This window comes from Rhodococcus sp. 14-1411-2a, from assembly GCF_002259485.1.
Classification (GTDB): Bacteria; Actinomycetota; Actinomycetes; order Mycobacteriales; family Mycobacteriaceae; genus Rhodococcoides.
Map to the genome: position 1 here is coordinate 335,534 of NZ_NPGA01000015.1, position 330,467 is coordinate 666,000.

Here is a 330,467-nt window from a genome sequence, read left to right on the forward strand (position 1 = left end):
CAATTCTCGGGGTGCCGCGGTGATGTCCAGTGAAGCGGCGACATGGGAGCGCAAGTCCGCCAATGTCACCGGGGCGCGGGCCACTACCGCGACCACCACTTTCTGGCCCAGGCGCTCGTCGGGCAGTCCCACGACGGCGCATTCGAGCACCGCGGGGTGGGTGGCCAGCGCAGCCTCGACGACCTGCGGCACGACGGTCAATCCTCCGGTCGAGATTGCCTCGTCGAGTCGCCCCGAGATGCTCAGAACGCCGTCGACGATGGTTCCGGCGTCGTCGGTGCGGAACCATCCCGGTTCGGCGAAGGCCGGGTGGTCGGGCAGTCCGCGGTATCCCGAGGCCAAGGTTTTTCCACCCAACACGACCCTGCCGTCGTCGATGCGAACCACCGTGTTGCGCAGTGCAACTCCGTCGTACACGCAGCCGCCGGCCGTTTCGCTCATTCCGTAGGTCCGCACCGATCGGATTCCCGCGTCGTGTGCCTTCTGTCGCAACGGAATCGGTGTTGCCGCCCCGCCCAACAACACAGCATCGAGCGAGGCCAACGCAGCCACAGCCTCGGGGATCTCGAATGCCTTCACCAACTGCCCTGGAACCAGCGACGTGTAGCGCAGGGGCCCCGACATCCGGCCGATCGCGTCGATCAGAGCGGTGGGATCGAAACCTCTCGACACGTCCATGATGACGGGCGAGGTTCCGGCGAGCACACTGCGCAGCAGCACCTGCATTCCGGCGATGTGGTGTGCGGGCAACGCCAGCAGCCACGACCCCGGTCCGCCGAGTCGCTCCTCGGTGGCCGTTGCCGACGCCACCAGCGCAGCGGCCGACAGCATCGCTCCCTTGGGAATGCCCGTCGTTCCGGAGGTCGCGACGACCAGCGCGACGCCGTCGTCGATGGGTGTTCCCGGTGCCAAGGCGTCGTGCAGGCGCTCGGTCTCACGCGGATCGTCGGTCGGCACGGGAAGCAGGGCAGGGCCGTCGCCGGCGAGCATGCGGCTCAGCCGCGGCATGATGTTCGCCGCTGCCGGTCCCGACGGAATGGATACGCTCTCGAGCACGGACTCGAGGCTAGTCGCCGGGCTCGAACCAGGACGGGCGCACCTGTCGGCCCGGCGGTTGTCACCCGACGTCGAGTTGCTGTGGAACAGTGGAACATCGTGAAGGGATCGGGCATGGACGACGCGGTGTGGGCAGCTCTGTCGTACTTCGATTCCGTCGATCCCGCGCTCGCCGCCGATGCGCGCCTGGGGTGGGACGGTCTGGTCGAGGTGTCTCCGCCCGCGGGCCCGACGCAACATTCCGTGCAGACCTACCTGTGGGTGTATCTGCGCCACGCGGCCGAGGGGCCCGATCGTGCGGTCGACATCGCCCGTGCGCTCGGCGACCTACTCGACCGCCTCGGACGCGTCGGATACGCGGAGATCGCTCGGAGCACCGTCACCGAGGAGCTCGTGCGAATCTCCGACGATGCCGTGTGGTTGCAGCACTACCGCGCCGCCACCGAACAATCGGGTATCGGTGCCGTCGATACCGATCTCGTCACCTGGCAGGACGCTCCGACCGGCGTCGAGCGGGCCATCGTCGAGAAGATCGGCGAGACGTTGGAAGTCGCGACCATCGCCGGTGAGTTCGAGCCGTCCAAGCCCGGTGGGCGACCGCTCGGCACCAACGCGCAGGCCATGCGCCGACGCGGCGTCACCGATGCTGTGCTGACGTCCGATCGAGGTAAGGACGACTCCGAGGCCGTCCTGCTCGAGCAGCTTCTCGACCACCGGATCGACCTGTGGAGCAACTACAGCGCACCGAGGGCCGAGCTGTATCTGGGGCTGCGCGAGACGCTGCACGAGGCCGCCCAGCCCGTGTACGGCTGCGTGCGCAGGCTGGAGAGCTTCATCGGATGCATCGGCGACGGCGTCGGATTGACCGACGCCGGGTATCTGCCGGACGAGCTGGTGGCGACCATTGCGACCACGGTGTTTCCTCCGGCCGAACGTCCCCTGCACATCGGCCGCGAACTCGACACGGAGAAAGTACTGACTGTCCGACGCCTCCTGATGAGGGTGCGTCTGCTGCGTCGTTCCGCCGGGCGGTTGGTACCGACGGCACGTACACGGCAGCTCAGCTCCGACGGGCTCTGGCGCGTGCTCACCGCAGGCATCGTCGGCACCGAATATCACCCGGACACGATTGCCGCCGAGGTGGTTCTGGCACGGATGATCGTCGGTCACGAGGTGACCGACGTGGACGCGACAGCAGACGACCTCGCGCGTCTGCTGCGCGCCGAAGGGTGGACCCATTCCGGTGAGGAGCCCGCTGCCGAGCACGCCGAGCCGCTGGCGCGGACCCTGATTGCCGAACTGGGTGCCCTCGGGGCGTTCGAGCCGACGGAACCGGGCGCGTCGGGACCGGGTGTTTCGGGACCGGAGCCGTCCGGTTCGGTGGCGACCGAGGAAGGCAAGCGACTCGCCGCAGCGGTGCTGCGGCATCGGCTGCTGCACACGCGCTATCCGTCGTTGTGACCGCTCCAGGTTGGGCTATCGGTCGAAACTGCAGATCCGGCACGGTTAAACTCGCCTGGATCCGGTTCCAGAACGGGCCCGGCTGGTCGTTGCGAGGTGATGCCGGTGGACGGTGAGGTCGCGGACCCCGCGCGCTCCCAGTCTCGCCGGCAGAGCGACTCCGCCCGTCGCTACCTCGATTTCGAGGCGACGACGCCTGCTCTGCGATCGACGGTCGAATTCGCCGCACGCAGCGTCGGATTCGCCATCGCACAGCTCAACGTGCTCGACGAAGACACTCAGTACACGCTGGTCAACATCGGTGGACCGCCGGTGTCCACCGTCGTGCGAGCCGACACCCTGTGCGACGACGTGGTGCGTTCCGGCGAACCTTCAGTCGTGGCGCACGGTCGCGTGCACGCCACCACTCGGCAGCGCGCCATTCTCGACGAGAACGGCATCGCGTCGTACGCGTCGGTTCCGCTGCGCGGGCGAGAGGGCCTGGTCATCGGCACCCTCTGCCTGCTCGATCGCACGCCCCGTCCGCTCTCCGGTGAGCAGATGCAGGAACTCGAACAGTTCGCGTCGGTGCTCGAGGAGCAGCTCGATCTGCATCGCCGCGTCGGATCCGGCGTCATCCGGCTGGGCAGCGACAACGACATCGCCGACTCCATCGCCGACGGTCACATCGTGCCCTGGTTCCAATCGATCGTGGACTTGCGCACCGAGGAGATCGTCGGCTTCGAGGCATTGGCGCGGTGGCACCACCCCACCAGGGGGATGGTGGTGCCGGCGGATTTCGTACCGTTCGCCGAGGCCAGCGAACTGATCATCGACGTCGACCTCAGCGTGCTCACTCAGGCCGCTGCCGAAATGAAGAAGTGGCACGTCCATCGTCCGGACCTGCGACTGACCGTCAACATTTCCGGACGCCACCTCGCCCATCCCGACGGCGTCAGTCAGCTGCAGCGTGCCATCGCGTCCTCCGGGGTGTCGCCGTCGTCGATCTCGCTCGAGCTCACCGAGACCACTGCCGTGACGCCGGGGCCGCTGCTGCGCAGGCATATCGACGACGTGCACCGGCTCGGCTTCCGGGTGTTGCTCGACGATTTCGGCTCGGGCTGGTCTTCGCTCGAACGACTGGTGACGCTGCAGCCCGACGGCATCAAGATAGACGGGCACCTGACGAGGTTCGTCGACACCGTGGCCGGACGCGCCATGATCAGGTCGTTGGCCGGAGTGGCGAAGGATCTCGATCTGACGATGATCGTCGAAGGCATCGAAAGTCGCGAACAAGCCGACGCGGCCCTCGAACTCGGTTGCACGTTGGCGCAGGGATATCTGTGGTCGCGGCCGCAGTCGGCAACGGCAGTGCTTCGCACGATCGCCGACGGCGTGAAAGACCGCTAGCGGTTGTCCTTACGCAACGGGTGATCCTGTGGAATCTGCACCAGCACGATGGGAATCCCGTCCGGATCCTCGATCCACATCTCGACCAGACCCCACGGCTCGGTTCGCGCCTCACGGACGATCTCGATGCCGCCTGCGGTCAATTCCTCTGTAGCAGAACCGATATCGCGTACCTGCAGCCACAGGGCACCGGAGAACGACCCCGATTCGTCACCGCGATGGTGCGCTGCGACCTCGATCAGTCCTTGCCCCGCGAAGAACACCGTCCCACCGGGGTATTCGCGACACACCGCCAACGAGAGACCGTCACGGTAGAACTCGAGAGTCCTCTCGTAGTCGACCGGCCGAAGAATTGTCCGAGAAGCGAGGATGTCCACCCCGCATGGATACCACGGTCACCCGAGGTGGTTCCGCAGGCTCGACTCTCACAGTTCGGTCGTCGCGATTCGGTTACCGCCGGCAGCCTTCGCCTCGTACATCATCGAATCCGCCATCCGCGTTGCCCGTGTCACGACGTCGATGTTCTGATCCCACACCGGTGAACCCGCGTGCACGATCGCAGCCCCCACACTGACCGTCACCGCGATGGGATCCTCGGGATCGCGAAGCGCTCGGCGTACTCCGTGGACCAGTGCATCGATGTGCAGTCGTGACGTCGACACGACGGCGAGATACTCCTCGCCGCCGGTGCGCGCGATCACGCCGTAGTCGCCCAGGTGTGCTCGCAGGCGCTCGGCGACCCGCACGATGACCGCGTCGCCTTCCTCGTGCCCGTACATGTCGTTGACGGATTTGAAGCGGTCGATGTCGATCATCACCGCCGCGGAGCACTGATCCTTCTCTCGGCCCAGTGGCCACACCTCGTCGATGGCCGCGTCGAGACCACGACGATTGCGCAGACCGGTGAGCGGATCGAGCAACGAATTGCGGGCATCGTCGGTCAACATGGTGATGAGCAGATGCGACACCAGCGGAACGCCTGCGATCGCGAGCAGTACGACGTGCGTCCGGAAGATCAGTGAGGCGGTGTCGATCTCCCCACCGGAGTGCGTGGCCGCCGCGGCGACGAGGGTGCACGCCACCGCGAACACCAGGTGCGCGAGCAGCCAGCGTGGACTGAGGCAGAACGTGCAGAACGTCCCGATCACCGCGAACAGCGTGCAGGTCAGGAGCGCGTCCGCGAGTGGGTTGATCGCTATCGCCGACGCCGTTCCGAGGTCGGCGAAGACTGCGAACGCCACCACCCCGACTCGGCCGGGAAACGGTCTGGTGATCCACGCCGCGCTGACGGCCACGACCATGACCACCAGACATACTTTCCAGGTGACGGCGACCGGGCTGCGTGAAGTGTCCTCCGAGAACAGTGACACCGCCGCCAGCACGCCGAAGTTGAGCGTCAGGAATGCCATCACCCACCGGACGATCTTTCCGGCGGGCCGGGAGTTCTGGAAGTCCGCCATCCAGCGGTAGTCGTAGGGCTGGGTGAACCAGGCGCGTAGAGCGCCCACAGCACTGTGGTGGTTTCGGCGGTGCGACGTCGAAATCACCAGTGGGTCAGAAGTATCGGGGGAAAGGAGACCAGTCGGGCTCGCGCTTTTCCAGGAAGGAGTCGCGCCCTTCCACTGCCTCGTCGGTCATGTAGGCCAGGCGGGTCGCTTCACCGGCGAACAGTTGCTGACCCACCAGGCCGTCGTCCTGCAAATTGAAGGCGTACTTCAGCATTCGTTGTGCCTGAGGTGATTTCGCGTTGATCTTCGCAGCCCACTCGATTGCCGTGTTCTCTAGCTCTGCGTGATCGACCACCTTGTTCACTGCGCCCATACGGTGCATCTCCTCGGCCGAGTACGTCTCGCCGAGAAAGAATATCTCCCGGGCGAACTTCTGACCGACCATCTTGGCCAAATACGCACTGCCGTAACCACCGTCGAAGCTGCCGACGTCCGCGTCGGTCTGCTTGAACCGGGCATGCTCGCGGCTCGCGAGGGTCAGATCGCACACCACGTGCAGGCTGTGGCCGCCGCCCGCTGCCCAGCCGTTGACCAAGCAGATGACCACCTTGGGCATGAAGCGGATGAGGCGCTGCACCTCGAGGATGTGCAGGCGCCCGGCGCGGGCCTTGTCGACGGTGTCGGCGGTCTCTCCGTCTGCGTACTGGTAGCCGCTGCGTCCGCGAATGCGCTGGTCACCGCCGGAGCAGAAGGCCCATCCGCCGTCCTTGCTGCTCGGCCCGTTGCCGGTGAGTAGAACGGTCCCCACATCGGAGCTCACCCGAGCATGTTCGAGCGCTCGGTAGAGCTCGTCGACGGTGTGCGGCCGAAACGCGTTGCGAATCTCGGGACGATCGAACGCGACCCGGACGGTCGCGTCGGACACGTGCCGGTGATACGTGATGTCGGTCAGGTCCTCGAAGCCGGGAACGGGACGCCACAGTGCTGGGGTGAAGGTCACGGGCGTCAGCTTAGTGCGGGCCGACGCCGGATCAGGGCTGGGTCCGTGCCGACCGGTCGGTGCAGCTAGCGTGCAGTCATGACCGACCCGATCGAACTGGACCGCGATTACGACCACCACGGAGGCTTCCCGCGTTTCGTGCCTGCGAAGGTGGGCCCGGAGTACGGGCAGCTGCTCGAAGCGCTGCGCACGGTGCAGGACCTCGCGGTATCGACCTCGTTGCCGGCCGAGGTCACCCAGGCGGCGGCAGACAAAGCCCGTGAACTGATCGAGCTGCTGACCCCGCACGTGGTGGCCGAGGGCCGCCAGACCGCCGGGCGCGTTCCGCGTCTGCCGGGTCGAGGCTCGCTGCTGTTGATGCCGTGGATCATCGAGAAGATCGACGCCGACGGCGTCCGCAGTCGGGGCATGTTCCGTCGTTTCCATCTCGGGGGAAACTCCGCAGCGCACGGCGGCACCCTGCCGCTGCTGTTCGACGACCTCTTCGGCCTCATCCAGCACGCCTACGGCAGGCCCATCAGCCGGACGGCGTATCTGCACATCAATTACCGCAAGGTGACGCCGCTCGATACCGAGCTGGTCGTCGAGGGTGCGGTGGATCGGGTCGAGGGACGCAAGACGTTCATCAACGCTCGGCTGACCGATCTGGACGGCAACCTGCTGGCCGACTGCGAGGCGTTGATGGTGCAGTTGCTCCCGGGGCAGCAATGATTCCCCCGATCGGCGATGTGCTCGACGGTGCACACGTGCTCTCGCTGCCGATGCGCACCAAGTTCCGTGGCATCACCATCCGTGAGGTGATGTTGATGCGCGGGCCCGCCGGTTGGGGTGAATTCTCACCGTTTCCCGAGTACGACGACGCGGAATCGGCCCCGTGGTTGGCGTCGGCGATCGAAGCCGCGTGGGACGGCCCGCCGAGTCCGCTGCGCCGACGCATCCCGGTGAACGCAACGGTCCCGGCGGTAGCGGCTTCGGACGTGGCATCGGTGCTGAGCCGGTTCCCCGGGGCCGAGACAGCGAAGGTCAAGGTGGCCGAGAAGGGGCAGACCCTCGCCGACGACGTCGCCCGGGTGCGCGCGGTGCGCGAGTTGGTTCCGCGGGTACGGGTCGACGCCAACGGGGGTTGGAGCGTCGACGAGGCGGTTGCGGCTCTCGCCGCCCTGACCGCCGACGGTCCACTCGAGTACGCCGAGCAACCTTGCGCGTCGGTGCCGGAGTTGGTCGAAGTGAGGCGTCGGGTGCGCGGGGTGCGGATCGCTGCCGACGAGAGCATTCGCCGGGCCGAGGATCCGATGAAGGTCGTCCGCGCAGGCGGAGCCGACGTCGCGGTGCTCAAGGTCGCTCCGCTCGGTGGAATGCGGGCGCTGCTCGAGCTCGCAGGCGAACTGGGGGAGTACGGCGTGCCGGTGGTGGTGTCGAGTGCGCTCGATTCGGCCGTCGGTATCTCGGCCGGTTTGGCCGCAGCTGCTGCGCTGCCACATCTCGAATTCGCCTGCGGTCTGGGGACGGGCGCACTGTTCGTTCGAGACGTCGCAGCCGCACCCGAGGTGATCGACGGAACGTATCCGGTCGGCAGCCTCGAACCCGACGCCGAGGCCCTGATCGAGCTCGATGCGGACGCTGATCGCACGCAGTGGTGGATCGATCGAGTTCGGCGCTGCCACGCGCTTCTGCGGTAGTCTTGCGCCCGGTCCGCGTGGGGCCGCTGACACATCTGGGAGGAACTTCGAAGTGGTTGCTGCACTCAAGGATTCACTGCTCGACGAGTCCAAGGCCGACGCGCTGCGCGCCGATGTCCTGGCTCTGATCGACGCCGAGGTCGCAGACAAGAAGGGTGCGAGCGGGCTCGCGGTCAAGGGGGGATACGGCGCGGTGAAGAAGGTCGGGCCGTCGTACATCGACAACGCGGTCTCGGCTCTGTGGCCCGATTTCGTCGACAAGCTCGACCCGTTCTGGCAGTCTTACAACGCTGCCCCGCAGGGCACGTTCGGTCAGTACCTGGCCGCCAACGGCGACGCCGCATCCGACGCACTGCTCTCGGTCACCGATGCCCGCATCGAGGAAACCGACAAGTCCGTCGTGAAGAAGTTCTACGGCAGCCTGCGTGGCTCGGCGAAGAAGAACGTCACCGAGGCACTGCCTCGGGTGGGTAACCTGGTCGCCAAGCACGCCTGAGCGGCTTCGCCGCATGTGAGTGGAAACTCGTAGCCTGCTACGAGTTTCCGTTCACATGCGCGTAGCGCTCAATCGCTCCCAATCGGCTTCCGTCTGATCCGCGTACAGCTGCGCGAAGCGGCACAGCGCAACCTCGAGGGCATCGGAATCGCCGGTGTAACCCGAGATCATCGACGCGCCACTGGTGCGCGCATGTCCTTTGGCCAGCAGTCGGCCCACCACCCGTGCGTAGTCGACCAGAGCGGGCGCATCGATCGACGACAGGTCGATCGTTCCCTTCATGTTGCGGAATTGGCGCACGTAGTACTGCCGTCCGGCGATGGTCGTCCAGCCCAGCAGCGGATCGCTGACGGTCTGCAGATCCTGCTGATACTCCACGACCCGCTGGCCCTGGTGATCGTGCCAGGCCGATTCGCCGTGCACGTACGGCGCGAGCACCGAGCGTCTGGCCTGCTTGAGCTGCAGGAACACCACGTCGTCCTCGCTGGTGCCCTCCAACAACGCCACGTACGCCCGCAGGCCGACGCTGCCGACGCCGACGACGCGGTGCGCCACGTCGATCAACGTGTATCCACCGAGCACTCGACGCCAGTGCGGGGTGAGGGTGAGCAGGTACTCGTCCAATCCGACGGCGAGGAGTTCCTCGTCCCGCGCCGAGATGCGGGTGGTGATCGGCGGCTCCTCGACGATTCTTCGCTTGCCCTCGTGCTTTTCGGTGAAGCGCGGCAGAACGCGGTCACTGGTGCGTCGACGCGCTTTCTTGGTGGCGCGTTTGATCTCCTTGCGCAGCGAACCCTCGGTGGCGTCGCGCTGCAGTTTCTCGGCCGTCAGGCGCTGGAACGAACGCGACATCAGTGGCTCGTCGGCAAGTCTGGCCACCTCGATTCGGTACGCGGACACGCAGGCGGTGACGGCGTCGTGGCACTGGTCCTCGGTGCGGCCGTTCTGCCGCCCGGCCACCCAGATGCTCGCGGCGAGGCGTCGTAGATCCCATTCCCAGGCTCCCGGGTGGGCCTCGTCGAAGTCGTTGAGGTCGATGACGAGGTCGCGTTCGGGGGAGGCGTAGAAGCCGAAGTTGCCCAGGTGCGCGTCGCCGCTGATGACCGGGTTGATGCCGGTCGACGGCAGCATCGCCACGTCCCGGGCCATGACGATGGCCGTGCCGCGCAGGAATCCGTAAGGGGATTCGACCATCCGCTCGAGGCGCGTCGGGATCAACCATTCGATGCGGCCCTGGTGCGAGTATTCGATCTGCTTGACCGGGTCGGGTCGATCCGCCGGTGGGGTCCAGTCACCCAGGGAGGCGATCGGTACCTTCTCGCGGAGGCGTCGACCCAGTTCGTAGCGTTCGGCGCGGGGGAGAGGACGGGCACGCAGCGAGGCGAACGATGCGCTGTCGACATCTACCGAGTCGGTGACGACCGTGTGACCTTTTCCCAAGCCGGACATGTGAGATGACACTAATCCGTCCTCGGCCGTGCGGACGACATCGGTGGACCTGAGTGCGTATGGGGTCGCGTCGATTCACTCGGGCCGCCCTCGCCGATAGTGCTGGACGACCTTCGCTCCCATCGGCACTGCGAACAGCATCATGAACACTCGGATCACCTGGGCGGCCACGACGAACGTCACGTTCGCACCGGTCGATGCCGCGATGGCCAACACTGCGTACACCCCACCCGGGGTGGTGGCGAGGTAGCCCTCGTATCCGCTGGTGCCCGTCGCCGAGGCCAACCACAGCCCCAACATCGCGCACCCGACGGTGACGGCGATGATGAGCAGCAACGCGGACGGCAGCACCCGCGAGATGGACTTCAGGCTCGCGACGGTGAACCGCAGACCGGCTTGCCACCCGATCACGATGTACGCCGCCCACAGCAGCAACGTGGGAACAGTGGCGTCGAACGAGAACCCGAGAAGGTCGGCGCACGTGGCGACGATCAGCGGGCCCAACAGTGCCGGAGCGGGAAATCGGAGTGCCAGTGCGAGCAGCACTCCCACCCCGCCGCAGACCAGAACGAAGGCCAGGTCCACGTACAGCGGAGCTCCGGAATCGGCGAGCATCGTCGACTGACCGGGTTGTGCGCGGAACACCAGTGTCGCCACCAGCGGCAGGGTGGTGGTGACGAGAACGACCCGCAGGTACTGCACCACCGCCACGACGCGTTCGTCGCCGCCGAGTTCCTGGGCGATGGCCACCAGCCCCGACGCGCCGCCCGCGACCAGTGCCAGCGCACCGGTCAGCGAATCGATGTCCTTGCGCAGTCCCAGCAGCGCGCCCGCAGCGATGGACAACACGAGCGTTCCGACGCATGCCAGCAGAACCGGCAACCAGGCGTCGCCCAGTGAGCTGAGGGTGTCTCGCTGCACCAACGTTCCGATCTCGACACCCAACACCGCCTGAGCCACCATGCCGAGTCGGCGCGGCAGCGGGGCGCGTTCGGTTCCCGTGGTCGGTGCCCAGCCGGCGAGCGCGAAGATCACCGCCACCAGCAGCGCGACGAACAGAGCTGCCGACGGAATCCCCAGAGCATCCGCGCCGACGGTCAGGCCGACCGTGACGAGAATCAGCAGCGACCAGCGAATCAAGAAGGGCGCTCGATCTCACGAACCTCGGGCGGCAACCCCCACTCGGTACGGCCGAGGCGGCTGAGCGGGGCGATGGCGTCGAACTCGGGCAGTCCGTCCTCGGCCAGATATTCGGGACGCACCGACAGGGCGACGACGGTGCCCATGACGACGAAGCAGTTTCCTACCTCGACGACGCGATGCAGTCTCGCCTCGATGGCGATCGGAGCGGCCGCCACGCGCGGTGGTGTGACGACGGTGCTGGGCTCGCTCTCGATCCCGAGCTCCTCGAATTCGCTGACGCCGTGATCGAAGCTCGCCGAGCTGCCGTTGACCTGATCCACCAACGGAGCCGTCGCCAGATTGACGACGAACTCGCCGGTGGCCTCGATGTTGCGCAGACTGTCCTTGCGGCTCACCGAGGTGAACTGCACGACCGGCGGTTCCACCGAGGACACCGTGAAGAAGCTGTACGGCGCGAGGTTCGCCACACCGTCGGCCGAGACGGTGGAGATCCATGCGATCGGCCTGGGGACCACCGACGCGGTCAGGAGCTGGTAGAAGCGGCGGGGGGAGACCTCATCGGGCCGGAAGACTGTACGCACACGTCAATACTGTCAAAGCCCGGTTGCGGCGGCTGACCGACACATCTGACACTCTGGATTCTGTGAATCCGTCCACCGCACAGGCCACCGCAGTCGTCGACGAACTGGCGCGCAGCGGGATCCGAGACGTCGTGTTGTGTCCCGGCTCGCGGAACGCCCCGCTGGCGTTCGCGTTGCAGGAGGCGGATGTCGCCGGTCGCCTGCGGTTGCACATGCGGATCGACGAGCGAACCGCGGGCTTTCTGGCCATCGGCCTGAGTCTGGGCAGTGGTCAGCCCGTTCCTGTGGTGATGACGTCGGGAACCGCGGTCGCCAATCTGGGGCCTGCGGTTCTCGAAGCGAACTATGCGCGCATCCCGCTGATCGTCATCAGCGCGAACCGCCCGTACGAGATGCTCGGCACCGGCGCGAATCAGACCATCGAGCAGCTCGGTCTGTTCGGATCTCAGGTACGCGCGACGATCAGCCTCGGACTCGCCGAGGAAGGCCCCAAGCAGAACAGTCAGTGGCGCAGCGCCGTCTCCCGCGTCATCGCCGCAGCGCGCGGCGCACGCTCCGGCAACGCCGGTCCGGTGCACTTCGACATCCCGTTGCGTGAGCCTCTGGTGCCTGCGATCGGCGACCCCGGCGCGCGTCCGAAGGGTCGGCCCGACGGGTTGCCGTGGACCTCGACCACCCAGGCGACACTCGACGTCCCCGTCGAACTGGATCTGACAATCGACACCGTGGTCGTGTCCGGCCATGGCGGTGCCGTGCGTCCGGAGCTGGCCGGGTTGCCGACCGTCGCCGAGCCGACCGCACCCCTGCACGGAATCCCGTTGCATCCCTTGGCTCTTGCGCAGTTGAAGCCGCGCCAGGCCGTCATCACCGGGCGGCCGACCCTGCACAGGCAGGTCTCGGCTCTGCTGGCCGATCCGGCCGTGGACGTCATCGCGCTCACCACCGGTCCGCGCTGGCCCGACGTCTCGGGCAACGTGTTGGCCACCGGTACCCGAGCAGTCACCACCGGTGCGCCCGACCCCGCCTGGATCACCCGCTGCGCCGCGCTCTCCGAGAGAGCCGAACTGGCTGTGCATCAACAACTTCGAGAGCACCCCAAGCCGACGGGACTGCATGTGGCCGACGTGGTCATGTCTGCGCTGCAGCCCGGAGATCAACTGGTGCTCGGAGCGTCCAACCCCGTGCGCGACGCGGCCCTGGTGGCGACTCCGAACCCGGACGTGAAGGTTCTCTCCAACCGCGGCGTGGCCGGTATCGACGGCACCGTCTCGACGGCTATCGGTGCCGCGATGGCCGGAAAGCGGCGCACCGTGGCACTTCTCGGCGATCTGACATTTCTGCACGACGCAGCGGGCTTGCTGATCGGCACCGGAGAACCGCGTCCCGAAGACCTGACGATCGTCGTCGCCAACGACGACGGCGGCGGCATCTTCGAGCTCCTCGAACAGGGCGATCCGCAGTACGCGGGGGTGTTCGAGAGAGTGTTCGGTACGCCCCATGGCATGGACCTCGGCGCGCTGTGCGGTGCCTACCGCGTGGAGCACCACCTGGTCGACTTGGCCGATCTGGCAACCGAACTCACCGGACATGCCACGGGAATCAGGGTGCTGGAAGTGACGACCGAACGATCGGGACTGCGAGATCTACACGCGGCGATTCGGGCGCGGCTCTAGAAGTCGTTCTTGCCCTGCCGGAACTTCGCTGTGAAGGAGGACCCCGTGACGGGTGCTTTCGAGGTACTGGTGGACGATGATCGCACTCAGCTCGAGGCGTTCGTCGAGGACTACCGGAGGGCGCTCGATGCGACAGTCGATGGTCTCACCGAGGAGCAGGCGCGCGAACGGTTGGTTCCCTCTGCCACAACGCTTCTGGGATTGCTTAAGCATGTGACATGGATGCAGCGAGTGTGGTTCGAGGAATGCATCGGAGGTGGGTCCCGGGCTGCACTCGGCCTGGTTCGCAGTCCCGCGGAGTCTTTCGTCCTGGAGGACGGCGACACCATCGCCGGCGTCGTCTCGGCGCACAGACAGGCGTGCGCAACTGCCCGAACCGTCGTAGCCCCATTGGCGCTCGATGCCATCGTGACGGGCCATCACACCGGGCCTCGTACCGTGCACTGGGTATATCTGCAGGTGCTCCGGGAATTGGCGCATCACTGCGGCCATGCCGACATCCTTCGGGAACAGATCCTCGCGTGAAACCAGAACTCGGTCGACCGAACGAAGGAGCGGACGAGTGAGTAGAACCCTTGACAGTTACGAATCGGCGACTGATGTGTACGTTCAGCGAACGAGACGCGATTCGACGCGCGCGTGGCAGCCGTTCATCGACGAGTTCGTTGCACAGGTCGATGCCGGCCTGGTGCTCGAACTCGGAAGTGGACCCGGTTGGCACGCAGCCGAGCTCGAGCGCCGTGGTCTTCGGGTCGAGCGGAGCGACGGGGCTGCGGCCTTCGTCGACATGATGGAGAGGGACGGCTACTCGGCTCGCACGCTCGACATCATTGCCGACGATTTCGGTGGGATGTACGACGGAATCTTTGCCAACGCTGTGCTCCTGCATCTGAATTCGCTTCAGTTCGATGCCGTTGTCGCAAAGGCAGCCGCGGCATTGCGTCCCGGCGGGATGCTTGCTTTCACTCTCGAGGAAGGTGACGGCGAGGAATGGAGTAACGAGAAGCTCGATCTTCCGCGCTACTTCAAGTACTGGCGGGAACCGGACGTTCGCACACGCCTCGATCCGAGTGTGTGGGAGTCGGTATCGATTGCATCCGAGATGTCCCGCGGTGGGCAGCAGTGGCTGATGGTTCTCGCCGAGCGAGGGCGAGCGGTGTCCTGAGACAAATAAATCGAGCGATGTATCCATCGTCGAGTCGATCTGCTCCAGTAGCAGTGTGACTGTATCGCTGGATTCGCTGTCCGTTCGCGTTGCCATTGAGGCGGATGCGGCTGAACTGCTTGTCTTGCAACGCTGTTGCTGGGTTCAGGGAGCGTTTCCCATCGACACCCTCGATACCCCACCGCTTCGCGAGACCCTCGACGAGGTGACGTCGTGGATCGACGAATCGAACGTATCGATCGTGCGTGACGGCCATCGGTTTGTCGGTGCTGTTCGGGTTCGGTCGATCGACCACACCTGGGAAATTGGCGTTCGAGTTGTTCACCGGCGCGCGCAGCAACAAAAACATCGAGTTGTACCGACGAGCCGGCTACCGGATCGTCGACATCGATGAGACCCCGCTGGACACATCCGCGGCGCGATTGTCATGCGAAAACCCCTGTCCGGACCGTGGTATCGGAGGTCACGCACCTCACCGAAGTTCAGGAAGAGCCTCGGTGAGGTGCGCGCGCCCTGTTGTGGTCAGCTGTACGGCCATCCCGCTGCGGCGGACAAGCCAACGGTTCCGTAGGCACGATTCGAGAATTGCGGCACCGAGCGTCCCTGCGAGATGAAATCGTCGTATGCCGAGAATTGCTGCCGCAACGGATGCTCCACTCGGGATTGCGACCCCGGGGTTTCTCCGCTTCCGAGCCCCGGAGTGGAGCGAAATGTGCACGCTGGGAGCGCCCCTGACCCCGGGCCGCGCGATGGCAGTTCTCCTTGCTGGAGCTACGTGTCGCTAACCCTGTTGCTCTGCAACCCATTCGAGGGTCTGGCCGGTTTCCTGGTCGATCATGTCCTTGATCATCTTGTTGATCAGGTCCTCGATCTTGCCGCCCACGATGGGGATCTTCACGGTCGAGTCACCCTTGACGATCAGTTTCGCGCCGGTCCCATTGGGGCGCAACGACAGGGTGCCGTTCACCTTCGCGGGCAAACCGGTGGTGCCGCCGATCAGTGTCCCCTCGGCTCGGTCGCCCTCGAGCGGCCCCCAGTGATCGGTGCGCGAGACGATCAGCTTTCCCTTGATCACTTTCGTGACGAAGCCGGGGAGTTCGGACGTGCCGACCTCTTCGGAGATGTCGACGGTCAGGCCACCGTCGTCGTGCTTGGTCAGCTCGTACCCGTCGGTCTTCTTCGCTTTGGCGAACCGCGCCATCCACTGGTCCTCGCTGGTGAGTGCTGCGTGCACGTCAGCGGGGGGATTGGACGATTCGACGGTGAACTCGAAGCTGCGCGACATGAGTCCAGACGCTACCCGAGCCGAGTCCCGTCGGCTGCGAAGTAACCTGATCGCTGTGACCGATACCGACAGAGGCAGCCGAACGCTGCACAGGGCCCGGCTGGTCGTGCTGGTGGTCGCCGTCGCGATTTCTGTCCTCGCCGTGTTGCTCGTCATCGGAGCCTGGCGCAACGACGTCACCATCGATTCCGACAAGGGCACCGCCACCGCCGAGGTGCTGTCCGCGGGCAAGCTGCGCTCGGCCGTCAGCTTCATCACCCCCGACGGTGTGACGCACAACCCCCCTCTCGGCGTGCTGTACCCCACCAATCTCGTCGCGGGCCAACGCATCGAGGTCGAGTACTACAAGGCCGACCCGGACGTCGAGTTGGTTCGCGTCGCGGGCCGCGACGCTACCGTCGCGATCGTTCCGGCCGGATCCGTCATCGTCGTCACGTGGCTGATTGCCGGCCCGGTGCTGTTCTGGTTACGTCGCAAGGAGGCCGAGAATGCGTAACGCCAAGCAGTGGGTCATCGCTGCGCTCGCCGCAGTCGCCGGGTTCGCATTGGTGAACTTCGGAAACATTGCGTCCTCGATCGTGGTGATGGTGCTCGCAGCGGTGTTCGTTCTCGTCCTGACGACGCCGGTGCTGTATCCGCGATCTCTGTCCGACGACGCGTCGCGCAATCAGGCAACGGAGAAATCGGTGCCGTTGATCTACTGGCGTCCGGGATGCATCTTCTGCTTGCGGTTGCGGGTCGCGCTGCTGCTGCGCGGAAAGAAGGCCGTGTGGGCGAGCATCCGCCAGGACCCCGCTGCGGCCGCGCGAGTGCGATCGGTGAACGACGGCAACGAGACGGTTCCCACGGTGTTCGCGGGCTCCGAACATCGCACCAACCCGGATCCGTCTTGGGTGCTCGCGCAATTCGTGTGACGTTGGCCCACACGTAACGTTGTCCATACCTGGCCGACGGCGGGGCCGCCCACACTGAGGATCGTGCGAGTAGCCATCGTTGCGGAATCGTTCTTGCCCAACATGAACGGCGTCACCCACTCGGTGATCCGTGTCCTCGAACACCTCGACAAGACGGGGCACGACGCCATCGTCATCGCCCCGGACAATCCGTCCGGTCCCAGAGCCGCGACGTGGCACGACAACGTTCCGGTGCACCGGGTGCCGTCCGTCATGGTCCCCAAAGTGAGCTCGCTACCCGTCGGCGTCCCCGGGCTCGGCATGGTCTCGGCGATGCGCGCCTTCGCTCCCGACGTCGTACATCTGGCGTCACCGTTCTTGCTCGGAGCGGGCGGGCTGGCCGCCGCCAACCGTCTGGACCTGCCCGCGGTCGCCGTTTATCAGACCGACGTCGCCGGTTTCGCCGCCAGCTACGGCCTCGGCCTCACCTCGAAGGCCGCGTGGCGCTGGACCAGGAGACTGCACAGAGGCGCGGCCCGCACTCTGGCCCCGTCCACCTCGGCCGTCGACGCGTTGGAGTTGCACGGCATTCCGCGCGTCCACCGGTGGGCCAGGGGAGTCGACGCCGTCCGGTTCGTACCCTCGGCCAAGTCGCAGACACTCAGAAGCCAGTGGGGAGCAGGCGAGAAGCTGATCGTCGGCTTCGTCGGCAGGCTCGCCCCGGAGAAGCACGTCGAGCGGCTCGCCGTACTGGCCGCAGACCCGTCGATCCAGCTGGTGATCGTCGGCGGCGGACCCGACACAGCGGCACTGCAGACCCTGATGCCCGGAGCGATCTTCACCGGCCAACTCGGCGGCGACGAACTCGCTCGGGCCTACGCCAGTTTCGACATCTTCGTACACCCCGGCGAACACGAAACCTTCTGCCAGGCAGTGCAAGAGGCCCTCGCCAGCGGCGTCCCGGTCATCGGGCCCGACGCGGGAGGCCCGCGCGATCTGGTCTCGCACTGCCGCAACGGATATCTGCTGCCGGTCGACAAGTTCACCGAACTGCTGCCCAGTGCCGTCGGAGCGCTCGCCGAACCCACCACCCGCGCCCGCTTCGGCGACGCAGCCCGCAAATCGGTACTGCACCGCACCTGGCCTGCCATCTGCGACGAGCTGATCTCGCACTACTACGACGTGCAAGGCATCACAGCGCCGCGGGTGCAGAAGATCGCTTGAGTAGTCTGGACTTCGTGGCCCAGACATCACGCGCAACCCTGGCAAAAGAGCCCCACGAGGTGGCGTCGATGTTCGACGGCGTCGCCCGTCGATACGACATCACCAACACGGTTCTGTCGTTCGGACAGGACCGGAGTTGGCGCAAACTGACTCGGCGCGCCCTCGATCTCAAACCTGGCGAGCGGGTACTCGACCTCGCCGCAGGCACCGGCGTCTCGACCGTCGAACTCGGGCTCAGCGGAGCCTGGTGTGTGGCCACCGATTTCTCCAAGGGCATGCTGCAGGCAGGACTGCAGCGAGGCGTTCCGATGGTCGCAGGCGACGCGATGGCGCTGCCCTACGCCGACGCCAGCTTCGATGCCGCCACCATCTCCTTCGGCCTCCGCAACGTCTCCGATTTCGACGCGGGCCTGCGCGAGATCGCCCGCGTCACCAAGCCCGGTGGCAGGCTCGTCGTCTCGGAGTTCTCCACGCCGGTGTTCGGACCGTTCCGCACGGTGTACATGGAGTACCTGATGAAGGCGTTGCCGAAAGTCGCTCGCGCCGTGAGCAGTAACCCCGATGCCTACGTCTACCTGGCCGAGTCCATCCGCGCGTGGCCGACGCAGGAGCAACTGGCACAGCGGATCGCCGATGCAGGCTGGACCGACGTGCAGTGGCGCAACCTCACCGGTGGAATCGTGGCTCTGCACAAGGCAACTCGGCCCTGACGCGATTCACGTAAAAGGCGGCCGGGAATCGATTTTCAGTGATCCGGTTCCCGATGCCCGCCACGTGCGGGCGACGAGGTCGCTGTCCGCTTCGGTGATGAGGTTACCCATGCAGCGGACGGCGACTTTCATCAGTGCCCGTGAGCGCATGCCCACCGGTCCCGCTGCGGGTAGGAATCTCGGCACCGTCAACAGTCCGGCGAGGCGTCGAGCGATGGAGAAGGCCTGCCCGTAGTGCTCGCGCAGCAGGGTCGGCCAGGCGTCGGTGAGGTCGGGGTGATCGAGCAGGTCGACGACCATGCGGCCGCCTTCGAGTCCGTAGTCGATGCCCTCGCCGTTGAGTGGGTTCACGCAGGCTGCGGCGTCGCCGATGATGGCCCAGTTGGTGCCTGCGATTCCCGAGACCGCGCCGCCCATCGGCAGCAGCGCCGACGCCACCGAGCGCAACTCCCCGCTGAGGTCCCATTCATCGCGGCGCTGGTGGGTGTAGAGGTCGAGCAGTGGCCGCAGCGCTCCGGGTGCCGGCCTCTTGGCGGTGGCCAGGGTGCCGACGCCGATGTTGATGGTTCCGTCGCCCAGCGGGAAGACCCAGCCGTAGCCGGGTTGCAGAGTGCCTGCCGCGTCACGTAATTCGAGGTGCGAGCTGATCCATTCGTCGTTGCTTCGGCCCGAGTCGATGTAGGCGCGAGCGGCGACGCCGAATGCGGTGTCGCGATGCCATTGCCGCCCGAGTTGTTTGCCCAGGTTCGAGCGGACACCGTCGGCGACGATCAGTGTGCGACAGGAGATCTCGTGTGCGCCGGCGGCGGTCTGCAGGGTTACCGAGCGGACCGAGTTGCCGTCTCGGGTGACGGCAACAGCCTTCGCTCCCTCGGCCATCACGGCCCCGGATTCGACTGCGGCGACGCGAATCCTGTCGTCCAATTCGGTTCGGGGAACTGCACTTCCGACGGTGGGAAGGGACTTGCTCGGCCACTCGAGTTCCAGTTCCTGCCCGAATCCGCTCAGTCGCAGTCCTCGGTTGCGCGCTTTGCCGCGCACCCACTCACCCAGACCCAGCTGATCGAGCTCGGCGACGGCACGTGGCGTCAACCCGTCGCCGCACGTCTTGTCGCGGGGGAACACTGCCGCGTCGGCCAGGACGACGTCGCGGCCGGATCGCGCGGCCCATGCCGCAGCGGACGATCCTGCGGGGCCCGCGCCCACGACCAAAATGTCGGTCGCGGTGGGTGGGGCGGGATGGGGAGAGGTCACGGGTTCCAGTATCCCGATTTCTACCAACGGGTGCGGCGAGGGCCTCCGGTCGACGCCGTGTGAAGCGTCACCTGTGGTCGGTGACACCGTCCCACCGGTGTGCACGCTAGGTTCACTACGGTAGAAGGCGAGCAGTGGCGCTTCGCCGCTGCCGCCGGCATGTCGACGACAGGACAGGGACCAACATCGTGAGTACAGACGACGCTGCCGTAGCAACGGTCGTTGCCGGAGTCGACCTGGGTGACCCGGAGCTCGCGCGAACCGTCGCCGACGGCCTCGCACGCGTCGAAGAACTGATGATCAGCGAGCTCTCCGACGGTGAGGAGTTCCTCACCGAGGCCGCTCTGCACCTGGCCAAGGCCGGCGGAAAGCGCTTCCGACCCCTGTTCACCGTGCTGACCGGTCAGCTGGGACCGTCGCCGACCGATCCGGCGATCGTCACCGCGGCCACGGTCGTCGAGCTGGTTCATCTGGCGACGCTCTATCACGACGACGTCATGGACGAGGCGTCGATGCGTCGAGGTGCCGAGAGCGCGAACTCACGCTGGGGCAACAGTGTGGCGATCCTCGCAGGCGACTACTTGTTCGCGCATGCGTCTCGTCTGGTGTCCACCCTCGGACCCGACGCCGTCCGCATCATCGCCGAGACCTTCGCAGAACTCGTCACCGGTCAGATGCGCGAAACCATCGGGGCCAAGAGCACCGACGATCCCGTCGCGCACTACCTGAAGGTCGTGTGGGAGAAGACCGGATCGCTCATCGCCTCGTGCGGACGCTTCGGCGGAACGTTCAGCGGCGGCGACGCCGAACATGTGGGACGCCTCGAGCGCCTCGGTGACGCCGTCGGTACCGCCTTCCAGATCTCCGACGACATCATCGACATCTCCTCGGCCACCGAGCAGTCCGGAAAGACTCCCGGCACCGACCTGCGGGAGGGCGTACACACTCTGCCGGTGCTCTTCGCGCTGCGCGAGGAAGGTACCGACGGCGATCGGCTGCGCGAGATCCTCGCCGGTCCGGTCACCGAAGACGCGCTGGTCACCGAGGCTCTGGAGCTGCTGCAGCGCTCACCCGGCATGGTCTCGGCAAAGAAGACACTCGGTGAATATGCCGCGCGGGCACACGCAGAACTCGCCCTGTTGCCGCAGGGTCCGGCCAACGATGCCCTCGGCCGCCTGGTGAACTACACCGTCGAGCGCGTCGGGTAGTCGGCTCGGACTTCGGGCCGGGAACTGCCGGTCCAGGTGTTTTCGTTGAATCGGGTAGGAAGACCCGGTACGAGGAGGCATCTTCAGTCATGAACGGTTACGCGAACGGTGCGAAGACTTTCGGCCTGTTGGTCGGGATGTCGGCGCTCATCGTGTTCATCGGTTCGCTGTTCGGTAACGCGACCATTCTCATCGGCTCCATCGTGTTGGCAGTCGGCGTCAACGGCTACGCGTACTTCAACAGCGCGAAGATGGCCCTGCGGTCGATGCATGCGGTGCCGGTGACCGAGCTCGAGCAGCCGGCGATGTATCGCATTGTGCGTGAGCTGGCGACGGCCGCTCATCAGCCGATGCCTGCGCTGTACGTCAGTCCCACCAACAACCCCAACGCGTTCGCCACCGGCCGCAACCCCCGCAACGCTGCGGTGTGCTGCACCGAGGGCATTCTGCGGATCCTGGACGAGCGGGAACTGCGCGCGGTGCTCGGGCACGAGCTCTCGCACGTCTACAACCGCGACATCCTGATCTCGTCGGTGGCCGGTGCGATGGCGTCGGTCATCTCGGGTCTGGCGAACCTCGCCTTCTTCGCCAACATTTTCGGCGGACGCGGCAACGGGGGCCCGAACCCGCTTGCGTTGCTGCTGGTGTCGATGCTGGGGCCCGTTGCGGCCAGCCTGGTTCGCCTTGCGGTCTCTCGTTCGCGTGAGTACCAGGCCGACCAGTCCGGGGCCGAGCTGACCGGTGACCCGTTGGCGTTGGCGTCGGCGCTCCGCAAGCTCGAGCAGGGAGTGCAGCTGGCACCGCTGCCGCCCGAGCCGCGGTTGGCGGCGGAGTCGCATCTGATGATCGCGAATCCGTTCCGCATGGGCGACAAGGCCGGGCAGCTGTTCGCCACCCACCCGCCGATGGCCGACCGCATCGAGCGACTCGAGCGGATGGCCGGCCACCGGCCGTACTGAGCGGCTGCGCCGCATGTGAGCAGAAACTCGTAGCCCACTACGAGGTTCCGTGCACATGCGGCGCAGGAGTGGAGCCTGCGGAACGACCCGGGTGAGCAGGAGTGGAGCCTGCGGAACGACCCGGGTGAGCAGGAGTGGAGCCTGCGGAACGACCCAGGTGAGAAGCCGCTCTACCGGTAGTTGACGAACTGCAGCGCGATGCCGAAGTCCTCGTTCTTGAGCAGCTGCTGGATGGCCTGCAGGTCGTCGCGCTTCTTGCTGCTCACGCGCAGTTCGTCGCCCTGGATCTGCGCCTTGACGCCCTTGGGGCCGTCGTCGCGGATCTTCTTGGAGATCTTCTTGGCGTTCTCGGTCGTGATGCCCTGCACCAGCTTGCCGGTGACCTTGTAGACCTTGCCGGACGCGGCCGGATCGTTGGTCTCGAAGGCCTTGAGGGAGACGTCCCGTCGGATCAACTTTTCCTTGAACACGTCGAGGGCGGCCTTGACCTTCTCCTCGGATTCGGACGTGATGACGATCGTCTCGGACTCGCCGCTACCGGACCATTCGATGCTGGTGTCGGATCCGCGGAAGTCGAAGCGGGTCGCCAGCTCCTTCGCGGCCTGTCCGACGGCGTTGTCCACTTCCTGTCGGTCGACCTTGCTCACTACGTCGAAGGACGAATCAGCCACTTCTCACACTCTCCAGTCGAATCGAAAATTTGGTTTGGCGGTGGTGTCGGTCCACATCCCGCAGGGACTTTATCGGCCCGCTACCGACCGTATCCACCCGGTTTGCGTTCCGGGGGGACGTTCGTTGTATTCTTCTCACCGCGCCGAAGAGCAGTACGGGCTTCGATCGCATCACGGCAGATTGCCCGAGCGGCCAATGGGAGCGGACTGTAAATCCGTCGGCTTATGCCTACGTAGGTTCGAATCCTACATCTGCCACACCTGGAACCCCGGCGAGGATTTCTTTCGCTGGGGTTTCCATGTGAAGAGGGACATGAACGGCTCGCTGACCACGCAATTTGGTAGTCGGCGCTCCGAATGTGTAACCTCTTGAAGGCTTCAGCGCACGGCTCGATGTGCCCTGGAGTGGAGCCTGCGGAACGACTGTTCCGTAGCCACCCGCCCCCTTAGCTCAGTCGGTAGAGCGTTTCCATGGTAAGGAAAAGGTCAACGGTTCGATTCCGTTAGGGGGCTCGCTGGATTGGATGGCTCGACGTCGCGTTCCCCGCGTGGGATGGTGGACGGTGAGCACCTGAGGCGGTGTAGCTCAGTTGGTAGAGCAAACGACTCATAATCGTTGCGTCGCCGGTTCAAGTCCGGTCACCGCTACACAGTAGGCAAGCACGACCAGTAGCACTCATGAACAGTCCTGATTGACCCTGATCAGATTTACCCGAAAGTAGGCGTCCAGTGGCCTCCTCCACCGATGTGCGGCCCAAGATCACCTTGGCCTGCGAGGTTTGCAAGCACCGCAACTACATCACCAAGAAGAACCGTCGGAACGACCCCGACCGCATCGAGCTGAAGAAGTTCTGCTCCAACTGCGGAACGCACCGGGCGCACCGCGAATCCCGCTAGTCTGCTCGGCTCGCTGGTTCGCAGTCCCGATTTTTCTTCGGCGCCCGGCGTTAGGTCGCATTTTCTTCCCTAACGGCTCTTGCGTCCAGGGTAGAAAAGGTCTCCACCGTGTCACAAGCTCCACATGACGTACCGGCCATGGATGCATCCGCTCACGCGGCGTCCATGGTCGGTTGTCATTTCCGCGTCGACGACTTCTACGAGGTCGGCCGCGAGAAGGTTCGTGAGTATGCGCGTGCCGTCCAGGATTTCCATCCCGCGCACCACGACGAGGACGCAGCGAAGGGCCTCGGTTACGACGGTCTCCTCGCGCCCTTGACCTTCGTTTCCCTGCTCGGGATCATGTCGCAGACCCGCATGTTGCAAGAGGTCATCACGGGTTACGACCCGAGTCAGATCCTGCAGACCGATCAAAAACTGGAGTTCCATCGCCCGATCCAGGTCGGCGATCGAATTTTCTGCGACGTGTATCTCGAGTCGTTCCGGCAGATGGGTGGCAGCGACATCATGACCACCAAGAACATCATCACCGATCAGAACGGCGACCTCGTGCAAACCACGTGGACGACGATCGTCGCGCGAACCGGCGGGGAGATCGACGAGAACATCGCCCATGCGGTGAAGGAAGTGATCAGGCATGGCGCTTCGTAACTTCGACGACGTATCGGTCGGGGACGAACTGCCTGAGCGAGTGGTGTCCCTGACCCGCGGCGACCTGGTCAACTACGCAGGCGTGTCCGGCGATCCCAACCCGATCCACTGGAGTGACGAGGTCGTCGCGCTGGCCGGATTGGACGACGTCATCGCGCACGGGATGCTGACGATGGGCCTCGGTGCCGGTTTCGTCACGTCGTGGCTCGGCGACCCGGGTGCGGTCACCGAGTACAACGTGCGCTTCACCAGTGCGGTGTTGGTCCCGGCCGATGCCCCGGCGTCGGTGGAGTTCACCGGCAAGGTCAAGTCCGTGGACGCCGACGAGCGAACCGCGATCGTCGCCATCGTCGCGAAGTCCGCAGGCAAGAAGATTTTCGGGCGAGCGACCGCAACGGTGCGCTTGGCCTGAGCATGGTCGATCCGGCGGAGGTCGTTCACCGCCGGGACGACGGGATTTATCTGTTCCGAAGGGTGTGCAGTACACTGAGATTTCTGGGGTAATTCGGCGCTCCGCGCTGCCCGCGTCCTCCCTCTGGAGAGCGCGAAGGCTGTGTGTGGGAGCCGAATGGACACCAGAGCGGCCGAGAAGCTTCGGCCGAAGGGGCGTAGCTCAATTGGTAGAGCAACGGTCTCCAAAACCGTAGGTTGCAGGTTCAAGTCCTGTCGCCCCTGCCCAAGGTGTCAGCAACTGAGAGGAACGACGTGAGCGAGGAGCGCGGTAAGCGCGACGGTCGATCAGAGGAGGAGTTCGAGAACTCCTCGGCTTCGGGCGACGTCGCACCTGGCTCCGAGGGCCGTCCTTCCGATGCTGACACCACTGCCGGTGAATCCGCTGCAGACGCCGTGGTGCCCACCGGCAAGCGATCCACCAGCAGGTCCCGCGGTAGCGCTTCGGGCGTGTCGATGTCCAAGGCTCCGGCCGCATCCACCGCGCCGGCCAAGACCAAGACCGGCAGGACTCGTTCGGGCAAGGTCAAAGCCGACAAGCGGCCGAACGTGTTCATGCGTCTGCTGCAGTTCTTCCGTGAGGTCGTCGCCGAGCTTCGCAAGGTCATCTGGCCGAACAAGAAGCAGATGGTCACCTACACCAGCGTCGTGCTCGTCTTCCTGACGTTCATGGTCGCGTACATCAGTGGCCTCGACCTGCTCTTCATCCAGGGCGTCGGCTGGCTGTTCGGCTGACCGATCGCAGCTGCGTGAACTACCGACGATCGAACCGAGCAGGAAACTAGAGAAAGGGTGCTGACGTGAGCACGCCGCACAACGACGCCACCGAAGTGGCCGCATTCGACGCCGATGTCGAGGCGACCAAGCAGGGCCTCGAAGCGGAGCAGGCCGCTCAGGACCGCGAAACCGACGAAGCCATCAAGGCCGACGTTGCCGCCGCTGCCGGTGAGGACGTTCCCGCCGAAGACGGCGAGGCAGCCGACGCCGACGTGACAGCCGAGCCCGAGGATCCCGTCGCCGAGATGAAGGCGGCTCTGCGCCGCGCTCCCGGTGACTGGTACGTCATTCACTCGTACGCCGGCTACGAGAACAAGGTCAAGGCCAACCTCGAGACTCGCGTGCAGAACCTCGACGTCGGCGACTACATCTTCCAGGTGGAAGTTCCCACCGAAGAGGTCACCGAGATCAAGAACGGCCAGCGCAAGCAGGTCAACCGCAAGGTTCTGCCCGGTTACATCCTCGTGCGCATGGAACTCAACGACGAGTCATGGGGAGCGGTTCGCAACACTCCCGGCGTCACCGGTTTCGTCGGTGCCACCTCGCGGCCGTCACCGTTGACCATCAACGAGGTCGTCAAGTTCCTCATGCCGCAGGAAGGTGCCAAGAAGGACGCGAAAGCGACCGCAGGCGCAGCCGAGGAGGGCGGCGACACCACGTCGAAGCCGACCATCGAGGTCGACTTCGAGGTCGGCGAGTCGGTCACCGTCATGGATGGCCCGTTCGCCACCCTCCCCGCGAGCATCAGCGAGGTCAACGCAGAGCAGCAGAAGCTCAAGGTGTTGGTATCGATCTTCGGCCGTGAAACACCGGTCGAGCTCGGCTTCACTCAGGTCTCCAAGATCTAGAAGCCGACCACAGACTTGCAGTAGCAACCGCAAGAAACCCGAGCGAATACAAGGAAAAAGAAATGCCCCCGAAGAAGAAGAAGCTAGCCGGGATCATCAAGCTTCAGATCCAGGCCGGTGCCGCCAACCCGGCACCGCCCGTCGGCCCCGCACTGGGCCAGCACGGCGTCAACATCATGGAGTTCTGCAAGGCGTACAACGCCGCGACCGAGTCGCAGCGCGGCAACGTCGTGCCGGTCGAGATCTCGGTCTACGAAGACCGTACGTTCGACTTCAAGCTGAAGACTCCTCCCGCCGCCAAGCTGCTGCTCAAGGCCGCAGGCGTGGCGAAGGGCTCCGGCGAGCCGCACAAGACCAAGGTCGCCAAGGTGACCATGGATCAGGTGCGCGAGATCGCCAAGACCAAGCAGGAAGACCTCAACGCCAACGACATCGATCAGGCCGCGAAGATCATCGCCGGCACTGCTCGCTCGATGGGCATCACCGTCGAAGGCTGATTTACCTGCCCAGCAGGAGCGAAGCCTGCGGAGCGACCGTTCCAGCAGGAGCGGAGCCTGCGGAGCGACCAAAGACACAGAACGTGGGAGAGCCGGCCAGGCTCGTCAACCACACTGAACTCGAACGAAGGACAGTAAGACATGGCAAAGCGCAGCAAGGCCTACCTCGAGCAGGCCGCGAAGATCGACCAGGACAACCTCTACTCGCCTCTCGAAGCCGCGAAGCTGGCCAAGGAGACCGCGTCGAGCAAGTTCGACCCCACCGTCGAGGTCGCAGTGCGACTCGGCGTCGACCCCCGCAAGGCCGACCAGATGGTGCGCGGCACCGTCAACCTTCCCCACGGCACCGGCAAGACCGCTCGGGTTATTGTTTTCGCCGCTGGTGAGAAGGCTGCAGAGGCCGAGGCAGCAGGAGCCGACGTCGTCGGTGCAGAAGATCTGATCGAGCGCATCCAGGGCGGATTCCTGGACTTCGACGCAGCGATCGCCACCCCCGATCAGATGGCCAAGGTCGGCCGCATCGCCCGTGTCCTCGGACCGCGTGGCCTGATGCCGAACCCGAAGACGGGCACGGTCACCAACGACGTGACCAAGGCCGTCAACGACATCAAGGGCGGCAAGATCAACTTCCGCGTCGACAAGCAGGCCAACCTGCACTTCGTCATCGGCAAGGCCTCGTTCGACGAGACCAAGCTGGTGGAGAACTACGGCGCAGCACTGGACGAGATCCTGCGTGCGAAGCCGTCGTCGGCCAAGGGCCGTTACGTCAAGAAGGTCACCGTCTCGACCACCACCGGACCCGGCGTCCAGGTCGACCCGAACCGCACGCGCAACCTCCTCGAGGACGACGCGAACGCGTAAATCAGCTCAGCACTACGACGAAGGCCGGCCCCGATACATCGGGTGCCGGCCTTCGTCGTTCGTGGAGGTGCCTACGCAGCCCGCGCCCGAGCGAAGTTCGCCAGGATGATGCCCGCGATGCGGTCGATCAGTGCGGCGGGCAGGTCGTGGGCCATACCGTCGATCAGCGTCAGTTCGGCGTCGGGGACAGCGCGGGCGATGGCCTTCCCACCCGACGGCCGGACCAGTTTGTCGGCGGTGCCGTGGATTACCGTGGTGGGAGCGGTGATCTTCTTCGCGTAGGGCCGCAGACTGCCGGTGCCGGTGATGGCGGCCATCTGCCGCACGACACCGGACGGGTTGTAGTTCCGCTCGTACATCACCTGCGCGATCTCCAGTTGCTCCTCGGGCGGAGTGCGATAACCGGGGGAACCGATCGCGGCGAGCGTCTTCGCCGAATGCGCGATGATCTCGTCCTTGGTGGCGTCCTTCCCGACGCCACCGATGAGCGGCAGCAGGGCGCGTGGATCGGGCGGTGGCAGGAACGGTTCGTTGGTGCTCGAGAAGAGGATCCCGACCGACTTCGTTCGTTCGGGATAGCGTCCGGCGAAGACCTGGGTGATCATTCCGCCCATGGAGGCACCGACGACGTGCACCGAGTCGATGTCGAGGTGGTCGAGCACGCCGACGGCGTCGGCCGCCATGTCCGTGATCGTGTAGGGCACGTCCGAGGACATCCCGAACTCGTGCCGGATCAGGCGAAGAATCTGGGAACCCCGCACTTTCTGCCCCGTCATCTTGGTGGACAACCCGATGTCGCGATTGTCGATTCGGATCACCCGGTAGCCGGCGTCGACGAGACGGGTGCAGAAGTCCATGGGCCACAACGTCAATTGCGCGGACAGGCCCATGATGAGCAACACTGCGGGGTCGTCGATCGACCCCATGTCCTCGTACGCGATCTCGACGGAGTTCGTCGGCGCGACACCTTGTTCGATTCTCATGTTCTCGTTCCTACCAGCCGGGCTCACCGAGTACCGGAACCACCAGGTAACTCGGATTCTGCGGATCGATGTCGATGTCCTGTCTGCGCAATCGCGTACGCACCAGATCCGGCAGGATCGGAATGAACCGCGGTGTGTCGGTGGCGAATACACTCACGCGCAGGCGGTGGCCGGATGCGATGACGGCCTCGGTGGTGAGGATGTCGATGTCGAGTGCGATGGGTTCGCCGATGGGGACCGGGAGCAGCGCTGCTTCGGTGAGTGGATGGTAGGGGCGGGTGTAATCGCCGTTCGGGGCGAACAGTGATCGCTCGTCGTCGACGGCTCGGCGGGAGGCGAGCAGTGCGCCGTTGCTCAGCACGATCGATCGACCGCTCGGGGCGACGTCGCAGATCATGATGGCCCACATCGCTTCCGGTGCACGGCAGACGACGCGCAGGTGCAGGTTCATGGGGCCGGACAGTACGGTGTCCGACTCGGCGGGTGCGGTGGTGAAGGTGACTGCGGCCCCCTCGGCGAATCGATTGTCGTAGGTGAAGCCGCCGCCCAGGACTGCCGTCACGCCGGCGAGAACCTGTGTGGTGTCACGAGATACGACGGCTCGCAGTGACGGGCGAACGGTCAGGACGTCGGATTCGGCGGCCGGCTCGCCGGTGAGGCTGCCGTCGCCGACGGCATGAGGGGCGGTGCCGGACGCCGCTGCCGACAGGTACAGCCTGCGTGGTTGTGCCCGGGGAGCCGGAAAGTGCCCGTGCGCAGTCCAATTGCCGCCCTGCTGACGCAGGGTGACGGGGCCGTAGTTCTCGATTCCGTTGTCCACGTCGCGCAGCCATTTGTCGAACCAGGCGCGCTCGAGTACGTCGAGCCGAGGCGGAAATCCTGGTTCGCCGAAGCCGATTCCCGGGTTGCCGTGGTAGCCGTCGCCGACGAGCAGTTGCTTGAATCCGCGTTCGAGGGGCAGCCGGTTGTAGATGTCCGGTGCGGAGCCGCCGAAGATGTCGTGCCAGCAGCCGTACAGAAACGTCGGTGCCGCGATGTCTTCGATGACGGCATCGATGGTGTCGTAGTACTCGTTGTCGTAGATTCGCGGATCTCCGCCTGTGACAAAGCCTTTGGCCAGGTCGAACAGATTCGTGGCCGGGGATCGAGCGCGATCGCGGAGCCAGGCGAGCGTGTCGATTCCGCCGACCGCAGGCGCCCACTTGAGCCCGTTGACGGCCGCGAGCCACAGTGGAATGAACGCCGAGGTGGCACCTCCGGTGGCGAAGATCTCGCGCACGATGTCCACCGAGCCCTCGACTGCGAAGATCGCGTCGAGCCCGGCGGGCCGCTTTGCTGCGGCCTGCAGGGAGTTGATCGCGGAGTACGAGATTCCGGCCATCCCGATCCGGCCGTTGCACCAGTACTGGCGTCGGGCCCAGTCGATCACCTCGAGCGAGTCGAGCTGTTCCCGGGGACCCTGCACGTCCCAGGTGCCCGAGGAGCTGCCGGTGCCGCGGACGTCGACGATCATCTGCACGTACCCGCTGCGGACGAGATGACGGTTGACCGAAAGCAGGTCGGCAGCCCCGCCCGCCACCACTCGGGTGATCTCGGTGATGCCGTCGAATCTGCTTCCGGTCAGGTCGAATGCGGACGAGAAAGCTCTGATGGCACGGCCCAGAACCGGGGTCTCGAGGACGGTGTCGATGCTCTTGATCAACAGCTTGTTGTAGGGCGTGAGGTTCAGGACGGTGGGAAACGTGCCTTCCACCGCCTGTCCCGACGCGTCCGCGGGGCGAAAGACGTATGCGCGCAACGCGGTTCCGTCGCTCATCGGAATGCGCACGTTCGTCGTGATGGACACCCGAGGGTAGCGCGGTTGTTCGCGCACGATTGCCGCCCACGCCGCTGCCGCGTCGCCGCCGCTCGGATCGCGTGCGGGTTGCAGGAGGGGGTGGGGGTGTACTGCCGTCATGGGAAACGATTAGACCGTCGAAGGGCCTCGTTTGTCTCGCGGAACGCGCATCGCCGGTGATGTCACCGACCGGCACAGGGCGATTTGCCGACTTCGATTGGGAACACTCTCAACGCCGGTTGAGCGCCGCTGTGGGGGTTCCCAGACTTTCCCGGTCACCCGGTTATGAGCCCGCGTCATTGCTAACGTCTGCCCGTCCGAGTGATGTGGGACACCGACCGTTGCAGGGGAGCGCGAATGCACGTAGAGGCACTGTTCGGAGACGGATCGTTGCGTCCGATCTGGCCGCACGCAGATGCACTGATCACCAACGAATGCCCTGCGCTTCGTTTCGCCGGGAAGTATGCCGACGTCGTCGCGCTGAGCAACGGTGATCCGACGGCGCTGCGCCCGTTCATCGACGAGGACACTCGCCGCCGTGTGGCAGATATGGCAGCACCGCGTACCGACACCGCGTTGGTGTTCGGGGCCAACGGCTTTCTCGGTGCTCACCTGATCGGCCGCCTCACTCGTGATTCCGCCGTCGAGGTCGTCTATGCGATGGTGCGCCCCACCGAGGAGGAAACGGCTCTCGAGCGCCTGCAGCGCACGTTCGACCAGTACGAGATCGCGGTGGACGCAGACAAGATCCGCATCGTCGAGGGCACTCCCACGAAATTCCGGTTCGGTCTCGACAAGACCGCCTACTACGACCTGGCTGCCGGAGTGGGACAGATCTTCAACTGTGCCAGTTCCACCGATTACACCGAGAGCTACGCCGAGCTGCGCGACGACTGGTTCGTCAGCGTGCTGCGCATCCTCGAATTCAGCATCACCTCCACCCGCAAGCATCTGACGTACGTGGGCAGTATCGGTGCCCACCTCTATCAGAAGCCCGAGGATTTCCGTCGTCCCGATTCGTGGTGGTACTCCGGGTACGCGCAGATGAAGTGGGTCAACGCAACGCTGCTCGGGTGGCTGTCGATGTCGGACACCTACTCCGTCACCCTGTGCGAGGCGCCCTACATCCTCGGAAGCACCGAACTCGGTCGTGATCCGGGTCGGGTCTACAGCTTCTGGCGCATCATCGAACTGGCGATCGCGGCCGGTGCCATCTGGGACGGCCCGGGGATGAACTACGTTCCGGTCGACGTGATGTGCGACGTCATGGCGAGCAACTCGTTGCGCAGCCATCCGCTGACGAGGCTGTTGCCGAGTAATCCCACCGGCTACGGTCACGATCTGTACGCCGATCTTCTCGGCCTCGATCTGGTGAGCTGGGACGAGTTCAAGGAGCGCGTCAGTGCGCGCATCTCGCCGCGGTTCGCCGAGACGATGCTGGCAGACAACATCGATCAGCTCATGCGGCTGGTGCACAAGCCCGAGGCGATCCTGCCCGTCGACCACGACGTCTCCTGGTGCGATCATCGCCGACTCTTCGAGCTCTACTTCGAGAAAGCACAGCTCAAGACGCTCACGCCCGCCGCCGTCAACTGACGTGTCGGACGGACTCGAACCCACCTCGGTGCGCCTGCGGGACGTACCGGTCGGCCGCGAGGTGACCAACGGCGTTCTCTCGCTGGGCTTCTACGTGGTGTGCGGGCTGATCGGGCTGCTGCCCGGCTCGCTGAGGAACCGGGCCGCCGACGCCTTCGTGACCTGGTCGGAGAGCGTCGACGAACAGCGGCACAACTGATGTGGTGGGTTCGAGGGGTACTCGTCCTCGGTGTGGTGCTGGCAGCTCCGTTCGCTCTGTTCGTGTACTGGCGGACCCGGTTTTTCTTCCGTGATCCGCACCGCGAACCGCCCGCCGATCCGCGGGCGGTGCTCGCGCCGGCCGACGGCTTCGTCACGTACGTCAAACGGGTGGAGGCCGGCAGTACCGCGTTCGCCGTGAAGAAGGGGCGGACGATCGTTCTCGACGAGATCGCCGGAGTCGCGTCCACCGCCAGCGGCTACCTGATCGGGATCTACATGTCCGAATACTCGGTGCACCGCAATCGAATTCCCGTCTCGGGCACCATCGGTATGCGTCGCCACCGGTCCGCGGCACCGTTCAACAAGTCGATGGCCAGGGTGGGCGCGAATCTGTTGACCCGACGCACCCCCTACGACGAGGGCTGCGACTACCTGCTCACCAACGAGCGGCTCACCATCTCGATCGAGCACGAGTCCGGTGCCGTGGTGACGGTGACGCAGATAGCCGATCTCTGGGTGGACCGCATCGTCGCGCACGTCGCCGTCGGCGACAGCGTCGAACGCGGCGAGCAATACGGGATGATCCGCTTCGGTTCTCAGTGCGACGTGTTCGTGCCGGACGCACTCGTCGACGAGATCACCGTCCGGCCAGGTAATTACGTGTTCGCCGGGGAGACGACGGTGGCCCGTTCGCCGATCCTCGTGGACGGCAGTCAACAGAGCGAAGAGGAACGATGATCACGATCGAAGAGGTCGACGGCAAAGCAGGCTGGCGCGAGTTCGAGGCCGTCTCGGACCTGGTCTACCAGGGCGATCCGTACCGCCTTCCCGACGAGTCGATGGACCTGCGTCGAGTGCTCATCGCACCGCCGTCCTCGGTCGCCGCCACCCGTATCACCAAGGCATTCCTGGCCCGCGAGAACGGAATTGCCGTCGGTCGCGTCGTGGCCATCCACGATCTGTCGTTCACCGAGTACACGGGGGAGTCGATCGGCTTCTTCGGCTTCTACGAGGCCGTCGACGATCACGATGTCGCGACAGCACTGCTCGACGCTGCCGCGCAATGGCTTTCGGCGCGCGGGCTCGCGACGATTTCCGGGCCGTTCGGACCCTCGATGTTCTACAGCGCCGGCATCGTCGTCGACGAGATCCCGGCGCTGCCGCTGGTGGGGATGCCACACAATCCGCTCTACTACGCGGCCCACTTCGAGAAGTGGGGTCTGATGGCGGTCAAGGACTTCTACAGTTACCTCTTCGACGACCCGTGCATCATCTACAACGACCCCAAGTACGCGCGGCACATGCAGATCTTCGAGAAGATCAAGGCGCGGTCGGAGGTGACGTTCCGGTCGATGAAGTATCGGACGCTACGCCGCGACGCGCGCATCGTGCGAGACCTCTACAACAAGACGTTCGTCAACTTCTGGGGCTTCTCGCCGCTGTCCTACACGGAGCTGTTCGAGTTGCTGAAGATGATGCTCCCGGTCATCGACCGCAGGCTCACGCTGCTGGCCGAACTCGACGGCAAGCCCGTCGGCTTCCTGATGGGCATCCCGGACGTCAATCAGGCCGCCGCCAAGGCGTCGCACCTGAAGTCGCGCTGGGCGCGAGACCTGGTGACGCTGTGGCACGTCAAGCGTCCGGGCCGGACGGAGATCATCGACGGCGTACGGGTGGACATGCTGTTCGTCGATCCCGATTGCCCCGACCGGGCCGTGTCCTCCCTGCTGATCATGGAGATGTCGGTGCGCATGCGCGATCTCGGTTTCACGCGCGTCGAAGCCGCTCCCGTTCTCGACGACAGTCCGTGGATGAGGGGGTCGGTCCTGTCCAGGACGAAACTCGCTCCGCACCGCACGTACCGCATCTTCAGCCGGGAGTTGACGTAGATGACCGACACGATTTCGCGCATCGACCCGCAGGTGACCAGTGGAAACATCGGCGACCGGTGGGGCCGACTCGTCGCGCGTCGGCGCTGGGTGGTGCTGGCGATCTGGACGCTGCTCGCGGTCGGATCGGCGATTCTGTATCCGGCGCTGCAGAATTCGCTGGTCGGAGCCAACTTCTCGGTACCGGGCACCGAATCGAGCCGCGCCGACGACCTGATCGAGCGTCACTTCGAGTCGTTCGGCTCCGAACAACTTGTCGTCACGTTCACCTCCGAGTCGGTGAACACGTCGGACCCGGCGTTCCGTGAGCGAGTGGGGGAGGTGGTCTCCTCGCTGCGGCAGTCCCCCGATGTGCTGCGGGTCGTCGACCCCTACGAGACCGCGGGCTTCGTCCCGACGATCTCGCAGGACGGCACGTCGGCGCTCGCGTTCGTCGGTATCGGCGGAGAGGCCAGCGATCGGATCGCGGTGGCCGAACGCGTGCAGGAGATGATCGGCGCGGCGTCCGGCGACGGCGTCGAGGTGGCGGTGACGGGGTATTCCCCGATGACGGTCGATCTCACCCGCGTCGAATCCGAGGACGCCGTGCGGGCCGAGAGCATCGGTCTGCCCATCGCCTTCGTGGTGCTGGTTCTCGCGCTGGGGTCCCTGGTCGCGGGCATCGTGCCGTTGGTCTCCACCGGAATCGGCGTGCTGGCGGCGTTCGGAATGTTCGCGCTGTTGTCCAACTTCATGACGTTCGACGTTCTCGTCACCACCGTGGCGGCGATGTTCGGCCTGGGTCTGGGAATCGATTACGCACTGTTCATCGTCAGTCGATTCCGGGAAGAGATCGGGCGAGCCGGACCACCCGACGATCCGCACCGGACCGAGCGCGCGGTGGGGGCGGCCATGGGTACGGCCGGGCACACCATCGTCATTTCCGGTCTGGTCGTGTTGATCGCACTCGGAGCCCTCGCCATCGTCGATGTTCCTGCCGTCCGCAGCATCTCGTTGGTCGTCGCGCTGACCATCGCGACCGTCGTCGTGGTCGCGTGGACCCTGCTGCCGGCGATTCTCGCCGTACTGGGAACGCGCATCGGCGCGTGGTCGCTGCCCGACAGATTCCAACCTCCGTCGGTCGACGAGCACGAGGCCGCAGTTCCTACCTGGTGGTCACGGTGGGCGCAGCATGTCATCGAACGACCGTGGCGCTACACGGTCGCGTCGGCCGCGGTGCTCGTCGTGTGCCTGATTCCCATCGGTTCCATCTCGTACGGTGTCGACCTCGGGGCCGAGGCGCTGAGCGCGGAACCGTCCGGACGGGCCAACACGGTCCTGACCGAGAAGTTCGCGCCCGGGACCATCTCGCCCATCAACATCGTGTTCACGGGTGAGGACGACAGTCCGTTGGGACCGCAGCAGCTGGCCACCGTCGACGCGTTCGCTGCCTCCGTGCGCGACGACGATCGCGTCGCCTACGCGCTGGCTCAGCCGGAGGGCGGGCGATCGTTGCTGATCGTGGTTCCGTCGGTGCCGATCGACTCGACCGAGGCCGCCGATCTCGTGGGATCCCTTCGAGCGCAGGCGGTTGCCGCCGGCGACACGGACGGCACGAGCGTCTCCGTCGGTGGCACCACCGCACTGGTGGTCGACGCCTCCGACGAGATCTCCGGCAAATTCGCCGGGGTCGTGGCCGCGGTCCTGGCCTTCTCGCTCTTCTACCTGGCCGTCGTCTTCCGCAGTGTGGTGATTCCGCTCAAGGCCGTCGCCATGAACCTGCTGGTCACGGGCGCAGCGTTGGGTGCGACCGTCGCCGTCTTCCAATGGGGTTGGGGGTCGAGCATTCTCGGCTTCGAGAGCCCGGGCTACATCCAGGTGTACCTACCGGTGACGGTGTTCGCCGTGGTCTTCGGCCTGTCGATGGACTACGAGGTGTTCCTCATCGGCCGCATGCGTGAGATGTTCGTGCGGGGAGCTAGCAACGACGTGGCCGTGGTCGACGGCATCGAGCACACTGCCAGGCCCATCACGGCCGCCGCGGCGATCATGATCGCCGTGTTCGCCAGCTTCCTCACCGCCGACGTGCTCGAGCTCAAACAGTTCGGCTTCGCTCTCGCCATCGCCGTACTGTTCGACGCGGTGCTGGTGCGCATGATGATGGTGCCGGCGATGATGAAGCTCTTCGGCGAGCGCAACTGGTGGCCCGGCTCGAAACGCTACGAGGCCGTCGGCAGCTGAGCACGCGCCAGGACGGCACCACCGGACGTGCGGATCTCGATGTCGGTCACGTCCTGACGCAGCACCGCGGCGTTCATTCGGCACTCGATGGTGATGTCACTACCGAGGAACGTGCCGGACGGACGCTCGACACCCGATCGGTCGACGAGAACCACCTCGTACGGGCCACGATCGGAGATGCCGTCCATCTCCAGGACGGTCTCGGTGCCCCACGTGTGGGCGACCAGACCTCCTTCTATGTCCACACTCGGCACCTCGGTGGTGAAGGCGACCTGCTCGTACGCGCCGAGGGTTCCGGGTGGACCGGTGATCGCGGCGGGTGGATTCGTGGGGTCCTGGCGGTAGGCGTCGACTCCGAGCACCACCCCACTGCCGACCACCACCCCCACGATTGCGGCCGCAACGGCCAGCCCTGCCGATCTGCGCTGCCCCCCGAACCGCTGCCTTCCCAACCGCTGCCCACCGAACCGCTGTGTCCGCCGATCTTGCTGCGGCGACCTTTCGGAGCTGCCTGTCGCACCGAGGATTCGCTCGCGAAGGTCGGGTGACGTCCAAGATTCGAGCCACGCGTCGGTAGGGCCGCGGCTCCCGAGAGTCATGGTCAGCGAGCGCAATTCGGCGATCTCGTCGTCGATCGTGGGATCGGATGCAGCGAGCCGACGCAGTTCGGCGGCTTCGGCGTCGTCGAGATCGTCACCGACGGCAGCGGCGATCAACTCGGCTCGGCGATCGGGTGCTGCGCTCATGTCTCCTCCTTTCCGTCGAGATGTTGTCGTAGGGCTCGCAGTGCGTAGAAGGTGCGGGTGCGCAGTGTTCGCACGGCGACCCCGGTCGATTTCGACAGCTCCGCGTAGGAGCTGCCGCCCAGGTGCACTGCGACGACGACCTGCCGATGCTCGGGGGAGAGCAGGGCGAGTGCGGCGATGATGCGGAGCCGCTCGTCGACGTCGGGGCTGGTGTCACGCGTGACCCCGTCCGACTCCCGCCCGACGTCGTCGATCCGGTCCGAGGCCGGCATCGGCATCCTCGTCAGCGACCGCTGAGCATCGACGATCACGTTGCGTTCGATGGCGAACAGCCACGTTCGCAGGGACCCGCGCCCGGGCTCGAATCGGGACCGCGCTCGCCACGCCCGAAGGAAGGTCTCCTGAACACAATCCTCGGCCAGAGTTCTGTCGCGGAGAGCGTTGACGGCGAACCCGAGCATGGCCGACGCGTGCTCGTCGTACGCGGCAGCGACGTCGAAGTCCAGTTCGATCACGCTCCCGATGCTCATGACAGTGGATACGTCGGTGGACCCTCGGACGTTCATGGCGAGGGCGGAAAACATTTCTTTACCGAGCTTTGAACATTTTGGCATCGGCGCTCGTACACCTTGCACGGGCTCGCCTGCCCGATACTCCCACGGAAGGCACACGAGATGACCAGACGCTCGATCCCCCGCCCGGCAACGTCGATCCGATCCACCGCCACAGCGCTCGTCGGTGGTACCGCCACCGCTGCGGCGATGATGCTGTTCGCCGCCGCCCCGGCCGGTGCCGATACGCCTGTCGCCGAACCGGATTCCTTCACCAGCGCATTCACGGCCATGGCCACTCCCGACCAGGTGCTCAACGGAGAGGGCGTCGCCACTCCGGGTCAGCCCGGTGCGATGGGTACCTTCACTCTGCGCATCAACTCCGACCTCGACATCATCTGCTACGACATCGCGCTCGAAGGCGTGACCGGCGACTACATGAGCCCGGCCAAGACCGCCACGCACATCCACCAGGCTGCGGCGGGCGCAGCAGGTCCTCCGCGTCTGGCATTCCCGAACCCCACCCCGATCGGCGATGGCCCGCGCACCAGCAGCGGCTGCATGCAGGGACCGTTCACCACCGGCCTGACGCCTGCCGGTGCCGACGCGGACAGCGGGACCGGATTCACCCTGGATCAGATCGAAGCCGACCCGGCAGCCTTCGCCGCCGACACCCACACCGTCGACTTCTCGGCCGGAGCGGTGCGCGGCCAGCTCAGCCAGATTCCGGTCGGGTCCGTTGCGACCGGTGGCGGCGGGTCGGCGCTCGCGGCGTCCGATTCGGCGTCGAGTTCGGTGCTGCCGGTCGTCGGTGCGGTGGCACTGGGCGCGATGGTCGTCGCGGGCGTGACGGTCGCTGCTCGACGCGAGGTGCGGAGCTGAGATATCCGGTTCTGATCGCGGTCGCTGCCGCGGCGGTGGTGGTGGGCTGTTCCTCGCCCCCTCCATCGCCGCCGGCGGCGACCACGCCGGTGTCCTCGCAGCCGTCGTCGAGCACCACCGCGCCTGCACCCGCCATGCCAGTACCCGCAGTGGATTCGGTGAGACCGGCCCCGACGCGGGTGAGTGCCGTGGACATCGCGCTCGACGAGCCGTTGATCGGCCTGGGGCTCACCGAATCGGGTGAGATGCAGGTGCCCACCGACTACGACGACGTCGGGTGGTTCACCGGAGGTGGCCGACCCGGCGCGATCGGCAGTCCGACGGTGATAGCCGGGCACGTCGACTCGACGACCGGTCCCGCGGTGTTCGATCGCCTGTCGGAACTCGGAATCGGCGATGTCGTTGCGGTGGACGACGAGGCGGGTGGCCGAGCCGAGTACCGCATCGACGAGATCGGTGATTACGGCAAAGCCGAGTTCCCGACGGCGTCGGTCTTCGGGGCTGTGCCTGCCGACGAGATCCGGCTCATCACCTGTTCGGGTGACTTCGACGCAGCCGTGGGCAGCTACGAGCGCAACCTCGTTCTCTACGGAGTGCGCATATGACAGTGCAACGCATATGGCAGTGCGAACACCGAACGTTTTGGAGTTGACCCCGAACGTGTTGTAGCCTGGTCGACGGTTCGGATCACGAATGCTCGCACTCGTGCCCTGACCGCCCAATCAAGTTCTACCCAAGACCGTTGGTCACCGCCTTCTCGAAGGATTCGCTTCCGGGAGTTGCGCGGTTGAAGGTCCGAGACAGCTTCGGACGGCCCACGCAGGAGAACGAGGTAGGGAACCTGTATGCAGCCCTGGTGGCTGCCCGCTCGTTCACGCCCCGTGTGCTTCTTGCGCCGGGGCGTTCGTCGTTTTCCGGCCCTCTCGCGATCGACACAACTTCCCACGAGAGGAGGCGAAGTATGGCAAAGCCCGAAAAGGTCTCAGCAGTATCGGAGATCACCGAACAGTTCAAAGGTTCGACGGCTGCCGTCGTCACGGAATACCGTGGCCTGTCGGTGTCCGGTCTGACTCAGCTCCGGCGTGCGCTCGGCGAAGGTGCCACGTACTCCGTCGCCAAGAACACCCTGGTCAAGCGCGCAGCAGCCGAGGCCGGCATCACCGGCCTCGACGACTTGTTCGTCGGACCGACCGCCATTGCATTCATCAAGGGCGAGCCGGTCGACGCAGCGAAGGCCATCAAGGCCTTCGCGAAGGACAACAAGGCCTTGATCGTCAAGGGCGGCTACATGGACGGCGCAACGCTGTCCGTGGACGAGATCAACAAGATCGCAGACCTCGAGTCGCGCGAAATCCTGTTGGCCAAGCTCGCCGGCGCCATGAAGGGCAACTTGTCGAAGGCTGCAGGCCTGTTCAACGCTCCCGCATCGCAGTTCGCGCGTCTTGCGTTCGCGTTGCAGGAGAAGAAGGCTGCCGGCGAACCCGCCGCAGCCGAGGCACCTGCAGAAACAGAAGCACCGGCGGAAGCTCCCGCCGAAAGCTGATCCGCTGGTATTGGCGAACAGCTCAGCTCCACACCACCAACACCAAGTCGCGGATCAGCGACCAGGTACTTACAGGAAGGACCCGCCACCATGGCGAAGCTCAGCACCGAAGAATTGCTCGACCAGTTCAAGGAGCTCACCCTCCTCGAGCTCAGCGAGTTCGTGAAGGCATTCGAGGAGACCTTCGAGGTCACCGCAGCCGCTCCCGTCGCCGTTGCTGCTGCAGGCGGCGGCGCTGCCCCCGCCGAGGCTGCTGAAGAGCAGGACGAGTTCGACGTCGTCCTCGAGTCGGCCGGCGACAAGAAGATCCAGGTCATCAAGGTCGTCCGTGAGGTCGTCTCCGGCCTCGGCCTGAAGGAAGCCAAGGACCTCGTCGAGAGCGCTCCGAAGGCAATCCTGGAGAAGGTCGCCAAGGATGCAGCCGAGGCTGCCAAGGAGAAGCTGGAAGCTGCCGGCGCAAAGATCTCCGTCAAGTAAGACCGCTTCGTTGCAGTCGCACGTCACGCTCTGACATCGAGAGCGAGTCGAGGGACCGTTTCCACTCCGGTGGGGACGGTCCCTTTTCTGTGTTTCCGGTGGCACCGGTCGAGGTGCCGTTGTGATCGGTCACGGACTCCGCGAGATCGCGTGACACTCGCTCTGCGTCCCTGTTTACTCGACCTCGCCGAAGTCCGAAGCTTTCCGAAGGGTTTCGGCTGTGATCGCTTGTGGCTTGTCACAGCAAAGCACGGCAGGGACTTGTCACAGTTCTGGCGAGTCGCCGACCGTGTCGCGTGAGATGGGCCACACTGATGCAAGCTCTACAGCCTGACTCGGGGAAGTTCTTACTGGGCGGTAAGCTCCTGTGTCGGAGCGGACACGTGCATGGGTTACAGTGACGCAACCCACATCTGGGTCGATGTGTACGAATTGTGGAGGTCAGCGTGGGAGTCGAGGTTTCGGTCGAGGGATTGACCAAGTCTTTCGGTGTACAGAAGATCTGGCAGGACGTGACGTTGACCCTGCCGAAGGGTGAAGTCAGTGCTCTCCTCGGTCCGTCCGGAACCGGTAAGTCGGTCTTCCTGAAGTCTCTGATCGGCCTCCTCCGGCCCGAGCAGGGCAAGATCTTCATCGACGGAACCGACATCCTGCAGTGCTCCTCACGTGAGCTCTACGAGATCCGCAAGCTCTTCGGCGTGCTGTTCCAGGACGGCGCACTGTTCGGCTCGATGAACCTCTACGACAACGTCGCGTTCCCGCTCCGCGAGCACACCAAGAAGTCCGAGTCCGACATCCGCAAGATCGTCATGGAGAAGTTGGAACTGACGGGTCTGCTCGGTGCCGAGGACAAGCTCCCCGGTGAGATCTCCGGCGGTATGCGCAAGCGCGCCGGCCTCGCCCGCGCTCTGGTTCTCGACCCCGAGATCATCCTCGTCGACGAGCCCGACTCCGGCCTCGATCCCGTTCGTACCACGTACATTTCGCAGACCCTGATCGACATCAACGCCGAGATCGACGCGACGATCCTGATCGTCTCGCACAACATCAACCTCGCTCGGACGGTGCCCGACAACATCGGCATGCTCTTCCGTCGCCAACTGGTCATGTTCGGCCCGCGTGAGGTGCTGCTCACCAGCGACGAGCCGGTGGTCAAGCAGTTCCTCAACGGAACCATGATCGGTCCGATCGGTATGTCGGAGGAGAAGGACGAGGCGCAGATGGCGCAGGAGCAGGCCATGGTCGACGCCGGGCACCACGCCGGTGGCGTCGACGACGTGGAAGGCATCGTCCCGCAGATGAAGGCCACCCCGGGTACTCCGGTCCGCCAGGCCGTCGGACGCAGGCAGGAACGCGTCCGCCAGATCATGCACACCCTGCCGCACAGTGCGCAGGTCGCGATCCAGGAAAGCCTCGACACCACCGATCCCGGTCAGCGGAACCCCGTGTACGCAGACCAGCAGCAGGGCTACGACCAGCAGGGTTATGGCCAGCAGGGTTACGACCAGCAGGGCTACGGCCAGCAGGGCTACGGCCAGCAGGGCTACGGCCAGCAGGGTTACGACCAGCAGGGATACAGCGAGCAAGGTCATGAACAGCAGGGCTACCAAGCTCCGACTCAAGGTCGGGGTCAATAGCAGACATGGGGGGATCGAAGAAGTCCGCGTTCGCTCCGGCGAATGCCGCTCTGACTCAAGCCGGAAATATCGTCGAGCTGTTCGTCGAGGTCGTTCGGAACACCTTTCGTAGGCCGTTCCAGTTCCGCGAATTCATCGAGCAGGCCTGGTTCATCGCCAGCGTCACGATTCTGCCGACAGCGCTCGTCGCGATTCCGTTCGGTGCGGTCGTGTCGCTGCAGACCGGATCGCTCATCAAGCAGCTCGGTGCCGAGTCGTTCACCGGCGCGGCCAGCGTGCTCGCGGTCATTCAGCAGGGCAGTCCGATCGTGACCGCGTTGCTGGTGGCCGGTGCCGCAGGTTCCGCCGTCACGGCCGACCTCGGCTCGCGCACCATTCGCGAGGAGATCGACGCCATGCGGGTGCTGGGCATCGACCCGGTACATCGTCTGGTCGTTCCGCGAGTGCTCGCGATGATTCTCGTCGCACTGTTGCTCAACGGCCTGGTCTCGGTCGTCGGCATCGCCGGCGGTTACTTCTTCAACGTGATCCTCCAGGGCGGCACCCCCGGTGCGTACCTGGCGTCCTTCGGAGCGCTGGCGCAGCTTCCCGATCTGTATGTCGCAGAAGCGAAAGCGGCGATCTTCGGGCTCATCGCGGGCATCATCGCCTCCTACAAGGGGCTCAATCCCAATCCCGGACCCAAGGGCGTCGGCGAGGCAGTGAACCAGACGGTTGTCATCACGTTCCTGCTGCTCTTCTTCGCCAACCTCATTCTGACCCTGGTGTACCTCCAGGTCGTCCCAGCGAAGGGAGCGTAACCGCGATGACGATCGCAAGAGGTCGCGGTGACCGCACACTGATGCGTGTCAAGCGCGTCGGCAATGCCCCGCTCAACGTGCTCGACCGTGCAGGCGAGCAGATGTCGTTCTACCTGCGGGCCATCGGGTGGATTCCCAAGACCGCGGTGCATTACAAGAAGGAGGTGCTTCGCCTGCTGGCGGAGGTCACCTTCGGCAGCGGTGCGCTCGCCGTCATCGGCGGAACCATCGGCGTGATCGTGATGATGTCCGGCTTCACCGGCATCGTCGTCGGCCTGCAGGGCTACGCAGCACTCGAGCAGCTCGGTAGCTCGGTACTGACCGGCTTCCTTTCTGCGTACGTCAACACTCGTGAGATCGCGCCGATCGTCGCAGGACTTGCGCTCTCGGCCACCGTCGGCTGTGGCTTCACCGCCCAGCTCGGTGCCATGCGGATCTCGGAGGAGATCGACGCCCTCGAGGTGATGGCAGTACCGAGCGTGCCGTTCCTGGTGACCACCCGCATGATCGCCGGCTTCGTGGCCGTCATCCCGCTCTACATCGTCGGACTGCTGGCGTCGTACGTCGCGTCCCGTGGGATCAGCACCATCTTCAACGGGCAGTCCACGGGGTCCTACGACCACTACTTCAACCTCTTCCTACCTCCGGAAGACGTGTTGTATTCGTTCCTGAAGGTGCTGATATTCGCCTTCGTCCTGATCATGATCCACTGCTATTACGGCTACCACGCCTCGGGCGGTCCTGCCGGTGTCGGTGTGGCCGTGGGCCGTGCCGTTCGTACCGCGATCGTCACGATCGCAGTGCTGGACTTCTTCTTGAGCCTCGCCATCTGGGGCACGACCACCACAGTGAGGGTTGCGGGATGATCGACTCGCCGTCGCGACTGAAGCGAGTACTGCTCGGTTTGGCGTTCTTCCTGGTGCTCATCCTGTTTCTGGGATGGAGCATCACGTCCTACAACAAGACGTTCAAGTCGGTGGTCAACGTCAGCCTCGAAACCGACTCGGTCGGAAATGCTCTGCCGATGAACGCCGATGTGAAGGTGCGCGGAATGATCGTCGGAGAGGTGCGCTCGGCGTCCACCGTCGACGGAGTCGTCACCTCGCAGCTGGCCATCGATCCGGACAAGGCTCCACTGATTCCGTCCAATGCGACGGCGCGGTTGCTGCCCAAGACTCTGTTCGGCGAGCGTTACGTGTCGCTGATCCTGCCCGAGAACGATTCCGCGTCGCCGATCACCGACGGCACGGTCCTGCAGCAGGACACCAGCGGGAACGCCATCGAGGTCGGGCAGTTGCTCGACGGCCTGCTCCCTCTGCTGCAGGCGATCCCGCCGCAGGACCTGGCGAACACCCTCGGGTCGTTGGCACAGGGACTCAGTGGACGTGGTGAGCAGCTCGGCCAGACCATCGACAACCTGACCAATGTCGTGTCGGGGCTGAACACGGAGCTGCCGAACATCCAGCAGACCCTGGTCGGGCTGGCGGATTTCTCGGAGACCTACGCCGACGCTGCGCCCGAACTGATTTCGGCGCTGGACAACCTGCGGACGACGGGCAACACCGTGGTCGAGCGGCAGTCCAGCCTCGAAACGCTGTACGGCTCGCTGACCTCGGCGTCCTACACCACCGCGGACTTCCTGCAGACCAACTCCGAGAACCTCATCGGATTGGCCGCGAACTCCCGTGAAGCTCTCGAGCTGCTGGCCGAGTTCTCCCCGACGTTCGGTTGCACGTTCACCCAGTTCGCCGAAGGTGCCAGGCGCGGCAAGATCGTGCTCGGCGAGGGCGACGAGTACCCCGGCATCAACGTGTCCGCATCGTTCGTCAACCCGAAGGGCCGTTACTTGCCTAACCAGGACGAGCCGCGCTTGTTCGACGATCGCGGAGCCACCTGCTTCGAGCCAGCAGCACCGGGAGAGTTCTTCCCGCAGTACCCGGGAGGTTCGATCAACGACGGCTCCTACCAGGTGCCGACCCGCAACCCGGGACCGCAGGTGATCGAAGGGCAGGGGCCGCCCAAGTCGGCTCAGAGCTCCATAGTTCCCGCGGTCGCCGCATCCGCGCAGCCTGCGAGCTACGAGGGCTCGGACTTCGAGCGTGACACTCTCGCCGTGATCTACGGACAGGCGAGTGGTGTTGCACCGGACAGTGTTCCGTCGTGGGCAGCCGCTATCGGCGCACCGGCGATGAGAGGAGTGGAGGTGACCGTGCCATGAGAGGCCTTCTCGCGCCGATCATCAAACTGATCGTGTTCGCCGTGATCACGATCATTGCTACGGCCACCCTTGCCTTCACCATCGCCAACAGCAGTGGCGGCGGCGGTACCAAGTTCTCGGCAGTCTTCACCGACGTCACCTCACTCAACGAGGGCGACGAGGTTCGCATCGCAGGCGTTCGCGTCGGCCAGGTCGACTCGATCGAGATCGCCAACGAGCGCGAAGCGAAAGTGGACTTCACGCTGAGCAGCCGCGATTGGCTGCCCGCCAGTTCGACGGCAACCATCAGGTTCAGGAACCTGGTGGGCCAGCGCTACATCGCCATCGAGCAGGGCTCGGGTGACCAGGGCCGCAAGATCACCGAAGGTGCCACCATTCCGTTGGAACGGACCAAGCCTGCGGTGAATCTGACCACGCTGTTCGACGGCTTCCGGCCGCTGTTCACCACCCTGAGCTCCGACGACGTCAACAAGCTGTCGTACCAGATCATCCAGGTGTTCCAGGGAGAGTCGGGCACGATCAACGAACTGGTCACCAACACGGCGACCCTGACGAACACCGTCGCCGACAAGGACCAGGTCATCGGCCAGGTCATCACCAATCTCAACAACGTGCTGGCGACGGTCAACCAGAACGACGGTCAGCTGGACAGCTTGATCGTCAACACCCAGCAGCTGGTCTCGGGTCTGTCGGCCGACCGTGAGGTCGTCGGCTCGGCCGTCACCTCGCTCGCGGGTCTGACCAACGCCACCGCCGACCTGCTCGAGCCGACTCGGCCGTCGATCCAGGGATCGGTCACGGCATTGAACACGCTGGCCGAGACCATCAACCGTCGAAGCGCCGACGTGGACGCGGTCCTGGGGAATCTGCCCGTGAAGCTCGACAAGCTGATTCGCACGGCCCAGCAAGGATCGTGGTTCACGTTCTACCTGTGCGGTATCGACATCGTCGCCGGACCGGGTACTTCGCCGAACCTGAATCTGCCCACCGGGCTTCCGACCGTCAACCAGCCGCTGTACACGAACTCGGCAGAGCGTTGCAAAGCTGGGGGGATCCAACAATGAAATCTCGTCGTAGTCCGGCCACCATCGGTGCTCTGGGCATTGCCATCATCCTGCTCGCCACGATGTCGGTCTTCTTTCTCGACCGTCTCCCGATCATCGGTGCCGGCTCGGTGTACACCGCCGAGTTCAGCGAGGCCGCAGGTCTCAAGGCCTCCAACGAGGTTCGTATCGCCGGAGTGAAGGTCGGCAAGGTGACCGACGTGCGTCTCGAAGGCGACCGGGTGCTCGTGGACTTCACGGTGCAGGACGCCTGGGTCGGCAGCGAGTCACGGGCCGCCATCGCGATCAAGACGCTGTTGGGACAGAAGTACCTGGCGCTCGACCCGAGCGGCCCGGAGACGCTGAGCCCCAAGGACCCGATCCCGCTCGAGCGCACCACGTCCCCGTACGACGTCATCGACGCGTTCTCCGACGCGGCGTCGACCATCAACGACATCGACACCGATCAGCTCGCGACGAGTATGCGGACCCTGTCCGAGGCGTTCTCGGAGACGCCTGCGAACATCCGCGCCTCGCTCGACGGCGTCACCCGGTTGTCGCAGACCGTGGCCAGCCGTGACGAGGAGCTCAAGAAGCTGTTCGAGGCCACCGGTGAGACGTCGAAGGTGTTGGCCGACCGCAACGAGCAGTTCAACAAGCTGATCACCGACGCAGGTCCGCTTCTCGAAGAGCTGAACAACCGCCAGCAGGCAATTTCGCAGCTGCTCACCGGCACTCAGCGTGTCTCGCAGGAGCTGACCGGCCTGGTTCGCGACAACGAGGCGACCATCAACCCGATGCTGCAGCAGCTCAACGGCGTCATCGAAATCCTGCAGCGCAACAACGACAATCTCGACCGTGCGCTGAAGCTGTACGAACCGTTCATCCGGCTGTACACGAACGTGACCGGCAACGGTCGATGGCTCGATATCACGCTGGCCAACCTCACACCTCCCGGAGTTCCGTTGATACCTGGCTACCGCCAGCCCTCACTCGACAAGTTGCCGGGGGAATGATGACAGACACGCAGACAGCACCGAGAAACAAGAACAAGCTCGCGCTGATCGCCGTCGTCGTGATCGTGGCGCTGATCGTGGCCGTGGCCGGTTGGTGGTTGTTCACCAGGGCCGGCACGACCAAGATCACCGCGTACTTCGACAAGTCGATCGGCATCTACTCCGGCTCCGAGGTACGAGTGCTGGGCGTCAAGGTCGGCACGGTCGACTCCGTCACGCCACTCGGTGACGACGTCGAGGTCGTCCTTCGCGTCGACCGCGGGGTCGACATCCCGGCCGACGCCAAGGCCGTGCAGGTCAGTCCGTCGCTCGTCGCCGATCGTTACGTCCAGCTCTCACCCGTCTACACCGGCGGAGACACCATGGCGGACGGCACGACGATCGGTCGCGATCGCACCGCCACACCCGTCGAGGTCGACGAGCTGTACAAGTCCATCAACGACCTGTCGACCGCCCTCGGTCCCGACGGTGCGAACAAGGACGGCGCTCTCACCGACCTCGTCAACACCGGTGCCGCGAACCTCGACGGCAACGGTGAAGCCCTGGGCGACAGCATCACCCAGCTGTCTGCCGCCGGCCGCACTCTGAGCGACTCGCGCACCGACGTCTTCGACACGATCAAGAATCTGCAGACGTTCGTCAGCGCTCTGGCCGTCAACGATCAGCAGGTCCGCAACTTCAACACCCAGTTGGCCGACCTGACCGGTTTCCTGTCGGGTCAGCGAGAGGATCTGGGAGCTGCGCTCCAGCAGCTGTCGGTTTCGCTCGGCGACGTGGCGACGTTCGTCGCGGACAACCGGACCGAACTGACCGATGCCGCAAACGGTCTCGTGGTTCCGACTCAGACGCTCGCCGACAACCGCGAGCAGCTGGTGCAAACACTCACGTTGCTGCCGCTGGCCATCAGCAACCTGGTGAACGCCTACGACGCCGAGTCCGGCACGCTCGCCTCGCGCGCCAATCTCCAGAACGAGACCCAGGATCCGCTGGGCACCGTGTGCAAGCTCCTCGACCTCGGCGCGCTCGTTCCCGGCGATCCGCGCTTCGAGGCACTCGGTGCGCAGATTCAGCCGATCATCGATCAGTGCGCCAACATCACCACGATGATCCAGGCACCGATCACCGACCAGAACCGCATCGTGCTGCCGTTCGGTGTTCTCACCAACGACATCGAGCAGAACGTGTCCGTGCCGGGCACCGTGCCGGGCGTCGTCTCGCCGAGGCTCGGAAACAGCACGATGCCCGGACTGGAGCAGTCGTACATCGGAGGTGGGGGACAGTGAGAACCTCTGTGAAAGGGAATCGAGCCCGCGTGAAGCGTTCCTTGGTCGTCGGAGCAGGCGTGTGCGTGGTGGCGCTGTCGGCCGGAGCGTGCTCGTCGGCCGGCATCTACGCCGTACCGCTTCCCGGTGGTGCCGATGTCGGTGACAATCCTTTCAACCTGACGGTGCAGTTCGACGACGTACTCGACCTCGTCCCGCAGTCGACCGTCAAGGTCGACGGTGTGGCTGTCGGCCGGGTGGCTTCCATCTCCGTCCCGAACGAGGGGTGGACGGCCGATGTCGACGTCATCCTCAACTCGGACGTGGATCTGCCTGCCAATGCGATCGCATCGGTGCAGCAGACCAACCTGCTCGGTGAGAAGTTCGTGCAGCTCTCGGCACCTCCCGCGGACGAGTCCGCAGCGCGGCTGCAGGACGGCGACACCATCCCGCTGGATCGAACCCGCCACGCGACCGACATCGAGCAGGTACTCGGTGCGCTCTCGCTGCTGCTCAACGGTGGCGGCGTGGGGCAGCTCTCGCCGATCGTCAAGGAACTGAGCACGGCATTCGACGGTCGCGAAGGCAGGACCAAAGAGCTTCTGCAGCAGGCGAACACGCTGATCGACGGCCTCAACCAGCAGCGTGACGACATCACCCGCGCCATCGATGGTCTCGACACTCTCAGCGGCCGCGTCAACACGCAGACCGACAAGATCGACGCCGTGCTGAAGGATCTGCCGATCGCCACCGAGGTGCTCGAGCAGCAGCGCCCGCAGCTGACCGAGATGCTCGGAGCTCTCGATCGTCTCGGAGCCGTCGGCACCGACGTGATCGACCGTTCCAAGGACGATCTGATCGCAGACCTGCGGGCACTGCGCCCGACGCTCCAGGCGCTGGCCGATTCGGCGGACGACGTGGTGACATCGCTTGCGGTGATTCCCACGCTGCCGTTCGCCGACGGAACCGAGAAGATCATCGAAGGCAACTCCGCCAACCTGTTCCTCTCTCTCGACCTGTCGATCGGAACTGCGCTGCGTAACTTCGGCGTCGGTGAAGGCGATCCGGTCTACGTCCAGCCCAAGTACGGCAACACACTGCCGGTGGTCGATCCGTCGAATCCGTACTACAACGGAAACGGACCTCGGCCGGGTTGGCCGACGATCTCGTTGCTGCCGTTGCCTCCGATCATCCCGTCACCGGTTCCGGGCCCGGGTGCCCCGGCGAACGAGCAGGCTGCCGCGGCCGCCGCGCCCGCACCGGCCGATCCGTTGGCACCGTTGAACGATCTGCTCGAGCGATTCGGAGTTGGACAGTGAGATCGAGACTGGTTCGCATTCAATTGGTCCTCTTCGTCGTGGTCGCCGTATTGGGCTTGGTCTATGTCGGTGCCAAGTACGTGCGCCTGGACAACATGCTCGGCTTCGGGCAGTACCAGGTCGATCTGAATCTCGCTGATTCCGGTGGCATCTTCTCCAATGCCGAGGTCACCTACCGAGGTGTTCCGGTGGGAACCGTCGGGGATCTGGAACTGACGCAGGACGGCGTCCGGGTCGCGCTCATGCTCGACAACGGTGGGCCGGACATCCCGGCCGGCACGAAGGCCGTCGTCGCCAACCGGTCTGCGATCGGTGAGCAGTACGTCGACTTGCAGCCCGACACCGACCAGGGTCCGTTCCTGGTCGACGGTTCGCAGATCGCACAGGCCGACACCACCACTCCCGTGCCGGTGGAGGACGTACTCGCCAACACGAACACGTTGGTCCGGTCGGTACCGCTGGACACGCTGACGCGGGTCGTCAACGAACTCGGCGTCGCGTTCGACGGTAAGGGCGCAGATCTGGCGTCTCTCGTCGATTCGCTCGGGAACATCTCCGAAGCAGGCAACGAGGCGCTGCCGGAGACGCTCGCGCTGGTGCGTGACGCGGTGCCGGTGCTGAACACGCAGTCCGAGCAGTCGGATCTGATTCGACAGTTCAGCACCAGCCTGGACGAGGTGACGGCTCAGTTGAAGTCCAGCGATCCGGACATTCGCCGCCTGATCGATACCGGTACGGCGGCAGGCGATCAGGTCGGCGGTCTCATCACCGATGCCGGTCCGGCTCTGACCACCGACATCAACAACCTGGCCTTGGTTGCTGCTCAGGCCGAACCGCGATATGTGGCGCTCCGTCCGTTCCTGACGTTCCTGCCTGCCCTCGGTGCCGGCATCTCGACGATCGTCCCGAACGACGGCACCATCCATCAGGGTCTGCTGCTCGAGGTCAACAACCCGCCGCCCTGCACGGTGGGCTACGAGGGTTCGCAGGCCATCCTCGACGAGGAGAAGCGCAAGAACCCGAACTTCGATCCGACTCGGGAGAACTACCCGTTGAACCTCGACGCGAACTGCGCGACACCGCAGGGCAGCGTCACGGGTGTGCGGTCCGCGAACCGCATCGTGTTCGCCGATCCGGACGTGCCGCAGCCGTGGGACCTCAAGCCCAAGGTCGATCCGGAGAAGCTCAACCTCAACCCCATCGCCACCCAGTTGGCACCGCTGATCGGCGTCACGCCGAAGTAGTGGAATCGGTGGAACTGCTGCTCAGCACTGCCGTCGGGCCGAGAGTGGTTCGGCCGGATATTACCGAGTAGTAGGGTGGAAAGTGTGAACTCGAGCACCGAAGCCCTGAAGTCCCCAGCGACTCCAGGGCGCACCAAGACCGCGAAAATCCTGTTGGCCGTCGTCACGGTGATCGCCGTTGCCGCTCTCGCGGCGGCAGTGTTCTTCGGTTACGGCTGGGGCAATGCGTTACTGAGCCAGAAGCCCACCGCGGACACCAGGGACGCGGCGCTGACCGGAGCTCAGCAGGCCGCCGTCAACCTGAACACGGTCGACGCAGCAGCCATCGACCAGTCGTTCGACAACATGAAGTCGTCGATCACCGGCGACCTGATGCTCAACGACCTCGAGCAGACTCGCTCGGGCATCACCGATCAGGTTCGCCAGTCCGGTGCCAAGAGCGAGGCCGAGGTGTTGCACGGCACGCTCACCGAGCTGAGCACGGACGAGAACACCGCCACCGCCCTTGTCGTCATTGCGACGACGACCACCTGGCCCGATCGCGTCGAGCGCAGCAAGCTGACGATGCGTCTGGCCATGGAAGAGGTCGACGGGGTGTGGAAGACCAACAAGGTCGACCCCATCGGTTCACGGATCTCGCTCGACAACCCGAACACCAATCCCGTTGTTCCGACCGAACCGGGCGGCCCCGCCGACCCGAATGCGGTCGATCCGAATGCGGCCGATCCCAGTGCGGAAGCGACGCCGGCTCCCCAGCCCGACGCCGGCGGCAACTGAGAGACCCGGCATTGGTGTTTTCCGTCTGTACCGAAGTGAGTTTCGAAGGAGTTCTGTAGTGCCTCCCCAGCGTCGCAAGATCGTTCCACCCACCACCACCAGCAAAGTTCGCCGGAAGGTGGCCGGGACCGGGAAGCCGACTGCTGCCAACTCCGCCACGGACTCGACCGGTGCCGAGGCGTCTGCTGCGACCGAGACTTCGGCGATCACCACGACACCGCCGACCGAGCCCGTATCGGACAAGCCCGCAGCCGACAAGCCCGCAGCCGACAAGCCCGCACTCGACGAGCCAGCTGTCGAGAAGTCGGAAACCGACAAGCCCGCTGCCCACAAGCCTGTGCTCGACAAGTCGGCAACCGACAAGCCCGCTGCCGATAAGCCTGTGCTCGACAAGGCAGCAACCGACAAGTCTGTGACCGCTGAGCCCGCAGCCGATTCCGCGTCGACCGACTCTGCCGCCGGGTCGGCGTCGGGGATCGGCTACAAGCACGTCATCGTCGTTGCGGTCATCGCCGTTGTGCTCGGTGCGTTCGCTGCCGTCGCCGCGTTCAAGCCGTTCGCCACGATCGACAACGCAGCCTGGGTGGATTCCGCGGCGACGCAGGAAGTCACCTCGGCCGCGACCGACGCGCTGCAAACCCTGTACACGTACAAGGCCGCCACGATCGACGCCGATTTCGATGCCGCTCGTGCGGTGCTCAATCAGTCGATGCTCGACGAGTTCAACTCCACCGCGGAAACCACCAAATCGGCCGTGGTACAGACGGATACGGGAACCGAAGCCATGGTCACCGATATCGGCGTCTCGCGGCTGGAGGACGGCATGGCGGAACTGATCGCCAACGTGAACATCAGTGCCACGCAGAACGGTGTCGCATCGGGTAGTGCCGAGGGCCCGTTGACGGTGAACATGGAGAAGGTCGACGGCACCTGGAAGCTGTCGGCAATCGACGATCAGTAGGCGCGCCACAACAGCACTCGATCCGGCCCCGTTCGACGCAGAATTCCTGCTCGGACGGGGCTTTTTCGTGCGCTTTTCGGCGGTCTGTCACCGGCTGGCCACCGAGTTACCATCGCGATTGCGTCCTGGCTTGGGACGAGCCCTGGTTGTTCGAGACAACCAATAGACGCTCGACAGCCAGGGGTGGATCCGATGAAAACGGAGCATGCTGGTCATGACTGACACAACCATCGATTATTCCGTGCTGGAATCCAGGTCCGGTCGTTCGGGCTTTGCCGAGCACGTCAATCCCGAACTGTATCGGCTGTTGTCTGCGCTGAACTTGGATCGCGAGTACGTGCGGGGCGACGGGACGGTTCTGTTCGACGCCGCGGGTCGTCGCTATCTGGACTTCGCGGGCGCATATGGGGCGCTGCCCTTCGGCCACGGCCCCACTCCGATCTGGCAGGCGATCAACGATGTTCGCTGCAGCGGGGAGGCGATCTTCGTGCAGCCGTCGGTGCTGACGGCAGCGGGTGAATTGGCAGATCGGTTGGGGCGCATCGCACCCGACGGGTTGACGCGGACGACGTTCGTCAACAGTGGTACCGAGGCCACCGAGGTGGCGCTCAAGATCGCACGAGCGCACACCGGTCGGCTGGGTGTACTGACCACCGGGAACAGTTTTCACGGCAAGACTCTGGGCGCTTTGTCTGCGACGGGAAACATCAAGTATCAGAGCGGTTTCGGTGCACCGGTCGAGGGATTCGATCACATCGAGTTCGGTGATTCGGACGCGCTCGACGCGACCCTGGCGGCGGCACCCGGGCACTATGCGGTGTTTCTGGTGGAGCCGATTCAGGGTGAGGGCGGGGTGGTGTGTCCACCCGACGGGTACCTGCGTCGCGTGCGGGAGATCTGTGATCGGCACGGGGTGCTGATGGCTCTCGACGAGGTGCAGACCGGGCTCGGCCGGACCGGCAGGATGTTCGCCGCCGAGCACGAGGGTGTGGTTCCGGACATTCTCACCGTGGCCAAGGCGCTCGGGGGAGGGATCGTGCCGGTGGGTGCGGTGTTGTGTGCGCCGAGGTTGGTGGACGAGAGTTTCGCGCTCCGTCACACGTCGACCTTCGCGGGGAACGCGTTGGCCGCGCGGGTCGGTATCGCGGTTCTCGACGAGTTGACTCGAGACGACTGCGCTCTGGTGCAGAACGTGGCCGTTCTCGGGCGGCAGCTGAAGAACGATCTCTCCGTGCTGGCCGAGAAATATCCGTCGGTGGTCACCGCAGTGCGCGGTCGCGGACTGTTGCTGGGCCTGGAACTCACCGCGGACGTGAACTTCGTCGGGCGACAGTCGTTGCTGGGGTCGATTGCCGATCAACACAATCTGGCCGTGGTGATCTGCTCGTACTTGCTCGATGTCGAGGGGATACGTGTGGCTCCGACTCTGTTCGGTACCAGAGTGATTCGGATCGAACCACCGTTGACGGTGTCGGCGGTGCAGTGCTCGCGGCTGGTCGCGGCGTTGGATCGGGCATTGGGTTATGCGGCGGTGGGGGACCTGGACGGATTGTTCGGGCATCTGCTGGGCCGCCCGACCGTCGCCACTCCGCCCGCGCTCGAGGCGTTGCGCCCGGGTCGGACGCCCGATATCGCTGTGCGACCGGCCGATCGACGCTTCGCGTTCATCGCGCATCCACTCGATCTCGGATTCTTCGCTGCGTTCGATCCGGCGCTGGAGGTGTTCGACCACGGCGAGCGGCAGGACCTGCTCGAGCGGTTCGCGGCATCGACGTCCGAGCTCGAACCTGCGTCGTTCGTCATCGGCAGCGGCCGAGTCGTCGGGGGTGAGGAGGCGACGGCGCACGGCGATCTGATCGGGCTGCCGTACACCTCCGAGCAGTTGCTGCACCTGCCGACCGAGCAGGCTCTGCGGGTGGTCGGCAGTGCCGTCGAACTGGCGATCTCACGCGGTGCGACGGTGGTCGGGTTGGGCGGTTATTCGTCGGTGATCACCGGGAACGGGTTGGGCCTCGGCGCGACGACGCGACCGATCACCACCGGCAACACGTTCACCGCTGCGGCGAGTCTGCGGGCTGTTCGACGCGTGTGCCGTGAACGCGGTATCGATGTCGCGCGGGCTCGGGTGACGATTCTCGGTGCCGCCGGCGCGATCGGGCGAACCATCGGCATGCAGCTGGCCGGTGAGGTCGGCAGCATCGTGCTGGTCGGTAGGCGGGGGGAGAGTTCGGTCATCGCGCCCAAGCTGTGGGCGGCCGCGCAGGAGATGGTGGCGAGCGCTCGGGCCGGTGCGGGTTCGGGAGATCTGGCCGCTTCCGCGCACGCGGTCGACGGTGATCTGGACGATCTGATCAGGTCGCGGCACGTCGAATTCTTCACCGATCCTGTTGCTGCGGTGAAGGATTCGTTGATCGTCATCGCTGCGACGTCGGCGCCGCATGCGCTGATCGATCCGACGGATCTGATGGAGGGTGCCATCGTCTGCGATGTTGCGCAGCCGCCGAACATCGGCCGGGACGTGCGCAGTGAGCGGCCCGACGTGACGGTGTTCGACGGCGGCATCGTGCGGGTGCCGTCGGGCTCGGATTTCGGGTTGACCTACGGGTTGGCTCCGGGGCTGACGTACGCCTGCATGGCCGAGACGATGCTGATCGCGTTGTCCGGTGAGTTCGGACTGCGCAGTATCGGCACCACCCTCGACGGAGACAGCGTGGAGCGGTTGGGTGAGCTGGCGGACGTCCACGGTTTCGCGCTCGCCGAGGCCACGCGGTGGCGCGAGGGCGACCGGTAGACGGCAGGGGGCGGGGCGCGTCGGTTCCCCGCCGGGCGGCCCGCCCCCCGACTGCGTCGATGGACCATTGCATACGTCTCGGCGGTGCAATGGTCCATCGACGCGACTGGTTCGAGTGCGGTATCACGAACAACGGATCGGGCCGAACCTCTTGACGAAGGGGGCGGCACGGTTCACTCTTGTCGTCAGGAGCACCCCCAGTGGGTTCTGAAGCGCAGTGGTTTGATGAGCGCAGTGGTTTTGGGCGTTCGGCAGGCGACACGCTTTCGTCGAGTCGGCGCGTGAATGGACCCCGGGTGCTACTTTTGATGCCCCCGTTGCGCTGTGCGCACATTTGGGGTACCTTTGGACGTTGCGCTGGCTGCCTCCTGTCCACCTCTCGATCACTGTTACCCGAAAGCACGTTTTCGGGCCGCTGTGATGGGGATTCGGTCTGGTTGCACCAGCCGAAATTCGCCCCACATATAGCAAACAGATACAGCGGCGGTCGCACTGCACGAGCGACCCGCGTGAGGTGCTGGAAGGACGCATCTTGGCAGTCTCTAGCCAGACCAAGGCAGTTGTCGGAACACCGGGAGCCCCGAGGAGGGTTTCGTTCGCGAACATTCGCGAGCCGTTGGAGGTACCCGGTCTCCTCGATGTACAGACGGATTCGTTCGAATGGCTGGTAGGTGCGCAGAGTTGGCGTGACCGTGCCGCCGCCCGCGGAGACAGCAGTGTCGCCGGTGGACTCGAGGACATCCTGACCGAGCTCTCTCCGATCGAGGACTTCTCGGGCTCGATGTCTCTCTCCTTCTCCGACCCACGATTCGACGAGGTCAAGGCCTCGACCGATGAGTGCAAGGACAAGGACATGACGTACGCGGCTCCGCTGTTCGTCACGGCCGAGTTCATCAACAACAACACCGGTGAGATCAAGAGCCAGACGGTCTTCATGGGTGATTTCCCGATGATGACCGACAAGGGCACCTTCATCATCAACGGCACCGAGCGTGTCGTCGTCTCGCAGCTGGTGCGTTCGCCGGGCGTCTACTTCGATCACTCGATCGACAAGACCACCGAGAAGGACCTGCACAGCGTCAAGGTCATCCCCGGTCGCGGTGCATGGCTCGAGTTCGACGTCGACAAGCGCGATACCGTCGGTGTCCGCATCGACCGCAAGCGTCGCCAGCCCGTCACGGTGCTGCTGAAGGCTCTCGGCTGGTCCACCGAGCAGATCACGGAGCGCTTCGGCTTCTCCGAGATCCTCATGGCCACGCTGGAGAAGGACAACACCGCCGGTACCGACGAGGCGCTCCTCGACATCTACCGCAAGCTGCGTCCGGGCGAGCCGCCGACCAAGGAGTCGGCGCAGACCCTGCTGGAGAACCTGTTCTTCAAGGACAAGCGCTACGACCTCGCTCGCGTGGGTCGTTACAAGATCAACAAGAAGCTCGGCCTCAACTCGGGTCAGCCCATCGTGGCGTCGACCCTCACCGAGGAAGACATCGTCGCGACCATCGAGTACCTGGTGCGTTTGCACGCAGGTGAGACCTCGATGACCGCACCCGACGGCGTCGAGGTTCCGGTCGAGGTCGACGACATCGACCACTTCGGTAATCGTCGTCTGCGTACCGTCGGAGAGCTCATCCAGAACCAGATCCGCGTGGGCCTGTCCCGCATGGAGCGCGTCGTGCGCGAACGTATGACGACTCAGGACGTCGAGGCGATCACGCCGCAGACCCTGATCAACATCCGTCCCGTCGTCGCTGCGATCAAGGAGTTCTTCGGAACGTCCCAGCTCTCGCAGTTCATGGACCAGAACAACCCGCTGTCGGGTCTGACGCACAAGCGTCGCCTGTCGGCACTAGGACCCGGCGGTCTCTCTCGTGAGCGCGCCGGCCTCGAGGTCCGCGACGTGCACCCCTCGCACTACGGCCGCATGTGCCCCATCGAGACCCCGGAAGGCCCGAACATCGGCCTGATCGGATCGCTCTCGGTGTACGCACGCGTCAACCCGTTCGGGTTCATCGAGACCCCGTACCGCAAGGTCGTCGACGGCAAGGTCACCGACGATGTCGATTACCTGACCGCCGACGAGGAGGATCGCCACACGCTCGCGCAGGCGAACTCTCCGGTCGACGACTCGGGTCACTTCATCGAGGACAAGATTCTCGTCCGTCGTAAGGGTGGAGAGGTCGAGTTCGTCTCGTCCGACGACATCGACTACATGGACGTCTCGCCGCGCCAGATGGTGTCCGTCGCAACCGCGATGATCCCGTTCCTCGAGCACGACGATGCCAACCGTGCCCTGATGGGCGCGAACATGCAGCGTCAGGCCGTCCCGCTGGTTCGCAGCGAGTCGCCGATCGTCGGAACCGGCATGGAGCTGCGTGCAGCTGTCGACGCCGGTGACGTCGTCATCACCGAGAAGACCGGTGTCGTCGAAGAGGTCTCCGCCGATTACGTCACGGTCATGGCCGACGACGGAACCCGCAAGACCTACCGGATGCGTAAGTTCGCGCGCTCCAACCAGGGCACCTGCGCCAACCAGCGTCCGATCGTGGACGAGGGACAGCGCGTCGAGACCGGCCAGGTCCTCGCCGACGGCCCCTGCACCGAGAACGGTGAGATGGCACTCGGCAAGAACTTGCTGCTGGCGATCATGCCGTGGGAGGGCCACAACTACGAGGACGCGATCATCCTGTCTCAGCGCCTCGTGGAAGAGGACGTTCTCACCTCGATCCACATCGAGGAGCACGAGATCGATGCTCGCGACACCAAGCTCGGTGCCGAGGAGATCACTCGCGACATCCCGAACGTCTCCGACGAGGTCCTCGCAGACCTCGACGAGCGCGGCATCATCCGTATCGGTGCCGAGGTTCGTGACGGCGACGTGTTGGTCGGAAAGGTCACGCCGAAGGGCGAGACCGAGCTGACCCCCGAGGAGCGCCTGCTGCGCGCCATCTTCGGTGAGAAGGCTCGCGAAGTTCGCGACACCTCGCTCAAGGTTCCGCACGGCGAGAACGGAAAGGTCATCGGCATCCGCGTCTTCTCGCGCGACGACGACGACGATCTGCCTCCCGGCGTCAACGAGCTGGTCCGCGTCTACGTGGCTCAGAAGCGCAAGATCCAGGACGGCGACAAGCTCGCCGGCCGTCACGGCAACAAGGGCGTCATCGGCAAGATCCTCCCGCAGGAGGACATGCCGTTCCTGCCCGACGGCACCCCGATCGACATCATCCTCAACACCCACGGTGTTCCGCGTCGTATGAACATCGGTCAGGTCCTCGAAACCCACCTGGGTTGGATCGGCAAGACCGGTTGGAACGTGCAGATCGCCGCGGACGGCACGAAGCCCGATTGGGCCGAGCGTCTGCCCGAGGAGATGTTGGCGGCTCCGGCCGACAGCAACATCGCCACCCCGGTGTTCGACGGTGCCAAGGAGAATCAGCTCGCCGGCCTGCTGGAGAGCACGATTCCCAACCGCGACGGTGAGCAGATGGTCGGATCCGACGGAAAGGCCACGTTGTTCGACGGCCGCTCCGGCGAGCCGTTCCCGTACCCGGTGTCGGTGGGCTACATGTACATCATCAAGCTGCACCACTTGGTCGACGACAAGATCCACGCTCGTTCGACCGGGCCGTACTCGATGATCACGCAGCAGCCCCTCGGTGGTAAGGCTCAGTTCGGTGGACAGCGCTTCGGTGAGATGGAGTGCTGGGCCATGCAGGCCTACGGTGCCGCGTACACGCTGCAGGAGCTTCTCACCATCAAGTCGGACGACGTTGTCGGCCGCGTGAAGGTGTACGAGGCAATCGTCAAGGGCGAGAACATCCCCGAGCCCGGTATCCCCGAGTCCTTCAAGGTGCTCCTCAAGGAGCTCCAGTCGCTGTGCCTCAACGTGGAGGTGCTGTCCTCGGACGGCGCAGCCATCACGATGGCCGACGGTGACGACGAAGACCTCGAGCGTGCCGCAGCCAACCTGGGAATCAATCTCTCCCGCAACGAAGCTGCCACGGTCGACGACCTCGCTCAGTAGTTCTGTGGTCTGCCGGATCCGCCCAGTGCGGATCCGGCAGGCGTTTCTCTCATTTGCTCTTCCAGCACAACACCCATAACGGGGAAAGGAAGTTACGTGCTCGACGTCAACTTCTTCGATGAACTTCGCATTGGCCTTGCCACTGCGGACGACATCCGTCAGTGGTCCTACGGCGAGGTCAAGAAGCCGGAGACCATCAACTACCGCACGCTCAAGCCCGAGAAGGACGGCCTCTTCTGCGAGAAGATCTTCGGCCCCACTCGGGACTGGGAGTGCTACTGCGGCAAGTACAAGCGCGTCCGCTTCAAGGGCATCATCTGTGAGCGTTGTGGCGTCGAGGTCACTCGCGCCAAGGTGCGTCGTGAGCGCATGGGCCACATCGAACTGGCTGCTCCGGTCACGCACATCTGGTACTTCAAGGGTGTGCCGTCGCGTCTGGGCTACCTGCTCGACCTGGCTCCGAAGGATCTCGAGAAGATCATCTACTTCGCTGCCTACGTCATCACCACGGTCGACGACGAGCTCCGTCACAACGAGCTCTCGACGCTCGAGGCCGAGATGGAGGTCGAGAAGAAGGCCGTCGCAGACCAGCGCGACGCCGATCTCGAGGCTCGTGCGCAGAAGCTCGAAGCCGACATCGCCGAGCTCGAAGCCGAGGGTGCCAAGTCCGACGTGCGCCGCAAGGTCAAGGACGGCGGCGAGCGCGAGATGCGTCAGCTCCGTGACCGCGCGCAGCGTGAGCTCGATCGTCTCGAAGAGATCTGGACCACGTTCACCAAGCTCGCTCCCAAGCAGCTCATCGTCGATGAGCTCGTCTACCGCGAGCTCATCGACCGGTACGGCGAGTACTTCACCGGTGCCATGGGTGCCGAGTCGATCCAGAAGCTCATGCAGACCTTCGACATCGACGCCGAGGCGGAGTCTCTTCGCGAGACCATCCGCAGTGGCAAGGGTCAGAAGAAGCTGCGCGCGCTCAAGCGTCTGAAGGTCGTCGCTGCGTTCCAGGCCGGCCGTAACTCCCCGATGGGCATGGTCCTGGACGCTGTCCCGGTCATCCCGCCGGAGCTTCGTCCGATGGTGCAGCTCGACGGTGGACGTTTCGCGACGTCCGACCTCAACGATCTGTACCGCCGCGTCATCAACCGCAACAACCGCCTCAAGCGTCTGATCGATCTCGGTGCTCCCGAGATCATCGTCAACAACGAGAAGCGGATGCTGCAGGAGTCGGTCGACGCCCTGTTCGACAACGGCCGTCGTGGACGTCCGGTCACCGGACCGGGTAACCGTCCGCTCAAGTCGCTGTCCGACTTGCTCAAGGGCAAGCAGGGTCGTTTCCGTCAGAACCTCCTCGGCAAGCGCGTCGACTACTCGGGCCGTTCGGTCATCGTCGTCGGCCCGCAGCTCAAGCTGCACCAGTGTGGTCTGCCGAAGCTGATGGCTCTCGAGCTGTTCAAGCCGTTCGTGATGAAGCGTCTGGTGGATCTGAACCACGCGCAGAACATCAAGTCGGCCAAGCGCATGGTCGAGCGTCAGCGTCCGCAGGTGTGGGACGTTCTCGAAGAGGTCATCGCCGAGCACCCCGTGCTGCTGAACCGTGCACCCACCCTGCACCGGTTGGGCATCCAGGCGTTCGAGCCGCAGCTCGTCGAGGGCAAGGCCATCCAGCTGCACCCGCTCGTGTGTGAGGCGTTCAACGCCGACTTCGACGGTGACCAGATGGCTGTCCACCTCCCGCTGTCCGCCGAGGCTCAGGCCGAGGCGCGCGTGCTGATGCTGTCGTCGAACAACATCCTTTCGCCGGCATCGGGCCGTCCGCTCGCCATGCCGCGTCTGGACATGGTGACGGGTCTGTACCACCTGACGCGTCTGGATGCCGGTGCTGTCGGCGAGCGCGCCGACGCCAAGACCGACACGGCCGAGTTCGGGGCGTACTCCTCCCCGGCCGAGGCTCAGATGGCCGTCGATCGTGGATCGCTCACGGTGCAGTCGCAGATTCGGGTTCGTCTCACCACGCAGCGCCCGCCGCGTGACATCGAGAACGAGCTGTTCCCGAACGGCTGGAACCGCGGCGATGCATGGACCGCGCAGACCACTTTGGGACGCGTGCTCTTCAACGAGCTGCTTCCGGCGGACTACCCGTTCGTCAACGAGCAGATGCCGAAGAAGCGTCAGTCGACCATCATCAACGATCTCGCCGAGCGTTACCCGATGATCGTCGTCGCGCAGACCGTCGACAAGCTCAAGGACGCCGGCTTCTACTGGGCCACGCGTTCGGGTGTCACCATCTCGATCTCCGACGTCCTCGTGCCGCCGGAGAAGCCGCAGATCATGGAGACCTTCGAGGCTCAGGCCGATCAGATCGAGAAGAAGTACCAGCGCGGCGCACTCGACAAGGTCGAGCGCAACTCCGCACTGGTCAAGATCTGGCAGGACGCGACCGAGCAGGTCGGTAAGGCCATGGAGGCGCACTTCCCCGACGACAACCCGATCCCGATGATCGTGAAGTCCGGCGCAGCCGGAAACATGACTCAGGTTCGCTCGCTCGCCGGCATGAAGGGCTTGGTGACGAACCCGAAGGGTGAGTTCATCCCGCGTCCGATCAAGTCTTCCTTCAAGGAAGGCCTGACGGTTCTCGAGTACTTCATCAACACGCACGGCGCTCGTAAGGGTCTGGCCGACACGGCGCTTCGTACCGCCGACTCGGGCTACCTGACGCGTCGTCTGGTCGACGTCTCGCAGGATGTCATCGTTCGGGAAACCGACTGTGGCACCGAGCGCGGCATCGTCACGACGATCGCCGAGAAGACCGCCGACGGCAAGATGATCCGCGACGCTCACGTCGAGACCAGCACGTACGCCCGCACCTTGGCGAACGACGCTGTCGACGAGAACGGCACGGTCATCGTCGCTCGCGGACACGATCTCGGTGACCCGGCCATCGACGCGCTGCTCGCTGCGGGCATCACGTCGGTCAAGGTTCGCTCGGTGCTCACCTGCACCACCGGTACTGGCGTCTGCGCCACCTGCTACGGCCGCTCGATGGCCACCGGCAAGCTGGTCGACATCGGTGAGGCCGTCGGTATCGTTGCCGCACAGTCCATCGGTGAGCCCGGAACCCAGCTGACCATGCGTACCTTCCACCAGGGTGGTGTCGCCGGAGATGACATCACCGGTGGTCTGCCTCGCGTGCAGGAGCTGTTCGAGGCACGTGTGCCGAAGGGCAAGGCTCCGATCGCGGACGTGTCGGGACGCATCCAGCTCGAGGACGGCGATCGTTTCTACAAGATCACCATCGTCCCGGACGACGGCGGCGAAGAAGTTGTCTACGACAAGCTCTCGAAGCGTCAGCGTCTGCGCGTCTTCAAGCACGACGACGGCACCGAGCGCCTTCTGGCGGACGGTGACCACGTCGAGGTCGGCCAGCAGCTCATGGAAGGTGCTGCCGATCCGCACGAGGTGCTGCGCGTGATGGGTCCTCGCCAGGTTCAGATCCACCTCGTCAACGAGGTCCAGGAGGTGTACCGGTCGCAGGGTGTGTCGATTCACGACAAGCACATCGAGACGATCGTTCGCCAGATGCTCCGTCGCGTGACGATCATCGACAGCGGCTCCACCGAATTCCTGCCCGGTTCACTCACCGAGCGCAGCGAATTCGAGTCGAGCAACCGTCGTGTCGTCTCCGAGGGTGGCGAGCCCGCAGCCGGACGTCCGGTCCTGATGGGTATCACCAAGGCGTCGCTGGCCACCGACTCGTGGTTGTCGGCTGCGTCCTTCCAGGAGACCACTCGTGTGCTCACCGATGCGGCGATCAACTGCCGCAGCGACAAGCTCATAGGTCTCAAGGAGAACGTCATCATCGGTAAGCTCATCCCGGCTGGTACCGGCATCAACCGGTACCGGAACATCACGGTGCAGCCGACCGAAGAGGCGCGTGCCGCCGCATACGCGGTGCCGTCGTACGACGATCAGTACTACAGCCCGGACGGCTTCGGCCAGGGAACCGGCGCTGCAGTGCCGCTCGACGACTACGGTTTCTCCAACGAATACCGCTAGAGCGACTTCGTCGCACGTGCACGGCTGAGTTTTGGGTCGCTTCGCAGGGTCCGCTCCTGCCTCGTAGCCCACTACGAGTTTTCGTTCACGACGACAGAGCCAGCAGACAAAGCCCCGCATCGACTTCGGTCGATGCGGGGCTTTGTTGTATATCTGGGGTGCGCGGTGAGTTTTCGATGCGCCTCGAGTCGGTACCGGCATGACCAACCAAACCCCCAGCACCATCGTGAACATCGGCGTGGCCATGTTCACCGTCGCAGACCAGGATGCCGCTCTCGAGTTCTATTCACGCGTGCTCGGTTTCGAGCTGCGCGACGATACGCGTTTCGGCCCCGAGGGCGAGTATCGGTGGGTCGAGGTGGCCCCGCCCGGTTCGACGGCACGTCTGGCCTTGAATCCGCCGATGGGTGACTCGCCCGGCGGGTCCTCGATCGGTGTGGAAACCCCCGACGTCGAGGCGGAACATGCGCGGCTGGCCGCGATCGGCGGTGTCGACATGGACGCAATGTCCGGGACGGAGGACGGTGCGCCGCCCATGTTCGTGCTGCGTGATCCCGACGGCAACATGGTGTGGGTGGTTCAGGCCTGAATCGCACACCGGGCGGGTGGACCACCACGATCTACGGCGGCTACTGCGACGGCACTGTTGTCATGGATGTTGCTGCATATCCTGTCTCACCGCTGCCCGTCCTGCCGCCGATGTTCGGCAGTAGCTGACCGACTGAGAACGCGTTCGTCGAATCATCAGTGATGGCAGACGGCTTCGAGGTCGATGCCGTTGAGATCGCGGACGAATGATCCGTAGTACGTGGCGTGGTATTCCGGCTGCAGCCCTGGAGGCCTGAGCTCGATCGCTCCTGCCGAGAGTGCCGCGGCGTGGAAGGCATCGACGGTGGCGCGATCCGGGGCGCTGAAGGCGAGATGGGTGTGCGGTCCGATGGCCGAACCCGGTGCGTCGACGATCCAGAAGAAGGGCTTCACCTGCGCCCAGCCGAACGCGATCATGGCGAGTTGGTTCGCCTCGGGGGTGTGCGGTACCCGCATGATCTCGCTGATCCCCAGTGGTTTCAATACAGCGCCGTAGAACTCGGCGCTGGCGTCGAGATCGGCGACGCCGATGTTGAGGTGGTCGATTTGGGATCCTGTGCGGTCGGTGTTCGTCATGCGTTCGAGTTTTGCCGTGATTGCGGACGACTCAGGTCCTGAATCGAATGGAAATTTCGTGTTCATGTGCCCTTTCGATCGACGACGCGCACAGTTCGTTCGGGCGCGACAGCCTCGAAGGATGGTGAGACGGGGTAACGAGATACGGTTCGGTTCGGACATCTCCATGCGAGCGGGGGCCACACGTCGACAGTTTCTGACGTGGAGTGCGCTGGTGGGGGCGTTGGCGTTCACTCCGGGACTCGCGGGAACCACGGCGCAGGCCCAGTCCGTGGTGACGCCCGATTACCCGTTCCGCCTCGGCGTGGCATCCGGCGATCCACTGCCCGATTCGGTGGTGCTGTGGACCAGACTCGCTACCGATCCCTTTGCGCCACTGGGCGGAATGACGCCTGGCGTCGTGCCGGTGCGGTGGCAGATCGCCGCGGACGAACGATTCGTGAACATCACCCGCGAGGGCGTCGAGCTTGCCACCGAGTTCGACGGCTGGTCGATTCACGTCGACGTCCGAGGGCTGGAGCCTGCTCGCGAATACTTCTATCGGTTCCTTGTCGGACCGCACTCCAGCTCGGTCGGCCGCACCAAAACCGCACCGGCGCTGGGCCAACCGTTGAGCAGGCTCGATTTCGCGTGGGCGTCGTGCCAGAAATGGGAGGACGGCTACTTCGGCGCGTACCAGGACCTGGCGGCGTCGAATCTCGATGTGGTGTTCTTTCTGGGCGACTACATCTACGAGTACGCGATCAAGGACGAGGGTGCTCGCAAGGGTGAGCCGCGTACCGAGTCGGCTGCCCGAGAGACCATGGTACTCAACGACTATCGAGACCGGTATGCGTTGTACAAGGCGGACGAGAACCTCGCCGCGGCCCATGCGTCGGCACCGTTCGTCTCGACGTTCGACGATCACGAGGTGGACAACAACTGGGCCTCGCAGATCAGTCAGGACGACGACGATCCGCGAGAGTTCCTGTTGCGCAGAGCCGATGCGTTCAAGGCGTGGTGGGAGAACACTCCGGTTCGGTCGAACCTGAAGCCCGTCGGCCCGGACATGACGGTCTATCGCCGGTTCTCGTTCGGCGATCTGGTGGACTTCTCGGTACTGGACACGCGGCAGTACCGCAGCGATCAGGCGCACGGGGACGGCGAGCATGCGCAGGACGCGGAGACGGCCGATCCGTCGCGCACCATAACCGGTGCAGCGCAGGAGAAGTGGATTCTCGACGGGTTCGCATCGCCGTCGACGTGGAACTTCCTGGCGCATCAGACGGTCATCTCGGACTTGGCTCGTGGGCTCGGTAGCGATCGCAAGGTCGGGATGGATCCGTGGAGCGGATACGAGGCGTCTCGGCACCGAATTCTGGACGGAGCCAGGGATCGTGGCGCGAAGAACGTCGCGTCGATCGTCGGCGACATTCATCGCACGATCGTCTCCGAACTGCGACGCGACTACCAGGATCAGGTGTCGCCGATCCAAGGTGTGGAGATCGCGGCCACGTCGATCGCGTCGGGCAAGGACGGTGCCGATGTCGACGCCGCCGGGGCGGCCATCGCCGAGGCCTCACCGCACGTCAAGTACGGCAATGCTCGCCGCGGCTATCTCCGCAGCACGCTGACGAACACCGAATGGCATTCGGAAGTGAGGGTTCTCGATGCGGTGTCGACGCCGGGCAGGCCGGTTCGCACCGCCGCAACCGTCACCGTCCCCGAAGGCCGCCCCGAGATTCAGTTGGGTTGACGCCGACGGTCACTGACGAATGGCGAACATCGGCATCGCAAGACCGAGCAGCATCACGGTGAACAGGAACCATGCCGCGCCCTGCCAGATCGGCCACGTGCCACCGGCTCGGTAGGACTTGTATCCCAACGTCAGAGCTCCGATCCCGCCGAGGAAGCACACCGCAGGCACCGACGCGGCCAACACAGGACTGGTGCGGTCGACGATCAGGAACACCGCGGTCAGGGCCGCCGCCACCGCCACGACGCCGGAGCAGTATCCCGCAGCCTTACGGCGGGCACCGGGGTCGTTCCAGCGCTTTTCGACGTCGCGGTCGGCGATGGTGCGTTCGGTCGGGTCGTTGACGGGCATACCTGTGGGCTACCCGTTCGGCGCGGGTCTACCCACTTCGGACGGTCAGCGACCGTCGGCGATGATCTGCGCGACGTTGCGTTCGGCCAACGCGGTGATGGTGAGCGACGGGTTGGCGGCTCCGGTGCTACCGGGGATCAAAGCACCGTCGACGACGTAGAGCCCGGGGTGACCCTTCACCCGCCCGTAGTTGTCGGTGGCGTCGCCCAGTACCGCGCCGCCGAGTGGGTGGGCGGTGAAGGTGTCGTCGACATCGCGGGTGAACGGTTCGGCTGCGACGACGGTACCGCCGGCCTGAGCCATCCGATTCTGCACTGCGCGCAGGGCTTCCACGGTGTCGCGGCTGCCCCCCTTCGGCCAGTTGAGGGTCAATGTGTCTGTGGCGGAATCGAATCCGAAGTTTCCACGCAGGGGGTCGATGGTCATGCCGAGGGAGCCGATGAAACCGAGATTCACCGGAACGCCCGGCACGTACCAGTTCTCGACGGTCAGTGGCAGTCCTGAGTCGTCGACGATGCGGGATGCGCACGGCGCACCCTGCGGCCCGGCCGACATCGGCCCCAGTGACCGCGTCATCGACGCGTCGCCGTTGGTGCCCCATCCGGTGCCGACGAATTCGTTGAGGTTCGCCAGCGCACCGGTGGTGCGGGCGCGCATCAGCAGCTCGGTGGTGCCGATGGACCCCGCTCCGAGGACGAGGGTGTCGCAGGTGAGTGTGCGTGTCTCGAGTACGGTGCCGAACGGGTCGAGGCGTTCGATCTCGACGCGGTAGCGCCCGCCGGATTCTGTGCCGATCGCCGCGACGCGATGGCTGTGACATACCGTCGCGTTGCCGGTGGCCTCGGCCTGGGGGATGTAGTTCTGGGTCAGGTCGTGCTTGGCACCGTTGGAGTTGCCGAAGGTGCTCGCGCCGACGGTCGCGGACGGCCTCGAGCGGCCGCCGATCTCGTCGCGGACGACGTTCCAGTTCCAGTTGCCGTCCACTGCCTGCGGGGTGAAGCCGGCCCGCCTGGCGTGGTCGTCCCAGGTGCGTGAGTGTGCGAAGTTCGGGCTGTTGTAGACGTCCTCGGGCATCGCCGACGGCCGGAGCATCGAGCGCGCCTTGGGGTACCAGGTGGCGGCCATCTCGTCGTAGTTCAGTCGTCGGCCGAAGGAGAGGTCGAAGAACTTCTTGTCGGGGGCGATGGTGACGCCGGTGTAGACGATCGAGCCGCCGCCGACGGCAGCGCCGCGCCAGACGGAGAGGTTCTCGTAGCGGGTGGTGTCGAGGACGCCGCCGAACAGGTCGACCGGCCCGACGGGCATGCCGGTGATGTTGGTGAACGAGCTCTGCTGCCACAGTCCGCGTCCGTCGGCGGTCATATCGGCGGTGAAGATCTCGCGCCACGGATCACGTGGCCAGCGCAGTCCGCGTTCGAGGACGGTGACCTGGGTGCCGGCCTGCGCCATGCGGAGGGCGGCGGCGCTGGCACCGAAGCCGGAGCCGATGACGATCACGGGTGAGTGGTCCGGTGGGCGCGGGGGGTCGGCGAACAGCTCGGGAACCAGTGCTCGGATGCCTTCGGCACCGATCGGCAGCGCGCCTGCTGTGGCGGAGCCCGGCATTGCGGCCGAGTTCAGGACCGGAGCGGCGGCAGCGCCGAGCATTCCGGCAGCGGCCAACCGCAGCAGTTGCCTTCGGTTCACGGAAAGTCCCCCTACTTGACTCACGGACAGCGTTGTCGATTCTGTCGTGTTTGCGGCGAGAAAGCGAACAGTTCGGTCGGTCTCGAGGATGCTTCCCAGCTCGGCCTCAGGTTTGCCTGTAAGACTTCCGCTCATGGTTTCGGCATCGTTGGCCCTGTTACTGCTCTTCGCAGCGGTACTCGGCATCGTGGCGCACCTCGTCGACGCGCGGGGGCAGGCGATGCTCGTTGCCGCGTCTTTGGCACATGTCCTCATGCTCGCCGCGGTGCCCGGCACTGCACTCGCGGCCGTGGCGTTCGGGTGGTGGGGGCTGGCTGCGGGGGCGGCTGTACTGACGGGTGCCATCGCAACGCAGCTGCCGCTGCAGAGGCACCGTCCACTACACAGACACCGCTCCCGGACGACGACCGAGGCACCGACTCTGACGGTCCTGCACGCCAACATCTGGCTGGGACAGGCCGATCTCGACGCGTTGGTTGCGCTGGTCGAGCAACACCGCCCGGACGTGCTCACTCTCGTAGAACTGACGCCCGAGGCCGAGGCCCGTCTTCGCCCGAGACTGTCCGGCTCGTTGCCGCACGCGTACGTCAGCGCCGCCCCCGGCGGCGAAGGTACCGGCATCTACAGCCGCTTCCCGCTCGTCGACGAGCAGCGGCACGACGGTTTTGTCACCGAATTGCTCTCTGCACGGGTGGAGATGCCGGGTCGGCCGCTGGTGTTCGCGGTTCACCCGGTGCCGCCGTGGCCGCGGGAGCCGTCCGAGTGGGTTCGCGAGCTCGCGCTGCTGCGTCAACTACTGGCCAAGATCCCCGTCGACGACGGTCCCGTGGTGGTGGCCGGCGACTTCAACGCGACGCAGGATCATCGGCGGTACCGAGATCTACAGGACGGCCGGTTCGTCGATGCCGCGGTGGCCACCGGGGCCGGGATGCTCAGGACGTATCCGGCGCACACCTGGTACCCACCCGTCATCGCCATCGACCATGTTCTGGTGGCGGACATGGCGGTTCGATCGGTCGAGCCGGTGACGATCACCGGTTCCGACCACCGCGGCATCCTGGCTCGGCTGCAGTTTCGGCACTAGGTTCAGGGCTGCGCGGTTCAAGGCTGTGCGGGCAACTGCTGCACCGACCACTTGTTTCCGTCGGGGTCGGCGAAGTAGACGAACGTGCCCCAGCCCTCGTCCTCGGGTGGATCGATGGTCAGACCCGCCGACGTGAGGTGCTCGTAGGCCTCCTGGACGTCGTCCACGACCATCAGAATCCCCGCTCCCTTGCCCGGTTCGGCGTCGGTGATGCCCTCACCGATCGCGATGGAGCACGCCGATCCCGGGGGAGTGAGCTGGACGTACCGGATCCCGTCCCAGGGGCGCGCATCGTGGTCGGCATTGAAGCCGATCGAGACGTAGAAGCCCTTGGCGCGATCGACGTCGGTGACTGCCAGGGTGACAAGTTCGAGCTTCATGGTGAGGTTCATGAACCGATGATGAGCGCTATTGCGGACATCATCGGTCCGCTATGAACGAACACTTCGAGAAATATGCCCGACGCCTCGTCGGTTGACATATCCGTGTTCCTCTCACTGCTCGACAGATCCCGCACTCGGTCCGGAATGGACGACGCCTCGGCGCTGCGGCATACCGTCGAACGAGCGGTGCATGCGGAGAAGATCGGGCTGCACCGGTTCTGGGTGGCCGAGCATCACGGCGTTCCCGGTATCGCGTCGGGCGCGCCCGCGGTACTTGCTGCGGGGGTGGCGTCGCGCACCTCGCGCATTCGCGTCGGATCCGGCGGGGTGATGCTGCCCAATCATCAGCCCCTGATCGTGGCCGAGCAGTTCCTGATGTTGGAGTCCCTCTTTCCGGGCCGAATCGACCTCGGAGTCGGCCGCTCCCTCGGATTCACCGAACCGGTCCGCGCAGCATTGCGCCGAGACCGTGACGCGCCCGACACGTTCGAGTCCGACATCGCCGAATTGCGTTCGTATCTGGACGGTTCGGCACCGGTGACGGCCCGCCCTGCCACCGCTGCTCCACCGGTGTTCGTCCTCGCCACCGGAGCCGGTCTCGAGGTGGCCGCTCGCGCCGGGCTTCCGGTGGTCGTCGGTGGACCGGTGCTGCAGAAGGATCATCCGTTGGCGTTGTATCGCAAGCACTTTAGGCCCACGCCCTCGAATCCCGAACCGTACGTGATCATCTCGCTCGACGTGACGATCGCAGCCGACGCCGAGGATGCACGTAGGTTGGCCGTGCCGGAGGCATGGGCGATGGCCAGGTCCAGGCGCGAGGGCGAGTTCCCAGCTCTGGAACGAGCGTCTGCGATCGACGAATCGCAGTGGACGCCGCAGACACGGAACCGAATCGAGGCGTCGTTGGCGTCGAGCATCCTCGGCACGATCGGGCAGGTCCGTTCTCGGTTGGAGGAGGTTGTCGAGCGCACCGGCGCGAACGAGATCATGGCCTCGACGTCCACATACGATCGCGCCGAATTGTTCGACGCCGATGCCGCGTTCGCTCAGCTCGCAGGGGTGGCGGGCTGAACCGGTGCTGTCGCAGCCAGGGCCGCCACGAGGTCGCGCTGGATATCGGTGGCGGGCACGGTCGCGTCGACGACGGCCGAGACCGGGAGCCGCAGCCTGCGGTCGGCTTCGGTGCGGAAGACCAGGCCGGTCTTGGGGGTGCTGTCGGCGGTGCTGGCGTACAGGATGGACCAGCATTGCGGGTTCTTGAGGAGCTCGGCGCTGGCGGTGTGATCGGACGCCACGGGTGGGCCGAAGCTCAATGGCAGCCCGCTGCGCTTCATCTCGCGTTCGATCACCCGGTGCAACAGGATTTGCTCGCTCCGTTTGGGAAGTAGCAGGGGGTAGCCGGCGAGCTGGCTCAGGCTCGGGTTGTCTTCACCCGCCAGAGGATGACCCTCGGGGAGGACGACGACGAGGTCCTCGGTCCACAGTTCGGTCACGTGCAGACCGGAGCGTTCGACGCTGCCGCGGATCAGCGCCACCTGGCAGTCGCCGGATGTCACCGCTTCGATCTGTTCTGCGAATCGTTTCAGCACGAAGTCGATCTCGGCGTCGGGATGGCGCTCGCGGACCGCGACGATGGCGGAGATGGCGTTCGCTGCGAACGTCATGTTTCCGGTCAGGCGCAGCTGGTTCCGCTTGCGCGTCGTCAGTGCCAGGGCGGCCTGCTCGAGCTCCACCATGTGCCGGGCAATGGAGACCAATTGTGCTCCGACAACGGTCAATCGAACGGTACGAGAGGTCCGCTCGAACAGCGGCTCACCGATTTCTCGTTCGAGCTTGGAGATCTGCAGACTGATCGCCGATTGCGAGACGTAGCAGCGTTCGGCAGCGCGTGAGAAGTTCAGTTCCTCGCCGACCGCGAGGAAGTACTTCAGCTGCCGCAGTTCCATGTAGACATCCAATCATGAGTTCTACTCATAGATGCTATTTCAACTTCCGCGTTGATAGAGCATCGCGGTCGGAGTTTCATGGAGGTAGTTCTTCGTAGAGGAAAAGACTCGAGCCGAAAAGGAAAGTGCTGTGCAAACGTACGACGTCGTCATCGTGGGATCGGGATTCGGAGCATTGGCTGCCGCCAAGTCTCTGGGCAAGGCCGGTGTGACGTTCTCGCTGATCTCCAGCACCACCGAACACCTCTTTCAGCCGCTGCTCTACCAGGCCGCCACCGGAATGCTCTCGACCGGCGAGATCGCCCCTCCGATCAGGCGCATCCTCTCTCAGTACGAGTCGGCCGACGTGCGTCTCGGACGCGTCGTCGATGTCGATCCCGATGCTCACCAGGTCACCTATATCGGTGCCGGGCAGAGCCACACCATCGGCTTCGGTCGATTGATCGTCGCCACGGGTGCCACGCAGGCGTACTTCGGCCGCGACGAGTTCAAGGACCGCACGTTCGCGCTCAAGACCGTCGACGACGCGATCGCTCTGCGTGAGCAGATTCTCAGCTGCTACGAGACTGCGCACCTGACAACCGATTCGGCTGCTCGCAAGGAATTGCTGAGCTTCGTCGTTGTCGGTGCAGGCGCGACGGGTGTCGAGCTGGCCGGTCAGATCAGGGATCTCGCGCACCGCTATTTCGCCGGATCGTTCCCGGATATCGAACCCGACGACGTCACCGTCACCCTCGTCGACGGAGTCAAGGAAGTTCTGCCCGCATTCGGCGGCAAGCTCAGCGCGTACGCCCGTACGAAGCTCGAGAAGTCCGGCGTCGACGTCGTCACCGGGGCCATGGTCACCGACATCGCCGACGACGTCGTCACGGTGCAGGATGTCGACACCAAGACCTCGCGTACCTACCCGGCCAAGACTGTCATCTGGTCGGCAGGCGTTCAGGCCAGCGACCTCGCGGCCACGATCGCCGAGCGCACCGGGTGCGAGACCGACCGTGCCGGACGCCTTCTCGTGCACGACGATCTGACGGTCGGCTCGGCGAAGGACATCTACGCGATCGGCGACGTGACGTCGCTGCACAAGCTCCCCGGACAGTCGCCGGTCGCGATGCAGCAGGGCAGGCACGTGGCGAAGATGATCATCGGAAAGGTCGACGCGGGAACACCGTTCGAGTACACCGACAAGGGCAGTATGTCGATCGTCGGCCGGTTCAGTGCGGTGGCGCGACTGTTCGGCAAGGTCGACATGTCGGGCCCGATCGCCTGGCTCATGTGGCTCGCGGTGCACCTGATGTACCTGGTCGGCTTCCGGAACCGCTACGTCGCGGTGGTGTCGTGGATGACCTCGTACATCGGCGACAAGCGACCGCACTTCCAATACACCGACCACTCTGCCTCGCTGGTCGAGCGCGCCGATGAGACTGCCGATGACGAGGAGCGAAAGGCGGCCTAGCTCTACCGGCTGCTCACGAGGCCGTTGCGGTAGGCCCAGATCACCACGTGCACTCGGGTTTTCACGTCGAGTTTGCGGCAGATGTTACCGATGTGGGTCTTCACCGTGCTCTGTTCGAGTTGCAGTTCCCGCGCGATCTCGTTGTTGCCCAGGCCCTGCGCCAGTAGTTGCACCACTTCCATTTCTCGCAGGCTCAGGTCGTGTTGCGGCGGAACGGAGTTGGGCCGACTCGGCGCGCCGCGGCGGGCGAACTCGGTCATCAGGCGCGGGGTCAGTCGAGGAGAGAGCACCGCTCCGCCGCAGGCGACGGTGACCACCGCGTCGGCGAGTTCGTCGGGATCGGTGTCCTTGAGCAGGAAGCCCGACGCCCCGGCATCGAGGGCAGCGAACACGTACTCGTCGAGGTCGAACGTGGTGACGACGATGACGCGAACGTTGTCGAACTGCGCCAGTATCTCGCGCGTTGCGGTCAGCCCGTCACCGTTCGGCATCCTGATGTCCATCAGCACGACGTCCGGTTTCAGGGTCGATACCTGTTGCACGGCATGTCTTCCCGAGTGCGCGTGCCCGACCACTTCGATGTCGGGATGGCCCGCCAGGAACAGCTCGAATCCCTGCCGAACCACGGGTTGATCGTCCGCGATCAGAACGGTGATCATGCCGGCACCTCCTGCGCCCGAGAGATCTTTCCGCCGACGGGCAGTCGAGCGTGCACGGTCCACGTCGTTCGGTCGTCGGAAAATCCGGCGTCGAGGGTCCCGCCGAGTAGAGCGGCCCGCTCCCGCATACCCGGAATGCCGAATCCCTGTCCTGTGGACTCGCGCTGCTCTGTCTCGTCCGACGGCATCGTGTTGGTGACGGTCACCTCGACGGTCGACGAACCCACGGTCACCTGCACGCGCACAACGCAGTTCGGCGCATGGACTCGGGCATTGGACAACGCTTCCTGAACGACGCGGTAGCACGTCAGTTGCACGGCGCTGTCGGTATCTTCTTTGTCTGCCACGATGCTCGTCTCGACGCGCTCGAAAGAGATTCGAGACTGTTCGATCAGTTCGGCGATGTCGGAGATCATCGGTTGCGGTGCAGTGTCGGTGTCGAAGCTGAGGTCGGTGTCGAAGCTGTAGGCCGTGTCGCTCGGTCGCAGGATGCCGACGATCTGGCGCAGGCTGTCGAGGGTGCGCTGGCCGTGTCCGATTGCGCCGGTGAGTAGTTCGCGTGCCTGCTCGGGGTTGCTCGGGATGAGGGTCTTCGATGCTTTGGCTTGGATGAGCATGCCGGTCAGGTGGTGAGCCGCAACGTCGTGGAGTTCGCGCGCCATGGCTTTTCTCTCGTTGTCCAGCGCCGCGTCGAGCTGCTGTCGGTGTTCGATCTCGGCTCGGCGGAGGGCAGCCTCGTTCTCGAGCTCCTGGGCTCTGTTCCGTGCGATGTACTTACCCAGAGCGATGAGCACCGTGTAGTTGACGGCGAGGTTCACGACCTGCTCGGCCACCACCCCGATCGTGCCACCGGGTCCGGCTGCGGCATCGGGAAAGGACAGTCGGGTGTCGACGCTGACGACGGTCTCGAGGATGAGGCCGACGGCGAGGGGAGCGAACAGGCGTGGCCCGGTCACTCGAATTGCCAACGCGGCGATCGCAAACCAGTACAGCGGGGTGAATCCGAGGGTGCGGTCCGGCAGAACCAGAATCAGCGCGACGCTGATCGCAACCACCGACAGGTACGACACGACGGGAAACGATCGGCGCACACACGTCGCGGCGGTCATCGCCAGCAGGGCAGCGATACCCACTGCGATCAGGGTCGGGCTGCGGACGAGTTCGTCTCTGGTGTCACCGACCATGCCGGTGGAGAGTTGGAATCCGGCGTAGACGAGCGTGGCCAGGAACATTTCGAGCGGCAGCACCACTGGATTTCGCGGTCGCCAGGCGGGTCGAAACCTGCGCAGTGTCTTGGAACCAGCCAGTGTCCTGGAACCTCCCACCATCAGAGTCGACTCCTTTCTCCTGCCGCATCTTTCGAGCTCGAGTTGTGCTTGCCGGCCACCCACAGCGGTCCGGTGACGAACCAGAAGAACGTGATGACTCCGAGTGGCTGGATCACGGTCTTCAGTGCCGCTGCCTGCTCCGAGTCTGCCACGGTGTACGCGAGGCCGTACGTGATCACCAGTGCGATAGTCGCGGCGACCAACCACTTCACGAATCCGCGGATCTCGTTGCGGTAGGCCTGCGGACCGGTCTTCGGGGCCTTGACCGGTGCGGGTCCACCGGCAAATCGGTGTGCGAAGCGTACGTCGAGCCAGGCGACAGTGGAGTGCGCGAACACGACGGTCCATCCGAGGTAGATGCCGGCGAGGCGGTGTGCGAATTCGACGTCTCCGCCGCGGTGCAGATCGAGCGCCACCGCCCCAATCAACACGAGGTCGAGGGCCGGGAGCAGGGCGAGCGTGATGGTGCTGGCGCGTCGCATGCGTGCCAGGTAGCGCAGGCACAGGCCGCCGATCACCAGAGCCCAGAAGCCGATCTCGCAGATCGCGATAGTGAGCAGAATCGGATTGTCCATGGACCCGATCTCACCGCAGCCGACGTGCACGCGATACCCCCGCGGAGGCGTCGTCGCTGGTGGTTCGGCCGAAGGTACGACGCTGCGCTCCACCGAAAGTCGTAGCTCGACCGAAGGCCGATAGCTCCACCTGAAGTCGTGGAGCGTCGAGTCTTGTGAACGGCAGGCTAGGCTTCTCGCCGTGATAGACCTCGGCGCGTTGCACCTCGGAGCGCTCGGGCGTCAACCGAAGATTTTCTGGGTCTTCGTCGCTGTCGCTGTGGTCGCGGCAGGAGTCATCGTCGTGGAGTCACGCGCGTCCGGTCCTGCGGACGTCGAGTTGCCGGATACGCCTGCGTCGAGCGGGTTCAGCGCGTCGAACTACGACCAGGGTGAGTCGTCGACCACGATTCCGGGGTGTGATGCCGTCGTCGTTCCCGAGTCCGGGGAATTCTCAGGGGCGTACTTCCGCCTCGAGGGAGGACGCTACGACGACCCCCGTTATCCATGGTTCTCCGGGCGCAAAGCTACTGCGCTGTCCGATGCGCTTGTTTCTGCGTTGCCGGCCGAGACCGCCGTCGAGTTCGCAACACCCGGTACGTTCGCGTTCGGTGCCGAATCCGCGTTTCGATTCGGTCCTGTCCAAGGTCCCACGTCCGAAAGCTCTGTCGGCGATGGTCCGACGGATGATCTGTCGATGTTCGCGAGCGCCACTGCCGCCGGGTTGCTGATTCGCAACGGCAGGGGTGCCGACGTGACGGTGACGATCTCGAAGTCGACTGCCGGTGTACCGCCCTGTGTCGGTGGCAGTCTCGATCGCAGGCAGGTCGCAGCCGACGGTACGGTCGTGGACACGAAAGAGTCCACCGGCGAAGACGGTGGTAGAACAGCGGTGGTCAGGACGGCGACTGCATACGCATCCGATGGAACGACGTTGCAGGCCAACGCAAGCCAGTTCGTGTCTTCGGACGAAGCAGTGTCCATGAGCGACCTGATCTCCCTGGTGTCGTCGAGCGAGCTGCGAATCGGTGCAGCGGTGCCGGACGGAACCCGACCCCCTCCTCTGCCGTGTGACACGCGAGTTGGGTCGCAGGATGGACCAGCGGTGACTCGCGCCGACGCAGACCGTATCGGTCGCGCTCTGGACCAGGCTCGAATCCGCGCGCTTCGGGCCGTGATCGTGCTCGAGCAGCCGCTGGCACCGATGCAACGGAGTTCGTTGTCCCACGACTCGTTGTGTGCAGCCGGAACAATTCTGACGCCGGGATCGGAAGGCGTTGTGACCGTGGCGATCACGGGTGGACAGCCGCTCCCGGAAATTCCCGACGTATATGACCCGACGGCTGATCGCTCGGTCGACACCGTGCGCCTGCCCGACGAATCGATGTCCGAGAGATCGAAGCGCGGCGTCAGGACCGTGACTGTGACCCGGCCGTCGGGCACTCGTGTCCGTATCTCGTCGACATCGGCGGGCGAGCTCGTCACGGTCGGCAATCTCGAGTCCATCGCGACGGCACCGGGCCTGGACCTGTGAGCACCCGATGGCCGGTGTGGACAGCGGGAGCCGTGGCGTTGGCGACTGTCGCTGCTGCGGTGATCGTTGTCGCGCAGGACGACGACCCGGCAATCGCGACTGCCCCCTCATGGACGACCACAGCTCCGCCGACGGTTCCGCGTGCGCCGGAAGTCCAGTGGTCCAGATCTGCAGAGGCCGTCTACGGCCGCGAATTCGCGCAGTTTCGTGATCCTGGTGCAGGCGGACGGCTCAATCCCAGCGCAGCGAGATTCATCGATGCGGGCGGGGTGTATGTCGCGTCGGTGGGTCTGCCGGATCCTGCTACCGGGAATTTCGACGCTCCCGCGATGGTGGGCCTCGACGCAACGGATGGATCCACACTATGGCGGCGAGACGATCTCCGGGTGGACTCCTGTGCCGACCGGCCGTTGTCGGGATACCTCGTCTGCCTCTCCAGCACCGAGTCGGAGAATCCGGAATCGACGATCGTCACGGTGGACACCACGACCGGTGCTGGTCGTTCTGTTCGTGTGCCGCAACGTGTGTTCGCTGTGGGAACCGACGGGTTCTCGCTCTACTCGATCAGTTCCACTGTCACGCAAGCAGGTTACGAGGGAACACCGCAGCTCGCCAAGGGTTCTGTGGACGATGTCGGGCGCGATTGGGTCACCGAATTTCCCGGCGAGGCCATTTACGCGGGTATGCCGGGGCCGGTCATCACCATCGACGGAAACTACGGCCTGGGCCGGTTCGGTTCGACGGCAATAGGATTCGACTCGGTCACTGGAACGATCACGTGGTACCGGGGTTATCCCGACAGTTGCGTGTCGCAACCTTTTCGGGTGCAACCGGCACTGGTGATCATGACCGAGGCGGTGTGTACGCAGTCCCAGACGTACGCCGGTACCGTCGCGCTCGCCTCGGATGGTCGAACTGTCGCCAGAGCTCCGCTGCCGGTGTATCCCTTTCTCGAGATCGACGATCCAACGGACCTGTCGCTGCCGATGGTCGTCGGTGACAGTGCGTTCGATCGGACGACCGGAGAGTTTCTGTGGTCGAGCCCGCTGTTGGCGTCGACCAATGGCGTAGCTGTCGTCGGGGATGTGGTGATCGCACGTGCTCCCGGAACAGCTCATGTGACGGCATTGGATCTGAGAACCGGTTCGGTTCGGTGGGAGAACGATCCCGATGACTACTACCCGATCACGGCGTACGCCGACGGTCTCGCGTACTCCACCGTCGGCGGGACCGTGGAATCGATCGCGTTGGATGACGGTACGACACGTCGGCGGTTGGAGATCGAGCCGACGCCGGACCCCTATGCAACGAATCGGTACCTGGCATCGTGGGTGATCGAATCCGCCGACCGTCTGGTGTATTCGTCCACAGCCACGATTGCCGTCGTCGACCGCGGGTAGCTGCTGTCGGTGCGCCTACAGTGGAAGTACGCAAACGGGACATACGAAACAGGGAGTCCGCCATGGCAGGCAAGAAGATCGACAGAGTGCATGCACAGTCCGCGCTGGAGACGGTTCGAGAGAATCCCGGCATCGCGTTGATCGCCGCTGCGCCCGCGTTGGTGGTGCTGGCGCTGGTGTGGTGGCTGCTCGGGTTCCCGGCAGCGCTGATCCTGTTGATTGCAGCAGGCGGTGCCGGCTACCTGTACCTCAGGAACCGCTGATTACCTACAAGCACTGACTATCGGGAAGCACTGACTACTGATCGGCGCGAGGGATGCAGAACTCGGTGATCGTGGCCGAGCTTGCTGCGAGCTCTGCCCACGACTTCTCGGTGGTGAGCACGGCGATTGCCGAGGTGGGGAAGCGGTGACGAACCTCGCGGGCCACGTCGGTGTCGTCGTCTGCCGCCAATTCGAGTGCGGTCCAGGGAATTCCGGGTTCGTGTCCGACGACCAGCAGCGTCGAGACGGTCACGTCGTCGAAGTACGTGTCCGCAAGGCGGATTTCGTCGATGATCTCGTCCGCGGATCCGCCGTAGATGTCTCGCTCGAATCGGGTGGGAGCGTCGCCCATGCCGGTAGCGGCCAGCGTTTCGCGGGTGCGCAGGGCCGTCGAGCACAGCACTGCATCGACGCGGCCGACGTGTTCGGTGATCCAGGCTCCGGCGAGTGCCGCCTCGCGTTGGCCGCGCGGTGCCAAGGGTCGTTCGTGATCCGGCACTCCGTCGGGGTAGCCGGATTTTCCGTGCCGCATGAGCACGAGGGTCCTAGTGGTCGCCATGCCGTCCACCGTAAACGGTCAGGGCGGCGGGATCGGCCAGAACGTTCACCGGTTCCGGGAAGACGAACTTGCGCATCGCCCACCATCGGAATGCGGTTGCCAGCAACGTGCCGATGATGGAGCCGCTGACGAAGTCGGCGATGTTCTCGGTGAGGAAGGACACGTTCGGCGACCGCAGATCCAGCACGTAACTCGACACCCAGAGCGGTAGCTGGTTGATTGCCAGGCCGGTTCCGGCGACGGCGAAGAACAGCGCTGCCTCGTGGTGACGACGTCGTCCGCCACGCGCTGTGAACGACCATTCCCGGTTGAGGATGTACGACACGATCGTCGCGATCAGCACGGCCAGAACGTTCGCTGTCACCGGCTTGTCCTGCAGGATCGTCCACTTCAGGCCGAAGAACAGTACGACGGTGACGACGAAGGTGATCGCTCCGACGATGAGGAACTTGAGGGCCTCGGCGTGCTTGACGAGGGGCTCGAGCCAGCGTTCGGGAACGCGGTCGGTGAGGCGGTCGGACACATGCATCCGATCGACGTTACCTCGAGTAACGGATCCGGCCCGACGACGAACGATAGGCTCGCATCGATATGACTGGTGCCAGGCTGTCCGTTCTCGTCGTCTTCTTCGTCAACGGCGCGGTGTTCGCGAACTGGGCTCCCCGCATTCCGGAGATTCAGAACTCACTGTCGATCGACGTCGCAACGCTCGGCCTCGCCTTGACCGGTGTCGGGCTCGGCGGGCTGGCGGCAGCCCCCGTCGCCGCTGCCTCGGTCCGACGGTTCGGCAGTCGGTGGACCATTCTCGCCTCGGGGCTGCTGTTGTGCGCGGCCTTCGTCCTGCCCGCGGTCGCAGTGTCGTGGTGGACGCTGCTGGCGGCGCTCGTACTGCTCGGCGGCGCCGATGCTGTGATGGACATTTCGATGAACGCGCAGGGTGTCCTCGTGGAGGAACGAGCGGGGAAGTCGCTGCTGAGCGGCTTCCATGCCGCCTGGAGCGTCGGTGCCGTCGTCGGGGGAGTGACCGGCGCGGCCGCGGCCGGCATTCGGATGCCGGTGGTGGCGCACTTCGGCGTGGTCGCGGTGGTGCTGATGCTCGTTCTCGTTGCCGTCGGACGGGGTCTGGTGGGTCCGGAATCGGTGGCGCTCGACGATCACGAGGACCCGGCATCCGGCCCCGTTCTCGTGCGTCCGACCGCAGCACTGGCCCTACTGGGGGCCGTGGTGTTGCTCGCCGGGCTGATGGAGGACTTTCCGCAGTCGTGGAGCGCGGTCTACATGACGACCGAAGAGGGCGCGGGCCCGGGCTCGGCCGGCATGGCGTTCGTTGCGTTCTCGGCCGCGATGCTGATCGGTCGGTTGGTCGGAGACCGGATCGTCGACCGGTTCGGCCCGTCGACGGTGCTGAGCGGAGGCGCGTCACTGGTGGCCGTGGCTTTCCTCGTCATCCTGGGCCTGTCGGTTCTGGCCGCGGATCTACCGGTCCTGGTCATCGGGGCGTTCGCAGTTGCTGGCCTGGGCGCGAGCCCACTGTTTCCCATTGTCTTCAGCCTGGCCGGGCGGCTTCCCGGTGTGTCCTCGGCGGCGGCCATCTCGATCGTGTCGCTGGTGTCCCGGATCGGATTTCTCGTGGCACCCATGGCCGTCGGTCGCGTCGTGGATGCGTCGGGCTTCGGATCGGTGTTGGGTGCCATTGCCGCGGCGGGCGTCGTCGTCGCGGTGATCGGGTGGTACTACGGCCGCAGATTCCCTGTCGACTCGACTCAGGACCGCGGCTCCAGGTAAGTGCGCAACAACCGACGTACCTCCTCGGTCGCGAGTTGCTCGGGATACGTCACCGCCTGCAGCGTCAGGCCGTCGACGTAGGTATGCAGTTCGGCCGCTGCGTGTTCGTCCGCTGCGCGGTCGAAGGTGAATGCGGGAGAGTTCGGGCGGTCGAGATCGTGCAGGTGCGCCCACGCGAGCCGGCACAGGTACCGGCTGCCGAACCACCCGGCCGTCTTGAGTGCGGCGAGTCGCTCGTCGAATCTGGCACGCACGATCGCTTCCAACCACACCGACGCCTCGGCGCGGCGGTCCTCGTCGAGGGGTAGCAACTCCTCGAGGACGCGGATCGCTCGCGTCGGTCCGTCACCATCGGTCGGGTGCGCCTCCAACCGATGTACGACGCGTTGCGTCATGGCCTCGGCCGCGAACAGCACCAGTTCTCCTTGGTCGGAGAAGTAGTACCGCAGTGATCCGGGGGAGACGCCTGCCTCGGCGGCGACGCTGCGAACCGTCGCCCCGTCCATTCCCGATCGCTCGATGACGCGCCACACGGCGGCGACGATCTCCGCCCGGCGTGCGTCGTGGTCGACGATCTTCGGCATCGGTCTGTTCTAGCACGAGGACATCTTTTCCACACGGCTGTGTTGAAATCCTGTTACGGTACAGCTGTGTTAATTCAGTTGGTGGGGCTCGCGCTGATGGACAGCATCGGCGTCGGGACTCTTGCGGTTCCGCTGTGGATGATGCTGCGGCCGTCGTTCCGGGTGCGTGTGGTTCTGCTGCATCTGGGTGTGCTGGGGCTGGTCTACTTCGGGGTCGGTATCTCCTTGTGGGCGGCCGCCGATGGCCTGAGTGTGGCGATTCCTGGTGATGCGTGGACTCGATTGGCGGTGGGTCTTGCGGTTCTGGTCATGGGTCTGGTCTGTGACCGCCGGCGGCGAGACTCGGGCAGCGCGTGGTGGACGCGACCTCCGAGAAATGTCAGCGCGGTAGTCGTTCTCGCCGTCGCTGTGGCAGCGGTGGAGGTGGCGACGATGCTGCCCTACTTCGCGGCGATCGACACGGTGGTCGAGTCCGGCCTGAGGTGGGGGTTCTCGGTGCTCTTGCTCGTGGCGTACGTGCTCGTGACGCTCTCACCCGCTCTCATCCTGCTCATCGCCAGAGTGTTTGCGCAGGAACGGGTTTCGTTACTCACGCCAACTCTGCTCCGGCGCGTGGATCGCTGGAGTGGGGACGTGTCGGCGACGGTGTTGCTCGTGGTGGGCGCGCTACTGGCCGCGGATGCGGCAATCGAACTGAACCTGGTCTGACCTGATTGTGGTCCGAAGCGATGGAAGGGAAGCGATGAACGCGAGAGATGTGCGCAGCATCGTCATGATTGTCGTCGGAGCTGTGCTGGCGCTGTTCTTCTGGGACCTTCGGTTCTTCTGGTTCCAGGGCGGGCCGATCGGCTGTGTTCTGGTGGTACTCGCGATGGTCGACATTCGGGAATCGCGCCGCGGCACCCCGAAGAAGGGATTGCTTGCGGAACTGCGAGACGACATCGTCGGCGGTGAGGATTCGAGCGACACACCCGAGCCTGGCCCTCGGTCGTGAGGGGCACCCCCCGGCTCGTATCGCCAGGACGGTACTGAATTCTCGGCCCGGGCGTGATAGACAAGCTGTTCGGCGGTGCTGTATCGAGCGGAATGGTGGTGGCCTGGTGACGACCGGTGTCGACGCGGGGCTTGCCGAGCGCTCGCCTCGGCGTGGTCTGACCGCTGCCGGTACCGCCGTGATCGTCCTGGGTTTGGTGGCCGGTTGGGTCGTCGTCTACTTGGTCGGCCTGATGGGTGCGCTGTGGCGTTTCCGTGAGCCCGACGCGCCGGCCCCGATTCTGTCGATAGGGGATCAGTGGGCCGATCTCGCTGTCGGCGCGACGCAGGTGGTGGTGGGTGCCGTCGCGATCGCCATCGTCTGGTTCGTTCGGCGTCGGAAGCTGCCTGCGGTGTGGCCGGCCCGCAGTGGGACCGCGTTCGAAGCTGCGCTCACGTGGTGTGCCGCGATCGGTGCCGCTTCTGCTTCGCTGCTCGTGTTGTCGCGGCTGGACATCGTCCGATTCAGCTTCTCGATCCCGGCCTCGGTCGAGTCCGATTGGCTCGCAGTGGTTTCCGCTCTCGTCGTGGGTCTACGGGAGGAGCCGATCCTGGTGGCGTTGCCGGTGTTGTTGCTCGTCGGCCGGGTCCCGATCTGGGCGATCATGGCGTTGTCGGGCACGATGCGGGGCCTCCTCTATCTGTACTTCGGCGGAGGCGGTTTTCTGTGGGCTCTGTGCTGGGGTGCCGCGGCGGTCTGGGTGTTCTACCGCTACCGGCGGCTGTGGGTGTTGATCGCCATCCACGGATTGGTGATGAACATCCAGGTGTTCGATCGCGTGATTCCGTCCGAGAACGCGGCGACAGTTCTGCAGTGGGTCAACATTCTGATTCTGTTCTCGGCGCTGCTGTGGTGGATCACCCCGCGTGCGCTGGAAGCTTTCCTGCCGAACACGGTGGCCGTTCGGTACGGCGATTCGACCGTCGAGACGACTCCGATGGTGGCCGAGGTGGTACTGAACCCCGAGAAGCTCGATCCCGACGAGTCCAGACGAGAACCGCCGGTCAAGCCCTGACCACGCGGGCTTCGAGGCACTCCCAGAGCGGGTCGAACTTCTCGGTGCCGTCCAGCTCGAACCGATGCTTGCGGTAGAACGCCACCGCACGATGGTTGGCCGCTGCCACCCACAGATAGGTGGATGCCTCCCGGTCGATCACGGTCGTCATGAGTTCTGTTGCGACGCCGGTGCCGTGGAGCTCGGGCACAACGTTCAGTGACCACAGTTCGGTCGGTGCCGGCGGATTGTCGTCGCGTGGTGGGCCGCCGGTGGCGAAACCGACGATGCGTGAATCACTGGTGTCGACGGCGCATCGGGTGCGCACACCGCGGCTCGACTCCTCGTCGCGGCGGGCGATGATCTGCTCCCATCGTTCGATGCGATCGCGAGGGCGTATCGCATCGAGCTTAGCGCTGTTCATCATTCCCGCGTACGTCGCCTTCCAGATCGCCACGTGCGCTGTACCCAGCTGCTCCTCGTCGCCCGGGCGGATGTCCCGGATGGTGTAGCTGGCCACCGTTGCAGTTATACCGATTCGACTCGAATTGTTCTCGGATTTTCTTGTCGTACCCCTCTCGTAGCATCGAATGCATGTTCGATACCGGGGGGTGGGGAGCGGCGGAGACGCCGCCGGTCGACGACTGCATTGCGGGGTTCCTCGACGTCATCGCGCTCAACCGTGTCAACGAGAATCTCGCTCGGGCAGCGACCGTGCTCGCGTACTGCGACGTGCTCGAGATGCGCCTCGAGGCAGCCGAAGCTGCCGGCGGAGATCCGGGTGAGACGGTCCGCGGTGCCCTGTGCGATCTGGCCGTGACGATGACGGGAACGCGCCGCGATGCGTCCGTGGTGCACGACGTCGCGGAGCGTTTGCATCGAATGCCGTTGACTGCCTTGCGTTTCGTCACCGGCAGCTTCGACTGGTCGACGGTGGTGACGATCACCTCGGTGCTGCATCGTGCCAGTGACGAGACGATCGCGAAGATCGAATACGAGGTGTGTGCAGCGGGTGGCCGGATGCGTCCGCAGGCGCTGCGCAATCGGATCTGGCGGTTGTGGATGAAGGCCGATCCGGTCGGTGCCGCAGCTGCCCGGGAGACCGCGAAGTCCGAGGAGGTCGGCGTGCGGATCGATCGCACCGGTCCGGGCGGGATCGCGTCGCTCATTGCGAAGATCACCGATCTCGAAGCGGCAGAGGCGGATGCGCTCATCACCGAGATCGTCGGGACGGTCTGTAAGCGCGACCCACGATCGACGGGGACGCTGCGGGCCGCGGGTCTGATGGCGTTGCTGCACGGCGAGCATTCACTGGCGTGTCAGTGCGATCGCGGCGACGACTGCCCGGTGGCAGGCGCTGTCGACGATATTCCTCCTCGGCGCGGGCATCTCCTTCAGATCGTGGTGGCTGTGGAGACATTGCTGGGCCTGTCCTCGGAGCCTGCGACCCTCCCCGACGGGACGCCCATCGACCCCGAAGTGGCGCGCATCGTTGCCACCGATGCCAAATGGCAGGCACTGCTGACCGAGCTGGTCGAGATGCTGAAGCCCGAACAGAGAAACACGGGCGACGACGGATCGAACGATGACGGCCCTGATAGTGGTCCAGGCGATGGCGGCCCTGACGACGGCGGTCCTGACGATGGCGGTCCGGATGGCGGTGGCCCGGACGATGGCGGCCCGGATGGCGGTGGCCCGGACGACGGTGGTCCAGATGACGGCGGCCCAGGCGACGGCGGTTCAGACGGTGGCGGTCCTTCGCGCTCCGGCCGCGGGCAGTCGCCCCGTGACTGCGGCCCAACTTTCGGTGATTCCGACCCCGACCAAACCGGCTCCCGCAGCGGCGATCGGTCGGGTTTGCAGTCGAGTTCGTTTGGACCGTTCTCGACTGCGGCACCATCGTTGCTGCGTCGGGTGGTCGGCATGGGTCGGGTACGAGGTGCCGCCCAGCTTCCGTCTGTGCGCCTCGAGGGTGCCCACTGCCTCCCACCTGCACTCCCGCTACCGGGGGAGGAGTCTGTCCGCGATGGGCTCGTCGCACGGTGGCTTGCATGGATTGCCGAACGGCCCGAGCGTGCTCGCGGCATCTTTCCCGACGGTCATGGCGGCGAGTCCGCTCCGTCGCGGTCTGCGGTGACGTATCGGCCCGGTGCCCGCGTCGCGGCATTCGTTCGGGCTGCCTATCGCACGTGCACTTTCCCGAACTGCGACGTGCCGGCGGCCCGGTGTCAGATCGATCATCTGGTTCCGTTCGATCACGACGATCCCGCGCGGGGTGGCTGGACGATCGTGACCAATCTTCAGCCGGTGTGCGTGTTTCATCATCAGGCCAAGACCTCGGGGGCGTGGTCGGCGGTGATGCTCGCAGGCGGCGCGATTCTGTGGTCGAACTCGCTCGGTCTACGCAGAGTCACGTTGCCGGAGTTGTCGATCGCGACTCCCCGCGCATCCCGCCGACGGCGAAGGGCCTCGTCCAGGCCGGGAGCGAGCCCTATCGAACCCACCCGCTGGGAGCTCGAATACAGCGGGTGTACACCGCCGACTCTGAACGACTGTCGTTCTGCGACAACGGATATCGACCGAAAGAAGTTGGCGGAGAAGCGGCGGGCCTACCTGGAACACTGTTGCGTCGTCCATGCACGCGTTCGATACGACCGCGCCCGATACGACCCTCCGCCCTTCTGAACAACACCCGTGCCGGTATGGCGCAGGCCGCTGGCCTGCTACCTTGAACGCCGTTCAAGTTTCTTGGGCAGGTCACCGCCCCACTCCACGAGGAGCCACCGTGTCAGATGTCGACAGCAGTACCCGCCAGCCGAGCCGTAAGGTCAGCCGAATGAACGTCTCCGCCCGCGACATGGCGCAGATCGCAGTGTTCGCAGCACTCATCGCCGCGCTCGGCCTGCCGGGATCGATCACGGTCGGGTTCTCGGGCGTCCCCATCACCCTGCAGACCCTCGGCATCATCCTGTCGGGCGCGATCCTCGGACCCCGGAAGGGCACGGCCGCGGTCCTGGTGTTCCTCGCCCTGACGATGATCGGCCTGCCGCTGCTGGCCGGAGGACGCACCGGTCTCGCCGCCATGGCGGGGCCTACCGTCGGCTACCTCATCGGCTGGATACCGGCAGCGTTGCTGATCGGCTGGCTCACCGCCCGCATTCTCCCCAAGTACTCGATCGCGCTCGGCCTGGCGATCAACGCGGTCGGTGGCATCCTCGTCGTCTATGTATTCGGCATCGCCGGTCTGATCCTGCGCACCGACGTCGGAGTCTGGGCCGCGATCACCTCCAACGGACCGTTCCTGCCCGGCGACATCGCGAAGGTCGTCGTCGCCACCGTCGTCGCCAAGAGCGTCCACCGCGCGTACCCGGGCCTGATCAAGGCGTGACTCTCACGCTGGGAGGTCGAGGTCGAGGCCGCGACAACGACACCGCCATCTCCTGGGCGGGTCGCACACTCACCTACGCCGAACTCGACGCAGCCGTCGAGCAGTGGCCTCACCTCCCGGTGCACGACGCTCGATTTCACGACGCATCAGCACTGGAGCTGCCGGACGCGTTGATCTGTGTTTTCGCGGCAGCCAGGCAGGGCAGTGCGGTCCGAGTCGAGGATCCGGCCGCCCGTCCCGAGCGCCCTGCGCACATCGATCCCGACGCGTTCCTGCTGGTGGCAACCTCGGGCTCCACCGGCCGGCCGAAACCGCTCGCTCGCACGGCCGCGTCGTGGGTAGACAGCTTCCCCGAGTTCACCGACATTTCCGATATCCGCCCGACCGACACCGTGCTCATCACCGGACCGCTGCACGCCACGATGCACCTGTTCGCCGCGGTGCACGCACTGTGGTTGGGGGCGTGCGTCACCGACGATCCCGCGCATGCCACGGCTGTCCATGCGGTGCCTGCGGTACTCCGTGACGTCCTCCGCCGGATGCCTCGTGCGCGGATTGCCGTCGCTGCCGGCGCCGGCCTCGATGACGCTGCCGCGAAAGCGATCTCGGCGCAGGGCGTCAGGCTGGTCGAGTACTACGGCTCGGCGGAGTTGTCTCTGGTGGCGGCGAGAGTGGTGGGCGAACAATCGTCTCTGAGGCTGCTCCGGGATGTCGACGCACGCACCGAGGACGGGTACCTGTTCGTTCGATCGCCGTACGCCGCGCCGGGTGCGCGCGATTGGTTCGGCGTCGGTGATCTGGCCGAACTGAACGGCTCCGAACTCCTCGTCCACGGCCGCGGAGATGCAGCGATCAACGTGGGCGGAACCACCGTCATCGCCGAGGACGTGGAAAACATTCTGACCGGGCTCGACGGCGTCCGAGCAGCGGCAGCGATCGGCACACCGCACGCGGTTCTCGGCGAAACGGTCTCAGCCGTCATCGAACTCGACGGAACCCGCGACCTCGACCTGGTGCGCGCCGACGCTCGCGCAATCATGGCGAAGGAGGCGATGCCGCGACGCTGGACGGTGGTGCAGCAGTTGCCCCGCACCGCGAGCGGCAAGATCGCCCGAAGGGCCCTGCTGTGAATGTGTCTGCTTCGTACAGCCCCGTCATCGTTGCGGCCAAACGTTCTGCGATCGGTATCGCCGGGCACGGCTTCGCCGATGTCACCGCCCCGAACCTCGCTGCGCCGGTACTGAAAGCTGTTGCAGCAGAGATCAGTCCGCTCGATACCCCGATCGACGACGTGATTCTCGGCAACTGCCTCGGTCCCGGCGGTGATGTTGCACGGGTCTCGGCGCTGCTCGCGGGCCTCGGTGTCGGTGTTCCCGGAGTCACCGTCGATCGGCAGTGCGGATCCGGGCTCGACGCCGTGGCGCAGGCCGCGTCGCGCATCCGCAGCGGCGACGAGACGTTGATACTGGCCGGTGGCGTCGAATCTGCCAGCACCAGTCCGTGGCGGTTCTGGCCACCGGTCGACGGCGAAGAGCCTGTCCGCTACACCCGAGCGCCGTTCGTTCCGCCCGGCTTCGAGGACCCCGACATGGGTGTGGCAGCGGACGACCTCGCGCGAATCCGCGGTATCGGGCGCGAACGCCAAGATGCTTACGCTGCACGGTCGTTCGCGCGCGCGGCGGCCTGCGACTTCTCGGCCGAGATCGTCACCGTGAACGAGGTCGCAACCGACGAGCGCATCCGCCCCAACATGACCGCCCAGCGACTCGGCAGACTGCGCCCCACATTCACCCCAGCCGGCACGTTCACCCCAGCCGGCACGGTGACCGCGGGCAATTCGTGCGGAATATCCGACGGCGCAGCGGTTCTGGCCGTCACCACCGCCGAGCGGGCAGCCGGGATGCCGGCGTTGCGCATCCTCGGCAGTGCCGTCGCCGGGTCCGACCCGGCTCTTCCCGGGCTGGGTCCGGTGCCGGCGATCGAGAAGCTGCTCGCCCGCACCGGGGTGGGCCTCTCCGACATCGAAACCATCGAAATCACCGAGGCTTTTGCGTCGGTCGTGCTCGCGGTCTCGGATGAATTGGGTCTCGACGAGGACCGCATCTGCCCACAAGGTGGAGCCATCGCGATGGGCCATCCGTGGGGAGCTTCGGGCGCAATTCTGCTGGTACGGTTGGCCTCTCGAATGTTGCAACCCGGGGGTCCGGCGCTGGGACTGGCGGCCTGCGCCATCGGCGGCGGGCAAGGAATAGCGATGCTGGTGGAACGAGCGACATGAGCAGGGTCATATGAGCACAATCAAGTTCGAGAACATTTCGCACTCGTTCGGAGAACGGAAGGTGCTGCACGGCATCGACCTCGAGTTCGACGAGCGCCGTATCGGCATCATCGGCTCCAACGGTTCCGGCAAGTCGACGCTCGCGCGGATGATCAACGGTCTGATCAAACCCGATACGGGCCGCGTCACGGTCGACGGTATCGACGCCGCCAAGAAGGGTGCGCAGGTACGCAAGAAGGTCGGGTTCGTGTTCACCGATCCCGATTCGCAGATCGTGATGCCCACTGTCGCCGAGGATCTCGCGTTCTCGCTGCGCAGGTCCGGGCTGACCAAACAGCAGGTGGCCGAGCGGGTGGAGGAGATTCTCGTCCGCTTCCGTCTCGATCAGCACCGCGACCATCCGGCGCATCTGCTCTCCGGTGGACAGAAGCAACTGCTGGCGATCGGTGCCGTCCTCATCCGACGACCGGAGGTGGTCGTTGCGGACGAACCGACCACGCTGCTGGATCTGCGCAACGGACGCGTCGTCGCGCAGGCTCTGGATTCGATGGATCAGCAGGTCATCGTCGTGACCCACCAACTGGCCCTGCTGGACAGCTTCGAGCGCGTCTTCGTCATCGACGACGGCCGCATCGCGTTCGACGGAACCCCCGCCGCCGCGGTCCCGGCCTATCGGGAGCTGATCGGATGATCGGTCTCTACCGCCCCGGCACCTCGCTGCTGCACCGGATGAGCCCGGGATCGAAGCTGCTGGCGTTGATCTTCGCGATCCTGGGAACGGTGATCTTCGCGCGCACTCCGCTCGAGGTCGCAGCGGTGGCGCTGCTGGTCGCGGCGTTGTTCGCGGTGGCTCGCATTCCAGCGAAAGTCGCACTGGCGCAACTGCGTCCGGTGCTGTGGATGCTGCTGATCATCGGTGTCTTCCAGGTGATCATCACGACCTGGCAGCGCGCCGTCGTGGTGTGTGGGGTACTGGTGATCTCCGTTGCTCTGGCAGCTCTCGTCACCCTCACCACCCGCGTGACCGACATGCTCGATACCGTCACCCGAGCGCTCGGCCCCGTCCGCCGCTTCGGCGTCGACCCGGATCGCATCGGACTGCTCCTGGCTCTGGCCATCCGCTGCATCCCGCTGCTCGCCTCCATCGTCCAAGAGGTGTCGCAGGCCCGTAAGGCACGCGGACTGCAGTGGTCGATGACGGCGCTGGCGACGCCGGTCCTGGTGCGGGCCCTGCGCACCGCCGACGCCATGGGAGACGCCCTCGTCGCGCGCGGTGTAGATGACGATGGTGTCGATGTCGATGTCGATGACGATGACGATGTCGATGACGATGACGATGACGATGACGATGACGATGACGATGACGATGACGACGAACCGCACGATGACGAGTGAACTCCTCGCCGCCCGGATAGCGCGGCATTCCGACCGCCCCGAGGCAGCCGTGGTCGATGCGACCGGGGAGGTCACCTACCGCGAATTCTGGGACCGGGTGACACGCACGGCGACCGCAGTGGCAGGGATGCGTCGCATCGCGGTACTGCCGACGTCGGACATCGGGTCGTTGGTGGTCGTCGTCGCGGCGATGCATGCCGGCGTGAGTGTCGTTCTGCTGCATCGGCATTTGTTGGCTCAGGAATTCGCCGATGTCGTGGCGGTCTGCGAGCCCTCGCTGATTGTCGCGCACCCGCGTCAGCACGCGAGAGTGCACGGTTGGGGTGCAGTCGACGTGTTCGCACCCGAGGACATACCAGCCAGCCCGCCCGCCGCCGTCCCCACCCCCACACCGAATTCCGAGTTGCTCGTGGGCGTCACCTCGGGAACCACCGGTCCGCCCAAGCTGTTCGTGCGCAATCAAGCGTCGTGGGCGGCGACGCTGGATCGCTCCGATGCCTTGTTCGATCTCGGTCCGGGAGATCGGGTGTCCGCACCGGGCACTCTCGATCACACGCACTTTCTCTACGGCGCACTGCACGGGCTCACCCGCGGGGCGACGGTCGACCTACGGGAGCCCACGGTGGCCCTCGAAGATGCTGCAACACATCTGTATTCGGTCCCGACCATTGCTTGGGACATCGCTCGCTCGGGAGTGCGATCGGACAGTGTCCGTGAAGTGCTCTCGTCCGCGGCGCGATGGGCGGAACCGGGGAGGACCGCTCTGGCGGCGGTACTTCCGAACGCGGCGCTGACGCATTTCTACGGGGCGTCGGAGCTGAGTTTCGTTTCCTACGACCGAAGCGAAATCGAAGGCACCGAGGTCAGCGGGCAGCTGTTCGACGGAGTCGAGGTCGAGATCCGGGACGAGCTGCTTCATGTCCGCAGCGACATGCTGTTCGACGGCTACCTGAGCCGATTGGGAGGCCACACCACTCTGACGAACGGGCCGGTCGACGGGTGGATGACGGTCGGCGATCGCGGCAGTGTCGAAGACGGCCGACTGACCTTGTACGGCCGCGGCAGCGAGACGATCGTCCGGGCCGGTCTCACGGTGGAGTTGACCCCGATCGAGGCGGCCCTGCTCGCAGTTCCCGGTGTGCTCGAGGCCGGGGTGGTCGGGTTGCCCAACGACAGAACCGGTGAGGAATCTGCTGCCGGAGTTGTTGTGGGGCAGACCGATTCGATATCCGTGGCTCGGATTCGCCGCCACCTGCGCACCGTGCTGCCGGGGCCGAGCCTGCCCGTGGTGATCGCCGTCGTGGACGCTCTTCCGTGTACGCCGCGCGGCAAGCTCGACCGTCAGGCTCTGGCGGCAACCTTGGCCACAGTGCGGACCGTGGGCTCGCCCGATGCTCCGGTGACGACGAACCAGACGGTCAACGCGCCGCCGTCGTAGCGATGGCGCAGAGTGACGCGTTCACCCGCCAGTACCGGGCTCAGGTATTCGATGACGGCGCGGTGCGGCGACGCGGCCAGCTCGGGCACGTCGACCAGCAACTCCTCGATCGCGTGCCAGTAGACCGCATTGTTGAGGTGGTCGAACGGATCGATATCGGTTGCGCGCAAGGGGAACTGCACATCCGTGGGCGATTCGGCCGGCACCGGCTCGGTCAGCCATGCCTTCCATCGCAACCGGTGTTGATCGGTGGTTCGCGCCAGCATTTCCAGGGCACCGTCGCTGATGCGGGTCGGCATTCCGGTGTCCTTGCTGATGTTGATCCAGAAGCCCTCGGTCTCGATGCGTCCACCCTTCGGTGTCGTCAGTGCCACGCGCATGTTCGACCACCGCGTCGACATCGACGAACACCAGCGCCGCATGTGCACTCGGTCCGGGAAATGGATCGGCTCGAAGACGTCGATGACGGTGCGCCGCACGATCCACATGGGATCCGTCTTGCCCAGGGGAGTGGCGTCGAGGTTGTCGGTACCGATGTCCTGCAGGTAGCGGGCAACGCCGTCGAACCGTAGTCGGTTGTTCGGATCGATGTCGCCGGTTCGCACCGGCCAGTCGGTCTCGAAACCCTCACCGGGCGGCGGCTCCGGTGCCAGTTCGTCGTCGAATCCTGCCGGTTCCACACGTGCATTGGTCACGTCCGCACTGTACGCGCGCGCCTACACGATGTGACGGGCGCGCATACCGTCGAACACCGGTGCCACGCGCACCACGTCGCCGGTGGTGGGAGCGTGGACCATCTGGCCGTTGCCCATGTAGATCGCCACGTGGCCCGGCCCGGCCGGCCCGAAGTTACCGAACAGCAGATCGCCCGGTTGCGCCATTGCCATCGGAATCTCGGTGCCCACGTTCCACTGAGTCTCCGAGGTTCGGGGCAGCGTCACCTTTCCGCCCGAGGCCTTGTAGAGGGCATACGACGTCAGGCCCGAGCAGTCGAATCCGCCGCCGGACGGTCCGTTGATGTTGCCGCCGCCCCACACGTACGGCAGCCCCAGGTAGTCCATCGCCAACTGCACCGATCGTCCGCCGATTCCGGTGAGGTCGAGTCCGGCGAACGGGGTCAGGATGGCGGCGAACTGCGTTTCGGTCGCCCGGATACGAGAGACGTACGGCTTGGTCTGCGTCTCGTAATCGAATGTGCCAGAGGGCATACCGCCCGATCGCAGCACCGCTCCCGCGCCGGCGTTGTATCCGGCCAGGGTCAGATCCAAGGTGTCACCGGACACCTTGCCCTCGCGCTTCCACCCGTCGACCTGCCCGTAGATATCGCACAGCAGTGTGCCCGACGCCATCACCGAATCACCGATGCTGTTGACGTCGGTGACACCGTTGCCGTCGTAGTCCTTGCCGTACGTCGCCCAGGTTCCTGGCATGAACTGCCCCGGCCCCTGCGCGCCGGTGCTCGAGACCGGAGCAGTGGGGCCGTGCCGAAACCCGTTCTCGGCGGCATACAGTGCCGCGATGGTCGTCGCTTTGACGCCGCCGCAGATGTTGCCCGCCTTCTGCAGCCACGGCACGAAGGCGGTGATGGCTCCCACGGCACCCAAACCGATCGCGCCCACATTGATGCCGGTGAACGTAGCGGGTTGACCGGGAAACAGTGCACGTCTGATGGCCTCGGCCGACGCCATGAACGCGGTCTGGGTGGCGATGTCGGCGGCGGTGTACGTACGGCCGGCGAATTGAACGGCACCGGCTCCGAGCGCCGCTGCGGTGGTGGACAGCGCATTCGACGACCCAGCGCCCGAGGAGAACACACTGAACGGCAGTGGCGCGCTGGGTACTGCCGCAGCGAGAGCGGCAGGAGCGGCGCTAACAACATCTGTCGCCGCCGCAGCAGGATCGGTGGCAGTGGCAGGATCGGTAGCACTGGCAGGGTCAGCGATATCGGCTGCTTCTGTGTCCACTGCTTCGATGTCTTCCACCGTCGGCAGGTCGGGGAGCATCGGTTCGGCGGCGGTGTGCAGGCCCTCGGCGGCGTCGGAGAGGGTGCGGTCGGCGATGTCGGCGGCCGGTTCGGGCATGGTGCCCAGTAGTTCGGTCCACTGATCGCTCATCGTCTTCGCCTGATCTTCGGCGTTGGCGGCAATGTCTGCCGCCTGGTCCTGCACCGCCTGATCGGGAATCGGAGCCGGGGCGTCGGTTCCGGCGACTACACCGGCGGCGGACACGATGACGGCAACGATGACTGCGAATGGATCGCCTGCCATGTATCGACTCCTGCTACTCGAACGATCTTCCCCGAGCCAGGAGCTGTGATCAGTCTCACTCGGGTGCTGCACCCATCATGCACGGTGCAGACGTTCGACTCATGAGATTCGCAAAAGGAAATGCAGGGTTGTCAGAGCAGTATTTTCAAACCAAAGTTGCCCAGTAGTCCGAGAACTGGATTCCGATGAGCGCGACGACGATTGCGTACCACACCGCGAGCAGCGTCCAGCGCCATTCGAGGAAGAGGCGTCCGACGGTGCCGCCGCTGTTCGGGCCGGAGCCGACCAATCGGCTCAGAGCCAGCAAGAACAACGGCATCGTCACCGCCCACACCACCATGCAGTAGGGGCACAGGGTGTTGATCTCGTACAGACTCTCGAAGATCAGCCAGTGCACGAAGACCTCGCCGAGCAGCAGGCCTGCACTCAGTCCGAGCCAGAACCAGTGCGGTAGTTCGACGCGGCCGAGCCAGAGCACCCCGGCGACGAGGGCAATGGAGAAGGCGACGATGCCGAGGATGGGGTTCGGAAAACCGAACAGCGCAGCCTGTTTCGTCACCATCACCGAGCCGCACGAGAGCACCGGATTCAGGCTGCACGACGGGACGTACGACGCGTCCTCGAGCAGTTTGAATCGCTCGATCGTCAGCGTCATCGCGGCGAGTAACCCGAGCGCGCTGAAGACGGTGAATACAGCAGCGCCTGCGCGTGTCCTCATGGCGACCGGTTGCCGCTCAGTTACCGGCAGCGGCGGCGAGGATGTTCTCCGGCGTCGGGTTGGAGACGTCGGTGCCGTTGACGCGCACGTTCGGCGTTCCGTTGATGCCTTCGCCGAGGACCGACTGTGTCTGGGTGGTGACCCAATCGGTGTAGCTGCCGTCGGTGATGCACGACGCGACGGCGGGGGAGTCGGCCCCTGCAGAGGCGGCGATCGCGACGAGCTCGTCGTTGGTCAGTCCGGTTCCGCCCTCGGCCGGCTGCTGCTCGAACATTGCGGTGTGCCAGTTCATCCAGTTGTCGCGGTCGTTCTCGGCGACGCAGATCGCGGCGCTTGCCGCGCGGGTGGAGTACATGGTTCCGTTCGAGAACCGGTCGAGAATGGAGATGGGGCGGTAGTCGACGGCGACATTGCCCGCGTCGGCCAGCTGCTGCAACGTCGATCCGCTGATGGACTCGAAGTTCTTGCACGCGGGGCACTGGAAGTCCTCGACGACGCTGACGACGGTGGTGGCGTCGGGGTTGCCGAAGCGGATGGCACCGTCGTCCGTCACCGACGTGGGAGTGAGTTGAGCCCCGGTCGATTCGCCGGAGCCTGCGGCGGAAGATGCATCCCCCGACGTCGAATCCTTGTTGACGATGAAGAGGGCAATCGCCGCCACGAGCGCGATCAGAACGACTGCGACGACGATCTGGATCAGAGTCCGACGATTCTTGTCGCCGTTCTGCATGGCCTTGATGTCTTTCGAGACGTTCTTGCTCGTGTTCACGGCGACCAGTTTATGCAGTACAACCTGAGTGTCAGATGAGAGCAGCCAGTCTTTCGATGGCGAAGCGGTATCCGTCGATCCCGAGTCCGGCGATGACGCCGCTGGCGATGGGGGAGACGAAGGAGTGGTGCCGGAACTCCTCACGGGCGTGCACGTTGGAGATGTGCACCTCGATGACCGGCACCTCGGGGATGACGAGGGCGTCGCGCAGCGCCACCGAGGTGTGCGTCAGTCCGCCCGGGTTGATGACGATGCCCGACGCCACCCCGCGGGCCTCGTGGATCCAGTCGATGAGTTGGCCCTCGTGGTTGGACTGCTCTGCCTTGACGGTGAGTCCGTGCTCGGCGGCGGTCTTCTCGCACAGGGCGACGACGTCGGCGAGAGTGGCGTGGCCGTACACCTCCGGCTGCCTGGTGCCGAGCATGTTCAGATTCGGACCGTTGAGCACCAACAGCTGCTTGGCCACGACGTCGCTCCATTTCTTGCTTCGGGTACTACTGCCTGCTTCGGGTACTACTGCCCGCTCCGAGTACTACCGGCTACGACTATTCCACAGCGTGGTTGACACAATCGTCCGGTGAGTACTGGCAAGGCAGTCTGGGTGGTGTGGGGCGTCGGCGTCTTCGCCTACATCGTCGGAGTGCTGCATCGAACGTCGTTCGGCGTCGCCGGGCTGAGTGCGGCGGATCGGTTCTCGGTGTCGCCGTCGCTGCTGTCGTCGTTCGTGGTGCTGCAGGTGATCGTCTACGCGGGGATGCAGATCCCGGCCGGGGTGCTGCTGGATCGCATCGGTTCGCGCAAGATGATCGCCGCGGGCGCGCTGATCATGGCGTCGGCACAGATCACGTTGGCGCTGACGGAGTCGCTTCCGGTCGCGGTGGTCGCGCGCGCGTTCGTCGGCGTGGGCGACGCTCTCACCTTCATCTCGGTGCTGCGGTTGGTGCCGGTGTGGTTCACGCCGCGGCGAGTGCCGATCGTCTCGCAGCTGACCGGTCTGCTCGGCCAGCTCGGCCAGGTGCTCTCGGCGGTCCCGTTCCTGATTCTGTTGAACGGACCCGGTTGGACGTTCGCGTTCGGTAGCGCAGCGGCACTCGGTCTCCTTGCTCTCGTACTGGTTCTCGCGCTCGTCAGGGATCGCCCCGACGTCGGAGCTGCCCCAGTGTTCGAGCCGACGACGCTGAAACAGACCCTCGCCTCCATCGCCGAGGTGTGGCGACGCCCCGGCACTCGGCTCGGCTTCTTCTCGCACATGGGTACCCAGTTCTCCATCACCGTGTTCGCGTTGCTGTGGGGTGTTCCGTATCTGACGTCGGCGCAGGGCTTGTCGGCGTCGACGGCCGGAGCGTTGCTGACGGTGTCGGTGGCATCGGCGGTGGCGTCGGGCATCGTGGTTGGTGTTCTCACCGGGCGCTATCCGATGCGACGGTCGTGGCTGGTGCTGGCGATCATGATCAGCAACGCGACCATGTGGGCGATCGTGTTGGCGTTGCCCGGGCCCGCTCCGCTGTGGTTGTTGGTGTTGCTCGTGGTGGTGATCTCGGTGGGTGGCCCCGGTTCGGTGATCGGGTTCGACCTCGCGCGAACGTTCAATCCGAGCGCCAATCTGGGCACGGCGCAGGGGATGGTGAACATCGGTGGCTTCCTGGCGTCGCTGTTGGTGATCGCGGCGATCGGCTGGATTCTCGACGCGATGGGCGGCTACACCTTCGACAGCTTCCGGATCGCATTGCTCGTGCAGTTCCCGGTGTGGATCATCGCGATCACCGGAGTTCTGCTCACGCGCCGCAAGACCCGTCGAGTTCTCGCGGCCGAGGGAATTCATCCGCACACGATGCGTGAGGTGCGGGACCGGATCCGGCGCAAATAACTCTTTGCACCGACGGCGTTCTGCGCGCATGCTGGTGTCCCAATATCGTTGTAGGACACAAGCAAATGCTACGTAAAGGTGCGTCAAAGAGATGGTAACCGAGCCTGAAGTGACCCCCGCGTCCGGCGAGTATTCGCATCGCGAGATCATGACGATCCTGTCGGGCCTGATGATGGGCATGTTCCTCGCGGCGCTCGATCAGACCATCGTCTCGACGTCCGTCCGCACCATCGCCGACGACCTCAACGGGTTCTCGGTGCTGGCCTGGGTCACCACGGCCTACCTCATCACCTCGACGGTCTCGACCCCGTTGTACGGCAAACTCTCCGACCTCTACGGGCGCAAGCCGTTCTTCATGACGGCCATCTCGATCTTCGTCGTCGGATCGATGCTGTGCGGCATCGCGACGTCGATGTACGAGCTCGCCGCCTTCCGCGCCATCCAGGGCCTCGGTGCAGGCGGTCTGATGTCGATGGCGCTGGCGATCATCGGCGATATCGTGCCTCCGCGCGAACGTGCCAAGTACCAGGGCTACTTCCTGGCCGTGTTCGGCACGTCCAGCGTGCTCGGACCGGTCATCGGTGGCCTGCTCGCCGGGCAGTCGTCGATTCTCGGAATCACCGGCTGGCGTTGGGTTTTCTACATCAACGTCCCCCTCGGCATCATCGCGCTCGTGGTGGTGTGGCGAGTGCTCAATCTGCCGGTGTACCGCCGCGAGGCGCGCGTCGACTGGTGGGGGGCAGTGCTTCTCAGCGTCGGCCTGGTCCCGCTGCTCATCATCGCCGAGCAAGGTCGCGTGTGGGGATGGAGCTCGCCGCGGGCCCTGCTGTGCTTCGGAATCGGCATCGTGGGCGTCATCGCGTTCGTGCTCGCCGAGATCAAGATGGGCGACGACGCCCTGATCCCCATGCGGTTCTTCCGAAACCCGTTGTTCTCGTTGTGTATTGCTGTCAGCGTCATCGCCGGCGCAGCGATGTTCGGTGGCATCTCGCTACTGCCGCAGTACCTGCAGGTGGTCAAGGGATCCTCGCCGACGCTGGCCGGTTACCAGACTCTGCCCCTCGTCGGTGCCTTGATGGTCGCGTCGATCGTCTCGGGTCGCATGATCTCGAAGACGGGGCGGTACAAAATCTTTCCGATCGTCGGTACTGCACTGATGGCCATCGCGATGTTCGTCTTCCACTACGTGCACGCCGATACCCCGCTGTGGCAGACGATGGTCGTCATGGGTGTCTTCGGCCTCGGTCTCGGGTCGATGATGCAGCCGTTGACCCTGGCCATCCAGAATGCGATGCCGCCCAAGGACATGGGTGTATCCACCTCTGCCGCAACGTTCTTCCGGCAGATCGGTGCGACGGTCGGTGTGGCGGTGTTTCTGTCGATGCTGTTCACACAGCTGACCCCCAAGACGGGTGACGCGCTGATTGCCGCGAGTTCGACGCCGGCATTCCAGCAGGCAGTACAGAGCGCCGCCACCAGTTCCGATCCGCTCGAATCGGGTTTCGCTCGAGCCATCGCCTCGGGTGACGCCTCCGTCGCAGGCAGTGCACTGCAGGACAGCTCGTTCATTCAGAAGCTCGAACCGGCTCTGGCCGAGCCGTTCCGCATCGGGTTCTCCGACGCCATGGATTACGTGTTCCTGGCCGTGTCGATTCTGATGGTCCTCGGATTCGTACTGGTGCTCTTCCTCAAGGAGGTTCCGCTGCGCACGATGTCCGGCCTGGCCGCTGCGCAGCAGGAACGAGACGAAGAACGAGCGAACGAGGCAGGCACCGGACTGCTCTGATGGCGTGAAGGCCGATGCCGTGATCCTGGGACAAGGTACGGCTCGGTCCGGTGCGGGCCCCGGGAGCGTCGATCCGCTCAGGTCGAAGGTGCGGTGATGCCTCGGAACAGCACGTCGAGACCCAACTCGAGTTCGAGGGCACCGTCGTACTCGGTGATCAGAGGTGGCAGCGTCGACAGCAGGGGAAATGTGTCGATGGGGAGTCGGCGCAGAGCGAGGCTGAGGCGGTCGCCGGTCTCGTCCGGGTTGGCGGTCGTTTCCTGGGTCTCGCTCAGTAGATGGCCGCGTAGGAAGGAGATCATCAGCCGATAGCTCGTCAGGGCCTCGGGCAGCGTGAATCCCGCGGTGGTCAGCAGAATCAGAATGTTCTCGAGTGAGGCCAGTGACCGGGGCGTGCCCAATCCCAGTGGAGTCGCCTGAGGGCAGGTGGTCAGCAGCACCGCCGCGTGTGGGTGTTGGAGGGCGAGCTCACGGTAGTGCCGCGCAAAAATTCTGAGCTGACGCTGCCAATCGGGGTCTGCGCCGTCGACGCAGACGAGTGTGCCCAGTACCGAATCTGCGATGGCGTCGAGCAACGCCTGTTTGGTGGGCAGGTATCGGTAGAAGGTCATCGGATCGCGATCGATCGATGCCGCGAGGCTCCGGATCGTCAGGCTGTCGAGGCCGGTTCGATCGACGATGCTCAGGGCGGCGGACACCACGTACTCGCGGTCGATCTTGATATTGGAGTGTGGGCCCGGTCGGTTCGTCGTGGACATCGGTAGGCAACCTCTCGAAAGCAGTGAACCGACCGGTAAGTAGGGGGCAAACAAACTTGTTGTTCGACAACACTTTTCGCTTGACTCATTATCCTACACATGGTGTGCTGTAGCTCTACACCGTAGAGATACGGGGAAACTCTTAGTTGCGGAGTGGGCACGAGCCTCCGCTGATCGCATAGTTGTGTCACCTTGCCGAACTCCGTCGGCCGGTGACGTCATCGAATACGGAACCGCGATACCTCCACGCACTCGGATCGGTCCGGGGCGGCCGTTGAGCGTCGGGACATCAATTGCTGCGCAATCGAACTCGTCGGGGGATCGATTGCGCGGTTCACGAAGTCCGGCAACAAGTCCGATTCGCCCAACCAGCAGAACGGTATGCAATCCATGCCCGCTTCACAGCACACGTGCACGTCGACCCCCATCAGGCGCAGGGGCAGAACCCTCGTTCCGCTTGCCGGTTCGGTCGCTTTGGCCACCAGCGCTCTCATGCTGATCAACGTCCCCGCAGCCGAGGCTCAACCCACCACCGTCGAACTCGGCACCGCGGAGAGTTATGCCGTTCTGGCCGGCTCCAAGATCACGAACACCGGCCCGTCGAGGATCGGCGGCAACGTCGGAGTGAGCCCAGGCGTCGGTGTCGAACCGTTCATCACCGGATTCCCACCGGGAGAGCTCACCAGTGGAGTTATCAACGACCGCAATTCGGTTGCAGCGCAGGCGAAAGCGGATCTGAGTACCGGATACGACGACGCCGCCGGTCGACCGGGAGCAACCTCGACCGGAGTCGAACTCGGCGGACAGACATTGTTGGCCGGGTTGTACGGTTCGGGCACGTTCGGCCTGACCGGAACCCTCACACTCGACGCGCAGGGCAACTCCAACGCCGTGTTCATCTTCCAGGCGGCATCGACGCTGATCACGGCATCCGACAGCAGTGTCTCGCTGATCAACGGGGCCAACCCGTGCAACGTGTTCTGGCAGGTCGGAAGCTCGGCCACACTCGGCACCGGTACCGATTTCGTGGGCACGATCATGGCACGGGCGTCGATCACGGCGACCACGAATGCCGATGTGCAGGGACGGCTACTGGCTCTGGACGGAGCTGTCACCCTCGACTCGAACACGATCACCAACCCGGGTTGCGGAACCACCGAGCCGCCCGTGACCACCACACCTCCGATAACGACCACGCCTCCGGTGACCACAACGCCTCCGGTGACCACGACATCTCCGGAGACCACCACGCCGCCCGTGACCACGACATCTCCGGAGACCACCACGCCGCCCGTGACCACGACATCTCCGGGTGATGGTGGCGGTACGCCGGGTGATGGTGGCGGTACGCCGCCGATCGTCATCGAGGTGCCCCCGATTCCGGGTGTGCCGCCGGTGATCACCATCCCGCCGATCCCGGGTGTCCCGAACGTGCCGAATCAGCCGAACGTGCCGAATCAGCCGAACGTGCCGAATCAGCCGAACGTGCCGAATCAGCCGAACGTGCCGAACCAGCCGAACGTGCCCAACCAGCCGAACGTGCCCAACCAGCCGATCACACCGGGTGGCCCGGATCAGCCGGGCACGTACAACCCCGGTGGCCAGATCACACAGATCCCGAACGGTGGTGTCGACACCGGTGACGGCAGTACCGTGAACCGTTCGACTGCAACGTCGTTCGCTCCGATGTGGACATTGCTGGCGGTACTCGCGGTCGGTGCTTTCTCTGCCTTGGCTCTGACTCGTCGTCGGAACTGATCGGTGAGACCTACCGTCGAGGTATCGGTACCTCCGGCCGAATCCGCCCGCACCACGACCCGTCATCGGGTCGTGGTGCGGGCGGTGGCAGCGGCGTTCCTGGTGCTGCTGTCGCTGGTTGCCGGCTGCGCAACGCCCTCGGATGCCGGCCCCGCGCAGAACGAGTCGATGCCCTCGGCTTCTGCTCCCGCCGTCGTCACGCCGTCGGGTGAGGTCGGCGCCGGATCGTCGTCGGCGCCCGGGTCCCCGCCTGCGCGCCTCGAGATCGGTGCGATCGGCGTCGACTCCGATGTGATGGGTCTGGGTCTGCGTCCGGACGGCTCGATGGAGGTACCCGCGGGCGGTTTCCCCGCCGGTTGGTACACCGGGTCGCCGGTTCCGGGGCAACTGGGACCGTCGATCGTTGCGGGGCATGTGGATTGGGGCGGCAGCCCCGGTGTCTTCTACCGGCTGCGCGATCTCGAACTGGGCGACGATGTCACCGTTGTCAGCCAGGACGGCAGCACGGTCCGGTTCGTCGTCAGCGCGGTGGAGCAGTATCCGAAGGATGCGTTTCCCACCGACAAGGTCTACGGAGACATCGACCACCCAGGCTTGCGCTTGATCACCTGTGGCGGCCAATTCGACTCGGATATCTCCAGTTACGACGACAACATCGTCGTGTACGCCGATCGCGTCTGAGCGAGCTCTCTCGCTCACAGCAAGTTCGCAGGCTGCTCCCAGCCCGGCCGACGGTCCATCGCACATTCTCGTAGTCGACAACTTCGACGAACAGGATCTGCGATGACTGCCCAACTCGACCGACCGGCCGCGATGCCTCCGTCGCACGCCCGCCAGCCGTCCTGGCAGACCACGTGGTGGTATCGCCGCCGGCACCTGCTCGGTCTGCTGATACTGCTCGCGGCCACGGCAACGCTGTACCTGTGGAACCTGACGGCAAGTGGATACGCGAACACGTTCTACGCCGCCGCGGTGCAGGCCGGTACCAAGGACTGGACGGCGTGGTTCTTCGGATCCCTCGACTCCGAGAACTTCATCACCGTGGACAAGCCGCCGGCCTCGCTGTGGGTCATGGGTCTGTCGGCTCGACTGTTCGGGTTCTCGAGCTTCAGTTTGCTTCTGCCGCAGGCATTGATGGGTGTCGCCTCGGTGGCGACGGTGTATGCCGCGGTCAAGCGTGTCGCGAACCCCACGGCCGGGTTGCTCGCCGGCTTCACCCTGGCATCGGTGCCGGCGGCGGCCTTGATGTTCAACTTCGACAATCCCGACGCGCTGCTGGTGTTGCTCATGACACTCGGCGGCTACTTCGTCGTGCGATCTCTGCAGACAGCTGCCGGACGACGGGCCGCGATGTGGCTCGCTTTTGCCGGAGTGGCGCTGGGGTTCGCGTTCCTCACGAAGATGCTGCAGGGGCTGCTGGTGTTGCCGGCGTTCGGTCTCACGTATCTCGTTGCAGGACAGGCTCAGTTGCGGGCCAGATTGCTGCACCTGGTCGGGGCCTCGGCGGCTCTCGTGGTCGCCGCCGGGTGGTGGGTGGTGACGGTCCAGCTCTGGCCGGAAAGTGCCCGACCGTACATCGGTGGGTCCACCGACAACACCGTCATGGATCTGGTGCTCGGGTACAACGGGCTCGGCCGCATCTTCGGCAACAGCGGCGGAGGTGGCATGGAGACTCCGGCGGGAATGAGTGCCGGGGCAGCCGGGTCCAGCTTCGGAGGCTCGACCGGTCTGGACCGACTGTTCGGCAGCGAGATGGGAATCCAGATCTCCTGGCTGATCCCGGCGGCCCTGGTGGCGCTGGTCTTCGGGCTGATCGCACGTGGCCGAGCGCCGCGAACCGACCTCCTGCGTGCGTCCCTGATTCTGTGGGGCGGGTGGTTCCTGGTGACGGCGTTGATCTTCAGCTACATGTCCGGAACGATCCACCCGTACTACACCGTCGCGCTCGCCCCTGCACTCGCGGGCATGATCGGAACCGGCGGCTACGCACTGTGGCTCAGGCGTGAATCGATTTGGGGCAGAGCCGGTATGGCATCGATGATGATCGCAGCCGGGATCTGGAGTTGGGTGCTGTTGCATCGCAACGCGGACTGGCTGCCGGCACTGAAGTGGATCCTGTTGGTGGGAACCATCGTTGCGGCCGTGATGATCTTGGCGGCCGGGCGATACCGAAAGCTCACTGCGGCAGCGCTGATCCTCGGAGCCGTAGCAGGTCTCGGCGGCGGCGCGTCGTATGCCATCGCTACGACGACGAACGCGCACAGTGGTTCCGTCCCCACCGCAGGTCCGACCGGTGCAGTCAGCGACGGCGGTCCCGGCGGAATGCCCAGCGGTGGAATGCCGAGTGGTGGAATGCCGAGTGGTGGAATGCCGAGTGGTGGAATGCCGACGGGAGCGATGCCGGGTGATGCTGCTCCGAATGACGCTGTGCCGAATGACGCTGTGCCGAATGATGCTGTGCCGAATGATGCTGTGCTGGGCGGTGATGTGGCCATGCCTGCCGATGCGGCCGATCTTCCGGCCGGCTTCGCCACCGGTGACGTCGGCACAGGCGGCATGCCCAGCATGGGTGGCATGGGCGGTGAGACCAACGAGGAGTTGACGGCTCTGCTCGAATCCACGACCACGAGGTGGTCCGCTGCGGTGAACGGTTCGATGTCCGCAGCCGGATACGAGTTGTCGTCCGATACGGCCGTCATGGCCATCGGCGGGTGGAGTGGTGATCCTGCGCCGTCGCTCGACGAGTTCATCGAGTACGTCTCCAACCACGAGGTGACGTACTACGTGTCCGGAGGAATGGGTGGCGGTATGGCTCGTGGAGGAATGGGCGGCGACTCGGAGAGTACGTCCTCACAGATCCAGGAGTGGGTCGAGGCGAACTTCACGGCGACCACGGTCGGCAGCGCGACGGTGTACGACCTGAGTACCTACGCAGGCTGATACCCACGAACGACTACGCACTGTTGTTCCGCCGCAGACGTATTCGACTGCGGCGGAACACCTGTGTGCACGCCCGGGCCGGTCAGAAGGGCGGTGGCTCGTCGTCGGGTGCCGAGGCGGGCATCGGGGTCCGTTGTGGATTCGTCGGCCTCCGAGCCGACGAATCGCGCTGAGGTGCCGACCCTCGCGGCTTCGAGTGGATCTTCGCTAGGTGGCTGAAGTCCGCAAGTTGTGTCGTGCCGGGAACCGTGATCGCGGTGGTGCCGGCATTCGAGACCCAGAACTCGATGCCGTCGGCGAGCATCACCGGAGTCCACAGACCCATGGTCTTGAGGCTGTGGTGGTAGCGGCACAGGCAGTGCAGGTTGGTGTCGATGGTCCAGCCACCGGACTCGGGATCGCGATGGAAGTACGGGACGATGTGGTCGATCTCGCACTGCTGGGCCGGGACATCGCAACCCGGATGTCGGCAGGTGCGATCGCGATACCGAATACGTTCCGCCAGTGCGACAGTCGGGCGATAGATGAGGGCTCCGGGTGGCGGCAGCTCGAGACCGCCGTGCCCGTCCGGGTGCAGGGCGAGCCCAAGAGCTGGATCCGATGCGATCGCTGCTTCGAGTTCGGCAACGAAAGTGTAAGTACCGCGATACGGAGTGGCGACACAGCTGTTCCGTGGTGGTTGTGCGGACTTCGGCGCCCGCGGGTGCCGAGGAACAATGCCGCCGACACGGCGACGACCACGCCCCAGCGGATGAAACACCAGATGTGAGGTGCTGCCCTTGGACCTGCTGTTTCTCGACTTGCCTACCTTGGATCCTCTGGGCTTCTTCTGGCTGTTTTTCGATCTGCTGTTGTTCGTCCTGCTGCCGCCGCTGTCGGCTCTGCTCTCGGCACCCTTGTCACCAGTGCCTGCGCCACTGTCGGTATCGGTATCGAGGTCGATGAGTGACTCCAGGTCTTCGCCGTAACCGAGTTTCTCCGCCAGATCGCGGGCTTCGGTGAGCAGGATCTGCCAGTGTGCGTTGTCGGCGAGTTCACGGGCGTACTCGGCATCGATGGGGCCGTGGCCGGCCAGGTGAGCGGGATTGGACAGCAAACCGGCGAGCGTGGCGAGGTCGACGGTGATCACCGTCAGTGGGGCGCGTCGATCAGGACGCACAGTATCGGCCGTGCACGGATTGTCGTCATCGGGCTCGCACATGCAGACCATCGACGACTCCTGCTGCAGCAGAGCAACATACGCTGCGGCACGCTTCTGCCCCTTGTTTCGCGGATCTCGACGGCAGACGGTAGCGGCCATCTCGTTGATCAACTGCCAGGCAGCTGCGGCGTCGGCGGCGGTGAGGTCGGCCTTCAGCGTCGACAGCACATCTTTGTCGGTGTACGTGACGTTCGTGTGCCGTTCCAAGTCCTTACGCAGAGCGGCGGCCTGCTCGGGCGCGATGCGATACATGATGGACCAGATTTCCGTCGCCAGGGGACCAGGTGACAGACGTCGGGCAGCGTGCAGAACCTCTCCTTGGACGGCCGTCGCCGCGTCCTGCGTCAGGTTGTGGGTACAGCGGTAGATCGCGCGGACGCGAGCAAGATCGAGTTCGCCGGCCTCGAACGCGGCCGCGACGGTAGGAAGCCGAAGCCGAAGGTCCATTCCTACCTCGGCATACGTGTTCGCGACAGTCTTCGAGCAACCGAGAACGCGTGCGACTTCGGACGCCGCATAGTTGCCCGCGTCCTGAATGACATCACCGACGAGGACGTTCTGATGGATGCACGAGTCCCAGATAGCCGCGGCGAGAGCGACCTTGCGAGCGCACGCCTGATTCTCCAGAATCGCAACGTCGCGAATTTCGCCCAGCACTGTGCCGTCGATGTACGGCTTCGATCGCGGCCCGAGATAGGCCGCGAATCGACTGCGCGTCGAACTGGATGTATTCACTGTGTAGTCGCCCCCCGGCACGTGTTCCGACTAGAAGTAGAACGTACGTTCGATGGTACGTCGGAATGCGAAGTTCGTCAACACCAATTCTGTTGCGCGGAAGAAGGATTGATGGAAGCGGCCTATACACCCAGACACCGACAAGAATATTCGACTCCGACGCCGCGTAAGGCTCCAGGATGATCACGAGCCAGAACTACCCCGCCTTCGAGGTGAGCCCGGTATCGATTCCCCGGACTGATGCCGTCGCACCCGAGCCCCTGTGCGGCCTGTAGGGCATGCCGATGTTCGTCACCGTCCCCACCGCGAATCTCGCTGAATCGACCGAAATTCTGAACCGGAGCTCTCGGTTTCTTCGACCTCTTCGCGCTGGCCAGTGGCATCGATCCCCACCCAACTCACCATGGAACGAGTATGAATCGCTCCAGTACCACCTGAGTGTCGTCGTCGACGGTGAAATCGGGATCGCCCAGTTCCGCGCGAACCTCGGGCGAGTGCCAGAATCTTTCGTGCCCGGCGCGCCAGTGCGCCACATCGATGTATCCCTCACCCTCGTCGAGGGCATGTTGGAGCGAAACATCCTTCAGCGCAACGATATCGACACCAGTGGTTTCGACGACTCCCACCACGACTCCGGCTGAATCCACCACCGCGCCGCGTTCGCCGACTCTCGGCAGCTCCTCGTCGGCGTACTGCACCAACAGGCTTGCTGTGCTGGTCTTCTCGCCGGAGAGAACGGCCGCGACCAGGGCATTCCGCAGGGGGCCGGGATAGGCGAATTCCACAATCGGTAGATCGGTCACTCGCCCATCATATTTCGAGGTCTACCCACACCAGCCGGTGGTCCGACGGGTGCTCGGTGCCCGAGGGCCAGTGGACGGCGGAGTCGATCACCGTCAGATCGTCCGACGGCAGCACGTAGTCGACGCGCAGGTCACCGGGCGTAGGGTCGGCGAAATCTGCTGTGTCCGTGCCATGTTCGGCCGAGGCGGGTGCCGGATCCTGCACCCGCGGAAGGTCGAGAACCTGCGCGATGGCACCGGCCACCGAATCTCCGTCGACCGGGTCGCTGTTCTGATCGCCCAACATGACGAACGACGCTCCGTCCTCCAGCCCGCCGCGCACACCGTTGTCGTCGTGCAGGTAGTCCGCACCCGAGATGTAATCGGCACTGAGCCTGATCTCGTCGTGATTGCGCTTGCCATTACGGTCTTCGGGCCCGTCGAAGGACGGGGGAGTGGGGTGGGACGCCAACACATGTAGCGTCTTTCCGTTCACGTCGATCGGCACGTCCCAATGAGACTTGCTGGACAGCCGAAGCGCGTCGAACACCTCTCCGTAGTAGTCGCGCGGCAGCAGCGAATCCGGCATGTCCTTCCACAGGAAGTTCTGGAACGTACGTACCGAATCGGTGGCGATCGGGAACTTCGAGTACACGACCATCCCGTACTGCCCGGGAAACTGCCCGAACCCCAACGCATCACCCGGGCCGCCCAGCTGGCCGTCTTTATCCAGATCGAGTCCCGAGTCGACGCCCGTATTCACCGGCGCAGTGAAGGAGTGCGGATACTGTCCGTCGAGATAGTTGTCGTTGAACAGCCTCACCGCATCGTCACCCGAGTAGTCGAACTCGTTGACCAGCAACACATCCGGTGAGTTCGCGGAGATCACATCGGCAACCGCGCGAGCCTGTGCGTCCTCACCCTGCAGATCGGTCACCAGCTGCCCGGCCACCGGCCGATTGAGGCTGGCATTGAACGTTGCCACGCGTACCGGCGTCGTAACGGCTTCGCGTCGGTCTGCATCAGGGTCGGATGAGGAGCAACCAGAGGCCATGACGGCGAGGGTAACGGTGACGGCCACAAGTCTCGACATTCTCACGCTCGCCACCGTAGGGATAGCAAGCGAACACGAGGTTACAAATTAACAAGCAGGCGTGCTTGCTTTTTTCAGGACCTCCTGTGAAGCTGGGCTCATGGCAGACCTCGACTCTCTCGTCGACGACCTACGCGCCGAGGGCAACGACCTCGATGCACTCGTGGCCGAGCTGACCCCGGAGCAGTGGGCAGCACCGACACCGGCCGCGGGGTGGACCGTCGCGCACCAGATAGCGCACCTCTCCTGGACCGATCACGTCGCGGAGCGGACCACGTCGGGAGCATCCGGCGATGTCGAGGCCAAGGAGGAGTTCGCTCTCACTCTGAAGAAGGCATGGGAGAACCCCACCGGCTTCGTCGACGAGGCGGCCGAGGAGGAGTCGCGTGATCCCGAACTACTGAGCACCTGGCGTACTCGACGCCGTGCCATGAACGAAGCGCTCACACAGGTTCCGACGGGGACCAAGATCGACTGGTTCGGACCCCCGATGAGTGCGGCGTCCATGGCCACGGCGCGTCTGATGGAGACCTGGGCGCACGGTCAGGATGTCGCCGACGCGGTGGGCGTCACCCGCGTCGCCACCGACCGAATCCGCGGCGTCGCACACATAGGCGTTCGCACAAGGGATTTCGCCTACGCGATCAACCAGCAAACGCCTCCCGCCGAACCGTTCCGCATCGAGCTCACCGCGCCCTCGGGAGAGCTCTGGACCTGGGGACCCGAGGATGCCGCCCAACGGGTGAGCGGTCCGGCACTCGACTTCTGCCTTCTCGTCACCCAGCGCGCTCACCGCGACGACCTCGGTATTGCGGCCGAGGGAGCCGACGCCGCGCACTGGCTCACCATCGCCCAAGCCTTCGCAGGCCCTCCGGGGGTCGGACGGACACAGTCAGGACGAGAGCAAGCATGACCGTACGAATCGGCAACTGTTCGGGCTTCTATGGAGACCGCCTCTCGGCCATGCGAGAGATGCTCGAGGGCGGCGAACTCGATTACCTCACGGGTGATTACCTGGCCGAGCTGACGATGCTCATTCTCGGTCGCGATCGAATGAAGGACGCGACCCGTGGCTACGCCAAGACCTTTCTGCGGCAGGCCGAGGATTGCCTGGGGTTGGCACTGGACAAAGGTGTCAAGATCGTCGCCAACGCAGGCGGACTCAACCCCCGGGGCCTGGCCGAGGCACTGGAGAAGCTGGACTCCGGCGCGAAGATCGCGTACGTCGACGGTGACGACCTCCTCGGCCGAGCCACCGAACTCGGTCTCGGCAACCCGCTGACCGCAAATGCCTACCTCGGCGCATGGGGCATCGTCGAATGCCTGAACTCCGGTGCCGACGTCGTGGTCACCGGGCGCGTCACCGACGCCAGCGTGATCGTCGGACCGGCCGCAGCCCACTTCGGTTGGGCACCGACCGATTACGACGCGTTGGCCGGGGCCGTGATCGCCGGACATGTCATCGAATGCGGAACGCAGGCGACGGGTGGCAACTACTCGTTCTTCACCGAAATCGCAGACATGTCCCGTCCCGGATTCCCCATCGCCGAGATCGAGTCCGACGGTTCGTCCGTCATCACCAAGCACGAGGGCACCGGCGGTGCCGTCAGCGTCGGCACCGTGACCGCTCAGCTGCTGTACGAGATCACCGGCGGGCGGTACGCGAACCCCGACGTCACCGCGCGGATCGATTCGGCGATCCTGGCGCAGGAGTCCAGCGATCGGGTGTCCATCACCGGCGTGACCGGCGAAGCACCGCCGCCCACCTACAAGGTCTCGCTCAACGCACTCGGCGGGTTCCGCAACGAATTCACGATGGTGCTCACCGGCCTCGATATCGAAGCCAAAGCAGCACTGGCACAACGGCAATTCGAGTCCTGGCTCCCGGCTCGCCCCACCGAGCTCGACTGGACTCTGGTGCGCACCGACAAGCCCGACGCCGAGACCGAGGAGACGGCCAGCGCCCTGCTGCGCTGCGTCGCGCGCGACAGCAACCCCGACGTCGTGGGACGTCAGTTCTCCGCCGTAGCAGTCGAACTGGCACTGGCCAGCTATCCCGGATTCTCGGTCACCGCCCCACCCGGAAACGGTGCGCCCTACGGAGTGTTCACCGCAGGCTTCGTCGACGCAGCCGAGGTGCCGCACGTCGCGCACCTGGCCGATGGCACCGAGTCCACCATCGCTCCGTCGACCGAGACGCAGGTACTGGAGCCCGTGGAAGGACCGGAGCTGCCTGCACCCAGAGCAGCCGAGGCGACCATTCGCCTTCCACTCGGAACCATCGCAGCGGCTCGAAGCGGCGACAAGGGCGGCAACGCCAACGTCGGGGTCTGGGTCCGCACCGACGACGAATTCTCCTGGCTGGTTCACGCATTGACGGTCGAGACTCTGAAGCAGATGCTGCCCGAGGCCGAGCCGCTCACCGTCACGCGTCATGTACTGCCCAATCTGCGGGCCGTGAACTTCGTCATCGAGGGAATCCTCGGCCAAGGCGTCGCCTCGCAGGCCAGGTTCGATCCACAGGCCAAGGGGCTCGGTGAATGGCTGCGGTCGCGGCACATCGACATCCCCGAAACACTCGCGTACAAGGGAGCACTCGAATGAGTATCTGGACGACGCCGGAGCGTCAGCAGCTGCGCAAGACCGTCCGCAGTTTCGTGGAGCAGGACATCGCCCCGCACATGAATCAGTGGGAGACCGACGGCGAGATTCCGCGTGAGCTGCACAAGAAGGCAGCCGCTCTCGGACTGATCGGAGCAGGCTTTCCCGAGGAGGTCGGCGGAGATGGTGGGGATCTGGCCGACGCCGTCGTGATCTGCGAGGAGATGCACCAGGCCGGTGCGTCGGGTGGACTGTTCGCATCGCTGTTCACCAGTGGAATTGCGTTGCCGCACTTGGTGGCTGCGGGCGACGCCGACCAGATCGAGAAGTGGGTGCGGCCCACGCTGGCGGGGGAGAAGATCGGCTCGCTCGCCATCACCGAACCGGGTGGCGGTTCCGACGTCGGGCACCTCAGGACGAAGGCCGTCAAGGATGGCGATCACTACGTCGTCAACGGCTCGAAGACGTACATTACCTCGGGGTGCCGAGCAGATTTCATCGTCACCGCGGTGCGGACCGGAGGCGAGGGCGCAGCGGGCGTCTCGCTGCTCGTCATCGAGAAGGGCACGCCAGGGTTCGAGGTCACCAGCAAGCTCGACAAGATGGGCTGGCGCGCATCCGATACCGCCGAGCTGTCGTTCGTCGACGCCCGCGTCCCGGTCGCCAATCTCGTCGGTGCCGAGAACAGCGGCTTCGCGCAGATCGCGCAGGCGTTTCTCACCGAGCGAATCGCCCTCGCCGCGCAGGCCTACGCCAGCGCGCAGCGGTGCCTGGATCTGACGCTGCAGTGGGTCCGCGATCGGGAGACCTTCGGAAAGCCGCTCATCGCACGGCAATCCGTACAGAACACCGTCACCGAGATGGCGCGCAAGATCGACATCGCCCGCGTCTACACCCGCTCCCTCGTCGAGCGGTCCCTGCAGGAGAACCAAGACTTCATCGCCGAAGTCTGCTTCGCGAAGAACACCGCCGTCGAGTCCGGGGAGTGGGTCGCCAATCAAGCGGTGCAGCTCTTCGGCGGGCTCGGCTACATGCGCGAGAGCGAAGTCGAGCGGCAGTACCGCGACATGCGCATCCTCGGCATCGGCGGCGGGACCACCGAGATCCTCACCGGGCTGGCTGCAAAACGATTGGGGTACCAGGCATGAGCGTGCTCAAGTCCACCCTCGACACCGCATCGGAGCAGTACGCGGGGAGCGTCGAGGCCATGAACACCAAACTCGGCGAGATCGAAGCCGAGCACTCGAAGGCTCTGCTCGGTGGCGGTCAGAAATACGTGGAGCGACACAAGAAGCGCGGCAAGCTTCTCGCCCGTGAACGCATCGAACTGCTGATCGACGAGGACTCGGCCTTCCTCGAACTGTGCCCACTCGCGGCCTGGGGCAGCGACTTTCCCGTCGGAGCCAGCACCGTCATGGGTATCGGCGTGGTGTGCGGCGTCGAATGCCTCATCGTCGCCAACGACCCGACGGTCCGCGGCGGGGCGAGCAACCCGTGGACGCTGAAGAAGGGGTTCCGCGGCAACGACATCGCCACGCAGAACCGGCTTCCGGTCATCTCCTTGGTCGAGTCCGGTGGAGCCGATCTACCGACTCAGAAGGAGGTGTTCATCCCCGGCGGTCGCATGTTCCGTGATCTGACGCAGCTCTCGGCGGCGGGCATCCCCACGATCGCGCTGGTGTTCGGTAACTCCACCGCAGGCGGCGCGTATATCCCCGGCATGTCCGATCACGTCGTCATGGTCAAGGAACGCTCCAAGGTCTTCCTCGCCGGACCACCGCTGGTCAAGATGGCGACCGGCGAGGACTCGGACGACGAATCGCTCGGCGGTGCCGAGATGCACGCCCGAAAGTCCGGCCTCGCAGACTATTTCGCCGTCGACGAGCAGGACGCCATCCGCATCGGGCGCAGCATCGTTTCCCGTTTGAACTGGAAGAAGAAGGGCCCCGAGCCGCGCGCCGAGGTCATCGAGCCGTTGGCCGACCCCGAAGACCTCCTCGGCATCGTCCCCACGGATCTGAAGATCCCGTTCGACCCACGCGAGGTCATCGCCCGCATCGTCGACGGTTCGGATTTCGACGAGTTCAAGCCCATGTACGGCGGTTCGCTCGTCACCGGCTGGGCCGAGCTGCACGGATATCCGATCGGCATTCTGGCCAATGCCCGCGGTGTGTTGTTCAGCGAGGAATCGCAGAAGGCGACGCAGTTCATTCAGCTCGCCAATCGGTCGAACACCCCACTCCTGTTCCTGCACAACACCACTGGATACATGGTCGGAAAGGAGTACGAGGAGGGCGGCATGATCAAACACGGATCGATGATGATCAACGCCGTCTCCAACTCGAAAGTTCCGCATATCTCCATCCTGCTCGGCGCGTCCTACGGAGCCGGTCACTACGGCATGTGTGGCCGCGCATTCGATCCGCGATTCCTCTTCGCCTGGCCGTCCAGCAAATCCGCCGTCATGGGCGGCGCGCAGCTCGCCGGTGTCATCTCCATCGTCGGACGCGCCGCCGCCGAAGCTCGCGGACAAGCCTTCGACGCCGAAGCCGATGCCGGAATGCGCGCGATGATCGAAGGCCAGATCGAGGCCGAGTCGATGCCGATGTTCCTCTCCGGACGCCTCTACGACGACGGCGTCATCGACCCCCGTGATACCCGCACGGTGGTGGGAATGTGCCTGTCGGCCATCGCCACCGCCCCGATCGAAGGCACCGCCAACTTCGGTGTCTTCCGGATGTGAAGCCATGACCGTATCGTCCGTTCTCGTAGCCAACCGCGGCGAAATCGCCCGACGCGTGTTCGCCACCTGTCGCGCCGAGGGCATCGACACCGTCGCGGTGTTCTCCGACGCCGACGCGAACTCCCCGCACGTGCGCGAGGCCGACTCGGCAGTGCGGCTCCCCGGAAACAGTTCGGCCGAGACGTACCTGCGCGGCGAGCTCGTCATCGCCGCAGCGGCGGCCGCCGGAGCCGACGCGGTGCATCCGGGATACGGATTCCTCTCCGAGAACGCCGATTTCGCGCAACAGGTGCAGAACGCCGGCCTGACGTGGATCGGGCCGCCCGTCAAGGCCATCGAATTGATGGGCTCGAAGGTCGAGTCCAAGAAGATGATGGCCGACGCCGGCGTGCCGGTGCTGACCCAGCTCGATCCCGAGTCGGTCACCGAGAACGAGCTTCCGGTGCTGATCAAGGCGTCCGCAGGTGGCGGTGGGCGCGGCATGCGCATCGTGCGCAATCTCGAGAACCTGGATTCGGAGCTCGAAGCCGCCGGGCGCGAGGCACTCTCGGCATTCGGTGATGGAACGGTATTCGTCGAGCGGTACATCGAGACCGGTCGGCACATCGAAGTGCAGGTCATGGCCGACAGATTCGGCACGGTGTGGACGGTGGGGGAGCGCGAATGCTCGATCCAACGCAGACATCAGAAGGTCGTCGAGGAGGCACCGTCGCCGCTCGTCGAACGCATCGACGGCATGCGCGAGAAGCTCTTCCATGCGGCGACGCTGGCCACCGAGGCCATCGGCTACGAGGGTGCGGGCACCGTCGAATTCCTCGCCGACGAGAAGGGCAATTTCTTCTTCCTCGAGATGAACACCCGTCTGCAGGTGGAGCACCCGGTCACCGAATGCACGACGGGACTCGACCTGGTGGCGCTGCAGATCAGGGTCGCCGCGGGGGAGCGGTTGCCCGCCGAGCAGCCCGAGACACGTGGACACTCCATCGAAGTTCGCCTCTACGCGGAGGATCCGGCCCAGGACTGGCAGCCGCAGAGCGGTGCCGTGCACCGATTCGAGATCCCCGGTGCGCAGTTCGAGGTTCTCGCGAAGGCCGGCATCAGGGTCGATTCCGGCGTCGAGACCGGCAGTGTGGTGGGAACTCATTACGACCCGATGCTCGCGAAGGTCATCTCGTTCGCGCCGACGCGGGATCAGGCTGCGAATCTACTGGCGAAAGCGTTGCACAAGGCCACCGTTCACGGCCTGAAGACCAACCGCGATCTACTGGTCAACATCCTGCGGCATCCGGCGTTCCTGGCCGGGGATACCGACACGGCTTTCTTCGACACGCACGGGCTCGAGGTACTGGCTCAGCCGATCGCACACGGCCTCGCCGAGGAACTCTCGGCTCTCGCGGCTGCGTTGGCCGACGCAGCGAGCAACGTCGCGCAGGCGCGGGTGAACCGGGGACTGCCCGGCGGTTGGCGCAATCTCCGGTCTCAACCGCAGCGCAAGACGTACAACGACATCACCGTCGAATACTCGATCGGTCGCAGCGGACTCACCGCCTCGGTGGACGGCGTCGAACTCGAGGGCGTCGAACTGATAGAGCACACTCCGACGCGGGTGACGCTCGACGACAACGGAATTCGTCGTATCTTCCAGGTGAGCAGCTACGGTTCGGACGTCTTCGTCGATTCCGCGCTCGGTCCGGTCAGGTTGATCAAGGCCCCGCGGTTCACCGACCCCACCGACGAGGTCGCGGCCGGTTCGCTGCTCGCACCGATGCCCGGCAGTGTCATCAGAATCGCTGCAGCGCAGGGCGATACCGTCACCGCCGGTCAGCCCATCCTGTGGCTGGAGGCGATGAAGATGGAACACACGGTCACCGCGCCTGCCGACGGTGTGCTCACCGAATTGAACGTTGTGGAAGGCCAGCAAGTCGAAGTCGGCGCTGTTCTCGCCGTTGTCACCGAAGAAGCCGTCACCGAAGAGGGAGTGGAGCAATCATGAGTTTCATCGAAACCGAAGAGCAGAAGGGTCTGCGCAACGCAGTCTCGTCACTCGGCAAGCGCTACAACTACATCGACTACGTCCTGCCGAAGGCGCGCAAGGGTGAGCCGCTGACCGAACTGTGGAACGAGGCGGGCAAGCTCGGCTTCCTCGGCGTCAACCTTCCCGAGGAGTACGGCGGCGGTGGCGCGGGCATCTACGAACTCGCGCTCGTGCAGGAGGAGTTGGCCGCGCACGGTGCCGGTCTGCTGCTGGTCGTCGTCAGCCCGGCCATCTGCGGCACTATCATCGGCAAGTACGGCACGGCCGACCAGAAGCAGGAGTGGCTCACCGCGCTCGCCGACGGGTCCAAGATCATGGTCTTCGGCATCACCGAACCCGACGCCGGCTCCAATTCGCACCAGATCACCACCACGGCGCGTCGTGACGGTGACGAGTGGATTCTCAAGGGCAACAAGATCTACATCTCCGGCGTGGATCAGGCCGATGCGGTTTTGATCGTCGCACGCACCGAGGATTCGAAGACCGGCAAGCTCAAGCCGGCGCTGTTCATCGTGCCCACGGACGCTCCGGGACTGCAGAAGACGCAGATGGAGATGGACATCGTCGAGCCCGATCATCAGTTCGTGCTGTTCCTCGACGACGTCAGGCTCCCCGCCGAAGCGCTCGTCGGTGAGGCCGACGCCGCCCTGATGCAGCTGTTCGCCGGCCTGAACCCCGAGCGCATTCTCGGTGCCGCGATGGCCGTCGGGATGGGTCGCTACGCCATCGACGCCGCCGTCAAGTACGCCAACGAGCGGACGGTCTGGAAGACGCCGATCGGAGCGCATCAGGGTCTCGCGCACCCGTTGGCGCAGTGCAAGATCGAACTCGAGCTCGCGAAGCTGATGATGCAGAAGGCAGCAGTGCTCTACGATTCCGGCGACGACTTCGGTGCGGCCGAGGCGGCGAACATGGCGAAATATGCTGCGGCCGAAGCCAGCATCAAGGCGCTCGATCAGGCGATCCAGACCCACGGCGGTGCCGGCTTGAGCAGCGAGTACGGCTTGGCTGCGATGCTCGGGGCTGCTCGCATCGCCCGCGTCGCACCGGTGAGTCGGGAGATGATCCTGAACTTCGTGAGCCAGCACTCGCTCGGACTGCCGAGAAGCTACTGATGGCCGTTCTCGTCGAGTCGGGCAAGGACACAGCGTATTTGACGTTGGATTCGCCGGAGAACCGGAATGCGCTGTCCTCGGTGATGGTCGAGGAGCTGACAGCGGGACTCACCGCTGCGGCGCTCGACGACGACGTCAGAACGATCGTGCTCGGTCACACCGGCACCACGTTCTGTGCCGGAGCAGACCTCCGCGAAGCCGGGGCATCACCGGAACTTCGCACCCGGCAGATGCTGGATCTGATGCGGCTGATCATCGACACCCCGAAACCCGTCGTCGCGAAGATCGACGGACATGTGCGGGCAGGCGGGATGGGGCTCGTCGCGGCCTGCGACGTCGCGGTCGCCGGACCCGAGAGCTCGTTCGCGTTGACGGAGGTTCGGCTGGGCCTGGCCGCGTCGGTCATCTCGGTGGCCGTGCTGCCGCGGCTGACGTCTCGCGCGGCGAGTCGCTATTTCCTCACCGGGGAGACGTTCGACGGGGCGACGGCCGAGGCGATCGGTCTGGTCACCGTGGCCGACGCCGTCCCCGCAGCCGTGGTGGCCGACTACATGATCGTGTTCAGGAAGTGTTCGCCGCAGGGCCTGGCCGAGTCGAAGCGCCTCACCACGGCCGCGATCAGGCGCGAGATGGACGAGCGTGGGACGGCCGTCGCCGAGCAATCGGCCAGGTTGTTTGCATCCGACGAGGCCCGAGAGGGGATGATGTCCTTTCTGGAGAAGAGGCCCCCGTCCTGGGCGGCCGAGAAGTAGAGCGGCCGAGAAGTCGGGTCGGTAGTAGGGAGTATGGCGATGGTGATGGCGCGCGAACCCAAGCAGGACCGCAGCCGGGTGACGCGTCAGCGACTGCTCGAGGCGACGATCGATTCGCTCGCCGAGCAGGGCTGGGTGGCAACGACGGTCGGCGTGGTCGCCGAACGTGCAGGCGTCTCCCGCGGCGCGACCCAGCATCATTTCCCGACGCGTGAGGACCTGATCACCGGAGCGCTCGAGTACATGTTCGACACTCGGATGGACAGCGCTCGCCGCGAGGCCCAGGAGATTCCGGCGGGCCCCGGCCGGACGACACTGGTGGTGGAGCGGCTCGTCGAGTACTACACCGGGCCGATGTTCAAAGCGGCACTGCAGGTCTGGACCGCGGCCTCGGCCGACCCCGAGTTGCGCGATCGGATCGTTCCTCTCGAAGAACGGTTCGGTCGTCGGGCCCACAAGATGGCCGTCGAGAACCTCGGGGTCGACGACAACGATCCCGTCACCCACCGTCTCGTTCAGGCAACCCTCGACCTCGCCCGCGGTCTGGGTCTGGCCGATGTTCTGACCGACGACGCACGACGACGTGCCGAGGTCGTGCGCTCGTGGGCAGAGGTGTTGGATGCGTCGTTGAACGCGCGGCTGTCCGCCGCGGGAGCGGTAGCGCAGTAGAGAGCCGCACGATCTGCAGTTCCGATCGACGTGTGCTTGAGTCTGGCGGGTGACTTCCGAAATCGCACGCGTGCACCGCGGCCATATCTTTCACGTCGCCGGCTCGCCCACGGTGCTCGACGCCGTCGCCGCGCTGGTGTCGATTCCCGACGGTGCCCTCGTGGTCGGCGACGACGGCAAGATCGAGTTCTGTGGTGAGTTCGATTCGCTCCCAACCGAATTCGCGCAGCATACGGTTGCCGACCATCGGCCCGCGTTCCTGCTGCCGGGATTCGTCGACACCCACATTCACTTCCCGCAGACCTACGCCGGAGATTCCTACGGCGGCGGGCAACTGCTCGAGTGGCTGAACACGTGCATCTTTCCGTCCGAGTCCCGCTTCGCCGATCCCGAGTTCGCTGCCGCTGCGGCCAGAGACTTCTGCGCCGCGCGGATCCGGGCCGGAACCACGCAGGCAATGGTGTTCGGATCGGCGTTCCCGCATGCGCAGGATTCGCTGTTCGCCGAAACACTCGAGCACGGGCTACGCATCGTCAGCGGCCGAGGGGTCCAGACCACCGGCCCGGCGTCGGCGCAGGCATTGATCACCGGTGAGGACGAGGCCATCCGACTGGTGTCCGAGGAGATCGAGAAGTGGCACGCCGCCGACACCGGCGATGTCGACACGGCGATGCTGCACGTGGCCGTCGTACCGCGGTTCTCGCTCTCGGTGACGACGCAGACGCTGAAGAACCTCGGCGAGCTCTACGATTCCGTGCGCGCCCGAGGCGTCTACTTCCACACACACCTGAACGAGAACAACCGGCCGGGGACCGGCGAGATCGACGCCACCAAGAACGCCTACGGGGTGGAGACGTACCTCGACACCTACGACGGCAAGTTTCTGCCGGGCTCGCAGGTCGGTGGGAAGAGCTTTCTGGGCCCGCGCACCGTCCTGGCCCACGCGGTGCACTGTCAGGACGTCGAACTCGCGCGAATGGCAGAGACCGGCACGTCCATCGCGCACTGTCCCACCTCGCAGCAGTTCCTGGGCTCGGGCACGATGCCGTGGAAGCGAACCGTCGCCGCGGGGGTGAACATCGCCATCGGATCGGACTTCGGCGGCGGTGACGAGTGGCTGTTGCCGCAGGTCCTCGCCGACGCGTTCAAGGTGCACATCTCCGAGGCCGGTGACGCAGGACTGTCCCTGCATCCCGCCGAATTGCTGTTCACCGGAACCCTCGCCGGGGCACGAGCGCTGGACATGGAGAGCCGAATCGGCAACTTCGACGCGGGCAAGGAAGCCGATTTCGTCGTGGTCGATCCGTCCGCATGGCCCCAGCTCGCGGCGGCGATCGACCACGGCGTCCGCGCCGACGATGCCGAGCTCGCCCGAGACCAGACCCTGTTCGCGCTGCTGATGTCGATGCGCGAGCCCGCGATCGTCGGCGTCTACGTCCAGGGCCGGAAGCTCGCCGCTTCGCGGTAACGTATGGCGACTCGCTTCCAAAGGATCAGGAGACGCACAGGTATGGCTCGTCGGACTCGATTCGGTCTCCTCGCAGCCGCATTCGCGGCTGTGGGCACCATGGCCCTCGCGCCGGTCGCACAGGCGCAACCGCCTGCCGATGCGCCGCCTGCACCCACCGAGAACGCACCTGCACCCCAGCCCGGACCGGTTCCCGTCCCCGTTCTGCAGATTCCCAACCTCGGAGTCACCGTCGGCGGACTCATCGTTCCGGATCAGTGGATCGGCACGATCGAGGTCGCCGGTACCGAGACTCCGGGACTGACCCACATCTGGGGCCGTGCCGCCGATCCGCGGATCTGCACGTCGTACCAGAACTTCGCCAGCCTGCAGGTCGACTTCGTCAACATCGCCAACGGACGCACCGGGTCGGTCAACGCACCGATCTGCCGGCAGGGAAACGGCGTGTTCGAGCCCGCGGGGCCGGTCGTCGCCGATACCGGCAGCGGGCCGGTCTTGTTCACCGCGCACGTCCTTGCCTCCGGAATCGTGTTCGACATTCCCGGCGTCGGCGGATTCTCGGCCCCGTAGCAGATGACGAGACGGTTCGCGATGGTCGTGACGGCAACAGCCGTGCTGATCGCCGGGTGCGGCGGTGCGGAGGAGGACGCTGCATCGACGCAAGAGACTGCTCCGACGACCACGGTGTACGAGCCGGGTCCCTTCTTCGGTGAATGCGGATCGATCACCGACGCCGAGGTGCAGTCCGCGTTCGGAGCGGGCCCGTTCGCGCAGATCACCCGCAATTCCGTCGGATGCCAGTGGGAGACCACGGGGTTCGGCGGACCGGGAGTCAGCTTCTCCTGGTACCGCGGCAGCCCTATCGGACGCGAACGCGCCGGTTCCGAGCTGATCGGCCGTCCGGCGAAAGACATCGAGATCGACGGCAACCCGGGGTTCGAGGCCGAGCAGGACACCCTGTGCGAAATAGGCGTGCAGTTCGGCGACGACTTCTTTCACTGGTCGATCACGTACTCCCTCGGACCTGCCGCGCGCCCGCCGTGCGACGTCGGAAACGAACTCGCGACTCTGACCGTGGAGCGCAAGCAATGACGCGCAAACGAGTGGTCGCGGCGGCGTCGACCCTGTTGCTCGTCGCCGGGTGCGCCCAGACCGTCCAGGGAACTGCGAGACCGGCGAGCTTCGCAGGCTCCGGTGGCCAAGAATTCACCGAATTGTTGACCGAGTGCGATGCCGTCTCCGACGACCAGATCGCCGAGACCACCGGAGCCGACGCCATCGAACGCGGCTTCTTCGGGGCCATCTGTCGGTGGGATCTCGTCGGCTCCGCGGGCACGGTGAAAGTGACGTTCAACTGGTTCGAATCCGGCACTCTGGCCGCCGAGCGGGCGGCCGAGGAAAAGATGATGTACACCGTCACCGACACAACGGTGCAGGGCCACAAGGCAATCCAGGCTCAGCGTCCGAACGATCCCGATTCGTGCGGAGTCTCGGCCGGGGCGGATCGGGACGGCATCTTCGGGTGGTGGGTGCAGTACCAGCCCGGTGCCGCTCATCCCGATCCGTGCCAGGCCGCGGCGAAGCTGGCCGACCTCACACTCAACCTGAGCAGATAGGTCGCGTATCAGGGCGAAGGGTGTTTTGACCCGAGGCCGCGCCGCCGGGTATCGTTATGGGTCGTGTCCGGCCTGGCCGGACCGTTTGTGTGCCTATGCGAGGTACAGCCGTGCGCACGTTCGCTCTGAGAGCGCGCAACCGGCTGGACGTGTGGGGGTATGCGACACACCCGACCGCGGGGTGCAAGAGACCCGCGGTAGCAGTACTGGAGCAGCAGCAGTACCGGGTGAGGAGCAGTGTTCTCTTGCTCCAACTGCTAGATCCCTGTTTATCGACACGAAGAAAGCCGGTTCATGCCAACGATCAACCAGCTGGTCCGTAAGGGACGCACCGACAAGGTCGCGAAACTGAAGACCGCTGCCCTCAAGGGCAGTCCACAGCGCCGTGGCGTGTGCACTCGCGTGTACACGACCACCCCCAAGAAGCCGAACTCCGCTCTCCGTAAGGTCGCGCGTGTTCGCCTGACCTCCTCGGTCGAGGTCACCGCATACATCCCCGGTGAGGGTCACAACCTGCAGGAGCACTCGATGGTGCTCGTTCGCGGTGGTCGTGTGAAGGACCTCCCGGGTGTGCGTTACAAGATCATCCGCGGCTCGCTCGACACCCAGGGTGTCAAGAACCGCAAGCAGGCTCGTAGCCGCTACGGAGCCAAGAAGGAGAAGAGCTGATATGCCACGCAAGGGCCCAGCACCCAAGCGGCCGCTGATCAACGACCCGGTCTACGGATCGCCGTTGGTCACGCAGCTCGTCAACAAGATTCTCCTCGACGGCAAGAAGTCGACCGCCGAGCGCATCGTCTACCAGGCGCTCGAGCAGGCTCGCGAGAAGACCGGCACCGACCCCGTCGTCACGCTCAAGCGTGCACTCGACAACGTCAAGCCGGCCCTCGAGGTTCGCAGCCGTCGCGTCGGTGGTGCCACCTACCAGGTGCCCGTCGAGGTTCGTCCCGGCCGCTCCACCACGCTGGCACTGCGCTGGCTGGTCACGTTCTCGCGCGCTCGTCGTGAGAAGACCATGGTCGAGCGGCTGGCAAACGAGTTGCTCGACGCCAGCAACGGCCTCGGTGCCGCTGTGAAGCGTCGCGAAGACACTCACAAGATGGCCGAAGCCAACAAGGCGTTCGCCCACTACCGCTGGTGATCTCCTCGCTCGGGCGGTATTCGGAACTATCCGATACCGCCGGAGCGTTGATCAGCTCAGGCAATACCTCTTCCAACACCAAGGCGGGTTAACTCGTGGCACAGGACGTGCTGACCGACCTCAACAAGGTCCGCAACATCGGCATCATGGCCCACATCGATGCCGGCAAGACCACCACTACCGAACGCATCCTCTTCTACACCGGTATCTCCTACAAGATCGGTGAAGTTCACGATGGCGCAGCCACCATGGACTGGATGGAGCAGGAGCAGGAGCGTGGCATCACGATCACCTCTGCTGCCACGACGTGCTTCTGGAACGACAACCAGATCAACATCATCGACACCCCCGGTCACGTCGACTTCACCGTCGAGGTGGAGCGCTCGCTCCGCGTCCTCGACGGCGCTGTCGCAGTGTTCGACGGCAAAGAAGGTGTCGAGCCGCAGTCCGAGCAGGTCTGGCGTCAGGCCGACAAGTACGACGTGCCGCGCATCTGCTTCGTCAACAAGATGGACAAGCTCGGCGCGGACTTCTACTACACCGTGCAGACCATCATCGATCGTCTCGGTGCCAAGCCGCTGGTCATCCAGCTGCCCATCGGCGCAGAGAACGATTTCGAGGGCGTCATCGACCTCGTGCAGATGAAGGCTCTCGTGTGGAGTGGCGAGACCAAGCTCGGCGAGAAGTACGAGATCCAGGAGATCCCGGAAAACCTCAAGGAGCGCGCGGACGAGTACCGCACCATGCTGCTCGAGACCGTGGCCGAATCCGACGAAGCGCTTCTGGAGAAGCACTTCGGCGGCGAAGAGCTCACGATCGACGAGATCAAGGGCGCCATCCGCAAGATGACGGTCAACAGCGAGCTGTACCCGATCCTGTGTGGATCCGCGTTCAAGAACAAGGGCGTCCAGCCCATGCTCGACGCGGTCATCGACTACCTCCCGTCTCCCCTCGACGTTGCCGAGACCATCGGACACGCCGTCGGCGACGAGGAGAAGGAGATCACTCGCAAGCCGTCCGCAGACGAGCCGTTCGCGGCTCTCGCGTTCAAGATCGCGACCCACCCCTTCTTCGGCAAGCTGACCTACGTCCGGGTGTACTCGGGCAAGGTCGACTCCGGCGCTCAGGTCATCAACTCGACCAAGGGCAAGAAGGAGCGTCTGGGCAAGCTGTTCCAGATGCACTCCAACAAGGAGAACGCGATCGCGACCGCATCTGCCGGTCACATCTACGCGGTCATCGGCCTCAAGGACACCACGACGGGTGACACGCTCTGCGATCCGCAGAACCAGATCATCCTCGAGTCCATGAGCTTCCCGGACCCGGTCATCCAGGTCTCGATCGAGCCGAAGACCAAGTCCGACCAGGAGAAGCTGGGAACAGCAATCCAGAAGCTCGCCGAAGAGGATCCCACCTTCTCGGTGAAGCTGGACGAGGACACCGGCCAGACCGTCATCGGCGGCATGGGCGAGCTGCACCTCGACATCCTCGTCGACCGTATGCGTCGCGAGTTCAAGGTCGAGGCCAACGTCGGCAAGCCGCAGGTCGCGTACCGCGAGACCATCCGCAAGACGGTCGAGAAGCACGACTACACCCACAAGAAGCAGACCGGTGGCTCCGGCCAGTTCGCGAAGGTCATCATCAAGCTCGAGCCTTTCGAGGGCGAAGACGGTGCGACCTACGAATTCGAGAACAAGGTCTCCGGTGGTCGTGTGCCCAGGGAGTACATCCCCTCGGTCGACGCCGGTGCGCAGGACGCCATGCAGTACGGTGTTCTCGCCGGATACCCCCTGGTCAACGTCAAGGTCACACTGCTCGACGGTGCGTACCACGACGTCGACTCGTCGGAAATGGCCTTCAAGGTCGCCGGCTCACAAGCGTTCAAGGAAGCCGCCCGCAAGGCCAGCCCCGTCATTCTCGAACCCGTCATGGCCGTCGAGGTCATCACGCCCGAGGATTACATGGGTGAGGTCATCGGCGACCTGAACTCCCGCCGTGGTCAGATCCAGGCCATGGAGGAACGCAGCGGTGCCCGTATCGTCAAGGCACTGGTTCCGCTGTCGGAGATGTTCGGCTACATCGGAGACCTTCGGTCGAAGACACAGGGCCGCGCTAACTACTCCATGGTCTTCGATTCGTACGCAGAAGTTCCCGCGAACGTAGCGAAGGAAATCATCGCGAAGGTCAACGGAGAGTAATTCTCTCTTCGTTTGCTGGACCACGCTCGACCTGTAATAAGTAAGAACACATACGCGTGCCGGCCCCGTCGGGGCCCGCACAGATCAGTCCAGGAGGACACACAGTGGCGAAGGCGAAGTTCGATCGGACGAAGCCGCACGTCAACATCGGCACCATCGGTCACGTTGACCACGGTAAGACGACGCTGACGGCTGCAATCACCAAGGTTCTGCACGACAAGTTCCCGGACCTGAACGAGGCCTCGGCTTTCGATCAGATCGACAAGGCTCCGGAGGAGAAGGCTCGTGGTATCACGATCAACATCTCCCACGTCGAGTACCAGACCGAGAAGCGCCACTACGCGCACGTCGATGCACCGGGTCACGCCGACTACATCAAGAACATGATCACCGGCGCGGCACAGATGGACGGCGCAATCCTGGTCGTTGCAGCAACCGACGGCCCGATGCCGCAGACGCGCGAGCACGTGCTGCTCGCCCGCCAGGTCGGTGTTCCGTACATCCTGGTCGCACTGAACAAGGCCGACATGGTCGACGACGACGAGATCATCGAGCTCGTCGAGATGGAGGTCCGCGAGCTCCTCGCTTCGCAGGAGTTCGACGAGGACGCACCGGTCATCAAGGTCTCCGCACTCAAGGCACTCGAGGGTGACGAGAAGTGGGGCGAGTCGGTCATGGAGCTCATGCAGGCCGTCGACGATTCGGTTCCGGACCCCGTCCGTGAGACCGACAAGCCGTTCCTCATGCCCGTCGAGGACGTCTTCACCATCACCGGTCGTGGCACCGTGGTCACCGGACGTATCGAGCGCGGCTCGGTCAACGTCAACGAAGAGGTCGAGATCGTCGGCATCCGCCCCGGCTCGACCAAGACCACCGTCACCGGAATCGAAATGTTCCGCAAGCTGCTCGACTCGGGTCAGGCAGGCGACAACGTCGGCCTCCTCGTTCGTGGCATCAAGCGCGAAGACGTCGAGCGTGGACAGGTCATCATCAAGCCCGGCACCACGACTCCCCACACGGAGTTCGAGGGCAACGCCTACATCCTCTCGAAGGACGAGGGCGGCCGCCACACGCCGTTCTTCAACAACTACCGCCCGCAGTTCTACTTCCGTACCACGGACGTTACGGGCGTCGTGACCCTTCCCGAGGGCACCGAGATGGTCATGCCCGGTGACAACACCGAGATGTCCGTCACTCTGATCCAGCCGGTCGCCATGGATGTCGGCCTCCGTTTCGCGATCCGTGAGGGCGGTCGTACCGTCGGAGCCGGTCGCGTCACGAAGATCGTCAAGTGATCTAGTTTCACCAGCTGTACCTGAAGCGGCACTCACCCTCACAGGTGGGTGCCGCTTTTGCGTGCGCCCTCCCGTGAGCGTCCACCTCCCCCTCCCAGTTGGGATCAATGTGGCTTTCAGTCACTCTGACTGCAACAAAGGGACATTCATCCCGGACCGGGGCAGGCGGGCGCCCGAAAAATGGGACGCATCGGGCGCGGCTGTCCCGTAACGTCGCTGCGGTGCTACTGACCGTGACTGCAAATGCCACAACCGATTTCCCGGACTCCTCCGACATCGGGTATTTGCTGCACAAGCACCCCGATCGTGTGCAGAGCTGGAACCTGCCCATGGGCACCACCACTGTGCTGTATCCGGAAGTCTCGGCCGAGCGCACCACCGTCGCAGTTCTGGTGAATGACGGCGCAGCGTCCGGGCTCGCGGTGGCATTGTCGCGACTGTTCAAGCAAACGCTGGCCGGCGTGTGTACCGGAAGACCTGAATTGCTCTCTGCTGCAATCGATCTGACGATCTCGATGCCTGCCGCGCCGTCTCGTGGTGCGACCGACCTGGCGTCACGGATGTTCGGTCCCCTCGGTTGGAAAGTGGACGCGACGCCCATCCCGCTCGATCCGACTCAGCCGCACTGGGGTAACTCCGAGTACGTCGATCTGGTCTTGACCGGAACATTCACGCTGTCGTCTGCCCTGCGGCACCTGTACGTCCTGCTTCCGGTCCTCGACGACGGGAAGCACTACTGGGTGGGCGAGGACGAGGCCGACAAACTCGTTCGAGCAGCAGGGGATTGGCTGGGGGATCACCCGGAGTCTTCGCTCATCGCCTCGCGCTACCTGGCGCACCGTCGCGAACTGGTGGCCTCGGCGCTCGACCGACTCGTGCCCGACGCTCCGCAGGGCGACGCAGCCCCGCGAGATCCGACGCTGGCCGAGCATCGGGTGCGTGCCGTGTTGGCGGCACTGACGGGTGCAGGCGCGAAGTCGGTGATCGACCTCGGTTGCGGTGAGGGTCGTCTGCTGCGAGAGCTGCTCGCGGACAACAGTTTCGATCGCATTCTCGGTGCCGACGTGAGTGATCGTGCACTCGCCAAGGCTCAGCGCAGGCTGCGTCTGGACGACATGTCCGATCGGCAGCGCGCTCGGATCGAACTGGTGCAGTCGTCGGCCACGTACCGCGACGTTCGGCTGCACGGATTCGACGCGATGGTGCTCATGGAGGTCATCGAACACGTCGATCTCGATCGGCTTCCGGCGTTGGTGCGTTCGGTATTTCTTCAGGCGCGTCCACGAACGGTTCTCGTCACCACACCCAACTCCGAGTACAACGTGCTGTATCCCGGCCTCGAACCGGGAACCTTCCGTCACGTCGATCACCGATTCGAATTCACCCGAGCGCAGTTCGAGCACTGGGGTTCGTCGGTAGCACGTGAACACGCCTACGACGTACGCATCGAGGGAATCGGCCCCGTCGACGATATGTACGGCACCCCGACACAGATGGCCGTCTTCACCCGAGAGGAGCAGGCCCGATGAGTACCTTCGACATTCCGGATCGATCCCTCGTCGTACTCGTCGGCATCAGCGGGTCCGGCAAGTCGTCCTTCGCCGCGCAGCACTTCGGTCCGTACGAGACGGTGTCCAGTGATGCCTGCCGGGGCATGGTGAGCAACGACCCCAACCTGCAGAGCGCGACCAAGGATGCGTTCGCGCTGCTGGAATTCCTAGTGGCAACCAGGCTCCGGGCCGGTCTGCTCACCGTCGTGGACGCCACGAACGTGCAACCCGCGGCGCGAAAGACGTTGATCGCGTTGGCCCGCGAACACGACGTGCTACCGGTCGCCGTCGTGCTCGATGTGCCCGAATCGGTGTGTGCACAGCGCAACGCCGAGCGCACCGACAGGACGTTCGGTCGAGATGTGCTGCGCCGCCAGCAGTCCCAGTTGCAACGCTCGCTTCGGGGACTGTCCAAGGAAGGCTTTCGTTCGGTCCACGTACTCGACGGTGTCGAAGCGGTGGCGTCGGCGACGTTCGTTCGCACTCCGCTGCGCAGCGATCGACGTGAGCTGACCGGACCGTTCGACGTCATCGGCGACATCCACGGCTGCCTTGCGGAGCTCGAAAGCCTGCTCGGCGTGCTGGGTTACACGATCGAGCGCGACGACGCCGGTCGCGCGGTCGGCGCGACGCCACCGCCCGGTCGGACTGCCGTGTTCGTCGGCGATTACGTCGATCGCGGACCGGACTCGGTGGGAGTGCTGCGACTGGTGATGGGAATGGTCGGTACCGGAGCAGCATTGGCGGTTCCGGGTAACCACGAGAACAAGCTCGTCAAGGCACTCCACGGCCGGAAGGTGACCACGTCGCACGGTCTCGCCGAGACCCTCCAACAGCTCGACGCCGAGTCGGCAGAGTTTCGCCGGCAGGTGCTCGAGTTCTGCGACGGCCTCGTCGCGCACCTCGTGCTCGACGGCGGCAAGCTCGTCGTCGCGCACGCCGGGTTGATCGAGAAGTACCACAACCGGGCGTCGGGCAGGGTTCGAAGTTTTGCCCTGTACGGCGACACCACCGGCGAGACCGACGAGTTCGGCCTTCCGGTGCGGTACCCGTGGGTGCAGGACTATCGGGGCTCGGCGGCGGTTCTCTACGGGCACACCCCGGTTCCGGAAGTGGAGTGGGAGAACAACACTGCGTGTCTCGATACGGGATGCGTCTTCGGCGGGAAGCTCACGGCGCTGCGTTACCCGGAGCGCGAGGTGGTGTCGGTTCCGGCCGAGAAGGTCTGGTACGAGCCTGCCCGCCCGATGGGCGCGTTCACGCGGGATGCGGCGTCGCTCGATCTGTCCGACGTGATCGGCCCGACGGGCGTCGAGACGTCGCTGCGTGGGCGCGTATCGGTTCGGCCGGAGAATGCCGCGGGCGCACTGGAAGTGATGAGTCGGTTCGCCCTCGCTCCGCAGTGGCTGCACTATCTGCCGCCGACGATGGCACCGAGTGGAACATCCGAGCGCGAGGGCTATCTCGAATATCCGACGCAGGCATTCGACGCGTATCGCTCGCTCGGTGCGTCGACGGTGATCTGCGAGGAGAAGCACATGGGCTCGCGGGTGGTCGTGGTGGTGTGTCGAGATGCAGACACCGCTCGGGAGAAGTTCGATGCGCCGCAGGGATCGCTCGGCACCGCGTACACGCGGACGGGTCGTCCGGTGTTCGACGAGTCACTGACCGGCGAGCTCATCTCCGGGGTGTCCGACGCGATCGAGAAGGCCGGTGTGTGGGACGAATTGGATTCGAGCTGGCTGATTCTCGACTGCGAACTGATGCCGTGGTCCGCCAAAGCGGAGGGCCTGATCAAAACCGAGTACGCCGCGGTCGCTGCGGTGTCTCGGGCGAATCTCGTGGCCGAGGCGGCGGTGCTGGCATCGGCCGGTTCGCGTGGTCTGGATGTGCAGGAGTTGCTGGAACGGAACACCGTTCGGCAGGTCAACCTGGGCGAGTTCACCGGTGCGTATCGGCGGTACATCTGGCCGACGGACGGACTGGACGGGGTTCGGATTGCGCCGTTTCAGGTGCTGGCGTCGAACGTCGGGACGTATGCCGATCGTCCGCACGCCTGGCACCTCGATGTTGCCGACCGATTGGTGGCAGCAGCTCCCGATATGTTCGCCACCACCCGTCGAATCGAGGTCGATCTGTCCATGCCGGATTCGGTTGCGGCAGGGGAGAAGTGGTGGGAGGAGTTGACGGCGCAGGGCGGCGAGGGCATGGTCGTCAAACCGTCAGCGAACGCTCCTCGCGGAAAGATGCAGCCCGGCATGAAGGTTCGTGGCCGCGAGTATCTGCGGCTGATCTACGGTGCCGACTACACCGACCCGGATCGACTGACTGCCCTGCGCAACCGAAACGTGGGACACAAGCAGTCGATGGCCCTCCGCGAATATGCGCTGGGAATGGAAGCGCTGGATCGCTCGGTGCGCGGTGAGCCGCTCTATTCCATCCACCAGGCCGTGTTCGCCGTCCTGGCACTGGAATCCGAGCCGGTCGACCCGCGGTTGTAAGTGCCATGGGCAGTGGTGCGGTTATGTGCCCCAGCCGGCACATAACCGCACCACTGCCGCAGGCACTAGCCCCTCGGCGACGAGAAGGGACTGACGCCTGCGCTGATCGGTGCCGCAATTGCTGCAACGACGGCTATGGACGCCCAGAACGTCGGTGAGTCCAGCATCAGACCGCCTGCGAGACCACACACGGCGACGACGCCGCCGCATCCCACCAGCAGTCCCGACCCGACGGTGACGTGAGCGAGGTGGTCTCGCGTCGGATCACGTCGGGCTCCGAGCCACACCATCGTTCCCGAGGTGACGAGGGCCAGAGGGGCGAAGAAGAAGAGGGAGCTGCCACCGAGCTTCGACGAGACACTGGCGATCAACAGCACGGATCCGAATGCCACCGGGGCGGCGAGGGGCATCCCGCCGGACCATCGCTCGAACTTGTTTCGGGTGGGAGCTGTCATGGCAATCGTTCCTTTCCTGGGGAGAAGGGCATGTCAGAGTAGGTACTCCGCGAATATTCCGCCGCCGCAGGACAATGCTGCGATCAGGCCGACTCGCCTCAGGACGAACTTGGCAGCCTTGTCCCACGAGTTCACCTGGCTTTCGATCGCTTCCCAAGCACCGACTGCGCCGAAGAAGTCGATTCCGAGGCAGGCACCGACTACTCGCTTTATTTCATCGGTGACTCCACGGGCCTGAGGTCCCGTGGGAGTCGGCTGTCGATCGAGGACGTTGCCGGTCTCGTCGACGATCGTCACAGTCGCGTCATCGCTGATCTGAAAGCCGGCTGTGCCGGCGGGGAGTGGATTGCGGCCCTGTTCTGCCAGCGAAGCATTGAGCGAGGCAACTTCTTCTGCGCTCACGGGGACGAATTCCTCGACGGTGGCGGACACCGCGGGTGGCGCGGGTTGAGCAAGAGCAACAGCGGCTCCGCTCATCGACGTCACGGCGATCATCGAGCCGGCGATCAGGGCGATGGATGCGGTGCGAGTCCGAGCAGAAATGCGGTTCATGATGTCTCCCGTTCGTGAGTAAGGGGCGATTCGGCGACGTGATGGTGGCTGTCGTTCGGACCGAGCCGGGTGCAGTGCCACAACGGATATGGGGCCACAACGGATACGGGCCGGTTGCGTACTCGATGGGATCGGCCTGGAACGAGAGCGCACGCTCGTCCGGCGATCTGTAGTTGTGCGGACCATCCCGAGAGACACAAGGTAGGTCGCGGGTTACGCCTCGTTGACCGAGTCTTTGCGTAACACACCGAACTTTAAACCCGTTGGTGCCGAAGCGCCAGCGCTGCGCGCGATCAGATACAGGCCTCGGTCACCGTCACCGTCACCAGCGCGAGCCGAGGTTCTTCGTCGTCAGGGAGAATCGGCAGAGCGCACGCGGTCACCGAGTGGGTGGTGTAGCCGCCGTTTCGGTCTCTGAATCTGACGGTGATGCTCGATTCGTCTCCTGCGCCGCCGGCCCGGGACACTGATTTCGCGAGTGCGTCGACTGCTCCGTCGTCGTCCTGGTGCACTCGCGGTCGCGGGTCGGTCGGGTCGAGATTCCATGCGATGGACGGTGGCGGCGGGCCGTGCCAGTACAAGGTCTCCAGGGTGCACAGATCGACTATTGCGGTGTGGCGTCGTGCGATGACCGAGGCGCCCGCTACGAGCCCGCTCATCGTCTCCTGGACTCCGGTAGGGGATGGGTGGCTCATGACGAACGGACCGCGGTCGATTGCGATGCCGCGCAGGTGACGAGCTTCGCCTTCGACGGTAGTGTGCGCCAGCACGCGAATTCGATGTAGCTCGTCCGTGGTCCAACGCTGGGTTGCGTCGAGATCCACGGTGTCGCCGACTGTGCTGGATACCAGCATCGCGAGGACGTCGGTGGCTCGCAATCCGAAATCCAACGTTGCCATCGCTTCTGCTACCGACAAGTGCGCCACATCGGAATTCAGCGCCGGGGAGTCCTTGGAGTGGGCAGTGCCGCGAGTCAGATTCCAGCGAAAGGCCCAAGCATTCGACGGCGGAGAGTCGCACGTGCCCGGATGCAGTCTGGCCCACACCGCCTGGACCGTACCGTCGTCCCCGAGAATCGGACGAGCCGAGACGTACCTGCCCGGCTCGCATTCGATGTCCACATCCCTGCCCGATTCTGCACAACGAGCAACCGCATCACGTGCGTGAGTCGAGTCGGACGACCTCCTCAGGAACGCCGCCATGGGAACCTTGCTCTTCTGCGTCGTCCCTACCGCCACCACGCACGCCACCGAATCCGGTTCGAGAAGAATCAACAGCCAGTCGCCGTTCCTACGCCCCATCGAGGCGGACTCCCTTCCACTCGAGTCGAGCTCCGCGGATCTTTCCTGCTTCGGGCCGTGTATCGACACCGTACCGGTGAATCCGACAGAAGGGACAGGTGGCCGGGCCTGTCGCAACGCTGCGCGGCCGCGCTACCGTCGCTTGTCGACGTGCAGTTGAATGCGAGTGGCGACGTGTGCACCGGCGAGTGATTCGGCCACGAAGGCGGCACGGGCTTCGGCTCGGGCGGTGAAGGCCACGACATCGAAATCGGCTGCAGCATGGACCGATACGGTGATGGTGGGCATTCCCCGATCGTCGATCGCCGTACCGCGGGCGCGTCGAACACCGGGGAACTCGGCCAGCTCCGCGGCGACGCCCGACGCGATGGCGCTCAGGTCCACGTGCGCCGAGAAATGGGGCTTCTCGATGACGCTTGCCGTTCCGGTCGTGCGCGGAGAGAAGTTGCCGATCAACAGAAGCAGTGCCAGGACAACGGCGATGCAGCCGACCACGGCCAGGGTCGGCACCCACCAGCCCTGTTCCGGTAGGGCGGCGATTCGCGCACGATCGAAGCGAGAGAGCATCTCTCGTGCCCAGGGGACGTCGTAATGCCAGGCCAGCGCGAAGCCACCTCCCGCGATCAACCCGGCCCCGGCCGCGATGGCGAGGAGTCGGTCGACCCCGGCAACGAAGGTCTTCATCACGACACCCTCGTCGGTGCTGCCACCGACTGCTTCACCGTCAGCCGGCGCTCGCCCGCAGCAACGGACAGCACAGGAGCGAGTGCCTCGCGCACGCCGACGTCGATACGGTCGGCATCGTACGCAGCGTCACGCTCTACCCGAACTTCGATCTTCTTCCGGGTGACGACGGTGTGCGCGTCCACGACTCCGCGGGTCGACTGTGCTGCAGCACTGCACAATCGAGCGATGTCGGTCGGCGTGGCCCACACGGTCGACGCCGACTCGCCCAGGCCGGAATGCGTCTTCGTTCGGGGCTTGACCCCGATGAACACGACGAACAACCCGACGACGGCGGCTCCGATCGCGGCGGCGATCATCCAACTCTGCCAGTGCAATCGGGAGATCCAGGACACCGCGTCGGCGATCCACGGGCTACCACCGAGGTTGCCGTGTGCGATCAGGAATTCCCGGCCGGCGACAAAGGCCACACCGAGGAGGGCGAACCCGAACAACAGTGCCAACGGCATCGCGGCCGGGCCGGCAGTGGGTGGTCGAGGTGAGATGGGCTGCGATGCTTCGGTATTCGAGGTGGGCGAGGGGCCGGTGTCCAGTGTGGTGTCCGATACCAGGACGTTCACTCGATGCACGTGCAGGCCCGTCATCGTCGCCAACGCGGCCTCGACGGTGGCGTGCACGGATTCGGTCACCTCGGTGATCTGCGACGGCCAGGTCACCCCGATGTAGAGGTTGACGGCAATCGTGTCCTCGCCGAGGGTGACGTCGGCGCGGGGGAGTTCTCGCCCGGTCAGTCGCGACAAGCCGCCGGTGGTGCGCGTGACCCGAGGATCCTTCGATGCCGCCGCGATGGCGGTCCGCGACATGGCCCGATCCTTGATCTCGACGCTGCCACGCATCTCGCGGCCGTCGTCGACCTCGTCGGATCCAGCCTGCGTCATGTTCAGAGAATCCTTTGCGCCCGTCGCGGCTCGCCGTGGTGCGGCACGCGCTCCACAACTGTAGTGACGACCGGTGGCGGATGACGTCACGAGAGTAATTGTTCCTGGCATACTGCGATCGTGTCGGAAATTGTGCGGGTGACCGCGTCGGATATCGCGTCGGCCGAGGAGCTGCTGGAGCCGGTCATGCGCCGGACCCCCGTGGTGGCCTCGCGAATTCTGTCGGACCTGACCGGCCACGAGGTGCGGCTCAAGTGCGAGAACCTGCAGCGCACCGGATCGTTCAAGCCGCGCGGGGCGTACAACCGCATCGCCCGGCTCGACGCCGAGCAGCGTGCCCGCGGTGTCGTCGCGGCCAGCGCGGGCAACCACGCTCAGGGTGTCGCGTGGGCCGCCTCGCAGGTGGGGATCGACTCGACGGTGTTCATGCCGGTAGGCGTGTCGCTACCGAAGCTCGTCGCCACCAAGGCCTACGGCGCGACTGTTCATCTGGTTGGTAACACGGTGGACGAGGCGCTGAAGTCGGCGAGGGAATTCGCCGAACGCACCGGTGCCACTCTCATTCATCCGTTCGACCACCTCGACATCGTCGCGGGGCAGGCGACGTTGGGTACCGAACTGCTGCAGCAGATGCCGGACGTCGGCACCATCGTGATCCCCACCGGCGGCGGGGGACTGTTGGCCGGTGTCGCCGCGGCGGTCAAGCTGACCAAGCCCGGTATCAGGATCGTCGGCGTGCAGGCCGAGGGTGCTGCCGCGTGGCCTGCATCGCTGAAGGCGGGGCATCCGATCGCGTTGACGTCGATGTCGACGATGGCCGACGGCATCGCGATCGGCCTGCCCGGATCGGTGCCGTTCGATCACGTGCAGGGATGGGTCGACGACGTGGTGACCGTCAGCGAGGATGCGCTGTCGCGGGCGTTGGTGCTGTGCATCGAACGCGCGAAACTGATCGTGGAACCGGCCGGGGCGGCAGCGGTGGCAGCGCTGATGACGCATTCCGCGGACGAGCTCGGATTGACCGGTTCGGTGTGCGCCGTCCTCTCCGGCGGAAACATCGATCCGCTGCTGCTCACCCACGTCATCACTCATGGTCTCCGAGCGGGTGGACGCTATCTCGCTGTACGCGTGACCATTTCGGACAAGCCGGGCGGACTCACCGGGGTGCTCGGCGTGGTGCGCGACGCCGGTGCCAGCGTTGTCGACGTCGTCCACTCCCGTACGGGCGGACGCCTGGGGCTCGAAGAGGTCGACGTGATGTTGACCGTCGAGACCCGCGGACCGGACCACCGCGGCTCGGTGCTCGATGCCCTCGGTGCGGCCGGATACGCCGTGCACGTGGAGAACTGACCTGCTGGTCGACACAACCGATTCAACGCCGCAGACTTCGACGGATCACCTGGCCGATATACGAACCTGCACGACGCACGTGGAAAAGCGCCGGGGTCCAATGACTTCGGCGTATTGCTGTGTTCACGGCCCGCTGCAGTTCTGTGTCGGTGACACCGGCATCGTGCATCGCGGCGAGTGAGGTTCTCAGGTAGCCGCGATCGCGGCTTCTCATGTGCATTCGAGCCACAGCGCGCACATCCATGGTTTCGGGGAAAGTCGTGCACCGTGCACCCGCGGCCGCCAGCCCGATCTGTGTGCGAACGCATTTGGCACACCGGCCGCAATTGAATTTCCCGTCGAGGTTCTCCCAGCAGACCCGCAAATGGTTCATCGCGGTCCGGTTCTCGCCGATTCGACGAATTTTGCCCAGACGGTGCAGATCGAGTTCATGATGCTCGAAGGCGACCGAGCTACTCGACCACAACGGGTCGAGGTCGGGATGAGAGCCCCACGGTGCGAGTTCCTCGCGGCAGTTCGAGGACGGGATGATGACGGTGCTCAGGTACTGCGACAACGCCAGGCCGACGTGCGCCAACGCGGCACCGTGGAAGTCGTATCCCCAATCGAGAGGCAGTCGGTCGGCGAAGGCCGACCTGATCGTGGTCTTCACCTCGATCAACGGCTTTCCCAATTCCGCCGCCGACTCTCGGGCTCCGGCCAAGGCTCTGGCCGCCAAACTTTCGTCGCCGATACCGATATCGAAACCGTGCACGAAGATCAGGTGGGTGATGCGGTCGGATTCCATGATTGCCGAGTAGAAGCTGTCGACGCCCCCGCTGAAGAAGCAACCCACTCCCGTCGCGCCGGTGGCGACGCCGCCGGGTTCCGCCGCCATCGATACCTCTCGAAAACGCTTGGGATACCAGTCCAGGAAGATCTTCTGAGCCTCGGACGCACCTCGAAGTGCGGTCGAATCCACGGGGCCGTCGAAAGATAAATCCCACCCTTTGCGCATACCGGCGGTCAGGAGCGGAGGAAGCCAGGGAGTGGAGGAATGGTCCAGCGAGTAATTCGACTCGGTTCTCACTCGCACTTCGACACCCGATGGTGTCGTTATTCGCGCGGCAATGGAATCAGCACCGGTGTCGTCGACATGCACCGTCATCGGGCTGATCATCGGGCTGAGTGTGCCACAGCGAAGGTTGTCCGGGCCGGATTCGTATCGTCGGGCCCGCTCGGGCCCGACTGGTACCTTGATCAGCGACTTGGACCAGGACATCGGTGGGAGATATTTGCATGGCTCGGCTCGTCGCGATCGTCTCCGCAGTCCTGGGAATTCTGCTGACGATCGCGATACCGCTGTTGCCGATCGAGCAGCAGCAGTCCTCCCTGACGTGGCCGCAGTCGAACACGATCGCCAGTGTCGAGGCTCCACTCGTCGGATACACCCCGATCAGCGTCGACGCGACGGTCCCGTGTGCTGCCGCGAATCTGTTGCCCGACGGCGGGCTGTTGCTGTCCACCTCGCCCGAGGGATCGCCCGACGCCTATCGCTACGGTCTCGTCGCCGAGGTCACGGGTGGTGAGGCATCGCAACTGAAAGTGACGTTGCGTGATTCCGTCCTCCTCGAGGAGCCGATCGCGGAGCTGAACTCTTCGACTGCTGGCGACTGCGCATTGACGATCACCTCGAACGGCACGGCGACCACCGTCGGGCTGACCGGTGGCGACACCGTGACGCGCGAGGGCGATGTTCGGCCGCAGCTGGTCGGAGTGTTCACCGATCTTCGCGGCACCGTGGACGATCTGACCCTCACAGCGCAGCTCGACAGTCGATTCTCGTCCACACCCAGTGCGCTGAAGTGGTTCGCGATGATCGTCGGGGTCCTCGTCACGGGCATCTCGCTGGTGGCACTGCACCGCCTCGACCTGTCCGACGGCCGACGTGCCCGACGGTTCCTGCCGCGTCGCTGGTGGACGTTCGAAGCTGCCGATGCGGTGGTGATCGGGACGTTGCTGGTGTGGCATCTGATCGGCGCGAACACCTCCGACGACGGTTACCAGCTGGGCATGGCGCGTACGGCCGATCACGCCGGGTACATGGCCAACTACTTCCGTTACTTCGGTGTGCCCGAGACACCGTTCGGAACGCCGCTGTACGACATGTTCGGAATCATGTCGCACGTCTCGACGGCCAGTGTCTGGATGCGCCTGCCGACGCTGATCTGCGCGGTCGTGGCGTGGCTCGTCATCAGCCGCGAGGTGATTCCGCGGTTCGGGGCTGCTGCTCGCGCCTCGAAGACTGCCCTGTGGACGGGCGGGCTGGTGCTGCTCGCGTTCTGGCTGCCGTACAACAACGGCCTGCGCCCGGAGCCGTTCGTGGCACTCGGAGTACTGCTGACATGGTGTTCGGTGGAGCGCTCGATCGCGACCCGCAGGTTGCTGCCCGCGGCCGCGGCGATACTCATCGCGGCGTTGACGGTCACCCACGGACCCTCCGGTTTCATCTGCTTCGCACCGCTGATCGCCGGAGCCAGGCCGGTGCTGCAGATCGTCGTCGCTCGGGCCCGGCAGTTCGGTAGCACGGCCTTGGGCGCGGCGACGTTGCTCGCCCCGCTGGTCGCGTCGGGCACGGTGGTTCTGGTGTTCGCATTCGGCAACCAGACCGTGGCCGGCATGCTCGAGATGCAGCGGGTGCACAACGCGGCCGGGCCGAGTCAGGCCTGGTTCGACGAGTACCTGCGCTACCAGTGGCTGATGAACATGGACATCGACGGCTCGCTCGCGCGCCGCTTCGGAGTGTTCGTGATGATCGTCTCGCTGATCGCGGTCGTCGTCGCCATGCTGCGCAAGGGCGGCAAGATCCCCGGTACCGCAACGGGACCGGCGCGGCGGATCGTCGGCATCACCGTCGGGGCTATGGCCTTGATGATGATCACCCCCACCAAGTGGACCCACCACTTCGGGGTCTTCGCCGGACTCGCCGCATCGGTTGCGGTGCTCGCAGCCGTGGCGACCGGCGCGGCGGTACTGCGATCGCGGCGCAACCGACTGCTGTTCGCCGCGTCGGTCTCGTTCGTGATGGCCGTCGCGTTCACCGGAACCAACGGGTACTGGTACGTCTCGGCCTGGGGAGTTCCGTTCTGGGACAAGCCGATCCTCGTTGCCGGTCTCGGCATTTCGACCATGTTCCTCGGCCTGACCCTGCTGCTGTTGCTCGCAGCCGTCTGGTTCCATCTCCGCGCGCCGTACGTGCGCACCGACAAACCGATGGCGCGATGGTGGTCGGTGCCGCCGATCGCTGTCGGGGCAGCACTGATGGTGCTGGTGGCCGTCGCGTCGATGGCCAAGGGTGCTGTGGCGCAGTGGCCGTCGTACTCGGTCGCGAAATCGAATCTCTCGGCGCTTGCCGGCGACACGTGCGGCCTCGCCAACGACGTGTTGCTCGAGACGAACCCCAATGCCGATGTGCTGCAACCGGTCACCGGGGATGCCTTCGCTGCGCTCGGCGAAGAGAACGACGGGTTCACCCCCGACGGTGTGGCGGGCGACCTCACCGCAGACAAGGAGTCCTCGGCGTCGGGCACCTCGAACACCGTCGACACCGACGAGCAGCAGCAGCCGACGTCGACCACCGGGGCCGGAACCGGCGGTAGCGCACTGCCGTTCGGATTGGATCCGGCCACCGTGCCGGTGCTCGGGTCGTTCGGGTCCGATGACAACGCCACGCTGACGACCGGGTGGTATGCACTGCCTGCCGATCCCGGCGACCTGATCTCGATCGCCGCTGCCGGACGCATCCGCTCGGTGGACTCCGACGGCATCGTCACGTACGGGCAGAGCCTCGAACTCGAGTACGGAGTCGACGGGCAGGCGCAGGGGCGGGTGACCCCCATCGATATCGGCCCGACGCCGTCGTGGCGCAACCTGCGTGTGCCGATGGATCGGATTCCGACCGGTGCCAACACGATTCGGCTCGTGGTTGCCGACAACGATCGAGATTCCGACCAGTGGTTGGCGATCACCCCGCCGCGGGTTCCGCGAACCCAGACGTTGAACGAGGTCGTCGGCCGCGACGCTCCGGTGATGCTGGACTGGGAGGTCGGCTTCAACTTCCCCTGCCAGCATCCGTTCGATCACCGCCTCGGGGTTGCCGAAGTTCCGCAGTACCGGGTGCTGCCGGACCGCAGCGGTGCCGTCATCACCAACGCGTGGCAGGACCACTTCGGCGGTGGGCCGCTCGGGTGGATCGACATCGTCGCCTCCGCCCGCACCATCCCGTCGTATCTCGACGGCGACTGGGACCGCGACTGGGGGTCGATCGAGCAGTACATCCCGTACGACGAAACGGCGCAGGCGGCGCAGATCACAGCAGAAGAGGTCCGGCGTTCGGGTCTGTGGACGCCCGGTCCGATCAAGACCGGTTAATCTCTACGCGTTCGGAAGTCCTTACACCGACCAGTAGAGAAACGGGGAGAGGGCCATGGCGAACGCTATAGAAGTAGAGGACCTCGTACTGCGGTACGGCAAGAACGTCGCGCTCGACGGGATCGATTTCACCGTTCCCGAGGGCACGGTACTGGGTGTGCTCGGCCCCAACGGTGCGGGAAAGACCACGGCAGTCCGTATTCTCGCCACCTTGCTGCAAGCGACATCCGGCTCGGCCCGAATCTTCGGGCTCGACGTGGCGACGCAGGCCAACGAGGTGCGCAGCACGATCGGGCTGACCGGTCAGTTCGCGGCCGTGGACGAGTACCTGACCGGGTACGAGAATCTCGAGATGGTCGGCCGACTGTTCGGCCTACGCAAGGCCGAGGCCAAGAAGCGGGCCGACGAACTGCTCGCGCGATTCGATCTGGAGTACGCACGCGACCGGACGGCCAAGCAGTACTCGGGAGGTATGCGTCGGCGACTCGACATCGCGGCCAGCCTGATCGGTCGACCACGGGTGGTGTTCCTCGACGAGCCGACCACCGGGCTCGATCCACGTAGTCGAATCACCATGTGGGAGTTCATCGCAGATCTCGTTCGCGACGGCACGACCATTCTGCTGACCACTCAGTACTTGGAGGAGGCCGACCGGTTGGCCGATTCGATCATCGTGCTGAACAAGGGCAAGATCATCGCGCGTGGCACGGCCGACGAGCTCAAGGCCCAAACCGGCGGCGAGCGAGTCGAATTCGTGTTGACCGATCGGTCCCAGGCCGAGCGAGCGATGCAGATCCTCGCTCCGATCGGCGTCGAGCCACCCACCCTCGACGATCAGGTGGGCCGGATCGTCATGCCCGTCAACGGGGGATCGAAGGACCTGTCCACGGCGCTGGCCCAGCTGGAGGACAACGGAATCGGAGTGGTCGACGTCGGTCTTCGGCGGCCGAACCTCGACGATGTGTTCCTGAGTCTGACCGGTCAGACCACCGGCGAACCCGAGACGGCGGAGGAAGAGAAATGAGCAACGTTCTTCTGGATTCCGCGATCATCACCAAGCGAAATCTGATCAAGCTCAAGCGAGTTCCCGACCTGCTGTTCTTCGCGACGCTCTCGCCGATCATGTTCGTCCTGCTGTTCGCGTACGTCTTCGGCAGTGCGATCGACGTCCCCGGAATCGACTACAAGAGCTTCCTGATGGGCGGCATCTTCGTACAGACGATGATCTTCGGTGCCTCGCTCACCGGGTCGTCGCTGGCCGAGGATCTGCAGAAGGGCGTGATGGATCGGTTCCGGTCGTTGCCGATGGCACGATCGGCAGTGGTGATCGGGCGGACCGCAGCAGATGTGGGCAACAACCTCGTCACCATCACGATCATGTCGCTCACCGGACTCCTCGTGGGGTGGCGCATCACGTCCTCGTTCTTCGATGCTCTGCTGGGGTACGTGCTGCTGCTGTTGTTCGCGTACTCGATCTCGTGGGTGATGGCACTGGTTGGTCTGATCGTGCGGTCGCCCGAGATCTTCAACAACGCGTCGTTCATCGTGATCTTCCCGTTGACGTTCATCGCCAACACCTTCGTCCCGATCGACAATTTCCCCACCGTGCTCAAGACCATCGCGGAGTGGAATCCGATCTCGTCGGTGACGTTGGCGGTGCGAGAGCAGTTCGGCAACACCAACCCGATGGCACCGCCGCCGGAGGTGTGGCCACTGCAGAACCCCGTGCTCTACACCCTGATCTGGGTCGTGTTGATGCTCGTGGTGTTCGTGCCGCTGTCGGTGCGCAAGTACCAGAAGACGATGACCGCCTGACATCCACGCAGAAAAGCACCCCCGGTCGCTCGGCGACCGGGGGTGCTTTCATGTCTTCTCGTGAGCAGGCCTAGGTGTGGTACGGCTCCGCGCTGACGAGGGTGACCTTCATGGTCTTGCCGTTGGGCAGCGTGTACTCACGGGTGTCGCCGACCTTGGCGTCGATGAGCGACCCGCCCAGAGGGGACGCGGGGGAGTACACCTCGAGCTTGTTGTCGCGGGCACCCTCTTCGCGGGTGGCGATCAGGAACGTCTCGGTATCGGACTCGTCGCCGTCGTAGTAGACCTTGACGACCGAGCCGGGCAGTGCGACGCCGGACTGGGTGGGTGCCTCGCCGACCTTCGCGTTGTTGAGCAGTTCCTGCAACTGGCGGATACGTGCTTCCTGCTGGCCCTGCTCTTCGCGCGCAGCGTGGTAGCCGCCGTTCTCCTTCAGATCGCCCTCTTCGCGACGCTCGTTGATCTCGGCGGCGATGACGGGGCGATTGGAAATGAGCTGGTCGAGTTCGCTCTTGAGCCTGTCGTGTGATTCCTGGGTAAGCCAGGTCACCTGGGTCTCGGTCATCTCGATCACTCCCTCGTAGTCGGAATCTCGAGCTCGGATTCCGGTTTCTGAGCAGGTAGGGCACGCAACGAACAGGGGACTCCAATGGTTGGATCCCCTTGGTCGGCCCACATCCTGGAGCCGTCGTCATCGTTCGCAGGTGAACCCTGCCCGCAATGCAGCAATACACGGCACCTTCTGCGGTGGCCGTGTATGACCCGACCTTACCACGAACAGGCAGTTCGCCTATCGGGCTCGTAAATATTCGGGAACATCGAGGGTGCAGCCGTAGACGTCGCCGACGGCAGGGGCGGCCGACGTCGTCACCTCGGTGGTCATCTCCACGGTGGTGGACGCCGACTCCGGTGGGATGTACACCTCGCGCCTGCCGGTCTCGGAGCCGTCGCGCGAGCGAGCGCGGACGATGCAGACAGCGGGCTGCTCGGGATCTTGCCGGGTGACGCTGAACCTGATCGACATCGTGTCCTCGTCGACGATGTCGAACGAGAGCTGACTGCCCTCGATCGGTTTGACCGAGAACTTGCTGTACGCGTAGTAGGCCACGCCCAGCCCGACCAGCAGGACCAGAGCCACCAGTGCGATCTTCGTCGCACGTTTGGGGGCCTGTCGAATACCGCTCGGGCCTGAACCCGACGGGTATCTACCTGCGGGAAGTGCGTTGGTCATGGCCGCTCTCGGGATCGATTCGGGGGTGCCGCTGGGGGCCTGTCGGCGTCAGATGGAACTATAGGGGCAGGCAAGAATCAGGCGAATCCGAGGTGAGGAAGAACGTGTCCGGACTGCGGCTCATGGCAGTGCATGCCCATCCCGACGACGAATCCAGCAAAGGCGCTGCGACAACGGCTCGCTACGCGGCCGAAGGACACGATGTTCTGGTCGTCACCCTGACCGGTGGCGAGCGGGGAGACATCCTCAATCCGGCGATGGACATTCCGGGCGTGCACGAGCGTATCCACGAGGTTCGGCGTGAGGAGATGGCCGAGGCCGCCCGAGTGCTGGGCGTGCAGCAGACGTGGCTCGGGTTCGAGGACTCCGGGTTGCCCGAGGGCGATCCGCTCCCGCCGCTTCCCGACGGCTGTTTCGCGTTGGTCCCGTTGGAGGTCTCGACCGAGGCGCTGGTGAAGGTGGTTCGCGAGTTCAAGCCGCACGTCATCACCACGTACGACGAACGCGGCGGGTACCCGCACCCGGACCACATCCGGTGCCACGAGGTCTCGATGGCGGCATGGGAGGCAGCGGGCGATCCCGAACGCTTCCCCGACGCCGGTGAGCCCTGGACTCCGCTCAAGCTGTACTACTCGCACGGCTTCATTCGTAAGCGCATGCAGCTGTTCCACGACTGGTTCATCGACCGCGGTGAGGAGAGCCCGTTCGTGGACTGGCTGAAGCGGTGGGACGGCCAGCGCGACGAGATCATCGGCCGCATCACCACTCAGGTCACCGTCGGTGACTGGTTCGAGCAGCGCGACGACGCCCTACGCGCACACGCGACGCAGATCGATCCCAACGGCTCGTTCTTCGCCGTGCCGCTGGACGTGCAGCGCAAGCTGTGGCCCACCGAAGAGTTCGAGCTGGCCCGCACTCGGGTCACGACGTCGCTGCCCGAGACGGACCTGTTCGCCGGAATAGAAGAGACCGACAAATGATCGTTTCGATCCTCGCCCAGCAGCCGACCGGTCCCGAATTCGGTAAGTCCTCGCCCATCGGTCTGGTGATCCTGGTCGCGCTGTTGGTCGGAACGGCACTGCTGATCTGGTCCATGAACAAGAAGATCAAGCGTCTGCCCGCCACCTTCGAGCAGGAGGATCCGACGTTGGATCAGGCTCTCGACGAGGGCACCGATCGCGGCGGGTTGGCAGATCCGTTTCCGCCGGATCAGAACCGAACCAAACCCGTCGTCTCCGACGAGCCCTGATGCTCGACGCCAATGCCCTGGGTGAGTCCACCAGCCCGTATCTGAAGCAACATGCGGACAACCCGGTGCACTGGCAGCAGTGGGGACCGCAGGCACTGCAGTCCGCTCGCGATCGCGATGTTCCGATCCTGCTGTCGATCGGATACTCGGCGTGCCACTGGTGCCATGTCATGGCACACGAGTCGTTCGAGGACGAGGCGACCGCGTCGCTGATGAACGAGCATTTCGTGTGCATCAAGGTCGATCGCGAGGAACGACCCGACCTGGACGCGGTGTACATGAACGCCACCGTCGCGATGACCGGCCAGGGCGGGTGGCCGATGACGTGTTTCCTGACCCCCGACACCGAACCGTTCTACTGCGGTACCTACTTCCCGCCGGCTCCGCGTCAGGGAATGCCGTCGTTCCAGCAGTTGCTCACCGCGATCGCCGACACCTGGTCGACGCGGCGACAGGAGGTGTTCGACGCCTCCGCCGACATCGTCACCGAACTTCGCAAACACAGCGCAGGCGTGCCCGCAGGCGGTCGCCCGATCGACGCCGATGCATTGGCGGCCTCGGTCTCCGCGATCTGCGCCGACGAGGACACCCTCTACGGCGGCTTCGGCCGAGCACCGAAGTTCCCGCCCGGCGCGCTGCTCGAAGGGCTGCTTCGGCACTACGAACGCACCGGCGACACCGAGGTTCTCGGCGTCGTGCGCCGAACCGCGTCGGCCATGGCCCGCGGGGGTATCTACGACCAGCTGGGCGGGGGATTCGCGCGCTACTCCGTCGATGCCGAGTGGATCGTCCCGCACTTCGAGAAGATGCTCTACGACAACGCCCTGCTGTTGCGGTTCTACGCGCACGCAGCGCGAGTCGACGACGATGCGCTCGCCCGGCGGGTGGCGTCGGACACCGCGGAGTTCATGCTGCGTGAATTACGCACGGCCAACGGCTGTTTCGCGTCGGCACTCGATGCCGACACCGAGGGCATCGAGGGTCTGACGTATGCGTGGACTCCGGAGCAACTGACCGAGACACTCGGCTTCGAGGACGGTGTGTGGGCAGCAGGGCTGTTCGCGGTGAACTCGGCAGGCACGTTCGAGGCCGGCATGTCGGTCTTGCAGCTGCCCGCCGAACCCGAGGACTACGACCGGTTCGCCCGAGTGCGCAGCACGTTGTTCGCCGCTCGCGCGACTCGGCCGCAACCGGGCCGCGACGACAAGGTCGTCACCGCGTGGAACGGGTTGGCGATCACGGCGTTGGTCGAGGCCGGGACCGGGTTGGGACAACCGCGATGGGTCGACGCGGCAGTCGAGTGCGGCGAGCAACTGTTCGCCGGCCACGTCGAGTCGGGCCGAGTCCGCCGCGCCTCACTCGGCAGTGCAGTCGGTGAGGCCACCGGTGTGCTCGAGGACTACGCGGCTCTCGCCGTCGCGGCGGCAGCGTTGTTCCAGGCCACCGGAGACACGGTCTGGACCGAGCGCATGACGTCGATCGTCGATGCCGCGATCGACCACTTCGCCGACCCGGACGACGTCGGCGCGTGGTTCGACACCGCCGACGATGCCGAGACTCTCGTGACCCGGCCTCGTGACCCGATCGACGGGGCCACCCCGTCGGGCGCGTCGACGATGGCCGAGGCGCTGCTCACCGCAGCGGCGTTGGTCGATCACACGTCCTCGGCGCGATACGGCGAACTGGCGGCTGCGTCGCTGGCGCGATCGGCCTCGATTCTCGAACGAGCACCCAGGTCCGGTGGCCACTGGCTGGCGGTCGCGGAAGCGTCCGTTCGCGGTCCCATTCAGGTCGCGGTGTCGACGGCACCGGGCGGCGACCTGCTCTCGGTCGTCCGGGCTCTGGCTCCCGGCGGTTCCGTGGTGGTCGCAGGCGTGACGGATTCGTCGGTGCTGCTGACCGACCGTCCACCGGTCGACGGCCTCGAAACGGCGTACGTGTGTCGTGGCTTCGTGTGCGACCGTCCTGTGACCTCTGCCGAAGAATTGCCGTTCGCGCTGCGGAGTTGACCACGCTCGTCGATGCTTCGACGGAGCAACAGTACTGTTGCCGGGAGTTTCCTCGGCCTGGGGCGGTCGAGCGTCTACCAATGGATCGACGGTGTCATGAGCGAAGGTGTCATGAATGAGGGTGTGCTGCGTGCGGACACCGTGCACGAGGCGGTGACCGACGACCAGCGCGCTGCTGTCGCCCAGTTCGTGGCCGCCGTTCCGATGGCGGCCATGGTGCACTCGATGCACTACGAGGTGGTCGGGGCCAACACCCTGTGCGAGGGCGTGCTCGGGTGCGCCGTGGACGACATGATCGGCCGACCCGTTGCAGATTTCGTGCCGCTCGGGGATCGCGCGTCGGCGACGCGTATCGCGGTCCAACTCGAGCACCGCTACCCCGAGGCAGGCCCCACCGACCACGGTCGACCGATCGGAGCCTTGCGTCGAGTGCGGCGCGTCGACGGGGAGGTCGTCTCCTGCTGGATGCACGTCGGAATCTCGACGATCGCCGGGCGACGGTTCATCGTCGCTTTGCTGGACCTGGTCAATCCCGTCGTCGACGACACCGTTCACTGGCGCGATCGCGCCGAGCGCGACGAGCTGACCGGATTGCTACGACGAGGTCCTCTGCTCGCCCACGTCGACGAATGGATCGCCGAGGATCTGCCGGTTGCCCTGGCCTTCGTCGACGTCGATCGGTTGAAATCGATCAACGACGCGCACGGTCATCCGGCAGGTGACGCCGTGCTCGAGGCAGCGGGCCGTCGACTGCACCAGTGGTCGCCGCGCGGGAGCGTCGTCGGCCGATACGCAGGAGACGAATTCGTGTTCGCGGTGACGTTCGACGGGTCGACGGGCCTCGACACCGCCGAAGTCACCGAATCGGTGCGGTCGGCGATCTGCGGCGAGCCGGTGCCGTTCGGATCGAATCTGCTCGGGGTATCGGTGAGCGTGGGCGTCGCAGTGCGTGAGCCGGGGGAGCCGAGAGACCGGCTGATTCAGCGCGCCGACGCACTGATGTATCGAGACAAGGCATCCCGAACCACCTGAGGTCGATCAGAACAGTACGAGCCAGACGGCAACCAGGTGGCAGGTTGCCGCCAATACCGTTGCCGCGTGGAAGAACTCGTGATGGCCGAAGGTCGTCGGCCATGGATTCGGCCACTTGGTGGCGTACAGCACGGCTCCGATGCTGTAGAAGACTCCGCCCACGAGCAGCAAGACGAACGGCGCGTAGCCGACATGGTCGATAAGCGTGGGTGCGACCGGGACGATCGCCCAGCCGAGGAGCAGGTACAGCGGTACCCCGACCCAGCGGGGAGCGGTGGGCCACAACATCTTCAGGGCCACCCCGGCGAGAGCCCCGGCCCATACGACGACGAGCAACGTGCGTCCGGTCGAGCCGGGGAGACCGAGCACGGCGAACGGGGTGTAGCTCCCCGCGATGAACAGGAAGATCATCGAATGGTCGGCGCGCTTCATCCAGATCTGCGACGCCGTGGTCTTCCAGTGCACGCGGTGGTAAGTGGCACTGACCCCGAACACGCCGCAGACGGTGATGGAATACACGCTCACGGCCACACCCGCACTGACCGAGACCATGCTGAACGCGAGCGTGACGAGAGTGATCGCGCACACCACCGCCACGCCGAACGCGTACAGGTGAATCCAGCCGCGCATACGCGGTTTGACGGGTATCTCGTCGAGTCCGAACATCGTCATGTCGATTGCCTCCCGTGTCGCCGCCTTGAACCTACGCAACCGTAGGTTCTGACGCTACTGTACCGGCGACCGCCTCGCAGACGTCGGCGTAAGGTGATCCTTCGTGGTGATGAGAGCAGCGGTGACGGGGCAGTGGTGACGAAGCAGTGGTGATCATTCCGCAGAAGGTCCGCGGCGTTCTCTACAACGTGTACGAGCGGCGTCTGCTGAGCCAGCTCGAAGGCGTGCAGCACCCGCGGCACGTTGCGGTGATGTGCGACGGCAATCGCCGCTGGGCTCGCGAGAACGGGTTCACCGACGTCGCGCACGGGCACCGCATGGGCGCACTGAAGATCGCCGAGATGCTCGGCTGGTGTGACGCAGCCGGAATCGAGATGGCGACCATCTACCTGCTCTCCACCGAGAATCTCCGCCGCGACGCCGACGAACTGGATTCTCTCCTCGACATCATCACCGACGTCGTCGAGGAGATCTGCGGACCCGAGATGAACTGGGGCGTCAAACTCGTCGGCACCCTCGATCTGCTGCCCGCGTCGACCGCGCGTCGACTCAAGGAAGCGGCTGCGCTCACCGAGGGACGGTCGGGAACACACGTCAACGTTGCCGTCGGATACGGCGGTCGGCAGGAAATCGCCGACGCCGTGCAGTCCCTGGTGACCGAGAAGATCGCCGAGGGCGTCAGCGGCGACGAACTGGTGGCCTCCATCAACGTCGACGAGATCGGTAGCCATCTCTACACCTCCGGCCAACCCGATCCGGACCTCGTCATCCGCACCTCGGGCGAACAGCGACTCTCCGGCTTCCTGCTGTGGCAGAGCGCCTACTCGGAAATCTGGTTCACCGAGGCCTACTGGCCCGAATTCCGACGCGTCGACTTCCTGCGGGCGCTGCGTGACTTCGCGGCCAGACACCGTCGGTTCGGTATCTGAGCTCTACAACTTACGAAGCCGCAGCCGGTTGATCGCATGGTCGTTGTCCTTGCGCAGCACCATGGTCGCTCGCGGTCGCGTCGGCAGGATGTTCTCCACCAGATTCGGCAGGTTGATCGAATGCCACAGATCCTCGGCCGCGATCTGCGCGTGGTCGTCGGACAGGCCTGCGTAGTGGTGGAAGTGCGAGGACGGGTCGGTGAACGACGTCTTGCGCAACGCGAGAAAGCGTTTGACGTACCAGCTCTCGATGTCCTCTATTCGCGCGTCGACGTAGATCGAGAAGTCGAACAGATCCGAGACCATCAACCGTGGTCCGGTCTGTAATACGTTGAGCCCCTCCACGATCAGGATGTCGGGCTGCCGGACCATGTGGTACTGGCCCTTGACGATGTCGTACGAGACGTGCGAATAGACCGGTGCGCCCACCTCTTCGGTCCCTGACTTGACCTCGGTGACGAATCTGAGCAGCTTGCGCCGGTCGTAGCTCTCGGGAAATCCTTTGCGGTGCAGTATGCCTCGACGCATCAGTTCGGCCGTCGGGTACAGGAATCCGTCGGTGGTGACCAGATCGACCCGCGGATGGTGGTCCCACCTGGCCAGGAGCGCCTGCAGCACACGGGCCGTCGTCGACTTTCCGACGGCGACGCTCCCCGCGACACCGATGACGAACGGGACCTGACGGTCGGGGTGCTTCTCGCCGAGGAACGTCGCGGTCGCGGCGAACAGCCGTTGCCTGGCCGCGACCTGGAGGTGAATCAGTCGTGCCAGCGGTAGGTAGACCTCGGCCACCTCGTCGAGATCGATCTGTTCGCCCAGACCACGCAGACCGACGAGTTCTTCCTCGGTCAGTACCAACGGCGTGGATTGACGCAGCGTGCGCCACTGCACACGGTCGAACTCGACGTACGGACTGGACTCGCTCACGCACGACTCCGACCAAAATCGTTCCGCAGGCTCCACTCTTGCCACATCGGAGCTGCAGAGGGTTCGGCTGAGCTCCTGTCGAGCGCGAGTCGCATGGTTCCAGATTGTGCTCGGTGCCGGTCGATCGCGCACGGGCGGGGTCGTTCGCCGTACTAGGGTTCGGTTATGGATGCTTCTACCCTGGTTCGCGAATACCTGTTGCTGGGCCTGAGTTTCGACCGGCTCGAAGACGGATTCGTCGACGCGTACACCGGCGATCCCGAGTTGCGTCGTATCACCGAGAACGCCCCGGCCCCCGAGCCGCGTGAGCTGATCCGTCGAGCACAGACACTGCGCGCCGAGCTCGGCAACGTCGATCTGACACCCGAGCGCACGACGTTCCTCGACGTCCACCTGCGGGCACTCGAATGCTCGGCGCGCAAGTTCGCAGGCGAGGACATCGGCTTCGTCGACGAGGTCCACGCCTACTTCGACGTCCGAATCTCCGCCGGTGATCAGGACCAGTACCTGCAGGCACACCGCAAGATGGACGAGGTTCTCGCCGGTCCCGGGTCGCTCGGCGAACGGTTGATCGCGCATCGCCGTGCCGACGTCATTCCGGCCGACCGACTGCAGGACTGCGTCGAGGCGTTCTCGTCCGCGCTGCGCGACCGCGTCCGCGCCGAATACACGCTGCCCGACACCGAGAAGGTCACCTACGAGGTCGTCGGCGACAAGCCGTGGTCCGGATTCAACTACTACCTCGGCGATTTCCAGTCCACCGTCGCCATCAACTCCGACATCGAGCAGCAGATGGCCAATCTGCCGCACCTGATCGCGCACGAGTCCTACCCGGGTCACCACACCGAACACTGCCGCAAGGAGACCGGACTGGTCGGTGCGGGCCAACTCGAGCAGACACTGTTCGTGGTGAACACCCCGCAGTGCCTGATGGCCGAGGGGTTGGCCGATCACGCGCTCGGTGCCGTCGTCGGCGAAGGCTGGGGCCTGTGGGCTCAGGAGATCTACGCCGATCTGGGGCTGCGATTCGACGGCGAGAAGGCCGAGCGTCTCGCGGCCGCGTCGAGCCGGCTGTTGGGGGTGCGGCAGGACGCCGCGTTGCTGCTGCACGATCAGCACAAGAGCGAGGACGACGTGGCCGCCTACCTGGAGCGATGGTCGTTGGCATCGCCGCAGCGCGCCCGGCACAGCCTGCGGTTTCTGTCCTCCCCGCTCTGGCGGGCGTACATCAGCACCTACGTCGAGGGTTACAAGCTGCTCGCCGGCTGGCTGGACCGAGGTGAGACGGCCAGTGAGCGCGCGCAACTGTTCGGCAGGCTGCTCGACGAGCCACTGACACCCGGTGCACTGCGCGTCTCGTAAACTGGCCTGGCCCCCTTTATTCTGCTGTCCCTTGGAGACTCCTGTTATGACTGACGTCAACAACCTGTCACTGGCCGAACTCGATCCCGAGGTCGCCGAAGCGATGGCCGGTGAGCTGGGGCGTCAGCGCGACACGCTGGAGATGATCGCCTCGGAGAACTTCGTTCCCCGCGCGGTGCTGCAGGCCCAGGGCAGCGTCCTGACCAACAAGTACGCCGAGGGCTACCCCGGCCGCCGTTACTACGGCGGCTGCGAGCACGTCGACATCGTCGAGGATCTCGCGCGCAACCGCGCCAAGGAACTCTTCGGTGCCGAGTTCGCGAACGTGCAGCCGCACGCCGGAGCGCAGGCCAACGCCGCGGTCCTGATGGCACTGATCAACCCGGGCGACAAGATCATGGGCCTCGACCTCGCGCACGGCGGCCACCTCACCCACGGCATGAAGCTCAACTTCTCGGGCAAGCTCTACGAGGTCGAGTCCTACGGGGTGTCGAAGGAAGACCACCGGATCGACATGGACGAGGTCCGCAAGCAGGCCATCGCCGCCAAGCCTCAGGTGCTCATCGCCGGCTGGTCGGCCTACCCGCGCCACCAGGACTTCGCCGCGTTCCGCTCCATCGCCGACGAAGTGGGCGCACTGCTCTGGGTCGACATGGCGCACTTCGCCGGACTCGTCGCCGCAGGCGTGCACCCCTCACCCGTGCCGTACGCGGACGTCGTCTCCTCCACCGTGCACAAGACCCTCGGCGGACCCCGCTCCGGCATCATCCTGGCCAAGAAGGAATGGGCCAAGAAGCTCAACTCCGCAGTGTTCCCCGGCCAGCAGGGCGGCCCGCTGATGCATGCCATCGCCGCCAAGGCCGTTGCGTTCAAGATCGCTGCGACGCCCGAGTTCAAGGAACGCCAGGAGCGCACCCTCCTCGGTGCATCGCTGCTCGCCGAGCGTCTCACCGGTGCCGACGTCGCAGACAAGGGTGTATCGGTCCTCACCGGCGGCACCGACGTGCACCTCGCACTGGTGGACCTGCGCAACTCGGAAATGGACGGCCAGCAGGCCGAGGATCTCCTGCACGAGGTCGGCATCACCGTCAACCGCAACGCAGTGCCCTTCGACCCGCGCCCGCCGATGGTCACCTCCGGTCTGCGCATCGGCACCGGCGCACTGGCAACTCGCGGATTCGGCGAAGCCGAGTTCACCGAGGTCGCAGACATCATCGCCACCGCCCTGGCCACCGGTGAAGCCAGCGATTCCCTCAAGGAGCGCGTCGTGAAGTTGGCACAGAGCAAGCCACTCTACGAGGGCCTCGAAGACTGGGGACTGCTCGGCTGACGCTGGGCTCTTCTGCAGATTCGCCCACCCGGTCCGCGTGCACCCTCGTTCGCGTCAATGGACCATTGCAGTGCTCAGACGTCTGCAGTGGTCCATCCACGCCGGACGCTGATCTGCGTGAATGGACCGTTGCACCGCCCAGACGTATGCAGTGGTCCATTCACCCAACCTCGGTGGATCAATGTGGCTTTCAGTCGATCCGAGTGCAAGGAAGTCGCATTGATTCACCCCGGGGGAGGGCACTTTCGGCACCGGTCGGCCGGCGACCTGGGGCGATGTCGACGTAACGCGTTGTTCACCGACACGCCAGACTTCCAGCGAGCCGATACCCGATTTCGGCGGTACCGTCGGCAGTAACAGGCAGCGGGGAAGCTACCTGTGCGGGAGGTTCTGATACGTGACTGAGCTAGTGAGCGCGAGAGGGCCGGTACCCGGTCCTCGTGTCACCTGACACATCGGACCCGACCGGCCGAGCGACAGAGTTTGCGCGGTGCCGCGCAGACGTAGGAGCCCCACGTGACCACTTCACGCTCCGTTTCCGCCCCTCTTCGGACATTCGTGCTCGACACCTCGGTCCTGCTGTCGGACCCCTGGGCAGTCATCCGATTCGCCGAGCACAATGTGGTACTCCCGCTGATCGTCATCAGCGAGTTGGAGGGCAAACGCCACCATCACGAACTGGGATGGTTCGCGCGGGAATCCTTGCGCATGCTCGACGACCTGCGCGTAGAATTCGGTCGACTCGACCAGCCGGTTCCCATCGGAACCTCCGGTGGCACACTGCAAGTCGAGCTCAATCACACCGATCCTTCGGTTCTTCCCGTCGGATTCCGCACCGACTCCAACGATTCTCGTATCCTCGCCTGCGCCCTGAATCTGGCGGCCGAGGGCAAGGACGTGGTGTTGGTCAGCAAAGACATTCCGTTGCGCGTCAAGGCCGGTGCTGTCGGTCTCCCCGCCGACGAATACCACGCTCACGACGTCGTTCCCTCCGGTTGGACCGGCATGACCGAGCTCGACGTACCGTCCGATGCGGTCGACACGCTGTTCAACGACGGTGTCATCGACCTGGCGGAGGCGCGAGACCTGCCGTGCCACAACGGAGTTCGACTGCTTGCCGGACGGCAGAGTGCGCTGGGGCGCGTCACGCCGGACAAGCAGATCCAACTCGTTCGCGGTGAGCGTGAGGCGTTCGGTCTGCACGGTCGTTCGGCGGAACAGCGCGTGGCGCTGGATCTTCTGCTCGACGAGAGCATCGGCATCGTCTCGCTCGGCGGAAAGGCAGGCACCGGTAAGTCCGCTCTGGCGCTGACCGCCGGACTCGAGGCCGTTCTCGAACGTCGCTCGCATCGGAAAGTCGTTGTCTTCCGGCCTCTCTACGCCGTCGGCGGCCAGGAGCTCGGCTACCTCCCCGGTAGCGAGAGCGAGAAGATGGGCCCCTGGGGGCAGGCGGTCTTCGACACCCTCGAAGGGCTCGCGAGCCCGGAGGTGATGGAGGAGGTCATCGCCCGCGGAATGCTGGAAGTGTTGCCGCTGACGCACATTCGTGGTCGATCGCTGCACGACTCCTTCGTCATCGTCGACGAGGCACAGTCACTCGAGCGCAACGTGCTGCTGACGGTTCTGTCCCGGCTGGGTTCGGGCTCACGCGTCGTACTCACCCACGACGTCGCTCAGCGAGACAACCTCCGCGTCGGACGTCACGACGGCGTTGCCGCAGTGATCGAAAAGCTCAAGGGACACCCACTTTTCGCGCACATCACCCTCACCCGCAGCGAGCGTTCACCGATCGCTGCACTGGTGACGGAAATGCTCGAAGAGTTCGGCCCGTCGGGAGCCTGACCCCCCTCGTGAGCGTGGAGCCTGCGGGTCGTTCCGCAGGCTCCACTCCTGCCTCGTAGCCCACTACGAGGTTCCGCTCACCTGGGTCACCGGCCCACGACGACCCGGAAGATGCCTCGCACAACACCTTTCAGGAAGTCGACGGTGTCGAAGTAGTCCCGCCACACGGCTATTCTGCCGTCGCGCATCTCGAAGGTTCCGCACACCCAGAACTCGATTCGGAGTCGCCGCCAGATCAGGACGTCGGTGCGCTCGGTGAGCACGACATTCCCGTCGGCCGCGATGTTGTGCACGATCACGTCGAAGCCGAACGCAGGTCTGGCCAGCATCGCCATGAACTTGCCCACGTTCGCGCGGCCGCGCACCTTGGGCAACCCGACGTTGTGCCAGACGATGCGGTTGTCGAGCAGAGACATCGCGCGATCGGTGTCTCGACTTCGCAACGCGTCGAACAGATCCAGCACGGTCTCGGTTGCCTGCTGTGTCTCGGTCATTTCGTGAACCGCCCCAATCCATCGCCGTCGAAGAACTCGAGCGTCAGCGTATTCGCGTCGAACGTCGCTTGGGAAATGGTTCCGTCGGGCGCGTTCTCGCCGGTCGGCTCGAACGTGAACGTGTCACCGTCCCAGGGCGACAACTCGTACGACGTCGAGTTCGGTCCGAGGGACAACAGCAGCTCACCGTTGACCTCCGCCACCGTCGCCGGCCCCCAGTAACTGTTCTGGTACACCCCGGTGTACGACGCGAGAGGTTGTGGCGCTGTGGGATTCGCGGGAGCGGTCTTGCCCGCGAGCTCGCCTTCCGGTTCGCTCATGCCGGCGAACGCATTCTTGTACAGCGTTCGCCAGTCCTCCCGCACCTCACCGAACTGAACGAGGTCTGCGAACTCGGCGGTCACCGTTTCGGCGATACCGAGGGGCGCGGCGTTGGTCAGTACGACGATGGCGACGTCGAGCGACGGAATCCACAGGAAGTTGGTGCCTGCCCCGAGCGCGAACGCTCCCGAGTGGCTCACCGTCGTGCGGCCGGCCGCACTGGTGGAGACGTTGAATCCGTACCCGTAGTAGCCGGAGCGTGAGTCCGGCGTCGCCGACGGGCTCGACATGATCTGCGCACTGACGGCGGGCAGGAGGGCGTCGGGATCGACGATCTCTCGTCCGTCGTGAGTACCGTCGGTCACGAGCATCCTCAGCCACTTCGCGAGATCGTTCACCGAAGAGTTGACGCCACCGGCCGGGGTCTGTGCATCGGGTTCTCGCTGATACTTCGCCTGATACTCGCCGTCGACGAGAACGTGAGGTACGGCCCGGTCGGCCCGCGCGATGTAGTCCGCGAACGACGAGCTGGTCGAGGTCATGCCGAGCGGGCCGTAGATCGTGTCGTGGCTGAGAGTGTCCCAGTCCTCGCCCGACGCCGCAGCGACGGCCTCGGCCGCGGCCGTGATTCCGAAGTTGGTGTAGTGGTACGTCGACCGGAACGGGTCGAGGGGCACCTCCCTGAGGCGTTCGAGAACCTGGCGCCGGTCGTAGCCGAGGTCCTCGAGCAGATCACCGGCATGCTCGGGAAGCCCGCTTCGGTGGGCGTAGAAGTCTCCGACCGTGATGTTCTCCGTCACCCAGGGATCGTCGAGCGCGAACCACGGCAGCTGCGAGACCACCGGCGTAGACCAGTCGACCACGCCCGCTCCCACCTGGGACGCGATGACCGTCGCACCGACCGATTTCGACAGCGAGGCCAACTGGAACACCGAGTCGCCGTCGACGGGGTCGTTCTCACCCACCTCGCGAACGCCGAAGCCCTTCGAGTAGACGACGTCCGAGCCGTGCACGACGGCAATGGCCATACCGGGAATGTTCGACGACGCCATCAACTCCTCGGCGATGCCGTCGAGCTTGCCGACCGCCTCGTCGACGCGGCCGGTCGGAACATCGACGCCTGCAACCTGACCGGGGGAGAGGTCGCTGGGCGGCGCGGGCTCCGATGTCGGCGGGCTTTCTGCGGCGGGTGTGTCGTTCGAGCACCCGACCAGCACGACCATCGAGCACACGACAGCAAGACACAGAAAATTTCGCCCCGACCGCATCATGAGGAGTCCTCACGTCGATGACTGGATGCACCTGAGAATAGACCCGCAACGACCTGGCGTTAGGAGAATTCACAATGGTCAGGGGCACGGCGTCGGGCGCTCGGGCGTAGGCGCTACGGTTACCGCATGTCTACGAACCTGTCCGACGGTGATCTGCTGGTCCGTTTGGAGCCCGCGGTCGAAGAGAATCTACGACGCCACATCGAGGCAGCCAGCGACTGGCATCCCCACGATCTCGCGCCGTTCGACGAGGGCAAGAACTTCGCGTTCCTCGGCGGCGAGGACTGGACGCCGGAGCAGTCGCACCTCAGTGATGTCGAAATCCTGTCCGCAACGGTCGGCGTGTTGGTGGCCGACAACCTGCCCGCGTACCACCGCGAATTGGCCCACGCCCTCACCGGTCTCGGAGCCTGGTGGAAGTGGACCGGCCGATGGACGTCGGAGGAGAACCGACAGTCGATCGTGTTGCGCAACTTCCTGGTGCTGACCCGCGCTGTCGATCCGGTCGCCCTCGAGCGCGTTCGGATGGAACACATGACGCTGGGATACGACGCCCCCAGCCAGCATCTGCTCGACATTCTCGCGCATTTCGCCATCGAGGAAGCCGCAGCCTCGCTGCGTAACCGCAACACCATCGCCCTCGGCAAGGATCCGGTGCTCGCCACCATCCTCGGCCGGATCGCCGACGACGACGCGCTGCAGTCGGCATTCTTCGCCAGCATCCTCGACGAGGCATTCGCCGTGGTGCCCGATCAGGCCGCTCGCGCCATCGCGGACCGGATCAACGGCTTCAAGATTCCCGAGGTCGACCTCCCGGACCGTGGCAGCAGCACCGCCGCGCTCGCCGAAGCCGGAATCTACGACGCCGACCAGGAACGCGACAAGGTGTTCAAGCCGCTGCTCGCAGGCTGGAAGATCTTCGACCGCACCGATCTGGGCGAGGACGGCCTGAAGGCACGCGAGGAACTCGCACACCTCGCCTGAGGTTCGGCCCTTTTCGAACGAACCCGCCCCCGGTTGGGATCAATGCGACTTTGTTGCAGTCAGAGTGACTGAAACCCACATTGATCCCACCGGGGGCGGGCTGTTTCAAGCGTCCGACGGGGCGAACGGGAAAGCTAGTCCTTGACCTTCGCCATGGCGAGTACGTCGAGGCGCTTGTCCAGTTCTGCTTCGCTGAGCTTGTCGCCGATCAGTCCGCGGTCGATGACCGTCTGACGGATCGTCTTCTTCTCCTTCAGTGCCTGCTTTGCGACGGCGGCAGCTTCCTCGTAGCCGATCGCGGAGTTCAGCGGCGTCACGATGGACGGCGAGGACTCGGCGAGGGTCTTGAGGTGCTCGACGTTGGCTTCGAGGCCGACGACACATTTGTCGGCGAACAGGACCGAGACGTTGGCGAGCAGCTTGAACGACTCGAGCACGTTGCGCGCCATCATCGGGATGTACACGTTGAGCTCGAATGCACCCGACGCACCGCCGAATGCGACTGCGGCGTCGTTGCCGATGACCTGAGCCGCGACCTGCGTAACAGCCTCGGGGAGAACGGGATTGACCTTGCCGGGCATGATGGAGCTACCGGGCTGCAGGTCGGGGAGGGTGATCTCGCCGAGTCCGGTGAGCGGTCCCGATCCCATCCAGCGAATGTCGTTGGCAATCTTGGTCAATGAGACCGCGATGGTGCGCAGTGCGCCCGATGCCTCGACGAGTCCGTCACGTGCGGCCTGTGCCTCGAACGAATCCTTGGCTGCGGTGAGTGCGTCGATCCCGGTCGACGCAACCAGTGCGGCAACGACTTTCGGGCCGAAGCCGTCGGGTGCGTTGAGGCCGGTGCCGACGGCGGTGCCGCCGATGGGCAGTTCACCGAGCCGCGGCAGGGTGGCCTCGACGCGTTCGATGCCTGCTTCGATCTGACGGGCGTAGCCGCCGAATTCCTGACCGAGGGTGACCGGAACGGCGTCCATGAGGTGGGTGCGGCCGGACTTCACGACGTGCTTCCACTCGGTGGCCTTCACCACGAGAGCCTCGTGGAGGTGGCGCAGTGCGGGCACGAGCGACGTCACGGCGGCCTCGGTGGCGGCGACGTGCGTTGCCGTCGGGAACGTGTCGTTGGAGGACTGCGACATGTTCACGTGGTCGTTGGGGTGTACTTCGACGCCGGCCGCCTTCGCGATCGACGCGATGACCTCGTTGGCGTTCATGTTCGAGCTGGTGCCCGAGCCGGTCTGGAAGACGTCGATCGGGAACTGGTCGTCGTGCTTGCCGTCGGCGATCTCGGTGGCAGCGGCGATGATCGCGTCGGCCAGTGCGCCGTCGAGCAGACCGAGATCCTTGTTGACCTGCGCGCAGGCTGCCTTGAGCAGGCCCATCGCGCGAATCTGAGTGCGTTCGAGCGGACGGCCCGAGATGGGGAAGTTCTCCACGGCACGCTGCGTCTGGGCACGCCAGAGCGCATCGATGGGAACGCGAACCTCTCCCATGGTGTCGTGCTCGATCCGGAACTGCTGTTCGTTCTCTGTCATTGACCTCTTGCCTCGGTAGGGGAGCGGAAACTTCGTCGAGCGGACGGTCAGAAGGACGGGATGGCGCCGGAGGTGTCGCCGTCGAAGTCGATGGTCGAGTACTCCTTGAGCTTGTTGAGCTGGTGGTACGCGTCGATCATGCGGACGGTGCCGGACTTCGAGCGCATCACGATGGACTGCGTGTGCGCGCCGCCGCCCGAGTATCGGACGCCCTGGAGCAGGTCGCCGTCGGTGACGCCGGTGGCGGTGAAGAAGACGTTCTCGCCCGAGACCAGGTCTTCGGTGGACAGGACACGATCGAGATCGTGTCCGGCGTCGATCGCCTTCTGGCGTTCGTCGTCGTCGGTCGGAGCCAGCATGCCCTGGTGCGCGCCACCCATGCAGCGCATGGCGGCCGCGGCGATGATGCCTTCGGGAGTTCCACCGGTGCCCATGAGGATGTCGATGGGGGAGGTGGGACGGGCGGCGGCGATGGCGCCGGCGACGTCGCCGTCGGAGATCAGTCGAATGCGAGCGCCGGTGTCGCGCACCTGCTGGATCAGCTCGGCGTGCCGGGGGCGGTCGAGGATGCACACCGTGACGTCGGAGGTGGAGCCCTTCTTGATCTTGGCGACGCGGGCGATGTTCTCCGCGACCGGTGCGGTGATGTCGATGACGTCGGCGAAGTCGGGTCCGACGGCGATCTTTTTCATGTAGAAGACGGCGGACGGATCGAACATCGCGCCACGCTCGGCGACGGCGAGAACCGAGATGGCGTTGGGCATGCCCTTGGCCATCAACGTGGTTCCGTCGACGGGGTCGACGGCGAAATCGACCTCGGGGCCGTTGCCGTTGCCGACCTGTTCGCCGTTGTAGAGCATCGGCGCTTCGTCCTTCTCGCCCTCGCCGATGACGACGACGCCGCGCATCGAGACCGAGCTGACCAACTGACGCATGGCGTCGACTGCTGCTCCGTCGCCACCTTCCTTGTCGCCGCGACCGACCCAGCGACCCGAGGCGAGCGCACCGGCCTCGGTGACGCGTACGAGTTCGAGTGCGAGGTTGCGATCTGGCGCCATGGCGCGAGTGGACTCGGTGCTGGCCGTCATCGGTTTGTAGCCTCCTGGTTGGTGGGGTGTTACCCAGGCGCGATTATCTCACTTCTGTGATGTCTGCCGTGGGGTCGGGTGGTCTGTGAGGCACGCGCCGACCGAGCACTGCTGCGCAGAGGGGATACTGGTGGGGTGGCGAACAGCAAACCTCGGATTCTCAACAACAGTCGCGACATGGTGTGGTCGCTCATTCCGCTGGTCATCGCGTGTTTGTTGATTGCGGGCATCGCCAGTCAGTGCTCGCTGAGCCCCGGCGGGCCCCAGCAGGGGCCCATCCCCAACTTCGACGTGGACACCGCGTTGCAGTACGACGCGTCGGAAATCGGCTTTCCGGTGCGTAATCCGGCTGTTCCGGAGGATTGGACGCCCAACTCGGGCAGTCGTCCGACGATCTCCGGCGACAACGGGGGACCGGTGTCGACTGTCGGGTACATCACCGGATCGGGTGCGTATCTGCAGCTGACCCAGACCAGCGCCGTCGAGGAAGTGTTGGTCCCCTTCGTGGCCGGCGACGAGACGGTGTACGCGTCGGGCGCGCAGAACGTGTCGGGTCGAGATTGGGTCGTCTACGGCGAGGAAGGTTCGCGGAAGTACTGGGTCTCGGACTTCGGCGATGTGCGAATCCTGCTGGGCGGTACCGCGAACGACGCAGACTTCACCACGCTCGCCGAGGCCCTAGAGGTCGCCGAACCGCTGGAGCCCTAGCTGTCCTTCTCGGTGCTCGCGAGCGCGGTCTCGATCCGCTTGCGGGCTCCGGCGAGCTGCTCCTCACAGCGGGTGGCCAGCTGCTCTCCGCGCTCCCACAGGGCCAGGGAGGCGTCGAGATCGAGCCCGCCCTGCTCGAGGATCTTCACCACGCCCACCAGTTCGTCCCTGGCCTCTTCGTAGCCCAGTTCCGATACCGGCTTGTCTTCGTTCTCGCTCATACGTACTCCTTCTGTCATTTGACTCGCCCCATGACTGCGGCGGTGACGGCACCGTCGGCCACTCGCACTCTGATCTGTGTACCCGGTGGCGCGTCCTCGACCGAACGCAGAACCTCGGGATCCGAACCCGCAACCACCCGCTGTACGACGGCATAGCCACGAGCAAGTGTGGCAGCAGGCCCCAGCGTCGACAGCCTTGCCCGCAGATGCTCGACGAGCGTGTCCTGGGTGGTGAGTTCGCGTTGCACGTCGCGTCGCGCCGCCTCCAGCAGACGTCGAACCTCCTCGCGGCGTTGCTCGAGCGAGGCCAATGGGTCCGCCAGTACCGGCCGGTGTCGGAGCATGTCCAGGCCGCGTGCCTCGCGCTCGACCCAATTGCGTAGCGCTGCAGCACTTCTCGACTTCAGCTCCGAGACCAGAGCTTGTTCGGCGACGGCGTCGGGCACCACGAGTTTGGCGGCATCGGTGGGAGTTGCGGCGCGCAGGTCCGCGACGTGATCGCTCAGTGGGCTGTCGGGCTCGTGGCCGATGGCACTGACGATCGGCGTGGTGGCGCGCGAGATGGCGCGGCACAGGGCTTCGTCCGAGAACGGCAGCAGATCCTCGACGCTTCCGCCGCCGCGGGCGAGGATGATGACATCGACGCTGGGGTCGTCGTCCAGATCTTTCAGCGCATCCAGAATCGCCGGCACCGACTGTGGCCCCTGGACCGGAGTGTTGCGAACCTCGAATCGCACCGCGGGCCAACGCCTCTGCGCGACGGTGAGCACGTCCTTCTCGGCTGCGCTGGCGCGCGCAGTGATCAGGCCGATGGTGCCCGGCAGAAACGGCAACGGGCGCTTGAGGCGTGGGTCGAACAACCCCTCTGCGGCGAGCAGCGCTCTGAGCCGCTCGATGCGGGCCAACAGTTCGCCGACGCCCACCGCGCGAATGTCCGTGGCGCGCAACGAAATGGTTCCGCGGCCGGTGAAGAACGACAGCTTGCCGTAGAGGATGACTCGCGCACCCTCGGTCAACGGAACCGGAGAGCGGTCGAGCAGTTGCGGCGAGCACGTCACCGACAACGACATGTCGGCCGACGGATCACGCAGCGTCAGAAACGCCGTCCTCGTGCCGGGACGCGCGTTGATCTGCGTGAGCTGGCCCTCCACCCAGATGGAGCCGAGCTTGTCGATCCAGCCCGCCACCTTCATGGCGACGGTACGCACCGGCCATGGCTGTTCGGCGGTGCTCGAGCCTGGCTGGGTCGGACCGGACTGCGTTGAGGGAGTGCTCACTTGGCCTTGGCGGTGGTGATGCGGTTGGCCAACATGGTCTGGAACGGTGCGCGGGCGAGCGTGTCGTTCTCGTAGTCCAGCAGAGTTTCGAGGTCCTCGATCGAGAGCGTGCGCAGGCGTGCGCGCAGCTGGGCAAGGGCGAGGGTGTCGAAGTCGATCATCTCGACGATCTCGGGCTTGTCCGCAGAGGGCGCGCGCTTGGCCGAGGTGTCCTGCACCGGCTCGTCCAGCGGAGGCGTCGAGTACAAGGCGAAGCGGCCGTTCGCCGCGACCGGCTCGGCCACGGGGGCGTCGGGCACATCGACGTCATCGGTGACGACCGGGGCGTCGAACACGTCGTCTTCGTCCTCGTCGAAGCTGGCCCAGGAGGGCTGCTCCTCGGTGGGGGTCCCGATCACCGGCAAGCTCGCGATGATCAGATCGCCCTTGATGGCCAACGCCGTCACCTGCTGCTGAAATCGCATCCCGCGGGCCAGCGCTTCGCTGACGACCGTCATCGGCAGCATCAGAGCGGAACCGGGAAGCTTGCGAGCCTCTTCCACGACGGTCACGGCGACGCCTGCAGCCACACGCGCTGCAAAGGGGACTCGAGTCATGCCCACCAGACTGCCCGAAACGGTGAACTTTGGGTAGCCGACAGGCTGTAGGACCCGTTGCAGCCGGGGCCGGAGGACATGGAAACGAGGCAGGCGAGCTCGGTGCACGTATCCTGGGAGGTATGTCTTCGGCTGTTCCTCTGAATCTTGGTATTGCACAGTCCGCCGGTACGGGTAAGTCCTCGTACGCCGGGGGTAAGCGAGTGCTGCTCGCGGAGCCGCGGGGCTACTGCGCTGGTGTCGATCGTGCGGTCGAGACCGTCGAGAAAGCGCTGGAGCAGCACGGTGCGCCGGTGTACGTGCGCAAGGAGATCGTGCACAACAAGCACGTGGTCGAGACGTTGTCCGATCGCGGTGCGGTGTTCGTGGAAGAGACCGACGAGGTGCCCGAGGGATCGCTGCTCGTGTTCTCCGCACACGGCGTCTCGCCCGCCGTGCACACGTCCGCGGCCGAGCGGAACCTGCGCACGATCGACGCCACCTGCCCGTTGGTGACCAAGGTGCACCAGGAAGCCAAGCGCTTCGCTCGCGACGACTACGACATCCTGCTCATCGGCCACGAGGGCCACGAGGAGGTCGAGGGCACCGCGGGCGAGGCACCCGAGCACATTCAGCTGGTGGACGGCCCCGACTCGGTCGCCAACGTCACCGTCCGTGACGAGAGCAAGGTCATCTGGCTGTCCCAGACCACACTGAGCGTCGACGAGACCATGATGACGGTCGCCAAGCTGCGCGAGCGCTTCCCGACGCTCCAGGACCCGCCGAGCGACGACATCTGCTATGCCACGCAGAACCGTCAGGTCGCGGTGAAGGCGATGGCACCGGAATGCGATCTGGTGATCGTCGTCGGTTCGAAGAACTCCTCTAACTCGGTGCGGTTGGTCGAGGTCGCACTGGGCGCGGGTGCGCGGGCGAGCTACCTCGTCGACTACGCCAAGGAGATCGACCTGGCCTGGCTCGACGGGGTCGAGACGATCGGCATCACCTCGGGTGCATCCGTACCGGAGATCCTGGTGCAGGGCGTCATCGAACTGTTCGCGGAGCACGGCTACGCCGACGTACAGCCGGTCACCACTGCCAACGAGACCCTGGTGTTCTCCCTGCCTCGTGAGCTGCGCCCAGCCCGCTAGCAGCGGGAAAAGAGTTCACGCCCCGTACAGGAATTCCTGTACGGGGCGTTTCTCGTTCGAACTAGTCGCTGTGACGGTCGCGGTAGCGAACCTTCGGCACCGGGTGCGGGGGAATGTCGTCCCGGCGCGGGTCAGGCAGAGAATGGCTGCCCTGGCCGTTTCCGGCGGTGTAGTCGGTGGCAGCGGGGGCGCTCGTCCGAGGAGTCACGACCGGCCGAGCTCCGGAGCCGTACGGATCGGCAGCCTCCCGCGGAGCGTTGACCCGAGTCGATCGCTCGCGACGAGGTTCGGTCGAATACCGCGGCTCTGCCGAGTAGCGAGGCTCCGGCGCAAAAAGCGACTCGGACGGTTGCGGCCGCTGTGCATCACGTGCTTCACGGGACTGCGCTCGACGAGACTCTGCCTGCGGATACTGCGTTCGTGGGTATTCAGGCTTCTGGTGCTCTGGCTTGTGGTCCTGACGCGGGGCCTCGGCGGAGTATCGAGTCTGCGGTGCCGAGGTCGGGGTAGACGATCGCCGGGGGCTCACGGTGGGATCTGCCGCAGCACGAGAGCCGGTGCGAGGGGTCGAACGCGGGCGAGGATCGGTGCTTCTGCGACCGACGTACGGCCCGGGCACGATGTCGGTTGCCTCGGCCGCGGAATCGGTGCTGCGATCGGCTGCGGCTGCTCGCCTGCGGGAGCGTTCGGGGCGCTCTTCCTGTGCCCGACGCTGTGCTCTGGTGGGCTTGTCATCGCTGGGCTTCGGGCTGCGTCGCACAGTGCCCTCGGCCTTCTGGCTTCGCCGAAGGGTGGGGGCATGCGTGTTCTGCCGTTTGAGCACGATGCGAAGCACTCCGAGTCCGACGGCGACCAGGGTGCCGAGCAACATCAACGGAAACCGGTTGACCAGTGGAATGGCAACGTTGAGGATGATGTCCTTGAGGCTGGTGCCTGCGTTGTCGGTGAAGTACTGGTACGACAGCGGCACGGCCACGAACAGGATCAGCGGGGCTTGCACCATCGCGGTGAACAGTCCGCGGAAGCGGACGAGAAGGACGCCGGCGATGCAGCCGAGGACGTACATGAACGCGAACGCACCGGTCAGCTCGGTACCGCGTGCGGCATCGATCAGGAATCCGAGAAAGGTCAGTCCCGCGGCGATCGCGACGGCACCCCATGCGGGAACGCCGGGCAGGGTCGCGAGGATGGATCGGTGATCCAGCGGTACCCCGGAGCGGGCACGTTGGGAGGTAGACACCCCCCGAGGTTAGCCGTTGTTCAGCCCACTGCATCGCTGACATGACCGAAGTCGTGCCGGTAGCGGGACGAATCGGACAGTTTGGGTCGCTCGTCCACTCGGGCGATGTCCACCGGATCGGCGTCGAACAGCTCGAGCTCGTGCAGCTTTCTCGCCGTCACGCTCACCCGGGTATCGACGGACCCGACGGTGGAATTGAAGGATTCCACGGCCTTGCCGAGGTGGGCACCGAGCTTGTCCAGGTGTGTCGAGACGACACCGATTCGCGTGTACAGCTCGCGTCCCAGTTGCTGGATGTGCGCAGCGTCCTCCGCCAGCGACTCCTGCTTCCACGTGTAGGCAACGGTTCGTAGTAACGCGACCAGGGTGGTCGGGGTGGCCAGGATCACGTTCCTGCCGAAGGCGTACTCGAGCAGGCCGGTGTCCGAGGTCAGGGCCGCGTCGAGAAACGGGTCGCCGGGAACGAACAGCACAACGAACTCCGGCGTCGGCTCGAACGCCTGCCAGTACGCCTTGTCGGCCAGCTGGTCGATGTGAGTGCGCAGTTGCTTGGCGTGGCGTCGCAGATTCTTCTCCCGCGCGGCGGGATCCTCGTCCTGGGCGGCATCGAGGTACGCCGCGAACGGCACTTTGGCGTCGACGACGATCTGTCGACCGCCGGCGAGACGCACGATCATGTCGGGTCGGATGCCGTCCTTGCTCACCTGCGTGTCGAAATCGCAGTGCTTGACCATGCCCGCGAGTTCGACGACCCGCTCGAGCTGGATCTCGCCCCACCGGCCCCGGATCTGCGGTGCACGCAATGCCGTGACCAGCTGACCGGTCTGGGTGGACAGATGCATCGACGCTCGATGCATCCCGGTGACCTGCTCGGACAATCCCGCGTACGCCCGAATGCGATTGTGCTCGACCTGGCGCACGTGCTCGGAGAGCGCATCGACGGCGTCGTGCAGCGGCTCGACCAGGTGTGAGACCTGCTGGCCGATCACGGTCGAATTGCGTCGCGCGGAATCCTCGTTGACCGCACTCAACGACTGCCGAAGCATGCCCTCGTGCTCGCGGAGCGCGGCCAGCTGGGCTTCGGCTCGAACGGCACGGTCGCCCACCCGCGAGGCGTGCAACAACCAGCCGACGACCGCCCCGATACCGAGAGCGACGAGCAGGCCGAACGCGGTGAGAATGTTCATGGACCAGATGATGCAGGACGGCACCGACAACTTCGGTTCGCGACGGCATGCACCGCAGCTCACGTCCGACAGGCCGAGGCGCCTCGAGGAGTTTGTCGGTGGTTCCCGATAGCGTCGAACGCATGAGAATTCTGCACACCTCGGACTGGCACATCGGTCGCACCTTTCACGGTGTCGACCTGTTGGCCGATCAGGGCGCTGTGCTGGAGTCCATCGCGGAACTGGTTGCGGCGCAATCGATCGATGTGGTGGTGGTGCCGGGCGATATCTACGACCGCGCTGTTCCCAGTGCCGATGCCGTCCTGGTCTGCAACCGCGGACTCGAGGCGATCAGAGCGGCAGGCGCGGTGATCGTCGCGACGTCGGGAAACCACGATTCACCCGCTCGGCTGGGCGCGGGTGCCGCGTTCGCCTCGGCGGGAGGGCTGCATCTGATGACGCGGGTGGGCGACGTCGCCACCCCGGTCGTCATCGAGGACGAGCACGGCTCCGTTGCGTTCTACGGCATTCCCTACCTCGAGCCCGAGACGACGCGGGCCGAGCTCGACGTTCCCACCGCGCGGACGCACGCGGAGGTGCTCAGCGCTGCCATGGATCGGATCCGGGGTGATCTCGCGACGAGAAACGAAGCGGGACAACATCATCGCTCGGTCGTACTCGCGCACGCGTTCATCGTCGGCGGTGAGGCGACCGGCTCGGAGCGGTCGATTTCCTCCGGCGGTATCGAAACTGCGCCTGCGTCGGCGTTCGACGGGGTCGACTACGTGGCGCTCGGGCACCTGCATTCGCCCCAGACCCTCACCGATCGAGTGCGGTACTCCGGTTCCCCTCTGCCCTATTCCTTCGGTGAGCGGTCGCATCGCAAGGCGGTATGGATTCTCGATCTCGACGCGAACGGGCTCGGCACCGTCGAGCGAGTCGACCTGCCGGTGGTACGCGGACTCGCCCGCATCGAAGGCACGGTCGAGCAATTGACAACGGACGCAGCGTATTGCGAGCTCGAAGATCATTACGTCTCCGCCGTGCTCACCGACGAGGTACGCCCGGTCGACGCAATGCGCTTGTTGCAGCAGCGTTTTCCGCACGCGATCCACTTGGAATGGCGTCGCCCGGAGGGATCCGGCGAGCTTCGTTACCGCGACCGTGTGCGTGGCCGTAGCGATCTCGACATCGCCACCTCGTTCGTGACGGACATGCGCAGCGTGCCGACAGCAGCGGAGTCCGCGCTCCTGGCTCGCGCGCTGGCCTCCGTGCATCGCGAGACCGAGGCCATCCGCGGGACGGCCACCACCGCCGACCGCGGTGCTGCATGAGACTGCATTCACTCGAGATCACCGCCTTCGGCCCCTTCGCGGGCACCGAGACGGTGGACTTCGACGCACTGGGAGCCGACGGGCTCTTCCTGTTGCACGGGCAGACCGGAGCAGGCAAGACGACGGTGCTCGACGCCGTGGCGTTCGCGCTGTACGGAACAGTGCCCGGAGCTCGTCGTGAAGGCAAGCGACTGCTGTCCGATCACGCAGCCAAAGGCGCGGTGCCACAGGTCACGTTGGAGGCGACACTCGCTGGGCGACGCATCAGAATAGTGCGCAGTCCGGAGTTCCTGCGGCCCAAGCTCCGCAGCACGGGCACCACCAAGCAGCACGCCAAAGCCAGTCTCACCTGGCTCGACGGCCGCGGGCAGAACCTCACCCGGCTCAACGAGATCGGTGACGCCGTCAACGCGCTGCTCGGAATGAGTGCCGACCAGTTCTTCCAGGTGGTGCTGTTGCCGCAGGGTGAGTTCGCGCGATTCCTCCGAGCCGACAGCGACGAACGCGGCAATCTGCTCGAAAGGCTCTTCGACACAGGCCGATTCGGTGATGTCGAAGAGTGGTTCGCGCAGCGCCGCCGGGAGCTGGCCGCCGAACTCGCGGACGCTCACCACGCCATCGACATCATGCTCGGCCGGGTGTCGCAGGCATCGGGGATACCCGAGCCCGCGGGCGAGGACGGCGAGCAGCCGGACCCGCTCGAGTGGGCGGCCGACGTCCTGGCCGATGCCCGGCAGAATCGGACTCTCGCGCAAGGTCGGGCGGTGCTGATCGACGCGGCAGCTCGGCGTGCGTCGACAGCTCTGACGAAGGCCACCACCGTTCTCGATCTGCAGCGTCGTCGGGCTCTCGCCGAGGCGCAGCTCGTGCAGTATCGGGAGGGCGAGACGGCGCGAGCTGCGCGCAGAACCGAGCTCGCCGATTCCGCGGCCGCCGGACCGATCGCGGCCACTGCCGCAGACCTCCGTCTCGCCCGCCGGACGACCGAGGCCGCGACCTCCTCACTCGCGGCGGCGGAGCGTGCGCTGCCGGCAACGGCGGAGGGTCGACGCTTTCACGCTGCGTTGCACTGGCCACCCGAGCCCGCGGATCCGTCGGACGAGCGCACGGTCGTTGCACAGTTCGTGCGTGACTGGACCACCGACGTCGCCCGGTTGCAGTCGCTGCTCGGTCTCGCCCGCGAGGCCGACCGACTCGACGGCACCCTCGTCGAATATCGTGCGCAGCAACGCACTACCGCAGCGGCAATCGAACGCACCGTGCAATCGCAGGCCTCGATGCCCGAGAAGATCGCAGCGGTCGAATCGCGGATGGCACGAGCCGCCTCGGCTGTGGCGGAGTTGCCGGGCCTCGAGGAGCGCTGCAGTCGGGCCCGCGCGGCAGCCGAGTCGGCTCTCGAACTGGTACGCACACGTGCGACTCTGGCCGAGGCCGAACGTGCCCGCGACAGCGCCCGGGCAGCGCACAACACCGCCCGGGAGCACCTGCTCGATCTCCGTGAGCGACGCCTCGACGGGATGGCCGCCGAGCTGGCGGCCCGTCTGGAGGCGGGCGAGCCGTGCGTCGTGTGCGGATCGGAGGTGCACCCGTATCCCGCTGCAGCGTCGACGTCGACGGTGACCAAGGCACAGGAAGACAAGGCCGCTGCCGCAGAACGCAAGGCCGCTGCCGTGCTCGATCAGGCGGTGGCGGTTGTCGCTCGAGCTCAACGGGACGTGGATCTGCTGCACGACCGCACCGGTGGGGCATCCGCTGCGGAGTCGGCCCAGACGCTCGATGCCGCGACCACCGCAGTGCAGGACGCGCGTGCGCGTGCCGCCGATGTCGAACCGGCAACCGCTGAGCTCGATCGCCTGCGGAGCGAGTCGGACGCGCTGACGGTCACGCTCCACGACCTGGTTGCCTCGCGGAGTGCCGTGGACGAGCGCATCGCGGCCACCGAGGAATCGCTGACGCAGATGCGTGCGTCGGTGGCCGAGGAAGTGGACGAGGGCGCGTCGCTGGCCGACCGAATCGCGGAGCGAGAAGCGCTGATCGACGGTGCCCGGCGAATTCAGGAAGCGCGTATCGCCTGGCTCGACGCCACTGCGCGGGCCGATGCGCTGGCAGCAGAACTGGACCGTCGGGTGGAGGCGTCGAACTTCGAGTCCGTCGACGCCGCGGCCGGGGCAGTGCTGACCGCAAACCGCGTCGAGCAGATCGAGACCGAGCTGCGTACCGCCGAGGAGACGCGTGCGCATGCCGAGCACGTGCTGCGCGACCCCACCATCGTGGACGTGGCCGGTCGGCCGCCGGTGGATCTGGTCCCGCTGGAGCAGGCGTGCGCCGAGATGGACGACGAGGTCAGGGTCGCCGCTGCGGCGGTGGCGGAATGTCGAAGGCGCGCAGACGATCTGGAACGGTTGATCGCCGAATTGTTCACCGCGGCCCAGGCCATCGCGCCGCAACGTGCGGAATTCGACGAGCTCGCCAACTTGGCGGACGTGGTGGCAGGCCGGGGACAGAATGCACGCAAGATGTCGTTGCGCTCGTACGTCCTCGCGTCTCGACTCGAGGATGTCGCCGAGTCCGCATCCGCGCGGCTGCGTCGAATGTCTTCGGGACGATACGAATTCGTGCACTCCGACGAGGCAGGCGTCCGCGGCAAACGGGGCGGTCTCGGACTGGACATCAGGGACGACTACACCGGTGTGGTGCGCTCGGCCAAGACACTGTCGGGCGGTGAGGCATTTCTCGCGTCGCTCTCGCTCGCGTTGGGCCTCGCCGATGTCGTGGCTGCCGAATCCGGTGGTGTCGTCCTCGACACCATGTTCATCGACGAAGGATTCGGCACGCTCGACGCCGACACCCTCGAATCGGTGATGGCGGTTCTCGACGAACTACGTGCGGGTGGACGCGTCGTCGGCGTCGTCAGTCACGTCGACGAGATGCGTCAGCGCATTCCCAGTCGCCTCTACGTCAAGCGGGAGCGCACCGGATCCACGCTTCAGGTAGTGGCTTCCTGACCCGAGTCCTTCTTGTCGGAGTTCTTCTCCTCGTCGAGGCCGGCCTGCTCCTCGGTCAACCCGTCGGGCGGCGGGATTTTGTCCTCTAGCTCGTCCTGGTCCGGTTCGTTCGAGCGCGCATCGATCTGCTCGGACAGGTACCGGATCAGCACGGCCGCAACCGCCGCAGCCGGGACGGCCAGGAACGCGCCGATGATGCCGAACAGTGAGCTGCCTGCCGTCACGGCGAGCAGCACGATCGCCGGATGCAGGTTCATGCTGCGGCTCTGCAGGATCGGCTGCAGCACATTGCCTTCCAACTGCTGTACCGCGACGATGATGGCGAGCACGATCAGTGCAGTGGTCAGCCCGTTCGCAACCAGGGCCACCAGCACAGCGAGTGCGCCGGCGACGAACGCTCCGACGATCGGAATGAAGCCACCGATGAACGTCAGGGTCGCCAGCACCAGCGCCAGCGGAACGCCGAGAATGACCAGGCCGAGACCGATGAAGAATGCATCGATGAAACTGACGATGGCCTGAGTTCGGATGAATCCGCCGAGGGTCGCCCACATCCGTGAGAGCACCTCGCCCAGATGGGTTCCGGCGCGGCCACCGGAGAACCCGTGCAACCACGGCAGAAACTTCGGTCCGTCCTTGACGAAGAAGAACGTCAACACCAACACCAACGCCAGAGTGACCAACAGCGAGCCGGCGGCGGATACGCCGGTGAACACGCCGGTGGCGATGACCTCCCCGCTGTCCTGTAGCCGCGACACGATCGCCGACACGGCCGAGTCGATCTGGTCGTCGCCGATGTTCAGCGGCGGCCCCTTCAACCAGTCCTGTACCTGTGCGATACCGCCCGATGCCTGGTCTACCAGCTCCGGTGCCTGCTCGGCGACCGACGGAACGATCAGAGTGATGATGCCGCCGATGACGACGAAGAACACCACGAGCGATACCGACGCGGCGAGGGCGGGAGGAAATCCCAGACGCATCATCAGTTTGGCCGGCGGCCACAGTACCGTCGCGACGATGACGGCGAGCAGGACCGGCAGCAGGATCACCCAGAACTGCCCGATCAGCCAGCCCAACACCCACGCCCCGGCTGCGATCGCAATGAGGATCAGCGACCACTTGGCCAGCCACATACCGCCGACCCCGATGAGGTCACCACGATCGCTGCCGGACGTCGTGGACTTCGACGGACTGCCGGGCACTGCCGATTCGGTCACTGTGGCTTCCTCACATTCGGCGGATGGCGGATCGTGAAGAACCATAACGTCTCGGTATGCCCAGCTGTATGTCACCGCCGTCCAAGGCGAGGCCTTTCAGGCCGCCTCGTGTGCCAACAGCCATTCCTTGACGGGCAGGCCCCAGCGAAAACCGCCGAGGGCCCCGCCGATTCGAACCACCCGATGGCACGGCACGAACAGTGCAGCCGCATTGCGCGCGCATGCCGACGCAGCACCACGGATGGCTGCCGGTCTACCCGACAGTTCTGCGAACTCGGAGTAGGTCACCGGCGCACCGGGTTCGACAGTGCGCAGAACTCCCCAGGCGTGCATGAGAAATTCGCCGGATCGTTGCGCGACGGCAACGGAGTCGATGACGGTCAGCTCACCGCGGTGATAGCTCTCGACGGCGCGCGTCACATCGCCGAGATCGGCCGCCGTGCGCACGCTGTCGGGGCGCATCGTCGGGTGGATCAGGACGCGGAGTTCTTCGACATCGGCGGTCCACCCGGATGCCAGGACGCGCTGATCGGCGTCGACGATGGTGGTGAACGGGCCTATCGGGGTGTCCTGGGTGGCGGCGGTGGCAGTCATTGCTGTCTTCTTTCCAATGCGGTGATCCACAGGTGCATCGAGACGTACGAACGCCACGGTGCCCAGCGCTGCGAATTCTTCAACGAAACGTCCAAAGCCTCTGCGCCTTGGCGGACGACGAGATCGGTATCGAGCAGAACATCGGGATCGCCGAGCAGCCGCATCACGACGTATCGGGCGGTCCAGGGTCCGATTCCTTTGAGCGCGAGCAGTTCTCGCTCCAGTTCCGGCCCTTCTCGCGCAGGATGGAGCACGACGGTTCCCGACGTGATGGCGTCGGCGACGCGGATGACGGTCTGGACCCGGGCGGCAGGTCCGGTGAGTACCTCGTGGCCTCGTTCGGCGATGACGGCAGGTTCGGGAAACAGTCTGGTGACGGTGTCGTTGCCGAGATCGAGTGGTGCACCGAGAGCGTCGACGAGTCGGGCGGTGTGGGTGGCCGCGGCCTTCAACGAGATCTGTTGTCCGATCACTGTGCGCAGCAACATCTCTGCGCCGTCGACCACTCCCAGGGCGCGGATGCCCGGGTGGGCGTCGACGCTCGGTGCCAACTGAGGGTCTGCGCTCAGTGCGTCGTCGACGGCGAGTGGATCGGCATCGAGATCGAGGAGGTGTCGGATGCGGGCGACGGCAGGAGTCAGATCGCGCATGTCCTGCAATGTCACTGCGGCGCTGACGAATCCGTCCATCACCCGTAGTGCCACGAGCCCGGCGGCGTGCGGCAGGCTCAGAGATCGCACGTATTCGCCGTCCTCGGAGAACGATTCGATGCCCTCGACCACGTGGCCCCGCAGGAACCACTCGATCCAGCCGCGGTCGAGTGGCGGGCGGTACGGCAAGCGCAGGGTGACGGTTCCGCCCGCGGTCGGTACGGCAGTGCGGTGCGCTTCTCGACGCAACGTCGACGGGTCGACGGCGAAGACTTCCTTGACGGTGTCGTTGAACTGCCGGACGCTGGAGAAGCCGGCCGCGAAGGCGATGTCGGCCATCGACATGTCGGTGGTCTGAATGAGCGTGCGGGCGGTGTGGGCGCGGTGCGCGCGGGCCAGCGCGAGCGGGCCTGCACCGACCTCGGCCGTGAGCACGCGGGTCAGCTGCCGAGTCGAGTAGCCGAGGGTGCTGGCGAGGCCGTCGACGCCACCGCGTTCGACGGCTCCGTCGGAGATCAGCCGCATGGCCCGAGAACTGAGGTCCGAGTGGATGTTCCAGCGTGGGGAACCGGGGGTGGCGTCGGGCTGGCAGCGGCGGCAGGCTCGGTAGCCGGATTGTTGCGCCGCCGCTGCGGTGGCGAGAAACGAGACGTTGCCCGGCTTGGGTGTGCGGGCCGGGCAGGAGGGTCGGCAGTAGATGCCGGTGGTGGAGACGGCGGTGAAGAACTGGCCGTCGAACCGTGCGTCACGCGAGGAGACCGCGCGATAACACCGATCGAAGTCCAGTTCTTGCACCTGCCGTTCACTGCTCATGCACCTACTGTGTCAGCGCGGACGCTTCGGTGCTAGCGGAAATCGGACATCACCGTGTCAGCAGCATCGAGCTCCTGGGTTCCGGTCCGCCTCCGCGTGCCTGTCCTTCCAGTACTGCCGCACGGTGGGCGGTTCCTGATCCGGATGGTGGCGGGCCAGATGGGCGACGTAGCGGTCGTAATCGTGATCGCCCATCACCGAGGTGATCCACCACCACAGCCCGCGCATCTAGTGCGCCGATCCGGGGCGACGGACGGTGCCCGCCTCGATCAGCTCGTCCCATTCGGCCTGGATCTTCTTCTCGGCCGGGGTGAGCACGAAGCCGGTGGGGCCGAAGATCTTCGACGGCACCTCGGGCTCCTCGTTGTCGGGCAGGTTGTCTCCTCGAACTGCCTTGATGCACACCCATACTCCGGCGAACACGACGACCAGGACCAGTACCGCGAAGATGATCGACAGCATGCCCTGAATGAAGGTGTTGCGGATGACGGCGTCGATGGCCTCGGGGGTCTTGGCGCTGCCGAACTCGCTCAGGCCCTGCGCCTTGGCGTCGCGGAACTGGGAATGCTGCGTCCAGTAGCCGATGGCCGGGACGGAGGAGAAGATCTTCTGGTACGACGCGGTCATGGTGACGATCAGGTCCCACGCCAGCGGAACCCCGGGAATCCACGCCCACTTGTAGAGGCCGCGCTTGACGACGATGACCATCACCACCGTCAACGCGATGGCGGCAAGGAGCTGGTTGGCGATACCGAACAGCGGGAACAGGGTGTTGATGCCGCCCAGTGGATCGGTGACGCCCATGAGAAGGATTGCGCCCCAGGCTGCGACGACGATCAGCGAGCAGATCCAGGCGCCGGGGCGCCACGACGGATCCTTGAACTTCTTGGCCGAGGCTCCGGGGAGGTTGCCGATGCTGTCGGAGAGCATGAAGCGTGCGACGCGGGTGCCTGCGTCGACCGTGGTGAGGATGAACAGTGCCTCGAACATGATCGCGAAGTGATACCAGAACGACTTGAGCGATTCGCCGCCGAACACCTGGTGCAGTACCTCTGACATGCCGAACGCGAGTGTCGGTGCGCCGCCGGTGCGGGAGATGATCGTTTCCTCACCCACATCGGTTGCCGCCTGGCTCAATTCGGCCGGGGTGATGTCGCCGCCACTGAGGCCCAATCCGTTGACGTACGTCGCTGCAGTTTCCGGGGTGCCACCGGTCAGCGTGGAAGGAGCATTCAACGCGAAGTAGATGTGCTGATCGAGAACACAGGCGGTGATGAGCGCCATGATGGCGACGAACGACTCGGTGAGCATGCCGCCGTAGCCGATCATGCGCATCTGCTTTTCCTTCTCCAGCAGCTTCGGCGTGGTGCCGGAGGAGATCAGAGCGTGGAAGCCCGACAGCGCGCCGCAGGCGATGGTGATGAACAGGAACGGGAACAGCGAGCCTGCGAACGCCGGGCCGTTGCCCTCGGTGGCGAAGCTCGTCATTGCGGGCATCTGGATCTCGGGACGCGCGATGAGGATGCCGACGGCGAGCAAGGCGATGGTGCCGACCTTCATGAACGTCGACAGGTAGTCGCGCGGGGCGAGCAGCAACCACACCGGCAGGATGCAGGCGAGCAGGCCGTAGCCGATCAGCAGCCAGGCGACGGTCACCTTGGAGAGGGTGAACCAGTCGGTGCCCCAGTCGGTCTCGGCAACCCAACCGCCGGCGACGATGGCGAGCAGCAGCAGGACGACGCCGATGAGTGAGACTTCGGTGACGTTGCCCGGCCGCAGGAAGCGCAGGTAGACGCCCATGAACAGTGCGATCGGAATGGTCAGTGCGATGGAGAAGACGCCCCACGGGCTTTCGGCGAGAGCGTTGACGACGACCAGTGCGAGGACCGCGATGAGGATGATCATGATGACGAACACTGCAATCAGCGCGGCGGTGCCGCCGACGACTCCGAGTTCGTCGCGGGCCATCTGGCCGAGGCTGCGGCCGTGGCGACGCGTCGAGATCCACAGCACCAGGAAATCCTGTACGGCACCGGCGAACACGACGCCGATGATGATCCACATGGTGCCGGGCAGGTAGCCCATCTGAGCGGCGAGGACGGGGCCGACGAGCGGGCCTGCTCCGGCGATCGCGGCGAAGTGGTGGCCGAACAGCACCCGACGGTCCGTCGGCATGTAGTCCTTGCCGTTTTCCAGAATCTCGGCAGGAGTGGCGCGGTCGTCGCGTGGGAAGACGATCTTTCGTTCGATCAGCCTGGCGTAGAAGCGAAAAGCGAAGATGTACGTACACACCGCGGCGATGACGAACCAGACGGCGTTGGGATTCTCTCCGCGGACGATCGCGATGATCGTCCACGCAACACCGCCGAGTAGGCCGATGGCGACGAGCATCAGGCGCTTGATCGGGGTCATCGGATGTGACTCGACGACGCCGACCGGCGGTAGGTCGGGATCTGTCTTCAGCAATTCGACGTGTGGTTCGTCGGCCGCTTTCAGTGACATGTGTGGGGTCTCCAGGATCGCAGGTGTGACTGCGATCACCCTATGTGGGCCGCCGGTGTGCGTCCTCGAATCGACGCATCGCGGTGCGCCCGGCGGTCGCTGGAGTGCGACGAGCGGCAATCGCGGCGACGATGCCCGCGGTCAGCCGCCCAGTGCGTCGTCGACGTCCCGGGCGCTGAGCACCTGATCCAGCACCAGCGCCGCACTGCCGATCACCCCGGAGAGGTCACCGTGGGTGGTGGCCTGGATGGTGAGGGCCTTGGTGGCCAGCGCGGTGGCGTTTCCGTAGACGGTCTCGCGGAGGCCGGCGACGAAGATGTCGTAGGCGTTCGCCATGTCGCCGCCGACGATCAGGACCTCGGGGTTGAGTAGGTTGACGGCACCGGCCAGGGTTTCACCGATGTGGCGTCCGCTGTCGCGAATGAGTCTGCGTGCTTCGGGGTCGCCGCTCACCGCGAGATCGACGACGCCGCGAACGTGGCCCACTTCGCGGCCCTGCTCGTTGAGTGCGCGCACCAGAGCCCAGCCGCCCGCGATGGCTTCGAGGCAGCCGCTGTCGCCGCACCTGCACGCGACGCCTGCCGCGGCAGCGGTCTTGGTGTGGCCGAATTCGCCTGCAGCGCCCAATGATCCGCGCTGCAATGCGCCGCCCGCGACGATTCCGGCACCGAGGCCGGTCGAGGCCTTGACGAGTAGGGCGTTCTGGAAGCGATCTCGATTGTCTCGACGTTCGGCCAGCACCATCGCGTTGGCGTCGTTGTCGAGAAATACCGGAGCCGACGTGGTGTCGGCGAAGAACGGTGCCAGCGGCACTCCGTCCCAGCCGTGCATGATCGGCGAGTCCAGGCTGCACCCTCGGTCGGTGTCGGCGGTGCCGGGGATGGACAGTCCGACGCCGAGGATGCGGTGGTCGGTCCGGTGCGATTCGTCGAGCAATGCCTGCAAGCGCTTGGTGATCTGCGGCATCAGCTCGTCCGGGCCGACGCCGATTTCCTGATCGACGGTGTCGCTCGCGAGCAACTCGCCGCCGAGGGTGAACACGCCCAGCTGGGAGCGGCTGCGTCCGATCGCGGCGGCGAGCACCACACCGGCGTCGATGTCGAAGGACAGTCTCGCCGGGGGTCTACCGCCGGTGGAGTGCGTGTCCTCGGTTTCGATGACCAGGCCGAGCTCGGTGAGCGCGGCGACGCGGGAGGCGACGGCCGATCGCGACAGTCCGGTGATTCGGCCGAGCTCGGCACGAGTAGCTGCTTCCCCGTCGCGAATCAGAGCGAAAACCTCACCTGCCGTCGCAGGTGGAGCGCTCAGGCGCGGCATGGACATAGACGCCATTCAACCAACTGGCAACTTTTACGGCAACAGCCTAAGAAGTGCCACTTATAACTTTGAAAAGCATAAGTTGGGTTGTCGATCGACCTAATGGGCCTTAGAGTGAGTGATGAGAGACCGAACATCGGAGATACTCATGGACACACTCCATCCGGTCCTGCGTCAGGTCACCGACCGCATCGCAGACCGCAGCCAGTCCGACCGCACCACCTACCTCGCGCGAATCGCATCGGCCGGGGATCGAGGCCCGGCCCGTGGCCGCCTCGCCTGCGCCAATATCGCTCACGGCTTTGCAGCCTCCGGCAAGGCCGACAAACAGGCCCTGCGCGGCATGGTGAAGCCCAACATCGCGATCGTCTCCGCCTACAACGACATGCTCTCGGCACACAAGCCGTTCGAGACCTACCCCGCCGTGCTGAAGAAGTCGGTCATCGACGCCGGCGGCATCGCACAGTTCGCCGGTGGAGTTCCCGCCATGTGCGACGGCATCACGCAGGGCCGTGACGGCATGCAGCTCTCGCTGTTCAGCCGCGACATCATCGCGATGTCGACCGCAATCGCTTTGTCCCACGACATGTTCGACGCCACCCTGATGCTCGGGGTGTGCGACAAGATCGTCCCCGGAATGCTCATCGGCGCACTGAGTTTCGGTCATCTGCCTGCGGTGTTCGTGCCCGCCGGGCCGATGACCTCCGGACTTCCCAACGGGGAGAAGGCAAAAGCGCGCCAGCTCTACGCCGAGGGCAAGGTGGGGCGCGAGGCTCTGCTCGACGCCGAGGCCGCGTCGTATCACGGCAGTGGCACCTGCACGTTCTTCGGAACGGCCAATTCCAATCAGTTGCTCATGGAGGTCATGGGCCTGCACCTGCCGGGATCGTCGTTCGTCAACCCCGGAACCGCGATGCGCGACGCGTTGACCCGCGAGGCGGCGCACGTCGTCACCGGTCTGACGTCGTTGGGCGACAACTACACTCCGGTGGGGGAGGTCGTCGACGTCAAGTCGATCGTCAACGGCTGCGTCGCGTTGCTCGCCACCGGTGGTTCGACCAACCACACGATGCACCTCGTCGCCATCGCCAAAGCCGCCGGAATCACGCTGACGTGGCAGGACCTGTCGGATCTGTCGGCCGTCGTGCCGCTGATGGCCCGGATCTACCCGAACGGCAAGGCCGACGTGAATCACTTCCACGCGGCCGGTGGACTCGGGTTCGTCATCGGGTCTCTGCTCGACGCCGGGTTGATGCACGAGGATGTGAAAACCGTTGCCGGGCAGGGTCTACGGCGCTACACGCAAGAGCCGAAGCTCGACGGCGACGGGGTTATGTGGCAGGACGGTACTCGGATGAGCCACGACGACACCGTGTTACGAGGCGCGAACGAGCCGTTCAGCGCCGACGGCGGACTGAAGATGCTGACCGGGGCGATCGGCAAGTGCGTCATCAAGACTTCTGCACTGGCACCCGAACATCGCGTGGTCACCGGACCGGCACGAGTGTTCGACGATCAAGCCGACTTCCTCGAGGCATTCGACGCAGGGCTACTCGACGGCGACTTCGTTGCCGTGCTGCGTTATCAGGGCCCGCAGGCCAACGGTATGCCCGAGTTGCACAAGCTCACCCCGGCTCTCGGAATTCTGCAGGACAAGGGACGGTCCGTCGCGCTGATCACGGACGGCCGAATGTCCGGTGCCTCCGGCAAAGTCGCTGCGGCAATTCACCTCACGCCCGAGGCCGCGAGTGGGGGACCGATCGCGAAAATTCTCGACGGTGACATCATCACTCTCGATTCCCTCGGTGGCACACTGTCGATCGACGTACCGCTCGACGAGTTCGAGGCACGGCCGGTCACCGGCCGAGCCTTGGACAAGGACGAGTGGTCCAGCACCGGTCGCGACTTGTTCTCGGGCATGCGTGCGCTCGTCGGCCCGGCCGACGAGGGTGCAATGTTCGTCATGCGCTGAGCCCCGTAACTCCAGAAGAAGGTAAGAACGTGACTGCATCTCTGCTCGACCGCGTCCCCGTCATCCCCGTCGTCGTCATCGAGAACCTCGATCATGCCGTTCCGATCGCCCGCGCCCTGGTGGCGGGCGGAGTGCCCGTCATCGAGCTGACCCTGCGGACACCGGTGGCCCTCGACGCCATCGAGCGCATCGCCGCCGAGGTCCCCGACATCCTCGTCGGTGCCGGCACCATCATCACTCCCGGCCAGGCCAAGCAGGCCGCAGATGCGGGCGCTCAGTTCCTGGTGTCGCCGGGCTGCACTTCGGGATTGACCAAAGCCATGCGAGACACCGGGCTACCCCACTTGCCCGGTGCTGCAACGGTGTCCGAGGTGCTCACCCTCCTCGAAGCCGGCTACACCGAGCTCAAGTTCTTCCCGGCCGAGGCGTCGGGCGGGGCGAACTTCCTGAAGTCGATCCACTCGCCGATCCCGGCCGCACGCTTCTGCCCGACGGGTGGAATCTCGACCGCCAATGCGTCGACGTACCTGGCCCTGCCGAACGTCGGCTGCGTCGGGGGATCGTGGCTCACTCCGGGTTCGGCCGTCGCGCAGGAGGATTGGGACGCCGTCACTCGGTTGGCCGAGGCCACCTCGGCGCTGAAGACCCCAGCCCAGTAGCGGTCTTCGGTGCGCGCGTTCATCCGCGGGTGACCGAGATGCCGCCGTCGACATAGAGCGTTGTGCCGTGCATCATCGCGGCGTCGTCGGAGACCAAGAACAACACACCGTTCGCGATGTCCTGGGGCGAAAGGACAGTGCCTGCAGGCGTTCCGGCTGTCATGGCGTCCAACACCTCCCGCGCATCCTCGTTGCCCGGCGTCAGCGTCGCACCGGGTGCAAGGGCGTTCACCCGCACGCCGCGTGGACCGAACTCGGCGGCCCAACTTCGCGTGAGTTGTTCGTCGGCGGCCTTGGTTGCGGAGTACATCGCGGCGAACGGGCTCCCCATCGTGGCCATCCACGATCCGATGTTCACGATGACGCCGCTCCCACGCTCGGCCATGGCCGGTGCGAGTTCACCGACCAGCACGTGTGGGGCCCGTACGTTGACGGCGAGCATGGCGTCGAGTTGGTCGTCGGGAAGGTCGGCCGTCGCGGTGGCCGGATAGATACCGGCGTTGTTGATCAGAATGTCGACTCGGCCCCCGAGTGCAGCGGTAGCGACGCCCGCGAACCCGCGGATGTCCTGGTAGCTGCCGGAGAGGTCCACCGGCACGAAACTCGCGGTGCCGCCGGCCGCGGAGATTCGATCGACCACCGCCGAACCCTTCGCGGAGTCGCGGCCGCTGACGACGATCGATGCTCCGTGCGCGGCGAGAGTCGAGGCGATTGCGGCACCGATACCGCTGGTGGATCCGGTGATGACGGCGGTCCGTCCGGAAAGTCGCTGTGATGCAAAAGAAGTCATGACGTCATGTCTACGGGCGCTGAAGACGGCGAACCAGGCGTCACTCGACCTAGGTCTGGCATGACCAGGCTGGCAACCATCGGTGTCGCTACTGTGGGATTCGTGAGCAACGACAGGTCCGCCCTCAGCGCGTTTCTGCGTGATCGGCGCGACCGCATCACCCCCACCGAGGCCGGACTGCGCACGTATCCCGGTACTCGACGAGTGCCTGGACTGCGGCGGGAAGAACTTGCTGCGATGGCCGGAGTGAGCCCGGACTACTACAGCAAGCTCGAACAGGGTCGGCAGGCGAACGTCTCGATCGAGGTGCTGCGAGCGATCGCTCGGGCATTGAAGTTGAACGAGGTGGAGTCGGCTCATCTGCTCGACCTTGCATCTCCCGCCGGATCCGTCGATGACGCCACCGAGCGACCGGATCCGGGATTGCTCCAGGTGATGAGGACGCTCGATCACGTTCCGGTGCTGTTACTGGGGCGTTCGGGCACCATCCTGGCCAGCAACGCATTGGTTCGATCGGTGCTGAGTTTGCCGTCGGCGGCTGGAGAATCGCTGTTCGACTATCTGTTTCGCAATCCCATCGCCCGCGAGCGAATCGTCAACTGGTCGCAGTTCGCGGCCGCCGCGGTCGCCAATCTGCGCCGCGACCTCGCCCGTCGACCCGGGGACGGTGTGCTCACTGCGTTGATCGACGAATTGCGTTCCAGTGAGCCGTGTTTCGAGCAATGGTGGAGCGACCACGAGGTTCGAGAATTCGAGCGTGCAACAAAGATCATCCAGCATCCGGCGGCGGGGACCCTCGAATTCGGTATCGAGTTTCTGACCGCGCCCAGCGAGCCGGGGCAGAGTCTCATCGTCTACACGGTCGAGGACGGGTCGAGCACCGCCAAGATCCTGCCGATCCTGGCGAGCTGGGACCCCAATTCGGCAATCACCACCTGAACTCGAGATCGACCGGATTCGTTTCGATGGAACCCGACGCGTCGGTGCGGCGTCCTACTAGCTGTCCGTCATCGAACAATCGGGGGAAATGATCGTGTCGAATCCGTACGAGCAGTCGGAGTTCCAGCAGCCCTATCCGGCAGCGCAGTCCTATGTGCAGGCACCGACTCTGCCGTCGTCCAATGCGGGATGGGCCGTCGTCGCCATCATCTTCTTCTGGCCGTTGGCCATCCCGGCCTTCAATCACGCACTCAAGGTGCACCCGCTGTGGATGATGGGGGACGCTCAGGGCGCGCTCTATTCGTCGAATCGTGCCGGGTTCTTCGGCAAGCTGTCGCTGGGGATATTGGTCGTCCTCATAGTTCTGTACTTCGCCTTCATTGCACTGGTCGTCGCGAACTCGTACTAGGTCCCGACAGTTCACCTCGACGTAGCTCAGGTTTCTCGCATCGCGGGCGTGGGCAGAGAGTCCGATCCGGATCGTGCCCGCGCTGACGTGGTTGTGTCGCCGCCCAGGGTGCCCGGCCTCGTCGCTGGCCGGGCACTGTCCGAGCTGGTGGTGTCGTCAAAGTAGACTCCATAGACCGTGAGCCTCACCCTCGGAATCGTCGGACTGCCCAACGTCGGCAAGTCCACCCTCTTCAATGCACTGACCAACAACGATGTGCTGGCCGCGAACTATCCGTTCGCCACCATCGAGCCCAACGTCGGTGTGGTCGCGCTGCCGGATCCCCGGCTCGAGAAGCTGGCCGAGGTGTTCGGTTCGGAGAAGCTCGTGCCCGCGCTGGTGTCGTTCGTCGACATCGCCGGCATCGTCAAGGGTGCGTCCGAGGGCGCAGGACTGGGCAACAAGTTCCTCGCCAACATTCGTGAAGCCGACGCCATCTGCCAGGTCGTTCGTGTCTTCGCCGACGACGACGTGGTGCACGTCGACGGTCGCGTCGACCCGACCGCCGATATCGAGGTCATCGAAACCGAACTCGCTATTGCCGATCTGCAGACGCTGGAGAAGGCCATCCCGCGCCTCGAGAAAGAGGTGCGGATCAAGAAGGATCGCAAGCCTGCACTCGATGCGGCCCTGGCAGCACAGGCTGTACTGAACGACGGTAAGACGCTGTTCTCGGCCAAGGCGAAGCTGGACTTCGAGCTGCTCGGTGAATTCCAGCTGCTCACCACCAAGCCGTTCCTCTACGTCTTCAACGCCGACGAGTCGGTGCTCACCGACGATGCGAAGATCGGCGAACTCGCTCGCCTCGTCGCTCCCGCCGACGCCGTGTTCCTCGACGCCAAGATCGAATCCGAGTTGCTCGAACTCGACAAGGAATCGGCAGCGGAACTGCTCGAATCCGTCGGACAGACCGAGCCCGGTCTCGACGCCCTCGCCCGCGCCGGCTTCCACACTCTCGGTCTGCAGACCTACCTCACCGCAGGCCCGAAAGAGGCTCGCGCGTGGACAATTCATCGTGGTGACACCGCACCGCAGGCAGCGGGCGTCATTCACACCGACTTCGAGCGCGGCTTCATCAAGGCCGAAATCGTCTCCTTCGACGACCTCGTCGCCGCGGGTTCCATGGCCTCGGCCAAGGCTGCGGGCAAGGTGCGCATCGAGGGCAAGGACTACGTCATGTCCGACGGCGATGTGGTGGAGTTCCGCTTCAACGTCTGATCGACGAATCCGCCGAATCGGTGGCGCAGTACGACCGCGTGTCGGATATTCTTACCGCGGTGGTACGCGCCACCGACTGCGCTTCCACGTGGCAACCACGTGAATCATCGAGGAGAGGCCTGACCAGCTCAGGACATGTCCGGATGGGGTGCGGCGCAGGAATGCGCCATCTTCATTCCGCCGATGCCCGACATCGGTTGACGAGAGGACATGACATGTCGTCGAAGGACGAGAAGAACCTGACTCAGGTGATCGAGAAGATCTCGAAGATGGACGAACCGCGGCGTTCGGTCATGCAGCGTGTGCACGACATCATCGTGTCCGCGGCCCCGACATTGAAGCCGCGGATCTGGTACGGAATGCCCGCCTATGCGAAGTCGGCGAGCACGCCGGCGCTTGTGACACTGCGCAACGACGATCGATTGAATCTGGCCATCACCGAGAAGGCGGCATTTCACGCTGCCGGTGGTGCGGACGGGCAATTGATGCCGGCGGCGTGGTATTTCGAGACTGTGGACGACGCTACGGCGCAGCGTATCGCCGAGATCGTTCGTTCTGTCGTCGACTGAGCGAGCACGCTCGGTAGACCGAGGGTCCCGGGGGGACAACGAGGCTCACGGGACCCTCGCCGTGACGGAAGATCCAACAGGTCCGTGGTGGCGTGATCTGCGAGTGGGGCGTCGTCGTCTGCGCCGCCCACCGATGCTGACTACGCTCCGAATCAGACGATAGGAGAACGTGAATGGGTCTGCAGGAACTCGAGGCATTGGTGCACCGAACCGCCACTGCTGGGGAACCTTTCGAGCGGGGAGCCGACGAGGCGGAGCAGGCATATTTGTCTTCGCTTGCGGCACGGCCGAGTACGAAGCTGATCTGTGAGATCGGGTTCAATGCCGGTTTCTCGAGTTGGGCGTTCCTCGACGCATCACCCGACACGACCGTCGTGTCCTTCGACCTGGCCGCCTATGCCTACAGCGACGCCGCGAAAGCCCATATCGACGAACACTTTCCGGGCCGCCACACCCTGATTCAGGGTGACTCGCACACCACCATCGCGGCCTACGCGAAGGAACACCCGGACATGCGGTTCGACGTCATCTTCATCGACGGAGACCACTCGGTGGAGGGTGCTCGCGCAGACCTCGACGATCTACGTGCGCTCGCTACCGCAGAATCGGTCGTGATCATGGACGACATCACCCCGTGGCTCTGGTTCGGCGAAGGCCCCACTCAGGCGTGGCAGGACGCGGTCGAAGAGGGTCGGATTCTGCACACGCAGTACTTCCGCGACGGGGAACCTGTCGACGCGGTGACACCTCCGGCCGCTCGCGCCTGGGCCGAGGGCCGTTACCCCTTCTGACCTCCCCGCGGTGTCGACCAGCGTTCACCCGCGACAGTCGGACACGGCCTGCCGAACCAACTCGGCAGCCTCGTCGGAGTTCGATGCGTAGTGGACATTGTCGAAGCGGTGCAGGTAGGCGTCGTAGATGCCGGAGACCTTCTTGTTCGCGTTGTCCATCGCCACGACACGCTTGCCCATCATTGCGGCCAGTACGGCAGCGTGCAGTCGATCGGTGAGGACAACGGGCGCAAGGTTCAGAATGCGTTGCGCCACACGAAGGTTGAGCTTGGCTGTTTGCTCGTACGAGCGTAGAAGAGCGGGGTAGAGCAGCCGATTCGTTCTGGGAAAACGTTGCGCAATGAGAGTCGGCAGCATCACCGCCGTCGAGATCGCCAGATCCGTTCCGCGTAGGCCCCAGTCGTAGTGCACGGACGAGGCGTCGATGTTCACCGCCGCGTGGCCGAGGCTTTCCGTATCGGCACGCAGGAGTTTCACGACGTCCACTGCAGTGCCTTCGGCGCTTCGAGCGATGTCGGCACCGAACGCCATGTCCGGACAGTATTCGACGCGGTTGTTCGGGAAATGGGCGAGCGCCAACTCGTACGAACGCTTTTCACGCAGCATGAGGGTCAGATCCGGGTGCTGTGCGTACAGGGCTGCGGTCCGCGTAAGGGCGTCGGTGTCGGCAAAGTCGATGCTCTGGGGGAGGCAGACGATCTTGTTGCGAGGAAACCGCGCAACGATCGCTTCACGGAATTTCTGGTCGATCGGCCACCGGTCACCGAAATTTCCCCCGCCTTGCAGAAACAGGGTCCCGTCACCGATTCGTTCCTCGAGAAGAGCATCGTTGTGAGTGAACGGATCCGACACGTAGTCGACGTGCACGTTCAACCGCTTCAAATACTCGACCTCGCCGGCGTAGATGAGTGAGTCGCCGACGTTGTAATGATTCGGAAAGTCCAGGTGAGCCACTCGATCTCCCGGTGCTGCGTGAGGCCGCAGGACAGCGAGAGTCTCCTCGCGTATCGCGTCGATGGTCTCGCGGGTCATCGGACGCTCGGTCGCTGTCGTCGGCCGAGCGTCGTGACTCGAATCCGCAGTGCGCCGTAGTGAATCCCGATGTAGTGGGCCCACAGACCGACGGGCATCGGTCTCAGCATCTTCGGTAGCCACGGATTGCGAACTGTCGCAAGATAAAGAATCGACACTGCATGTACGGGAATCCGGACGAACGACGACGGGTGCGGGCAGCCCGCCGCACGGTGCTTCGTCGACAGTTGGTAGGACGTGTGCCCGTAGGCGCGGCCTTGGACGAACGATCTGCGGACAGTGGTTCTGATGCGATAAGCGACCAACGCATCGGCGGCGTGTCCGAGCGTCAATCCCGCTTGCTGAATCCTCCACGAGTAATCGACGTCCTCGGCACCGCCGATGAGGTCCTCGTCGAAGTCTCCGACCTTCTCGAAAACTTCACGCCACATTGCGAAGTTGCTGCCCGGCGCGTACGGCAGATAGGCAGTGGAAAACAGAGCGCCGGGTGGCGGTACATTTCGCCACTCCGCCACGTCCGCCGAATTGAGGGATTCGATTTCGAGTGCGCCGCCCACGGCGTCGAAGCTGTCGAGTGCACGCACCATCGCAGTCAGCCACGTCGGATGAGCGACGTCGTCATGGTCGACGACGGCAACGACGTCACCGCGTGCGGCTTTCACTCCGACGTTTCTGGCGTACGAAACTCCACGCTTGGCGGAGGCGTCGACCCTACGCATCGACAGAGGCAGAGACAGTTCTTCGAGGTGTGCGCGCAGGCCATCGGTCGAGCCGTTGTCGCTGATTATGAGCTCGACATCGCCCGTGTAGTCCTGTGCGGCGATGGCCTCGAGCTGCTCGTCCAGATCGGGCAAACCGTTGTACACGGGGAGGACGATGGAAACCAGACTGATCGGCACGGTCTGACCCTACCGCGAATTCGAGCGCTGATCGTTCGCGTGCACCGCTGACCAGGCGCAGGTCGGCTACTTCTTCCCACGAAGTTTCTTCTCCAGCGGTGTCGGGAAGGAGGGGACCGTCGGGGTGCCGTCGAGCAGGGTGGTGAGTCGTTCGGCCTCGGCTGCAACTGCTTTCGACACCGTCGATCCGACGTCCTCGAGCAATTCGGTGACCACTTCTCCGGAACCGGTCACCGCCCAGCCGCCGACGATGCGGCCTCCGGACCAGATGGTCGGGCCGATGTTGCCGAAGGTGTCGAACAGCGGGGCCTTGTGTTCGCCGAGATACCAGGTGCGGTGCTTCCATCCCATCGGCGTCGGATCGAGTGCAGGTAGCAGCATGACGTTCGTGCCGGAGGGCTTGTCGAAGGTAGTGCTGGACAACATGATTCCGTCGCCCTCGGTCAGTTCGACCGCCACGGTGTCGAGACCCGAGACCGCACCGCGAGTCTGCGTCTTGTTCCAGCCCGTCCACCACTGCAGGTCGTCGAGCGTCGCCGGTCCGAACACCTTGAGCCATCGTCGAGCCAGGTCCGTCCTCGCCTCGGTCTCGTCGAGATCGGGAATCCCGTCCGGCCACCAGTGATCGATCGGTGCCCATGCGTGCCGTCGGGAAGTCCACGCGCCCCGTGGCTCGACGCGCACCAATCTTCCGTCGGCGGCCATCATCACCAGCACCTCGGAGGTGACGTACCTCTTGACGTCGTACACCTTGTCGGTGGTCGGCAACAGCGCGGTCTTGAGCCCGGGCACGGCGGCCGAGAGCTCGGCTCCGGTCGCGGTCCCCATCGATCGTAACGCCGATTCGGTCTCGGCTTCGGTTGCGGCGAGCCATGATTCGACGTCGTCGATCACCGGTTCGGTGGGCAAAGTGGAGACCTGCTTGATCAGCCGCGCTCGCATGGTGCGCGCAACCCCGAGGCTCGCCGCAGCGTGAATCATCGGAACGTCGTCGTGAGCGACGACGAACATCGTGCGCCGCATCGCCATCAACCGCACCAGACTCCGGCGCTCGTACATGGCATCACGAACATCCGAGAGTCCCAGTGTTCGAGCGCGGGCAAGTACCGACAGATACACCGTCGCCGGATCGGTCGCATGCAACGCGAGGAGTGACGACACCACAGCTTCGGTGGTCGAGGCACGGGCGAAGTGCTGCGCGACGAGCCGGTGTCGGCGCTGAGCGTCGGTGATCTTCACGCGATCAGTGTGACTGCTCTTGTGGCGCAGGGCCGATGAATCCGGTGAGAAGAGCGTCGGCGATGTCGTTCATCCCGTGTGCGCGGGCGTCGTCTGCCGCACCGACGTGGTCGTACTCGACCAGCTCGAACGAGACTGTCCAGCTGCCACGGTCGTGGTCGTCGAGTACCGCGTAGCGCGCATGCGGAGACCCGGACTCCATGACTTGCGGGTAGGGGAGATCGTCGTCGTACGCGGGGGTGCCGACGCTTCCGGGATTGACCACGAGTGTGCCGCTGGGGAGAGTCCACTGTCGCTGCAGGTGGGTGTGTCCGCAGGCGATGACAGCTTTGTCGGTGAAACCTGCTGCCCGGTCGAGAATTTCGGCATCGGTTGCCTCGCGAGAGCCGTCGGGGTCGACCGAGTGCAGAAAGTACTGCTGATCATCGGTGGGCGTTCCGTGCACTGCGAGGATTCCGTGATCGAGGTCGAGTGAGAACGGCAGCGAGCCCAGCCACTGTCGATGCTCGTCGTCGAGTCGATCATGGGCGTGCCGATCCCAACTACCCATCGAATCGGGATGCTGTTCGAGCAGATAGCGATCGTGATTGCCCGCGATCGTGGGCATGTCCAAGGCCATGAGTCGATCTGCAGTTCGACGCGGATGCAGGCCGCCGGAGAGCAGATCGCCGAGATTGATCACCGAGTCGACGCGATGACGTTCGATGTCTTCGAGGACGGCGTCGAGCGCCGCGATGTTGCCGTGAATATCGGCTATGAGAGCTACTCGCACGACCACAGAATCGCAGCGTGGGCAGTCGACTGCAACACGGCAGCCCGTGGCGCGATCGTTGCGACCTAGAACTGCGTGGTGGCGCATTGCTATTCGACCTGCGAGACTGCGCTGACGGGAACCGATGGGGAAGAGGGTGACGGTCGCATGGTGGCTACGGTGTGTGCCATCACCTTCGCTGTGCTGCTGCACATCGTCGCCGCTCGAATTACCGCTCGTGAGAACTACGGCTCCAGGTTGCCGGCAGTGAATGGCTCGTATCCGGTCAGACCTGCCCAACGCGCTCGACGTGCTCAGACTGCCGGTTGGATACTGAGCCTTTTCGGTGCGCTACAGCTCGGCAATCATTTCTGGCTGACCCAGCCGTGGCTGGCCGTGAGCGTCATGGTCGCGGTTCTCGTGCTGGTCAACGGCCTGCCGAGTCTGCTGGTGACCGTGCTGCACAACGGCAATCTGCGATCACAACCACAGGGCTGAAACCGTTACGGCGCGAACACCTTGCCGGGGTTCAGGATTCCGTGGGGATCGAGCGCCTTTTTCACCGCTCGGTGCATGTCCAACACCACCGGATCGAGTTCTTGCACCAGACCGTCCATCTTGAGCAGTCCGACTCCATGCTCGCCGGTGACGGTGCCACCGAGTTCCAGTGCCGCGTCGATGATTTCGGCAAAGGCGGCCTGAGCGCGTTCCCGGGCCGGAAGGTCGTCGTGTGGCGTGATGAGCAATGGGTGCAGGTTTCCGTCGCCTGCGTGGGCGATGTTGGCGATCGTCGTTTCGTAGCGTAGGCCGATCTGCTCGATGCGCGAGAGCATCTCGGGCACATGCTTCTTCGGCACGCAGACATCCTCGGTCAATACCGGCCCCAGGCGCTCCATCGCCGGATACGCCAACCGTCGGGCAGTGAACAGCGCGTCGGCCTCCTCCTGATCCGTCGAGACCGCGGACCACGTGGCCCCGGCCTCCTCGAAGCAGGAGAGCATCTTCTCGGCTTGCTGATCGCCGATCGGTCCGGGATCGTCGATCCGCCCGAGCAGCACCACATTCGCCTCCACCGACAGCCCCATGTTCTTCCAGGCGTCGACGGCGATAAGGCACTGCTTGTCGATCAGCTCCAACGCGGAGGGCGTCAATCCGGCGGCGGCCACCGCGGCGACGGCACGCCCGGCGTCGACGATCGAATCGAAGTAGCCGGCGACGGTCCGCTGCGGATCCTGGAGCGGACGCAGCTTGAGGGTCACCTCGGTGATGATGCCGAGCGTGCCTTCCGATCCGACCATCAGGCCCGCAAGATCGTATCCGGCAACGCCTTTCGCGGTCTTTCGCCCGAGCCTCACCAATTCTCCGGTACCGGTGGCCACCTGCATGCCCATGACGTAATCACGGGTGACGCCGTACTTCACGCAGCACAGTCCGCCGGCGTTGGTGGCGACGTTGCCGCCGATGGTCGACCACGGAGCGCTGGCCGGATCCGGCGGGTACCAGAGACCCTGTTCGGCGACCGCTGCCCGCAAGTGGTCGTTGACCACCCCCGGCTCGACGACGGCGTAGCGCTCGAGCGGGTCGATCTCCTTGATCGCGTCCATGCCGTCGAGGGCGAGCACGACGCATCCCTCGGTGGCATTCGCACCACCGGACAGTCCGGTGCCCGCTCCGCGAGTGACAATGGGCGCGCCGTGAGCGAGGCAGGCGCGAACGACGGCCTGCACTTCCTCAGCGGAGCGGGGCCGAACGACCGCGATCGGGACCGAATACGGTGCCCACTCTGCCTCGTCGTGCTGGTACGACGCGATGACGTCGGGATCGACAACGATCCGATCCGTGGGGAGCGAGTTCGACAACCGATCGACGAGCGACATGTCTCGACTGTAGCTATGCGATGTCCGATAGCGTCGGGTCATGGCAGTCGACTTTTCGTGGTCTCAGTTTCTGTGGATTGTCTTCGTTTTCGTCGGCGTGCCGTCGACGTTCTGGGCTCTCGTTCTGTGGGCCGTCTTCGCGAAGCGTCGAGAGATTGCGGGGACCGGCCCCCTTGGGCTGTGGGCCACTGGATCGATAGCTGTCGCATCGGGTTTCGCCGCGTGTGCAGGCTGGTTGAGCTGGTCTGCCGATCAACGGGGCGAGTTCCGCGGACCGGGTCTCCCAGCTCCCAACGCGTTCCCGTCATGGCAGGTGGCCGCGTGCGGTGCGACGGTGGTGTTGCTGTGCCTGCTGGCCGCGCATCTGTCACGATGGCCGAAGACCGGCGGACACGTTGCTGCGTTGGGCACGACGGCGGGGTTCTCAACGGCGTTCTGCGTCGAAGCGAGTACCGATGTCACCGGGCAGTCGGGTGTGGGTGTCATTCTGTGCATGCTCGGCTGGGGATTCAGCTTGACCCTGCTGATCCTCATTCGAAACGCGGTCGGTGGGCTGAGACGGCCGACAGTCGGGCCGTGAACGACGTCAGATCTCGATTCCCGTTGTCTCGACCACGCTGGCCCACAGGGCATCTCGCACGCGAGGTGAATCTCCACGCCATGACGGGTAGTGCGTCGGACGCGGGGCCCTGTCGTGCCAGAACGTGCCGGTACTGGTCAATGCCTGGTCGGATGCGACGAGCCAGACGATGGTATCGGCCCCGTCGTCGGCACTGCGCAGAATCGGCTTCATCACCGAACCGAACAGTGGCATCGATCCGGTGACGCCGGGTGTCGCCGCCCAGCCGGGATGCATGCTGTGCACCACCGGATCGTCTTCGAGCGAGAACCGCTCGGCCAGTTGCTCGGTCACCACCACCTGCATGCGCTTGGTCCTGGCGTACGCCGTCATACCGGAGTACTTGCCGTTCTCGTACTCGAAATCCGCGGACTGCAGCGGCACCGGATACATGCCGCCGCTGGAGACGAACACGACCCGCGATCCGGCGTCGAACAGTTCGCGCAGTCCCACCGTCAGTGCGACCGGCCCGAGAACGTGGGTGGCGAAAGCAGATTCGTGACCTTGTGCGGACAGCTGCCGCCCGTCCGGCATGACCCCGGCGCAGTGCACGAGCGCGTGCACAGCGGTGAGTTCCGACGCCAATGACGCGATCAAGTCGGCCACGGAATCGAGGTTGCTGATATCGCACTCGCGCACCACGAGCGAGGCGTCGGGCACGTCGTCTCGGATGGCGGCGGCCGCGGACTCCAGCCGATCGGCAGACCTACCGACCAGATGTACCCGTGCCCCCAACCTGGCCAGTTCCTTCGCCGTGGCTGCGCCCAAGCCGGACGACGCACCGGTCACCACCATGTCGATGGGGGAGGGGAACGGCGTCGGATCGGCGGCCCAGAACCGGCGACGCACCGTGGCACCGATGCGGGAGTATCCGGGAACGACTGCTCTGTCGAGGATCGTGTCCAGCGTGCGGGTCAGCAATGACATGCCGCTTTGATACCCCGCGGTAACCGGATGTATGCGCGCCCGCACGCTGGGGTCGATGCCAGAATGTGTCCATGGTTCACCCCGCCGTCTCCGACGTCACCCGCGAGATCCTCGCCGAACTTCCCGCCCACCGACGCGAGACGTTCGAGTTGCGTCTCGAGCAGTGGTTTCCCGATCTGCACGACGCGGTCACTGCCGTCTACCCCGATCCCGACGCCGTGGCGGCCACCCTCGTGGAGATCGCTGCGCGCGCCTATGCCGCCCGCCCGGAGGATCTGCACCGGCTCGATCAGCGTCGTTTGCTCGAACCGGACTGGTTTCAGCAGCCGGACCTGTTCGGTTACGCCTGTTACGTCGACCGGTACGGCCGAACCCTGCGCGGGGTGGGGGACCGGCTCGACCATCTGACCGATCTGGGTGTCACCTACCTGCACCTGATGCCGCTGCTGCAACCGCGGCCCGGCGACAACGACGGCGGCTACGCGGTGATGGACTACCGAGCGGTGCGCGAGGATCTCGGTACCAACGAGGACTTACGGGCACTCGCGGAGACGTTACGCGGCCGCGGCATCAGTCTCGTGGTCGATCTGGTGCTCAATCACGTTGCTCGCGAACATGAATGGGCCGAGAAGGCGCGCGCAGGCGATCCGAAGTATCGAGACTACTTTCTGATCTATCCCGATCGCACCACCCCGGACTCGTACGAGCGCACTCTCCCCGAGGTGTTTCCGGACTTCGCGCCCGGCAGCTTCACCTTCGACGACACCCTCGGCGAGTGGGTGTGGACGACGTTCAACGAATGGCAGTGGGATCTGAACTGGGCCAATCCCGCTGTGCTGCAGGAGTTCGCGAGTATCGTGCTGCACCTGGCAAACCTCGGGGTGGAAGTGCTGCGCCTCGATGCGATCGCATTCCTGTGGAAGCGGCTGGGAACCAACTGCCAGAACCAGCCCGAGGTGCACGCGGTCACCCAGGCCTTGCGCGCTACTGCTCGACTCGCTGCTCCGGCCACGTTGTTCAAGGCCGAGGCGATCGTCGGACCCCGGGATCTGCTGCCGTACCTGGGTCAGGGGCGGCACACCGGCCGAGTCTCGGACATCGCCTACCACAACTCGCTGATGGTTCAGGTGTGGTCGATGTTGGCAACGGGCAGTACAGCATTGGCGCGACACGCTTTGGCGTCTTTGCCCCCGACGCCGCCGAGTGGCACCTGGGTGACCTACGTTCGCTGCCACGACGACATCGGCTGGGCCATCGACGACGGCGACGCGGCGTCTCTCGGGCTCTCGGGCGCAGGGCATCGCCATTTCCTGGCCGACTGGTACTCCGGGGACTTCGACGGCTCCTGGGCCGAAGGCCTTGTATTCCAGTACAACCCGGACACCGGCGACCGCCGGATCAGTGGAACCGCAGCAGCGCTGACCGGTCTGGGCCCGTCCCGCCTGGATCCCGACGGCGCGTTCGGGCGAATCTTCTTGGCGCACGCCGTCATTGCTGGATGGGGCGGAATTCCGGTTGTGTGGAGCGGCGACGAGCTCGGCTCCCCGGGCGATCCGAACTGGGCCGAGGAGCCAGCTCATGCCGAGGACAACCGGTGGGTGCACCGGCCGCGCGTGACCGACGCCGATCGCGCCGGCCGATTCCAGCAGGGGAGCGACGCGCAACGAGTGTTCGACGGGATCGCGCGGATCGCGAAGGTGCGCGCCGGACTACCGATGTTGCACGCCGAGGCACCGGTGGACGTACAGAGTGAGTCCGACGACGGTCTGCTCGTGGTGCGCAGGCGGCATCCGAGCGGCACCCTCGTCGCCCTCTACAACGTCACCGCCGAACACCGGCAGTTCCCGCACGCGCAGCTGATCGAACTCGGAATTCCGGCCCCGGTCGAGGTCCTCTCGCAGCACGATCTGCAGGTCGACGACGCCGGCTGGGTGTGGTTGCCGCCGTACGCGGCGTGGTGGATCGTCGACAGCCCGCTGCGTTAGGAGAGGCGGAGCCGTGACCGGGCTGTTACCCTCCCCGAGACGGTCGGCTGGATACGAACAAGGGGACAATCTTCATGCTGCATGGTCGGATACGAAGTCTGGTGCTCGCTGTAGTGGCGGTGTTGGTCGCCACGATGGCAACGGTGCTGATGGGGACCGGTGTGGCGAAGGCCGACTCCGAGCTCGTCTACGTCTACTCGCCGTCGATGGACAAGAACATTCCGGTCAAGGTGCTCAAAGCTGCAGGCGGCGGCCCCGCACCCACCCTGTATCTGCTCGACGGCCTGCGTGCGCCCGAGAACGACAACGGCTGGCTCATCGAGACCGACGTCGAGAGCTTCTTCGCCGACAAGCACGTCAACGTGGCCATCCCGTTCGGCGGCGGCGGCACCTTCTACTCCGACTGGCAGCGTGACGACCCCAAGCTCGGGCGTGTGAAGTGGGAAACCTTCCTCACCCAGGAGCTGCCTCCGTTCATGGCGGATCGCTTCGGCAGCGACAACGTCAACAACGCGGTGGCCGGACTGTCGATGAGCGGAACCTCGGCGCTCAACCTGGCCGCCCACCACCCCGACTTCTACAAGGCCGTCGCATCGTTCAGCGGCTACCCGACCGCCAGCAGCCCCGGGTTCGCTCAAGGTATCGCCGTCGCCGTCGGCGAGATGGGCGGCAACGCTCGCAACATGTGGGGTACCTGGCCGTCCGCGGACTGGATCCGCAACGACCCGTCCCTCAACGTCGGTGCGCTGCGCAACACGGCAGTCTTCGTCTCCTCGGGAAGTGGCTCACCGGCCACGGACCCTGTGTTCAACCCGGCCAGCAGCAGCTTCGACCCGGTCAGGTTCGCGCAGATGGTGCCGCTCGAAACAGCCGCAGGCATGAGCAGCCGGGCATTCGTTCCGCTGCTGCAGGCTGTCGGTGGTCGACCCAACGTCAAGATCACCGGTACCGGCGTGCACTGGTGGAACCACTGGGAGCAGCACCTGCACGACGCATGGTTCGAGACAATCGCCCCTGCCGTCGGCGGCTGACAGCTACTCTTTCCGCCATGACGCCACCGCGGATCACCGTCGACTACACGGTGCTCGATTGCCCGGATCCAGCTGCGCTTGCCCGCTTCTACAGCACAATTCTCGGCTGGGAGCCTGCCGGCGACGACGGTGACTGGGTGGTGATTCACGGCCCGGGCGAGCTGCGGCTGGCGTTCCAGCGTGCGCCGGAGTTCACTCCGATCGACTGGCCGAACGACGGGATCAAGATCCACCTGGACCTCGTGGTCGACGACATGGAACAGGCCAGGGACTTCGTCGTCGACGCCGGGGCCGAACTCATCGACCACGCGCAGCCCTCGTTCTGGGTGTACCGCGATCCCGCGGGGCACATCTTCTGCTTGTGCAAAAGAGAATGAAGGAACCGTCATGGTCAGCGAAACCCACCCGGTACTCGTCGAGCGATCAGCCCTCGTCCGCGCCGACGCCGCGACCGTGCACGCTCTGATCGACAACTTTCACCATTGGCAACAGTGGTCGCCCTACGAGGGACTCGACTCTGGTTTGCAGCGCACCTACACCGGTCCCGACGCGGGAGTAGGGGCGTCGTACTCGTGGTCGGGTAACCGCAAGGCCGGCGCGGGGACGATGACCATCACCGAATCGATTCCCGAAGAACTGATCGTGCTCGACCTCGCGTTCACCAAGCCGTTCAAGAATCGGAACGTCACGGCGTTCCTGCTCGAGCCTGTCGCCGACGGGACCCGGGTGACCTGGCGTATGTCGGGAAAGCAGAGCAAGCTGTTCGCTCTGATCGGAAAAGTGTTCTCGATGGACAAGCTCGTCGGACCGGATTTCGAGAAGGGGCTCAGGCAGCTCGCCGTTGTGGCCGAGAAGGGCTGAGTCGGTTCTCCCGTAGATCCGCCTGCTCGCCGAGCCAGCGGGCGAGAACCTGGCAGCCGGTGAGGCCGTCTGCATAATCCTCGCGCGCATAAGCGATGTGTCGGCCACCGCCGGGGTTCGACCACTCGAATCGACGCCAGCGCATCGACTGCGGCAGATACCCGCCCAATTCTGCGGCCGCAGTGCGGAGGCGTCGAACATCTTTCGCCCACTGCGAGGGTCGAAGGCGCGTCCGGGTCGCGTTTTGGAAGCTGTTGCTGCGCAGTAAGTTCAGTAGTTCACGCAGCCAGATTTTCGGAGTGCGAAACGACATCCATCGGGTCAGGTCGGCAACGTCGCGAATGAGACTGTCGTCGCTTGCGTTGCAGATCATGTCGGACTTCAGACCGATCCACTGAACCGGAATCGACTCGGGCAGAGCCGGACCCGCACCGGCGACGCCGCGCCCGGTGCAGCCGTCGACGGCACCCACCGGCTGCTGAGGATCCGACACCAGACCAGCGGCAACGATGCGGCTGCCGTCGATCGTCCCGTCGTGGACGAGACCGAGGACCTCGCGCACCACCGTCGCTCCCTGGGAGTATCCGATCAGCGCAATCGGCCCGGCAGTGCTCTCGAGTGTGCGGCGTAGACGCCGGACACCGATGTCTGCACTGTGCCGAAAGCACAGTCCACCGAGCGCGACCGGACCGTACGACGCCGGATAGCCGATCCAGCGGCCGACGAAGCGGTCGTCGAGCTCGCGGGTGACGCAGGCCAGCAGGCCCGTCACTCGTGTCCGGTGGTCGGACGGGTGTGATTCACCGGTACCCCCGACGGCGAGTACGGTGACCGTTTCCTGGCTCATGGCTGTCAGTCTGGTCGGGGAACCTGAGCCCGACGCCCGACAAATGCTGAGAACTGTCTGGCAGTTCGGTCCCGGTCAGGTCAGAGCAGTGCGTACCTCGTCGAGGGCGTCGCGAAGGAGTGCCTCGTACAGATCCGGGTCGGGTACGGCTGCGCTGTTCGACGTGATTCCGATGGTGACGGTATCGCCGATGCCGTGGACTCCGTGGGTCAGGCTCATGGCGGGGGACAGGGCCGGAAAACCTGCGGTGAATCGGACGCGGCCGCCGCCGAGCGTCAGGTCTGCGGCACCGCGCGAAACACTGGACACGACGGTGTTCCCGGTGACCATCGGAGGGGCTGCGGTCGGATCGAACTGCGCGACGCCCCATTCGGCCAGAAACGCCGGCACGTGTACTTCGACGTCGTCCTGTGAGGCGCGGGCTGCCCGCGACAGCGGATGATTCGCGCGAGCTCGGCGCGCAGCCAGATCGGCGGCGACGAGCTGACTGCGAGTACGGATGTCCGGTTCGGCGGGAAACAGTCCGACGCCGACGTTGCCGAAATTGTTTCGCGCGTCGGCTCGCTCATCCCTGGCGACGGTGACCTCGGCGGCCAGATCCGGACCGTCGCCGAGAAGCCGTTGCAGTGCAACGGATACTGCAGTCAGCACGAACGTGGTGACGGTGGTCCCGCCGGACTGCAGCTCGGTTTTCGGAAGCACGATGGTCCGCACCGACGTCCGGCCGGTGGGCGGCACGTCGAGGTCGGTCGGAGCGCGCGAAGGTGCGGGCGGGGGAATGTCGCCCGAATCGGTACCTCGCCCGAGGCTCAGCGCGTCGCGTCGGGCGCGGACACCGCCGCGAACCATCTGCGCCAGCCGAAGCGGAAGAGTTGCGGCGGCAACGATTGTGGATGCCGACTCGAACGTCGCACGAGGCTTTACTTGGACGCACGCCGGTGGGAGTGGATGCGTGCCGAACAGGTCGCGAGCAGCGCGCGCGGCCAGTGTTCCGTCGGCCGCCGCGTGCGAAAGCTGCAGCACGGCAACGAGGGCCGTGCCGCCTGGAGCGTCGACGATGTTCGGATACAGGTGCAGGTGCCACACGGACACTCGGGGGTCGACCTGACGTGCGAACGATGCAGCGATCGCCTCGAGGCACTCCGACCACGTGCTCGTTTTCCGGTGGACGGAGATCGCGTCGGAGCGCGGGCCCGCCTCGGTCCAACGGGGATAATCGAGGCCGCACGCGACGTCACTGATGCGTCGACTCAGGACCTCGATGCGGCTGCCGCGCTCGTGCAATCGGGCCACCTCGGAATCGAGGTCTCCCGATCCGCTGGCGAAGCAGTACAGCAGAAACTGGTCGCTCGGAATCTTCGACGCCATCCAGTACGCACGCGCGTCGGTCGGATGCAGGCGGGTCGATCCGGGGCGGTTGTGGGCGGCTCGAACGCGGGGCACGCGTCGAGCCTATGCGTCCCTGTGTGAACCGGAAATCCACAGACTGGCTGGTCCCATTCTGTGAACTGTCACCAGGATGGGCCGAGGACTTCTTCGATTGCCTGGAGGTCCACCGGCGCCATGGGCGCTAGCCTGATCCAATGCATCGACCAGCACTGTGGCCGCGACGCCGCGGCGGCACCCAACGGCGGGTGTCGTGACGCCCAGAGTTGCCTCGGGCTATCGGGCTGGACTGCGTTCCTCGACCAACGCCGCCGCATCGGCCGACTTCGTCACCGACATCTCCTACACCGAGTACGGCTCCGCGGCCTGCACCCTCGGGGTCGCGGCGGACAACACCGTGTTCGTCGCACCCGCGTTCACCGTGGACGGCATCGGGGTACTGTGCTCGTCCGATTTCGGAAAGTCATGGCGTGCATCGGTTCCCGAGGGCCTGCGGCAGGGTCGGAATCGTCCGTATCTGTATTTCGACGACGTCGACGAGCGTCTGTTTCTGCACGCCGGACGATTCGACGCGGTGCCGCCCCATCAGATGCGAACGGGCTTCACCCTGGGGGTCAGTGACGATCGGGGCGAAACCTGGCGCACGCGCACAGTGGCATCGAAAGCCAGGATGGATGCCAAAGTGTTTGCCGGTCCGAGCAATTCACGGGCCGGAAGGGTTACGTATCTCTCCGCGCCCACGCCGTTCGCAGTACGTGTGCGGCCACTGATCAACGTCACCCGTCAGGTCATCTGGCGGTCCTTCGACGGCGGGGTGAAGTGGGAAGTAGCCGGTGGTTTCGACATCGATTCGAAGAACATCCCCGGATTGCCGAGTCGGGAGTACGTCTCGTTCGGTAAGGGTGTGGTCGGTCCGGACGGCACCGTCTACATCGGTGGCCGCTACGGTCGACGGTTCGCTGTGGCGGTCAGTCGCGACGAGGGTCTGACGTGGGACGTTCGGATGGTTCCGGGATCGGCGCTGGCGAAGTACCACAACGCAGTGCATTTTCTGCTGCTCGGTTCGCGCTATCTGCTGCCGGAGTCGATGGCCGTCGACGACGACGGAAACGTGTACGCGGTGTGGCCGGACCGCGACGGATTGCTGCATGCTTCCTGGTCCTCGGACGGCGCGGCGAATTGGTCGAGGCCGGTGGTGGTGTCGGCACCGGGAGTGCGCGACGCCCGCTTCGGCGCGATCACCGCCACCGGGTCCGGGCGGGTGGGCATCGCATACTACGGACGCGAGAAGGGGCGTGCCTTCCACGGCTTCATCGCGCAGTGCCGCGACTTCCGTACCGGCAGCCCGGTGTTCGTCGGCGGTAAGTACAACGAACCCGATGCACCGCTGTTTCCCTACGGATTCTGCAGTGGCGTTGCGGGTTTCGGTTTGGGTCGCTCACTCAACGAGATAGTCCGAGTGCATTTCGCCCCCAACGGTGACCTCGTGACCGGGGCCGCGATGCAGATGCGGGGACGAAACAGGCAACGCCCCTGGGCGGCGCGCTCGCAACACACCGAGATGCAGGCGGTCCTGGGACGGCTGGGTCGCATCGTCAGGGCATAGACGAAAGGCCCTGCAGCACAGCGCTGCAGGGCCTTTCGTGGTCTTGCTTACCCACTAGGCGACGTTGATCATGCCGACTGTGGGGAAGAAGAAGCAGCTCTTGTCCGAACCGTCGAGGGCCTTGTGGTTCACCGTGCCGAACACCGCGGCCAGAACGGTTCCCGATCCGGTTTCGACGGGTACGGCGCGGGCACCGGCGGCAGGCAGCGAGTCGATCGCTCCGATGACGAACGGCCGAACGATGTCCTTCGCGGCGTCGGGCACACCGGAATCGGTGAGGATCGAATCGGCGAGAGTGGTTGCCAGGCCGCCGAAGTCGGCGAATCCGCCCTGCAGGGTGTTGACGTTGAACCAGGCGACCTGCATCCCGGTCTTGTTCTCGGAATCGTTCACGATTCCGGCCGGGACGAACGCGAACATCGTCTCGCCCTTGTCGACTGCATTGAGCTCGGGAATCTGGATGGACGGCAGGAACGGCAACGTGGGGATGGCAGGCGCGGTCAGCTGCGGCCACGGTCCTGCCGCTCCGCCTGCGACACCGGGAACGATGCCGAGGGGCGAGCCCGCCGTTGCGGAGCAGTTGATCGCTGCGGTGGGGTAGAAGAACGGCGTGATGCCGAAGTCGGTGAGGGCTTTGTTGGCTGCGTTCAGTGCGGCGAACGGATCGACGTTCGCATCCTCGGCGACCGGGGTACGTGAGTCGGCGATCGCGGTCGCGGCGTCGAGCGAGGCACCACCCTGTCCCTGCAGTGCGGCGATCGCCTGCGCCAGCGGATCGGCCGGTGCCGGATCCGCTGCGGCAGTGGCGGGAACAGCGAGCAATGCCGCGCAGGAGAGCGCGAGCGCGCCCGCCAGACGGCTGAGGCGACGAGACATGTGTGACTCCTGTGACTGATGTGGCTTATGTTGCGGTTGCGCTGATATCACCACACATCATCTCGACGTCACAAGCTCAGAAAGATTCCGTTGTTCAATCGAGACGGTCCCAACAAGCCGGGCTGTGATTGCCGTCACCCCACGTCGATGCCGAAGTCGCGCACGATTCCCTCCAGCCCCGAGGCATAGCCCTGGCCGATGGCGCGGAACTTCCATTCGGCCCCGCGTCGGTACAGCTCGCCGAACACCATCGCGGTTTCGGTGGAGGCGTCCTCGCTGAGGTCGAAACGGGCGAGTTCGCGCCCATCGGACTTGTCGACCACGCGAATGAAGGCGTTGACGACCTGACCGAAGTTCTGGCCAAGGGCGTCGGCGTTGTGAATGGACACCGGGAAGACGATGGAGTCCACTTCCGGGGTCAGGGCAGCCAGGTCGACATCAATGCTCTCGTCGTCACCTTCGCCCTCGCCGGTCCGGTTGTCGCCGGTGTGCTCGATGGCACCGTCGGGGGAGCGCAGGTTGTTGTAGAAGACGAAGTAGCTGTCGCTCAGTGCCTTCTTCGTGGTGCGAAGTCCGATGGCGCTTGCGTCGAGATCGAAGTCTCCGCCGGTGGTGGCGCGGACATCCCAGCCGAGTCCCACGCTCACCGCCGTCAGATTCGGTGCTTCTTTGGTCAGCGAGACATTTCCACCCTTGGCAAGCGTTACGCCCATGTCCATCCACTCCTCAGCGCGTTCGTCCGTGCGTCGTCCTCCCCACCATATTCATGTTCGTGACGTGGGTGCGCGAGGTGCTCGTGTGAAGCCGGAGGGGAACGGGGTGGGTGTGAGCAGTGGGGCTGGCGGTACCGATGGGATTGTGGTGGGATACGACAAACGATGGAAGATAGCAGTGGTTGTGCGATTTATCGGGTAGGCGCGCCGCCGCGATCGAACGACGATGGAGATTTTTGTGCAGGTTTCGCGACGTGAACTGTTCAAGTACGCCGCCGCGGGGTCCGCGGCCGCCGTCGGATTGGTTGCGTTGGGTTCGACGACCGCGCACGCCGACGCCGGGCTCGGCACACTCGTCGACTACTCGGGTGGGGTGCCATCGGCATCCGCGATCAAGAATGCCGGTCACCTCGGAGCTGTCCGCTACGTGTCCGATCGGCGACCGGATGCGAACTGGATGATCGGGAAGCCGATGCGCAAGTCCGAGGCCGATGCCTTGACATCCGCGGGCCTGGAAGTGGTCTCGAACTACCAGTTCGGTAAGGGGGCCACGTCCGATTGGCGTGGCGGGTACGCAGCGGGCGTGAAGCACGCAGAGCGAGGCCTCGAGCTCCACCTCGCCGCCGGTGGTCCGGCAGACCGCCCGATCTACGCGTCGATCGACGACAACCCCACCGCTGTGGAGTTCGCAACCCTGATCGCGCCGTACATCCTGGGCTGGCAGTCGGTGATCGGAGCCGAGAACACGGGAATCTACGCCAATTCACCGACCATCGAATTGGCCTCGGTCGCAGGCCTCGGCCGGTGGTATTGGCAGCACAATTGGGGAACGCCGAAGGGCTTCGTTCATCCCGACGCGCACATTCATCAGATCCGAATCGACAAGGATTTCGTGGGCGGAGTCAAAGTCGACATCAACAATATTCTGAAGGCTGATTACGGGCAGTGGTCGAAATCTGCCGCTGACATTCTCTGAAACAACATCGATGTAATTCTTTTCCGACAATCTACGAATGCAGCACGGCATTCGGAGAACCCGTGCATATTCTTTCCGAATTCACCCCACGAACAGTTCGCCCCCGGCTTCTCGCGGAAGCCGGGGGCGAAGTGCGTCAGTAGTGCAGATACGAGCTACGGGACGTAGACCGTACCGATGGTGGGCAGGAAGGTGCAGCTGCGCGGTGCTGCCGCCGGGTCTTCCTTCGACTGCGTGGTGATCGAACCGGAGACGACCGAGAGAACGCGTCCGGGGCCGGTGTCGGCGATCGCGGACAACGTCGCCGGACCGTCGGTGTTGATCATGGATGCGCCGGTGAGATCCTGGGTGCCCGAGCGACGGTTGTCGATGTTGAGCCAGGTCACCGTGAGAGGAGCTGCCTGCTCGGCGGCAATCGGGGCGGTGCCGAGAGCGGTGAAGACGAAGCCGGCCTGACCTGCGCCGGGTCCGGGAGGCGGCAGGGTGGCTGGGCCGGGTACGGCCAAGGCGGTTCCGACGGAATCGGCGGTGTCGGAGATGCATCCCACGCCGAGCGTCGGGTACAGGAACTGGGCGATGACGGGTCCGTCGGACGGCAGTTCAGGTCCGCCGCCGCCGGAGCCGTCCAGGAACGTGATGACCCGTTCGAGCAGGGACTTGACCTGGTCCGGCAGCTGCGCCGTCTCGAGCAGCGCGCGGGCCTGACCGAGCAGGTCGGCGGCCGGGGCGGCTCCCACGTCGGCAGGTCCGGCTGCGGCACCGACGATGGCCGGTGCGAACGAGGCGAGTGCTTCCACCTCGGCCAGGTTGGGCATCGGCTCACCGGGGGCGGGAAGGAACTGAGCGATCAGAGCAGCGGGATCGGCCGGTGCTGCGGGCAGATCTGCCGGTGCCATCGGCACCAACGGCTGTGCGGATGCGCTGGTCGGCACGACTAGTGCGGCGGCTGCGGCTACGGCGAAAGCTGTAACTACGCGACGCGTTCCGCGGGTACGAAGCACGGTGATATTCCCCATTCTGATCATGACGCGGGCCCACGGCGACAGCCGGTGCTCGAGGGGTCACTCTATGTAGCGCAATCCCCGATGTACAGCTGTTGTCGATCGAGCCCTCCCCCGTCGCATCTATGCCAGGGCAGTCTATTGGTCACACGCTGCGAATTCTCCGCAGACGCACACGATAACCTGTTACTGAAGTTGTCAGTGTGAAAGGTGATGCAAATGTTACTCGGGTGCATCGGTGGTTGGGGCGCGTGAGCTGAGCCCTATAAGCTCGACGATCGATACACGGCATCGATACCGAACGGAACCGCACGCACAGTGAACCGACTTGTTCGGCTGGCCCCCGTTCTGCTCGCGGTCTCGGTGATCAGCCGATTCGTCTGGGCCTTCGCGACGCCCAACGGTATGAACCTCGTTGACCTGCACGTCTACGTCGACGGCTCCGCGACACTTCTCGGCGGAAATCTGTACGACTACACGTACTCGGTGCAGACCCCGGACTTCCCGCTCCCGTTCACGTACCCGCCTTTCGCCGCGCTCGTGTTCTTTCCGCTGCACTATCTGCCGTTCACGCTGGTCGGAGTGCTCTGGCAGGCCGCGACCATGATCGCGCTGTTCGCCGTGGTGAAGCTGACGCTGTCGATGGTTCTGGGCGACGAGCGTGCCGCCGAGCCGCGCTGGGTGCGTATCGCGATGCTGTGGACCGCGCTTGGTCTGTGGTCCGAACCCGTTCGAACGACCCTGGACTACGGCCAGGTCAACGTGTTCCTGGTGCTGCTGGCGATTGTCGCGGTACGCAGCAGCAGATGGTGGGTGGCAGGCGGGCTGGTCGGGTTCGCTGCCGGAATCAAGCTGACCCCGGCCATCACCGGCCTGTACTTCCTGGCCACTCGGCGGTGGAAGGCAGCGGCGTTCTCGGCAGTGGCCTTCGCCCTCACCGTCGCGGTCAGCTACGCGGCGCTCGGACACCAGGCGGCCACCTACTTCACCACGCTGCTCGGCGATGCCGACCGAATCGGCCCCGTCGGCTCGGTCTGGAATCAGTCCCTGCGGGGCGCGCTCAGCCGGATCGCGGGGGAGGACGTCGGGCAGGGGCCGGTGTGGCTCGCCGCCGCCGTACTCGCGACAGGACTTGCGATCGCGGCATGGCGGGCGATCGGGCGCGAGGACCATCTGGGCACGCTGGTGATCGTGCAGCTCCTCGGCCTGCTGATCTCGCCCATCTCGTGGTCGCATCACTGGATCTGGGTGATCCCGATGGTGATCTGGCTGGTGCACGGGCCGCTACGCGACGTCGCCGGGTCGAAGATCGTCGCGGGCTACTGGTTGGTGACGGTCACCGTGGGTGTGCCGTGGCTGCTCAGCTTTTTCCAGGAATCGATCTGGACCATTCCCCGTCCCGGCCTCGAGGCGTGGGCCGGTGCGGTCGATGTCGTCGGAGCGGCCCTGTTCCTGGGCTGGGTCGTCTATGCCGGACGCATCAAGTCGCAATCAGGGCATCGATCCGACGCGCCAGATCCACATCCTTCTGTGTGAGCCCGCTGACCTTCTTCTGGGTCGTTCCTGCAGGCTCCACTCCCGCGCTGTGCGTCGAGAGCGTGAACGTGAGCGTCCGCCATCTGATGTCGATGTCGGGGTGATGATCCGCCTCTTCCGCGGCCTCGGCCACGCGGTTCACCGCCTGGATCGCCGCTGGAAACGACGCCAGTTCGACGGTGCGCGTCAGCGATTTCCCGTCCACGGTCCATTCGGCGAGTCGGGCGTCCTCGATGTCTCGGTCGGTCAGCAGTTCGGTCATAGAAAGATGGTGGCATGTCCGGTACCCCCGCCGCTGTGGTTGTCGCAGCCGCATTGACGCACCAGGGCAGGCTGCTGCTCGCCCAACGAACTCGTCCGCCCGAGCTGGCCGGCCGGTGGGAACTGCCCGGCGGCAAGGTGGAGCCGGGGGAGTCGGAGGACGCGGCCCTGGTGCGCGAGCTGCGTGAGGAACTGGGAGTGGAGTGCTCGATCGGCGCGGCGCTCACCGGCGACGTCGACCTGCCCGGCGGTCTCGTGCTCCGCGCGTACCGGGCCTGCCTCATCTCGGGAGTTCCTGCAGCACTTGAACATTCGGCTCTACGGTGGGTGGACGCAGAAACCCTGCCGACGATGGATCTGGTCGATGCCGACCGACTCTGGATGCCCGAGTTGCAGGAAATTCTGCTCACTTCGCCCGAGCGGTCTTTAGGCCTTTCTTGAGGTCTTTCTTGGTCGCGCCCGCGGATTCCAGCTTCTTCATTCGCATGATCACGACGGGGCATTTGATGCAACGAACCTTCTTGCGGCAGCATTTTTTCTTGGGCTTCATCCCCGAGACATCTGCGGCCTTTATCTTGCCCATGAGCACCAAGACTAATGGGTGGCGCAGGTCACAGACCTGAGGGTGGCGCGGGGCACTGCCGAACTACGGGTAAACTCGATCAGTCGCGAGAACCTCGCGGTGCAGCGCGCTTCTCTAGCGACACAAGCCCGCTAGCGAACAAGAGCCCGCATTCGACTCCAGGAGAATTTTTCGCGTGAGCGCCCCAAGCAGTGCAGACAACATCGACAGCACCACCACTTTCCGCAACGTCGCCATCGTTGCACACGTCGACCACGGCAAGACCACCCTGGTCGACGCCATGCTTCGACAGTCCGGCGCGTTCGAGGAACGTGCCGAAGCGATCGACCGCGTCATGGACTCGGGTGACCTCGAAAAAGAAAAAGGCATCACGATCCTGGCCAAGAACACGGCCGTCCACAAGCGCAATGCCGACGGCACCATCACCGTCATCAACGTGATCGACACCCCCGGCCACGCCGACTTCGGCGGAGAGGTCGAGCGCGGCCTGTCCATGGTCGACGGTGTCGTCCTCCTCGTCGACGCATCCGAGGGCCCGCTTCCGCAGACCCGCTTCGTGCTCCGCAAGGCGCTCGCCGCCTCGCTGCCGGTGATTCTGGTCGTGAACAAGACCGACCGTCCCGACGCGCGTATCGAAGAGGTCGTCTCGGAGAGCCACGATCTGCTCCTCGACCTCGCGTCCGACCTGGACGACGAGGCATCCGAAGCCGCCGAGCTGGCGCTGGACCTTCCGGTTCTCTACGCCTCCGGCCGTGAAGGCAAGGCCTCGAAGGTTCAGCCCGAGAACGGCCACGCCCCCGACGCCGAGAACCTCGACGAGCTCTTCGAGGTCCTGCTCAGCTACGTCCCCGCGCCCAAGGGCAACGTCGACGCTCCGCTGCAGGCGCACGTCACCAACCTCGACGCGTCGGCCTTCCTCGGCCGTCTCGCCCTGGTCCGTATCCACAACGGACAGCTCTCCAAGGGCCAGACCGTGAGCTGGATGCGTGAGGTCGACGGCGAGCCCGTCGTCCAGAAGGCCAAGATCACCGAGCTGCTCAACACCATCGGCGTCGAGCGCGTGCCCGGCGAGAAGGGTGTTGCAGGAGACATCGTCGCCGTCGCAGGCTTCCCGGACATCATGATCGGCGACACCCTCGCCGACCTCGAGAACCCGGTTGCCCTGCCGCGCATCACCGTCGACCAGCCGGCCATCTCGGTCACCATCGGCACCAACACGAGCCCGCTCGTCGGACGCGTCAGCGGCCACAAGCTGACCTCGCGCATGGTCAAGAGCCGTCTGGACCAGGAGCTCATCGGTAACGTCTCGCTCAAGGTCCTCGACATCGGTCGCCCCGATGCCTGGGAGGTCCAGGGTCGTGGCGAGCTCGCTCTCGCCATCCTCGTCGAGCAGATGCGTCGTGAGGGCTTCGAGCTCACCGTCGGCAAGCCCCAGGTGGTCACCCAGACGGTCGACGGCAAACTGCACGAGCCCTTCGAAGAGCTCATGGTCGACACACCGGAGGAGTACCTCGGCGCGGTCACTCAGCTGCTCGCCGCACGCAAGGGCAAGATGGTCCAGATGACGAACCACGGCGCAGGCTGGGTTCGCATGGAATTCATCGTTCCTTCGCGTGGCCTGATCGGTTTCCGCACCGAGTTCCTCACGGACACTCGCGGTACCGGCATCGCCAACGCCGTCTTTCACGGCTACGCGCCGTGGGCCGGCGAGATCCGCGCCCGCCACACCGGTTCGCTCGTGTCGGACCGTCACGGCACCGTCACTCCGTTCGCGATGATCCAGCTGGCCGATCGCGGCACGTTCTTCGTCGAGCCGGGCGCAGACACCTACGAGGGCATGGTCGTGGGCATCAACCCGCGTCAGGAAGACCTCGACATCAACGTCACCCGCGAGAAGAAGCTGACCAACATGCGTCAGTCCTCCGCAGACGTCATGGAGACCCTGGCCAAGCCCAAGAAGCTGGACCTGGAAATGGCCATGGAGTTCTGTGCAGGCGACGAGTGCGTCGAGGTGACCCCCGAGGTCGTCCGCGTCCGCAAGGTGCACCTCGATTCCAACGAGCGCGCTCGTGAGCGTTCGCGGAGCAAGACTCGCGACAAGGCTGCTCTCTAAGACTCACTTCGTGCGGCAGAAGCGACGTGTCACCCTTGTGGGGCGCGTCGCTTCTGTCGCACAAGGTAGCCGACTACGAAGGAGATCCTCGTTGCGCAAGGTGCTGATGCCGACGGTTCTGGTTTCTGCCATCGCTCTGGTACTCACCGCGTGCACTGCGGATCCCCCGCCCCCGATCGAGAGCATCGAGACCACGGTCAGCACCACGATGGTGCCGGCGAAGACCGGTGACCCGGTCGTCGTCGCCATCGACGATGTCGGCATCGGCTTCAACCCCCATCTTCTGGCAGATCAGTCGCCTGCCACTGCCGCGGTCGGTTCGCTGGTACTGCCCAGCCCGTTCCGTCCCTCGCGCGACCCGGACACCGGGGTGACGACCTGGGAACCGGACCTGTCGCTGTTGATCTCGGCCGAGGTGACGTCGCAATCGCCGTTCACCATTCGCTATCAGCTGCGCAACGAGGCCCAGTGGTCCGACAGCGCGCCGATCGCCGCCGAGGATTTCCGCTACCTGTGGCAGCAGATGACCACTCAGCCCGGCGTCGTCGATCCGGCCGGGTACGCCTTGATCGACGACGTCGCATCCTCGGGCGGTGGCAAGACGGTCGACGTGACACTCTCGTCGCCGTACCCGGCCTGGCAGCGACTGTTCGCCGATCTGGTGCCCTCGCATCTGCTCAAGGACTCACCCGGCGGTTTTCAGGGCGGCCTGACGGACAATGTGCCGGTCTCCGGTTCTCGGTTCAACATCAAGACCGTCGACCGGGGTCGGGACGAGATTCTGCTCGAACGCAACGACCGATTCTGGGGCGAGCCCGCATCACCCGACCAGATCCTCATCCGCCGCGGGGGCACCTCCGCGCAGCTGGCCGATTCATTGCGGTCCAGTGACGCTCAGATCGCCCAGGTTCGTGGCGACTCGGCCCTGCGAGCCCAACTCTCGGCAATTCCCGGCGTGCGGACCGACACAATCCGGCAATCCCGAGTGCTGTCGATGACGGTCAACGGGCGAGCGCCGAACATGTCGAATTCGATTGTGCGACAGGGGATACTGGGTCTACTCGACCCCGATCTGCTGGCGACGGTCGGAGCCGGCGGTGGCGCGACGGATCGCCGGGCTGCAGCGCAGCTGTCTTCGCCGTCCGACCCCGGATACACCGCGACGGCACCGGCCCCCATCGGCAGAACAGCTGCCCTCCAACTGCTCGAACGGGCCGGGTTCGTACCGACACCCGATGCCGTGGTGACATCGACCCCGAACCCGAGCGCGCCGACCACCGCCGCTCCGACGACAAGTCTTGACCCGACGGCCACCAGCGCTCCGGGCCCGAGTGTCACCAGGCTTGCGGACGCGACCGGTACCGCGTTGCGGTTCGTGATCGGTGCCGTCGAGAACGACGACATCGCGCTCGCGGTCGCCGGAACGGCCGCAGACGAACTCGTCGGCGCAGGCATCGATGCGACCGTGACCCCACTTCCCGCCGACGAGCTGTACTCGACGGCGTTGACCGACGGAACCGTCGACGCGGTGGTCGGATGGACCAGCGCGGGAGTCGACCCCGCCACGGCCCTCGCCTCCCGGTTCGGCTGCGTCGACGAGCCCGCCGACAGCAGCGGCGACGGCGTCGAGATACCGCGAAATCTGTCCGGTCTGTGTGTCCCGGAACTGCAACCGACGATCGACAGGGCGCTGGTGAGCGGCCTCGAATCCTCCGTGGCCACCAACGAGATCGAGCCGAGGCTGTGGTCGCTGGCGTCGACGCTGCCGATCATGCAGGACGCGTCCGTGGTGGCCGCCGTACCCGGCATCACCGGCGTCTCGCTGACCGGCCCGGTCGAGGTCGGGATCTTCGCCGACGCTCCGCAGTGGATGCGGACGCCCCGGTGACTCGCATCGATCGCCCCGCCGTCATCGTGTTCGACGTGAACGAGACGTTGTCCGACATGTCCACGATGCCGGCACGGTTCGCCGACGTGGGCGCTCCGCCGCACTTGTTCGCGACGTGGTTCGCGGGACTGCTCCGTGACGGCTTCGCGTTGGCAGCAGCGGATGCTGCCCAGCCCTTCGCCGTCATCGGTTCCGGTTCGCTTCGTACGCTGCTGTTCGACACCGCCTCGAACTCGGATCTGGACGCCGCGGTGGACCACATCATGGGTGGTTTCGCGGAGCTCGACGTTCATTCCGATGTGGTCGAGGGAGTGACTGCTCTGGCAGCACTCGGCATCCGGCTGATCACTCTGAGCAACGGTTCGGTCCAGGTGGCACAGACTCTGCTGGACAAGGCCGGAGTGCGCGAGACTTTCGAGTCGTTGCTGTCGGTGGAGGCCGCCGGTCGATGGAAGCCGCACGCGGACTCCTACCGCTACGCACTCGAACAGTGCGGCGCGAAGCCCGAGGACGCCATGCTCGTCGCGGTTCATCCCTGGGACATCGACGGCGCGCACCGTGCAGGCCTGGCGACCGCCTGGATCCATCGCGACGGCGGGCCCTACCCGGATTACCTTGCTGCGCCCGACGTGACGGCACGATCGCTGCCGCATCTGGCGCAGCTGCTCGGCCGATGACAGCAGTGATGCCGATGCCGGCAGTGACACGGACGACAGAACGAACGGCGAGTAACCAGCGATGACAGGGCAGGCAATGACGGATCAGGCGATGACGGAGCCACAGCGGATGCTCCTGGTACACGCGCATCCGGACGACGAAACCATCACCACCGGCGGCACCATCGCGCATTACGTCCGCGCCGGGGCCGAGGTCACGGTGCTCACCTGCTCGCTCGGCGAGGAGGGAGAAGTGATCGGTGAGACATGGGCCGATCTGGTGGTCGATCGCGCTGATCAGCTCGGCGGCTACCGGATCCTGGAATTGCACCGCGCGCTCGCTGCCCTGGGCTGCAACCCGCCGCGCTTTCTCGGCGGTGCCGGACGCTGGCGGGATTCCGGGATGGCAGGGACGTCGGCGGCTCGCAAACCGCGCGCATTCGTCAACGCGGACCGTGACGAGGCCCTCGGAGCGCTCGTGGCGGTCATGCGGGAGCTCCGGCCGCAGGTCGTCGTCGGTTACGACCCCGAGGGCGGGTACGGCCACCCCGATCACCAGCAGGTGCACTCGCTGGTGACCGAGGCCGTCGAGATCTGCGGAACCGAGGTCTACCCCGTTGCCGGAGCGCCGTGGGAGGTGTCGAAGTTCTACTGGACCGTCACCGGACACGATCAACTGCAGTCGGGTCTCGCCGCGATCGACGAGCTTCCGGCCGGATGGCGACTGCCGGTCGACGGTGAGCTGCCCAGCGTCCCGGAAAGCACGATCACCACCAGTATCGACATTCGGGGCGTGCTCGACGCCAAGCGGGAAGCACTGCGCGCACATGCGACTCAGGTGACCGTCGCGCCGTCGGGCAACGAGTACGCACTGTCCAACGACATCGCCCAGCCGATATTGCTCGACGAGCAGTACGTGCTCGTGCGGGGCGAATCCGGCAGCGATGCGACGGGCAGGGAGACGGACCTTTTCGCAGGCGTACTAGGCTGTGCTTCGCATCACTGAATGACCACGGCATCGATCTCACCACAGCAGGGGCGGAACACACATGTACAACTGGGTAGTGCAGGACGCCATCGTTGCGTTCGTCGATTCTCTCAAGCCGCAGTTCGGCGCACAGGCAGATCTGTACCAGTACGTTCTGGGTCAGATCGCCATGGGCGCGAGCAATCTGCTCACCTCGCTCGGGTACCCGCCGGTTTCCTGAGTGCCGGCGCACTGAAACAACCAGGGTCAAGGCAGTATTGGGCGCATGATCTCGAAAGCTGCATCCAATACTGTCGCCCTGGTGTCCTGGGCGACGGTCGCAGTGCTGGTGTTCGACGGCTTTCTGTCCGGAATTCTGTCGGTCTTCTTTCTCCCGACCTACCTCGGTTCGGTGCAATTCCCCGTCAGCGCACTGCTCGGCGGAGTTGCCAACGTCGCGTTGATCCTGGCGGCGCGCAAGGTCGCCGAGCGGCCGCTCTGGGTGGCGTCACCCTTGATCGGATGGTTCGCCGCGGTTCTGCTGTGCATGTTCGGCGGGCCTGGCGGCGACGTTCTCCTGCTCGCCGATTGGCGCACCATGCTGCTGATCGTTGCCGGAGCGGGCCCCGCGGGAGTGCTGCTGTTCATGTTCCGGATGAAGGCGATCACAGCAAGCGTGCATGCCGACCCGCATCCCGCAGTACGTCCTCGATCATCGTCGGAGTCAACAGTCCGGTGAAGGTGTTTCGCTGGCTGACGTGATAGCTGGCGAACACGGTGATCGAGCCCAGATCGAGCTTGGCTCCATGCCCGAACTTCGGTGCAGGCCTTGGTATCTCCCATCCATTGGCCGCCAGTATGGGCAACAGGGACTGCCAGCCGAAGGCGCCGAGAACGAGCACCGACCGTAGCGTCGGGCGCAGCAACCGCAATTCGTCGTCCAGCCAGGGCCTGCATGCATCTCGCTCGGCGGGAGTCGGCTTGTTCTGCGGTGGAGCGCAGTGCACCGGCGCGGCAATGCGAACTCCGTTGAGCGCCAACCCGTCTCCGATATGTGTCGCGGTGGGTTGGTTGGCCAAACCGACCGCATGCATCGCGCGATAGAGAACGTCCCCGCTTCGGTCTCCGGTGAACATCCGGCCGGTGCGGTTGCCGCCGTGCGCTGCCGGGGCCAGCCCGACGATCAGCATGGCCGCGTCGGCGGGTCCGAAACTGGGAACCGCTCTACCCCAATATGTTTCGTTCGCAAAAGCGGCTCGCTTCTCGAGCGCGACCTGCTCGCGCCATTGCACCAGACGCGGGCAGGCGCGGCATTCCGACACTGCGAGGTCGAGTTCCTCGATGCTCTGCGGCCGCGTCATGTCAGGTTCGGTGCAGCCAGATGTCCCCGGCACCAGGGGTGACGGCGTCGATCATCGCCCACGCGTTCTCGATGGGGATGTCGATCACCTCGTAGTGGCCGACGCCGGCCGGAGTAGCGGCGACGATGGTGGCCACCCCGGCGCGACGCTGGAAGAACGTCTGCCGCACCGTCCAGCCGATGATGCCTGCGGCCTCGAGGCTGTGCCGACTCCTGTCGAGCGAGCCGTGTCGGGTGATGAGCCAACCGGGCAGTACCGCGTGGCCGAGTCCACGGAAGCGATCGTGCGCGAGCCCGAAGGCGGCGAGGAACAACACCCCGAGCGTGATCCAGGCGAGTATCGGGATGGGCGCGCCGACGTACTGCGCGATTGAAAGGCCGGCCGCGATGACCACCACCGGCAGCACCGCCCGGGTGTAGCGGCGACGCCGCGCCGCAGGTCCGTGCTGCAGCAGGGGGCGGTCGGCACCGCCGTGCAACCCGGCGTCGCCGAGGACCGTGGTCATCATGCGGAGTGCCTCGGCGCGCGGGGCCTGGGGGAGCAGCAGCGACGATTCCTTCTTCTCGGCGCTGACGCCGGTCATGATGGCGTCGAGCCTGGCACCTTTCACCGCGCGCAGCAGCAGTGGTTCGGACAGTGACGTGCCGCGCAGCCGCTTGCGATCGAGTGTCGACTGACGGGTCCGCAGCAGTCCGTGACTGACGTGCAGCGTGCGCCCCTGATCGGTGACCGTCAGGTTGGCGTAGGTCAACAGGTAGCGAACGCACGCGAAGATGCTCGACACGACCAGCAGCGCAATCAGGGCCACGACCACGAACAATGCGATTCCCAGTTGCTCTGCGGAATCGATACTGTTGGAGACCACCGAGGACTCCGCCAATGTTCGCCCGAGTCCGTACTGGAACAGCACACCGACGGCCGCGGCGATGGTGACGATGCCGGTGATGGAGAACGGTGCGAACCGCACCCACGAGAACTGCCAGTGAGCGATCTCCACTTCGGGCCCCGATGCCGCCGTCGGCATCCCGTCGGACGTCGGTATCTGTCCAGAGACCCGCTGCAGCAGATCTCCACGAAGCGCAGGCACCAGTGACGTGTCGAGAGCGTTGAGCTCGAAGGCCTCGCCGTTGCCTGCTTGTCGGCCGGTGCCGATACGCAGGATGGACAGCCCCAGCACCCGGTGCAGAACGTTGGCCTCCACATCGACCGACCGAATCCTGTTGCGCGGAATGGACAGAACTTTCTTCTGCAGCACCCCGCTGCGCAGCTGCACGTGCACCGGACCGATCCGGTAACTGGTGGTGAACCACCGCAGGATCGCGAACACCACGACGACCACCAGAATGCCGAGACTCCAGTAGTGGTTACCGCTCTGGCTGCCGACGAAGAACGAGATCAGCAATACGGGCAGGAGCTTGATGCCCTCGTTCACCGGATGTACCAACAACATTCGCTTGTCCAGGCGCAGCCACGGCTGCTCCTCCTCGACGGCCAGCAGTTCTGCCTGATCCTGAGGGTCACCAACGGTCACGTTGCGTCTCCGACGGTACGGCCGGCGATGTCGGTGAGTCGCGCGACCGTCTTGTCCGCGACTTCCTGGTCGAGCGCCGTGATCTTCACCGCGCCGGCAGAGGACGCCGTCGTGACCGTGACCGTGGCCAACCCCAGCAGGCGATCGAGAGGTCCGCGCTCGGTGTCGACGGTCTGTACCCGCGAGATCGGTGCGATGCGTCGCTCCTGGCTCAGCCAGCCGGTGCGGGTGTAGACCGCGGTGTCACTGATCTCCCAGCGATGCACGCGATACCGCCACTGGGGCACGATCGCGATGTGCAGCACAGCGAGCACGACCGAGGCGACGAAGACGGCCACATGCGGCCAGGTCGTCCAATTCGAGTCGACGATTGCCCACACGATCTGGGCGACGAAGATCGGTACCCACAGCAGACCGGCACTCAGAGCCCAGAGCAGACGTGCGCGCGGAGACGGTTGCCACTGTGGATCGGTCATCGTTGTCACGGGTACAAACCTATGGGTGTCGTTTGGTATCCACCACCCCGGAGCCTGCGGAACGACCCGAGTAGCCGGGAGTGGAGTCTGCGGAATGACCTAGCAAGCCGGGAGTGGAGCCTGCGGAACGACCCGAGTAGGGGAGGGGCGGGTGGCACGTGCGTACCAGGAAGCGCATGATCGACTGGTGACTTCGTTGCCTGACACCGCTCCAGCTGCTTCTGCCATGCGCCGCGTTCTGCGTCGTGCCCGGGACGGAGTCTCGTTGAACGTCGACGAGGCGACGGTTCTGCTGTACGCGCGTGGGGACGATCTGGTGGATCTGATGGCGTCGGCTGCGCGGGTTCGTGATGCGGGTCTCGAGTCGGCGGGGCGTCCGAAGACGGTGTCGTACTCGCGAAAGGTGTTCGTACCCATCACCCGGTTGTGCCGCGACAAGTGCCACTACTGCACGTTCGTTACGGTCCCGGGCAAGCTCAACGCTTCCGGGCACGGGATGTTCATGGATCCCGACGAGATCATCGACGTCGCCCGCAAGGGTGCCGCGCTGGGCTGCAAGGAAGCACTGTTCACCCTCGGCGACCGGCCGGAGGAGCGGTGGCCCGAGGCCAAGGCGTGGCTCGACTCGCGCGGCTACGACTCCACGCTCGACTACGTGCGCGCCATGTCGATCAGGGTGCTCGAGGAGACCGGTTTGCTGCCGCACCTCAATCCCGGTGTGATGTCGTGGCAGGAACTCTCGCGCCTCAAGCCGGTCGCTCCGTCGATGGGGATGATGCTCGAGACCACCTCGCGTCGGTTGTTCGAGGAGAAGGGGCAGGCGCACTACGGCAGTCCGGACAAGGATCCCGAGGTTCGCCTGCGCACGCTGACCGACGCGGGACGGCTCAACATTCCGTTCACGACCGGCATTCTGGTCGGTATCGGCGAGACGCTGCGTGACCGCGCCGAGTCGATCATGGCAATTCGCAAGGTGCACAAATCTTTCGGGCACGTGCAAGAAATCATCGTGCAGAACTTCCTGGCCAAGTCCGATACCGCGATGCGGTCCGTTCCCGACGCCGGTCTCGAGGAATTCCTGGCGACGATCGCGGTGACGCGGATGGTGGTCGGCCCGTCGATGCGGATTCAGGCTCCGCCGAACCTGGTGGCAGCGGAGGAGACCGCAGCGTTGCTGGGCGCAGGCGTCGACGATTGGGGCGGGGTCTCGCCTCTGACCCCCGATCACGTCAATCCCGAGCGGCCGTGGCCGAACCTCGACACCCTGGCGGAACTTTCCGACAAGGCGGGCTACCGCTTGGTGGAACGTGTTGCAGCGCAGCCGCAGTACGTCCTCGCCGGTGCTCCGTGGATCGATCCGCGGATATCGGCGCACGTGCGGGCGCTGGCCGATCCCGAAACCGGCATGGCGCGCGAGAACGTGAACCCGACGGGGCTGCCGTGGCAGGAGCCGGACGAGGAGTGGGAGTCCTCGGGCCGCGTCGACCTGAACACCGAGATCGACACCCAGGGGCGTAACACCGAGACGCGTTCGGATTTGGCGAATGCGTTCGGCGACTGGGATTCGATCCGCGAGCAGGTGCGTGATCTCGCGGGCCTCGAACGGGTGGACCGGGACCTGGTCTCGGCGTTGACGGCTGCGGAGAAGGACCCGGCCGGGTTGTCCGACGAGCAGTACCTCGCGCTCGCGACCGCCGAGGGCCCGGGAATGGACGCTGTCGCTGCCCTCGCCGACGATCTGCGCAAGCAGGTCAACGGAGACACCGTCACCTACGTGGTGAACCGGAACATCAACTTCACCAACATCTGCTACACCGGCTGCCGTTTCTGCGCGTTCGCTCAGCGCAAGGGTGACGCCGACGCATTCACGTTGTCCACCACCGAGGTCGCCGATCGGGCGTGGGAAGCGCACGTCGTCGGGGCCACCGAGGTGTGCATGCAGGGCGGGATCGACCCCGAACTGCCGGTGACGGGTTACGCCGATCTGGTTCGCGCGGTCAAGGCCAAGGTGCCGTCGATGCACGTGCACGCCTTCTCTCCGATGGAGATCGTCAACGGGGCATCGCGGGGCGGTCAGTCGATCCGTGAGTGGCTCACCGAACTCCGGGCCGCGGGGCTGGACTCGATCCCGGGAACGGCCGCGGAGATTCTCGACGACGAGGTCCGCTGGGTACTCACCAAGGGCAAGCTGCCCGCGGCCGAGTGGATCGAAGTGATCACCACCGCGCACGAGGTCGGTCTGCGGTCGAGTTCGACGATGATGTACGGCCACGTCGACAATCCGTCGCACTGGGTCGGCCATCTGAACGTGCTCAAGAAGATCCAGGACAAGACCGGTGGGTTCACCGAGTTCGTGCCGCTGCCGTTCGTGCACCAGTCCTCGCCGCTGTATCTGGCCGGGGCCTCGCGACCCGGCCCGACCAACCGGGACAACCGCGCCGTGCATGCTTTGGCCCGGATCATGCTGCACGGCCGAATCGACAATATTCAGACCTCATGGGTGAAATTGGGAATCACGGGTACACAGGCGATGCTGAACGGGGGCGCGAACGATCTGGGCGGGACCCTGATGGAGGAGACGATCTCACGCATGGCGGGTTCGCAGAACGGTTCGGAGAAGACCGTTGCGGAACTGCACGAGATCGCCGACGGCATCGGACGACCGGTTCGTCAGCGCACCACCACGTACGGCCCGGCTCCGGCGGTGTCCGTTGCCGGCCTGATCTGACCCTCGGGGTCACTCTCGAAATGGAGCTTGTCTGACATGGACGACCGTCGCGTCGCCGCGGTGCTGAGCAGTGCCGTCGCCATCATCCATCCCGTGCTCGACATCCTCGCGACACGCGACCCGATAGGGCTCAAGGGCAGGACGTTCCGCGAGTCCTCTGCGGATGATTCGACCCTCGACAACGTCATCGATTTCCTCGCGAAGGCCTTCGACACCACCGACTTCCCGGGCACCGCAGGCTGGGAGAAGCTCGGCAGTGACGCTCGGTCGCAGTGGTGGGTCAATCGCATCGGAGCTCTCAACACCGTTGCCGTCGCGTTTCCCGGTGTGTTCGGCATCCTGGTCAACCGCCTGCCGATCCAGGATCTGCTCGGGTTCGCCAACCAGGCGATGGTGCTCGTCGCCGTGGCCCGTGAATCAGGGGTGACCGACCGCGAGACGCATGTGGCGCTACTTGGTTCGGTGCTGTGCAAGCGCGACCTGACGGCCCTGGCCGACAGTGCTCCGGCGAAGAAGGAAGAGTCCCCCAAGTCGGGTCCGTTCGCGCTGCTGCGCGGCATGTGGCAGATCGCCAACGTGCTGCGCGACGTCGCAGGCGAGCTGGAGAAGCGTCCGCATCCTCGTGGCATCTACCGCGTGCTCGGTGCCATCCCGGTCGTCGGTGGTGTCGCCGGATACTTCGGCGAGCGAGGCGCGCTCTCTCGTGCCGCCAAGCAGGGCCGCAAGTGGCTTGCGGCCCACAAGAAAGCCTCGAACCTCGGGGCCGACTCGCCCGCGAAGCAGCTGCGGCGATAGCCGATCGAGCCAGGTGAGGTCACCCTGGTCGGTTTGCTCCAGGTTCGGACCGCGATACTAGGATGCTCAGGGCGCGCGAGCGCCCACGATCGATACAGGAGGGGAGAGCAGCAGTGACCTACTCGATTGCAGAACCGTGCGTAGATGTACTGGACAAAGCGTGCATCGAAGAGTGCCCGGTGGATTGCATCTACGAGGGTAACCGAATGCTGTACATCCACCCCGACGAATGCGTCGACTGCGGAGCCTGCGAGCCCGTGTGCCCCGTCGAGGCCATTTTCTACGAGGACGACGTGCCCGAGCAGTGGAGCGCATACGTCGGTGCCAACGTCGACTTCTTCGACGACCTGGGATCTCCAGGCGGCGCTGCGAAGCTCGGCAAGACCGACTACGACCCGCCGTTCATCAAGGCTCTGCCTCCCATGGGCGAGAACTGACGCCTTGGCACGCAGAGCGGTGGCAGCGGCGCTGCCCGATTTTCCATGGGACTCGTTGACCGCTGCCAAGGAGAAGGCGTCGGCGCACCCGGGCGGCATCGTCAACCTGTCGGTGGGTACACCGGTGGATCCGGTTGCGCAGGTGATCCGTACGGCCTTGAATTCCGTTGCGGGCGAGCCCGGTTACCCCACCACGGTCGGTACCGTCGCGTTGCGCGAGGCCGCGGTGGCCGCGCTCGAGCGTCGGTACTCGATCACCGGTCTCTCGCCCGACGCGGTGCTCCCGGCCATCGGCACCAAGGAAATGATCGCCTGGCTGCCGACGCTGCTCGGCCTGGGAGCCGACGACCTGGTTGTCATTCCCGAATTGGCCTACCCCACTTACGAAGTGGGGGCACTGCTGGCGGGCGCGCGAATTCTGCGAGCCGACGGGCTGTCGCGTCTGGGCCCCGAGCGGGCGTCGCTGATCTTCGTCAATTCACCGTCCAACCCGTCCGGCAAGGTGCTCGGAGTCGAGCATCTCCGCAAAGTCGTCGAGTGGGCCCGCGAGCGTGACGCCATCGTCGTCTCGGACGAGTGCTACCTGGGACTGACCTGGGACGCCGAAGCGGTCTCCGTGTTGGATCCGCGCGTGTGCGACGGCGATCACACCAATCTGCTTGCGGTGCACTCGCTTTCGAAGACCTCGAATCTGGCCAGCTACCGCGCCGGCTTCGTCACCGGCGACGCATCCCTGGTTGCCGAGTTGCTCGAGGTACGCAAGCACGCGGGCATGATGGTGCCGTTGCCGATCCAGGCCGCCATGACCGCCGCACTGGCCGACGACGAACACGAGAACATCCAGCGCGAGCGTTACCGATCACGCAGGACTGTATTGAAGGAAGCCGTCGAAGCAGCCGGATTCACCGTCGACCACTCCGAGGCCGGGCTGTACCTGTGGGCGACGCGGGGCGACGCGTGCCGCGACACCGTCGACTGGCTCGCCGAACGCGGCATCCTCGCTGCACCGGGAGAGTTCTACGGTCCGAACGGTGGACAGCACGTGCGCATCGCACTCACGGCCACGGACGAACGCATCGAGGCTGCGGCGGATCGCCTGCGCGGGTAGTCGGGTTTCTCTGGTGCGCCGAGTGTCCACTATTCGGTTCGGCGAACGGGATTCCGCTTCTCGATGAGAATTGTGGACACTCACGTCAGTTGGACCCAACTCGAACCGGGTGTTCTCATGTACCCATGACCCTCAGCCTGCTGCTCAGCTTCGCCGGTGTGTGCTTTCTGCTGGCGATTCTGCCCGGGCCCGATTCGTTTCTGGTGCTGCGTTACAGCATCGGCGGTCTCAAGCCCGGGATCGCGGCGGCGATGGGCGTCGCGATCGGTGGACTGTTCTGGGCGGTGCTGGTAGCCGTCGGGCTGGCGGCGATCGTCGAGCAATCCGCGACCGCGTATCGCGTCGTCCAGATTCTCGGCGGACTGTATCTGCTGTACCTGGGCGTGAAGGCTTTCCGTGCCCGACGGAAGAACAAGGTGGCCGGTGAGCCGCTGGTGCCTGTCGCTGCGTCTGCGTGGTCGGCGTTCGGCGCCGGAGTTCTCTCGTGCGCGCTCAATCCCAAGGTCGGGCTGTTCTACCTCGCAGTGGTGCCGCAGTTCCTCACTGTGGTCACCTTCACCGGTGCCATGACGCTCGGGCTGGTCGAGGTGGTGGTGGCCGCTCTGGTGATGGGAGTGTTCTCCGTTCTCGCCTCACGTGCGGTGGCTCTGCTGAGCAGGCCCGCGGTGACCGACTGGCTGGACCGCATCAGCGCCGGATTCCTGGTCGCGCTCGGCATCGGAACTGTCGGGTCCGCCGCCTAACGGAGCGCGCCGATCACGGCTCGAGGTCCGGCTCGCCCACGTCCCAGCCGCCGCGTCGGATGCGCAGGATGTAGACCAGTTCGTTGCTGCCGAACGCTTCGACGGTGGTGAAGCGTTTGGGCTCCGTGTTGACCTCGGGATTGCGTGCGTGCGCTTCCTCGTAGAGCTGAGTGGCTCGAAGATCGGCCAACTCCACACGGGTCCAGAAGTCGTCGGACTGCACCGAGTAGACCAGCCTGGGCGCGCCGTCGGTGACGTGTGCGATGTCGATGTCGTCATCGTCGGAATCGGAGTCCTCGAGGTCCAGGTCGAGGTCGTCCTGGGAATCGGTGTCCTGCTCGGCGTCGGTTCCGATCAGATAGACACCCGCCTGCAGGTCACCGGCGGCGACCGTCATGTACTCGGCGTAGTCGCCGGTGTCGATTCCGTCCACGTCCATGTATGTACGGTAGCCATGTGCTGCTTCGTTCACTGAACCCACTCGCCGTTGCGCGGGGAGACGACATTCCCGACGCCATCACGATCGACGGAGTCTCGCTCTCCCGTGCCGACATCCTGGGCGCGGCGACGTCCGTGGCCGAACGCATCTCGCGTGCCGACCGACTGGCGGTCTACGCGACGCCGTCGGTGAAGACGGTGCTCGCTGTTGTGGGTGCACTCATCGCCGGTGTCACCGTGGTGCCGGTTCCGCCCGACGCCGGGGTGGCCGAACGTGAGCACATCCTCCACGACTCGGGCGCGCAGGCGTGGCTCGGTGAAGCGCCGCCGGACACCTCCGGACTCGAGGTCCTGCCGGTGCGTCAGCATGCACGGTCGTGGCACAGCTACCCCGAACCGCAACCGTCCTCGGTCGCGTTCGTGCTCTACACCTCCGGTACCACCGGCCCGCCGAAAGGCGTGTTGATTTCTCGCAGTGCCATCGCGGCCGGGCTCGACGCGTTGGCGCAGGCCTGGGCCTGGACATCGAGAGACACTGTGGTGCAGGGACTTCCGTTGTTCCACGTGCACGGTCTCATCCTCGGCGTCCTCGGCCCCCTGCGAGTGGGCAGCCCGCTGATCCACACCGGGAAGCCGACGCCGGAGCTCTACGCGGCAGCGCGCGGATCCCTGTACTTCGGGGTGCCGACCGTATGGTCGCGTGTCGCCGCGGACCAGGCGTCGGCCCGCGCCCTTGCCGGTGCCCGACTGCTGGTTTCCGGTAGTGCGCCGCTCCCGGTCCCGGTGTTCGAGAAGCTACGTGAACTCACCGGCCAGGCCCCGATCGAGCGATACGGCATGAGTGAAACCCTCATCACCATCAGCACCCGCGCCGACGGGGAGCGTCGAGCAGGCTCGGTGGGACTGCCGGTCGCAGGCGTCGAGACCCGGCTGCGCGGTGAGAAGGGTGAAATCCTGCCGCACGACGGCGAATCCATCGGAGCGTTGCAGATCCGCTGCCCCATGCTGTTCGACGGCTACCTGAACAACCCGGACGCGACGGCGAAGACCTTCACCGAGGACGGGTGGTTCGACACCGGAGACGTCGCTCTCATCGAGCCCGACGGCTTCCACCGAATCGTGGGACGAGCCTCGACCGATCTGATCAAGTCCGGCGGCTATCGCGTCGGCGCAGGGGAGATCGAGACGGTGTTGCTGGGGCATCCGAGCGTCGACGAGGTGGCCGTGGTCGGTGTGCCCGACGACGACCTCGGCCAGCGCATCGTGGCGTACGTCGTCGGCACCGATGTGGAGGATCGGGTGCTGATAGATCTGGTGGCCACCGAGCTCTCGATTCACAAGCGGCCCCGCGAGATTCGAGTGGTCGACTCTCTCCCACGCAACGCGATGGGCAAGGTCCAGAAGAAGTTGCTCGGCTGACAACCCCTTGACGCCATAGGTTAGGCATGCCTATTGTTTCCGGTCATGACCGCACCTGCGCGTGAATCGGCCGCCGCTTTCGCTATCGGAGCACACCGACCGGAGGCAACCATCATCGAGGCGGCGACGCGTCGTGAGTTCCTCATCGGCAGCGTTGCCCTCGCTGCGTTGATCGCCGGCTGCGGTAGCGGTGAGGAGCAGGCCACGGGCGACGGGACGGCAGGGGACGGCTATCCCCGCACGATCGTCGACGATGCGGGTGAGTCCGTCGTGATCGACCGTCGACCACAGCGGGTTGCCTGTGTGGCCAACCTGTGGGATCTCGATACGGTACTTGCGCTCGGGGTCGTCCCCGTGCAGTTCGGGGTGCGCGAGGGCTTCGCCGAGATGATCGGCGCACCGAACAGATCATGGGAGTGGCACGAGAACGCCCTCGCCGAACTCGGTGGGACGAGTGAGCGGATCTCCCTCGGTGAGTCGATCGACACCGAGCGCATCGCAGCCGCCCAACCCGATCTCATCATCGGCGACGACGGGGTGGCCGATTCCCGTTCTCAGCTCGAATCGCTTGCCCCGGTGGTGCAGATCGCGTCGTTCGATTGGCGGGCCAACCTCGAGCTGATCGGCGACGCACTCGACCGGCGAGATCGCGCCGACGAGCTCATCGCGGACACCGACGCCAGGATGTCCGCCGCGCTCGAAGGGCTCGACGTCGGCGGTGCCACCGTCGGCTTGATCGCCGCCTACGACACGTCCATGTTCTACGGGCTCGGTCACGAGTCGATCCCCGCCGTCGATCTGTTCCGGCGAGCCGGGTTCACGACGGTCGCCGCACTGTCCGACGGAGCGACAGCCGACGCCCCGCGTCCCGAATTTTCCGCCGAGAACGCCGACGTCCTCGCCGACGCCGATGTGCTCGTCGTGTTCGACTTCGGCTCGGCCGGAATCGTCGAGACCGGACTGTTCACGTCGTTGCCGAGCGTCGCAGCGGGCCGGGTGGTGGTGCTCGAACAAGGTGAAGTGGCTCAGGGCTTCTCGACGTTGAGCCCGCTCAATCTCGACCTCTGCATCGACGTGGTTCGCCGCGCGGCCGAACTGCTGTGAGTACACGCCCCGGGCAACGTCGTTCGGCCGGTCGTCAGCGAGCGTTCGAGTAGGCGGTTAGCCTCGAAATCATGACCTCTCTCGACGGCGCACGCATTCTCGTATTCGGTGCCAGTGGCGGTCTCGGCGGTCCGATCGTCGAGCAGCTCGCGAAGGCCGGGGCTCGGTTGACTCTGAGCGGCCGGAGCATCGAGTCGGACCATCACACGGTGGACGCCGATCTGACGCTGCCCGATTCGGCCCGATCGGTGGTCGCGGAGGCCGTCGAACGCCACGGCGGATTGGACGGAATCGTCATCGCCGCAGGCGTTGTGGCGTTCGGACCGGTGACCGAGGTGGACGACGACACCGTCGACGAATTGCTGCTGCTGAACTATCTGGCACCGCTACGCGTGCTTCGAGAAGCACTGACCACGCTGGACCAAGGCGGGTTCGTGCTCAACATCAGTGCAGTCGTGGCCGACAAGCCGATGCCGAACATGGGTGCCTATTCGGCGAGCAAGGCAGCGGTGAGCGCGCTGCTGAAAAGTGTTCGTACAGAAGCGCGGAAGTCGAAGATCAGGATCGTCGACGTGCGTCCGCCGCACACCGAGACGGGGCTTGCGACGCGGCCGATCGCCGGGCAGGCACCGAAACTACCGCAGGGTCTGACGCCGGATGCGGTGGCAGCACGTATCGTCGCGGCGATCACCGACGACGAGACCGATGTCGGCGCGGATCAGTTCTCGTAAGCTATTGTCGGCATCGTGACCGAGACACACGTGACCGACGCAGCCAGAAGGCTCGTGCGTCGTCGCACCATCGACTTCGGTCTCGTCTGCACTTCTTCCTGTTCGTAGCTGTCGATCGAACCCATCCCCGACGAGCATTTCGCGCTCCTCGGGTAGTTCCGGCAACCCTCGAATCGAACAGGAATTCTCCATGACCACTTCTGTGTCCCACATCGGCGGCGTCATCGCTGCCTCCGACGATGCCGTGCAGGCCGACGCCAAGAACGCCCACGCGGTGTTCCGTGCCTCCGCCACCGCGCACGATGCCGTCGCCAGCACCGTCACCCTGGGCAAGTTCAGCGTCGAGGTCGACGAGCCGCCCGCCCTCGGCGGTGAGAACAAGGCCGCCAACCCGGTCGAGTACTACCTGGCTTCGCTGCTGTCCTGCCAGGTGGTCACCTACCGCGTTTGGGCCGAGAAGCTCGGTATCGTCGTCGACGACATCAAAGCCAAGGCGGAGGGTGACCTCGACGTTCGCGGATTCTTCGGTTTCGACGACAACGTCCGTCCCGGATTCGGTGAGGTGCGCGTCGTCGTGACCGTCACCGGTCCCGAGAGCCGGGAGCGGTACGAGGAGCTGCAGAAGGCCGTCGACGACCACTGCCCCGTGCTGGATCTGACGCGCAATCCCACCCCGATTCACACCGTTCTCGAAACGGCCTGATGTCATGAGCGAACGGACATTCGGCCTGCGTACCAGAGCAATTCACGCCGGAGCGAGACCGGATCCTTCCACCGGTTCGCGTGCTGTGCCCATCTATCAGACGGCCAGCTACGTGTTCGAGAATTCTGCGGACGCAGGCGATCTGTTCGCTCTGCAGAAGTACGGCAACGTCTACAGCCGCATCGGCAACCCCACGGTCGCCGCCTTCGAGGAGCGCATCGCGAGCCTCGAAGGCGGCATCGGGGCGGTGGCGTTCGCCAGTGGGTTGGCGGCCGAGTTCGCAGTGTTCGCTGCGCTTGCCGGCACCGGCGACCACATCGTTGCCGCGGCCGGGCTCTACGGCGGCACGGTGACCCAGCTCGACGTCACGCTGCGTCGCTTCGGCGTCGAGACCACATTCGTTCCCGGTACCGATCCTGCGGATTACGCAGCAGCGGTGACGGATTCGACCAAGCTGATCTACGCGGAGATCATCGGCAATCCGTCGGGGGAGATCGCCGACCTCGAGGGTCTCGCCGCCGTGGCCCACGATCACGGAATTCCGTTGGTGATCGACGCGACGATGGCGACGCCGTGGCTGAGCAGGCCGATCGAATTCGGTGCCGACATCGTGATCCACTCGGCCACCAAGTTCCTCGGTGGTCACGGATCGACGCTCGGGGGAGTGGTGGTCGAATCCGGGCGATTCGATTGGGGCTCGGGCAAATTCCCGCAGATGACGGCCCCGGTGGATTCGTACGGCGGTCTGTCGTGGTGGGGGAACTTCGGCGAATACGGCTTTCTGACCAAGCTGCGCAGCGAGCAGTTGCGCGACATCGGTGGCGCACTCGCACCGCAATCGGCATTCACGTTGATCCAGGGAGTGGAGACGCTGCCGCAACGCATGGACGCGCACGTCGCCAATGCTCGGGTGGTCGCCGAGTGGCTCGAGGCAGATCCCCGGATCGAGTACGTGAGATGGGCCGGGCTGCACAGTCACCCACACCACGACCGAGCAGCGAAGTACCTCCCCACCGGTCCCGGCGCGGTGTTCGCTTTCGGAATCGACGGTGGCCGCGAGGCCGGGCAGGCGTTCGTCGAGAGCGTCCAGGTCGCCAGCCACGTCGCCAACATCGGTGACGTGCGCACGCTGGTTATCCACCCGGGCAGCACCACGCACCGACAACTGACCGACGAGCAACTGCGCGGAGCAGGTGTCGGTCCCGAGCTGATTCGTATCAGCGTCGGCCTCGAAGACGCCGAGGACATTCTGTGGGACCTGGATCAGGCCCTGACACTGGCAACAGGAAAGGCTCGGTCATGAGCGAACGCACCTGGCAGGGCCCGTCCGCGCCGCAGCGGCAACGCATCCTGCGAGAGACGAAGACCGTCGCGATCGTCGGTGCGTCGAAGAACCCCTCGCGGGCAAGCTACTTCGTCAACCGATACCTCTCGTCGACGAGCAACTACGAGATCTTTCTGGTGAACCCGACGGTCACCGACATCGAAGGAACGACGGTCTACCCCACACTCGCGGACCTACCGAAGCCGCCGGATCTGGTCGACGTGTTCCGCAAGTACGACGACCTTCCTGCAGTGCTTTCGGAAACCATTGCAGCGCAGGCGAAGACGATCTGGCTTCAATTGGGGCTGTGGCACGAGCAGGTGGCCCAGGACGGCGAGGCAGCGGGATTGAACGTCGTCATGGATCGGTGCCTCAAGATCGAACACGCCCGATTCCACGGGGGATTGCACCTGGCCGGATTCGATACGGGAGTGATCGATTCGCGTCGGACACGGGGGTAGGCGCGCGTACGCCTCACCACGTGAGGACGGTGTTGTCCTCGAAAACCAGTCCGGTTGGTCCGTCGGCGTCGAGGGTGGCGAGTCGAATCGCCACGGCCGCACCCTCGTCCGGCGATCGCGTTCCGCGGAATCCATTGAAGTCGGTGGCGACGTGCCCAGGAGCTGCTCCGTTGACCTTGATCGGGGTATCGGCAAGGTCTCGGGCGTAGTGGACGGTGAGGGCGTTCAGAGCGGTCTTCGAGCTCGAATACGCCATCGATGGCGTGCCCACCCATGCGCCGTCCTCGCCGATGGAACCGCGCTTGCTGGTGACGTTGACGATCCGACCGGCCGGGGACTCTCTCAGTAGCGGCAGGAATGCGTTGGTCACATCGACGACGGCGAAGACGTTGACGTCGTAAACCTTTCGCAGATCCGACGAATTCTCCTCGATAGGGCGGTGATAGCCGACGTTGATGCCTGCGTTGTTGATCAGAGCGTCGAGGTGGCCCACTTCGGTGTCGATGTGTCGGACGGCCTCGTCGATGTCGTCGGCCGAGGTGACATCGAGCCGAATCGGGCGTACGTCTCCGTCGATCCCGGTGGCCGCGGTGACGCCCCCGGCGAGATCTCGCGAGCCCAGATAGACGACAAACCCCTGGGCGGCGAGGCCGCGGACGATGGCAAGGCCGATGCCTCGGTTGGCACCCGTGACCAAAGCAGTGTGTGTTGTCATATCAACACCATGCACCCGGTTGTGTTGTCATGTCAACAGGTCGGTGGATAGGGTGGCGCAATGACGCTGTTGAACGAATCCGAGATGGCCCTGTGGCACGCGTGGAAGCGGGCGCAGGACGCCGTATGGACTCGCGTCACCGCGGAGATCGCGGACAGAACTGGCTTGTCGGATCAGGACTTCGCGGTTCTGACCCGAGTGCACGAAATAGGGCATGGGGTGCTGCGACAGAGCGCATTGGCGGCGTTGCTCGAGTGGCATCGCAGTCGGCTGTCGCATCATCTGACCCGAATGGCCGACCGCGGACTGATCACTCGTCGTCCGGTCGACGGGGGAGTGGAGGTAGTTCTCACCGAGGTGGGGCGCGACGCCGTCGTGCGCGCGCGGCCCGTTCACGCGGAGGCGGTCAGACGGTATCTGCTCGACGCGATTCCGGCTTCCGAGCGAGTGGTGTTCGAGCGCATCCTTGCCGGCCTCATGCTTTCAGCAGGCGACCACTGATCACGGTGGCCAGTGCACGTGGAGCAAAACGGACGCTGCCGGCGCTGATCTTGTTGGACAGGCCGGACACGATGCTGGCGGGGGTGCGGCGAGAGTCCAACGCGCGCAGAGCCGTCGCGACCACTTGCTCGGAGGTCTGGAAGTTGCCCACCGCGGCGTCCTCGGATCCGACGACGTCGAAGAACTCGGTGCGGGTAGGGCCGGGGGAGAGCGCGAGAATCTTCAGCAGCGAGGCGCGGTGCTCGAAGGCCAGCGCTTCGGTGAAGTTCAGGACGAATGCCTTCGTTGCGCCGTAGACGGCCATGTTGGGTGTGGGTTGGTACGCGGCGGTACTCGCGACGTTGATCAGTGCGCCGGTCAGGTTCGGCAGGAATGCGTGAGTGAGGTCGACCAGCGCACTGATGTTGAGGGCGATCTCTGCGGCCGCGCGCTTCGGATCCTCGTCGGCGAACTTCCCGTGCGTGCCGAAGCCTGCGTTGTTGATCAGTGTGGTGGGTGTGATTCCCCTGTCCGCCAATGTGGTTCGAAGGGTTTCGCCGATGCCGGGGACGCCAAGATCCATGGCTACGACGGTGGCCGTCACCCCGTGATCGGCTTCGATGCGCCGTGCCAGGGCGTTCAGTCGATCGGTGCGTCGCGCCACGAGGACGACGTTCTCGCCGCGTGCGGCGAAGCGGGTGGCGAATTCCTCGCCGAGCCCCGAACTTGCTCCGGTGATGAGCGCTGTGGAAGTCATGGCCGCCAATGTAGGCAGTGTCAGCATTGTTGTCAACGCCAACATCACCTAGGGTGAGGGCATGGCAACGCAGCGCTACCACCATGGCGACCTGCGCGCGGTGTTGCTCGACGAGGCCGAACGGAGCATCGCGCACGGCGGGGTCGACGCGTTGTCGCTTCGGCAGCTGGCCAGAGACGTCGGCGTCAGTCACGGTGCCCCGGCGCGCCACTTCCGCGACAAGCAGGCGCTGCTGGATGCATTGGCGCTGCACGGATTCGAGGAATTGAATCGCCGGATGGTCGCAGCGGCAACGGGACCCGGTGAGCTGATGGCCAGGTTCCGTGGCGTCGCCCGTGCCTACCTCGGATTCGCCGTCGAACACCCGGAGTTGCTGGACGTCATGTACAGCACCAAGCACCACCCCGACGCCAGTGAGAAGCTGAAAAGCGTTGCGCACGAGAGTATGACCGCCACCGAGGCTTTGCTGAAGGAGGCGATGGCGGCCGGTGTGATCACCGAGGCTCCACCCGAGATACTCGCGCGCGTCGCTTTCGCGAGCGTGCACGGACTCGCGATGCTGGCCACCGGCGACCTGCTCGACGGCGTCCCGACCGAGGATCTGCTCGACGCCACAGTCGACACTCTGCTGCGCGGGTTCACCTAAGTTGAACGGCATGACCGAATACGACCTGCAACGCTTCGTCGATGCTCAGGACCCTGTCTGGACCGCGGTGACGAAGGAACTGAAAGCAGGGCGAAAGCAGACACACTGGATGTGGTTCGTGTTCCCGCAATTGGCCGGATTGGGGCGCAGTGCGACTGCCCAACACTTCGGCATCGCCGATCTGACCGAGGCGGAGCTGTACCTGTCCCACGAAGTATTGGGTCCGCGCCTGAAGAAGGCGGCCCGGCTTGTGGTGGCTGTCGAGGGGCGGACCGTCGACGAGATCTTCGGTTATCCCGACAACCTGAAGCTGCATTCGTCCATGACGCTTTTCGCCGAAGCTACCAAGGGGCCGTCCGTATTCGGCGAAGTGTTGCAGAAGTATTTCGCCGGTGAATTCGATGGCCCGACACTCGACTTGCTCGACGAGCGATACCGCTAGCATCGCACTCATGACCACTCCACTCGCCGGATCCATTGCTTTCGTCCACGCCAGCTGGCACCTGGACATCGTCGATCGCGCGCGGGTGGGATTCGCCGCCGAACTGGAGAAGCTCGGACAGGCCGAGACGCCGCTCGACGTGTTCGAGGTGCCCGGGGCCTTCGAGATCCCACTGCATGCACAGCGGTTGGCCAAGACGGGCAAGTACGCCGCAATCGTCGCCGCTGCGCTGGTGGTCGACGGCGGAATCTACCGACACGATTTCGTCGAAACAGCGGTCATCGACGGCCTGATGCGAGTGCAGCTGGACACCGACGTGCCGGTGTTCTCGGTAGTGCTGACACCACACCACTTCCACGAACACGCCGACCACACAGCCTTCTTCACCGCGCACCTGGAGAAGAAGGGTGCCGAGGCTGCACGCGCAGTGGTGAAGACTCTGGCGTCGCTGGGGACCATCGGCTGACGCTGGTCCGAGCCTCCGATATCGATAGCGACGGAAGGCCGGTTCGACGCCGACTGGGAGGCCAGCGGGTTCGAGCTACGGGAAGTTGCACCCGAGAACTTCCTGCTGACGTACACCCTGCTGCTCGACGACCGGCTCACCCGCAGGGTCACGGTGTGGCAGCGAAGTAACGATGCATGGAAGATTCTCTACCACCAAGGAACTGTGGTGGTCGACCGTGAATCGTGAAGAATGAGTCGGCTCCTATCACACGCCTCCGACAGGTTTGATTCTCGAATCCTTGTGCAGGGCAATAGTTTTCGATTGCACTATGGTTGTCAGTCGAACGCGCGTTCGATACACTTGATTCCATGACCACGGAGATCTGGCAACTGAGCGAGAGCGAACTCCTCGCCGACGCCGCCGCGGTCTCCCACCGAATCCAGTTGTTGGAAGCCCGGCGGATCGCCCTCGTCGCCGAGATCGACACCCGCGTGAGCCGGGAGAAACTCGGCTTCCCCGGACCCGCCGGCTGACTGACCTCCACCACCCTGCTCTCACCGTCCAAAGCAACCAAGATCGTCGCCCTCGCCCGCGGCATGGCTGCGTTTCCCGACATCGCCGACGCCGTCAACACCGGCGTCATGACCATCGACCACGCCGCCCTGATCCTCACCTTCGCCGAAACACCTCCCGGAAAAGGGTCGCGATGCCGCGCGCGCCGCCTTGATCAAAGCTGCGACAGGGCCCGACGCGCGCACCGGCCGGATCCGAGCAGCGATCACCAGACTCGAAGACAGCTTCGGCAGCAAGAAACCACCCGCCGAGAACACCGACCGCAACGAACTCTTCGCCTCCACAACCCTCAACGGGCGGCTGGTACTCAAAGGAGACTTCGATGCTGTCACCGGCGAGAAACTGCTCACTGCGCTCTCCCCGTTGACCGAACCCCACCCGCCGCCGACGGCAGCCAAGACGATCGCAGCCCCGCCAGGCGCAGAGCCGACGCCTTCGGGCAGATCCTCGACCACTACCTCGCCTCCAGTGACCGCCCCATCGAAGGCGGAGAGCGCCCGCACCTGAACCTGCACATCCGGTTGCAGGACCTCACCGACCTCCAGAACTACGGAGGCGAAGACGACATCACCGACGACGAAACCTCAGGCGCAGCAACAGAATCCGACACCGTCACAGCCGATCCAGTCGACATCAACACCCGACGGCGGCCCCACCGACATGAACAATCTGGTTCTGTTGTGCGGGTTCCACCACCGCCTCATGCACCACTCCGATTGGGAAGTGTTCATCGGCACCGACAACCACCCGTGTGGGGGCACCTCCCGCTTGCGGGGGCTCGTACCACCCGCCACCGTCGACCCCTATCGACAACCCAGACCATCACACGCCCGCGCAGGCCCCCACATCGCGTGAGCCCCAGGAAAGACACCAGCCCCGCACCGAGAACACGGTGCGGGGCTGGAAGAGATTGTTCGACAGGCCGATTGGGGTGGAGCAAGCTAGTCGTTGGCGTGCAATGCCGCGTTCAGTTCGACGCCGGTGCCCTTCCACGGCACCACCTCGACAGCACCCGACAGTGAGTTGCGACGGAACAGCAGGTTCGACTTGCCGGACAACGTGGCAGCCTTCACCACTGTCCCATCCGGACCGCTCACCTTCGTGCCGGCGGTGATGTAGAGCCCGGCCTCGACGACGCAGTCGTCACCGAGCGAAATGCCGAGCCCGGAGTTCGCGCCCAACAGGCAGCTCTTACCGACGGAGATGACGTTCTTGCCGCCACCGGAGAGCGTGCCCATGATCGACGCACCGCCACCCACGTCGGAACCGTCGCCCACCACGACACCCGCGGAGATACGTCCCTCGACCATCGAGTTGCCGAGCGTGCCGGCATTGAAGTTGACGAAGCCCTCGTGCATGACCGTCGTCCCGCTGGCCAGGTGCGCGCCGAGACGAACGCGGTCGGCGTCGGCGATACGAACTCCGGTGGGAACGACGTAATCGACCAGGCGCGGGAACTTGTCGACTCCGTACACGGTCACCGGACCGCGGGCGCGCAGCTTTGCGCGCACCGTCTCGAAACCGTCCACCGCAGCGGGCCCGAAGTTGGTCCACACCACGTTGGCCAGCAGACCGAACACTCCGTCGAGGTTCTGCCCGTGCGGCTGAATCAACCGGCGCGACAGGAGATGCAGTCGCAGATACGCATCGTGGGCGTCGATCGGGGCGTCGTCGAGCGAGGCGACGCTGGTGCGCACTGCGACGACCTCGACGCCGCGCGCCTCGTCCGGTCCGACGAGAGCGGCCAGCTCCTCGGGGACGTCCGAACCCTCGAGCCGGGTGGTGCCGGTCTCGAAGCCCGACCCGAGCTCCGGGCTCGGAAACCAGGTGTCGAGAACAACGCCCGACGTCGTGATGTTGGCTATTCCTACTGCTGATGCTCCATGTGCGCTCACGGGACGAAGAATACGCGGTGGGCCGAATGCGGTGGGCTCGGCAACCGGCTCCGGTCGGCGACTGTTCTGCACACGGTCTCGGGCGTGCGGATTGCGGGAACACCTCGATTCGGGTGCTGCGTCGGTTCGTTATCGGTTCGACTGCCGAGCGTGATCGCATCGGGATGCAGGCCGACGAATCGGCGGCAGGGGAGCTGACAGAGTGTGTCCGGTGATCACTCGTACCGCCTCCCGTAGCCGTGGCGCGACCTCGGTGATGGCGGGCAGTGTGTCCTTCACCGGGTTGGTGACCACCCTGGCGACGACGATCGTGCTCGGAGTCGCGCTGGGTTTGGTTGTCACAGGCGCGTGGTAGACATCGTCATCGGCTGACAGGGGGTCGCCGAGGCTGGGGGAGTGCCATGAATTCGAGCAAGTCCGCGCGCGTGCGTTCGGTCGTCACGGCTATTGCTGCCGCTGTGGTGGTGTCGAGCGGTGTCGTCCTCGGCTCCGGCACCGCAGCCGCAGATCCCGATTGCGCCGGAGCAGGCGGGCCGTCGGCAGTGGTCGCACGAATCCCGGGGTCAGCTCTGGAAGGACTGGCAGTCGACGCGTCGGGCCGCGCCTACGTCACCGACATCGTCTCCGGCCGGGTATACCGCATCGACGCGCCAGGACAGACCGCCTATCCCATCGCGACGGTTCCCAGTGGTGGCGGTGGCGCTCTGGCCTGGATGCCCGACGGCACCCTGCTGGTCGGCTACGGAGCCGACACTCGCGTCTTCGTCGGAGACATCGTCAGGGCCGCGGGGATCGTTCGACTCGACGTGAACACACTCACTGTCACTCCGTTCGCGTCCGGTCTGAGCGCGGCCAACGGCCTTGCCGTTGCCGCCGACGGAACGGTGTACGCCACCAACGACTTCGGCTCGCTGATCGGCCGGATCGGCCCCGACGGCTCGGTCGACCCGGCGTGGGCGAGCTTCCCCAGTGCCAACGGCGCGGTGCTCGACGCCGCCGATCGGTACCTGTACGTCTCGCGGACTTTCGTGAACCCGGGCGTCAGCCGGATCCCGATCGCCGACCCCTCGGCACCGGAAAGTGTTCTCGACCTGTCGGGACTCGACGGCTTCGCGGCTCCGGACGGGCTCACCCTCGACGATGCGGGACGCCCGGTGGTGCCGCTCAACGCAGGCGGCTCCGTCGTCCGCATCGATGCGCCGGGGGCGACATGTGTCATCGGCACCGGTACGCGGTTGACGAGCGTCGTGGCCTACGGACGTTCCGACCAGGGCTTCTCGAGCGGAAGATTGTTCGGTGCCGGCTTCGACGGCGTGGTCCGCGAGATTCCGGGATCCACGGCCTAGAGTTTTCTCCCGTGACGCTCGAACTGCATGCCGACCCGATAGACCTCACCGCGGCACTGGTGGACATCCCCAGTGTCAGTGAGGACGAATCGCGCATCGCAGACGAGGTGGAGCAAGCGCTTCGCGAGCAGACGACGGGCTTCGAGATCATCCGCAGCGGCAACGCCGTGCTGGCCCGGACGAACCGCGGACTCGCATCGAGGGTGATGCTCGCGGGTCATCTCGACACGGTTCCCATCGCAGACAACGTGCCGTCGAGGCGCGAGCACGACAGCGCCGAGGGCGACATTCTGCACGGGTGCGGAACCGTCGACATGAAGTCGGGTGACGCGGTGTTCCTGCACCTCGCCGCCACGATCGACAACCCTGCGCACGATCTGACCCTGGTGTTCTACGACTGCGAGGAGATCGCGGCCGCGCGGAACGGACTGGGCCGGATCGAACGCGAACTCCCCGAATGGCTCGCTGCCGACGTCGCGATCCTCGGCGAACCGTCCGGCGGATTCATCGAGGCGGGTTGCCAAGGGACGCTGCGGGTTCGGCTGACGGCGTCGGGAACACGGGCTCACAGTGCCCGATCCTGGTTGGGCGACAATGCAATTCACAAATTCGGTGCGGTCCTCAATCGACTCGCCGCGTATCGCGCGCGCACAGTCGATATCGACGGCTGCGTGTATCGCGAAGGGCTGCAAGCAGTCCGGATCTCCGGTGGGGTCGCGGGCAATGTTGTTCCCGACGCAGCCGAACTCGACGTCAACTTTCGCTTCGCGCCGGATCGCAACGTCGACGACGCCGTCGAACACGTTCGTGAGGTCGTCGAGGGACTGGATCTCGGCTTCGAGGTCACCGACTCGTCGCCCGGAGCACTTCCCGGTTTGAACCGACCCGCAGCGTCCGCTCTCATCGAGGCAGCGGGCGGACAGTTCCGGGCCAAATACGGCTGGACGGACGTCTCCCGCTTCTCGGCGCTCGGGATCCCGGCGGTCAACTACGGACCCGGCGACCCCAATCTGGCCCACAAGCGCGACGAACGCGTACCCGTCGAGCAGATCACCCACGTCACACAGGTTCTCCGGAGCTACCTCTCTGCCGGATAGCCTGAACGCCATGAACAGCGTTGAAGGACACGGCAGCGAGAAGCCGGCCAAGCACAAGGGATCCGTAGTACTTCGGCGTGGCCGGAACACCGAGACCTCCACTTCGGATCAACGGCTGCTCGACGAGCGAGGGCCAGGAAACTGGATTCACTCCGACACCTGGCGAGTGCTGCGCATCCAGAGCGAATTCGTCGAGGGATTCGGTGCGCTGGCCGAGGTCCCGAAGGCCGTGACCGTGTTCGGTTCGGCGCGCACCCCCGTCGACCATCCCGAGTACGAGCGCGCCCGGCAACTCGGAGCCGCTCTCGCGAAGGAGGGCTTCGCTGTCATCACCGGCGGCGGTCCCGGGGCGATGGAAGGGGCCAACCGCGGTGCGAGCGAGGCCGACGGCTACTCGATCGGGCTCGGCATCGAGCTGCCGTTCGAGCAGGGCCTCAACGAGTGGGTCGATCTGGGCGTCAATTTTCGCTACTTCTTCGTGCGCAAGACCATGTTCGTGAAGTACTCCCAGGCGTTCGTGTGCCTTCCCGGCGGTTTCGGTACTCTCGACGAACTCTTCGAGGCGCTGACCCTGGTGCAGACCGCCAAGGTCACGAAATTCCCGATCGTGTTGCTGGGCAAGGACTTCTGGTCTGGATTGCTCGAATGGATAAAGACGACTCTCGTGAAAGAAGGCAAGGTGTCCGAGAAGGACCTCGACCTCATCCACTGCACCGACAGCGTCGACGAGGCTGTCCGGATCGTCCGCGAGGCCCAGCAGTGAGCGAGCGAGCATCGACCGAACGCGCGCTCAGCGTCTGCGTTTACTGCGCGTCGGGTCCCGTGGACTCTTCGTTCATCGACCTGGCCGGTGAGGTCGGCACCGAGATCGGTCGGCGAGGCTGGCAGCTCGTCTCGGGCGGCGGGAACGTCTCGATGATGGGCGCGGTCGCCGCGGCAACGCGAGCAGCGGGCGGCAATACGGTCGGCGTGATTCCGAAAGCACTCGTGCACCGTGAGGTCGCCGATGTAGACGCCGACGAGCTGATCGTCACCGACACGATGCGTGAGCGGAAGAAGATCATGGAGGACCGCGCCGACGCGTTCATCACCTTGCCCGGTGGGATCGGGACGTTGGAGGAGCTGTTCGAGACATGGACGGCGGGCTACCTGGGCATGCACAGCAAGCCGATGGTGATGCTCGATCCATTCGGACATTTCGACGGCATGATGCAGTGGATAGAAGGTTTGCGAGAGACCGGATTCGTCCAGCAACGCGCCCTGGACGCCCTGGTCAGAACGTCGACCGTCGATGCAGCACTGGATGCCTGCGCAACGTTGTGACAGGTCACCAAGCGCGGCCACGAAGTGAGATGCTCAAAGTTGTTACTCTCAAGTAGGGTAAGAAATCTCACATCGTCTTCAAAGGGGAGTTCATGGCTGTCGATGCCCGTCAGAAAATTGGAGTGACCGACCTCGCGGTCGCGTTGCCGAAAATGGTGACGGAGGTGCCTAGTCTGCTCAAGGGCCTGGCGGGATTCACCCGCAAGCCCGACCACAAAGCGTCGATCGGTCAGGTCTTCCAGGACGCCGCCGCGAAGAACAGCGACCGTCCGTTCGTGCGGTTCGAGGGCGAATCGATCACCTATCGGGACGCGAACGAACTCGTCAACCAGTACGCGGCGGTGTTCGCGGACCACGGGGTGAAGCGCGGCGACGTCGTCGGCATTCTCAGCAAGAACAGGCCGGAGGCACTGTTCGCCGCGCTCGCTACCGTCAAGCTCGGTGCCACGGCGGGAATGCTGAACTACAACCAGCGCGGTGACGTGCTCGAGCACAGCCTCGGCATTCTCGACGCGAAGGTCCTCGTGCTGGACGAGAGCGCACAGGAAGCTCTCGATTCGCTCGACGGGGAGCCGAAGGTCGGAGCAGTACTGCCGCTGAAGAAGCTGGCCGAGCTCGCGGCGACGGCGTCGACGGCCAATCCGAAGGTCACCGCCGAGATCCAGGCCAAGGAGAAGGCGTTCTACATCTTCACCTCGGGCACCACCGGCATGCCGAAGGCCAGCCTGATGAGCCACTTCCGCTGGCTCAAGTCGATGTCCGGTCTGGGCAACATGGGTGTGCGGCTGCGCAGCAACGACGTCATCTACTGCTGCCTGCCGCTCTACCACAACAATGCGCTGACGGTGACGCTGTCCTCGGTGCTCGCAGGCGGCGCGACGATGGCCATCGGCAAGCAGTTCTCGGTGAGCAACTTCTGGGACGACATCCGGCTCAACAAGGCCACCGCGTTCACCTACATCGGTGAGCTGTGCCGCTACCTGCTGACACAGCCGGAGAAGCCTTCCGATCGGGACAACTCGGTCAAGCTGATCGTCGGCAACGGACTGCGCCCGGAGATCTGGGAAGAGTTCACCCAGCGATTCGGCATCTCCCGCGTTGCCGAGTTCTACGGTGCCAGCGAGTGCAACATCGCATTCATCAACGCCCTGAACATGAAGAAGACCGCAGGCGTCTGCCCGTTGCCGTACGCCGTCGTCCAGTACGACGAGGAGTCCGGCAAGGCCAAGCGCGGCCAGGACGGCAAGCTCCGCAAGGTCGGCAACGGCGAGGTCGGACTGCTGCTGTCCAAGGTCACCGACCGAGCACCGTTCGACGGCTACTCCGACGACAAGGCCACCGAGAAGAAGCTGGTGCGCGACGGATTCAAGGACGGCGACGCTTGGTTCGACACCGGCGACCTGGTCCGCAAGCAGGGCTTCATGCACGTCGCGTTCGTCGACCGCCTCGGTGACACCTTCCGCTGGAAGGGCGAGAACGTCGCGACCACACAGGTCGAGGGAGCCCTGGGTGGGCACTCGTCGATCGACGGTGCCGTCGTGTACGGCGTCGACATCGAGGGAACCGACGGCAAAGCAGGCATGGCTGCGGTGACGCTGCGCGAAGGCGAGACCTTCGACGGCAAGACGATGGCCGAGCACCTCTACGACAAGCTCCCGACGTACGCGGTGCCCCTCTTCGTCAGGGTCGTCGAGAGCCTCGAGCAGACGTCGACGTTCAAGAGCCAGAAGGTGGCCCTGCGAAAGCTCGGCTACGAAGAGGACAGCGACAGCGACCTGTACGTGCTGCGTGGCAAGTCCGGTGGCTACGAGAAGGCGTACGACGGTTACGTGGCCGAGGTCGCCGCAGGCAAGGCACCCAAGGGCTGAGCACTCGAAATATGCCCACGTGCCACTATTGATTTCATGAGCACTCTCTGCGGCAAACCGGTCGCCGACGATCGCGCATTGGTCATGGCGATCGTCAATCGCACCCCCGATTCGTTCTACGACGGGGGTGCGAACTTTTCCGACGACGCCGCGATGGCGTCGGTGCACCGGGCCGTCGCGGAGGGTGCCGACATGATCGACATCGGCGGTGTGAAGGCCGGCCCCGGCGCCATCGTCGACGCCGAGGAGGAGATTCGCCGTGTCGTTCCGTTCGTCGAGGCCATCCGGGACGCGTATCCGGAGCTGCTGATCAGTGTGGACACCTGGCGCAGCGAGGTCGCTCGACTGGCCTGTGGCGTCGGCGCGGATCTGATCAACGACACGTGGGCCGGGGCCGATCCGGAGCTGGTGCGCGTCGCTGCCGCCGAAGGTGTCGGCATCGTCTGCTCGCACACCGGCGGGGCGGTGCCCCGTACGCGCCCGCATCGTGTTCGGTACACCGATGTGGTGGCCGACGTGATCGCCGAAGTCACCGCCGCCGCGGAGAACGCCGTCGCGGAGGGGGTGAAAAAGGATTCGATTCTCATCGATCCGACGCACGATTTCGGGAAAAACACCTATCACGGGCTCGAGTTGTTGCGTCGCGTGGACGATCTTGTAAACACCGGGTGGCCTGTGCTCATGGCGCTGAGCAACAAGGACTTCGTAGGCGAGACTCTAGGGGTAGAGCTCGCCGACCGGTTGGAGGGAACATTGGCAGCGACAGCATTGGCCGCAGCAGGCGGAGCCCGAATGTTCCGGGTTCACGAAGTTGCGTCGACCAGAAGAGTCGTCGACATGGTGGCAGCGATCCAGGGTCTGAGAACCCCGGCGCGGACGGTCAGGGGTCTGGCATGACACTCGCAGATCGAACGGACGTCACCAGGGCGTGGTCCGAGACCAACAGCTGGGACACCCCGCAATGGACCGTCGCCGAACTCGAGGCCGCCAAAGCGGGCCGAACGGTGTCGGTGGTACTCCCGGCGCTCAACGAGGAACAGACGGTCGCCGCCGTCATCGACACGATCCACCCGTTGCTCGGCGGTCTCGTCGACGAGCTGATCGTGTTGGACTCCGGTTCCACCGACGAAACGGCTGTGCGCGCGACGGCGGCCGGTGCACGGGTCATCAGCAGAGAAGAAGCGGTACCAGGGATCGACCCGGTACCAGGCAAGGGCGAGGTGCTGTGGCGATCGGTGGCTGCGTCGACCGGTGACCTCATCGCGTTCGTCGACTCCGACCTGATCAACCCCGATCCGGCGTTCGTACCCAAGTTGCTCGGCCCCCTGCTGATGGGCGACGGCATCCACCTCGTCAAGGGTTACTACCGCCGTCCGTTGCGGACCAGCGGAACCGAGGACGCCAACGGCGGTGGACGCGTCACCGAGCTGGTGGCACGGCCGCTGCTCGCTGCGTTGCGGCCCGAGCTGACCGGGGTCATTCAGCCCCTCGGGGGCGAGTACGCCGGTACGCGTGAGCTTCTGTCCGCGGTGCCGTTCGCGCCCGGCTACGGAGTGGAGATCGGGCTGTTGCTCGATACCTACGACAGGCTCGGGCTGGGGGCGATCGGCCAGGTGAATCTGGGAGTGCGCAAGCACCGCAACCGCCCGCTGGTCGAACTCGGGGCGATGAGCCGACAGATCGTCGGGACGATGCTCAACCGCTGCGGGATGGTCGATTCCGGTGCCGGTCTTCTGCAGTTCCGCGTCGACGGTGACTCGTTCGAGCCGTTCTCGACCGAGGTGTCGTTGTTGGATCGACCGGCGATGAACTCGCTGAAATAGTCGTGTCGGGCGGTCGTGACAAGATCGAGGCATGTTGACGCTGCTGATCTACGTCGTCGTCATTGCCGTCGTCGCTGCTGCACTGTTCTTCGTGGCGTCGGCGGTGTTCGGTCGCGGTGAGGAACTGGGCCCGTTGCCCGAGGGAACCACCGCGACCGTTCTGCCCGCGGAGGGCGTCACCGGTGCCGACGTGCGCGCGCTGAAGTTCCAGCAGAGCCTGCGGGGTTACAAGCCCAGTGAGGTCGACTGGGCACTGGAGAGACTCGGCGGCGAGATCGACATGCTTCGTTCGCGATTGTCGGCCGCGCAGTCCTCGGGTACCCCGCAGTCGGCCGCATCCGAGCCGGACGGGCAATGAGTGCTGTCGCCGGACCGGACGGCAAGCTCCGCTGCCCGTGGGGTGCCACCGACGACTCTGTGTATCGGGATTACCACGACGTCGAGTGGGGGCAGCCGCTTCACGGGCGCAACGAGCTCTACGAGCGACTGTGTCTCGAAGCGTTCCAATCGGGTCTGGCGTGGATCACGATCCTGCGCAAGCGCGAGAGTTTCCGCACCGCATTCGCCGGTTTCGATCCGGAGCAGGTGGCCCGGTTCGACGAGGCCGATGTGGATCGGTTGATGAACGACGCGTCCATCGTGCGCAATCGGCTCAAGATCGAGGCAGCGGTGAACAACGCGCGCGCCGTCGTCGATCTCCACGACACCGACCTCGACACCCTGCTGTGGTCCTTCGCGCCGAAACCCAGGCCGGCGCGCCTGACCGAGTTCTCCGAAGTGCCCGCCTCGACTCCCGAGTCCACAGCCATGGCCAAGGAGCTCAAGCGGCGTGGTCTGCGGTTCGTCGGTCCGACAACCGCCTACGCCCTGATGCAGGCCACCGGAATGGTCGACGATCACCTGTCGGAGTGCTGGGTGCAGGTCACGAATACCGACTCCGTTTCCCGGTATCGAGGTCGATAGGGAAGAATAGGAGTCAACACCCGTCGCCCCGCGACGAATTTATCTTTTAGGCCGAGGCGCCGAGTTGGTGGGCGCAGATCTGGAGGGAGCAGAGGATGGCGGCGATGAAGCCCCGGACCGGGGACGGTCCCCTCGAAGCAACCAAAGAGGGACGAGGAATCGTCATGCGTGTCCCGCTCGAGGGGGGCGGCCGCCTGGTCGTCGAATTGACCCCCGACGAGGCCGCGGCACTCGGTGACGAACTGAAGGGTGTCACCGGCTGATCGCCCTGTCGATCGATCATCGCTCAGCCCCGCTGGCCGTACCGGCAAGCGGGGCTTTGTGTTGTTTCCAGGGGTGTGCGTGCCGGTGTGAAAGAGGTGCTCGATGCTGACCGATGTCGTGGACGTGCTGTTGTGTCCGCAGTGCCGAGTGCGCGAGGTCGACTCCGGACTCGGTGTAGGCGACACGGATCGGACGCTGTGGTGCGATCGAGGGCATTCGTTCGACGTGGCCCGGCAGGGTTACGTCAGTCTGCTCACCGGTGACGGCGGCAAGTTCGCCGGCGACTCGGCCGAGATGATCGCGGCACGCGACGTGTTCCTTGAGAAGGGGCATTTCGACCCGATCGCCGCAGCGGTCTCGGCGGGTGTCCCGGTGGACAGCGAGGTGGTGCTCGACGTTGGAGTCGGAACCGGTCACTACCTCGCGGCTGTTCTCGACGCCCGCCCCGATGCCCGGGGGATAGGCGTCGACGTATCGAAGTTCGCGGCCAGGCGCGCCGCACGATCCCACCCCAGGCTGGGGTCCGTGGTCGCGGACATCTGGAGTGGACTTCCGGTGCGGTCGGGTGCCCTGTCCGCGGTGACGTGCGTGTTCGCCCCACGCAACGCCGGCGAGCTGAACCGAGTCCTCGTCGACGACGGAGTGTTGGTCGTCGTCACGCCCACGATGCGACATCAGCGTGAACTGCGGGGCCCACTGGGACTCATCGGCGTCGCCGAGGACAAGACCCGCCGGCTCGGCGAATCGTTGTCCGGCCTGTTCGAGCCGGTGGCGGAGTCTGCGCTCGACTATTCGATGATGCTCTCGCACAACGATATCGAAGCGCTGATCGGCATGGGCCCGTCGTCGCGCCACGGTGACCACGACGCTCGGTCCGCTGCCCTGGGTGAGCTACCGGACGTCACCGAGGTCACCGCGTCGGTGACTGTGTCGACCTATCGCAGGGCGAATCGCTGAGTCGTCCCGATCAGCGGCGCCGTGCCAGCGCGTCGTTGTAGACGGCGAGAGTCTGCTTCGCGATCGAGGCCCAGGAGAACTCGGCGACTGCGCGCTCGCGGCCTGCCGTGCCCATCGCTGTTGCGAGCGTGGGGTCGAGGGCGACCTCGTTGACGGTGTCGGCGAGGGTTCGCTCGAAAGCGTCGGGTTCGTAGGAGTTGTAGTGCACCAGGCGTCCGGTGCGGCCCTCGTCGACGACCTCGGGGATGCCGCCGACATCCGAAGCCACCACGGCGGTTTCGCAGGCCATCGCCTCGAGGTTGACGATGCCGAGTGGCTCGTACACAGAGGGGCAGACGAACACTGCTGCTGCCGTGAGAATCTCGCGAATCTTGTCGGTGGGCAGCATGTCCTTGACCCAGAACATGCCGCTGCGCTGCTCGGCGAGCGACGCCACCGCGCGCTCGGTCTCCGCGGCGATCTCCGGTGTATCGGGCGCGCCTGCACACAGGACGAGCTGGATCGACGGGTCGAAGTGGTGGGCTGCTGCGATGAGGTGCCCGACGCCCTTCTGCCGGGTGATGCGTCCGACGAACGCGACGATCGGCTTGCTTCGATCGACGCCGATCTCGTCCAGGGTCGAGGTGCCGTGATCGGCGAACCACCGCTGGGTGTCGATTCCGTTGCGCACCACATGAACCCGGCTCGGATCGAGTCGCGGATAGGCGTCGAGCACATCTTTTGCCATGCCCTCGCTGACGGCGATGACCGCGTCGGCGTACTCCACGGCATTGCGCTCCGACCACGACGAGATGCGGTAGCCGCCGCCGAGTTGCTCGGCCTTCCACGGCCGACGCGGCTCGAGGGAGTGCGCGGTGAGGATGTGGGGGACGTCGTACAACTCTGCTGCCAGATGACCGGCGAGACCGGTGTACCAGGTGTGCGAATGCACCACGTCCGCGCCTGCGGCGGCGTTCGCCATCCGCAGCTCGGCCGACAACGTCGTCAACGCAGCGTTGGCTCCGGCGAGCGCGGGATCCGGGTCGTGCACCTGCGCAGTGTCGCGGGGCGCGCCCATACAGTGGATGTCCACGTCGCACAGCGACTTCAGCTGCGCGGACAACTCGGTGACATGAACTCCTGCGCCACCGTAGATCTCCGGGGGATATTCCTTGGTCATCATTGCTACGCGCACGTGAACGAACCTACATTCCCCAGCAGTTGTGCGTGTACTGCTCGCAAGGTTCTCTCGGTGCGGATAGGTTGAGTGGGTGAGGACACAACCGCACGTACTAGGGATCGTGCTTGCCGGCGGCGAGGGTAAGCGTCTTTACCCGATGACCGCGGACCGAGCCAAGCCGGCAGTTCCCTTCGGGGGCGCCTACCGACTCATCGACTTCGTGCTGAGCAATCTCGTCAACGCCGGTTACCTCCGGCTCTGCGTGCTCACCCAGTACAAGTCCCATTCACTGGACCGCCACATCTCGCAGACGTGGCGGCTGTCCGGATTCGCCGGGGAGTACATCACTCCGGTTCCCGCGCAGCAGCGTCTCGGACCCCGGTGGTACACCGGCAGCGCCGACGCGATCTTCCAGTCGCTGAACCTGGTGTACGACGAGGACCCCGAGTACATCGTGGTCTTCGGAGCCGACCACGTGTACCGGATGGATCCGGAGCAGATGGTGCAGCAGCACATCGACTCCGGCGCGGGCGTCACCGTCGCGGGCATCCGGGTTCCGCGTAGCGAGGCCTTCGCGTTCGGGTGCATCGATTCGGACGAGAACGGCAAGATCACCCAGTTCCTCGAGAAGCCGGCGCAGCCGCCCGGCACCCCGGACGACCCGGACGTCACCTATGCGTCCATGGGTAACTACGTGTTCACCACCAAGGTGCTCGTCGACGCCATCAAAGCCGACTCCGAGAACGTCGACTCCGACCACGACATGGGCGGCGACATCATTCCGGCGCTCGTCGAAGCGGGCGTCGCCTCGGTCTACGACTTCAACGACAACGTCGTGCCCGGTGCCACCGAGCGCGACCGCGGCTACTGGCGAGACGTGGGCACCATCGATGCCTTCTACGACGCCCACATGGACCTCGTGTCGGTGCACCCCATCTTCAACCTGTACAACCGCCGCTGGCCCATCCGCGGATCGGCCGAGAACCTGCCGCCCGCCAAGTTCGTCCAGGGCGGCTTGGCTCAGGAGTCGGTCGTCGGTGCCGGGTGCATCCTGTCCGCGGCCACGGTCCGCAACTCGGTGCTCAGCTCCAACGTCATGATCGACAGCGGCGCGACGGTCGAGGGCAGCGTCCTGATGCCCGGCGTCCGGATCGGCAAGGGTGCCGTCGTGCGGCACGCGATCCTGGACAAGAACGTCGTGGTGGGCGACGGCGAGATCATCGGCGTCGACCACGAACGCGATCGCGAGCGCTTCAACGTCAGTGCCGGTGGAGTCGTCTCCGTCGGCAAGGGCGTCTGGATCTAGAGCCTGCGGCATGTGAACGGTAATTCGTAACCCGCTACGAGTTACCGCTCACATGCGGCGCAGCCGCTCACGCTCTCGACGCGCAGATCAACCCGTCGCCCAAGGGCAGCAGCACCGTCGTCAGACGGTCGTCCTCGGCGATGGCCCGGGCAGCGGAACGGACTGCAACAGCGGTGGCGTCGCGCTGAGTGGGATCGGCGACCCGTCCGCCGAGCAACGCGTTGTGCAGCACCAGAACTCCGCCGGGGCGCAGCAGTCGAACGCTCTCGGCTACGAAGTGCGGATGGTCGGCCGGACTGGCGTCGATGAACACCAAGTCGTAGGTGTCGTCGGCCAACCGGGGGAGCACGTCCAACGCCCAACCGTTGATCAGCCGGGTACGTGAGGGCGCTATTCCCCCCGCGCGGAACGCTTCTCGGGCCGCGCGCTGGTGCTCCGGTTCGGTGTCGATGGTGGTGAGAACGCCGTCCGCGCGCATCCCGTCGAGCAGCCACAAGCCGCTGATGCCTGCGCCGGTTCCGATTTCGACGACGGTCTTCGCGCCGAGCATCTGGGTGAAGATGGACAGAATCGCTCCGACCGACGGCGGTACCGGGGCGGCACCGAGGTCGACGGCTCGCTCTCTGGCTGCGATCAGAACCTCGTCCTCCTGGGCGGAGTCTTCGGCGTAGGCGAGCATCTTCTCGGCGTTGGTCGGCACGCCCCGAGGCTATCGTGCCCAGGGCACATTCTCACGCACACATTCTCAGGTGCGCCTCAGCTGTTTCATACCGGACCCACACGCGGGTCCGTCAGGCTATGGAGGAATCGAAGGTCCATCTCGATTGCGAAGTGTGAGCTGGAACATCCGAGGGTAGTCGTCGGTTGAATCAGAAGGACGTACGCAGTCCTGAGCAGGAGGATCCAACTATTTACAAGATCAACGGCGATCGCGACACCGCGCGTCTACCCGAGTCCGTACCCGCGCCCGACGACCTCAGCGGCACCGCAGTGTTCGATGCGACCGGCGAGGACTCCACCATGCCGTCCTGGGACGAACTGGTTCGCGAACACGGCGACCGCGTCTACCGACTGGCCTACCGTCTGTCCGGCAACGCTCAGGACGCCGAGGACCTGACGCAGGACACCTTCATTCGCGTGTTCCGCTCCCTGTCGAACTACCAGCCGGGCACGTTCGAGGGGTGGCTGCACCGCATCACCACCAACCTCTTCCTGGACATGGTTCGCCGTCGCAGCCGCATCCGTATGGAAGCGCTTCCCGAGGATTACGACCGCGTCCCCTCCGACCGACCCAACCCCGAGCAGATCTACCACGATGCCCGCCTCGATCCCGATCTGCAGTCCGCGCTCGACTCGCTGGCACCCGAGTTCCGCGCCGCAATCGTGCTGTGCGACATCGAAGGACTGTCCTACGAAGAGATCGGTGCGACACTGGGCGTCAAGCTCGGAACGGTTCGCAGTCGCATTCACCGTGGACGCCAGGCGCTACGCGAGTACCTTCGAGTGCACGGGAAGGTCGACTCCGGTCACGCAAGTGTCCACTAGCTACGAGGAGGGTTGGATGACGCAGGCGCGCAAGCCGAAGCAATTCAGCTCCACCGAACATCTGGCCAGTGAGGCCGTCGCGGCGTACGTCGACGGCGAGTTGCGAATGCCCGCTTATCTCCGTGCAGCCGACCATCTGTCCGAATGCCCCGAGTGCGCCGCCGAGGTCGAGGCCCAGCAGCAGGCGCGCAAGGCCCTGCGCGGAGCAGGGGAGATGTCGATGCCGCATTCACTGCTCGGTCTGCTCAGCCAGATACCGTCCTGCGCGGGCGAGGATCGGCCGTCCCACACCAAGCGAACCTTCATGTCCGCGGTAGCCGACGTCCGCCGTCGACGACGCTGACGGTGCCCGACTCTTCTCACCTGCATCGAGCCGCGCCGACCGCTCGAGTGATACTGAACTCTCACACCGACGTATGCGAGGGGTAACCGGACGCGTGACATCGAATTCGACCAGCACCGAGACCGCAGGCACCGATCCGGCAGATTCCGAGGCCGCAGGGACCGGTCCGGAAGGTCCTCGGTTGCCACCGCGTCCGCTGTATCGACCCTCCGTCGATCCGGTGTCGGCCTCGGTGTTCGGACGTCCCGACGACGTGGACGGTTCCTTCTCTCCTCGTAGGCCCGGCGACGAACTTCCCTCGCGCGTATCGGTGCGCCCACCCGATCCTGTCCTCGCCGAGGCCTTCGGTCGCCCGAACGATGCCCATGAATCACTGCAACGAGACCCGAACGCCGTGGACGAGAGCGACACCGCCCCGTCGGCTCCGGCCGATCCGTGGCGCGACCCCACCTCTCGGGTCTCCCTCGGCAGCGCGGCGCTCGATTCCCCGCCCCCTCCCGTTCTTCCACCGGGCACCAAACTCGGTGTGCGAGACGTGCTGTTCGGTCGGTCTGTGTCCGTCCGAGCTCTCGTCGTACTCGGTGTTCTCGCACTCGTCATCGGATTGGTAGGCGGGCTGTTCGGTCGCCTCACCGCCGAGGTGACGGGCGCGTTGACCAGCCAAAAAGTGACGCTGACCCAGTCCAGCGGCGACGACATCCCGCGCGGACAGATCAGCAACGTCGCCGACGCCGTCCTGCCGTCCGTCGTCTCGATCCAGGTGACGCTCGGCGAGACCGGCGGCACCGGCTCGGGCGTCGTCATCGACGGTGCCGGCTACATCGTGACGAACAACCACGTGATCTCCCTGGCGGCATCCGACCCGGAGAACTCGACACTCGAAGTGACCTTCTCCGACGGCACCAAGGTGCCCGCCGACATCGTCGGCCGCGACACCAAGACCGACCTCGCCGTCCTCAAGACCGATGTCGGCAACCTCACCGTCGCCGAACTCGGTCGTTCCGACGACGTTCGCGTCGGGCAGGACGTGATCGCGGTCGGCTCGCCGCTGGGATTGAACAAGACCGTCACCTCCGGCATCGTCAGCGCGCTCGATCGGCCCGTGGCGCTGTCGGGTGAAGGCACCGATACCAACGCCGTCATCGATGCCGTGCAGACCGACGCCGCCATCAACCCCGGCAACTCCGGCGGTCCGCTCATCGACTTCGAGGGCCGCGTGATCGGCATCAACTCGGCCATCCGAAGCGAGAGCGGCGGATCGGTCGGCCTCGGCTTCGCGATCCCCGTCGACGAGGTCACCGAGGTGACGCAGAGTCTCATTCGGGACGGCGTCATGCGTCATCCCGACTTCGGCGTCAACGCCCGATCGGTCATCAACGACACCTCCGCCGGGGCAGAAGTGGCCAACGTGCGCTCGGGCGGGCCTGCTCAGGAAGCGGGCATCGTCGAGGGAGACGTCATCACGAAGGTCGGCGACCGCACCGTGGGTAACGCCGACGAACTGGTCGTCGCCGTGCAGGCCACGACGATCGGGGAGTCGGTTCCGGTGCAACTCGTCCGGTCGGGACGGCTGGTGGACCTCTCCGTCACGCCGGTTTCGGACTGACGACGTAGGCTGGCAGGCGTGTTCGGCAACATCGGTTGGGGAGAGCTCGTCATTCTCCTCGTAGCAGCTCTCGTGATCCTCGGCCCCGATCGCCTCCCCGGCGCCATCAGCTGGGTGTCCAAGTCGATCCGGCAGGTCAAGGATTACGCCAACGGCGCGAGCCAACAGCTCAAGGACGAGCTCGGCACCGACTTCGAGGACCTTCGCAAGCCGCTTGCCGATCTCAACCAGCTCCGGGGCATGACCCCGCGCGCGGTGATCACCAAACACCTGCTCGACGGTGACGACTCGGTCTTCAAGAACCCACTCGACGACACCTTCAAGGGCAAGCCCTTCGAGACCAAGCCGAAGAACGTGGGCGGACCGACTCCACAGGCCGGAACCGCACGCAGTGGGGTGTCGATGAGCAAGAACGAGCCGAAACTGTCTGCAGGCGATACCCCGCCGATCGACGCCGACGCCACGTAAGCCTGAATCCTCGGTCGCCGCTCCCGACCACGCCCATTCGGATCAATGCGGGATTCAGTCACTCTGAGTGCAACAAAGCCACATTGATCCACAGCTGGGTGGGGGCCGTGAGCCAGGCCGGCTGCCACGCGTGTCTAGAGCTTGCGCGCCGAGTCGATTCCGAGTGACATGCCGACCAGTCCGCGTTCACGGACTGCCAATTTCGCTGCCACGGCTTCGAGTGCTTGTGCTGCAGGCGATTCCGGGTTGCTCAGTACGATCGGAGTGCCGGCGTCTCCGCCTTCTCGGACGGCGGTGTCGAGGGGGATCTGACCCAGCAGAGGCACGCTGGCACCCACTGCCTTGGTCAGTCTGTCGGATACGTCCTGTCCGCCACCGGATCCGAAGATGTCCATCCGGGTACCGTCGGGCAGTTCGAGCCACGACATGTTCTCCACGACGCCTGCCACGCGCTGACGCGTCTGCAATGCAATTGCGCCCGCTCGTTCGGCCACCTCGGCCGCGGCCTGCTGCGGGGTCGTGACGACGAGGATCTCGGCACTCGGAATGAGTTGGGCGACAGAGATCGCCACGTCACCGGTGCCGGGCGGGAGATCGAGCAGCAGTACGTCCAGATCGCCCCAGAAGACATCGGCGAGGAACTGCTGCAGTGCGCGGTGCAGCATCGGCCCGCGCCAGACGACGGGGGTGTTGCCCTGGGTGAACTGCGCGATCGAGATGAACTTCACTCCGTGCGCCTGCGGCGGCATGATCATCTTCTCGACCTGCGTCGGCCGCGCGTCGTTTCCGAGCATCCGGGGCACGGAGTGACCGTAGATGTCGGCGTCGAGCACGCCGACCGACAGCCCACGGGCGGTCAGTGACGCGGCGAGATTGACCGTCACGCTGGACTTGCCCACGCCGCCCTTGCCCGACGCCACCGCGTACACGCGCGTCAGGGATCCGGGTTGCGCGAAGGGAATGATCGGCTCCGCGGAATCGCCGCGCAGAGATTTGCGGAGCTCGGTGCGCTGCTCGTCGTTCATGACGTCGAGTTCGACCGTCACGGTGCCCACGCCGGCGACGTCGGCGACGGCGTTCTTCACGCGATCGCTGATTTCGGTCTTCATCGGGCAGCCGGAAGTGGTCAGATAGATGCCGACGCCGACCGCGCCGTCGTCGGAGATGTCGATGCTCTTGACCATCCCGAGGTCGGTGATGGGTTTGCGGATCTCGGGGTCGATCACCTTCGTGAGTGCGGTCCGAACGTCGGATTCGGTCAGTACAGCCATTGCCTCATGCTAGGCGGTGGGTTGTGCGCCGATGGACAGCAGGGCAGGCGCGGGCGCGATGTCAGTGAATGCGGGGCAGCTGGTCCGAGGACGGGACGATGCCGGTGGCGTAGCCGGCCGACCATGCGAGCACGTTCGCCACATAGGCCATCGAATTGTTGTAGCGCAGGATCGCTTTGGTGGTCGATCCCAGATCGCGCATGTCGGTGCCGTTGTCGCACAGGTACATGCCGGTGGCCAGGGCTGCGTCGAACAGGTTCTGGGGGTCGGAGACTCCGTCGCCGTTGCCGTCGGCGTGATAGAGGTTCCACGTCGAGGGCAGGAACTGCATGGGTCCCACTGCGCGGTCGTATTCGGCATCGCCGTCGAGCGCCCCGCCGTCGGTGTCACGAATCACCTGGTTGCCGGCCAGTGTGCCGTTCAGCCGGGGGCCGAGGATGGGTTCGTGCAGTTCGCCCGAGTCGTCGACCTTGCCGTTGTTGGCATGGGTGGATTCGACGCGGCCGATGCCGGCGATGACGGTCCAGCCGATGCCGCAGCCGGGTTGCTGCTGGGCCAGGATCCGCTCGGCGTTCTTGTACGCCGAGACGTTGACGACCGGGATGGCGATGGGGCTGACGGCGAGGTTGGTGGGCAGCTCGGGTGTGGGCGGGATCTCGGGAATCGGCGCGGGTGCGGGGACCGCGGCGGGCACCGGCTGCTCGGCCTGAGCCACCGGCTGCGCCTGCTGGTCCTGGGCGATCGGCTGCGGAGTCTCCACCACGGAGTTCGATTCCTGGGCGGCCGTGGTGGTCTTGGCCGAGACGAACGGAATGTATTCCGTGGCTCCGGCGCTGGTGGCGGCGGTGACGAGTCCTGCGGGGACGAGACCTGCCAGAGCAATCACCGAGTTCCGTCGAACCTTGGAAGTCGATGCTTTTCTGTGACGACCCACGCGTGCTGTACCTCCTGATTTCCCCGGATGACAACCGGGGCCCGACCTGATGACCGGGATCGAGGGTACCTGATTCGAGACTGTTCCGTTATCGGGCCGTTACAGAGCGAGCCGCTACGTATCGAGGTCCGAGACCTCCGGGGTGCCCGCGTCGTCCTGCACCCTGGCGGCGGCCTTCTTCCGTGCTTTCTTCGGAGCCGCTGTGGGCTGGCCCGTCGCCTGCTCGAGGAGCGCCTTGATCTCGTCGAGTTCGCGGCGCAGGTAGTCGCGGGTGGCGACCTCGCCGACCGCGATCCGCAGCGATGCCAACTCGCGAGCGAGGAACTCGGTGTCGGCTTTCGTCTGTTGTGCGCGAGAACGGTCCTCCTCGAGCGAGACGCGGTCTCGGTCGTCCTGCCGATTCTGGGCCAGCAGAATCAGCGGAGCCGCGTACGCGGCCTGGGTCGAGAACGCGAGGTTGAGCAGGATGAAGGGATACGGGTCCCACCGAAGGTTGACCGCCACGACGTTGAGGAAGATCCAGACGATCACGATGCCCGTCTGGATCGCCAGGTAGCGGCCGGTACCGAGGAACCTCGCGGCCTTCTCGCCCGACCTGCCGAGGTCGAAATCGACGTTGACGTTGAACATCCGCGATCCGCGCGGAGTGTCCATTCTCTGGCGTGCTGTTTCTTTCACTGTCCGGCCACTTCCTGATCTCGCCAGTCCTCGGGCAGCAGGTGATCGAGGACGTCGTCCACGGTCACGGCCCCGACCAGGTGGTCCTCGTCGTCGACCACCGGGCCGCAGACGAGGTTGTACGTCGCGAAGTATCGCGTGACGGCGGTGAGGCTGTCCTCGGGCGACAAGCGCGGCAGGGCGCTGTCCACCACGCCGCCGACCAGACTCGCCGGGGGTTCTCGAAGTAACTGCTGCAGATGTACGCAGCCGAGGTACGGCCCGGTGGGAGTGGCGGTGGGCGGCCGCACCACGAACACCAGTGAGGCGAGCGCGGGCGTCAGGTCGGGGTTGCGTACCCGGGCGAGCGCCTCGGCCACCGTCGTCGATGCGGTGAGTACGACGGGCTCGGGGGTCATCAGACCACCGGCGGTGTCGGGGGAGTGCTCGAGCAGCCGTCGGACGGGTGCGGAGTCCTCCGGATCCATCAGTCGCAGAAGCGATTCCGCTTCGGTCTCGGGCAGCTCTCCGAGGAGGTCGGCGGCGTCGTCGGGGTCCATGGCCTCGAGCACGTCGGCACCGCGGTCGACGCCGAGGTAGTGCATCAGCTCCACCTGATCGTCGTCGGGCAGTTCCTGGACGACGTCGGCGAGCCGTTCGTCGTCGAGGGCCCGCGCCACTTCCATGCGTCGTTTGACGGGAAGCTCGCGCATCGCGTTGGCGACGTCGGCCGCTCGCAGGTCCTCGAACTGCATGAGCAGCTGTGCCACACCCTGATCGGGCATCGACAGTTCGTTCTGCGTGAGTCCCTGCACGTGCAGCCAGTCCACGACATGGATGGCACCGCGGCGCGCCAGGCGCTGACGTTGTTTGCGTACGGCTACTCGCGCGACGACCCAGTCCCGCGTTCGGGTGAGCTCGATACCCAGATCGACGACGATGGAATCGGCGTCGTGCAGCTCGTCGAGTTCGGGGTCGTCGACGCGCACCTTGGAGTCGAGGATCTGGGCGAACACCAGGATCTCGTTCGCGCGCTGGGTGAATCGCCGCAGACTGACGTTGCCGGTGGTGAGTTGAACCGAGTTGGGCTCGATACTGGTGACTCTGAGCATCGGTACGAAAATTCTTCGGCGCGTTGCCAATTCGACCACGAGGCCGAGGACTCTGGGTTGCGCTCTGCCGACCCGCATCGAGATGACCACGTCGCGAACTCGGCCGATGGATTCGCCGTCGGGGCCCAGGACGCCCAGGCCGGCGAGCCTGGCCGCGAATACCTTGCTCAGTGCTGCCATGATGGCAAGGTTAGAGGTTGGGCGATACAGACGATGAATCAGACAGGGGTTGTGCTGCGGTGAATGCGTCGGGCCTACGGAGATCGGTGCTGGCCGTTCCGGGCAGTTCGGACAAGATGATCGCCAAGGCCAAGGGACTGCCTGCCGACGCGATCTTCCTCGATCTCGAAGACGCCGTCGCGCCCATCGCGAAAGTCGAGGCCCGCGCGCGCATCGTCGATGCTCTGAACTCCGATGGCTGGGGCGATCAGATCAAGGTGGTGCGCGTCAACGACTGGACGACGCAGTGGACGTACGGGGACGTCATCGACGTCGTGTCCGGTGCCGGACGCAATCTCGACGCCATCCTGCTGCCGAAGGTGGAGTGCGCCGCGCACGTGCAGGCGTTGGATCTGCTGCTCACCCAGCTCGAGAAAGAGCACGGACTCGACGTCGGTGCGATCGGGATCGAGCCGCAGATCGAGAGCGCCCGCAGTCTGCGCAACATCGACGAGATCGCGACCGCGAGCCCGCGGGTGCAAACCCTGGTGTTCGGTCCCGCAGACCTGATGGCCAGCGTCAACATGCGCACCCTGGTCGTCGGCGAGCAGCCGGTCGGTTACGACACGGGCGACGCCTACCACCACATTCTGATGACCATCCTGCTCGCTGCCCGAACACACGGTCTGCAGGCGATCGACGGTCCGTATCTTCAGATACGCGATCTCGACGCCTTTCGCCGGGCGGCGGGCCGGACGGCAGGCCTCGGTTTCGACGGCAAGTGGGTGCTGCATCCGACGCAGATCGAGGCCGCCAACGAGATCTTCGCGCCGCGTCAGGCCGACTACGACAAGGCCGAGATGATTCTCGACGCGTACGAGTTCCACACCTCCGCGGCGGGCGGCGGTCGCGGCGCAGTGATGTTGGGCGACGAGATGATCGACGAGGCGAGCCGCAAGATGGCGCTCGTCGTCTCGGCGAAGGGACGTGCGGCGGGAATGACACGGACGACCGCCTTCGTGCCGCCCGCGCCCTGACCGACCGTCAACCTGCTGTGAACCGCTACAACGGGTGTGCCGAGTGTCCGTTTCGGGGCACAATGGAGCCATGACCAATCCCCTCTCGCAGCCCGGTCGCCCAGGGCAGGGTCTGCCGACTCCGCCCTCCGGCTGGCCTATCGGTTCCTACCCCACCTACGCCGAGGCGCAGCGCGCCGTCGACTACCTCTCCGACGAAGAGTTCTCGGTGCAGGACGTGACGATCGTCGGTGTCGACCTGATGCAGGTCGAGCGCGTGCTCGGCCGCCTCACCTGGCCCAAAGTCATTGGTGGAGGCATTGTTTCGGGTGCCTGGCTGGGAGTCTTCCTCGGCCTGGTCCTCGGCATCTTCAGTGAGAACATCTTCGGAGCGCTGCTCATCGGCGTCGGCGGTGGCATCATCTTCGGGTTGATCTCGGCGTCCATTCCGTACGCGGCCACCAAGGGACAGCGAGATTTCGCGTCGAGCATGCAGTTGGTCGCGGGCCGATACGACGTCATCTGCGAGCCGCGAACCGCGGAGAAAGCACGCGACCTGCTCGCCAAACTGTCGATCTGATCACACCTGGTGGACGACCAGGCAACCGACAGGTAACGGAATAGCCCCAAATCGCCCTCTATGCCAGTGAGTTCGGTTACGTTTCTTTCGTGCACGGCAGTCCCACACAATGTGCTGCGCGAGTAACTGAACGTACGGAGGCGGAAAGTGCCGAGACATCGTGGTCGTAGGCGTGGAAAAGCAACGAGGATAGGGGTGTTGGCGGCAGCGGCTCTGGTCACGAGTCCGTTGCTCGCAGCGTGTGGTTCGTCCGACAGTTCGGTTCCGGTTCTGAGTTTCTACACTGCCGCAGACGGCGCAGAGCAGTACGCCGCTGCGGCACAGGTGTGTTCCGACGCCTCCAACGGCCGCTACCGAGTGGAGCAACGGACTCTGCCCAAGAGCGCCAACGATCAGCGGCTCCAGCTCGCGCGGCGCCTCGCCGGCAACGACAGGACGCTGGATCTGATGACACTCGACGTCGTCTGGACGGCCGAGTTCGCCGAGGCCGGATGGGCATTGCCCGTCCCGGAGGACCTGTCCGAGAAGCTGCGCGACGGTGCCACGCTCGAGGGCCCACTCGCCACGGCAGAGTGGCAGGATCAGCTGTACGCGGTGCCGCTCAACTCCAACACCCAGTTGCTCTGGTACCGCCCGGACGAGGTGCCCGACGGAGTGCCGCCGCAGACGTGGGATCAGCTGATCGACGTGGCCGAGGCCAATGCGGCGGCGGGCAAGCCCGCACAGATCGGCGTTCAGGCAAAGCAGTACGAGGGCTTCATGGTCTGGTTCAACTCGCTGCTCGAGAGCGCTGGTGGTTCGGTCGTCGCCGAGGACGGAACGACGGTGACGCTGAACGACACTCCCGAGCATCGCGCCGCCACCGAGAAAGCCCTCGAGATCATCAAGCGAGTGGCCACGGCCGACGGCCGCGATCCCTCGGTCTCGCAGAGCGACGAGGCAACTGCCCGCCTCGGCATGGAATCGGGACGGATGGCATTCCAGGTCAACTACCCGTTCGTGCTGCCCGGGTTGAAGGAGAACGCCGTTGCCGGTGCCGTCTCGTTCCTCGACCTGTCGACGGTGCCCGAGGATCAGCAGGACGCACGCATCGCCGAGGTCTTCCGTAGCGCCCCGTATCCGGAGGTGAACCCGGGCGAGCCCGCGAAGGTCACCATCGGTGGCTTCAACATCGGCGTCGCGAAGACCACTCAGCACGAGGATCTCGCGTGGGAGGCCGTCGAGTGCCTCACCAACGAGGAGAACCAGCGCAACAACGCCGTCAACGGTGGTGTGCCGCCGGTGCTGAAGTCGCTGTACTCCGATCCCGAGTTCCAGGCCGTCTATCCCGCGTGGGAAGGGGTTCTCGGTTCCATCGAATCTGCGGCTGTGCGTCCCGTTTCGCCTGCCTACCAGAGCATTTCGATTCTGCTGACCGATGCGCTCAACCCGCCGCAGAACATCGATCCGGTGGCCGACGTGGACAAGCTCGCAGATCTGGTCTCCAAGGCCGTCAATTCCGAAGGGTTGATTCCATGAGCGCCACCACCGAGTCACAGCCCGCATCGCAGCCTGTCGACAAGCAGGCGGCTCTGAAGAACGTCTCCGACGGCAAGAAGGCCGAACGTCGCCTGGGGCTGATGCTCATCGCACCCGCCGCCCTGCTGATGATCGCGGTCACCGGGTATCCGATCATCTACGCGTTCTGGCTCAGTCTGCAGAAGTACAACCTCGCATTCCCCGAGGATCGTGAATTCGTCGGCCTCTCCAACTACGTGACCGTGCTGTCCGACGGCTACTGGTGGACGGCGTTCAGCGTCACGGCCGGCATCACGATCATCTCGGTGATCATCGAGTTCATCCTCGGCCTGGCCGTGGCTCTGGTCATGCACCGCACCATCTTCGGTCGCGGACTCGTACGCACCGTGGTGCTCATCCCGTACGGCATCGTGACCGTCGCCGCCGCGTACAGCTGGTACTACGCGTGGACCCCCGGCACGGGCTATCTCGCCAATCTGCTGCCCGACGGTAGTGCTCCGCTCACCGAGCAGTTCCCGTCACTGGCGATCGTCGTACTGGCCGAGGTCTGGAAGACGACGCCGTTCATGGCGCTGCTTCTTCTGGCAGGCCTGGCGCTGGTGCCCGACGATCTGCTCAAGGCGGCCGAGGTCGACGGAGCGGGTGCGTGGACCAGGCTGATGCGCATCACGATTCCGTTGATGAAGCCGGCGATTCTCGTCGCGGTGCTCTTCCGCACCCTCGACGCGTTCCGCATCTTCGACAACATCTACGTCCTCACCCGCGGTAGCAACGAAACCGGATCGGTCTCGATTCTCGGTTACAACAACCTGTTCGGTGCGTTCAACCTCGGGCTCGGGTCGGCGATCAGCATTCTGATCTTCTTCTGCGTCGCGATCATCGCGTTCGTGTTCATCAAGTTGTTCGGTGCATCGGCACCGGGATCCGACGACGGAGGCCGCAAGTAATGACCACTGTTACGCCTCGCAAGAAGGTCGGTTGGACGGTCGTCAACGTCCTCGTCCTGCTCTACGCACTCGTTCCACTGCTGTGGATCATCAGCCTCTCGTTCAAGTCGACGGCCACCATCGCCGACGGCAACTTCATTCCTCGTTCGATCACCTTCGACAACTACAAGGGCATCTTCTCGACCAATCAGTTCACCTCGGCGTTGGTCAACTCGATCGGTATCGGACTGATCACCACCGTGATCGCCGTGGTGATCGGCACGATGGCCGCGTATGCCGTTGCGCGTCTGGACTTTCCGGGAAAGAAGGCTCTGGTCGGTGCCGCACTGCTCATTGCGATGTTCCCCCAGATCTCCCTGGTGACACCGCTGTTCGACATCTCCCGCTCGCTGGGACTGTTCGACACCTGGCCGGGGCTGATCATTCCGTACATCACCTTCGCGTTGCCGTTGGCGATCTACACCCTGTCGGCGTTCTTCCGCGAGATTCCGTGGGAGCTCGAGAAGGCAGCGAAGATGGACGGCGCGACGCCGGCACAGGCGTTCCGCAAGGTCATCGCCCCGCTGGCCGCACCCGGCATCGTCACCGCCGCCATTCTGGTGTTCATCTTCGCCTGGAACGACCTTCTGCTCGCCATCTCGTTGACGGCGACGGAACGTTCGGTCACCGTCCCGGCGGCCATCTCGCAGTTCACCGGTAGCTCTCAGTTCGAGGAGCCAACGGGATCGATCGCGGCGGCAGCAGTCGTCATCACGATCCCGATCATCATTTTCGTGCTCTTCTTCCAACGACGTATCGTGGCGGGCTTGACGTCCGGCGCAGTGAAGGGATAACCGTCATGGCCGAAATCGTTCTCGACAAAGTCACCAAGCTCTACCCCGACGGCGCGGCTGCCGTCAGCGACGTCGACATCACCATTGCCGACGGCGAGTTCATCATCCTCGTCGGCCCGTCCGGTTGCGGAAAGTCCACGACCCTCAACATGATCGCCGGTCTCGAGGACATCTCGTCCGGCGAGCTGCGCATCGCGGGGGAGCGCGTCAACGAGAAGGCACCGAAGGATCGCGACATCGCGATGGTGTTCCAGTCGTACGCGCTGTATCCGCACATGACGGTGCGGCAGAACATCGCGTTCCCGCTCACGCTCGCGAAGCTCTCGAAGTCGGAGATCAACAGCAAGGTCGAAGAGGCAGCCAAGATCCTCGACCTCAGTCAGCACCTCGACCGCAAGCCGGCGAACCTCTCCGGTGGTCAGCGTCAGCGAGTTGCCATGGGCCGCGCCATCGTTCGTACCCCCAGTGCGTTCCTGATGGACGAGCCGCTGTCCAACCTCGACGCGAAGCTGCGTGTGCAGACTCGCGCCGAGATTTCACGTCTGCAGAAGCGGCTCGGCACCACCACCGTGTACGTCACGCACGACCAGACCGAGGCCATGACCCTCGGCGATCGCGTCGTGGTGCTACGCGGCGGATTGGTGCAGCAGATCGGTTCTCCGCAGGAGCTGTACGACAAGCCGCGAAACCTGTTCGTGGGCGGCTTCATCGGATCGCCCTCGATGAACTTCGTTCCCGGACAGCTCACCGCGAACGGAGTGTCGACCGCGCTCGGTGAGATCGACATCCCGCTCGAGCGGATGGACGCGATCAAGGCCAAGAACCCGGGTCGCGAGGTGGTCGTCGGCATCCGCCCCGAGCACTTCGAGGACGCAGCACTGATCGACGGCTACCAGAAGATGAGCGGTGCCACCTTCACCGCCACCGTCGACGTACTCGAGTCGATGGGTAGCGACAAGTACGTGTACTTCACGCTCAAGGGTGCGCGGGTCGAATCCAGTGAGCTGCAGGAGCTCGCAGCGGACGCGGGTATTGCCGATCTCGGTGGCGCACAGGTGGTTGCGCGCCTGGCCGCCGAATCCAAGGCCGCCGAGGGTGGTCAGGTGGAACTGTGGTTCGACCCGGCGAAGATCTCGGTGTTCGACCAGGCCTCGGGTGCGAACCTGACGCTGTAGAGCGCTGCGCGCATGTGCGCGGAAACTCGTAGTGGGCTACGAAGTTCCGCGCACATGCCGCAGGCTCAGAACGCAGAGCCGGTGCTCGGCAGCTGGTAGCCCTGGAAGAAGTTGTACGGCACCACGTTCGGTGCCGGATTCTGCAGCTGCGGCGCCGGTGCCTGGGGGAACAGCTCGGAGAGCTCGAACTGGTTCGGCCCGTCGTTTCGGTTGTCGTCGTATCGGGTGTGATTGTCGCCCCGGTCCGTCCACAGTGGATCGGCCGATGCTGTGCCCGCCATTGCCACCAGAGGAATGGCCACCAGAGCCCCGGTCACTGCTGCGCGGGTGAAGATCTTTCGGGTGTTCATGTGTTCCCTTTCGTCGGTGTTCGTACTTCTCCGACGTTAGGTCGACGAGGTGGGCCCGCGACAGGGAAAACTGCTACCTCCCAGCACATTACGAGCTTTCTGCCAAGGAGCGTTGCCCGTGATTTCGTGCGTCTCCCCTGGTCGCGGCACGGGCAGTGGTCAGGTCGTCGGCGCAGACCTGGCAGTGCTGCCAGCCGGAACGGCCGGTTCGCTGCGGCCGCCGACCACCGATTCGCCGGTGTTCGGAGTGCTCTTGATGGCCAGGGCCGCCAATCCGACGACGAGACAGGCCACCGCTCCGGCGGCGAAGGCCGCGGTGTAGACGATTTCACGGGCGACCCCGGTCCCGTCGATGGCGAACATGGCCAGTGCGGTGGACAGTGTTGCGCTTGCGATCGACGTGCCGACGGTTCTGACGATCGAGTTGACACTGTTGGCCACGCCGGTGTCCGCCGCATCGACCTCGGCCATGAGCAGGTTGGGCAGGGCAGCGAACGCGAGACTGACGAACACGTTGATGACCACACCGGCGGTGATCAGTTGCCAGGTGTGATCGTGCGCCAGTGCGACGAACACGAAGCCGACCAGCCCGGTCACCGCACCTGCGATCAGAACTCGACGCGGCCCGAAGGACCGGATGAGACGACCGCTGAGGACGGCCGCAACCACGCCGACCGCCGCGCCGGGTAGCAGGTAGACCACGCTCGCCTCGAGAACGTTGGCGGTGAAGCCGTAGCCCGCCACCGCTCGTGGTGTCTGCACGAAGTACGAGCAGGCGAGGAAGTTGACGAACATCCCGATACCGACGAACACGGTGGCGACGTTGGTGGCGAGCAGCGGACCGTGGGTGAGCATGCGGGGCGCGACCAACGGTTCGGCGGTGCGCTTCTCGAGCAGCCACCAGAGCGTCCCCGTCAGTACACCGGCAAGGGCGCAGCCGAGGGTGGCCACCGAACCCCAGCCCCAGGTGCGGCCTTGTGTCAACGCGAGGAACAGGAGCAGGAGGGTCACGGCGAGTCCTGCGGCACCCCACCAGTCGACGGTGCCACCGCTGGTCTTCGGTCGCGCGGGCACGCCGAACCAGGCGATCGCGAGGGCGAGCACGACGAACACGACAGTGAGCCAGAACACGCGGTGGTAGTCGGCTCCGTTGGCGGTGAGCAGCCCGGTCAGAACCAGTCCGAAGCCGCCGCCGACGCCCAGTGTCCCGGACAGGACGGCCATCGAGCCGACGAGCTTTCGTGGGGGCATCTCGTCGCGCAGTACCGCCAGCGCGATGGGGAACAGGGCATAGGACACTCCCTGCAGGACGCGACCGACGATCAACCAGAGCAGCGAGTGCGTCAGGGCCGCGAGCAAGGACCCGGCGAGGACGACGGTGAGTACACCGATGAGCACCGGCCGCTTGCCGTGCAGGTCGGCGAGCCGGCCGATGACGGGGGTGGCAATGACCGCTGCGAGGAGGTTGCCCGTCAGTACCCAACCTGCGGCCGTGGTGCTGACGCCGAGTTGGGTGCCGATGGTTCCGACGATGGGGACGACCATCGTCTGCAGAACGGCGAGAGTCATGACGATGAAACAGAGTCCGGGCAGCAGTATGCGGCGGGTGGACATGGAAGAACTACCTCGTTACCTGTCGAAAAAGCACTAGAAGCGACGCAAATAAATTGTTGAATGCATCTAAGTGACTATCAGATATCGCCGAACCAGGGAAGCGGTCCCCGACGACGGCACCGTGTCACTGCGGACGGGTGGGCTTGCCCAGCGCCTTCTGCCGCAGTTCGCTGACGATCTCGTCGTTCCACACATGCTCGCGCACCAGGCGGTAACGCTCCCGGCTCATCCACAGGTACGCCTCCGCGTCGGTGCGGTCCTCGAGGATCTCCGCAGCGCGCACCATGCGCACCACCGGGAGGTATTCCTCACCGAACCAGCGCCGCGCGACGGTACCGCGGTCGACGAACTCGCCGACCTCCTGCATCAACCGGAAGCCCCACGCCTCCACCGATTCGCTCAGCTGGGCGTAATCGAACGGATCGGTCACCTGAACGGCCTCGCGTGCCTTGCCCACCAACGGGACACGACTGAGGAAGATGCGCCGGTGATCCTTGATCAGCAGGTCGCCGCGTCGGGTGATGCCCTCCGGTGAGATGCGGGTGATGATCTCGGTGACGACGGCGTCGATCGACGTCCGGTGCATCGCGAAGGCGATGGAGACTCGATGGTGTCCGTCGACGACGAAGTGCATGCCACCGATGCGGTACACCTGGATCGGCGGCATCGCCTCGCCGCGGCGCTGAGCAGCCGCGAGTCGTTGCCAGCGTTCGCGGATGCGCGCCGACGTCGGCCGAAAGAATCGATCGAAATCACGAGTGCGATCGACGCTGCCGACGATGGTCTCGACGCGGATGACCTGCAGGCCGAGGTGACGCTCGCCCACCTTGCCGAGGGCGGCGACCACCTCGTCGAACGGCAGGATGGTGTTGACGTCGTCAGGTTGACGACGCAGCCACCCGACCAGACGTGCGACGTCGGCGCGGCGGCGTTGGCGGGTGAAGTCGTTCTCCGCGTCGGCGGCCGGAAATCCGGTGTCACGTGCCATGTCTGCGCCTCACGATCTTGGGTGTCTCGAAATCCGGTCTCTCGCCGCCCGGTTCGATCTCGAGGAGGGTGTATCCGACGGTGTTGATCACCGCCGCGCCGTGCAGGGACAGGTCGTCCGGGGTGTGACCGTGCGGATGAATGTGGCCGTGCAACAACAACTGTGGGGAGAGTCGACGCGTCACCTCGTCCAGACAGTCGAAACCGATGTGCGCCGGATCGGTGTCGTCGCCGACGCCGAGCGGTGGACTGTGGGTGAGCAGAATGTCGACGGGCCGAAGGTCCTTGCGCACGTTGCGATGCCACGCGAACGTCCGGGTCAGCGTTCGTGATCGACGTCGCTGCTGCCGTTGGGTCCACTGATTGGGCCCACCGTTGTAGCGGATGGACCCGCCGAGCCCGGCGATCCGGAGGCCTGCCGCCGACACGATGCGACGATCGACGTTGACGGCACCGACCGGTCCGGGCCAGGTGGCGGGCAGCCCGGCACGCATCCACCCTGCGCGCCCGGCCGAGTACCCGGTGAGGTCCGCGTCGTGATTGCCCGGCACGAACACACACGGTGCGTTCAGCGCGTCGGTGAGGTACTCGAGGTAATCGAACGGGAGGTCGCCCGCGCCGAGGATCAGGTCGACTGCGAGCGACTTCACCTGCGGACTCCACAGGGATTCGATCGTTTCGTCGGCAACTGCGAGAACGGAGACCACGGGTACGACGGTACCCACCTCCGGTGCGGTGGTACCTCCGAACGGACTTCTCGGGCATCGGTGGTGTTGGATGGGTCAGGTGAGCGACAGTGTCATCGAAGCGGTACGCGCACATCTGGTGACCGAGATCGGCGACGAGAATCCGTCGTCGGCGTCGGTGACGTTCCTCGGCCTCGAGTCACTGGACGTGCTGAGATTCGGCGCGGACTCCGACGTGGTCCGATACGTCAGTCTCGGCTGTTCTCGTCACCCCATGGCCGACCCCAACGAACTCGTCGCCGATCCATCGCGCGGCCCCCGAGCCGAACTGGTGCTGACTCTGCGCGGTGGAGCAGGCGTGGCGTCGGGCGTGCACAAGTCCCTGGCCGTGCTCGCTGCCTCTCCCGCAGTGGAGGGCGTCGTACTCGTCGAGGACGCGCTGCTCGACCTGGGCGAGCCGCTGTGGACCAACGCGCCGTTCACCGCAGTGCTGCTGGGCGAGAGCGATATCGCCGATCTGACGCTGCCCGAGCCCTACGATCCGGTTCGCTTTCTGGCCGCAGTGCCGTTGACCGGCACCGAGGCCGCGTGGGTGCGTCTACGCGGTGCCGCGGCCCTGCGGGAGGCCTGGACCGAGGCAGGGATCGACGTGCGCGATCCGAATCGATCTGCGGCCAGTCTCTGACGAGACGTCATCGCGCGTAGGACGCCAATTCCGGTTCGGCGGTGACGGAATCGAAGATGAGGTGCAGAGGCACCTCGGCCAGATACTTCAGTCCGGTGATCGCGGCATCCGCGTCGTAACGCAGGTTCGGCATCGTGGTGGTGAAACACAGGTCGTCCGAGATGCGTTCGCGCACAGCAGGTCCGTCGTGTTCGAGCGCGTCGAGGACGAGATGAAAGGCGACGTTGTCGCCGATGATGTTGAAATGTTCGACGGGCCGGAGCGGGCAGACGTCCTGGACGGCGATGTTGGCGGCCCCGGCGAGGGTGCTGGCGTGCGGTTGCGGGTAGATCAATTGGTCGAACTTCGTATAGATCGAGGTGTAGCTGGGCCCCGCGGGCAACGGACGCGCCGCCAGTGCGGTGAGGAACTTCGATCCGGTGGCGATCTGCCAGTTCGCCGGCGGGCATTCGTGCGAGTCGTCGCATCCCGAGCGCGCCGAGTCGGTGCCGTTGTACGGGGTGGCGAGCGAGACGAAGTCGGACACCAGTGCGGGCAGATCCGGCCAGAACGTCAACGCCCACAGCTCGTCGAGTGGACCGTGCTGGTGACCCATCAGGACGACCTGGCGACCGCTGTCGGCTGCCATGGTGCGGACCGCATGCACCACGTACTGGGCGGCGACCTGGAGGTCTCCGTAGCCCTCGTCGGGAAGCGAAAGGCTGCACACCGGTATCCCAGCGGCGGGCAGTGACTGCAGATAGTTCCAACCGAACGATTGCTGATCGGTGGCGAAGGCCGGGGTGAGCAGGACCGGATCGCGGGTGGCGTCGTGCAGATCGGGGGTGCACGTGAGGGCGTGGTCGAGGGCGGCCGGAGCGACGGTGAGCACGGGACCGAGATCGGGGTTCGACCCGGCATGAGCTGTACCCGGAGCGCAGACGGTCATGATCGCGACGGCCACTACCAGTGAGCGGATTCTCATCGATCCCTTCCGGACGGAGATGCAGAACTTCTGCAGTCTCATCCGGTCAGGACCGGCGGGATCGTGACCCGGAAGGGGTCGGGGTAATCACCAACGACCGTCGGACTCTGTTGGACGTTGTCCAATCTGCGAAAGGTCGCTAGAGCCAGTCGTTCTTGTGGAACGTCCGCCACAGTCCGATACACACGCACAACACGACCGCGACCATCAGGTGATAGCCGTACGTCCAGTGCAACTCGGGCATGTTGTCGAAATTCATGCCGTAGATGCCCGCGACCATCGTCGGCACAGCGGCGATCGCCACCCACGACGAGATCTTGCGCATGTCCAGGTTCTGCTGCATCGTCACTCGCGCCAGCGCGGCGTCGACCAATGAGCTGAGCACCTCGTCGTACTCGGAGATACGTTCGGCGACGGTCGTCTGATGGTCCTGCACGTCGCGCAGGTAGCGTCGCACCGCCTTGGGGACGCTCGGCTCCTGCACCAGACGCGCCAACGGCGTCGACAGTGGTGTCACCGACCGTCGCAGCTCGACGACCTCCCGCTTGAGGAGATAGATGTTCTCGATGGGCACGTGGTGGTGCGGCGAGAACACTTCCTCCTCCATGCCGTCGACGTCTCGCTCGATCGAGTCGGTCACCGCGAGATACTCGTCGACGACGTGGTCGGCCACCGCGTGCAGTACCGCCGACGGACCGAGCGCCAGCTGTTCCGGGTTCGCTTCGAGGCGCTGACGCACACCGGCCAACCCCGAATGCTCCCCGTGCCGGACGGTGATGACGAAGTCGCGGCCGACCATCACCATGATCTCGCCGCTCTCGACGATCTCGTTGGCCGTCGTCACCGACTCGTGCTCGACGTACTTCACCGTGCGCAGCACCAGAAATGCGACGTCGTCGTAGCGCTCGAGCTTGGGCCTCTGATGGGCGTGCACGGTGTCCTCGACCATCAGCTCGTGCAGGCCGTAACACTGGGCGATCGCGCTCATCTGGTGTTCGTCGGGTGCATGCAGACCGACCCACACGAATCCCTCGCCGCGGGCGCGGACCTCCGCGATGGCCGAGGTGTGCGTGAATCTCCCGGGCAGTCGAGCCCCGTCGACGTAGACCGCGCAGTCGACGATCGCCCGGGCCGTGGGCACCGGAATGCGCGGTATCGGCTCGGGACCGGCCTTGGCCGAACGTCGATGCAGTGACGGCAGCGACGGGCGTGGTGGAAGGGACGGCATGGCGGGCAATCGTACGCCAGCAAAACGACGACGGAGTGGGCCTGGAACACTGTGCAGGTGCTCATCGATCTCCACACCCACTCGACGGCGTCCGACGGCACCGACAGCCCGGCCGAGCTGGTCCGCGCCGCAGCCGAGGCGGGACTGTCGGTGGTGGCTCTGACCGACCACGACACCACCTCGGGGTGGGACGAAGCGGCCGCCGCACTGCCGTCCGGCCTCACGCTCGTGCGCGGCATGGAACTCTCCTGCACCGGGCGAGGCGAGGACGGCGAGCCGGTCCCCGTGCACCTGCTCGCGTATCTGTTCGACCCGGCGAACGCGGCCTTCGCGGGCGAGCGCGCACGGTTGCGCGGCGAGCGGGTCACTCGATTGCGTGCCATCGCCGAGAAGATGGCGGCGGACGGTCTGCCCATCGATCCCGACGCGGTGCTGGCCTCGGCCGGAGCGGCAGCCGGACGACCGCACCTGGGTCGCGCGCTGATCGACGCCGGCTACGTTCCGAACATGGACGCAGCCTTCGCCGGTCCGTTGGCGACGAGCGGCAAGTACTACGTCGAGAAGGTCGACACTCCCCTCGAGGTCGCGGTCGACATGATCGCCGCGGCAGGCGGTGTCAGTGTGCTCGCGCACGCCAGAGCTCGTGCCCGCGGTCGCATCCTCGACCTCGATCACATTCGCGAACTCGCAACGCGCGGTCTCGGGGGAGTGGAAGTGCATCACATGGACCACTCGCCGCAGGACACCGCGGTGATGGCCGATCTCGCTGCCGAACTGGACCTGATCGTCACCGGATCCTCGGACTACCACGGCACCAACAAGACGGTGAAACTGGGCGAATACACCACGGCCCCAGAGCAATACGACCGTCTCGTCGCGGCGGCACGCCCATGACATTCGACGTGACGCTCTACCTGACGGTGCTCATCACCCTGTTCGTCATCATGGACCCACCGGGCGCGATCCCCGTGTTCCTGTCGCTGGTGGGCCGCAAGAGCAAAGAAGAACGCAACAAGGCCGCGTGGCAGGCTCCCGCCGTCTCACTGACCGTCATCTCGGTGTTCGCGATCGGCGGCCAAGCGATCCTGAGCTACCTGCACATCGGCATTCCGGCACTGCAGGGCGCAGGTGGGTTGTTGCTGCTGCTCATCGCGTTGTCACTGCTCACCGGAAAGGGCGCGGGCGGAGACACCGCCGCGGAGGACGTCAACGTCGCGCTCGTGCCGCTCGGGACTCCGCTCATGGCCGGCCCCGGTGCCATTGCCGCGGTGATCGTCTACGTCAGCCAGGCCGACGGTGACGCCGGTTCGTTCCTGGCAATTGCGTTGGGCATCATCACCATTCACGTGCTGTTCTTCCTGGTGCTGCGATTCTCGACGGCGCTGATCCGGCTCCTCGGAGAGGGCGGCATCTCGCTGTTGGCCCGCATCGCCGGCCTGTTGCTCGCCGCCATCGCGGTGCAGCTGATCGCGGATTCTGTTCGCGGATTCGTGGCCGGCGGATGACCGGGGGATCGTTCGGGCTCCGATTCCTGCGCGGGCTCAGTGGCATCGTCACCGCAGGACTGGTGGTGCTCGCCATAGGCGTCGCCGTCACGCAGTATCTGGGGCACTCCCGCGGATTCCCCGGTCCTGGCGGTCTCTCGGTCGCCGCACACATCGTCGCGGCGATCGTTGCCGTGTTCGCGCAGCGCGTCACCGATCACCGTCGCGGATTCTCGGCCGTCCTCGGGGCGATCGTGGTCTTCGTCGCCACCGGCCTCGTCCTGTGGACACAGTGGTGGCAGTAGAAGCGGTGGTGGCAGTAGCACAGCGGTGGCACCGAGATCTGCTCCGTTCTGACTCTGTGGTCAGGTGGGGTGGCGATGTGGCACACTGGGGCACCGACAGGGCTACAGCCCATCGCTGATCGTGCAGGCGCACCCGCCTCACATGCGAGACACGCTCTCGGCAGTTTGCAGCCAGCACTGGCGCACTCCGACGGCCCTCATTTCCACCACTCACTTCGTTGACATTTCGTCGCCTCGCCGGTCGAGGTCGACAGTGCGAGGAGCTTTCACCGTGACGGCAGTCGAAGACACCGCAGCAACACCCACAACGCCGGCCCTTCCCGCCGGAATCACCGACGAGGAGATCTTCGCCGGGCACCTCGGCGGGAAGCTGTCGGTCGAGTTGGCAGCGCCGCTCGAGACCCAGCGCGATCTCTCTATCGCCTACACTCCCGGAGTGGCCCAGGTCAGCCGCGCCATCGCCGCCGAACCCGCGCTGGCCAAGCGATACACCTGGACCGATCGCCTCGTCGCCGTCATCTCCGACGGTTCCGCCGTGCTCGGCCTGGGCGATATCGGTCCGCGCGCGTCGTTGCCGGTGATGGAAGGCAAGGCCGCACTGTTCAAGAAGTTCGCGGGCCTCGACTCCATCCCGATCGTGCTCGACACCAACGACGTCGACGAGATCGTCGAGACCATCGTGCGGATGCGGCACAGCTTCGGTGCCGTGAACCTCGAAGACATCTCGGCGCCGCGCTGCTTCGAGATCGAACGCCGCGTCATCGAGGCGCTCGAATGCCCGGTCATGCACGACGACCAACACGGCACCGCCATCGTCGTCCTCGCCGCGCTCAACGGGGCCGCGAAGGTGCAGGGCCGGAGCACCTCCGAACTGAAGGTCGTCATCTCCGGAGCCGGGGCAGCAGGTGTGGCGTGCGCCAACATGCTGCTCCTGGCCGGCATCCGGGACGTGGTGGTGCTGGACTCGCGGGGGATCGTCTCTTCCGATCGCCAGGATCTCACCAGCGTCAAGGCCGACCTCGCCGCGCGCACCAACCCCCGTACACTGGCCGGCGGAGCGGTCGACGCCCTGGCCGGAGCCGACGTGTTCCTCGGTCTGTCCGCGGGCAAGGTCGACGAGAGCTACATCGCCTCGATGGCCCCGAACTCCATCGTGTTCGCGCTGTCCAACCCGGATCCGGAGATCCATCCGGAGGTGGCGAGGAAGTACGCCGCCGTCGTGGCAACCGGACGCAGCGACTTCCCGAACCAGATCAACAATGTTCTCGCCTTCCCCGGTGTGTTCAAGGGCGCGCTCGACGCAGGTGCCCGCCGCATCACCGAAGGCATGAAGCTCGCCGCTGCCGAGGCAATCCTCTCGGTTCTCGGCGACGAGTTGGCTGCGAACAAAATCGTGCCCAGCCCACTCGATCCTCGTGTCGCCCCGGCCGTTGCGGACGCAGTTGCGGCAGCAGCGCGAGCCGAGGGCGTCGCGTAGGAAAACGGAAAGAAAACACCGGCGAACCCGGCCCCACCCGGGCCTGCGGTTCGCCGGTGTCTTTCGTCGTGGCTCGAGTCAGACCCTGGCGAGTCCGGTCGGCATCCGCCGCAGGCGACCGGTTCCAGGAACGGACGCCCACACGGCGAGTGCGAGCAGGCCGTCGACGATCAGGGTCAGCAGCGCCACCAGAATCGCGCCGACCAGAACGCGGCCGTAGTCGTAGAGCGCGAGCCCGTCGAAGATGTAACGGCCGAGCCCGCCGAGGTTGACGTAGGCCGCGATGGTCGCGGTGGCGATGATCTGCAGTGTGGTGTTGCGCAACCCGCCGAGGATCAGGGGAAGAGCGTTGGGGATCTCGACGCGAAACAGCACTTGGGTTTCGGTCATCCCCATCGCCCGGGCGGCGTCGACGACGTTGGCGTCGACGTTCGCGATGCCGGAGTACGTGCCGGCCAACAGCGGAGGAATGCCCAGCAGCACCAATGCGATGATCGGCGGGATCAGGCCCAACCCGATCACCAGAACCAGAAACACGAGAATGCCGAGGGTCGGCAGCGACCGCAGCGCGTTGACGAGCCCGACGATGACGGCCTCACCGCGGCGCAGGTGACCGATGAGCAGACCGACCGGAACCGCGACGGCAGCCGAGAGCAACACTGCCAACAGGCTGTACCACATGTGTTCGATCAGCCGTGCGCCGATTCCCGTGGGACCGGCCCAATTTCCGCCGTCGAGAATGTACGAGAACGCCTCGGAGAAGAGATTCATGCGCGTGCCTTCTTCTTCGACGAGCCTGTGCTCAGCCGCGTCCACGGGGTGAGACGACGCCCCAGCAGGTACAGGGCCGCGTCGAAGATCAACGCCAGGAACACGATCGAGATGATGCCCGCGAAAATCTGATCGGGATAGTCACGCTGGTAGCCCTGGGTGAACAGCTGGCCGAGGCCGCCGATGCCGATCACCGAGCCCACCGAGACCAACGAGATGTTCGTGACCGCGACGACCCTGATGTTGGCGATGAGTACCGGAAGTGCCAGTGGCAGTTCGACGGTCACTGCTCTCCGCAGTGTCGAGTAGCCCATCGCCTCGGCGGAATCGACCACGGCGAACGGCACCGAATCGAGTGCCTCGGGTACTGCGCGCACGAGCAGCGCGGTCGAGTACACCGCCAGCGCGATCACCACGTTCAACGGATCGAGAACGGGCAGACCGACGATCGCGGGGATGGTGACGAACAAAGCCAGCGACGGAAGCGTGAAGGCAATACTGGCCACCGTCAACGTGATTCGGCGAACCCAACGGGTGTTGCGAATGACGGTACCCAACGGGATGGCGATCAACAGTCCGATGAGCAGCGGGACGAGCGAGAGATACAGGTGAGTCTTCGTGTAGCCGAGAACCACATCGAAGTTGTCCAGCAGCCAGATCACTGTTCGTTGTCCCCGGTAGTGAGGAAGTGGTGCCGGTTGCGTTCGGAGTCCTCCGACTTGCGTTGTGCAGCAAGGTTTTCGAGTATCTCAGCCCCGTCGACGCTACCCACGGCCGCCCCGGATGCATCGACCGCGACACCGATCCCCGACGGCGAGGAGATCGCCGAGTCGAGTGCCTGACGCAGATCGCCGCCCTCGAGGAACAGGGAGCCGCCCGCCGCCGTGCTCTCGTCGATGCTCCGGCCTTCGCGCACCTTCTCGACTCCGGTCGCGTCGATCCATCCGAGTGGACGGCGCTGCCCATCGACGACGAGGACCCACTGCCCCTGGTCCAGCCTCAGACCGTGGATCTCGTCCTCGGTCGCCGTATGGATGGGGTGCATGGTCACCGACTGTGCCGATCGAAACGACAGGCCGCGGTAGCCACGATCGCGACCGACGAACGACGCCACGAAGGACGTTGCCGGGGAGGCGAGTACGGTTTCCGGCTTGTCGTACTGCTGCAATCGGCCCTGGGGTCCGAACACGGCGATGCGATCACCGAGCCGTACGGCCTCGTCGATGTCGTGGGTGACGAACACGATCGTCTTCTTCAGATCGGCCTGCAGTCGCAGCATCTCGATCTGCAGTTCCTCCCGAACCACCGGGTCGACCGCGCTGAAGGGCTCGTCCATCAGCAGGATCGGCGGGTCTGCGGCAAGCGCCCGGGCGACGCCCACACGCTGTTGCTGCCCGCCGGACAGTTGCGCCGGGTAGCGCGAGGCGAATGCCGGGTCGAGGCCGACGCGCTCGAGAACGTCGAGCGCGGCTGTGCGTGCTGCGCGACGCGATTCGCCGTTGAGTACCGGCACCGTGGCGACGTTGTCGACGACGGTCCGGTGCGGCAGCAACCCGGCACTCTGGATGACGTATCCGATGCCGCGGCGCAGCTTCACCGCGTCGATGTCGGCGATGTTGCGCCCGTCGACCGTGATGACGCCCGAGGTGGGCGTGATCATGCGATTGATCATTCGCATCGAGGTGGTCTTGCCGCAGCCGGACGGCCCCACGAACACGGTGAACGAGTGTGGCTCGATCACCAGGTCCAGCGAGTCGACGGCAGTGGTGCCGTCCGGATACGTCTTGTTGATGCTCTCGAAGGTGATCATCAGCTGACCGGCTGATCCAGACCCTTGTCCTGGACCCAATCCGCTGCTGCTGCCGCGGGCTCGACCTTCTCGTCACCGGACACTCGCGTGTTCAGCGCAATCAGCTCCTCGGTGGTGATCTGCGCCGACACGGCGTCGAGCACCTGAGTGAGCTTGTCGGACTGCTTGGCTGTACGCAGCACCGGAATGATGTTCTGGGCCGCGAAGTTGTTCTCCGGGTCCTCGAGGACGACCAGATCGTTCTGTGCGATCGAGGGGGCGGTGGTGAAGATGTCCGCGGCGACGACCTGTCCGGAGACGAGGGCCTCGACCGTCGCCGGGCCGCCGCCGTCGGAGATCGGGATGTAGTTGCCGGGCGAGATGTCCAGGCCGTACTTGTCTCGCAGACCGGGCAGGCCGCCGACGCGTTCCTGGAATTCCGGGGTACCGGCGAAGGTCACCTCGGAGGAGAACGGGGCGAGGTCGCCGATGGTGGTGAGGTTGCGCTCGGTGGCGGTCTGGCGCGTGACGACGACGGCGTCCTTGTCCTCGCCCGGTGCCTGCGCTGTCACGGTGAGGTCGTCGCCCAGAGCCGCGGGCAGTGCGGCCAGGACGTCCTCGGAGGACGTGGCGGTCGCGGATTCGTCCAAGTACTGCAGCAGGTTGCCGGTGTAGTCGGGGATCAGGTCGATCGACCCGTCTCGCACTGCCGGAATGTAGGCCTCACGGCTGCCGATGTTGAGCTTGGTGCTCACCTCGAAACCGTTGGCGCGCAGAGCCTCGGCGTAGATGTTCGCCACGGTCTCGGACTCGGGGAAGTTGGCCGAGCCGACGATGATCGAGTTGGTGTCGCTGTTGCTCTCGCCGCCACCGCTGGACAGTGGATCCGAATTTCCGCCGCAGGCGGTCAGAGCGGTGACCGAGAGAGCGAGTGCGGCTACGGCGGCCACTGCCCTCGGAGCGGAGAACGCGCGCGTGATTCGGGAGGTGGTCATGGTGTCCTTCCATCGGTTCGGGCACAGTCCTACCCATCGCCGATCGCCGCCTCCGGGCTGCGGGGGCATCGTCGAAACCAGGACTCGGGCTGCTCGGGATGGTAGTCGAATTCAGCGTGCCCATAAGGTTGGTTCGACTACCGTCTCGTTCGCACTAGTGCCCCGCGGCCGAGATCGGTAAACCACCCGGGCAGTGAACAGGAGAAAATGACAGTGCGATCGTCGGTTCTGGCAGCAGCCCTGGTGATGTCGATCGCCGGACTGGTCGGCGGTTGCAGTGCGGGCGCGTCGACCGACCCTGCCGGCGCGGCCGTCGTCGTCGGAGCAGGCAGCTCGGATCTGTCGCGTCTGCTCGCGCAGATCTACGCCGGTGGACTGCGGTCGACGGGAGCGGACGTCGAGGTGAAGGACGACCTGGGAGACCGAGCCGACTACCTCGCGGCACTGGACCGCGGTGAGGTGACGATGGTTCCCGATCTCACCGGAGAACTGCTGCGCACCTTCGACACTCTGTCTGCGGCAACCGAGGCCGAGGACGTGTACACCGAACTGAACCGATCACTGCCGGCCGGGTTGTCGGTGGGGGATTACGCCACCGCCGAGGATCGACTTGCCATTGCGGTGGCGTCGGACAGTGAATCGGGCGACGAGACGGTGACCGACTTCCTGGGGCGTGAGGAAAAGACCGTGGGAATCGTGGACGGCCAGGTCGATCCCATGGACGTCATTGCCGAAGGCACGAAGAGTCCCACGTTCACAGGGGCGTCGTTCACCGATATCACTCCGTATGCCGATGCGCAGTCCGCCGTCGACGGGTTGAACGCCGGGGAGGTCGACGTACTCGCGATTCGCACCGCCTCGTTCGGCCCGTTGGCGAAGGATCTGACCACGCTGCCCGACGACGATCATGTGTATCCCGCGCAGAACGTGGTTCCGCTCTACGTCGACGGAGTGCTCAGCGAGAGTGCTGTGAGGTCCTTTTCCGTGGTGGCGGGGGAGCTGACGACTGCGGACCTCGCCGACATGATCGGCGAGGTCCGCAACGGCGTTCCGTCAGGCGAGGTCGCCGGCCGCTGGCTCGGTGAGCGCAACCTGTGACACTGTGCCCGTCTGCGTTGCCCTGACCTTGCGGCCCAGGTACGAGCCCATGTGATGGACGGCCTGAGCCGCCTCCCGCAGGATCGACGCCTGTAGATGAGCCACGTGCCAGAGCTTCTTGTATTCCACGTGCTCGAGCTCGACGCCCGACGATCGCAGCTTGTCCGCGAACGCGGTGATCTGCGCGTACAGCACCTCGTCGGTGCCGACGTGCATGACGGTCGGAGGCAGTCCGTCGAGGTTGCCCAGCAGTGGTGCGAAGCCCTGGTCGAGTGGATCGCCCGCACCCAGATAGGCGTCGGCCGAGCTGTAGGACCAGCCGGTGTTGACCACGAGATCGCGGTCCTTGGCGGCGTCGCGCGCACCGGGATCGACCCAGGGCGAGATCAGGCCGAGTGCGGCCGGGCTGGTGCCGTCGTCCACCAGACGCCGGGCGGTGGCGACCGTCAGACCTCCACCGGCGGAATCGCCTGCGATGGCGATGCGGTCCGCGGTGAATCCGTGCACGCGGACCAGCTCGCGGAACGCCGCCACGGCGTCGTCCAGACCGGCCGGGTACGGGTTCTCCGGGGCCAACCGGTAGTCGAGCACGTAGACGGCGCTGGCCGATTCCCGCGCCAGATGCGCGGCCAACGACCGGTGCGTGTTGATCGAACCGATCGTGTACGCGCCGCCGTGCAGGTACAGAATCGCGGTGTCGCGTTCGGTTGCCCCGACGGTGATGCGCTCCGCTCGCCGTCCGGCGAGCGTCAACTTCTGCGCGACGGTTCCGTGCGGAAGAGTCTGCGCCGGAGCCGCCGCCTCGAGCAGGGCCCGCTGCGCTCGGAACGACAGACGCGGATTCAGCGCCAGGCGATAGAAGGGCTTGAGTGCTGCCGCGACGATCGGCAGGGGAACGTAGAAGGACTTCACGGGCTCGCCTACTTCTTCGTACGCGGCAGCGCGCGCTTGGACACCGCGGCGATCAGGCCCTGGTAGCGAGAGCCGGTGATGCGCTGCAACAGATCGAGGGCGATGGCGTCGGACCCGATGAGCACCCGGCCCTTGCCCTTCTCGACGCCCTTGAGGATGGTCTTGGCCGCGTCGATCGGGGTGGTCTTGGCGAGCTTGCTGTCGAAGAACTTGGCCACGTCGGCCTGATCGAAGTTCTCGGCGACGGTCGCGTTGCGGGCGATGGCGGTCTTGATGCCACCGGGGTGCACCACGGTCACCTTCACCGGTGCCTTGGAGATCAACATCTCCATCCGCAGCGATTCACTGAACCCGCGGACGGCGAACTTCGCCGCGTTGTACGCCGACTGGGACGGCATGGCGAGCAGGCCGAACAGGCTGGAGATGTTGATGATGTGGCCGTCGCCGGAGGCCTGGATGTGCGGCAGAAATGCCTTGGTGCCGTTGACGACTCCCCAGAAATCGACGTCGACGATGCGTTCGATGTCCTTGAACGAGGACTTGTCCACGTCACCGTGGTACGCGATACCGGCGTTGTTGTAGATCTGGTTGACCTTGCCGAAATGCGCGACGACGGCCTCGGCGTAATCCAGCACGGTCTCGCGCTGGGACACATCCAAGAAGTCCGACTTGACCTCGGCGCCCAACGCCTCGACTCGTCGAACCGTTTCGTCGAGTCCGGCGGTGTCGACGTCGGACAATGCCAACTTCGCTCCGCGGCCGGCCAGTTCGAGGGCCAGGGCGCGGCCGATTCCCGAGCCCGCGCCGGTGACGACGGCCACCTTGCCTGTGAATGTGCTCATCGTGCGGACACCTTGTCTGTGTTGTTGCCGGCGGAGTTGGTCGCCGACGGTCCGGAGGGCAGGTCTGCGGTAGCGACGCTACGGTACGCATCGAGATCGAAGTTCCTGGTGATTCTGCGGAACTCGAACGTGAAGCCCGGCCACAGCGTCGTGTTGTTGCCGTGCTTGTCGAGGTACCAGCTGGCGCATCCGCCGTTCATCCAGACACTCTTGGAGAGTTGGTCCTGCAGCGTCACGTTGTACTCGTCCTGCACGTCCTTGCGCACCTCGATGGTGCCGATGTCGTGCTTGTCGATGGTGTTCAACGCGTCGACCAGGTAGTTGATCTGCGACTCGATCATGAACACCATCGACGTGTGGCCCAGGCCGGTGTTGGGGCCCACCAGGAAGAACATGTTGGGGAAGTTCGCGACCGCCGCGCCCTTGTAGCCCTGCTGACCGCCGTCCTCGAAGGTTTCGGCCAGTGTGCGGCCGTCCTTGCCGGTGATGCCGTGGTAGGCGGGGGAGTCGGTGACGTGGAAGCCGGTGGCGACGACGAGCGCGTCGATGGGGCGCTCGGTGCCGTCCTTGGTGACGATGGAGCCCTCGCGGATCTCGGCGATGCCGTCGGTGACGAGATCGACGTGGCTCTTGGCGAGCGCGGGGTAGTACGCGTTCGAGATCAGCATGCGCTTGCAGCCGATGCGGAAGTTCGGCGTGACCTTCGCGCGAAGGGCCTTGTCCTTGATCTGCGTGCGCAGGTGGTTCTCCGACGCCCACTGCAGCGGCTTCATGAAGGCCGGAGCCTTCGCCAGTCCGACGACCTGCGTCTCGCGCATCGCGTAGATGCCGGTGCGGGAGAGACGCTGGAATCCGGGAACGTGCTTGAAGGCGAAGCGCTCGAGCTTGGTGTACGGGCGGTCCGCGCGGGGAAGAATCCACGGCGCGGTGCGCTGGTACACGTCGAGGTGCTTCACCTGATCTGCGATGGCGGGCACGATCTGGATCGCCGACGCACCGGTACCGATGACGGCGACGCGCTTGCCGGCGAGCGAGACGTCGTGATTCCACTGGGCCGAATGGAAGACGTCGCCCTTGAAGTCGTGAATTCCCTTGATGTCGGGCAGGTTCGGTTCACACAGCGCGCCGACGGCGGAGACGACGATCTTCGCGGTGTAGTTGCCCGTGGTGGTCTCGACGTCCCAGCGGTTGGACTCGGCGTTCCAGCGGGCCGAGGTCACATCCGTGCCGAACACGTGCTTGTCCATCACGCCGTACTTGCGCGCCACCCCGGCGATGTACTTCTGGATCTCGGGCTGCGTGGAGAACGAACGCGTCCAGTTCGGGTTCAACGCGAACGAGTAGGAGTACAGGTGCGACGGCACGTCGCAGGCGGCACCGGGGTAGGTGTTGTCGCGCCAGGTGCCACCCACATCGTGGCCGCGTTCGATGACGACGAAGTCCTTCTTGCCTGCCTTCGTCAGCTTGATCGCGGCACCGAGGCCGGCGAATCCGCTGCCGATGATCAGCGTATCGACGTGACGCGGCGTCGTTGCACGGTCCGAAGTATCTGTTACGGGAAGACTCATGTAGGGGAGCGTAGAAGCTTATTGAGTGTGAGTCAATAGTTATTGACTAACATTCAGTAGGGTGGTTGCATGGCGTTCGTGAACAGCCCTGGCGCATCGACCACGAAGAGGACCAGACTCAGTCCGCAGCAACGACGAGCGCAACTGATCGAGCTCGGCACCGAAATGCTCGCCGACCGCCCCCTCGAACAGATCTCCGTCGAGGACATCGCAGACCAAGCAGGCGTCTCTCGAGGTCTTCTGTTCCACTACTTCGCCTCCAAGCAGGAGTTCCACCTCGAAATCGTGCGTGAATCCTCGCGCGTCATGCTCGAGCGCACCGCACCCGATCCGTCGTTGCCACCGTACGAGATTCTGCGCGACTCCATCGCGAACTACGTCGATTACGTCACCGACAAGCGGCAGATGTACGTCTCGCTCCTGCGCGGCACACCCAGTGGCGACCCGCAGATGCGCGCGCTGTTCGAGGACACCCGCTCCGCCATGGCCGAGCGAACCGTCGCGCAACTCGGGGGACTCGACATCGAGGTCACCCCCACCATCGTGCTGGCCGTCCGCGGCTGGATCGCCTTCGTCGAGGAAACGACCATCAACTGGCTCACCGCGCCCGAACTGAGCCGCGACGAACTGATCGACCTCAACGTCAACGCTCTGCCCGCGGTAGCACTGGCTCCAGGAATGATCACCGCACTCCTGGGAACCGACGCCGACGCCTCAGCCTGACCGACGCCCGCCCCGGTTGGGATCAATGTCCCATTGTTGCAGTCTGACCGACTGAATCTCGCATTGATCCAGTAGATGGCCCCCGCCCGTCGCCCCGCACGCGTCGCCCCGCCCCGCACGCGTCAATGGACCCTTGCACTTCCCAGACGTATGCAGCGGTCCATTCACTCAGCCACTGACTCTGCGTGGATGGACCGTTGCACTGCTCAGACGCATGTGATGGTCCATTGACGCGGAGCGGGGAGCCCCGAAACGACAACAGCGGCCCACTTCCGAAGAAGTGGGCCGCTGTCGTTGTCGGATTTCTCTAGCCTTCGCCGACTGCGTTGAAGGCCTCGTCGATGATTTCGAGTTGCTCGACGGCGTGCACCTTGCTCGATCCCGACGACGGGGCGGACATTGCGCGACGCGAGATGCGCTTGATGCCGACCAGCTTCTCGGGGACGAGCTCGGGCAACGCGAGACCGAAGAACGGCCAGGCACCCTGGTTCGCAGGCTCTTCCTGAACCCAACGGAATTCCGTTGCATTCGGGTAGCTTTCGAGTGCTTCCCGGATGCGGCGGACCGGCACGGGGTAGAGCTGCTCGATGCGGACGATGGCGACGTCGTCGCGGTTGTCCTTCTGCTTGCGTGCGAGCAGCTCGTAGTAGAGCTTGCCGCTGACCATCAGAACTCGCTTGACCGCGCTGCGGTCACCGGTGCCGGTGTCGTAGGTGGGCTCGTCGAACACCGAGTGGAACTTGCCGTCGGTGAAGTCCTCGATGTTGCTCACCGCTGCCTTGTTGCGCAGCATCGACTTCGGGGTGAAGACGATCAGCGGGCGACGGATGCCGTCACGCGCGTGCCTGCGCAGCAGGTGGAAGTAGTTCGCGGGGGTCGAGGGGAGTGCGACGGTCATCGAGCCCTCGGCGCACAGCGTCAGGAAGCGTTCGATGCGTCCGGACGTGTGGTCGGGACCCTGGCCTTCGTGGCCGTGCGGCAGCAGCAGCACGACGTCGGAGAGCTGACCCCACTTGGCTTCACCGGACGAGATGAACTCGTCGATGATGGACTGCGCGCCGTTGACGAAGTCGCCGAACTGCGCTTCCCACATCACCAGTGCGTCCGGGTTACCCACGGAGTAGCCGTACTCGAAGCCGACTGCGGCGAACTCGCTGAGGGCGGAGTCGTAGACCATGAACTTGCCGGGGTTGTCACTGCCGATGTTCTGCAGCGGGGTGTACTCGGCACCGGTCTTGCGGTCGATGATCACCGAGTGACGCTGGGTGAACGTGCCGCGTCGGGTGTCCTGGCCGGAGAAGCGGATGTTGCGTCCCTCGTCCACCAGCGATCCGAGCGCCAGCAGCTCGCCGAAGGCCCAGTCGACCTTGCCCTCGTGCGCCATCTCGCGACGCTTCTCGAGCACCGGCTTGACGCGCGGGTGGACGTTGAATCCGTCGGGAACGTCGAGGTGCGCATCGCCGATGCGGTGCAGCACTGCCTTGTCGACGGCCGTGGTGAGCTTGGCAGGCAACTGCTGGTCGAGTTCGACCGATTCGCTGGGCTCCGGGGTGTACTTCTCGAGTTCGCGTACCTCGTTGAAGACGCGTTCGAGCTGGCCCTGGTAGTCGCGAAGTGCATCCTCGGCTTCCTTGAGCGAGATGTCTCCACGGCCGATGAGCGATTCGGTGTAGCTCTTGCGGACGCTGCGCTTGGTGTCGATCACGTCGTACATCGCCGGCTGCGTCATCGAGGGGTCGTCGCCCTCGTTGTGGCCGCGACGGCGGTAGCAGATCATGTCGATGACGACGTCCTTGTGGAACTTCTGACGGAAGTCCACCGCCAGCTGAGCCACCCAGGCGCAGGCCTCGGGGTCGTCGCCGTTGACGTGGAAGATCGGCGCGGCGATCATCTTCGCCACATCGGTGCAGTACTCGGACGAACGCGAGAACTCCGGTGACGTGGTGAAGCCGACCTGGTTGTTGACGACGATGTGCACGGTGCCGCCGGTGCGGTAGCCCCGCAGATCGGACAGGTTCAGCGTCTCGGCGACGACGCCCTGGCCTGCGAATGCCGCGTCTCCGTGCAGCATCAGCGGCAGAACGGAGTAACCGCCCTGGCCGGTGCCCTTGTCCAGTAGGTCCTGCTTGGCGCGGACGAGGCCTTCGAGAACCGGGTCGACGGCTTCGAGGTGCGACGGGTTCGCGGTGAGCGAGACCTTGATGTCGTTGTCACCGAACATCTGGATGTACGTGCCCTCGGCACCGAGGTGGTACTTCACGTCGCCGGAGCCGTGTGCGGCGGCCGGGTTCATGTTGCCCTCGAACTCGGTGAAGATCTTCGAGTAGGGCTTGCCGACGATGTTGGCGAGCACGTTGAGGCGACCGCGGTGCGGCATACCGATGACGACCTCGTCGAGGGCGTACTCGGCGCTCTGGTCGATGACGGAGTCCATCATCGGGATGACCGACTCTGCACCTTCGAGCGAGAAGCGCTTCTGCCCGACGTACTTGGTCTGCAGGAACGTCTCGAACGCCTCGGCTGCGTTGAGCTTGCTCAGAATGTACTTCTGTTGCGCCACAGTCGGTTTGACGTGCTTGGCCTCGACGCGTTCCTGCAGCCAGGTGACCTGCTCGGTCTCGAGGATGTGGGTGTACTCGACGCCCACGTGGCGGCAGTACGAGTCGCGCAGAACGCTGAGCACGTCCCGCAGCTTCATCTTGTCCTTGCCGTGGAATCCACCGACCTTGAATTCGCGGTCGAGATCCCACAGCGTGAGGTCGTGGCTGATCACGTCGAGGTCCGGATGCATCCGGAACTTGTCCTTGGTGAACTGCAGCGGATCGGTGTCGGCCATCAGGTGACCGCGGTTGCGGTACGCCGCGATGAGCTCGAGCACGCGGGTGTTCTTGTCGACCGTGCCCTCGGGCAGATCCTTGCGCCAGCGAATGGGCTCGTAGGGGATCTTCAGCGAGTGGAACAGCTCGTCGTAGAACTCGTCGCTGATCAGCAGGTTGTGGATCGTCTTGAGGAAGTCACCCGACTCCGCACCCTGAATGATGCGGTGGTCGTACGTCGAGGTCAGCGTCATGAGCTTGCCGACGCCGAACTCGGCGAGACGCTCGTCGCTGGCTCCCTGGAACTCTGCCGGGTACTCCATGGCACCGGCACCGATGATGGCTCCCTGGCCGTTCATCAGACGCGGCACCGAGTGCACGGTTCCGATTCCACCGGGGTTGGTCAGCGAGATGGTGACGCCCTGGAAGTCCTCACCGGTGAGCTTGCCGTCGCGAGCGCGACGCACGATGTCCTCGTACGCGTTGTAGAACTGCGTGAACGTGAAGTCCTGCGTGTTCTTGATGGCAGCGACGACGAGGGAACGGTTGCCGTCCTTGCCGGGCAGGTCGATGGCGAGACCGAGGTTGATCGCGGCCGGAGTGACGGCGTTCGGCTTGCCGTCGACCTCGGCGAAGTGGCGGTTCATGTTCGGGAACGCCTTGACGGCCTGCACGATGGCGTAGCCGAGCAGGTGTGTGAACGAGATCTTGCCGCCGCGGGTACGAGCGAGATGGTTGTTGATGACGAGGCGGTTGTCGACCATGAGCTTGGCCGGAATCGCACGCACGCTGGTCGCGGTGGGAATCTGCAACGAGGCGGACATGTTCTTCGCCACCGCGGCAGCAGCGCCGCGCAGAATCTTGCTCGACTCTTCACCGAACTCGGCTGCGGCGGGCTTCGCGGGAGCGGACTTGGCCGGCGCTGCCTTCTTCTCGGCAGGCTTGGCAGCAGCGGCAGGCTTCGCGGCCTCGGCCTTGGGAGCGGCGGCTTTCGGAGCGGCCTTGGGTGCTGCGGCCTTCGGCGCGTCGGTCTTGTCGGGAGCAGAGGCGGCCGGCTTGGCTGGTGGCGCTGGTGCTGCGGGAGGCGCGGACTTGGTCGAGCTACCGTTCGAGGCTGCGCCGTTACCGGCAGCACCGTTGGATCCGGCGGTCTCGTCGGTTGCTGCCTCGGGGTCGTAACCGGTCAGAAACTCGTGCCAGCTCGCGTCGACGGATGAAGGGTCCTGCTTGAATCGCTGGTACATCTCGTCGACCAGCCATTGGTTTTGTCCGAATTGGGTAGTAGAGCTGCTGCTCACGGCAGTAGTTCGCCTCGTTTCTGTCTTCGTTCCCGTTCAGCGCGCGTACGTGTCCAGGCTAGACCGTTGGTCCAGCTCACGTGCGTCCGGGACGTAGCTGTGATATGTACTCACCGGTAACCATCGGCCTCGTTGTCGATGACACCTTCGATTATCGAATTATTCCCTCGGTTCGTTTCGGCTGCAGTCCACAACTGTGCGTAGAAGCCGCCCTGCGTGCGAAGCTCCGAATGTCGACCTACTTCCACGATACGGCCGCCGTCGACCACCACGATCAGATCTGCCCGCGCGGCGGTCGCCAAGCGGTGCGCGACGACCACCGCCGTGCGGGTCCGCGCGACGGCACTGCCGGCTGCGAGCACGATGCGTTCGGTCGCGGGATCGAGCGTGGCGGTGGCCTCGTCGAGGAGCAGCAGGTCGGGGTCGACCAGCTCGGCCCTGGCCAGTGCGATCAGCTGTCGCTGACCTGCGGACAGCCCTTGGCCGCGCTCACCGACGGGTTGGTGCATACCGCCGCGAAGTGCGGCGATGGTGCTCAGAGCACCCACCGAGCGTGCCGCGTTCTCGATGTCGGTGCGGCTGGCATCGGGTCTGCCGTAGGCGATGTTCGACGCCACGGTTCCGGTGAACAGGTGCGCTTCCTGCGGTACGACGCCGAGTCGGTGGCGGTAGTCCGAGAGGCGATAGTCGCGTAGATCGTGGCCGCCGACCCGCACCGATCCGGAGGTCGGATCGTAGAAGCGGGCCAGCAGTTTCACCACTGTGGATTTGCCCGCGCCGGTGCGTCCGACCAAGGCGACGGTGGTACCGGCGGGGATGGTGAGATTTACCTCACTCAGGGCGTCGGAGTGAGCCCCGGCATACCGGAAACCGACATCGACGAGTTCTATGTCGGCGCGCAGGCGTCCGCCGGGAAGTGCGGTGGTGTTCGCGTCGGCGGAGGTTTCGATCGAGCTCGTGGTGCGCAGGAGATCCCCGATGCGGCCCACTCCGACGCGTGCCTGCTGGTAACCGTCGAACACCTGCGAGAGCTGCTGGATGGGTCCGAAGAGCAGCCCGAGATAGAGCACGAACGCCACGAGGGTGCCCGCTGTGGTGGTGCCGGTGGCGATCTGATGCGCGCCGACGAACACGACGACGGCGAGGGCGATGTCGGAGAGCAACGTGATGAGGGGGAAGAACACCGAGATCGCGGTCTGCGATCGCATTCGACTCGCGCGGTAGCGGTCGGAGCGTTCGGCGAATCGGGATGCGGCGTACTCCTCGCGCCGGTAGGCCTGTGCCGCGCGCAGGCCGGTGACGTTCTCTTGGAAATCGGCGTTGACGATCGAGATTCGCTCGCGGGACGTCGAGTACGCCGCCGAGGAGATGCGCCGGAAGATCACGGTGGCCACGGCAAGCGGTGGCACGACAGCCAGCGCCACCAGCCCGAGAGTGGGGTCGGTGACGAGCAGAGCGGCGGCGATACCGACGACGGTCAACACACTCACCACGGCCGTCGATGCCCCGGTCTGAATGAACGACGACAGTGCGTCGACGTCGGTGGTCATGCGGGTCATGATGCGGCCCGACAGCTCACGTTCGTAGTAGTCGAGGCCGAGCCGCTGAATGTGTGCGTAGCTGCGGACACGGAGTCCGAAGAGCACTCGCTCACCCGCCCGCGCGGTGATCACCGTCGTCCAGCAGACGACGAACCAACTCGCCGCTGCCAACACGACGCCGATCGAGGTGGCGATCCACAGGGTGTTCGAGTCTCCACTCGCCACTCCGTTGTCCACCGCGTAGCGAACGAGCGAGGGGAAGGCGATCGAGGCCAGTGAGTCCAGCGCGAGAAGCACCACCACGACGGCGAGCAACGAGCGCACGGGGCTCAGCAGTCTCGACAGCCGGAACTCCGGGTCGGGTCGACGCAGCTGGGATCCGGATGTGCCCGGATCCTCGGTCGCAGGCGGCAGGGCCGCGACTGCCCGGGATATGGCGGGTGTGGGTGCGAGCGAGCCGAAAGCCCCGGCCATCGCAGTTCCGTGACCACCGCCGCCTCCGGGCGCGGGTGTCGAGACTGCGCCGGGCTCGACCGTCGACTCCGGATCCGTGTCCGGCCAGAGCGTGTCGGCGAAGGGGTCGACGGTCGGCTCCGCACCGGGATCGTCGTTCTCCTCGCCGTCTCCACCGGCCAGGAGGGCCCGGAACAACGGACAACGCCGATCGAGTTCGTCGACGGTTCCGGTGTCGATGATGCGGCCGTTGTCGAGCACGGCGACGCGATCGGCCAGGGTCAGGGTCGAGCGGCGATGAGCGAGAACGAGGGTCGCGCGCGTCCGGACGCCACGCAACGCGTCGAAGATGGCGGCCTCGGTCTCGGCGTCCACTGCCGAGGTGGCGTCGTCGAGGATCAGAATTCGCGGCTCGACGAGAAGAGCACGGGCCAGTGCGATGCGTTGGCGCTGGCCGCCGGACAGGGTGAGTCCGCGTTCGCCGACGAGGCTGTCGTATCCCTCGGGCAGCGCGTCGATGAAGGTCGATGCCTGTGCCAGCCGCGCCGCATGCTCGATCTCCTCCGCTGTGGCGTCGGGCCTGCCGAGGGCGATGTTGGCGGCGATGGTGTCCGAGAAGAGGAACGGCTCGTCGAACACGAGCGAGACCGCCTCGCGGAGCGACGTCGAGTCGAGGTCGTCGATATCGAACGACGTTCCGTCGGATGTCAGCGCAATCTGTCCCTCGGAGGGGCGATAGAAGCGGGGGAGCAGCAGGGCGAGAGCGGTCTTTCCCGAGCCCGCGTGGCCGACGACGGCCACCGTCTCACCCGGCGAGATGGTCAGATTCAGGCCGGTCAGCACATCGCGTTCGGGCTCGAACCCGAAGGTCACCTCGGAGATGCGGACTCCGAGCGGGCCGTCGGGCAATGCGACGGGGGCGGCCGGTTCCGGGTCGGACGGCTGGGTATCGACCACCTCGTAGACGCGCTCGACGGCCGCGCGGGAGAGCTGAGCCATGATCACCACCGACGAGACGGTGCGGGTCACGGCGGACAGGGTTGCGACGTAGGTGGCGAAGGCCAGGAACGTGCCGATCGTGATGTGGCCCTGCAGGGCCAGATAGCCGCCCAGGGCGATGACTCCGACGAGTCCGAGTTGCGGAATGGTGGCCAGCGACGGTGCGAACCGCGAGTTGATCTTCGCCGATCGCATGCGCTCGGCGAAGAGCGTGCGACCGAGCGTCTCGATGCGATCCACCGCACGGGCTTCCTGGCCGAAGCCCTTGACGACTCGAACGCCGGTGACGGTTTCCTCGACGTGCTGAGCCAGATCGGCGGCGCGTTGTTGCGCCGACCAGGTGGCCGCGAAGAGAGTGGGCCGCATTCGGTAGACCACGACGCTGACCGCAGGAACGATGAGTATCGCGACAACGGTGAGCAGCGGCGACAGATACGCCATCACTGCCAGCGCCAGTACGAACTGCAGGACGGCTCCCGCGGACAGCGGCACCATGGCCAGCAGACCCTGCACGAGTTGCAGGTCGGTGATCGATCTCGACACGACCTGGCCGGTGCGGATCTCGTCCTGCTTTCGACCGTCGAGCCGCTGCAGCGACGCGAGCAGGTCCAGGCGCAGATCGTGCTGAACGTCGATCGAGAGCCGGCCGGCGAGCATGCGTCGACCGAATTGGCATGCGAACCGGACCAGACCCAACAGTGCGATGGCGGCGGCGACGGTGGCGATCTTCTCGCCGTTTCCTGCGGTCGCGTCGTCGATCGCCACTCGGGTCAGCAGCGGGAACGAAATGTCGATCACGGCCGCGATCATCGTCACGCCCAGGGCTCCCAGTGCGGTACGGCGATGCAGCATGCACTGCGCGATCAGACGTCTGATCCATCCACGCCGGGTACCCGACGACGGTTCTTCGCTGCCGAGTGTCGACGAGCTGCGTCGGGGTGCCGCTGCACGGTCTTTCACCGCATTACTGTGTGCCATCGATTCACCACGGTAGACCCGGGCACCGACAGCGTCGGACTGCGAATGTGGGGACCGGTTGTATGGGTCGTTCCGCAGGCTCCACTCCCGCCGCAGACCTCAGCCGATGTCGCGGGTTCGAGCCAGGAACCAGCCGACGCCGACGAGGATCGCCGCCCACAGCGCGAGTCCGAGCGGTGCCCACGGCCACGACGCCAGGTCGCCTGCGCCGTCGAGTTGAGTCGCTGCCATCGTCGGCAGGGTCAGGTTCGACGGAAGCGCCACGGCGACCGATCCGAGCCCGACTCCGAACAGGATCAGCGAGAGCAGACCCTCGCCGAAGGGCAGCCAGGCAACGAGCACGACCGCAGCCCACGTCGGGGATTTGAGCAGCAGACCGAGGCCTGCGCCGATCAGCGACCACAGCACGACGGCGAGGAGACACGACGCCACCACGCCGATGAACGCGCCGTCGAGCAGTACGGTCCGCTCGTTGAAGATCAGCAGGCAGATCAGGCTGGCCAACAGCACCACCAGCCCGTATCCGAGGCCGAACAGCGCAGTGACGATGAGTTTGGCGGCGATCACTCCGTCTCGGCCACGAGCGGTGAGGAAGCTGGTGGTGATGGTCTGGTGGCGGAATTCGGTTCCGGTGTTGACGGCACCGAAGATGCCTGCGAACAGAATTGCGGCACCGGCGGCGACGTACAGGCCGATCGAGGCGACCCCGCCCGAGATATCCAGGTCTTCCTCGAACTCGCCCAACTGGTTCGCGATCACCGACGTGATGACGGAAGCGAAGATTCCGACGACGAGCGGTGCGATCGCCAGCGCCCACCAGAATTTCAGTGTCGTGACCTTGCGGATCTCCGACGTCAGCAACGCGTTCATCGCGGACCCCCGTTCCAGTTCTGCGGCGCACCGTAACCGGGCGGCGGGCCGTAGCCCTGGTGGTGACCCGGCGGCGGGCCGTAACCATGCGGCGGCCCGCCGTACGGATTCTGCTGAACGGGTGCAGCGTTGTACTGACCCGCGGTCATCGACAGGAACACCTGCTCGAGGTCGACGTGTTCACCGGTGGTCCCGAAAATCGTCACCTGGGCGTCGGCAGCGATGCGAGCGATCGTTGCCGCGTCGGTACCGGCGACGCCGATGCGTCCGTCGGGCAGCAGTTGGCTGTCGTTGAATCCATTCGATGCCAACGCCAAAGCCAATGCCGCGGGGTCCGATGCGGCCACGAGTACACGGCTCGGACGCGTCGATCGCAGTTGCGCGATGGATCCCTGGTAGACGAGTGCACCGGCGCTGACGATCACCAGATTGTCGACGGTCTGCTCGATCTCGCGCAGGATGTGACTCGACACCAGCACGGTGCGTCCCGACGCGGCGAATGCCTTCAGGAAGTCGCGCAGCCAGGCGATGCCCTCGGGGTCGAGACCGTTCGCGGGTTCGTCGAGCACGAGGATTTCCGGATCCCCCAGCAGCGCGGTCGCCAGCGTGAGGCGTTGACGCATGCCGAGGGAGAAGCCGCCTGCGGCGCGGTCGGCAACGTCACCGAGGCCGACGAGTCGCAGCACGTCGAGGGCGCGGCTGTCGGGTACGCCGATCGCGGCGGTGTAGATCTTCAGGTGATGGGCAGCGCTGCGCTTGGGGTGCACGCTCAACGAGTCGAGGACGGCCCCCACCGTGCGGGCCGGGTGTTCGGTCGTGCGGAACGGCGCGCCGTTGACGAGGCCGATGCCCGAGGTGGGTGCAACGAGCCCGAGGAGCATGCGCAGCGTCGTCGACTTACCCGAGCCGTTGGGGCCGAGGAATCCGGTGACGGTGCCGCGCGGGACGACGAAGCTCAGATCCGACACTGCGCGAACGGTGCCGAACTGCTTGGTCAGCGCCTGCGCCTCGAGCGCTGCTCCCGGATAGCTGGTCATCTGCGCGCAATCCCCCTGGCCGTTGGTCACCTCGTGTACCGGCTGCTCGCGGCAACCGGTACCCGAGGCTACGGGGTGCGCCCGACATCGCCCTCGAGAGCGCCGTCTTCGGTCAGCGATGCAGCGCGGCGGCGACCTCTCTGTACGTCTCGACCGGATCGGCCAGGTCGGGTAGCGAGTGCAGTGTCACGTGCGACGCACCCGCGTCGAGGTGCTCGTTCAACCGTGCTGCGATCGCGTCGGCGGTGCCGTGCGCCACCAACGCGTCGATCAGTCGGTCGCTGCCGCCGTCGCCGATCTCCTCGTCGGAGTAGCCGAGTCGGTTCAGGTTGTTGGTGTAGTTCCGCAGGTGCAGGTACGGGTTGTTGACCGGTGGTCGGCCGATCGAGCGCGCCTTCTCCGGATCCGACTCGAGGACCACCTTGTGCTCGGGTGCCAGAATTTTGTTCGGGCCCAATGCTTCTCGCGCATCTCGGGTGTGCTCGGGGGTCGTCAGGTACGGATGCGCACCCGCGGTGCGGTCGGCTGCCAGCGCGAGCACCCTCGGTCCGAGGGCTGCCAGGACGCGTCGTTCCACCGGAACTCCGGCCTCGTCGAGAGCGTCGAGGTAGGCCACCAAGGCGTCGTACGGCTTGGTGTATTCCTGCGTCGCCTCCGGGTGGCCTGCACCGATCCCGAGCACGAAACGGCCCGGGTGCTTGCTCTCCAACCGGTGATACGACGCGGCGACGTCGGCCGCTGCGTCCGACCAGATGTTGACGATGCCGGTGGCGACGACGACCGTCTCGGTGGCGTCGAGGATCTCTTCGGTGGTGGTCAGATCCGCAGGCGGTGAGCCGCCGAGCCAGATCGTGCCGTAGCCGAAGGATTCGATCGCGCGCGACAGTTCAGGGGTGAACGCCGAATGCAGTCGCCAGACGCCGTACTTGCCGAGTTCAGGTGTGGAAGTCATATCGGGTTCAACGCCGTCCTCGCGTGATGATTCCGCGGATGCCCCATCGATTCAGGCATCCGGCTCGATGATGCGGTTCTCCGGGAACCGGGCAGGCGGAGGACCGAATGCGTCGCGGGCGTTCTTGATGACGCCCTTGCCGACGGCGCGGTTTCCCGCCCCGCCGATCGCCGCGCCGATTCCGGCGGGAAGCAACTTGCCGACCAACAACGCACTGCGTTTGGCGAGGTACTTGGTGATGAACTTCTTCACCAAGGACTTGTTCATGCTGGTCATCGATCCACCGGGAATTCGGGACGTGATCAGCGGTCCCCAGTTCTTGGCAGTCTTCCCGACGGTTCGCTGCACGATCTGCATGCCCGATTCGCCCAGCGCGACCGAGAGCACCAGGGCGCGTCGCTGTTGGTGATTCTCGACGGGAATGCCGTGGACGGCCGCGACCGACAGTGTCAGCAATGCCGAGGACTCGATGAAGAACGCGGTTTCGGCGCCCACCGCCGCGATCGAGGCGACGGTTCCGACGCCGGGGATCGCCGCCGCACCGCCCACCGCGGAGCCGCTGCCGGTGACGGCGAGCAGAAATCGCTTCTCGAGCCGTTCGATGATCTGCGCCGGGGTGTCGTACGGGTGTGCTCGACGCACGTGCGCGACGTATTTGTCGACGGCGGGTCCCTGGAGGCGGCTGGCGTTGTCGAGGATGTTGACGAGCGCGCGTTCGAGCTTGCCTCCGTTCGAGACCTCGACCTGTGCGTCGTCCTTCTTGCCTGCCATCGATGTCTCTTTCGGTCGCGAGTGTGGTTGCCGGTCGAACCTGGGGTTCAACGCACCCAGTGATCGGGCGGAACGAGTTCGTCGGGCTTCGGCGGCGGGGGAGCGGTGCCGTCGCCGAAGGGTGATCCGCCCAGGGCTTCGCGGCCGTGGGGTTCGAGCCATCCGGTCAGGTCCGGTCCGTTCGGCACGATGCCCGACGGATTGATGTCGGTGTGCACCTCGTAGTAGTGCCGCTTGATGTGGTCGAAGTCGACGGTGTCGCCGAATCCGGGGGTCTGGAACAGGTCGCGTGCGTAGTTCCACAGCACCGGGATCTCGCTGAGCTTGCTGCGGTTGCACTTGAAGTGGCCGTGGTAGACGGGATCGAAGCGCACCAATGTGGTGAACAGGCGCACGTCGGCCTCGGTGATGTGGTCGCCGACCAGGTATCGCTGCGTGGACAGGCGTTCGACGAGCCAGTCGAGGCGGGCGAACAGTCGGTCGTAGGCCTTGTCGTACGCCTCCTGCGATCCGGCGAATCCGCAGCGGTAGACGCCGTTGTTGACGTCCTCGAACACCAGCTGGGCCACTTCGTCGATCTCGCTGCGCAGGGCCTCCGGGTACAGATCGGGTGCGCCGTCGCGGTGGTACTGCGTCCACTCGGTCGAGAAATCGAGGGTCATCTGCGGGTAGTCGTTGGTGACGACCTCACCGGAGGGAACGTCGACGATCGCGGGGACGGTGATGCCGCGCTCGTAATCGGGGAAGCGGGCGAAGAACGCGTCCTGAAGTCGAGGGATCTGCAGAACAGAGTCGACGCCGCCGGGCTCCTCCTGGAAGTTCCAACTCCGAGGATCATGGGTCGGACCCGGAATGCCGAGCGAGAGAACATCTTCGAGGCCGAGTAGCCGTCGGACGATGATGGATCGATGGGCCCACGGGCAGGCGCGCGCGGCGATCAGTCGGTACCGTCCCGGCTCTACCGGATACCCGTCCCGGCCGTCGGCGGTGATCCGCGTCGGGATGTAGTTGGTGTCGCGCTTGAATTCCTTGCCCGGTTCCACATATGCGGCATCGTCGGCCATGCTCTCGAACTCCTCACATCGATCGGTCTCATCTCGACGCTACCCAGTTCGGAGCCGGCTCAACCGGGTCACGGTCGGAGCGCTGCGGTGTGGCACGCGCCGATTTCCACATATCCCAGCCGCGCGGCGAGGCGTCGAGCAACGGCGTTCTCGGGTCGCGATCGCCACTGCGGAATCAGGCCGTCGTCGATGGCGTCGTTGGTGGCCAGCCTGCCGACCACCTGGGCGTGGCCCCGTCGGCGATGGTTCGGGTCGGTCAACACGCGCATGTCGGCCAGAATCAGTTGCTCCTCCGAGTAGCCGGCCGACGCGAGCGAATGGGCCGAGTCGGCGGGTCGGTCGTCGCCGAGCAGCGTGAACCAGTTCCGCGAGACCGGCTCGCCGAATGCTTCGGCGACGTCGGCGTCGCTGCAGTGCGCGGCGAGGTTGCGTGCGTGCTGCGCATCGTGGGAGATCAGCGGGTCGTGTACGTCGATGGTGTGGCCGATGTCCGAGCCGTACGCCAGCGTGTGGGTGCCGATCTCGTAGTGCGCCGAACGGTCGCCGAGCAGTGTCGTGATCCAGGTTCGGTCCGCGTTCGCCGGGCCGCTGATCGCGCGAGAGGCATCGACGGCCCAGGACGGTCCGACGATCACGGTGGTCTCGGCCAGTCGCAGCACGGTGACGTCGTCGGTGGCACCGACATGTTCGACGCGGTCGGCGTCGGTGTCGAGGGCTCGATCGTCCATCTGCAGGCGGCGACACCAGGCCAGACGGACGATGTCGAGTCGATGGGGATCGAAAGGGCGGGCATCGTGAGAGGGGAGATCCACGTCTGAAACCCTAGCCACCGGGGCGCTGAGCAACGTTCCGGTTTCACCGTCCAAAAGCAATCTTTCGAACTTTTTCGCCCCCGGTGTTTCGCTCGGCGCCGATAGATGGCAGACTCACTTTTGAGATTAGAGCTTCGACGTGAAGATCTAGCTCGCTTACAGAAGGTTTACAGAATGACGCAGGGCAGTGTGAAGTGGTTCAACGGCGAAAAGGGCTTCGGCTTCATCGAGCAGGATGGTGGCGGACCGGACGTTTTCGTTCATTACTCGGAGATTCAGGGTAGCGGCTTCAAGTCGCTCGACGAGGGCCAGCGCGTGGAGTTCGAGGTGGGCCAGGGTCAGAAGGGCCCCCAGGCTACCGGCGTCCGCGCCATCTGATTCAAGCTTCGTAACCCGATTTCTCCTGGTGGAGTGACCTTCTCGAAGTAATTTCCACCAGAAACTCGGTGACAGGGCCGGATACACGGAAGAAATTCCGAGTATCCGGCCTTCGTCTGTTCGAACGGGACATCGACTGTTGTCGGTGTCCTTTTTCTTCTGTATGTCCGGATAATTCCCAGGTCAGAGCATTGTCCGGATTGCCAATTGCAGATCTGTCGTTCTATATTCCAACTGGAATAATTCAGTTGGGACATTCAGATCTGAGGTGAGGTTCGATGCGAGGCGAGGCAGTGAACCCGCTGGGCGTCTCGGTTCTCGCCCTGTTGTCCGAGAGCCCGATGCATCCCTACGAGATGTATCAACTTCTGTTGGAGCGCAAAGAGGATCGGATCGTCAAGGTTCGACCCGGATCGCTCTATCACGCCGTTGCTCGCCTCCACGGACAGGCGCTGGTCGCCGAGGTCGGCACCGACCGCGGCGGCAACCGACCCGAACGCACCACGTACGAGATCACGCCCGCCGGCCGACGAGTTCTCGTCGCTCGCCTCGCCGAGATTCTCCGCACCCCGGTGCGTGAATATCCGCAGTTCACCCTCGGCCTATCCGAGATGCACAACCTGGCGGCGTCCGAGGCGATCGCGTTGCTCCGCGCACGCATCGAGGACCTCGAGGTGGAGATCGAGGAACTGTCCGGCTACCAGCGGTTGGCAGCCGACCGCAACATCTCCGAAATCTACTGGGCCGGAATCGATTACACGTACCACATGTTGTCCGCCGAAGTGAACTGGTTGACGAGTTACATCGCACGCGTCGACAGCGGCGAGCTGGCGTGGCCGCACGAGATATCCACACACCACACGACCCTGACGGATCCGAACCAGGAGAGCACATGAACGTCGTCGAGACCGCTCCGCCACAACGAGAGATCAAGCCCTGGCCCGCACTGTGGGCGCTGTGCCTGGGCTTCTTCATGATTCTGGTCGACACCACCATCGTGGCCGTCGCGCAGCCGGCGATCCTCACGGGCCTGAACACCGACATCAACAACGTCATCTGGGTGACCAGCGCGTATCTGCTGGCCTACGCGGTGCCGCTGCTCGTCACCGGGCGTCTCGGTGACAAGTTCGGTCCCCGAAATCTCTACATCGCCGGCCTCGTTCTGTTCACACTCGCGTCGGCCTGGTGTGGCCTCTCCGGGTCCATCGAGATGCTCATCGCAGCGCGTGCGGTCCAGGGTCTCGGTGCTGCGATGATCACCCCGCAGACGATGGCCGTGATCACCCGGGTGTTCCCCGCCGAGAAGCGCGGAACGGCAATGGGCGCGTGGGGTGCCGTCGCAGGTGTGGCGACACTCGTCGGCCCGATCCTCGGCGGCGTCCTGGTCGACTCCCTCGGCTGGGAGTGGATCTTCTTCATCAATCTGCCGGTCGGTGTTCTCGCAATCGTGTTGGCGCTGAGGTTCGTTCCCGTGCTACCCACCCATGATCACAAGTTCGATCTGCTCGGCGTGGCGTTGAGCGCCATCGGACTGTTCTGCATCGTGTTCGGCATTCAGGAAGGACAGAAGTACGACTGGGGAACGGGAATCTGGATCCTCATCGGCACCGGCCTGCTCGTCTTCGCCGGGTTCGTCTACTGGCAGGCGGTGAACAAGAGCGAACCGCTGGTCCCGTTGGCGCTCTTCCGTGAACGCAACTTCTCGCTCTCCAATATCGGTATCGCCGCAATGGGTTTCGCGATGTCCGGCATGATGCTGCCGATCATGTTCTACGCGCAGAGCGTCACCGGGCTCACCCCTACCCGTTCGGCACTGCTGTTCGTTCCGATGGCACTGCTGACCGGCATTCTCGCCCCCAACGTCGGCAAGCTCGTCGACAAGACGCATCCCCGTTACATTGCAGGATCGGGACTGTTCATCCTGGCCGCCTCGCTGCTGTGGTTCGCGTACGAGATGACGCCCACCACGGCGATCTGGAAGCTGCTTCTACCCATCGCGGCGATGGGTGTAGCGAACGCGTTGATCTGGTCTCCGTTGGCGGCCACCGCAACTCGCAACCTGCCGATGAGTCAGGCGGGCGCAGGTTCGGGTATCTACAACACCACCCGCATGATCGGCTCCGTGCTCGGTAGCGCCGGCATCGGCGCGCTCATCCAATCGCGCTTGGCCGCCGAACTGCCCGCCGATGGAACTGCTTCGGGGGCAAACGAATTCGCCGGCCGAGTGCCCGAGATGCTGCGGGACGGCTTCACCACAGCGATGGCGCAGTCGTTGATCCTGCCCGCCGCAGTGTTGATCGTCGGCATGATCGCGGTCTGCTTCTACGCCCGGCCTGCGTTCAAGTAACCCATGTGAGTGGAACCTCGACCCCTGCTACGAGGTTCCACTCACATGCGGCGCAGCCGCACTACAGCCCCAGATCGCGGCCGATCAGTTCCTTCATGATCTCGTTCGATCCGGCCCAGATCTTGGTCACGCGAGCGTCTTTCCACGCCCGAGCGGCGCGGTATTCGTTCATGAACCCGTAGCCGCCGTGTAGCTGGACGCAGTGGTCGAGGATTTCGTTCTGCACCTGCGAGCTCCACCACTTCGCCTTGGCGGCGTCGATGGCGGTCAGTTCACCGATCCCGTGTGCGGCGATGCAATTGTCGATGTACGCCTGTGCCACATCGAGTTTGGTGACGAGCTCGGCGAGCAGAAACTTGTTCCACTGCAGTGAGCCGATCTGCTGGCCGAATGCCTTGCGATCCTTGGCGTACTGCAGCGTCTCCTCGAGAATGGGACGGACGTGTCCGAGGTTGGCCACCGAGCAGCTGATCCGTTCCTGGGGGAGTAGCTGCATCATGTGGATGAAGCCGCCGTCGAACTCGCCGATCATGTTCGAGCTCGGGACGCGCACGTTCTCGAAGAACAGCTCGGCCGTGTCGGATTCGGGCTGACCGACCTTGTCGAGCTTGCGGCCGCGGGAGAATCCTTCGGTGCCGTTCTCGACGGCGAACAGCGTGATGCCCTTGGCCTTCTTCTCCGGCGTGGTGCGGGTGGCGACGATGACCAGGTCTGCGGAGTTGCCGTTGGTGATGAACGTCTTCGAACCGTTGATGATGAAGTCGTCTCCGTCCTTGACGGCAGTGGTCTTCAGCGCGGCCAGGTCGGAGCCACCGGACGGTTCGGTCATCGCGATCGCCGTGAGAATCTCGCCGCTGCAGAAGCCGGGCAGCCAGCGTTTCTTCTGCTCTTCGGTGGTGAGCTTGACCAAGTAGGGCGCGACGATGTCCACGTGGATACCGAAGCACGACGCCACCGCGGCGCTCGAGCGGGCGAGTTCCTCGGCGAGGACGGCGTTGAATCGGTAGTCCTCGGCTCCGCTGCCGCCGTATTCTTCCGGTACTTCCAGTCCCAGGAAGCCGTTGCGTCCGGCCTCGAGCCAGATCTCGCGGTCGATGTATCGCTGCTCGACGAGCTTTTCCTCGACCGGTGTGATGGTCCGGGTGACGAATTCGCGTACCGACGCGCGGAAGTCCTCGTGATCGGCCTCGAACAAGCTGCGCTTCATCTATCTGTTCCTCTCGGTAACGGTGAGTTATCAGCGAACAATACTCGTTGGTAACAACCGTCCCGGACCGGTGTGGCACTATGCGAACCATGGCTGACGCACCCACTTCGCTCGTTCGATCGACCACCGCGGCAGGCGCCGAGCTCGCCGTCCTCACCTTCGACCACGGTCCGCTCAACCTGTTCGATCAGGCCATGTTCGACGCGGTTGCCGCGAACGTTGCCGATCTCGTCGCGCGACCTCCGCGGGCGGTGTTGTTGCGCGCCGAGGGCAAGGTGAACTCTGCGGGCGTCGACGTGCACGTCTTCGATGGTCTGTCCGCTGCGCAGGGTGCCGATCTGTGGCGTGGATTGTTCGCACAGATCGCCCATCCGCTCGAGGCGCTGCCCTGCCCGGTGATCTACGCCGCGCACGGTTTGACGCTCACGGCGGCGTTCGAGATCTCGCTGGCGTGCGACATCATTCTCGCCGGCCCCAAGGCCAAGTTCGGTTTGGTCGAGACCGTCGTCGGTCTGACACCGTCGATGGGCGGACCGCAGCGCCTCGCCGAGCGGGCCGGTTCGGGTCGAGCTCGCGAGCTCGTCATGACCGGTGATCTGTACGACGCGCAGACGCTGAAGGAGTGGGGCGTGGTCAATCAGATCCACGACGACGTCGATGCCGCGGCGCTCGCGCTGACGCATCGACTGGCCGACGGCCCCACCGTCGCGCATGCGGCCACGAAACAGATTGTGGCAGCGTGGCGTTCGGGCGGCGTGGCCCATGCGGACGAGATCACCTCGGAGGTCTCCGGCGCACTGTTCGAGACCGAGGATCTGCGGGGTGCGGTGAAGAGCTTCCTCGAGGTCGGTCCGGGGAAGGCTACGTACACGGGCAAGTAGCATCGGGTGAGTGAGTACCGATCAGCTGGCCGAACTGCACCTGCACATCGAAGGGTCGCTCGAACCTCCGCTGATATTCGATCTTGCCGAGCGCAACGGATTGTCGCTGCCGTACAACGACATCGATGAACTGCGGGCGAAATACGAGTTCAGCGACCTGCAGTCGTTCCTGGATCTGTACTACGCGAACATGGCCGTGCTGCGCACTGCCGAGGATTTCGCCGATCTCGCCCGGGCCTACTTCCGCCGCACCGCGCAGGCCGGGGTGACGCACGCGGAGATCTTCTTCGATCCGCAGGCGCACACCGAGCGCGGTGTCCCGCTCGCGGCTGTCGTCGAGGGATTGGCCGACGCATGCGCATCCAGCGAGCGCGAATTCGGTGTCTCCAGTGGGTTGATCGCGTCGATCCTGCGGGACAAGCCCGTGCTGCATGCCAATCAGCTGTTGGACGATCTGTTGGCCATGCAGGCCCCGATCATCGGTCTCGGCCTCGATTCCGCAGAGGTGGGCTACCCGCCATCGCTGTTCGTCGACGTGTTCGCCAAGGCCCGCGCCGAGGGTCTGCACGTCGTCGCCCACGCCGGTGAGGAAGGTCCACCCGACTACATCTGGCAGGCATTGGATCTGCTGAAGGTCGAGCGCATCGACCACGGGGTGCGGTGCCTCGAAGACGAGGCGCTGGTGAATCGTCTTGTCGAGGAACAGATTCCGCTCACGGTATGCCCGCTGTCCAACGTCCGGCTCAAGGTGATCGACGATGTAGAGCAGCTGCCGCTGCGACAGATGCTCGAGCGGGGCCTGTCGGTGTCGATCAACTCGGACGATCCCGCCTACTTCGGCGGCTACGTCGACGACAATTTCGCTGCCCTCCAAGCAGGTATGGGGCTGACCGCGCAGGAGCGAAACGTGTTGGCCGAGAATTCGATCCGCGCGAGTTTCGCGACTGTCCAGATCAGTCGGCGGTGACCGAGATCCTGGGGTAGCCGGTCGCTCCGTCGGGAACGGTGTCTGCGGTCCTGTTGGTCTGCAGTTCTCCTGCGGAGTTGGTGGCGCGGGCGCGGATCGAATGCTGCCCCGCGGGTAGGTCGAGCTCGACCGTCCATTGCCGCCAGGTGTCCTTGGAGTACTCCTCCGACAGCGTGGCCGGTACCCAGTTGCCCTCGTCCACTTGCACTTCCACGCCGTCGATTCCGGTATGCTGGTCCCACGCCACTCCGGCGATCACCGTCTGCCCGGCCGGCACGGAACTGCCCGATCGCGGGGTGTCGATCCGCGAGGCCGTCTTGATCGGTCCGCGTTCGCCCCAACCTCGGTCGGTCCAGTACGCCGTCGCGCGGTCGAAGCGGGTGATCTCGATGTCGGTGACCCACTTGGTCGCCGAGACGTATCCGTACAGGCCGGGGACGACGAGCCGGGCCGGGTAGCCGTGCTCGACGGGCAGCGGTGCACCGTTCATTCCGACGGCCAGGAGGGCGTCGCGGCCGTCGAGCAGCACCTCGAGGGGAGTGCCCGCGGTGAAGGCATCGCTGCTCGACGACAGGGCCATGTCGGCGTCGGGGGAGATGCCTGCCTCTTCGAGAATGTCCTTGAGCGGGTAGCCGATCCACGTCGCATTGCCCACGAGGTCGCCGCCGACGATATTGGACACGCAGGTCAACGTGACCGTCTTCTCCACTGCCTGGCGCTCGGCGAGGTCGGCGAACGTCAGCTCGATCTCGCGGTCGACCATGCCGTGGATGCGCAGCGACCAGTCCTCGGACGCCACGCGCGGCACGACCAACGCGGTGTCGATGCGGTAGAAGTCGTCGTTCGGGGTGATGTACGACGCGAGGCCGTCGATCTGTAGGTCCGCCCCGGCCGGTATCGGGGGTTGCGGCGTCGGTGTGGGCAGCATGAAGCCGAGTCGATCGGCGGTGACGGCGCGGGCGGAGGTGAGCATCCGTCCGGCTGTTCCGGCGACGACGCCAAGCACCGCGGCACCGGCGGCGAGAGAGAGGAAGCTGCGTCGATTCATTCCCTCGGTCGCAGGCGCGGCGGCACCGATGAGGGCGTGCAGCACGACGATGCCGACGATGACGCCGCCGATGGTCGGGACTGCGTAGAGGGCCGTCGCGTCGGGTCGGGTCACTGCCGCGAGTACGCCCACGACGCCCAGTGCGGCGAACACCACGGCACCGATCGGCTTGCGGGCGATGCCTGCCGCCGCGGCGATCGCTCCGATCACCACTGCCATGCCGATGAACAGGGCGAGCTTGTCGGAGGTGCCGAACGTGTCGATGGCCCATTCACGGATCGGGGCCGGACTGTTGTCGACGGCCGAGGACCCGACGGCGGTCAGCGGTGACGAGTTGGGTCCGATGGGTACGGCGATCAATTCACCGACGCCGAGGACCACCCCGGCGGCGACGATGCCGGACAGCGCGCGTTTTCCTGTGCTCACTCGTTCCAATGTAAGCGTGCGGGGAGTGGCTGCGCGCACGGGACACTCCACTCGACCCGTTGGCCTGGGGAAACCCACTCGACGGTCGCAGGAGTGGAGCAAAAATTGCGCGCAGCGCTACACCGGTCGGCCGCTCAGGACAGCAGACGCTCGAGGTATCTGCTGCCGAACAGCTTCATCGGGTCCATCGCATCCCGAACACGCAGGAAGTCGTCGAAGTGTTCGTAGGTATCGCGCAGCTCGTCGCCGTCGAGGGAATGCAGTTTGCCCCAGTGTGGCCTGCCGCCGACGCTGCGGCAGATGGCCTCGACGGCGTCGAAGTACTCGCGGTGATCTCGCCGGTGGTACTGGTGCACGGCGATGTAGGCCGTCGGGCGTCCGTACGCGGTGGAGAGCCAGATGTCGTCGGGGGCGGCGAAGCGCACTTCGACGGGAAACGCGATGGAGTGCGTAGACCGCCCGAGCCAGCGATCCACCTCGCGCAGCACCCCGCCGATCTCGGCTGCAGGCACGGCATATTCCATCTCGACGAACTTGACGGTCCGCGACGACGAGAACACCCGGTACGAACGATTGGTGTACTCACGGGCCGACAGCGCCCGGGCCGACACCGAGTTGAGGCGCGGAATCAGGGCAGGCACCCGCGTCACCACACGGTTGAGGCCCTCGAACACCGTGTTGGACAGCAATTCGTCGTCGAGATACGACCGCACCTTTCCCAGCGGACGCAGCGCAGCGTCGCCGGGCAGGCGGGTGTTGCGTTTGGTCAGCACCCGGTCGGTGTGCGGAAACCAGTAGAACTCGAAATGGTCGACGCCTGCCACGATCGCATCGAGATCGGCGAGCGTCGCCCGGAGCGTCGACGGCTCCTCGACGGCCCGGAGGACGAAGGCCGGAACGCATTCGAGCGTGACTCGGGTGATCACGCCGAGCGCACCGAGCCCGACGCGGGCCGCGTCGAACAGTTCCGTGTTCTCCTCGCGAGAGCACCGAACGAGCCGGCCGTCCGAGGTCATCAGCTCCAGCGCGTACACCTGAGTCGCGATGCCGCCGAAGCGGGCTCCGGTTCCGTGAGTGCCCGTGGAGATGGCTCCGGCAATCGATTGTTCGTCGATGTCGCCGAGGTTGGTCATGGCCAGGCCGAGGTCCCACAACCGCGCGGTCAGATCGCGCAGCCGAGTGCCTGCGAGCACAGTCACCCGGGCGGAACCGTCGTCCTCGCGCACCACCGATTCGATCCCGCGCAGCGAATCCAGGCTGATCTGAACGCCGTCGGTGACCGCGATCGGAGTGAACGAGTGGCCCGCTCCGACGCACCGCACCGTCCGAGATCGTTCGACGGCATCCCGCAGAATCGCACGCAACTCGTCCACCGATGAAGGCTCGGCTCGATGCACCGGATACGCATGCTGGTTGCCCGCCCAGTTCTGCCACGACCGCTCGATCATCGAATCACTATCGCACTGCTCGAACCGAAGGTCGTTCCGCAGGCTCCACTGCTGCAACCTCCAGGTCATTCCGCAGGCTCCACTGCTGCAACCTCCAGGTCATTCCGCAGGCTCCACTGCTGCAACCTCCAGGTCATTCCGCAGGCTCCACTCCCGTGGGTCAATCGGAGGCACAGAACTCGTCTGCGCCCTAGGATCGGGTGATGCAATCGAGGCTGCCCGCTGATGTGCGGCGCGCACAACTGGTGCAGTCTGCGATCGATGTCGCGGAGCGGGTCGGCATCGAGTCTCTGACCGTGCGTGCTCTCTCTGAGCACGCCGACGTCACCAAGGGCATCGTGCAGTACCACTTCGAGACCAAGCAGGATCTGGTGATCGCGATGGGGGAGCACCTCATCGTCGACGTCACCGAGATTCTGCATGCCGCGTTGGAAAGCGCGGTGGGCACGCGCGAACTCCCGGGTGTCCGAGGTCTGCGCGAGCTGGTGCACGGCGGTCTGAGCGCGGTGTGGTTGCTGATCGAGAAGTCACCGGGTCGGCAGTTGCTCGCGTACGAGATCAAGACCTACTTGCTGCGCCATCGTGCGCTCGGGTCCGCCACGGCCGCCGAGATCGCCAGTGGGCAGTACCGAATCCGGGACTCCGAGGCCCGGTTGTTCTTCGAGAAGTGTTCCGCCCACACCGGGACGCGATGGCTGGAGCCGGTGGCGTCGATCGCGCGTTTCGGGATGGCCACCCTCGACGGCCTCGTGCTGCGATGGTTGGTCGACGGCGACGATCTCGAGGTGCTGGCGCAGATCGACGACCTGTCGGGTCTGATAGCGGCCAAGGCTCAGGACCGCTGAATGCTCGCCGGGACTTCTCGGCTGTGGAGTGTTTGACTGTTCGGACCTGGCAACGACAAAGGAATGAGCCGCATGAGTTCGATCGCCGGTGTCGCAACCACCGACACGACACCACTGTCCCGTATCGCCGCTGCCACCGAAGGGCTCGAATCACCAATGGCTGCAGTCGATCTGGCGGCCCTCGATGCCAATGCTGCGGCGCTGCGAGCACGGGCGGACGAAGTGCCGATCAGGATCGCGAGCAAGTCGGTTCGGTCCCGGGCGGTTTTGGAGCGGGTGCTCGCGGCCGACGGCGTGAGCGGGGTCATGGCGTACTCCCTGCGTGAGGCGATCTGGTTGGCACGCCACGGCGTCGAGGACATCCTGATGGGGTACCCGACGGTCGACCGCACCGCCCTCGCCGAGGTCGTCAACGATCGTGTTCTGTCTGGGCGCATCACGCTGATGGTCGACGACGTCGCACAGCTGGACATCGTGCGCGACGCCACCGCCAGTGATCTTCTCAAGCCCCGTATCTGTCTCGACGTCGATGCCTCGCTGCGGATCGGGCCGCTGCACATCGGTGTCAGACGTTCGCCACTGCGCGAACCCGAGCAGGTCGCCGCCTTCGCGCGGGCGGCGCATGCGCGGGGGTTTCGGGTGGTCGGGCTGATGTTCTACGAGGCGCAGATCGCCGGTGTGCCCGACGCCAATCTCGCGGTGGAATGGATGAAGTCGCTGTCGTCTCGTGAGATCTCCACGCGCAGAACGGCGGTGGTCGAGGCCGTGACTGCGGCCGTCGGCCGGATCGAGATCGTCAACAGCGGCGGTACCGGGTCGATCGAGTTCTCGGCGGCCGATCCCGTCGTCACCGAGGTGACCGCGGGATCGGGTCTGTTCGCGCCGACGCTCTTCGATCGGTATCGCGCGTTCTCGGCCGAGCCCTCGCTGTTCTTCGCGTTGCCCGCGGTGCGCAAGCCGACGCCACAGATCGCGACGCTGTTCGGCGGTGGCTACATCGCGTCGGGCCCGGCGTCGACGTCGAGGTCCCCGCGGCCGATCGCGTGGTCGAGAAAGGCCAGGGGCGTGGTGACGTCCGGTTTGAAGTTGCTGCGCAACGAAGGCGCGGGCGAGGTGCAGACTCCGGTGAGCGGAGCGGGAGAGATCAGGATCGGTGATCGCGTCTGGTTCCGGCATGCCAAGGCCGGCGAGCTGTGCGAGCGATTCGACACCCTGCATCTGGTACACGCCGACGGGTCCGTCGAGGCGGTCCCCACCTATCGTGGTGAGGGCATGGCGTTCGGCTGAATTCCGTTCTCGCACAGGCTCATGAAAGTGCCGAGGGTGACCAGTCCGGCCGGGGTCGACGGCAGGTACCGGGTCAGTGCCCGCGACCGGACAAGTATCGCGGCCCACTGGCCTCGCGAGACGGCGACGTTGAGTCTGTTGCGGGACAACAGGAATCCCATGCCTCGTGGCACGTCTTCGATTGCCGACGCGGCCATCGAGATCAACACCACCGGTGCCTGTCGTCCTTGGAACTTGTCGACGGTGCCCACCGAGACCTCGTCGAGTCCGGCGGCCGCGAGTCTTTCGACGATGACGGCCACCTGCGCGTTGTAGGCGGCGACGACCAGGAAGTCGCCCTGGTCCATCGGCCGCGCACCCTCGAAGGATTGCGGGTCGCTCCACAGTCGGCCCAGCAGATTCTGCACGTGAGTGACGATCTCGTCGGCTTCCTCCCCCGAGTCGGTGGAGTTGCCGTGGTGGTCGAGGTGGACGATATGCAGGCCGGGTTCGAGCGACTCCAGTGAACGTGCCTGTGTCACAGCACGGTTGGACTCGAGCTTGCCCTCGTACGACAGTGCCGAGACCGGCGCGCACAGATCGGGATGCATCCGCCACGTCGTGGCCAGGAAGTACCCGCGGTCGGCGGGCAGCGTCGGGTGACCGCTGGTGATCCAGCCCAGCGCCGACTCGTCGACGGGTTCTGGGTGGGTGCCCTGGCTGACCTGCGGCAGCTGTGCCGGGTCGCCGAGCAGCAGCAGGTTGCGTGCGGACACCGAGACGGCGATGGTATTGGCCAGGGAGAACTGCCCGGCCTCGTCGATGACCAGCAGATCGAGCGACTCGGGCGGAATGCGGCCGGGGTTGGAGAAGTCCCAGGCAGTACCGCCGATGACGCAGCCATCCTCGGCGGCGGTGACGAAGCGGCAGTAGTCCGTCGGGTCCAGGACGGTGTGGGCGGTCGGTGCCTTCTTTCCCACCTTGGCCGGGTCCACCCCTGCGGCCACGATGGTGTCGAGCAGATTGTTCACCACGTGATGCGATTGGCCCACCACCCCGACCTTCCAATGATGGACATCGACCAACTCGGCGATGACCCGCGCAGCGGTGTACGTCTTCCCGGTCCCGGGTGGCCCCTGCACGGCAACGTACGACCGGTCCAGATCGAGCAGTGCCGCCGTGACGGCTGCCGCGTAATCGCCGGCGTGCACCTCGGGAAGACCGGTGCCGGAACGGGTTCGGGGCGGCGACAGCGTCAGCAGATCGGCGACAGCCGTGTGCGGAAGGTGCGGCAGTGCGGCGTGGACCTCGGCCGCGACGGCAACGATCGCCTGCTCCAGATACTTGGTGGCCGGGGGCGGTTCGGGTGCGGTGGCGACGGGGAAGTCGGAGTACTCGTCCACTCCCTTGCGCAGGTTCTCCTGCACCACCACCATGTCGAGGGTGCCCTCGTAGCCCGCCTCCACGATCTCGACCGTCGTGGTCGCCCGATGGATCGGCTGCTGTTTCGGCAATCCCTCCGGGGCCGGGTTTTCGTAGAGCAGCTTGACCTTGGAGCTCGACAGGACGCCGCTGCTCAGATGTCCCAGCAGCTTGAGCTGTCGTCGCAGGACCCGTTGCTTCGGTGCAGTCTTCATCCAGTCGTGCACCAGCTCGGCGCGCTCGACCTTCAGCACGTCGGCCGCGTCGGCCCACTCGTCGAGCGGGTGGGTGAGGCGATCGAAGTGCGCCCACCAGAACGGCTTTCGCTCGCGGCGGTGGTAGCCGATGGAACCGGAGAACAATGCGACGGCCTGCTGCGTCGAGGTGCGCTCCCACGGCAGACCGGCGTAGTCGGCGAGTTCGAGCTCCAGCGGGCTCGCGGTGTCCGTCGCACCGTCTTCGAGTTCGAGATGCTGCCGAGCCCGCGGGTGCACACCGGCGTCCGACGCGCGCCCCAGTAACCAATCCCGCAGTCGCAGCGTCGATTCGCAGTCGGTGCGGTTGTACTCGGCGATATCGGCGAGGAGCGCAGCAGCCTCGGCGTCCTTGCCCTGGTCTCGTAGATCGCACCAGTTCGCGTATTCGACGATCGACGCGGCCGCATCGGTGACGTCCCCGTCGCGGGCCGCGGGCATGTACAGGGGTTCGAGCTTCTTGATGCTGTACGACCTGGCTCCGATGCGCACCGCAGATCGCACGATCGGGTAGAGGTCGACCAGAACGTCGTCCCGCAGTAGGTCGTCGACTGCGTCCTCACCCACTCCGTAGCGTCCGGCGAGGCGCAGTAGCGCGGTCTTCTCGTACGGCGCGTAGTGGTAGACGTGCATGTTCGGGTAGGCGGCGCGACGGGTGGTCACGTAGTCGAGGAAGTCGATCAGGGCGCGGCGTTCCTGCGCGCGATCGTGCGCCCAGAACGGGAGGAAGTCGCCGTCGGCGGTGTAGACACCGAACAGATACTCGAGTCCCCATTCGGCACTGCCGGCCTCGGCCCACAGTGGGTCGCCCTCGAAGTCGAAGAAGATGTCGCCCGGATCGGGCTCGGGGATCACACCGAGGGCGTCGGCGTCGAACATCTCGAACTCGGCGTCGCCGCTGCGTTCCTGACGAACCTGCAGCGCGGCCTGAGCTCGCAGATTCGTGACCGTGCGAGACGACATGCCGTCCACGCTTCCGGTCGATGCAGCCAGTTCGTCGACCGTCGAGATGCCGGCGTCGAGCAGTCTGTCCCTGGTGCTCGCGCGCATGCCTGCGACCAGAACCAGGTCGCGGTGCTGTTCCACCTCGGCCGTGCAGGCCTCGCACTGTCCGCAGCCGGAGTAGCGCGAGTCGAACCAGTCGACGACGGTCCCCTCGGCGTGGTGCTCGTCGAGGATGTGTTGCAGGTGTTCCCTGGATTGTCGGTAGACCGGCAGGATCTCGGCGAGCGAGTGCGCGGAGTCGCTGCCGTCGCCGAGCATCAGGTGCACCTCTTCGCTCGGGACGATCCCGCCGGCCCGGAGCGCGTCCGCGTAGGCTGCCAGCTGCAGCAGGGCCGACACCTTCGCGTGCCGCGACAGCTTGGTGTCGTACACGGCGTACCGATCGCCCTCGGCCACCAGAAAGTCGCAGAATCCGAGAAATCGGCCGTCGAAGAACGTGGCCTGATACACCACGGGTGTCCGGGAGGTGAGGGCGGTGAACGTCGCCCAGGCCGCGTCGGCCAATTCCTGTGCGGTGCGTCCCGGTCGGTCCATCGTCAGGACACCGCCGGGAAACCGCTGCTGGAATGTCTCGAGCTGGCGGCGTTCGTGCTCGAATCCGAGTGCAGAGGTGCGGTCCAGCATCGGATCCGGCGCGGCGGTGGCCCGCGGGATCAGACCGGTGAGGCCGTCGAGTCGGCGCAGCAGTCCGAATTCGCACGACGCTGCCGCGGCGAGGTCGCTGGCGCTGTAGATGACGCGATCGCCGATGAGGAACACGCGCCCACCCTAGTCACCGCCGCGAGCGGTACCGGTCACGTTGCGCGCGGATGCCGTCGCGAGGAGGCAAAATGATCGAATGCCTTTTTTCGACGGAGCCACCGGCGCGGTCCACTACCGAAACTGGACTGTCCCCGATGCTCGTTTCGGTCTCGTTTTTCTGCACGGTCTCGGCCAGAACAGCGGCCATTATCACCGTTTCGCTCGCGTCCTGAACGGACGCGGAGTCGATGTGTGGGCGGTCGATCACGTGGGCCACGGCCTCACCGAAGGTGAGTTGACGGACGCCGCTCAGATTCCCGCACTCGCGCAGAACGCGCTGCAGTTGCTCGAGATCGCCGAGGCCGAACACCCGGAGTTGTCGTTCGCACTGATGGGGCATTCGTTGGGGGCGGCGACGGCCATCGCAGCCCTCGGCGCGCATCCGGAGGCGGTCCAGTGCGCCGTACTGTGCGGAACGCCCAAGTCGGTGACCGGCTCGGTCACCGATCTCGCCGACAATGTGATTCCGCTGCTGGCCGTGCACGGCGTGGACGATCGTCTGGCTCCGGTCGATGCGGTGCGCGAGTGGATCGGCGGCGTTCCCGACGCGTCCCTGCGCGAATTCGAGGACGGTGGCCACGACCTGCTGCACGAGAAGATCCACTTGCAGGTGACGTCGGTGGTGGCGGAGTTCCTCGACGACCACATGTCCTGACAAACGAAAAAGAACGGGCCCGGCGCGAGGATCGCGCCGGGCCCGTTCTCGTTCGGTCGATCTACGAGTAGATGGCTTCGATGTCGCTGCCGCGCTCGGCATGAATGATGTTGCGCTTGAGCTTCATCGTCGGGGTGAGCTCACCGGTTTCGACGGTGAAGTCGTTCTCGAGGATCGTGTACTTCTTGATCTGCTCCGGGTTCGAGACCTTCTTGTTGGCCTCGGCGACGGCCTTGTCGATCTCGGCGACCATCTCGGGGTTCTTGGACAATTCGGAGAACGGAATGTCCGCGGACAGGTTGTGCCGCTCGAGCCAGCCGGGCAGTGCTTCCGGGTCGAGGGTGATGAGCGCACCGATGAACGGCTTGGCGTCGCCCACGACGAGGCACTGGCTGATGATCGCGTTCGCGCGGAGGGCGTCCTCGAGCACTGCGGGGGCGACGTTCTTGCCACCCGCGGTCACGATGATCTCCTTCTTGCGGCCGGTGATCGAGACGTAGCCTTCCTGGTCGATGGCACCGAGGTCGCCGGTGTGGAACCAGCCGTCGACGATGGCCTCGGAGGTGGCCTTCTCGTTGTGCCAGTAGCCGCTGAACACGACCGGTCCCTTGAGCAGCAGTTCGCCGTCCTCGGCGACCTTCACCGAGTGGCCGTCGATGGGCTTGCCGACGGTGCCGACGCGCTGTTCCTTGGTGGTGTTGACGGTGATGGCCGCGCTGGTCTCGGTCAGGCCGTAGCCCTCGTAGACCGGGACGCCCGCACCGCGGAAGAAGTGGCCGAGGCGGGCACCGAGAGGTCCACCACCGGACACCGCGCGGGTGCAGTTGCCGCCGAGTGCGGCGCGCAGCTTGGAGTACACGAGCTTGTCGAACACCGTGTGCTTGAGGTTCAGAACCAGCCCGGCTCCGCCCTTCTCCTGGGCCTCGCTCCACTCGATGGCCGTCGCGGCGGCCTTGTCGAAGATGGAACCCTTGCCGCCGTCGTGTGCCTTCTGCTTGGCGGAGTTGTAGACCTTCTCGAACACACGCGGCACCGACAGGATGAAGTCCGGCTTGAACACGGCGAACTGATCCACCAGCGTCGTCACGTCCGAGGTGTGTCCGACGGTGACCTTGGACTCGAACGAGCCGAACGAGACGGCGCGGGCGAACACGTGCGCCATCGGGAGGAACATCAGTGTGCGGTTGCCCTCCTTCATCGAGTCGTGCAGCGCGATCTGGGTGGCCTGCACCTCGGCGTAGAAGTTGGCGTGCGTGAGCTGAACGCCCTTGGGCCGTCCGGTGGTGCCCGAGGTGTAGATCAGGGTCGCGGGCGATGCCGCGCTGACCTGATGGCGTCGTGCATGCAGTTCCTCGTCGCTGACCGAGGCTCCGCGGGTGGTCAGCTCGTCGATGGCTCCGGCGTCGATCTGCAGAACCTCACGCAGATCCTTGGCACCCTCGGTGACCTCTTTGAGGTTCGAGGCGTGCGCTGCGGTCTCGACGACGAGCAACTTGGTGGCGGAGTCCTCGAGAATCCACTGCGCCTGGTCGGCGGAGGAGGTCTCGTAGATCGCGACGGTGCAGCCACCTGCGGACCAGATGGCGTAGTCGAGGACGACCCACTCATAGCGCGTCGCGCTGAGGATCGCGACACGGTCGCCGAGTTCGATACCGGAGGCGATCAGTCCCTTGGCTGCTGCCGCGACCTCGGTCGCGAAGCGAGCTGCGGTGACATCGGTCCAGTTGCCGTTCACCAGACGTTGGAAGGGTACGAAGTTGGGCGATTCCTTCTCGTACCTGTAGACGGTGTCGGCCATGGATGCGTCGTCAGGAATGGTGAACGACGCCGGCACAGAATATTCGCGCACTGCTGGACCCCTTACGGAAAAATAGCGTGGTAGTTGTGCATTTCATCACATTCGAGGCCGTGGCGCACCATCCGGGGTGTCCGGTTTGTCGACTTTGCCGCGAGTCCGGGGGAGTTGAGTGTGACTCGGGGTACAACTTAACCGTCCGCAGTCGCGTTCGGGTGTGGGGTCGCCGGTGTGAGGCCGCTCGCACCGCAGGCCGTCGTGACCGTTTTCGTCACCTGATCAGCGTAGAAGGGTTCGCAGGGCCCGAGCAGGTACTAAACTCGTGCGACATATGAGCACTTCAGAAACTGAACAGGATGCCGCCGTGACGTCCGACGAGACGAATTCGCCCCCGCAGGAGTCCGCCGTTCCAGCGGGCGACGACATCACCTTCGCCGACCTCGGGATCGACGAGCGGGTCCTGAAGGCCCTCCGCGATGTCGGCTACGAGAGCCCGTCGCCCATTCAGGCGGCCACCATTCCGCCGCTGATGGCGGGCAACGACGTCGTCGGACTCGCGCAGACCGGAACCGGCAAGACCGCCGCGTTCGCGGTGCCGATCCTCTCGCGTCTCGACGTCTCGCGTCGGGTGCCGCAGGCCCTGGTACTGGCCCCGACCCGTGAGCTGGCGCTCCAGGTCGCCGAGGCGTTCGGCAAGTACGCCACCCACATTCCAGGTCTGCACATCCTGCCGATCTACGGCGGTCAGGCGTACGGCATTCAGCTCTCCGGTCTGCGCAAGGGCGCACAGATCATCGTCGGTACTCCCGGCCGCGTCATCGACCATCTCGAGAAGGGCACCCTCGACCTGTCCGGGCTCGAGTACCTGGTGCTCGACGAGGCCGACGAGATGCTCAAGATGGGTTTCCAGGAGGACGTCGAGCGCATCCTCTCCGATACCCCGGAGTACAAGCAGGTCGCGTTGTTCTCGGCCACGATGCCTGCCGCGATTCGCAAGATCTCCAAGCAGTACCTGCACGATCCGGTGGAGATCACCGTCAAGACCAAGACGTCGACGGCACCGAACATCACCCAGCGGTACGTCCAGGTGGCCCATCAGCGCAAGCTCGAAGCACTGACTCGAATCTTCGAGGTCGAAGAGTTCGAGGCGATGATCATGTTCGTGCGCACCAAGCAGGCCACCGAGGAGCTCGCCGAGAAGTTGCGTGCGCGGGGCTTCTCGGCCGCGGCGATCAACGGCGACATCGTGCAGGCTCAGCGTGAGCGCACCATCGGTCAACTGAAGAACGGTCAGATCGACATTCTGGTGGCCACCGACGTGGCTGCCCGTGGTCTCGACGTCGACCGCATCTCGCACGTCATCAACTACGACATCCCGCACGACACCGAGTCCTACGTGCACCGCATCGGTCGTACCGGCCGAGCGGGTCGCGCCGGTCAGGCACTGCTGTTCGTCGCACCGCGCGAGCGGCACCTGCTCAAGGCCATCGAGCGTGCGACGCGTCAGCCGATCACCGAGATGCAGCTGCCGAGCGTCGACGACGTCAACGCGCAGCGCGTGACCAAGTTCAAGGACTCCATCACCGAGAGCCTGGGCAACGAGAACCTGGCGCTGTTCCGTCGTCTCATCGAGGACTACGAGCGCGAGCACGACGTCCCCTTGGTCGACATCGCAGCCGCGCTGGCCATTCAGTCCCGCGACGGCGAAGCGTTCTTGCTCAAGCCCGAGCCGCCCGCCCCGCCGCGGGCACCGCGCGAGCCTCGCGAACCGAGACCACCGCGCACGTTCGACGAGGACGCGGCCAGCTCGCACCACCGCAAGACCGGCCAGGAGATGGCGACCTACCGCATCAGCGTCGGCAAGCGGCATCACGTCGCCCCGGGAGCGATCGTCGGCGCCATCGCCAACGAAGGCGGTCTGCGCCGAAGCGACTTCGGCCATATCAGCATTCGGCCCGATCACTCGTTGGTGGAGTTGCCGGCCGACCTCGCCGACGAGACCGTCGAGGCGTTGCGCCGCACCCGCATCAGTGGCGTACTGATCCAGCTGCAACCCGATTCCGGTCCTCCCGGACGCAGCGGTGGCGGGAAGTACAAGGGGCGGCGCTAGCGCACGTGCACGGCACTTCGTAGCCCACTACGAGTTTCCACGCACGACCCAAGCGCGAGCGTTTGGTGGCCGAGGCCGCGGGTATCCGCCCGTGCATGACCAACGTCACTCTCCGTGTCAACGGGACCGACCGCGCTTTCGACTGCGATACCCGAACCACCCTGCTCGACGCTCTCCGCGAGAACCTGGACCTGATCGGTGCCAAGAAGGGGTGTGACCACGGGCAGTGTGGGGCCTGCACGGTGCTGGTGGACGGACGGCGGATCAACAGCTGCCTGACGTTCGCAGTGGCGCAGCAGGATCGTGAGATCACCACGGTCGAGGGGTTGGCCGACGCCGACACCCTGCACCCCGTGCAGCAGGCCTTCGTCGATCGCGACGCGTTCCAGTGCGGGTACTGCACATCCGGGCAGATCTGTTCGGCGGTCGCGGTGATCGAAGAGGCCAAGCAGGGATGGCCCAGCGCGGTCACCGAGGACATCGAGGGTGCCGACGTCGAACTCGATCCCGACGAAATACGAGAACGTATGAGCGGCAACCTCTGTCGTTGCGGTGCCTACTGCAATATCGTGTCGGCCGTACGGGACGCGTCGTGAAGACCTTCGAGTACGACGCAGCCACCGCCGTCGACGACGCCGTGGCCCGCCTCGCCGAGAACGAGAACGCGATGCTGCTCGGCGGGGGAACCAACCTCGTGGACCTGATGAAACTCGGAGTCGTGGGCCCGACGACGCTGATCGACGTGACGCGACTTCCGTTGCACGACATCGACGTATCCGACGACGGCTCGCTTCGTGTCGGTTCCGGCGTGAGCAACAGTGATCTCGCGGTACACCCGGTGGTGCGTCAGCGTTATCCGGTGCTCTCGCGGGCGGTGCTGGCCGGTGCCTCGGGTCAGTTGCGCAACATGGCCACCACCGGCGGGAACCTGTTCCAGCGCACTCGGTGCGTGTACTTCATGGATGCATCGAAGCCGTGCAACAAGCGCGAACCCGGGTCGGGCTGCCCGGCCCGGACCGGTGAGCACCGCAACCTTGCCATCCTCGGGGCCTCGGAGGCCTGCGTGGCGACGCATCCCTCCGACATGGCGGTCGCGCTGTCCGCTCTCGACGCACGTGTGGTCGTGCGCGGAGTCGACGGAGAGCGCACCCTCGCGATCGATGACTTCTATCGGCTACCCGGCGACGCGCCCGAGCGCGACAACACGGTCGCGCGGGACGAACTCGTCACGGCCATCGAGATACCGGCACCGGCGGACGGCACCGTCTCCACCTACCGCAAGGTGCGAGACCGGCAGTCCTACGCCTTCGCGATCGCCTCGGTCGCCGCCACTCTCGATGTCGAGGACGGAATCGTGCGCGGGGTGTCGATCGCGCTGGGCGGTGTGGCGCACAAGCCGTGGCGGGCTCGCACGGCCGAGCACACGCTGCTCGGCGCGGCCGCCGAGGAGGCGTCGTTCCGGCGGGCCATCGCGTTGGAACTCGACGCAGCGGAACCGTTGCGCGACAACGCGTTCAAGATCCCACTGGTGACCAATCTCGTCACCCGCACCTTGGCGGAACTCACAGTGTCGGGAGACCGGTCATGACTGCATCGATCGGACAACCGATTCAGCGCACCGAATCGATCGCGAAGGTCACCGGCCGGGCTCGGTACGCCGCCGAGCAACCGCCGGCCGTCGGGCAGCTGTACGCCTGGTACGTGCCCGCGACAGTTCCTGCGGGCACGGTCGAACGAGTCGAACTGGACGACGACCCCACGGTGCATGCGGTCGTCTGGCACGGCAACGCGGAGAAGCTGGGTGAGGTCGAGGACGCCGAACTGCATGTCCTGCAGTCGAACACCGTCGCGTACCGCGGTCAGATCGTGGCCGTCGTCGTGGCCGATACTCTTCAGGACGCCTGCGCCGCCGCAGCCCGAGTGCGGGTGCAGTACACCGATGTCCGCTCACCCGACAACACTTTGACGGCCGAGCACGGCTCGCTCTACGCACCCGAGTCCGTCAACGCCGGCTTTCCGACCGACGTGACGATCGGGGATCCCGATGCAGCGCTGAAGACTGCCGAGCATGTCGTCGACAACTGGTATTCCACCGCGCCGATGCACAACAGTCCGATGGAGCCGCATGCCACCACGGCGCAGTGGGCCGACGGCGTTCTGACGCTGTGGGACTCGACGCAGGCACCGTCGGGTGTGCAGGGCGATCTCGCCACGGCGTTCGACCTCGAGCCCGAGAACGTTCGCGTCGTCGCGGAGAACGTCGGCGGCGGTTTCGGAGCCAAGGGAAGTACTCGGCCCAATGCGATCCTCGCTGCGATGGCCGCGCGAGCCACCGGCCGCACCGTGAAATTGGTGCTGCCGAGGCAGGCGTTGTTCGATGTCGTCGGGTACCGCACTCCGACGCTCAATCACGTTCGTCTGGGCGCTGATTCGACCGGTGCGCTGCAGGCGATCGCGCACGATTCGTTCCAGCAGACCAGCACGATCTTCGAGTTCTGTGAGCAGACGGCGGAATCGACTCGGCACATCTATGCGGCCCCCAACCGTCGCACCACCCACCGTCTCGCGAAGCTGGACGTCGGAACGCCGCGGTGGATGCGGGCACCCGGCGAGGCACCCGGCATGTTCGCCGTCGAGACGGCCATCGACGAATTGGCCGCGGCCACCGGCGTCGATCCGATCGAACTGCGCGTTCGCAACGAGCCGGACGTCGATCCCGCCAGTGGTAACCCGTTCAGCTCACGCAGTGTGGTGCAGTGCCTTCGCGAGGGTGCGGAGAAGTTCGGCTGGGACCGCCGCGATCCCACGCCCGGACAGCGTAGAGAAGGCAACACCCTCGTCGGCATAGGAGTCGCGACGGCCAGCTACCCGGTGTTGATCTCACCGAGTACCGCGTCGGCGCGAGTGGAGTCGGACGGCACGATCACGGTGTCCGTCGCCGCGTCGGACATCGGTACCGGCGCGCGCACCGTGCTGCGACAAATTGCCGCCGATGCTCTCGAGGTCGATGCAGACAGCGTGACCGTCGAACTCGGCGACAGCGCTCTGCCGACCGCTCCGGGAGCCGGTGGGTCCTCGGGCACCTCGTCGTGGGGCTGGGCCGTCACCAAGGTCTGCCACTCGTTGAAGTCTCAGGGTTCGTACGAGCCGGGCAACTCCGCCGAGGCCGACACCACCGATGACGTCGAGGGGCAGAAGGAGCTGGCGCGCATGGCTTTCGGTGCCCAGTTCGCCGAGGTCGCGGTCGACATCGACACCGGTGAGGTGCGGGTCCGCAGGATGCTCGGAGTCTTCGGCATCGGCGCGGTGATGAATCCTCGGCTGGCGAGGTCTCAGCTCATCGGCGGCATGACGTTCGGGCTCGGCATGGCGCTGATGGAGAACGGCATCACCGATCACGAGTTCGGCGGGTTCGCCAATCACGATCTCGCCGAGTACCACATCCCGGCGTGTGCGGACGTCACCGATCTCGAGGCCGTATGGGTCGAGGAGGTCGACACCGAACTCGCGCCGATGGGCGGCAAGGGAATCGGTGAGATCGGTGCGGTCGGATCCTCGGCGGCCATCGGCAATGCCGTCTACAACGCCACCGGCGTCCGAGTCCGCGACCTGCCGATCACCCTGGACAAGGTGCTGCCGCACCTCTAGAGCGGCTTCGCCGCAGGTGAGTGGAAACTCGACCCCTGCTACGAAGTTCCGCGCACATGGGGCGCAGCCCCTCTACAGCCCCTCTAGGCCAATATGCGCTGCAGGAACTGGCGGGTACGGGGCTCCGTCGGGTTCACCAGCACCTGTTCCGGTGTGCCGCGTTCGAGGACGACGCCGTTCTCGATGAACAGCACCTGATCGGCGACTTGCTGGGCGAAACGGATTTCGTGGGTGACGATCACCATCGTCCAGCCCTGCGCGGCAAGGCCTTTGATGACGGCCAGTACCTCGCCCACCAGTTCGGGATCGAGGGCTGAGGTGGGCTCGTCGAACAGCATCAGCTTGGGGCGCAGCGCTAGGGCTCGGGCGATTCCGACGCGTTGTTGCTGGCCTCCGGACAGTTGGAACGGGTACTGGTCGGACTTGGCGTCGAGACCGATCTGGTCGAGGATCGCGTGCGCGTCACGGATGGCGTCGTCCTTGGCTCGCTTCTGCACGATCACCGGTCCCTCGATGATGTTCTGCAGCACCGTCTTGTGTGGAAACAGGTTGTGGCTCTGGAACACCATGCCGCTCTGAGCGCGGAAGTGTCGGAGCTGCGCCGCGTTGACGGATTCTGCGAAATCCACCGACACGTCCCCGATGCGGATGATGCCTGCGTCGGCCTGATCGAGTGCGTTCAGTGTGCGCAGCACCGTGGTCTTGCCGGATCCGGACGGTCCGATGATGACGGTGACGGTGCCGGACGGCACGGTGAACGAGATGTCTTTCAACACCTCGAGTGGCCCGAAGGATTTCTTCAGTGCGGATACTTCCAGCAGGTCTGTCATTTGGCCACGTACCTGTCGAGTCGGACTTCGAGTTTGCCTTGGAAGAACGAGAGAACGATGCAGATCACCCAGTAGTAGAGCGCCGCAACGGTATACAGGGTGAAGAAGTCGAAGGTCGGTGCGGCCGCGAGTTGTGCGACGCGCAGCAGCTCGGTGACCAGGATGGTCGATGCCAGGGAGGTGTCCTTGACCAGCGAGATCAGCGTGTTCGACAACGGTGGTACCGCGGTGCGCAGTGCTTGCGGAAGTACGATGCGCTGCAACGTGGTTCGGTAGCCCATCCCGATGGTCTGCGCGGCCTCCCACTGTCCCTTGGGCACGCTCAGTATCGCGGCCCGGATCACCTCGGCCGCGTAGCCACCGACATTGAGTGAGAACGCGACCACCGCGGCCGGGAACGGCGAGATCACGATGCCGAACTGCGGCAGCCCGTAGAAGATGATGAACAGCTGCAGCAGCAGGGGAGTGCCGCGGATGATCGAGACGTAGAACCGGGCGACCGCGGCGAGCGGTGCGATCGACGAGATCCGGGCCAGTGCGACCGCGAGGGCGATGACGAGTCCGATCACGAAGCTGATGGCGGTGAGCGGAATGGTCATGGTGACAGTGGCTTTGAGCATCGGCCACAGGTTGTCGAGAACGAGCTGCGTTTTGGACGGTGCCGTCGACGCTGCGTCGTCGCTCGTCGGAACCACGGTGTCGGCGGTCGGTGCGGCGACATCACTGCCGAAGTACTTGTTCGATATCTCGGCGATGGTGCCGTTCTCGCGCAGCGTGTCGATGGCGGTGTCGACCTCGTCCATCAACCCACTGTCCTTGCGGGCCACGAAGGATTGCAGCGTCGTGTCGCCGGTCTCGCCTGCGATCTTCACGCCGGTGTCGCCGGTCTGCTGCAGGTATTCGGCGATGGCGAGGGAGTCGTTGACGGTGGCGTCGACGCGGCCGTCCTTGACGAGAGTGACCGCCTGAACGAATCCCTCGACGGCTTCGACGTTCGCGCCTGCGTTCGCCGCGACCTCGGCCCAGTTGCTCGTCGACGATTGCGCGGTGGTCTTGCCGGCCAGGTCGGCGAGAGAGGTGATGGTGGAGTCGTCTGCGGCGGTGAGGATCTGGCCTTCCGACACCGTGTACGGCGTGGACAGGTCGTAGGCCGACTGGCGCGCAGGAGTGATCGAGACCTGGTTGGCGATCAGATCGAAGCGTTGGGATTGCAGTCCGGCGAAGATCGAATCGAACGGGGTCTGCACGAAGTCGACGCGTACGCCCAACTCGGCTCCGACGGCGTTGATGACGTCGATGTCGTATCCGGTGAGTTGTCCGTCCGCGCCCTGATAGCTGAACGGGCTGTAGGTGCCCTCGGTGCCGACGACCAGTACGCCCTCGTCCTGCACCCGGTCCAGCAGCGACTGTGAGGACGAGCTGCAGCCGGACAACCCGAGGATGCCGATGAGAATCGCGACCAGAGCAAGAATCGATCTGCGCACCATCTGCGCCCGCTTTCGCCGTATGTACGAGTGGAGCAAAACCTACCCGTCGATCTCCAGTTCCGCTGACACCACGACGGTGTTGTTCATCGGCAATGCCGCCACCCCGAGTGCGGTGCGGGCATGGGCACCGATTTCCGGACCGAAGATGGCGAGCACCAGATCGGAGAAGCCGTTGACGACCGTGGTGGTCTGAGTGAAGCCGTGGTCGGCGTTGACCGACCCGGTCACGGTCAACCACGCGCTGATTCGATCGAGGTCGCCGATTGCCCGGGCGACGCTGCCGAGGAGCGCCAGCGCGGTGTCGCGTGCGGCGTCGGTGGCCGAGTCGAGATCGACCTGCGACGGCACTGCACCGAACGGGCCGGCCAGGGTGCCGTCCCGGTCCAAGGGGGAATGGCCCGAGGCGAAGACTCGGTTGCCACGCACGCGCACCCATTCGAACGAGAACTCGAAACCGGGCGGAGCGGTCGGTTCCCCGGGCAAGGTGAAGCCGAGTTCGGTGATGCGACGTTCGATCTCCATGAAAGAAAACTCTGTCAGACCGGGATGCCGTTGATGGTGCGAACGGTCCAGCGAGAACCGTCGTGTTCGAGGGTGGAGACGCCCGCGTTGAGGATGCGCGGGGAGTGGCGTCGCCGGATCGCGTCGAAGATCGCCCGGATGACGCCGCCGTGCGCCACGGCGATCACCGCCGAGTCCGGGTAGCGCGCGGCGATCTCGTCGACGGCGCGCACGCCACGCACGATCAGGTTCGAACGCGGCTCCAAGCCCGGGTACCGGCCGTCCGGCCAGTGGGAATACGCGTCCCAGTCGGTGAAGCCCTCGGCGTCACCGAAGTGCCGCTCGGCCAGATCGGGGAACTCGGCGGTGCGGGTCAGACCCAGGTGCGCGCCGATGATGTCTGCGGTTTCCGCTGCTCGGATCAGCGGGGAGCTGACCAGGTGGTCCCATGTCCGGTACTCGAGTTCGTAGCCGGCCTCGCGGGCCTGAGCTCGCCCGGTGTCGTTGAGAGGAATGTCCGAAGAGCCCTGCAGGCGCCCGTGCAGATTCCAGTTCGTTTCACCGTGCCGAACCAGTGCCAGAAGAGTCATAGTGAGCGGAGAATATCCCAGAGTTACCAGGGAGTACGGTCGATACGAAGATACGCGAACGAGCTTGGAGGATTGTCGATGAATCTTGCCCTGACAGAAGAAGAGGCCGCGTTCCGTGACGAGATGCGGACGTTCTTCACCACGAAGGTCCCCGCCGAGATTCGCGAGAAGAGTGCGACGGGTCAGGAGTTGAGCAAGGACGAGGTGGTCACGACCATGCGAATCCTCAACGAGAACGGCCTGGCGGTGCCGCATTGGCCCGCGGAGTTCGGTGGCCGCGACTGGACCGCTGTACAGCGTCACATCTGGCTCGACGAAATGCAGTTGGCGTCGGTGCCCGAGCCGCTGGCGTTCAATGCCTCGATGGTCGGCCCGGTCATCGCGACGTTCGGCTCGCAGGAGCTCAAGGAGAAGTTCCTGCCCAAGACGGCGAACCTCGACATCTGGTGGTGCCAGGGCTTCTCCGAGCCCGAGGCCGGATCGGACCTGGCGTCGTTGCGCACCACCGCCATCCGCGACGGTGACGACTACATCGTCAACGGACAGAAGACGTGGACCACGCTCGGCCAGTACGCCGACTGGATCTTCGCGCTCGTGCGCACCAACCCGGACGCGCCGAAGAAGCAGGCCGGCATCTCGTTCCTGCTGATCGACCTGAACACTCCCGGCATCGAGATGCGTCCCATCAAGCTGATCGACGGCAGTGTCGAGGTCAACGAGGTCTTCTTCGACAACGTCCGCGTTCCGGCGGAGAACCTCGTCGGCGAGGAGAACCAGGGCTGGAGCTACGCCAAGTTCCTGCTCGGCAACGAGCGCACCGGCGTCGCCCGGGCCGGACACACCAAAGTCCATCTGGGACAGGCGAAGAAGCACGCGGCGCAGACCAAGGTCGGCACCGGCACGTTGCTCGAGGATCCACTGTTCGCGGCCAAGATGGCCGAGGTCGAGAACGAACTGCTTGCCCTCGAGCTGACTCAGCTGCGCATGGTGTCGAGCTCGGACGACGGCAAGCCCAATCCGGCGTCGTCCATCCTCAAGCTGCGGGGATCGGAACTGCAGCAGGCCACCACCGAATTGCTGATGGACGTTGCCGGGCCGGACTCACTGCCCTACGAGGCGGGCGAGGACATCGAGAGCGAGGGCTGGGCGCAGCGCTCGGTACCGGGTTATCTCAACTACCGCAAGGTGTCGATCTACGGCGGCTCGAACGAGGTTCAGCGCACCATCATCGCCTCTGCGATTCTCGGACTGTAAGGGAGCATCTGAAGACATGGATTTCGAACTCAACGAAGAGCAGAAGCTGCTGCGCGACACCACTCGTGAGGTTCTCTCGCGGGCCTACGACACCGAGAAGCGCAACAAGATCGTTGCCGGTGAGCTGGGTTGGAGCACCGACGTCTGGAAGCAGTTGGCCGAGGTCGGCCTGCTGGGTCTGACGTTCGGCGAGGAAGACGGCGGGATGGACGCCGGTCCGGTGGAGATCATGGCCGTGATGACCGAGGTCGGACGACGGCTCGCACCGGAGCCGATTCTCGACGCCGTTCTCGTCCCCGGCGGGTTGATCTCCGAGCTCGGCAGCGCCGATCAGCGCGCGCGGCTCCTGCCGCCCGTCGCCGAGGGATCGTCGATGTTGGCGTTCGCGCACAACGAATCCGGTAGCCGCTGGCCCAACGTCGAGGTCGCCACCACCGCCACCGAGGACGGTGGCTCGTGGTCGATCAACGGCGTGAAGAACCCGGTTCCGCACGGTGGTAGCGCAGACGTGATCGTTGTCAGTGCGACGCTGCCCACCGGTGGAACAGGACTGTTCGTCGTCGACGCCGACGCGACCGGGCTCACGCGCAAGTCGTACGCCACCCACGACGGTCAGCGCGCCGCGCAGATCGAATTCGTCGACGTCGCAGCCGAACCGCTCGGCACCGCCGAGAACGCGGCCGCGGCCATCACCGGTGCCGAGGTGCGAGCGCAGGCCGCGCTCTGCGCCGAGGCGATCGGTGCGATGGAAGAGGCGCTTCGGTTGACCACCGATTACCTCAAGCAGCGCAAGCAGTTCGGGGTTCCGCTGGCCAAGTTCCAGGCACTCACCTTCCGTGCGGCGGACATGTACGTGCTGCTCGAACTCGCCCGCAGCATGAGCCTGTACGCCACGATGTCCTTGGCCGACGGCAACGTAGACCCGACCATCGCGTCGCGCGCGAAGCTGCAGATCTCGCGGTCCGGTCGCAAGATCGGCCAGGAGGCCATTCAGTTGCACGGCGGAATCGGCGTGACGGCCGAATATCCGGTGGGGCACTACACCAGTCGACTGGTGGCCATCGAGCACACGCTCGGTGGTGCCGACGAGCACCTACGCATCCTTGCCGCGAAGGTCGCCGATCACGATCTCATCGGGATCTGACGCTCGTCCTAACACTCCTCGGGCCCGGCCACCGTCGACAGGTGGCCGGGCCCGAGGTCGTTTCGTGAGGTGTCAGCTGCCCGCATCCGCCTCGGCGACGAGGTCGGCCACGGCTGCGGGGTTCGAGACCAGGATCGCGTGCGAACCCGGCACCTCGGTCACCCGAGCACCCGCCCGCTGCGCCATGAACCGCTCGGCCGAGGCCGGGATGATCTGATCCTGCTGGGGAATCAGCGCCCACGACGGTGTGTCCGCCCAGGACGGTGGGCCGCTCGGCTCGAGCAGCGCACCGGCAGCGATCGTCTTCTGGTGAGCGACCATGCGCGCGGCCTGCTCCTCGGTGACATCAGGGGCGAAGAACGGCCGGAACAGGGCAGGCGTGATGTACGAGTCGACGTTCTTGCCGATCAGGTTGGAGGAGTCGTCGACGATCGACAGGCCGATCACCGGCGGTACCAGCGCGGTCACCGGGAATCGGATGGGGTCGAGTTCCAGGGCGACGGGTTCGCCCTCGACGGGCATGAACGCGGCGACGTAGACCAGCGCTTCCACGTTGTCGGCGTGCACGTTGCTGATCACCGTGCCGCCGTACGAATGGCCCACCAGTACCACCGGCCCGTCGATGCTCTCGACGACATCGGTGACCGAGGCCGCGTCGAACGCCGGTCCGCGCAGCGAGTTGTCCGCCGTCACCACCGGGTAGCCGCGGCCACGGAGGTTGTCGGCTACGCCGTCCCAGCTGGTGTTGTCAGCGAAGGCTCCGTGCACCAGCACCACGGTCGGCAGCTCCTGCGCGGCAGCGGGCGCGACGCCGATGCCGACCATCGACCCCACCGTCAGTCCTGCAGTTGCGAGAAGGGTGGTCAGCTTCGGTTTCGTCATGCTCTCAACCTGTCACACGCCGGATGTTGGTGCGGTGTTCACCGCGTAGATCCGACCAGCTTTTTCTCAGTGAACGCTCGTATGCTTGGGTTGCAACAGTGGCGTTCGCCCGGCCGGGTGAACGTGAAACGGTAGGTCCGATCGTGAGCGAGAGTTCGATGAAGTCTCGGATGGCCGAGTACCCACGTCCCCATCACTGCTTGCTGCATATCAGCGACACGCATCTCGTCGACGGCGGAGGTCGGTTGTACGGGGGCGTGGACAGTCATTTGCGGCTCGAGCAGGTGATGACCGACGTACGCAACTCCGGTGTGCGGCCCGACGCATTGGTGTTCACGGGGGATCTGACGGACAAGGGTGAGCCGGGCGCGTACGAGAAATTGCGCGCGTTGGTCGAGCCGGTGGCCGAGGAACTCGGTGCGCAGATCGTCTGGGCGATGGGCAATCACGACGACCGGGCGACGTTTCGGCAGAAGCTTCTCGACGCCGAACCCACCGGGCAGTCCATCGATCGTGTCCACGACGTCGACGGTCTTCGTGTGGTGACGCTCGACACGACGGTCCCGGGCAGGCACCACGGCGAGCTCGGCGACGAGCAATTGGCTTGGCTGGCAGACACTCTCGCGACCCCCGCCGAGTTCGGCACCATTCTCGCGATGCATCATCCGCCGGTACCGACCGTGCTCGATCTCGCCGTGCTGGTCGAGCTGATCGATCAGCCTCGCCTGGCCGACGTGCTACGCGGAACCGATGTGCGATCTATTCTTGCTGGGCACCTGCACTATTCGACGACGGCCACGTTCGCGGGTATCCCGGTCTCGGTGGCGTCGGCCACCTGCTACACCCAGGATCTGAACGTGCCCGCAGGCGGTTTGCGCGGACGCGACGGTGCCCAGGGGTACAACTTGGTCCACGTCTACGAGGACACCGTCGTGCATTCGGTGGTGCCCACAGGGTCGTACGACACTGTGGGAGAGCCGGTCTCGGCTCAGGAGACTGCGCGCAGGCTGAATGCAGCGGGAGTGACCATCGCAGACAGCGCGCGGCGCAAGACGTTCAGCGACGCCTAACGCTGTTCGCGTTCCCACGGCGCGACGATGGGGAAGTACTTGTCCAGGAACTGTGTCACCGTTCGGGTGCGAAGGTCCAGGTCGACCTCGGGGAAGCTGCCGTCGTTGAGGCAGAAGAAGTCCACGGATCGCTTGGGGAGCAGCTTCTCCATCAGGTCGAGACCGGCCACGGTGGTGGTGTCGATGTACCGGACCTTGGCGTCCTTCTGGACCACGGCGCGACCGCTCATCAGGGCGTAGTAGTGGTACAGCGAGTTGGTCACCGAGATGTTGGTGCTCGCCCGGAACGCGCTCGCCGCGGTGGAGGCGAACTCGTCCGGGAATTCGTTCTCCATCTCCTGCATCACGCTGCGCCGCAGCGGTGTTGCCGCGTGTTCGAGATGCCGGGTTGTGGTCATTCCGAATCGGTTCTGCAGGATTCGACGGTTCACCCGCGCCGCGTTCTCGAAACCGCTGCGGTCGGCGTCGCTGTAGCCCAACCCGATTCGGGTCGTCGCCTCGATGAACATGCTGATTCCGCCGGGGGAGAAGAACATCGACGGACTGACCGGTCGACCGAAGAACATGTCGTCGTTCGAGTACAGGAAGTGCTCGGACAATCCGGGGATGTGGTGCAGCTGGCTTTCGACGGCCTGCGAATTGTGGGTCGGCAGAACGGATGTGTCGACGAAGAAGGCCTCGCTCGGAACGAACGTCACCTTGGGGTGGTCGGCGAGCCATGCAGGCCTCGCCGAGTCGGTGGCCACGAAGATCCGCCTGATCCACGGCGCGTACATGTGAATCGACCGCAGCGCGTACTTCAGTTCGTCGATCTGCCGGTAGCGGGCTGCCGAATCGTCACCTTCACCGACGACGTAGTTCGCCATCCGCCGCGCGCGCTGGGCCTGGAATTCTGCCGAGGAGCCGTCGACCCAGGAGAACACGATGTCGATGTCGAAATTGATGTCCGACGCGTGGTCGGCGAACATGTTCTCGATGGTCGGCCAGGTTCTGCCGAAGCGTTCGACCGTTCCGCGGACGGCCTCGTCGGGCCGAATGTTGCGACGGGTCAGCGAATTCTCGATCGGAAGCACGATCTCGGACGGCGAGAACGACCACAGTTCGATCTGCACTGCCGTCGATGCGCCGTAGTACAACCCGCTGAACGGTTCGACTCGCGGACGGTACAGCCGCACGATCCTGGCGTTGGCCGACGGTGAGAGCGTGCCGTCGGCAACCAGCACGGCTTTCCCGCGGGCGTCGACGGTCTTGGAGTAGAACGGCTCGGCGCGGCAGGCGTGCACCAATGCGGTGGTCAGCGCGTCCCGGGCAGCCAGCTCGATGGCGATGACCGGTCGTTCGTCGTTGCCGCGGACGAGCAAATACTTGATGCGGGCGGCGTCGAGCACGGCGCGGACGAACAGCAGATCCTCGACCATCGCCTGGTGCGGGGTGGTGGAGGTGATCGTCAGTGCGTAGCGGCCGTCGTGGCTGACCACGTCGGATCGTTCACTCAGGCGTGCCGCGGACGCTGCGGATTCTCGGGTGACGGCATCATTGGTCTCGTGCTCCGGTGGAACGAGGTAGATATCGTGCGGGGCAGAGGACGAGGTGATGGCGTTCCTTCCGGAGTGTGCGCGCAGGCCGGGGAAACCCGGTGCAGGCACAGTCTAGTGCAGGTCCGCGGCATTTCCGACGGGCCGCGGTAGTACCCGGCTCGCCGCGACCAGGCCCACAGCAACTCCGGCGGCATCGGCGAGAGCGTCGGCGACCGATCCGGAGCGTCCCAGCGGCAGAATCGCTTGCAGGACCTCCGAGATCGCCGCGAATGCCAGTACCCACAGCGCGGTGCCGGCCCAGCCGATTCCGGCCAGGCGGGAGGTATACGCGAGGACCGCGAACAACAGGAAGTGAATGATCTTGTCGCTGTGCTGAAATCCCGACGGCACCCCGGACGCAGGGGTGAACAGCACGATCAGCGCCACCACGAAGGTGACGGCCAGGGGAATTCGATACGTCGACTGCGAGAACACCGCCAGAGTTTACCGGCGCTGCAGTACCACCACCGTGTCGATTCGCTCGTCGCCGTCGGGCGTCGTACGGGTGCGGTGTTCGGCATGGATCTGCTCGAACCCGTCGCCCGCCGCGGCGACCACCGGTTCCGGAGCGAACAGCCGGTTCTTGGCCGGGTGCTGCGAGGCGTGGCTGTCGCTCGGACTGTGCCCGACGATCAGAAGACGTCCCTTCGGTGCGACAGCAGCGGCGAACCTCCGGGTGGTCAGTTCGAGTTCGTCCGGCGGCACCTGCAGGAAGTGCACCGACACCAGATCGAATGCCGCGGCCGGGGGAGTCCAGTCCAGAACGTCTTCCTGACGCCATTCCACCGCGAGTGTCTGCGGCTCCAGAGCCTGCTGCGCCGCGCGAGCCCGGCCGAGGGCGACATCGGAGATGTCGACGCCGGTCACGTTCCAACCTTCACCGGCCAGCCACAGGGAGTCCGCACCTTCACCGCAGCCGATGTCCAGTGCGCGACCCGGAGTCAGCTCGGACGCTTCCTGTACCAACACGGCATTGGGATTGCCGCTCCAGATGGTGGTGCGCTGGTTGTAGAGGTCGTCCCAGAATGCCTCGTCGAAGGCGCCGTTCTCGAAATCCGGTTCCACGTGGGCCCCGTCGGCGGCATGAGTGTGAGTATGTGTGTGGTCGACCATGGTTCGAGACTGCCCGCTGCCAGGCTTTGACGCAAACAAATTTGCTCGATCAGCAAACGTGGATTCTGGGTAGAGTGGTGCGTCATGACCGAACAGGAACGTGAAGTACTGACATGGGCGACGTTCGGGGACGCCTCGCGTGACCTGACCGAGAAGATCGTCGACGACGGGTTCGTCCCGGACATCGTCATCGCGATCGCTCGCGGCGGACTCATTCCCGCGGGTGCGATTTCCTACGCGATGGGTGTCAAGGCGGCGGGCACCCTGAATGTCGAGTTCTACTCCGACATCGAGGAGACCCTGCCCGATCCTGTTGTCCTCGAACCACTTCTGGACACCGACGCAATCGTCGGAAAGAAGTTGCTCGTCGTCGACGACGTCGCCGATTCCGGCCGCACACTGGCTCTGGTCATCGACCTACTGAAGGTGCATACCGCCGACGTGCGATCGGCCGTGATCTACACCAAGCCGAGAACCATTGTGCAGCCGGATTATTCATGGCGTGAGACCGACAAGTGGATCAATTTCCCATGGTCCACGTTGCCGGTCATCACCTGAGTTATTCGCTGGAGACGTCGATCAGCACCTTGCCGACGGTTCCGTTCTCGACGGCGTCGTGTGCCGCTGCGGTCTCGCTCAGCGAGAACCGATGCAGCGGTAGGCCGGTGGCCTCGCCCACCTCGAGCACGCCCGCTGCTGCCGCCGCGCTGACGTCCGCCTCGGCGTTGCGAAGAGCTTCGTCGCCCACGGTGTAGAGGAGGACGAACTGGTAGCGCGTGTTGAGCACCATGTTCGGCCGAACGTCGAGGGTCACGGTGTCGCCGCCATTGTTGGCGTACACCGCGATGGAGGCGCGGTTCGCGCCTACGGCAGCGTTGAGTGCGGCGTTCTGTGCGGGAGCGACCTCGACGATGAGATCGATTCCGGCAGGAACCAGTTCACGAATTTCGGCGGCGGCGTCGTCGGTCTTGTAGTTCACCACGTGGTGCGCGCCCGCCGCGGTCGCCAGTGCGCCCTTCTCCGGTCCGCTGACCGTCGTCACCACGGTCGCGCCCGCCCAGCGGGCCAACTGGATCGCGGCATGGCCGACGGCACCGGCACCACCGGCAACCAGAACCGACTTGCCGTCCAGCGCACCCGGATGTAGCCGCGTGGGTCCGTCCTCGGAGACGGTCAGTGCGCGGTGCGCCGTCATCGCGGGCACTCCGAGGCTTGCGCCCACGTCGAATCCGACGCCATCAGGCAGCCGAACCACTCGGAACGCAGGCAGGATCGAGAAAGACTGGGCGGTACCGGTCGGGCGCTGATGTTGGGCCAGGTAGACCCAGACGCGATCTCCGACGGCAAGCCCCTCGACATCGGGGCCGACAGCGTCGATCACTCCGGCACCGTCCTGGTTCGGTACCACCTCGTCGAACGCCAAGTTCTCACCCGGCCCGGCGCCGGTCCTGTTCTTCCAGTCCGTCGGATTGACGCCCGAGACCACGATGCGGACCCGAACTTCGCCTGCGGCCGGCTCGGTCACCTCGCGATCCTTCAGTTCGAGGACGGACGAATCGCCGGTGCGGGTGTACACAATCGCTGGAGCAGTCATATCCGGTCCAACGCGCTCGGACCGCTCCGATGTTCCCTGCGGGCGCATCGGGGGTATGCATGGGTGGTCATCAGTGCTGTCACAGGAGAAACGGATCGCATGAATCACAACGAACTGCTCACCGACGCGTTCGGCCGAATCAAGGAACTCGTCCACTCGGTATTGGACGACATCCCCGCCGCAGCGTTGACCTACCGGCCCGACTCCGAGGCAAACAGCATCGCGTGGCTGCTGTGGCACCTGACGCGGGTGCAGGACGACCACATCGCCGGAGTGGCAGGCAGCGAGCAGTTGTGGAACTCCGACTCGTGGTTCGAGCGCTTCGGTCTCCCGTTCGACCGGTCCGATATCGGGTACGGCCAATCGTCCTCCGACGTCGCTCATGTCACCTCGAGCGCCGACTTGCTGCGTGAGTACCACGACGCCGTGCACTCGAAAACCGTTGCCTACCTGAGCAGTATCTCGACCGACGATCTGGACAGGATCGTCGACGAGAACTGGGACCCGCCGGTCACGCTGGGTGCACGGCTGGTGTCCGTGGTGTCCGACGACCTTCAACATGCCGGGCAGGCCTCGTACGTTCTCGGCCTGTACACCCGGCAGGCCTGAGAATCAGGCGTAGACCTTCTGCAGATTCTCCAGCGTCTTGCGAATGTTGCGACGCTGGAACTGCGGGAACGTCTTACCGCTGGTGACGATCTTGTCGAACACGAGCGCCAGCGCGTCGGGCCACTTCGTCCGGTCGTCGGTCCAGGTCTCGGTCACTTTCGTGCCCCCTGCGACCGGTTCGAAGTCGTATCGCCAGGTTGCGTTCGCGCCCTTGATCTTCGGAGCGCTCTTGCCGATGGCGTGGACGCGGAACTCGAAGGTCTTGCCAGGCTCGGCCGCGGTGACGGTGCAGCGAGTGACCCACTTCGCTCGGCCGCGCTTGTTGGTTCCGTCGAATACCATTCCCACGTAGGCACTCTCGCGGGGTTCGTGGACGGTGGCACCTCTGTTCTCCGGGCTCCACTCACCCATGCGCGTGGGGTCGCTGATCGCGGCGTACACAGTGTTCGGATCGGCAGCGACGACGATGCTGTCCGAGACGGTGAGTTCGCGGCTCATGACGAGGCTCCCTTGCGGGCGTTCTTGCCCAGGCCGGGGTGAATGCGAGTGAGCATGGGCACCAACACCGTTCGCGGGGTGATCTGCGCGAAGATGGACCCGACGCGGTTGGCCGCTCCCGGAATCGACACCATGCGCCCCTTGGTCATGTCGTCGACGGCAGTCTTGGCGACTGTGTCCGCCTCGACCCACATGATCGGCGGAAGTGCCTTCTCGGCATCGTCTTTCGCGAACCCTGCGGCCTCGCCGAATCCCGTGTGTACCGGTCCGGGGCACAGCGCAGTGGCCGTGACGCCGGTTCCACGCAGTTCACCGGTCAGCGACTGTGTGTACGAGAGCACGAACGCCTTGCACGCGCCGTAGCCGGCCTGTCCGGGCAGAGGTTGGAACGCGGCAGTCGAGGCAACGTTGAGCAGTGCGCCGCGTCGGCGCTCGACCATGCCGGGGAGGAATCGGGTGCACAGGTCCGCAACGGCGACCACGTCGACCTCGATCATGTTCATTTCCGCAGCCGGGTCCGATTCTGCGACCGGTCCGAGGGTGGACAGTCCGGCGTTGTTGATCAGGATGTCCGGGATGAGACCGAGTTCGGTGATGCGGCCGAGCAGTTCGGCGCGAGCGCTGCGGTCGGAGAGGTCTGCTGCGAGCACCTCGGCTCGGACTCCCCGTGCTCGGATCTCCTGTGCCAAGTCTTCGAGCTTGTCGGCTCGCCGAGCGACGAGGGTGACGCCGTAGCCCCGAGAGGCGAGTTCGCGGGCGATGGATGCCCCGATGCCCGAGGACGCTCCGGTCACGACGGCGGTCCGGTCGGGTGCTGGACGAGGAAGGCTCATGCGACCCACCGTAGCGAATGGCCGCCGGGCAGCGCATTTGAACGCCTCTTGTAGGTTAGCCTAGTCTTACTTTGATTCCCGCTGGTTCGTCGAGAGGTAACCATGTTCTCAGTGTCACCGGCCGGTCGACGCACTGCCGGCCGTGCAACCCTGCTGTCCACGCTTGCCGTGGCAACCCTGGTGGTGGGGGCGTGCTCCTCTGCCGATACTGCCGAGCCCGAACAGGACGGCGGCGGTGACTTTGCCACTGTCACCATCGATTCGGCTCTGGGTCAGGCCGTCATCACCGAGAAGCCCGAGCGCATCGTGACTCTGGGGCAGGGCTCGGCCGAGACGGCGATCGCGCTGGGCACCGTGCCCGTCGGCGTCGAGGAGTACTCGTGGGGCGCCGACGACACCGGGTATCTGCCGTGGGTTCACGACGCGGTGACCGAGCTGGGTGCCGAACTTCCCCAACAGTTCACCGGTGGAACCGAATTGAACATCGAAGCCGTTGCTGCCCTCGAACCCGATCTGATTCTGGCCCCGTGGTCCGGCGTCACACAGGATCAGTTCGACAAGCTGAGCGCATTCGCACCGGTGGTCGCGTACGAGGAACAGCCGTGGACGATCACCTGGGAAGACCAGATCACCGTCATCGGCAAGGCCATGGGGGAGGAGCAGAAGGCGGCGGACGAGATCGAGAAGATCAAGGGCCGCTTCGCCGACGCCACCAGCGAGCACCCCGAATACGCCGGGGTGAGTTTCTCGTACATCTACAACACCGGGCCGGGGACCCTCGGAGTGTTTCTTGCCGACGAACAACGCGTCGCCATGGTGCGAGCCCTCGGGTTGCAGGTCGATCCGGTGGTGAACACGCTCGACGAGACCGAGGGCACCGACTCGGCGGTCATCGGGTTGGAGAACGCGAATCTGTTGAACGACTCGGACCTGATCTTCACCTTCTACTCGGACCCGCAGAACCGCACCGACACCGAGAATCAGCCTGCATACAAGCAGATTCCGGCTGTGTCCCGCGGTTCGGTCGTTGCGCCGACGGATCAGTCGTTCGTCACCGGATCGTCCATCATCAATCCGCTGACGGTGCCGTGGGCACTCGAGCGATATGTGCCGATGATCGACGAGGCTGTCGCGAAACTCGACGCCCGCACGTCATAGCGTGATCGAGCGGAGCGGAGAAACCACGCGACTCGTGCACGCCACCGAAGTCCACGGTCGATCTGGCAGCCCGTGTTCGAGAGAGTGGCGGCCATAGCCGGAACATAGCGTCCGCTGGCCGCTCGCAATCGCTCTCCCTTCACTCTCGCCCTCGTTGGAGACTCGGGCCGTGCTCGAGATGATGTCGCATCACTGCGGTGACCGATCCTTGCTTCACCCGAATGAGTCTGTCGAACAATCTCTTCCAGCCCCGCACCGTGTTCTCGGTGCGGGGCTGGTGTCTTTCTTGGGGCTCACGCGATGTGGGGGCCTGCGCGGGCGTGTGATGGTCTGGGTTGCCGGTAGGGGTCGACGGTTGCTGGCGGTACGAACCACGGGTGGTTGTCGGTGCCGATGAACACTTCCCAATCGGAGTGGTGCATGAGGCGGTGGTGGAACCCGCACAACAGAACCAGATTG

The 330,467-nt window shown here is 65.2% G+C and carries 314 protein-coding genes, 4 tRNA genes and 1 pseudogene (1 of these 319 cut by a window edge); 196 read left to right on the plus strand and 123 right to left on the minus strand.

Going from position 1 to position 330,467, the window contains the following annotated elements; all coding sequences use genetic code 11:
- Positions 1-1,008, minus strand: partial view of an o-succinylbenzoate--CoA ligase gene (menE, locus tag CH291_RS15285; RefSeq protein ID WP_218829035.1) — the 5' portion only. Its footprint begins 81 nt before the window's first position; the window shows 1,008 of its 1,089 coding nt (coding positions 1-1,008); it begins with the start codon at positions 1,006-1,008; the stop codon falls past the left edge of the window.
- 147 nt (positions 1,009-1,155) lie between these two features.
- Here menE and CH291_RS15290 point away from each other — a divergent pair, with 147 nt between their 5' ends.
- Both CH291_RS15290 and CH291_RS15295 read left to right on the plus strand, forming a co-directional pair.
- Complete coding sequence (locus CH291_RS15290) at positions 1,156-2,517, plus strand: hypothetical protein (RefSeq protein ID WP_094688090.1); 1,362 nt, start codon at positions 1,156-1,158, stop codon at positions 2,515-2,517.
- A gap of 105 nt (positions 2,518-2,622) precedes the next feature.
- The gene (locus tag CH291_RS15295) at positions 2,623-3,906 is read left to right on the plus strand and encodes a sensor domain-containing phosphodiesterase (protein ID WP_256980858.1); all 1,284 of its coding nucleotides are present in this window, start codon (positions 2,623-2,625) and stop codon (positions 3,904-3,906) included.
- Here the strand turns inward: CH291_RS15295 and CH291_RS15300 are convergent.
- Genes CH291_RS15300 through CH291_RS15310 form a run of 3 tightly spaced genes read right to left on the minus strand, consistent with a single transcriptional unit; the run spans position 3,903 to position 6,354 of the window.
- Entirely contained in the window at positions 3,903-4,283 is a 381-nt protein-coding gene (locus tag CH291_RS15300; protein ID WP_094641095.1) for a VOC family protein, read from the minus strand. The genes CH291_RS15295 and CH291_RS15300 overlap by 4 nt on opposite strands.
- Before the next feature lie 48 nt (positions 4,284-4,331).
- The gene (locus CH291_RS15305; RefSeq protein WP_256980859.1) at positions 4,332-5,414 is read right to left on the minus strand and encodes a GGDEF domain-containing protein; all 1,083 of its coding nucleotides are present in this window, start codon (positions 5,412-5,414) and stop codon (positions 4,332-4,334) included.
- Between the two features lie 46 nt (positions 5,415-5,460).
- The gene (locus tag CH291_RS15310) at positions 5,461-6,354 is read right to left on the minus strand and encodes a 1,4-dihydroxy-2-naphthoyl-CoA synthase (RefSeq protein ID WP_094687936.1); all 894 of its coding nucleotides are present in this window, start codon (positions 6,352-6,354) and stop codon (positions 5,461-5,463) included.
- A gap of 78 nt (positions 6,355-6,432) precedes the next feature.
- Between CH291_RS15310 and CH291_RS15315 the strand changes: the two genes are divergently transcribed.
- The 3 genes from CH291_RS15315 to CH291_RS15325 are packed head-to-tail and all read left to right on the plus strand — an operon-like array spanning position 6,433 to position 8,529.
- A complete protein-coding gene (locus CH291_RS15315; protein WP_068046293.1) occupies positions 6,433-7,065 on the plus strand; it encodes a PaaI family thioesterase in 633 nt (210 codons plus the stop codon).
- Positions 7,062-8,033 carry an o-succinylbenzoate synthase gene (locus CH291_RS15320; RefSeq protein ID WP_094687937.1) on the plus strand — a complete coding sequence of 324 codons (972 nt, stop codon included), beginning with the start codon at positions 7,062-7,064 and terminating at the stop codon, positions 8,031-8,033. Before CH291_RS15315 ends, CH291_RS15320 begins: the two co-directional genes overlap by 4 nt.
- A gap of 52 nt (positions 8,034-8,085) precedes the next feature.
- Positions 8,086-8,529: a DUF6918 family protein gene (locus CH291_RS15325; protein WP_094687938.1), complete on the plus strand. Its 444-nt coding sequence runs from the start codon at positions 8,086-8,088 to the stop codon at positions 8,527-8,529.
- Between the two features lie 51 nt (positions 8,530-8,580).
- Here the strand turns inward: CH291_RS15325 and CH291_RS15330 are convergent, their stop codons facing one another.
- From CH291_RS15330 to CH291_RS15340, 3 genes are all read right to left on the minus strand, one after another.
- Positions 8,581-9,978 carry a DUF2252 domain-containing protein gene (locus CH291_RS15330; RefSeq protein ID WP_094687939.1) on the minus strand — a complete coding sequence of 466 codons (1,398 nt, stop codon included), beginning with the start codon at positions 9,976-9,978 and terminating at the stop codon, positions 8,581-8,583.
- 75 nt (positions 9,979-10,053) lie between these two features.
- The gene (locus tag CH291_RS15335; protein WP_094687940.1) at positions 10,054-11,118 is read right to left on the minus strand and encodes an AbrB family transcriptional regulator; all 1,065 of its coding nucleotides are present in this window, start codon (positions 11,116-11,118) and stop codon (positions 10,054-10,056) included.
- On the minus strand, positions 11,115-11,702 hold the full coding sequence (locus CH291_RS15340; protein ID WP_094687941.1) for a flavin reductase family protein: 588 nt from the start codon (positions 11,700-11,702) through the stop codon (positions 11,115-11,117). The genes CH291_RS15335 and CH291_RS15340 overlap by 4 nt, the downstream gene beginning before the upstream one ends.
- A 62-nt stretch (positions 11,703-11,764) precedes the next feature.
- Between CH291_RS15340 and menD the strand changes: the two genes are divergently transcribed.
- From menD to CH291_RS15355, 3 genes are read left to right on the plus strand one after another with little or no spacing between them, the layout of a single operon-like run.
- Positions 11,765-13,375, plus strand: a complete 1,611-nt coding sequence (gene menD / locus CH291_RS15345; RefSeq protein WP_094687942.1) for a 2-succinyl-5-enolpyruvyl-6-hydroxy-3-cyclohexene-1-carboxylic-acid synthase — start codon at positions 11,765-11,767, stop codon at positions 13,373-13,375.
- A 45-nt stretch (positions 13,376-13,420) separates the two neighbouring features.
- On the plus strand, positions 13,421-13,900 hold the full coding sequence (locus CH291_RS15350) for a DinB family protein (RefSeq protein ID WP_218829034.1): 480 nt from the start codon (positions 13,421-13,423) through the stop codon (positions 13,898-13,900).
- Between the two features lie 37 nt (positions 13,901-13,937).
- Entirely contained in the window at positions 13,938-14,540 is a 603-nt protein-coding gene (locus tag CH291_RS15355; protein ID WP_179276553.1) for a class I SAM-dependent methyltransferase, read from the plus strand.
- Between the two features lie 781 nt (positions 14,541-15,321).
- On the opposite strand, the gene CH291_RS15365 is transcribed toward CH291_RS15355, so the two are convergent.
- Positions 15,322-15,825, minus strand: coding sequence for a DUF2505 domain-containing protein (locus tag CH291_RS15365; protein ID WP_094641104.1), 504 nt, complete (start codon positions 15,823-15,825; stop codon positions 15,322-15,324).
- Positions 15,826-15,880: 55 nt separating this feature from the next.
- Here CH291_RS15365 and CH291_RS15370 point away from each other — a divergent pair, with 55 nt between their 5' ends.
- The 4 genes from CH291_RS15370 (at position 15,881) to CH291_RS15385 (ending at position 18,652) form a co-directional block, all read left to right on the plus strand.
- On the plus strand, positions 15,881-16,321 hold the full coding sequence (locus CH291_RS15370; RefSeq protein ID WP_176460399.1) for a DUF3592 domain-containing protein: 441 nt from the start codon (positions 15,881-15,883) through the stop codon (positions 16,319-16,321).
- On the plus strand, positions 16,314-16,739 hold the full coding sequence (locus CH291_RS15375; RefSeq protein ID WP_256980860.1) for a glutaredoxin domain-containing protein: 426 nt from the start codon (positions 16,314-16,316) through the stop codon (positions 16,737-16,739). The genes CH291_RS15370 and CH291_RS15375 overlap by 8 nt, the downstream gene beginning before the upstream one ends.
- 63 nt (positions 16,740-16,802) lie before the next feature.
- A complete protein-coding gene (locus tag CH291_RS15380) occupies positions 16,803-17,942 on the plus strand; it encodes a glycosyltransferase family 4 protein (protein WP_179276554.1) in 1,140 nt (379 codons plus the stop codon).
- Positions 17,943-17,956: 14 nt separating this feature from the next.
- Positions 17,957-18,652, plus strand: a complete 696-nt coding sequence (locus CH291_RS15385; protein WP_068046274.1) for a demethylmenaquinone methyltransferase — start codon at positions 17,957-17,959, stop codon at positions 18,650-18,652.
- 6 nt (positions 18,653-18,658) lie between these two features.
- Here the strand turns inward: CH291_RS15385 and CH291_RS15390 are convergent, their stop codons facing one another.
- Positions 18,659-19,906, minus strand: a complete 1,248-nt coding sequence (locus tag CH291_RS15390) for a geranylgeranyl reductase family protein (RefSeq protein ID WP_094687944.1) — start codon at positions 19,904-19,906, stop codon at positions 18,659-18,661.
- 188 nt (positions 19,907-20,094) lie between these two features.
- On the opposite strand from CH291_RS15390, the gene CH291_RS15395 reads away from it, so the two are divergent.
- Both CH291_RS15395 and htpX read left to right on the plus strand, forming a co-directional pair.
- Positions 20,095-21,114 (plus strand): polyprenyl synthetase family protein, encoded by a 1,020-nt coding sequence (locus CH291_RS15395; protein ID WP_094687945.1) that lies wholly within the window; start codon positions 20,095-20,097, stop codon positions 21,112-21,114.
- A gap of 89 nt (positions 21,115-21,203) precedes the next feature.
- A complete protein-coding gene (gene htpX / locus CH291_RS15400; protein WP_068046268.1) occupies positions 21,204-22,073 on the plus strand; it encodes a zinc metalloprotease HtpX in 870 nt (289 codons plus the stop codon).
- A 170-nt stretch (positions 22,074-22,243) separates the two neighbouring features.
- Here the strand turns inward: htpX and CH291_RS15405 are convergent, their stop codons facing one another.
- Positions 22,244-22,744: a YajQ family cyclic di-GMP-binding protein gene (locus tag CH291_RS15405; RefSeq protein ID WP_008713817.1), complete on the minus strand. Its 501-nt coding sequence runs from the start codon at positions 22,742-22,744 to the stop codon at positions 22,244-22,246.
- 175 nt (positions 22,745-22,919) lie between these two features.
- Between CH291_RS15405 and CH291_RS15410 the strand changes: the two genes are divergently transcribed.
- From CH291_RS15410 to rplA, 11 genes are all read left to right on the plus strand, one after another.
- Positions 22,920-23,002 (plus strand) — tRNA-Tyr (locus tag CH291_RS15410).
- A 182-nt stretch (positions 23,003-23,184) separates the two neighbouring features.
- Positions 23,185-23,257 (plus strand) — tRNA-Thr (locus CH291_RS15415).
- A 62-nt stretch (positions 23,258-23,319) separates the two neighbouring features.
- Positions 23,320-23,392 (plus strand) — tRNA-Met (locus CH291_RS15420).
- 81 nt (positions 23,393-23,473) lie between these two features.
- Positions 23,474-23,641: a 50S ribosomal protein L33 gene (gene rpmG, locus CH291_RS15425; RefSeq protein ID WP_027498281.1), complete on the plus strand. Its 168-nt coding sequence runs from the start codon at positions 23,474-23,476 to the stop codon at positions 23,639-23,641.
- Between the two features lie 138 nt (positions 23,642-23,779).
- Positions 23,780-24,292, plus strand: coding sequence for a (3R)-hydroxyacyl-ACP dehydratase subunit HadA (gene hadA, locus CH291_RS15430; protein WP_068046265.1), 513 nt, complete (start codon positions 23,780-23,782; stop codon positions 24,290-24,292).
- Complete coding sequence (hadB, locus tag CH291_RS15435; protein WP_068046262.1) at positions 24,279-24,704, plus strand: (3R)-hydroxyacyl-ACP dehydratase subunit HadB; 426 nt, start codon at positions 24,279-24,281, stop codon at positions 24,702-24,704. Before hadA ends, hadB begins: the two co-directional genes overlap by 14 nt.
- Before the next feature lie 190 nt (positions 24,705-24,894).
- A tRNA-Trp gene (locus CH291_RS15440) sits at positions 24,895-24,967 on the plus strand.
- 30 nt (positions 24,968-24,997) lie between these two features.
- On the plus strand, positions 24,998-25,477 hold the full coding sequence (gene secE / locus CH291_RS15445; RefSeq protein WP_094641108.1) for a preprotein translocase subunit SecE: 480 nt from the start codon (positions 24,998-25,000) through the stop codon (positions 25,475-25,477).
- Between the two features lie 65 nt (positions 25,478-25,542).
- On the plus strand, positions 25,543-26,367 hold the full coding sequence (nusG, locus tag CH291_RS15450; RefSeq protein WP_094687946.1) for a transcription termination/antitermination protein NusG: 825 nt from the start codon (positions 25,543-25,545) through the stop codon (positions 26,365-26,367).
- A 62-nt stretch (positions 26,368-26,429) separates the two neighbouring features.
- Entirely contained in the window at positions 26,430-26,864 is a 435-nt protein-coding gene (gene rplK, locus CH291_RS15455) for a 50S ribosomal protein L11 (RefSeq protein ID WP_008713829.1), read from the plus strand.
- Positions 26,865-27,005: 141 nt separating this feature from the next.
- Entirely contained in the window at positions 27,006-27,725 is a 720-nt protein-coding gene (gene rplA, locus CH291_RS15460) for a 50S ribosomal protein L1 (protein ID WP_027498276.1), read from the plus strand.
- Between the two features lie 71 nt (positions 27,726-27,796).
- Here the strand turns inward: rplA and CH291_RS15465 are convergent, their stop codons facing one another.
- Together CH291_RS15465 and CH291_RS15470 are read right to left on the minus strand one after the other, a co-directional pair.
- Positions 27,797-28,708 (minus strand): alpha/beta fold hydrolase, encoded by a 912-nt coding sequence (locus tag CH291_RS15465; protein WP_094687947.1) that lies wholly within the window; start codon positions 28,706-28,708, stop codon positions 27,797-27,799.
- 10 nt (positions 28,709-28,718) lie between these two features.
- Positions 28,719-30,665, minus strand: a complete 1,947-nt coding sequence (locus CH291_RS15470; RefSeq protein WP_094687948.1) for a CocE/NonD family hydrolase — start codon at positions 30,663-30,665, stop codon at positions 28,719-28,721.
- Positions 30,666-30,902: 237 nt separating this feature from the next.
- Between CH291_RS15470 and CH291_RS15475 the strand changes: the two genes are divergently transcribed.
- The 5 genes from CH291_RS15475 to CH291_RS15495 are packed head-to-tail and all read left to right on the plus strand — an operon-like array spanning position 30,903 to position 36,451.
- The gene (locus CH291_RS15475; RefSeq protein WP_094687949.1) at positions 30,903-32,141 is read left to right on the plus strand and encodes an SDR family oxidoreductase; all 1,239 of its coding nucleotides are present in this window, start codon (positions 30,903-30,905) and stop codon (positions 32,139-32,141) included.
- 1 nt (position 32,142) lies between these two features.
- Positions 32,143-32,340 carry a serine/threonine protein phosphatase gene (locus tag CH291_RS15480; protein WP_094670891.1) on the plus strand — a complete coding sequence of 66 codons (198 nt, stop codon included), beginning with the start codon at positions 32,143-32,145 and terminating at the stop codon, positions 32,338-32,340.
- Positions 32,340-33,080, plus strand: a complete 741-nt coding sequence (locus CH291_RS15485) for a phosphatidylserine decarboxylase (protein WP_094641115.1) — start codon at positions 32,340-32,342, stop codon at positions 33,078-33,080. The genes CH291_RS15480 and CH291_RS15485 overlap by 1 nt, the downstream gene beginning before the upstream one ends.
- On the plus strand, positions 33,077-34,231 hold the full coding sequence (locus tag CH291_RS15490) for a hypothetical protein (protein WP_094687950.1): 1,155 nt from the start codon (positions 33,077-33,079) through the stop codon (positions 34,229-34,231). The genes CH291_RS15485 and CH291_RS15490 overlap by 4 nt, the downstream gene beginning before the upstream one ends.
- On the plus strand, positions 34,232-36,451 hold the full coding sequence (locus CH291_RS15495) for an MMPL family transporter (RefSeq protein WP_094687951.1): 2,220 nt from the start codon (positions 34,232-34,234) through the stop codon (positions 36,449-36,451).
- Here the strand turns inward: CH291_RS15495 and CH291_RS15500 are convergent.
- Together CH291_RS15500 and CH291_RS15505 are read right to left on the minus strand one after the other, a co-directional pair.
- Complete coding sequence (locus tag CH291_RS15500) at positions 36,430-37,197, minus strand: hypothetical protein (protein ID WP_094687952.1); 768 nt, start codon at positions 37,195-37,197, stop codon at positions 36,430-36,432. The two genes, CH291_RS15495 and CH291_RS15500, sit on opposite strands and share 22 nt — an antisense overlap.
- The gene (locus tag CH291_RS15505; RefSeq protein ID WP_256980861.1) at positions 37,194-37,727 is read right to left on the minus strand and encodes an RNA polymerase sigma factor; all 534 of its coding nucleotides are present in this window, start codon (positions 37,725-37,727) and stop codon (positions 37,194-37,196) included. The genes CH291_RS15500 and CH291_RS15505 overlap by 4 nt, the downstream gene beginning before the upstream one ends.
- A 144-nt stretch (positions 37,728-37,871) precedes the next feature.
- Between CH291_RS15505 and CH291_RS15510 the strand changes: the two genes are divergently transcribed.
- The 19 genes from CH291_RS15510 (at position 37,872) to CH291_RS15600 (ending at position 64,381) form a co-directional block, all read left to right on the plus strand.
- A complete protein-coding gene (locus tag CH291_RS15510; protein ID WP_094641119.1) occupies positions 37,872-38,630 on the plus strand; it encodes a CHRD domain-containing protein in 759 nt (252 codons plus the stop codon).
- Between the two features lie 134 nt (positions 38,631-38,764).
- Positions 38,765-39,235: a class F sortase gene (locus tag CH291_RS15515; protein WP_256980862.1), complete on the plus strand. Its 471-nt coding sequence runs from the start codon at positions 38,765-38,767 to the stop codon at positions 39,233-39,235.
- Positions 39,236-39,591: 356 nt separating this feature from the next.
- Complete coding sequence (gene rplJ, locus CH291_RS15520; RefSeq protein ID WP_094641121.1) at positions 39,592-40,173, plus strand: 50S ribosomal protein L10; 582 nt, start codon at positions 39,592-39,594, stop codon at positions 40,171-40,173.
- Between the two features lie 90 nt (positions 40,174-40,263).
- The gene (gene rplL / locus CH291_RS15525) at positions 40,264-40,650 is read left to right on the plus strand and encodes a 50S ribosomal protein L7/L12 (protein ID WP_057475236.1); all 387 of its coding nucleotides are present in this window, start codon (positions 40,264-40,266) and stop codon (positions 40,648-40,650) included.
- Positions 40,651-41,096: 446 nt separating this feature from the next.
- Positions 41,097-42,287: an ABC transporter ATP-binding protein gene (locus CH291_RS15530; RefSeq protein ID WP_179276555.1), complete on the plus strand. Its 1,191-nt coding sequence runs from the start codon at positions 41,097-41,099 to the stop codon at positions 42,285-42,287.
- Positions 42,288-42,292: 5 nt separating this feature from the next.
- A complete protein-coding gene (locus CH291_RS15535; RefSeq protein ID WP_037191254.1) occupies positions 42,293-43,087 on the plus strand; it encodes an MlaE family ABC transporter permease in 795 nt (264 codons plus the stop codon).
- A 5-nt stretch (positions 43,088-43,092) separates the two neighbouring features.
- Positions 43,093-43,953, plus strand: coding sequence for an MlaE family ABC transporter permease (locus tag CH291_RS15540; protein ID WP_027498223.1), 861 nt, complete (start codon positions 43,093-43,095; stop codon positions 43,951-43,953).
- On the plus strand, positions 43,950-45,305 hold the full coding sequence (locus CH291_RS15545) for an MCE family protein (protein ID WP_094641123.1): 1,356 nt from the start codon (positions 43,950-43,952) through the stop codon (positions 45,303-45,305). Before CH291_RS15540 ends, CH291_RS15545 begins: the two co-directional genes overlap by 4 nt.
- Positions 45,302-46,369, plus strand: a complete 1,068-nt coding sequence (locus tag CH291_RS15550; protein WP_094641124.1) for an MCE family protein — start codon at positions 45,302-45,304, stop codon at positions 46,367-46,369. Before CH291_RS15545 ends, CH291_RS15550 begins: the two co-directional genes overlap by 4 nt.
- Positions 46,366-47,364 (plus strand): MCE family protein, encoded by a 999-nt coding sequence (locus CH291_RS15555; protein ID WP_094668709.1) that lies wholly within the window; start codon positions 46,366-46,368, stop codon positions 47,362-47,364. Before CH291_RS15550 ends, CH291_RS15555 begins: the two co-directional genes overlap by 4 nt.
- The gene (locus CH291_RS15560) at positions 47,364-48,647 is read left to right on the plus strand and encodes an MCE family protein (protein WP_094641126.1); all 1,284 of its coding nucleotides are present in this window, start codon (positions 47,364-47,366) and stop codon (positions 48,645-48,647) included. Before CH291_RS15555 ends, CH291_RS15560 begins: the two co-directional genes overlap by 1 nt.
- A 29-nt stretch (positions 48,648-48,676) precedes the next feature.
- Complete coding sequence (locus CH291_RS15565; protein WP_094641127.1) at positions 48,677-49,945, plus strand: MCE family protein; 1,269 nt, start codon at positions 48,677-48,679, stop codon at positions 49,943-49,945.
- Positions 49,942-51,189 (plus strand): MCE family protein, encoded by a 1,248-nt coding sequence (locus CH291_RS15570; protein WP_094641128.1) that lies wholly within the window; start codon positions 49,942-49,944, stop codon positions 51,187-51,189. Before CH291_RS15565 ends, CH291_RS15570 begins: the two co-directional genes overlap by 4 nt.
- 84 nt (positions 51,190-51,273) lie before the next feature.
- A complete protein-coding gene (locus CH291_RS15575) occupies positions 51,274-51,966 on the plus strand; it encodes a hypothetical protein (RefSeq protein ID WP_094687955.1) in 693 nt (230 codons plus the stop codon).
- A gap of 58 nt (positions 51,967-52,024) precedes the next feature.
- Positions 52,025-52,927, plus strand: a complete 903-nt coding sequence (locus tag CH291_RS15580) for a hypothetical protein (RefSeq protein WP_094687956.1) — start codon at positions 52,025-52,027, stop codon at positions 52,925-52,927.
- Between the two features lie 214 nt (positions 52,928-53,141).
- The gene (locus tag CH291_RS15585; RefSeq protein WP_094688094.1) at positions 53,142-55,718 is read left to right on the plus strand and encodes an aminotransferase class III-fold pyridoxal phosphate-dependent enzyme; all 2,577 of its coding nucleotides are present in this window, start codon (positions 53,142-53,144) and stop codon (positions 55,716-55,718) included.
- A 514-nt stretch (positions 55,719-56,232) separates the two neighbouring features.
- Positions 56,233-59,739, plus strand: a complete 3,507-nt coding sequence (gene rpoB, locus CH291_RS15590) for a DNA-directed RNA polymerase subunit beta (RefSeq protein WP_094687957.1) — start codon at positions 56,233-56,235, stop codon at positions 59,737-59,739.
- Positions 59,740-59,835: 96 nt separating this feature from the next.
- Positions 59,836-63,792, plus strand: a complete 3,957-nt coding sequence (locus CH291_RS15595; protein ID WP_094687958.1) for a DNA-directed RNA polymerase subunit beta' — start codon at positions 59,836-59,838, stop codon at positions 63,790-63,792.
- 199 nt (positions 63,793-63,991) lie between these two features.
- Complete coding sequence (locus CH291_RS15600) at positions 63,992-64,381, plus strand: VOC family protein (RefSeq protein WP_094641133.1); 390 nt, start codon at positions 63,992-63,994, stop codon at positions 64,379-64,381.
- 155 nt (positions 64,382-64,536) lie between these two features.
- On the opposite strand, the gene CH291_RS15605 is transcribed toward CH291_RS15600, so the two are convergent.
- On the minus strand, positions 64,537-64,956 hold the full coding sequence (locus tag CH291_RS15605; protein WP_094668733.1) for a VOC family protein: 420 nt from the start codon (positions 64,954-64,956) through the stop codon (positions 64,537-64,539).
- Between the two features lie 121 nt (positions 64,957-65,077).
- On the opposite strand from CH291_RS15605, the gene CH291_RS15610 reads away from it, so the two are divergent.
- Complete coding sequence (locus CH291_RS15610; protein WP_094687959.1) at positions 65,078-66,691, plus strand: alkaline phosphatase D family protein; 1,614 nt, start codon at positions 65,078-65,080, stop codon at positions 66,689-66,691.
- Positions 66,692-66,700: 9 nt separating this feature from the next.
- Here CH291_RS15610 and CH291_RS15615 read toward each other — a convergent pair whose 3' ends face one another.
- Positions 66,701-67,042, minus strand: coding sequence for a hypothetical protein (locus CH291_RS15615; protein ID WP_094687960.1), 342 nt, complete (start codon positions 67,040-67,042; stop codon positions 66,701-66,703).
- Positions 67,043-67,087: 45 nt separating this feature from the next.
- Positions 67,088-68,728, minus strand: a complete 1,641-nt coding sequence (locus CH291_RS15620) for a GMC oxidoreductase (protein WP_094641135.1) — start codon at positions 68,726-68,728, stop codon at positions 67,088-67,090.
- A gap of 133 nt (positions 68,729-68,861) precedes the next feature.
- Between CH291_RS15620 and CH291_RS15625 the strand changes: the two genes are divergently transcribed.
- Positions 68,862-69,812, plus strand: coding sequence for an endonuclease/exonuclease/phosphatase family protein (locus tag CH291_RS15625; protein WP_179276557.1), 951 nt, complete (start codon positions 68,862-68,864; stop codon positions 69,810-69,812).
- A gap of 17 nt (positions 69,813-69,829) precedes the next feature.
- On the opposite strand, the gene CH291_RS15630 is transcribed toward CH291_RS15625, so the two are convergent.
- Entirely contained in the window at positions 69,830-70,204 is a 375-nt protein-coding gene (locus CH291_RS15630; protein ID WP_094687962.1) for a VOC family protein, read from the minus strand.
- A 93-nt stretch (positions 70,205-70,297) separates the two neighbouring features.
- Between CH291_RS15630 and CH291_RS15635 the strand changes: the two genes are divergently transcribed.
- Entirely contained in the window at positions 70,298-71,266 is a 969-nt protein-coding gene (locus CH291_RS15635; RefSeq protein ID WP_179276558.1) for an MsnO8 family LLM class oxidoreductase, read from the plus strand.
- On the opposite strand, the gene CH291_RS15640 is transcribed toward CH291_RS15635, so the two are convergent.
- Positions 71,242-72,141: a LysR family transcriptional regulator gene (locus CH291_RS15640; RefSeq protein WP_068053390.1), complete on the minus strand. Its 900-nt coding sequence runs from the start codon at positions 72,139-72,141 to the stop codon at positions 71,242-71,244. The genes CH291_RS15635 and CH291_RS15640 overlap by 25 nt on opposite strands.
- A 130-nt stretch (positions 72,142-72,271) precedes the next feature.
- On the opposite strand from CH291_RS15640, the gene CH291_RS15645 reads away from it, so the two are divergent.
- A complete protein-coding gene (locus tag CH291_RS15645) occupies positions 72,272-73,594 on the plus strand; it encodes an NAD(P)/FAD-dependent oxidoreductase (protein WP_094687964.1) in 1,323 nt (440 codons plus the stop codon).
- A 2-nt stretch (positions 73,595-73,596) separates the two neighbouring features.
- Here the strand turns inward: CH291_RS15645 and CH291_RS15650 are convergent, their stop codons facing one another.
- The 3 genes from CH291_RS15650 to CH291_RS15660 all read right to left on the minus strand — a co-directional run bounded on the left by CH291_RS15650 (position 73,597) and on the right by CH291_RS15660 (position 76,156).
- Complete coding sequence (locus tag CH291_RS15650) at positions 73,597-74,253, minus strand: response regulator transcription factor (protein WP_094687965.1); 657 nt, start codon at positions 74,251-74,253, stop codon at positions 73,597-73,599.
- Positions 74,250-75,500 (minus strand): sensor histidine kinase, encoded by a 1,251-nt coding sequence (locus CH291_RS15655; RefSeq protein ID WP_179276559.1) that lies wholly within the window; start codon positions 75,498-75,500, stop codon positions 74,250-74,252. The genes CH291_RS15650 and CH291_RS15655 overlap by 4 nt, the downstream gene beginning before the upstream one ends.
- A gap of 80 nt (positions 75,501-75,580) precedes the next feature.
- Positions 75,581-76,156, minus strand: a complete 576-nt coding sequence (locus tag CH291_RS15660) for a hypothetical protein (protein ID WP_068053415.1) — start codon at positions 76,154-76,156, stop codon at positions 75,581-75,583.
- 181 nt (positions 76,157-76,337) lie between these two features.
- Here CH291_RS15660 and CH291_RS15665 point away from each other — a divergent pair, with 181 nt between their 5' ends.
- The 3 genes from CH291_RS15665 (at position 76,338) to CH291_RS15675 (ending at position 79,332) form a co-directional block, all read left to right on the plus strand.
- Positions 76,338-77,669 carry a hypothetical protein gene (locus CH291_RS15665; RefSeq protein WP_094687967.1) on the plus strand — a complete coding sequence of 444 codons (1,332 nt, stop codon included), beginning with the start codon at positions 76,338-76,340 and terminating at the stop codon, positions 77,667-77,669.
- A complete protein-coding gene (locus CH291_RS15670; RefSeq protein WP_094687968.1) occupies positions 77,666-79,069 on the plus strand; it encodes an outer membrane protein assembly factor BamB family protein in 1,404 nt (467 codons plus the stop codon). The genes CH291_RS15665 and CH291_RS15670 overlap by 4 nt, the downstream gene beginning before the upstream one ends.
- A gap of 62 nt (positions 79,070-79,131) precedes the next feature.
- On the plus strand, positions 79,132-79,332 hold the full coding sequence (locus CH291_RS15675; RefSeq protein WP_068053408.1) for a hypothetical protein: 201 nt from the start codon (positions 79,132-79,134) through the stop codon (positions 79,330-79,332).
- Positions 79,333-79,366: 34 nt separating this feature from the next.
- On the opposite strand, the gene CH291_RS15680 is transcribed toward CH291_RS15675, so the two are convergent.
- Positions 79,367-79,891: a SixA phosphatase family protein gene (locus CH291_RS15680; protein ID WP_094688095.1), complete on the minus strand. Its 525-nt coding sequence runs from the start codon at positions 79,889-79,891 to the stop codon at positions 79,367-79,369.
- Positions 79,878-80,420, minus strand: a complete 543-nt coding sequence (locus CH291_RS15685; RefSeq protein ID WP_068053418.1) for a GtrA family protein — start codon at positions 80,418-80,420, stop codon at positions 79,878-79,880. Before CH291_RS15685 ends, CH291_RS15680 begins: the two co-directional genes overlap by 14 nt.
- A gap of 62 nt (positions 80,421-80,482) precedes the next feature.
- Between CH291_RS15685 and CH291_RS15690 the strand changes: the two genes are divergently transcribed.
- Entirely contained in the window at positions 80,483-81,676 is a 1,194-nt protein-coding gene (locus CH291_RS15690; protein ID WP_094687969.1) for an MFS transporter, read from the plus strand.
- On the opposite strand, the gene CH291_RS15695 is transcribed toward CH291_RS15690, so the two are convergent.
- A complete protein-coding gene (locus CH291_RS15695; protein ID WP_094687970.1) occupies positions 81,655-82,260 on the minus strand; it encodes a TetR/AcrR family transcriptional regulator in 606 nt (201 codons plus the stop codon). The genes CH291_RS15690 and CH291_RS15695 overlap by 22 nt on opposite strands.
- Positions 82,261-82,326: 66 nt before the next feature.
- On the opposite strand from CH291_RS15695, the gene CH291_RS15700 reads away from it, so the two are divergent.
- From CH291_RS15700 to CH291_RS15710, 3 genes are all read left to right on the plus strand, one after another.
- Positions 82,327-82,968: a GAP family protein gene (locus CH291_RS15700; RefSeq protein WP_143545931.1), complete on the plus strand. Its 642-nt coding sequence runs from the start codon at positions 82,327-82,329 to the stop codon at positions 82,966-82,968.
- A 34-nt stretch (positions 82,969-83,002) separates the two neighbouring features.
- The gene (locus CH291_RS15705) at positions 83,003-83,254 is read left to right on the plus strand and encodes a hypothetical protein (protein ID WP_094687972.1); all 252 of its coding nucleotides are present in this window, start codon (positions 83,003-83,005) and stop codon (positions 83,252-83,254) included.
- Between the two features lie 106 nt (positions 83,255-83,360).
- The gene (locus CH291_RS15710; RefSeq protein ID WP_256980863.1) at positions 83,361-84,308 is read left to right on the plus strand and encodes a CPBP family intramembrane glutamic endopeptidase; all 948 of its coding nucleotides are present in this window, start codon (positions 83,361-83,363) and stop codon (positions 84,306-84,308) included.
- Here CH291_RS15710 and CH291_RS15715 read toward each other — a convergent pair.
- On the minus strand, positions 84,298-84,807 hold the full coding sequence (locus CH291_RS15715) for a GNAT family N-acetyltransferase (RefSeq protein ID WP_094687973.1): 510 nt from the start codon (positions 84,805-84,807) through the stop codon (positions 84,298-84,300). The genes CH291_RS15710 and CH291_RS15715 overlap by 11 nt on opposite strands.
- Positions 84,808-84,881: 74 nt before the next feature.
- On the opposite strand from CH291_RS15715, the gene CH291_RS26560 reads away from it, so the two are divergent.
- The 7 genes and pseudogenes from CH291_RS26560 (at position 84,882) to CH291_RS15750 (ending at position 92,786) form a co-directional block, all read left to right on the plus strand.
- Positions 84,882-86,972 (plus strand): HNH endonuclease signature motif containing protein, encoded by a 2,091-nt coding sequence (locus CH291_RS26560; protein WP_143545932.1) that lies wholly within the window; start codon positions 84,882-84,884, stop codon positions 86,970-86,972.
- A 172-nt stretch (positions 86,973-87,144) separates the two neighbouring features.
- A complete protein-coding gene (locus CH291_RS15725; RefSeq protein WP_068053445.1) occupies positions 87,145-87,675 on the plus strand; it encodes a biotin transporter BioY in 531 nt (176 codons plus the stop codon).
- Entirely contained in the window at positions 87,672-88,805 is a 1,134-nt protein-coding gene (locus CH291_RS15730; RefSeq protein WP_094687974.1) for an AMP-binding protein, read from the plus strand. Before CH291_RS15725 ends, CH291_RS15730 begins: the two co-directional genes overlap by 4 nt.
- Positions 88,802-89,953 carry a thiolase family protein gene (locus tag CH291_RS15735; RefSeq protein WP_094687975.1) on the plus strand — a complete coding sequence of 384 codons (1,152 nt, stop codon included), beginning with the start codon at positions 88,802-88,804 and terminating at the stop codon, positions 89,951-89,953. The genes CH291_RS15730 and CH291_RS15735 overlap by 4 nt, the downstream gene beginning before the upstream one ends.
- 10 nt (positions 89,954-89,963) lie before the next feature.
- Positions 89,964-90,644 (plus strand): energy-coupling factor ABC transporter ATP-binding protein, encoded by a 681-nt coding sequence (locus CH291_RS15740; protein WP_094687976.1) that lies wholly within the window; start codon positions 89,964-89,966, stop codon positions 90,642-90,644.
- Positions 90,641-91,240: pseudogene (locus CH291_RS15745) on the plus strand (energy-coupling factor transporter transmembrane component T family protein); the annotation flags it as partial. The gene CH291_RS15740 and the pseudogene CH291_RS15745, both read left to right, overlap by 4 nt.
- The gene (locus CH291_RS15750; RefSeq protein ID WP_256980864.1) at positions 91,233-92,786 is read left to right on the plus strand and encodes an AMP-binding protein; all 1,554 of its coding nucleotides are present in this window, start codon (positions 91,233-91,235) and stop codon (positions 92,784-92,786) included. The pseudogene CH291_RS15745 and the gene CH291_RS15750, both read left to right, overlap by 8 nt.
- Here CH291_RS15750 and CH291_RS15755 read toward each other — a convergent pair.
- The 5 genes from CH291_RS15755 to aroQ form a co-directional block, all read right to left on the minus strand.
- Complete coding sequence (locus CH291_RS15755; RefSeq protein WP_373455133.1) at positions 92,690-93,481, minus strand: acyl-[acyl-carrier-protein] thioesterase; 792 nt, start codon at positions 93,479-93,481, stop codon at positions 92,690-92,692. The genes CH291_RS15750 and CH291_RS15755 overlap by 97 nt on opposite strands.
- A 21-nt stretch (positions 93,482-93,502) precedes the next feature.
- Positions 93,503-95,053 (minus strand): C40 family peptidase, encoded by a 1,551-nt coding sequence (locus CH291_RS15760; RefSeq protein ID WP_068053465.1) that lies wholly within the window; start codon positions 95,051-95,053, stop codon positions 93,503-93,505.
- 145 nt (positions 95,054-95,198) lie between these two features.
- Positions 95,199-95,771, minus strand: coding sequence for a vitamin K epoxide reductase family protein (locus tag CH291_RS15765; protein ID WP_094687977.1), 573 nt, complete (start codon positions 95,769-95,771; stop codon positions 95,199-95,201).
- A gap of 16 nt (positions 95,772-95,787) precedes the next feature.
- Complete coding sequence (locus tag CH291_RS15770) at positions 95,788-96,540, minus strand: DsbA family protein (protein ID WP_256980865.1); 753 nt, start codon at positions 96,538-96,540, stop codon at positions 95,788-95,790.
- A gap of 31 nt (positions 96,541-96,571) precedes the next feature.
- Positions 96,572-97,006, minus strand: coding sequence for a type II 3-dehydroquinate dehydratase (aroQ, locus tag CH291_RS15775; RefSeq protein ID WP_094687978.1), 435 nt, complete (start codon positions 97,004-97,006; stop codon positions 96,572-96,574).
- Between the two features lie 111 nt (positions 97,007-97,117).
- On the opposite strand from aroQ, the gene CH291_RS15780 reads away from it, so the two are divergent.
- Together CH291_RS15780 and CH291_RS15785 are read left to right on the plus strand one after the other, a co-directional pair.
- Positions 97,118-98,407: an MFS transporter gene (locus CH291_RS15780; protein ID WP_094687979.1), complete on the plus strand. Its 1,290-nt coding sequence runs from the start codon at positions 97,118-97,120 to the stop codon at positions 98,405-98,407.
- Between the two features lie 91 nt (positions 98,408-98,498).
- Positions 98,499-100,193: an MDR family MFS transporter gene (locus CH291_RS15785; protein ID WP_094687980.1), complete on the plus strand. Its 1,695-nt coding sequence runs from the start codon at positions 98,499-98,501 to the stop codon at positions 100,191-100,193.
- A gap of 77 nt (positions 100,194-100,270) precedes the next feature.
- Here the strand turns inward: CH291_RS15785 and CH291_RS15790 are convergent, their stop codons facing one another.
- Positions 100,271-100,951: a TetR/AcrR family transcriptional regulator C-terminal domain-containing protein gene (locus CH291_RS15790; protein ID WP_094687981.1), complete on the minus strand. Its 681-nt coding sequence runs from the start codon at positions 100,949-100,951 to the stop codon at positions 100,271-100,273.
- Between the two features lie 390 nt (positions 100,952-101,341).
- On the opposite strand from CH291_RS15790, the gene CH291_RS26810 reads away from it, so the two are divergent.
- The 3 genes from CH291_RS26810 (at position 101,342) to CH291_RS15810 (ending at position 105,649) form a co-directional block, all read left to right on the plus strand.
- Complete coding sequence (locus CH291_RS26810) at positions 101,342-102,709, plus strand: ice-binding family protein (RefSeq protein WP_256980866.1); 1,368 nt, start codon at positions 101,342-101,344, stop codon at positions 102,707-102,709.
- A gap of 3 nt (positions 102,710-102,712) precedes the next feature.
- A complete protein-coding gene (locus CH291_RS15805) occupies positions 102,713-103,390 on the plus strand; it encodes a class F sortase (protein ID WP_052049260.1) in 678 nt (225 codons plus the stop codon).
- Between the two features lie 102 nt (positions 103,391-103,492).
- Positions 103,493-105,649, plus strand: a complete 2,157-nt coding sequence (locus CH291_RS15810) for a glycosyltransferase family 39 protein (RefSeq protein ID WP_179276560.1) — start codon at positions 103,493-103,495, stop codon at positions 105,647-105,649.
- An 82-nt stretch (positions 105,650-105,731) separates the two neighbouring features.
- Here CH291_RS15810 and CH291_RS15815 read toward each other — a convergent pair whose 3' ends face one another.
- The 3 genes from CH291_RS15815 to CH291_RS15825 all read right to left on the minus strand — a co-directional run bounded on the left by CH291_RS15815 (position 105,732) and on the right by CH291_RS15825 (position 109,460).
- On the minus strand, positions 105,732-107,585 hold the full coding sequence (locus tag CH291_RS15815) for an HNH endonuclease signature motif containing protein (RefSeq protein WP_094688100.1): 1,854 nt from the start codon (positions 107,583-107,585) through the stop codon (positions 105,732-105,734).
- Between the two features lie 398 nt (positions 107,586-107,983).
- On the minus strand, positions 107,984-108,388 hold the full coding sequence (locus tag CH291_RS15820; protein WP_094687983.1) for an ASCH domain-containing protein: 405 nt from the start codon (positions 108,386-108,388) through the stop codon (positions 107,984-107,986).
- A gap of 7 nt (positions 108,389-108,395) precedes the next feature.
- Positions 108,396-109,460 (minus strand): endonuclease/exonuclease/phosphatase family protein, encoded by a 1,065-nt coding sequence (locus CH291_RS15825; protein WP_094687984.1) that lies wholly within the window; start codon positions 109,458-109,460, stop codon positions 108,396-108,398.
- Positions 109,461-109,560: 100 nt separating this feature from the next.
- Between CH291_RS15825 and CH291_RS15830 the strand changes: the two genes are divergently transcribed.
- The 18 genes from CH291_RS15830 (at position 109,561) to CH291_RS15915 (ending at position 131,144) form a co-directional block, all read left to right on the plus strand.
- Positions 109,561-110,373, plus strand: coding sequence for a TIGR03084 family metal-binding protein (locus CH291_RS15830; RefSeq protein WP_068052745.1), 813 nt, complete (start codon positions 109,561-109,563; stop codon positions 110,371-110,373).
- On the plus strand, positions 110,370-112,064 hold the full coding sequence (locus CH291_RS15835; RefSeq protein WP_094687985.1) for an acyclic terpene utilization AtuA family protein: 1,695 nt from the start codon (positions 110,370-110,372) through the stop codon (positions 112,062-112,064). Before CH291_RS15830 ends, CH291_RS15835 begins: the two co-directional genes overlap by 4 nt.
- Positions 112,061-113,209: an acyl-CoA dehydrogenase family protein gene (locus CH291_RS15840; RefSeq protein WP_094687986.1), complete on the plus strand. Its 1,149-nt coding sequence runs from the start codon at positions 112,061-112,063 to the stop codon at positions 113,207-113,209. Before CH291_RS15835 ends, CH291_RS15840 begins: the two co-directional genes overlap by 4 nt.
- Positions 113,206-114,804 carry an acyl-CoA carboxylase subunit beta gene (locus tag CH291_RS15845; RefSeq protein ID WP_094670945.1) on the plus strand — a complete coding sequence of 533 codons (1,599 nt, stop codon included), beginning with the start codon at positions 113,206-113,208 and terminating at the stop codon, positions 114,802-114,804. Before CH291_RS15840 ends, CH291_RS15845 begins: the two co-directional genes overlap by 4 nt.
- 4 nt (positions 114,805-114,808) lie before the next feature.
- Positions 114,809-116,797, plus strand: coding sequence for an ATP-binding protein (locus CH291_RS15850; protein ID WP_094687987.1), 1,989 nt, complete (start codon positions 114,809-114,811; stop codon positions 116,795-116,797).
- Positions 116,794-117,954 (plus strand): acyl-CoA dehydrogenase family protein, encoded by a 1,161-nt coding sequence (locus tag CH291_RS15855; protein WP_068283787.1) that lies wholly within the window; start codon positions 116,794-116,796, stop codon positions 117,952-117,954. Before CH291_RS15850 ends, CH291_RS15855 begins: the two co-directional genes overlap by 4 nt.
- The gene (locus CH291_RS15860) at positions 117,954-118,706 is read left to right on the plus strand and encodes an enoyl-CoA hydratase family protein (protein WP_094641166.1); all 753 of its coding nucleotides are present in this window, start codon (positions 117,954-117,956) and stop codon (positions 118,704-118,706) included. Before CH291_RS15855 ends, CH291_RS15860 begins: the two co-directional genes overlap by 1 nt.
- A gap of 45 nt (positions 118,707-118,751) precedes the next feature.
- Positions 118,752-119,375 carry a TetR/AcrR family transcriptional regulator gene (locus CH291_RS15865; RefSeq protein ID WP_094641518.1) on the plus strand — a complete coding sequence of 208 codons (624 nt, stop codon included), beginning with the start codon at positions 118,752-118,754 and terminating at the stop codon, positions 119,373-119,375.
- 61 nt (positions 119,376-119,436) lie between these two features.
- Entirely contained in the window at positions 119,437-120,843 is a 1,407-nt protein-coding gene (locus tag CH291_RS15870) for a guanine deaminase (protein ID WP_094688101.1), read from the plus strand.
- A gap of 42 nt (positions 120,844-120,885) precedes the next feature.
- On the plus strand, positions 120,886-121,413 hold the full coding sequence (locus tag CH291_RS15875) for a hypothetical protein (protein ID WP_094641167.1): 528 nt from the start codon (positions 120,886-120,888) through the stop codon (positions 121,411-121,413).
- 21 nt (positions 121,414-121,434) lie between these two features.
- Positions 121,435-121,935 (plus strand): DUF3558 domain-containing protein, encoded by a 501-nt coding sequence (locus CH291_RS15880; protein WP_373455142.1) that lies wholly within the window; start codon positions 121,435-121,437, stop codon positions 121,933-121,935.
- Complete coding sequence (locus CH291_RS15885) at positions 121,932-122,459, plus strand: DUF3558 domain-containing protein (RefSeq protein WP_094687989.1); 528 nt, start codon at positions 121,932-121,934, stop codon at positions 122,457-122,459. The genes CH291_RS15880 and CH291_RS15885 overlap by 4 nt, the downstream gene beginning before the upstream one ends.
- Positions 122,460-122,753: 294 nt before the next feature.
- Positions 122,754-123,128 carry a 30S ribosomal protein S12 gene (gene rpsL / locus CH291_RS15890; protein WP_008714048.1) on the plus strand — a complete coding sequence of 125 codons (375 nt, stop codon included), beginning with the start codon at positions 122,754-122,756 and terminating at the stop codon, positions 123,126-123,128.
- A 1-nt stretch (position 123,129) separates the two neighbouring features.
- Positions 123,130-123,600 (plus strand): 30S ribosomal protein S7, encoded by a 471-nt coding sequence (gene rpsG / locus CH291_RS15895; RefSeq protein WP_003941856.1) that lies wholly within the window; start codon positions 123,130-123,132, stop codon positions 123,598-123,600.
- A gap of 95 nt (positions 123,601-123,695) precedes the next feature.
- Positions 123,696-125,798 carry an elongation factor G gene (fusA, locus tag CH291_RS15900; protein WP_032380505.1) on the plus strand — a complete coding sequence of 701 codons (2,103 nt, stop codon included), beginning with the start codon at positions 123,696-123,698 and terminating at the stop codon, positions 125,796-125,798.
- Between the two features lie 104 nt (positions 125,799-125,902).
- Complete coding sequence (tuf, locus tag CH291_RS15905) at positions 125,903-127,093, plus strand: elongation factor Tu (RefSeq protein WP_068052772.1); 1,191 nt, start codon at positions 125,903-125,905, stop codon at positions 127,091-127,093.
- 233 nt (positions 127,094-127,326) lie between these two features.
- Positions 127,327-128,622, plus strand: coding sequence for a 3' terminal RNA ribose 2'-O-methyltransferase Hen1 (locus tag CH291_RS15910; RefSeq protein ID WP_373455134.1), 1,296 nt, complete (start codon positions 127,327-127,329; stop codon positions 128,620-128,622).
- Positions 128,619-131,144 carry a polynucleotide kinase-phosphatase gene (locus CH291_RS15915; RefSeq protein ID WP_094687991.1) on the plus strand — a complete coding sequence of 842 codons (2,526 nt, stop codon included), beginning with the start codon at positions 128,619-128,621 and terminating at the stop codon, positions 131,142-131,144. Before CH291_RS15910 ends, CH291_RS15915 begins: the two co-directional genes overlap by 4 nt.
- A 65-nt stretch (positions 131,145-131,209) precedes the next feature.
- On the opposite strand, the gene CH291_RS15920 is transcribed toward CH291_RS15915, so the two are convergent.
- Positions 131,210-131,599: a hypothetical protein gene (locus CH291_RS15920; RefSeq protein ID WP_094687992.1), complete on the minus strand. Its 390-nt coding sequence runs from the start codon at positions 131,597-131,599 to the stop codon at positions 131,210-131,212.
- 33 nt (positions 131,600-131,632) lie between these two features.
- Positions 131,633-132,151, minus strand: a complete 519-nt coding sequence (locus CH291_RS15925; protein ID WP_068052785.1) for a hypothetical protein — start codon at positions 132,149-132,151, stop codon at positions 131,633-131,635.
- 14 nt (positions 132,152-132,165) lie between these two features.
- Here CH291_RS15925 and CH291_RS26815 point away from each other — a divergent pair, with 14 nt between their 5' ends.
- Positions 132,166-132,324, plus strand: a complete 159-nt coding sequence (locus tag CH291_RS26815) for a hypothetical protein (RefSeq protein ID WP_179276561.1) — start codon at positions 132,166-132,168, stop codon at positions 132,322-132,324.
- A gap of 120 nt (positions 132,325-132,444) precedes the next feature.
- Here the strand turns inward: CH291_RS26815 and CH291_RS15930 are convergent, their stop codons facing one another.
- The 3 genes from CH291_RS15930 to CH291_RS15940 form a co-directional block, all read right to left on the minus strand.
- Positions 132,445-133,452 (minus strand): GAF domain-containing protein, encoded by a 1,008-nt coding sequence (locus CH291_RS15930; RefSeq protein ID WP_094687993.1) that lies wholly within the window; start codon positions 133,450-133,452, stop codon positions 132,445-132,447.
- Between the two features lie 132 nt (positions 133,453-133,584).
- Positions 133,585-134,136: a hypothetical protein gene (locus CH291_RS15935; RefSeq protein ID WP_094669383.1), complete on the minus strand. Its 552-nt coding sequence runs from the start codon at positions 134,134-134,136 to the stop codon at positions 133,585-133,587.
- Complete coding sequence (locus CH291_RS15940; protein ID WP_179276562.1) at positions 134,136-135,074, minus strand: DUF6286 domain-containing Asp23/Gls24 family envelope stress response protein; 939 nt, start codon at positions 135,072-135,074, stop codon at positions 134,136-134,138. The genes CH291_RS15935 and CH291_RS15940 overlap by 1 nt, the downstream gene beginning before the upstream one ends.
- Positions 135,075-135,260: 186 nt before the next feature.
- Between CH291_RS15940 and ilvA the strand changes: the two genes are divergently transcribed.
- Positions 135,261-136,424, plus strand: coding sequence for a threonine ammonia-lyase (ilvA, locus tag CH291_RS15945; RefSeq protein WP_218829037.1), 1,164 nt, complete (start codon positions 135,261-135,263; stop codon positions 136,422-136,424).
- Between the two features lie 22 nt (positions 136,425-136,446).
- On the opposite strand, the gene CH291_RS15950 is transcribed toward ilvA, so the two are convergent.
- Complete coding sequence (locus CH291_RS15950) at positions 136,447-137,583, minus strand: hypothetical protein (RefSeq protein ID WP_179276563.1); 1,137 nt, start codon at positions 137,581-137,583, stop codon at positions 136,447-136,449.
- A gap of 119 nt (positions 137,584-137,702) precedes the next feature.
- Between CH291_RS15950 and CH291_RS15955 the strand changes: the two genes are divergently transcribed.
- From CH291_RS15955 to CH291_RS15965, 3 genes are read left to right on the plus strand one after another with little or no spacing between them, the layout of a single operon-like run.
- Positions 137,703-140,834, plus strand: coding sequence for an arabinosyltransferase domain-containing protein (locus tag CH291_RS15955; protein ID WP_094687996.1), 3,132 nt, complete (start codon positions 137,703-137,705; stop codon positions 140,832-140,834).
- A 55-nt stretch (positions 140,835-140,889) separates the two neighbouring features.
- Positions 140,890-141,858 carry an ATP-binding cassette domain-containing protein gene (locus CH291_RS15960; RefSeq protein ID WP_068052812.1) on the plus strand — a complete coding sequence of 323 codons (969 nt, stop codon included), beginning with the start codon at positions 140,890-140,892 and terminating at the stop codon, positions 141,856-141,858.
- Entirely contained in the window at positions 141,855-142,649 is a 795-nt protein-coding gene (locus CH291_RS15965; RefSeq protein ID WP_094669390.1) for an ABC transporter permease, read from the plus strand. Before CH291_RS15960 ends, CH291_RS15965 begins: the two co-directional genes overlap by 4 nt.
- A 70-nt stretch (positions 142,650-142,719) precedes the next feature.
- Here the strand turns inward: CH291_RS15965 and greA are convergent, their stop codons facing one another.
- Both greA and CH291_RS15975 read right to left on the minus strand, forming a co-directional pair.
- Positions 142,720-143,214 (minus strand): transcription elongation factor GreA, encoded by a 495-nt coding sequence (gene greA, locus CH291_RS15970; protein WP_032394210.1) that lies wholly within the window; start codon positions 143,212-143,214, stop codon positions 142,720-142,722.
- Positions 143,215-143,439: 225 nt separating this feature from the next.
- Positions 143,440-143,880: a DUF4307 domain-containing protein gene (locus tag CH291_RS15975; protein WP_068052817.1), complete on the minus strand. Its 441-nt coding sequence runs from the start codon at positions 143,878-143,880 to the stop codon at positions 143,440-143,442.
- Between the two features lie 104 nt (positions 143,881-143,984).
- Here CH291_RS15975 and mca point away from each other — a divergent pair, with 104 nt between their 5' ends.
- From mca to CH291_RS15995, 4 genes are all read left to right on the plus strand, one after another.
- A complete protein-coding gene (gene mca / locus CH291_RS15980) occupies positions 143,985-144,860 on the plus strand; it encodes a mycothiol conjugate amidase Mca (RefSeq protein ID WP_176460389.1) in 876 nt (291 codons plus the stop codon).
- Positions 144,857-145,129: a hypothetical protein gene (locus CH291_RS15985; RefSeq protein WP_094641178.1), complete on the plus strand. Its 273-nt coding sequence runs from the start codon at positions 144,857-144,859 to the stop codon at positions 145,127-145,129. Before mca ends, CH291_RS15985 begins: the two co-directional genes overlap by 4 nt.
- Entirely contained in the window at positions 145,129-147,138 is a 2,010-nt protein-coding gene (locus tag CH291_RS15990; protein ID WP_094687997.1) for a thioredoxin domain-containing protein, read from the plus strand. Before CH291_RS15985 ends, CH291_RS15990 begins: the two co-directional genes overlap by 1 nt.
- Positions 147,139-147,249: 111 nt before the next feature.
- Positions 147,250-148,170 (plus strand): sensor domain-containing diguanylate cyclase, encoded by a 921-nt coding sequence (locus tag CH291_RS15995; RefSeq protein ID WP_179276564.1) that lies wholly within the window; start codon positions 147,250-147,252, stop codon positions 148,168-148,170.
- A gap of 6 nt (positions 148,171-148,176) precedes the next feature.
- On the opposite strand, the gene trhA is transcribed toward CH291_RS15995, so the two are convergent.
- Positions 148,177-148,842 (minus strand): PAQR family membrane homeostasis protein TrhA, encoded by a 666-nt coding sequence (trhA, locus tag CH291_RS16000; RefSeq protein ID WP_068052828.1) that lies wholly within the window; start codon positions 148,840-148,842, stop codon positions 148,177-148,179.
- A 146-nt stretch (positions 148,843-148,988) separates the two neighbouring features.
- Here trhA and CH291_RS16005 point away from each other — a divergent pair, with 146 nt between their 5' ends.
- Positions 148,989-149,771: an isoprenyl transferase gene (locus CH291_RS16005; RefSeq protein ID WP_037191390.1), complete on the plus strand. Its 783-nt coding sequence runs from the start codon at positions 148,989-148,991 to the stop codon at positions 149,769-149,771.
- A 3-nt stretch (positions 149,772-149,774) separates the two neighbouring features.
- Here the strand turns inward: CH291_RS16005 and coaA are convergent, their stop codons facing one another.
- Complete coding sequence (coaA, locus tag CH291_RS16010) at positions 149,775-150,698, minus strand: type I pantothenate kinase (protein WP_037191653.1); 924 nt, start codon at positions 150,696-150,698, stop codon at positions 149,775-149,777.
- Between the two features lie 165 nt (positions 150,699-150,863).
- On the opposite strand from coaA, the gene CH291_RS16015 reads away from it, so the two are divergent.
- The 3 genes from CH291_RS16015 (at position 150,864) to CH291_RS16025 (ending at position 155,232) form a co-directional block, all read left to right on the plus strand.
- Positions 150,864-152,060: a DUF885 domain-containing protein gene (locus tag CH291_RS16015; protein ID WP_068052831.1), complete on the plus strand. Its 1,197-nt coding sequence runs from the start codon at positions 150,864-150,866 to the stop codon at positions 152,058-152,060.
- Positions 152,061-152,106: 46 nt separating this feature from the next.
- Entirely contained in the window at positions 152,107-153,390 is a 1,284-nt protein-coding gene (glyA, locus tag CH291_RS16020; protein ID WP_094669395.1) for a serine hydroxymethyltransferase, read from the plus strand.
- A gap of 516 nt (positions 153,391-153,906) precedes the next feature.
- The gene (locus tag CH291_RS16025; RefSeq protein WP_179276565.1) at positions 153,907-155,232 is read left to right on the plus strand and encodes a PhoH family protein; all 1,326 of its coding nucleotides are present in this window, start codon (positions 153,907-153,909) and stop codon (positions 155,230-155,232) included.
- A gap of 86 nt (positions 155,233-155,318) precedes the next feature.
- Here CH291_RS16025 and CH291_RS16030 read toward each other — a convergent pair whose 3' ends face one another.
- Both CH291_RS16030 and CH291_RS16035 read right to left on the minus strand, forming a co-directional pair.
- Positions 155,319-155,726, minus strand: coding sequence for a limonene-1,2-epoxide hydrolase family protein (locus tag CH291_RS16030; RefSeq protein ID WP_179276566.1), 408 nt, complete (start codon positions 155,724-155,726; stop codon positions 155,319-155,321).
- Complete coding sequence (locus tag CH291_RS16035) at positions 155,723-157,315, minus strand: serine hydrolase (RefSeq protein WP_373455143.1); 1,593 nt, start codon at positions 157,313-157,315, stop codon at positions 155,723-155,725. Before CH291_RS16035 ends, CH291_RS16030 begins: the two co-directional genes overlap by 4 nt.
- A gap of 129 nt (positions 157,316-157,444) precedes the next feature.
- Between CH291_RS16035 and CH291_RS16040 the strand changes: the two genes are divergently transcribed.
- The gene (locus tag CH291_RS16040; RefSeq protein ID WP_068052840.1) at positions 157,445-158,302 is read left to right on the plus strand and encodes an acyl-ACP desaturase; all 858 of its coding nucleotides are present in this window, start codon (positions 157,445-157,447) and stop codon (positions 158,300-158,302) included.
- Between the two features lie 134 nt (positions 158,303-158,436).
- On the opposite strand, the gene CH291_RS16045 is transcribed toward CH291_RS16040, so the two are convergent.
- Both CH291_RS16045 and glpX read right to left on the minus strand, forming a co-directional pair.
- Positions 158,437-159,837 carry a class II fumarate hydratase gene (locus CH291_RS16045; RefSeq protein ID WP_094641182.1) on the minus strand — a complete coding sequence of 467 codons (1,401 nt, stop codon included), beginning with the start codon at positions 159,835-159,837 and terminating at the stop codon, positions 158,437-158,439.
- Positions 159,838-159,884: 47 nt separating this feature from the next.
- Positions 159,885-160,925, minus strand: coding sequence for a class II fructose-bisphosphatase (gene glpX, locus CH291_RS16050; RefSeq protein WP_068052852.1), 1,041 nt, complete (start codon positions 160,923-160,925; stop codon positions 159,885-159,887).
- A 135-nt stretch (positions 160,926-161,060) separates the two neighbouring features.
- Between glpX and CH291_RS16055 the strand changes: the two genes are divergently transcribed.
- Positions 161,061-161,633: a DUF4245 domain-containing protein gene (locus CH291_RS16055; RefSeq protein WP_094641183.1), complete on the plus strand. Its 573-nt coding sequence runs from the start codon at positions 161,061-161,063 to the stop codon at positions 161,631-161,633.
- Here the strand turns inward: CH291_RS16055 and CH291_RS16060 are convergent.
- The 3 genes from CH291_RS16060 to CH291_RS16070 are packed head-to-tail and all read right to left on the minus strand — an operon-like array spanning position 161,630 to position 163,727.
- Positions 161,630-161,854: an exodeoxyribonuclease VII small subunit gene (locus CH291_RS16060; RefSeq protein ID WP_068052858.1), complete on the minus strand. Its 225-nt coding sequence runs from the start codon at positions 161,852-161,854 to the stop codon at positions 161,630-161,632. The genes CH291_RS16055 and CH291_RS16060 overlap by 4 nt on opposite strands.
- Before the next feature lie 14 nt (positions 161,855-161,868).
- Entirely contained in the window at positions 161,869-163,131 is a 1,263-nt protein-coding gene (gene xseA / locus CH291_RS16065; RefSeq protein WP_068052861.1) for an exodeoxyribonuclease VII large subunit, read from the minus strand.
- On the minus strand, positions 163,128-163,727 hold the full coding sequence (locus tag CH291_RS16070) for a lipid droplet-associated protein (protein WP_068052864.1): 600 nt from the start codon (positions 163,725-163,727) through the stop codon (positions 163,128-163,130). The genes xseA and CH291_RS16070 overlap by 4 nt, the downstream gene beginning before the upstream one ends.
- Before the next feature lie 122 nt (positions 163,728-163,849).
- Here CH291_RS16070 and CH291_RS16075 point away from each other — a divergent pair, with 122 nt between their 5' ends.
- Positions 163,850-164,857 carry a 4-hydroxy-3-methylbut-2-enyl diphosphate reductase gene (locus CH291_RS16075; RefSeq protein ID WP_068052876.1) on the plus strand — a complete coding sequence of 336 codons (1,008 nt, stop codon included), beginning with the start codon at positions 163,850-163,852 and terminating at the stop codon, positions 164,855-164,857.
- Between the two features lie 61 nt (positions 164,858-164,918).
- On the opposite strand, the gene CH291_RS16080 is transcribed toward CH291_RS16075, so the two are convergent.
- Both CH291_RS16080 and CH291_RS16085 read right to left on the minus strand, forming a co-directional pair.
- Entirely contained in the window at positions 164,919-166,097 is a 1,179-nt protein-coding gene (locus CH291_RS16080; RefSeq protein ID WP_179276568.1) for a DUF6542 domain-containing protein, read from the minus strand.
- A 20-nt stretch (positions 166,098-166,117) separates the two neighbouring features.
- A complete protein-coding gene (locus CH291_RS16085) occupies positions 166,118-167,284 on the minus strand; it encodes a DNA recombination protein RmuC (RefSeq protein ID WP_094688001.1) in 1,167 nt (388 codons plus the stop codon).
- A 122-nt stretch (positions 167,285-167,406) separates the two neighbouring features.
- Between CH291_RS16085 and CH291_RS16090 the strand changes: the two genes are divergently transcribed.
- Together CH291_RS16090 and CH291_RS16095 are read left to right on the plus strand one after the other, a co-directional pair.
- Complete coding sequence (locus CH291_RS16090; RefSeq protein ID WP_068052873.1) at positions 167,407-168,597, plus strand: exonuclease SbcCD subunit D; 1,191 nt, start codon at positions 167,407-167,409, stop codon at positions 168,595-168,597.
- Positions 168,594-171,602 carry an AAA family ATPase gene (locus CH291_RS16095; RefSeq protein WP_094688002.1) on the plus strand — a complete coding sequence of 1,003 codons (3,009 nt, stop codon included), beginning with the start codon at positions 168,594-168,596 and terminating at the stop codon, positions 171,600-171,602. Before CH291_RS16090 ends, CH291_RS16095 begins: the two co-directional genes overlap by 4 nt.
- Here the strand turns inward: CH291_RS16095 and CH291_RS16100 are convergent.
- From CH291_RS16100 to CH291_RS16125, 6 genes are all read right to left on the minus strand, one after another.
- Entirely contained in the window at positions 171,584-172,864 is a 1,281-nt protein-coding gene (locus tag CH291_RS16100) for an AI-2E family transporter (protein ID WP_082898946.1), read from the minus strand. The genes CH291_RS16095 and CH291_RS16100 overlap by 19 nt on opposite strands.
- A gap of 51 nt (positions 172,865-172,915) precedes the next feature.
- Complete coding sequence (locus tag CH291_RS16105; RefSeq protein WP_094688003.1) at positions 172,916-173,413, minus strand: methylated-DNA--[protein]-cysteine S-methyltransferase; 498 nt, start codon at positions 173,411-173,413, stop codon at positions 172,916-172,918.
- Complete coding sequence (locus CH291_RS16110; protein WP_094688004.1) at positions 173,410-174,876, minus strand: DNA-3-methyladenine glycosylase 2 family protein; 1,467 nt, start codon at positions 174,874-174,876, stop codon at positions 173,410-173,412. Before CH291_RS16110 ends, CH291_RS16105 begins: the two co-directional genes overlap by 4 nt.
- A 57-nt stretch (positions 174,877-174,933) precedes the next feature.
- Positions 174,934-175,104, minus strand: a complete 171-nt coding sequence (locus CH291_RS16115) for a YbdD/YjiX family protein (RefSeq protein WP_094641195.1) — start codon at positions 175,102-175,104, stop codon at positions 174,934-174,936.
- Complete coding sequence (locus CH291_RS16120; RefSeq protein ID WP_094688104.1) at positions 175,105-177,378, minus strand: carbon starvation CstA family protein; 2,274 nt, start codon at positions 177,376-177,378, stop codon at positions 175,105-175,107. It lies immediately after the preceding gene.
- Between the two features lie 141 nt (positions 177,379-177,519).
- Positions 177,520-178,701 (minus strand): ROK family transcriptional regulator, encoded by a 1,182-nt coding sequence (locus CH291_RS16125; RefSeq protein ID WP_094688005.1) that lies wholly within the window; start codon positions 178,699-178,701, stop codon positions 177,520-177,522.
- A gap of 142 nt (positions 178,702-178,843) precedes the next feature.
- Between CH291_RS16125 and edd the strand changes: the two genes are divergently transcribed.
- Complete coding sequence (gene edd / locus CH291_RS16130; protein ID WP_094688105.1) at positions 178,844-180,667, plus strand: phosphogluconate dehydratase; 1,824 nt, start codon at positions 178,844-178,846, stop codon at positions 180,665-180,667.
- Between the two features lie 29 nt (positions 180,668-180,696).
- Positions 180,697-181,326, plus strand: a complete 630-nt coding sequence (gene eda / locus CH291_RS16135; RefSeq protein ID WP_068052890.1) for a bifunctional 4-hydroxy-2-oxoglutarate aldolase/2-dehydro-3-deoxy-phosphogluconate aldolase — start codon at positions 180,697-180,699, stop codon at positions 181,324-181,326.
- A 19-nt stretch (positions 181,327-181,345) separates the two neighbouring features.
- Here eda and CH291_RS16140 read toward each other — a convergent pair whose 3' ends face one another.
- Positions 181,346-182,116, minus strand: coding sequence for an SDR family NAD(P)-dependent oxidoreductase (locus CH291_RS16140; protein ID WP_094688006.1), 771 nt, complete (start codon positions 182,114-182,116; stop codon positions 181,346-181,348).
- 102 nt (positions 182,117-182,218) lie between these two features.
- On the opposite strand from CH291_RS16140, the gene CH291_RS16145 reads away from it, so the two are divergent.
- The 5 genes from CH291_RS16145 to CH291_RS16165 all read left to right on the plus strand — a co-directional run bounded on the left by CH291_RS16145 (position 182,219) and on the right by CH291_RS16165 (position 186,081).
- The gene (locus CH291_RS16145; RefSeq protein WP_094688106.1) at positions 182,219-183,055 is read left to right on the plus strand and encodes a helix-turn-helix domain-containing protein; all 837 of its coding nucleotides are present in this window, start codon (positions 182,219-182,221) and stop codon (positions 183,053-183,055) included.
- An 88-nt stretch (positions 183,056-183,143) separates the two neighbouring features.
- The gene (locus CH291_RS16150) at positions 183,144-183,464 is read left to right on the plus strand and encodes a CD225/dispanin family protein (RefSeq protein WP_094688007.1); all 321 of its coding nucleotides are present in this window, start codon (positions 183,144-183,146) and stop codon (positions 183,462-183,464) included.
- A 177-nt stretch (positions 183,465-183,641) separates the two neighbouring features.
- Positions 183,642-184,721: a redox-regulated ATPase YchF gene (gene ychF, locus CH291_RS16155; protein WP_032386277.1), complete on the plus strand. Its 1,080-nt coding sequence runs from the start codon at positions 183,642-183,644 to the stop codon at positions 184,719-184,721.
- Positions 184,722-184,936: 215 nt separating this feature from the next.
- Positions 184,937-185,290: a DUF1801 domain-containing protein gene (locus tag CH291_RS16160; protein WP_094688008.1), complete on the plus strand. Its 354-nt coding sequence runs from the start codon at positions 184,937-184,939 to the stop codon at positions 185,288-185,290.
- A 173-nt stretch (positions 185,291-185,463) separates the two neighbouring features.
- Complete coding sequence (locus CH291_RS16165; RefSeq protein ID WP_094688009.1) at positions 185,464-186,081, plus strand: class I SAM-dependent methyltransferase; 618 nt, start codon at positions 185,464-185,466, stop codon at positions 186,079-186,081.
- Between the two features lie 24 nt (positions 186,082-186,105).
- Here CH291_RS16165 and CH291_RS16170 read toward each other — a convergent pair whose 3' ends face one another.
- The 4 genes from CH291_RS16170 to CH291_RS16185 all read right to left on the minus strand — a co-directional run bounded on the left by CH291_RS16170 (position 186,106) and on the right by CH291_RS16185 (position 190,023).
- On the minus strand, positions 186,106-187,113 hold the full coding sequence (locus tag CH291_RS16170; RefSeq protein ID WP_094688010.1) for a polysaccharide pyruvyl transferase family protein: 1,008 nt from the start codon (positions 187,111-187,113) through the stop codon (positions 186,106-186,108).
- Positions 187,110-188,012 carry a glycosyltransferase family 2 protein gene (locus CH291_RS16175; protein ID WP_094688011.1) on the minus strand — a complete coding sequence of 301 codons (903 nt, stop codon included), beginning with the start codon at positions 188,010-188,012 and terminating at the stop codon, positions 187,110-187,112. Before CH291_RS16175 ends, CH291_RS16170 begins: the two co-directional genes overlap by 4 nt.
- Before the next feature lie 66 nt (positions 188,013-188,078).
- The gene (locus CH291_RS16180; RefSeq protein WP_094688012.1) at positions 188,079-189,251 is read right to left on the minus strand and encodes a winged helix DNA-binding domain-containing protein; all 1,173 of its coding nucleotides are present in this window, start codon (positions 189,249-189,251) and stop codon (positions 188,079-188,081) included.
- Positions 189,252-189,255: 4 nt separating this feature from the next.
- Entirely contained in the window at positions 189,256-190,023 is a 768-nt protein-coding gene (locus CH291_RS16185) for a metallophosphoesterase family protein (RefSeq protein ID WP_094688107.1), read from the minus strand.
- Positions 190,024-190,170: 147 nt separating this feature from the next.
- On the opposite strand from CH291_RS16185, the gene CH291_RS16190 reads away from it, so the two are divergent.
- A complete protein-coding gene (locus CH291_RS16190) occupies positions 190,171-190,500 on the plus strand; it encodes a hypothetical protein (protein ID WP_068052945.1) in 330 nt (109 codons plus the stop codon).
- Between the two features lie 5 nt (positions 190,501-190,505).
- Here the strand turns inward: CH291_RS16190 and CH291_RS16195 are convergent, their stop codons facing one another.
- A complete protein-coding gene (locus CH291_RS16195; RefSeq protein WP_094688013.1) occupies positions 190,506-191,879 on the minus strand; it encodes an FAD-binding oxidoreductase in 1,374 nt (457 codons plus the stop codon).
- 40 nt (positions 191,880-191,919) lie between these two features.
- Between CH291_RS16195 and CH291_RS16200 the strand changes: the two genes are divergently transcribed.
- Positions 191,920-192,459 (plus strand): hypothetical protein, encoded by a 540-nt coding sequence (locus tag CH291_RS16200; protein WP_094688014.1) that lies wholly within the window; start codon positions 191,920-191,922, stop codon positions 192,457-192,459.
- 6 nt (positions 192,460-192,465) lie between these two features.
- On the opposite strand, the gene CH291_RS16205 is transcribed toward CH291_RS16200, so the two are convergent.
- Positions 192,466-193,425, minus strand: coding sequence for an SDR family NAD(P)-dependent oxidoreductase (locus CH291_RS16205; protein WP_094688015.1), 960 nt, complete (start codon positions 193,423-193,425; stop codon positions 192,466-192,468).
- A gap of 71 nt (positions 193,426-193,496) precedes the next feature.
- On the opposite strand from CH291_RS16205, the gene CH291_RS16210 reads away from it, so the two are divergent.
- From CH291_RS16210 to CH291_RS16225, 4 genes are all read left to right on the plus strand, one after another.
- The gene (locus tag CH291_RS16210) at positions 193,497-195,410 is read left to right on the plus strand and encodes an alpha-amylase family protein (RefSeq protein WP_094688016.1); all 1,914 of its coding nucleotides are present in this window, start codon (positions 193,497-193,499) and stop codon (positions 195,408-195,410) included.
- A 74-nt stretch (positions 195,411-195,484) separates the two neighbouring features.
- The gene (locus CH291_RS16215; RefSeq protein ID WP_094641227.1) at positions 195,485-196,441 is read left to right on the plus strand and encodes an alpha/beta hydrolase; all 957 of its coding nucleotides are present in this window, start codon (positions 195,485-195,487) and stop codon (positions 196,439-196,441) included.
- A 17-nt stretch (positions 196,442-196,458) separates the two neighbouring features.
- Positions 196,459-196,818, plus strand: a complete 360-nt coding sequence (locus tag CH291_RS16220; RefSeq protein ID WP_068283804.1) for a VOC family protein — start codon at positions 196,459-196,461, stop codon at positions 196,816-196,818.
- A 10-nt stretch (positions 196,819-196,828) separates the two neighbouring features.
- Complete coding sequence (locus tag CH291_RS16225; RefSeq protein WP_094688017.1) at positions 196,829-197,302, plus strand: SRPBCC family protein; 474 nt, start codon at positions 196,829-196,831, stop codon at positions 197,300-197,302.
- On the opposite strand, the gene CH291_RS16230 is transcribed toward CH291_RS16225, so the two are convergent.
- Both CH291_RS16230 and CH291_RS16235 read right to left on the minus strand, forming a co-directional pair.
- Positions 197,268-198,149 carry a PE-PPE domain-containing protein gene (locus CH291_RS16230; RefSeq protein ID WP_068052950.1) on the minus strand — a complete coding sequence of 294 codons (882 nt, stop codon included), beginning with the start codon at positions 198,147-198,149 and terminating at the stop codon, positions 197,268-197,270. The genes CH291_RS16225 and CH291_RS16230 overlap by 35 nt on opposite strands.
- A 75-nt stretch (positions 198,150-198,224) precedes the next feature.
- The gene (locus CH291_RS16235; protein WP_082898948.1) at positions 198,225-199,592 is read right to left on the minus strand and encodes a WS/DGAT domain-containing protein; all 1,368 of its coding nucleotides are present in this window, start codon (positions 199,590-199,592) and stop codon (positions 198,225-198,227) included.
- A gap of 196 nt (positions 199,593-199,788) precedes the next feature.
- Here CH291_RS16235 and CH291_RS16240 point away from each other — a divergent pair, with 196 nt between their 5' ends.
- Positions 199,789-201,141 carry a sialidase family protein gene (locus CH291_RS16240; RefSeq protein WP_141215314.1) on the plus strand — a complete coding sequence of 451 codons (1,353 nt, stop codon included), beginning with the start codon at positions 199,789-199,791 and terminating at the stop codon, positions 201,139-201,141.
- A 54-nt stretch (positions 201,142-201,195) separates the two neighbouring features.
- Here the strand turns inward: CH291_RS16240 and CH291_RS16245 are convergent, their stop codons facing one another.
- Both CH291_RS16245 and CH291_RS16250 read right to left on the minus strand, forming a co-directional pair.
- Positions 201,196-202,017 (minus strand): hypothetical protein, encoded by an 822-nt coding sequence (locus CH291_RS16245; protein ID WP_094688018.1) that lies wholly within the window; start codon positions 202,015-202,017, stop codon positions 201,196-201,198.
- A 134-nt stretch (positions 202,018-202,151) separates the two neighbouring features.
- Entirely contained in the window at positions 202,152-202,730 is a 579-nt protein-coding gene (locus CH291_RS16250; RefSeq protein WP_068052993.1) for a TerD family protein, read from the minus strand.
- A gap of 226 nt (positions 202,731-202,956) precedes the next feature.
- Here CH291_RS16250 and CH291_RS16255 point away from each other — a divergent pair, with 226 nt between their 5' ends.
- Complete coding sequence (locus CH291_RS16255; protein ID WP_068052959.1) at positions 202,957-203,706, plus strand: DUF1906 domain-containing protein; 750 nt, start codon at positions 202,957-202,959, stop codon at positions 203,704-203,706.
- 155 nt (positions 203,707-203,861) lie between these two features.
- Here CH291_RS16255 and CH291_RS16260 read toward each other — a convergent pair whose 3' ends face one another.
- Positions 203,862-204,722 (minus strand): Rv1157c family protein, encoded by an 861-nt coding sequence (locus CH291_RS16260; protein WP_068052996.1) that lies wholly within the window; start codon positions 204,720-204,722, stop codon positions 203,862-203,864.
- A gap of 303 nt (positions 204,723-205,025) precedes the next feature.
- Between CH291_RS16260 and CH291_RS16265 the strand changes: the two genes are divergently transcribed.
- The gene (locus CH291_RS16265) at positions 205,026-206,243 is read left to right on the plus strand and encodes a mannosyltransferase (protein ID WP_094641237.1); all 1,218 of its coding nucleotides are present in this window, start codon (positions 205,026-205,028) and stop codon (positions 206,241-206,243) included.
- Here CH291_RS16265 and CH291_RS16270 read toward each other — a convergent pair.
- Entirely contained in the window at positions 206,188-206,505 is a 318-nt protein-coding gene (locus tag CH291_RS16270) for a 4a-hydroxytetrahydrobiopterin dehydratase (protein ID WP_068052965.1), read from the minus strand. The two genes, CH291_RS16265 and CH291_RS16270, sit on opposite strands and share 56 nt — an antisense overlap.
- A gap of 14 nt (positions 206,506-206,519) precedes the next feature.
- Between CH291_RS16270 and CH291_RS16275 the strand changes: the two genes are divergently transcribed.
- The 7 genes from CH291_RS16275 to CH291_RS16305 all read left to right on the plus strand — a co-directional run bounded on the left by CH291_RS16275 (position 206,520) and on the right by CH291_RS16305 (position 213,450).
- Complete coding sequence (locus tag CH291_RS16275; RefSeq protein ID WP_094688019.1) at positions 206,520-206,945, plus strand: (deoxy)nucleoside triphosphate pyrophosphohydrolase; 426 nt, start codon at positions 206,520-206,522, stop codon at positions 206,943-206,945.
- A 317-nt stretch (positions 206,946-207,262) separates the two neighbouring features.
- Complete coding sequence (gene typA / locus CH291_RS16285; RefSeq protein ID WP_068052974.1) at positions 207,263-209,200, plus strand: translational GTPase TypA; 1,938 nt, start codon at positions 207,263-207,265, stop codon at positions 209,198-209,200.
- A gap of 106 nt (positions 209,201-209,306) precedes the next feature.
- Positions 209,307-211,088: an ABC transporter family substrate-binding protein gene (locus tag CH291_RS16290; RefSeq protein WP_094688108.1), complete on the plus strand. Its 1,782-nt coding sequence runs from the start codon at positions 209,307-209,309 to the stop codon at positions 211,086-211,088.
- On the plus strand, positions 211,085-211,765 hold the full coding sequence (locus tag CH291_RS16295) for a haloacid dehalogenase type II (protein ID WP_256980870.1): 681 nt from the start codon (positions 211,085-211,087) through the stop codon (positions 211,763-211,765). Before CH291_RS16290 ends, CH291_RS16295 begins: the two co-directional genes overlap by 4 nt.
- A gap of 91 nt (positions 211,766-211,856) precedes the next feature.
- Positions 211,857-212,750 carry an N-acetyl-1-D-myo-inositol-2-amino-2-deoxy-alpha-D-glucopyranoside deacetylase gene (gene mshB, locus CH291_RS16300; RefSeq protein WP_094688110.1) on the plus strand — a complete coding sequence of 298 codons (894 nt, stop codon included), beginning with the start codon at positions 211,857-211,859 and terminating at the stop codon, positions 212,748-212,750.
- A 43-nt stretch (positions 212,751-212,793) separates the two neighbouring features.
- Positions 212,794-212,952, plus strand: a complete 159-nt coding sequence (locus CH291_RS26820) for a hypothetical protein (protein ID WP_008714214.1) — start codon at positions 212,794-212,796, stop codon at positions 212,950-212,952.
- Between the two features lie 45 nt (positions 212,953-212,997).
- Positions 212,998-213,450, plus strand: coding sequence for a hypothetical protein (locus tag CH291_RS16305; protein ID WP_068052980.1), 453 nt, complete (start codon positions 212,998-213,000; stop codon positions 213,448-213,450).
- On the opposite strand, the gene CH291_RS16310 is transcribed toward CH291_RS16305, so the two are convergent.
- The 3 genes from CH291_RS16310 to CH291_RS16320 all read right to left on the minus strand — a co-directional run bounded on the left by CH291_RS16310 (position 213,377) and on the right by CH291_RS16320 (position 216,079).
- The gene (locus CH291_RS16310; RefSeq protein WP_068052983.1) at positions 213,377-214,072 is read right to left on the minus strand and encodes a uracil-DNA glycosylase; all 696 of its coding nucleotides are present in this window, start codon (positions 214,070-214,072) and stop codon (positions 213,377-213,379) included. The genes CH291_RS16305 and CH291_RS16310 overlap by 74 nt on opposite strands.
- A gap of 1 nt (position 214,073) precedes the next feature.
- The gene (locus CH291_RS16315; RefSeq protein WP_256980878.1) at positions 214,074-215,522 is read right to left on the minus strand and encodes a PH domain-containing protein; all 1,449 of its coding nucleotides are present in this window, start codon (positions 215,520-215,522) and stop codon (positions 214,074-214,076) included.
- A gap of 77 nt (positions 215,523-215,599) precedes the next feature.
- A complete protein-coding gene (locus tag CH291_RS16320; protein ID WP_094668805.1) occupies positions 215,600-216,079 on the minus strand; it encodes a PH domain-containing protein in 480 nt (159 codons plus the stop codon).
- Positions 216,080-216,266: 187 nt separating this feature from the next.
- Between CH291_RS16320 and CH291_RS16325 the strand changes: the two genes are divergently transcribed.
- The 5 genes from CH291_RS16325 to CH291_RS16345 all read left to right on the plus strand — a co-directional run bounded on the left by CH291_RS16325 (position 216,267) and on the right by CH291_RS16345 (position 221,890).
- On the plus strand, positions 216,267-218,807 hold the full coding sequence (locus tag CH291_RS16325; RefSeq protein WP_256980871.1) for a bifunctional FO biosynthesis protein CofGH: 2,541 nt from the start codon (positions 216,267-216,269) through the stop codon (positions 218,805-218,807).
- Between the two features lie 36 nt (positions 218,808-218,843).
- Entirely contained in the window at positions 218,844-219,602 is a 759-nt protein-coding gene (locus tag CH291_RS16330) for a hypothetical protein (protein ID WP_094688020.1), read from the plus strand.
- 113 nt (positions 219,603-219,715) lie between these two features.
- A complete protein-coding gene (gene fdxA, locus CH291_RS16335; protein WP_008714223.1) occupies positions 219,716-220,039 on the plus strand; it encodes a ferredoxin in 324 nt (107 codons plus the stop codon).
- A gap of 4 nt (positions 220,040-220,043) precedes the next feature.
- Positions 220,044-221,147, plus strand: coding sequence for a succinyldiaminopimelate transaminase (gene dapC / locus CH291_RS16340; protein ID WP_094688021.1), 1,104 nt, complete (start codon positions 220,044-220,046; stop codon positions 221,145-221,147).
- Between the two features lie 125 nt (positions 221,148-221,272).
- Complete coding sequence (locus CH291_RS16345) at positions 221,273-221,890, plus strand: LysE family translocator (protein ID WP_094688022.1); 618 nt, start codon at positions 221,273-221,275, stop codon at positions 221,888-221,890.
- 13 nt (positions 221,891-221,903) lie between these two features.
- Here the strand turns inward: CH291_RS16345 and CH291_RS16350 are convergent, their stop codons facing one another.
- Positions 221,904-222,329 carry a hypothetical protein gene (locus tag CH291_RS16350; protein ID WP_068053020.1) on the minus strand — a complete coding sequence of 142 codons (426 nt, stop codon included), beginning with the start codon at positions 222,327-222,329 and terminating at the stop codon, positions 221,904-221,906.
- 2 nt (positions 222,330-222,331) lie between these two features.
- On the opposite strand from CH291_RS16350, the gene CH291_RS16355 reads away from it, so the two are divergent.
- The 6 genes from CH291_RS16355 (at position 222,332) to CH291_RS16380 (ending at position 228,070) form a co-directional block, all read left to right on the plus strand.
- A complete protein-coding gene (locus CH291_RS16355) occupies positions 222,332-223,747 on the plus strand; it encodes an acyl-CoA synthetase (RefSeq protein WP_094688023.1) in 1,416 nt (471 codons plus the stop codon).
- Positions 223,748-223,792: 45 nt separating this feature from the next.
- The gene (locus tag CH291_RS16360) at positions 223,793-224,851 is read left to right on the plus strand and encodes an ABC transporter substrate-binding protein (RefSeq protein WP_094688024.1); all 1,059 of its coding nucleotides are present in this window, start codon (positions 223,793-223,795) and stop codon (positions 224,849-224,851) included.
- Between the two features lie 71 nt (positions 224,852-224,922).
- Positions 224,923-225,582 carry an SDR family NAD(P)-dependent oxidoreductase gene (locus tag CH291_RS16365; protein WP_094688025.1) on the plus strand — a complete coding sequence of 220 codons (660 nt, stop codon included), beginning with the start codon at positions 224,923-224,925 and terminating at the stop codon, positions 225,580-225,582.
- A gap of 190 nt (positions 225,583-225,772) precedes the next feature.
- Positions 225,773-226,285, plus strand: coding sequence for an OsmC family protein (locus CH291_RS16370; protein WP_094688026.1), 513 nt, complete (start codon positions 225,773-225,775; stop codon positions 226,283-226,285).
- 4 nt (positions 226,286-226,289) lie between these two features.
- Positions 226,290-227,588 (plus strand): O-acetylhomoserine aminocarboxypropyltransferase/cysteine synthase family protein, encoded by a 1,299-nt coding sequence (locus CH291_RS16375; protein WP_094629584.1) that lies wholly within the window; start codon positions 226,290-226,292, stop codon positions 227,586-227,588.
- Positions 227,585-228,070 (plus strand): CoA-binding protein, encoded by a 486-nt coding sequence (locus CH291_RS16380; protein ID WP_094688027.1) that lies wholly within the window; start codon positions 227,585-227,587, stop codon positions 228,068-228,070. Before CH291_RS16375 ends, CH291_RS16380 begins: the two co-directional genes overlap by 4 nt.
- 13 nt (positions 228,071-228,083) lie before the next feature.
- Here the strand turns inward: CH291_RS16380 and CH291_RS16385 are convergent, their stop codons facing one another.
- Complete coding sequence (locus tag CH291_RS16385; RefSeq protein ID WP_068053041.1) at positions 228,084-228,785, minus strand: SDR family oxidoreductase; 702 nt, start codon at positions 228,783-228,785, stop codon at positions 228,084-228,086.
- A 60-nt stretch (positions 228,786-228,845) separates the two neighbouring features.
- Here CH291_RS16385 and CH291_RS16390 point away from each other — a divergent pair, with 60 nt between their 5' ends.
- Positions 228,846-229,286 carry a MarR family winged helix-turn-helix transcriptional regulator gene (locus tag CH291_RS16390; protein WP_094629587.1) on the plus strand — a complete coding sequence of 147 codons (441 nt, stop codon included), beginning with the start codon at positions 228,846-228,848 and terminating at the stop codon, positions 229,284-229,286.
- Here the strand turns inward: CH291_RS16390 and CH291_RS16395 are convergent.
- A complete protein-coding gene (locus CH291_RS16395; protein ID WP_256980872.1) occupies positions 229,261-230,022 on the minus strand; it encodes an SDR family NAD(P)-dependent oxidoreductase in 762 nt (253 codons plus the stop codon). The genes CH291_RS16390 and CH291_RS16395 overlap by 26 nt on opposite strands.
- Positions 230,023-230,083: 61 nt before the next feature.
- Between CH291_RS16395 and CH291_RS16400 the strand changes: the two genes are divergently transcribed.
- The 5 genes from CH291_RS16400 (at position 230,084) to CH291_RS27420 (ending at position 233,153) form a co-directional block, all read left to right on the plus strand.
- A complete protein-coding gene (locus CH291_RS16400; protein WP_094641261.1) occupies positions 230,084-230,668 on the plus strand; it encodes a TetR/AcrR family transcriptional regulator in 585 nt (194 codons plus the stop codon).
- A gap of 10 nt (positions 230,669-230,678) precedes the next feature.
- Positions 230,679-231,110 carry a DUF1810 domain-containing protein gene (locus tag CH291_RS16405; protein ID WP_094688111.1) on the plus strand — a complete coding sequence of 144 codons (432 nt, stop codon included), beginning with the start codon at positions 230,679-230,681 and terminating at the stop codon, positions 231,108-231,110.
- 10 nt (positions 231,111-231,120) lie between these two features.
- Positions 231,121-231,576 (plus strand): 6,7-dimethyl-8-ribityllumazine synthase, encoded by a 456-nt coding sequence (locus tag CH291_RS16410; protein WP_094688028.1) that lies wholly within the window; start codon positions 231,121-231,123, stop codon positions 231,574-231,576.
- Between the two features lie 350 nt (positions 231,577-231,926).
- Positions 231,927-232,091, plus strand: coding sequence for a hypothetical protein (locus CH291_RS26825; protein ID WP_179276569.1), 165 nt, complete (start codon positions 231,927-231,929; stop codon positions 232,089-232,091).
- A gap of 63 nt (positions 232,092-232,154) precedes the next feature.
- Complete coding sequence (locus CH291_RS27420) at positions 232,155-233,153, plus strand: hypothetical protein (RefSeq protein WP_373455135.1); 999 nt, start codon at positions 232,155-232,157, stop codon at positions 233,151-233,153.
- On the opposite strand, the gene dapD is transcribed toward CH291_RS27420, so the two are convergent.
- Positions 233,073-234,026, minus strand: a complete 954-nt coding sequence (dapD, locus tag CH291_RS16420) for a 2,3,4,5-tetrahydropyridine-2,6-dicarboxylate N-succinyltransferase (RefSeq protein ID WP_094688112.1) — start codon at positions 234,024-234,026, stop codon at positions 233,073-233,075. The genes CH291_RS27420 and dapD overlap by 81 nt on opposite strands.
- Positions 234,027-234,237: 211 nt before the next feature.
- Here dapD and CH291_RS26830 point away from each other — a divergent pair, with 211 nt between their 5' ends.
- From CH291_RS26830 to CH291_RS16475, 12 genes are all read left to right on the plus strand, one after another.
- Positions 234,238-234,381, plus strand: coding sequence for a hypothetical protein (locus tag CH291_RS26830; RefSeq protein ID WP_156516329.1), 144 nt, complete (start codon positions 234,238-234,240; stop codon positions 234,379-234,381).
- Between the two features lie 46 nt (positions 234,382-234,427).
- Complete coding sequence (locus CH291_RS16425) at positions 234,428-235,372, plus strand: SMP-30/gluconolactonase/LRE family protein (RefSeq protein ID WP_094688030.1); 945 nt, start codon at positions 234,428-234,430, stop codon at positions 235,370-235,372.
- Between the two features lie 11 nt (positions 235,373-235,383).
- Entirely contained in the window at positions 235,384-236,469 is a 1,086-nt protein-coding gene (gene dapE, locus CH291_RS16430; protein ID WP_094641273.1) for a succinyl-diaminopimelate desuccinylase, read from the plus strand.
- 10 nt (positions 236,470-236,479) lie between these two features.
- A complete protein-coding gene (locus CH291_RS16435; protein WP_094688031.1) occupies positions 236,480-237,232 on the plus strand; it encodes a TIGR00730 family Rossman fold protein in 753 nt (250 codons plus the stop codon).
- A complete protein-coding gene (locus CH291_RS16440) occupies positions 237,229-237,792 on the plus strand; it encodes a TIGR00730 family Rossman fold protein (protein WP_094641277.1) in 564 nt (187 codons plus the stop codon). The genes CH291_RS16435 and CH291_RS16440 overlap by 4 nt, the downstream gene beginning before the upstream one ends.
- 92 nt (positions 237,793-237,884) lie before the next feature.
- Positions 237,885-239,660 carry a long-chain-acyl-CoA synthetase gene (locus CH291_RS16445; protein WP_068053074.1) on the plus strand — a complete coding sequence of 592 codons (1,776 nt, stop codon included), beginning with the start codon at positions 237,885-237,887 and terminating at the stop codon, positions 239,658-239,660.
- 36 nt (positions 239,661-239,696) lie between these two features.
- On the plus strand, positions 239,697-240,557 hold the full coding sequence (gene folP, locus CH291_RS16450) for a dihydropteroate synthase (RefSeq protein ID WP_094641281.1): 861 nt from the start codon (positions 239,697-239,699) through the stop codon (positions 240,555-240,557).
- Positions 240,554-241,483, plus strand: coding sequence for a glucosyl-3-phosphoglycerate synthase (locus CH291_RS16455; RefSeq protein WP_094668820.1), 930 nt, complete (start codon positions 240,554-240,556; stop codon positions 241,481-241,483). Before folP ends, CH291_RS16455 begins: the two co-directional genes overlap by 4 nt.
- A gap of 31 nt (positions 241,484-241,514) precedes the next feature.
- Positions 241,515-241,841 carry a DivIVA domain-containing protein gene (locus CH291_RS16460; protein ID WP_068053083.1) on the plus strand — a complete coding sequence of 109 codons (327 nt, stop codon included), beginning with the start codon at positions 241,515-241,517 and terminating at the stop codon, positions 241,839-241,841.
- Entirely contained in the window at positions 241,838-242,446 is a 609-nt protein-coding gene (locus CH291_RS16465; RefSeq protein ID WP_094641287.1) for a DNA-3-methyladenine glycosylase I, read from the plus strand. Before CH291_RS16460 ends, CH291_RS16465 begins: the two co-directional genes overlap by 4 nt.
- 95 nt (positions 242,447-242,541) lie before the next feature.
- Entirely contained in the window at positions 242,542-242,709 is a 168-nt protein-coding gene (locus CH291_RS16470) for a DUF3117 domain-containing protein (RefSeq protein ID WP_008714277.1), read from the plus strand.
- A 103-nt stretch (positions 242,710-242,812) separates the two neighbouring features.
- On the plus strand, positions 242,813-243,667 hold the full coding sequence (locus tag CH291_RS16475) for a methyltransferase domain-containing protein (RefSeq protein WP_094688032.1): 855 nt from the start codon (positions 242,813-242,815) through the stop codon (positions 243,665-243,667).
- A 10-nt stretch (positions 243,668-243,677) separates the two neighbouring features.
- Here CH291_RS16475 and glgA read toward each other — a convergent pair whose 3' ends face one another.
- A complete protein-coding gene (gene glgA, locus CH291_RS16480; RefSeq protein ID WP_094688033.1) occupies positions 243,678-244,841 on the minus strand; it encodes a glycogen synthase in 1,164 nt (387 codons plus the stop codon).
- 76 nt (positions 244,842-244,917) lie between these two features.
- On the opposite strand from glgA, the gene glgC reads away from it, so the two are divergent.
- Positions 244,918-246,132, plus strand: a complete 1,215-nt coding sequence (gene glgC, locus CH291_RS16485; protein ID WP_032394095.1) for a glucose-1-phosphate adenylyltransferase — start codon at positions 244,918-244,920, stop codon at positions 246,130-246,132.
- 67 nt (positions 246,133-246,199) lie between these two features.
- Here glgC and CH291_RS16490 read toward each other — a convergent pair whose 3' ends face one another.
- Positions 246,200-246,811 carry an O-methyltransferase gene (locus CH291_RS16490; RefSeq protein WP_068053115.1) on the minus strand — a complete coding sequence of 204 codons (612 nt, stop codon included), beginning with the start codon at positions 246,809-246,811 and terminating at the stop codon, positions 246,200-246,202.
- 239 nt (positions 246,812-247,050) lie between these two features.
- On the opposite strand from CH291_RS16490, the gene sigE reads away from it, so the two are divergent.
- From sigE to tatB, 4 genes are all read left to right on the plus strand, one after another.
- Complete coding sequence (gene sigE / locus CH291_RS16495; protein WP_052047749.1) at positions 247,051-247,677, plus strand: RNA polymerase sigma factor SigE; 627 nt, start codon at positions 247,051-247,053, stop codon at positions 247,675-247,677.
- Positions 247,678-247,693: 16 nt separating this feature from the next.
- The gene (locus CH291_RS16500; protein WP_068053118.1) at positions 247,694-248,020 is read left to right on the plus strand and encodes an anti-sigma factor family protein; all 327 of its coding nucleotides are present in this window, start codon (positions 247,694-247,696) and stop codon (positions 248,018-248,020) included.
- Between the two features lie 73 nt (positions 248,021-248,093).
- The gene (locus CH291_RS16505) at positions 248,094-249,626 is read left to right on the plus strand and encodes a S1C family serine protease (protein WP_373455136.1); all 1,533 of its coding nucleotides are present in this window, start codon (positions 248,094-248,096) and stop codon (positions 249,624-249,626) included.
- An 18-nt stretch (positions 249,627-249,644) separates the two neighbouring features.
- A complete protein-coding gene (gene tatB / locus CH291_RS16510) occupies positions 249,645-250,094 on the plus strand; it encodes a Sec-independent protein translocase protein TatB (RefSeq protein WP_094641293.1) in 450 nt (149 codons plus the stop codon).
- A 134-nt stretch (positions 250,095-250,228) separates the two neighbouring features.
- Here tatB and CH291_RS16515 read toward each other — a convergent pair whose 3' ends face one another.
- The 4 genes from CH291_RS16515 to CH291_RS16530 all read right to left on the minus strand — a co-directional run bounded on the left by CH291_RS16515 (position 250,229) and on the right by CH291_RS16530 (position 254,248).
- Entirely contained in the window at positions 250,229-251,365 is a 1,137-nt protein-coding gene (locus CH291_RS16515; protein ID WP_068053099.1) for an Mrp/NBP35 family ATP-binding protein, read from the minus strand.
- A 61-nt stretch (positions 251,366-251,426) separates the two neighbouring features.
- Entirely contained in the window at positions 251,427-252,299 is an 873-nt protein-coding gene (locus CH291_RS16520) for a lytic transglycosylase domain-containing protein (RefSeq protein WP_068053102.1), read from the minus strand.
- A gap of 114 nt (positions 252,300-252,413) precedes the next feature.
- Positions 252,414-252,953 (minus strand): DUF1003 domain-containing protein, encoded by a 540-nt coding sequence (locus CH291_RS16525; RefSeq protein ID WP_068053104.1) that lies wholly within the window; start codon positions 252,951-252,953, stop codon positions 252,414-252,416.
- A 20-nt stretch (positions 252,954-252,973) separates the two neighbouring features.
- Positions 252,974-254,248 carry a magnesium transporter MgtE N-terminal domain-containing protein gene (locus CH291_RS16530; protein WP_068053108.1) on the minus strand — a complete coding sequence of 425 codons (1,275 nt, stop codon included), beginning with the start codon at positions 254,246-254,248 and terminating at the stop codon, positions 252,974-252,976.
- Positions 254,249-254,307: 59 nt separating this feature from the next.
- Here CH291_RS16530 and CH291_RS16535 point away from each other — a divergent pair, with 59 nt between their 5' ends.
- The 6 genes from CH291_RS16535 (at position 254,308) to CH291_RS16560 (ending at position 260,296) form a co-directional block, all read left to right on the plus strand.
- Positions 254,308-255,264, plus strand: coding sequence for an HpcH/HpaI aldolase/citrate lyase family protein (locus tag CH291_RS16535; protein WP_094641295.1), 957 nt, complete (start codon positions 254,308-254,310; stop codon positions 255,262-255,264).
- Positions 255,265-255,334: 70 nt separating this feature from the next.
- The gene (locus CH291_RS16540; RefSeq protein ID WP_057475533.1) at positions 255,335-255,823 is read left to right on the plus strand and encodes a general stress protein; all 489 of its coding nucleotides are present in this window, start codon (positions 255,335-255,337) and stop codon (positions 255,821-255,823) included.
- A gap of 195 nt (positions 255,824-256,018) precedes the next feature.
- Complete coding sequence (locus CH291_RS16545) at positions 256,019-257,341, plus strand: ABC transporter substrate-binding protein (RefSeq protein WP_094688034.1); 1,323 nt, start codon at positions 256,019-256,021, stop codon at positions 257,339-257,341.
- Positions 257,338-258,288, plus strand: a complete 951-nt coding sequence (locus tag CH291_RS16550) for a carbohydrate ABC transporter permease (RefSeq protein ID WP_037191569.1) — start codon at positions 257,338-257,340, stop codon at positions 258,286-258,288. The genes CH291_RS16545 and CH291_RS16550 overlap by 4 nt, the downstream gene beginning before the upstream one ends.
- Positions 258,288-259,121: a carbohydrate ABC transporter permease gene (locus CH291_RS16555; RefSeq protein WP_032375916.1), complete on the plus strand. Its 834-nt coding sequence runs from the start codon at positions 258,288-258,290 to the stop codon at positions 259,119-259,121. Before CH291_RS16550 ends, CH291_RS16555 begins: the two co-directional genes overlap by 1 nt.
- A gap of 5 nt (positions 259,122-259,126) precedes the next feature.
- Positions 259,127-260,296, plus strand: coding sequence for an ABC transporter ATP-binding protein (locus CH291_RS16560; RefSeq protein ID WP_094641297.1), 1,170 nt, complete (start codon positions 259,127-259,129; stop codon positions 260,294-260,296).
- Between the two features lie 65 nt (positions 260,297-260,361).
- On the opposite strand, the gene CH291_RS16565 is transcribed toward CH291_RS16560, so the two are convergent.
- The 4 genes from CH291_RS16565 to CH291_RS16580 all read right to left on the minus strand — a co-directional run bounded on the left by CH291_RS16565 (position 260,362) and on the right by CH291_RS16580 (position 263,954).
- Complete coding sequence (locus CH291_RS16565) at positions 260,362-260,646, minus strand: hypothetical protein (RefSeq protein WP_068053133.1); 285 nt, start codon at positions 260,644-260,646, stop codon at positions 260,362-260,364.
- Positions 260,647-260,805: 159 nt separating this feature from the next.
- Positions 260,806-262,260, minus strand: coding sequence for an MFS transporter (locus tag CH291_RS16570; protein WP_094688035.1), 1,455 nt, complete (start codon positions 262,258-262,260; stop codon positions 260,806-260,808).
- 124 nt (positions 262,261-262,384) lie between these two features.
- On the minus strand, positions 262,385-263,248 hold the full coding sequence (locus CH291_RS16575) for a chromosome partitioning protein ParB (protein ID WP_094641301.1): 864 nt from the start codon (positions 263,246-263,248) through the stop codon (positions 262,385-262,387).
- On the minus strand, positions 263,238-263,954 hold the full coding sequence (locus CH291_RS16580; protein ID WP_068053171.1) for a metallophosphoesterase family protein: 717 nt from the start codon (positions 263,952-263,954) through the stop codon (positions 263,238-263,240). Before CH291_RS16580 ends, CH291_RS16575 begins: the two co-directional genes overlap by 11 nt.
- A 70-nt stretch (positions 263,955-264,024) precedes the next feature.
- Here CH291_RS16580 and CH291_RS16585 point away from each other — a divergent pair, with 70 nt between their 5' ends.
- The gene (locus CH291_RS16585; RefSeq protein WP_094641303.1) at positions 264,025-264,618 is read left to right on the plus strand and encodes a suppressor of fused domain protein; all 594 of its coding nucleotides are present in this window, start codon (positions 264,025-264,027) and stop codon (positions 264,616-264,618) included.
- Positions 264,619-264,625: 7 nt separating this feature from the next.
- Here CH291_RS16585 and CH291_RS16590 read toward each other — a convergent pair whose 3' ends face one another.
- Positions 264,626-265,582 (minus strand): esterase/lipase family protein, encoded by a 957-nt coding sequence (locus CH291_RS16590; protein WP_094688114.1) that lies wholly within the window; start codon positions 265,580-265,582, stop codon positions 264,626-264,628.
- Between the two features lie 139 nt (positions 265,583-265,721).
- On the minus strand, positions 265,722-266,810 hold the full coding sequence (locus CH291_RS16595) for a magnesium and cobalt transport protein CorA (protein ID WP_068053140.1): 1,089 nt from the start codon (positions 266,808-266,810) through the stop codon (positions 265,722-265,724).
- A 57-nt stretch (positions 266,811-266,867) separates the two neighbouring features.
- On the opposite strand from CH291_RS16595, the gene CH291_RS16600 reads away from it, so the two are divergent.
- From CH291_RS16600 to CH291_RS16615, 4 genes are all read left to right on the plus strand, one after another.
- The gene (locus CH291_RS16600) at positions 266,868-267,704 is read left to right on the plus strand and encodes a PHP domain-containing protein (protein WP_094688115.1); all 837 of its coding nucleotides are present in this window, start codon (positions 266,868-266,870) and stop codon (positions 267,702-267,704) included.
- On the plus strand, positions 267,701-268,315 hold the full coding sequence (locus tag CH291_RS16605; protein ID WP_068053143.1) for a MarC family protein: 615 nt from the start codon (positions 267,701-267,703) through the stop codon (positions 268,313-268,315). Before CH291_RS16600 ends, CH291_RS16605 begins: the two co-directional genes overlap by 4 nt.
- A complete protein-coding gene (locus tag CH291_RS16610) occupies positions 268,312-268,599 on the plus strand; it encodes a hypothetical protein (protein ID WP_068053146.1) in 288 nt (95 codons plus the stop codon). The genes CH291_RS16605 and CH291_RS16610 overlap by 4 nt, the downstream gene beginning before the upstream one ends.
- A 271-nt stretch (positions 268,600-268,870) precedes the next feature.
- Entirely contained in the window at positions 268,871-270,076 is a 1,206-nt protein-coding gene (locus tag CH291_RS16615) for an NAD(P)-dependent malic enzyme (protein WP_094688116.1), read from the plus strand.
- A 78-nt stretch (positions 270,077-270,154) separates the two neighbouring features.
- On the opposite strand, the gene CH291_RS16620 is transcribed toward CH291_RS16615, so the two are convergent.
- The 4 genes from CH291_RS16620 to CH291_RS16635 are packed head-to-tail and all read right to left on the minus strand — an operon-like array spanning position 270,155 to position 273,631.
- A complete protein-coding gene (locus CH291_RS16620; RefSeq protein ID WP_094688036.1) occupies positions 270,155-270,847 on the minus strand; it encodes an ABC transporter permease in 693 nt (230 codons plus the stop codon).
- The gene (locus CH291_RS16625) at positions 270,844-271,509 is read right to left on the minus strand and encodes an ABC transporter permease (protein ID WP_094688037.1); all 666 of its coding nucleotides are present in this window, start codon (positions 271,507-271,509) and stop codon (positions 270,844-270,846) included. Before CH291_RS16625 ends, CH291_RS16620 begins: the two co-directional genes overlap by 4 nt.
- Complete coding sequence (locus CH291_RS16630; protein ID WP_068053157.1) at positions 271,506-272,657, minus strand: ABC transporter ATP-binding protein; 1,152 nt, start codon at positions 272,655-272,657, stop codon at positions 271,506-271,508. The genes CH291_RS16625 and CH291_RS16630 overlap by 4 nt, the downstream gene beginning before the upstream one ends.
- On the minus strand, positions 272,657-273,631 hold the full coding sequence (locus CH291_RS16635) for an ABC transporter substrate-binding protein (RefSeq protein WP_094641309.1): 975 nt from the start codon (positions 273,629-273,631) through the stop codon (positions 272,657-272,659). The genes CH291_RS16630 and CH291_RS16635 overlap by 1 nt, the downstream gene beginning before the upstream one ends.
- Positions 273,632-273,838: 207 nt before the next feature.
- Between CH291_RS16635 and CH291_RS16640 the strand changes: the two genes are divergently transcribed.
- Positions 273,839-274,729 (plus strand): glycine betaine ABC transporter substrate-binding protein, encoded by an 891-nt coding sequence (locus CH291_RS16640; protein ID WP_068053162.1) that lies wholly within the window; start codon positions 273,839-273,841, stop codon positions 274,727-274,729.
- Here the strand turns inward: CH291_RS16640 and CH291_RS16645 are convergent.
- Genes CH291_RS16645 through CH291_RS16655 form a run of 3 tightly spaced genes read right to left on the minus strand, consistent with a single transcriptional unit; the run spans position 274,685 to position 278,051 of the window.
- Positions 274,685-275,641 carry an alpha/beta hydrolase gene (locus tag CH291_RS16645; RefSeq protein ID WP_068053165.1) on the minus strand — a complete coding sequence of 319 codons (957 nt, stop codon included), beginning with the start codon at positions 275,639-275,641 and terminating at the stop codon, positions 274,685-274,687. The two genes, CH291_RS16640 and CH291_RS16645, sit on opposite strands and share 45 nt — an antisense overlap.
- An 8-nt stretch (positions 275,642-275,649) precedes the next feature.
- The gene (locus tag CH291_RS16650) at positions 275,650-276,483 is read right to left on the minus strand and encodes an SDR family NAD(P)-dependent oxidoreductase (RefSeq protein WP_068053168.1); all 834 of its coding nucleotides are present in this window, start codon (positions 276,481-276,483) and stop codon (positions 275,650-275,652) included.
- Positions 276,480-278,051, minus strand: coding sequence for a flavin-containing monooxygenase (locus tag CH291_RS16655; RefSeq protein ID WP_094688038.1), 1,572 nt, complete (start codon positions 278,049-278,051; stop codon positions 276,480-276,482). The genes CH291_RS16650 and CH291_RS16655 overlap by 4 nt, the downstream gene beginning before the upstream one ends.
- Before the next feature lie 69 nt (positions 278,052-278,120).
- Between CH291_RS16655 and CH291_RS16660 the strand changes: the two genes are divergently transcribed.
- Positions 278,121-278,774, plus strand: coding sequence for a TetR/AcrR family transcriptional regulator (locus CH291_RS16660; RefSeq protein ID WP_094688039.1), 654 nt, complete (start codon positions 278,121-278,123; stop codon positions 278,772-278,774).
- A gap of 307 nt (positions 278,775-279,081) precedes the next feature.
- Here CH291_RS16660 and CH291_RS16665 read toward each other — a convergent pair whose 3' ends face one another.
- The 8 genes from CH291_RS16665 to CH291_RS16700 form a co-directional block, all read right to left on the minus strand.
- The gene (locus CH291_RS16665) at positions 279,082-282,888 is read right to left on the minus strand and encodes a multifunctional oxoglutarate decarboxylase/oxoglutarate dehydrogenase thiamine pyrophosphate-binding subunit/dihydrolipoyllysine-residue succinyltransferase subunit (RefSeq protein WP_094641319.1); all 3,807 of its coding nucleotides are present in this window, start codon (positions 282,886-282,888) and stop codon (positions 279,082-279,084) included.
- Between the two features lie 110 nt (positions 282,889-282,998).
- Positions 282,999-286,859 carry an ABC transporter ATP-binding protein gene (locus CH291_RS16670; protein ID WP_373455137.1) on the minus strand — a complete coding sequence of 1,287 codons (3,861 nt, stop codon included), beginning with the start codon at positions 286,857-286,859 and terminating at the stop codon, positions 282,999-283,001.
- Between the two features lie 99 nt (positions 286,860-286,958).
- Positions 286,959-287,729: an ABC transporter permease gene (locus CH291_RS16675; protein ID WP_037190341.1), complete on the minus strand. Its 771-nt coding sequence runs from the start codon at positions 287,727-287,729 to the stop codon at positions 286,959-286,961.
- Positions 287,726-288,766, minus strand: coding sequence for an ABC transporter ATP-binding protein (locus tag CH291_RS16680; protein ID WP_094688040.1), 1,041 nt, complete (start codon positions 288,764-288,766; stop codon positions 287,726-287,728). Before CH291_RS16680 ends, CH291_RS16675 begins: the two co-directional genes overlap by 4 nt.
- A 112-nt stretch (positions 288,767-288,878) precedes the next feature.
- Positions 288,879-289,718, minus strand: a complete 840-nt coding sequence (locus CH291_RS16685; RefSeq protein ID WP_068053203.1) for an LLM class F420-dependent oxidoreductase — start codon at positions 289,716-289,718, stop codon at positions 288,879-288,881.
- Positions 289,719-289,769: 51 nt separating this feature from the next.
- A complete protein-coding gene (locus tag CH291_RS16690) occupies positions 289,770-290,489 on the minus strand; it encodes a hypothetical protein (RefSeq protein WP_094668546.1) in 720 nt (239 codons plus the stop codon).
- A 47-nt stretch (positions 290,490-290,536) separates the two neighbouring features.
- Positions 290,537-291,553, minus strand: a complete 1,017-nt coding sequence (locus tag CH291_RS16695) for a glutathione S-transferase family protein (RefSeq protein WP_179276571.1) — start codon at positions 291,551-291,553, stop codon at positions 290,537-290,539.
- Between the two features lie 68 nt (positions 291,554-291,621).
- The gene (locus CH291_RS16700; protein ID WP_143545933.1) at positions 291,622-292,365 is read right to left on the minus strand and encodes a GNAT family N-acetyltransferase; all 744 of its coding nucleotides are present in this window, start codon (positions 292,363-292,365) and stop codon (positions 291,622-291,624) included.
- A gap of 174 nt (positions 292,366-292,539) precedes the next feature.
- Here CH291_RS16700 and CH291_RS16705 point away from each other — a divergent pair, with 174 nt between their 5' ends.
- The 3 genes from CH291_RS16705 (at position 292,540) to CH291_RS16715 (ending at position 295,090) form a co-directional block, all read left to right on the plus strand.
- Positions 292,540-292,743: a cold-shock protein gene (locus tag CH291_RS16705; protein WP_008714360.1), complete on the plus strand. Its 204-nt coding sequence runs from the start codon at positions 292,540-292,542 to the stop codon at positions 292,741-292,743.
- A gap of 278 nt (positions 292,744-293,021) precedes the next feature.
- Positions 293,022-293,639 carry a PadR family transcriptional regulator gene (locus CH291_RS16710; protein WP_094688042.1) on the plus strand — a complete coding sequence of 206 codons (618 nt, stop codon included), beginning with the start codon at positions 293,022-293,024 and terminating at the stop codon, positions 293,637-293,639.
- A complete protein-coding gene (locus CH291_RS16715; protein ID WP_094688043.1) occupies positions 293,636-295,090 on the plus strand; it encodes a DHA2 family efflux MFS transporter permease subunit in 1,455 nt (484 codons plus the stop codon). The genes CH291_RS16710 and CH291_RS16715 overlap by 4 nt, the downstream gene beginning before the upstream one ends.
- 61 nt (positions 295,091-295,151) lie before the next feature.
- On the opposite strand, the gene CH291_RS16720 is transcribed toward CH291_RS16715, so the two are convergent.
- Positions 295,152-296,297 (minus strand): acyl-CoA dehydrogenase family protein, encoded by a 1,146-nt coding sequence (locus tag CH291_RS16720; RefSeq protein ID WP_032396497.1) that lies wholly within the window; start codon positions 296,295-296,297, stop codon positions 295,152-295,154.
- An 89-nt stretch (positions 296,298-296,386) separates the two neighbouring features.
- Here CH291_RS16720 and CH291_RS16725 point away from each other — a divergent pair, with 89 nt between their 5' ends.
- On the plus strand, positions 296,387-297,178 hold the full coding sequence (locus CH291_RS16725) for an enoyl-CoA hydratase/isomerase family protein (protein ID WP_068053232.1): 792 nt from the start codon (positions 296,387-296,389) through the stop codon (positions 297,176-297,178).
- Between the two features lie 10 nt (positions 297,179-297,188).
- A complete protein-coding gene (locus CH291_RS16730; RefSeq protein ID WP_094688044.1) occupies positions 297,189-298,145 on the plus strand; it encodes an adenosine deaminase in 957 nt (318 codons plus the stop codon).
- Here the strand turns inward: CH291_RS16730 and CH291_RS16735 are convergent.
- Positions 298,132-299,619 (minus strand): molybdopterin-dependent oxidoreductase, encoded by a 1,488-nt coding sequence (locus CH291_RS16735; protein WP_094688045.1) that lies wholly within the window; start codon positions 299,617-299,619, stop codon positions 298,132-298,134. The genes CH291_RS16730 and CH291_RS16735 overlap by 14 nt on opposite strands.
- 134 nt (positions 299,620-299,753) lie before the next feature.
- Entirely contained in the window at positions 299,754-301,067 is a 1,314-nt protein-coding gene (locus CH291_RS16740) for a D-arabinono-1,4-lactone oxidase (protein ID WP_094688046.1), read from the minus strand.
- 203 nt (positions 301,068-301,270) lie between these two features.
- On the opposite strand from CH291_RS16740, the gene CH291_RS16745 reads away from it, so the two are divergent.
- Together CH291_RS16745 and CH291_RS16750 are read left to right on the plus strand one after the other, a co-directional pair.
- On the plus strand, positions 301,271-301,912 hold the full coding sequence (locus CH291_RS16745) for a TetR/AcrR family transcriptional regulator (protein ID WP_094688047.1): 642 nt from the start codon (positions 301,271-301,273) through the stop codon (positions 301,910-301,912).
- A 72-nt stretch (positions 301,913-301,984) separates the two neighbouring features.
- The gene (locus tag CH291_RS16750; protein WP_094688048.1) at positions 301,985-303,199 is read left to right on the plus strand and encodes an alanine racemase; all 1,215 of its coding nucleotides are present in this window, start codon (positions 301,985-301,987) and stop codon (positions 303,197-303,199) included.
- On the opposite strand, the gene CH291_RS16755 is transcribed toward CH291_RS16750, so the two are convergent.
- The gene (locus CH291_RS16755) at positions 303,169-306,618 is read right to left on the minus strand and encodes a TM0106 family RecB-like putative nuclease (protein ID WP_094688049.1); all 3,450 of its coding nucleotides are present in this window, start codon (positions 306,616-306,618) and stop codon (positions 303,169-303,171) included. The genes CH291_RS16750 and CH291_RS16755 overlap by 31 nt on opposite strands.
- 79 nt (positions 306,619-306,697) lie before the next feature.
- Here CH291_RS16755 and CH291_RS16760 point away from each other — a divergent pair, with 79 nt between their 5' ends.
- Entirely contained in the window at positions 306,698-307,315 is a 618-nt protein-coding gene (locus CH291_RS16760; protein ID WP_068053245.1) for an alpha/beta hydrolase, read from the plus strand.
- 61 nt (positions 307,316-307,376) lie between these two features.
- Here the strand turns inward: CH291_RS16760 and CH291_RS16765 are convergent, their stop codons facing one another.
- Positions 307,377-309,164: an AMP-dependent synthetase/ligase gene (locus CH291_RS16765; RefSeq protein WP_176460380.1), complete on the minus strand. Its 1,788-nt coding sequence runs from the start codon at positions 309,162-309,164 to the stop codon at positions 307,377-307,379.
- A 310-nt stretch (positions 309,165-309,474) separates the two neighbouring features.
- On the opposite strand from CH291_RS16765, the gene CH291_RS16770 reads away from it, so the two are divergent.
- The 4 genes from CH291_RS16770 to CH291_RS16785 all read left to right on the plus strand — a co-directional run bounded on the left by CH291_RS16770 (position 309,475) and on the right by CH291_RS16785 (position 314,868).
- On the plus strand, positions 309,475-311,220 hold the full coding sequence (locus CH291_RS16770; RefSeq protein WP_231911489.1) for a DEAD/DEAH box helicase: 1,746 nt from the start codon (positions 309,475-309,477) through the stop codon (positions 311,218-311,220).
- Between the two features lie 95 nt (positions 311,221-311,315).
- Entirely contained in the window at positions 311,316-311,816 is a 501-nt protein-coding gene (locus tag CH291_RS16775) for a 2Fe-2S iron-sulfur cluster-binding protein (protein WP_094688119.1), read from the plus strand.
- Positions 311,813-312,808 (plus strand): FAD binding domain-containing protein, encoded by a 996-nt coding sequence (locus tag CH291_RS16780; RefSeq protein WP_094688050.1) that lies wholly within the window; start codon positions 311,813-311,815, stop codon positions 312,806-312,808. The genes CH291_RS16775 and CH291_RS16780 overlap by 4 nt, the downstream gene beginning before the upstream one ends.
- Positions 312,805-314,868, plus strand: coding sequence for a xanthine dehydrogenase family protein molybdopterin-binding subunit (locus tag CH291_RS16785; protein WP_094688051.1), 2,064 nt, complete (start codon positions 312,805-312,807; stop codon positions 314,866-314,868). Before CH291_RS16780 ends, CH291_RS16785 begins: the two co-directional genes overlap by 4 nt.
- 83 nt (positions 314,869-314,951) lie before the next feature.
- Here the strand turns inward: CH291_RS16785 and CH291_RS16790 are convergent, their stop codons facing one another.
- The 4 genes from CH291_RS16790 to CH291_RS16805 are packed head-to-tail and all read right to left on the minus strand — an operon-like array spanning position 314,952 to position 318,276.
- Entirely contained in the window at positions 314,952-315,698 is a 747-nt protein-coding gene (locus tag CH291_RS16790; protein WP_068053258.1) for an amino acid ABC transporter ATP-binding protein, read from the minus strand.
- Entirely contained in the window at positions 315,695-317,185 is a 1,491-nt protein-coding gene (locus tag CH291_RS16795; RefSeq protein ID WP_094688052.1) for an ABC transporter permease subunit, read from the minus strand. The genes CH291_RS16790 and CH291_RS16795 overlap by 4 nt, the downstream gene beginning before the upstream one ends.
- A 39-nt stretch (positions 317,186-317,224) precedes the next feature.
- Positions 317,225-317,707: a RidA family protein gene (locus tag CH291_RS16800; RefSeq protein ID WP_068053267.1), complete on the minus strand. Its 483-nt coding sequence runs from the start codon at positions 317,705-317,707 to the stop codon at positions 317,225-317,227.
- 14 nt (positions 317,708-317,721) lie between these two features.
- A complete protein-coding gene (locus CH291_RS16805; protein ID WP_068053269.1) occupies positions 317,722-318,276 on the minus strand; it encodes a histidine phosphatase family protein in 555 nt (184 codons plus the stop codon).
- Positions 318,277-318,354: 78 nt separating this feature from the next.
- On the opposite strand from CH291_RS16805, the gene CH291_RS16810 reads away from it, so the two are divergent.
- Positions 318,355-319,530 carry an acyl-CoA dehydrogenase family protein gene (locus CH291_RS16810; RefSeq protein ID WP_068053271.1) on the plus strand — a complete coding sequence of 392 codons (1,176 nt, stop codon included), beginning with the start codon at positions 318,355-318,357 and terminating at the stop codon, positions 319,528-319,530.
- 16 nt (positions 319,531-319,546) lie between these two features.
- Positions 319,547-320,674 carry an acyl-CoA dehydrogenase family protein gene (locus CH291_RS16815; RefSeq protein ID WP_094688053.1) on the plus strand — a complete coding sequence of 376 codons (1,128 nt, stop codon included), beginning with the start codon at positions 319,547-319,549 and terminating at the stop codon, positions 320,672-320,674.
- A 72-nt stretch (positions 320,675-320,746) separates the two neighbouring features.
- On the opposite strand, the gene CH291_RS16820 is transcribed toward CH291_RS16815, so the two are convergent.
- Complete coding sequence (locus CH291_RS16820; protein WP_094641337.1) at positions 320,747-321,556, minus strand: alpha/beta fold hydrolase; 810 nt, start codon at positions 321,554-321,556, stop codon at positions 320,747-320,749.
- Positions 321,557-321,714: 158 nt separating this feature from the next.
- On the opposite strand from CH291_RS16820, the gene CH291_RS16825 reads away from it, so the two are divergent.
- The gene (locus tag CH291_RS16825; protein WP_068053283.1) at positions 321,715-322,626 is read left to right on the plus strand and encodes a phosphodiesterase; all 912 of its coding nucleotides are present in this window, start codon (positions 321,715-321,717) and stop codon (positions 322,624-322,626) included.
- Here CH291_RS16825 and CH291_RS16830 read toward each other — a convergent pair.
- The 3 genes from CH291_RS16830 to CH291_RS16840 form a co-directional block, all read right to left on the minus strand.
- Positions 322,623-324,122, minus strand: coding sequence for a stealth family protein (locus tag CH291_RS16830; RefSeq protein WP_179272068.1), 1,500 nt, complete (start codon positions 324,120-324,122; stop codon positions 322,623-322,625). The genes CH291_RS16825 and CH291_RS16830 overlap by 4 nt on opposite strands.
- A gap of 153 nt (positions 324,123-324,275) precedes the next feature.
- Positions 324,276-324,638, minus strand: a complete 363-nt coding sequence (locus CH291_RS16835) for a VanZ family protein (RefSeq protein ID WP_094688054.1) — start codon at positions 324,636-324,638, stop codon at positions 324,276-324,278.
- A gap of 9 nt (positions 324,639-324,647) precedes the next feature.
- Positions 324,648-325,316: a class I SAM-dependent methyltransferase gene (locus CH291_RS16840; RefSeq protein ID WP_094688055.1), complete on the minus strand. Its 669-nt coding sequence runs from the start codon at positions 325,314-325,316 to the stop codon at positions 324,648-324,650.
- An 84-nt stretch (positions 325,317-325,400) separates the two neighbouring features.
- Between CH291_RS16840 and CH291_RS16845 the strand changes: the two genes are divergently transcribed.
- Positions 325,401-325,874, plus strand: coding sequence for a phosphoribosyltransferase (locus CH291_RS16845; protein ID WP_068053292.1), 474 nt, complete (start codon positions 325,401-325,403; stop codon positions 325,872-325,874).
- 1 nt (position 325,875) lies between these two features.
- Here CH291_RS16845 and CH291_RS16850 read toward each other — a convergent pair whose 3' ends face one another.
- Complete coding sequence (locus tag CH291_RS16850; RefSeq protein ID WP_094688056.1) at positions 325,876-326,910, minus strand: NADPH:quinone reductase; 1,035 nt, start codon at positions 326,908-326,910, stop codon at positions 325,876-325,878.
- Positions 326,911-327,009: 99 nt separating this feature from the next.
- Between CH291_RS16850 and CH291_RS16855 the strand changes: the two genes are divergently transcribed.
- Positions 327,010-327,519 (plus strand): mycothiol transferase, encoded by a 510-nt coding sequence (locus CH291_RS16855; protein ID WP_068053323.1) that lies wholly within the window; start codon positions 327,010-327,012, stop codon positions 327,517-327,519.
- Between the two features lie 3 nt (positions 327,520-327,522).
- Here the strand turns inward: CH291_RS16855 and CH291_RS16860 are convergent, their stop codons facing one another.
- Both CH291_RS16860 and CH291_RS16865 read right to left on the minus strand, forming a co-directional pair.
- Complete coding sequence (locus CH291_RS16860; protein WP_068053298.1) at positions 327,523-328,017, minus strand: SRPBCC family protein; 495 nt, start codon at positions 328,015-328,017, stop codon at positions 327,523-327,525.
- The gene (locus CH291_RS16865; protein ID WP_094688057.1) at positions 328,014-328,850 is read right to left on the minus strand and encodes an SDR family NAD(P)-dependent oxidoreductase; all 837 of its coding nucleotides are present in this window, start codon (positions 328,848-328,850) and stop codon (positions 328,014-328,016) included. The genes CH291_RS16860 and CH291_RS16865 overlap by 4 nt, the downstream gene beginning before the upstream one ends.
- A 102-nt stretch (positions 328,851-328,952) precedes the next feature.
- Between CH291_RS16865 and CH291_RS16870 the strand changes: the two genes are divergently transcribed.
- Positions 328,953-330,008, plus strand: a complete 1,056-nt coding sequence (locus CH291_RS16870) for an iron-siderophore ABC transporter substrate-binding protein (protein ID WP_094669572.1) — start codon at positions 328,953-328,955, stop codon at positions 330,006-330,008.
- The last annotated feature ends 459 nt before the right edge of the window (positions 330,009-330,467 follow it).

Coding starts and splice junctions, on each gene's coding strand:
- CH291_RS15650 (WP_094687965.1), bottom strand. CDS start 74,253: ATGATCACCGTTCTGATCGCGGACGATCAACCCGTGGTTCGGCAGGGA.
- CH291_RS15725 (WP_068053445.1), top strand. CDS start 87,145: ATGGCGCAGATCGCAGTGTTCGCAGCACTCATCGCCGCGCTCGGCCTG.
- CH291_RS16345 (WP_094688022.1), top strand. CDS start 221,273: ATGACCCTCAGCCTGCTGCTCAGCTTCGCCGGTGTGTGCTTTCTGCTG.
- CH291_RS15995 (WP_179276564.1), top strand. CDS start 147,250: ATGAATGAGGGTGTGCTGCGTGCGGACACCGTGCACGAGGCGGTGACC.
- CH291_RS16720 (WP_032396497.1), bottom strand. CDS start 296,297: ATGAAGCGCAGCTTGTTCGAGGCCGATCACGAGGACTTCCGCGCGTCG.
- CH291_RS16825 (WP_068053283.1), top strand. CDS start 321,715: ATGAAGTCTCGGATGGCCGAGTACCCACGTCCCCATCACTGCTTGCTG.
- CH291_RS15860 (WP_094641166.1), top strand. CDS start 117,954: ATGGCCGTTCTCGTCGAGTCGGGCAAGGACACAGCGTATTTGACGTTG.
- CH291_RS15510 (WP_094641119.1), top strand. CDS start 37,872: ATGACCAGACGCTCGATCCCCCGCCCGGCAACGTCGATCCGATCCACC.
- CH291_RS16225 (WP_094688017.1), top strand. CDS start 196,829: ATGGTCAGCGAAACCCACCCGGTACTCGTCGAGCGATCAGCCCTCGTC.
- CH291_RS16570 (WP_094688035.1), bottom strand. CDS start 262,260: ATGTCCACCCGCCGCATACTGCTGCCCGGACTCTGTTTCATCGTCATG.
- CH291_RS15585 (WP_094688094.1), top strand. CDS start 53,142: ATGACTGACACAACCATCGATTATTCCGTGCTGGAATCCAGGTCCGGT.
- CH291_RS15925 (WP_068052785.1), bottom strand. CDS start 132,151: ATGAACCGCATTTCTGCTCGGACTCGCACCGCATCCATCGCCCTGATC.
- CH291_RS16350 (WP_068053020.1), bottom strand. CDS start 222,329: ATGGACGTGGACGGAATCGACACCGGCGACTACGCCGAGTACATGACG.
- CH291_RS16620 (WP_094688036.1), bottom strand. CDS start 270,847: ATGAATCTCTTCTCCGAGGCGTTCTCGTACATTCTCGACGGCGGAAAT.
- CH291_RS15955 (WP_094687996.1), top strand. CDS start 137,703: ATGGCTCGGCTCGTCGCGATCGTCTCCGCAGTCCTGGGAATTCTGCTG.
- CH291_RS16685 (WP_068053203.1), bottom strand. CDS start 289,718: ATGACTTCCACACCTGAACTCGGCAAGTACGGCGTCTGGCGACTGCAT.
- CH291_RS16090 (WP_068052873.1), top strand. CDS start 167,407: ATGAGAATTCTGCACACCTCGGACTGGCACATCGGTCGCACCTTTCAC.
- CH291_RS16040 (WP_068052840.1), top strand. CDS start 157,445: ATGTCTACGAACCTGTCCGACGGTGATCTGCTGGTCCGTTTGGAGCCC.
- CH291_RS15545 (WP_094641123.1), top strand. CDS start 43,950: ATGATCGACTCGCCGTCGCGACTGAAGCGAGTACTGCTCGGTTTGGCG.
- CH291_RS15750 (WP_256980864.1), top strand. CDS start 91,233: ATGACGATGGTGTCGATGTCGATGTCGATGACGATGACGATGTCGATG.
- CH291_RS16070 (WP_068052864.1), bottom strand. CDS start 163,727: ATGACTCGAGTCCCCTTTGCAGCGCGTGTGGCTGCAGGCGTCGCCGTG.
- glpX (WP_068052852.1), bottom strand. CDS start 160,925: ATGACGGCCAGCACCGAGTCCACTCGCGCCATGGCGCCAGATCGCAAC.
- folP (WP_094641281.1), top strand. CDS start 239,697: ATGAGCACTCTCTGCGGCAAACCGGTCGCCGACGATCGCGCATTGGTC.
- CH291_RS16655 (WP_094688038.1), bottom strand. CDS start 278,051: ATGAGTCTTCCCGTAACAGATACTTCGGACCGTGCAACGACGCCGCGT.
- CH291_RS15810 (WP_179276560.1), top strand. CDS start 103,493: ATGACTGCCCAACTCGACCGACCGGCCGCGATGCCTCCGTCGCACGCC.
- CH291_RS15320 (WP_094687937.1), top strand. CDS start 7,062: ATGATTCCCCCGATCGGCGATGTGCTCGACGGTGCACACGTGCTCTCG.
- rpsL (WP_008714048.1), top strand. CDS start 122,754: ATGCCAACGATCAACCAGCTGGTCCGTAAGGGACGCACCGACAAGGTC.
- CH291_RS16475 (WP_094688032.1), top strand. CDS start 242,813: ATGCTGACCGATGTCGTGGACGTGCTGTTGTGTCCGCAGTGCCGAGTG.
- CH291_RS15865 (WP_094641518.1), top strand. CDS start 118,752: ATGGCGCGCGAACCCAAGCAGGACCGCAGCCGGGTGACGCGTCAGCGA.
- CH291_RS15535 (WP_037191254.1), top strand. CDS start 42,293: ATGGGGGGATCGAAGAAGTCCGCGTTCGCTCCGGCGAATGCCGCTCTG.
- CH291_RS26810 (WP_256980866.1), top strand. CDS start 101,342: ATGCCCGCTTCACAGCACACGTGCACGTCGACCCCCATCAGGCGCAGG.
- CH291_RS16190 (WP_068052945.1), top strand. CDS start 190,171: ATGGTGGCTACGGTGTGTGCCATCACCTTCGCTGTGCTGCTGCACATC.
- CH291_RS15485 (WP_094641115.1), top strand. CDS start 32,340: ATGTGGTGGGTTCGAGGGGTACTCGTCCTCGGTGTGGTGCTGGCAGCT.
- CH291_RS16680 (WP_094688040.1), bottom strand. CDS start 288,766: ATGACCAGCTATCCGGGAGCAGCGCTCGAGGCGCAGGCGCTGACCAAG.
- CH291_RS16320 (WP_094668805.1), bottom strand. CDS start 216,079: ATGACCGATCCACAGTGGCAACCGTCTCCGCGCGCACGTCTGCTCTGG.
- CH291_RS15505 (WP_256980861.1), bottom strand. CDS start 37,727: ATGAGCATCGGGAGCGTGATCGAACTGGACTTCGACGTCGCTGCCGCG.
- CH291_RS16670 (WP_373455137.1), bottom strand. CDS start 286,859: ATGGCACACAGTAATGCGGTGAAAGACCGTGCAGCGGCACCCCGACGC.
- CH291_RS15875 (WP_094641167.1), top strand. CDS start 120,886: ATGGCTCGTCGGACTCGATTCGGTCTCCTCGCAGCCGCATTCGCGGCT.
- CH291_RS16745 (WP_094688047.1), top strand. CDS start 301,271: ATGCAATCGAGGCTGCCCGCTGATGTGCGGCGCGCACAACTGGTGCAG.
- CH291_RS15695 (WP_094687970.1), bottom strand. CDS start 82,260: ATGCCGAAGATCGTCGACCACGACGCACGCCGGGCGGAGATCGTCGCC.
- CH291_RS16195 (WP_094688013.1), bottom strand. CDS start 191,879: ATGTCGCTCGTCGATCGGTTGTCGAACTCGCTCCCCACGGATCGGATC.
- CH291_RS15680 (WP_094688095.1), bottom strand. CDS start 79,891: ATGGCGACCACTAGGACCCTCGTGCTCATGCGGCACGGAAAATCCGGC.
- glyA (WP_094669395.1), top strand. CDS start 152,107: ATGACTGACGTCAACAACCTGTCACTGGCCGAACTCGATCCCGAGGTC.
- trhA (WP_068052828.1), bottom strand. CDS start 148,842: ATGACGATGTTCGGACTCGACGAGATACCCGTCAAACCGCGTATGCGC.
- CH291_RS26825 (WP_179276569.1), top strand. CDS start 231,927: ATGACCACGGAGATCTGGCAACTGAGCGAGAGCGAACTCCTCGCCGAC.
- CH291_RS16490 (WP_068053115.1), bottom strand. CDS start 246,811: ATGCTCGCCTACGCCGAAGACTCCGCCCAGGAGGACGAGGTTCTGATC.
- CH291_RS15790 (WP_094687981.1), bottom strand. CDS start 100,951: ATGTCCACGACGAACCGACCGGGCCCACACTCCAATATCAAGATCGAC.
- CH291_RS15490 (WP_094687950.1), top strand. CDS start 33,077: ATGATCACGATCGAAGAGGTCGACGGCAAAGCAGGCTGGCGCGAGTTC.
- CH291_RS16540 (WP_057475533.1), top strand. CDS start 255,335: ATGACCAATCCCCTCTCGCAGCCCGGTCGCCCAGGGCAGGGTCTGCCG.
- CH291_RS27420 (WP_373455135.1), top strand. CDS start 232,155: ATGGCTGCGTTTCCCGACATCGCCGACGCCGTCAACACCGGCGTCATG.
- CH291_RS16695 (WP_179276571.1), bottom strand. CDS start 291,553: ATGGCCGACGATGCCGCATATGTGGAACCGGGCAAGGAATTCAAGCGC.
- CH291_RS16820 (WP_094641337.1), bottom strand. CDS start 321,556: ATGACGAAACCGAAGCTGACCACCCTTCTCGCAACTGCAGGACTGACG.
- CH291_RS16850 (WP_094688056.1), bottom strand. CDS start 326,910: ATGACTGCTCCAGCGATTGTGTACACCCGCACCGGCGATTCGTCCGTC.
- CH291_RS15550 (WP_094641124.1), top strand. CDS start 45,302: ATGAGAGGCCTTCTCGCGCCGATCATCAAACTGATCGTGTTCGCCGTG.
- CH291_RS15785 (WP_094687980.1), top strand. CDS start 98,499: ATGGTAACCGAGCCTGAAGTGACCCCCGCGTCCGGCGAGTATTCGCAT.
- CH291_RS16220 (WP_068283804.1), top strand. CDS start 196,459: ATGACGCCACCGCGGATCACCGTCGACTACACGGTGCTCGATTGCCCG.
- CH291_RS16405 (WP_094688111.1), top strand. CDS start 230,679: ATGACCGAATACGACCTGCAACGCTTCGTCGATGCTCAGGACCCTGTC.
- CH291_RS15765 (WP_094687977.1), bottom strand. CDS start 95,771: ATGAGGACACGCGCAGGCGCTGCTGTATTCACCGTCTTCAGCGCGCTC.
- CH291_RS15825 (WP_094687984.1), bottom strand. CDS start 109,460: ATGTCGAGACTTGTGGCCGTCACCGTTACCCTCGCCGTCATGGCCTCT.
- CH291_RS16810 (WP_068053271.1), top strand. CDS start 318,355: ATGAATCTTGCCCTGACAGAAGAAGAGGCCGCGTTCCGTGACGAGATG.
- CH291_RS16800 (WP_068053267.1), bottom strand. CDS start 317,707: ATGGAGATCGAACGTCGCATCACCGAACTCGGCTTCACCTTGCCCGGG.
- CH291_RS16605 (WP_068053143.1), top strand. CDS start 267,701: ATGACATTCGACGTGACGCTCTACCTGACGGTGCTCATCACCCTGTTC.
- CH291_RS15975 (WP_068052817.1), bottom strand. CDS start 143,880: ATGACCAACGCACTTCCCGCAGGTAGATACCCGTCGGGTTCAGGCCCG.
- CH291_RS15915 (WP_094687991.1), top strand. CDS start 128,619: ATGAGTACCTTCGACATTCCGGATCGATCCCTCGTCGTACTCGTCGGC.
- CH291_RS16370 (WP_094688026.1), top strand. CDS start 225,773: ATGACCACTTCTGTGTCCCACATCGGCGGCGTCATCGCTGCCTCCGAC.
- CH291_RS16230 (WP_068052950.1), bottom strand. CDS start 198,149: ATGAGCCAGGAAACGGTCACCGTACTCGCCGTCGGGGGTACCGGTGAA.
- CH291_RS15705 (WP_094687972.1), top strand. CDS start 83,003: ATGAACGCGAGAGATGTGCGCAGCATCGTCATGATTGTCGTCGGAGCT.
- htpX (WP_068046268.1), top strand. CDS start 21,204: ATGAACGGTTACGCGAACGGTGCGAAGACTTTCGGCCTGTTGGTCGGG.
- CH291_RS16530 (WP_068053108.1), bottom strand. CDS start 254,248: ATGGCAGCACTGAGCAAGGTATTCGCGGCCAGGCTCGCCGGCCTGGGC.
- CH291_RS16785 (WP_094688051.1), top strand. CDS start 312,805: ATGACTGCATCGATCGGACAACCGATTCAGCGCACCGAATCGATCGCG.
- CH291_RS16315 (WP_256980878.1), bottom strand. CDS start 215,522: ATGTTGTTGGTACATCCGGTGAACGAGGGCATCAAGCTCCTGCCCGTA.
- CH291_RS15950 (WP_179276563.1), bottom strand. CDS start 137,583: ATGATCAGCCCGATGACGGTGCATGTCGACGACACCGGTGCTGATTCC.
- CH291_RS15605 (WP_094668733.1), bottom strand. CDS start 64,956: ATGACGAACACCGACCGCACAGGATCCCAAATCGACCACCTCAACATC.
- CH291_RS16550 (WP_037191569.1), top strand. CDS start 257,338: ATGAGCGCCACCACCGAGTCACAGCCCGCATCGCAGCCTGTCGACAAG.
- CH291_RS15610 (WP_094687959.1), top strand. CDS start 65,078: ATGGTGAGACGGGGTAACGAGATACGGTTCGGTTCGGACATCTCCATG.
- CH291_RS16750 (WP_094688048.1), top strand. CDS start 301,985: ATGAGTTCGATCGCCGGTGTCGCAACCACCGACACGACACCACTGTCC.
- CH291_RS15495 (WP_094687951.1), top strand. CDS start 34,232: ATGACCGACACGATTTCGCGCATCGACCCGCAGGTGACCAGTGGAAAC.
- CH291_RS16045 (WP_094641182.1), bottom strand. CDS start 159,837: ATGACAGAGAACGAACAGCAGTTCCGGATCGAGCACGACACCATGGGA.
- CH291_RS16840 (WP_094688055.1), bottom strand. CDS start 325,316: ATGGTCGACCACACACATACTCACACTCATGCCGCCGACGGGGCCCAC.
- CH291_RS16125 (WP_094688005.1), bottom strand. CDS start 178,701: ATGTCCATGCCGCGCCTGAGCGCTCCACCTGCGACGGCAGGTGAGGTT.
- CH291_RS16610 (WP_068053146.1), top strand. CDS start 268,312: ATGACCGGGGGATCGTTCGGGCTCCGATTCCTGCGCGGGCTCAGTGGC.
- CH291_RS15625 (WP_179276557.1), top strand. CDS start 68,862: ATGGTTTCGGCATCGTTGGCCCTGTTACTGCTCTTCGCAGCGGTACTC.
- CH291_RS15840 (WP_094687986.1), top strand. CDS start 112,061: ATGAGTATCTGGACGACGCCGGAGCGTCAGCAGCTGCGCAAGACCGTC.
- CH291_RS16505 (WP_373455136.1), top strand. CDS start 248,094: ATGCGAGGGGTAACCGGACGCGTGACATCGAATTCGACCAGCACCGAG.
- CH291_RS15845 (WP_094670945.1), top strand. CDS start 113,206: ATGAGCGTGCTCAAGTCCACCCTCGACACCGCATCGGAGCAGTACGCG.
- CH291_RS15920 (WP_094687992.1), bottom strand. CDS start 131,599: ATGACAGCTCCCACCCGAAACAAGTTCGAGCGATGGTCCGGCGGGATG.
- CH291_RS16400 (WP_094641261.1), top strand. CDS start 230,084: ATGGCAACGCAGCGCTACCACCATGGCGACCTGCGCGCGGTGTTGCTC.
- CH291_RS26820 (WP_008714214.1), top strand. CDS start 212,794: ATGTACAACTGGGTAGTGCAGGACGCCATCGTTGCGTTCGTCGATTCT.
- CH291_RS16310 (WP_068052983.1), bottom strand. CDS start 214,072: ATGACGCGGCCGCAGAGCATCGAGGAACTCGACCTCGCAGTGTCGGAA.
- CH291_RS16515 (WP_068053099.1), bottom strand. CDS start 251,365: ATGGCTGTACTGACCGAATCCGACGTTCGGACCGCACTCACGAAGGTG.
- CH291_RS15935 (WP_094669383.1), bottom strand. CDS start 134,136: ATGAAGACCTTCGTTGCCGGGGTCGACCGACTCCTCGCCATCGCGGCC.
- CH291_RS16305 (WP_068052980.1), top strand. CDS start 212,998: ATGATCTCGAAAGCTGCATCCAATACTGTCGCCCTGGTGTCCTGGGCG.
- CH291_RS16330 (WP_094688020.1), top strand. CDS start 218,844: ATGGACGACCGTCGCGTCGCCGCGGTGCTGAGCAGTGCCGTCGCCATC.
- CH291_RS15830 (WP_068052745.1), top strand. CDS start 109,561: ATGGCAGACCTCGACTCTCTCGTCGACGACCTACGCGCCGAGGGCAAC.
- CH291_RS16760 (WP_068053245.1), top strand. CDS start 306,698: ATGCCTTTTTTCGACGGAGCCACCGGCGCGGTCCACTACCGAAACTGG.
- CH291_RS16635 (WP_094641309.1), bottom strand. CDS start 273,631: ATGACCACCTCCCGAATCACGCGCGCGTTCTCCGCTCCGAGGGCAGTG.
- CH291_RS16775 (WP_094688119.1), top strand. CDS start 311,316: ATGACCAACGTCACTCTCCGTGTCAACGGGACCGACCGCGCTTTCGAC.
- CH291_RS16150 (WP_094688007.1), top strand. CDS start 183,144: ATGATCGTGTCGAATCCGTACGAGCAGTCGGAGTTCCAGCAGCCCTAT.
- CH291_RS16465 (WP_094641287.1), top strand. CDS start 241,838: ATGAGTGCTGTCGCCGGACCGGACGGCAAGCTCCGCTGCCCGTGGGGT.
- CH291_RS16555 (WP_032375916.1), top strand. CDS start 258,288: ATGACCACTGTTACGCCTCGCAAGAAGGTCGGTTGGACGGTCGTCAAC.
- CH291_RS16355 (WP_094688023.1), top strand. CDS start 222,332: ATGTACGGTAGCCATGTGCTGCTTCGTTCACTGAACCCACTCGCCGTT.
- CH291_RS15760 (WP_068053465.1), bottom strand. CDS start 95,053: ATGGCAGGCGATCCATTCGCAGTCATCGTTGCCGTCATCGTGTCCGCC.
- CH291_RS15965 (WP_094669390.1), top strand. CDS start 141,855: ATGAGCAACGTTCTTCTGGATTCCGCGATCATCACCAAGCGAAATCTG.
- CH291_RS16725 (WP_068053232.1), top strand. CDS start 296,387: ATGGCTGACGCACCCACTTCGCTCGTTCGATCGACCACCGCGGCAGGC.
- CH291_RS16060 (WP_068052858.1), bottom strand. CDS start 161,854: ATGAGCGAGAACGAAGACAAGCCGGTATCGGAACTGGGCTACGAAGAG.
- CH291_RS15940 (WP_179276562.1), bottom strand. CDS start 135,074: ATGACGCAGGCTGGATCCGACGAGGTCGACGACGGCCGCGAGATGCGT.
- CH291_RS15880 (WP_373455142.1), top strand. CDS start 121,435: ATGGTCGTGACGGCAACAGCCGTGCTGATCGCCGGGTGCGGCGGTGCG.
- CH291_RS16140 (WP_094688006.1), bottom strand. CDS start 182,116: ATGACTTCTTTTGCATCACAGCGACTTTCCGGACGGACCGCCGTCATC.
- CH291_RS16815 (WP_094688053.1), top strand. CDS start 319,547: ATGGATTTCGAACTCAACGAAGAGCAGAAGCTGCTGCGCGACACCACT.
- CH291_RS16105 (WP_094688003.1), bottom strand. CDS start 173,413: ATGACTGCCACCGCCGCCACCCAGGACACCCCGATAGGCCCGTTCACC.
- CH291_RS16075 (WP_068052876.1), top strand. CDS start 163,850: ATGTCTTCGGCTGTTCCTCTGAATCTTGGTATTGCACAGTCCGCCGGT.
- CH291_RS16710 (WP_094688042.1), top strand. CDS start 293,022: ATGCGAGGCGAGGCAGTGAACCCGCTGGGCGTCTCGGTTCTCGCCCTG.
- CH291_RS15315 (WP_068046293.1), top strand. CDS start 6,433: ATGACCGACCCGATCGAACTGGACCGCGATTACGACCACCACGGAGGC.
- CH291_RS16525 (WP_068053104.1), bottom strand. CDS start 252,953: ATGGACACTCCGCGCGGATCGCGGATGTTCAACGTCAACGTCGATTTC.
- CH291_RS15630 (WP_094687962.1), bottom strand. CDS start 70,204: ATGAACCTCACCATGAAGCTCGAACTTGTCACCCTGGCAGTCACCGAC.
- rplK (WP_008713829.1), top strand. CDS start 26,430: ATGCCCCCGAAGAAGAAGAAGCTAGCCGGGATCATCAAGCTTCAGATC.
- CH291_RS16470 (WP_008714277.1), top strand. CDS start 242,542: ATGGCGGCGATGAAGCCCCGGACCGGGGACGGTCCCCTCGAAGCAACC.
- CH291_RS16705 (WP_008714360.1), top strand. CDS start 292,540: ATGACGCAGGGCAGTGTGAAGTGGTTCAACGGCGAAAAGGGCTTCGGC.
- rplJ (WP_094641121.1), top strand. CDS start 39,592: ATGGCAAAGCCCGAAAAGGTCTCAGCAGTATCGGAGATCACCGAACAG.
- CH291_RS16795 (WP_094688052.1), bottom strand. CDS start 317,185: ATGGTGCGCAGATCGATTCTTGCTCTGGTCGCGATTCTCATCGGCATC.
- rplA (WP_027498276.1), top strand. CDS start 27,006: ATGGCAAAGCGCAGCAAGGCCTACCTCGAGCAGGCCGCGAAGATCGAC.
- CH291_RS15540 (WP_027498223.1), top strand. CDS start 43,093: ATGACGATCGCAAGAGGTCGCGGTGACCGCACACTGATGCGTGTCAAG.
- CH291_RS16160 (WP_094688008.1), top strand. CDS start 184,937: ATGTCGTCGAAGGACGAGAAGAACCTGACTCAGGTGATCGAGAAGATC.
- CH291_RS16860 (WP_068053298.1), bottom strand. CDS start 328,017: ATGAGCCGCGAACTCACCGTCTCGGACAGCATCGTCGTCGCTGCCGAT.
- mshB (WP_094688110.1), top strand. CDS start 211,857: ATGACGGAGCCACAGCGGATGCTCCTGGTACACGCGCATCCGGACGAC.
- CH291_RS15365 (WP_094641104.1), bottom strand. CDS start 15,825: ATGTCGCGCAGCTTCGAGTTCACCGTCGAATCGTCCAATCCCCCCGCT.
- CH291_RS16085 (WP_094688001.1), bottom strand. CDS start 167,284: ATGAACATTCTCACCGCGTTCGGCCTGCTCGTCGCTCTCGGTATCGGG.
- CH291_RS16120 (WP_094688104.1), bottom strand. CDS start 177,378: ATGTCACTGAAAGCGGCCGACGAACCACACGTCGAATTGCTGAAGACA.
- CH291_RS16870 (WP_094669572.1), top strand. CDS start 328,953: ATGTTCTCAGTGTCACCGGCCGGTCGACGCACTGCCGGCCGTGCAACC.
- CH291_RS15985 (WP_094641178.1), top strand. CDS start 144,857: ATGATCGTTTCGATCCTCGCCCAGCAGCCGACCGGTCCCGAATTCGGT.
- CH291_RS15555 (WP_094668709.1), top strand. CDS start 46,366: ATGAAATCTCGTCGTAGTCCGGCCACCATCGGTGCTCTGGGCATTGCC.
- CH291_RS16445 (WP_068053074.1), top strand. CDS start 237,885: ATGGCTGTCGATGCCCGTCAGAAAATTGGAGTGACCGACCTCGCGGTC.
- hadB (WP_068046262.1), top strand. CDS start 24,279: ATGGCGCTTCGTAACTTCGACGACGTATCGGTCGGGGACGAACTGCCT.
- CH291_RS16395 (WP_256980872.1), bottom strand. CDS start 230,022: ATGACTTCCACAGCGCTCATCACCGGAGCAAGTTCGGGGCTCGGCGAG.
- CH291_RS15560 (WP_094641126.1), top strand. CDS start 47,364: ATGACAGACACGCAGACAGCACCGAGAAACAAGAACAAGCTCGCGCTG.
- CH291_RS15660 (WP_068053415.1), bottom strand. CDS start 76,156: ATGGACAATCCGATTCTGCTCACTATCGCGATCTGCGAGATCGGCTTC.
- CH291_RS16390 (WP_094629587.1), top strand. CDS start 228,846: ATGACGCTGTTGAACGAATCCGAGATGGCCCTGTGGCACGCGTGGAAG.
- CH291_RS16675 (WP_037190341.1), bottom strand. CDS start 287,729: ATGAACGCGTTGCTGACGTCGGAGATCCGCAAGGTCACGACACTGAAA.
- CH291_RS15465 (WP_094687947.1), bottom strand. CDS start 28,708: ATGAGAATCGAACAAGGTGTCGCGCCGACGAACTCCGTCGAGATCGCG.
- CH291_RS15835 (WP_094687985.1), top strand. CDS start 110,370: ATGACCGTACGAATCGGCAACTGTTCGGGCTTCTATGGAGACCGCCTC.
- CH291_RS16595 (WP_068053140.1), bottom strand. CDS start 266,810: ATGCCGTCCCTTCCACCACGCCCGTCGCTGCCGTCACTGCATCGACGT.
- CH291_RS16095 (WP_094688002.1), top strand. CDS start 168,594: ATGAGACTGCATTCACTCGAGATCACCGCCTTCGGCCCCTTCGCGGGC.
- CH291_RS16260 (WP_068052996.1), bottom strand. CDS start 204,722: ATGGGGAATATCACCGTGCTTCGTACCCGCGGAACGCGTCGCGTAGTT.
- CH291_RS15475 (WP_094687949.1), top strand. CDS start 30,903: ATGCACGTAGAGGCACTGTTCGGAGACGGATCGTTGCGTCCGATCTGG.
- CH291_RS15990 (WP_094687997.1), top strand. CDS start 145,129: ATGCTCGACGCCAATGCCCTGGGTGAGTCCACCAGCCCGTATCTGAAG.
- CH291_RS16165 (WP_094688009.1), top strand. CDS start 185,464: ATGGGTCTGCAGGAACTCGAGGCATTGGTGCACCGAACCGCCACTGCT.
- rpsG (WP_003941856.1), top strand. CDS start 123,130: ATGCCACGCAAGGGCCCAGCACCCAAGCGGCCGCTGATCAACGACCCG.
- CH291_RS16650 (WP_068053168.1), bottom strand. CDS start 276,483: ATGAGCACATTCACAGGCAAGGTGGCCGTCGTCACCGGCGCGGGCTCG.
- CH291_RS15515 (WP_256980862.1), top strand. CDS start 38,765: ATGCCAGTACCCGCAGTGGATTCGGTGAGACCGGCCCCGACGCGGGTG.
- CH291_RS16565 (WP_068053133.1), bottom strand. CDS start 260,646: ATGAACACCCGAAAGATCTTCACCCGCGCAGCAGTGACCGGGGCTCTG.
- CH291_RS16845 (WP_068053292.1), top strand. CDS start 325,401: ATGACCGAACAGGAACGTGAAGTACTGACATGGGCGACGTTCGGGGAC.
- greA (WP_032394210.1), bottom strand. CDS start 143,214: ATGACCGAGACCCAGGTGACCTGGCTTACCCAGGAATCACACGACAGG.
- CH291_RS16015 (WP_068052831.1), top strand. CDS start 150,864: ATGGATGCTTCTACCCTGGTTCGCGAATACCTGTTGCTGGGCCTGAGT.
- CH291_RS16455 (WP_094668820.1), top strand. CDS start 240,554: ATGACACTCGCAGATCGAACGGACGTCACCAGGGCGTGGTCCGAGACC.
- edd (WP_094688105.1), top strand. CDS start 178,844: ATGGACACACTCCATCCGGTCCTGCGTCAGGTCACCGACCGCATCGCA.
- CH291_RS16170 (WP_094688010.1), bottom strand. CDS start 187,113: ATGACCCGCGAGACCATCGACGCGATACGCGAGGAGACTCTCGCTGTC.
- CH291_RS15685 (WP_068053418.1), bottom strand. CDS start 80,420: ATGCATGTGTCCGACCGCCTCACCGACCGCGTTCCCGAACGCTGGCTC.
- CH291_RS16865 (WP_094688057.1), bottom strand. CDS start 328,850: ATGAGCCTTCCTCGTCCAGCACCCGACCGGACCGCCGTCGTGACCGGA.
- CH291_RS16855 (WP_068053323.1), top strand. CDS start 327,010: ATGAATCACAACGAACTGCTCACCGACGCGTTCGGCCGAATCAAGGAA.
- CH291_RS16205 (WP_094688015.1), bottom strand. CDS start 193,425: ATGTCATTGCTGACCCGCACGCTGGACACGATCCTCGACAGAGCAGTC.
- CH291_RS16435 (WP_094688031.1), top strand. CDS start 236,480: ATGAACAGCGTTGAAGGACACGGCAGCGAGAAGCCGGCCAAGCACAAG.
- CH291_RS16380 (WP_094688027.1), top strand. CDS start 227,585: ATGAGCGAACGCACCTGGCAGGGCCCGTCCGCGCCGCAGCGGCAACGC.
- CH291_RS16560 (WP_094641297.1), top strand. CDS start 259,127: ATGGCCGAAATCGTTCTCGACAAAGTCACCAAGCTCTACCCCGACGGC.
- CH291_RS16110 (WP_094688004.1), bottom strand. CDS start 174,876: ATGAGCAGTGAACGGCAGGTGCAAGAACTGGACTTCGATCGGTGTTAT.
- CH291_RS15850 (WP_094687987.1), top strand. CDS start 114,809: ATGACCGTATCGTCCGTTCTCGTAGCCAACCGCGGCGAAATCGCCCGA.
- CH291_RS16590 (WP_094688114.1), bottom strand. CDS start 265,582: ATGAGAATCCGCTCACTGGTAGTGGCCGTCGCGATCATGACCGTCTGC.
- rplL (WP_057475236.1), top strand. CDS start 40,264: ATGGCGAAGCTCAGCACCGAAGAATTGCTCGACCAGTTCAAGGAGCTC.
- CH291_RS16035 (WP_373455143.1), bottom strand. CDS start 157,315: ATGCGGTCGGGGCGAAATTTTCTGTGTCTTGCTGTCGTGTGCTCGATG.
- CH291_RS16630 (WP_068053157.1), bottom strand. CDS start 272,657: ATGATCACCTTCGAGAGCATCAACAAGACGTATCCGGACGGCACCACT.
- CH291_RS16255 (WP_068052959.1), top strand. CDS start 202,957: ATGGAGATTTTTGTGCAGGTTTCGCGACGTGAACTGTTCAAGTACGCC.
- ilvA (WP_218829037.1), top strand. CDS start 135,261: ATGCGCCGGACCCCCGTGGTGGCCTCGCGAATTCTGTCGGACCTGACC.
- CH291_RS15330 (WP_094687939.1), bottom strand. CDS start 9,978: ATGTCCGGCTTGGGAAAAGGTCACACGGTCGTCACCGACTCGGTAGAT.
- CH291_RS26560 (WP_143545932.1), top strand. CDS start 84,882: ATGTTCGATACCGGGGGGTGGGGAGCGGCGGAGACGCCGCCGGTCGAC.
- CH291_RS16660 (WP_094688039.1), top strand. CDS start 278,121: ATGGCGTTCGTGAACAGCCCTGGCGCATCGACCACGAAGAGGACCAGA.
- CH291_RS16250 (WP_068052993.1), bottom strand. CDS start 202,730: ATGGGCGTAACGCTTGCCAAGGGTGGAAATGTCTCGCTGACCAAAGAA.
- CH291_RS16500 (WP_068053118.1), top strand. CDS start 247,694: ATGACGCAGGCGCGCAAGCCGAAGCAATTCAGCTCCACCGAACATCTG.
- CH291_RS16640 (WP_068053162.1), top strand. CDS start 273,839: ATGACAGTGCGATCGTCGGTTCTGGCAGCAGCCCTGGTGATGTCGATC.
- CH291_RS16715 (WP_094688043.1), top strand. CDS start 293,636: ATGAACGTCGTCGAGACCGCTCCGCCACAACGAGAGATCAAGCCCTGG.
- CH291_RS16690 (WP_094668546.1), bottom strand. CDS start 290,489: ATGGCAGGCAAGAAGGACGACGCACAGGTCGAGGTCTCGAACGGAGGC.
- CH291_RS15675 (WP_068053408.1), top strand. CDS start 79,132: ATGGCAGGCAAGAAGATCGACAGAGTGCATGCACAGTCCGCGCTGGAG.
- CH291_RS15470 (WP_094687948.1), bottom strand. CDS start 30,665: ATGACGGCAGTACACCCCCACCCCCTCCTGCAACCCGCACGCGATCCG.
- CH291_RS16410 (WP_094688028.1), top strand. CDS start 231,121: ATGACCACTCCACTCGCCGGATCCATTGCTTTCGTCCACGCCAGCTGG.
- CH291_RS15740 (WP_094687976.1), top strand. CDS start 89,964: ATGAGCACAATCAAGTTCGAGAACATTTCGCACTCGTTCGGAGAACGG.
- CH291_RS15375 (WP_256980860.1), top strand. CDS start 16,314: ATGCGTAACGCCAAGCAGTGGGTCATCGCTGCGCTCGCCGCAGTCGCC.
- CH291_RS16215 (WP_094641227.1), top strand. CDS start 195,485: ATGCTGCATGGTCGGATACGAAGTCTGGTGCTCGCTGTAGTGGCGGTG.
- CH291_RS16115 (WP_094641195.1), bottom strand. CDS start 175,104: ATGCGCGGGCTGTGGTGGTGGATCACCTCGGTGATGGGCGATCACGAT.
- CH291_RS16360 (WP_094688024.1), top strand. CDS start 223,793: ATGACCGCACCTGCGCGTGAATCGGCCGCCGCTTTCGCTATCGGAGCA.
- CH291_RS16575 (WP_094641301.1), bottom strand. CDS start 263,248: ATGGCACGTGACACCGGATTTCCGGCCGCCGACGCGGAGAACGACTTC.
- hadA (WP_068046265.1), top strand. CDS start 23,780: ATGGATGCATCCGCTCACGCGGCGTCCATGGTCGGTTGTCATTTCCGC.
- CH291_RS15600 (WP_094641133.1), top strand. CDS start 63,992: ATGACCAACCAAACCCCCAGCACCATCGTGAACATCGGCGTGGCCATG.
- CH291_RS16740 (WP_094688046.1), bottom strand. CDS start 301,067: ATGATCGAGCGGTCGTGGCAGAACTGGGCGGGCAACCAGCATGCGTAT.
- CH291_RS15855 (WP_068283787.1), top strand. CDS start 116,794: ATGAGTTTCATCGAAACCGAAGAGCAGAAGGGTCTGCGCAACGCAGTC.
- CH291_RS16375 (WP_094629584.1), top strand. CDS start 226,290: ATGAGCGAACGGACATTCGGCCTGCGTACCAGAGCAATTCACGCCGGA.
- CH291_RS16460 (WP_068053083.1), top strand. CDS start 241,515: ATGTTGACGCTGCTGATCTACGTCGTCGTCATTGCCGTCGTCGCTGCT.
- CH291_RS15930 (WP_094687993.1), bottom strand. CDS start 133,452: ATGGGGCGTAGGAACGGCGACTGGCTGTTGATTCTTCTCGAACCGGAT.
- CH291_RS16275 (WP_094688019.1), top strand. CDS start 206,520: ATGTCCGGTACCCCCGCCGCTGTGGTTGTCGCAGCCGCATTGACGCAC.
- CH291_RS16245 (WP_094688018.1), bottom strand. CDS start 202,017: ATGTCTCGTCGCCTCAGCCGTCTGGCGGGCGCGCTCGCGCTCTCCTGC.
- CH291_RS16030 (WP_179276566.1), bottom strand. CDS start 155,726: ATGACCGAGACACAGCAGGCAACCGAGACCGTGCTGGATCTGTTCGAC.
- CH291_RS16425 (WP_094688030.1), top strand. CDS start 234,428: ATGAATTCGAGCAAGTCCGCGCGCGTGCGTTCGGTCGTCACGGCTATT.
- CH291_RS16805 (WP_068053269.1), bottom strand. CDS start 318,276: ATGACTCTTCTGGCACTGGTTCGGCACGGTGAAACGAACTGGAATCTG.
- CH291_RS15615 (WP_094687960.1), bottom strand. CDS start 67,042: ATGCCCGTCAACGACCCGACCGAACGCACCATCGCCGACCGCGACGTC.
- CH291_RS16790 (WP_068053258.1), bottom strand. CDS start 315,698: ATGACAGACCTGCTGGAAGTATCCGCACTGAAGAAATCCTTCGGGCCA.
- CH291_RS16210 (WP_094688016.1), top strand. CDS start 193,497: ATGGTTCACCCCGCCGTCTCCGACGTCACCCGCGAGATCCTCGCCGAA.
- CH291_RS16365 (WP_094688025.1), top strand. CDS start 224,923: ATGACCTCTCTCGACGGCGCACGCATTCTCGTATTCGGTGCCAGTGGC.
- CH291_RS15885 (WP_094687989.1), top strand. CDS start 121,932: ATGACGCGCAAACGAGTGGTCGCGGCGGCGTCGACCCTGTTGCTCGTC.
- CH291_RS15960 (WP_068052812.1), top strand. CDS start 140,890: ATGGCGAACGCTATAGAAGTAGAGGACCTCGTACTGCGGTACGGCAAG.
- CH291_RS15500 (WP_094687952.1), bottom strand. CDS start 37,197: ATGAGCGCAGCACCCGATCGCCGAGCCGAGTTGATCGCCGCTGCCGTC.
- CH291_RS15640 (WP_068053390.1), bottom strand. CDS start 72,141: ATGGAACTGCGGCAGCTGAAGTACTTCCTCGCGGTCGGCGAGGAACTG.
- CH291_RS16100 (WP_082898946.1), bottom strand. CDS start 172,864: ATGGTTCTTCACGATCCGCCATCCGCCGAATGTGAGGAAGCCACAGTG.
- CH291_RS16200 (WP_094688014.1), top strand. CDS start 191,920: ATGGCAGTCGACTTTTCGTGGTCTCAGTTTCTGTGGATTGTCTTCGTT.
- CH291_RS16290 (WP_094688108.1), top strand. CDS start 209,307: ATGCCGACGGTTCTGGTTTCTGCCATCGCTCTGGTACTCACCGCGTGC.
- CH291_RS16585 (WP_094641303.1), top strand. CDS start 264,025: ATGGGTCAGGTGAGCGACAGTGTCATCGAAGCGGTACGCGCACATCTG.
- CH291_RS15690 (WP_094687969.1), top strand. CDS start 80,483: ATGACTGGTGCCAGGCTGTCCGTTCTCGTCGTCTTCTTCGTCAACGGC.
- CH291_RS16385 (WP_068053041.1), bottom strand. CDS start 228,785: ATGACAACACACACTGCTTTGGTCACGGGTGCCAACCGAGGCATCGGC.
- CH291_RS16270 (WP_068052965.1), bottom strand. CDS start 206,505: ATGACCGAACTGCTGACCGACCGAGACATCGAGGACGCCCGACTCGCC.